Raw genomic sequence first — 435,014 nt, forward strand, 5'->3', positions numbered from 1 at the left:
TAGGTCGCAGTGATGTGTGCAGTGTCGAAGTAGGTGATGACGCCGCCGATGACAGGCTCACAGCGTCCGTCGGGGCAGAACCAGTCCTCGGGATAGATGACAGAGAGCCGTTTCGAATCGATCGATTTCGCCGAGGCTGCCAAAGGATCCATCCAGTGCCATTCCTCCGGAGTTCCGGAACAGGCAGCGAGATCGTCTTCATGTTTGGCTACACAGTCCGGCACATTGATGTCCTGCCCACCCGGGTACGGGGTGTCCCGGATGACGACGACATCGAGTTCCGCATCGATCCAGCGTTGCAGGATCTCCTTGTGCCCTTCGGGCGCCTTCGCTTCGGTTTTGTCCCAGTCCATCCCGTCCAGCGGCGTCGACTGGCGCTCCGAGGTGATCACTGCGTCGAAGCCGCCTTGGGTCGTCCGCTCTGTGACCCAGTCGGCGTAGTCCTGACATCCCTTGGTCTCGTCGGGAGTCGAGAGATCCTGCGGCAGTGTCGAAATGCTGCAGTTCGAAGCGAGGAACGTGGTGATGGTCAGGTCTTTCTCCTCGGCCAAACGTTCGAGCGCCGGCAGCCAGTGACCGGCATGCGAGTTGCCGACCAAGGCGACGTGCTTCGAGCCGTCTCCGTAGGTGCACTCGGGTTTGCTTGCGTAGGGGGCGCTGGCCCAGCAGCCGTCCGCGTAGGCTTTGGACTTGTCCTTCTTCGCCGCGGCCGGTTCCATCTGGAGAGATTTCATTCCCTCGCAATTCGGATTGTCCTTCGCACCGGGCAGGAGGATCCTGCCGCCGAGGCAGGAGTCTGGGTCATCCAGCTGGGCTTGGAGTTTGTCCTCATTCTGCTCGACGAGGTTGTTCGCGATGACCATCTGGCTGAGACCGAGGGCGACGACGAGCGCCATAGCCACAGCGGCGAAGCCGAAGGTCTTCTTTGAACTGCTGAAGAACGCTGATTTGCGGAATCGGTTCTCCACCCAGGTCGTCGACGCCCAGGCGGCGACTATCGAGACCAGAATGATGGCGATGTTGTCGATTACGCCGAGGCTCTCTGAACGGCCCAGCTTGACCGAGGCGTAGGGCACAATGACGATGAGCGGCCAGTGCCAGAGGTAGACGGAGTACGAGATATCGCCGAGGAAGCGAACCGGTCGCAGCGAAAGCAGCGGAAGTACAGACGTGCGTCCACGGGAGTCGGCGAGGATGACAAGCGCAGTCGACAGCACCGGTACGAGCGCAATGTATCCGGGGAAGGGCATGTCCGCGCGAATGAGGAATGTGGCGGCCAAGATGCCTGCGAGACCGATCCATCCGAGCAACGAACTGAACGGCAGTCGTTCCGGTCGAATATAGAGCACGAAGATGGCGACAAGGCCTCCGGCTGCCAGCTCCCACATCCTCGTCGGGGTGATGAAGTAGGCCATTGCGGGTTCCGCGGCCGTGTACCAGATGGAGAAGACGAACGAGGCGAGGAAGATTCCGAGGACAGTGAACCCGACGATTCGCTTCGATCGACCGAGCTTTGCTCCGATGAGGAACGCCAGGCCGATGATCATGGGCCAGACGAAGTAGAACTGCTCTTCGACCGACAACGACCAGAAATGCTGCACCGGTGAAGAAGCATTGTCTGCGGCGAGGTAGTCGACGCTGGAGACGGCGAAGTCCCAGTTGACGACGTAGAGGCCCGCGGAGAGGATCTGCCGACCCGTATCGGCCCACACCGACTGCGGAGCAACGAGGAAGGTGGCGATGCCGACGAGGAAGAGAACGAGCAGGGATGCCGGCAGCAGTCGTCGGACACGTCGTGCCCAGAACTTTGCTACGTCCGTCCAGCTGCGCGGAGGAGATTTGATGAGGTGGCTGGTGATGAGGAAGCCGGAGATGACGAAGAAAACATCGACGCCGACGAACCCGCCGACGAAGCGGTCGGGCCATAGGTGGTAGAGCAGAACGATTCCCACAGCCAGGGCTCGAAGCCCTTGGATGTCGGATCGAAAGCCAGAGGGTTTGGGTGTCGGAGTTCTTCGCGGTGAGTTTTCAGCGACAGTGGCTGTCGACTGCATCAAATGGCTCCACTCGGTTTCTCAGTCGGTCAGGACGTACCCGACTGCGGTCAGTGTCATGTTCAAAGTTTGACTTTCACACGTCTGGCGACAACCACGCACGGTGAAGATTCCAGCTGGAAGTTGTCAACTCCGGTACAGCTAGGCGACTAAACGACGGGCGGTCGGCCGTGCCGGGACATGCGGAGCACGCCTCTCTTCGACAGCTTCTGCCTCTCTTCGTCTTGGCCCCACGGGTCTAGGCGCCAACCTGCACGCCATCCTTCCATCCAGGCTTTGAGCTGATGAGGCTTATTCGCCCACTTGACGAACTGCATCAACGTCCAAGAGCCCACATAGGCCCAGCTGAAAGGCCACGGCAGGTTGCGCCTGGCCAGCCAGACTCTGTTTCTCGCATTCATGTAGAAGTATTCGTCGTGGCGTCTCGGGTCGATTACTGGGTGAGCGACGGCGAGGTCGCCCATGTACCAGACGATGTAGCCGGCGTCCCATACCCTCCACGCGAGTTCGATTCCCTCGTGCGCGTACCAGAAGGGGGCCGGCCATCCGCCGCACTCGTCGAAAGCCCGCCGCTGCATGCAGACTGCGCCCTCCCACACAGAGAACACGTTCGATGAATGGTCGGCGCTGCCCTTATTCAGTCTGGGAATCCACCGTTTCGGTGCGTCCGGCCCACCGGGCTCTTCGACGCGTGGTTGGATCAGCCCGATCTGCGGTTTCGTCCGCATCAGCTGTGCCATCCGCATCAAGGAAGTGTCATCGGGAAGCCAGGCGTCGTCGTCGAGGAAGAACAGGAATTCGCCGTCGACGTGGGGAACACCTGCATTCCGGCCAGCGGGGATACCGAGGTTCTCCGGCAGCCCGAGCTTCTTGACCTGGTCCGGGATGCCTTCCGGCTCCCAGCCATTGCCGACACAGACGATGTCGAGGTCGACGCCTTTCTGTGCCAGCAAGGACTCGAATCCGCGATTGAGGTCTTCAAGTCGTTTGCCCTGGCTGAGGACGACGACGCCGAAGGTATAGCGCTTATTGTCTTCGAAGCGCTGAAAGAGACTCCGCGATGACTCACTCATGACAGCCTCCTCGATGCCATGATGGACAGGAAATGTCCGATCACTGACAACAGGCACAGCGGCGCCATGATGAGCACGAGCCAGCGCTCACCGAACAGCGGCTCCGCGCCGGCTGTCACTGCGATCGCGGTGACGATGCTCGACAGCAGGGCCATGAGCGACATTTCCACGGAGTGGTAGATCCGGTGGAACGGAACAAAACGCGCGACGCGTTTGAGAGTGGCGACTGCTCCAGGGTTGAGCGCTGTCGCTTCCTTCGAATCCGGGAGCTTGTCGAGACCGTTGAAGGCGCGGGAGACATGGACCATGTCATTGAGCGCCTTGTTGAGAATCACTAATCCGGCGAGGACGGTTCCGGCGAGCAGGAAGGGATAGGTTCCAACAGGATCGTCAATGAGGTTGTTCCACTCCCCCACGGCTCGAACACCGAGAGCGACTGCGACGAGGCCTTCTGTGGTGTAGTGACCGACCTTGTCGAGGAAGACACCTTTGGGGCCGCTGGTGCCGCGCCACCGTGCGACTTCGCCGTCGCAGCAGTCGATGTACATCTGCACTTGGGAGAAGAACACGGCGAGCACCGCTCCCCAGATCCCAGGAATGAGCAGGCTGCCGGCAATACACCAGCCGGCCACGATCATCAGGCCCGTGACGCCGTTCGCGCTGATCTTCGTGCGTACGAGCAGCATCGTGAAATAGATCGAGATATGGCGGAGGTAGAGCTGAGCAGTCCAGTGCTCAGCATTCTTCCGGCTGCGGACCTCCGGAGGCTGCGCTTTGGCCCGAAGCTCCGACAGAGTCGGATGATTCGCCGAAGACTTTTCGGGCACGTCCTCTCCTCTCAGATCCATCGATGGTGTCCCGTCACGATAGCGCGAAGTCCGTGCCGATTCGCTCAGGACTTGCCCAACTCGCTCTTGATCCGGGTCGTCGAGATCTCGGGAGTGCGTTCCAGATAGACGACTTCGCACTTGTCTTTGAGGAAGTCGAACTTTCCTGTCCAGTCGTCGCCCATGACGAAAGTGTCGATATGGTACTTATCGATATCGGTCGACTTCTGTTCCCAGTTTTCTTCAGGGACGACGAGATCCACGTAGCGGATCGCTTCAAGCATATGTTTGCGCTCTTCGTAGGAGAAGTACGACTTCTTACCCTTGCCAGCGTTGAATTCGTCACTTGACAGCGCAACTACCAGGTAGTCGCCCTGGTCCTTGCATCGTTGGAGCAGTCGAATATGCCCGTAATGGAGCAGGTCGAAAGTTCCGTAAGTGATGACTCGTTTCATTGCTGATTCCGTCCAGAGATCAAAGCTCACATCGTGAGCGGCAGAATTAGTTCCGCGTTAGTTTATCATTCTGTTACTTCAGGTTAAGAAAATGCAATGTGCCTCACCGGGCGGCTTTCTGCCTACGCTCTCCGCTTCTCAGCTCGATGACGCGTTCGGCTGCCCGGATGAAGCGCGCGGTCTGTGCCCCTGGCACAGTCTCACCGAGGTAGAGCTGCGCCAGAGCATCGACTGATCCGTCTCGCGAAACCGCCTGATCGATGAGGTCGACGATCTGGTCTTGCTGCCCAGGCTCCACCGTCGGACATTTGTCCAGCAGCCCGCCCTCGAGCACTTCTGCGTCGGGGTCATGCGGCTGGACCATGACCAACGGCTTTCCAGACGACAACCAGTCGAAGGCCACCGAGGTCATCTCGACAACGGCGATGTCAGCTTCATCCAGTTGCCACGAGACATCTGGACTGCGGTCCCGGAAACCTCTGGGGTCAGCCTCGACGATCTCTTCGACTGCTTCCAATGCGTCTTCGAATTCCGGGTTCATGACTCCGGTTCGAGGATGCGGGCGGAAGATCACTCGGTACCCGGCTTCGAGCAGAGATTTGACGATAGCTTCTCCGTTGAAGGCAATAGTTCCATAAGCCATCGACGGCGAGTCGCCTTCCCACGTGGACGCGTAGAACACTGCTTTCCCATCAGGGTGCTCGGCTTTGAAGTCCTCCCATTCCGGAGGTACCGTCCGGGGCCTGTCCAGTTGTGGTCGACCGACGTCGAACATCCGGTCGTCACCCAGCCCGTAGAGCGTCTGTTTGATGCGGTCTCTGGCGGCCTGTCCCGCGGTGAATACGAAGTCATACCCTTTGAGCTGGTTGGAGATCATCGAGATCTTCTCGCTCTCACCGTGGCTGAGGTGGACATGTGCAGGCTCCGGATAGCGGAGCGACTGAAAATTGCTGGTCGCTTGATTGACGTAGAAGACGGCCCGCAGATTCGACGCCTGCATGAACTCGTCCAAGCCTTTCGTCAGGCGTGAGAACCGAATCGGAAAAGCCGTGACGCCTTCGAGGTACTTAGCGACCGTTGCATTGCGCACCATGATGCCGAATGGCTTGTCACCGAATCCGAGCTCTTTCAGGCGTGACTCCAGCTGTTCAAAGGGCCACAGCCATTGTTCCAGCTGGTAGACCGAGCTGAGGTCGCCGGCGAAGTATGCGGCTGCGACGAAGTCGTCGTCTTCGCGAGGATTGAATTCGTCCGGGAGCCGCGACTCACGAACACGCTCACGCAGTCTCAACGCTGCAAGTTTTGCTACCGATTGAGCAAATGCGGCACCACGGACTGCAGTATTCGGCAGTTCTGCCGGTAGGAAGCTCATGCAATCTATTGTGCACGCCCAACTGAGTCCCGCCTGAACTCGCCCTTTGCTCAAGATGAATGGCACAGTCGTCGGCAATCGACTCGCCTCACGGCATCGGCTAGTTTTGGGTGAGATTCTGCGAAGGGAACACCATGCCATCCGACAGCCGTCACCGTTTCGAACGCCCCAGCCTGCGCAAGCGCGCATCCGCAATCAATACCGGGCAGGACAAACTGACTGCGGCGCTCTTCAGCCGCCGTATCGTCAACAGCGAACCGCAGGAACTCGTCACTTCCAGCTCATTCAATGAGGCGCTGGCCGCGCAAATTTCCGAAGGCCTAGGCGTCTCCCAGGGCTCGACAACTCAGGTCATTGTGCCCAGGTCGACGCCCGAGCTCTTGGCCGAGATCGCTTCGGCCTGGGACCTCCACCCCGTGCTCGTTGATGATATCTATCACGCGAATCAGCGGGCCAAGGTCGAACGCTACGACGATGTGCTCTTCGTCGTCCTCAAATCAGCGGTCTACATCGACGCGAAAGAGGAAGTCGAATTCAACGAGTTCCACTTGCTGATGAAGGACGACGTGCTCGTCATCATCTGCCAAGGTGACCGCTTCATCGACGGCACTCCTATTCCGACCGATGCCAGTGGAATCGAGGACTACCTCACGAATGAGAAGCGCAGCTTCACGAAGGACCGCGAACTTCTCACGCTCGGACCCGAGGCTCTCATCTACCGACTGCTCGACACCGCGGTCGATGGGTACTTCCCCGTCCTCGACGGACTCCAAGACGACAAGGACGGGATCGAGCGGCAGGTCTTCAGCGGGGACACTGCCGCTGCCGAGCGCATCTATCTCCTCAGCCAGGAAGTGATCGATGTCCTCCACAACTCCACCCACCTCAACCGACTGACGCAGGCGCTCGGTAACGGGGCAGCCAAGTACGCGATTCCCGACGACCTTCGCGCCTACCTCGATGATGTCACCGACCACCTCACGCGCGTCCTCGCCGAGGCGGGAGAACTGCGAGAGGCCCTGTCGCAGATCCTCAACGTCAACTCCACTCTCGTTGCCCAGAGACAGAATGAGGACATGAAGAAGATCTCCGGCTGGGCGGCGATCCTCTTCGCCCCCACCCTCGTCGGAGCCATCTACGGTATGAACTTCGACGATATGCCCGAACTCCATTGGGCCTTCGGCTACCCGATGGCACTGGGGCTCATGCTCGGTCTGGGCGTCGTGCTCTACGTCGTCTTCCGGGTCAAGAAGTGGATGTGAGATCAGCGCGTGTGAAAGTGCCGCTGAGGTTGCCGTACTTCGTCGAGTACAGCTTCAGCCGATCGGATCGATTGACAATCGAATCGCTGTCGCCCGCGATGCGCACGCGACAGAAGCCTCGGCCGACGACGAGATCGACGGAGAAGTCCACATACTCTGCCGTGATGCGCACGATCCTGCTCAGCGGGATGTCTGCCGTGATCATGTCTCCGGTCAATACTGCCCGGACGCGCCCATAGAAGTGGCTTTTCCGCGACTTCCACGAGACGAAGACATCGTCGGGAATCACACCTCCGAGACCCGACAGTCCGACTCTGATCGAGATGCCGTCGGAGTCGATGCTCGCTGAAATGAGTTCAGCGCGCGCATCCTTCAACTGTGCGATCGAGGTGAATGCCTGTTCTGCCAAATCTGAGCCCCAGCGACGAATGACAGCTTCTTCGAAAAAATCGGCAGCACGCTCGATGGCCTTGGCCCTCATCTGCCTGACTTCGTTCTCCGGCATGCTGAGGAAGTGCGCGATCGTTCCTGACAGCGTATCGACGTCGCCGTTCGGGACGATGAATCCGTTGATTCCGTGGTCGATGACCTCTGCAGGTCGATAGTCGATGTCGTAGCAGATGGGGATGCATCCGGCTGACATGCTTTCAGCGACGACCAGTGCTTGGCCCTCCGAATGACTTGTCAGCAGGCTGAACGAGCTGGTGAGAAACGCATTCTTCGCCCCCGGTGTGTGTCCGTGCAGGACAACGTTCGACTGTAGCCGGTTCTCAGCAATCAGCTCTTCCAAAACCGGCCGCTCGTCGCCTTCTCCAAAGATGTCGAGTGAGACTCTTCCCGAGCGGACAACCTCTACCTTGGACACGGCGAGGACGGCATCCTCAATTCTCTTGATCGGATCGAGTCGGGCGATCATCGCGCCCTGGCCACGGGGCCGAGGTGCTGTCGGGTCGCCGTGCAGATTCTCCGTCAGGTTCGAGATCGTTTTCATGCTGCGGGCTGCCAGATCGAGCTTGCTCATATCTTCGCGCTGTCCATTGGTGAGAATCGCAACGACGTCGAAGGCGTCAAGGTGCCGGAGCATTCCGAATTTGTCTCCGGAGAGTTCGTCGAGGTGATCACCGGCGACGTCGTCGACGAAGTGACTGTGGATCACCTGGCTGAGGATCACGTTGTCCCGACGGTACTCGTGGATGAAGTTGCCGACGAAGGCCGAATCGCAGATGAGGTACGACGGCTTCGTCCCGATGACCACATCGAGCCAGGCGTGGTAGAAGTCCCGTGCGGTCGGCCACTGAGCGATGACTTTCTGATCACGACCGAACAGGGTGATCCGGCGTCCGCCTCGGCGGCCTCGCTTCTTCATGTCCTGGCGATCGATGACAAGCAGATGTCCACGGTCGTGATAGCGATCGACCTGCAGCAGGTGGCCCTCGGAATCTTCCCTCAGCTCAGTCCAATCCCGTCCGCTCCGATTCAAGACGTCATCGACTGCTGACGGATCGGGATCGACCGTGCCGATCATTCGCCGCAGTTTCCGGTCGGACCACGTTGTGAGGTCCTGCCACAGATTGCGGATCTTCACCTTGCGATCGAGGGTTCCCGCCTCTTGGAGTTCGCGCTCTCGGTCCCGACCCTTCATTTCCGGACTCAGCGTCAGAATCTCAACCCGGCGGTTGTCGAGCCGGGCGAAGGCCGAGCTGCGTTCCAGGGCGACTGTGGTCATCCCGCCGAAGTCGTAGCCGATCGTCCAGGTCAGTGTGAAGTATCTGCCTTCGGGCAGGAGACCACGATGAGGAAATCGGTGAAGATGGGACTGTGTTGGGGATGCTTCGGGGCTGCTGTTCACTACAGAAAGACTAATGATCGATCCCCCGAAATCCAGAGGACACTCCACCTCAATGCTGTGATCTTGGCGAGAACTGCACCCCCCTCCTCCCCTGCTCACCCGGCAGGCATAGACTGCAAGTAGCCAAACGTCTTGTCCGCAGGAGGAATCATGGCCACACCACAGAACCCGACAAACCCGACAGGCGCGGTCCGCTCCCTGATGACAGAACTCGGCAGGGGAGCCTTTTGGGCGGTGCTGATCCGCGGCATCCTCGCCGTCCTCTTCGGCATCCTCCTCCTCGCCGCACCCGCCGCAATGGCAGTAGCACTCGGAATCTGGGTCGGCGCTTGGCTCATCGTCGACGGCATCTTCGAGATCACCCACGCCCTGCAGGCACGCAAACAGAACCTGTCATGGGGTTGGGAACTGGCCGGAGGCATCGCCTACGTCATCGGCGGCATCGTCATCATGATCGTGCCTCTGACCTTCGCTGTCATGGGCGGCACCGTCATCCTGCTGATGATGGCATCGGGAATGCTCATCCGCGGCGTCCTCAGCGTCGCGTCGAAATCGTTCAAGGGCTGGTCGAAGGCCCTGGGCGTCCTCGACATCATCTTCGCCGTCATCATGTTCATCGTCGTCTTCTCGAATCCGGGAGCAGCACTGCTCGCCCTGGCCTGGATCGTCGCGATCTACACGATCGTGTTCGGCATCTTCCTCATCATCATGGCCTTCGTCGCCCGCTCGCAGACGAAGAAGGCCTTCGGAAACTGACTAACCCACGGTTCGTGCCGGCCGTTCGGCGAACGGCCGGACGTACGGGCCCGGTCGGCCGCCTCGGCGAGGTCAATCATTTCCCACACGTTCGTCCACTCTGCGAAGAACGTTCACGGCGGCTTCGCCACAAGCTCACCTGCCCTCCATAGCGTCGGGGAGGTGAATACACAGAGAGAAGCATCCAAGCGCACCCGTCCGTTCACCATCCTTACCACCGCGGTCCTCGCGGCCTCGGCCACCTTCGGCGCAGGCCTCGCGCCCGCTGCGGCCACGGGCCTCGGCTCCGCCGGAGACGCCCCGGGACTTGACTCGTCCAAAGATTACACCGCGCCCGACAAGGTCGCCGACATCGAATTCCCGACCACGATCTCCCACCGAGGCGGCGCCGACGTCTACCCCGAAGAATCCATGGAAGGATTCACCGCCTCGGCGAAGGACGGATTCCTCCCCGAGATGGACATCCAGTTCCTCGAAGACGGCACCCCCGTCCTCATCCACGACGACACCGCCGACCGCACCCTCAACGGAGCCACCGGCCCCATCCGGGACCTCAGCCGGGAGGAATGGGACGCAGCCACGATCAAGCACCCGGCCGGCGGAGAAGAAGCCGCCACCGTCACCCTCGACGAACTCCTCGACGAGATGGGCGGCGAGGTCGTCCTGGTTCCCGAGATCAAGCCCGGGGCCACCCCCGAGGAGGTCGACCGGGTTCTCGACGAATTCGACGAACGCGGACTCAAGGACTCCCTCGTCGTCCAGTCCTTCGACTTCGAAGCGGCGAAGACGATCGCCGACCGCGGATACACCTCGCTCTACCTCATGGGCTCGACCATGCCGAAGGAATCACCGGCCGAGATCAAGGACGCCGGAATCGAATGGGTGGGACCGAGCAAGAACCTGCCGACGAACAAGATGCGCGAACTCGACAAGGCCGGCTTCCACGTCGCCCCGTACACACTCGAGACCGCGAAGGACGGACAGCGCCTGCCCGGGTTCATCGACGGCTACTTCACCGACGACGCCTGGACGAACTGACTTACTCGCGTCGATGAACAGTCAGCGGGACCCGGGGGAGGGTCGGAAAATCACCGCCGCGAGTGCCCGCGACGTTGAGTAGACTGCACGAATGGAGCCTCTCGAACGCGGCACCCCGATCCCGGACCCGCTGACACCCTATCTCGAGGTCGACCGCACCCAGCCGCGGCACGAATGCTGGGTGACCGGTCACATGGTCGCCGGTCTCGACGGAACCGCTGCCATCCACGGGCGCGTCGGTGCTCTGTCGACAGAACCCGATCAGGACCTCTTCCGACGGATGCGACAGATCGCCGATGTCGTCATGGTCGGCGCGCAGACGATCCGCCGCGAAGGCTACGCTCCGATGCGGCTGAGCGAGTCCGCCCGAGCGCAGCGTCGAACGCGAGGACAGTCCGAGATGCCGCCGGTGGCGGTCGTCAGTCGCAGCCTCGACCTCGACTGGTCCTCACAGGTCTTCGCCGCAGCCCCCGAGCACGCGCGCACCATCGTCATCACGTGCGCTGAGGCCGATCCCAAGCGGCTGGCAGCCGCCGAACAGGCGGCCACGGTCATCATCGCCGGTGAGGAGCGGGTCGAACCAGCCGCCGCTTTGCAGGCCCTCGCCGGTCTCGGCTACCAGGTCGTCCTGTGCGAAGGCGGACCCCGGTGGCTCGGGGAGCTCGTCGCCGCAGACCGCCTCGACGAGCTGTGCCTGTCGATCTCACCGATGATGGGCGGCGATGCGCTGCCCGTGAGCGTCGCGCCGCCGGGAGCCGGCATCGCACAGTTCTCGCTGAAGTCGACGATGGTCGCCGATGACACTCTCTTCCTCCGATACGAAGCGAAGCCGGCGGCGGAGGGACGATTATGAGCACCTCCGGGCTCGACGACCTCATGGGTTCGGTCGATTCCCCGCTCATCGTCGTCACCACCTCCGCGGAGGGCGAACGTGCCGGATGCTTAGTCGGATTCCATTCCCAGGCGAGCATCGATCCGGAGCACTACTGCTTCTGGCTGTCGAAGGCCAACCACACCTACCGGGTGGCGCTGCGTTCCGAGCGCTTCGCGGTGCACTTCCTCACCGACGTCGACCGCGAGTCGGCACGGCACTTCGGATCACTTTCCGGAATGGAGACGGACAAGTTCGCCGGTCTTGACTTCACCGTCACCGAGGATGGGGTGCCGCTGCTCGCGGACCTGCCCAACCGTCTCATCGTCGAACGCATCGCGATGCTCGACGACGGGAGCGATCACGTCTGCCTCACTGCACGTGTGATCGCGACCGAGACGACGGGCGGCTTCGCATCGCTGCGCCCTTCGCAACTGGGAGACCTCACCCCCGGACACAGCGCCGAGGAACGGGCAATCCGCCCGTAAGCCGACCGCGTGCCGATCTGCTGTCAGCGATGACGGAGCAGATGGTCAGACACACCTCTACTGTTGAGCCTATGACGACAACGGCAGAGCTCATTCGGAGTCGATGGCATGCCCGAAGTGCGTAACCCGCATCGAAATGCCATCGACCGGGTGGTCGTGGCCTTCCTCGTGGCTCTGCTCCTCGGCACGGGCGTGACGAAAGGTCCATGAGGATCGGAGCAGAATCAGCGTCGACTGGTTCAGACTCGGACGTCCTCTGCGTCGATGTCGGAGCGCAGACCGCGCCAGACCGGGTGCCGCAGGCGCCCGGCCTCGGTCAGGCCAGAGAACCGGACCTCCCCGACGAGGTCGGGTCGCACCCAGTGGGCATATCGCGACTCGTCGGCCGGCACGGTGAGCGCCGGCGTCTTCCGCGACCGGCGATCGAGGCTGGAGCGCAGACTCCGCAGGGCCGACTCGTCGAACCCGGTGCCCACGCGACCGAGGTAGTGGAGCCCTTCGTCGTCATGGGCGGCGACCAATAGCGAGGCGAAGCTGGATGAGCGTTCTCCTTCTCCGGTCCGCCAGCCGACGATGATGACATCGCGGGTCGAGGCGTGCTTGAGCTTGGCCCAGGTACGGGTGCGCTTTCCGGGCAGATAGATGCTGTCGGTCCGCTTCGCCAGCACTCCTTCGAGTCGAAGCTTCCGGCTGGACTCGAAGGCGGCGTCGACGCTTCCCTCGAAGGCCTCGGGCACATGGATGTGCTCGCTCTCGGTCACGAGTTCGAACAGACGTGCGCGCCGTTCCGTATAGGGGGTGCGCAGCAACGACGATCCGTCCGCGTGGAGGACGTCGAAGAGCATGAGGTAGACAGGGGTGCGTCGCTGTTCCCGTTCGATATCGCTGTCCCGGCTCAGCCCCATTCTGCGCTGGAGGCGTCCGAAGTCCGGTCTGCTGCCCTGCCCGAGGGCGACGATCTCACCGTCGAGGATGCAGTCGACATCGATACACTCGACCAGTTCCTGAAGCTCCGGGTACGTGTTCGTCATGTCATGGCCGTTGCGACTGGTCAGCTCGATGCTGCTGGTGCGCTCCTCGTCACCGGGCTGCACCCTCGCCAGCGCACGGATGCCGTCCCATTTCATCTCGAAGGCCCAATCCTCGGCCTCCCGCCGGAGGGAGCCGATGTCGCCGATGCTCGCGAGCATCGGAGCCAAATCCGCCGGCAGAGCCTCCTTCTTCGCGGCTCGCTTCTTGGAGGTACGCCCGGACGGCGTGCCCTTCTTCGATGAGTCGTCCGCAGCCGCCGACTGCTTCTTCGGCTCGTCCTCCATGAGGTGGATCATCCAGTTCTTCTCGGGCTCCTTGTTCGGTCCGTGGTCCCCGGTGTTGAACAGGGCGAACCGCCGCACTCCCCCGAGACCGCCATCCTCGCGCCCGTGGAGGACCGCGATGATCTCCTTGCCTTCTTGCCACTTCTCGACCTCGATGGTGCCTGCGTCCCAGATCTCGACGTCGCCGGCCCCGTACTCCCCTTTCGGGATCGTGCCTTCGAAACTGCCGTATTCGAGGGGGTGATCCTCGGTCTGGACCGCCAGGTGGTTCTTCCCGGGGTCGGTCGGCGGTCCCTTCGGCAACGCCCAGGACACCAATACCCCATCGTGTTCGAGTCGGAAATCCCAGTGGAGGCTCCTCGCATGGTGTTCCTGGATGACGAAGGTCAGCTCGTCCCCGCTCGTTCCCTGTTTCGCTGGCACGGGTTCGCTCGTGCGCTTCGGATCCCGTTTGGACCGGTAGGCCTCCAGTCGGTCGCGCTCGGCTTTCGGGGCATCGTCCGACTTCGAGTCGGCTTGGGACTCCGAATCGGCCCCGGACTCCGGGGCCGAAGCTGTTCCTCCGACCGCCTCGGCGAGGGGTTCGAGAAGATCCCCGAAGTCGTCCACGCGGTCGAGGACCTCTTCGAAGCGCACCTGCTCGACGGCGGCCGGATCGTCGAATTCGTCCCACCCGCGCGGTGCGGCGACCATGGGGGTGAAGCGTCCGCGCAGAGAATACGGAGCCACCGTAGTCTTCGCCGCCGAGTTCTGCGACCAGTCGATGAGGACCTTGTCCTCCCGCAGCGTCTTCTTCATCGCAGAGACGATGAGGTTCGTGTGGTCGGCCTCCAGACTGCGGGCGAGCTCATGGGCGACATCGGAGACCTGCTGCGAGCTCACCGACCCGTCCAGCGGCGCATAGAGGTGGACGCCTTTCGATCCGCTGGTCACCGGGTAGACCTCCAGGTCCATGCCCTCGAGAAGTTCGCGCACGAGCTGGGCCACCTCGATGCAGTCGGCCAGGCCTCGTCCGGGGCCCGGGTCCAGGTCGAAGACCATCCGGTCGGGGAATCGGGTCTCCGAGTCGATCGTGCCGGGGTCCTTCGCTCCCGCGCTCACCCTCCACTGGGGCACATGGACCTCGAGCGCGGCCATCTGCGTGAGATAGGTCAGGGTCGCAAGATCGTTGACCAGGGGATAGCGTTTGGTGCCCGTGGAGTGCCGGATCGCCCGTGTTCGGATCCACGACGGTGCGGAGTCCGGGAGGTTCTTCTCGAAGAACACATCCCCGGGGTCATCGGGAGTGCCGACGCCGTCGACCCAACGTTTGCGCGTGGCGATCCTGTCCCGGGCATGGCGGATGAGGTGCGGGGCGATCCTGGCGCAGTAGTCGAGGATCTCACCCTTCGTCGTGCCGGTCTCCGGGTAGAGAACCTTGTCCAGATTGCTCAATGTCAGTCGATGGCCGTCGACCGTGACCTTCTGCTCGTGACCTGCCACTGAGCACCTCCTCGCGTGCGCCGTTGGTGCTGGATAGTCCTTTCACCGTACTTCGCGCCGATCATGTGCAACAGGGGGTGCGGGGCCGCCCGAGCACCCCCGGCACCGGTGAACCCCCTTGTCGCGGCTTCCGAACGGGGTTAGGTTTGACGGACGTCGACAATGCTGTCTGGAGGCTCTCACATGGGACATTCGCTGCACCTCACCGTCGACGGCCAGGAGCACACTCTGGTCGTGGATTCCAGAACCACTCTTCTCGATGCGCTGCGGGACCGGTTGAGGGTGATGTCCGCGAAGAAGGGCTGCGACCACGGCCAATGCGGGGCCTGCACCGTCCTCGTCGACGGTCGTCGGCTCAACTCGTGCCTGGCGCTCGCGCTCACCCACGACGGCGCCGAGGTCATGACCGCCGACGGTCTGGCCCCCGAGGGTGAACTCTCCACTCTGCATCGGGCGTTCCTCGCCCACGACGCGTTCCAGTGCGGGTACTGCACCCCGGGCCAAGTCTGTTCGGCCGCAGGCATGCTGGCCGAGGCCGCCGACAACGCACCGAGCGTGGTCACCGAAGACCTCGAGGGGCCCGTGGAGCTGTCCGAGGAGGAGATCCGCGAGCGGATGAGCGGGAACCTCTGCCGCTGCGGAGCCTATGTCAACATCGTCGCGGCCGTGAGCCGAGCCGCAGAGGAGTCACGATGAATCCCTTCGACTACGAACGCGCAGCCGATGCCGCCGGAGCCGTCACAACTGTCACCGATCGTCCCGATGCGGTGTTCCTGGCCGGCGGCACGAACCTCGTCGATCATCTCAAACTGGGCGTCGCAGAACCGGATCTCGTCGTCGACATCAATCCTCTCGAGCTCACGGAGGTCGAGGCACTCGATGACGGGGGCCTGCGGATCGGTGCGATGGTGCGCAACAGCGACGCCGCCGCCGACCCGCGCATCCGATGCGACTACCCGATGCTCTCACGTGCCCTGCTCTCCGGTGCGTCCGGTCAGCTGCGCAACGCGGCCACGATGGGCGGGAATCTGCTGCAGCGCACGCGGTGCGTGTACTTCCAGGACACCTCGACCCCCTGCAACAAACGCGAGCCCGGTGCCGGCTGCTCGGCCATCGGCGGCTACACCCGCTACCACGCGATCCTCGGTGCCTCAGCGGACTGCGTGGCCACGCATCCCTCCGATATGGCCGTCGCTCTGACCGCACTCGATGCCACAGTCGTCGTCCTCGGCGCGACCGGTGAGCGCCGGATCCCGGTCACCGAGCTTCACCGGCTGCCCGGGGATCGCCCGGAGCAGGACACCGTCCTCGAGCATGGTGAACTCATCACGGCACTCGAGCTCCCTCCCCCGCGGCCCGGCGCCTCGACGTACCGGAAGATCCGCGACCGCGCCTCCTACGCCTTCGCTCTCGTCTCCGTCGCTGCCCGAGTCGACGTCGACACCGCAGGGCACGCGCCGGTCATCCGTGAAGCCGCGATCGCCCTCGGCGGCGTCGCCCACAAACCCTGGCGTGCCCGCGCCGCCGAGGCGGTGCTGCGGGGGGGGGGGCGGAACCGACTGCCGAGACGTTCCTGGCAGCAGCCGACGCCGAGCTCGAGGCGGCGGAACCCCTCGACGGCAACCGCTTCAAGGTCCAAATGACACGCGGATCGATCAGCACCGTGCTCGCCGAGCTCACCGGAGCCCCGGAAGTTCTGCCGGAATCGACCACGGGGGACACTCATGAGTGACCTGCTCACGACCACAGCCGTCGGTACCCATCAGGTCCGCCTCGACGGCCCCGCCAAGGTCCGCGGCCTCGCCCCCTACGCCTACGAGCACCCCCTCGACTATCCGCTCTTCCTCTACCCGCTGCAGGCGAAGATCGCCCGTGGGCGGGCAGCGCACATCGACCCTTCCGCAGCCGAAGCTGCGGAGGGAGTGGTGCATGTGCTCACCCACGACAACGCCCCCGAGCTGGCGGACACGGATGACGGTGAGCTCGCGATCCTGCGCTCTGCTGAGATCGGATTCCGAGGCCAGTACCTCGGTGCCGTCATCGCCACCACTCCCGAGCAGGCCCGCCACGCAGCGAGCCTCATCGAGATCACCTATGTGCAGGACGATCACGACGTCGAGCTGCGCGAGGATCACCCTGCTTCCCAGGAACCGGAGTCGGGCAGCGGGGATGTGCGCACAGGCGATGTCGACACAGCCCTCGCTGAGGCGGCCGTATCCATCGATGAGCGCTACAGCACCCCCATGGAGCACAACAATCCCATGGAACCGCATACCACCGTCGCCCTCTGGGACGGAGACGAACTGACCCTGTGGACCTCGACGCAGGGCGTGCACCCCGCACGCGCGACATTGGCGCCGATCCTCGGGGTGGAGCAGGAGAAGATCCGCATCATCTCCCCGCACGTCGGCGGCGGCTTCGGCTCCAAGGGCGTCCCCCACGCGGACATGATGCTCGCTGTCCTCGCGGCGCAGGTGGTGCCGGGTCGACCCGTGAAATATGCCGTGACCCGGCAGCAGATGTTCTCGATCACCGGCTATCGAGCTCCGACCCTGCAGCACATCCGTCTGGGCGCGAGAGCCGACGGCACGCTCACGGCCTTCGCTTATGATGCGATCTCCATGTCCTCGCAGACCAAGGAGTTCCCCGAGGAGTCGACGAAGCCGGGCCGCATGATGTACGCAGGCGACAACCGCCGCATCACCCAGCGAGTGGTTCCGCTCGACGTGCCGGTGCCCTCCTGGATGCGTGCTCCCGGCGAGGCTTCAGGCATGGTCGGACTCGAAATCGCCATGGACGAACTCGCAGTGGCCGCCGGCCTCGACCCCATCGAGCTGCGGGTGCGCAATGACCCGACCACGGACCCGGACACCGGACTGCCGTTCAACCAGCGCCGCCTCGTCGACTGTCTGCGAGAAGGAGCAGACCGTTTCGGCTGGGAGAAGCGGAATCCGCAGCCGCGCGCCCGGCGGGAGAACGGCTGGTTCATCGGCATGGGCGTGGCCTCTGCGACCTACCCGGCAGGCAGGCAGCCGGGCTCTGTCGCGCGGATCCGCCGCACTCCCGAAGGCTTTGAGGTCTCGATCGGTGCCGCCGATCTGGGCACCGGGACGTGGACCGTCCTGTCTCAGACTGCCGCGGACGCTCTCGGCGTTCCCATCGGGCAAGTCGAGCTGCGAATCGGCGACACCGCGCTGCCGAACGCGACTGTGGCCGGCTCATCCACGGGACTGGCGAGTTGGAGCACGGCGATCGTCACCGCAGCCCAGGAGCTCCGTTCCGAGCACGGAGCCGATCCTGCCATCGGCGCCGAGGCCCATGGTGAGGCCGAGGCCAATCCAGCGGCGGAGAAGTTCGCCCTACACTCTTTCGGAGCCCATTTCGCCGAGGTCCGCATCCAGCCGACCACCGGTGAGATCCGACTGAGGCGCATGTTCGGCATGTTCTCCGCCGGTCGGATCGTCAACCCGACCACCGCACGCTCACAGTTCATCGGCGGCATGACCATGGGCGTCGGGATGGCTCTGCATGAGAAGGGCGAGCTCGACCCGCGCTTCGGTCACGTAGTCAACCACGACCTCGCGGAGTATCACGTGCCCGTCAACGCCGACATCACCGACATCGAGGCAGATTGGCTCGATGAGAAGGACCCGCTGGCCGGTCCCCTCGGCGCGCGCGGCGTCGGTGAGATCGGCATCGTCGGTGCCGCAGCCGCGATCGCGAACGCAGCCTTCAACGCCACCGGAGTCCGAGTCCGCGATCTGCCGATCTTCGGCGACGCGTTCCTGCCGACGTGAGCGGCGAGACCGGGTCGACTCCTCCCAAACGACCCGTCCCCGGTCCCCCAAGAGGACTCGTCCTCGCCGCCGGAGCGGGGCGACGCCTCGGCCGAGGGCCGAAGGCACTGCTGGTGCGGGAGGATGGGCTCACCCTGGTGGAGTCGATGGTCCTCGCCCTGCTCGACGGTGGCTGCCGGGACGTCACAGTCGTCACCGGAGCCTGCAGCGAGCAGGTCGCGCGCCTGCTGGCCGGGTGTGACCGCGTGTCCGTCGCGTTCAACCCTGACTGGTCTTCGGGTATGGGTTCCTCGCTGCGCCGCGGCCTGCAGGCGATCGGCCCCGGACCCGACGTCATGGTCACACCTGTGGACCGTCCCGGAATCTGTGCGGCGGAAGTCGCTCGTCTCATCGCCGCCCATCGTCCCCGTGCGATCACTGCTGCGGGCCACTGTGATGCGAATGGGTCGCTGCGCCGCGGTCACCCTGTGCTCTTCGACGAGAGCTGGACGAGCCAGGCGGCGGCCGCCGCGCACGGCGACGTCGGTGCCCGCGACCTGCTCGAGACGCGCAGAGCTGTCGTCGACCTCGTCGACTGCTCCGACCTCGACGACGGGGCCGATGTCGATGTGCCCGAGGATCTGCACAGGCTGACAGTCGTCAGTTCTCGCGATTAGCTCTGGGTTGTCGTGAACAACTCGGCCGGAGTCGACCTGAAGTGCTGTGAGCAGAGTCGGGTCTCATCGAAGGCTCTGCATAAAGCTGCTGAAGCCTCCCTCCGCGCGTCCCTCCAGACGGGCCGAGGTGAGAACCCGGCAGGTATCGGTGCGTCTCACGTTTCCCCCCGCGCCGAGCACTGCAGCAACGGTTGCGGCATCTTCGCCAAGTGGCAGCTGAGGCATGCCGCCGATGATGTTGAGATACGAGCCTCGAATGCCCAGGTTCGCGCCGAACACGTAGGGGTGGTCCTCAAGTAACGTGTGGTGAGAGTGCCATTTCGCGATCAGCGCTGCCGACCCAGTATCAGGTCGCGGCGACACTGTGCCGACTAGGCAGTCGCTTCCGGCTTCCGCCAAGGCAAGATGCGTCGTCAGCCAGTGAGTGGGAACTCTGCTGTCCGCATCGGTGAACGCAATCCATGTCAGGTCGAAGTTGACATCACGATCAGCTTCAACCATCTGCTTGAAGTGATTCCAGGCGAAATTCCGGGCACTGCCCACGTTCTTGAACGACGTCTCAAGTATCGTGACTTGTGGATGCTGTTCGGCGAAGTCTGCGACGCGGCTCACCGTTTCGTCGGTACAGGCGTCGGCCACGACGAGGATTCGAGTGGACAATGGCGCGAGCCCATCAGGGACCTGAGCACACGCTTGGGCCACCGAGTCGAGACAGCCGAGGATCTCGTCTTGTTCATTGTGAGCCGGGATGACAATGCCCAAGTGCGTGATCACTCAACGGCTTCCGCAGGGAGGAAATCGTCAGTTTTGTCCACCGTCACGATATCGAGACGATACTCGGCCTCGGAGCGAAAATCGGTCCGCAGTCGGGGCCAGTAGTCCAGGCACGCGTCATGGACTTCATCGGCGGTCAGAGGCCAATCTTCGATGTCACCCTTCCAATGACAGAGAACGAGCACAAAGCGCGATGGGGTTGATTCATCAATGCGTTCCAACGTTCGTTGCAGCTGTGCACGTGTCAGATAGAAGCCGGTCTCTGAGAGGACGACGCAGTCGAAATGCCCTTCGGGCCATTCGTATGGGACAGTGGCGTGCAGGAAGGCTATTTCGGTTGCAGTGGTCGTCTGCAGACGTTTCGCTGTTTTCAGCGCCTCGCAGCTGGCATCGACAGCTGTCACTCTGACGCTGTAAGCGGCAAGCTCTCGAGTCAAAGCGCCGACTGAACAACCGATCTCGAGAATGTGGGAGAACGAGGTCGACGGGAGGTGGGACACAAGGGTCTCGCGTTTGGCGATTTCGTATTCGGAGTCCCACACCGTCCACGGATCGCTCCGTTCTCTGTGCACATCATCGAACACCGCCGACGCAGTGGACGCATCATTGATCCGCGAGCCTATTCCCTCCTGACCAGAGCTCGGCGATGCCTCACCGGATCTGAAATCCGTGATCACGAAAGTATCGTGGCTCCGGATGAAGTGTTCCAAATGGGCGCTGGTGAGGATCGCTTCGTCCCCGTGCTGATCCGACAGCGCTTCTGTCTGCGACGGGTAACACGCGAGCAGAGCGTTTCGATCGAGACCTTGTGGGTCGGCTAAGGTCTGCCAGGCCTGCCACCGAGGGTCTGTGGGAGCAGCCCAGTGCCAGAACCAGATGGGATATTCGAGCACTACGGCATGATGTGATCGCCCGATGTCCAGCGCCGCGGCGCCCACCGCCTCGTGGTCACAGTGCCCATCCCGGCTGTAAGGCGCAACGAGTGTCACCGGCCCATGTGATCGTGCGATCTCCTGTCGGATCACGTCTCTGATCTTGCTTGAATATTCGGGCAGTTGACCGTCGGGCAGATCGAGAAAACGACTGGAGTGCGCCTTGTCGAAGGTGCTCAGCGCACGATCGAACTCCTCCAGACGGATGCTTTTGAGCTGATCGCCGGTATACGTCGGTGACTCAGGGTGCGATTTTTCGCCTGCGCTGAAGAGTAGGACTTTCAGCTGGCAGCTCCACTCATCGGCACGTGCGAGCAGCGCAGCGGCTCCCAGCGCTTCATCGTCTGGGTGTGCGGCAAGGACGATGATGGTTCCGCCTGTGGCGATTGTGCTCTCTGGAAACGCCGGAAGATCAAGGGCACCCGCCTGCACCCAGGCATCTTCTCTGGTGCTGCGGTCTTGGTGGCTAAACCTCATCGACATCTGACTCTGCACAGATATTCTCGCCCAAAGCAGCTTCGTCCCGAGGCCCGTGATGCTGACTGAGGTAGACGGTGAGATCAGCGTCAGCTTTGGCAAATGCCGCATCACTCGTCAGAACCGCGGGACCGGCCAGCTCCCGGCTCAGAAGCTGGATCCGTTGGGCACTGCGGTATATGTTGTTGCGAACTCTCAGAGCCAGTCTCCACGCGTGTTCTCGCGAGAACTTCTCATCCCCATCCGCTGCAGCAGCAGTTTGCGCCAACATGGTGCGGACCGCGAAGATCTCAGCATCAAGCTGCCCGAGCTGCATCTCTCCCATCGGCGAGCGCCCAGCCCTGTTCAGGTGGGTTTGGGCTGCACGCCGGGCCAGTCCCAATGCTCCACCGAACCAGCAGGCTGCCACGCGAATCCCGCCCCAAGCGAAAGAGGGGCGGTCAAGGTACCAATTCGGGGGGCCGACACTCGTCGCGGGTGCTCGGTCGAAGACGACTGAGCCGCTCGGGATTTCTCTGAGACCCAGACTCGGCCAAGCACCTGTCTGCGGTCGTACACGAGGGTGCCGAAGATTCACCGCGTAGGCTCGGTTCCCGTCGCTGCCGCTGGCGATGACGATCGCGTCGGTGAGTTCCGCGGCCAAAGAGCACCACGCTTTCGTGCCGGTGAGGAGGTTCTCCGCACCGGCATCGACCACGTTCACGCGATGTGTGGGCAGGTCAGCCGCGTATACGCCCCAGGCCGAATCGGGGTCAGGTGTTTCGTGTCCGGCCTCGGCAAGGATGCCCAGAGCGTCGACGTGGGGTTCGAGCATACGAGCGACGCCGATGTCGATCGCAGCCAGTTGAAGCAGCCTTTCCCATTGATCGATCTGAGGTGAGCACCCTGTGAGCTGCAGAAGACGGGCAAGGGCGGTGATCTTGTCGACAGCAGACGCACTGCTCGTGACGACCTCGGTGAGATCATCCCTGAAGTCTGGAGTTTCCCACCACGGTTCGAACGGTGTGGCGATGATCCCAGACGAGGTTGAGTCGAACAGGGTTTCCATTTCACGTCCTTCGGGCAGAACATTTCGTCGGAACTCGGTGTGTAGTGAACACGCAGGAGACAGTCGGAGGTGATGGCTCTGAACACGCTTATATCTCAAGTGGGTGCAGATACCCAATTCCAGCCGGCTCTTCCACATCACCCCAATGTGCAGACTAGCGGCATGCTTGGCAGATCTCAGTCAACTGCTCTCCACCGTGTCGTCGGCATCTGTGCTGTTGTCTGTATAGACTCGTTGCCGCATCCGCTGGCCATGAGTCAGCTTCTGCACGTCGGCATCAGTGTCGAAGCTGGCACCGAGGCCGCCGGCGACCACACCCATAGCTGCGCTGAGCCATGCGATATCGAGGTAGTTGGTGAACGACGCGTCTTGTTGAATCTGTTGGGTCATAAATGCCGGATCGATAACGACGAGGCCGCCCAGGAGAATGAGGACGACCAGTGTCGCGTAGAGAGCGATCACAGTGATCAGCAGTGTGAGGACGGTGGAGAGGTTGTAGTACATGACCACCGTGGCCAGACTTTCGTTGACCGGTCGATCCCAGAGTCTGTGACTGACGATCAACCAGGCGACCATCATTAGGATGGCGAGCGCGCCGATTGAGAGCAGCCGGAGGGTGGACAGGTAGGTCGACATCTGCCAGATCGAACTGTAGAAGATGCCGAAAGCTCCGGTTGCCGAGGCTGCCGCGAGGGCTCCTGAGAGCTTCGGAGCCGTGCGCCAGGGTTCGTTGGCAATCGTCATCCCCATAATCAGCCGTGGGCCTCCGGTGATGGTGTGGGCATGCAGGGACTGATGGCTGGAGTCTTCATTGTTCGACCAGTTCGACCATCCGAGCAGAAATTTGCGCGCCGTGGCTTCGGGGTCCCACGGAACCAACTTGTTCACCGAGCTCATCATGACTTTGATGATGCGGCGCTTGGTGGCCAACGCGCCGAGTGTGGGGCATGAGATGACCGCAAGGTTGCGGTCAGAGTAGACTTCGGCGATCAGAGGGTCGCCCTGGGTGTGCCGGGGGATCTCTGTGAGGATGAGGATGATGTTGACGTCGGGGTAATCAGCGCGGAGATCTTCGACTGCGTCTAGAGCCAGCTCGCGCTCGGGTGTCAGATAGACCGTGTCGGTGCGAGTGTGCAGCGTCGTTGTGACCCCATACGCCTCACGCAGATAGCGCTCTAACGAGGAGTGGATGGAAGCCGCTCGCCTGCTGGGCAGACCTGGATCGGCCACGACCAGCACTTGAAGAGCCTGGGATGAGGTGGTGGGCATAAAGTCCTCCGCTACTCGACCAGCGAGTTGTGTAGAAGATTGTTCTGATTCCGAAGTCTAGTGAGCGTAATCACTATGGGGTAGTCCTACACGTCGGCTTCGCTGTCTGAAGCTTTATCGCCTGCGCAGCCGCGGACAACTGCTTCGGACTGGACGGCGAGCGGTCCCCCTGAATCGAGGTGATCAAGACAGAGTGAGCAGCGACATACGCGGTGTCGAATTCCGCTGTGTCACAATGGTCTCCATGGTCCCCGGCACTGTGCACGAACTGTCCGAGCATGATCGGTTGATCCTCGACTTCGAGAAGACTGCGTCTACTGCGGCGGGGCGACACGAGTTGTGCCAGCGAATCGAACTTCCAGCAGAGAGGTACGCCATCGTGCTCGAGGGGATCGTGGATACGGATGCCGCATACGGTTACGCCCCGGACGTTGTGGAGCGGGTGAGGCGGTTGCGCGCGGAACGGTTCGCATTCGAACGCCGGCAAGGCCGATGGAAGAAGCACAGCAACTTCCCCCTATAGCCCGATATGCCGCCATCAGATCAGCGCGGCCTCTCACCTGTCTTCATCATCAACCTCTACAACGATGGATTGATCGGCAACATCGCCCACATCCGCTTCGCGGATTGCTCCCCAGTGAGGCTCAGCCTCGTCGTAACCGTCGTCGATATGCGTTGCGGCGTCGACGAGCTGTTCGTTCCAATCCGGCCCGGGCACTTCGACGCCGGGGCGGACACTGTCTGCCATCATTGCATCCTCCTCAATTCGTACCGAAGCGAGGTGTTCTCATCCTGGAGATCGAGAATGATTCCGATGCTAGCAAGATTCGCGCCCACGTCAACCAGCTCCCGCACACGCCGCAGACGAGCAATATCCTCGCGGCTGAACCGCCGCGTCCCGCCTTCACTTCGCATAGGCGTCACGAGGCCGCGAGCCTCGTACTGCCGCAATGACTGCACCCCGACACCGGTCAACTCCGCAACACGCGAAATCGAGAACAAGCGCCCACCAGACTCTGAAGTCGCCGTCTCCCCATGTCCCAAAATTCCTCCTGAAACAGTGTTGACATTCGCATTCTGATCGACTAAATCATATGTCTATCAGATGATATAGATCATATCATCTGCACGAATCCGCCATCCAGCAAAGGAGGTTTCACCAATGATCATGATGCGCACTGACCCATTCCGCGAAGTCGAACGCCTGAGCAGAGAAATCTTCGGAGCCACCGGCACAACGGCTCGCCCCGTGATGATGCCGATGGACGCCTGGCGCGACGGCGATACTTTCCGCGTCGAACTCGACCTGCCAGGAATTGATCCTGACAACATCGACCTCGACGTCGAGAACAACGTCGTCACCGTCAAAGCTGAACGGCCCGGCCCCGACCACGGGGAGTCTTCGGTCGCGGCAGAGCGGCCCCGCGGGACCTTCAGCCGACAACTCGTCCTCGGCGACAACCTCGACACCAGCAACATCACGGCGAACTACGACGCCGGTGTGCTCACACTCAGCATCCCGGTCGCGGAATCAGCGAAACCCCGCAAGATCGCTATCAACTCAGGCTCTGCTGAACCGGCAGCCATCAGCGCCTGACCACAACTGGTGGGGTGTTCCCATGCAGACGTGTGCACCAGACGTCCAGCTGGGTATCGATGCTGCGTTCTGGGCGATCATCCTCAGCGACCGCGAACTGCGCGACCTCGTCACGAGTCACCACGCAGATGATGAACCGCGGGTTATGAGCCACTGCGAGTGCCGGACCTTCAGGCACTCCTCACCGTGGCTGCTGTTCCGGTCTCCCGGTCTCTCAGCAGCCCAGGTTATCGCCCACCGAATCCTCGCTTGTCAGCGCTCTCCTCCCCGGTTCAAACGGCGCTGACATCTTCGATGAAAGGAGGTGAGACGTTTCCGCACCCAGGATGAGCTGCACAGCCGTGTGGTCGCGTCCGCAATTCTTTCTACCAGTGTGCTCGACGCAAGATGCGCGGCAGTGACGTCACAATGACGACGAAGTGATGCGGGCCCGTCCACGGCTTCCCCTTCTGGCCCCGGGCTATCCCCCGGGGCCAGACCATGTTCGGTTGAGATGAAAAACGAGGAGAACATGTTCGTCAGCTTCTTGGAGAAACTGCTGATTGTCTGGCCCTGGCACGCTCGAGCACTCACTCGCGCACTTATCGGCAAGACTGCCACAGTCCGCCATCGCCCATGACTGAGCGATCATCGCATATGAATGCTTCCCACGCTCGTCATGAGTTGTAGTCCTGAAGGTGAGGTCGTATCGCACGCCAGGGGCAGGTACTACGAGGAACAACAGAATGCTATGACTGACATATCGAAGTCGAATGCGAAGATGCAGCCAGCGACTGGCGACTCGTTTCGCCTCAGTGAAGAGACGAATCTTCCCGTTCGTCGCTGAGGGGAACGACCTGCCGGTGGCCACCGCGTACAGCGAGGATCTCTGCGAGGATCGACACAGCCACCTCGGCGGGGGTGAACGTCTCCAAATGGAGACCGATCGGCGAATGCAACCGTGCCAGTGCTGGGCTAGCCACTCCCGCTTCGCGCAGCGCGGCGCGGCGGTCGCGGTCGCTGCGCCGCGAGCCCATCGCCCCGACGTAGGCCACGTCGAGGTCGAGTGCGACGGCCAGGGTGGGGATGTCGACCTTCGGGTCGTGGCTGAGGACGCAGATCATGCTCCGGGTGTCGAACTCACCGGTGGCGGCCGCTTCGGTGAGGAATCGGTGCGGCCAGGCCCGAACCACCTCGGCGCCGGGAAACGATGTCTGGTCGGCGAAGGACGGACGGGGGTCGCACACTGTGATGCGCAGTCCCAAGGGTCTAGCCGCTTCGACGAGGGCGAGACTGAAGGCGTTGGCCCCGACGACCAGCAGATGGGCCGGCTCGATGCGGGTCTCGACGAAGAGCTCGATCGGCTCGCTCCCGCCTTCCGGGGGCGCAAGGCGGATGCTGCCGGTGCGGCCGCCGCGGATAAAGGCCCCGACGCGCTGTGCGGCGGTCTCGACCACAGCTTCGGGCACCAGAGGATCGAGGCTGACAGCCAGAGCGTCGGTGCTCGGTCCGGAGACGTCGCCCACAGCGGCTGCGCAGACGGCTGCCGCTGGGGCATGGGCGCGGTCGTCGGACGGCAGCCGCAGCACCACGGCGACCGGCTCGCTCTCCGCTCGCAGTCCGGAGCAGCCAGCGCGGAACGGCTGGATGAGCACGTCGATGCGACCACCGCACATGAGCCCGACGGCAAAGGCATCCTCGTCGCTGTAGCCGAAGCCCTGCACCGAGGCGTCGCCGGTGGCGAGGGCGTCCTGACACGCCTCGAGCACGGCTCCTTCGACGCATCCGCCGGTGAGGGAGCCGACGATTCCGCCGACGGTATCCACGAGCATCGAGGTGCCTGCCGGGCGCGGCACTGAGCCTTCGGTTTCGATGATCGTCGCAACGGCGACGTCCTGCGGCTCCTCCGAGTCGAAGAGCCGTGACACGGCGATGGGAAGGATATCGAGCATGAGCCGAGACTATACCGTCAGGAACGTCACCGACAGAGCCTTGACGCAAACGGATTCTTCGGGCAGTTCGTAGGTCAGACAGCCACGATGGGTGCCATCGGCTTCGAGCCCTCTCTGCGGGCAGGCCATCTCTTCCAGGCTGCCCTGACAGTGATCGCGATGGGAACGCCCATGAGATCAGCTGCGAAGAGTGAGGTAGGCCCGATTCACAGCCAGGGGCGCATCGGCACGAGAGCGCGTTCGGCGAGTTTGGTCAGCCGGTGGCGGTTGAGCCACTCCGAACCGAGTTCGACACAGTGCATGGAGTCACTGTCGAAAACCTTCTCCATCTCGGCGGCGAATGCACGGTCGATGACTTCGACATTCGTCTCGTAGTTGAAGGTCAACGACAGCCGATCGATGTTCGCCGTGCCCACCGTCGACCATTCGCCGTCGACCGTCGCGACCTTCGAATGGATCATGCTCGCGGTGTAAAGCAGAACCGTGACCTTCGAATTGATCATCTGCTCGAAGAATCCTCGGGAGAGCCAATCGCCGAGGATGTGGTTCGACTCCTGCGGGACCATAACGCGTACATCCACGCCGCGCTCGGCCGCCTCGATAAGAGAGCGCAGCAGCTGTTGATCGGGGATGAAATAGGGAGTGGTCAGCCAGATCCGCTTCCGCGCACGGGCGAAGGCGTTAAGATACATGCTGCGAATGGGATAGACGAGGTGGATCGGAAGATTCGCCGAGACCCGCAGCTTCGACTCCCAGGCCGCGGGCGGCACCCATGCGATCTGTTCGCCGGAGTCGTGGAACTCGTTCCACACTTCCGCGATGGTCTGCCGCAGCGCCCACGCTCCGGGCCCGATCGAGCGCAGATGGGTGTCGCGCCAATGGCGGGCGTAGAGAGAGCCGATGTTGAACCCGCCGACGAAGGCTACATCGTCGTCGATGACGAGGATCTTCGAATGGTTGAAACCCGAATGCCGCATCGGCCCCCGCCAAAACCTCCGCGCCACCGTCGGCAGACGCAGCACACGGACCTGCTCGGAGAGCTGATGGTAGAACGAGCTGGGCACCGACAGGTTGGCGAAGCCGTCGTAGATCAGGTGGATCTCTACGCCGCGGGCGGACGCTGCATTGAAAGCGTCGATGAATCTCTGCCCCACCTCGTCGTTCTTCCAGATGAACGTCTCCATGAGGATCGACTCACGTGCGGTGTCGATCGCATCGATCATAGCGTCGTAGAGGGTGGCGCCGTCGGTGTAGATGTCGAGCTCTGACTGCTCGACCGTCGAGCTGAACGTGCCCGGCCGCGGCGCAGGGCGCGACTTCCGTCCTCGCTGTTGGATGAGGTCGATGGCCATCGAGGCAGCGACGGTCGTCGGCACTGCAGCGGCCAGGCCGGCGACCGTCCAGGGCACGGTTCGCCGCAAGCGGCTCAGGGGCCGGAGGGATGGATTTCTCAGCGCAGACATCCGCTCACTCTACCCCTCCCGGGCCCGTCCGCCTGTCTCAGGTGAAGATGCTCACTCCCCCGGGCCCGACGAGGCAGCCGACCACGATGAGTACAACACCCCAGAGAATCTGCTTCCTGAAGATGGCGAAGATTCCTGAGATGACGAGGATCGCTGCGAGGATCCAGAGAATGACTGCCATGGGTGCTCCTTTACTCGATGATTGCGAAGGTCGCTTTCCGGCAACCAGTTCGCGTTCGAACCGCCAATCTAACACCCCTGCGCTGCACGGACGGAATCGGCAGCCGGACGGTGGTGCCTCACCAGCAGGTCCGGAGGTGGTCACTATGGGTGAAGTCCAACGCGAAGCAACTGAGTGCCTCCGGCGGCCGAAAGTCGCCCCCGACCCGCTGCAGATCGCCAAGGGGTCTAGCCAGTGTTCGAAACCTGCGTTTCAATGGGGTCATGAGAGCTATCTGGACCGGATCCATCGCCTTCGGCCTCGTGAATGTGCCCGTGAAACTGTATTCGGCCACGGAGAACCACGACGTGAGAATGCACCAGGTCCACGCGAAGGACGGCGGGCGGATCCGCAATCAGCATCGGTGCGAGAAGTGCGGGAAGACCGTCGAGTACGACGACATCGACAAGGCCTATGACGACGGCGAGCATCGCGTCGTCCTCACCGACGAAGACCTCGAGGCCCTTCCCGCAGAGGACAACGACGACATCGACGTCCTCCAGTTCGTGCCCAGTGACGAAATCGACCCCATCATGCTGGAGAAGTCCTATTTCCTCGAGCCGACGTCGAAGACGCCGAAAGCCTACCTTTTGCTGCGCCAGACGCTTGAGGACACGGAGCGGACCGCGATCGTCAAACTCACCCTGCGCACCAGGACGCGCCTGGCCGTGTTGCGAGTGTGCGGAAAAGTCCTCATGATTCAGACCCTGCGCTGGGCCGATGAGATCCGTGACGTCGACTTCAAGGGCGTGAACTCGAAAGCAAAGATCTCGGGCAAAGAACTCGAGATGTCGAAGAAGCTCGTGGAATCGTATTCCGAGGACTTCACCCCCGAGGAGTTCAGCGACGACTACCAGGTCGAACTGCGCAAACTCATCGACGCGAAGATCGAATCGGGCGAGAGTTTCGATGTCGAGAAGACCTTCGCCGAGGACGACGCCGAGGAGGGCTCCGAAGGCGACGTCATCGACCTTATGGAGGCCCTGCGGAAGTCCGTGGACAGTTCTCGATCATCGAAGCAGGGAACCTCAGGCAAGAAGTCGAGCGCAAAGAAGACCTCGTCGAAGAAATCGGAACCGAAGAAGTCGTCAGCCGCGAAGAAACGCACCGGATGAGGAGACTCGCACGAGGATACCCCATGCATCCGTCCAGAGACCCGCCGACGGAGACACAACACCCGTCTGACCGAAACTGCGAACCGACCACGAAGGAGCTGCTCCACTATGCCGAAGACGACGCAGACAGGAAAGCCGAAGGTGAGCGAGCTGCCCTCGACGCTGGAGAAGTCGAGCAAGAAGGCGCAGCGGACCTTCGCCGAAGCTTACGACTCGGCCATCGACCAATACGGAGACGAGAAGCGCGCTCACCAGGTCGCCTACGACGCGCTCAAGCATAGCTATGAGAAGATCGGGGACAAATGGGAGGCGAAGGCCTCCTCCGGCCCGTCGGATGCGCAGAGCTCCGGCGGCAAGAACACCGACCGCAATACCGCCGGTGGAGTCGACGCGAACGCCTCGAAGGACCACCTTTACGAACAGGCGAAGAAGCTCGGCATCTCGGGACGCTCGTCGATGACGAAGAACGAACTCGTCGATGCGCTCGAGCAGGAGAGCAAGCGCAAGACGAAGCAGAATTCCTGAAACCGCCCCGAAGCGTCGAAACCGAAGCGGCATGAAGAGATCTTCCGGCAGCGGTGCCGATGACTCACCCACCGGTAAGGAGATTCCCATGGCTGCCTGCGACACCCGCGAAAACGACCATCAACGATAGAGGAGGAAGACGATGAGCGACCAGCTGACCTTCCAAGACCCCACCACTCGCTTTCCCGACATCTCACCGCCGAAGCAGGATCAACCCGAACCGGGCCTCGACGCGGAACTGATCCCCGGCACAGATCGCGGTGAGGACAGCTACACCGGCACAGGCAGGCTTCGCGGCCGCAGGGCGCTGATCACCGGCTCGGACTCCGGCATCGGAGCCGCGGTTGCGATCGCCTTCGCCCGAGAGGGAGCCGACGTCGCCCTGTCCTATCTGCCCGCCGAGGAGGAAGACGCCCAGCACGTCTGCGAGATCATCCGAGGAGCCGGCCGCAGAGCTGTGCCGCTGCCGGGCGACCTGTCCGATCCCGAGTACTGCCGCGAAGTGGTCCGCCGGGCGGCAGAAGAACTGGGCGGACTCGACGCTCTGGTCAACAACGCCGGGCGACAGATCGCGGTCGAAGACATCGCCGACCTCACGGATGAGCAGTGGGAAGACACTTTCCGGACGAACATCCACGCGATGTTCAGGGTCTCCCAGGCCGCGCTCGAGCACCTCGAGCCCGGATCGACGATCGTCAACAGCACCTCCGTGCAGGCGTATTCCCCCTCCGCCCACCTCATCGACTATGCGGCGACGAAAGCGGCAATCAACAATTTCACCAAGGGACTGGCCACCCAACTCGCACCGAGGGGAATCCGAGTGAACTCTGTGGCGCCAGGACCGATCTGGACTCCCTTGCAGGTTTCCGACGGCCAGCCGAAGGACGCCCTTCCGCACTTCGGGAAGAACACTCCGCTCGGGCGGGCGGGGCAGCCGACGGAGCTGGCTCCCGCCTACGTCTTCCTCACCTCGTCGGAGTCGAGCTACGTCATCGGTGAGACCCTCAACGTCAATGGCGGCCAGCCGAGTCCCTGATCGTCGGTTCCAGGGATGATCGTCGAAGCGGTGGGACCCGAAGCGAGAGGAGCGCCGCATTTGCCCTTAGGCCCGGTGCTCTCCCGGTCGGCCGTTCGCGTCGTCGGCCAGTAGGCCCTGCGGACGATCGGCTTCGGTCATGGCGGAGAGGAACCGCAGCACGGTCTCGCGTTCCCGGCTGTTGAGATGTTCCAGCAGAAGACGGACGGCTGCATCAAGGTCATTCTCGATCCGAACGCGGGATGATGATCCGTCCGCCGCTTCAGCACACGGAGCTCCACGAGTGCGCGGATCGTCGCTACCGTCGGCACACGCCAACGCAGGAATGAAAGTCCTGTCATCAGTGAGGAGACATCATGAGTTCAGAAGAACGTCCAACCATTCCCGGCAGACCCGGCTCCCGCACTCCGGACTTCGAAGAACCGACGACACCTGCCGCGAAAGTCACGAGGCGAATCAGCAGACGTATGGACGATCAGAACCCGAAGCGCATCGACACCCACTCCGGTTACTCGTTCTCAGACGAGCGCGCGATCATCAGGCGGAGGCAGCTCACGGAGGCCGTTGATTTCTGGAACATATCGGTTGCCGGAGCGTGGTTGCACTATGTCAGCCTTGGCGGTGAACTCACCGAATACGAGCTCGATGCCTACCTCCACAAGGCTTACTTCCTGGCGCCCTATCAGCACGACATTCTGGCCGAGGCCGTCAATGAACTCATCGATATGCTTCCTCCGCCTCCGCGAGCCCCGCTGACCGACGAACCCGGTCTATGATCGGTCGCCTCGGTATTCCAGCCTGCCGCGGCGGTTGCGATGGACGGCTCCCTGCCGCACTGCTTCACGCACCGCCGCACGGAAGCGTCCTGGGCCCCATCGTCGAGCCCCGATCGCACGGTAGAGTTCGACCTCACCGACAGGTTCCATGTCGCGGACGAAATCGATGATGCCGTTGACCTCGTTGGCCGAGACCTCGGGCGGAACGTCGCGAGAGGACACCGAAGGCCACGGCGCATAGACGCCGGCCGATCCCGGGCCCGGACGCAGACGCTCCCTTCGGCTTCCCGCCTCGGGGCCCGCCGACGATTCGGCTGCGGCGGCGGAGCCCGCCCGGTCACTGCGCTCGGTCCGCTCGGAACCGCTTTCCGCAGCGCTTTCGGCACCCTCAGCGTCCTCGGCCGTCAAGGGGCGGGCGATGTCTTCGAGGTCGGCACCTTCCGCCTTGACGCCGAAGAGCAGCTCGGCCACCCCGCCGAGCGCCATGACCGCCGCCCCGATGCAGAACGCCCAGGCCACTTGGGAGCGGTCACCGGACTCGATCATGCCGCCGAAGAGCAGCGGACCGGCGATGCCTCCGGCGGCCGTACCGACGGCGTAGAAGAACGCGATGGCCAGTGCTCGAGTCTCCATCGGGAAGATCTCGCTGACCGTGAGATAGGCTGCGCTGGCACCGGACGACGCGAGGAAGAAGCACACGACGAGGATCAGGAGAAAGAGCCATTCGCCGCCGACTTCACCATTGAAGACGAAGGCGAGGACGACTGCGACGACCGCCGATCCGAGGTAGCTGAACGAGATCATCGGCTTCCGACCGATCGTGTCGAAGAGCCTGCCGAGGACGACGGGGCCGGCGAAGTTGCTCAGCGACCACAGGATGATGAAGATCGGCACCGAGGCTGCGGCGACTCCGTAGAAACCGCTGAAGATCGTGCCGAGGTTGAAGGTGATGCCGTTGTAGAGGAACGCCTGACCGACGAAGAGGACGAGGCAGAGGATCGCGCGTTTGGGGTAGATCGTGAAAGCGACCTTCATGATCTCGACGAAGGAGATCGTCTTCCGCTGCCGGACGGTGATGGTCTTCTGCGGCGGCGGCAGGGGCTGTGAGGTCTCCGACTCGATGCCGTCTTCGATCTCACCGACGATGCGTTCGGCTTCATCGTTCTGGCCGTGGATGAACAGCCACCTCGGACTCTCTGGAACGTTCTTGCGCACGACGAAGACGAAGATCGCCAGCAGCATGCCGACGGCGAAGGCCAGGCGCCAGCCGATCATTTTCGGCAGGATATCGGTGTTGAGGAAAAGCAGCGTCGTCGCCGCACCGCCGGCGGCGCCGAGCCAGTAGGAGCCGTTGATGATGAGATCGATGCGGCCTCGCACGCGGGCGGGGATGAGTTCGTCGATGGCCGAATTGACGGCCGCGTATTCCCCGCCGATGCCGGCACCGGTGAGAAAGCGGACGAGGAAGAAGTACCAGGCGGAGAACGAGAACGCCGTGGCGACGGTGGCGACGAGATAGAGCACGAGAGTGATGAGGAAGAGCTTGCGGCGACCGAATCGGTCGGTGAGCTGACCGAAGACGATCGCACCGACACAAGCACCGAGCACGTAGATTGCTCCGGCCGTGCCGATCTGCCCCGCAGTCATGTCGATGCCGCTGCCCTCTTCGGTCATCCGAGCCGCGACGTTGCCGACCATCGTGACCTCGAGACCATCGAGGATCCACACACTGCCGAGCCCGGCGACGACCATCCAGTGAAACCGGGCCCAGGGCAGCCGATCCAACCGTGCCGGCACGTCGGTCTTGACCGTCCCGAGTTCAACCTTCTCACTCATCACACGCCTCCTGGACAATTCCTGGACAGAGTCTTCTGATTGCCAGGAAGTCTAAGCACACTCTGCGGGGCCGACAAGGCATGGTGGGAATGCCCGAAGGAGAGTACTCTGCGCCCACAGCGCACGGTGGCGCTGAGTCGAAGGATCGAGGGCAGGCGCGAATACAGTTCAGTGTCGCGCGGCCTTGTGAGGTTCTCCCCGGAGGCCCGGTTCACGATCACGGCCGAAGGACGAGTCATTGGCGAGTGCAACGGCTTCATCCTCGTTCGCGACCGAGTAGACGACCACGACAGGCCCGAACAGCTCCTCCGAGCAGGCACGCATCTGTTCGGTCACCCCGGTCAGCACCGTGGGGTCGACGACGGCACCCGGCCGGTCGGCTCGGTGCTCTCCGGTGTGGACCTTCGCGCCGTGGGCGACAGCGTCCTCGACCTGCTCCATGAGGTCACGGGCGGCCTGTTCGGAGGACAGAGGTGCCATCGTGGTGACGGAGTCTACAGGGTCTCCTGCGACGAACTGCGACATCTTCGCCGTCATCAGATCCACGAACTCGTCGTAGAGATCTTCGACCACGATGAGGCGCTTGGAGGCGATGCAGCTCTGGCCGGAGTTCGTCATCCGCCCTTTCACGGCGGCGGTGACGGTCGCGTCCGGATCCGCGGAGTCGAGGACGATGAACGGGTCGCTTCCGCCGAGTTCGAGGACGGACTCCTTCAGACTGTGTCCGGCGGCCACTGCCGCTCCAACGCCTTCGGAACCGGTCAGCGAGGCGCGGCGAACTCTCTCGTCCGCGGTGATCATCTGGATCTGATCATTGTCGGAGAGGACGTTGCGATAGCAGTCGGACGGCAGCAGCGCATCGTTCATGACCTGTCCGACGTGCAGAGCCGTCTTCGGCACGGCGGGTGATGGCAGGCCGAAATGCGACTCAGGCAGGCACGCCGCCCAGCATGGTGGCGATCAGCCCCAGTACCGCCAAGGCCGCGATGACGATAACGATCACACGTTTGCGCATGTTCCGGATTCTACTGCGACCCACCCGCCGAATGTCCAAGGCGCCCGACTGCGGGCCACCGTCATCACAGAGTCGCCCATCACCACGGGTTGGCCTCCTGCCAGCGGGTGAACCAATAGCGGTCGCCCTGGTAGTGCGACTTCTCCGGCTTGCACCCTTTGAGATCCGAATGCTCGCCCAGCCACGTCCGCACCAGCGGCATGACCTCGTCCAGACGATCGACCCACTCATCGAGTGGCAGCAGCAGAACCGAACCGTCATCGGAGTCCAGTCGGCATGAATAGTTCGGCAGTCCCTCGGTGATCTGCGAATGCGTATACCTGATCTGATCGCAGCCGGTGGTGAGATAGAAGCGGATGAACTCACCGCAGACGTAGGAGCACAGCGTTTTGAAATTCCGGTAGCGGATCATCCACGCCGGAGGATCATATTCAGACATGTGTTCTATTGTAGGCACACGTCGCCCCGATCTTCGGTCCCGATCTCATACGGGCCGCCTCGGCGCCGGGAAGGCACTCGGGACGAGACCCCTCGCTCCGGCTGAACGGCAGGTCGACTGTGGTCGACTGCTTCTCAGCTGCGGCGGGAGCTTGAGCGGATGAGGATGAGCGCGAGGATCACGCACAGCAGATAGGTGGCACCTACGGCGACCCAGCCGAGTTCGAACCCGCCGGGCGAGCCGACGATGACACCCATGAGCAGCGGCCCGAGCGCGAAGCCGAAGAACATTCCGGCCGTCACCACCCCGCTGGCCGAGGCCATCGAAGCAGCGGGAATAGCCCGCATGAGTGCGGCCATGAGCACCACCGAGACGCCGAGAGCCGAGATCCCGTGGAAGGCCACGGCGACCCAAACGAGCAGAGCCCACCCAGCCGCGTCGGCAAGGAGGAACAGCACCGCTCCAGCCAGGGCGACGAGGGCGAGGAGCCGCAGCAGGCGCGGCCCCGAGGCGCCTTTGGCCATGCGTCTGGCCCAGGTGACGCGGGCGATGACGCCGATGACGCCGGCCAGTGCGGCAGTGGCACCGCCGAGGACGAGGCTGAAGCTCATCTCGCGCACGGCGAAGAGGGGCATGTACACGTTCGTCGCCTGCACGCCGATGCCGTTGATCAGCCCGAACAGCGCCAGGACCCACACCATGCCGGGGTGCCTGGCCGGACGGGTGGGTGACGGTCCTGGGTCGGGTCGGGCCGCCTCGGCGGGAGTGTCGGTCTCGGCGATGTCAGGGTTGAGGTCGGCCGCCTCGGCGGGGGTATCGGCTGAGGTTTTCGCAGCGATCAGCAGCGGGGTGGTACGCAGGGAATACCAGGTCATCGCAAGCAGGATGAGCGGGATGATCGCGACGGTCAGGGCTGCGCCGCGCCAGCCGATGCCGAGCGCGAGGACGGGGAAGGCGAGGCTGGCGACGAGCTGGCTGACCTGGACCCCGGACTGCTTGATGCCGACCCAGCCGATGCGTTTGATGTCGGGGACGCGTTCGAGCAGGATCCGGTTGGTCACCCCGTTGGGGAAGGACTGGGCGATGCCGGACAGGCCGGCGGCGAGCAGCAGCATCCCGAACCCGTCCGGCACGGCCACCAGAAGCAGTGCGAGCGCGGAGAGAACGAAGATGAACGCCATGAGCGAGAGGTCGGAGTGCCTGTCGGCGAGCCTGCCCAGGGTGGCGCTGCCGACGGCTGCGGCACCGAAGCAGGTGGTGGCCAGCAGTCCGAAGTGGGCTTCGGAGATGCCGAGCTCGGCGATGATCGAATCGCTCGTGGCACTGAGCCCGTAGAGCAGGATGGGCCCGGCGGCGACGGCACCGAGGAGAACGGTGAGCAGACCGATCCCAGGGGGCTTCTGGTCCAGTTTCCGGCCATGGTCGGCCATCACTCACCTCCTGTCGAGGGCATGCTTCAACTAAGCATGCTGGCCGGAGGCCGACGGCAAGTGTGGAGATGTCTCAGGCGCGGCTGCAGCGTCGAAGTCACGCCACGCGTTCGGGGTACGAGTACGCGTTGAACTTGCCTTTGCGGTTGAAGCCGATGACGCTCACGCCGACGTCCTTGCCGTAGTCGACGGCCATCGCCGATGGGGCGCTGACGGCGGACATCATCGGGATGCCCGCCATCGCGCACTTCTGGACGAGTTCGAACGATGCCCGCGCGGACACCTGCAGGACGGTCGATCGCAGCGGCAGGCCACGGTTGGCCATGGCCCAGCCGATGACCTTGTCGACGGCATTGTGCCGGCCGACGTCCTCGCGACCGACGAGCAGTTCGGGTTCTGCGTTAGGGTCGTCTCCGACGGCGAAGAGTGCCGCGGCGTGGACCCCGCCGGTCTTGGCGAAGATCTCCTGCGTCTGCCGCAGTCGATCGGGCAGCTCACCGATCCGGGCGGCAGAGAGGAGCTGCGGAAACTCGTATTCCCCCTGGTCCTCGACATGAAAGGCGGCGGGGATGAGCGGGAACGCGGAGGTCTTCGTCACCGCATCGGCGGCCGCGGTTCCGCAGATTCCACACGACGACGAGGTGTAGACGTTGCGAGCAGGCGCTGTCTCGGGCTTCCAGATCCCAGGAGCCAGACGCACTTGGGCTACGTTGTAGTTCCGGCTGCCATCGGGGGCGAGCCCGGCGGAGAAGTTGACCTCGTCGATATCGTCCATCGAGGTCACGACAGCCTCGGAGAGCAGGTATCCGGCGATGAGTTCGACGTCGTGTCCGGCGGTGCGCATGGTCACGGTGTACTGCTCACCGTTGAGCTGGATCTCCAGCGGCTCCTCGCCTGCCAGGGAATCCGGGCCGGCCGAGATCTCACCAGTGGCGTCGAACTTATAGACCCAGGCTCGCACGGCCTTGCGCATCTGCATGGTCTCGTTCCTCTCTCAGGCCCGGGGGCCGTGGTCGGTGGTGTCCTCGACGGAGGTCTGAATGTGCTCGAGTAGGTCATCGATGACGGTGATTCCGTCCTTGACCCCTCCCTTCGAACCGGGGAAGTTGATGACGAAGCTGCGTCCGCGCACTCCCGCGACCCCGCGGCTCATCACCGCCGAGGATGTTGTCTCGAGACCCTTGCGCCACATCGCATAGATGAGGCCCGGGGACTGGCGTTCGAGGAGTTCGGCAGTGAACTCCGGCGTGCGATCATCGGGAGCGAGCCCGGTGCCGCCGCTGGTGACGATGATGCGAGGACGGCCGGCTTCCGGAGTGTCGACGAGAAGAGTCCTCAAGGCCTCACCGACAGGTTCGCCGTCTCGGACGACGATGGCATCGGGAGTCTCATAACCGCGGCCGCGCAGCCAGTCGACGAGGATCGGACCCGTCGTGTCCGCGGCCCCTCCCCGAGCCGCCGAGGTGGAGGCGATGATGACCGCAGCCTTGCGTCCCGCTCCGAGGAGTTCGCTGTTCTCTTCGCTCACCTGTCTGCCCTCTTCCCCATTCAGTTTCAATCGCGCTCGTGGACAGCACAGCTGGTACGTGCGCTTGCTCACCATCCCTGCGCTCGCCCACGAGGACGGTTACTGCCTCCATTGTCCCACTCCGGTCGGGGATGGCCAGAGACGGCACGACCCCGGGCGGCTTGCCGAGACGACGTCCGTTTCACCCATCTGGTGCCACTTGTTCAACCACCACAGACATTCACCTTCAAGACTGCCCGCATCTCACCCCACGCAGCCCAGGTAATGTGAGGGCGAAACACGTCGACCGCCAGGTCAGCGGCCACTACGCAGTCAGGAGAAGGAGAAGCGGTGGAAGATCTGAGCCTGAGCACGCTCATCTGGCTGCGCATGGCCCGCTTCGTCCAGAACAGCAACCAGCTCTCCAATGAGCACCTGCGCCGATTCGGGCTCACCGTCGCCCAGTTCGAAGCCCTTGCCCATATCCGCAATTTCGAGCCGATCACGCAATCCGAACTCGCAGAAGGACTGACCGTCAGCGGCGGCGGCATCTCCCGCATGCTCGCCCGGCTCGAGTCCGAGGGCCTGATCTCCCGCGAACAGGACTGGAAGACCAAACACATCTCGCTGACGGCCAAAGGCCGCGAACTCCTCGAGCGCGCGTTCCCCTCGCAGCAGAGACAGCAGGCGTCCCTGTTCGACGATTCCTTGAGCGAGGACGAGAAAGTGCAGCTGCACGCACTGATGAAGAAGCTCTACGACACCAGCCGGAAGCGCGGCGAGAACCCGCAGGAATAATCCCGCGGCCGTATCAGTTGACATGGCAAATGACATTTTCGTCGCCGTCACGAGGAGAGACCTTGAGCGAGTCCGCGCAGCCGCACATCACCCCACCGCAGCACTCCGAAACGACTGATTCCCAGCCGACACAGCAGCCGAACTATATGCACGAATTCGGTCTCGACCGAGGTCAGGGACTGCAGTTCGGCATCTACAGCCTCGGCGATCATCTGCCTGACCCGAACGACGGATCGCGCGTCGATGCGGGACAGCGCATCCACGAGTTCATCGGCTACGCCCAAGCCGCCGAAGCAGCCGGACTCGACTTCTTCAGCCTCGGCGAGAGCCACCAGGAGTTCTTCGCCTCGCAGGCCCATGCCGTCATCCTCGGCGCCATCGCCCAAGCCACGGACACGATCCGCATCGGCAGCTCGTCGACGATCCTGTCGACCTCGGACCCGGTCAGGGTGTTCGAGAACTTCGCGACGATCGATCTCATCTCCGGCGGTCGTGCCGAACTCGTCGCCGGTCGCGCCTCCCGGGTCGGTCTTTTCGAGCTCCTCGGCTACGATCTGCGCGACTACGAAGAGCTCTACGAGGAGAAGCTCGATCTGCTGCTGAAGATCAACCGCGAGAAGCAGGTCACCTGGTCCGGGCAGTTCCGGGCACCGCTCAACGACGCCGAGGTCCTCCCCCGCCCCACCGGGCAGGCGCTGCGCATCTGGCGCGCCGTCGGCGGGGCACCGGCGAGCGCGGTGAAAGCGGGACTGGCCGGGGTTCCCATGGTCATGGCCCACCTCGGCGGGACCACCTCGGTGTTCAAGGGCACCGTCGACGCTTACCGTCGCGCGGCCGCGCAAGCCGGATTCAATCCGGCGACCCTGCCGATCGCCACGGCGGGATTCTTCCATGCCGCAGAGACCTCGCAGGAGGCGCTGCGGGCGATGTATCCGCACATCAACGAGGGGATGAAGCGCACGAACGGACAGGGCATGCCCAAGCAGCATTTCGCGCAGAGCGTCCATCCGGCTTCCATCGCGAACATCGGCAGCCCGCAGCAGATCATCGAGAAGATCCTCCACCAGCATGAGGTCTTCGGTCACCAGCGCTACCTCGCGCAGGTCGACTTCGGCGGGATGGCCTATGCCGACGTGATGAACCAGATCGACATCATCGGCACCGAGATCCTGCCCGCCGTCAAGAAGTACACCGCCACCGAGCCTGGGGTTTCGGGAGTCGGATCCGCCGGTTCCGCGTCCGGCCCTGCTGGTTCCGCATTCGATTCCGCCGAGGAGGCGCTGGCATGAAGATGATTCTGCTGTCCGGGTCGAACGTCGGAACGAAGACCCGGACCGTGATCGATCACCTCGCCGAGGCGGTCGCCGCCTACGACTCCACCATCGAGCTGAGCGTCATCGACCTCGCCGAGGCGGACATGGTCTTTGCCGACGGTCGGAACTTCACCGAGTACACCGGTGATACCGGTCGGGTGGCCCGGGAGCTCATGGACGCCGATGCGATCATCATCGGCACCCCGATCTTCCAGGCCTCGATCCCGGCGGCACTGAAGAACGTCTTCGACTTGCTGCCGATCAGCGCATTCCTCGACAAGGTCGTCGGCGTCGTCGCCACGGCCGGTTCGTCGAAGCACTACCTCATTCCGGCCCAGCACCTGCTGCCGATACTGAGCTACATGAAGGCACAGGTAGTCCAGCCGTATGTGTTCGTCGAGGAAAGCGACCTGCACCGCGGCGAGATCGTCAGCCACGACGTTCTCCAGCGCCTCGACCGCCTCCTCGAGGACACGATCGTGCTCACCCGCACTTTCGCATCGATCCGGGAGGAGCGGGACGCCGCTTACGGGTTCTGAGGAACGCTCCTGCGCCAACTGGCATTGCCGCCCGGGCCGTGAGTCGCACCCCATGTAGGGCGCTCTGCAGTCGACGCGGCAGCACGATCCGGCGAATTGGTACACCTCTCTCTGAAGTGCTCAGCGAGGAAAGTGGGCATTCTAGAAGAACATGTACCAAAACAGACTGAGCGACCGGCTTCGCCCGCGCTCCGTCAAACGCCTCCAGCCAACGTCGGGTCACACGAACCCATCCGGTGCCCCAGACCACCGGATTTGCCGGGCAAGACGCCCCTGGATACCCTGACAGCGGCAGGTACCAACCGGGACGACCCGGCTGAGTGAGAATCACGATGAGGACGGCCTCAGAGACAGGAAGACCTTTCATGACCGCCGCCCTCCGCACCATCACGCCGACCGCGATTCTTCGACTCATCCTCGGCTGGGGCGTGTTCATCGCCCTGCAGTTCATGGGCTCTCTGCTCGCACCGCCGGTACCCACTCCCCTGCTCGTGACTGCGCTTCTCGTCATCATCGCGGTCATCCTCATCTGCGCCTTCGGGGTCGTCACCGAGGCCGAACACCTCGCGAACCGCCTCGGCGATCCCTACGGTTCGCTCGTCCTCACGATCTCGATCTGCCTCATCGAGGTCATTCTCATCGCCGCGGTGCTGCTGGGTCCCGGCGACCACGCGACGATCGCCCGCGATTCGGTGATGGCGGTGTCGATGATCATCCTCAACGCTGTCATCGGCCTCTGCCTGCTCGTCGGCGGACTGCGCCACGGCGCACTCACCCACAATCGCACCGGCGTCTCGAACTATCTGGTCATGATCGTCGTCTTCGCTGCCCTCGCCTTCGCCCTGCCCGCCCTCATCGGCACCCCCGACGGTGCCTACGAGATCTGGCAGGAGATCCCGATCATCGTGGTCACCGTCGGCACCTACGTCTTCTTCCTCTACCGACAGATGGGACCGCAGGCCCACGAATTCACCGAGGCGGCCCCCGTCGGGCCTGCTTCGGCGGGCGCCTCATCGACTGCCGGAACGACGCAGCCCTCCCTCACCGAGGCGGCCGACCAGTCCGAATCACGCCCGCCGGAGGCGGCCGGCCGGGCTGGCGACGCACCTCACGGAATCGTCGAGATCCTCTCGACCCACCGCGTGGAGATCGCCCTTCGGCTGGTCCTCCTCGTTGCCACTGTGCTGCCGATTGTGCTGCTCTCCCATGACATGGCCAAGCTCCTCGATGACGGCCTGGGCCGCCTCGGCGCTCCGGTGGCCCTGTCCGGAGTGGTCATTGCGATGATCGTGTTCCTGCCCGAGACACTCACCTCTCTGCGAGCGGCGTGGAACGGCGAGATCCAGCGAGTGAGCAACCTCTGCCACGGCGCACAGGTCTCGACGGTGGGACTGACGATTCCCACGGTGCTGGTCATCGGCATGCTCACCGATCAGCAGATCGTGCTCGCCGAGTCACCGATCAACCTCGCGCTGCTGGCGATCACGCTCCTGGTCTCCATCATCGGGTTCGCCGGCAAGAGGGTCACCGCCGTCCAAGGCGCCGCTCACCTCATCATCTTCGTCGTGTTCGGTCTCGCGCTCTTCGCGTGAGCTGCCGCCACAACGACGGAGTGGGCCGGCGCGGACGGCGAGCACTCACGGGTAGGCTGAACTCCGAACGTTCAATCAGCTCCCGACTCCGCCCTGCGCGAATGAGATCGCGGTAGGCCTCGCCGCCGACTTCGCGCACGAAGTCGGCAGAGCGCCTCAGCTCCCAGCCATCTCCCGCAGGGCATTCTTGCGGATCTTGCCGGTCGACGTCGTCGGCAGCTCATCGACGAACTCGATACCCGCCGGTGCCTTATAGGAGGCGATGCGGGTCTTGACGAAGGCGATGAGGTCGTCTTCGGCCACCTCGGTGCCGGACGCAAGGACGACGTAGGCCAGCGGTCGCTGTCCCCACTTCTCGTCGGGCATTCCGACCACGGCCGCCTCGGCGACGGATTCGTGGGCGACGAGCGCCTGCTCGACCTCGATCGTGGAGATGTTCTCTCCCCCGGAGATGACGATGTCCTTGGCGCGGTCGAGGATCTGGACGTACCCGTCCTCGTGCATCACGGCGAGGTCGCCGGTGTGGAACCAGCCGCCGCGGAATGCCTCGGCGGTGGCTTCGGGAGCGCCCAAATAGCCCTTCATGACGTTGTTGCCGCGCATGACGATCTCGCCCATCGTCACCCCATCGCGGGGCACGTCGGTGAGCACATCATCGGCGCGCAGCTCGACCACGCGCATGCGTTCGGCGCTGATCATGCCGATCCCCTGCCGGGATTTCAGCTTCGCGCGCTCCTCCACCGGCAGGCCGGTCCATTCGGGCTGCGGTTCGCATGAGGAGTACGGGCCATAGGATTCGGTGAGTCCGTAGACGTGGATGACCTCGATGCCGAGCCCCTCGAGCAGGGCGATCGTCGTCGGCGACGGCGGGGCACCGGCCGTGGTGATCGACAGCGAACTGCCCAGATCGTGGGCCTCCTTGGCCCCGGCGATGGTGTTGAGCACGACGGGAGCACCGGCCATACGGGTGACCTTCTCGTCGTCGATGAGCCGCCAGGCTTCGGGCCCGCGTACGGCTCGGATGCACACGTGCGTGCCCGACACCGCGGTCAGCGCCCAGGTCGTGCACCAGCCGTTGCAGTGGAACATCGGCAGCGTCCACAGGTACCGAGTCAGCGCCGCAAAATCCTGCGTGACGACCTCGCCGAGCGAGTTCAGATACGCCCCACGGTGGGTGTACATGACGCCCTTGGGCCGGCCCGTCGTGCCCGAGGTGTAGTTGACGGTGATCGTCGTGGTCTCGTCCTCGACCTCATAGGCTCGGGGTGTTTCCGGCGCCGAGGCGGTCCAGTCGGCATACGCTTCCACGTTGAGATCCGTCGCGGTGACCTTGCCAGGGGTTCCGTCTTCGTCGGGGTGGACGACGATGGTTTCGACCGCGTTCGCGGCTCCTGCGTCGATGACCGGCTGGAGGAGTCCGGCATCGCCGAAGAGGAACTTCACCTCGCTGTGGCCGAGGATGTATTCGACCTCGGGCGGGGCCAGCCGGGTGTTGAGCATGACGAGCACGCCGCCTGCCAGCGGGACCGCGTAGTGGGCGATGAGCGCCTCGGCGCTGTTCGGAGCGAGCACCGCAACCGTGTCCCCGGGTTCCAGTCCACGACGGACCAGCCCTTCGGCGAGGTTCTGCACGGTCTCGGCCATCTGACGGTAGGTGAACCGGCGCGGGCCGTCGACGATCGCCTCCCGGTCGGGGTGAGCCTCGAGCGAACGCTCGAGGAAGCGCAGCGGAGTCAGGGCGGTATCGAGTCCGGACATGGCAGGTCTCCTCATCGTCGATGATCGTGGCGGCCGTCGACAGGAGCAGCTGCGACGGTGTTCGACATCAGACTACCGAGCGAGTGTGATCGCGTGCACACCGCCCCTCGCCGAGGCGGCCGGCCGGCAGCGTGACCGCTTCCTGTCCGCGCTTCGGTTCCATGCGAATGTGAGCGTGACGCCTCAGCTATTCGCAGCCGACTCCGTCGCCGTCGCGGTCGAGGTGCGACCCGTATCCGGGGTCGCCGCTGCGCACGGGTGCGGCACCGGCTTCGCGGGCGGCTGTGCAGTTCTCGAAGAAGGTCGACGAGCCTGAGCTTGAGGAGCTGCTGGATGATCCGCTCGACGAGGAGCCCGACCCTGACGCGCCGGACCCGGACCTGGACGTTCCTGAGCTCGAGGACTTCTGACCAGCAGGGCGGGTCTCTTCCTTCGTGGTGACATTGTCACCGTCGCCGGGACCGGGCCAGTCCGCATCCTCGGTGAATGCGGGCTGGTCGTCGCATTTGCCGAGGACGCGTTCCATGGCATCCTTCTCGGCCGGGACCACCCACAGTTCGTATTTGTGCTTCACGGCGATCTGTCGGGCGACGTATTCGCAGCGAAAGCTCTTGTTCGGCGGCAGCCAGGTCGCGGCGTCGCCGTCGCCCTTCTGTCGGTTGAGGCTTGAGCTGACGGCGAGCAGATTGAGCGGGTCGTTGCCGAACTCTTTGAGTGTCTCCTCGTCGAAGTTGAATGCGCCTGTCTGCCACGCGTTCGATCGGGCGACGACGTGGTCGATGTCGACGGCGTTCGCGCTGCGGTCGAAGTCGTAGGTCTCGCCGGCGTAGGGGTCGGCGAGAATCCCGGCCAGGACGATGCATCCGCGGGTTCCGGCCTTGAGCGTGATGGTCGTGAGATCGCGGCGGAGCACGTCGTTGCGGGTGTCGCAGCCGTTGTGGTCGGTGTCCGAGCGCCACTTGAATAGTTCACCGTTGTAGCCGGACTTCGGTGCGCGGCCCTTGACCGTGAGTTCGTCCAACATCGCCGAGGCGGTCCCCGTCGCCGAGCTGCCCGCGCGGCCTTCGTCCCCTTCCTCGCTTTCGCGATCTTCGTCTGTGTCGCCGGACTTCGACGGCGAAGGAGTTTCCTCGCTCGTTGCCGTGGCTTCTCGAGTGGGTTTGGGATCGGCCGAGCTGGATGAGGCGGTGTCGATGGCCGGTTGGGCATCCTCGGCGCATCCGGAGAGGAGGCCGAGAGACAGGACTGCTGCAAGTGCCGCAAGTGCGCGGCGTGAGGAAGAGAGCAAGGGCATGGACTTTCGGGCGTGCAGGCTCGCCGGTTCGGCGAGATGGCACAGACGTGGTCGTGGACCGAGCCGACACGAATGTCGCTGCTCGATCCACTTCGATCAGTCTAGAGCCGGCGGCGCGGCGGTGGCATACGGTCGGCAGGAACGTATCCCTTTCGTTAGATCCCCGGATGATCGTCGAGATGAGATTCTCGGCGGTTGCCTCAGTTCTACCGAGGGGAGGGTGAGGTCACCGGCGGGTGGGTGCATGATTGAGGGGAACGGTGAGCAGCCTCGGCGAGGAGGATTTTCGATGCGACACGATGAGGAGCGCCCGCGCACCAGCGGGTTCCTGGCCGACGGGACGGTACCGGGGCACTGGACTCAGGTGCTCGGGGCGATGCGGGCGAATCCGTTCACGCATCTTGCGCTGGATGAGGTACGCACCGAGGCGGCCCACCACCTCATCGTCGCGCCTTCCCCGGAGGTGGCCCGGGCGTGCTTCGGGAAGTTGCTCGACGCGTGCGGGGACTCGGTTGAGATCGTCACCGTCGAGGAGCTCGTACCGGATCGCGTCCCCGCGGGGACGTGGGTGTTTCTGCCGCACAGACAGGACGGGTGGACGGATCTCGAATCCGCCTCGGCGAAATTGCGGGCGGGACTGCTCCAGGAGAACTCGTCACGCGAGACCGGCGACAACCTGGTCCTCATGGAGTACGGGATCAACCTGTGGATGTGGGCCGAGCCGCCGTCGAGCGGAGGCGACCCTGTCTGCCACGCCGGTGAGCTCATCAGCTGGGAAAGCGCGTGGGCGCTGGGCACGAGTGATGCCGGCAGTGAGAGTGACACCGGGGCCAGCGCGGATGGCGCGAACGGCGCCAGCAACACGGCCGCCGCGAAGTCTTCACCACCGGTGCCGTCCGCTCGCCCGCCGATCTACTTCGGCCTGCCGCCTATCCTGCGTCAGCGCCGCTGGGAAAGCTGAGCACATTCTCTGGCTCCCCCGCTCACACCCTCACGCCACGGCAACAACCACTCCGGCCGCAAGCAGCAGCACGAAGTAGCCCCAGGCGTGGAGGATCTCGGGGATCTTCGGCACTCGGCGGCGCAGGAACACGATGATCGGCAATCCGCCGATGAGCAGCGCCGCGGCCGCCACCAGGTCGAGCGATCCGACGATGCCCGGGGCGTCGATCGCTGCCGGGGTCAGGATCGTCACGAGCACGGCCGGGCTCATGATCACCAAGGTCAGCGGGTTGGCCAGGGTCGTGGCCACGGTCATCGTCGCCCCGGATCGGCGCATCATCGGCACCGTCATCACCGACCCGCCGACGCCGAGGAACGACGCCAGACCACCGATCGGCACACCCCAGACCGCTGCGATTCCGCGTCCGCCTTCACTGACCTCGCCGACCTCATCGACAACTGCAGCCTTGCGCCGGAAGAATCCGGGCCGGGCGAGCAGATCGATGGCAGTAGCCGCGATATACGCAACGAATCCCCACTGCAGCATAACTTCCGGAGCGAACCGTCCCGCGAAGGCACCGAGGCCTCCCCCGAGTGCGAGCAAGCCGAGCAGCCACCACCGCCCCTTGAGATGAGCGAGCGTGGATCGTTTCGTCGACACCGTCGCGACGATTGCGTTGACGAGCATCACCAGCGCCGAGGTGGCCGCCGCCACCCGCGCCGTGTCCTGTCCGAGGTCCGCATCGACCAGGGTGATGATCGGGACCGTGACGAAGCCTCCGCCGAACCCGAAGAGCACGGTGGTCAGGCCGACGAGGCAGCCGATGAGGACGAGCCCGAGGAGTTCCACGCGGTCAGGCGAGCCTCAGAGCCGGGCGATGAGCAACGGTTGGGTCACGGCTCCAACGTAGCCGATCTCGTCAGCCAGGTCGCCGTTGGCAACACCGCGACCATCGGGTCCGACATGAGTGCGAACGTTCATGTTCAGCCATTCGGACTTCGGTTCGCGTGCAAAGGTCAGCGACAGCGACGGTGGGATGAACGTCCACTCGCCGTACGGCACAGCCGCCGAGACGCCGTTCGCCGAGTCCGCCACGATGACGAAGCGCTGGATCGGGCTGGTGTCCTCCCCTGCGACGAGCGGGATGCGCGGACGCACCCAGACGTCGGCGGCTCCGAGTTCCTGAAGGCCGCCGGAGACGAATCGCCATTCGATGGCACGCCCGTAGCCCCAGTCAGGGCTGATGCCGGGGAAGTACTTCTGCTCCTGCGGTTCCGGCACCGAGGATGTGTCGAAGTTCGCAGCCACCTCGGCGCTGGATTCGGGTGTCGAGCGCATCCGCCACGCGGTCGCGGTGACGGCAAGACGGTCTTCGGCCCAGAGTTTGGCTTCGACGAGTTCGATGCGCTTTCCGGGTCGGACGATGGTCGCCTCGGTGCGGATCCGACCCTGCGGGATCGGCCCGAGCATGTCGATGGTCAGCCGGCCGATGCTCATCGCCTCGTCTTCGCGGATTTGTTCGACGGCACGGGCGAGCAGTGCCGCGGGCGGCCCGCCGTGCTGCATCCGCTCGTCCCACGGGCTCGTCGTGGCCCGGGTCGAGTCGAATTCGTTCTCGCCGCGAGGAAGGTAGAAAGCCTCGGGCAGTGGTGTGACCTCGTTGTCTGTCACGCGTTCTCCTCAATCGTTCGTTAAGTACTCAGGCTATTGTCTCTCTGCTTTCGCGGCGAACGCGAGTGCGAATTCCTTCTTGCTGTCGGCAATCGCCTCGACCTCGAAGGTGTTCTTCCACGTTCTCAGCAGTCGTTTCTGCTGGGCGATGACTGCACGGTCGGCTTCGTCCAGCCCATGAGGCGGTGGAGGTTGACCGATTCGAGCACCGAGGGGATGCCGATGCGCACCTCTGGCATCGAATACCAGGAGTCGCTGCTGCCTATGCGGAAGTCCGCGGCCGCTGCGATCTCGGACGCTCCGTCGATGCAGAAGCCGTCGATTGCGACGGCGACCGGAAGGTCGCAGTTCTTAATCGCTTCGCACACCTCGCCGAGGCGGCTGATCGACTCGTACGCTCGTTCCGCACTCGTATGTGCGAACTGCGCGGTGTCCATTCCCGCCGAGAATCCGCGCCCACCGGCAGAGGTGAGGAGAACTGCGCGCAGATCTCGTTCGCGCTCGCCTCGGTGAAGGCGTCGGTGAGTTGGCCCAGCATCTCCTCGGTCAGTGCGTTTGCCTGCGCAGTGTTGTCGATGGTGAGGGTGAGGACGTTGACGGTGCGGTCTTCTCTGATCATGCGGGGCTCCTGCCAGTGAGATTGTCGCTGCCACAACCTTATTCCGCATCGAGGCTCGCCAGGGCAGCCTCGATAAATGCCGTCGCGGCGGGACTCGGATTGAATTCGCTCCATGCGAGGTATTCGACGCGCTTCGGCCCGTCGGTCACGGGCACGGTGACAAGTCCCCGTCCCTTCGGTACTACCGCCGGGGCAAGCAGCGCAATACCGAGGCCCTGGACAACCAGGTCGAGCATCATGTCGACGAGCATCGATTCGAACGCGACAGTGCGGGTCAGTCCCGCCTCGGCGAAGGCCCGATCGGACTGCGAACGGCCGGGACTGTCCGAGGGGAAGTCAACGAATGTCTCATCAGTCAGATCAGCCAGCCGCAGCCGCTTGCGTCCGGAGAACCGATGACCGGGTCCGAGCACGGCCACGAGCCGTTCCCGTGCCAGAACGGCTTTCGCCACCCCCGTCGGCTCCACGTATTCAGGTAGACCGAGGACTGCCGCATCGAGACTGCCTGCTCGGATCCGTTCGATGAAATCGAGACTTCCGCCCACGCTCATGCCTATGCTCACCTGCGGGTATGTGCGATGGAAGCGGCCGAGCACCGCGGTGAGGTCGAGCCGTGTCACAGTCGGGATCGCCCCGACGCTCAGACTTCCTCGCATCTGACCGGTCGTGGCTACCGCCTCGGTGACGGTCCGTTCGGCGGCATCGAGAGTGGCCCGAGCACCGGCTACGAAAGCATGTCCGGCTTCGGTGAGTTCGACGCGTCGGCTTGTCCGGGCGAAGAGCTGGACACCGAGTTCGCGTTCGAGAGCTTTGATCTGATGGCTGAGCGCCGATTGGACGACATGCGTATTCTGAGCCGCTCGGGTGAAATTCCGCTCCTCGGCGACAGCGAGAACATAGCGCAGCTGCTGCAGTTCCATTTGTCCATGATCGCAGTTCATTAAATCAATGAAAACTATGTGTTGGACTCATATACCGTCGCAGGTCGACTCTGGAGGCATGACAACAGCGACTACTTCCGCACCACCGACCGCCTCCCCGTCCGGTCCACAGATCGGCACAACCCTGCTCACAGCACTGGCCCCCGCGGTATGGGGCACGACCTACATCGTGACCACCGAGTTCCTGCCCGCCGGCCACCCGCTTCTCGCCGCACTCGTGCGCGCCCTGCCGGCCGGACTCATCGGCCTCCTCATCGCCCGCCGCCTGCCCACCGGATCCTGGTGGTGGAAAGCCGCGGCTCTCGGAACGCTCAACATCGGGGTCTTCTTCCCACTCCTGTTCGTCGCGGCCGCCCGCCTGCCCGGCGGAGTCGCCGCGACGCTGGGTGCTGCCCAGCCGATCCTCATCACCATCCTCGCCGTCTTCGTCCTCGGCGAACGCCTGTCCGCTTGGCGACTGGGCTGGGGAATCGTCGGCGTCATCGGAGTCGGTCTCGTCGTCCTCGGGCCAGGCGCCGGCTTCGACATCGTCGGAATTGCGGCTGGCATCCTCGGTGCCGCCTCGATGGGAACCGGCGTCATCCTCGTCAAGAAATGGGGACTGCCGTCCGGCATCGGTCCGGTCGGCTTCGCAAGCTGGCAGCTCAGTGCCGGCGGGCTCGTCCTTCTCCTGCCCACTCTGCTCATCGAAGGCGTCCCTGCTCATGTCGACGTTCCGGGCATCGCCGGTTACCTGTGGCTGGGCGGCATCGGCGGGCTACTCGCATACACCCTGTGGTTCCGCGGCCTCGGTCGCCTGCCAGTCACCGCCACCGCCCTACTCGGGCTGCTCTCCCCACTGGTGGCCGCTGGACTCGGAATCGCCTTCGCTGGCGAGAGCCTCAACCCCGCACAGATCGCCGGCTTCGCCCTGGCTCTGGCGGCACTGGCATGCGGGCAACTCTCCCCGACAGCATTCACCCGCGCACGCACAGAAAAGGAGACCGCAGCATGAGAATCACCGTCATCGGAGCCACCGGCATGGTCGGGTCCTGCATCGTCGACGAGGCAGCTAATCGCGGCCATAACGTCGTCGCCGCCTCACGCCACCCGAACAGCACTTCCACCAGTTCGACCACCGCGACTCGACCCAGGGTTCAGCCGATGACTGTCGACGCTCGCGTCGCCTCCGACCTCGACATAGCGCTGACCGATGCCGATGCGGCCGTGCTCACCGTCCGGGCAGCGCCCGGCCAGACAACACAGTTCCTCTCCCTCACCGAGGCGGTGCTGTCCGCGACCGCACACGCGCAGGTCCCGCTACTCATCATCGGCGGTGCCGGACCGCTCCAATCACCGAACGATCCTGAATCCTTTGTCCTCGACGACCCGGAATTCGTCGCCGAGGAGTGGAGAGAGCTCGCCGCCGCCAGCGTCGCTCAGCTCGAGGCCTGCCGGAACCATTCGACAGACCACTGGGCCTACCTCAGCCCTCCGGCCGTGCTCGAACCCGGCGCCTGCCTCGGCGAGTATCGGCGCGGAACAACGGCTCTCCTGGTCGGGCAGGACGGACGCTCACGAATCAGCGTCGAAGATCTGGCCGTGGCCGTCGTCGACGAAATCGAGGTGCCGAGCGCCGAACGCCACTTCACCGTTGCCTCTCGCTGACCCGATGCGTTCTGTGCGGCCAGACTCACTCTTGTATCCAAGATGGATGCAAGTTAATGTGAGTGAGTCTTGACCACCACGACGACGTGAGACCACCATGACGAGCCACATCCGCGAACAGGCCAAACTCATCACCGCCCAGCTCCTCTCCGGGGCCGGCATCGCCTCCGGATATGCCGTCGGCGGACTGCTCGCCGAAGAGATCACCGGGCAGACGTCGATGGCCGGATTCGCGCAGATGAGCGTCATCCTCGGAGCTGGTCTCATCGCCTACCCTCTCGCCGTCCTCGCCGGTCGCTCCGGCCGTCGCAAGGCGCTGACCTTGGGGTTCGGAATCGGCGCACTCGGGGCGGTGGTCGTCCTCATCGGCGTCGCCCTCCAATTCCTCCCCCTGTTCATGCTCGGGATGATGATGTGCGGTTCAGCGACGGCTTCAGGCCTGCAGGCCCGTTACGCCGCCGTCGACCTCGCCGACCCGGCCGCCGCCGGTCGTGCCATGTCGCTAGTGGTGTGGGCAACGACCGTCGGCTCCGTCCTCGGCCCGAGCTTCACCGCCCCCGGTGCCCACCTCGGCGAGACGTTGGGCATGAACGGTCTGGCCGGGCCCTACCTCATCTCCATGGTCGCGTTCGCCCTGGCCACGCTGTCAGCCTCGACCCTGACGAAGTCCGTGGCCGCCGGCACCGATCACCCGGGCGAACCCGACCTCGATGATCCCAGCCACGACGGAGAGGCCACAACCGAGGCCAACGCCAGCGCCGCCTCGGCGAGGGAACCCGCCGCGCCCAACGGATCCACCGCCCAGGCGGCCGCCCCTCCCCCGATGAAACTCGGCGAAGCGCTGCGCTTCGCTCTGGCCCGCCCGGTGCCGCTGTTCGCGATGATCACGATCATCGCCGGGCAGATGATGATGACCAACGTCATGGTCATGACCCCGGTGCACATGGATCATCAGGAGTTCAGCCTCGGCGCCATCGGCATCGTCGTGAGCATCCACATCGCCGGGATGTACGCCCTGTCCCCCGTGTTCGGCTGGATGGCCGACCGGTGGGGCTCGGGCGTCGTCATCGCAGGTGGGGCCGGTATCTTCGTCCTCACGATCGTCCTCGGCGTCATCGACGCTGTGGCCCCGGAGTCGTCGATGGTGCTGCTGTCGATCGCGCTGGTCCTGCTCGGAATCGGATGGTCGATGTTCCTCATCGGCGGATCGTCCCTGCTGACCGCCTCGGTGCCGGCACATGCGAAGGTGCCCCTGCAGGGCGCATCGGATTCGGCCATGAACCTCGGCGGGGCCCTCATGGCAGCGATGGCCGGGTCCGTGCTCGGCGCCGGCGGGTTCCTCTGGATCAATCTCATGGCCACGTTCGTCCTGCTCATCGCCGTCGGATTCTCGATTCGGGCGATCCCGCTCATGAGCTGGCCGGGACGTCGCGCCTCCACCCTCACCGAGGATGCCGACCAGTCCGCTTCCGCCGCGGGACAGGACGGGGCGGGGAAATGAGCACGAAGACTGAGTCGATGAGCGCGGCCGAACGCGCCTATGCCTACGTTCGCGGGCAGATCCTCGATGGCGAGCATCCGCCGGGAACGATGCTCGGCGAGGCCGCGCTGGCCACCGAGATCGGGGTCAGCCGCACCCCGGTGCGTGTGGCCCTGGCCCGTCTGCAGGACGAGGGGTGGATCCACATCTACCCCAAGCGCGGGGCGATCGTCCAAGGCATCGATGAACGCACCGTTGCCGAGCTCGCCGATGCCCGCTTCGTACTTGAGACGACCGCGGTCGAACGCGCCTCCGAACCCATGCGGCAGCGCTTAGCGGAGAAACTCGACGGTCTCATCACACAGCATCGCGCCGCCTTCGCCGAGGGGGATGTCGCCCGGTTCATCGAACTCACCCTGGAGTTCCACCGTGGTTTCGTCGAGGCCGGGGACAACAGGGTCATGCTCGAGATGTATGCGCTGCTCTCCGACTGGCACCGGTTCACTCTGTTCATGAACAGCCGGCATCTCCTCGAGCGTTCGGACGAACTCATCGCCGAGCACGAGGCGCTCGTCGCACATCTGCGCGCCGGCGATTCAGCAGCGTTCGCGACGACACTGCAGGGGCATATCGCGGAGAATGCTGCGCCGACGCGCTGATGCGCTGATTCTCCGGGGCCCTCCTGCGCCGGCCCGACTCGACGTCTCCTCGTAACGGCACAGTTGAGGGTGAGCAGCCCATGTTCAAACATGGGCTACTCAACTCAAACTGGGCCGTGGCCAAATTCGCCCACCGCCGCCTCGCCGAGGGGTTCCCCACTCTGCCACCCGGTCGTAGGCTGAGGTCATGGAGCACAGATATCTGGGAAACAGCGGACTCAAGATCTCCGAGATCACCTACGGCAACTGGCTCACGCACGGTTCGCAGGTGGAGAACGACACCGCCACGAAGTGCGTGCACGCCGCCCTCGACGCGGGCATCTCCACCTTCGACACCGCCGACGTCTACGCGAACACCGTCGCCGAACAGGTCCTCGGCGATGCACTCAAGGGCCAACGACGCGAATCGCTCGAAATCTTCACGAAGGTCTACTTCCCCACCGGGCCCAAGGGACACAACGACACCGGCCTGTCGCGCAAGCACATGATGGAGTCGATCGACGGCTCGCTGCGCCGACTCGGCACCGACTACGTCGACCTCTACCAAGCCCACCGCTACGACTACGAAACCCCGCTGGAAGAGACGATGCAGGCCTTCGCCGACATCGTCCGCTCCGGCAAAGCTCTTTACATCGGCGTGAGCGAATGGAACGCCGACCAGCTGCGCGCCGCCCACCACCTGGCCAAGGAACTCGGCATCCAGCTCGTGTCGAACCAACCGCAGTACAACATGCTCTGGCGCGTCATCGAGGAACGGGTCGTCCCGACGTCGAAGGAACTCGGCATCTCGCAGATCGTCTGGTCCCCGATCGCCCAGGGCGCGCTGACCGGCAAGTACAAACCCGGCCATCCGGTCCCCGCCGGATCCCGGGCAACCGACGAGGACGGCGGCGGTGCGGAGTCGATCAGGAGCCGCTATCTTCACGACGACAAACTGACAGCAGTGGCAAAGCTCGAACCGATCGCAGCCGAGCTCGGGATCACGATGGCACAGCTGGCGATCGCCTGGGTGCTGGCCAACGACAACGTCGCCACCGCCCTCGTCGGCGCCTCCCGCCCAGAGCAGATCGCCTCGAACGCCGAGGCCGCCGGGGTCGCCCTCGACGCGGACGTCCTCACTCGCATCGACGACATCCTCGGCGACCTGCCGGAGACCGACCCCAACAAGACCCAGTCGCCGGCCACACGGCTGACCTAATCCCCTCACCGAGGCGGCCGACCGTCTTGATTCCGACCGCGGTCCTCCGGTGGGGCCACGGTCGGAATCATCCGCGGCGGCGGGTGTCCGTCACCCAACCGGGAGATGAACTCGACGAATCTCACACCGACCCGGGGCCGCCTCGGCGAGGGTGGTGGGTTAAACTGCATGAAGCGGTTATATAACCAAGGAATTTATTTCCGGGCGCGAAGAGGAGCCGAATCAGGACACCGCCTCGGGCGCGCTGACGCTGGTAGACGAGTAGAAACACAGACGACGAACAGGTGAGGGGATGCCATTGGCGAACGGAGACGACATTCAGAAGGACCCGTCAGAAGGCACTCCGGTCAACCGGAACCTGGTGCTTGCGGTTCTCGTCTCCGGCGCGTTCGTCATCATTCTCAATCAGACGCTGCTCAACACCGCCCTGCCGGCGTTCATGCACTACTTCGAAATCACCTCCGGTGCCGCACAGTGGGTGACGACGAGCTTCATGCTCGTCAACGGCATCATGATTCCGGTGACCGCATTCCTCATCGAGAAGTTCACGACGAGGGGCTTGTTCTTCACCGCGATGGGCCTATTCATCATCGGCACCCTCGTCTGCGCGATCGCCCCGGTCTATCCGGTGATGCTCATCGGACGCGTCATCCAAGCCTCGGCCGGCGGCATTATCATGCCGCTCATGCAGACGATTCTCTTCGCGATCTTCCCTGTCGAGAAACGCGGATCGGCCATGGGCACCTTCGGCCTCGTCATCGCCTTCGCCCCGGCCATCGGCCCCAGCCTCTCCGGCTGGATCGTCGACCACCTTCCGTGGCAGACGCTGTTCTACATGATGCTGCCGATCGCGATCATCGATCTCATCGTCGCCTATTTCCTGCTGAAGAACGTCACCGAACGCACCTTCCCCCGACTCGACGTCCTCTCGATCATCCTCTCCACCCTCGGCTTCGGCGGACTGCTGTTCGGCTTCGGCACCGCCGGTGACGCCGGCTGGCTCAGCGCCGAGGTGCTCATCCCGCTGGTCATCGGCGCGATCACGCTGACGTTCTTCATCACCCGTCAGTTCAAGCTCGAACAGCCGATCCTCGAGTTCCGCATCCTCCGCTACCGCATGTTCACGCTCAATACCCTGTTGGGCATGTGCGTGTTCATCGTCATGGTCGGCGGCATGATGGTCCTGCCGCTGTACATGCAGAACATGAATGACTTCTCGGCCATGGAGTCGGGTCTGGTCCTGCTTCCCGGTGCCGCGGTGATGGGACTGATGTCGCCGGTGACCGGTCGCGTGTTCGACGCCGTGGGCGCGAAATGGCTCGCGATCGCCGGCTTCGTCCTGCTCACCGGAACCACGTTCCTCTTCACCCGGCTGGAACCGGACACGTCGTTCGTCTACCTCGCCGTCGTCAACACGGTCCGCATGTTCGGTGTCGCCATGGTGATGATGCCGGTGACCACGGCCGCGCTCAACCAGCTGCCCTCGCACCTCATCCCGCACGGCACCGCCCTGAACAACACGCTGCGCCAGATCGCCGCGTCCGTCGGCACCGCGGCGCTCGTAACGATCATGGTCTCGGCCGCGCGGAACCCGGAGACCTACGGCATGGCGGGCCTGGTCCACGGCGCGAACGTCGCGTTCTTCGTCGCCGCCTGCGTCGGCATCCTCGGCGTCATCGGTGCGTTCTTCATCAAGAACTCCCACGGACTCGAACCAGGGCAGAAGAAGACCGCCGGCAAGTGATTCCGGGGTACCGCAGGTGCCTCACCGCCACATCAGCGGATCCGCCCCGACTCCTCAACCGCTCCTGTCCGCACCCTCAACGAGGTGGCCTGCCACGATGCGCGCCTGTTTGAGTGCGTCTTCGGACTCCACTGCGCCGCTGAGCACCAGAGTGGCGTATCCGTGGACGATCGACCATGCCGCCACCCCGAAGTCGGAGTCCGGCCCCGATCTGGTCGTCGCCACTCCGACCGAGAGCGCCGCCCACGCCCGCTGACGGGCCGCAGTCAGTTCGGCGTCGCCATCGCGGAGCAGCCGGGGTTGGAACATCACCGTGAAGTGGGATGGGCAGGCGAGCGCGAATTCGACATAGGCGACTCCGCGGTCAATGAGCCCGCCGTCTTCGTCGACTCCGGCCATCGCTTCCGCCAGACAGTCGAACCCTTCTGCCGCGAGGGCCGTGAGCAGACCGGATTTGTCACCGAAATGGTAAGTCGGAGCGGCGTTGGAGACTCCGGCTCGTTTCGCCAGCGCACGCATGCTCAGCTTGGCCACGCCGTCCTCGGCAATCGCCGAAGCGGTCTCCGCCAACAGAGTCCGACGCAGATCCCCATGATGATAAGTCACAGTCCGATCGTACCGGAGCTAACTTTTCATTGACAAGATACGCGTCGGCGGCCTATCTTTTCATTATAAAGATTCGCCGAGGCCGCGAGGCTCCGCTCATCGAAGGAGCCTCTCATGGCATCCTTGCTGTTTCTCCTCACCACAACTCTCGCCGTCTACGCCGTCGGGCGCTTCAACTCGGCGGCGGCCGAACATGGCCTCGGCACGTGGCCTGTGGCGATCAGGTTCGGGCTGGCCGTGATGTTCGTCGTCACCGGTGTCTCCCATTTCGTCGGCATGCGCGAGACTCTCATCGACATGGTGCCGCCATGGCCTCCCGGCGCGGCCGCGCTCGTCACCGTGACCGGGGCGCTCGAACTGCTCAGAGCCATCGGCCTGCTGCTGCACCCGACTCGCCCGTGGGCGACCGGCGGGTTGGGGCTGATGCTCATCCTCATGTTCCCGGCGAATGCGCATCTGGCGCTGACCGGCGAGAATCTGCCGTGGGACGATCAGTTGGTGCCACGCACACTGATGCAGGCCGTCTTCCTTGCCGCGGCCCTCGCAGTGCTCATTCCGGAGATCCGGGGGCAGCGCGGAGCGCACAGGCAGTACGCCCCGGGCACGGCGTCGAAGCCGTCCGCCCACTGACGCTCCGGGCTTATCTGTAATAGCCCTCGCGGAGGTTGATTCCGTGCTCGATCCAGACCTTGAGCGCCGAGAGCATTCCGGTCCAGCCCATGCAGTTGCCGAAGGCCCCCTGAGCTCCACCCTCGGTGAGCTTCCAGGACTTCTCCGTGATCGTCACGAGAGTCCTGGCCCCGTCGTCGACGGGGTGAAGTAGCGCGAGAGCTGTTCGAGGTCGGCGGGCAAGGGCCGCACTCACGCTTCCCGAAGTGGGCCGGTCGAGCCGCGAACGATGAGCTCAACGGGTTCCCGATGGTTCCCGAGTCCGGGTTCGGTGAGTCGCCGATATGCCTGGCGTCCCATTTCGCGAAGGTCCAGTCGGACCGTAGTCAGTCCAGGTGACAGCAGCGACGAGGTGGCGAGATCGTCATGACCGATTACGGAGATATCTCGACCGACAATGAGACCCAGGTGACGAATCGCATGATAGACATAGGCAGCTGTGTGATCCGAGTTCGTAATAATTGCCGTCGGACGTTCTGCAGTCGGCATTCCGAACACTTCGGACAAATGCTCTGTAAGGCCGTCGCCTCTCAGCGAAGCGTAGATGGGACTAGGCAGAACATGATGCTCCGAACACAGCTGCAGATACCGTGCCGTCCGGTCTCCATCTGGCATGAGCTGGGGCGGAGCAGACAAGAGTGCAATTTTTCTGTGCCCCATTTCGTAAAGATGGTGGAAGGCGAGATCCACTGCTGTCTCATCGTCCGGCGTCACATGAGGGATCTCAGGTGCCGCTGTGAGTCGCGCATTGACGATGGCAAGCGGCGCCGTCGGCTGCAGCTGTTGCCATAACCGGACGGTGGACGCATCACCGACGGGCACGATGGCCAGTCCAGCCGTACGGCGGGAAGCCAGCGAACGAACGTGCGCCTCTTCGCGCGCGGCATCAAACTGACTGTCCATCGCGAGAACCGATACGCCATCGCCTTCCGCTCTCTCCTGCATCCCCATGAGGATTTCGTTGAAGAACGGATTGGCGACGTTTCTGACAACGAGGCCCATAATCGTTGCTTTTCCAGTCCGCAGCTCGCGAGCACGCGGGTCTGGCTGGTAGCCGAGCTCAGCAGCAACATTGCGGACGTGTTGTCGAGTCGGCTCGGAGACTCCAGGACGTTCGTTGAAGACGAAGCTGACAAGGGAGGGAGATACGTCTGCCGCTTCAGCTACTGTCCGAACCGTGGGTCGACGGTTTGACGTTCCTCGCTCATTGTTCGGAACCATCCGTCGTCTGCCTCGCTCTATCTGTCGGTCCGTCGCGGTTCGCCGGCGGCTCAAATTCGGATCGGTGACTTTCACCGAGCTCCATTATCCCGGAAATCTGCCTGCCGACTTCTCGGTCGGCAGATAGATACGAACTCAGTCTGATCATTTAGACTCGGCACCGCTTTCTACACGTGCACTCCAGTGGCCGGCTTCGGCAGCCAGCTTCAAGAGACCCCCAATGCTGTAAGAAGCTCATTCGAGACTGAAACCAGAAGGTCCTGATTACGATCGGCAACGGCCCCTTCAGCGTATAGTCCACCGACAGAACCTTCGTCGTTGGCCGCGATCTCCCGGTGAAGAGACGCGAGATCCTCAAGGCTCAGGGTTCCGTCCGGTGTCGCCGGTGCCTGGGAATCAACCATCGTCGTCCGCATCCTGACCATCGACGGGCCTGCAGAGATCTCTATGCCACGGAATTGCACGGGCCATTCGGCGATGGAGCCAGTCGAAGCCTCCCAGAAACCGCCGCCTTCGCCAGGCCGAGGGGTGATTTTGTTGACATGGGTATGCCCCGACAGCCACAGTGCCACATTCGCAAAGCGGTGCAGAAGCTTTTCGACCTCGTCAGCAAGATACAGCTTCCCACGTCGGTCCTCTCCTGCCCCAGAGCCTGCCCCGAAGCCGTTGGTCATCGTAGAGAGACCATGGTGCGACGCGATGACGACCAACCGGTCGTCCCCGCCTCCGCTAACGGCCTCCCCGCTCTCGGAGAGATACGAGGTATGGACCTCGACGAGTTTCTCCTCCAGCCATTCGAACTGTCGCTGGTCCACGCACCCATCGACGTGCCCGGCGATGTTGGTGGTGTCCAGAACGATCATTCTCACTCCGGGAAGTTCGTCGTAGACGTAGTACGCGCGACCGGATGCTCTGTTGTCCTCGGTGAATCCGTGCCCCTGCGGAGAGCCGAGGGCGCAGAGATGTCTATTGACATACTCAGCCTTCGTCACCATCCGCCGCCCCGAGTCGCTTTCGATAGGATGGCTCGCCCCTTGAGAGACCCACGTCGGGTCCTCGACGTATGCGGACAGCTTATCTCCGCGGGGACCGGCATCCTCCGCTACTCCAATGGGCTTGGCTCGGCCAGTGAGAAAGTCGTCGTATCCGCGCGGCTCGGCGGAACGCCCCTGTACCAGGCAGTCATGATTGCCGAAGCAGCTCAGCCAGGGAAGCTTCAGGCCCTCGCCGTCAAACGGTTTGGCAGATGCCGTCAAGGCTCCCGCATGTGTCGGCAGCCCTTTCGTCTTCTTCCACTGGTCGTGCGACGAAGGCTCGGGGTTGTAGTAATTCTCGTCATCCAGGCCCACTGGCGCATCGCTGAAACCGCGTGTGCCAGCTGCTGGCTCGATTGTGCCGCCCGCGAGGTATGTGAGGAACGCATCGAGCTCATTCGACTGCGCCGAGTCTGTGTTATCCCCGGTTGTCAGAGCGATGTCCCATCGTCCCGGTTCCCTGGCGACTAGTCCGTTGATGGTGCGCACCGTCATTTCAATCGCGTGCGCCAGAAGAAACTCTTGTGGCCGGTAGGCGGGAAGCATGCGCGCCCAGTCTGGTTGCCCTTCGCGTCGTTGGAGGAACTCCACTCGACTCGGCGAGGCAAGGTCTGCGATCTGAAAGTCAGTGAAGTGAACCAGCCCGGCAAGCCGGACTTCATCGCGGGCAGGCTCTCCGTCTGGCGTCGCAGGCACCAGGTCATTGCGCACAGTATGCTGTTCACCGGAGTGGAGGTGGAGCCGACGATACGGCTCGGCCTGGTCGGGAACCAGAGTCGTTTCGACGGTGGTGATCACCTTAATGTCATCGCGCTCAGGCATGAGCAGGCTCCTCGAAGTTGATCTCTTCCAGGCTGCGGTTCTTCGTCTCCGGTGCCATAAACAGGCAGATCAGCAAGCCCGCGGCACCGACGGCGGCAAACACCCAGAGTGCCGCATTGTTCCCCCATGCCGCCACGAGGTTGGGGAAAGCCAGCACACCCAGGATCGATCCGATGCGGCTTACCGAGGTCGCCAGTCCCGAGCCCGTTGCACGCAGTGATGTCGGGAACAGTTCTGTGGGGTAGACGAAGTTGAGGATGCCGCCACCGGAGTTGGCGAAGAGTACGGCGATGCTGAAGAGGACAACGAGGAATCCGAAGCTCGGTCCGATGACAGAGGCCAAGACGATGAGTGCCACGGTGAGGCCGGCAAAAGAGGTGATGATGAGTGGACGTCGTCCCCAGTTGTCGACGAGATTCATGCCGATGATGGAACCGGCCAGTCCGAGGAGGGCAACAACTCCGGACCCGATAATCACACTGACGTGAGAGCCGTTGGTGAACGGTTCCAGGATGGTCGGCGTGTACATCGAGATGCCGTAATAGGCAGTGGCGTAGCAAAACCAGAATCCGCAGACGAACAAGGTCCGTCGACGCTGGACACCGACGAAGAGCTTTGCCGACTCGCCCGGCTTCGGCTGGTCACTTTCAGTGAGCTCGGCATCGGTCGGTCGTACACCGGTGACCTTTTCGACGACATTCTTCGCGTCCTCTGTTCGGCCGTGGGCGAGGAGCCAGCGAGGCGATTCGGGGAGCTGCACGCGGAAGATGAAGACGATGAGCGCGAAGACTGCTCCCACCAGCAAGAGCGCGCGCCAGGCGTAATCTCCCAGCGGCAGCACAACCAACCCGACCAGATATGCGGCGACCGCTCCGACGAACCACATCGCACCGAGCGACGTGGAGAGCTTCCCTCGCCCCTTCTTAGAGGCGAATTCAGAGACAATGGTCGCCGAGATGGGGTAGTCGGCACCGATTCCGATGCCGAGCAGGAATCGGAAGATGATGAGCTGCCAGACATCTTGTGAGAATGCTGTCAGGGCCGCAAATACGACGAAGGCGAGCAGATCGATGACATACATCGCCTTGCGGCCGAAACGATCAGTGAGATTGCCGAGTACGGCGGCGCCGATGAAAGAGCCTATGATCGCCGAACTGGTGATGAGGGACTTCTCGCCCGCACTGACATCCCATTCATTTGCAATCATCGGCAGAGCCACAGCGATGACCGTCAAATCGAAGCCGTCAAGGAATGTGCCGCCTGCAGATAGGACAGTCACCTTCCGTTGAAACCGTTTCGTCTGTGGACTCTCGAAGCCGTCAAAGTTCATGATCCGCCCTCTCTCGGGGATGGAAAACCACCAAATAGGTGATCGTCTGAAGTCTCGTAATCTCGGGGTCTAAATCGATTTAAACGCTACACTGGCTGTTGCGCGATGCACAATAGAATTTTTGCCTGAAATCCAATCGACTCCTGCCCTTCATTCTGGGGTCAGATGAGGACACATAATGTTCACGTTCAAGTCATGAAAGGACCGGAGGCTGCTGTGGACGACATCCTCAACAACCGCTGCAATCGACTGTGGGGACTGCGGCACGGAGAGAGCCGAGCAAACGTCGAGCAGATTGTTGTCAGCCGCCCAGGCCGTCTTGCCTTCGAGTGGGCCTCGCTGACCGACCGGGGAAGGCAACAAGCAGAAGAGACCGCCCGAAACAATCGAATGCCCTCGGGCTCGCTTCTGATCACCAGTGATTTTGCGCGCGCCCACGAAACCGCTCAGATAGCAGCCACGGCCTGGGGAACCCGTCCCGTAAGGATCGATACGCGCTTACGAGAGAGGGATTTCGGTTCCCTCGAAGATGGCCCGGCAGCTCGATATGACGAGGTGTGGGCAGCAGATTCCGAAAATCGAGGCTGGCCCGACGGCGTTGAGACTCCGCAACATGTCGCCGCGCGGACTCGTGCACTTATCGAGTCACTCATTGACGATCCCGAAAATGAAGCTTCTGAAATCGTCCTCGTGGCTCATGGCGACGTACTGCAAATCATGGAAGCCTGGCTGAAGGGACTCGACCCGTCACAGCATCGCTCGCTTCCCCACCTTCGCAACGCCGAACTTCGCCTTCTCACTCCAACTAAGGTATAAGTTCGAAGAATCCAAGAATGCGCCTTGGAGGTTCAGCCTCGGCTTCGACCTGATTACGTTAAGGAACTTGGCAAGAGTTCGGATCAGCTCACTTGTAGTAGCCCTCGCGGAGGTTGATTCCGTGCTCAATCCAGACCTTGAGTGCCGAGAGCATTCCGGTCCAACCCATGCAGTTACCGAAGGCGCCTTGAGCTCCGCCCTCGGTGAGCTTCCAGGACTTTTCTGTGATCGTCACGAGGGTCCGTGCCCCGTCGTCGACGGGAGCGAACTCGAAGGTTGTTGTCGTGTCCTTGTCCACGGAGTCGTCGGACCCCTCCCAGCGGATGACGATCTTCTCGTCCTGGATGTTCTCGACGACTTCGACGGGGAATCGACCCGGAAAGTCAGCGAAATCCCATGTCACCTCTGCCCCGGCTTCCAGGCGGCCCTGGGCGCCGCCGGTCGTGAAGTAGTGCGAGAGCTGCTCGGGATCGGCAACTGCCTCATAGGTTTCATGCGGAGTCTTCGAGATATAGCCGGTGACGGTGAAGGACAACTCCTCCAGTGGGCGGGACTGATCGGCCTGCTCGGCGGGTGTGTTCTGAGTGCTCTGCTCATCTGTCATGTGATATTTTTACCACATGTCACAGGTGGAGGGAACAGGTTCGGACGAATCCGATGACGCGGTGTTCAAAGCACTAGCCAACCTCACACGGCGACGCATCCTCGACCTGCTCCGGACTCAACCGCGCACGACCGGTGAGGTCTGCGAAGCGTTTTCCGACCTCGACCGCACGACAGTGCTGCAGCATATTCGCGTGCTCGAAGGCGCCGAGCTGGTCACCGGCCGCAAGGAAGGACGCACCCGCCTGCTGGCCCTGGCGCCGCTGCCGATCAAACGAATCCACGATCGATGGATCGGCGAGTACACGCGTGCGGCCGTCGGCCTGTTGGCGCAGCTCGATGAGGATTCGCCGTGATGACCGGCTCAGCCGTCTCAGTTGTTCCGCGTCTGCAGAGTCCGTGCGATCCATGACAGTGCTCCCGCGAACAGCAGAACAAGGGCACACACCAAGAAGGTCGATGAAGACCCGAGATAGGTGAAACCGAGTCCGCCGACCACGCCGGCGATGGCCAGGCCGATGTCGAAGTTCATATTCCAGGCGACGCTGGCCCGGCTCGGCGAGCTGACCGAGGCGAAGGCCATGACGAGGCTCGCCGACTGCATGGCGCCCAGCCCGAGACCGATGATGAGCATTGCGACGAACAGCGTTGCGTCATAGGATACGACGGCGCAGACCAATCCGATCGCGGTCAGGACGAGACCCAAGATATTGAGCGCGAACGGCGGTAAATGGTCCGCAATCGCTCCGACGACGAAGCGGCCGATAACCGCCGATACCTGCATACCCGCGATGAACAGCGCCGCCACCGCGACGTCCTCGCCCGGCCCGAAGCCGATGATGATCCCGAAGACGATCATGCCGATGAGGAACGGCGAGAGCATGAGGATGAGCCCGAAGACCTCCCCCGCCCGGCGCCCCACCTTCCGCAGGCTCCTTTTCTCATTGTGTCCGGGCCGAACCCCGACAGTCTCATTGCCGCGCGCCGAATCTCCCGCATCGTCTTTTCCTCGCCGAGGCGACCGCCCGGGCACATATTTGAGCACCGTGGGGATGGCCAACAGCAGACAGGCGCAGACGATGATGCGGAAGATCCAGATCGGAATCGTCTCGACCAACCACAGTCCCAGCGGCGCCCCGACGGCTGATGCCAAGGAGGTGATTCCACCGAAGAAGCCCAGTGCCTTGCCGATCCGCCCCGGTGCGGTCGTACCCGGAACCGCCGCATTGGCGAGGACGACGAAGAGTCCGAACCCGACGCCTCCGCAGAGTCCGGCGAGGACGAGCGCCAACAGCGGCGGGGAGACGAAGAGACCCAGGAGTTGGCCGAGGAACTGCAGTACGAGAGCCATCAGCAGCGATGCCTTGAAGCCGAAGACCCGGCCGGCCCACGGAGCGAAGGGCTGGGCGACGATGACACCGATCATCATCGTCGTCAGCACGGACCCTCCGGTGACGGTCGACAGTCCGTCCGTCGCGGCGATCGTCACCATCGTCGAATAGCTGAAGAAGAAGGCGGAGAACCCGAACATCGCCGACCACACCAGACCCAGCAGGGCTGGGGTGTACGTCGCCTGAGGCTGGGGATCGGGGCTCATAGTCCGAGGTTACGACATCGGCACTGCATCTGCCGTGTCCGAACCGTTCGCCTTCCTTCCGAGCAATAACTGTTCACCTGCGCGTCAGAATGGTCGTCTACCATCGGCCCATGACCTCATCGGAACTGAACCGCGAAGCCCCCAGCGGCACCGTCGACACCGCATTCGTCCTCAAGTTCGAACCGCTCTATGTGCTCACGGACCTCGAATCGGAGATCTTCAGCGAAGTCGGTCCGAAGACGAAGGTCCGCGAATCGTTCAAACGCAAACACTTCCTCAAGGTCGCCGAGTGGAAGGCCATCGGAGTCCTGTCGGGTCTCGAGGAGCTCTCGTCCGATGACATCGACTTCGTCACCGGCGTCGCTCTCGACGAGGACACACCCAATCGCTTCCGTCTTCCTCTGCTCCAGATGCTGCCCGGAGTGGGAATCCCGATGGCGAGCACTCTGCTCACCGTGGTGAATCCGAAGAAGTTCTCCATCATGGATTCCCGGGCGCTGACGGTGCTGCACGACTTCAATCTCGTGCCCACGGACAACCCGTCGCACATGGATTACCAGACCTACCGCAAACTCATGAAGTCCCTGGCCAAGGGCGCCAATTGTGCGCCGATCGATCTGTATCGGGCACTCATCGCCTATTCGCGACAGGATCAGGACTGAGTCTTCGGTATCAGGACGCGGTTCGCTGCCGACGCCCGGTGCCGAAGTCCCTGCGCCGAAGTCTCAGGGGCGAACATTCAGGCGGCCAGCTCCTCCAGACGCTTCTGCCAGAACGCGATCTCGTCAGTCAGCCGAGCCGGGTCGAGACCGTCTGCGTACCGGACCAGCTCTTCCTCCTGAGACGGTGACATGACTCCGGCTGCGCGCAGCCGCTCGAACGGAGTGCGCGGCTCGTCGTAGATGCGACGCTGCTCGCCATCCTCGCCTTCTGCCCAGCCGGCTGGTTTGCGCGTAGGGGTGAAGTAGTTGAGCCGGTCGTCGACGGCACGCCAGAGTCCGTTGAGTGCAGACCGTGCCTCGTCGGTGTCATAGCGGCGGACATTGCCGTACTCGTGAACGAGATGCTGATGCCGCGATGCTTCCGGAAGCCGATCACGACGGAGGTCTTTGAGCACCGGACTGAAATGGATGTCCAGGCTGCGTGCCCACCGGTCGGTCGCCTCGTGGACGGTGTCATCGGCGTTGCTCAGCTCGATGGCGTTTACCCAGAAGGGAATCCCCTGGACCTCATCGAGCGACCATTGCAGCACGTCCACCATGGTGCCCGCGGCGTTGTCGGGAAGACTGCGTGTGAAGACCCAACCCGTGTGCAGGCAGGAGGCGCTGATCGTGAACACACAGTTCGAGGCGCGGGTCGGACCGGCGTGCGCAATCGTGTCGACGAGGAAGAACCCGGGCTCAAACTCGTTCGGTCCCGACGCGAAGTCGAGGAAGTCTTCGCTGGGACTGGTGAACCGCTTCGTCGACACCCGACGGTCCCGGAAGTCCTCGGCTCGTGCGGTGCGCAGATACCGGTCGATCGACGCCGGACTGACGGCGAGCAACTCGGCGCGGACCTCGAGACTGTACCCATCGCGGTCAGGCACCAGTGCGCCGTGGCGTTCGGCGGCGTCGAGCAGCAGCGGCATCACCGCGGCCAGGTACTTGCCGCTCTGATACCCCGACCACTCCCAGATCCGAACGAGGAGCGCGCGAGATTCGGGCGAATATTTGCAGCACCTCGACCGTGCCTGTTCGGTGGCCTCATCATCGAAGTCGTCCTCTCCGTCGTGCAGGGCGGCCAGGCGGCGCCGCGCATGGTCACGGGACCATCCGGTGAGGATCATGACCTCGTCGAGGATCCACCCTTTGTCCTTCTTCCGTGCCGAGGAATACAACTCGAGATAGTCATCGACATCGAATTCTGTTTCTGTTGTCACTGGGGAAGGAATACTCTGAATATTCTGCTGTTCGTGCATCAATTTTGATTGTTCCTCCGAATTCGGGGAAGCCACTTCATTGTTTTCGCTCTACCCCGGAACGATTTGCATAATGCTATTCTTAGTTCAGGCAGGAGGTCTTCCTAAACGACAGAAGACGCAGAGATGTCACAGACTGCAGCACGGCTGCTCGGGTTATTGTCACTGCTGATGGTTCCCCGAACCTGGTCGGGAAACGAATTGGCAGATCGTCTGGAAGTGAGTCCGCGGACCGTCCGGAACGATATCGGCACGCTACGCGATATCGGCTACTCGATCGACGGGACGCGCGGAACCGAAGGCGGTTATCGCCTGTCCTCCAACGGGGTGGGCATCCCACCGCTCATGTTCGACGCCGATGAGGCGGTGGCGGTCGCCGTCGGCCTCCACTCGGGCCTGAGCTGCATCATCGGCGGAATGGAAGAGACCTCGGCTCTGGCCCTGGCGAAGCTCGAGACCATTCTCCCCGCCGCAGTCCGAGCCCAAGTGCAGAGCCTCGCACACTTCACCGTTCCGGTCGCCGGAAATCAGCCGATGCCGATCGTCGACCCCAACCTCATCGTCACCCTCATCGACCACTGTCGCCGGCACGAACGCCTGCGCTTCACGTACCTCGACACCGGTGAGTCCCTGCTGCCAGAGTCCACCAGCAGTTCCCCGGCGCACGAGGTCCATCTGGAAGTCGAGGCCTACCGACTCGTCAACCGTCAGCACAGCTGGCAGCTGCTGGCCTTCGATCCCAGGGCCGAGGATTGGCGGGTCTTCAGCGCCGAACGCATTGTGCCGAAGACCCCGAGCGGTCCCAGCTTCACTCCGCGCCCGCTGCCTGCCGAGGACATCGGAGACTTCGTCGAACGTCATTCGACGGAACCCAGGTGGCGGCATTCGGCCCAAGTCATCGTCGACGCCCCAGCGTCCACGGTGATGAAGAGACTCGCTTCCGCCGAGGGCACCGTCGAAGCGCTCGAGGACGATCGCTGCCTCGTCACTGTCGGCGGGCAGAGCCTGGCCACCATGGCCCTGACACTGGCACGGCTGGACACCGACTTCACCGTCGTCGACAGCCCCGAACTCCGCGACACCCTCGATCGAATCTCGCGCCTGCTCGGTCGCGCGGCAGAGGATCATGCCGTGCCTGACCTCGCGACTGCCCGATCGAAGAATGCGCCTCGGCGAGCAGCCAAATAGGGATAAAGTCACAACCCGGTATAAAAGCCTTTGTGCGAATATGTGAAATTTCGCGGGCATGACACGTGAGTCATGACCATTCCTTGTCTCGTGAGAACACCGAGCGGTAACTTTCCTGGATACGTTTCAGGTTTCGACCCGCCTTGATGACGACTAATCCATTCGCGCCATTGTCGACCACAATCCCCTAACTCCCTGATTGGAGAAATGCGATGCTTCTGCCGTGCTTCGGCACAGCAACGAGTCCTCGTGCCACCCGCCTCGACACCGAGGGCGGGCCACGGTGACGGCGACAGACGACGACCGGTCGATGACGACCGGGCAGCTCCGCCGCGCCGACGACCTCGCCCAGCGCATCCGACGTACGAACATCGTCTATGCCCGCCTCTATGGACCGTTGGTGGTGATGGTCATCGCCGCTTCGTTCTTCCCCTACTACTCCCCCGAACCGGACAGTTCGGTCACGTACGGGAACCTGTGGCAGGAAGTCCTCATCATCGGACGGGGAGTCGATGTCTTCGCGCTCTTCGCTCTGCTGTTCACCACCGGTCTGCTGTGCCTGGCTGCGGTGGGACGAACGACGATCGCCGTCCTGATTGCGATCCTCACCGGCGCAATCGTCATCGGCTGCACCCTCCTGCAGGCACCCGGCTATGTCAGCCCACCGGCACTGACGATCTTCGGCATCATCGACATCTCACTGAGCTTCCTCATCGCAGCGATCACCCTGGTGCACTCCCTGCATCTGTTCACCCTCGACCTCGCGTTCCAACGCCGCGCCGTGTGAGAACAGCCGCCGCGCCGTGTGAATCGAATGGCGCACCACGTGAACCCAGTGCCACACCGCGTGCGCGGCGCCGCCGGTCAGCCTGACGATCTCCCCGCTGCTTGCAACGCCGGGATCACCTCATTGCGGATCAGCGGTGCGAACTGGCGGGTCTCGGTGTCCGCGGGCAGCGGATCGATGGGAAACCACCCGGCTTCGGCGATCTCGGCCAGATGCGCGATGTTCTCCACATCGAGCCCCTTCGGCTGGCCGTCGTAGCAGAACACGTCGCCGATGACTCGGTGATCGGCCTCGTTCGCCGCCGCCGCGGCGAACGTACCCAGGGCGTGCAGCCGGTGTCGGTCCAGATCGAGTCCGAGCTCCTCGGCGATCTCGCGCACGATGGTGTCCTCAGCGGTCTCCCCCTCTTCGGGTTTGCCGCCGGGCAACATGAATGACGTCGTCCCGGCCTTGCGCACCATGAGCAGCCCCGGACGCTGCGGGTGGAGGAGGACGAGCGCGGAAACGCGGATGTCATTCATTTCGACCACACTCCGGAGGCACCTCGCCGGTGGGAGTCGAGCAGGTGCGTATCGACCATGCCGATGGCCTCCATCAGGGCATACATCGTGGTCGGTCCGACGAAGCGGAATCCCTTCTTCTTCAGAGCCTTCGACAGGGCCACGGACTCCGGTCCGGTCGTCGGGATCTCGGCGACGGTGCGCGGGCGCGGCGTCTGCGCAGGCTGGAACGACCACAGAAACGCATCGAGCCCGCCATCTTCACGCAGCTCGATCACGCGAGCAGCGTTGTTGATGCAAGCTTCGATCTTGCCCCGATGGCGAATGATCCCGGGGTCGGTCAGCAGCTGCTCGATCTCGACGTCGCCGAAGCGGGCAACGGCCTCGGGATCGAATCCGGCGAAGACCTCACGGAATCGCTCCCGCTTCTTCAGAATCGTCAGCCAGGAGAGTCCGGCCTGGAATCCTTCGAGGCTCATCCGCTCGAACAGCCCCGCCTCGTCATGGATGGGCAGGCCCCATTCGCTGTCGTAGTAGTCCAGCAGCATCGGGTCGCCGTACGCCCAAGGAGTGCGGGCCAGTCCGTCGTCGCCGATGACGGCTCCGCCGGAATGGCTTGGCTGTGTTTCGTCGTCCATTCTGCAACCGTATCGCGTCGCACTGACATTGCCCGCACGCCCCATACTCCGGTCCCCCAGGTCATGGTCACGCCGGTCTGAGCCCCATGTCAGTGATCTCCGATAGGGTGCGGCCATGACCTCAGTGCTCCTCCTCGGATTCGGTGCCATCGGCCGTCACGTCGCCCAGCTGCTCTCTCCCGAGCTCGCCGCCGGGACGCTCAGCCTGACCGCTCTGGTCTCTGATCGAGCCAAGCATGACGGCCGCCCGAATCACGGCGCCGAGGTAGTCGACCTCCCTGGTCTTGCCCGGCTCGCCGGTCGTGCCGACATCGACACTTCACCCTCACCGAGGATGTTCGACGGTTTCGACGTCATCGTCGAATGCGCCGGTGTCCCTGCCGCCGCCCAGCTCGGTCCGTCGGCTATTGCGTCCGGTCGCCCTCTCGTCCTCACCAGTGTCGGTGCCCTGGCAGCGCCCGAGGCCCGTGCGGGTCTGCTCGCTGGCCCCGGCCGGTTGTATGTGACCAACGGGGCGATCGGTGGACTCGATGTGCTCGAGGCGGCGGCGCAGGCCGATGGCCTCGACACCGTCGAAATCACCACTTCGAAGGAGGCGAGCGGACTCATCCGACCGTGGATGTCCGAGACCGAGGCCGCGCGTCTGCGTGACCTCCGCCCCGGGGACGGACCCTTGACGGTGTTCACGGGCAACCCCGCCGAGGCGATCGAGAAGTTCCCGGCCAACGTCAATATCGCCGTCGCTCTCGCTTGGTCCACCCGCGGACTGTCCGCCGGCACGTCCGATGCCGACATGCTCGGCGCATCGTTGGAGCGGGTGCAGGTCGTACTCCAAGCGGTGGCCGGTCAGACCCAGTCCGCCCATCGGATCCGAGCAGCCGGGTCGGCAGGAGAGTTCACCTTCGACATCCGCTCGACGCCGAGCCCGGAGAACCCCGCCACCAGCGGGCTCACGGCCCTGTCCGTCACCCGCACCCTGCGCAATGTGATTGCGGGGTGATCGCCTGACCTTTCCCGGGCTCGCCACGCACCGTCCGGCCGCCTCGATGCGGGAGAAACGTGCCGCCTCGGTGCGAGAAACGACAACGCCCGGGACCGCCGACCATCAGGCCAGGATCCCGGGCGTCGCTCTCACCCAGCGGATTCAGTCATCGCCGTGGATGACGTTCTCCTGCAGCTGGAGGAATTCGACGTGGCGTTCGTACTGGTCGAGCACGTCATCGATGATCTGCTCCTTCGAGAACCCCATGATGTCGTAGCCCTGACCGGTGCCGCCGTCGAGGTAGACCTCCATCCGGTAGTAGTCCTCGCCGGTTCCGCGCGGAACCATTCCGCCGAACGACGGCACACTGACCTTGTGCGGCCAGACCTGATAGCGGAACGGGTATTCCCCGTCTCCGTCGACCTCGAACTGGAAGAGTTCGCCGTCGTCGACGAACACGCCTTCGGAATCGACGCGACCGCAGCGCGAAGAGATCCCACGGCCTTCCATCTCTGCGGCCACCTCGTTGAGGGTGGGGATGAGCACCTTCTGCTCGAACTCCTGGGCACGCGCCTGATTCGGGAAGGACAGCACTCGGCCGAGCTGACGCTGCCAGGTCTCGTGACCGGGGCCGCGGGAACGACGCGCCAACGAACCGGGCAGGGTCGTATCGACGCTGTCGACGCGGTTCGCCTCCACCCGCAGTGCCTTGTAGAGGCCGATCATGACGAGGATAACGACGAAGGCGAAGGGCAGACCCATGATCACCGTCGCGCTCTGCAGCGCGCCGATGCCTCCGACGAGCAGCATCGCCACCGTCAGGGCACCGGTGAGCACGGCCCAGAAGATGCGCAGACCGGCGCGTCCATCCTCGGCGGGGTTGCGCAGATTCGACGACAGGTTCGCCATCACCAGGGCCGCAGAGTCCGCGGTGGTGACGTAGAACAGCAGAGCCGTGAGCGTGGCCAGACCCGCGATGAGGAAGAAGGCCGGGTAGCGGGAGAGCAGGTCGTAGAAGCCGCCCTCGGGGCTGACCATGACCGCTTCGCCGAACTTCACATCACCGTTGCGGATGATGTCCAGGGCCGAGTTTCCGTAGATCGAGATCCACATGAAGATGTAGATGAACGGAATCGTCAGGGTGCCCAGCACGAACTGACGGATCGTGCGTCCGCGGGAGATGCGGGCGAGGAAGAGCCCGACGAACGAAGCGAAGGCGATCCACCAGGCCCAGAAGAACAGGGTCCAGTCGGTCATCCATGTGCCGGTGTCTTCGAAGGCGAAGGTCTGTCCGGCCATGTCCGGGAACAGGCGGACGAAATCCGTGATGTTGAGGACGAAGGCGTTGAGCAGGAACTTCGTATTTCCCGCCACGAGCACCCAGAGGCTCAGCGCGATGGCGAACACGACGTTGAGGACGGAGAGGAACTTGATGCCTTTGTCCACACCCGAGACCGCCGAGAGCGTGGCGACGCCGACTCCGACGACGACGATGCCGACCTGGGTAGCGGTGCCGATCGGGATCCCGAAGACCGTGTTGAGGCCGACGTTGACCATGACGACGCCGATGCCCAGCGAGGTGGCCACGCCGAAGATCGTTCCCAGCAGAGCAGCGAAGTCGACCGTCTCGCCCAGAGCACCGTGGACACGTTTGCCGAAGATCGGGGCCAGCGCCGAACGGATCGCCAGCGGCATGTTCATCCGGTAGGCGAAGTAGGCCAGAGCCATACCCATGAGGGCGTAGAGTCCCCAACCGCTCAGGCCGTAGTGGAAGAGCGCCCAGACCGTCGATTCGCGGGCGGCATCGACCGTTTCGGGTTCGGTGCTCGGTGGGGTGAGGTACATCGTGACCGGTTCGGCCACGGCGAAGAACATGAGGTCGGTGCTGATGCCGGCGGCGAAGAGCATCGACGCCCAGGCGACGAGGCCGAATTCGGGCTTCGAGTGTTCGGGGCCGAGCTTCGTGTTTCCGTAGCGGGAGGCCGCCAGGTAGATGACGAAGACGAGGACGGCGAGGACGAGGAGGACGTAGAACCAGCCGAACCAATCGGAGGTCCAGCCGACGACGGCACCGAGGACCGTCTCGGCATTGGTCGGTGAAATGAGAGCCCACACGGTGATGGCGAGCGCCACCAGGGCCGCCGCCAGGAACACCTTCTTATTCACGGGAGGAAGCGAGGGCTTCACCTTGGCCTTCGCCTCTCCCTTCGGGTCACCCGGCGGGGTGTCGACTGATGCTGACATGGTTGTACTCCTTATCCGGACGCGTTGGCGTCGTGGCATCGGACTCGGTCGAGCAGAGTGCTCAACCGAGCATAATCAACGGCTGTTGCTTCAAGATTTTCCGTCATCGCCGCATCCCCGGTTCCACGGGGACGGCCAACAACGGAGGTTACCACATAGACACTTAAGGTCACTTTATGCCAAGCGAATCTTCAGATCAGCGACTCACCCTCGCCGAGGTGGGGCTCAGAGGGAGACGAAGAGCAGCGCGGCCGCCATCACCACCCCTGCGCCGAGGAATGTGATGACGGTGTAGCCGAGGACGTCGCGCATCTTCAGACCGGCGATCGCCAGCACCGGCAGCGCCCAGAACGGCTGGAGCATGTTCGTCCACTGGTCGCCGTAAGACACGGCCATGATCGCAATCGACGGGTCGACGCCGAGCTGGTTGGCCGCATCGAGCATGATCGGTCCCTGGACCGCGAACTGGCCGCCGCCGGAGGGGACAAAGAAGTTGACGAGTCCGGCCGAGAGCAGCGCGAGAACCCCGAACGAGGCCGGGTTCGCGATCGAGACGATGGCGTCGGAGAACACGGCGATGAGTCCGGTCGAGGACATGATGCCCAGGATTCCGGCGTAGAGCGGGAACTGCAGAAGGATCTCGCCGACGTTCGAGGCCGCCTCCTTCGTCAGGTGGATGAGCTCGAAGGGGTTGCGCACGAGCAGGAGGATGAGCGCGAGGAACGACCAGTTGACGATATCGAGCGTGAGTCCCCCGCCTTGGGCGAAGTGGATGATGAGGTAGGCGACGAGCGCGAGACCGACGACCAGGGTGAGCACCCGTGAGGCATCGATCCGGTCGGCCGGGGTGACGACCTCTTCGTCGACCTGCGACTGTTTCTCCGAGCTCACCGAGGCGGGGAGTTCGTAGACGGGGGCGCCGGCCCTCGGAGCGACGAGGAAGAAGAGGAGCCCACAGACGATGATGACGCCGGCGATGGCCAGCAGGTTCCAACCGGCGAAGATGGTCTCCGACACGGGAACCGTCTTCCCGCCGAGGGATTCGGAGAGGAAGGAGTCCGGAGTGGCCGCGGTCAGCGGGCCCGATCCCGAATAGCCCATATGCCAGACGACGAACCCGGAGTAGCCGGCGGCGACGAGCAGCGGGAAGTGGACCTTGATTCCGCGGTCACGTGACTGGACGGCGACCTCACGGGCGAGCAGCGCACCGACGACGAGGCCGAGCCCCCAGGTGACGAGGCTGGCGAGGGCGGCGACGAGGAAGACGAAGACATAGGCGAAGGTGGCGTTGCCCGGAACGCGGGCGAGCCAGGCGAGCAGCTTCCGCACGGGGCCGGTGTTGGCGAGGATGTGGCCGAGCAGGAGGATCAGACACATCTGCGTCATGAACTCGAGCAGTCCTGCCAGTCCCTCACCCCAGCCGGTGACGACGTCGACCGGGCCGGCGCCGGTGAAGACGAACGCGAGGACCGCGACGATGAGGGTGAGGACGATGGCGAAGGTCAGGGCCGAGGGAATCCACTGTTCGAGGAATCGGTTGACCGGCCGCATGATCCCTTTTGAGGCTGCGGCGTTGACCTGGGTCGACGGCTTCGGTGCCGACATGGGAAGACCTCCCGCTGAGATTTATGAGAATTGGCTGTGCGTGGTCTCAGCATACAATCAGGGCGCTGTCTCCCGGTAGGAGACAGCGCCCTGACGGCGATCACAACCCGGTCACGATCGGAGCCCGGATTCTCGGGCTCCGGTCGTACCGATCAGCTCTGTTTGTACACGAGCTGCTTGTTGACGAATTCGTCCATCGCCAGCGGCCCGAGTTCCCGGCCGACGCCGGAGCGCTTGACTCCGCCGAAGGGCAGGTATTCGCGGCTTCCTTCGGGAGCGTTGAGGAAGACCATGCCGGAATCGATCTGGTCTCCGACGCGTTCGGCCCGGGCGATATCGGTGGAGAACACGGCGGCGCCCAGACCGAAGGGGGTGTCGTTGGCGAGTTCGACGGCTTCCTCTTCGCTGCTGACCTTATAGACGATGACGGCGGGGCCGAAGAGCTCTTCGTAGTATCCGCGCATACCCTTCTTCACATCGGTGAGGACGACGGGTTCGACATAGGCGCCGCCGCCGTCGTACTTCTTGCCGCCGGCGAGCAGGGTCGCGCCCTCGCTGACGGTGTCCTGGACCTGTTCGACGAAGCGGTCGGCGGCGGCCACCGACGACAGCGGGGACAGTCGGGAGCCCTCCTCACTGGGAACGGCGGGGGTGTTCTTCTGGGCCGCCTCGGTGATGGAGGAGACGAAGTCGTCGTAGATGTCGTCCATGACGATCATCCGCTTGGGCGAGTTGCAGGCTTGGCCGGTGTTGCCCATGCGGGTGTCGAAGAACGTCTTCGCGGACTTCTGGACGTCGTCCGTGTCGAGCAGGATGTACGGATCGGATCCGCCGAGTTCGAGCACGACCTTCTTGAGGTTCTTTCCGGCCTCGGCAGCGACGGCGGCACCGGCGCGTTCGGATCCGGTCAGGGACACTCCGTGGTTGCGCGGGTCGGTCAGGATGATGTCGGCGACCTGCTCGTTGCTGGCGTAGATGTTGATGTACGCGCCTTCGGGCAGGCCTGCCTCGATGAAGATCTCTTCCATGATCTGTGCCGAGCGGGGGCACTGCGGGGCGTGCTTGAGCAGGATGGTGTTGCCCAGGGCCAGGTTCGGGGCGGCGAAGCGGGCGACCTGGTAGTAGGGGAAGTTCCACGGCATGATGCCCAGCAGCGAGCCGACGGGCTTGCGGCGGATCATGGCGGTGGCGTCCTTGGGTCCGCGCAGTGGTTCGTCGGCCATGAAGGCTTCGGCGTTGTCGGCGAAGTACTTGTAGATCATCGAGCTCAGCTGGACTTCGCCCTTGCCTTCGGGCACGGATTTGCCCATTTCGAGCTTGATGACTTCGGCGAGCTCCTCGGCGCGCTCGGCGTAGATCTCGGACACGCGGGTCAGCAGCGCAGCGCGCTCGGCCACCGTGGTCCGGCTCCACTCGTCGAATGTCGTCGCCGAACGATCGAGGGCCGCGAGGATCTCGGCATCGGTGGCGGTGGGGAATTCTTCGGCGACTTGGCCGGTCGCCGGGTCGGTCACGCGATACATGGTGGTCTTGGCTGTCCTCTTTCACTTCGACGGGGTTGAAGCGATCACCGATGGTGTGATCGCAGGTCCATCCCCCACGCTAGGGCCGAACTCCGGCGTGGGCAACGGTGGTCTTGTTTCCTGGGCAGATTCCCAGCCATCACCGAGGTGGGCGACCCGACCGGCGGCGTGTCCAGGGACACCGCCGGTCGGGGCAATCGAGGCCGTTCCGCCGGTCGGATCTGACCCGCCGGTCGGGCCGGTCGTGGCACCTCAGCCGGTGACGCCGGTGAGTTCGTTCGGTGCGTGCGGCAGCGTTTCCTCGGCCATCACCTCACCGGATTCGAGATCGACGATGTGGATCTTCTTCTCTCCCGGATCGCTGACATAGGCTACTTCGTCCTGGACGAAGAGCGTCGGGCGGGCCTTCTGCCATTCGACGGGCTCTTCCCATTCGTCGATGACCGGGTATTCCTCCGTCACCGAGGCGGTGGCGGGGTCGATGATTTTGAGGTTCCCGTCCGTGGTCAGGACGACGCCTTCCCCGTCGGGTCCGCGGCCCAGGGATCGGAAGCTGTAGGAGGCGCCGAGGTCGACGAGCGAGAGCTTGCCCGACTTCGTGTCGGTGACGCTCACCCGTTCGGGACGTTCGAGTTCGGCATCTTCGTCGACTTTGTAATCGCCGAGGATGTACTGCGATTCGTCGCTTCCGGACTGGTTGCCGATGCGACCGAAGGAGTCGGGAGCGTCGATCTTCTCGAACTTCCCATCCTTGTACAGCAGGATTCCGTCCTCGCAGCCGAGCGCGATGACCTCGTCCTTCGCAGCGGCTTCGCCGTGGACTCCGGGGCACTCGTCGCTGCTTGCGATCTCTTTGCCGGAGCTGTCGACGACCTTCGCACCCGAGCGTTCGTCCTCGGTTCCGACGGTGTGCAGCATCGAACCATCGGCGAGTTTCACGGCGACACCGTGGTGGGGTTCGTCGACCTCGGTTACCTGGGGCTTCGGGGCGCCGTCGGAGAAGTTCTCGGTGTCGAAGGTCTGGATCTTGCCGTCGCCGTCGCCGAAGAGCACGGTGGCCTCGCCGTGGTTGACGACGTGTCCGGGCAGTTCGGTGTCGAAGACGGTGTCGGTGAGCTGCGGGTCGGCGGCGTAGCTGTGGGTGTGGTCGCCGTGCGGCTGGGTCCAGACTCCGGCGTCGAAGAGGCGGAAGCCTTCGGCGACGGAGACCATGAGGTGGCGGCCGTCGCCGACGGGATTGAGGCGGTTGAAGCCTTCGAGCTTCGTGTCGTCGATGACATCGAGAGTCGTTGCGTCGAGGGTGAGGATCCCGCCCTCGTAAGTGGTCACGATCCGCGGCTGGGCGGCGGCGAGCTCCTGGGCGTGCCCTGTGTCGTCCTTGTCGTCTGCGGCGCCTGCGGTCTTCTTGTCCGCACTGCCCGCGTCGTAGTCGGTGGCGTCGTCGCCTGCCTGGCATCCGGTGAGCAGCAGCGCCGAGGCGACCACCGCCGATCCGAGCATCGTGTGGTGTCGTTTCATCATTCGCACTCTCTAGTTAGTGAGACTCGTTATCATTAGCAGGTCGATACTAACCCGATGCAGGATGGATATGCGAAATCAGATGACGATTGGGGTCGACGAGAAGCTCGGCGGCCCGAGGGGTCCGGATCGATCCGCCGAGGGCCGGCCCCGACTATGAAATGAGTCACTGTTACGGTAGTGCCATGGCCAGTGTGACTGAACTCGTGAAGCGCTACTACTCCACCGTCGATGCCGGAGATGCGGACGCCACCTCGGCGCTGTTCGCCGCCGCCGCAAGTTATGATCGGCCGGGCTATCCGACGATGGTCGGCCGGCAGATCACCGACTTCTACCATGGCGAACGCGTCATCGAATCCGGTTCTCATTCGCTGCAGGAGATCCTCGTCGACGGTGATCGCGCATCCAGTCGCGGCGTCTTCAGCGGTCGCCTCAAGGACGGCTCTGAGACGTCGGTGGGCTTCGCGGATTTCTTCCTCTTCGACACCGAGGGTCTCATCGCCGAACGCACCACGTACTTCTATCAAGCAGCGGTCTGAGCCGCTGCCTCCTCGAAAATAGGTCACTGTCGGATACTTCTGAGCCCGGAAGATATCCGATAGTGACCTTTGTTTGGGACGAATGCGTTTCAGCGCCCCTGACCACGGGCCTCGAGCACCGCCTTCTGGATCCGGTCCCGGACGGCCGCTGCCTGTGGGGTCGGGGTCGGGCCATAAGCTTCTTCGACCTGTTCGAAAACGTCTTCCATGCCTGCTGGATCGACATCGACCGGCAGGTCCTCGATGGCGGCGAACGCCGGGCCGATATGGTCCATGAAACCCCGGATCCCAGCCTCTCCCCCGCCGAAGTGCATGCCTTCGAACTGGCCGATAGCCGACCATCGCAGACCCAGCGAATTCTTCATCACCGTGTCGAGCCCCTCGGCAGAGACGACCCCGTTCTGCACGAGCGAGATCGCCTCCTTCATCAGCGCGTTCTGGAGCCGGTTGCCAACGAATCCGCGGATCTCACGCCCGAGCACCACTGGTTCGCGCCCGCAGCTGCGGTAGAACTCGACCGCAGCGTCGACGGTCTCCTGGGAGGTCTGCGGTGACGGCACGACCTCGACGAGAGGCATGAGGTGCGGTGGATTGAACGGGTGGCCGACGATGACGCGGGATGCCGCGGACTCCGGCAGAGCGGCCGCGATCAATGAGGCCGGGATCGTCGACGACGACGTGGCGAACACGGCACCGGCCGGAGCCGCCTCGGCGATCTGAGAGAACAGCACGGGCTTCGATTCCGGATCCTCGGGACCGGATTCCTGGACGAAGACGACACCTGCCACCGCGGCCTCGACGGATTCGGCGAGTTCCACGGTGCCGACTTCAGAGGCCAGCTCATCTCCGGCGGAGGCATCAGCGGTGACGTCGGCCTGTAAGCCGGCGACCACCTCGGCGAGATCGGGACGCGGGTCGAAGACCCGCACCGTGTACCCGCTACGGGCGAAGAGGAAGGCGAACGATCGGCCGATGGTTCCGGCGCCGATGACGGCGACTGTTGAGCTCATGCGACCAGGCTATACCCGCCCCACCTGCTCAAGCGGCGGAGTTCACTGAGGCGTGCCAGGACATTCATCCAAGCATGCGCCAGCTGCCGTCGGCGCGTTCGCCGTAGTCGAATCGTTGCCGTGCGCTTCCCGCCCGCGGCGCTTCCCGCCCGCGCCCCGACCTGGTGGCACAATGTCACCATGAGCGCGAACCCAGAACTGAGAACAGTGGACTCGGAGATCATCGCCCTGGCGGAGGACGAATACGCCGCCGCGGCGGAAACCGCGCGCATCGAGGTGCGCGAGATCCACACCGCCGACGAGGCAGCCAGGGCCTCACTGCTGCTCGACGAAGTCTGGAACGTCGACGAGACCGGCACGAACGTGTTCGAACCCAGTCTCATCATCGCCTTCGCCCACGCCGGCAACTATGTGTCCGCTGCGTACAGCGTCGACGAGCCCGACGAGATGATCGGTGTGACCATCGGCTTCTTCGGTCAGCCTTTGGGTTCGGTCATGCATTCGCACATCGCCGGAGTCCGCCATCAGATCATCGGCCGCGGTGCCGGCTCCGCGATGAAGCTCCACCAGCGTCTCTGGTGCCTCAACCTCGGCATCACCGAGATGACCTGGACTTTCGACCCGCTCATCGCCCGCAATGCGTACTTCAACTTCCAGCGTCTGGGTGTCGGCATGGTCGAATACCTCGAGGATTTCTACGGGCAGATGCGCGACGGAGTGAACTCCGGCCAGGCCAGCGACCGGATGATGGTGTCCTGGCCGCTCGACCGTCCGGCACGGGCCTCGGTCGTCGATCCCGGTTCGGCCTTCCCCTGCCTGCGCGCCGATGACGACGGGGAGCCGCTGCTGAGCGAGGTGCCGAAGGAGACCGAGTTCGTCTCGCTGGATTTCCCTTCCGATATCGAGGATCTGCGCGGCCAGGATGCCGATCTCGCCAGCCGCTGGCGACTGGCGCTGCGCACGGCGCTGACCGGTCTCGTCGGCGACGGCTGGGTCGTCGACACCTGCCTCAAGGGCGGCACCTACCTCCTCCACCATCCCTGAGGACCCATTCACCTCGGCGTCACTTGGCCCGTGTTCACTGATGTGATGACCTCTGCACCTGCCCCCACCGCCGAGGTGGCCGGATCGTTCCTGCGCCTCGGCCTGACGTCGTTCGGCGGTCCTGTCGCCCACCTCGGATACTTCCGCAACGAGTTCGTCGGCCGCCGCTCGTGGTTGGATGACCGCGAATACGCCGACCTCGTCGCCCTGTGCCAGATGCTGCCGGGCCCCGCGTCCAGCCAGGTCGGCATGGGACTCGGGCTGCGCCGTGCGGGCCTGCCCGGGCTTGCGGCCGCGTGGGTGAGCTTCACTCTGCCGTCGGCGATTCTGCTCACCCTCTTCGCGTTGGGGCTCTCGGCCTTCGGTGACCTCGGCGATGCCGGGTGGCTGCTCGGGCTCAAGGCCGCCGCGGTGGCCGTCGTCGCCGGTGCCGTGCAGTCGATGGCGAAAACGCTGACCCCGGATGCCCGTCGTGCGAGCATCGCCGCCGCCGTCCTCATGCTCATGCTCGTCATCCCGGATTCGACTCTGCCGACGGCGCTGGTCCAGATCGTCGCGATAGTCCTCGGCGGAGTTCTCGGCCTCGTCTGGCTGAAACGGCCCGACAAAGGTAGGAACGAGAAGGAATCTCCCACCGAGGCGGCTTCCGCCTCCGAATCTGCGACTGCTTCCGAATCTGCCTCCACCTCCGAATCAGCAGCTGCCACGGTCGGCCCCCACTCCCCCGAGAGCCGCATCGCCTCACGCGGCGCCAGACGGCTGGGCATCGCCTCCCTCATCGCCTTCGCCGCTCTGCTCCTCGGACTCCCGGCCCTCACCGCGGCGACCGGGGACGCGACCATTCGCCTCATCGATATCTTCTATCGGGCAGGGGCCCTGGTCTTCGGCGGCGGTCATGTCGTCCTGCCCCTGCTCGAGGCCGAACTCGTGCCCACCGGGCTGGTCGACCACGACACGTTCCTCGCCGGCTACGGTGCTGCACAGGCAGTCCCCGGTCCGCTATTCACCTTCGCGGCGTTCCTCGGAGCGTCGATGACAACGGGACCCAGCGGCATCCTCGGTGCCGGCATCGCCCTGCTGGCGATCTTCCTTCCGGCGGGTCAGCTGGTCATCGGGATCCTGCCGTTCTGGGAGCGGCTGCGTGCCTGGGAACCAGCGACGGCGGCACTGACCGGAGTCAATGCCGCCGTCGTGGGGCTGCTGGGGGCTGCGCTCTACGATCCCGTGTTCGTCGAGGGGATCACCTCGCCTGCGACCCTGGCGCTGGCCGTCGCCGCCTTCGTTGCCGGGACCATGTGGAAGGTCCCGGCGTGGGGGACGGTGATCGGCGCCGGGGTGCTCGGCTGGCTGCTGCTGTGATCGGTCAGGCCCGGGGCTCGACCGTCCTGCCCCGGATCGGTCCCTGCCTAGCTCAGCCTTGCGATCAGGACTGTTCCCAGTCCTTGCGCAGCAGCTTCTTGTCGAGTTTGCCCACCGACGTGCGCGGCATCTCCTCGACGACCCTGACCTCGTCGGGCATCTGCCACTTGGCGAAACGAGCACTCAGCGTTTCGACGATCGAGTCCCGGGTCACCTCGGCGCCGGGGTTGGCCACAACGTAGACGACGGGACGCTCATCCCACTTCTCGTCGGGGACGCCGATGACGGCGGCCTCGCTGACGTCGGGGTTGTCGAGGATCGCGTTCTCCATGTCGATCGACGAGATCCACTCGCCTCCGGACTTGATGACGTCCTTGAGGCGGTCGGTGATCTTCAGGTAGCCGTACTGGTCGATGGTGCCGACGTCGCCCGAGCGCCACCAACCGTCGAGGAACCGATCGGCATTGTCGGGCAGCTGGTAGTAGGACTCGGTGATCCAGGGTCCGCGCATGAGGAGCTCGCCCATGGACTTTCCGTCGCGTGGCAGCTCATTGCCCTCGGGGTCGATGGTCTTCATCTCAACACCGATGATCGGCAGGCCCTGCGAGCGCTTGAGGTCCCACTTCTCTTCCTCGTCGAGGTCGAGACCCGGACGGATCTTCCAGTTCGTCGACGCCAGCGGGGTGGTTTCGGTGGCACCGTAGCCGTGGATGACGTCGGCCCCGGTGACCTCCTTGAACCCGCGCATCATCGACAGCGGCGGCTCTGACGATCCGGAGACGAGACGGACTCCGCTGAGGTCCGGGGCCTGCGGCATCTTCTTCATCATCTGCAGCATCGGCCCGAAGATGGCGGGGGCGCCGTTGGCCAGGGTGACCTTCTCCTCGACGAAGGCCTGGGCGATGGCACCGAACTCCTCGGCGGCGAACTTCCCCGGCAGGACGAGCTTGGCGCCGGCGGCCACAGCGTTCTGCGGGAAGCCCCACGACAGCACATGGAACATCGGGGTGATGGGCATGACGCAGTCGTCGAAGTTCACGTGGAGTGCGGCCAGACCGCCCATCGTGTGCAGGTAGATCGACCGGTGCGAGTAGTACACGCCCTTGGGGCGGCCGGTGGTGCCGGTGGTGTATCCGGCGTAGGCGGCGGTCTTCTCGTCGACGACGGGCCAGTCGTAGGTCTCGGACTTCTCCGCGATGAGGTCTTCGTAGGAGACGACGTTGGTCAGGCTCGTCTCGATCTCGGCGATCGGCTTGTCGGTCATGACGACCCAGCCCTTGACGTCGAGCTTCGGAGCCAGCGATTCGGCGACGGTCAGCAGCGATTCGTCGACGAAGATCCAGTCCGACTTCGAGTGGCTGACGACGTAGGCGAGGTCCTCGGGAGCCAGGCGCAGGTTGAGCTGGAGCATGGTCGCGGCCACACCGGGCACGGCGAAGTAGAGCTCGAGGTGGCGGCGGGAGTTCCAATCGAGGACTCCGACTATGGAGCCGGCGCCGACGCCGAGGTCGGCGAGGCCGTGGGCGAGCTGCGCCATGCGCTTGAACTCGTCGGCGTAGTTCGACCTGCCCCAGGATCCGTCCGAACGGCGGTAGACGACCTCGGCATCACCGAAGACGGTGGTTGCATGGCGGATGAGGCTGGTGGTGTTGAGCTGGTAGCTGTCGCCCAGGGTGGACGGAATTCCTGTCAGCATGAGACTCCTTCGTTCGTGCTCCGGTCCCGCCTCGGCGCTGTGGCCGCGACGGGAGAAGTATTGTGATCGCCGGTTTCGTGGTGGGCGGTCGTCACCATCACATCAGGTGCGGAGGCGGTGCGGATGCAGGTGTATTGATTCATGGTCAAACAGTTATCAAACGGTCCGTCCGCGCATCCCAGAATCATTCGCCGGTGAAGCCGGGTGCCCTCTTGTCGAGAAAGGCGGCGACCCCCTCGGCGAAGTCGTTGCTTGCGCGCAGCGCATCCTGTCCTTCGACCTCGCGGGCGAAGGACGCGTCGAGTTCGGCCAGGCTGGCTCGGTTGATCGCTCGCTTCGAAGCGGCCAGGGCACGGGTCGGGCCCTGCGCGAAGACCGCGGCGACTTCTCCGGCACGTTCCAGGTGGCTTCCAGCCGGAACGACCTCGCTCGCCAATCCCCAGTCGAGGGCGTCGGCGGCCTGCAGCTTCTCACCGGTCAGCGCCAGGCGCAGGGCCCGGTGGCGTCCGGCCGAGGCGGCGACCAGGGCGGTCGAGCCCCCGTCGGGCATGAGCCCGATCTTCGTGAACGGCAGCATGAGATAGGACTTCTCGCTCATCACCAGATAATCGCAGGCGAGGGCGAGGGAACAGCCGATGCCCGCGGCCGGTCCGGACACCGCCGCGATCGTGGGGATGGGCAGGTCGAGGATCGCGGCGATGATCCTATTCGCCCCGGCGAGGTCGATGCCTTCGCGCTTCGCCACTCCACCCTGGAGATCCGCACCAGAGCTGAAGGACCGTTCATTTCCGGTGAGGATGATGGCACGGGAATTGGCAGCCGCCTCGGTGACAGCCGCGCCGATGGCCTGGAATGCCTCCTCGTTGAGCGCGTTGAGGCTCTCCGGACGGTTGATGGTCACGGTCGTGACATCGCCGCTGACTTCGGTGAGAACGCTGGTGGACAATGCGACTCCTTCGTACGAATCCGATGATCCGGGTAGCTTTCGGGGCTAATGCCTCCATCCGCCGTCGAGGAGAACGGAAGCATCTACCGTCACTTTAACGTACGTTAAGTTGATCTGCGTCACACATCCGAGCGGAGTCGTCGCTGCCCGTATCCTGTGGGTGGATCCGCCCCGAAATCTACTGAGTTATCGAGGCGGATTCACCCACAGGAGACACGTTCCGAAGTGAGGCCTGGGCCGGAGAGAGCCTCCCCGTCTCAGGCCAATGTCGCGCCGAGCTGGGCGGCGGTGAGTTCCCGGTCGGCGAAGACCAGGCGGACGAGGATCGCTTCGGCCTCTTCCTCATCGGTCAGACGTCCGCTGAGCAGGTGCGTCCAGACCCGAGGGTCGGGGTCGATGGAGAAGAACTGGTCGAGGTCGTCCGCGCAAGGCCGGTCGAGCACGTAGTCGGGCGTCTGCCTCATCAGGCAAGGGCCGCCTCGAGGTCGGCCCAGAGGTCGTCGAGGTTCTCGATGCCGACGCTCAACCGGATGAGCCCTTCGGGCACGGTCGCCGGTTCCGAGGGGTGCCGGCGGCGACGTTCGATGAGGGATTCCACCCCGCCCAGGGAGGTCGCCGGCGTCCACAGTCGGACCGCCTCGGCGATGGCGGTGGCCTTGTCCGCGGTCGCGACGGTGAAGGAGATGATCGCGCCGAATCCGTTCATCTGCGCGGCCGCGCGGGCGTGGCCGGGGTCGTTCGGCAGGCCTGGGTAGCGGGTTTCGACGACGGCCGGGTGGGCGGCGAGGCGCTCGGCGATGACCTGGGCGTTGGCCTGCGCGCGGTCGAGGCGCACCGCCAGGGTGCGCAGTCCGCGCAAGGCCAGCCAGACCTCGAAGGGACCGGCGATTCCGCCCCGCATGGATCGTTCCGTGTGCAGCTTCTCACGCAGGGAATTGCTGCTGGTCACGACCGCACCGAGGACGACGTCGGAGTGCCCGGCGAGGTATTTCGTCACTGAGTGCACGACGATATCGGCGCCCAGGTCGAGCGGGGTCTGCAGCAGCGGGGTGGCGAAGGTGTTGTCGACGGACACGAGGAATCCGCGGTCCTTGGCCGCCGCGGCCAGCGCGGGAACGTCGGCGACCTCGAGCATCGGGTTCGTCGGCGATTCGATCCACAGCATCCCCGGGGGTGCGGCTTCGCCCGCCGTCGCCGAGGCGGTCCATCCGTCAGCGTCCCCCGCAGAGGCGACCGTCTCCTCCGCTGGGACCTGGCCCGCCGTCGCGTGCCCCGCTTCGTCGAGGGCGGCGATGACCGCCTCGGTGTCGGCGATATCGACGGTGACGAGGTCGAAGTTCTGCCGCCCAGCGATCTGCTCGGCGGAGGCGAGCGCTCCCTGGTAGCTGTGGGTGGGGATGATCAGGGTGCCTCCGGCGGGCACGAGGCTGATCACGGCCGAGATCGCCGCCAGGCCGGAGCCGAAGACCAGTCCGGGCAGGCTCGCATGTTCGAGCTGACCGAGCGCCTCTTCGAAGGGCGTCCATGCGGGAGTGTCGAAGCGGGCATAGGCAAAAGGCGAGTTCGAGATGTCGCCCGCGCTCACGAAGGTCGAGGACAGATCGATCGGCGGGTTCACCGACGCACCGTCGACGCGCTGAGGCCGTCCGGTCTCGACGACGACGGTGTCCGGGGCGAACCCGGGATTGCGAGCGGGTGAGGAGGCTGGCTCGGGCTGTGTCATGTCCCCAATATATGCCTCACCGCATCTCACGGAATCGACAGCGATATTTCGGACACGTATTCCGTAACTCTGAAGGGTTCGCCCGGTGTCCGCAGCTTTGGACGGCGCGGAGACTTCGACCTGCTCGGGTCCCGTCGCTCGGGTCCCGTCACTCGGACCCTGACACTCGAGCCCATTCACTCGGGTCCCGTCACTCGAGGCTGTCGATCATGTGCTCGAGCAGCAGACGTGCCCCGGGTGGCTGTCGCCGGGTCCTGGCCCATACGGCGTGGAGTTCGCGGGTGAGGTCGACGTCGTCGGCTACCGGCAGCGGAATCAGACGTCCGGCTCGGAAGTCATCACGCAGAGCGAGTTCGGACAGAACGACCGGGGCCACGGATGTGGCGGCGGCGATGCGCAGGGCGGAGTTCGATCCGTACTCCCCCGCCACGCGCACTCCCCCAGCTCCGATCAGTGCCGCGTCGATGACCTCCCTGGTGCCCGAACCGATCTCACGCACCAGCAGCGGCACCTGCGCCAGCTCCTCGGCGGTGATCGGCTGCGTCCAGGCGTGGGCGAAGCCCGTGGCACAGGCGATCATGAGTCGGTCACGGCCGACCACCTCGGCGTTGAGGTCCTGCGGCAGGGATACGGATTCGATGAGCCCGAGGTCGCTGGTCTGCCGACGCACCCGGTCGATGACTGTCGCGGAGTTCTCCACCGACAGACCGATGTCGATTGTCGGGTGTGCGGCGCGGAAGGTCGTGAGGTGGTGGGGCATGAGGTACTCGGCGACCGTCAGCGAGGCGCTGACCTTGACGGTTCCGGCGCGGGCGTCCTGGATGGCGCGCGCCCCGGCGTAGAGCGTGTCGTAGGCTTCAATGACCTTCGACGCCCATTCGGCGACGGCGCGGCCCTCGACGGTGAGTTCGGTGCCTCGTGGAGAGCGCCGCAGCAGCGGCACCTTGAGATCGCGTTCGAGGTTGCGCAGGCTGCGGGAGGCATTCGGCTGGGCGAGATCGAGTTTCGCCGCGGCCTGGCCGATCGACCTGGCGTTGCCGCTGAGGGCCACCAGCAGCCCCAGAGCCTGGAGCTCGGGCCAGTTCTTGATATTCCCGAGATCGTGCATATGATCATCATGACATATCAGATCCATATGGGTTGCGAAGAAATCACCGTCTACTGCGACCGTGCAGGCGTTGACAGACTGAAGCTTCGTCTCCCTCTTACCCGGACTTGCCGTCGCCGCCGTGGCCACGGCGGTCGCGTGGCCGATCTCCATGCTCGCCCCCGTGCTCTCACCGCTGCTCGTGGCGATCGTGCTCGGCATCCTCCTGGGCAATCTCGTGCCCAACCTGCCCGAAGCGTTCATGCCCGGACTCAATTTCGCCGCGAAGCCGCTGCTGCGCCTGGGCATCGCCGCCCTCGGCGCGCAGGTGGTGCTCGGCGACATCCTCGACCTCGGGTGGCTCGTTCTCGTGCTTGCCGCCGTCATCGTCGCCGCCGGCGTCCTCTCGGCCCTGGCCCTGGCGGGACCACTCAAGGTCGACCGTCCCCTGGCCGTGCTCATCGGCAGCGGATTCGGCATCTGCGGTGCCGCCGCCGTCGCCGGAGTCGAGTCGACCCTGAAGTCGAAGAAGGAGGATGTGGCCGCCGCGATCGGCCTCGTCGTGCTCTTCGGCACCCTGATGATCGCGATCGTGCCCGGACTCTCGACCGCCCTGGGTCTGTCCCCGGAGGCCGCCGGAATGTGGGGCGGTGCCGCCACCCATGAGGTCGCCCAGGTCGTGGCGATCGGCGGGATCATCGGCCCCGCGGCCCTCGAGATCGCCGTTCTCGTCAAACTCGCCCGCGTCATCATGCTCGCCCCCACCGTCGCCGTGTTCAGCTACGCAGTGCGCCGCAGCGAGGACAAGGCACTGACGAACACCGGCACCGAGGCGGCCGCCGGTTCCACCGAGACCTCCGCAGCCGCGGGGTCGGGTGGAAAGAGCAACGGGTCGGGTGCATCGGCCGCGGCGTCGGCGTCGACCGGTGGGCCGGTGTCGACCGGAGGGGCGGTGTCGACCGCGACGAAGCAGACTCCGGCGCAGGGCAAACGTCCGCCGATCGTTCCGCTCTTCGTCGTCGGCTTCCTCGTCATGGCGGCCCTGCGCACCTTCGGCCTGCTCCCGGAGTTCGCCGTCACCGGACTCAGCTGGATCCAGACAGTGTGCCTGGCGATGGCGATGTTCGCCCTCGGCCGCGGAGTGCAGTGGCGATCGCTGAAGAACCTCGGCGCCCGACCGATCGCCCTGGCAACACTCGTCACGATCGTCGTCGCCCTCATCGCCCTCGGCGGATCTCTCCTCCTCACCTAATCCTCCCCAATTACTACCTGACGGCGGCCCAGCAACCTGGCGCGAGGTTGCTGGGCCGCCGTCAGGTAGTTCTGAGGCCGACTCGGGGAGGATTTTCCGTCTATCGGGACTTTCCGACGGTTCGGACACGCCTCATCGGTACCCGCCGGTAACACTGGTAGTCTCTCAGCGAATCAGCCAGCGATGCTCAGTGTCGCTTCAGCCTTCGCAAGGACAACATGCTCACTCAGATCATAGCTCTGCTCATATTCGTCGCTCTCTTCGCCATCGGCGCGGTCCGCGGTGTGCAGATCGGCGTGCTCATGCTCGTCGGCGCGGCCGGAACCGGGCTCCTCTTTACCGATATGGCCGTCGACGACATCGTCGCCGAGTTCCCCCTGGACATCATGATCCTGCTGGCCGGGGTCACCTATTTCTTCGCGATCGCACAGGAGAACGGGACCGTCGACAAGATCATCGACTGGGCCCTCGAACGGGTCGGATCCTCGGCGGTGCTGCTGCCCGCGGTGTTCTTCGTCATCACCGGCTGCATTGCGGCCATGGGAGCACCGTTGGCGGGTCTCGTCATGATGCCCGTGGGCATGCAGGTCGCCCGCAAGTACGGCGTCGACTACGCGCTCATGGGACTGGCGATCTGCTTCGCCATCGGCGCCGGCGGCTTCGCCCCGACCAGCCTCTACGGAATCGTCACGTACTCGACAGCCCACGATGCCGGCATCGACCTCTCTCCGTTCCTGCTCTTCGGCATCGCCGTGGCCGTCTACCTCGTCATGCTTGTGGTCGCCTATTTCATGTACGGGCGGTCGCTGTTCTCGAAGACGACTGTGGCGGCCGCCGAGCATGCTTCGACCGGAAGTGCCCAGTCGAAGATCTCCCGCGGCTCCGCCTCGGCGTCAAGCGTCGCCTTCGGTGAGGACGATGAGGACGAAGCGCTCTTCGATTCCTCCACCACCGACGAGGCGGGGGAATCCAAGCCGTTCACCTTCGTACAGATCCTCACCGTGATCTTCATGGTCGGCCTCATCGGCACCGTGGTCGTGCTCGCGGCGCTCGGCCAGGAACCGGACATCGGCCTGCTGTGCTTCATGTTCGGAGCGATCCTCGCACTCGTCGATCCGAAGACGGGCAAGGCCGCGATCCCGAAGATCGACTGGCCGACCGTGCTGCTCGTCGGCGGCATCATCACCTTCGTCGGCGTGCTGCAGAACATGGGAGCCGTCGACCTGCTCGGCGAGGGCGCCGAGTCGATCGGTTCGCCGCTCATCGCCGCTTTCGTCCTCTGCATCGTCGGCGGCCTGGTGTCGGCCTTCGCGTCGACGACGGGCATCCTCGCTGCGCTCGTGCCGCTGGCCCTGCCGCTCATCGCCGCGGGCGGGGTGCCCGGCTGGGCACTCATCGCGGCTCTGGGCGTGTGCTCGGCGGTCGTCGACGTCTCACCGTTCTCGACGCTGGGTGCCACGGTCGTCGCGACCGCCCCGGTCGAGGACAAGCCGCGCCTGACTCGCATCCTCGTGAAGTTCGGCATGTCGATGGTCGTCATCGGGCCTGTCGCGCTCGTCGGCGGCCTGGTTGTGCCCGCCATGATGTTCTGAGGCTGAGCGCCAGGGCCAGGCTCACGGGCCGGACTCCGCGCCCGGGCCTCCGGGCCTCCGGGCCTCCGGGCCTCCGAGAATAGGTCAGCATCGGACACTTTTCTCCAACAGAAGTGTCCGATGCTGACCTATTTTCCGACTGCAGCCCGCTCTTCGCCTGCAGCCGCGCTTCGGCCGCCCTCAGCTCAGGGGTTTGGCCAGGAGCACGAATTCGAGGTCGTCGACCTTCGGCAGCCCGAAGCGTTCGTCGCCGTAGGGGAAGGGCTCGATTTCGCCGGTGCGCACGTAGCCGCGGCGCTCGTAGTAGGCGATAAGTTCGTCACGCTTGTTGATCACGCTCATCCGCATCGCCGTTGCACCCCAGTGTTCGGCCACCCACGCCTCGGCGAGGCCGATGAGCAAGGACCCCACCCCTTTGCCCTGTCCCATCGGAGAGACGGCGAGCACCCCGAGGTATGCGGCTCCGTCTTCGGGTTCGCGCACATAGACGCTGGCTACTGCGCGCCCCTGCCCATCGCGGGCGAGCAGAATCTGGGAGTCCGCCTCGGCGAGCATGTCCTCGGCCATGGGGCCGTCGAGCCGCTGTCCTCCGAGCAGGTCCGCCTCGGTGGTCCACCCCTGTTTCGACTCTTCGCCGCGGTAGGCCGAGGACACGAGCTCGACGTAGTCGGGGATGTCGGCGGACGTCAGCTCGGTGACCTCGAATCCGGCTGCACGCAGCTTCCGGCGGTGCGCGTCGACCAGGGTCGCCGAGGGGTGTGCGGTCATAGGTGGGACTCCTTCGAGATCGTCCGGTCGGCTGAGTCTGACCAGGCTAGTCGCTTCTTCAGGAACAGAACTATAGTGTCAATTGTCAGGACAGCGACGAGCGTCGATCGATCGCCGACGACCATCGCGCAGTGCCGCCGGCACGGACATTCGGGAGGAATGACCATGGACATCGACATCTCGGGAGAGACCTTCACCATCGCCGAGGATGCTGCGGCCAAACGCTTCACCGTCACCCACGAGGGCAAGGTCATCGGTCTCGCCGATTACATCGACCGTGAAACGAGCGCCGATGACACCGCCGACGGTCCGGTGCGCATGTTCACCCACACCGAGGTGTCGCCCGAGTGGGGCGGGCGCGGCTTGGCGGCCAAACTGGTGCGCTATGCACTGGAGACTAGCGCCGAGGCGGGGCTGAAGTTCCGAACCACGTGCTCCTATGTGCAGAATTTCCTGGCCAAGAACGACGAGTTCGACAAGTTCGTCGCCTGAGCGGCCGGCCCATGAGCAGTGTGCGCTCCCGGCGATGAGGTCGCGCGGCCGCGATGACCGAGTGGCCGCCGCACCCCACACCGTTGGTGTCATAACCGCCTCGGCCTTACCAATTGCGCTCGGCCTGACGTAACACACCGGGGCAACAGTGCCGTCAGTCAGCACCGAGGCGATCAGGCACCGGCGGTGCGGCGTCCCTTCTTCGCGAGGTAGGCGGCGACGGAGATCGACACCAGACAGCCCGCAGCGAGGTAAGCACCGACGAGGTACCAGCTGCCGTCGCCGACTCCGACGAGGTAGGTGGCGATGAACGGAGTGAAGCCGCCTGCCAGCGCGCTGGCCAGCTGGTAGCCGACGCCCGCTCCGCTGTAACGGAATTCGGGGCTGAACATCTCGGCGAACAGCGGCTGCTGGACGCTGACGACCGCGTCGTGAGCGATATTGACCAGCAGCACGGCGAAGATCACGATGGCAATCGTGCTTCCCGATTCCAGAGCGAAGAAGAACGGGATCGCGCTGAGCAGTCCGACGACTCCGCCGGTGAGGTAGACGCGCAGACGTCCGTACCGATCAGAAAGGTAGGCGAACGCAGGAATCGTGACGATTCCCAGTCCGCCGACGAGCAGCGTGATGTTGAGCATGAACTGCCTGTCGAAACCGAGTTCGTCCGTCGCATACGACAGCGCGAAGGTGGTGACGATGTACATAGTCAGAAGCTCGATGAACCGCAGTCCGACGATCTGGGCGATCTGTGCGGGGAATCGTTTGAAGGCCCCGAGGATCGGCAGCTTGGCAACCTTGTCCTCGTCCGCGTTCTGCACTCGCTTCACATATTCTTCGGATTCCGCGACACCGGCACGGATCCACAGCCCGACCAGGACGAGGCCCGCGCTGGCAAGGAACGGGATCCGCCATCCCCAAACCAGGAAGCCTTCGGAGGTCAGTCCGCCGCTGAGGATGGCGACGAGTCCGGTGGCCAGCAGCAGGCCGACCGAGTAGCCGACCTGAACCCCACTGGAGTAGAAGGCGCGCAGCTTCGGCGGTGCGCTTTCGACGGCCATGAGCGCGGCGCCTCCCCATTCTCCGCCGACCGCCACGCCCTGAATGCAGCGCAGCAGGACGAGCAGTGCCGGTGCCAGCCAGCCGCTCGTCTGGTAGGTCGGCAGACAGCCGATGAGGGCGGTGGCCACGCCCATGATCGTCATCGTCCAGATGAGCATGGACTTGCGCCCGAGGCGGTCGCCGAAGTGGCCGAAGATGATTCCGCCGAGCGGGCGGAAGATGAATCCGACGCCGAAGGTCGCGAACGCCGCGAGCGTGCCCGCCCGGTCACTGTAGCCGGGGAAGAAGAGCTCGCCGAAGACCAGAGCTGCGACGATCCCGTACAGCAGGAAGTCATACCATTCGACGACGGCGCCGATGAACGACCCGGCCGCCGCACGACGTGCACGCCGTCCCACGTAAGGTTCAGCTCTCACCTGGTCTTCGATATCGGCCATCGGATTCTCCCCTGAACTCGTCTTCGGCTCTCTGCCGGCCGCCCTCGCGTGATCGACGCTGAGCAATCTAGCACGGCCGATGACTGCTGAGTCGACCGTGTCCACCAGGGAAAACGCACGCCGCCAATCAGGCTGTGTCCACGGTTGCCGATGCGCTCAAGCCAGGCACCGACTGGAGGGGACACCAGAATCGCAACTGTGAACGCCTGCTCGCTTCGTCGCTCGCGACCGCTGTCGATTCTCGGTCGGCTCCCATGATCCTGCCCGGGGTTCGTGATCCTGAATGATCACGATTCGCCGAGGCGGCTCCCTCACCGATGCCGACCACCGCCTTCTCGCGCCGTGGGCCGCCGACTGCGCCGAACACGACCTCGGGGCGGCGGCCTACGCGATCAAAGCGACCCGAGGGACATCGGGGAAGGACCTTGTGGCCGGTCATGCCGAACGCGACTGGCAGCGTGACCGGCTGCCGAATGAAGTCCGCGAACTCGTGCTGGAAGATCAGGCACGCCGCGATGCGATCTGCTGGTCGGTATTCAGCGCCTGATCGCTGGCGGCATCCTCCACGGCAGACAGCACGCTTTCGAACGGGTGCTATCTGTCGTGAAGCAAGCTGCCCAGCGACTCATGGACACCGTAACCCTGGCACGCAGAAGCCCCGCACGGGTTGTGCAGGGCTTCTGCGTCAGCGTCGCGACATCCTTGCGGACCTCGCTTCAGCGACTTCGGGGCGTCACGCGCGCCGGCGAGCGAGAACGTCGTTGACGGCGCCGAGGTCGGCGGCCTTCGTCGTCCGGATCGCCTTTCGCCCGTGGCCGAGCGGTCCGTCCTCGCGGGCGGAGTCGCTGAGTTCCGGACGGTAGCCGAGCTCTTCGGCGAACTCAGCCGCGATGTCTTCACGGCTGCGGGCCTCGGTTTCGTACGAGCTGGCATCGGCCGCCGATGCCGCGGGCACCGGATGCTCGGCTTCGGGAGCCTCGACGTAGCTGGGTACCGGCAGCGGGGTCGGCGACCAGCCGTCGCGCGATTTCAGACGCTGCATGAACGGGTCATCGACCGTGCGAGCCGCCGCATCAGGTGCAGCGTGCACTTCCGCATCGACTTCCTTTCGACCGGCCGCATCTGAGATGGTTTCGGTCTCAGCGAGGAGGTCGGCTCCGAGAGAGACCGGGGCCTTGGCGGATTCGGTCCGAGCCTTCTCTGCAGATGTCGCCGAGGCGGCGTCGGCATCGTTCTCGCGGTCGATCGTGGTACCCGTCGCTTCCGCCTTCGGCTCTGCCGTCGACGTTGATGCCGCGGGGGCGACGGCGCGCGACGTCGAGGCGGTCTCGGAGTCGGCGGCCGCCTCGGCGGAAGTCGCGTCACCGTCTGCGGTCGAGTTCTCCTTCACGACCGGGATCGGTCCGGTGAGGAGGACCTGGCGCGTGGTGTGGCCCTCGGCGGCTTCCTTGCGGATGCGCACGAGCGGGATCTCTCCGGTGTCGGCCTCTTCGCGGGACTTCTTCGCCTCGACGGAGCGGTTCATCGCAGCGCGAGCCTGCGCGGCCTTCGCCGCCGCGCTCGTACCCTGGGCGGCCGCGGCGATCCGGGCAGCAGTTCCGCTCGATGTCGATGCAGGGGCTGTGCGAGGCTGCTGCTTGACCGGAACGGTCTGCGACTTCGCGGACTTCGCGTCCGCGCGAGCTGCAGACTGCGAACCAGCTGCAGGCTGAGCATCAGTCGTCGTCCTGGCCGTAGCAGTCTGTCGCGCAGCAGCAGTCTGTCGCGCCGTGGCCGTCTGTCGCGCCGTGGCCGTCGACGGTTCGGCCGACTTCGGCTCGGAGGCACGCTCGACCTTGGCGACGCGCTCCGGAGCAGTGTCACGCTTCGGCTGGGCCGCTGGCCGTGACCGTGCGGTCTCCTGCAGACGTCGCAGTTTCTTCTTCGTCTCGCGCTTGCGCAGATTGAGCGTGCGCACGAGGAAGAGAGTGACGACCGCGAGCCCGAGGAAGACACCGGCCAGGGCGATGTGCACCACCGAGAAGGCCGCGAGCACACTCGACACTAGGATGCCGAGAACCGAGGCGAGGAAGACCAGGGAGAAGCCCCTGACCATGGTGTTCAGCGACTTCAGTGACTCCCGCAGGGTCGTGGCTTGCTCGGTCATCGCATGTTCCTCATCGGCTCCGATGGTCGGATTGGAAATCTGTCGGTTCTGTCCGTCTGTGCCGGCCATCCCCTCGCCGAGGTGGCCGCCGCGTCCCGTCCGGGACCGGCCTTCACGTGGTCCGCCCCCTTGAGGTGCCGGACCGGCGCCGCCCGGAGCCGTCCGGCTCGTCGACGCCTTGCGGCCGACGCCGGTCGGGTGCGGCGGATGGGCCTGTGGCCAACGACGCTGTCTGTCCGGCTGCCCGACGGAGCGGCCGCTGTCGTTGAAGACGGCATGGACCGCGGGGTGGAGCAGTCGCACATTGTCAGTGGCAGCGCCTGCACGAACACCTGTGTCAGTGCCGACGCCTAAGTTGGATCCGACAACACCGCGACCGACGGCCGCATGGTTGGCGGACAGGGAGGAGTGGGTTTCACCGACCGCAACGGGAAGGACGTTGAGCTGGGCGTGCTCGGCAGCCTCGGTGATTGTGTGTGCTTCGGCGTGACCGTCGATGACGGCGAACTCGGGAGGGGAGGCCGAGAGACTCAGCTTCGGGGCCTCGACTTCCTGAGAGACGTCCGGGGTCGGCACCGACGGCACCTTCCGAGGTTTGTCGTGGAAGACCTGGACGCGCTCCGAATGGTCGTGCCCGGGGATGGCCGTCTCGGCGGAGACGACGGCCGCATTGTCCGGAACCGTGTCGATTTCGACGCGCAAGAGATCCGTCGCGGACTTCCGAATCATTGCGGGCACAGCAACGGCGAAGACCACGACGATGGCGATGACGACGATGATGCTGGTGTCCACAGTGCCACCCTAAGTTGCAGGCATCAGGGAAGTCGTGAAGACGCGAGGTGTGTCGGTCAAACTGGGGCGAAGTTCACCGAATTCCCAGGTGGCGGCTGGACGTCCCCGGTCCGCGCCTACCACCCGCCGGTGCCGTGCCTGTAGGCGGCCAGCAGACCCTGCGGGACCTCCTCGGCGAGGAGGGCGAACGTGCGGTGGTCGCACCACTGCCCATCGATGTGCATGTACTTCTCGCGCAGCCCCTCATCGCGCAGACCCAGCTTCTCGACCACGCGCAGGCTCGCGGTGTTCTCCGGGCGGATGTTGATCTCGATGCGGTGGAGTTCGAGGGCGAAGAAGCAGTGGTCGGCGGCCATCGCCACGGCGACCGGGGTGATTCCGCGCCCGGCCACGCGCGAGTCGATCCAGTAACCGATCTGCCCGGACAGGATCGAACCCCAGCTCAGGCCCGATACGGTGATCTGTCCGCGGAAGTTCCCGTCGACCTCGATGGCGAACGGCACGGTCTGCCCGCGTTTGGCCTGTTTGTCCTGCATCCGCACCATCGTGCGGAACCCCGGCAGCTCTTGGCCCGGCGCGGGCAGGGTCGCGTCCCACGGGCGCAGCCAGTCGCGGTTGAATCGGCGGACCTCTCGCCAGGCCTCTTCGTCGCGACGGCGCAGCGGTCGCAGCACGATATCGGACTGTCGATCAGTCAGGATGACAGGCCACACGCGGCTGCCCTCGCTCTCGGGATCAAGGTCGGTCTGCCCGGATGGGCTGAACCAGGACGGTCGGCTCGGAGCCGAGTCGGCGCTCAGTCCAGCGTCGGCACGAACTCGCGCAGCCACGCTTTGAGATCGCCGCCGAGGTCCTCCCGGTCGCACGCGATCTGCACAACGGCTTTGAGGTAGTCGAGCTTGTCTCCCGTGTCGTAGCGGGCGCCCTTGAACACGACTCCGTAAACTCCGTGGCCCTCGTCGTCTCCGGCGAGCTCCTGCAGGGCATCGGTGAGCTGGATCTCGTTGCCGCGTCCCGGCTTCGTCGTCTCGAGGACGTCGAAGATCTCCGGCGCCAGCACGTAGCGGCCGATGATGGCGAGATTCGACGGAGCATCCTCGGTGGTGGGCTTCTCGACGAGGTCGGTGACCTTGACGACCTCGTCGTCAGCAGTGGACTCGACGGCGGCACAGCCGTAGAGGTGGATCGCCTCGGGCGGAACCTCCATGAGGGCGACGACGCTGCCGCCGGTCTTCTCCGCGACCTCGATCATCTTCGGCAGGATCGGGCTGCGCTCATCGATGAGGTCATCACCGAGCAGGACCGCGAACGGCTCATTGCCCACATGCTGACGTCCCTTGAGCACGGCATGGCCGAGTCCCTTGGGGTCGCCCTGGCGCACATAGTGGATGTCGGCGAGTTCGGAGGGATGGCGCACCGCGGCGAGCTTCTTGTCATCGCCCTTCTGCGCGAGCGCTGCCTCGAGCCCGTCGACCCGGTCGAAATGATCCTCCAGCGGCCGCTTATTCCGACCGGTGATCATGAGAACGTCCTGCAGACCGGCATCGACGGCTTCCTCGATGACGTACTGGATCGCCGGCTTGTCGACGACCGGGAGCATCTCTTTGGGGGTGGCCTTCGTGGCGGGGAGGAACCGAGTTCCGAGACCGGCGACGGGGATCACGGCCTTGCGAACGGTGCGCTGCGCTTCATCACTCATGACGTCATCTTAACGAATCCGCCCACCCCGGTTAGTCTGAAATGCGTGGACTCACAAACTTCGAAGGCGCGGCTGCGGTCCCGCATCCGCGCCGCTCGCGCAGACCGCTCCCTCACCGAGGCAGCTCCGGGGATCGTGGCGGCTGCGGGGACCGTGGCGGCCGCGGGGACTGTGGCGGCCGCCGCGCGGGACCTCATCCGAGAAACACCGGTTCGTTCCATTCTTGCCTATGCGGCGCTGCCCGGAGAGCCGGACCTCGACCCGGCGCTCGATCAGTTTCTCGCATCCGGCGGCACCGTCTACCTGCCCGTCGTCACCAAGGTGGGCGAACCTTTGATGTTCGGCCAGGTCACTGGTTCGATGGCCAGCCTGAGACCGCAGGGCCGATGGGGAATCCGCGAACCGGTCCGGGATGGTGAGATGCTCACCGCCGCCCAGCTGCTCTCCCCCACGATCGGCCTCGACCTCGTCTTCGTCCCGGCCCTGGGCTTCGGAGCCGCTGGTGCTCGGCTGGGCAACGGGGGCGGCTTCTACGACAGGACCTTCGGCCCACACGGGGAGGAGCCTCTCGGTTCGGGCGTTCTCGAATGGGGACTTTTTGGTTCCGAGTCCCCTGGTTCAGAGTCCTCTGGTCCCGAGTCTCGTGGTTCGGAACGCAATGGTTCGGCAGCTCCTGGTTCGGGTCCCCGCGTTGTCGGGGTGTGCTTCGCCGACGAGCTCAACCTCAAGGGCCTCGCCGCAGAAGCCTGGGACCTGCGCATCCCGGAGGCCGTCACCGACGACGGAACTCACGTCTTCACGGCCTGATCGTCGGGAATCAGTACCCACTCGCGCGTGTTGATATGTGGATAACCTTGTGCATATCGCGGACCGGTGCTCCGGGGAGGAACTGAGATGCACTATAATCTTGTCGTCGAAGAAAGGTCTCGAATGCCCGTCTACTCCTACGCCTGCAAGAGCTGTGGTCACGCGTTTGATATTCATCAGGACTTCAGCGATGACTCGCTCACCGTCTGCCCGGAATGCCAGGGCCGCCTGAAGAAGGTCTTCGGTGCCGTGGGCATCAGCTTCAAGGGATCCGGCTTCTACGCCACCGACTCCCGCTCGAGCAAGTCGAGCACCGTCAGCTCCTCGAGTTCAGACTCCTCCTCGAAGGAGTCCTCGGGCTCGTCGTCGAAGGAAGCCTCCAGCACGTCGACTTCGCCATCGAGCAGCTCCTCGACCGCGAGCACCCCAGCCGCAAGCTGAGCGACGCCGGTCGCCGGCGCACCCTCCCAGCCGCCAGCTGACAGCCTGCACCTTCAGGGCGATTCACCTCAGCCGCCAACCGACCGGATGCCACGAGGGACCGGCTCTCGTCACTCAGACACCAATCGCCTGTGGACGGCACGAACTGTCCACAGGCGAGTTCCATACCCTTGCCGCGGGCCGCGCAGCACCGCAGACTCGGCGCATGGGCATCTTCCACCGCGTCCGGTCTACGTCTTCCGGCCAGTCACGGCTGTCTCGCATTCGGCCTCAGCGCATCCTCGCCGCCGTCTGCCTCGCATGTGCCTGCGCTCTCGCCGTCTGGATGCTTACACCGACCAGCGCAGGAACGGCGATCGTTGTCGCGAAGTCGGACCTGGCACCCGGAACCGAGCTCAAGGCCCAGGACCTCACTCTCACTCAGTTCCCTTCCGACCTCGTCCCCGACAAGACATTCAGGTCCGTTGAAGAGGTGCAGGGACGGGCCACCTCGGCGGGGTTATCGAAGGGGTCACCCCTGACCTCGTCGATCGTGCTCGATCAGCAGGCGCTGCCGAAGGGCAGTCGCGATCTGCTCATGCCGATCCGTCTGGCCGATGATGCCTCGGCGGCACTGCTCCAACCGGGGCAGAAGATCCGTCTCTTCTCGTCCCTGCCCGACGGCGGGTCGGAAGTCGTCGTCGAGAAAGTGACGATCGCCCGCCTCGTCGACAAACCCGAAGGAATTGCCGCGGAGTCAGGACAACTTGTTTCCGTGATCCTCTCCGCCGATGATGCCGGGCGTGTCGCCGAGTTCGCCGGACTCCCCATCAGCTTTGCCATCCTCCCTCGCTGAACCATGTCATCGCCGGGCTGTCCGCCCTTCTGATCTGCGGTGGTCGGAGACGTCTGTGTTCACCCGACCGACGCTCATCACTGCAAACCGATTACCCGGAGTATCACAACGATTACCCGGAGCGTCAATACGATGATCGGACTCGCAGATCATTTCTGCTGACCATGAGTTACCCATGTGTACTATTGAAACGTAATTGAACAATTCACAACCGCATTGCGGTGAACACACACCGAAAGGGTTTCTCTAATGCTTAGAGGCTTCAGAGACTTCATTCTCCAGGGGAATGTCGTCGAACTCGCAACCGCGGTCATCATCGGCGGTGCCTTCACCGCGATCGTCACTGCGTTCTCCGACAAGATCATCAACCCCCTCATCTCTGCCGTCGGCGGCGCCGAGGGTCCTGCTCTGTCGTTCCAGATCAAGCCGAACGTCCCGGAGACGACCATCGATTTGGGCGCGGTCATCACCGCGGCCATCAACTTCCTCATCGTCGCCGCTATCGTCTACTTCATCATCATCGTGCCGATGAACAAGCTCAACGAGCTGCGTAAGCGCGGAGCGCCCGAGGAAGAGGTTCCTCCAACCACCGAGGATCTGCTCGGCGACATCCGCGAGATCCTGCGCAACCAGACCGCTGCTGCCGCCGGACCCGCCGAGGGTCCCGCCACCGACGGTCCGATCGATCCGAACCAGCTTCCGCGGCACTGATCACCAGCCGATCGCACAGAAGGCCCGCTCTCATGCGAGAGCGGGCCTTCTTCATGTCTGTAACCTATCGGGCTATCTGAGACCGATCGGGCGCTATTGACCGACCGTAAAGGGCGGGGAGATGCCCGGACAGATCGAAGCCACTAGACGGAACAGTAGCTATGACCAGTGTGGGGGCTTCTGCGAACGGTAGTAGTCCTCGGTGAAGCCGCCGCCACCGGAGTCGGCTTCATTGCGCAGAGTCGCTCGATATCGGCGCTTCGCTGCTTCGATCCGGGCCCTCCGAGACTCATCAGTTTCGGCATCGCCGTCGCAATGTGAAGGCTGTACCGGCTCAGCGCCGGACTCGCCGTCGCCGTGCGGTGGCTCGTCCAGTTCAGTGTTCAACCCGCTGACGCTGGGATCAACCGTTTCTCGGTCGCTGCCGCTCGTTCCTCGGTCGCAATCAGCATCCTCGGCGCCGGTGGGCCGGTCAGGCATCGTCGTTCTTCGACCCCGACTTCGCCGAGGCGGTCCCGTCCATCCCGGATTCAGCCGACTCCGACTCGGACTCCCCCGACTCCGCCTCGGCCGAATCCGACCCGCCAAAATCAGCGGCGGTCGAATCCTCGTCGGCCGAATCCGAGTCTGCGGACTCGGCCCCAACTGCACCGGCTGCTGCAGCATCACGCGGTCGAGCTGCCTTCGCGGACGAACCTGCACCGTCGTCCCCGGCACTGTCGGACCCCGCACCGACCGAATCGGTGTGGACGGACTCGTCGGCCGCCTCGGGAACCTGGTCATTGCTTGCGGTCTGGACGAGGCCGGCAGAGCGGAGCTCATCGGCACGGATCTTACCGGTATCGAAGGTCGGCAGGATGTCGTCTTCGACGGGGCCAGTCGAGTTGGACCGTGGGATGAACACCTCGGCGCCGGTGACCTTCTTCGCCTGCGCATGGCGTTCCCGGTAGCGGTCCACTGCGGCCTGCAGCTGGGAATCGCCGCGGCTCGAGTTGCCCTTCTGCGCCAGGGCGGTGCGCAGCAGATCCTTGATCTCACCGTCGCCGCGCACGACCGCATCCGACTGGATCCAGTCGATCATCTGATCGAGGCCCTCGGCGGAGTACTTGTGCATCGGCAGACCGGGCACGAGCTTCGGTCGGCTGCCGGTGCGGCCGACGACCACCGAGGCGGCACGCGCCGCGTTGAGCACGGCCTGCGGGCTCATCGTCTCCACGGTGGCACGCCAGGTCTCGAAGATCTTCTCGGTCTCGGTCTGCGGGTCGACGAACGCATCGGTCGACCACACGCGCATGAACTTCCAGCCTCGGCGGCTCAGCTGTTCGGGCAGCACCCGGTCCCGCTGGCGCAGGCTGCGCATCGACGCGTATTCGGGTCCGTCACCGGCGACGGCGATGATCATTCCGTGCTCGTCCTCGGTGGAGTTCGCCACGGCCAGGTCGATGCCGTTGTAGTGCTCGTGAGCAACGACGCCGAGCTGCAGCAGCCGGTCGGCGATGTCGTTGAACAGCGGATCGTAGATCTCGCCGTGCGGTCCTGGCTGGTGGACGCCGCCGGTCGCGACCTCCTCGAGCAGCTGCGGGAGCATGACCGCTCCCCCGTTGAGTTTGCTGCGATCGAAGTCCTCGGCCTCGATGCTCGAGACCAGGGTCAACCGCTTCCTGGCTCGCGTCATCGTGGCCGCGAGGATGCGGCGACCATCCGGCCCGGACAGCGGACCGAAGTCGTGGATGACGCGACCGTGGACGGTGCGGCCATAGCCGAGGGTGAAGATCACGGCATCGCGCGACATGCCCTGGACGCGTTCGGCGTCGGTGACGACGAACGGCTCCTTCGAAGAATCGTTGAAGAACGCCGCCACATACGGCAGATCCTTCATCGCCCGCGAGATCGCCGTAGCCACTCGCTGCGCATGATGCGGGGTGAGCGCGACGACGGCCAGCGACTCCCGCGACCGGTTCCGCGCATGCTTGAGGACCAAATCGACGACGCGTTTGACCTCGGCATCGGGGCTCTCGACCCGACCGGTCCCGATGTCCGTGGGACCCCTGCCGTCGGCGACATAGGAGAATTCGAGGCCGCTGCCCTCACCGGTATGCGCGGTCGGCAGCGTCGAAATCGTCGAATCGTAGAAGTGCCGGTTGGCCAGGTCGATGAGCCCGACCGGGGACAGTCGATAGGAGTTCGACAGCCGCATCCGCGGCAGGAACTCGCCGAGGCGGTCCTGCACCGAGCGGGGATGTTTCCCGTCGTCCATGCCGAATCGATCGACCGCGATCGAGAACGGGCGCGGTCCGAGCAGGCGGGAGTCGCCGAGGGAGATGACCTGACGGGCTCGGGTGATTCCGGGGACGACATCGGCGACCGAGAGCCGTCCGGCATCGGCGATGACGACCGCATCGAAGAGAGGCAGAGCGGAGAAGAGTTCGGGCACCGTGTACGGGCTGCCCATCCACACCGGGGCCAGAGTCGTCAGCAGTTCGGGTGCCTGCGTGGAGATCCGCTTCGTCGAGGTGTGCTTCGACAGCAGCTCCTGTTTGATGGCTCCGGCGGCGATCGGATCGGATTCGATTCCGCGCTTCCATGCCTGCGCATGGTTGAAGCGCAGTCGGGAGGCACCGGCGGCGACGAAGGCACGGTCGTTCTCGCGGAAGCCTTCGGCGACCTGGTGGAGAGCGGCACCGTCGTGGCGGCCGATCGCAGGATCTTCACCGGCCATGGTCTGGAGCACGGAGGCCCAATAGGCGAGATCGAATTCGGGGCCGACGAGTGACTCGTCGACCTTGCGCCTGCGCAGATCGGCCATGAGATCGCCGAGGCCCTCGCCGTCGAGTTCACGCTGCAGGCGGGAGCGTTCGGGCAGGTCGGCGAGGTTCTCCGAATCGCTGCCCATCGCTTCGGCACGTGCCTGAAGTTCCTCGATGAGCATCGATCCGAGGTCCCCGCCGTCCGGCGTCGTCTCGAGGATCGGGGCGAGCTTGGCCATATCGGCTTCGACGCTCTGGAGGATCTCGTCGGCTTCGAGGACGCCGCGCGGGATCTGCGGGCGGCCGTCATGTCCGGCGAGGTCCGAAAGGATGACCCGCTGGGCGCGGACGTCGATGAGTGCCTCGTGGAGGTCAGCCACCTCGGCGCCGGGCCGGAGGAACTCCGCGGCCGACTTCTTCAGTCGACGGCGCTGCATCATGCCCATTTCGACGCCGACATCGGCCCGGTATTCGGGTGTGCCGGTGGCGGCGATGAGGTCATCGAGCCGGTGGTCGTAGATATCGGGTGCGAAGTTGTCGAGCGTCTTGCGCACGCGCAGGAGCACACGGATGGCGCGGGACCAATCGTCGACATTGCGGCGCGGATTGAGTTTCGCCTTCTGCAGCACCGGTTCGGTGGCAGCGACAAGGTCGGGGATCATCCGACCGATGCGTTCGGCCACGGTGCGTGCGGCTTCGGCTTCTTCGACGGATTTGAGATCGGCTCCGAACCAGACGGTGTCTTCGACATCGAGGGTGAAAGCCCCCAGTCCGGCGAGTTCACCGAGTTTGCCGCGCAGGATGTTCCGGCGGTCGTCACTGGCGCCGAGGATATCGTCGTCGAAGCGCACCGGTGTCTGCGGGGAGTCATCACCGGAGGTCAGTTCGGCGAGGTGCTGCATGGTTTCGTAGACGGAGACGTCCCACGGCTTGCGCCTGCGGTGCAGGGAGGAGACGTGGTCGGCCAGGGTCGCGCGCTGTTCGTTGAGTTCGGTCAACAGGTGGGACAGGTCCGGGCGTTCGGACTTCTCTGCCGAGGCGATGAGACCGACGAGCTGTTTGCGGATGTCTTCCGAACCAGCGCGAGTGTCGACCGCGAAGTCGGAGAGTCCGACCTCGCCCAGGCGGGCGGAGAAATCGTCGAGCGCATCGGAGGTCTGCGCGAGGAAGAGGACGCTCTTGCCGGTGTGTGCCAGTGTGGTGGCCACGGCGACGGCAACCTGGGTGGCACCGGTTCCGGGCGGGGTGTCGACGACGACGGAGTGACCGGACACGGCAGCGTCGACGACGGCCTGCTGGTCGCCGTCGACGTCGATGACGAGGAATTCCTCCTGCGGCTTCCGGTCGGGAAGCGGGGTGATCGGCTCCTGAAGCGCAGCGGGTACGACGTCCTCACCGTCGGCTTCAGCCGCGGGTGCTGTCTTCTCGGACTTGGTCGCCGCTCCGGCTTCGGCATCGGTCGACGTCTTCTCGTCGTCGGTGGTCGTGGCGACGGCGGATTCGGCGGCAGTGACCGGCTCTGCGGCAACGAGTGGTTCGTCGGTGATCGGCGCGGTCGGCTGACCGTAGTCCTCATCGGCATCGGCATCCGCTGCATCAGCGGCACCGGCAGCTGCCTTCGACGAAGCATTCTCGGCCGCAGGCTTCTCGGGCGCAGCCTTCTCACCGGTCGTCTCGCCCCTGGTTACCGACTCTTCAGCGGACTCATCAGCATCCTCAGCGGGGTCGCCCTCTGCCGTTTCCGCAGTCTTCGTCTCGGCTCCGGACTTCACTGCGTCCGCGGAGGTCGCTTCAGGTGCTGGCTTCTCATCGCCTGCGGGTTCGGTGTCTTTGTCGTCGGACTCGGCGGCGGTCTCCGCCTCAACAACACCGGCGACCCTCTTGGCTTCAGCTCGCTTCTGCTCGGCTTCGGCCTTCTCTGCCGCAGCGATCTTCTCGTCCGGGAGGACACCCGGCTGCGGCACATACGAAGGCCCACCGAGGGAGGCACGCACGTCCTCGTCGCCGGCCAGCGCACGCAAAACGGGGTGTTGGGTAGGCAGGTAGTCAGTGGAGAACGGGTTCGCGATGTTCGCGAACGTCGAGATGATCAGGCGGTGGTTGATCCGCAGACCGGGCACGTTCTGCCCCAGATCTCGCAGACGGTCGAGAGCCGGGCCCGGATCGAATCCGTGCGGTCCGCCGGTCGCGTCGACCCATTCGTCGACGGGCACGTCGAGGTCGTATTCCTCGCGCAGATGCTGGACGAGAGCGGGATTGATCGTGATCTCGTTGTCGAGCACGATCTCGTAGTCCTCGACTCGGGAACCACGAGGCACCAGCGTGATGTGGCGCATGACGACGGGGGCATTGAACTTGAACTTCGCGTCCTTTTCCGTCCACGAAGCGAATCCGAGCGCCAGGTGGGCGGTGCGGATGCCGCGTTCGTTGTCAAGCTGCTCTGCCTTCGACCGGATGGATTTCGCACGCCGACGCGCGTCCGTGAGGATGTCGTGGTCGCGGATGAGACTGGAGAGTCGGGTGGCGCGACCGGCCAGCAGCTGTGCCAGGCCGGAGGGGTGGGCGCCGGAGAGGTCGATGCTGCCGTCACGGGAGTCCCGGAAATGAAGCATGGTGTCGCGACCGCCCAGATGGGCAGCCTGCTTCTTCCACTCGGCGAAGACATCTCCGAGTTCTGGGAACTGTTCGTCTCTAACGGAATCCGACACAATTCGACCCTAACGAGAATCTGTCCATAATAGGTGCTGGCACACCGTGGAACAGTGAGGTTTCTTCTACGCTACACTGGGTGATCGTGGTTGAGGACGACCACCTGGCCCCCGTAGCTCAGGGGATAGAGCACGGCTCTCCTAAAGCCGGTGTCGGCAGTTCGAATCTGCCCGGGGGCGCCAGAACCACCTGTCCGAGCAAGACCCCCTTGCCGATGTCGCCCAGACCCACAATCACCGAGGCGGCCGATCGTATCGATCGGCCGCCTCGGTGATTGTCTTCCGGCCTGAAGCATCCGATCATCGTGATCGGGATTCACGAACTCAGGCGGGGTCTAGAGGCCAGGCTCTGCCGGGGCCTCGTTGCTCTTGCGGCGACCGTGATCGCGGGCGACGCGGACGACCATCGTCGGGCACTGCGAGTACGGCAGCACCGACTGCGAGGTCGAACCGAGCAGGAGGCCGGCGAATCCACCGCGGCCACGCGATCCGATGACGAGCACTTCGGCCGTGTCAGAGGCTCGGACGAGCACCTCAGCGGGCTGGCCGTCGAAGAGCGTCCACGTGACGTCGAGATCAGGGAACTCTTCGGCCAGCCGCTGTTTGGCGACGACGAGTTTGTCCGCGCCCTCGTTGACGAGGCGTTCGAGGTCGGCGGTGCTCGGCAGCCACTCGGGACCGATGACCGTTGTGGTGATCACGGCGACGATATGCAGCGGTGAGCCACGGCGCACAGCCAGCCGGGCCGCCTTCCACAGCGCCGGGGAATCGGCACCGAGAGAGTCGACGCCGACGACGACCTTCCCGTCGAAGCGCAGACCTTCGATCGACTCGGCATTCGGGTCGTGGGTTTCGACCTCGACCCCGTCCTGGCGGATCGGCCGCGACGAGGTCGGGTGCGCGGGGCGCTCGGCCTGGTTGTCCCAGCAGGAGGGGACGACGACCGTCGGGCACGCGGAGTGCGCCGGCAGAGCGCTCGAGACCGTGCCGAGGAGACGACCGGCGAAGCCGCCGCGCCCGCGGGAGCCGACGACGGTGAGGCAGCCGGTCTTCGATTCGTCGATGAGCACACCGGCGGCGTCTCCGATCTCGATGACCGCCTCGACGGGAACACCGGCGGCCTTGGCCTCGGCGGCGGCCTCCTTGAGCGTGTTCGTCACGGCCGCACGGATCGAGCTGTCGTCGATGGGCACATAGGACACGTCGATGGCGGCCGCGGCCACGCTCGGGATCGTGTAGGCGCCGACGAGGCGGATCGGACGGTCCAGGGAGCGAGCCTCTTGGATCGCCCAGGCCAGGGCGTTGCGGCTCGGCGGCGAACCGTCGATTCCGACGATGACGGCTTCGGGCTCACCGGCCGGGGCCGGGTCGGGGTTCTGTGGGCGATCCTGCTCACTCATCGCAAGCTCCTTGGGTCGAAGCGAACTTCTGTTTCGTCCACCCTAGAGCACATTGACGGTGAGAGCTTCACCTATGTCACATCGTTACCCGAATTGCGCCAACATATGGACAACACGGGCCCCTATCTGGGGCGATGCCCGACTTTGAGGCGGCGCTGGAGTTGTTGTCAGGCAGCGCTGGTGTACTCGAGGAATGGTCGCCACTTCTCGACGGGCTTGTCGATCCCACGCATCCACAGCTGCCCCAGGCGGGGCTCCTGCGGCAGGAAGCTGAGCTTCCAGCCGATCTCACTGAGAGTGCGATTGCCCTTGCGATTGTTGCATTCGCGGCAGCACGCGACGAGATTCTCCCAGGTGTTCGCTCCTCCGCGGGACCGTGGGACGACGTGGTCGACGGTGTACGCCGGTTTCGAGCAGTAGGCGCAGCGGTGGCCGTCCCGGCGCAGGACTCCGCGACGGGAGAGCGAGACGCGGCGGTTGCTCGGCGGGCGCACATAGCGGGTGAGCAGGATGACGGAGGGCTGATCGAGACTCATGTGCTCGGATCTCACCGGAATGTCCTCTGCTGCCAGGACTGTCGCCTTTCCGGTCAGCACGAGCACCACGGCTCGTGTGAACGGAACGATCGACAGCGGTTCATAACCGGCGTTCAGCACGAGAGTCTTCATATCTCGCCCCTCATCTTCTTCTCTACTGGGCCGAAACCGGCTGCCCCGGCCACAGGGAACACAAAAGGCGCCGTGCTCATGGGCACGACGCCTGGGAAAGAGGGCACGGAGACAGATATGTACTCCGCACCAGAGACTGGAGCGGCTATTCGAATTATTCGAGTATGCCCCATCTGCTTTCCTTCGCATCAGCGGTTGACACCACTTGGTGTCCACCATTTATTGAACTCAATCTTCTCCAGAGTAACGCGGCGCGCGCCCGTGACCCAATTCATACGACTCGCGTCACGGAAACTTCGGTTTCCGTTCACCGAATCTGGTAGGCGCGAGCGGGCGCCCGAAGTTTCCGGGCATACGAAAGCTCCCCGTACAACTCGAGGACCGTCGAGTTGTACGGGGAGCGATCGGAAAGAAGATCAGAGAACGCGGATGAAGGTGACGTTGCCCATCCAGCTGTAGCTGCGCTTCGAGGTTCCCGAGCTCGGCGAACCGGCATCGTACATCTGTCCGCCACCGGCGTAGATGCCGACGTGGCCGGGGTGCCAGATGAGGTCACCGGGCTTGGCTTCGGACTGCGAGACGATCTGGCCTGCGCCCTTCTGAGCACCGGACGTGCGGGGCAGGTTCACGCCGACGTGGCTGTAGACCCACGAGGTGTAGCCGGAGCAGTCCCAGCCGCTCTGGCTGGTTCCGCCCATAACGTAGGGGGTTCCGACGCCCTTCTGGGCCCAGGCGAGGACCTGCTCGGCCTTGGATCCATCGATGGATCCCGAGTCCTTGGAGTCGGACTCGCCCGAGTCGGACGATCCGCTGTTGGCGGTGTCGTCGGAGTTTCCGGCGGAGTGGTCGGAGTTTCCGGCGGAGTGGTCGGAGTTTCCGGCGGAGTGGTCGGAGTTTCCGGCGGAGTGGTCGGAGGAGGGGGTGGAGGTTTCGACCGGCTTGGGCTTCGGCTTGGGCTTCGGAGCAGCCTCAGCGGTGATGGCCTTGCTCTCGACACCGAAGGAATCGGACTTCTCGTCGTCCTTCTTGTCCTTCGAGTCGTCGCCGATGGTGACGGCCTGGTTCTCGAAGTCGACCTTCTGGGTGGTCTCGGCTTCTGCGGAGACTTTGCTCTGGTCGTCGGCTCCCTGGCCGGCGGCCGGCATCACTGCGGCGGTCAGCAGACCACCGCTGGCAGCGACAACTGCTGCACGACGGCCGAAGACGCCTGAGTTGGCGTTCAGAAGTTCAGTGAGTTCGGTCAGTGGAGTCTTGACCTTGGCATCGGCGGCGCGGCGGCCATGCTGCTTAGTTGCCACGTTTTCCCTCTCGTCCCTATTGGCTGCTCTCAGCCAACCGCCACTATCGGTCCTTGGTATCTCACGGCGAGCGTGGCGCTCGGATCTCGCTGTGAAGTCGTCATTGCGTGAACGACCTCCACAACTGTAACCAATCGATGACTGATTGTCACGTTTTTGTCACAACCACCGGAGGGACACCGTGATGTTTTCCATAAACCCGCAGGTCAGAGGCTCAAAATGGCTTGAAATATTCGTAACATTTTCTCGTTATACGACGTGACCCAGGGGTGGAGGAACCACTCCCTGGGTCAGAGATCACAGTGATTTGTAACGAATCGGGTTTCGGGCACCCGCTCTTTCGTTACCGTTGCTCGGTCTCGTCGTTATCGAGACACAGCCCTGCCGTTACCGAGACTGCGTCTCGTCCCGTTGCTGAGACGCAGTCCCGTCGCCATCGGGCGGAGGCTTCTGAGCGTCTCAGCTTCGGTAGGCGAAGACGTGCGAGGCAGTCTCGACCGGCAGGTCGAGTACGTCCTGCGCGCCGGGCACCTGCACGGTGATGTATTCGCCGTTGCGCGAGATCTCGACGTCGCTGCCCGGCAGGACGCCGGCGACCTGGAACTGCTGAAGCAGATGGATATCGACCTGCAGCGGTTCGGCCAGCCAGGCGATCGTCAGCTTCTTCGCGCCGTCCCGGCCGACTGCCGTGGCGAGGTCGATGACGTCGGTGGTCTTCGAGACTTCGCCGCCGATGACGTCGAGTCCGGGGATCGGGTTGCCGTAGGGCCCGGTGGAGGTTTCGGAGAGCAGCGTGACGAGCTTGCGTTCGACCTGCTCGCTCATCACGTGCTCCCAGCGGCAGGCCTCGTCGTGGACGAGTTCCCATTCGAGTCCGACGACATCGGAGAGGAGACGCTCGGCCAGACGATGCTTGCGCATCACGTCGGTGGCGATCCGTCGGCCCTCCGGAGTGAGCTCGAGATGGCGGTCGTTGCCGACGTGGAGCAGTCCGTCGCGCTCCATCCGCGCCACCGTCTGTGACACGGTGGGGCCGGAGTGATCCAGGCGCTCGGCGATGCGGGCACGCAATGGCACGATCGACTGTTCCTCGAGCTCGATGATCGATTTGAGGTACATCTCGGTTGTATCAATGAGGTCGTTCACTTCTGACCAGCCACTCCACTCTTCGTCTTCAGGTCGTTTCGACCGTTACAGGCATTGTCACCATTTCGGGTCGTTCCGACCCTGCCCCGCCCCGCACAGGCGATCCCGTTCGCGGCCGTTGCGATCTGCCCCAATCCTATCGTGCGTTCAGCAAATCCCGTGAGTCGAGGAATCGCCCCGTGCCGGACGCGGCTTCGGTCGCCGCCTGACGGCTCGACCGGGGTGCGCATCTGCCCGCGCGGGAGGAATTCGCACCGGCTGGCTCAGCCCGCATTCGTGTAGGTCGTCTTGTGCACTGTGAAGAACTCGCGTGCCGCCCGAGCCTGTTCGCGGGGGCCATAGCTCGACCCTTTCCGTCCGCCGAAGGACACGTGATAATCCACTCCTGCCGTCGGGGCGTTGACCATGACCATTCCAGCATCGGCGTAACGCTTGAAGTGGGTCGAATATTTCAGGGAGGTCGTGAAGATGCCCGCGGACAGTCCGAACTCGGTGTCGTTGGCCACGGCCAGCGCTTCGTTGTAGTCGGCAACCTCGATCACCGAGGCGACCGGACCGAAGACCTCTTCGACGTTGATCGTGTCGCCCGGCTTCGTGCCCGTGACGAGCGCGGGGGCGAGGAAATACCCCTCCGTGTCCGAATCGATGAGCTCACCACCGGTGACCTCCCCGCCTTCGACTCGCGCCTTGGCGATGTAGTCGAGGTCCTGGTCAAGCTGGGTCCGGGAGACCACGGGTCCGATTGCGACGCCCTCGGCGCGGGCGTCTCCGACGGTCAGCGCCGCCATCTTCTCCTTGAGCAGCGCGACGAATTCGTCGTGCACATCGGAGGTGACGATGAGGCGGGAGGACGCGGTGCAGCGCTGACCGGTGGAGAAGAAGGCTCCGTTGATCGCGGCCTCGGCGGCCGGTTCGAGGTCGGCGTCGCCGAGCACGACGAGCGGATTCTTCCCGCCCATCTCGCACTGCACCCTGATCTGGTGGGCCGCAGCCGATGCGATGACGGACCGTCCGACGGCGACGGATCCGGTGAAAGTCACGGCGTCGACCTTCGCCGAGGTGGTCAGTGCGTCCCCGACCACGGAGCCCGGCCCCATGACGAGGTTGAGGACCCCATCGGGCAGTCCCGCCTCGGCGAGGATATCGACCAGCGCGTACGCACTGGCGGGGACGAGTTCGGCAGGTTTGAACACGATCGTGTTGCCGAAGGCCAGAGCCGGGGCGATCTTCCAGGCCGGGATGGCGATGGGGAAGTTCCACGGGGTGATGATGCCGATGACGCCGATGGGCTCGTGCGTCATCTCGGCCATGAGCCCGGGGCGGACCGAGTCGACGACCTCACCGGTGTTGCGGATGGTCTCGCCGGCGAAGAACTTGAAGATCTGGGAGGCGCGCAGCACCTCGCCCTCGGCTTCGGCGAGCTGTTTGCCCTCTTCCCGGGCTAGCAGATCGCCGAGTTCGTCGGCGCGTTCGGCGATGAGGCTGCCGGCCTTGTCGAGGATAGCGAATCGCTGCTGTGAGCCGAGGTCCACCCAGGCCGGGGCGGCAGCGCGGGCGGCATCGATCGCCGAGGCGACCGTGGCGGCATCCGCGCGGGCGTAGCGGCCGATCACATCGGAAGGATCGGACGGGTTCGTATTCGTCGACCGATCATCGCTGGGCACCCGTGCGCCGCCGATGAGGTTGTCGAACACGGCGTCAGGTCCGTACTGGGTACTGGAAGTGGTCATGGGTGCTCCTTTGCATCGTCTGCGCCCGGATGCGGCGCGCATGTTGTGACCATTCTGCTGGGTGGCCGGCACCCTGTGCTGATTCGTTCTGCAACACGGAAGGTCAGTGCCCTGGGGCAGAACCTCAGGAGGGGGCAGTGCCTCAGGGGTAGAGGCGGACGACCTCCCAGGCCGAGGAGTCGTCGAGGTCGGCTGCTTCGTGGCTGCCGTCGGCGCGGCGGAAGACCCACCGGTCGTGGAACCGGTTCTGCTGCCCCTGCCAGAATTCGATCTCGAAGACGCGCACGCGGAATCCGCCCCAATGGTCGGGCCGCGGAACGTCCTGGCCCTCGAGCTCGGCCGCCGCGGCATCGTATTCCGCCTGCATCTGTTCGCGGCTGGTCACCGGTTGGGACTGCTTGGACACGGTCGCCCCGATCTGCGATCCACGGGGGCGCACGGCGAAGTACGCGTCCGAGTCCTCGGGGGCGGCCACCTCGGCGAGGCCGCGGATGCGGACCTGTCGTTCCATGTCCTGCCAGGGAAAGTTCACGGCGATGCGGGGGTCGGCCCGCAGCTGCCGGCCCTTCGCAGAGTCGTAGTCGGTGAAGAACAGGAGTCCGCGTTCGTCGAGGCCTTTGAGCAGGACGATGCGCGAGCTCGGGCCCCATTCGTCCAGGGTCGAGACGGTCATCGCATTCGGTTCGCGGACATGGTCGGCCGCCTCGTCGTACCACTGGCGCAGCAGGTCCAGGGGTGCGGCGTCCGGGTGTTCGAAGACGGCTGAGTCATAGGACTTCCGGGTCTGCGGGAGACGATCGACGGGCTCACTCATGTCTTCACTCTACGACGCGGAACGGACACGAGTCAGCCGGGTCCTGCCTCGGCGAGGCCAGGGCGGTCGATCCGGGTCCCGCCTCGGCGGGCGTGGTCGAGACTGGGAATGTCGAGACGGCACGTTCGTCACATGACGGACCGGTCCCGGGCGCCGGGCGGGCCCGCCGTAGAATGTCGAGCGTGACTGCGACGAATATTGAGATCCCGAAGAACCTCCTGCCCGCCGACGGACGCTTCGGGTCCGGCCCGGCCCGCATCCGCCCCGCCCAGATCGAGGCGCTCAACGCTGCTGCGACGAAGGTGCTCGGCACCAGCCACCGCCAGGCGCCGGTGAAGAACCTCGTCGGCCGCATCCGCTCCGGCCTGGCCGAGCTGTTCAGCCTGCCCGAGGGCTACGAAGTGGTGCTCGGCAACGGCGGGTCCACCGTGTTCTGGGACGTCGCGGCCTTCGGCCTCGTCCGCGAACGGGCCGCCCACGCAACCTTCGGCGAGTTCGGACAGAAGTTCGCAAAGGCCACTGACACTGCCCCGCACCTGAAATCCTCCCTCATCCTGGGCGCCGAACCCGGCACCGCCGCGACCCCATCGCCGGAGGCCCTGGCTGCCGCTGGTCTCGTGGGCTCCCCCGCCGAGGCGGCCACCGGCGAGAATGCCGCCGACGTCTTCGCCTGGCCCCACAACGAGACCTCAACCGGTGTCGCCACCCGAATCGCCCGTCCGACCGGGATCGCCGAGGATGCTCTCGTCGTCATCGACGCCACTTCCGGCGCAGGCGGGTTGGCCGTCGACATCGCCGAGACCGATGTCTACTACTTCGCCCCGCAGAAGAACATGGGCTCTGACGGCGGACTGTGGGTGGCGGTCATGTCGCCGCGCGCGATCGCCCGCGCGCAGGAGATCAAGGACTCCGGACGCTGGATCCCGACCTCGCTCGACCTGGTCACCGCGATCGAGAACTCGGCCAAGGACCAGACCTACAACACACCGGCCGTGGCGACCCTGCTCCTGCTCGCCGAGCAGATCGAATGGATCAACGGCAACGGCGGTCTGTCCTGGGCGGCCGAACGGACCGCTGAGTCCTCCGGGCTCGTCTACGACTGGGCGGAATCCGCCGAGGCGGCCCACCCCTATGTTGCAGATGCGGCGAACCGTTCGTCGGTCGTGGCCACCATCGATTTCGATGATTCCGTGGATGCTGCTGCCGTGGCCAAGGTGCTGCGGGCCAATGGCGTCGTCGACGTCGAGCCCTACCGCAAGCTCGGACGCAATCAGCTGCGCATCGCGACCTTCGTCTCCGTCGACCCCGACGATGTGCGGGCACTGCTTAACTGCATCGACTTCGTCATCGACGCCCTCAAGTAGCGCAGAGCCGCGGCAGCACAGTCGCGATTAGTCGCGTCTGCGCGGCCATGAGCACGGCGCACAAGCGACTTCCCAACGACGTCCGCGCAATTTCTCCACTTAGTGCCATAACCTCCCGTTGCTACCGGAGGTTATGGCACTCAGTGTGTCGGATGCGCTGGCCGCGGTAGGAGAAGCCGCTGCGGGTGCAAGCTGACACTAATCGTGAGGGATGCTCAGGTAATGGTGAGGGATGCTGACGTACCTGGCGTGGCTTCGAGCAACCCTCACCCTTCGCGACAGAACACTCCACTGCAACGATGCAGTTAAGCCCTAAGGGTGACGGATGCTTGCGAGTCTCAGGCGAAGAAGTGGATGAGGACGCCGACGCCGAAGGTGATGCCGGCGAGCATCGCGAGGATGAACTCGATGCCCGCGCCGATGCCGATCGCCTTGATCGACTCCCAGCTGGAGTTCCACGCCGTCTTTCCGTCCTTGAGGCGGGAATACTCGGCGAGGTAGAGGCCGGCGACGAAGCCGATCGGCAGGCCCAGCACCGGAATGACGAAGAAGCCGATGACGGCGAGCACCCCGCCCAGCAGCACCGAGGAGTTCGGCACCTGCATGGACTTGAGTCTGCGGCCCGTGAGCACGAGCGAGGCGCTCATCCCGGCCGCGACGAACACGGCGACGATGGCGAAGATGATCCACGCGGTCGGTCCGCCGATGATGATCGCCCAGATGAGCACCGCGATGGCGATGAGGATCGACCCGGGCAGCACCGGCACGATGATGCCCAGACAGCCGACAAGGATCGCCAGGCCGACGAGCACCGAGGTGATGATGTCAGTTGTCACAGTCCGTCCGTTTCCATCGCTCGACCCTCGAATCCCTCGCCGAGGCGGTCGATCGAAATTCTATGACACGAACCTCCGGGCCCGCCGAGTGCCTGCCCTGCCGATGCCGCCCCACGAGCAAACCCGCTCACTCGAACCCGTCAGTCTCCGCTGCCGCCCGGCGGCCTGCCCTGATAGCTCATGTGCAGCCGGATCCGCGACTTCGGATCCCGGTGGAGCCGCAGGTCCTTGGCCATGATCATCCACAGCAGCCCCACGGCGAAGGCGATGATCCCGGAGGCGGCTCCGACGACGAGCGCCATCCGCGGTCCGAAGGCATCGGCGACCCAGCCGGCCAGGGGTGCCCCGATCGGGGTGCCGCCCATGACGACGGCCGCGTAGATGGCCATGACTCGGCCGCGGTAGTTCGGCGCGGTGGTCGTCTGCACATAGGCGTTCGCCGAAGTCATCATCGTCAGCGATGCGAAGCCGACGAACATGAGCGAGGCGGCGAAGAGGTAGTAGTTGGGCATCAGCGATGCCACTCCGACGGCCACACCGAATCCGCCGGCGGCGCCGAAGATGAAGCGCAGGCGGGGTCTCTCACGCCTGGCCGAGGCGAGCGCCCCGGTCACGGACCCGATGGCCATGACGGAGTTGAGCAGACCGAAGCCGCTGGCATCCTTGCCGAATTCGATCTTCGCCATCGTCGCCGTGTAGATGTTGAAGTTGAATCCGAAGGTCGCGACGATGAACAGCACGACGAGCACGACCGTGATGTCCGGGCGTCTGCGCAGATATTTCAGTCCGCCGAGGACACCGCCCTTGCCGCGTCGACCGGAAGGATGCAGCTTCGACTTGTCGAGCCGGAGGAGCACGGTGAGCGTCGCCGCGAAGCCGAGGCCGCTGATGAGGAAGACGGGACCGGGTCCGATGACGGCGGTGAGCACACCGGCCACGGCGGGCCCGATCATGCGGGCGCCGTTGAAGGACGCCGAGTTGAGGCTGACGGCGTTCGGCAGCAGCTTCTCACCGACGAGTTCGGAGACGAAGGCCTGCCTGGCCGGGTTGTCCAGGGTCGTGAGCATCCCGAGCGTGAAAGCGAGCACGTAGACGTGCCAGAGGACGATGACGTCGGTGATGGTGAGGACGAAGAGGACGAGTCCGATGAATCCCAGCAGCGCCTGGGTGACCATGAGCAGACGCCGTTTGTCGAACTTGTCGACGAGGTTTCCCGCGAACGGGAACATGATCAGCTGCGGTCCCAGCTGCAGCGCCATGGTGAGGCCCAACGCCGAAGCGTTGTTGTCCGTGAGCATGGTCAGGACGATCCAGTCCTGCGCCGTGCGCTGCATCCATGTCCCGGTGTTGGAGATCAGGGCACCGGCGAACCAGTGCCGGTAGTTCGGCTCCGACAGCGACCGGAACATCTGGGACATCGAGTGGTTCAGCCCTCCTGGAACTCGAGCTCGCCGGAGTAGTCGTCGACGACTGCTTCAGCAGGCTCGTTGTTCGGCCGGCTCACGTCGGTCTCCGAATGCGCACCGCACCCGGATTCGAGTCCGACCACGCGACCGTCGAACGGCGACCACGCATTGGCGCAGACCCCGAACTTCTGACGCAGCGATCCGGCGATCGGCATGAGGTAGCCGCAGCTGCCGCAGTGTCCGGCCGCGCGTGAGGCGAACTCGCTGTCGGGTCCGGCATCGGATTCCGACCACCGGCTTGCGGCCGCGCTCAGCCCGTCGGAGGAGAGCACGCGTTCACGACCGAGACCGAATTCGAAGTTCTGGATCTGGTCGATGTTGTCTGCCGAATTGTCCTCGGTCTGCTGGAAGCCCGGCTGCAGGTTCGGATCCTGATCGAGCTTCGGCAGAGTGTCCCGCGGGCCCAAATCGCCGGGTTCGAGTCGTTCCTCCCACGGCACCCATTCGGGGGCGACGAGAGCATCGGGTCCGGGCAGAAGCGCGGTTTCGCAGACCGTGACCTTCTTCGCGCGCGGAGCGCGGGCGAGCACGGCCACCCACCGCCAACCGCGGTAGGTCGGGTCGGTGCACACGAAGTAGTGGGTGACCAGGCGAGTCGCCTCGGCCACGGTGCCCAGGTGTTCGCCGACGACGGCAGTGCCGGCCACCTCGGTGATGGCGGTGCGGGCGATGTCGATCGCCGCGGCCAGCTGGGTGTCGAGGACGACCTTCTCCGTGCCCGATCGCGGACGACCGGTCTTCGATGCCTTCGCCGAGGCGACCGTGCCGGAATCCGCGGCGACCGCACTTCCAGCGGCGGTCGATTCGCCCGCAGCGGCGGGCACATCGCTGCCCGGGGCCTCGGTGGTCTGTTCGGCGTCGTTCTCGGCGGGCGCGGCTGTCTGCCGGGCCAGCCAATCACTGAACAGTGATGACATCAGGACTCCAAATCGTCGGCAATCGCCCGCAGCAGGCTGGCGACCTTGTTCCCATGGGTGGGGTCCGGGTAACGGCCGTGCTGCAGTCCGTTGTTGAGGTCATCCAAAACTTTGATGACATCTTCAACCATAACTGCCATGTCCACGGCCGGACGTCGGCGGGCCTTGGCGACTTTGCCGGGAGTGGTGATCGGGCGGGCCTTGAGCACCTGCGCTCCCCGGCGGGAATCGACGACATCGTATTCGAGCCGGGTGCCCTTGGTGACTTCGACTCCCTCGGGCAGCACGGAGGAATGGAGGAAGGCCTGCGAGCCGTCCTCGGCGATGACGAAGCCGAAGCCCTTGTCGGCATCGAACCATTTCACGCGTCCGGTGGGCATGATGTCCTTTCTGTCTGTTCGTACCCGCTGAAGCGGGCTGATCGTACGGTGCCCGCAGGTGCGGGCCGTGTGTCGGTCGGCTGCGGAGTCGGATTCCGCGGCCGGGAAGCAGGTCGGGTGGTGTGGTCGCTGTGCTCGTGTGCCCTCATTGCCGTCGGTCGGACTCTGCCGACTGCGGGACCGAGGGCATCGCGTCGCCGCTGTGATCCCTGGCTCTCACCTGTCCGTGGAGGTCACGTGCAGGGTGGCGGTGAGCACCTTGTCCGCGGCGGGAGATCACGGGGGACGTGCGCGCTTGGATGGTCGGCCGCCTCGGCGAGGTGGGGATCCGCACCGCCTGGATCACACTGTGCGGGTGGGGCTCATGCCCGTACCCGAACCTGCGGGGTGAGGCATGAGTGATGGTTTCAGCGGTGGCCCACCCCGGTCTGTCTGCGTCGGATGGCGGCTCGGATCATGGCCACGCAGGCGAGGATGACGGCGATGGGCACGAGGATCATGGGCAGGTAGGTCAGCAGCGGACTGGGCGTCAGTCCCATCCAGGCCTGGCCGAGGACGCCGATGAGGCCAAGCGCCCCGATGGCTGCGGCGGCAACCGCGGCGACGACGATGGTCGTGTCGACTCGAGTGGCTGACAATGCGCGTCCTTCCGTCCGATCTCTGATCCTTCTCTGCGCCACCATTGTACCCCTCGCGATAGACTGATCTGCGATGTCAATGACCTTCAGCCAGTGGCTGTCCCACAGTGCAGATGCCGACTTCGAGTCCTTCGTCCGGACCCGTCGCGACCTCCTCCAACCCGAGTCCCCGACGATGGCGGCGCTGGCCGCGGCCGCGTCCTCGCGCATCGGGGTCTCCCGCGGCATCGAAGCCCTCGATGCGCAGTCGCTCGAGGTCTTCATCGCCTTGGCCAAGGCGGCCCGGACGACGCCGGAGATCAAGATCACGGGCAATCCGCATATCGATCCCGCACTCGCCGAGGCGGCCCTGCCCCGACTGCGCGACCTCGGCCTGGCATGGCCGGCCGGTGGGGAGGCCGATTCGGGTGGGTCTGGTGGATCTGCGGGGTCTGCTGGGTCTGCTGGGTCTGCGGTTGGGGGCGTATGGAAGATCCAGTCCGAGGCCATCACCCTGCTGCCCACCTCGGCGGCCGAAACTGCCAGGGCATATCCGTGGCAGATCGACCCCGCATCGATCGATTCGAGCGCGGCCACGATCGGTCAACCTCTCATCCACAACAGCGAAGAGGCCGCCGTGGCCGAGGTCATCTCATCCCTGCGCGGCCTCGTCGATGAGCTCGCCGCCTCCCCGATCTCCCGGCTGATCAGCGGCGGCATCTCGAAACGGGACGTCTCCCGACTCGCCCGCACCCTCGAACTGGGTCTCGAGCAGACGATCACCCTGCTGCAGGCGGCGAAATCGCTGCACCTCATCGGGGTCCTCGACGATGCGCTCGATCCGCAGTGGACGGCCGCCGATGATGCCGATTCCGCTCTCGCCCGCGATCGTGCCGAGCTGTGGGCAGCGCTGGTCGGGGCGTGGCTGCGCGATCTGCTCGACGTCACGCAGCTGGCGGCGGGGGCGAGCGAGAACGAACGCCTCACGGTGCTCGCTGCTCCGAAGAAGTCCCTGTTCAAGGGCTATGGGCTGTCGGCGCCGGCGATGCCGCTGCTGCGCTTCGCCGTGCTCTCCGTCCTGCACGACATCGGTCTGGGGTCAGCACGGTCGGCAGGGTGGATCCATGCCGAGGTGCTGCGTCGGCATCCGCTGCTGCCGGCACACGAATTCGCGATGACCGAGGCCGTTCTCCATACCTGTGTGAGTTTCGGGTTGGCGACGACTCCGCTGCAGGAGCCGGATCATTTCGGTCCGAGCCGGTTCGGACTCCGTCTGGCCGCCGGACTGGATCGGGCGATGGCCGAGCATGCCGAGCAGGACCCCTCGATCCTGCCGTTGGGTGTGTCCGTCGAGGCCCTGACAGTGCCCGGCGATGTCATCGCCGCGGTCACCGAGGGGCTCGGGGCCGAGGTCGACACAGTGCTCATCCAGTCCGATCTCACCGCTGTGGCGACCGGCCCGATCGAGCCGCGGGTCCACCATATTCTGCGCAGGTACGCCGTCGTCGAGGCACGCGGCCAGGGCACCGTCTATCGCATCGACGCCGAGACCATCGAGGACACCATGCAGTCCGGTCTCACCCCGGAGGAGGCCTTGGCCGAACTCGCGGGCATCAGTGCCGAAGAGCTGCCGTCGACCTTGGAATTCCTCGTGCAGAACACGGCCTCGAAGCTGCGGCGGGTGCGTGTGGCAGTGGCCAGGGCGGTGCTCATCGTCGACGACCCGGTCGACCTCGATGTCATCCTCTCCGATCAGGCGATGATGCCAGCCGGTCTCGAACGTCTGGTTCCGACCGTGGCGATCGCTCAGCTGGGCCCGGAGCGCACGATGCACCTGCTCGAGGCCGGGGATCATCATGCCCTGCTGCATTCGGCGGCGGGGCCGGTGCGGAAGCGCCGAGTGATCACCGAATCGGAACCCGAGGTCAGCGTGAGGCGACGTCCGCGGGTCAGCGACGGCCACCTCGGCGAATATATTCGGATCCTGCGGTCCGCACCGACGGCGGCCGCCCAGGTGAGCACGGATGAGCCTTTGGGGCATATGGATCGGCTGCGGGAAGCGGCGGAGGAGAAGCGTCGCGTGCTCATTCGGATCGCGGATTCCCACGGCAAGGAACGGACGATCGAGATGCTGCCGACCACCCTCAACGCCGGCCGCGTCCGCGGAGTGGTGACGACCACCGGCGCCGAGGCCTCCCTGTCCGTCGCCCGCATCGTCTCCGTAGACCCCTCCCCTTAATTGCTACCTGACGGGGGCCCAGCAACCTGGCGCCAGGTTGCTGGGCCCCCGTCAGGTAGCTCGGAGCGGGAACAATCGGGGTGATGGACGTGTTGTGTCCTCTGGTGTCATCACACTTCGGGAAGGGAAGTATTGAATGAATGGTCCGTTGATCGTGCAGTCCGATCGGACTGTGCTGCTCGAATCGGGACATCCGATGGCCGTCGAGGCGGCCGTGGCGATTGCCCCGTTTGCGCAGCTGTCGCGGACCCCGGAGTACATCCACACCTATGAGATCACCCCGCTGGGTCTGTGGAACGCTCGCGCCAGCGGCCATGATGCCGAATCCGTCGTCGACGTGCTCCTCGAATTCGCGAAGTACCCGGTCCCACATGAGCTCCTCGTCGACATCGTCGACATCATGGACCGGTTCGGTGTGCTCACCCTCATCGACCACCCGATCCACGGACTCACCCTGACTTCGACGGAGACGGGACTGCTCGATGAGCTCGTCGGTCAGCCCGACCTCGTCGGCAAGTTCGGCAAACGCATCGACGCCGAATCCGTCCTCGTCCACCCCTCCGAGCGCGGCGAGCTCAAACACGCCCTGCTGCAGTTGGGCCACCCGGTCTCCGACCACGCCGGCTATGTCGACGGCGAAGCCCACGAGATCTCCCTGTCCGATGATGCCCACGGTGGTCAATGGCATCTGCGCGACTACCAGAAACAGGCGATCGACCAGTCGCTGTCCGGTGAGTCCGGGGTCGTCGTTCTGCCCTGCGGTGCGGGGAAGACTGTCGTCGGTGTGGCCACCATGTCCCGGGTGCAGACGACGACGCTCATCCTCGTGACCAACTCGGTCTCGGCCAAGCAGTGGAAGGACGAGATCCTGCGCCGCACCACCCTGACCGAAGACGAGGTCGGCGAATATTCGGGATCGACGAAGGAGATCCGACCGATCACCATCGCCACCTACCAGGTGCTCACCACCCGGAGGAAGGGCTCGTACCTCCACCTCGAACTCCTCGATGCCAAGGACTGGGGCCTGGTCATCTATGACGAGGTGCACCTGCTGCCGGCACCGATCTTCCGACTGACCGCAAGCCTGCAGGCTCGCCGTCGCCTCGGCCTGACTGCGACGCTGGTGCGTGAGGACGGACGCGAGGACGAGGTGTTCTCCCTCATCGGGCCCAAACAGTACGAGGTGCCGTGGAAGGAACTCGAACGACTCGGTTATATCGCTTCGGCCGCCTGCCATGAAGTCCGCGTCCGCCTCGACGGCGGAACCCGAACCGCGTATGCCCGCGCCGACGGTGAAGACCGGTACCGGCTGGCTGCGACATCGGATGCGAAGCTGCCGATCGTCTCCGAGCTCGTCGCCGATCATCCGGATGCGCAGATCCTCGTCATCGGTCAGTATCTCGACCAGCTCGAGGAGATCGGAGCCGAACTCGGTGCACCGGTGCTCACCGGGCAGACTCCAGAATCGGTGCGCCAGGAGCTCTTCCGCGAATTCCGGTCCGGGGAGATCCCCGTGCTCGTCGTCTCGAAGGTCGCGAACTTCTCCGTGGATCTGCCGGCCGCCTCGGTGGCGATCCAGGTCTCCGGAGCCTTCGGATCCCGGCAGGAGGAGGCTCAGCGCCTCGGACGGATTCTGCGTCCGAAGGAAGACAAGGGTTCGGCCACGTTCTATACGGTCGTCGCCGCCGATACCGTCGATGAGCATTTCGCGGCTCAGCGCCGCCGCTTCCTCACCGAACAGGGTTACAGCTACAGCATCGAAGTCCGCTGACACTCCCCTCTTTACTACCTGACGGCGGCCCAGCAACCTGGCGCCAGGTTGCTGGGCCGCCGTCAGGTAGTAATTACGTAGTGATGAGGGAGGGTTCGGACTTGGCGACTACCTCGCGGCGGGCGACGCGGCGGGCCAGGCGGGACTCGCCCCACTTGATGAAGCCGACGCCGCCGAGGATGAAGACTCCGCCGAAGAGCTGGATCGGGGCGGGCATCTCGAAGAGGACCAGCCAGGCGACGATGACGGAGAACGGGACCTCGACGAGGTTGACGAACGATCCGACCGTCGCCCCGACATAGCGCAGACCGAGGATCCCGGTGATGTAGGCGCCGACCGTGAAGGCGACGATCATCGCCATCGGCACGACCCACGACATCGACACCCCGCCGAAGTCGACGTCAGCCGTCACCGCGTTCCACGGCATGACGCCGGCGAGCACGATGGCCGACATCGCCAGGGCCCCGATGCCCATGCCCAGACCGGTCAGCGCGACCGGCGGGATCGTGATCGTGTCCTTCGCAGAGACGAGGAAGTAGCTGGCCAGGCAGACCGCGGCGGCCATGGCCATGACCACGCCGAAGATGCTGATCGACGATCCGCGCAGGTTGAGCACGAGCAGGAGCCCGATCATGGAGACGACGACCCCGATGAACGTCACGGTCGCCGGCCGGGTCCGCGTCCGCGCCCAGATCCAGAAGACGATGAGCATCGGCGCGGTCATCTCCAGCAGCAGCGCCACGGCCACGGTGAGGTGTTCGACGGCGACGAAGTAGAACCCCTGGACGCCGGCCATCGAGACCAGGCCGTAGGTGACGACTGTGCGCCAGTGTGTGAGCACTTCGCCCCAGCGTCCGCGCAGGGCGATGAGGGTGGGGATGAGCAGCAGGACCGCGGAGCCGGCCAAGCGGATGAGCACCACCGCGCCCGGCGTCCACCCGATCGCATACATCGTCTTCGCGATCGGCCCCGACACCGCGAAGAAGAACGCGGAGGCAAGAGTGAGCAGGAACCCTGCGATGACGGTGCGATTCATTCCTGACCTCCTGATGTGGTGAAACGTTGAGTGGCGTACGAGGGCAGACGTCCCCGAGGTGGTGGTGCGGTGTTGAGTTGACAGGGCGAGGCTGAGCGGATGGTGCGGTGCCGGATCATCCCCTCGCCGAGGCGGTCCGACGATTGCCGGTTTCAGTATCGGCCCTGAAATTGAAATGGGTCAAGTGCATTTTGGTCCTTACATCCTGTGGCAGAATGTTATTCACCATGGCTTTCATCTACGACATTCGCGCGAACCTCACGATGCTCGTCGACCTCCTCAACACCTCCGGCGACATCACGGACGGCGGCGATGAGCTGACGACAACCGCGAAACTCCACGAATTCGCGGCCCGGCACGACTTCTCCGGCCCCTTGACCGCCACAAAACACGACGTCGACGAGACCCTGGAACTGCGCCGCAGATTCGCCGCAGCCCTGGACTCGAGCATTGATGCCGAGACCGACGAAGAGGTCGAAGCCGGCACGATCGCAGTCGTCGATGAGATCAATCTCACACTGAGCGACTCGGGTTCCGTGCCGCAGTTGGTCAAACATGACAACTGGGACTGGCACCTGCACGCCACCGGCGCTCAAGCCAGCCTCGCGGATCGAGTTGCCGCCGATGTCGCCCTCGTGCTCATCGACCTCATCCGCTCCGGCGACCTCGACCGACTCGGTCGCTGCGCCGCCGAAGACTGCCGCGCCTACCTCGCCGACTTCAGCCGCAATCGCTCGAAGCGCTTCTGCGATACCGGCAGCTGCGCCACCCGCACTCATGTTGCGGCGTTCCGCGCCCGCCATTCCGACGCCGACTCCCACAACTGACCCGAGGAGCCGCCCATGTCACTTCAGCCCTTGCACATCACCGCCGGACGCAAGCTCGCCGCCGGCCTAGCAGGCATCATCACCATGTCCGTCACGCTGACATCTGGGTTCGCCATTGCGGCGCTGGCTTTGCTTCCTGCGGGTCCCGGAGGATTGCTGAGCGAAAAGACGCTCTTCAGCGCCATCGCGGTCATTGTGGCCATCGCCTCTGTCACCGCCAGTTTTCTGCTCGTGCTCGCAGCCCTCGGCCGCTTCCGCACCGGCGGCAGCCTCTCTCGCTTTTTCCGATACCAACTGGCAGCGCTCGGATCCGGCGGCGGGCTCGGCCTCGGCTTCGCTCCAGCCATGACGGACGCGGCTCCCGTCTGGTGGGTGGTTGCGATCGCCGCCGGTCTCGGACTCGTCGCCGTCTCCCTGCTCGCATTCCGCAAGGCCCGTTATCCGATCCTCGACCGCCCACCCCACCCCAATGTCGCCCTCGCAGAGGGAAGAGTCATCGACTACTCGGCACAGGCCCAGTCGAGGGGCCCGACCCTGACCGTTGTTCATTTCGTCGACGACCGGGGCCGGGAACGCTGGGCCCGTCACCTCGTCCAGCAGGACCCGTCGCTACGAGGTACTGTCGGCCAGGTGGTCTATGACCGCCACCGCCCCGAGCGGGTTCGGCGCTTCGCTGTCACCCAGCAGCTCTTCGACCTCCGCCCGCCGCGTGAGATCCGAGAGAATCCGACATCCCGGTCGGGCACCGTCTTCCCGATGCCACCCGACCCTCGCCCGCCGCGCCCACACTGAGTCGAACACCCATACTCAGCTGAACGCGCCCTCGCACACCCACCTCGGCGGGCAAATCTGACCGCGAGCTGGTCGCGACCACATTTTTCACTGAAATCAGGCTTTCGTTCCTGAGAACGAATACCCGATCCAGGACCCAAAAAACTTTCCTGAGAATTTTAAAGTGACGCACATCACATTCGCATTCAGGTAATCTCCAGCCCATTCCCAGAAATGGGTCTCAGACTGGATTCATGACTACAGCACAGAACGACACCGACATCGAAGCCACCCTGCTCGTTGTCGATGATGAGCCCAATATCCGCGAACTCCTGTCCACCAGTCTCCGCTTCGCCGGATTCGACGTCGTCTCCGCCGCCAACGGCGCCGAGGCGCTTCGTCTGGCCGAGCAGACGGAGGTCGACCTCCTCGTCCTCGACGTCATGCTCCCGGACATGGACGGCTTCACCGTCACCCGCCGCCTGCGCCAGATCGGCATGAACGCCCCCGTCGTGTTCCTCACCGCCCGTGACGACACCTCGGACAAGATTACCGGTCTGACCGTCGGCGGTGACGACTATGTGACGAAGCCCTTCAGCCTCGAAGAGGTCGTCGCCCGCATCCGCGCCGTCCTCCGCCGCACTCGCAATCTCGAGGACGAGGAGAACGCCGTCATCGTGGCAGGCGACCTCGAACTCGACGACGATACCCATGAGGTCCGCCGCTCCGGCATCCTCATCGACCTCTCCCCCACCGAGTTCAAGCTCCTGCGCTACCTCATGCTCAATACGAACCGCGTCCTGTCGAAGTCGCAGATCCTCGACCACGTGTGGGAATACGACTTCGGCGGTGACACCGGAATCGTCGAGTCCTATATCTCCTACCTGCGCCGCAAGATCGACGTCACTCCGGAAACGGACGCCGCCGGTCACCCCGTCGAGATGGAATGGACGCCGATGATTCAGACCAAGCGCGGGGTCGGCTACATGCTGCGCACACCGGAATCCAAGTAGTCGTCCAACCAAGGGCGATAGATTACATACGTGGCAATAGAATCCCGTCCCTCTCGTCCCGGCTTCTGGGAAGAATGGTCCCTGACCACCAAGCTGCTGGCCATCATGATGCTGCTCATGCTGCTCGTCCTCACGGGGACGAGCGCTTGGGTGTTGGAGAACCTGCGCGACAGCCTCGTCCAGCGCACCGATGAGCGACTCATCAGTGCTTCGGAGACGTTGGCGAAGCAGGCCTACCAAGATGTGTTCCAGAAGGCCGAACTCCAGTCCGGGGACGACGCCGACGAGGATGCTCCGTCGTCAACGACGATCGATTCGAATTCCTGGGATCAGCTCAAGAGCCTTCTGCCGGGAGGCTTCTACGTGCAGTTCTACAACACGGACGGGGATCCGATCCGCGATCCTGTCGCCCCTGAGCCGCAGAACCATCCGATCCTGCCGAAGATCAACGAGCAGGAGGTCTACTCCCGCGCCGGCGAACCTTTCACCGTCGCTGGAACGAGTTCGCAGTGGCGAGCGCGGGCGATGAAGGTGAAGAACACCGACGTGCTCGTGTCCATCGCGGTGCCTTTCGACCGCGAGGTCGACAACATCAACGAGCGGGCCCGGAACACGATGATCGGCATCGGGCTGCTCGCCTTGGCGATGGTCGCCGGAGTCGGTTATTGGGCGATCAACAACACGTTCCGGCCGCTGCGCGATATCGAGAAGACTGCCTCCCGCATCGCCGCCGGCGACCTCTCACAACGTGTGCCCAGCTATCCGCGCAACACCGAGCTCGGCCGGCTGTCTGCGGCACTGAACACGATGCTCGGACGCATCGAGGACTCCTTCGACGGGCAGACCCGCTCGGAGAAGCGCATCCGCCAGTTCGTCTCCGACGCTTCGCACGAGTTGCGTACCCCCCTGGTCACGATCCGCGGTTATGCGGAGCTGTACCGCCAGGGTGCGATCACGAAGCCCGAGGACGTCGCCAATGCGATGGAGCGGATGGAGTCCGAAGCCAAGCGCATGGGCGTCCTCGTTGACGACCTCGTCGTCCTGGCCCGCCTCGACGAGCAGCGCGCCGCCGAGATCGGCCCGATCGATCTGCACAAGGTCGTCCGTGACGCCGCCGCCGATGCCGCAGCGCAGGCTCCTGACCGTGACATCAGCTTCATCGGACTCGACGGCGAGGATGCGCAGCCGGTGCCCTTGATCCGCGGGTCCGAATCGAAGATCCGCCAGGTCATCGTCAACCTTGCCGCCAACGCCGTACGCCACACACCTGAGCACACGGCCATCGAATTCGCCGTCGGCGTCGTCGGTCTGCCCGAGTCGGTCGACCCCGATTCCGCGGACACCGGCGAGATCCGTGAGGGCGGAGCCCGCGGTCAGAACGGTCGCAATGGTGCGAAGAACGGGGCGAAGGACAAACCACGTGAACGCGGGTTCGTCACCGGCGGGGTCCGAATCTTCCGCCGAGGCGACTCTGCCGGAAACGACCAATCCGACACCCAGCCGAACCCCCGGACCGCCGCAGAGTCCCCGGCCAAGCCCAACCGTCAGGTCGAGTCCGATAGTCCCGTTCCGACTGCGGAGCACGGAGAGGGGCAACACAACGGGCAGCTCAGGACACCGTCCGGATCGCAGTCGGCGCAGCCCTCCGGTCCTCAGAATTCCGGACCGCAGAATGGGGCAGCGGCCGATTCCCAGACTGCGTCGCGGTCCGCATCAGCAGCCGAGTCCCAATCCGGACCTCAGCCTAAGTCTCCCGAGCCGGCGAACATCGTCCCCGATGTCACGGCGGCCGGATCGATCACGGTCGATGAGTCACTGCGAGGGTTCCCCAACGGCAGGGTCCGCTTCGAGGTCAGGGACCACGGCGACGGAATCGACCCAGAGGTGGTTCCGCGCATCTTCGAGCGCTTCTACCGCCTCGACGTGTCCCGGACCAGGGATACCGGCGGATCCGGGCTCGGGCTGTCGATCGTCAAGGCGATCGTGGAGAACCACCATGGTGCGATCTCCGTCCACGAAACTCCGGGCGGTGGTGCGACCTTCCGCATCGACCTGCCCATCTCCGACAACGGCGAAACCACTGCGTACACGCGAAAGGATGAGCGATGAACGAGAACACCGACCCTCAGAATCCGGATGAGGTGTCCCGCAGCTCCCGACCGGATGATCAGACACCGCGTCCGTTGGGGAATCAGGACAGGGGTTCCGCCGCCGGGGGACGTCGCAGCTCATCGGCCGGAGGCTACCGAGGGTCCGGAGCCGAGGTTCCGCGCACCTTCCCGTCCCAGCCCAACGGCCCAGCACGCGTCAGTCCACCGGTCGCACCGCCGGAGAGACGCCCCGACGTTCCGTCGACTCAGGCGCAGAACCCTGTGGACGGATCCCGTCACCGAGGCGGCTCTACCTCCCAGCGGTCGTCGCCGTATCAGCCGAACGGTCAGCAGCATTCTTCGCACCAGCCGGGCAGCCTCCGGCAGGGCGGCCAGCCGGGCTATCCAGGACACCAGAGTGCCCAGGGCGATTTCGGCAATCAGCCACGACCGGATCGGCAGAACGACCAGCCGAATCTGCCGCAGCACCAATCTCAGTACGGTCAGCCCCAGCAGAATGGGCCGCGCTCCTATCAGGGCCAGGACAACGCCGGACAGAACAGCTCCGGATCGACTGCTGTCGGAACCGGAGCCACGGCAGGAACTGGAGCAGCAGCTGCTGGCGCCGGCACCTATCAGACCGGGCCGAACTCTCAGCAGTCAGGTTCCGCCGGCTACCCGGGCGCTCCCGGCAACCCGAACGGCCCCGGCAACCCCACCGGCTCCAACGCCTATTCGGCCGCACATGGCTCGGGCCCCTGTTCCTCGGAATTCTCGGCCGTCGGTTCCCAGCCCGGACCCGGTGGGCCGGTGAATCCCAACGGACCCGGTGGTCCGGTCGGGCCGGACGGGTTCGGTCCGTACGGAGCTCAGCAGCCGCCTCGGCGAGAGAAGAAAGGACCCGGCTGGGGTGCGACGATCGCGATCGGCCTGGTGGCCGCGCTCCTCGGTGGGGCTCTCGCGTTCGGCGGAAACTATGCGCTTTCGGCGCTGCAGAACGACGAACCGCGCAAGGTCGCCGAGGAGACGATCGAGACCCCCGATTGGACGCAGGTCGCAGAGAAGACCTCGGACAGTGTGATGTCTATCCAGGTCGGCACTCGAGGCCAGGTCCAGGGACTCGGTTCGGGTGCACTGTACGACGATCAGGGCCACGTCATCACGAACAACCACGTCGTCGCGCCGGCGGACACCCCCGACGGCGAGATCGCCGTGACCATGAAGAACGGTGAGACGACGGAGGCGAAGATCGTCGGCCGCGATCCCTCGACCGATATCGCCGTCATCAAGCTCGAACAGGTGCCCGACGGGGTGAAACCGTTGGTCATGGGCGATTCGAAGAAGCTGACCGTCGGCGACCCCGTGATGGCCCTGGGCAACCCGCTCGGCCTGGCCAACACCGTGACCACCGGCATCGTCTCCGCGCTCGACCGCCCGGTATCGACGGAGAACATCGGCGACGATGCCTCCTCGCAGGAGAAGGAGATGACGATCACGAACGCCATCCAGACCGATGCGGCGATCAACCCCGGCAACTCGGGTGGACCGCTGGTCAATGGTGATGGCCAGTTCATCGGCGTGAACTCGGCGGCCGCATCGCTGAGCCAGGGCGAGGGAGGTCAGTCCGGGTCGATCGGCATCGGTTTCGCGATCCCCGCGAACCAGGCTGTGATGATCGCCGATCAGCTCATCTCCTCCGGCAAGGCCCAGCATCCGTTCCTCGGCATCACTCTCACCGACGGGCACATCAACAGCGGCGGGATCAGCCGAGGCAGCGCCAAGGTGCAGTCCGTGGCCGGCGGATCCCCCGCAGCCAAGGCCGGAATCAAGGACGGAGACGACATCGTCGAGGTGGCCGGAACCAAGGTGAACAACGCCATCGCCCTGCGCGCCCTCGTCCGCGCCCAGCCGGTGAACACCCCGGTCGAGGTCACCGTGGTCAGCGGCGGGAAGGAACAGAAGCTCGACGTCACGCTCGTGCTGCAGTAGGCACGTCGCCGAGGCGGTCCGCTGGCTCAGCGGTCAGCCGCCCGAACTTCCACCACTCGAGCGCCCGCGCGTGGGGATCCGATCGCGACTCAGCCACCTGGAGGGTGTGGACAGCCGAACGCTGTCCACACCCTCTTTCCGTGCTCTTCCCCTCCTCTGTCGCGTCAGCCGACACTGATGTCGTCTCGCCCGACCGCGGCGGAACGTCTCTGACCAAGAGGAGTGATGATGAGTTTCGAAGTCGACGCCGAACGCGTCCAATCCGCTGCCACAGCCGCCGCGAACACCTCCCGCAATCTCGTGTCCGAATCCGACACGATGATGCGCAATCTGCTTGCCCTCCAGGAATGCTGGCGCGGCAGTGCCGCCCAGAATTTCCAAGCCGTGGTCAACCAGTGGGAGCGTGCGCAGAAGCAACTCATGGAATCGCTCGACTCCGTCCACGGAGCGCTCCACACCGCAGCCCGGCAGTACTCCGAAGTCGAGGTGGCGAACTCGCGCCTCTTCGCCCCCTGAGCCGATCGGATTCCACCGTCACGATCGAGCTTCCGCTCGTGGCGAGCGGTTCCCTTTCCGCCTCGTCGAGTCCCTGCTCGGTCGGGCGTCCCGACCGGATCCGCTCGCGCTGCACGCCCTGTCGAGTCCCGTTCGCCGAGCGACACAGGTCCCCGCCGCGGACCCCCGAGTTTCTGCGGCCGGGATCTGTTCGTTCTCGTAGTCGGCGTCTGGCAAACTATCAGCCTTTCTCAGTAGACTTGAGAGCGATAGTTCGCGGCGGTGTTGGCCAAGAATCTCCGGACCGGAGTGGATCGGGTTGGCAGCGTCGGGTCAAACCAATGCAGGAGTCGACTACGGATGAGTATCTTCCAACGGATCGCGACGATCTTCGGTGCCAAGGCCAACAAAGCTCTGGACAAGGCCGAAAACCCCAACGAAACCCTTGACTATTCGTACCAGAAGCAGTTGGAGCTGCTGCAGAAGGTTCGTCGTGGTGTTGCCGATGTCGCCACCAGCCGCAAGCGCCTCGAGCTGCAGATCAACCAGCTCGAACAGCAGCAGAACAAGCTCTCCGGTCAGGCCGAGAAAGCCATGCAGATCGGTCGCGAAGACCTCGCTCGCGAGGCACTGACCCGCAAGTCCGGGCTGACCCAGCAGATCACCGACCTGCAGACCCAGCATGAAGGACTGCAGGGCGAGGAACAGAAGCTCACTCTCGCCTCGCAGCGTCTCCAGGCCAAGGTCGACGCCTTCCGCACGAAGAAGGAGACGCTGAAGGCCACCTACAACGCTGCCGACGCACAGACCAAGATCGGCGAGGCGTTCTCAGGCATCTCGGAAGAGCTCGGTGACGTCGGACTCGCCGTCCAGCGCGCCGAAGACAAGACCGCGTCGCTGCAGGCGCGGGCCGGTGCCGTCGATGAGCTCCTCGCTTCGGGTGCCCTCGACGACGTCACGGGAACCCAGAAGGACGACATCACCGCCCAGCTCGACTCCCTCTCCAGCGAGAACGACGTCGAGATGGAACTCCAGCGGATGCGTGACTCCCTGCCTGCCGGGTCCGAGAAGCAGGACCAGAAGTCGCTCGAAGGTGAGGATCAGCAATGATCATCCGCATCATGGGCGAAGGACAGTTCGACGTCAAGAATGTCGACCAGGACCTGCTCCAGAAGTACGACAACCAGGTCGAAGATGCTGTCAACGCCGGCAACGAGGAAGCCGCCCGCACCGCGCTGAGCGCCCTCCACGACTACGTCACGGCCAACGGGCAGCCCGTCGCCGATGACTATCTCGGATCCTCCGATGTCGTCGTCCCCTTCGTCGACGCCACCTTGGCCGAGATCGCCGAACTGCTCACCGGCGAGGGTTTCATCCCGGACCCGGCCTGAAACCACAGAGCACCGAAATGCCTCCGGCCCATTGTCTTCGACAGTGGGCCGGTTCTGCCACTGCCAGAGAGGAACCCCGATGAAGAATCGCTTCGTCAAAGACAACGGACTGACCATGCGGATGGGATGGACGATCTTCCTCAACGGCCTCATCTATGTCGTCCTCATCCTCGCGATCTGGTGGATCTTCGGACAGAACATTCCCGGAGTCATCATCGCCGTCCTCATCAGCGCCGGGGCGTTCTTCTTCCAGTGGTACTTCTCTGACAAGATCGCCATGCGTGCCATGGGCGGACGAGAGGTCTCCCCCGAGGAGGCTCCGGAGCTGCATACGATCGTCGACCGGCTCTGCCAGCTGGCCGATTCGACGAAACCCCGCGTGGCCGTCTCGAACTCCCCGATCCCCAATGCCTTCGCCACCGGCCGCTCCCCTGAGCGCTCGGTGGTGTGCGTGACCCGTGGCCTGCTCGAGAAGCTCGACCGTGATGAGGTCGAGGTCGTGCTCGCCCATGAGCTCTCCCACGTCGCCCACCGCGATGTCACGGTGATGACAGTTGCCGGCGTCACTGGTGTCGTCGCCGCGCTGATGATGCGCGCCGGTTACTACATGAGCTTCGGACGGTCGAACAACAATAACAACGGCATCCCGATCCAGCTGCTCTTCATCCTCGTCGGAGCCGTCGTCTACGGGCTCTCGTTCGTCCTCATCCGCGCCCTCTCCCGGTATCGCGAGTTGGCCGCCGACCGCGCAGCAGCCATCCTCACCGGTGCACCGTCCACACTGGCGTCGGCACTGACGAAGCTCAGCGGAGACATGGCCAAGATCCCGGAGAAGGATCTGCGGTCGTCCGCCTCGGCGAACCACCTCGCTCTCATCCCCGCCATCAGCGGAAAGGCCGCCTTCGGCCAGCTCTTCTCCACTCACCCCTCACTCGAGAAGCGACTGGAGCAGCTGGCCCAGATCTCCGCCCAGCTCTCCCGCCCTGAGTGAGCACCAACTGCACCTCTTGACTGCGCACCACCGAAATAGGAGCTCCATGGGATTCTTCGACGCACTGCTCGGCCGGTCCAAACCGAAGCGGGCCAACCTCGACGACCTCTTCGCGCTGCCGCCGGCGGCACTGACTCTGCAGGCCGCGACCGGCTTCACCCCCACCGGTGTCGGGGCCGTCGCCTTCCGTCAGGTCGAGGGAGCCGCGTTCCAATCCGCCGAGTCCGAAAGCGTCGCCCTCATCGGCTCCGACCCGGCCGCCTCGGTGAGGCAGGAGAACGACGGCTTCGGGTTCACGTGGCAGGTCGTGGCTGATGAGAACGCCGAGGTGGTCAACCTCGTCACGAACATCCACGCTGTGAACTCGGCGCTGGTCAATCAGGGCTTCGACACGATGCTGCTGTGCACAACCGTGTACTTCGTCCATCCCGATGGACGCCGGATGGCGTTGGTCTACCAGTACAAGCGCGGAACCTTCTATCCGTTCGTGCAGCTGGGCCCGAAACAGCGGGACAACCCCCTGGAGATCCAGGTCAAGGGCGTCCTCTCCAACGAGCTGCCGTTCGAAGAGGACACGTCGAACTGGTCGGCTCTGTGGGACGCCCCGGGCATGAACGACACCCCGGGAGCTCCTGAACTGCCGTAGGCAGTTCAGACCGGACAGACAGCAGTTCAGTCGGAACAGAGAGCAATTCAGTCTGGACAGACAAGTGGAGGGCGTCCCCGCGGGGACGCCCTCCACTCATATCTGAAGCTGTCAGCCTTCCTCGGCAGCCACCTCGATGACTTCGCCGAGAGCTTCGATGCGGTCGCCGGGACGGATCGTGGCACCGCGGCGGGTCTCGACCTCGCCGTTGACGCTGACCTCACCGTCGGCGATCATGTCCTTGGCCATGGCACCGTGTTCGGCGATTCCGTGGAGTTTGAGCAGCTGACCGAGTCTGATCGACTCGCCGCGGATCTCGATCGTGTCCATCAGAATATGTCCCCGAATCCGTCGAACAGTCCGCCGCCGTCACCGCCGTCGCCTCCGAAGAAGCCGCCGCCGTCACCGCCGCCCATGTCTCCGCCCATATCGCCACCGGCGTCGCCCATGTCGCCGCCGTATGCGCCGTCCCAGCCGCCGCCCATTCCGCCGAACATCATGGCACCCATGAGGACGCCGGGCAGCAGGCCGGAGCCGGCGTAGGAGTTGAAGTATCCGCGGTTGTATTCGGCGTAGGCCGGTCCGGCCTCCCAGTAAGCGCGACGGGTGTGTCCGTCACCGGTGACGACCTTGCGCACCAGCGGGTCGGCGCCGACGGCGACGCGTTCGGCGTCGGCGGCGCACACGGGCACGGGGCGCAGCTGCCCGCCGGCCGGTGCCCAATCGATGTCTTCGACCGAGGGACCGTGCTGCGGGTTGAAGAAGCAGGGCGGACGACGCACCGGCAGGGGTTTGCCTTCGACCCGGGCGCGAACGCATTTGGCGGCATAGCGGCCGTCTTCGAGCGCCTCGGTGACGTGGCGGATATCAGTGGGTTCGGAGACCTTCTCGAGTGTCTCCTTGGCGACGTCGTACGAGTCGAGCGCCTGCTTGTAGTCCTGCGCTCCGCCCGTGTCGAGGTCGACGCCAGCGGTGATGACGTCGAGTTCGGCGACTTCCTCACCGAATGCGGTGACGTCCTCTTCAGCGGTCTTCTTCACCTGCTGAAGCTCAGCGGCGTGCAATTCCCGCTGCCGCTTCTTCTCCTTGCGGTGACCGATGAAGAAAACGGCCCCGAGAACTACGAGCAGCAACAGAAATACTTCAGTCACGATCCATGCCTCCCAGGCTAGCTTTGTCCTCGAACAGTATGCCCGATGAAACTGGAAGACGTCTGAGCCTGTGCCCCACATCCGCTCAGTCCGCGGCTGTCGAGGACGGCTCAGACCCGGCGGTGGAAGACCGCTGCACGCAGATCACGCGACGCCGTTGCGCGCGGGTCTTGCGACACCATTGCGCAGTTCATCGAACAGCGCAGCGCCCCGTGCGCCACCGCCTCAGACGAGGGCGAGGAGACCTTTGACCAAGGCCGCAATCCCGCCTCCGAAAGCGAGGACGAGCATCCCGATCCGGGCTGCGCCCCCGTCGATATGCCGGGAGAGCCAATCGCCGCCGGCGAGGCCCGCCACAAGGACGAGCCCGAGCCCGATCCAGAGTCCGATCTCCAGATGCGGCCAGGTCCCTCCGTCGATGATCACCTTCATCACCACCGCCGAGGCGGTCCCGACGACGAGGAAGGGCTGCAGGGTGGCCGCGAACGACCGTTGTTCCCAGTTCGTCAGCACAGCGTAGGCGCTCACCGCCGGTCCCCCGGCTCCTGCCGCAGCAGACATCGCCCCGGAGAAGAATCCGGCCGTCAGGCGTGTGCCGATGTTCGCGGGGATCGTCCGCCCCAGCTTCCCCAAGGTCAGCGAGCTGATGAGGGAGACGATGATCAGCGCGCCGATGAGGATCTGCAGCGGTGGGGTGGGCATCGATGACGACAGGAGTGCGCCGGGAATGGTGCCGATCACCGCGCCCAAGGCGAGGTGTCGGAAAGGCGGCCATTCCACCTCGGCGTAGGTGCGGACGAAGACGGAGAATGAGGCGACGATTCCGCAGATGTTGACGAGGATGACGCCGCTGAACGGATCGAGGAGGAGGACGAGGAAGGGACCGCTGACCAGGCCGAATCCCATCCCGGTGACGCGTTGGGACAATGCGCCGAGGAACACTGCGAAGAGGATGAGCACAACGACGGGTTCCACTCGGTCGAGTTTAGTCCAGCCCGATTCCCGGCTGATCCTCAGTCTCACCGCTGACCGCGGGATTAGAGCATTCACCATGAACGCCAGTCCCCTCTGATCGCGGTTCAGCGCAGATCCCCGATCGTATGGGCAGGTCCGGGCCTCTGATGCCGATCGCGCGGTCGTCAGTGATGTCCTCTCGGAGGGTTATAATCTCGGTCAGCTCGACGTGGAGGAGTTCGATGAACGCACCGAGGCGGCTGCGAAGATCAAGACGCTCGGTGAAGTCCCAGCTCTGTTCGAGGATCTCGTCCTCGCCGATCCTGTGGAGGTCGAACCTGGCACGCTCGATGATGCGGGCCGCGCGCAGGCACTGGCTCGCCTCGAGGCGGACCGGGTGCCGATCACACCGGAGAAGATCGATGCCGCGGCGCAGAAGTACTACCGAGAGCGGGTGCGTCGTGCGCTGCTCGGTGCTGTTGCGGGGCCGGTCGGGATCGTACTGGCGATCTGGGCGATCTCGTCGATCGCCTCTGGAGGGTTCATCTTCTTCTGGCCGATCTTCGTCATCATTCCCACGCTGCTCGGCGGACTGGGACACATCGCGCGTAAGGGCGAGATCATCCGCAACCGGAAGAAGGAGCTCACCCGCAGAGCCCGGGCCCAGCTCGGTGATGCTGAGGCCAAAAACGACAGCTCGAAGAGGGTGAGCCTCCCGAGCGGGATTATGAAGCGGACTTCGGCACGGGCCTGCAGCCGCCGCATCCGCCGTACTCTCCTGGACAGATCTCACAGCGGGAAGAGCGAGACCGGCGCCGGTCGCATCGCCGCCATAACCGCGACAATCCCTGGGACTGAGATTACATTCGCAATCCGGCATGGTGTCGGCCTCTTCAGGCCCGGAAACTCCGTTTCCTACTCAGACCGGGCAGGTCCGGAACCGTCTCAGGCAGGGAACGTCCGGAACTGTCTCAGACTTGGAAGATCCGGATCTGTCCGAACTCCTGAGCCTTGTGCGTGGTGAACCACATCGTGTGCGAGAAGTGCCTCAGGTCGTCGCCGTCGGCCTCCGCCTGCCAGTATCCCCATGCGGCCGCGGCCTTGCCGTGGGTGATCGCCGCTTCGAGGTGGCCGACCTCGTGAGACTGGCCGGACAACTTCACCAGCGCTTCGACAACGTCTACCCCGCCAGTGTGGGTTTCGACGTCGGAGGAGTGGACGATCTGCAGCACGCAATCGTCGGCAACCGCTTCGTTCAGTGCTTCTCTGTCGCCGTTGAAGAGATTTTCCTCGAACGTCGCCACGAAGACGTTCTTCGGACTGTTTCCGCAGGAATCGGTTCCGGTGAAAGTCATGGACCCAGCCTATGCGGGGCGAGGCTGCGGAACAACGGGTCGGCGGGCCGCCTCGGCGATGATGGTCGCCGACGCACAACGAGCGGACACTTCCGCGCGGACGATCTGACCGTCGGGCCGGGACCCGAGAGTCCGGGCACGAAAACGGCCGTGCCGGCACCCTTGCGGGCACCGGCACGGCCGATCGAACAAGCGGTGGCTATCAGAAGCCCATGCCGCCCATTCCACCCATTCCGTCCATGCCGGCAGCTGCATCTGCACCTGCGGCGGGCTTCTCGGGCTTGTCGGCGACGACCGACTCGGTGGTGAGGAACAGACCGGCGATCGAGGCGGCGTTCTGCAGGGCAGAGCGGGTCACCTTGACCGGGTCGTTGATGCCGGCGGCCAGCAGGTCCTCGTACTCACCGGTTGCGGCGTTGAGACCGAATCCGGCTTCGAGGTTGGCGACCTTGTCGGCAACCACACCGGCTTCGAGGCCGGCGTTCGTGGCGATCTGCTTCAGCGGGGCTTCGATGGCAACCTTGACGATGTTGGCACCGGTGGCCTCGTCTCCCTCGAGTGCGAGGTCGGCGAATGCGGCCTTGCCAGCCTGGATGAGCGAGACGCCGCCACCGGCGACGATTCCCTCTTCCACAGCAGCCTTGGCGTTGCGCACGGCATCTTCGATGCGGTGCTTGGTTTCCTTGAGCTCAACCTCGGTGGCGGCTCCGGCCTTGATGACTGCAACACCGCCGGCCAGCTTGGCCAGACGTTCCTGCAGCTTCTCACGGTCGTAGTCGGAGTCCGAGTTCTCGATCTCGGCGCGGATCTGAGCGACCCGTCCGGCGATCTCCTCGGCGTCTCCGGCGCCCTCGACGATGGTGGTCTCGTCCTTGGTGATGACGACCTTGCGGGCGGTGCCCAGCAGATCGGTGGTCACGCTGTCGAGCTTGAGCCCGACTTCCTCGGACACGACCTGGCCACCGGTGAGGATGGCGATGTCGGCGAGCTGAGCCTTGCGACGGTCACCGAAGCCCGGAGCCTTGACGGCCACGGACTTGAAGGTGCCCTTGAGCTTGTTCAACACCAGGACGGCCAGGGCTTCGCCCTCGACGTCTTCGGCGATGATGAACAGCGGCTTGTTGGACTGCTGAACCTTCTCGAGGACGGGCAGCAGGTCCTTCACGTTCGAGATCTTGGAGTTGACGATGAGGATGTAAGGATCCTCAAGGACAGCTTCCTGGCGATCGGTGTCGGTGACGAAGTAACCGGAGATGTAGCCCTTGTCGAAGCGCATACCCTCGGTCAGTTCGAGCTCGAGTCCGAAGGTGTTGGACTCCTCGACGGTGACGACGCCTTCCTTGCCGACCTTGTCGATGGCCTCGGCGATCAGTTCACCGATTGCAGGATCTCCGGCGGAGATGCCGGCGGTGGCGGCGATCTGTTCCTTGGTCTCGATGTCGATGGCGTTGTTCAGCAGCACGTTCGTGACGGCCTCAACGGCCTTCTCGATGCCGCGCTTGAGGCTGAGCGGATCAGCACCGGCTGCCACGTTGCGCAGGCCTTCGCGGACGAGAGCCTGTGCGAGCACGGTAGCGGTGGTGGTTCCGTCGCCTGCGACGTCGTCAGTCTTCTTGGCGACTTCCTTGACGAGCTCGGCGCCGATCTTCTCGTAGGGGTCCTCGAGTTCGATCTCCTTGGCAATGGAGACGCCATCGTTGGTGATGGTCGGTGCGCCCCACTGCTTTTCGAGCACGACATTGCGACCGCGGGGTCCAAGGGTCACCTTGACCGCGTCCGCAAGCTGGTTGAGGCCAGCTTCGAGTCCTCGACGAGCTTCTTCGTCGAATGCAATCATCTTTGCCATAGTGGCTTAGATCCTCCCTGATGGAGTGGAGTGGGAATCCAGAGCAGTCGTCAACGCCCGCGACGGCAGAGAGTGTGTCCGCATGTTCCATTCCACATATGGACCACGCCCTCGAGACGACTGGTGGGAACCCATCGGTTTTCACCAGTACTAGATTTAGCACTCTCCCCATGCGAGTGCAAATGTTTGTCGCCCGCCAAGATGGGCGAGGGCAGTGCAGATCCGCGAATTGTCGGCGCGCGATGGAGGCACAGCGGGCAGTTCGGCCCAGCGCGAAACATTTGGCGCGGGTGGCGAACCCGGGGTGGTGCGGGCTTCAGAGCCCGCCCTCGGTGCGCGCCCCGATCCTGCGAACAGACTCCGCCCGCGAACAGCAGGTCGACTCCAGAGTCCTCCGTGTCCGCACTTTCGGCATTCGGTACTGTCTTCTCTGAAGAACACACCGAGGAAAGTGAGTACTACGAAACAAGGTGGTCAAGTGCGCCGAAGGTGGTCAATTACGCCGATTGATCCACGACCAGCAAGTCGCAGGCATCAAACGGCCACGATCCGGAGGGCACTCCCGCGCGGGCACTCCCCCGAGGGCCCCCCTTCAGGCAATCCGCCCGCGGGAAGCCCACCGCCTGCGGGCACTGAAAAGCGCCGAGCAGTTGCCTGCTCGGCGCTTCCCCCGTGCGATTGGTGCCGGTCGGCCCGAAAGCCGTTCCGACTCCCCGCCGCAGCGGATCAGAAAACTGTGCTGACAGCAGCCAGTCTCAGAGGAGGGTGACGGACTCCGCCTGAGGACCCTTTTGTCCTTCTCCAACTTCGAACTGAACCTGCTGGCCCTCTTCGAGAGAGCGGTAGCCGTCCATCTGGATTGCGCTCCAGTGAACGAACACGTCCTGGTTGTCGCCTTCAAGGGTGATGAATCCATAGCCCTTTTCAGCGTTGAACCACTTGACGGTACCTTGTGCCATTACTTCTCCATACAGTGCAGTGCCATTGAAATCCCGCATCGCAGCCGCGATCAGATGACCCCACCCGAGATACGGAAGCTAGTAAAACTCAACTGACCCCGCGACGTCTCTCATTGACCTCTAGAGAATAATCTCGGTGAAGCACGAATAGAACACAAGGTGCTGTGCTTGCCTAGCTGTTGCAACTCTACCGCAGGCGCGCATACCACCTAGAGCGGTTCAACACTGTTATAGATTCGTTACCTAAAGATTTCTGTCCTGTTCACAACGGGGATCGCGGCGGGTGGAATCTGACCGTTCGGTCAGGAATTCGCCGAGGCGGCCCACCGTCACATGACCCGACCGCAACCGAGGAGACCAGCCGTCATGCCCTCATCGCCGAGGCGGCCGAGGCCGAACCGGTCCCGCCGACTCAGTCGCGCTGCCACGCCGCCGAATCGCTTCGGATCACTCCGAGTCCCCGCCTTCGCTGGGCTCGGGTCCGCGATCGGCGATGTCCGAACAGATGACGACGGTGATGTCGGCTTCGAAGTCGGACGAGGCCTCGGTGGCGGAGACTCCCAGCGACTTGGCGACGAGCTTGGCCTGGGACGCGTTCTCCTCGCCGTTGTAGTACACGGTCGAATCAGAGAGGTTCGTCGAATAGTTGCCGACCTGGCCGAGATTCCAGCCCTTCTCTTCGACAGCCTCGGAGAACTTCTTCGCAACACCGGAGACGCCGGAGCCGTTGAGCACGTCGACGGTGACCGAGTCGTCTGCGACGCTGACTTCGCTCTCACTCGGTGAGGGTTCGGCCGACGACGATTCGGAGGCCGGAGGGTCGGCGATCTTCGACTCGGGGTTGCCCATCGAGGAGAAGATGATGTTGATGGCGGCCACGACCAGCAGGACGGCGACCAGGGCGAGGATGATGACCAGCGAGATGGCACCGATGTTCGACGACGCCGCGGACTCCTGTCGATGGGCACCGCTGCGCCGGCCGGGCTCGATCTCGTCGAATTCGTCGGTCATGTCTACCTCGAGACGCGGGCTTGGGCGCGTTCGCTCTGCCGCGTGCTGCGGATTCGGCGAAGGCGCTTGACCAGCATGGGGTCGCTGGCCAGAGCTGCAGGGTTGTCGAGAAGCGAGTTGAGGATCTGGAAGTAGCTGGTGGCTGACATGTCGAAGCGCTCACGGATCGCGTGGTCCTTGGCGCCTCCGTATCTCCACCACCGCCGCTCGAACTCCAAAACGGCCACCTCGAGCTCGCTCAGTTCTGAGGTGTCGTCGTTCGGCGGCATAGAGGTTGTGCTCCTTCGAGAGGTGTCTGTGCTTCTATTCTATCGCCGGATCGGCGGTACCGAAATTTCCGGCGCGCCGCCGAGGCTGTGAGGTCGATCCCGACCGGGGCACGGCTCGTGGGACGGCAACTCGCACATGCCCGGCGGCTGCTGCGCCCGCAACCGCAGCACCCCGCCGCACGGCACCGGATCGGTGACCGTGTCGACGGGGTGAAGGGAACGACCTTCGCCGAGGCGGGGCCGCCTCGGCGAACCGGGTGACCCGATCACGAGGATCGGATCGACCCCACATTCGACCGCGCGGGCAGACCCGCCTCGGCGAGATCGGATCAGCGGATGCGGATGTTGACCTGCTTGATCTGGGTGAATCCTTCGAGCATGCCTTCCAGCGATGCCTCTCGTCCGAATCCGGAGGTCTTCATGCCGCCGTAGGACTGGCCGGGCAGCTGGCCGCCGCCCTGGTTGACCTGGACCCAGCCGGATTCGATCCGGTTGGCCATGGTCAGGGCCGCGTCGACGTCCTTGGTGAAGACGAAGGCCGCGAGTCCGAAGTCGGAGTCGTTGGCCATGTCGATCACCTCGTCGATGTCCTTCCACGGGATGACCGAGAGGACGGGGCCGAAGATCTCTTCACGGCTGGTCTGCCAGTCGTTCTTCGCCTTCGAGAAGATCACGGGCGCGTGGTAGAAGCCGGGTTCGCCGACTTCCAGCGAATCGGAGCCGTCATAGGCGATCTCGACGCCGTCCATCGCCTTGCCCATCTCGATGTAGCTGGCGACCTGGTCGTACTGCTTCTGGTTGATGATGCAGCCGATGTCGGTGGACTCATCGCGGGGGTCGCCGACCGTCATCTTCGACACCGCGTCGACGAGCTTGGACAGAAAGTCGTCGTAGATGTCTTCGTGGAGGAACAGACGCGAGCCCATGGTGCACGACTGGCCCTGGCGGGCGAAGCGGGTCGACAGCAGCACCTGCTCGAGGGTGTCGTCGTCGTTCGAGTCCGGGAAGATGATGTTCGGGGACTTGCCGCCGAGCTCCATCGACGAATGCGCGAGTCGACCACCGGCCAGCTCGGCGACGTGACGGCCGACGCTCGTCGATCCGGTGAATGAGACCTTGTCGACGTCGGGGTGGACGTTGAGGGCCTCACCGATGACCGAGCCCTTGCCGGTGACGACGTTGAGCACACCGGCAGGGAGGATGTCGGCGATGATCTCGGCCATCTTGAGGATGGTCAGCGGTGCATCCTCGGCGCATTTGAGGACGATCGTGTTGCCGGCGGCGATCGCGGCAGGGGTCTTGAAGGCGGCGATCATCAGCGGCGAGTTCCACGGCAGGATGCCGGCGACGACACCCAGGGGCACGCGCTTGGTGTACTGGAGCTGCTTGTCTCCGGCGGGCAGGGTGTTGCCCTTGACCTCACCGGCGACGCCGCCCATGTAGCGGAACAGGTCGGCCAGGATGATCGTCTCCGGGCGAGCCTGGGTGCGGATCGCGTTGCCGGTGTCGAGAGCGGTCAGCTGGGCGAGCTCCTCCGAAGCGGCTTCGAGCGCATCGGCACAGGCCAGAAGCTTCTTCTGGCGTTCCTTGAACGGAAGGGCCGCCCACTCGGGGAAGGCCTTCCGTGCGGCTTTGACGGCGCGGTCGGCGTCGGCCTCTTTGCCGTTGGGCACCTTGGCGATGACGACGTTGCGGTCGATCGGGGTGATGACATCGGTGGTGTCGCCGTCAGCGGCGTCGACCCATTCTCCGCCGATGAGCATCTTCCAGTTCTTGGCCTCTGGGAATTCCGACATTTCGGTCCTTTCGTTCAACGATGAACTCCTTAAGCCGAGCATAACGCGTGGCGCTGAACGGCAATACATCGGTTCGCTAGGCGATCGCGCACACCCGATCTGCGCGTGGTGCACATGCGCGCAGGTCGATTCCCACCCCCGCCGAGGCGGTGCCGAGGTTCGCAACGCTCGCCCTTCCCTCTTCTGCGCGGTGGATGCCGGATTGTTGGGTCGATCCACGGTGATTTCAGTGAGGAAACCACCGTGGATCGACCCAACAATCATGTCCGTGGTGGCTTCCCGCCCCCGCTTCCCCTCCGCTGGCGCCAGCACCGCCGTTCCTGCGCCGCCCATTCCTTGGAAGCTGACACCACTGTCCCAGCGCGACCTCGTCCGCCGAGCATCGCTAAACTCGTGCCCATGACGTCGACGCCTCCGCTGACCGAGATCATGTCCCCCGATTGGGCGAACGCCCTGGTCGGAGTGGAGGAGCGCATCCATTCGATGGGCGACTTCCTCCGCGATGAGATCGCCGCCGGTCGCGCCTACCTGCCCTCCGGGGACTTCGTCTTCCGCGCCTTCGCCGAACCGCTGTCCGAGGTCAAGGTCCTCATCGTCGGCCAGGACCCCTACCCGACGCCTGGCCACGCCATCGGCCTGTCATTCGCAGTCGACCCCGATGTCCGCCCCCTGCCGCGGTCGCTGGGCAACATCTATAAGGAGCTCGAGTCCGACCTCGGCATCCCGCCGGCCCCGCACGGGGACCTGCGCGCCTGGTCACGCCAGGGAGTCATGCTGCTCAACCGGGCCCTCACCGTCTCCCCCGGCGAACCCGCTTCCCACCGCGGCAAAGGCTGGGAGGAGATCACGGAACGGGCGATCACCGCGCTGATCGAACGAGATCAGCCGCTTGTCGCGATCCTCTGGGGCCGCGACGCCCGGAACCTCGCTCCCCTGCTGACATCAGGAACCGCCGAGGTGGCCATCATCGAATCCGCGCATCCCTCACCTCTGTCGGCCCGGCGGGGATTCTTCGGCTCCCGACCGTTCTCGCGCACGAATGAATTGCTCGCCCAGAAGGGCATCGATCCGATCGATTGGGCCCTGCCGGATCAGGCCTGAGCCCGGATCAGAGCTTGGCCCGGATCAGGCCTGAGCCCGGTCCGATCTGAGTCCGGATCAGATCTGAATCGGCCCGGTCGCGGTCTCCTCTGAGGATCCCGTTCCTCCAGCCCCATTCGGCTGAGGCTTCGCTCCTCCGGTCTCGCCCGATTGAGCCTTCTCTCCCCCGGCCTCGCCCGACTGAATCCTCGAACCTGCAGACCCGCTCGACTGGGTCTTCGCACCGCCGGGCTGCACCGAGTCGATGACAGCGGTCGATGTCTCGCCGCTGCGCACCTCTTCGACCTTCTCCTCAGCCGAGCTCTGACTCTTGAGGTTCTTCAACGGCAGCGCCAGATAGCTGCCGAGCACAGCGCCGACAGCGAGCGCCGCGTTCGCCAGGATCGCGGTGAACAGCGAGGACAGACCCACAGCGAAGGAGACGTTCTCCGATTCCGACGCGATCTGATAGACAGCGGTGAAGATCGACAGCCCCTGCAGCAGGGTGTAGATGCCGGGAATCATCAGCACGATCGCCGGAGCTCCCAGCCGCAGCGCCAGCGGCCGCGACAGGAAACCGGTGACGGTGGCCGCCAGCAGACTGGCAAGCACATTGTCGACGTCCAACAGCGTCAGCGACATCATCGTGATGTGCGAAGCAAGGCCGACCAGCGCCGCCGGCAGGATGAACCGGCGCCTGGCCGACATCGCCACCGCACCGGACATCGCCACCACGGCCGCCGCGACCATCGACAGGATCGCCGTGACCACATGCGGGCTCGACTTCGGCACGAGCACTTCGATATGACTGAGCCCGATGGCCTGACCGCACACGATTCCCAGGGCAATGCCGGAGACGATGCCGGCCAGAGTCATGAACACCCCGACCACTCGCCCGGCCGCGGTCAGCGGGAAGTTCGTCAGCGCATCCTGAACCGCCGAATACAGCGACTGCGTCGGCAGCAGCAGAACGATTCCGGCAGCCACGAGGTACTGCGGTGAGGCGATGATTCCCACGTCGCCGGCGATGGTGGCGATGAGCGTCGCCGAGGCTGCCTGAATCGCCGTGGTGAAGAACGACGGCAGGTGGGTGCGGCCGAGCAGCTTGCCGAACTGGAACACGACGATGGCCATCGTGATGCCCAGGGGAATCGCGATCGGACCTCCTCCGAGCAGCAGGACGAGGGCACCGACCATGAAGCCCCAGGCACCGGTGGTGAACCATTCGGGGAACGGTCGCCGCTGCGTGCGTATCGCGTCGAGACGACTGCGTGCCTCATGGAATTCGAGACGCCCGTCGACGAGGTCGGTGACGAGCTTGTGCACCGAGGCGAGCTTCGCGTAATGCGTGGACTCACCGCGGTTGACCCGCATCACCGTCAGCAGACGTCCGTCCGAGGTCGAATAGTGCACGACCAGGGTGTTCGATGTCAGATCGACCTCGACGGTGGCCAGACCGCACGCGGTGCACGCAGCGATGACGGAGACCTCGACATCGCTGGTGCCGGCACCGGCGCGCATCATCATCGCCGCGATATCGGCGGCGAGGTCGAGGATCATCCGGGCTTCGTCTTCGCTCGGCTCGTTCGCCTGCACCGGCGCCTGATACGGGGTGCCCTTGAGGGCGGTGACGATCGGCACCGGCTGCGTGTTCTCCGTCGTACCCGAGACGAGTCTGCCCACGGTGCGCCGAGCGACCTTCTGGGCGATGCGCTGAGACGCACCGAGGTGGTCGGTGCGAGACTTCGACCGCCCGCCGCCACGCTCGGCCTTCGCCGCCTTCGCCGCGGCGGCCCTAGCGAGATCTTCGGGCTGGGGTTCCGGTGAGGAGTCCCTCAGTTCGGCAAGTCGCTGCAGGCGGGTGCGTTCGAGCAGTTCGCGCAGGGCCTGGGATCCGGCCTCCGGATTGCCGCCGGAGGCCGGGGCCGGGGACGAACCGCGGACAGGGCCCGGCTCGTCCGGGTCCTCGACCCGAACCTCGGTGGTGGTGGCGTCTTCGAGTTCTCTGTCGCTCACGGCTCGCTGATGAGTGTCGGGCCGAGCGGGTCGGCGATGTGCGCGGTTCCTGAGGCGGCGTCGTAGTCGAAGACGCGACGGCCGGAGACGAAGACGGTCTCGGCGCGGGAGTTCAGATCGAGCGGATCGCCGGACCAGATGACGATATCGGCGTCACGGCCCACGGCCAAGGCACCGAGGCGGTCGTCGAGGCCGAAGATCGCGGCCGGGTTGATCGTCAGCGCTTCGATCGCGACGACCGGATCGAGTCCTTCTTTCACGGCCAACGAGGCTTCGTGGATGAGGAAGTTGATCGGGATGACCGGATGGTCGGTGGTCAACGCGATGCGCACTCCCGCCTCGGCGAGGGAGGCCGCGGTGGCCAGGGTGCGGTCGCGCAGTTCGACCTTCGACCGGGAGGTCATCAGGGGGCCGAGGATGACGTCGATGCCCTTGGCGGCGATGAAGTCGGCGATCTTGTGGCCTTCGGTCCCGTGGTTGATGACGAGGCGGTAGCCGAATTCCTCGGACAGGCGGATGGCGGTGGCGATATCGTCGGCGCGGTGGCAATGCTGGTCCCATGCGAGCTTGCCGTCGAGGACGTCGGCCAGGGTCTCCTTGACCAGGTCGCGGTCGAACGGGGTGCCGTCGGTTTCGGCTTGCGCACGTTTGGCCTGGTAGTTCCGCGCTTCGACGAAGGCGTCGCGGATGATCTTGACGGTGCCCATCCTCGTCGATGGGGTGACCTTCTTCTCCCCGTACACGCGTTTCGGGTTCTCGCCGAGTGCGGACTTCACGGACAGATCCTGTGTCACGAGCATCTCGTCGACGATTCGACCCCAGGTTTTGAGGAAGGCGGTGCGACCGCCGATGGGATTGCCGGAACCGGGTTTGATGAGCGCCGAGGTGACACCCCCACGCAGGGCATCCTTGAATCCGAGATCGGTGGGGTCGATGCTGTCGAGCGCGCGCAGGCCCGCACCGTTGGGATCGGTCATCTCGTTCGTATCGTCACCGGACCAGCCTTCACCGTCCTCATGCACGCCGAGGTGGCCGTGGGCTTCGATGAAACCGGGCAGGACCCAGCGTCCGCCGGCATCGATGACCTCGGTGTCCGCTGGCAGGGAAGAGGTATCGACCTGGCCGGGTGCTACCTCGGTGATGCGGCCGTTCCTGACGGTCAGCGTCCCTGATTCGATCGCTTCGGCGCGGTTGCCGGATTCGTCGGCCACGGGCACGATCCGCGCGTTCGTGATGACGAAATCTGTGGCTGCGGGGACCGGGACTGACCGATACATTCTGCTCCTAGCGAGGGGGTCGGCGACGACGTCTGGCTGCGGTGTCGAGTCTACGCCACTCGATGATTCCACTCGGTGACCTCTGGGCCGTTCGCCGCGTTGGCGCACGGCCTCCGCCGGGGCGAGTTCCCGCCCTCTTCCCCTCCCAATTGCTACCTGAGGGCGGCCCAGCAACCTCGCGAGGTTGCTGGGCCGCCGTCAGGTAGTTCTCGGGCGGACGGGCCCCGCGTCGGGTCCGGCGTATAGTCTGGATGAATCGCCCGAAGAGAGAAGGATCCCTGATGCTTGAGCCGATCACCTCATACGTCGCAATCGGAGACTCATTCAGTGAGGGTCTGATGGATCCCGACCCACGGGTCGAGGATCGGTACCGCGGCTGGACGGACCGGCTCGCGCTCATGCTCACCGAGTCGTCGGTGGGCAGCCCGGACCTGTCCTATGCCAATCTGGCCATCCGGGGGCGGCTGCTCGACCGTATCGTCGATGACCAGGTGCCGCAGGTCCTCGAGATGAAGCCGAACCTCGTGAGCCTGTGCGCCGGCGGCAATGACTGCCTGCGCCCGAAGGCCGATATCGATGCTCTGGCCGCGAAGTTCGAACGCGCCGTGATCGCGATGCGTGAGGCCGGCATCGAGGTGCTCATGTGCAACGGGTTCGATACCGAGTCCAGCACCCCGCTCATCCGTGCGGTGCGGCCTCGCGTGGGGGTCTACAACGCCCATCTGTGGTCGATCGCGCAGCGGCACGGCTGCCATATGGTCGACCTGTGGGGCCTGCGTTCGCTCTACGCCGCGGAGATGTGGGCCGATGACCGCATCCACCTCTCGACGGAGGGTCACCACCTCGTCGCCGAGCAGGCTCTGGCGACCCTGGAGAGCGGTCGTTCCCTGCCTGTCAAGGGCTTCGGTCTTCCGGCTCGTCCGACGCGGGCGATTCGCGAGGTGATGAGCGAGGAGTCGCGGTGGGCCCGTGAGTACCTGGCCCCGTGGGTCGGTCGCCGATTGCGCGGCCAGTCCTCCGGTGACACTCTCGACCCGAAGCTGGCGGAGCTCACCCGCGTCCGCGACCTCGTCGAACGCTCGCGCGAGGTCGACCGTGCACGGGAGAACGGCGAGGTCGACGCCGCCGGCGAAGCGGGCACTGCCGGCCGGACCGGCTCGGGCGAAACTCACACACGTGAAGCCGGTGGGGTGAACGCATCTCAGGGTTCCGAAAGATGAGCGTCGAGTCCGTGCGCATTCCCGAACTCTCCACCGCCGGGACCACCATGGCTCCGTCCTTCCGACACGCCTACGGGGACTCCCCCGAGCAGTTCGTCGAGGTCTACGGTGACCCGGCGACCGCCTCGGCGACGGTCATCTTCGTCCACGGAGGCTACTTCCGACCCCGCACCGATCTGTGCCACGCCCGGCCGTTGGCTCGGGAGCTGGCCGAGTCGGGAGTGCTCGTCGCCTCCGTCGAGTATCGACGCCTCGGCGGGCAGCCGCTCCTGCTCGACGATGTCACCGCGGCCATCGAATCGGTGTGCACCGAACTGCCGCGCTGGGGTATGAGCGAGCAGGCACGGGAGAATCTGGTCGTGTCGGGCCATTCGGCCGGTGGCTGCCTCGTCCTCGCCTGGGCTTCGCACCTGCCCGACGAGGGACCGCGGATCCGTCTGCGTCCTCTGGCACCGGTGACCGATCTGCTGCGGGAGGTCGAGGGCAACCTCGGCGATGGGGCAGTCCTCGACTATATGGGCGTGCGGCCAGACGACGATCTGGACGCCTACCTGCGCCACGATCCGCGATCTCGGGCCGCCCTCATCCCGGCACGCGTCGACGTGCATTCGATCCACGGGGATGCCGATGCCACCGTCGACGTCGAATTCTCCCGTGCCTTCCCCGCCGCCCTGACCGAGCTGCCGGGTGCGAACCATGCCGATGTCATCGACCCCGACTCTCCGTACTTCCCGCAGGTGAGGGACCTGCTGCTCGGCTGAAGGTACTTCTCAGATCCCTTCGGGGCTGATACCGGGACCGTTCTCGATTCCGGTGCGGATGTCGAAGAGCTCGGGGAAGAACGTGAGATCGAGCGCCTTCTGCAGGAATCCGACTCCGCTCGAACCGCCCGTACCGCGTTTCATGCCGATGATCCGCAGCACTGTGCGCATGTGTCGGTAGCGCCAGATCTGGAAGTTCTCCTCGAGGTCGACGAGCTCTTCGCAGCTCTCGTACTCCTGCCAGTACTTCTGCGGGTTCTCGTAGATGATGCGGAAGACATCGCACAGTTCCTCATCGAAAGTATGGGCGACCGATTTGTCGCGGTCGAGGAGCCGCTGCGGCACCGGAAGACCGCGCCGGGCCAGGCAGGCGAGGAACTCGTCGTAGATGCTCGGTTCCTCCAGGTACTGCTCCAGGGCCGCACGCGCCTCGGGTTCTCCGTCGAAGACTGGGAGCATGGCCCGATTCTTATTGCCGAGTAGAAACTCCACGGCCCGATACTGCCAGGACTGGAAGCCGGAAGCACGGCCGAGCTGGTCGCGGAAGCCGACGTACTCACTCGGCGTCAGCGTAGCGAGCACGGACCACTGCTCGGTCAGGGTCTTCTGGATGTGTTTGACGCGGGCGATGCGCTTGAGCGCGGTCTGCAGCTCATCAGCGGCGATGAGTCGCCGGGCGTCGAGGAGTTCGTGGATGACGAGACGGAACCACAGCTCCGTGGTCTGGTGCTGGATGATGAAGAGCAGCTCATCGTGGTGTTCGGGACTGCTGACTGGATGCTGGGCGCCGAGGAGACGGTCGAGGTCGAGATACGACCCGTATGTCATCGATTCCTTGAGGTCGGTGTGGACCCCGGCCTCGAGGTCGCGTTCGTTCTTCTCGGCCGTCGTCCGAGCGTCTCTGCCCGGGTCATGGTTGGTGTCCGTCATGATCTCCAGCATAGGGGTCAGCCGGGTTGGCGCCTCTGCGGTTCGGCGACTTCCCGCACGTCATCGACGAGCTGTTTCCACTCCGGCGGCATCTGAGACTCGCCGAAGCGGACTCGCCCGTACCGGCTCTCGATCAGGTAGGCGAACCGATCAGCACCCGTGGCCCGCGGGACATCATCACTCTGCGTCACACCATCGCTCTGCCCGCTGTCGGACCAGGGAAGTTCGGCGATGCGCGGGCCCAGTTCATCGCGTCGGGTGCTTGCGTCGATGTCGACCTCCCAGACGAGGAGCATCCCGCCGATACCGCCCGAGCGTTCGACGAGCAGATGCCCGAAACCACCGGCAGGCTTCTCGTTCACCAGCTGCTCCCCTGGTTTCCGCGGGCCGAACCTGCGTGGGAGATGCCCACGGTTTCCCACCCGGACACGATCGCATCGTGAACGTCGGATCCGGCTCCGAACTGGTCGGCCGCCTCGGCGATGGTGAGTTCTGCGAACTCCGCGAAATCGGTGCGCTGCGTGATCTCAGCCCCTGTGAGGACGGAGTACCAGACCTGTCCGACGCTTTCCCAGGCCGGGCCGCCCACGGCGATGGCGGCGAGCGCGAAGGCCCGGTTCGGGATCCCGGAGTTCAGGTGGACCCCGCCGTTGTCGGAATCGGTGGCGACGAAGTCGTCCATATGCGCAGGCTGCGGGTCCTTGCCGAGGACGTCGTCGTCATAAGCCGTGCCGGGTTCGATCATGGAGCGCAGGGCACGACCGGTCACCTCGGGGGTGAAGATTCCGGCACCGATGAGCCAGTCGGCGTCCTCGGCATTCTGTCCCGCGTCGTGCTGTTGGGTCAGGGCGCCGAAGACATCAGCGCAGTGTTCGTTGAGCGCTCCCGGCTGACCGAAGTATTCGAGGTCGGCGGCGTGGCTGATGACGCCGTGGGAGAGTTCGTGGCCGATGATCGACAGCGAACCGGTGAACCCGGTGAACACTTCGTCGTCGCCGTCGCCGAAGACCATGAGGCGGCCGTCGAAGAAGGCATTGTCGTAGTCCTTGCCGTAGTGGACGCTGGCCATGAGCGGCATTCCCGCGCCGTCGAGCGAATCGCGCCCGAACACCTCGGAGAACAGCGAATACGAAGCGCCGAGCCCGTCATAGGCTTCGTTGACCGGTTCATCGCTGACGGGCTCTTCGCCTTCGGAGCGAACGAGTTCCCCCGGCAGCACCTCGGTGTTCTGAGCATCGTGGACGAGGCGCTGCAGGCCCGCCGGAGCGGGCGCGGCGAGCGCGGATTCGTCTCTGCCGAGATCGGCCGGAGGGGTATAGCGCAGACCGGCCAGGCGCAGGTTCCGGCAGCTCTCGTCGGACATCCGGCAGCTTGCCGCGGCGGCTGCGGCCTTCGGGAATCGTTCGGTGCCGCGCTCGGCAATCGCATCGAGAAGATAGGGCGGGACGACACTGTGAAGTGGGAGAACGCTCGAAGAGACCATGACTCCAGCGTGCCATTTCCGGCGACGAACCGATAGGGGACCCGGCACATCCGCGGCGGACGGCCCGCCGCGACCTCAACTAAACTTGCTACGTGCTCAAACCCATCCTGTGGCCGGTGCTCGTGCCGTTCGCCCTCTTCGCCGTCGGCCTGGGTGCGATCATGCCGATCCTTGTGCTCGGCGCGCTCTCGCTGGGGTCGACGCAGGCGTTCGCCGCCGCCATCGTCGGCATCATGGGGGCCGTGTCCCTGATGGCCACGGTGCCGGCCGGGATCCTCATCGACCGCCTCGGCGATTTCCGGGCCATGTTCGTGGCCACGTGCGCGGCGATCATCGTGCTCGGCTCCATCGTCGCCGCCTTCATCTGGGATTCGCCGTACTCGCTGCTCGTCTACACGGTCGCGCTCATGGTCTTCGGCCCGGTCTCCGATGTGTGGAGCCTGGCCAGGCAGGCCGTCGTCGCCGAGGTGATGCCGCCGGCCGACCTCGCGAAGGCGATGACCGCGCTCGGCGGCACGCAGCGGGTCGGCAACCTCGTCGGGCCGATGATCGGCGCCGGCCTCATGCTCGTCTTCCCGATCTGGTCCGTGTTCGTCTTCTCCGGCCTCACCGCCGTCGCAGCGATCGCGATCATGACCCTGCCGATCGCACAGATTCCCGGCTTCGAGGGCCATCCCCACCGCGCCGAGGCGACGCCGACCTCCCCTGCGGACGATATCTCCCCCACCGAGGCGGCCCACCCCACCGAGGCGAACGATCCGGCACACGGTGACGTCGCCCCTCCTCGGCGGGGGAAGAAGGATCGCCGGCCGCCGCTGGACGTGCGGTGGAAATCGGTCATCCTCACCGGCGTCACGATCATCGCACTGGCAGCGGCCCGCGCCGCCCAGCCGGTCGTCGTCCAGCTGTGGGGCGTCGAGATCGGTCTGCACAAGTCCTCGATCTCGCTCATCATCGCCTTCGGCGCCGGACTCGAACTCATCGTCATGTTCCTCGGCGCGTACATCAAGGATCACCTCGGTCGGGTCGCGACCCTCGTCGCATGCCTGTCCATCTTCGGCACCGGGTTCGTCATCCTGGTCGCAAAACCGGATCTCGCCGGAATGGTCATCGCCGCCGCGGTCATGGCCTTCGGCAACGGCCTCGGCGCGGGCGTGAATATGACGATCGGAGCGGACCTCTCCCCCGCGGTCGGTCGCCCCCGCTTCCTCGGCATCTGGGCGATCTTCAACAACGGCGGCAAGCTTGGCGGGCCGACGCTGCTGTCCCTCATCATCACCGTGACCACCCTGCGCTTCGGGGTGCTCTTCCCGGGACTGCTCGCCTTCCTCGGTGCGGTGTGGATCCTCATCTGGGCCCGTCAGGTGGGCCTGCCCGGAAGGCGGAGGCGCCTCGATCCGCCGAAGGCGGACTGACCCGCCGCCTTCGGACTGCACCTCCGGCTAAAGGCTGCCCCTTCGCGCACGGACTGACTCGACGGACCAGGCTGGAGATGACCGAATCGACGAAGTTCGGCTGACAGCCCGAAGCTGAAGGCCCGCAGCGGCCGGCCCACAGCTGAGAGTCCGAGCAGGATCAGGAGAGTCATCAATGGAAGCACTGGACGTCGGCGGATATGTGCTGGTGAGCCTGGCTGCGCTCGTCTTCCTCTTCCTGCAGTCATGGTTCGCCGCCACCGTGGTCTGTCGCGTCGTCGGCGTCCCCACCGGCTGGCCGCGCACGCTGGCCGTCGGTCTCGTCATGAGCGCCGTCGTGGCCGTGACCGTCCAGTACCTCTACCGGGCCGGCACCGGGCACAACGTCGACGGACTCGACATCTCCCCCGGAGTGGCGGTGCTGTTCACGGTGCTCGCCCTCGGGTGGATCTTCGCCCTGGGCGTCGCTGCCCTCGTCATGCTCGAAGCGGCCTTTCCGACCGGATCCCTGCCGAGCCCGCAGTCACTCTTCTTCGGGTGGAAGTCCCGCCGTCGCCGCGGCGGCCGCTATGCCCAGGTCGTGTCCATCGCCGTGCGGCACGGGCTCGGCTCACAGCTGCGCGGCTTCGGAGGGGATTCGCCGGGTCGCGACGTCAAGACCGCACGAGCGCTCAAGGAATCCCTCGCCGAGGCGGGGGTGACCTTCGTCAAGCTCGGACAGATGCTCTCGACCCGCCGAGACATCCTCCCGCCCGTGTTCGTCCGTGAGCTCGAAACCCTCCAGACCCAGGTCACACCCGAGCCCTGGTCGGTCATCGAACCGGCCATCGCCGAGCGGCTCGGTCGACCGATCGGAGAGGTGTTCGCACGGATCGGCTCCACGCCGCTGGCGGCCGCCTCGGTGGCACAGGTCCACGAGGCGACCCTGCTCGACGGCACGGAAGTCATCGTCAAGGTGCAGCGGCCGAAGGCACTCAATCAGGTCACTCAGGATCTCGACATAATCCTGCGGTTGGCGGGTTGGCTGAACAAAACCACGACCTGGGGCAGGGATCTGGGTGTGCAGTCGCTGGCCACGGGCTTCGCGAACACGCTCGAGGAGGAGCTCGACTATCGGATCGAGCTGGACAATATGGCCAGCACCGAGGCTCTCTCAAACGGTCGGGGAAGTTCGACGTCACCGTTCCGCACGGTTATCCGGGCCTCAGCGGCGAACGCCTGCTGGTCATGGATCGGATGCCCGGACAGCCGGTCTCGCGGGCGGGGGCGCTGCTCACCGAGCTCAGCGGTGCCGAGCGGTCCCGGTTGGCGACCACACTGTTGGGTGCCACGCTCGAGCAGATCATCGGGGATGGGATCTTCCACGCCGATCTGCATGCCGGCAACATCTTCATCACTCCCGACGGGAAACTCGGCCTTCTCGACTTCGGTGCCGTCGGTCGGCTCGGCCCAGCCACGCAGACGTCTCTGGGCCTCATGCTCTATTCGATCGATCAGAACGACAGCGCCGGGGCCACCGACGCCCTCATCGAACTCCTCGGGCGTCCAGACGGGCTCAACGATCGGGGGGGGGGGGGGGTCGAACGGGCCGTCGGCGAACTCCTGCTGCGCTACGGCGGCGGCACCCGTGCGGCACAGGGTCAGAAGCTCTTCGACGATCTGTTCAATCTCGTGCTCGCGCACCGGTTCTCCGTGCCGGCACCGATCAGCGCCGCATTCCGGGCGATGGCCTCCGTCGAGGGTGCGCTGCTGACGATCGACCCGCACTTCGACGTCGTCGCCGTGTCCCGGCAGGAGGGCAACAGGCTCGTGAGGTCGAAGCTCAAGGGCACGAAGATCACCGATGAGCTCCAGCGTCGGGCGCTGCAGCTGATGCCGATGATCGACCGCATGCCCCGCCGGATCAACAAGATCACCGAGGACCTCGAACAGGGACGGTTCTCGATGAACATGCGTGTGCTCGAGAATCCATCCGACCGCAGCTTCCTCACCAGCCTGTTTCAGCAGCTCATCGTCGCCGTCCTCGCCGGGGCCGCCGTGGTGGGAGCAATCATGCTCATCACCAGCGACGAGGGTCCACTGCTGACGAAGGACATCCGCCTGTACTCATTCTTCGGCTTCGTGCTGCTCTTCGGCGGTTTCGTCTTAAGCATGCGCTCCCTCATGCTCGTTTTCCGACGCGACGGCCAGACCTAGCCGGTCGCCCGGCGGCTCGCTTCCGCCGCTCGTCTCCGCCTCCGCCACTCGTCCGCACCGCTCGCTTCCGCCGCTCGTCCGCAGCGTCCGGCCACTCGCCTCCGCTGCCTCGTTCAAGGCCGAGCGCACTTTTCGCGCCGTGTACGAATCGATAGCCGCGCTCCGCCTCGAACGAGAGATGTCTGCGCTTGGACGAGAAGCTTGTGCTTGAACGAGCGCGGCCAAGGCCCGTCGCCCGCAGCAGCGCAGATCCCAGCCACGGCACGGCCCGGGCATGAAGAGGCCCCGCGCCCACTGTTTCCAGCGATGCGCGGGGCCCTACCGAATGGAGCCCCCTGTCAGACTCGAACTGACGACCTTCGCTTTACAAGAGCGGTCCGCCTCCCAAGTTGCAATTGGTTGCGGTTGGTGAATATGGGTGCTGAACTGCGCAAATATCGATCATGGAGCCGAACTGTTTGGCGTCAATTGGTGGCCATCGGTCGTGATAGTTTACGCGCAGGTTACGCGCAACGTCCGCAATATGTTCGCAGTCAGATCGTCCGGTCGAGCCTGTCAGCGATGTCCTGGAGGCGTCGAGCCTCGTCGCGAATAGCCGCGACGACAGCTCGCCGCTCGTCCTCACGCTCGGTGATCGGCAGCGACGCTGCCATGAAATAGCCCTGGTGGTTGGAGTAGACGTAGCCTGCGTCCTGCAGGTCGCCCATGGCTGCCACGGCGGTTCCTGTCGCCACGTTGAACTCGTCGCAGACTGCGTAGACAGACGTGAAGTGCATGTTTGCCTGGTGGTTCGATACGATCCGCTCCCGCAATGTCTCCGCGATCTTTTCTCGCTTAGTCATTCCAATCCTCACTGAACTTTGCTACGGTGATCTCATCACTGCAATTATCATCGATTCTTGCAGTGAAGTTCAGCATAGCAGGCTTCAGTGACAAATGGAGTGACCATGGATTTGACCATCACGGTGCGGGCCGACGTGCTCGCCGCCATCACACACGATCTTTACGGAGGAGAAAGCCTCGGTGACGTAATCGAGGACCTGTCCTACTGGGAGGCGGCAGCTCGCAAGAGGTTCGCCGGTTCGAGCGAGGACACGTCCTCGCCCATCGATCCCACGACGACGAGCCCCACAACGACCATTTCAGTGCCGATCTCCGATGCTCCGGTACGGATGCTTCGCGAGTCCATGCGTCCAGGGGAGACGCTCGACGGCCTAGTCACGGCGCTCCTCATCGCCGAAGTCCGGCATCGGCGCACAGGCATGCACTGGCCGGTCTACGGTGCCAATGAGCCGGTCATGACCGATGACGCCACCACCGTTCAGCGACTGATCGTCCACCACGAAACCGCTATTACGACCACAGGAGGTCACCTTATGTACACGATCACTACAGAGGTGCGCGACGACGTGCTCACCGCGTTCGATGCGTCCCTGGATGACTGGGAGGACCGCAATGGCGAGATCGCGGCCTTGATCCACCTCGAAGACGAGTGCCGGGATGCACAGTGGTCGATGGTCTGCGATGACATTTCGAGCGCACAGGCGGGTGCGACGACGACCATCGATGTTACCCTCGACGCCCATGACTATGCCACGTTGGAGCGTCTGCTCGGGACTGGCGAGGATGCGGGGCAGCTGCTGACAGGCCTGATGCTCAGCGCCCTGTCTGGACACAGGCAGGGTGCGGTCCGAGCATCTGATCCTCTGCCGATGCCTGCGTGAGCCGCCGCACGCGAGTGCCCCCGACAACGAGTCGGGGGCACTTTTATGTGCTCATATCCGAGTACAGCTGCTGTATTGCGTCTTCCCGCGAAAGCAGGTTCGCGGCGAGGTCAGTGCGCAGGACTTCACGCTGTTCCCATACCGTGCGCGCCACATATACCCGCGCATGCTGGAAGCGGGCGCGCATTTCTCGAATGTCGAGGAGGCCGCCGATGAGGCCGCCGATCACGGCCCCGATCACGCCGCCGATGACCGCGCCCGTAACGCCGGTTACCGCGAGTGCAACGACCTTTTCGCCGGGGAGCATGTCTGTGGTGCTGGCGACCCCATTGACGATGAGCGCGGTTGCCACACCGCCGATGACGGCGACGACACCGCCGGTCCCGAGGATGCTCAGCAGATATATGAGCCATCGCTTACGCGGCTGGCGATAGGAGGGCTGAGGTGCTGGCATGGGAGGCAAATCCTGCTCGGATTCGAGATACGCGATGTCCTTTGCTCGCACTCGATCAGCCCACTCCACCACCGGGCGCATCGTTTTGTACCCGGCGACGCCGCCAGTGATGCCACCTGCCACACCGGCCAGCCCAGCGACCGCTGCCGATTTCATAACCACGATGATATCTGGTGGTTCTGACACGGCCTAGGTGCTCGGGTGCCGTCCCGGGCAGGAGTAGTGATGGTCCCCAACTTTTGAGGCAATACGGGGAGGGCGGAGGGAAGGCGAAAGGCCCGGGTCGATCGCGAAGATCGAATACCGGGCCTTTCTATGCTTTAACCGCTAAGCGCGTTGAGCGAGGCCTAACTCGCTAGCGGTCTTTCTGCTAACTAGTTTACGCTCGTATACGAGGATAAGCAAAGGAGCGCCATGGAGTCGTGGGTCATCGAGTGGTTGAGCGAAGAGCGGCTCCGACGGTACTTAATCGCCGCCGGTCACAACGACGATCGAGCATTGCGGTTGTATGAGTGGAACGCAAACGTCAACGCCTCACTGCTTCATGATTTCGCGCACTTTGAGGTAGGCGTGCGTAACCTCTACGACCGAGGCCTACAGCTGTCCCTCCGCCAAGGAGAGAATCACTGGTTTGAGGACATACCTCTGCGCCGCCTCTTTCCGCACCAACACGGCGGAGACAAACGGTCCCGTGACGACGTTGGTAACGCGAGATCGCGAGCCGGGGGTTACAGCGCCCCACCCGGAGCCATACTGGCAGAGATGATGTTCGGTTTCTGGGCGAATTTGACCGCTCACCGCGTCCAGTCGACCGTATGGCCGTACCTCAAGCAGGTACTTCCCAATCAGACCGACCGTGCGCAGCTGCATGACAGCATGGCGGAGTTGAACAGGACGCGTAATCGGGTAGCCCACCACGAGCCAGTCGACTCGGCAAACGTCCAAGTGACACTGCGACGCATGAAACGCATCGCCAAGTACGTATCACCTGAGTTCGCCGCCCACCTCGAAAGTATGAGCACGGTAAGGACTTTGCTAGCGCAGCGCCCTTGATGCCGCCCGTTACATTCATTGTCAAGTAGCAGCCGGGGGCTGCGTGTTGCTCGGAGCGGGTCGCGCTCATTTCATCCTGGTGAGAACTGTTGATAGCGACATCGACAGAGTCGTTCCAATCGATGTCACCGGCAAAATTAGCATCGGGAAGCACGCGTTCCAGGCTCCGCTCCCGGTGTCGCCGCGGCGGCAAAGCGGCTAGTGGCACTAGGCGCACTAACTGTACTGACCGGGGACATTGATCGAGACCGCTTCCTAGACGAAATCGAGCACTCGAACGTAGTGATCGAGTGCTGCGCTGGCCGCGAGAAGAGCGCGTGCGCGAGTGTTTAGTTGCTGCCGCCAACCGTTAACCGTATCTGCCAGTTCGACGGCACCGCCGTGATCTCTGACCGCAGAAATAGTCCTGGCGATACCGGCAAGGCCGTGACCTCCTCGTCTCAACAAGTGCGCAAGCTCGGCGTCTCTGACGTCGGCTGCGAGGTAGTGGCGGTGGCCGGTATCGGAATTGCGCTGTGGAATGAGGATGCCAATCTTTTCCCAAGCACGCAGGGTCATGGTCGTAAGTCCAATCCGTCGGGATAACTCGACGGGTGATAGCGGGCTCGAGAGCGGGGCGGGCCGACCTATGACGGATTCGTCCAAGTGCGAGGCCAGACTTTCGACGGCGTCCCGATCAGCAAGCAACTGAGCGTGAGCGACGTCAAGCTCGGCTAGCGGATTGTCCATTTCTCCAGTGTTGATGCCGCACATGATGACCGCGGCTCTGGGCCGTCCGGTTGCGGAAGTGAGTGCCATGAAGGTCTTCAGCGCCTCCAAATGGATGATCGTGTAACGCCGATGGCCGGAGACCAGACGGATCGAGGATGGAAGGATGCCCTCATCTTCGTAGTTTCGAACCGCCTGTGTAGACACGCCAGCTTCACGCGCTAGATCCACCGGCCGTAGTGATGGTTTGAGGTTTTCGCGCTTGGCCATGGGCTTAGGATGCCACAATCCTCAACGGAGGTTTTAGAAGTAGCCTTGATGTACATGACGAATGATCAGCTCACAGCTCCAGAACTGACAGAACTCACCCTGACTGAGCCGGACCGTCGAGAACTGATCGGCTGGGCCGCCACCTGCGTCCGCCGACTCCTGCCGGTATTTATATTGCATCGTCCAGACGATGACCGACTCGCGAACGCGCTCGATGCCGCCGACAGGTTCCGAGAGGGAAAGCTCACGGTGGGGCCTATGCGCAAGCAGGCGTTCGCGTGCCACGCTGCTGCTCGCGACTGTACAGACCCTGCGGCCGCTGCTGTGGCGCGTGCCTGCGGCCAGGCCACGGCTGTTGCCCACATGGGTGGGCACGCGCGAAATCTGCCGCGGTATACGAAGAAAGCTCTGTCAGGCCATGTGCTCGCTGAAGAACTCGAATATCAGCAGTCGCACGTGCCCGACCGTTTCCGTATCTACATTTACGGCGAGTGAAAGGATTATTGTGTCTCACCCCAATGCTGCACTGACCCCGCGTCACCGTATGAAAGTCGCTCAGCTTGTCGTTGACGAAAGATGGCCCATCACGGAAGTAGCGGCACGGTTCCAAGTATCCTGGCCAACTGTGAAGAGGTGGGCCGAACGGTACCTTAGATGTACTGACCGGAGACGATAGTTCAGTGTTCGCAGGTGGCTCCGAAGTCGCTTGTGAGCCAGTCCGCGATCGAGTGCCACGGGAATATTGGCGGGTCATGAGGTCCAGGGAAGGTTGCCACCTCCTCTACGCGGTCGAGGCGGAAGATGCGCCAGTCCTCGCGCATGAGGTCGTAAGCAATGAGGTACCAGCGTTGCTGGCGCAGGAAGTGTCGATACGGTTCGATGGTCCGGTGCGAACGACGACCATGCTGGTCGGTGTAGTCGAAGGTGACCCGCAAACTTGTCGCGACGGCGTCGGCGATCGTGCCCACGAGATTCCAATCCACGGACGCTGGAGGTTCCCGAGAGACTTGTGTCGACAGGGCCACCGCCGCAGCCCGCTGTTTCAGCTTTCTGGGCAGGACTTGCTCGAGCTTGGCGCATGCTGTCACAGCGGTGGCGTCGTCGGGTGACCACGCTTCGAGAACCAACAGGCTCGTGATGATCGTCGAGACCTCGTCCGCTGTCAGCAGCAACGGCGGAATCTTCATACCCGGCCGAAGAGCGTAGGTGCCGCCGGGGCCCGGGCGGGAGCGAACGTCGTAACCCAGGTCGCGCAGCCGCATGGCATCCCGACGCACGGTTCGTTCGCTGACCTGCAGCTGATCTGCCAGCTCGCGACCACCCCATTGTCCTCCTGACTGGAGCAGCGCCAGCAACTTGAGTGATCGCGTCGATGGAGTGTCCATGTCTCCATGGTTCCAGAAATTGCGGACAGGATCAGGCCGGATCTGCCTCTAGCGTGGAAGCACGAACGGAAGAGAGGAATCATCATGACGATCGCCATCACGACTCCGCAGGGGAACGTTGGTCAACACCTGACGCGCATGCTCATCCGAGCCGGAGTCAGACCGCGGTTACTCACCCGCCACCCGGAGAAAATCTCGACCTCCGTTGCGGAGTATGCGGACGTGGTGGAAGCAGACTCGTTCGACCCTGACCAGATCGTTTCAGCCACCGCTGGTATGGACGCGATCTATTGGGTCGATCCCCCAACCACCTCGTCGGATCATCTGGGAGACTACCGGCGTGCGACGGAGTCAATCGTCGCCGCGGTTGAGGCGAACCGGATCGGACGGGTTGTTTTCCAGAGCAGCGTTGGCGCGGAAAAGCGTCACGGTGCCGGTGAAATCGATGGCCTGGCCGAGACGGAAGTCGCTCTCGATGCCTGCGACGTGGACGTCACTCACCTTCGCTGCGGGTTCTTCTTCACTAATCTGCTGTTGGACCTGGCGTCGATCAGAACGGGGCACCTCCAGACCGTACTGCCACCCGACTTTCCGATGGGCTGGGTAGCCCCGCGAGATATTGCTGAGGTAGCAGCGCTCATCTTGCTGAATCGCAACTGGAGCAGACGCCACGTCCAGGCAGTTCACGGCCCTGAGGACCTGACATGGTCCCAGGTCGCGACAATCCTTTCAGAAGAGCTCGACCGGGAGGTCCGAGTCGAGCAGATCAGCGATGCCCAGATGCGTGAACAGTATCTCCAGGTAGGGATGCCACCGGACATGGCCGAGGCAATCCTTGGGATGCCCACCGGTCTACGTGAGGGCTTCATCCCCGAGCAGAATCGCACCCCGCTGACTACCACGTCGACGCATCTGCGTGTTTGGCTCCATGAGGAGCTCATCCCCGTTCTCTGAAGAGATTGAACAGGCAGGAGAAATTGCCAACGACAGGCAGTCCCATATGGGGCCGCCTGCTCAATTCCAGGAGATCGAATGTCACACGCTAACGCGGCCCTGACGCCGCGTCACCGATTCAAAGTCGCTCGTCTCGTGGTGCACGAAGTATGGCCGATCAGTGAGGTCGCCGCTCGTTTCCAGGTGACATGGCCGACCGTGAAGAGATGGGTCGACCGTTACCGTGCCGGTGAGCCCATGCACGATCGATCCTCTCGGCCGAAGTCGTCACCGAATAGGACGAGCAAGGACGTGGTGAAGCGGTGCGTGAGCCTGCGGATGCGGTTGAGGGAAGGACCCGTTCGGCTCGCCGGCCGGCTCCACGTTGCCCCATCGACGGTTCACCGTATCCTGCGCTCGGCGGGTCTCAATCGCCTCTCGTATACCGATCGAGCTACGGGTGAGCCGGTTAGGCGGTACGAGCACGACCACCCGGGGTCACTCGTACATGTCGACGTGAAGAAACTCGGAAACATCCCTGACGGTGGCGGCTGGCGCTACGTCGGTCGTCGCCAAGGCGAGAAGCATCGCGTCGCAACACCGGGAGTCACTCAGTGCCTACGGTAGCCCAAAGCTCGGATACGCGTTCGTTCACACCGTCCTTGACGACCATTCCCGCGTCGCCTTCACCGAGGTCCACGACGACGAAACAGCTGCGACCTCAGTCGGCGTGGTGTGCCGCGCGGTGGAGTGGTTCGCCAAGCACGGCGTCACCATAGAGAGAGTGCTTTCGGACAATGGAGGTGCTTATCGGTCCAACCTGTGGCGCAGCACGTGCGAAGCCCTCTCGATCATGCCGAAGCACACGCGCCCTTACCGGCCTCAGACCAACGGCAAGGTCGAGCGCTTCCATCGCACCATGGCCGACGGCTGGGCATACGCTCGCTGCTACACCAGCGAGCAGCAACGCCGAGACGCTCTACTGCCGTGGCTGCACCACTACAACCAGCACCGGCCACACACCGCTTGCAACAACCAGCCCCCGTTCTCAAGATTGATCAACGTCCCCGGCCAGTACAGCTAGCGCTGTCAGCGCGAGAATCGCACCAATTCCAAGCTGCGAAACTTGTGTCAGTGCCTAAGCGTACTCTCAACGAATCAAGGTTATTATGAGTAAAACCGGGAGGTGGAACACCATGCCAATAGCGACGACTGAGATTATCTCTCTCGAGGATGCTCGTAACCGTTATGCAGCTCTAATTGCGGGCATCAGCGATTTAGATGAGTTCAAAGCGCGCGGGAATGCTTATGCCTTGAGTGATGACGATCAGGCTCTGTATGACGATCTCATGGAGCTGGAATATCTCATTGGAGATTGAGCGTACCTCGCTGGAAACTCAGGCTACTGACTTCGCGCAACGGCTAACTAAGACAGTGCACGCGGTGGCGCCTCAATGTGACCCGTTCAAGGCTCTCAACATTGAAGGCACACCGCGTGTTTCTGTACGCCAGAACCCGTCGGTTGGCATTCCTCTGGCTGTGGGCGGGCAGCCGTTCCTCAACCTTAAGGTGGACTATAGGTGCTGCCTCGACAGGGACGGTGACTTCCTAGCAGTCGAAAAGTCTAAGATCGAAGTCGTCCCGATGGCCGGTACTGGTCCGATCTTCCGATACGAATACGACCGGAACTCCGGCAAGGTCCCTTCCGCGCATATGCATGTTCATGCCCATCGGGACGCGTTCACATTCTTGATGGCCAAGGCGGGACAGAGCACGCGCCGGGCGCGCCTACGTGCTGATGCCAATGCGGTCCCATCTTTGCAGAGCATCCATTTCCCTCTCGGCGGTCACCGTTTCCGCCCTTGTCTCGAAGACGTGCTCGAAACTTTGATCGAAGAGTTCGGGGTGGATAAGCAGGAGGGCACGATGGCGGCTCTGAAGGACGGGCGAGCTGAGTGGCGCCGAACACAAACGCGCGCCGTGGTGAGAGACGATCCGGCCTCGGCGATAGATGTCCTTCGGAATCTGGGTTACGACGTCGAGTGGGCGTCTGAAGGCGATCCTCCCTCTGTGCGGTGGGACAGGCTCCAACAGCACTAGGGATCCTTTTAGGTTTGTCAAACAAGACTGGCAGGGGTCGCCCACTGCGGCACCCTGGTTGGTGCCGTGGTTGAGAAGGGCCGGTCACCATAGTCATCATGTGGTGACCGGCCCTTCTGATGAATTCCTACCGCACTGGGCAGCGTGCTCGCGTTTTGCACTTCGTGGCCGGGGTTCGTGGCCTCCGAAGCCACTGTCCTGCGTGGAGGTACGATCGGTAGGGGAGAGATGCCGTGACTCTGTTACTGTCCCGGCGCGCTGGTGCCCATGCCGGCCTCATAAGCGTGGACAACTACGTTATTCGCACGATCTTCGCCTCATCGGCGATCAGAGCTGTCTAGTTATGACAGTGTGAAGTAGCCCACCATGACGGTTTCATTTGGCCCCACCCGCGACTCGCAGAAGTTGTCGCGACGGCCACAACTTGCCTCTCCTTAGAACCACACGCTGGTTCAACAGAACAGGGGCCACCACCATGGAGTCACGAGTGGAACTCTTCGCCACCATCCGCCGCGACGCACGCATCGAAGGAGTCTCGAGCCGGGCTCTCGGCCAACGCCACAACGTGCATCGCCACCGTCCGCCAAGCCCTAGACAATACTGAACCGCCACCATGGAAATTGGCGCAGAGAACCTCACCGAAACTGGACCCCCACAAGCCAGGCATCGACGCCATGCTGCGCGCTGATCCCGATGCATCCTGGAAGCAAAGCCACACAGCAACCAGGATCCTGAACCGCCTCATCGACGAACTCCCAGCTGTCGGACTCTCCTATTCCGCCGTCCGCGATTATGTGCGGATTCGCCGGACAGAAATCGATGCCGCTTCTGGTCGAGGCAGGCGAACACTGGATGCATGACGACTCACCTCTACGTGTGGACCGGCGTGGACGACCCTTCACACAACGACGTGGCCCAAGTAAATTTCGGCGACGACGGTATTCGGGTGGCAGGATCCTCAATCGCCTCGTCCCACGACACCAGCTGGATACTCGATGTCGGCCCAGGCTGGAAGACACGTCGCATCGTCGTGACGGCAACGGGACGAACGTGGGGATCGAAGTGCCCTCACTTCGAGTGATTCGCAGCGACCAGGTCTACGACTCGAGCCCGACTGCTGGCAAAATGCGCTACACCAGTTACGGCAGAGACTTCAATGCCGAGATCACGGTTGACTCCCGCGGAATCGTCATCGACTATTCGGACCTGGCACTACGCCCTGACTACAACTCAGTTTGATCTGCTCATCCGCATGCTCTGATCCGGATCAGTGGTGCGATGGCAGAGTTAGCACTCTCATTGCAAAAACAGATCCACGACCACGAGTGCTGCCAGTGCTAAATAGACTCCGGCCGCAATGTAGTGGAGGAGTCTCCCACCCTTCGCGCTGTCTGCAAACCATGATTGAAAAGAACCAGCGAACAGCCCGACGGCGCCGTAGAGAACGAATTCGATGAGAATATCGATCACGCTTAACAGTGCTAACTGCAGAGTCGGGCTCGACGCTTCTCCGATGAACTGTGGTAACAGGGCGATGAAGAAGAGAAGCAGTTTCGGGTTCGTGAGACTGACCAACAGACCCCGAAAGTACCAACGACCAGCATCCAAAGAGCGCTGATTACCTGCCGCGGTTCGCGCAGAGCGGATTGCTCCGATACCCAGCCAGAGAAGATAGCCCGCACCGAATATTTTGATCACCGTTAGAGCGAGGGGGCTCGAGGCGACTATGGTGCCCAATCCCGCTATGACGATGAGCGCGTAGATTCCCATTCCCGAACAGATGCCCGCGATGGCAGAGAGCGCTGCTCGTCGACCGCTTCCGAGACCAACTGCGACCATGTAGGCCAGGTCTGGTCCTGGAGCGATGAGGATGAGTATGACGGCAAGAACGAATCCTGGCACTACCGAGAGATCAATCGTCGTCATCACGCTCACCGCCGGGCCATTCCCGTGGCATCCATCCTGCGATGACGGTGACGGTCGACGCGAGCTCGATTGCCGCAGCCAGGACTGCACCACATTTGGTTCGGCCGGGCACGATGAAAAAACTGACCGCACGATGGCGCTGAGCACACGGCGATGTTGGCGAGATCCTCTCGCGCGAGGAGATCGACCACAGCGGCAGCAAGAAGCCCGGCAAGTGCGTCGAACCCGCCCTCCGACGCACTCTGTAAACGAGAGGTTCCAGCTGCCGACCCAAGCAACCGGAGTGTGCCGCCGATTTCGATTGCCTCGTTGATGGTGGCAACGTCAGCCTGCGGCAACGTCCTGTCGTCGCAAGCGGCGTGCAAGAGCCGAAGGGCGCAATCGCGGAGGTTACGCAGGTCCCGGAGGCTCTCAGATGTCAGGACAACGGTGGGCAAGTCAGCGGGTTCCGCTTCGTGCCAGTCGTGAAATTCTTCGACGGAGCCAATGAGTTCGATAGTGCTGTTATCGACTACCTTGATCGTGTTGGCGAAATCGACGGCGAGATGGTCGCCCAGCCATGCCCAGGTCGTCTTCATACCCACAGACTGAAGGGTAATGCTATAGGTTGTCAAAAACCATTACATGAAGCTGTCGCGCCCTCGCCCTCACAGTGGGTACTGCTTGTTTCCGATGCGGTCAGATGTACCGCTCAATGCCGAATGGATCTGGAAGGCTTGTTGTAACAGGCGTGGCCGGATGATCGGGAATTTGTATCTCTTCGCGCAAGCACTACTTTCACTTCTTTCGCATGTAGAACAGCGCTCGAGCAGGCTGGAGCGCTCATACTGGTGAGATGTTCGACAATTTCATCGACGAGATCGTTGTGATCAAGGAATGTGCGCTACGAGTTCGCCGTGCAGGCGAGGGCCCCGTAGTGTTGCTGCTCCATGGGCGTCCACGTACGGGATCGACCTGGCATCGAGTCGCGCCCGAACTAGTCGCGGCTGGCTTCACAGTCGTCGTCCCGGACCTACCGGGCTATGGGCGGTCGATTGGCCCTACACCAACAAGAGATCATTCCGCCCACTCGAAACGAGAGATCGCGGGAATATTGGCAGCGCTTATGCTTGAACTCGGGTACAAGCAATACTCAGTTGTCGGACACGACCGCGGTAGTTACGTAGCACTCCGCGTCGCGCTGGACTATCCAGACCGGGTCGATAAAGCGGTGCTGATGGATTGCATCCCCATCAGCGAGCATCTGCGACGCGCGGATGCTCGATTCGCAACTCGGTGGTGGCACTGGTTCTTCTTCGCTCAACCCGAGACGCCCGAACGGGTCATCAACGCGGACCCTGAGGCTTGGTACACCGGCGATCCGGAGACTATGGGATGCGAGAACCACGCTGAATGGCGCTTAGCGATGCGCGATCTTGATGGCCGCGACCAGTTCTTGATGCCGTGTATCGCGTTGTGTGGGACCCGCCTTCGTGCGGCTGAGCCAGCGGTAGAACGATGCGCGGGCGATGCCGAGGACTGTGCACATCATCGCGATCGAATAGGTGGCCTTCTCTCCCTGAATGAACTCGTAGACATCCTCTACTGTTGCTTCGCTGCAAAGAAGGTTGACTTTTCCCAGGAACTCGTTCTCCTGCTTCAACCGTGCGTTCTCAGCCACGACCGCCTGGTGTTCGGCCCAAGACACCGACTCCAGCTCGTCAGTGGCGAACTTTTCGGGATGCTCAGCCCGGTACCTCTTGATCCAGTTACCCAACGTTCCAGGCTTGACTCCAACTGACTCCGCGACCTGGACGATCGGTCGGTCGCGAGGACGTGCTGCTGCTCGGGGATGTGCAGACCTCCGGCGGGCTGCTCGTCGCCGGTGAACTGCCTGGTCACCCGGTCATCGGCGAGGTCGTCGCCGGCTCGGGCGTGCGGGTGCGGTGACGACCCTGTCAGCTCACGAATCCGCGTGTGGCGAGACGGTTGGTTCTGACAGGTGAGGGCGGTGTCTCCCGGATACGACTGCGACGAGCCACAATAACGCGCAGATCAGCCAGGACAGCCACATCGGAGGACCAGCCAAGACCGCCACCAACAGCACGCTCAACCCGCTGATCACGCTGACCGTCAACGCTGCCGCTCCGCTGGATAGCTTCCAGAAAGACACAACACCGATACCGTAGAGCACGAAGTACATTCCGCCGGAAAGCACGAACAGCATCTCGAAATCAATGAGGTCGAGGGCACCGAACAGAGTGATGATTGTCAGCAACACTCCGACGGCTCCCACTGACACAATCGGATTGCTGTCTTGAGCACGCACCCTGCTCAGCGCTCTAGGGAGATGGCCGCTCCGGGAAAGCCCGAATACCAGACGTGACAGAGCAAGGACCGAGGCACAGACGTTGGCTGTGATACAGGCGATGACCAGCACCACGACAATCGGTCTGCCGATATGGCCGAGCGAGTGTTCGGCGAGGATCAACAGCGGAGCCGAGTTCAGCGCCGGGTCCCTTCCGTCGACCACGGCGAAGAGACCAAACAGCAACAGAGCATAGAGAACCACCACCGCGGCATATGAGGTGGCGAAGATCTTTGGGATCAGGTCTGCGCGTTTGTGCTCCTCAAAAGTGAAAGCAACAGTCTCCCAACCGGTGAAAGCAACGTACACCGAGGTCAGAACCGCCCCGAGCGGGCCCCATCGAGGCAACTCGATGGAAGGCGGTGGCGTTCCATGCACAACGAGTGCGATCAGCGCGGTAGCCAGCACAAGCGCGAACAGTCCCAACACCAGAGCAACCTGAACCTTGCCCGAGACATTTGTTCCAGCCAGGACGATCACAGTTGCCAGACAAAGGACCATCACGGGGAACAACCATGCGAGTGTGCTCCAACCGGAGAATTCCGCGACATATCGGCCGCCGGTGATTGCAGTGGCAGGGATTCCCGCCGTCAATGCAAATGCGGCCAATAGGCCCGCAGTTTTTCCTGCTGCCCTTCCCAGTGCCGACTCGGAGTAGTGAGCCACTCCGGAAGCTGATGGGTAGCGTCTGCCCAGCCACGCATACGAATAGAGCAAAGGAGCGACCGACACAGCAGCAATGCACCAGGGAATCCATGCCGACCTCCCCAGCTGAAAATAGCTGGTACCCGGAAGGATCATCATCCCGCTGCCTAGGATGGTCGACAGTGCAATGAACGTGCCTACCGTGCCGCCGATCGACCGTCGCAGTTCGCTCATACTCGTCGATTTCCTCTCTGACGCCGAAGTCTGTGGCCGCAACTGTTGTCACACCAACGAAGTTTCGACACATACGCAAGCGTTGGCCACGCTACTGATTGCGTTACCACCTTCACTCTATTAGTGGTAACGTGTCAAGTGTCAACATCGGACAGGTAGCATGATCGAGATGAATACAGCGGATCGAAATGCCGCACCCGACGATCTGGAACTGGTGCGCAGACTTCTCAACACTTGGCGAATACCTCACGACACTCGCGCACCGAGCGACGATCTCCGACAACTGGTTGAGAGCAGTGAGAGTGAATGGAAACGACAGTTCGAGACTCTCCCGAGACCCACCGATGGAGAACAAGTCAGCAGACTGACTCAGATACGCGACGGTCTGCGCGATATGGTCCAACGCAATAAACCGAACGACAACGATCTCTGGTGGTTTCACAAACGACTGTCTGAATACCCTGTGGTTCCCATCGTCGCCATCGCGGATGCAGGGATGGTGGTCGACCTTCGCCCTCAGTCTGAAGAGACCAGTGCCGCGATCCTCACTATCGTGCTTCGGAGCATGCAACGCGGCACATGGAATCGGTTGAAAGCCTGCCCGGACTGCCGATTGTCCTTTTATGACCGAAGCCCCGGTGCCACAAAGGTCTGGTGCGGGATGACAACCAATGGGCCACAAGGTAGGGCGTGCGGGTCGATCGCGAAGATGCGAACCTACCGAAAACGGAAGTCGGAAAACTTGAACTGACGTTTGCCAGCTGAAGCTAAGACGCACGACTACGACTGCTTGTCAGCTTGAAATCTATGGGACCCGGAATTTGGCCTCGACTGCTGTGAGCAGAGAACGGCGTCCGGGACGAGTCACGACAACATCCTCCCTAGTTGTACTGACCGGAGACGTTGATCAATCGTGAGAAGGGCGGCTGGTTCTCGCAGGCGGTGTGGGGACGGTGCTGGTTGTAATAGTGCAGCCAGCCATCGAGCTCGCCGCGTCGTTCGGCCTCGGAGGTGTAGCAGCGGGCGTAGGCCCACCCATCGGCCAGGGTCCGATGGAATCTCTCGATCTTGCCGTTGGTCTGCGGTCGATACGGTCGCGTGCGCTTGTGCTTGATGCGGAGCCCGTGACAGGTATCCCGCCATAGGTGTGAGCGGTAGGCGCCGCCGTTGTCCGACAGCACCCGCTCGACGGTCACACCTCGCCGGTTGAACCACTCGACGGCCCGCACCAGGACGGCCGTCGCGGTGACGGCGGTTTCGTCGTCGTGGATCTCGGCGTAGGCGACGCGGGAGTAGTCGTCGATGACGGTGTGGACGTAGGCCTTGCCCATCAACGGGTCGGAGTACTTGCTCCTGAGCTTGCCTGGTGTAGCTTCCCGGTTCTTCTCGCCCTGACGACGACCGACGTAGCGCCAGCCTCCGCCGTCGGGGATGTTGCCGAGCTTCTTCACATCGACGTGGAGCATCGCGCCGGGATGGTCGTGCTCGTAACGGCGCACCGGTTCCCCCGTGGCTCGGTCCACATGCGACAGCCGGTTCAGGTGGGCGTCGGTCAGGATCCGGTGGACCGTCGACGGCGCGATCCCCAGCCGACACGCCAACTGCACGGGTCCTTCTCGGAGTCGTAGCCGCAGCTGGATACAGCGGCGAGTGACCTTCGGGCTGGTCTTGTTCGGTGAGTGGTGCGGTCGCGACGAGCGGTCCTGCATGGGCTCGCCGGCTCGGTAGCGGTCGGCCCAGCGCTTCACGGTAGGCCAGGAGGCCTGGAAGCGGGCGGCGACCTCGCTGATCGGCCAGCCCTCGTCGATGACCAGTCGGGCGACGATCAGACGATGGCGCGGGGTCAGGGCTGCATTGGGGTGTGACATGGGTTCCTCGACAAAGAGTCGTGGCGGCGAGCTGCTGCTCGCCGCCACGTAGGACATGGGGTGAGATGTCAGTCAACGGGACTGACGCGGATGAGGTTGCCGTCGGGGTCGGCGACCACGAAAGTTCGCCCGAACACGTCGTCATGGGGCTCCTCGACTACCTGAACGCCCTTTGCCAACCACTGCTGGTAAACCTCGTCGATGGCGTCGCCCCCGCCGGGCAGCATCAGTCCGATCTCGCTTGTGCGCGGCGTCTCGGGCTTGGACTGGTCACTGTGGCCAGTCCAGATCGCGAACAGGACACCGGGCGCGACCTCGAAAGCGACGTAGCGGGGGCTGGTGAAAGTGGGCTCAATGTCGAACAGGTCGCTGTAGAACGCGGTAGAACGCTGGGCGTCGGTCACGTAGGTCAGGAACAGGCTAGGTGCCGTTATGGCGGGCCTCCAAGGGTTGGGCTGGCGTGTGAACTTCCGCCATCAAATCACCAATACACGACAGTTCCTGTCATGTTTCTTGAGAGAATGAGTCCATGAAGGCTTCTCGTCTGCTGTCGATCGTCCTGCTGCTCCAAGTGCACGGACGCATGACTACCCAGCAGCTCGCTGACCGCTTTGATGTTTCAAGCCGGACGATCTTGCGCGATGTTGAAGCCCTGTCCGCTGCCGGTGTCCCAGTCCATGCCGAACGCGGCCGCCATGGCGCGATCGTGCTGGACGCCCGATCCCGTCTGGACCTGTCACGGCTCGAACCGTCGGAGCTGCAGCTCCTCACGGCCGTCGGTCTCAGCCCGGACCAGCTGGCACAGATTGGCCTCGGAGAGGTAGGTGAACACGCCCGCGCCAAGCTCACAGCAGCCGCCCGTCGCTCGGGCCCAGGCGAACCGGCACTGTCCGAAGTCCTGTTGATCGACCCTGCCGGATGGTTCACGCCTACCACGACCCGTGACCTGTCGAGCTTGCTGACTGCGGCCCGGCAAGGCCGCCGGCTTGTCGTCACTTACCGCCACAGCGGACACGCCACCGCCGACACCTACCAGGTCGACCCCTACGGGCTGGTCAGCAAGCAGGCCGCCTGGTATCTGGTCGGTGACGTGAACGGGACGCCGCGCATGTTCAACACCAATCGCGTGGTGACACACAAGGCTATGGACGAACCAGCCGAGTCGCGGCACGGCCAGTCCTTGCAGAAGGTCTGGGATCAGCTGGTCGGCGAGTTCACCACCGACGCAAGCGTGGAGATCCACGCGCACCTGCGCGCCAACCGGCTGGACCTCGCCGCCAGAATCCTCGGGAGCCGCCTGATTGACGTGTCCATCCCCGTCGACGGGTGGCTCACCATCACCGTGGCCTACCCCGACATCGAGTCCATTCGCCAACTCCTCCAATTCGGAGACCACATCGAAGTGCTCGACCCACCTGAAGCCGTGCAGCGTGTCCATGACCTCGCCCACCAACTGATGGAAGCTCACGACCCCGCAGGCTCAATCAACGTCTCCGGTCAGTACAACTAACCGGGGACATTGGTGGGCACCGGACCCGAATCGGACGACCGACAGGGACCAAGACTCGCCGACGTCCTCTCTCTTGTGGACGCTGATGCATATGGGGTGACCACGATTCGACCCATTGGCTGAGGAGCCTGCTACCATTTAATACGAATATCGTATTAACTCGCTAGGAGGAGCTATGGAACCGACCGAACCCATCAGCGGAACGTTCACCTATGTCACCTGGGAGGTCGACCCAGTCCGACGAGGCCCATTCGTGCGCAAGAGCGCAGCAAGGCGCCAGTTCATCGACACGCTCGGACCATTCCTCGCCGGATTGCGTGCCGATCCGACCGTCGCCCACATTCGCTTACTCGAAACGACTTTCATCGCTCCACTCGCTGGACACCCAAATCACGACGTAACCTTGATTCTCGACGGCGAAGACACACTGACCGGAGTAGTCGAAGCCGCGATCCGCGACCATGGGGTTCGGACGCCGACGCTGATCCAGTCAGCAGGGAACCCGATCCGGTTTGGCAACACGGACACCAGTGTCGGCCCCGTGCTTCTAAACCACTTCGTATCTGCCGCGCCTGTAGACGAGGTGGCAGCGACTTGGCAACAGATATCTGACTGGTACGGATCGGTCCTCGGGGTTTCGAATTCCACACTTCTCGCCTTTGAAGAGCCTGACCCGTACGTCGTTCTCAACTACGCCGTAGTTCCCGGCCCAGTAGTGCGCTTCATGCTCGACCAGATGCTGCGCCCTAGCTTCTACCGGAACGTCAATGGCCGGCTGAGACGAGTCGGCGCGCGGGCCCTGCCGATCTTCGCGCAGCGTGTGGATCAGCAAAAGCTGTCGTCCAACTCATCGGTGGCACCTCAATGAAAGTAACAGTATTCGGAGCCACTGGCCCCACAGGCCTATGGATATGCAACCTAGCGCTAGCTGCTGGCCACAATGTAACGGCAGTAAGCCGACGGCCCGATCCGCTCTTGCTCCCAAGTTCCGAGCGAATCAGCATCACCGTTGCTGACGCAATCACTGGAACAGGTGTCGATAAGGCCGTTACTGGAGCCGACGCAGTTCTATCCGCTCTTGGCGCACCTTATGGACCACGCGAAATCAACATCTATTCGCAAGGCACTGACACGATAATTGGTGCAATGCGCAAGCAGTCCGCTGGGAACCGCCTCGTGGTCGTAAGCTCGGGCCTTACTTACCCGCCACCTCATACAAACTTCGTAGCGGACTTCGCAATCTTCCCTCTCCTCAGGAATGTCATTGGTCGCACGTTGTACCAAGACATGCGCCGCATGGAAGAAGAACTGCAGAAGAACAAAGACATCGCCTGGACCATCATGAGGCCAGGACGACTCATCAACTCCCCAAGGGTCTCGGACTACCACCTTGACGTCGGGCACCCATCGTTTGCGTACACGGCCCGAGCAGACCTTGCAGCAGCGATGGTCGACGAGCTCGACAGAACTGACAATATCCACACTCCGGTCGCCCCGTCCACAAACCGGCACGGGGCCCAGAAATGAGCCGCATGACCACCCCTTTGCGAGACGAACTACGCCGCCTTCGGATCGAACTGCGTATTCTCAATGACGCTGTCGCCGCCGAGGTAGGTCTCAATCCTCGCGATCTCGACATCTTAGATGTGATCGACCGGGAGGGACCCTGTACACCCTCGACGCTCGCAGAGCGGACCGGGTATCGGCGAGCCACTCTGACCTCAGTCATCAACCGCCTGCACCGAGACGGATGGATCGTCCGCAGGACCGCCCCGGACGACGGGCGATCGTCCATTCTTGCCTCAACAGCACGTTTCGACGAGATACGAGCGCTCTATGCTCCAGCCGATGACATCGACTCCGCCATTTCACAGAAATATAACGAGCAGCAGCGCGCCACTATCGCCCAAGCGCTTTCACTCGTTACCTCTCATCTCCGCGGACTCAGCGAAGGCACCGTTCCACCGGAGAAACAGGGCCCTTAGCAAGGGCCGGGTCCTCGTCCGTGCCGGCTAACACCTTGAGATTGGCCAGCACATCCGATTCCCGATCGACAAACCTAAGCGTGTGCGGCATGGTTCTGGCGGTGTCGGCGATGATGAACGCATCCCGGGCATCCGTCTTCGCCTGGCCCGGATACAGGTCGGCAGCCTTGCGCATCGCTAACCCCGGAAGGTAGGCGATAACGGCTCCACAATCCCGGGCGACTGCGACGGGAAGCGCACCAATCGTGTTCGGCTGATCAACGATCACCAGCACTCGACCGTAATCGTCCTGCGAGAGCTCGTGGTCGAAGACCCGTTCTCCTGCCGGCACCAGCCCACACCCGTGATGGCTGGTCCTGCCGACGTCGAGTCCGAGCCGCACGTCGTATTCGGTGTTCATGACAGTCCTCCTCGACCGTCAGTTCCATGGTCATTGGTTGTCACGACACTCGATGCTGGCACCCACGTTACGACGAGACCTCAACAGTGTTGGGCCGAGCCCCTATCAGCAGTCAACGCGCGTCCTGGATTCCTGGCGGCACCCTCCGGATCATTGATGACAGGGCAATTCAGCCATACCAGGACCAGCGACCAGACCCCGACCGGGGCCCATCAATAAATATAGGGACACTCACCAGAGAGGGAGTGCAGGGGTTGGGAGCGGCCGCGGGCCGACTGCGGCGCGAACAATGTGCCCGAAACCGGCGGGGTTCCAAGGGGGTGCCGAACCCCCTCAGGTGACCCACATCAAGGGGCGCCGCCCCATATCAGAGGCACTAGAAGGAGTCTCACACGTGTCAAGGTGTGTACTTTGCTCACTGGGGACACCAGGGGTTCTCGGCTTTTCAAAGTGAGCTGGCCTGCTGGCCTGCTGGCCTGGTGGTCCTAGGGGTTCCAGGCGTTCCAGGAATGCAACCTGTCTAAGGGTGAAGTCGTCTTTTAGGGCTAGGGCGTGTCTGATAAATATCTCGGTGGGAGTCTGAAACCCTGGAATCGTGTCTCGATTCCAACTACTCACCGATGACCAATGGGCCCTCATCGCCGACTACCTACCAGCACCAACAGGCCGACGGGGCCGACCCTTCTCCGACCCCAGACAGATGATCGAGGGCATCATCTACCGCTACCGCACCGGCATCGCCTGGCGCGATCTGCCCGAGACCTTCGGCAAATGGCAGACCGTGTGGACCTGGCACCGCCGCCTCGCCGCCGATGGTACCTGGGACGCCATCCACCAGGCTCTGACTGCACACGCGGCAAAGAACAACAAGGTCGACTTCACTGTCTCGGTCGATTCCACGATCGCTCGCGCGCATCAACACGCGACGAACATCAGCCGCGTAAAAAAGGGACTCGTCGAATTACAAGGATCTGGCCACCGAGTCGCCTGACCACGCTTTCGGCCGCTCTCGCGGAGGCTTGTCGACAAAGACTCATCAGCTTGTCGATGGCCACGGGTTGCCGCTGGTGTCGATCTGCACGGCTGGCCAGGACGGCGACAGGTCCATGCTCACTCCTCTGCTGGAGAACTTTCAGGTCGGTCGACGTACCCGCCCGGACGCTGTTCTTGGCGACAAGGCCTATTCGTCGAGAGCAAATCGGTCACTGCTGCGGTCGCGGAGGATCGAGGCAGTCATTTCCGAACCGTCCGATCAGCAAGGCCATCGGCTCCGGCGCGGGTCAAAGGGTGGTCGTCCCCCGAAGTTCGACGCGATCAAGTAACAAGGGCCGCAATGTCATCGAGCGCGGTTACGCCCGTTTGAAGCAATGGCGAGGACTGGCCACTCGCTATGACAAGCTTGCCATCTCTATCGAGCCGCTGTCGTGCTCAACGGCGTCATTGCCTGGCTGCAGCATTTATCAGACACACCCTAGTGGAGCTCCGGACCTCCAAAACTGTGCAGCCTCTCCCGATGAGTACCAGGGACCCCAGGTATCCCTATGCCAGCGCATCGCCTCATAGAGTCATCGACCTTTGGAACTGCCTGCCTCCCAAGAGTCCCCGGAGTCCCGTGGATGATCTCGAAACTCATGACCCTTCCACCCTGGACAAAGAGCCCCGGGAATCCCCAAAAGGCATCCCACATCTAAGCTGCACGCACCCCTGAAAGACGACCACAAGGGACCCCAGGAGCGCGCTCGAACCTCAACCAGCACGCAAAGGGCACAGACCCAGACAACCCAAGAACACTGTCACGGAACACTGTTCCCTCAAGAGCACACCTGCACGCTACAGAAGCCACCACCTGACCGGAGACCGCACCCGAAGGGTGTACCGGAACACTGTTCCCCAGGGGTGCACCTCAAGAGTGTTCCAGAACGGTCTACGGGATGACTGTACGGGCACACCCTCCCAGAACACTGTTCCCACCGCTTTTCAGATACCCTCTCAGCTCGCATTGTGTGTTTCGGGCGGAGGTTCGGAGAGGTACTTCATTGATGCAGGTCAGAAGCTTATTCAGTTGGTCTTTCGGGAACGATAAACCCTCCGGGCGACAACGTTGTTTCGGAGAAGTATCCGGAGGCTTTATCGGATGCTTTAATGGAGGGATTATCGGAGGCTTTATTGGTAGAATGATGGTGTAGCCGCAGGTTGCTGACCAGAGGAGAACCCGTGACCCGCACGCCATCCGCGATCCGCACACGATCCAACCGGGGCGTCGCCATTTCCGAACGCGACCTCAACCGCCTGCGCCTGCTGGGGCGTTGGCACTCTCTGACGGCAGAGCACATCGTCAGAAGCGAGCAGCCCTCTACGCTCTGGTCTCCCACTCAACACAGTGCTCAGAGCCCCGAAGCTCGCGCGAAGTTCGGTCGAGCTGTAGAAGCGGCTAAGCGTCGGCTCCGAACACTCAAAGCGATTGAAGACGATCCGGGAATCGGCCTAGGACCCCTCCTTGGAACAGCGCTTGCGTCGAACGGCGCAACAGCGTACTTCGCCTCACGAATTGGAGCCCGCACCGCAGGACTCCCCTGGAACCTCAGAAACGCAATCAACCCCAATATCTGCCAGCACGCCTGGATGGCTGCCGATATCGGCATGGCACTAGAGTCAGCCGGATACCGAGTCCTTTCTGAGCGTGAAATTGCCACTGGTATCGACCGCCACGCCGACGAGATCACCGCGCAACTCGAGTCCGAGGACACCGCCAACGGCCGCAGCACCGGCAAACGCCCCGACGTTGCGATCCTCGCCCCGAATGAGGCCGAGTACATCGCCATCGAAGTTGAGCGCGACACCGACCGATCAATCAGCGTCTACGAACAGAAACTCTCCGCATATGCGAGCAATGCTTCGATCAGGGCCGTCTGGTACATCTGCGCCAGCAAGACAACCGCGAAACGCGTCGCGGACGGAGCGACGAGAGTCTTTAAGTCGCCCGGCAATTTCCCGCTGCGCATCATGACGATTCCCCAAATCAACTGCCTTCACTTTCTCGACGTGAGCAACCTGAGCGAGCGAGCTAAAAGGGATCTTGAAGCCATGCGCCCCGGTCCGGCAGTGAGCGCCCTCAGCGAGCGAGCCGAGACTTCTCTTGGGACCGCGACCCCAGCCGTAGACGAATTCGCCGACGACGGTCTCAGTACGAATGATGTTTCTCCCGTAAGTCAGCGCTGAGGTCATCGATGACCTCAGCGCAAACACCATCGCTGAAATCATCGATGACCCATACATACATACTTACTTCCAGGGGTGGTTGCCTGAAGAGGTAAGTGCACCTTCAAGAAGTAGTTCAGAGGCGATGAGCGATCGCTTCGCTCCTCCATCGCCTCTGTCGGCTGGGGAAGGCTCGCTACGCTCACCTTCCCCAGCCGACATACCGCGCGGGCGCGTGCAACGCGCGCGAAGCCCCCTTGGGTCCTAACCCGAAGAACCAGGCCGTGGACTGTCGCTCGATGGCACCAGCTCTTAGCGCCGAGGTAGCCCACGGAGCGTCCCTCGCAAGGGGAAACGACTACCTTTGTCGCCCGAGCGCATGAAAAGCGGCTCACGCGCCACACAGGGCCTTCGAGTACTGCGCCAGCTCCGAATGCACATAAAAGACCACTCAGCAACGGCGAGGCATCAAGCGATTTCGGCGCAGACGCAAATGCAAAATGGGCCGGCTGATCAGGCAAAAAGACGCCGATCAATATAGCACCCTGCCGCAAAATAGGGTATTTGACCTGCGAAAATACTCCCTTAGCCTCCGAGGGTGAGGTAAAATAGAGAGTGAGAGAAAGGCATCCAGAAAGGATGGCTTATGCTCTCTGAACGAACTCGTCGAGCCCGGTCTCGACTCGCTAACGCCGTCCGTCGCGGCGAAGATGACGGCGCTATTGAGATAGCGCGGACCGCTTATGACATAGAGCGGGCCCGTGACATGCTCCACGCGATCCGGGGCACGACCACCCCCGAGCAGCGGCGGAGCCTCCACGACGCAGTGGAAGCCACGGGCGGTGACCTATCGTGACTGCGGCCCTCTCTCACCGACGTCCAGGAACGATGCTTGGCCTGGCAGCTCGCGACAATCGGCGAACGCAGAAAAAGGCTTCCAGGCCGCGTTCGCCGATTCGTGCGCGCGTCCGCACAATTATGCGCGCACTTCTCGCGACTGTCGCCCTCACAATTGGACTGGTCGGACTCTCGACATCATCCGCGCAAGCGTTTCCGTGGGATGACATGAAAGACAACATCGCCGCGACGGTTCAGAACATCTGCAGTCCGAACGATGTGCCACAGCCGAGCACGTACACCAACATCGACACCGCGGCTGGCCTGAACAAGGCAGAACCCCGCGAAGGATACCGCTCTACGATCAAGCCCGATTTCACGCAGGATGAAGCAGGCGGCCAGGGAGGAAACGGCATGGAGCGCCTCCAGCGCGTGTACGGCGACCAGGGCGACAAGGACGACGTGATCGTCAAGCCAACATACGAGCGCTATGGATTCTCCACGCTCCAATGGCACAGCTACGGTAACGAGGAGTGCATGACTCCGGCACTCGTGATCAGCCCGCTGGCAAACATGTCACTCATGTCCATGGTGCACGTGCCGATGATGATTTCCATGGCGTTCCTGAACTTCGTCATGGATAACGTCCTCTACACCGGTTTCTCGGCCCTGATGCAGCCGTTCATCGGGGCAATGTATGAGATTTTTGAACCCTGGATTTACGTCCTCGTCCCCATTGGCATCTTCATCACCTGGCTTGCTTCGAGACACTCGCTTCAAGCAACCCTGAAAGCAGGTGGCTGGGGCGTGTTCATCATGTCTGTCTACCTGCTCATGGGCGAAAGCACCTCACAGGTCGTCAGTTGGGGGACGAACATCGTCACAGAAGTCTCAGGATCGGCGGCCTGCAAAATGAACGCTGCCGCGAACGGGGGGCAAGAAGACGGTGAAGACTGCGACGCCGACGACCCTGTAAAGGCCGTCCAGGAAGCTCTTTGGTACGGCGTCCCCTACCAAACCTGGCACCTGGGGCAGGTAGGTGAGCACCAGGCCCAACTCGATGACGAAGCCCTCGACAAGGGTGAAGTGGGCTGGGGTCCCGCCCTCCTCAACGGGCAATATGTCGGTGTCGATGAGGAAGGCGAAATCGACGAGACCGGCAAAAAGGTGCTCCAGGCCACCAGCACCTGGAACTCCGCCACGTATTCCCCTGACGGGGACGAGAGTAAGAACCTCAAGTGGGGCAAGGACAACCTCTGGGATAAGGTCCCGTACCTCGCCAACGTCAAGATCATGTGTGACGACCGAGATAACGGCGATGACACCCCCGGCGACGACGACAACGCTATGCGTCGGTGGATGTACAACGGTGCCAGCGGGACCAGCCATTGCGACTCAGCTGGTGCGGGAACAGCGGATATGATCCCCTATATCACTGGCGATCAGTACAACAAGCAAATCTTGATTGCCGTGTCCGGGCTCGTCGGTGTCACCGCCGTCTCCCTGACAATCGTCGGCTCGGCAATCTACCTTGGTTTCCAGAAGATGATGTTCTTCTTCCTCCTCTTCCTCGCCCCCGTGGTGCTGCTGGTGTCTTCTCTCGGGGACCGTAAGCGGAGGCCGTTCGCGGTCAGGTACGCAGAGATCGTCGGGGTGAACCTCCTCAAGCAGGTCGCCGCAGTGTGTATCGTCCTCTTCGTCTCCTACGCCATGGCGTCACTGTTCGGATCGTCCACGTTCGGGCACATTCCGTGGATCATGAAGCCTCACGCGGCGTTGCTGTTCTTCCTCGCTCTCGCGTTCCTGGCGTTCCCGTTGAAGAACATGGTCAAGGGGGCGATTCAGGGCGATACTTCCGTCATTGACAAGCAGGCGACCGCTCCACAGCGCGCTATGAAGAAGACTGCGTCGGGTGTCGGCAAGTTGGCTATTGCTGGGGGCGCAATCGCGGCCACTGGTGGTGCCGCAGCGGTCCTCGGTGCTGGTGCTGGCGGTCTCGGAGCGGTCGGTGCTGGGGGCAAGGCCGCGATGGTGGGCAAGGCCGGGTCGATGCTCGGTCAGGCTGGTCGCGTCATGGGTGTCGGTTCAAAGGCCGGTCGCGCGATGCGCGGGGCAGGCCGACTCATGCAAGCAGGCCGAGGCATCATGGATGCCAAGGACACCAAGCGCGGTTGGGACAAAGGTCGAGAACAGGCTGCGGCTGAAATGATTGAGAAGAACCCGTCGCGCTATCACAAGGTAAATGAAGACGGAACGCTCGGCGGCCTCCTGCCTGGGGCTCAGCAGAAGGCGTTGAAAGACGCGCAGTCGACGGCTGAGAGAGGCGTGAAAAACCAGCGTGCACAGCAAGCACAGGATGACTTCATGCGGAAGTTCTTCGCGGGATGGGGCGGGCCAGAAGCTCCACGCCACCAAGAGCCAGACGACACGACGGACCCCAAACCGGACCCCAATCCTGAGCCTCAGCCATTGCCGTCGCCGAAGCCTGGGGCCCGTGGAGCGCTTGGCTCGGGAGACTCGGGCAACGGCAGCCAAAGCAGCGGTTCTGAGCAGGCACAGGCTCCCAGTGGAGGACCACCTAGTCAGGGGCCATCTCCCCAGGACACAGGAGGCAGCGATGAGCGTCCGTCCGTCATCGACTACCCGCGTTTCGTCGAGAAAGCGCGTGAGAACCTGGCGGGGCCGGAGTTCTCTCGCGAGATGGACTACAACGTCAGCACCGTCCGGTCGGGCGACGACGTGCTCCACAACTCTGAGCTGACGAAGCAACAGGTACTGGATGACCCGACGGTGCTGCTCTCCGGATCGGCCTACGATGGTGGTCGCACAACAGCGATGGACCCGTTCCATGCCGCAACGGGGGCGCTCAATGAGCTCCGGTTTGCCGGAGGCTCGGGGAACGAGGCCGACATCGAGTCGGCTGTGGCTAAGGCGGTGTCGGCAATTGATCGGCATGGGGTCCCCGATCAAATCGGCGGCGTCCACTCCATCGGAGACCGAGCGACTCGTTTCGATCCAGCAGAAATTATCGGGGCGATGCCTCGACTGGGCACCGACGCGACATGGCAAGAGCGGGCCGAGGCCGCGCACATCATGCAGGCAGCGCAGGTGGCTCTCCCCGCCAACGTACCGATAGAAATCCGCGAAAACCTCGCGGAGTACACGTCTCAACTGTCCCGGCCAGGGGCAGACCTTGGAGGGCTTGCCGACCAGAAGTTTGACCTGATCGAGCAAATTTCGTGGTGGACGCAGCGATTCGATCTGCAGGCCGCCTACGATGCGCCGCTGACGGCGGGGGTCTCGCGTGACGACATCCGCGAGGCCGTGGCCGACGGTGTACGAGGAGCACAGGTCCCGACCGAGGCGACTAACCGCACGAGTACCTGGGACCAGGGCACGTCGGCGTCGGCGGATACCGCTGCCCCCGCAACAACGGAAATGGACGAGTCCGATTCGGGTGCGCTGATCTATCGCCCGAACACGGACCGGAGGAAGCGCCGCCGCTCCGGTGATGACGACACTACTGAGGAGATGTGATGGGAGAACGTGAGCTTCGCAACGAGGTTGAGGCGTCCGCGAGGAGGCCGGGGCAGAACTTGTTCATCGAGCCGGAGCTGCGACCCTACGAATATTACGTGGAGACCGTGCACACCGGAGAGGAAGTGCTTGCGGATGCAGAGCTGACGCTCACTGACGTTCATATCGAGCCGCGCCACCTCGTCCGAAGCAGCGCCTACGGCGGTGACCCGTTGCGTCTCGATCCCTTCCACCGCGCCACCTCCCGACTCCACTGGCTGCGGTTTGCAGACCACACCGAGGACCCTGACGCGATTCACAGCGCGATCATACGGGCCTCGAACGCGCTCAGAGAGCATGGAGTGCCCCCAGAAATTGGCGACGCATACGCCATCGAACATCGCGCCACGGAGTTCCGCCCCTGGCAGGTCATCGTCACGATGCCACTTCTCGCTGAGTGTGAATCTTGGATAGAACGGGTTGAGGGAGTCCGATACATGCTCGGAGCTCTCGTCGCGATGCCCGAGAAGCATCCCGCACGAAAGGCGGTTCACGAATACGTCCGGAACCTTGCGACGCCGAGCGTGACCAACGACGAACTGTGGTTCTTCGAAAATTGGGTGAGGGAGCAGCTCATGCCTGAGCTGTAATCGCGTGCACCTGTGGGGTGGAATCGAGCAGCTCGATTCCACCCCACAGCCCGTCTCAGGCCGAAGAGCGCGCGGCGCGTTCTTTGGCCCGGTAGACGGTGCCGCGCGAGACACCCATGAGCGCAGCGACCTCCGAGGTAGTGTGCTCGCCGGAATCGAGCAGGGACACGAGATGGCGCTCCTGCGCGGGCGACAACTTCGGCTGCTTACCCCGCAGCCGGCCCCGCGCCTTCGCTACGGCCATGCCCTCACGCGTGCGCTGCCGAATGAGGTCCGCCTCCAGCTCGGCAAACATCGCCAGGTTCGTGAAAAGCATTTTGCCCATGGGGTCGTGTGGGTCGTAGACGCTGCCGCCGATACTCAGCGAGACCCCCTTGGCCTCCAGCTCATCCGCAATGTCTTTGGCGTCGCGTACTGACCGCACGAGGCGGTCAAGTTTGGTGACGACATAGGTATCGCCTGCCCGTGCGGCAGCAAGCGACTCTCGTAGTCCCGGGCGGTCGCGGTTCGTACCGGTGAGACCAACATCCGTGAAAATATTCTCGGCATCGACGCCGAGGGACATGAGACGGTCTCGCTGGGCCGTGAGGTCTTGATCCTGGTGAGTGGTGGAGCAGCGGGCGTATCCGATCAGCATAGTTTCTCCTGTCTCGTATAAGGCCCCTTGACCGTGCAGATCACCGGGCGGGTGTTCCGGACACTCCTGGAGGGGGCTGGCGGTGTGTGTGCGCGGGGTGTCCGGTCAGCGTCCGGCTAACGGACGCCTGGCGCGGGTGGTTCCTCGCCGGATATGGCAATGTCCTTCAATACTTCGGCGACAAGGCTTCGGATGCCGTCGAAGGCCTCTCGCGGATCAGAGTCTATCCACGACAAGGATGGGAACTCTGCGACTGTGCCGACAAGCTGATGGGACTCTGGGGACCATTGGACTTGGTAGGTGTATTGCTGGTCCAAGGAGAGCCACAAGCTCCTTGGCCCTATAGCTGTCTGACGAATGCACACGTCCCCCGAGATGAGCGTATCTGCGAGGTCGCGCACGACGCGCGATTCGGTCGGGTCTTCGATCTCGTCAGCGTACGAGATTAGTGCAGCATTGAGGGTTCCATGCTCCTCGTCAGTTAAACGATGGATGTTCTGAAAGTTCATGAGACCTCCTGTGCCGCTTCTTTTCGCTTTCGCGCTCTTGCAGCTCGCTGGCTGCGGGCGTCGCGCTCGAGCTTTTTATGCTGGGCCATGATGCCGCTCTTTATGTCGCGTCTTCCGTGGATAATCTCGTATCGGTCACCTGTGTCGCGCCAAACACCACTGCGAACCAGCTCTTTTGCTGCATCATCTCGCAGCGGAGAGTCCGAGGCCTTCTCTAAAAACCGCTTTGGGAAATTGATCGCATCCCGCTGAACCTCGCGTGGACCGAGACGGCTGAACATGTAGTGCTGGGCTTCAGCGGCAGTTCGCACACATGCGTCCTCCAGCGCCTCTGAGACCCCAGCGTCTAGAAGCATTGCTACCAGCTGATCGAAATACTCAGTCCCGAACTTCGCATAAGTCATGACGAACCGTCTCGTCTCGAAGTCTCAGGACTGAGCAGGGGATGACATGTCACATGATCTGATGTCACATCGCTTCCGTCGCGCGCACAGCGTTTGGTATCGTAGTGCATAGCATTGTCCTTTGATTTGCGGGCATCCACGCGAGCTGGGTAGCAGCCCAGTGCTCGCAGGAGTATTAGATTCCAACGTGGCGGCGGTCGGCTCAGCTGACCGCCGCCCTACTTTGTTCCCAGCCGTCCGCTTCTGGTCAAGACACGTTGGACGCAGCACGCTCGTACTGTGCTTGAAACCAGTTGTCGATGTCGTCACGTCGGTAACGAACCGAGCGTCCAACGGTGAAGCCGGTGGGGAATTCGTCGGGGCCGCCTCCGTTCTTCCGCCACCAGCGCAATGTGTTCTCCGGGATGCCGTACTCCTCTACCACCTGCCGGATCGTGAGAGTGTCATGCCAGTCCCGTTTAGTTGCTTCACTGGCAAGCGTTTGAGTGGGGTTATCGTTCACAGTTACCTCCTTCTGTAGTAGCTTCCAATGCCAGAATACCATGCTACATGGTGATAATCGATGGTGCTCTACTACGATTTGGAGTAGCGCATGAGCGTGGGTGGCACGTATTGTGGTACTCATGACAGACCATGTAGACGGCCGAAGTGCTGCTGACCAGCAATTTCTTACAGCAATGAAACGTGGACGCCGAGCGCGTCGAATGTCGCAAACGGAGTTGGCTGATGAGGTAAAGAAGCGCGGCTGGGGCGAGGCTCGGCAGGCGATCATCTCGCGAATCGAGCTCGGTGAGCGTGAAGTGCGTTTAGGGGAGGCCTACCTTATCGCTCAGGTGCTTGGAATGAGCGTAGAAGCCATGGCCGCGCCAGACGATGTCCATCTGCTATTACGCGACCTTGATTCCAATGCGGCGCAAGTGAAGGACCAGGTTGGGACAGTCACAAAGAATCTCGAAATTCTTTCGAGATATGTCGATCATCTGCGGGCTGACCGGGAACGGGCTTTGGCGTACCTGGAAGATCAAGCGACAACTCCACACGCTGATTCGATTCAGCGCGCAGTCGATTCAGCGGACGAGGCGCTATCGGAAGCTGCCAAGGTAGGAGGCTGACGCGTGGCAAGTATTCAGAAGACTAAGAGTCGTACGTGGCAGGTCCGATACAAGGACCCGAGTGGCAGGCATCGAGCGAAGACCTACCGATTGAAGGCCGATGCCCAGAAGTTTCTCCATTCGGTGGAGACGGAAATTGCGCGGGGCTCGTACATCGCCGCTGAGCGCGGGGCTGTCGATGTTCCCACATGGGTGCAACGGCACCTCGATTCTCGGGCCGATCTGGGCGTGACGACGCGCAACAGGACACAGAACATCATCGACGTCCATATCAAGCCGAAATGGGCGTCTGTGGCCCTCTCAGACGTCGAGCACGCCGACGTCGCGGCGTGGGCCAAGCAGTTGCTTGGAACCTTGTCGGTGCGGTCGGTGAAGAAGATCGTCAACGTCCTCTCAGCCGCGTACGATTCGGCCGTCCGCGACCGACGCGTGCACAGCAACCCATGCCGCGGCCTGAAGTTCCCGAAGGCTACGCCGAAGTCGAAGATTTTCCTCTCTGCCGAGCAGGTCGAGGATCTGGCCGGAGCAACGCCCGACGACCGGCAGGCGCTCATTGTGTACGTCCTCGCGTACTGCGGTCTCAGGTGGGGAGAGCTGGCGGGTCTGAGAGTGCAGGACTTCGACCCGCTGCGCCGTCGTCTCAACATTGAGCAGACCATCGTCGATGACGGTGGGAAGTCATTTGTGAAGCCGCCGAAGGACCATGAGATCCGCTCGGTTCCGGTTCCGAAGTTCCTTGTGGAGAAGATCGCCGCTTATATCGCCACGGCTGGGATGACAGACCTGATCTTCACGTCGCCGCGGGGAGGACCGTTGCGGAACCGCAATGAGCGGGGCCGGTGGTTCAATCAGGCAGTGGATGCAATCGGCGTTCCCGAACTTACTCCGCATGGCCTCAGGCATACGGCGGCGAGCATGGCGATTAGTGCCCGGGCGTCGGTGCTTTCGGTGCAGCGGATGCTCGGACACAGTTCGGCGACGGTGACTCTCGACGTGTATTCGTCTCTTTTCGAGGATGATCTCGATGAAGTCGCCGATCGTCTCGACCGCGCACGCGCTGAAACTGGTTTACGCGATTCTTACGCGACTGGCAGTGTCCGGAAGATCCGCTGAAGCGTTTCCCCTGGTGAGAAGTGGAGCCCCCTGTCAGACTCGAACTGACGACCTTCGCTTTACAAGAGCGGTGCTCTACCAACTGAGCTAAGGAGGCGTGGTGTGCACCGAGCGTGCGCGCCTACACGATAGTAGTCCATGGCCGGGCCAGGCCACAAAACCGCGGGGCCCAAAGACGGACGGACCCCACCTCGGCGGGGTCCGTCCTACTCACACGGCACCGGCCGGAAGCTCGGGCGATCAGCCTTTGAACTCTCCGGTGGCCTTGAGGATCTCGGTGGCCAGGGCCTGCGAGTCGCTGGTCTTGTCGGTGTGCTTGCCGTTGATGAGCACCCACGGGGTGGCTTCGACACCGTCGTCCAGTGCGGTCTGGCTCGACTGTTCGACGAACTTGTCGAAGGTGCGGTCCGTGACGCAGGACTTCACGGTCTGCTCGGAATCGGCCTTGAGCTTCTTCGAGGTGTCGACGCCGGCGTCCTCAGCCACCTTGAGCAGTTCCTCGTCGGTGCGGCCCTCGCCGCCTTCCTCCGGCTGCTGAGCGTAGAGTGCGTCGAACAGGTCCATGGCGACCTCGGGCTGGCTGTCGACGACACAGGCGGCGAGGTTGGCCGAGCGGGTCGAGTACTCGTTGCCGCTGGACATACGGTCGAGGAACGACACCGGCTTGTAGTTGACGACGACCGAACCCTCGTTGGCGAGCTTGCGCAGCATGCTCGCATTGCCTTCCTCGAAAGCCTTGCACCCGGGGCACTGGAAGTCGAGGTAGACGGTGACCGTGGCGGCGCCTTTCTTCGCACCCTCCTCGGTCGGAGCCGGCAGATCCGATTCCTCGCCTTCGGGCATCTTCAGCGGCTGCACGAGCGTGTTGTCCTTGCCCACGGTGATTCCGTCGGAGACATAGTTCGCGGGGCTGACAGCGGGTTTGCTCTGCTGGAATACGAGCACACCGACCACGGCGAGCACGGCGACGACGACCACTGCGATCCCGGTGTACAGGATCGTCTTCGCGGTCTTCTCCTTCTTCGCCTGATTCGCCGCGATCTGGCGGGCGTTCTCGCGTGCGCGGTTCCGCTTGTCGTCCGCGGAGTTGTTCTTCGCCATTGTTCCTCACGTTGGATCGTCTGACATCGGTGCGGCCTGAGGCCCGAACGGTGCGGGACGACTTCCGCGACCCGACGGCACCACTGTACCGAAACAGGTGCTTCGGCAACTCCCAGAAACATTCAAGCTTCAACTACAACGTTCAACTACCTCGGGCTCTTCCGGCACTCAGTTCGGATCTAATCGCCCGATCGCACAGTTGAACAGGCGTCCAGATGCCCAGATGCCCAGGTGCCCAGGCGCCCAGGCGCACGATCGCCCAGGCGAACTCCCACATTCCCGCCCGCGTCGAACCGACCTGCCCGCGCCGGACCAACCCGCCCGCGTCGAACCGACCTGCCCGCGCCGAACCAACCCGCCCGCGTCGAACCGACCGGCCCGCGCCAGATCAAGCAGTCAGTCCGACCTGCTCACACCGGTCCGGGCAAGTAGTCGAAGGGGTTGATCGTCAGCGGCCACCAGGACATGGCCGCCCCCGACTGGATGACTATGACGGCGAGGATGACGAGCAGCGCGATCACGGCCAAGGCGATGAGGCGGCCGAGCTGATTGCGAGTGGCTCCCGAGACGAGCAGACGTGAGCCGAAGCGCAGGCTCGAGGCACCCGGTCCGACCCACAGCACCAGCGAACCTGCGGCGCCGGCCGCCCACACCGACCATTGTTCGGACGACCCGCTGGGCACGATCCCGGCGATGTCGAGCCGGGTGAGCACGAGCGCGGCGGCGGCCGCGATCGCCGGCAGGATGAGCGAGGCCACCGAGGTCAGGATCGAGGCCAGCACGGCCCCCGGCGCCGAGGCGAGCGCGCGGAAGAATCCGCCCGAATCCGTTCCGCGGTCGAACCGGTACCGCTGGACCTTCCGATCGAGACGTGTGCCGGTGCGGGCGAGCACCGACCAAATCAAGGCGACGACACTGATGACCAGCGGGCCAAGCGGCATGACGGCGACAGCTAGGGCGATGAGTCCGAAGACGACCCAGCCGCCCGACTGCACACGCCGGTATCCCGTCGGCGCCCACGGCTGACCGCCCTGCTGCAGCGGCTGACCGCCCTGCTGCAGCGGCTGGCCGCCGGGGCCCATGTGCTGGCCGCCGGGACCGGACTGGTCGCCCCACTGTCCCTGGGCGACTTGGCCATGCTGTCCGCCGGGACCGTTCGGTCCGACGAGGTTCTGTCCGTGGCCGGGTTGGACGAAGCCGGAACGGCCGAGGTCAGCCCCCGCCATCGGGGAGGCCGGGCCCGCTTGGATGCCGCCGTTGGGGTTGCTGATCGGCGGTGCGGTCGCCTGCTGCGGCGGCTGCCGGTGCATCTGCCCGGGACCGTAGCCCGCTCCCTGGTTGGGCCCGAAACCATGACCGGACCCGGCATGATTGGTCGGTCGGCTGGATCCGGGGTACTGCGGCTGCCCGCTGCCGGAAGGGCCGGCTCCCGGGTACCCCGTGCCCGCAAAGTCTCCCCGCTGACCACCCTGACCAGCAGAGCCGCCGTACCCGGCCGCTGCCCCAGCCGCTCCGGCACCACCAAGACCGAAACCGCCATGCCCGCTGCCACCGTCATCGACGGCAGGCATGACCGCGGTCCCGCTCGATGTCCGCTGCGGACCACCCGCTCCTGCCCCTCCGCTGGGACCGGAACCGAGCTGCGGCATCCGCCCGGACTCGATGTCGACGAGAGCATCGAGGATCATCTGCCCCGACGGACGACGTTCGGGTTTCGGGTCGAGGCAGGCGGAGATGAGCGGAGCGAAGTTCTTCGGCGCCCCGTCGAGGTCGAATTTGCCCATGGCCACGCGACCGAGCACGGCTTCCAAGGGTCCGGAGCCATAGGGGTTGCGGCCGGTGGCGGCGAACGCCATGGTCGCGGCCCATCCCCACCAGTCGGTCTTCTCACTCGACGTCTTGCCGTCGGCGATCTCCGGGGAGAGATAGCCGGGGGTGCCCATGACCAGCCCGGTGGCGGTCACGCGCACTTCGTCGGCGACCTGGGCGATGCCGAAGTCGATGACCATCGGCTCGCCGTCCATGATCATCACGTTGGCGGGTTTGAGGTCGCGGTGGATGACGCCGGCATCGTGGACGGCGTTGAGAGCGTCGAGGAGGGCGTGGCCGAAGTGGACGAGCTCATCCTCGGCGAAGGGGCCGTTGTCGCGGACGTCGTCGGACAGGGTCTGCCCGTCGACGAACTCGGTGATGATGAACGGCTGCGCGGAATCGAGCTCCGCGTCGAGCACCTCGGCGATGCGGGGGTGACGGATGCGTCGCAGAGTCCTGGTCTCCCGGGCCAGACGCTTGCGCGCGGTCTCGTCATTGGCGATATGCGGGTGGAGGACCTTGACCGCGACCGGGTTGTTTCCGCCGTCGACACCGAGGTAGACGACGCCCATGCCGCCCGAGCCGAGCTCCTCGATGAGGCGGTAGCCCCCCAATTCCTGATCCATCACCTGGCCAAGCCTAGTCGAGCGGGTACAGTTCATTCCAAGGACCGACACAGGAGGAGGCGCAGATGAGCACCGTCGACTCTGCCGAGCCCAGCACCGAAATCCCCTACGGCGACAGCGATTTCGTCGTCGTGGCCAACCGCCTGCCCGTCGACCGCGATCCCGACGACGAGAATCGCGGATGGCGCACCTCACCTGGGGGTTTGGTCACTGCTGTAGCTCCCGTGATGAAGGCCCAGGAGGGCGCCTGGATCGGGTGGACGGGCGTCGCCGACGAGGACTTCGAACCCTTCACTATCGACGGCATGCACCTGAGCCCGGTGACTCTGACAAGTGAGGATGTCCTCAGGTACTACGAAGGGTTTTCCAACGCCACGCTGTGGCCGCTCTATCACGATGTCATCGTCCCTCCCGAGTACCACCGCACCTGGTGGGATGCGTATGTGCGGGTCAATGAGCGCTTCGCGGCCAAGGTCGCCGAGGTGGCTGCGCAGTCCGCGACCGTGTGGGTTCACGATTATCAACTCCAGTTGGTTCCGCAGATGGTCCGACGTCTGCGCCCTGACCTCGCGATCGGGTTCTTCAACCACATTCCCTTCCCGCCTTACGAGCTCTTCGCTCAGCTGCCGTGGCGCGACGAGATCCTCCGCGGCCTCCTCGGCGCCGACCTCATCGGGTTCCAACGGCCGGCGGACGCAGCGAACTTCCGCCGTGCCGTCCGCGGGCGTCTGGGATATGCGACGAAGGGGTCGACCGTCTCGGTCCCGCCGGGTGACTTCCTCCCGGCCCACCTCGTCCGCGCCGAGCCGTTCCCGATCTCGATCGACACGCCTTATCTCGAGGAGCTCGCCCGCGATCCGAAGATCCTCGAGCGGGCGAAGCAGATCCGCGAGGAGGTCGGCAATCCTCGGGTGGTCATGCTCGGCGTCGATCGGATGGACTATACGAAGGGCATCCGCCACCGGCTCAAGGCGTTCGGGGAGCTGCTCGCCGAGGGCCGACTCGATGTCGAGGATGTCGTGCTCATTCAGATCGCGACACCGTCGCGGGAACGCCTCGAGCAGTACAAGATCATCCGACACGACGTCGAACTGGCCGTCGGGCGGATCAACGGTGAGCAGGTCGATGTCGGTTCGATTCCCGTGCGCTACCTCCACCATTCCTATCCGCGCGACGAGATGACAGCGTTCTTCCTCGCCGCCGATGTCATGCTTGTGACCGCTCTGCGGGACGGAATGAACCTCGTTGCCAAGGAATATGTGGCGTGCCGAAGGCGGGACGACGGAGCCCTCGTGCTCTCCGAATTCACCGGGGCTGCCGAACAGCTCAAGGGCGCGGTGATGGTCAATCCCCACGACATCGCCGACCTCAAGGCGGGCATCCTCGAAGCCGTGCAGATGGACGAGAGGACCCGCACACGTCGGATGAAGCAGATGCGCAAGAGGGTCGCCACGGACACCGTGAGCCGGTGGTCGAAGAACTTCCTCGCCGAACTCGAGCACATCAAGGACAACCCCGAGTCAATCGTCCCGGAACGGCCCGTGGTGCAGAAGAACCGCACCGCACCGCCGCCGGATGTGCCGGCGGCCCCGTCAGATCGCGCCGAGAGACCCGATGATGCCGAGTGGACAGACGATATCTCCACCGCTCGCTAGGAGAAGAACAGTGACATCGAAGCCGACCGTGCTCGGTCCTGCCCCCTCCGCCCCCGCCGAGGTGGCTCTGCGTGACCTCGCCACCGCCGATTCGCTGCTGCTGGCCTTGGATTTCGATGGGGTGCTCGCACCTCTTCAGGACGATCCGTCGACGTCCCGGATGGTCCCCGAATCGGCCTCGGCCATCGCGGCGCTTGCCGAGCTGCCGCGCACTCGGGTGGCACTGGTGTCCGGACGCGATATCGCGACCCTGCGACGTCTGTCCGAGGCGCCGGGCTCGGCGTGGCTGATCGGTTCGCACGGTGCGGAGGCCGAGCTCGGCAGCGACGCTGCTCGCGATCCCGACTCCGCAGTGATCCGGTCTCCCGAGCTCGCTCCGGCCGAGGCGGAGATGCTCGCCGCCATCGAGGCACACCTCGACGCGTTCGAACACACTCTTCCGGGCGCTGATGAACGCCCCGGTGCGGCCGCGGCGACGACAGGTGCGGGCGCGGCCACGACGGGTTCGGCCGCAACGAATGGCGCTAGCGACTCAGGCAGCGCCGACGGCCCCTCGGATTTCCTCATCGAGCGCAAACCCTATTCGCGGACGGTCCACACTCGCGGACTCGCCCCCGAGGCCGCCGCGGCCCTCCATGAACACGCCACCGAGGTAGCCGAGGAGTTCCCGGACATCCGTGTCATCGAGGGCCACGACATCACCGAACTCGCCGTCAAGCAGGCGACGAAAGGCGATGGCATCCGGCTGCTCGCCCGCGCCGGCGAACCGACGGCGATGGGCTACATCGGCGACGATGTCACCGATGAGGACGCCTTCGCGGCACTCGACGAACTCACGAACTCCCGCGCTCTGAGCACTGGTCTCACCGTCAAGGTCGGGTCCGCCCCGACTCGCGCTTCATGGCGGATCGCCGATCCTGCGGCCGTGGCCGAACTGCTCGGCCGCCTCGTTGCCGAACGCACGGAATTCCTCCGCACCGTCCGCGGCTGAGGTCGAGCCGCCTCGCCGAGACTGACTACGATCGAACACCGAGATCAGCGGCGCTGCGGGGGCACGGCGCTGGCACGGAGGACGAGATCCGGGTCGACCGTGTAGTCGACGTGCACCCGCGCATCACCGGCGGCGATCATCGCGCGGATCTCGTCGATCGCCGACTGCGCGACGGTCGCCCAGTCGTAGACGACCTGGGAAAGGGGCGGCTGGACGACATCGGCGTCGGGGACGTCGCCGACCGTGAGCAGGGACAGGTCCCTGGGAACGTCGAGTCGCAGCCGCTGGGCGGCCTCGAGCATGCCGAAGGACAGGGACGGGGCGCAGGCGATGACAGCGGTGCACCGCAGGTCGAGCAGCTCCTCGGCGGCAGCGACTCCGGCCATGGCTCCGCCGGCAGCCTCGACGACGGGGGCCTGATCACGGGTGGCGGGAATGTGGAGGATCCCTGCCATCGATCTGCGGAATCCGGCGATACGGGCCGGGGCAGCCGAATCGCGCAGCACGGCGAGCCCGATGCGTTTGTGGCCGAGGTGGACGAGGTGGGCCACGGCGGTTTCGATACCGCCGGTCGCGTCGAGGTAGATGCGCGAGATCCCGTCGTCGTGGCGGGCATTCGAAATGCGGATGAGCGGCAGCCCGCGTTCGGCGAGCATCCCTGCGAGCACGCCGGCGGCGCCGCCGCCGACGACGATGGCTCCGGAGATCGTGGGGCCACCGTGTTCGCTGCCGAGGATCGTCTCGAGCAGGGCCTCATTGCGTTCGGCGATGGCCTCGATGTGGACGACGGCGATGCCGAGCCCGAACATCCGGTTCGTCAGGATCCCCGCAAGCCGCGAATACGGGTCGACGTTGCCCGCTGACACCGCGGGTTTGATGAGCGCGATGAGCGACGAGGCGGATCCTGTACCGGACCCAGCACCTGATCCGTCCCGTGTGCCGGATTCGGCGTACGGGGTCTGCCCGGCAGCGCCGAGGATCGCCAGGGCCTGCCGCACCTTCGCCAACGAGGCGGCCGACACCGATTCGGGATCGCGCAGAGCTCGTGAGGCGGTGGCTTTCGAAACCCCGGAAGTGCCGGCGATCTCGGCGAGACGGACGTGCCGGTGCTCGGGCAGGTGTTCGCTCATTGGCGAGCCGCCGTCGTCGAGGTTCGGGCGACGAGTCGAGGACGGAACACCGGAGGCACCGAAGGCAGACCCGTCGTCGAGATCCGCAGGGTCTGCAGCGTCGCATCGATGAGGGCATTCGACAGCCCCTCGACGTCGAGGCCGAGCACCGTGGCCGGCGGGCCCGTGAACTTCATCGTCGGGGAATCGCCGAATCCGACGACCGACATGTCCCGCGGCACCTGCAGATGCCGATGCCGCAGCCCGTGGAGAGCACCGTGCAGCTGCAGCGCGGACTGGACGATCACCGCTGTGCAGGTCGCATCCTTGAGTTCGAGCACCGCACGCGATCCGCCGGAGAACGACTTCGGCACCCGTGAGATCCAGTCCTCGAGGTTGAGCCCGAGGTTTCTGGCCGGATGTTCGGCGAGGAAGCGGCGGATGAGCTGAACGGCCAGTTCACCGCTGTCGTTGCAGATCAGCCCGATCCTCCGATGGCCGATCGCCCGCAGATGTTCGAAGGCCGTGGTCATCCCGCCGCCGAGGTCGAGGCGCGCGGCGATGACCTCCGTACCGGCTTCGGAGACCTCCTCGGTGGCGGACTGTTCGGCGACGCGGATGCAGGGGATCTCCGTATTCAGACTCGTCATCGTCGTGGTCACCAGGGCCACTGCGCCCGCGGCGATTGCGGTCTGCAGCGGTTCCGGGTCAGTTTCGACGAGCGGGCGGGTGACGAGGAGATCATGATCTTGCAGGGCCATGGCCACGCGAGTGCAGACCTGGACCTGCCAATGTTCGGGATTGCCGGGAGCGCTGACGGCCACGAGCCGCCGCGGCGCATCATGGAGCAGGGTCGAGCGCGAATACCCGAGCTCGCTCATCGCCTCCAGCACCTTCGCCCGGGTCGACTCGGCGACGGCACCGCGTCGACCGAGCACCCGGGAGACCGTGGCCAGAGAGACTCCGGCCTTGGCGGCGACCTCGTCCAACGTGACCTTCATACGAGTCAGTCTACTTTCGCGCCGCGGTCTGCGTCGGCGCATCCGGCGGGGGGTGGACGCCGCGGTATGCATCGGCGCACAGCCATCGTGCTGAGAATCACTCTACGCTTTGTCGAATTCACAGAGTCCCCCAATCATCCACCCCTTAGGATGAGAGTGACTGAGCATCCCTGCCGGGTCACCGACGACCAGCTGCTCACGGAGTTATTCAGAAGTTTTAGGAGGACTTATGTCAACGGTGTCGTTGAATGGCCTCAGTCATATCTACGAGAACACGACGTCCGAATCCGTCCACCCGTTCAATCTCTTCGTCGATGACGGAGAGTTCCTCGTCCTCTACGGACCCAGCGGGTCGGGCAAGTCGACGATCCTGCGAATGCTGCACGGACTTGAGACCCCGAAGTCCGGCACGATCCTCATCGACGGCGCGGATATCACCCACTCCGCCGTCAACGACCGCGATGTCACCCTGGCCCTGGAGAGCTACGCGCTCTACCCGCATATGAGCGTGCGCGACAATCTCGGCTTTGCGCTGCGCGTCGACGGCCTGCCCGACGACGAGATCACCGAACGCGTCGAATCCGTGATGGACAAGATCGGGCTGAGCGACATCCTCGATTCGGTTCCCGGCGACCTCACCCAGCTGCAGCGCCAGACCGTGGCCCTGGCGCGTGCTGTGGTGCGCCGACCCAAGGTGCTCATCATGGACGAGCCCGTGGTCAATCTCGTCCCCGAGCAGCAGGCTGAGACCCTCGCTCTCATCAAACAGCTGCAGCGGGAATTCGGGCTGACGACGATCTACGCCACTTCCGATCTCGAGGATGCGAAGGTCCTCGGCGACCGGATCGCCTTCCTCGATCGCGGACGGCTCATCGGCGTGGAGACACCCGACCTCGCCGAGGCGCTCGTGGCCTCGGTCTCCGACACGGACTCCTGAGCCGTGTCGGGAACCCTGCCCCCGCCGGTCCCGTCAGCACAGGCTTCACCGTCGGCGACGACTCCGAGTATCGCAGCCGCATCTGTCGGCGGCACGGCATCGGGCGGCGCGGCCGCCCCCTCACCGGAGATCCACACTGTCCGGAACGCCGATCGTGCGGCCCTGGCCGAACTCCCCTGGCACCTGCCCCTGGCCGAATGGCCGGAGAAGCTGCTCGGCGGCCTGCCCCGCGGAATCTCCCGCCACGTCGTGCGCTATGTCGAGATCGGAGACGAAGTCCTCGCGATCAAGGAGACCGACGATGCGCAGGCCACGCGTGAGTTCGACATCCTCGGGGCGCTCGGCAACCTCGACGTCCCCCTCGTCGAAGCCCGCGCCGTCGTCGGAGGCCGCAGGACCGCATCGGGCCAGGCACTCAAGGGCGCGCTCATCACCGCCTATCTCGAATTCTCGCTGCCCTACCGTGCACTGTTCTCCCGGGACCTGGCCGAGGACACCGGCGGCCGCCTCGTCGACGCTCTGGCCGTGCTGCTCGTCCGCCTCCACCTCGTCGGCTTCTACTGGGGAGACGTGTCCCTGTCGAACACGCTCTTCCGCCGCGACGCCGATGCCTACGCCGCCTATGTCGTTGACGCCGAGACCGGCGAGCTGCACGACCAGCTCTCCGACGGACAGCGGAACATGGACCTGCGGATCGCGCGGATGAACATCGCCGGGGACTTCCTCGACCTGCAGGCCGCGGGACTCGTCGCCCCCGAAACCGATCCGCTGGCGGCCGGTGAACGGCTCTGCGAGTCGTACAACGCGCTGTGGGCGGAGCTGACCCGGGTCGAGGAATTCAGCGTCAGCGAACGCTGGCGCATCGACGAACGCATCCGCCGCCTCAACGACCTGGGCTTCGACCTCGGCGAGCTGACCGTGACGACCGATATCGACGGCATCAGCCTGCTTGTGTCCCCGAAGGTCGTCGAACCCAACCACCACTCACGGCGTCTGCTGCGACTGACCGGGATCGGCGCGAACGAGAACCAGGCGCGGGCGATGCTCAACGACCTCGACTCGTTCCGCTCGGCTCCCGAGATCGCCGAAGTCGACGAACTCGACGAATCCCAGGCCGCCCGCCGCTGGCTCGACGAAGTGTACAAGCCCCTCATCCAGGCGATCCCGGAGAACCTCACCCGCAAACTCGAACCCGGGCAGATCTTCTACGAGTTCGCCGAGCACCGCCGCACCATGGCGCGCGCCCGCCAGCGCGACATCCCCACGATGGAGGCCATCGCCTACTTCATCGTCGACTACCTGGCGAACCTCCCCGACGAGATCCGCTACGTCGACAGCAAGAAATTCTGACACCCTCCCCGAGGCGGTCCTGACCTCAGCCGATGTTCCACAAGGTGAAACGGGGACGGCGGGGCCGCCTCGGCGGGCATACCTTTGAAGTCCACGGAGCGACACCGGTGTCGCTCCGGAACCGAACCCCGCCCGGAAGGATTCCCGATGTCGACGAACGAGCCGATGCCCACGAACGAGAACAACCCGTCGATCCCATCCCTGTTCGACCTCAGCGGCCGCACGGCCGTCGTCGTCGGGGCCGGCTCCGGACTGGGACAGGCCAGCGCGATCGGGCTCGCCGATGCGGGGGCGCACGTCGTCGTCGCCGACCTCAACCTCACCGGCGCCGAGGAGACCGCCGCCCTCATCGCCGCTCGCGGCAGCGGGTCAGCCGCCCACTCCACGGCGCAGGGTACGGCGTCGGACGGATCGGCCGCGCCGGGAGCGGACGGGGCGGCCACGGCCGCTGCCGTCGACATCACGGACACGGCCTCCGTCGATGCCCTCGTGGACGCCTGGGCCGATGCCGAGATCCTCGTCATCACACCGGGGGCGAACGTGCGCAAACGCCTCGTCGACACCACCGACGACGAGTTCGACCGGGTCATCGACATCAACCTCAAGGGCACGTACCGACTGATGCGCGGTTTCGGCCGTGAGATGGGTGAGCGCTGTCGCGGGTCAATCGTCACCTATGCATCTTTCCGGGCGCTGGCCATCGAACCCGGCCAGGGAATCTATGCGGCAGCGAAAGCCGGTGTCGTCCAGCTGACGAAGACGATGGCCAGCGAGCTCGGAGGCAAGGGCGTGCGCGTCAATGCAATCCTGCCCGGCCCGTTCGACACTCCTCTGACGCAGCAGATCAAGGCCGACGGCAAGTGGTGGGACGCGTATGCGGACAAGACCGCCCTGGGCCGCTGGGGTCGCCTGCACGAGATCGCCGGGCCCGTCCTGTTCCTCGCTTCGGACGCCTCGAGCTATGTCACCGGTCACTCGCAGCTCGTCGACGGCGGCTGGATGGCCCAGGACGGACGGTTCACCCCCGACGTGTGAGATCCGCGACGCTGCGGGGCGGAGTGACCAGTGACCACGCGGGGACCCGGCGAGACAATATTCATGATTATGCAAGAATATTCAGATGACCGTTTCGCACACTCAGTCCACCCCTCCGGCGCACACTCCCACAGGAGTGCTGCGGCAGCTGGGGCGACGCAAGTCGATCAGTGCCATGACCGCCGAGGCCCACACGGATGCGCAGACCGCGCAGCAGGGTGGGCTGCGGCGGACCTTCGGCGTCTTCCAGCTGACGATGATCAGCGTCGGCGCCACCTTGGGCACGGGAATCCTCGTCATCCTCGGCGAGGCAGTGCCTGTGGCCGGCCCCGCCGTGTGGCTCGCGTTCGTCCTCGCCGGAATCACCGCGCTGCTGTCGGCGGTCAGCTATGCCGAGATGGCCGGAATGGTGCCGGTCTCCGGGTCGAGCTACTCGTATTCCTACGCCACCCTGGGTGAGGGCGTCGCGTGGGTCTGCGGCTGGTGTCTCGTCCTGGAATACGCGGTCTCGGTCGCGGCGGTCGCCGTCGGCGCCGCCGACTACGTCAACGAGACCCTGCGCGTCTTCGGCCTCGAGCTGCCCGCATCGCTGACCACAGGGCCGGGCCTGGCCGAGTATCCGGACGGAGTCATCAACGTCTCGGCCCTCATCGTCGTGGCCTTGGCGACCGTGCTGCTGATGCGCGGCGCCCGCGAATCCGGTGTCGTCAACACCATTCTCGTATTCGTCAAGATCGGCATCCTCGTCTTCTTCGCCATCGTCGCTTTCACTGCGTTCAAGGCCGGCAACTTCGCGCCGATGCTGCCGATGGGTGCCGCCGGAGTCACTGCGGCCGCCTCCAGCGTGTTCTTCTCCTATATCGGCTTCGATGCCGCGTCCACGGCCGGTGAGGAAGCGAAGAATCCGCGCCGGGATCTGCCGCGGGCGATCATCTTTTCGATGCTCATCGTCACCTCGATGTACGTCCTCGTCGCCGTCGCAGCGATCGGGGCACGGCAGTGGCAGTGGTTCGACGGCGCTCACGCCCCGCTCGTGCAGATCGTCGAGGAGATCACCGGATCGAACATCGCGGTGCTGCTATTCGCGGTGGCCGCGGTCCTCGCGATCTTCTCCGTCGTCATCACCGTGCTCTACGGTCAGTCGCGGATCCTGCTGACGATGGCCAGGGACGGAATGGTGCCGAAGATCTTCGGCCGCGTCTCTCAGCGCACCGGCACTCCCCTGGTCGGCACTCTCATCGTCGGTGGCCTTGTGGCCATCACGGCGGCTTTCATCCCGCTCGGGGAACTCGCAGACGCCACGAGCATCGGCACCCTGTTCGCGTTCTGCCTCGTCAACATCGCCGTTATCTACCTGCGGTTCAAGCGCCCGGACCTCGACCGTTCGTTCAAGGTTCCGTTCGGTCCGGTCGTGCCCGCGCTGGGAGCCGTGGCGTGTGCGTTCCTCATGGTCAACCTCGGCGGGCGGACATGGATCGTCTTCGGGGCGTGGATGGTCGTCGGCACCATCGTCTACTTCACCTACAGCCGCCGCCACTCAAGAGTCGGGGCCATGGACGAGGAAACGTACCGTACCTCCCTCTAATTGCTACCTCACGGCGGCCCAGCAACCTCGCGTGGAGTGGTCCCCAATAGTTGGACTGCTGTGGGGTCAGGGGCGGCGGGCTCTTGCCACCTCGTAGAGGGACACGGCAGCGGCGATGCCAGCATTGAGCGACTCGGTGGTCGCGGCGATCGGGATCGACACGATCTGATCGCACTTCTCCGCGATGAGCCGCGACAGTCCCTTGCCTTCGGAGCCGACGACGATGCACAGCGGGTCGCGGGTGAAGGTCAGTTCGGGCAGCTCGACGTCGCCGTCCATGTCGAGACCGACGACGAAGACGTTCTGCTTCTTCAGCTCGTCGATCGCCCTAGCCAGGTTGACCACCTGTGCCACGCGGATTCGCGATGCGGCGCCGGCCGAGGTCTTCCACGCAGCGGCCGTCATCGAAGCGGCGCGACGTTCGGGGATGATCACTCCGTGACCGCCGAAGGCCGCCGTCGACCGGACGATGGCACCGAGGTTGCGCGGATCCGTGATCCCGTCGAGGGCCACGAGCAGCGGCGTTTCGGCGCGTTCGGCCGCGAACTCGAGCAGATCGGAGGGATCGGCGTAGTCGTAGGGCGGGACCTGCAGGGCGATGCCCTGGTGGATCGCGTCATCGGTGAGCCGGTCGAGGTCGGGCTTGCTCGCTTCGAGCATCGAGATGCCGCGCTGAGTCGCGAGAGTGATCGATTCGCGGACCCGATCGTCGGAGTCGATGCGTCCGGAGACGTACATCGCGGTGGCCGGTACGCCCTCGCGCAGAGCTTCGAGGACCGAATTGCGCCCGGCGACCATATTCGGTCCGAGCTCCTTCTTCTTCCGCTTCGCCTGCGCTGAGGCGTTCGAGGTCTTGCGCTGCTGCGCGGCCTTGTGTGCCTTGTGGTAGACGCGGTCCTCGGCCTTCGGCGTCGGTCCCTTGCCGCGCAGGCCGCGCTTGTTCTTACCGCCCGACCCCTTGGTCGGACCCTTCTTCGAACCGCCGGAGCGGGGATTGGAAGCCATCTGATTCCTTCAAATACGTTGGGGCCGCGAGCTCGTGCCCGTGACCGAAAATCGTCGCCCTCAGCCCTCGCCGAGGTGGTAGCGGTATCCGTCGGCCGTGTCCTCGATGACGACGCCGGCCGCGGCCAGTTCGTCCCGCAGGGCATCCGCGGTGGCGAAGTCCTTCTCCGCCTTCGCCTCTGCCCGTCGCTCGGCCATGACGGCCACGAGGGAGTCGAGCGCCGACTCCGCCTTGGCATCGGCCGCCGAACCGGCCCAGACCGCAGCGCTGGGATTGACACCGAGGATGTCGAGCATGAGCTCCACCTCGGCGACGATCCGCGCCAGGCCCGCCCTGTCGCTGCCGGAGTCGAGGAGCTTGGCCCCCTCGCTCACGGAGGCGAAGACCACGGACAGGGCACGGGGCACACCGAGGTCGTCGTCGAGAGCGGCGGCGAATTCGGCGGGCACATCGACGCTGCGTGAAGCGTAGGCGTCGCTGACGTCGGGCAGCGCCGGCCCGTCCGCGCCGAGTGACTGGCGGGCGCGCTGGAGGAAGTTCTGCAGCCGTTCGAGCGAGGCCGCGGAGCGTTCCATCGCCTCGTTCGAGAAGTCGAGGATCGACCGGTAACTGGCACCGGTGAGGAAGTAGCGCACGGCCAGCGGGCTGAACGTGTCGAACAGGTCGGATGCGAAGACCGAGTTGCCCAGGGACTTCGACATCTTGTCCCCGCCCACGTTGAGCAGGCCGGAATGCATCCAGATGTTTGCGAACTTGTCCCCGGCGGCACGAGACTGCGCCAGCTCGTTCTCATGGTGCGGAAAGCGCAGGTCGAGTCCACCGCCGTGGATGTCGAAGTTCGACCCGAGGTACTTCGTCGACATGGCCGAGCACTCGATGTGCCAGCCCGGTCGGCCACGGCCCCACGGCGAAGGCCACGAGGCGGTGATCGGCTCGGAGTCCTTGTGCGCCTTCCACAGCGCGAAGTCCCGGGCGTCCTTCTTCCCGCGCAGCTCGGCGCCCTCCGACAGCTCCATGTCGTCGAGCTTCTGGTTGGTCAGTGCCCCGTAGTCACTCCACGAGGCGGCGTCGAAGTAGACATCGGCACTGCCGTCGAGCGCGGGGTAGGCATGACCGGCCTCGATGAGGCGGGAGATGAGTTCGATCATCTCCGTGATGTGCCCGGTCGCACGAGGTTCGCTGCTCGGCGGCAGAACGTCGAGAGCATCGTAGGCGGCGGTGAAGGCACGTTCGTACTTGTACGCGTGAGCGAACCACTCCCGCCCCTCTTCGACGGACTTCGACAGGATCTTGTCGTCGATGTCCGTGACGTTGCGGATCATGGTCACCCGGTAGCCGCTGTAGAGCAGCCAGCGGCGCAGGGTGTCGAACACCGAGGCCGACCGCAGGTGGCCGATATGCGGCTCGCCCTGCACCGTGGCGCCACAGACGTAGATACCGACCTGACCGTCATTGACGGGGCGCAGTTCTTCGGTCGTGCGGCTGGCGGTGTTATAGAGCGAGATAGTCACGCTCACAAGTCTACCGGGCCGCACGGGCATCCCAGTTTCTCAGGATTCGATACAGGACTGTTATGCGCATCACGTGACGCGTGGCACATTGCACAGAATTTTCATAGTAAAGTGGGGCCGTGCAATGAAGACGCAGATGAGAACCACGCTCTCACAGCCGACTTCAATTCCGCCGGACCGTCTCACAGATGAGATAGGCTCCGGCACTCGGCCTCACAGCAGGCAGGCCGGACAAGAAAGGACACCATGTCGACAAAAGCCACACCCCAGAGGGAGGTCTTCGCCACCCGCGGCGCGTTCATCTTCGCTGCCATCGGTTCGGCGGTCGGCCTCGGCAACATCTGGCGCTTCCCCTACATCACCTATGACAACGGCGGCGGCGCGTTCCTCATCCCCTACCTCGTCGCACTCCTGACAGCAGGCATCCCGCTGCTGTTCTTCGACTACGCGATGGGACACCGCTCGCGCGGTTCCGCCCCCTTGGCATTCCGCATGGCCTCGAAGGTGACCGAGCCGATCGGCTGGTTCCAGACCGGCATCGCCTTCGTCATCGGCATCTACTACGCCGCGATCATCGCGTGGGCCGGCTGCTACATGTTCTTCTCACTCAATCAGGCGTGGGGAGACGATGCCGCCGGGTTCTTCACCGGCTCCTTCCTCAAGGCCGGCGATCCGGGCGTCTCGTTCGAGTTCGTCCCCGGGGTGCTCATCCCGGTCATCATCGTCTGGATCGTCACCCTGGGGATCCTGCTGGCCGGTGTGCAGAACGGCATCGCCCGCTTCTCGAAGATCTTCATCCCGCTGCTCGTCATCCTCTTCCTCGCGCTCGTCGTCAGGGCCCTGTTCCTGCCCGGCGCAACTGAGGGCCTCAATGCTCTGTTCACCCCGGACTTCGCGGCACTGTCCGACCCGGCAGTCTGGATCGCGGCATACGGCCAGATCTTCTTCTCACTGTCGATCGCCTTCGGCATCATGATCACCTATGCCTCATACCTGAAGAAGAAGACGAACCTCACCGGTTCGGGCCTCGTCGTCGGCTTCTCGAACTCCGCGTTCGAGATCCTCGCGGGCATCGGCGTCTTCGCAGCACTCGGCTTCATGGCCGCAGCTCAGGGCTCGCAGGTCTCCGAGGTGGCCGACTCGGGCATCGGCCTGGCCTTCATGGCCTTCCCGACGCTCATCTCCGAGATGCCCGGCGGCGGAATCTTCGGCTTCGTGTTCTTCGCCTGCCTCGTCTTCGCCGGTCTCACCTCGCTCATCTCGATCGTGCAGGTGCCCATCCAGGCGGTGCGCGAGAAGTTCAGACTCAGCAACAGGACCTCGATTCTCGTCATCGGCGGAGCCATGGCGATCATCTCGATCCTCCTGATGACCACCATCACCGGCCTCTACGTGCTCGACACGATGGATGCCTGGGCCAACAACATCGGCATCGTCGGTGCCGCAGTCGTCGGTCTCATCGCCGTCGGTTGGTTCGCCCGCAAGCTGCCCGTGCTGCGGGATCACCTCAACGCGATCTCGAGCTTCAAGGTGGGCTGGTTCTGGATGATCATCCTCGGCGGTGTCACCACCGTGGTGCTCGCCTACATGCTCATCTCGCAGATCATCACCTACTCGACCAAGGGCTACGAAGACTATCCGATGGACATCATCGGCGTCTTCGGTTGGGGCATGATCGGCCTGCTCATCGTCCTGGCAATCGTCCTCACGCTCATCAAATGGCCGAAGAAGACGCTCGACGAGGCAGAAGCTTCAATCGCCGACTCCGTCGAACAAGAGAAGAAGGGAGCCTGACATGGGCACTTCAGCAATCATCATGATGGTCATCGCCATGGTCACGGTCTGGGGCGGTCTGATCGCATCGCTGCTCCACCTGCGCAAGCACCCCGACGAGGAAGCGGCCGAATGATCTGTTCGGGGTGAACCCCACCCCGTGATCACGTCCGGCTGAGTCGGATCCGCAGCGCCGCCTCGGCGACGCGGATCGGCTCACCCTCACCGAGGCGGCCCGATGCATCCCCCGCATCGGGCCGCCTTCGTCGTTCCACCTTCACCCGTCCTTGGGGAGTCCACCACCGGACCTGCCCCGCACGTTTCCAGCGCATCGTCTCACCACCGCATCCGCCACTGGTCGAGCCCAGCGTGCTTGGTTAGGGTGGGGATTGTGAGCACCCCGTCCGGGGGTGCACTCAGTCCACGTCGGGTGTTCCCACCAGTCGGACCCCGTCGCCGAAGACATTTAGGAGACGCAATGCCACAGACCGTCAAGGGCGTCATCTCCCGCAGCAAGGGAGCCCCAGTCGAACTCACCGACATCGTCATTCCGGATCCGGGTCCGGGCGAGGTCGTCGTCGATGTGAAGTCGTGCGGCGTCTGCCACACGGACTTCCATTACCGCGAGGGCGGGATCAGCGACGACTACCCGTTCCTGCTCGGCCACGAGTCCGCCGGAGTCGTCTCCGAAATCGGCGAAGGAGTCACCGAGGTCGCGGTCGGGGATTTCGTCATCCTCAACTGGCGCGCCATCTGCGGCGACTGCCGTGCCTGCAAGCGCGGCGAACCCTGGTACTGCTTCGACACCCACAATGCCTCACAGAAGATGACCCTGCCCGACGGCACCGAACTCGAAGCCGCTCTGGGCATCGGATCCTTCGCCGAGAAGACGCTCGTCGCCGCAGGCCAGTGCACGAAGGTGCCCGAGGCGGACCCGGCCGTCGTGGGACTGCTCGGCTGCGGAATGATGGCCGGAATCGGCGCCGCCATCAACACCGGTGAGGTCACCCGCGGCAAGTCCGTGGCCGTGATCGGTGCCGGCGGTGTCGGCTGCGCTGCGATCGCCGGTTCCGCTCTGGCCGGGGCGAACACGATCATCGCCCTCGACATCGATGAGAAGAAGCTGTCCTGGGCCAGCGACTTCGGTGCCACGCACACCGTCTCGACGAAGGGCATGAGCGAGGACGATGTCGTCGCCGCGATCCAGGAGCGCACCGGAGGCTTCGGCGCCGATGTCGTCATCGACGCCGTCGGACTCCCCGCCACCTGGCGGCAGGCCTTCTACGGCCGTGACCTCGCCGGCACCGTCGTCCTCGTCGGTGTGCCGACCCCGGAGATGGAGCTCACGGTTCCGCTGCTCGACGTATTCGGCCGCGGCGGCAAGCTCAAGTCCTCCTGGTACGGCGACTGCCTGCCCGACCGGGACTTCCCGATGCTCGTCGACCTCTATCAGCAGGGGCGCTTCCCGCTCGAGAAGTTCGTGTCCGAACGCATCGGCATCGGCGATGTCGAATCAGCTTTTGAGAAGATGGCCAAGGGCCAAGTCCTGCGATCGGTGGTGGAACTGTAATGACTGCTATTGAGCATCTCGTCACGTCAGGCACGTTCTCCCTGGATGGGGAGACGCACGACGTCGACAACAACGTCTGGATCATCGGCGATGATTCCGAGGTCATCGTCATCGACCCGGCCCATGATGTCGATGCGATCGCCGAGGCGGTCGGATCCAGAGACGTCAAGGCCATCCTGCTCACGCACGGTCACGACGATCATGTGCGCGTCGTCCGCGACTTCGCACAGCGGGTGGGCAATCCGACCGTGTACCTCAATCCCGATGACTATGTGCTGTGGGATATGACCTTTGAGAACTACCGTCCCGACGGACAGATCGCCCACGGCGACACCTGGACCGTCGGCGGAGTCAGGCTCAAGGCCCTGCACACTCCCGGCCACTCCCCCGGTTCGACGTGCTTCTTCGTCGAGACCGGTCTGCCGGCTCCGGCATCGGCCGGTGCGGGACGGGCCGTCGGTCCGGTGCTGTTCTCCGGAGACACTCTGTTCAAGGGCGGCCCCGGGGCCACGGGGCGTTCGCATTCGAGCTTCGATACGATCATCGAATCGATCCGGGACGTGCTCTTCCGGCTGCCCGAGGCGACCGTCGTGCTCACAGGGCACGGCGATTCCACGTCGATCGGCGCGGAGAGCCCGGCCCTCGAGGACTGGATCAAACGCGGCCGCTGAGCCGCCGCAGGACGGACTCTGACCACTCGCCGGCGACGACGCTGATCGCCTAGCCGCCCTGCCTACGGTCAGTCTCTGACCGAACAGTGCAACTCGCAGACGCGGGTCGCGACCCACACGGGTTCGCGCCCCGCGTCTGCGCTTTCCACCCCTGACGGATAGACTCGTCGGGTGCCTGAATCACAGTCTTCGCAGCCCGCCGAGTCAGCGTCCGCCTCGGCCCCCGGCGCTTCCGCCACGACGTCCACCGGTCTCAAGGTGGGGATGAAGCCCCGCCACCTGGTGATGATGAGCCTCGGCTCGGCGATCGGCGCCGGTCTCTTCGTCGGCTCCGGTGCCGGAGTGCAGGCGGCTGGTCCCGCCGTGCTCATCTCCTACGTCGCCGCGGGTCTCATCGTCATCTTCGTCATGCGGGCGTTGGGCGAACTCGTCGCCGCCGACCCGAATCCGGGTGCGTTCTCGCACTATGCGGGCAAGGCCATGGGCCCGGCCGCGGCCTTCGCCGTCGGCGCTCTGTGGTGGGTGCAGCTGTGCCTCGTCGTCGCCGCCGAGGCCACCGCCGCCGCGCAGATCGCCGCCTCCTATATCCCTGCCGTCCCACAGTGGGTCATCGCCTTGGCGATCATGCTCGTCTTCACTGCCATCAACCTCACCACTTCGGGCAGCTTCGGTGAGTTCGAGTTCTGGTTCTCGCTCATCAAGGTCGCCTTCGTCGTCCTCTTCGTCGTCCTCGGTGCCGCATACCTGTTCGGGTGGACCCCGGCCGAACCGCCCGCGCAGATCTTCGCCGACGGGTTCATGCCCACCGGCATCTCCGGCATCGCCGCCGGACTGCTCGTCGTCGCGTTCGCCTTCGGCGGCATCGAGATCGTTGCGGTCGCCGCGGCCGAGACCGCGAACCCCGAACGCAGCGTCTCCCAGGCGATCAAGACGATCGTGTGGCGCATCCTGTTCCTCTACATCGGGTCGGTGGCGATCATCGTCCTCGTGCTGCCGTGGACGGACGACCGCCTGGCAGAGTCCCCCTTCGTGGCCGTTCTCGAGACCGCGGGACTGCCGTTCATCGCCTCGCTGCTGGCCGCGGTCATCGTCATCGCGCTGCTGTCGTCGATGAACGCGAACATCTACGGAGCGTCCCGGATGTCGTTCTCGATGTCGCAGCGGTCCATGCTGCCCCGCGGGCTCGGCCGCACCAATCGCCGCGGTGTGCCCGTGGCAGCAGTGCTGGCCACCTCGGCGTTCGGCTTCGTCGCCGTCGCGCTCAACTATTTCTGGGCCGCCGAGGTCCTCGGGGTCCTTCTCAACATCGTCGGCTCCACGCTCATCGTCACCTGGGTCGCCACCCTCGTATCGCAGATCGTTCTGCGTCGTCGCGCCGAGGCGGCCGGTCAGTCCCTGCCGCTGCGCATGTGGGGCTACCCATTGCTGTCGTATGTCACTCTGGCCGGAATCGCTGTGATCATCGGGCTCGGCCTGACCGTCGAATCCGTGCGCTTCCAGATCGTCGGCACGCTCATCTTCGTCGTCGCGCTCTACCTCATCGGCCTCATCGTCACGAAGCGTCACCCGAACGCGAAGGTCTGAGCCCGCCGTTCACCGCCACCGAGGCGGCTGTCGGCTTCCGTGCCCGGACCGCGGCGTTCCCCCGCTGCAGTCCCCCGCCGCCGGACCGCGGGAGTCCCCGTCGGCCGGTGTTCAGTCTCAGCCTTCGTCCGGTGAAGGCGTCTGCGCTCGTCGAGACTCAATCGACAAGTGCGTCCAATGCAGCAACGAGTTCCCGCAGAGCGTGGGCTGAATCTGCCGATTCCGCCCAGCCGGCGAGCATGTTCCGGGTCTGGCCCATGTGCCGGGCAAAGTGCCTGCCCGCATAGTTCGTCACGTCGATCGGCACGATCCTCTCGACTGCTTCGAGGACGACGTGCGCGGCGGAACCGAACACGGGAACCGGCACCCCGAGGCGGGTCCGCACGGCCTCGCTCGCAGCCTTCGCAGGGCGGTCAAGGTGTGATTTCAGTGCGACCCAGCTGCCGTTGCGGACGCTGAGTTCCGCGACGAAGGGAATGAACACCGTCGGCGGCAGAAGCACGGCCTTCATCGGCACCGGCAGTACGAGTCGACCCAGCCTGCTGACAAGCGCACGCACCGCGGTCGACGGTCCTGCGACGAAGAACCGGGGCGCACCTGCAGGTGCCCAGAACGTCACTTCATGCCCGGGTTCGGCCTTTCTGCCGACCACTCCGTCGAGACCGCCGGTTGTGAGCACCCCTCCGTCGGCCTCCCCGGCACGGCTGCCCTCAGCGCGCACAACCTCAGCCGGAGCGCCTGGGTCCAGTCGCTCGGACAGGAACGCGGGTCCGAATATGACTGCTTGAGCGCCGGGGAAGACTGCTTGTGCTCGATCGAGGTCTCCCTCGACCTGGCTCGTCGTCGCAATGAACGCGGGCAAGATGTCCCGAATCGCCGAGACCACCTCTGCGTCGAGATCATCCGGCCGAGTCGTGAGCACGATGAGGTCCCATCTGCCATCGGCGGCAGCATGATCCCAGTCTGTGATCGTCACCCGCCGAGTCGCGGCCACTCTAGTCACCGACCAGCCACTGCCCGTGCTCGCTTGACTGCCTTCAGCTCCCCCGGTTTCTCCCCCGTTTTCTCGCCCGGTTGCTCCCCTGTTGTTGCCTCCGGCTCGCCCGCTTCTTTCCCTGCAGCTGCCGTGTCCGACTCCCACCTGGCCGGAATACGTCGGGTCGAAGGTGCTCACGCGCCGCGGAAAGGCCGTCCGCCCATTGGGACCAGCCGTGCGGGAGACGACGGCGACCTCATGGGCATCGGTGAAGAGCGCGGCCCCGGCGATGCCGATGGCACCAGCCCCTTGGAAGAGGACTCTCACTGTTTGATCCTTCCTCGGCGCACCTGATTCGGTTCGATCAGAGAAGTGCGTTTGCCTCGATTAGGGTGGTTCAGAGCTGTTGAATCAGTTCGGATGAATCAGCACGGTGGCGATGGCGGCGATTCCTTCGCCTCGACCGGTCAGTCCGAGTCCGTCAGAGGTTGTACCGGAGAGCGACACGGGTGCGCCGGCGGCTGCCGACAGAACTTGTTGGGCCTCAGCACGGCGGGTGCCGATCTTCGGTCGATTGCCGATCACCTGGAGGGAGATGTTTCCGATCTCGAAACCGGCCGCGCGCACGATGCGGGCCGCCTCGGCGAGCAGCACCGAACCCGAGGCACCGGCGAATTCCGGACGATCGACCCCGAAGTGCTCACCGAGGTCGCCGAGCCCCGCGGCGGAGAACAGCGCGTCGCAGCAGGCATGAGCGGCCACATCGGAGTCCGAGTGTCCTTCGAGCCCTCGTTCGCCCGGCCACAGCAGTCCCGCAATCCACAGCTCGCGCGCAGGATCGACGGCAAAAGCATGGACATCGACACCGGTGCCGATACGGGGAATGACCTGATTCATCACGCCTCCTTCGCCGAATCCAAACCATCTGCTCCGTGGACTTCAGCTCGGTCGCGCATTCGGGCGAGCTGTTCCGCAAGGACGAGGTCGAGCGGATAGGTGATCTTCAGCGCTTCCTCGTCACCGTCGACGGCGACAATGTCGACGCCGAGGCGTTCGACCAGCCCCGCGTCGTCCGTCGGCAGCGCTCTGCCCAGCCGGTCGGCCAAGGGCGTCGAGCCCGCACCATCGGTTGGGCAAGTGTCATCGGTCGCGACAGTGCCGTCGGCCAAGCCAGCCCCGTCGGCTGCGAACTCGCGATGGGCCCGCCGGAGCACCTCGGCACGGAATCCTTGAGGTGGCTGGACTCGTCGCAACTGGGCCCGCTCGAGGTCGCCCCGCACCACTGCACGCGCGCCAGGGCCCTCAGTCACTGCCGCAATTGGATTGTCTGGTCGATCCGCGGTGGTTTCAGCGCCAAAATCGCCGTGGATCGACCCGACAATTCCGTCAGAAGCGCCCCCCGCGCCCGTGCCTGCGCTCGGTTCCGCACCGCCGGCCCCGTGCGGAACGACCCTCCGAACGGTATCGATCATCGGCAGAACCGGAACGACCGCCTCGGCGCCGGATTGCAGCGCGGCGACCACTCGGGTGAACACCTCGGTCGGGGTCAGACACCTTGCCGCATCATGAACGAGAACGAACTCCGCACCTCGGTTAAGTTTCAAGGCTGTTTGCACCGAAGAACTGCGATCATTGCCACCTGCTACGGCTGTAATTGAAATTTCGCATTTCATCCGCGTGGCTGCTTCGGCGATTTCTTCTTGCGCCTGCAAAAGAAAATCCTCGGGAGCGGCCACCACGATTGCGGAGGCGACTCCCGAGGAGATGATCGTCGCGAGGCTGCGCGCCAGAAGGGTCCGTCCGTTCACACGGACGAAAGCCTTCGGCTCATGGCAGCCCAGACGGGATCCCGACCCTGCGGCCGGGATGATGACACAGGTGCTCAGGATGCAAGCACTTCGTCCAGCAGAGCTTCTGCTTCGGACTCTTCCTTCTTCTCGGCCAGTGCGAGTTCGGAAACGAGGATCTGGCGAGCCTTCGAGAGCATGCGCTTCTCACCGGTTGACAGGCCGCGGTCCTGCTCTCGGCGCCAGAGGTCACGGACGACCTCGGCCACCTTGATGACGTCACCGGACTGCAGCTTCTCGACATTGGCCTTGTACCGACGGGACCAGTTCGCGGGCTCTTCGACGAATTCGGCACGCAGGACGTTGAAGACCTTCTCAACGCCTTCTTCACCGACGACATCTCGCACACCGACCAGATCGCAGTTCTCTGCCGGAACTTCGATCACGAGATCGCCATGGGCGACCTGGAGCTTGAGATACAGCTTCTCCTCACCTTTGATGGCACGTTTCTTGATTTCTTGGATTGTCGCTGCACCGTGATGTGGATAGACAACAGTGTCGCCGACCTGGAAACTCATATTCTCTTCAAACCCCTTTCGCGGAATACCAGTTTACCATGAGGCTCGCCACAGAAATCGTTCAGGTCAGCGAATCTTCATGCTAGGCTCCGCCTCTGCCGCACGCCGTGATGAGCCCGGCTGCCGCCTCTGCCAGCGAGAACATCGGGAGAGGGCGCTTTGCCGAGAAGCTCGGCAGCGAACCTCGACCGACCGCGACGCAGGCCGAACTTCGCTGCCTCTTCACCGAAACTTCAACCGCGACGCGCCCGAGCGTCGCGGAACCTCGTCCACTCCGACCACCCGGTTCTACAGCGGGTCAAAAACCGGGTAGTATACAGACTGATCTTGTATTGCCACTTCAAGGAGCATAATGAAACGGCACAACCGCGCGGCTCTCGCCGTTGCCGCACTCGCTCTCGTTATCCCCGTCAGCGGATGTGCAAGCCTGCTGTCTCCCCATCAGACCGCCGAATACCACTACAACGGCGGCGATGGAGCCTCGGGAGCCGTCGGCGACGTCGAGGTCCGTGGGCTCATGCTCATCACGGATCAGGAGAGCTCCGGTCCGGCTCAGCTGTTCTTCACCCTCATCAACAAGGGTGATTCCACCGCCAAGGTATCCATCGAGGTCGCCGACACCACGGTGAGCGAATCGATCAAGGCCGGCGACACCTTCGTCCAGGACCCGAAGAGCCCCGAGACCTCGTCCAAGGAAGTTGTCACCGTCGACAGCCTCAAGGCGAAGCCCGGCGACCTCGTCGACATCACCGTCAAGAACGGCAGCGAAGAGAAGGTCCTCGAAACCCAGCTCCTCACCGACACCCTGCCGTACTACAACGAGTACGTGCCGTCGGAATCACCGTCCGAGTCCCCTTCGGACATGCCGACCGAGGATGCAGGTTCCGCGGAAGGAACCGCAACGGCCAACGGCTGATCCGTCTTCCTCGAGCACCGGGACCAATCCCGCGCGGGAGCACAGAAGGAGCCGCTCACATCATGTGAGCGGCTCCTTCTGCATTCACGTCCGGCCAGCCGTTTCCGGTCTCACGAACCCGACCTCACCAACCCGGCTTCGCCGGTCGACGCCCTCAGGCTTCGAACTTGTACCCGAGCCCGCGCACCGTGGTGAGCAGACGCGGTTCCGAAGGGTTCTCCTCGATCTTCGCGCGCAGCCGCTTGACGTGGACGTCGAGAGTCTTCGTATCGCCCACGTAGTCCTCGCCCCAGATCCGGTCGATGAGCTGACCACGGGTCATCACGCGGCCGGAGTTGCGCACGAGGATCTCGAGCAGTTCGAACTCCTTGAGCGGCATGGACTGCTCTTCGCCACGCACGGACACGACGTGGCGTTCGACGTCGATGCGCACTCCCCCGGCCTCGAGCACGGACTCGTCCTTGAATTCCTCGGTCTCGACATTGCGGCGCAGCACGGCTCGCACGCGAGCCAGCAGCTCCCGCGAGGAGTACGGCTTCGTCACATAGTCATCGGCGCCGAGCTCGAGCCCCACGACCTTGTCGATCTCCGAGTCCTTGGCCGTGAGCATGATGATCGGCACATTGGACTTCGCGCGCAGCTCGCGGCACACCTCGGTGCCGGAAGCACCGGGCAGCATGAGATCGAGCAGGACCAGATCGGCGCCGGTGCGGTCGAACTCCGCCAGAGCCTTGAGCCCGTCATCGGCGACCGTCACCTCGTACCCTTCCTTACCGAGCAGGTACGACAGCGGGTCCGAGAACGAATCTTCGTCCTCGACAAGCAGAATACGAGTCACGTTGTGAGCTTCCTTTGTTCGCTTTCTTCGGTCAGATCCTTGGGTGGGTCGGCGGTCGCCCCGCCGTCTCCATTATCACCGGAGGGCTCGTCGTTGTCGCCGGCCGGGCCGTCTGCGCCGGACCCAGCGGTTCCGTGCCCATCGTCATCCGCCGAGGCGGTCCCGACGGCGGCGTCTTCGTCCACCGAGGCGGACCCCGTGTGCTCGTCCTCTGTCGCCGAGGCGGCTCCGGTCAGTTCGTCATCATCCACCGAGGCGGTCCCGGTCGAATCCGCGGAATGTTCGATGAGGACACCGGCCGGGGCCGAATCGGCAGCGGAAGCTTCCGTCGCAGTTCCGGCCAGCGGGAGCACGATCGTGAATGTCGATCCCTTGTTCAGCTGGCTCCACACACGCACTTCACCGCCGTGGGTGGCGACGATGTGCTTGACGATGCTCAGCCCCAGCCCGGTGCCGCCGGTGATCCGGGAGCGCGCCGGGTCCACTCGGTAGAAGCGTTCGAAGACGCGCTCGGTGTCCTGGGCGGTCATGCCGATGCCCTGATCGGTCACGGCGATCTCGATGCGCTCGTCGACGAGGTCGACTCCGACGCCGACGCGGGTGCCCTCGGGCGAATAGTTCACGGCATTGTCGATGAGGTTGCGCACCGCGTTGACAAGGAGTTCGTAGTTGCCTTCGATGAGCAGATCGCTCGGCGGGGAGACCTCGATGTGGATGTTCTTGCCTTCCGCCCCTGTCCGGGCACGGTCAGCGGCATCGTCGACCACCTCGGCGACGGAGATCTTCTCGGTCGTCGCGGGAGTGGCGTGGTCCTGGACGCGGGAGAGGTCGATGATCTCCTGCACGAGCTGGGTCAGCCTCTTCGACTCCCGCTGCATCCGCCCGCCGAAGCGTTCGACAGCGGCCGGATCGTCGGCGAAGTCGGTGACCGCCTCGGCGAGCAGTGCCATCGCACCGATCGGCGTCTTGAGCTCGTGGGAGACGTTGGCGACGAAGTCACGGCGGACGGCGTCGACGCGCTTGGATTCGGTCTGGTCGTCGCAGAGGACGAGGACGAAGGAGGTGCCCAAGGGAGCGACGCGGGCGTGGAGGTAGCGGATCACGGAATCGGAGTTCTCCCGTGTCTGTTCGAGGTCCATCTCTTCGATGAGACCGCGCGCGCGGACGCGGCCGACGACCCGCAGCATCTCGGGCGATGCCAGCGAATGCCCCCTGACCAGGCCGAAAGTGTATGCGGCCGGCGACGCCTTGACGACGTCGTCACCGGCGTCGATGACGATCGCAGCCGAGGGCAGGACGGCCAGCACTTCGGCGATGCCTTCGGGCAGGTCGTCCTCGGAATGCAGATCGGCAGCATCACGGGAGCGTTCGCTGAATCGGAACGCAAGAATTCCCGCTATACCCAGGCCCAGGCCGACGACGCCGGTCAGGACCGCCACGACTAAGAGATCCACAGCCTCAAGCTTAGTCGGTGTCCATCGTCCCGGCGCACCGAATTCACTTCGGCTGGAAGTATTGCCGAGGAATTCACCTTCCCGTCTGGAGTAGTTCATTCGATCGTGCGATGCTGACGTCTGTGTGCCTGCGCTCCCTGCCGTTCCTGCCTTCTGCTTTCCCCCGCTGAGGGTGCGGATCGGAAGCGCCGGCACCCCTCATGACACCATGCACCGCCGACAGTCACTCCAGATTGTCACAATCGAGAGTTAAGGAACCGCAGTTCATGCGCGAAGTCTTCAGAAACGAATTGGACGACCTGGCCACCCAGTTGGTCGGCATGTCCACCAAGGTCCTCGACGCCATCCGTCTGGCCAATCAGGCGCTGCATTCGAATGATCTCGAGCTGGCGGAGCAGGTCATCGAGGCCGACTCCGTCATCGACAATATGCAGTTCACCCTCGATCAGCAGGCCGCCGATATGCTCGCCCTCCAGGCCCCGGTGGCCGCAGATCTGCGTGCCGTCATCGGTTCGCTGCGGATGTCGGCATCGCTCGAGCGCATGGGCGACCTCGCCCGTCACATCGCCCAGCAGGTGCGCATCCGCTATCCCGAGTCCGCAATCCCCGAGGGCTTCGAATCGACGTTCGCGCGGATGGGCGAGTCCGGTGAGAAGATCGCCGAGGCGACGCAGAGCCTGCTCTCGAATCCCGGCCTGTCCGATGTGCCCACGATCAACGCCATCGACGAGGAGCTCGACGAACTCCACCTGAGCGTGTTCGGGAAGCTCGGCGAGGCTCCGGCCGGTTCGCTGGCTCCTCGCCATATCGCCGATGTCGCCCTGCTCTCTCGCTACTACGAGCGTTTTGGTGATCACGCGGTGTCCGTGTCGCAGAAGGTCGAGTACCTGCTCACCGGCAACTGGGAGCCCTACCTGTCGAAGAAGTGAGGCCCGCGTCGCACGGACTCACGCACGTACGCGCAGACCGCGCAGACCGCGCAGACGACGATCGCCGAGGTGGTTCTTCCACCTGGGCGATCGTCGTCTGTGTCCGGCTCAGCGTCCCTGGTTGGCGACTTGGCCGATGGCGGCCGCGGCCGCCTCGGCGTCGAGGTAGGTTCCGCCGGGGGTGACCGGGGTGAAGTCCTCGGTGAGCTCGTAGTGCAGCGGAATGCCGGTGGGGATATTAAGCCCAGTGATATCGGCGTCGGAGATCCCGTCGAGGTGCTTTACCAGCGCGCGCAGCGAGTTGCCGTGGGCGGCCACGAGCACGGTCTTGCCGACGGTGAGTTCGGGCACGAGGGTGTCGTACCAGTAGGGCAGCAGGCGATCGATGACGTCGGCGAGGCATTCGGTGCGGGGCAGCGCCTCACCGAGGTTGGCGTAGCGGGCTTCACCGGCCTGCGAGAATTCCGAGCTGTCGGCCAGTGCCGGCGGCGGGGTATCGAAGGAGCGTCGCCAGGTCATGAACTGCTCTTCGCCGAACTCGTCGCGGATCTCCTTCTTGTTCTTGCCCTGCAGTGCGCCGTAGTGGCGTTCGTTGAGGCGCCAGCTGCGGTGGACGTCGAGCCAAGACAGATCGGCTGCCTCGAGTGCGATGTTCGCGGTCAGAATCGCACGCTTGAGCCGCGAGGTGTAGACGACATCGGGGATGAGGTCTTTCTCGCGCAGCAGTTCGCCGGCGCGCTTGCCTTCGGCACGGCCCTTGTCGGTGAGGGTCACGTCGACCCATCCGGTGAACAGATTCTTCTGGTTCCATTCGCTTTCGCCGTGGCGCAGCAGGATGAGGTTATACGTCATGGCTCCATTTTGACACGACCGCTCAGTCTCGGTCGCCGACGACCGTCATCACCGCCGGTCTCCTCCGGCGGTGGCCCGCCGATTCCCCGCAGCCCCTCCTCGCCGATCGGGTCTCAACTTCTGGGCGTGTGTCTCGAATGACAAAACGCGCGGAGTAGCCTGGGCCCATGTCACAAACCCCAGCACACCAGGCATCCGGAGGCACAGCCGCTCCCGCTGCCGATCGCAGTTCGATCATCGCCGTCACGGCTCTGCCGGTCCTCGTCGTCATTGCGGGAGTGCTCGGGTTCCTGCTGCCCGATGCCTTCACTCCCCTGGCGCCGTCGATCACATGGGCGCTCGGCGTGGTCATGTTCTTCATGGGCCTGACCCTGACGCTGCCCGACTTCGCCCGCATCGCGAAGCGGCCGTGGATTGCGGTGCTCGGAGTCGTCACTCAGTTCGTAGCGATGCCGCTGCTCGGCCTCCTCGTCGTGACCGTGTACTCGCTTCCGACCGAGATCGCCGTCGGCGTCATCCTCGTCGGCTGCGCGCCCGGCGGCACTGCGTCGAATGTCGTGACCTATCTGGCCAAGGGCGACACAGCGCTGTCGGTGTCGATCACGACCCTGTCGACGCTTCTCGCTCCCGTGCTCACCCCGCTGCTGACTCTGTGGTTGGCCGGTTCGTATATGGACGTGCCGTTCTGGTCGATGTTCGTCTCGATCTGCCAGACCGTGCTCGTGCCGGTCATCGTCGGCGTCCTCGTCCGCGTGTTCGCGTCGAAGTTCGTCGAAAAGATCTCGCCGGTGCTGCCGTGGCTGGCCTCGATCGCCATCGCCTATATCGTCTCGATCGTCGTGGCCGGATCCGCGGGTTCGATCGCCACTGCCGGTGTGCTCGTTCTGCTGGCCGTCGTCACGCACAATCTGCTCGGGCTCGGCGTCGGCTACGGTGTGGCCGCGGCCTGCCGTCTCGACACCCCAGCCCGTCGCGCGCTGTCGTTCGAGGTCGGACTCCAGAACTCCGGTCTGGCATCGACCCTGGCCACCACGTACTTCTCACCGCTGGCAGCACTGCCCGGAGCCGTCTTCAGCGTGTGGCACAACGTCTCCGGCGCCGTGTTGGCCTCGCTCTTCGCTCGTCGTCCCTACGGCAAGCCGCCGGCCGATGCGTCCACCCGCGAGCCGGCAGCTTCCGGAACCACCTCCGCTGGGACCGCAAGCCGATGACCGCCGAAGCAGCCTCGGGCGAGGGCAGACAGGGTCGGGGCGAATCGGGTCAGAGCGAATCGGGCCGAGGCTTCGACGGGTTCTCCCGTCAGACCCTGGACCTGGCGGGCCGGACGTTCGTCATCCGCCGCGCGACCGAGGCCGATGTGCCGGCCATTGTTGCGCTCCTGCGTGACGACGTGCTCGGGGCCGCCCGTGAGGCCGAGGCCGAAGTGGTCGACCGTGCGGGCGCTGTCGCAGCCGGCGTTGCACCTGCCATCCCCGACGCCGAGGATGCGGCCCCCTATGCTCGTGCGTTCGCGCTCATCGACGCCGACCCCAATCAGCTCCTCCTCGCCGTCACCGAATCAGCAGGACAGGCTGGCCTGCCGGGCCGGGCTGACATCGCCGACCGGATCGAGTCGGCCGAACAGGCCCAATCAGCCGAACAGCACCGATCAGATAGCCAGACTCACGACGGCTCGACCGTCGTAGGGACCCTGCAGCTGAGTCTGCTGCCCAGCCTGTCTCGCCGCGGCACGCTCCGCCTGCAGATCGAGGCGGTGCGAGTCGGCCCCTCGGCTCAGGGCATCGGGCTCGGCACGGCGGTCTTCGAATGGGCTCACGAGTGCGGACGTCGCTTCGGCGCCGGACTCGTTCAGCTCACCACCGATAAGTCGCGTACCGGTGCTCAGCGTTTCTATGACCGACTCGGCTATGTCGCCAGCCACGAGGGAATGAAGCTGCCCCTCGGCTGAGACCGGCGCACCCTCACATCCACTTCACTCCGTCGACCTCGAATTCGCGGATCCTGTGGGTGATCATCTCGGTCAGCAGCTCGGTCGGAATCTCTCCGTCATACGGCAGTCTGATCGAGCCCTTACCAGTGTCGAAGTCCTCCAGACGGTCGGCGAAGGCGTCTTTCGTACTCGGAGTGAATACGACGTTCGCGTGCTTCTTGTACCCGGCGAACACGAACAGGATCGAGCCGAGGGCGTAGGCGGGGCTGCCCCATTTGAGACTCTCCTCGGCCTGCGGTGCAGCGGCACGGCTGAGCTCGCGCAGCCGGGTGAGGAAGGCTCGGTGTCGCTCGTAGTCGAATGAGGCGATGTATTCGTCGACGCTCGCCGGCTTGGAGGCGGCCGCACTCATGAGCGCGGGCTCTGGCTCGGACCGTCGGCAGAGCCCTGCGAAGCGGCCGGATCGGACGCCTCCCCTGCTCCTCCGCCCGGCTGCGCGGACTCCTCACCGGCTCCATCGCTCTCCCGATCGGCCGACACCGCCGGGGGTTCGGAATCGGCGTCGCCGAAAGTGCCGAGGAATTCGTTGTCCTCCCCGCTGACCACCTTCTCGAACGCCGAGAGGTTGCGCGTCGACTCGCCCCGACCGACCCTCCAGGCCCACTCCTTCTTCATGCCGGTGAGGAATCCGATGAGGAGGAGTTCGTTGAATGCGGAATCCGCCGTGGCGAGCATCGCCCCGAGAAGTCCGTCGAGGTCATCGAGCAGGTGCTCTCGCGGCACGCTCGCCCGCAGATAGACATCGCCGAGGCTGTCGATCGCAAATGCCACCGGCCCGGGTTTGAGGTTCTTCTGCAGCAGCCACCGATTGAATGCGGCCGAGTTCTCGTCGGGATGACGGATGACGAACGCCTGCAGATGGGCGGTGCGAGCGAAGACGCTGATCGCCACGTTCGTCTTGAGCTTCTTCTCCCCGGGCAGGGTGACGACGATCTCCGCGTCCTCGATCGAGTCGACGGGAACGTCGTTGTTCTCGGCCCAGGTGCGCACTCCGGACAGGATCGCCTCGGTGTCGGTGCTCATGTTCTCACGCCTTTCGCTCGCCTCTCGTGTTCACCGCCGACTCTAGTCGTTCAGCACGCTCCCAGCGCTTCCGAGCGCCGCGCAGATATGCCGGAGATGTCCGGCACAGCATCGAGGACGGCTGCGACGGTGTGGCCCCAGTCGAAGCGTTCGGCACGGTCGACGGCATGGCCGGCGAGTTCGGCTCGCAGCTGCGTGTCAGTGAGCAGCGTTTCGATCGCCGTCGCCCAGTGGTGAGGGTTGTGGTCGGCGATGAGCAGTCCCGAATGTCCGTGTTCGACGATCTCCGGGAGTCCTCCCACCGCCGAGGCGATCGCCGGCAGACCGGAGGCGGCCGCTTCGGCGGCCACGAGTCCGAATGATTCGCTGCGGGAGGGAACGATGAGCACGTCCGCGGCCCGGTAGTAGTCGACGAGGATGTGGGAGGGAACGGGCGGGCGGACCTCGACGCTGGGTTCGCTCGCGATCGCCGCGGTCAGCTCCCGCAGATACGCCGAGGACGGTCGGACCGCTCCCCCGCCTGCTTCGACGCCTGCCCCCGAGGCGGCTCCGAGGAGGATACCGCGGGTTCGGGAGGCCAGGTGCGGGTTGCGTTCCCGCAGTTCGGCCAGAGCGTCGACGGCGACGTCCGTGCCTTTGATGAACTGCATACGCCCGACGTAGAGGACGATAGCCTCGTCCGAGTCGAATCCCAGACGCTTGCGCGCGTCCGACTGTGAGTCCGGTGCGTAGAGCGCGTGATCGACACCCGGTCTGGCGACGACGACCGAGTCGGGGTCGGCGTGGAGTTCCGACAGGAGGTCGCGACGTTCGGCGGGGGTGGCGGCGACGAGCAGGTCGGCCGCGGCGGCGATGCGCTCTTCGGCTTCGAGTCGTTGGGGTGGTTCGTGGCTGGTGTCGGAATCGCGGTTCTTCACGGCCCCGATCGTGTGCATGCTCACCGCGATCGGAGCCTGCGCCGCACGGTCCTGCACGGCCCCGGCAACGGCGTCGGCACCGCTGTCTCCGGATTCGGTGCTGCTGTCTCCGGTCTCGGCGTCGTTGTCGACGGCGTTGTCACGGGCACGCAGGGCCGCCTCGGCGGAGATCCAATAGTGGCTCCAGATGAGATCGGCGGAGCGGAAGTCGGGGTGGACCGTGAGCAGGGCGGCGAGTTCGTCGATCGCGTCGGCGAGTTCGTCCTTCGTCGCGGCGCCGACCGGCAGGTGGTGGAGGGTGATGGATTCGGTGATCTCCAGCCTCGCACTCTGCCCCTCGGAGGGGCCCGCGTCGCGTCCCCGACCAGCGCCGGCTCCGTCGACAGCGACTTCTGCGCTGCCTCCCGTGCCGTCGAGTCCGCCGGGGTCGGCGGTGAACACGTCGACTCGGTGTCCGGCGGCGGCGAGCGCGCGCACGGATTGGTCGACGTAGACGTTCATTCCTCCGGCGTCGCCCTGGCCGGGTTGGGCGACGGGCGAGGTGTGGAGGGAGAGGACGGAGATGCGCACGGAGACAGTCTAGCCAACGACCTCGGTCAGGTGACCAGCCGAAACCAGCGCTGAACCGAATCCAGAACCTAACCGAAGAACGTGACCGACCGAAGCCGGTGCCTAGTCGAAGCCGGTGCCTAACCGAAGAACTCGCCGAGGAGGCGCCGCACGTCGTGTCGTCCGCGCCACAGGATCGATCCGGCGGGGAGCACCTCGAGGCGGGAGTTCGGAATCGCACGGTGGATGTCTTCGGCGACGGGGACCGGATGTGCTGAGTCGTCTTCGTGGGTGAGCACGAGGACGTCGCCGGAGAAAGAGCGCAGGTTCCGAGCCGCCTCTTCGGTATCCGCGACAGCGATTTCGAGGGCGAGTCCGAGTCCGTCGGACATGTCCGTGTGGACGAGGTTCTCGGCCTTCGCCTTCGTCCAGGCTCGCGCGGGAAGCATTTGGGCCACCTCGGCGGGTTCGCGGGAGAGCATGAGTTCGACGATGCCGTCGATGTCCTCATCGGCGACGAGGCGACGCAGCTGCTCGAGGTAGGAGCGGTTGGCGGCGGCCACCTCGGCGGGGAATCCGGTGAAGGAGGCGGGGAGGACGAGGGCGACCTTGTCGAGGCCGCGGGTCACGGGGTGGGCGATGCTCAGCAGATGGAGGAGTCCTCCGGCGGACATCGAGACACCCAGCGCTCGGCTCGCCGAGGTGGTGTTCACGGCGCCGGCGAGCACCTCAGCGATCTGCGGGTAGGTCCAGCCGGGGCCGGGTGAGGGTCGGCCGCCGTGGCCGGGCAGGTGGAGGAAATGGCGGGTGCCGGTGATGCCGGTGCCGAAGGGGCGGGTATCGCGGATCGCGCCGGCGAATCCGTGGCCGAAGAGGGTGTGCGGCTCGCCGCTTCCGAACGTGGCGATGAAGCCGGATTCGGGGCCCGGCAGGTTGAGGTCGGTGCTCATAGGGTGAGTCTAGTCAGCGTGTGCTGGGCGCTTGCCGATAGGGTCCGCGAATGCAGTTACGGCGTCAAGTCGGTCAGCGGTTGCGGTAGCGCGGGTCGACGGCGCGGACCTTCGGGCGCACATCGGTGAGGTAGACGATGCCGGCCACGAGGGCGATGATGTTGAGGAAGATCATGCTCATGCCCATCGGCGGCAGGGCGATGAGGGCGAGTGCGAGTCCGACGCCGAGGAGGATGACCCAGAACTTCTTGCTCTGTTTGTCCACGGCGCGGTAGTTCTCGTCCTTGAAGCGGAGGCAGTCGATGAACGCCCAGAGCTGGACGACGAATGCGGCCACCGTCAGGGCAAGAAAGACGAGACGCTGAAAACCCGCGATGTATTCCATGGTCCCAGCCTAGCAATCTCGGGCTTTCGGGGCAGTTCCGGGCGGGAGATCGTCGGCAATTGCCCACCCGCATCCCACGGCTTTCACAGTGGGTGCGTGCCGTCCCGAGGCCGCAGCCGATAGGCGGCGGCCAATGTTTGCGGTGGCGGTTCGCTGCCTCGGGACTGCGGTCAGTGCGTGCCGCCCCTGCTCAGAGGATCCCGGTGGTGCGGATGAGCGCGCACACGCCCATGCCGATGACGACGGCGAGCAGCATCGGCACGCGCAGAATCGAGGCGAGAACGCCGGCACCGACGCCGATGAGGCGGGCCGGATCGGCGATGTCAGTGCCGTCGAAGACCGCGGTGGTGGCGAAGACGGCGCCGATGAGCACGACCGTGGCCCGGTCCATCCACATCGTCACACGCTCGGTCGAGTCGGCCGAATCACCTGCCCCCGCCGAGGCGGCTGCGCCCTGTCCGTCGACCCCTGCAGCGGCGGATGCGCCCCGTCCGCCCATACCTGCGGAGGCGTCAGCCCCCACCGAGGCGGTCGCCGGGGTCCGCCGGCGTCCCTTCGTGGCGATGGCCGCTCCCACCTTCACCCCGGCGAAGCGCATGAGATAGGTTCCTAGGCTCAGCCCGGCAAGGGCGATGAGGAAGCTGACGGCGCTCATCGGCGGCTCTCCTCTCGAGTTGAGTGCTGCGAGTGGGCGGCATCGTGCGGGTCTGCGCTGTTGTCGCCGGCGCGGCGGCGACGGATGAACCATCGCACACCCCAGCCGGCGGCGACGAAGACGAAGACGGACAGCGAGGTCACGGCACCCAGCCCGAGGGGCAGCAGCGGGGTCAGGCCCACGGCGATGAGGATGCCGATGACGGTCAGCGAGAGTGTGACCCGGTTCTTCAGGTCTCCGCGGATGAGGCAGAAGAGGATGATCGGGAAGGCCGCATCGAGTCCGAGCAGGTCCGCGTTGATGACATTGCCCAGCCACTGTCCGACCATGGCACCGCTGGGCCACATGATGGCGATTGCGGCGCCCATGAGCAGGAAAGCATGCCATTTCGCCCGGTCGTTGTGCCCAAGGCGCGAGATCGCAGTGGATTCGTCGTTGATCCAGTGGGAGGCGATGAGAGCTCGCCAGTCCTGTGGGAAGAAAGGGCCGACCGCGACTCCGAAGGCGAAGTTGCGGGAGTTGACGAGGAGACCCGCCAGTACCGCGAGGATCGGGGCACCGCCAGCGGCGATGACGCCGACGAAGGTGAATTCGGCGGCGCCGCCGAGAGCGAACATCGCCAGCAGCAGAGTCTGCCACCAAGCGAATCCGGAGACCGCGGAGATCGCCCCGTACGACAGCGCGACTGCGATGATCGTGACGGTGACAATGGCGACCGCACGATAGGTCGAGCCGGGGAGCACCCGGTCAGCCGTGCGAAATAATGAACCCATGTTCTTTACAGTGCACCCTCGAATATCGTTCGTCAAACCGAACGGACTAACCGATATAGTGAACCCATGACTTCTCGAAGCGACGATTCGCTGAATGACGCTCAGGGCAGCTCCGACCCCGAGTCCGCTCCCAGCGCCACCGATTCCGACGCCACAGCGCCCGGCCCGTCGCTGTCGCCGAGTCAGCAGATCGCGGCGGCACTGAAGCGCGAACGACTGCGTGCCGGGCTCTCCCTCTCCGAGGTCGCCAGGCGCGCCGGCATCGGCAAGTCGACGATGTCCGGGCTTGAGATGGGAAGCGGAAATCCGAGTCTGGAGACGATGTGGGCTCTGGCCGCTGCGCTCGACATCCCTCTTGCGCGCCTGCTCGACCCGCCCCCGCACGAGGTCGCCTTCCAACACGTCGGCGATATGCCCAGCCTGCCTTCGACCACCGCAGACTATGTGGCCACTCTGCTATCACCGTCGCCGACGAATGCCCGACGCGACGTCTACTTCATCCAGGCCGAACCGGGTGAACCCAGGGAGTCTCAGCCGCACCCGCAGGGCACGATCGAACATGTCATCCTCGGCCGCGGGGCCGCACGCATCGAAGTGCTCGGCAAGTCCTACGAGTTAGGCGTCGGCGACTACCTCACCCATCCGGGCGATCAGCCTCACCGGTTCACGGCTCTGGAATCGGGCACGAACGCCGTCTTCGTCGTCGAAAGCAGCTGACCGCCTCGGGCACGCCCCGTTCGACGCACACCCCATCCGGCGTTCTCTCCCCAGCACGCGCACAGCTTCGACGGCTATTCGACAGCCGGCCCGTCTTCCTCATCGGCGTTCACGGCCAACGGCGGAAGCCGTGACTGGGCTTCCTCACGAGTGAGTCCTGCGGCCTGCAGCAGGTCGACGGCGACAGTCCGCAGGAGCAGGACCATCGACTCGTCGTGGATGTCCCAATCGGGCTTCGCTCGCGGATCCAGAGCCCCCGCCGCCTCGGACAGGGCCGCCTCGGCGAGGGAACGGTCGGTGCCGCGGCGCAGAGCGATCTCGAGCTTCTTCGCACCGTCGGCCAAGGATCCGACGTAGTCGGCGATGACGGGTTTGGCGACGCCGAGCTCGGTGATGCCGACGACGCGGCGGGCGATGACTCGCATGGTCCGCATCGCGCGGTCGGAGAAGGTGTGGGCACGTGACAGGCGCGTGACTTCGGCCGCATGCCGGCGGGCACGTGCGTTGATCTTCGCGGCTTCGCGGGAGATCCGCAGGGATGAGCCCCAGGAGTCGATGATGTCCTGGGTTTCGCGAGCGCGCTCGAGGGCTCGGCCGGCCATCGTCACATCGGCTTCGCGCAGGGCTCGTTTCATCATCCTGAGGACGGCGTCGACCTCCTCGAGCATGTCTGCGGCCAGGCGCCGCGGGACCTTGCGAGCGTCGCGCGGGATGAGCAGGGCCAGCAGAATCGCGCAGACGGATCCGGTGAGAGCGTCGAGGGTGCGCGGGAACGGCATGGTGGTGGCGGTGGCAGGGACCACGACGACGTAGACGGATTGGACGGCGATCTGGGTGATGAAGATGCCGCCGGAGTTCAGTATCGTGCCGATCGTCAGGCCGATGATCAGGGTCAGGGCGAGCTGCCAGGTGCCGGAGCCGTATAAATTGACGAGTATCTCGCCCACGAGCACCCCGAACGTCGCTCCGATGCCGATCTCGAGAGCGCGGCGCAGGCGACGGTCGACGACGGGGCCGATGCCGACGGCGGAGGCGACCGCGGCGAGGAACGGATACGGGTGGCCGAGCACGTAGACGCAGAAGGCGTAGGCGGCGGTCGCGGCGATGGGGATCTGGATCAGCTGACCGGAGTTCACCCACACCCGCTTGAGTCCTAAGCGCAGGCGGTGGGCGACGACGTTGAACCCCCGCCGAGGCAGTTCGCTGACCCGTTTGTCCGCCATCAGTCCCCTCTGCCGTTCGCTGGTGTTGTACTCAGAATACCGGAAATGTGGCATGCTAAAGTCTGTCCGCCGAGGAGGCTAACGAATGACAACGAATCTCACCCGAAGCGAAGCGCAGAGTCGAACACAGCTGCTCGAGGTCGATTCCTACTCAGTCCATATCGACGTCAGCAACGCCGAAACCGATGCCGACACGTACCTGTCTCGCACTGTCGTCGACTTCTCCGCTCGCTTCGTCGATTCGACATTCATCGACCTCATCGCCGACTCCGTGACCTCCGTTCTGATCAATGGTGAGAGCCTCTCCCCTGCCGAGGTCTTCGACGGCGCTCGAGTCACTTTCCCCGTCCGCGCCGGACGCAATTCCCTGACGATCGAGGCACAGGCCCGCTACTCCACTTCGGGCGAGGGTCTGCACCGGTTCACGGATCCGGCCGACGGCAAGACCTACCTCTATACCCAGTACGAACCCACCGACGCCCGTCGCGTCTTCGCGAATTTCGACCAGCCCGACCTCAAGGCCGAGTTCATCTTCACGGTCACCGCTCCCGCTCATTTCCAGGTCCTGTCGAACCGGGCCGAGGCGCGGACGGAACCGGCCGATGGTTCGGCGGGGGCCGCCTCGGCGAACGGATCCGCCTCGACGGGATTCGAGCCTGCGAACGGATCCGCCTCGGCGGCCGCGGTCACCCATTACTTCGAACCGACACTCAAGCAGTCGAGCTACATCACCTGCATCACCGCGGGGCCCTACGAGGGGGCGACGGACGAATGGACGGATCCGCGCACCGGGCAGACCGTGCAGCTGGGCGCGTGGACGCGCGCGAGCCTCGTCGACCACCTCGATGCGGAGGATATCTTCGGCGTCACGAAGGCGGGCCTCGACTTCTTCACCTCCGAATTCGACTACCCCTACCCGTGGGGCAAGTACGATCAGATCTTCGTTCCCGAGTACAACCTCGGCGCGATGGAGAACCCCGGCCTGGTGACGTTCACGGACAATCTGATCTTCCGGGACAAGGTCACGGACGCGAACTACGAGTCACGCGCCAATGTCATCCTGCACGAGATGGCGCACATGTGGTTCGGCGATCTCGTCACGATGAAGTGGTGGGATGACCTGTGGCTCAAGGAGTCCTTCGCCGACTTCATGGGCGGGCTCGCGCTGGCCGAGGCGACGCGGTTCACCGATGGGTGGGTGACCTTCGCGCTGCGCCGCAAGGCGTGGGCGTACACGCAGGACCTGTATCCGACGACGCACCCTATCGTCGCCGACATCCCCGATGTCGAGGCCGCGAAGCTCAACTTCGATGGCATCACCTATGCCAAGGGCGCATCCGTGCTCAAGCAGCTCGTCGCGTTCGTCGGCCGGAAGGCTTTCTTCGCCGGTTCGCGGCTGTATTTCAGACGGTTCGAGTACGGCAACACCGAGTTGGCAGATTTCCTCGAATGCCTCGCCGAGGCGGCTCCCGACCGGGACATCGCGAAGTGGGCGGCCGCGTGGCTGGGGACGTCGGGAGTCTCGGAGCTGTCCCTGCAGCTCACGACGACAGACGGTTCGTCTGGGTCCGCACCCGGGTCGGCAGGGCCCACGGCCGGGTCGGCAGGGTCCACAGTCGAGTCGGCCGCGTTCTCGCAGGGTGGGGCCGGAATCGGAGCCGACGGAGATTCTGCCGGTTCCGACGTCGCAGCGCAGAGCTCGGGACGCGGGAGGCTCGTGGCTTCGAGCTCGGGCGCGAGGCTGCGCAGCCCGGATGCGGGCGGCGACGGTTTCGATGAAGCTGCCGGAGCCGCTCACGAGGCAGGATCCGGGTCGAGCGGCAGGGTGGACCCGCCTCGGCGACGGTCCGGTTCGGAACAGGTCACGGGTGCCACGATCACTCAGTCGGATTCTGCCGAGGGCACGGCACTGCTGCGGCCGCACACGATCGAGATCGCCACGCTCGGGCGGTCCGGGCGGGCGATCGTTCCCCTCGATTCCTTCCGCTTCGAGTTCTCGACCGAGTCGGCTGACGTCGAGCAGCTGATCGGTTGCAGCGCCGGCGTGATCACTCTGCTCAACTACAACGACCTGGACTATGCCCGGGTGCGCCTCGATCCGGAGTCGACGGAGGCGGCGGTCACCTCGGCGTCGCGGATCACGGACCCGCTGTCACGTGCCCTGGTGTGGTCGGCGTTGGACAATGCGGTGCGCGATGGGCTCATGCCGGTGCAGAAGTACCTCACCGCCTATGCCCGCAGCCTGGGCAAGGAGAGTCATGCCGGGATCATGGCGGGGCTCAGTCAGACCGCTCTGACCTGCATCGATCAGCGGGTGGCGGACCGGAATTTCGATGCCGCGATCATGGGGCTTCTGGGAGCGGCGTTGGATGCGTTGGCGGCGGCGAAGGCGGGGTCGGATGCTCAGCTGCATCTGGCCAATCTCGTGTTGGCGCTGACGTCGCGGACGGCTCGCTGCGCCGCCGGCAGCTCCGCGGTTGCTATGGGACGTGGGTTCGCCAGCCAGATCCTCACGGTGCCGGTCGGTGAGGAGATCGACCGGATGTATGCCGGAGCTCCCGGGCAGGCCGGTTCTGCTGGGCAAGCTGGTTCGGCTGGGCAGGCTGGTTCGGTGAGCCAGTCGGCCGAAGCTTCCGGTGGTGCCCGCACGGGTCGAGGCGCCGAGCATTCGACTGCGACGCTGCCGTTCCGGGGTCTCATCAATGATCATGCGCTGCGGTGGAACGCGCTGACGGCGCTCGTATGCCTCGGGTGGGCGGATCAGACGGATATCGCGCGGGAAAATCATTCGGATCCCAGCTCTTCGGGTCGACTTCACGCCGAGACGGCCAGTGCCGCACTGCCTCTGCCGATCGTCAAGATCCGTGCCTGGGAGGCGATCCGCGAGGCGGGAGCGCTGAGCAATGATGTTCTGTCGGCGATCATCGCCGGGTTCATCGCGCCGAGCGCGATGCCGCTCATCGAGGAGTATGTCGATGAGTACTTCGATGGTCTGCTCGGGTTCTGGACGGACAATTCGATTGAGATCGCTCGCCGCCTGGTGCTCGGCCTCTATCCCCGGTGGTCCGTCGACGAGGAGGCTGTGGTCGAGAAGACTGACGCATGGTTGGCAGCCAACGACGATGCACCCGCGGCTCTGCGCCGACTGGTCATCGAACGTCGCGATGATCTGGCCCGTGCCATCTTCCTGAAATCCACTCAGAGCTCTCGACACTGACCGGAGGTCGTGTCGACCGGGCCGACGGTCGTCTCGACGTGCGAGTATCGGTGCCTCCGGGTCGACGGTCGTCCCGGTCGACTCTGTTCGATACCCGCTTCGGCGAGCGCCGCTCCCCTGGCGGGGTTCCTTGGCAATCGCCGTGCTCAGCGAATGTGGCGATGACCCCAGCTGGGGCTCTTCTGAAATCACTGATGGCCGGTGCCCTCCTCAGGGCACCGGCCATCGGTGTGTCGGCTGGTCGTTGAGACCGACTTGGTCAGATCCTGGTTGGAACCGGGACCATCTGCCTCGACCCGGACCCTTCTGACTCGATCCAGATCAGAGGACGCGGCCCAGTTCAGAGGATGCGGCGGGCTCCGGAGAACTCGTTTCCGGTATCCCACTTCTTCCAGTCGGTGACGTAGACATCTTTCGACGCGTTCGGCGAATGGATCATCTTGCCGTCGCCGACGTACATTCCGACGTGGTGGACCGTTCCCGAGCTGGTCGAGAAGAACAGCAGGTCTCCGGGCTTGAGGTTCGACGAGGAGACTGCCTTGCCGGCCTTCGCCTGTTCTCCCGAGTCGCGAGGCAGTTCGATGCCGTGGGCTTTGTAGATGGAGTAGGTGAATCCGGAGCAGTCGAATCCGTAGGCGGAGACTCCGGCCCACAGGTAGCGCAGGCCCTCGAACTGTTTCGCGGTCTTCACGAGGTCTTTGCCGCTGGGCTTCTCGGGTTTGTCGCCGACGTCGTAGACATCCACGTCGTCGATGTCGATCCAGGCGGCTCCGCCTCCGGGGAGGGCGACGCGGACATCATCGACGTCCTGGGCGATGAGCGGCAGGTCGACGTTGAAGCTGACGTCGGCACCAGTGTCCTTGGTGAATTCGATGCCTTCGAGTTCGCTCTTGGGCTTCGTGACCACTGCGCGGGGCTGGTCTTCGGCGAGCTTTCCGAAGCGGTCGTTTTCGACCAGCTGCTTCTTGGGCAGCCAACCCGGGTAGCCCTTCTTGTTCTTCGGGGTCTTCTGGTCGGTCACGGCGACCTTGGCCCAGCTGCCCTTGGTTTCGATGACGGAGACTTCCGAACCGTAGGCTGCCTGGGTCTCGGTTTTTCCAGTCAGGCCCCGACGCACATCGGTGGATTCGAGGTTCTTGTTCCACTTCTTGAGGTCGACGGGGTGCTGGAGTGCAGGCTTGTCAACCTTGCGAGGGGCCTTCGGGCCGGTCCACAGTGTCGCGACCGTGACATCGACGTAGGCAGTCTCGCCCTTTTCGATCTTGCCGTCGGTGATTCGTTCGAGTTCTTGGCCGGGCACGACATCAGCGGAGATGCCGGACGTTTTTGCGGCGTCGGTCGACGACAGATTGCTCGACAGTGCGGGAGCACCGGCGCCGAAAACCAGTCCGACCCCAAGTGCTGCCGAAACAGCAATTTTGGTACGCATTATTTCTCTTTCGGTCTGCAGGCTCAGGGCCCGCGTGGGGGAAGTCTCCGAAGGTGCGCGAGCCCATTCGGCGTACAGCATTCGCCTCCGTTTTGACCTCTCCGCAAGGAGCGGCCTCGCCGAAGACGAGGTTCTGCACGGTGTCGATTCTACTGGCTGTCACACGACTGTCAGCTTTCATGACACTGTGACAGGATAACGCGGACTGGTCGTGGATTGAAGTCCACTTGCCCGAATCGATGCTGAGCTGAGACTTCGGCCCGGCGGCGATGGCCGATATCTGCCCTGACCGGAACCGGGGGCAGACCTCAGCCAGGTCTCACATATCGGTGCCTGCAACAGCGACGCCGGAAGCTCCGGTGGAGCCGAGGAATTCCGTGGCAAGCAGGTCGATCGTCTGAGTCCGTCCTGGGTCTTCGCGTACGTCTTCGCCTTCCATGGCGCCGGCGATCGGTTGGATCATGATCTCATCGACTTCGAAGCGCTCGGCGAGTTCCTCGAGCTGCGAGGACACGGATTTCGTGTCGCCGATGATCCAGTTGCCTGAGAGCTCTTCGCCGACCATGCGCTCTTGGTCGGTCATCACCGATCGCACGTCGTCGCCGGCCAGGTGCAGCTTCTCCATCGGTCCGCCGGTGCGCATTCTGGCCATCTGCAGCATGAAGGGCTCCGAGCGCAGCCGCGCTTCTTCCTCGGTAGGTGCTGCGACGACATTGGCCGTGACAAAGGTCTGCGGCTGGTCACCATAGGCGCCAGGCGTGAAGTTGTCTCGGTAGATCTTCATTCCAGTGGTGGCACCCGACGCGAAGTGGTTGGCGAAGACATAGGGCATGCCGAGTTCAGCTGCCAGCCTGGCCGAGTAACCGGATGAGCCGAGCAGCCACGGCAGCGGCCGCGTTCCCGGAGCTGCCGCGGGAGTCGCCTTGAGCACATGTTCGCGTCCACCGTGAAGCGGAACTCGCATCCCCTCGGGCCGCATGAGGCTGAGAGTGTCGATCACGTGCTGGGGGAACTGTTCGACGGGATCGATTGCCCGTCCTTCACGGTCGACCATCCGTCCTTCACCGAGGTGGCCGCGCATTGCCGCCGACGTGATCGGATCCGTCCCCGGTGCACGACCGATTCCCAGATCGATGCGGTCGCCGTAGACAGCGGAGAGCAGAGCGAACAGCTCTGCGACCGCCAGCGGGGCATGATTGGGAAGCATGACTCCACCGGACCCGAGGCGGATCTGCTGTGTTCCCTGGCCGAGGTGCATGAGTTCGGGCCCAGGCATCGTCGATGCGATCGAGGGCATGTTGTGGTGCTCTGCGACCCAATAGCGGGTGAATCCGAGCTTGTCGGCCGTGTCGATGATCTGCTTTGAGGCGGCGAAGGAGTCTGCTGTCGTCTGTCCCGTACGGACAGGAACGAGGTCAAGGATCGAAAGCTTCATAACGAGGCAACAGTGCATGTGAGAAGAACATTCCGTTCTTCGCGGTTCATGCCGCGAATGAACCGCACCATTGTTCTCGGCTACGTGTCCTTCGAATAGAAGTCACACTGCCGGGGTGTGTGTCGGCTGAACTTAGGTGCTTGTCAGCCGAAGAGAGTCTCTCCGATTTCCCGCGCAATGAACCGAGCGTGGAGCACCGGTTCCTGTGCTGGGTCGATGGTCGCCGCTGGCACCCACGCGGGCCGACCGCCGATGAGCATCCTGCAGTCCCAATCGGTGTAATCAAGCAGGTGGTGATGCGCTGAACAGGCCAAAGTGAGATTGTTGACGTCGGTCTTGCCGTTCTGCGCCCATGGGACGATATGGTGCGCTTCGCACCAGCCGGGAGGAGTGTCGCATCCGGGGAACGTGCATCCCTGGTCACGGCTCGCGAGAATTGCCAGCTGTTTCTCTGTGGCCAACCTTCGTTCTGTCGCCAGTGCCAACGATTTCGCTTTCTCGCCCATCAGGTGGAAGAAGACCGATCCGTTCAGTCCTTCCAGTGCAGCGGAATTGATCGGAAACGGCGCTTCGGCCCCCGTGACACCCTTGCCGGTCTGGTTCGCCAGATCTTCTGCCTTGGCTGTGACGACCAGTGCGTAGGCCGCTCCGGCCTTGATGCGGTTCATTTCGATGCTGCCGATGACGCTGGAGAAACGTTCGTAGATGCGACGCCGGACACTCGGCTGCTCAGCGGCCATCGTCACCAGTGAGCCGTCCTGCCTCACCCCGGCTCCCTGCGGGATCTCACCATTCGCGCCGACCTGTGGCGGGGTGAAGTCGAGCGAGGGGTCGAGACAGTCCGAGCGGTCGCCGCGCAGAACCTCCGCATAGGCGTCGATTACTTCCTGGTCGAGGTCGCTCACACTGGCACTGCCGCTTTCGACTGCGGAGCGGGCGTCGTCGGCAGAACGGGTATCATCGGTGGCGCTCGCTCCGTCGATTGGGCGTTCGCCATCCGCGGGAGCGGCATCGATGCCCGCCGCATTCGCGCACCTGTCCTCGTCAGACTGAGAATCGGTTTTGATGCGCGAAGTCAGCAAGCCATTGAGAATCCCACCGGTCTCCTCGTCGAGGTGACCTTTGAGGGTCCACGTTCCGTCCTTCGCCTGGCGCAGGTTGACAGCGAAGCTGTCCCGGTCTGCCGCTTCTTTCGGTTCCTGGCCGTCGGGATCGATCCAGCCCAGGATCTCTTCGAAGAGTGCATGGATATCGCAGACGCGAACCGCCTGAGCCTTTTCGACGAGCAGACTTTCAGCCTTGATCTTATCGTCCTCCGACACGATCACAGGCAGGTTCTTCAAGCATTTGGAGATCGTCGACGCCTGGTTTGCCGAGAGTACTCCTTCACGAAGGGCCGCTGCGAGAATCGGAAACTGCGCCTCGATCGATTCCCCGCTGATGCTGGTCCGCTTTCCCAGGCACTCAGCGAGCTGAGTGCGGCGGTAGGCCTCTTGTGCGGAAAGATTGAGGCGATGTTGGACCAGCGCCTTCGTCGTCTTCGCCCCGTAATCGCGGGGCGTGCCGACACGTTCGAACACGGAGAGCGTCACGACCGATAGGGACTCTGTCAGACGGTTCAAGGTCTCAAGACCGTCGAGAAGAGTCACCGCATCATCGGGCCCCATGGGCCGGGTGAAGTCGTGGAGCCCGTCGAGCAGGCCCTGCAGAGCGCAGATGCTTTCTGTGACTTCCGGGGCAGCGTGCTTCAAGTCTGACCAGCGAAACTCGTCGAGCAGAGGATGCGCGTCAGCTTCTGAGTCATGGCGTTCGGCAAGTGCCTTGTGTCGCTCCGCGCGTTCTGCCTCAGCGATACGTTCAGCTTCTTCCTGCGCCCGCTTCTTCGCCTCGTACCGCTGAACGTGGGCGTTCCACTCCGCTCTTTCACGCGCGAGTTCTTCGTCCTCTGCGCGAGCCGGCGGGTTCTTCTTCAGGAACTCCTCACGCTCCGCAGCTCTCTGTGCCTCACGTTCTTCGCGCTTTGCCTTCATCCACGCGCTTTGGCGTGCTTCGATCTCTTTGATGCATGCCTGGACCTCTGCCTCGGTCTCCGGCATCGTCGTCCTGCTCGACCAGGGCCCCTGCCCGGCGAGGATATCGCCGTTCGGAAGAGCAGGCACCGCTGCGTCAGCCTCGATAGCGGTTGCTTGACTGCCGTCTCCCGCGGTTACGACGCCGTCGACGACTGCAGGGCTGCCGTCTTCGACGGCGTCATCCTGTCCGTCACCAGCTTGGTCGGCGACCGCCTCGCCGTCGGCCAGGTTGTCGGCGATCCCGTCGAATCTGTCGGCGAGAGGATGACCGGTCAGATCGAATCCGGCCTCAGCGAGCAACTCCCGATACGTCGACCTGGAGGAGCCACCGTCGGCAGACCGGGCAGAAGAGCCGGCTGCAGTTGGAGAGAGGTCACTGGGCGGTGAACCCTGAGGGGGTGGTGCCTGCGAAGCCTTTCCTGCTTCGCGATCATCGTGCTCGTCGTACCTTCGGTCGGGGATGAGGGCCATCTTCGCTTTATCCGTTCATCATCGTTGATGTCTTCGGCTTGGCTCTATTCTAATCCATAAATAGAACAGAGTCGATAGTTCTGTGCTATTTATTTGATATTTTTCCCCTCAATACGATTTTCTACTATTTGTGCTGGTCAATGGATATTTCACTCCGAGTGCGGTGTTTGACAATGATCGCCGGCGACGGCCAGAAGAGGGGTCTCTCACCGACGGTGTCGACGAAGTGGACCAAGACTACTTCTCGCCACTGACGCGAGCACGCGGGGCCAGCACCCCGCAACAGCCACGCAGGCAGCACCCCGCCGCAGCCACCCAGGCAACACCCCGCCGCAGCCACCCAGGCAGAACTCACACCCAGCCGCAGCCACCCAGGCGGAACTCACATCCCGCCACAATCAAGCGCGCACAACCGACGCCCCGTCGCATCCACGAGCGCCTGCGCCGCCCCACAGCTCCACTCAGCTCTTCATATGAACGCGCTGTCCTTCGGGTCCGAACAGGCTGAGATACTCGACCCCGGCATCATCGGCTCCCCCGAACCAGTGCGGAGTGCGCGTATCAAACTCCGCCGCCTCTCCAGCGCTGAGGACCATCGTCCGGTCGCCGAGTATGAGGGTCAGGCGACCGCGGATCACATACACCCATTCGAATCCTGGGTGAGTCTTCAGCGCACCGAGCTTCGGTGTCTGCCGACCGTCGACGATGTGCTTGAAGGCCTGCACTCCGATCGCTCCGCGGCTGAGCGGCAGGATCGTCTGATCATGGAACTTCCGCGGTGAGATATGAATGCGCGGATCCCCGATCGGCGGAGTCCCCACAAGCTCATCGAGCGGGAGCCCATAGACCCCAGCCAGCGGCAACAGCAGCTCCAAACTCGGCTTGCGCTTCCCGGATTCCAAGCGCGACAGTGTGCTCGTCGACATGCCGGCAAGCTCAGCCACCTCGTCGAGTGTGCGCCCCTGCTCCTGCCGAAGCCCTCGCAGGCGAGCGCCGACACCGGCCAACGACTGTCTGATGGCCTCCTGCGCCTCGACCGGGGCGGACCCATCGGAGAGGATCTCCGACATCCGACCCGCCGCATGAGCGGCACGCTTCCCTGACTCTCCTGGCTCTTCCATGCCCTCAGCATGACAGAGTTTGCTATTTCGCAAACGCGTTTGCACTTTTACACGGGCCAGGAACACGCTCGAATAGACGCCGACCACCCATCAGCACACAGGAGAATCATGACCACCCAAACTGCACCCGCAAACTCCCAGCCAACTGCGCCCGATTCGTCGGCCGAATCCACGCAGGACTCCTTCGATGTCGCCGTCATCGGCGGTGGGGCAGGCGGCCTCGCCGCATCGATCGCCTTGGCCCGCTCGCTGCGATCCGTCGTCGTCATCGACGCAGGTCAGCTGCGCAATTCCTCTAGCGCGCACGCGCACAACGTCCTCGGCCACGAAGGCATCAGGCCTCAGGATCTCGTGGCGAAAGGCCGCGCCGAGGCCGAGGAATACGGCGTTGCCTTCATCGATGCGACTGTGCAGCAAGCACGCACGATCGATTCGGAACCCCACCCAGCTGAGGAGGCTCCGCGCCATCGGTTCGAACTGACCACCTCGGCGGGGGTCATTGTCAGGGTCCGACGCATCATCATCGCCACCGGTTTGAGCGGCGAACTTCCGGACATCCCGGGTCTCGCGGAAGGCTGGGGCGACACCGTCCTGCACTGCCCCTACTGCCACGGCTTCGAGGTGCGCGGACAGCGCATCGGAGTCGTCGGCACAACGGCCATGTCATACCACCAGGCGATGCTGTTCTCCCAGCTCAGCGACCGCGTCAGCTTCATCCGGCACAACGCTCCCGCCCCTGATCCCGAACAGACGGCAATGCTCGATACGCTCGGCATCGGGTTCATCGATTCCACCGTCACCGAGGTGGCCCGCACCGAGTCCGACACCGTCGTTTCACTGGCGGCCGCCGAATCCGCGGACGGAGCGGAATCTCCTACCTTCGATGCGCTCACCGTCGGTGCATATGGTCGAGCGAATGCCGACCTGTTCGCCCAGCTCGGAGGCGAGGTCGTCGCTCACCCGAGCGGGATGGGCACCTATATTCCGACGCAGATGGCCGGACAGACCGATGTGCCCGGCGTCTGGGCGGTCGGCAACAGCGCAGACGTCTCAGCGATGGTCGTGGTCAGCACAGCCAGCGGGGTGATGGCCGGCGCTCATGTCAACGCCGATCTCATCATGGAGCGGCTCGGCTGAGACGTGCGTGAGGCGGGTGCATGACAGCCCAGCAAGCCTCGTTGCGTGCGCGCTGCGGACGCGCCCGCAGCAATGCAAGCGCGGACGCCCCGCGGCGAAGTGAGCCGGGGGCGCGGGTGCGTCCTCTCGTACCCGCGACCAGGGAAGCGCAGGCGTCACGAATTTGCGGGGCGGCCCTTTTCGCGGGCCACCGCCGCAGTTGTCGCGCTGTTGCGGCGCGGCCTGCCTCCGCCGGCCACGCAGACATCACGCATGCACAACTTGCCCCGTCGCCGCGGGTCACGTCGCCGCGGTCAAGCCCTCAGTGCGCGGCTTTGACGCACAGCACCGGGGCTTCGGCGTCGAGGATGACCTTCTGAATCGTCGACCCGAGCAGGAATTTTCCGACCGGGGTGCGCTTCCGGGTTCCGAGCACGATCAGTTCGGCTCCCACCTCGTTGGCGGTGTCGAGGATCTGTTCGGCCGGGTCGTACTCGCTGCCCAAGGTCAGCACGCGGAATTCGACGTCCGCCCTGGTCAGGTAGTTGTTGACCGATTTGAGCTCCCCTTCGCCGAGGCGGTAGGAGTCGCTGCGCTGCGCCGACCGTGACGCATTGACGACGACGAGCTCCTTACCGTCCTTCTTCGCCTGCGCGATGCCGGCATCGAGAGCAGCGTGTCCGGCGGGATTGTTGACGTAACCGACGAGTACTGTCATTTTTCACCTTCGTTGGATTGAGCTGTACAGATCCGAGCGCGCAGGTCGGGAACCCACCGTCCCAGCATATCGAGAGATGCAGACATCGGTCGGCGAGCGGCCCCGGCCGCACCGCCTCGGCGAGAGATCGCACCGTCCCCGCGGGGGCGGGCACCGCCTCGACGAGGGACGGTTCCGTGCCGGGAAAGGACGGCGCCGCCTCGGCGAGGGGATGAGCTCACGACAGCTCTTCGGGATTGCGGAATCGGGTGCTCGTGCCCTTCGTCGAACGGTTCCAGAACCAGGTCACGGCCCACAGAACGACGCCGATGCCGACGAGCGCCGCTGCGATCTGATACTGGATGAGCTCATCGAGGCGAGCCCACGGACCGACGAGGAACACGCAGGTGATGACGCCGATCCACGGCAGAATCGTCGGTGCCTTGAAGTGTTCGGCATTGCCGGACTTGTCCTTGCGCAGGATGAGCACGGCGACGTTGACGACGGCGAACACTGCCAACAGCAGCAGCGAGGTGGTGCCGCCCAGGGATGCGGTCACCGTCTCGGGCAGGATCGTGGTCACGAAGAAGATGAGCGCGAAGGCGATCAGCGTCGTGAAGATGATCGACACCCACGGCGAGCGGCGGCCGGCCAAGACCTTCGCGAACACGGGCGGAAGCACGTTCTGCTTGGCCATACCGTAGAGCAGACGGCTGGCCATGAGCATGTTGATCAGGGCCGAGTTCGCAACGGCGAACATCGTCATGAATGGGAAGATCGTATCGATCGGCAGGCCCGGAGCACCCTCGCGGACGACCTCGAGCAGCGGCGTCTCGCTCTCGGTGAGCACGCCGATGGGCACTGCTGCGACGGTGACCAGCGAGACGAGGACGTAGATGATGCCGGTGATCGTCAGACCAGAGAGCATGATCTTCGGGAAGATCCGCGGATCCTTCGTCTCCTCGACCATGTTGACCGAATCCTCGAAACCGACCATGGAGAAGAAAGCGAGCGCAGTGGCACCGGTGACCGCGAGGAAGACGCTCTTGTCGCCCTCGGTCTCGAAGATCATCACGCGTGAGAAGTCGGCGTCACCCGAACCGAGTGCGAAGAAGCCGACGACGATGACCAACAGCAGACCGCTCAGCTCGATGAGGGTGAGGACGACGTTGAACCATACGCTCTCGCCGACTCCGCGGAGGTTGATGAGCGCGATGAGGGTGAGGAACGCCAGCGCAATCCACATCACCCCTGTGCCGGAGACGTCCCAACCGAAGCCGGCCACGAGGTTCGCCGCGAAGACATTCGACGCCGTCGATGCCGAGGTGATTCCGGAGCTGAGGACAGCGAAGGCGACGAGGAACGTCACGAAGTGGATTCCGAACGCCTTGTGCGTATAGAGCGCTGCACCCGCGGCCTGCGGATACTTCGTCACGAGTTCCATATAGGAGAAGGCGGTGATCAGCGCGATGAGGAAGGCGAGGATCACCGGTGCCCAACCGGCGCCGCCGACCTGCCCGGCCACCTTGCCCGTCAGAGCATAGACGCCGGTTCCGAGGATGTCACCGACGATGAACAGAAGCAGCAGCTTCGGCCCCATGACCCGCTTGAGGGTCTCGGGCTGGTGTCCGTCACCGGGGTCGATTGTCGTCGTGGGTTCTTTGTCGCTCACGATTCCTCCGTGTCCACTGCGGCGGCTGTGCCGCATACCTGGCAACCCTGACTGTGGTCAGAGCCTCGCCCAGTATGCCTCAGCCACGAGCCTGACACACAAGCTTCAGTTCCGAACCACTGTGAGAAACGCCGAGAACAAGGCCTTCGAATCACGTTCGCCCTCCGGCCCAAGCTCCATCGCTTCTTCCAACAGGGTATCTTTATCGAACCCCAAAGTCTGCAGTTTCTCCGCATCCCAGCGCTCGATGTTCGCCCGCGTCGACTCCGGATGGAACTGCGTCCCCCATGCCCGGCCGACTCGGAACGCCTGGAATTCACAGGCCTCGCTCGTGGCCAGCAGCGTCGCATCCTCCGGGAGGGCGACGATGCGGTCGACGTGGCTTTCGACGAACGACGTCCGCGGTCGGATCGCTGAGAACACCGGGTCCGCGGCCGCCTCGGCGGTGGTGTCGATCCTCGTGTATCCCTTCTCCGGCGCTCCGGTCCGAGCCCGCACATCGCCCCCGATGACGTGGGCGATGAGCTGCCCGCCGAGGCAGATCCCGAACTGCGGCAGATCCGTGGCCAGGGCACGGCGGACGAGTTCGGCCTCATCGGCCAACCACGGGGCACGATCCGTCTCGTCGGGCATGTAGCCGCCGCCGAGCATGATGAGCCCGTCATAGGCATCGAGTTCCGAGGGCACCGGCAGGGGTGAAACCCCGCCGATCCGCAGATCGAATTCGACGTTCTCGCTGATCATCCACCGTGTCAGCAGCCCCGGCTGGGATTCGATGTCATTGACGATGACGAGCAGCCGAGTCATGATTCCGCCCCCGTCGAGGCGGCCGTGCCATTGGCCGCGGACGGTGCGTCGACCGCCGAGCCGAGGAACGCCGTGTACGCATCCTCGTGTGCGTCGAGGACGCGCATCGCATTGTCGAAGCCGATCTTGCGCAGGTCGGTCTGCGACCATCCCCGCGAGGCGAGCTCGGCGAACAGGTTCGGATACTGGCCGGCATCACCGAGTCCGGACGGCAGCTCATCGACTCCGCAGATGTCGCCGCCCAGTCCGATGTGGTCGATGCCGATCCGCTCGCGGACGTAATCGCAATGGTCGGCGACTTGGCCCACGGTCACCTCGGGGGCGGTTCCCTGTTCTCCGGCGTCGACCCATTCGCGGCGGGCGTTCGAGACGAATGAGGGCACGAACGTCATCATCGCCACTCCCCCGTTGTCGGGCACGCGGTCCAAGACGTCGTCCGGGATGTTGCGTGGGTGCGGGTTGAGACCGTACGCGCAGGAGTGGGTGAAGAGGACCGGCAGGGTGCTCTGGTCCAGCGACTGGTGCATGACGGTGGGCGCGACGTGGGAGAGGTCGAGGATCATGCCGATCCGGTTCATCTCCGCCACGATCTCACGGCCGAAGTCGCTCAGGCCTCCGTGGACCGGTTCGTCGGTGGCCGAGTCTGCCCAGGAATGGGTCGTCGACCAGGTGAGAGTCATATAGCGGGCCCCGGCGCGGGCGAAGGACCGCAGCACGGCCAGGGACTCGTCGATCTGCTGACCGCCCTCGACTCCCATGAGGGAGGCGACCTTGCCGGCGGTGCGGGCGGCACGGACATCGGCGGCGGTGCGGGCGAAGGCGAGGCGTTCGGGGTAGGCGGTGACGACGCGCTGGACCGCGTCGATCTGCTCCCAGGTGGCCTTGATCGCGTCTGCGCCGGTGATCGAGGAATGGACGTAGACGGACCAGTACTGCGCGGCCACATGGCCGGCCGCCAGCTGATCCATTGTGGTGAACGGCGACACGGCCGGATCGTTGAGCCCCTCCACGCTGTAGTCGCGTTCCTCGCGCAGATACCAGGCGAGGTCGTTGTGCCCGTCGAAGACGTAGACCGCGGGTGCGGATGCTGTGGCTGCTGTCGATTTGGTGTTGGGGGCGGTCATGGTCGGGTCCTTCCGGTCGGGCGGATTGGTTCGGTGCAGGGGTGGACGGATGCAGGCCGCCGGGGCGGGCGGATGCGAGCTGCCGGGGCGGGCACATGCGAACTGCCAGGGCCGTCAAGACGGTCGGACCGGGCAGGGCATACACGGTGCGTGCATGGAGCGGCACGCCCACGATGGGGAGGTCGGCCGCCTCGGCGAGCTGGGGTCGGTTCGTTCATCATGCCAGCCCGGACAGGATCTGGGCCGACCACAGGCCGAGGAACGTGCCGAGGAACGTGCCCATCAGCGCGAACAGCACACCGACGGGGACGAGCTGCCGGTTGAAGGCTCCCGCGACGACCGGCGCCGAGGCGATTCCGCCGATGTTCGCGGTGCTGGCCACGGCGATGCTGAAGAGCTCGGTGCGGGTGAGCTTGGCGTAGATGAGCATGATGGCGATGTGGACGAGGAGGACGATGATGCCCGCCACCAGGTAGAGCGGCGCTTCGGCCAGGGAGGTGAAGTCCGAACCGGAGGCGATGATGCCGATGATGAGGTAGAGCAGGATCGTCGCGAGCTCATTGGATCCGGCGGTCCTGCCGAACCGAGTCGATCCGATGGCCAGGCCGAGGACGCTGACGATGAGGATCGTCCACGCGGTGCCGTCGATGACCGCTCCGACCTCGGGCAGCAGTTCGCCGAGGCGGATCGCCAGGGCCGAGGCCAGAAGCGCGAATCCGATGAGTCCGAAGATCGACGACAGCGTCATCGGCTTCTCCTCCTCGGCGGCGACTCTGTCGGTGAAGTCGAGCTTCGACATATCGGCCTTCGTCCACTTGTCGAACTTGTCGGAGACCGTGACGGAGGAGAAGACGAGCAGCAGCCAGAAGGAGTAGAGCACCGTGTCGACGATGAGGACGTAGCCGAACACGTTCTCGGGCGCCTGGAGGACCTCCTGCACCGCGACCATGTTCGCCGAACCACCCGTCCAGGAGGCGTTGAGAGCGCCGAAGGCCTTCCACGCCTCGGGGTCGAGGCTGGAGTGCAGGATGAGGAAGCTGATGATGAAGCCTGCGATGATGCTCGCCGCGGTCACCGCGAAGGTGAGCAGCAGCTTGGGCCCGAGCTTGATGATCTGCCGGATATCGCACTTGAACAGCATGAGCAGGATCATCGCGGGCAGCATCACCTCGCGCAGGGTGTCACCGACCGCGGTGATGTCTCCGCCGTCGTGGTCGAAGACGCCGAAGGTGTTGAGCAGCGCCGCCACGATATAGAGGATGACGAAGCCGGGCACATATTTGAAGAGCTTGAAGCGCCCGCTCCGGTCCGCGACGACGAGCCCTGCGGAGATAGCCAGAAGCAGGCTGATGAATAGAAAACCGTCCGTGATCACTAACGACACTTCCTCATTGAAAACGTCCATCCCGGTCCGGGGCATGCCTCCGGGGTGGAGCAATGTGCAGTTGTCGATCGGATCCGGTCCGGTGAGGGCCCGGGCAATCGGGGTGGTCGAACGTGCTGCCTAAGCGGCAACCTCGCGGTACTTCTTCGCGGCGTTGTTCACTGCTGTGATCAGCGCCTTCTGCGAGGATCCGTGGTAGCGGCGCTGGATGCGCTCTATCAGTCGACCGGGGTCCGTGATGTCGGCATCGACGAACAGGCTCCGAATGAAGTTCCGGGTCAGAGCCAACGTCGCCGTGCAGTCCACATCGAGGATTCGGTGGGTGTCCGGCTGGATCTCGAACGCCACGTAGAACAGACCGAACTGGTTGGTGATCGGGTTGTTCGACGGAGCCTTCGCTTCGCCTGTGAGGTAGATCGTATCGGACATCGCCCACCAGACTACCCCACGGCTCTCCACGCCGAGGGTGCTTGCGAATCGAACGACATTCAGAGGAACCGGTGGATCGCGTCGCCGGCTTCGCGCATCACCGGCATGACGTCGACGACGCGGTCGGTGCCCGGCTCCCAGTTCGCGAACACCGCATAGGCGACGCGACGCGTAGGCGTCATCACGATCCCGGCATCGGCCCGGATCGTCCCGTTCGTGCCGGTCTTGTTCCACACCCACACGTCCCGCTGGTAGTTGTAGTGGGCGAGCGGGTCCAGATCGAACGCCGAGGCGACCATCGAGGTGTCCGCGCCGGCTCCCAACCAGCGCCGGAAGACCTCGTTCGTCGACTCGTCCCAGAACTCGTCTTTGGCGTGCCTTGCCATGAAATCACTGAGCTCCGCGGCCGTGCCCGTCGACAGGGTCCGCGGTGCCTTGGCCGGACGCGGCCAACGCAGAAAGTCGTGCAGACCCGAGTTCCGGTACCCGAGCTTCTCCACCTGATTCCCAACATTCTCCAGCCCGACCCTGCGGATGAGCACGTTCGTGGCGAAGTTGTCGCTGAACGCGCCGATGAGCAGAGCGACGTCGAAGATGCTCAGGTCGTCCTGCTCCATGAGGTACCAGATCCCCGACTCGTCAACCCTCTCCGAAGGCCGCCGATGCAGGCGTTCCTCCAGGTCAAGCGTGCCGTCCTTGAACATCTGCAAGGCAGTGTGGAGCAGGAAGACCTTGCCCATGCTGGCCGTGTCGAGTTCGTCGTTCTCATTGTGGGCGAACACCCGTTCCCCGCTGTCGACGTCGAAGGCCAGAGCGCTGAAGCGCACTCCGGGCAGTCCATCGAATTTCAAATCGCTCATCATCATGCTCCTATCCGTCTGGTTTCGTTCATGCCTGCCCAGCCGCGCGATCCACCCACAGCCGCGGCCGCTCCCCGGGCTCCGCCTCGAGCGTGACGTCGACGCCGAGTGGGGCACTCGGCGCATCGGGATCGTGGCCGAAGCCCATCTCCGACACGATCGGTATTCCCAGACCGCCGAGGTAGTCGATCATCAGCGCCTCCACCTCGTGGACGGGCGCGCAGTCCTCCCACGAGCCGAGCACCACCGCATCCGCCGAGGTGAACCACCCGCCGCGGACCAGCTGCACCATGAGATTGTCGAGCCGGTACAGCTCTTCGTCGACGTCTTCGAGCATGAGGATGCTCGGACCCCGACGGTCGCGTCGTTCCCGCACGTCGCTGAGCTCGGGACTGCCCATCCCAGCGGCGATGAGACTGAGATTTCCCCCGCCGAGGCGGCCCTTCGCCGACCCCGGAACCAACGTCTGTGCCCGGCTGAGCGGGCGGGCCGCGTCTTCTGCGGGGAAGCCGAGCTCGCGGCCGCCCCAGGGATGAACCAGCCACGAGGCCACCTCGTCGGGGACGACCGTCGAATTCTTGAACGGGTCGTTGCCGACCATCGGGCAGAACAGGGTGGCCACCCCGAGGTGATGGTCCCAGGCCTGGTGGAATGCGGTGATGTCCGAGGAGCCGGTGAGCAGCTTGGGACGGCCGTCGCGGCGCAGCATGTGCCGGCGCACGAGGTCGAAGTCGATGCCGTCGAGCAGGCGCATGGCTCCGAACCCGCCGCGCAGCGCGATGACCGCATCCGTGTCCGGATCGCACCAGGCGTCGACGAGGTCGGCCCGGCGCTCGGCGTCCGTGCCGGCGAGGTACTTCACCCGCGGATGGCGGGCGCGGATGTGCTCACCGGGCACAACGCGCAGCCCCCAGGATTCGAGCTGAGCGATGGCTCGTTGCAGCGATTCCTCGTCGGTGGGTCCCGACGGCGCGATCAGCCGAACTGTGTCGCCGGCGGCCAAGGGTGCCGTTTCGAGGTACGGGCTCGATTTACTCATTCCTCACCAGACTCTGACTTCCCAGTCGGGGAACCGCGGCGAGCAGCTCCTGCGTGTACTCGTGCTGCGGATCGGACAGCACCCTGTCGACCTCACCGTATTCGACGATCTCGCCTCTCTTCATCACGGCCACCGTATCCGCGATGTTCCAGGCCAGGCCGAGGTCGTGGGTGATGATGAGCGCACTCATTCCGAGGTTCTTCTTCAGCGCGAGGAACAGCGACAGGATCTCCCCGCGCACCGAGGCATCCAGCGACGCCACCGGCTCGTCGGCGATGAGCACCTGCGGGTCGAGCGCCAGTGCGCCGGCGATGACGACGCGTTGCCGCTGTCCGCCGGAGAGTTCCTGCGGAATCGCTTCCAGATAGTCCTCGGCCGGGGTGAGTTCGGCGGCTTCGAGCGCGCCGATGACCCTCTCGTGCTCGCGGTCCTTGATTCCCTGCACCTTCAGACCTTCGACCACGGCTTCGTACACGCTGCGTTTGGGATTGAGCGATCCGGCCGGATCCTGCAGAACCATCTGCACCTTCCGCCGGAATGCTCGCAGCTCCTTCGCCTTCTTCGGCAGAGCCTTGCCCCCGAACGACAGCTGGGAACCCGCTTCCACCTCCTGCAGACCGAGCAGTGACCGCGCCAGAGTCGTCTTTCCCGAACCGGACTGGCCGACGACGGCAAGGATCTCCGCCTTCCGCAGCTGCAGATCCACACCGCGCACCGCACGTTCACGACCCCGGCGGGTGTCGAAGGCGACACTGAGGTTCTTCGCCTCGAGCACCACCTCATCCGTCATGGTGAACGGTTCGGCACGGATCACCTCGGCGGGCTTGAGTGTCCGGGGGTTCAGCCGGGATTCGGGGTCCCCGATCTGCGGAAAGGCACCGGCGAGCTGCTTCGTGTAATCCTCCTGCGGAGACAGGCACACTTCGTCGCTGGGACCGTATTCGACGAGGCGGCCGTGGCGCATGATCGCGAGATTCGCGCACACGGCGGAGAGCACGGCGAGGTCGTGGCTGATCATCAGCAGGGAGATTCCGCGCTCGGCGACGAGACGAGCCAGACCGGACAGGATCTGCTTCTGCACGATGACGTCGAGAGCAGTCGTCGGCTCGTCGGCGATGATGATATCGGGTTCGCAGGCGAGCGCCATGGCGATCATGATGCGCTGTTTCTGCCCGCCGGAGAGCTCGTGCGGATACGCGCTCGACTTCGATGCCTCGAGGTTGACCTCGGCGAGGAGTTCGAACATCCGGTCCCGGCGCTTCTGCGGGGTCGTCCACGTGCCCTTCGAGTGATGTTCGAGGGCTTCGATGATCTGGCTTCCCACCTCGCGGACGGGATTGAGAGAGTGCAGAGCGCCCTGGAAGACGATCGAGGCCTGAGCCCACCTGACAGCGCGGATCTGGCCGAAACTCAGCTCCCGAATGTCCTGCCCGCCGAGGAGGACCCGCCCCTCGAGGCGAGCCGACTTCGGCAGCAGGCGCAGAGCCGACATGATCAGGGTCGACTTCCCCGACCCCGACTCCCCCGCGATGCCTAGAGTGGCACCGGCGGGCAGGTCGAGACTGACGTCTTTCACGGCGACGACATCGCCGCGGTCGGATGAGGAGCGGTAGGTGATCGAAACGTTCTCGAAATGAAGATCGGTCATCAGCGGCTCCTCAGGGCAGGGTTGATGATGGCCTCGAATGCGCGCCCGACCATCGTGAACGCGAGCACGACGAGCAGGATCGCCACACCCGGGGTGAGCACGTACCACCAGTAGCCGGAGGTCGCCGCGGACACGTCCATCGAGTTCTTCAGGATCGTGCCCCACGATTCCTTCGACGTGTCCCCGAGGCCGAGGAACGACAGCGTCGATTCGGCGATGATCGCCCCACCGACGGTCAGCGTCGTGTTCGCGAGCACGAGTGGCATCACCGCCGGCAGCAGATGACGGAACAGGATATGGGAATGCCCGGCACCGAGGATGCGCGCCCTTTCGATGTAGAGCCGGGATTCGACGCTCAACGTCTGCGACCGCACGATCCGTGCGGTCGACGCCCATGAGGTCAGTCCGATGGCGACGACGATCGTGAAGACACCGCGTTCGAGAACGGAGGACAGCACGATCGCGAGAAGCAGGGACGGCAGGACGATGAAGAAGTCGACGATGCGCATGATGATGCCGCCGAACAGCCCCGTGAAGTGACCGGCGGCCAGGCCCATGATGGTGCCGATGATCATCGACATGACGGTCGCTGCGACGCCGACGAGGATCGACACGCGCGCTCCCCAGAGGATGCGCACCCACAGCTCCCGTCCCAGGTCATCGGTGCCCAGGGGGTGGTCAAGGCTCGGCGGGGCATAGCGCGGCACGTCGAGCTGCTTCGTGACATCGAGCATCGAGGCCGGGGCGATGAGCGGGGCGGCGATCGCGATGACGATGAAGAACAGGAGCACGACGGCGCCGATGAGCGCCGGGACGTCGGAGCGGAAGAGCGCCCAGTTCTTCTTCGCGTTGTTCAGGCGGCGTTCGCGCACGAGCTTCGCGCCGTCGACGGCAGGGGTGGATCCCCGTGTCTCCGAACCACGCGGGTTCGGTTCGTTCGATGAGGGGCCGGGGGCCGCCTCGGCAGGGGTGTTCGCGCTCATCAGGCCCTCCTGACGCGGGGATCGAGGAATCGGTAGACGATGTCGGCGGCGAGGTTCATCACGATGATGATCGCGGAGAACACGACGAAGGTGCCCTGCAGCAGCGGCAGGTCGGGGCCGCGAATGGCCTCGAAGGTGAGTTTGCCCAGCCCCGGCCACGAGAACACGGCTTCGACGGTGACGGCGCCGGCGATGAGCCCGCCGATGTGGAGGAAGACGACGGTGACGGTCGGCAGCAGCGCATTGGGCACGGCGTGACGGCGGCGGACCTCATCCTCGGTGAGGCCTTTCGCGCGGGCGGTCGTGAGGTAGTCCTCGTTCATCTCCTCGAGCAGGGAGGCGCGCATGATCATGAGGAACTGCGCGTAGACGACGGCGACGAGCGAGATGACGGGGAGGATGAGGTGTTTGATGACGTCGATGATTCCGGCCGGTGACCACGGGTCGAGGCCGGGGGTGATCATGCCGCCGGTGGGCAGCCATTGGAGGGTGCCGCCGAAGATCATGAGCAGGATGAGGCCGAGCCAGAACGTCGGCACGGACCAGAAGATCAGCGAGGTCGAGGACGCGAGCTTGTCGAACAGGGTGTTGCGGCGCCAGGCTGAGAGCTGTCCGAGCCACAGGCCCAGGACGATGGCGATGACGGCCGCGGTGGCGGTGAGCAGCAGGGTCGGGCCGAGGTATTCGCCGATGAGCGCGGACACCGATTTCCGGTATACGTAGGACTCGCCGAGGTCGCCGGTGACGATGCCGACGAGGTAGTCCCAGAACTGGACGATGACGGGTTTGTCGAGTCCGTACTGGCTGCGCAGTTCGGCGATCTGCGCCGGGGACATCGGTCGTTCCTTCGCGATCTTGAGCACGGGATCGCCGGGCAGCATCCGGAACGCGAAGAAGCCGAGCACGATGACGAGGACCATCGAGGTCGCGGCCCCGCCGAGCTTGCGCAGGAAGTAGCGGGTGAACGATCCGCCGGCCGGTGGTTCGTCCATATCGACGATGGCGGGGTTCGCCGGCTTGGCGAAATTCGCGTCGGCAGGGTTCGCGTTGGCGGGGTCCGCGTCGGCGGGGTTCGCGGATTCCTTCGCCGAGGCGGGACTGGGGTTCGTGGGGTCGGTGCCCGGGTTCGCCGTGCCCGTTCCTCGGTCAGGGCGATCCCCGGAATGGGGATCGTGGGTGGGTGTGCTCACTGTGGTGCTCCAGGTGGTGGGGACGGGACCGTGGGCCCGGGTGCCGCAAGTGGTGCGGACTGGCCCGTGAGTCCGGGTGCCGCAAGTGGTGGGGACGGGACCGTGGGCCCGGGTGCCGCAGGTGGTGCGGATGGTGCGGCACCCGGACAGTGGGTGTGGGGACTATTCGCGGTCGTCGGAATTCTTGCGACGGCTGAGCAGCCAGCCGCCTCCGCCGAGGACGACGATGACCGCTGCCGCGATGCCGATCCAGCCGCCGGCGCCCATTCCGCCTCCGGTGGCTTCCTCTTCGCTGACGGGTTCGACCGAGGAATATCCCCAGTAGCCGACCTGGTTGGCGATAGCACCGCCGTCGCTGGGCTGTTTGGTGAAGTTGTCGAACCGGTCGGAGCGGTAGGCCTCGAGCTGGTTCGGGTACCACAGCGTCACCGAGGGGGCTTCCTCGTAGTGGATGGCCTGGGCCTTCTGCACGAGGTCCTGACGCTTGGCCTGGTCGAGCTCGACGTGCTGAGCCTGATAGAGCTTGTCGAATTCCTTGTTGCACCAGCCGTCCTGGCTGGTGCCGCCGTTGCCGTCGGCGTCGGGGCGCTGACCGCAGGTGTTGATGCTCAGCTGGTAGTCGGGATCGGGATTGATCGACCAGCCGGAGAAGTACATATCGTAGTCGCCCTTGGTGGTGCGTTCGGACACCGTGTCGACGTCAGAGGACTCGTTCTTCAGGTCGATGCCGATGTCCTTCATCCACGGTTTGATGAACTTCGCGGTGCTCTGCTCGATCGGCGCGTCGGCGTCGGTGAGGAAGCGCAGCTGCAGCTTCTCACCGTCCTTCTCGCGGATGCCGCCGGATCCTTCCTTCCAGCCGGCGTCGTCGAGGAGCTTCTTCGCCTCGGCCACGTCGAATCCGCTGATGACGGAGCTGTCGGACTTGAGTGCCCAGTCCGGGTAGACGGCAGGAATGAAGCTCGTGGCCGGCTGCGCATAGTCCTGCATGACCTGTTTGCGCAGGGTCTCGGTGTCGATGCCGGCGCGGATTGCCTGGCGGACCTTCTTGTCCCCCAGCGCCTCGTGGCCGGTGCCGAACTCCTTGCCCTTGGCGTCGGCGACGCCCGGGTTGATGGAGATTCCGTTGAACCGGCGGCCGTTGCCGTCGTTGAGTTCGACGTTGTGCGCGTTCTCCAGCGCCGTGAACTGGTCGGGGCTGAGCCCGGTGATGAAGTCGACTTCGCCGGAGCGGATCGCCTGTACCTGCGCATCGGAGTTCGTGTAGTAGCGGTACTGGATCTCGTCGAGCTTCGGCTTGCCGCGCCAGAAGTTCGGGTTCGCTTTGAGCGTGATCGACTTGTTCGCCTCGTAGCTCTCGAGCTGGAAGGGTCCCGAGCCGACGGACTTCTCATCGTTCTTGAATTCGCCGGGCTTGTCGATCTTCGACCAGACGTGCTCGGGCACGACGGGGATCTCTTGGCCGGGGTTGTTCGCTTGCGGCTTCTTCAGGGTGATCTTGACGGTGCCGTCGTCGGGGGCCTCGACTTTGTCGAAGTTCTCGACGAGGCTGCCGTTGGCCACCGCCATCTCTTCCTTCTCCATCATCTGGTTGTAGGTCCAGGCGACGTCTTTCGAGGTCAGCGGTTCACCGTCGGACCATTTCATGTCCGGACGGATCGTGTAGGTCCAGACCTTGCCCTCGGAGTCCGTGTTCCATTCGGTGGCGAGCCCCTCGGTGATCGAACCGTCCTTGGCGTCGTTGGCCACCAGGTTCTCGTACATGTACCGGAAGGTGTTCGTCGGCACGAGGTAGAAGGACGTGAACGGGTTGAAGGAGTCGATGAAACCGTCGGTGGCGATCCGCAGCACGTTCTCCGACGCCGGAGCCTCCGAGGTGGCAGCCTGCGCCGGGGAGACGGCCATCGATCCGGCAAGGGCGAGTGCTGCGACTCCGGCCAGGCACCGTTGCCAGCCTCTGCGCAGTGAGTGTGAGGTGAGCATCTTCGTCTTTCTTCTCGTGCGGTGATTCACTTGTCCTCCCGGCCCGGGTGAATCTGGGTGTTCTCCCGGGTCAGAGCAGATGTGTTCTCCATCACTCTACGTTCGAAGTGACGTGAAAACGGCACAACAACACACAAATATGCCTGCCGGTCACTGTGCAGATGCCACAGGCGGCTAGAAATCAGCTGCCGTGGGCAAGGGGTTCGGCAGCGGTTTCGCGATCGTGCGGACTCAGCGCGTGGCCCTCAGGGCTCAGCCCGCGGTTCGCCGGGCTCAGCGGGCGCAGTTCGGTCTCGCCCGCCTCGGCGAGGATTTCAGCGACCGCCTGCCCGCGGCGGATGAGGCTGAACTCGATGCCGCCGTCAGTAGCGGTGCGGTAGCCGAAGATCGGCACCCGCGGGAGCAGGTTGTAGGAGAACGGATTCGAGAAGTAGTAGGCACCGGTCTCGGGTACGGCGACGAGGTCACCTGCGTCGAGACGCGGCAGCATCCGATCCCGGGCCAGGAGGTCGCCGGAGAAGCAGGCGGGTCCGGCGACGTCGGTCGGGACGATCTCGGTGTCGGCCTCCTCGGCGGTCTTGGGGTTCCCGTCCGAGGTGAACGGCAGGATCCGCAGGGGCCAGTCGTTCGGGGCATAGGAGGTGCGGGTGGCGACCTGGACACCAGCCTGGGTCATCACGATGCGGCGCCCGCCGGTGGTCTTCGCGTATTCGACGCGGGTGAGGATGGTGCCGGCCTTGGCGAGGAGGGCGCGGCCGAATTCGGTGACGATGTCGAATTCGAACAGGCCCGCCACCTCCCCTTCGAGCACCGAGCGGTAGTCGGCGAAGGTCGGGGTGATGTCCTCGCCGTCGAAGTTCACCGACAGTCCCCCGCCGATGTCGATGCGCGTGATCCGCCTGGTCGAGGCACGGGAGTTGATCTCCTCGGCGAGGTCGACGGCGGCGCGGATTCCGACGGCGGCCTTGTCGAGGCTGATGCCCTGCGAACCGGAGTGGACGTGGATCTGACTCAGCCAGGGGCGAGCGAGGTAGGCCTCGATGAGGGCCTCGCGGGCGCCCGGGTCGGCGAGGCCGATACCGAATTTCGAGGTTTCGGTGGCGGTGCTCAAGGCGCCGATCGCGCCCGTGCCCGACTGCGGATTGATGCGGATTCCGATCTTCGCCGAGGCGGCCGTGCTGTTCCGATCCGCCAGGATCGTGTCGAGGCGGGAGAGTTCGTCGAAGTTGTCGACATTGATCGAGACGCCGAGGTCGACGGCCCGCCACAGTTCGGCCCAGGTCTTGGCCGGGGAGTCGAAGACGATGCGGTCGGCGGCGAACCCGGCCGAGAGTGCGAGTTCGAGTTCGCCGGGGCTGGCGACCTCGCAGCCCGCTCCCGCCTCGGCGAATCGGCGCAGCAGCGACGGCAGCGGCACCGCCTTGCACGCCACTGCATGGAGCACCTCGCGGTTCGATGCGAATGCCGAGGTCAGCCGGTCGAAAGCGGTGTCGACCCAATCGAGGTCCATGAGTCCGATCACGGCCGCCTCATCGGTCAGCGCGGGAACGGAGTCCGACTGCGCGGAGGCGTGTGCCGGCGCCGAATCCGACTGTGCAGGAGCCGAATCCGACGGCGCGGAGGCGTGTGCCGAGTGTGCCGGATCGGCTGAGCGGTGAGGCGACACACTGTTCTCTGCGATCGTTCGGATTGCTCGGGCGCGACGGTTCGGAATCGCATGGTGATGACTGGGCATAACGTCCTTCGTTCGAGATCTGTTGTCACTTTAGGACGGCTGACCTCGAAGAACACACGATAATTCGCCAATCTTCGCAGAAGCTGATTGTAGGTTTCTCACGACCGGTCGTGAGCGAGCACGGAGAGTTCGAGCCAGAGCCGCTCGGCCGGTTCCGCCGTTGAGAGACCGGTGATCTCCTCGATCCGGCCGAGGCGATGTCGCAGCGAATTCGTGTGCACATGAAGTCGGCGGGAGGCCTCGGCCGAGTTGCCGACCGTGGCGAAGTAGACGCGCAGAGTCTCGAGCAGGCTGCCGTTGTGCTGAGAGTCGTGAGCGGCCAGTGCCTGTGCCGGACCGAGCACTCCGGCGCCCGACGGAGTGCGCTGGCCGGTGGGTGCTCGCCCGTCGGCAGGTCCGGGCCCTCCGCCGATCACACGCTCATCTGCGGCCAGCAGCGTATCGGCGACCTGCAGACCGACCACCCTCGCTGCCACGTCGCGGATGGTCGCCCCGACGATTCGGCCGTGAGCACTCGGGCTCGCACGTGTGCCCGAGTTCTTCTGTGGGGTCGGGTCCACATCATCATCGTCGTCCGCGCCAGGACCCGCCTCGGTGACGGTCTGCACGGCGTCGACGATATATGCGGCTTCGGCCCACGACCGGTGCACGGCATCGAGGCGGTCGACCGGGGTGCCGACCCCGAAGCACAGGGTCTCCGATTTCGGCAGGGACCTGCGCAGAGCGGCGATGACGTGATCGCGCACTTGATCGGCGTTCATCGGCTCGCTCATCTGCACCAATGCCGCGAGGTGGACCCGCTCCCCGGTTCCGGATCGATTCATGCTGACATCTGCCGGACCGTTATATGCCGGACCGACAGGGACAGAACCATGTCCGGCGTGTGCGGCACCGGTGGAGCTCACGTGCGCGAGCACGGCATCGGCGAAGGCGGCCCGCAGATGGAACCGCAGGACGGGCTCTCGGTCGGGGGCCACCTCGGTGAAGGCAAGGACGCAGAAGCTGCCCGAGAACGGCAGCGACAGCAGGGTCGCCGACGGCCCGAGATCGGCCGAGCCGGCGAGGATCCCGCCGAGAGCCTCCCGGCGGATGCGCTTCTCGAACGGTGACCGGCGCAGGGTCCGAAGCATCACTGGCAGGGCCGCGCGGGCGGCGTCGCACAGCACCTCGCGCAGCGGTTCGGGGTCGACCTCGGCCGGGTAGGCCGCCCAGATCGTCCCGATGAGTTCGCCCTCGCTGCGCAGGGCGATGACCGATCGAGCCGGTGATGTGCCTTCGGCGGGACGTTCGACGACATCGGTGGAACGGCGGATCGTGTCGAGGAACCCGGATTCCTCGAGTTCGGCGATCCGCCAGTCGGGAATGGCCCCGGACAGGATCGTCTCGCGTCGGATCTCATCGAGCTCGTCGCCGAGGTTCGCATGCGCGAGCACTCGGGAGGCTGGGTCCTCGATCGTGATCGACGCGCCAGTGGTTTCGGCGATGACGGCGGCCAGGGCGCTGAGGTCGTCGACATCAGGCCAGGCCAGGGCGCTCGTCGCCCCTTCGATGAGCTGTCGCAGCTGGACGAGGATCTCCGACCACGTCACATGCGGCGATCGTTCGAGAAGGACCGGAGCCCGGCCCGCACTCCCCCGCAGGTCGGCCCCGTCACCGAGGTGGCTGTGCGTTCCGGGCGGGACGACGAGGGCGGCGGCTCCCACATAGTCGGTCAGCACGGAATCGAGCCCGGCAGGGCTGCGCACAGGTTCGGTGACGAGGACGACTGTGGCGTTCAAGGAGCCGTGGTCAGTCGCCTCGGCGGTCGAAACCGTGCGTGTAGCGGTAAGCGGAGCCGCACGTGGAGCAGTGAGCGCTGGGGCCGACGGCTCTGTGGAAGCGGCTGGCAGGTCGAAGCCGAATTCGACTCGCGCGACCGCGACGTCATCGGCCACCTCCGTCAGCGGCAGGAGGAACCCCTCCGTGTCCCGGATCAGGCGGGACAGTCGCGGACTCGCAGTGTCGGTCATGCTCCCACTGTAGTCAACGACCGACCGTGGTCGGGAGGATCTGCGTCAGCGGAACCGGTCGCCTCGGTCGGGTGGGATGAACCGGACGGGTCGGCCGCCTCGGCGGGGTGGGGTTGAGTCGAATCAGCCGTCCGCCTCGGCGGGGGCAGATCATTCCGGGGAGAAGAATTTGAACTGGAGGGCTCGGACGACGAGCTGGGCGAGATTGCGCGCCCCCAGTTTGAGGCGCAGGTTGCGGGCGTGCGACTTCATGGTTGACATGGCCACCGATCGGTCAGCGGCGATCTCCTCGTAGCTGTGGCCCTGGCAGAGCAGGGTGAGCAGCTCCAGCTCGCGGGCGGTCAGCTGCGGTGCCGCGTCGGGGGCGTCGGGCAGGGGATCTCCGCTGATGACGATGTCCTCGGCCAACCCTCTGAGCAGTTCGGGGCTCTCCCCCGCCGAGGCGGCCCGCACGATCGAGACGAGTTCCCTCTCCCCGGCCGTCTTGTTGATCACGGCGAGTGCACCGGCTTCGAGCCCGCGGGCGATTCCCGGACCAGGCGATACGGTCGTCAGGAGCACGACGCGGGCTTCGGGGTCGAGGTCCATGATCGCCGCCGTCGCATCGACGCCGCTCATTCCCGGCGGCATGTTGACGTCCATGAGGACGAGGTCGGGACGTTCGGCATCGAAAGCGGCGATGGCCTCTTCGCCGGAGTGGACGGGGTCGAGGACACGGAAGGAACCGGCATCATCGAGCGTCTGGGCCACGGCTCGCGTCGTCCACGAATCGTCATCGACGACGAGCACGGAGGTGCGTGCGGCGGAGTAAGGGGTCATGTCGTGGTCGGCCTGCGGCATGGTCGTCTCCGGTCTCAGGTGAGGGGCCGCCTCCGAGGTCGCGTAAGTGGCCGAGGTGGTGTGCGGGGCCGCGTGGGAGTGCGACGCCATCAGGCGTCGACCTTGTCCCGGCCGCCCTTCGTACGGCTGGCATTGCTGCGGCTGCCGCTGCCGTTGCTGTGGCTGCCGTTGCTGAGGCGGTAGGTCGCCTCGCCCGAGGTGCCCGATCCAGCGGTGTCCGTGCCCGTGAGTCGATCGGGAGCCTCGGCACTGGTCGCCTCCAACGCACCCACCCTGCCTGCGCCTGAGGCCGAATCGGCACTGTGATCGGCGCCCGGTGCCTCAGCCGAGGTGGCACCAGGATTCTCTGCACTTGACGACACAGCGCTGGTGTCGAAGTCATCATCGACGACGTCGATCATGTCCGCGTCCGAGGAAGACCGCGCGGTATCCGATTTGGAGGAAGCCTGCGCTGAAGGGGTGATGAAACGGATCGGCAGGGCCACCTCGACGACGGTTCTCCTCCGTTCATCCTCGTCCACCCGGCAGACGCCGCCCACGGCCGCGGCCCGGCGGGACAGCGACCGCGGCGCTTTGCTCAGGGCGGTCGGTGATTCGTTCGTGCTGCGGCAGAGCAGCTCGGCCCGGTCACCGCGCTCACCTCGCATTTCGACGGCGAGGGTGGCGGGGGTGCCCGGAACGGAGTGGCGGATGACGTTCGTGGCGAGCTCGAGCATCACGGCCCGGAAATGGTGTGACATGGTGCCGGTCGCGTGGGTCGGCAGGCGGGAGAGCTCAGTGGTCAGCGGAACGGAACCGGCCGCACACCCGTCCTCGATCGCCGTCGTCAGCTGTTCCGCCTCGGCGCGGAACCGAACCCGAGAGGTGGCGGAGTCCCCGGTGCAGGCCTCGGCCTCCCACCTGCTCAGGCTCGTCACCAGCTGTCGGAGCCGTTTCGTGGCCTCGGCGTTGACCAGCGCCAACTCGGCGAGGAGGCGGGCCGCAGTCTCGGGATCGCTTTCCTTGGCGAGGGTGCGGATGATCGCGGATTCGGTGGTCAACGAATGCGAGATGGTGTCGTGCATGTCACTGGTGAACCGGGCGCGCATGGCATCGAGTGACTTCTGGTGGTCGACTGCGGCGCGTTCGCGGCGGTCGATCTCACTGCGGATTCGAGCTTCGACGAAGGACGCGCACAGGCCGAGGATCGAGTAGGTCAGCCAGCCGTAGCCGAGGTCGGTGAACCCTTCGAAGCCGGCGTCATAGGATCCGAGTCGGGTCGATGCGCCGAGGTAGACGGCCAGTCCGACGGTGCCCAGCGCGAAGCCGATCCAGCGGCGGCGGCTGATCAGGACCGCGGTGGCGAGGATGAGCGCCTCGGGGAACATGTTCTCCAGGTCCGGGTAGAGCATGGAGAACGCAATGCCCAGTCCGGTCGTCGCGATGACGATGCTCAGCGGCAGGAAGCCGGCTAAGACGATGAGTCCGTAGGCGAGGATGAGCAGGCCTGCGTAGCGGGGTTCGGTGATCTCGAACGACCCGGGCACCAGGATCGTCAGACCCATGATGAGGGCCAGCAGACGGATCGGCGGATCGATGAAGCGCGGCCCCCGAAGGAAGTGCCACACTCGGTCCGGGACGCTCGCTGACGTGCCGGTCGCGCTGTCGATCTCTCCAGTCATGGCCTCTATTGTGCTACAACTGCACCCCCCGAACTACCTGACGGCGGCCCAGCAACCTCGCGCGAGGTTGCTGGGCCGCCGTCAGGTAGCAATTAGGAGGAGGGTCAGCCGAGGAGTTCGGCGAGGGCTGCCTCGATGACGTCGAAGGCATCGCCCAGAAGCTCGTCGGAGATCGTCAGCGGCGGCAGGAAGCGCAGGATGTTGCTGAAGGTTCCCGTGGTGAGCACGAGGACGCCGTTCTTCGCGCAGTAGTCCGCGATCTTCTTCACGAGATCCGCGTTCGGCTCGATCGAATCGTGCTCGACGAACTCGGCGGCGATCATGGCACCGCGGCCGCGGATGTCGCCGACCTCGGGGTACTTCGACTGCAGCTTCGTCAGGCGGTCGACGATGATCTCACCGATAGCCAGGGCACGCTCCGGCAGTCCGTCCTCTTCGTATGAGGCGATGGCGCCGAGCGCTGCGGCACAAGCGGCGGGGTTGCCGCCGTAGGTTCCGCCGAGGCGGCCCGGTCCGACCGAGTCCATGATGTCCGCGCGACCGGTCACGGCCGACAGCGGCAGACCGCCCGCGATGCCCTTGGCCGTGGTGATGAGGTCGGGCACGATGCCCTCCCACTCGGAGGCGAACATCTTGCCGGTGCGGGCGAATCCGGCCTGCACCTCGTCGGCGACGAAGACGATGCCCTTCTCGCGGGCGTAGTCGACGAGCGTGGGCAGAAAGCCCTCGGCCGGGACGATGAAGCCGCCCTCACCCTGGATGGGTTCGATGACGATCGCAGCGACGTATTCGGAGCCGATCTGCTTTTCGATCATCGTGATGACGCGCTTGGCTGCGTCCTCACCGCTGATCTTCGTGCCGGCCGCATCGTTGTCGCGGTACGGGTAGGACATGGGTGCGCGGTAGACCTCACCGGCGAAGGGGCCGAAGCCGGCCTTGTAGGGCGCTGCCTTCGCAGTCATCGCCATGGTCAGGTTGGTCCGACCGTGGTAAGCGTGGTCGAAGACGACGACGGCGTCGCGGCCGGTGTGGGCGCGAGCGATCTTCACAGCGTTCTCGACGGCCTCGGCACCGGAGTTGAGCAACACGGTGCGCTTCTCGTGGTCACCCGGAGTGAGGCGATTGAGGGCTTCGGCGACCTCGACGTAGCTCTCGTAGGGGTTGACCATGAAGCAGGTGTGGGTGAAGGCCTCGAGCTGCGCCTTCGCGGCCTCGACCACGCGGGGGTTCGAGTTGCCGGCCGTGGTCACGGCGATGCCCGAGCCGAGGTCGACGAGCTGGTTTCCGTCGGCGTCCTTGAGAATGCCGCCACCGGCCGCAACCACGTAGGCGGGCAGGCTCGAACCGACACCGGTCGCCACGGCTGACTTGCGACGTTCCTCGATCTCACGGGACTTCGGTCCCGGAATCTCGGTGACGATCCTACGTTCCTGCGGCAGAGCTTCGCCGCCAATTTCCAAAGCTGTCATAAGGGGAAGAATAGAGGTTATCGACGCTTTTTGTCACTTGCCGTCCGAGGGCTGAGCAGAACCGCTCGCAACGGAGAGACGAACGCGCGGATTCGGGCCAGATAGGGTGCGAAATCCGCAGCCGTTCACCGGCCGTCGAATTCCCTAGTCAGGCCGCCCACAGCGAGGGCAGAAGCAACCCATGGCCGCACCCCAGACTCCCTGTGATCAGCGGTTCTGGCTGCGGGCGTCGACGTCCCTGTTCCGTTCCGGTAGCACGCGCTCGTGGTCGCGCATCGGCACGACGATCGTCTCCTGAGCACCGATGACGCGTTCGCCGTCGCCGATTTCGAAGCTCAGCTGCGACTCGGGGGCAAGGTTCCGTTTGACCACGGCCAGACCGATCGGTCCGAGCTCCCAGTGCACGGTCACCGAGGTCAGAGTGCCCACGGATCGTTCGGACCCGCGGACTTCAGCGAGCACCTCGGTGCCGGGATCCGGGGCGATATGGCCGGACCCGTCGAGATGGACGAAGGTCAGACGCCTGGGCGGCTGACCGAGATTGTGGACGCGCGCCACCGCTTCCTGACCGCGGTAGCAGCCCTTGGCCAGGTGCACGGCCGTGCGCAGCAGGTCGAGTTCGCCGACGAGGGCCTTGTGATCGATTTCATTCCGGCCCGGTCGCCAGGCAGCGATCCGCAGGGCTTCCCAGGCATCGAAGCCGGCCATGTCGAAGCTGTTCGCCGACAGCCCCTGCAGGTCAGAGCGCTTGACGATGCCGATGACGAACGGAGTCTCAAGACCCGGGTGGTCGGTTCCGGCGACACCGTGCCCGATGTCGATCTGCGCGTAGGAGGCCGAACCGCTTCCGATGTGCGGCCACGGATCGGACCAGGTCCGGGTGACGGGCAGGGTCTCCGACAGAGCGGTGATGGCGCCGAAGCACTGATAGTCGTCGCTGAGGTCCTCGATCTCGACGCGCATCATGAAGACCATCTTGCGCAGGAAGTCCAGTGTCGCATCGGTGTTGAGGTCGCTGATCGCCCACAGCGCCTCACCGTCGTCGATGAGCTTCAGCCAGCCTTCGATGCGACCGTTCGGATCGAGCACGAGGGTTTCGGTGGACACTCCGGGGGCCAGGCTGTCGATCTTCTGCGTGGTAATCGAGTTCAGCCAGGTCAGACGGTCGGGTCCGCTCAGACGCAGCACGCGGAGGTGAGCGAGGTCGACGAGACCGTCCTTCTCCACGAGCACGCGCTGCTCTCGCAGAGGAGCTCCGTAGTGGATGGGAGTCTCGGCGAGGTCGCCGGCCCCGAACACCGCGGTCGAACTCAGCCCGCGGGCCAGCGACGAGCGCCGAACCGCCTCGGTGGGGGTGTCGGTGTTCTCCGGCGACGGCGAATCGTTGAAGTCAGAATTCGGCGACACGGGATCAGTCATATTAAGACAGCTTCTTCAATCTGGCAGAGGAGTGGGAGGCGAGTTCGTGGCCCATGGCTGCCATGTCCCAGGCCCACATGAGTTCGCCGCCGACGAGGCCGTACATCCGCGTCGAGGCGGTGTACTCCTTCGCGGTCTTGGTCCTGGCCACCACGTCGGTGGCCAGATCGATGCGCGGTCCCTTGACGGTGCCGGCGTAGAGTTCCATGACTCCGTGCGGGTGGACGATCTCGGCTTCGATCTCGAAGGCGTCGTCGTTCGTGCGCAGGGCTTCGACCGCTGCGGCCGAGGTGAAGGACTGCGGTTCGGTCGGCACCATCATCCCCGGGCCGACGTCGCCGTCGTCGTGCTGACGCACGAGCTGCCAGATTCCGGTCTCGAGAGTCAGGGTCGACTCGAGATCACCGGACTCGCTGAGCAGCCACGCATGCGCGGTGTACTGGAGGAAGGGCGTACCCTCATGCGCGACGAAGTCGATGCGCTGGCCGAACTGCTTCTCAGGAGTGTCCGCATAGCCGACGACACCGACGCCTTCCCACGACCCGATCAGCCAGGACAGAGGGACGAGCTCGGGGTGGACCGAGGCATCGAGTTCGATCACCATCAGGGATCAGCGGTTGTCTTTGAACAGCGCCGTGACGACCTTGATCCCGACGCCCAGGGCGCCGAGTGCGGCAATGCCGACGAGGCTGGAGAAGACGATTTCGAGAGCAACAAGATTATCCATGCTCCCAGTCTACAGTTCCTGACAAAGTGATGTGCATTCAGCCCAGGTCAGGAGGCGACGCGTTCGAGTGCGTAGACGACGACTCCGCCGAGCGCGATCGGGGCGGCACCGAGGGCGAGCTGAACGGCGAAGCTCCGGGCCTTCTCGACGTTCTTCTTGACCTCGATGTTCTGTGAGGCCTCGAGGTTGGCGGCTTGGAACTTCGCATAGGCGACGAGCCCGAGCATCCGATCGACCGCTGCCACGAGCAGGCCCATGATGACACCGAGGATGAGCGCCATGGCCAAGGAGATCGCCGGTGCGAACACGAGCACAGACAGGATCCCCGCCACGGCCGTGGACATGACGATGGCCAACGGCGAGGTGTAGATCGCCGGCCACGGCAGCGCGGTCATGCACTGCGCCACGATGAGCGAGGCGAGGCCGATGACGATGGCCTCCTTGTCACCGGGGACCGTGATCGCCGCAACCCAGGTGCTCGCGGACAGGACGATGACGAGACCGGAGACCTGCGCGGACACGTTCGCCACCGCATAGGAGGCACCGATTCCGCGGGTGAGGTTCTGCACGAAGGTCCACAGCAGACCGAGTCCCGCGAGCACGGGCAGCCAGTCGAGGTAGGGAGCCGTCGAGTCCTGCCAGGCGGCGTAGAGTCCGCCGACTCCGAAGAGGGCGAGCATGATCGACGTCGCCCGCGGCTGCGGGGAGTCCGTCAGACGCGGCCAACCATAGGCGACGCCGAAGACGATGAGCCCGGTCGCCAGCAGGAACAGCGTATAGCCCCAGTACACGGAGGCACTGAGGGCCAACACCAGCACCAGGGCGACGGCTACTCGAATCCATCTGATCACAGCACTATCGTGCCCTATCCGGCGACACCCGCGGTAACCACCGGCGGCAGCGCGTCGGAGCAGCCCCGGCCCGGGCCTCGCTATACTCTTCCTCAGACGACGGGCGAGACGACGGGCGCCGAGGAGGTGGATGCAGCACATGCGGATTCTGCACATCTGCCCCACGGCCAGGCTCGACGCCCCGCTCGCTCCCGAATCCCTGCAGTACCTCGGTCACCAGATCGACCGCTGCGCGGCCGAGGACCTGCCCAGCCGCCGGGCCGAATCCGCCGCGGTCGACGTCGTCATCGCCGACGCCTGCCTCGATCTGTCCCTGGCCCCGCGCATCTCCGACCTCCTCGCCGAGGCGCGGATCACCGCTCCCGCCATCGTCGTCCTCGGGGAGGGCGGACTGGCGACCGCCTCGGCGAAATGGAACGTGTCCGACCTCATCCTCACCACTGCCGGCCCCGCCGAGGTGGAAGCGCGGCTGCGCGTGGCCCGTGACCGTCACACCGCATCCTCGTCAGCTCATTCCGGCAGCGGATTCCCCGGCGGATTGCATGCCGGGCCCGGCCGGCTCGGCGCGAAGGGCGACGCCGGGGGCTGGGGACCGGTTCGCACCGGACGCGGCCCCGTCGGCACCTCCCGGGGAGGCGGCCCCGGTTCGTCCGGGCGCCTCGGCGACACGGGCGAGGAAATGTGGAATGCCGATGGCGAACCGATGGTCGTCGTCACCGGGGACCTGCGCATCGACGAGACCGCGTTCACCGCCGAGCTCGGCGGTCGCAGCCTCGACCTCACCTACCGCGAGTTCGCCCTGCTGAAGTTCTTCGCCATGCACCCCGAACGCGTCTTCACCCGCGACGACATCCTGCTCGCCGTGTGGGGCGACGACTACTTCGGCGGCACCCGCACCGTTGACGTGCATGTTCGCCGCCTCCGTGCGAAACTCGGCAAAGACCTTGAGAACGCCATCCACACCGTGCGCAACGTCGGCTACCGGTTCAGCGCCGACAGCGTCACAGACACAGATTCAGAGGACGTGACGGCATGAGAATCCAGGCCAGCGGAGCAACCACCTCCACCCCGATCGACACGCTCACCGAGGATGAGCTGAAGTTCCTCGATGACGTGGCGGCCGCCGATGGCGCCCCCGAGATCTCCGGGGGACTCATGGCCGTCGCCACCGGCGAAGACACCGCCCACGATGCGCAGACCGCCTCGAGCGTCTGGCGCGTCTTTGCCGACGATGCAGACGCTTCCGACCCCGCCGATGCCGACTCCGCCGGCAAAGACGCGACCGGCGAGCTCATCGGATTCGGAATCCGCGCCCTGCAAGGGGACCGCCACGCCGCCGAGTTCCTCATCGCCCCCGACCATCGCGATCAGGGTCTGGGCGAACAGCTGCTGAGAAGGATCCTCGACGAAGAGCCCGAAGCCTGGTGCTGGTCGCACGGCGACCACCCGGCCGCGGCCCACCTCGCACAGAAGCACGGGCTCGGCCGCGATCGAGTCCTTTACCAGATGCGCACCGACACCGGGCTGCGCCTCGACGCCCTCCCCGAGACGCAGAGCCCCGACGGGGTCGAGATCCGCTCCTTCGCTCCCGGCGACGAGGACGGCTGGCTGACCGTGAACAACGCCGCTTTCGACTGGCATCCCGAACAGGGCGGCCAGTCCCGCGCCGATATCGATGCCGTCGTCACTGCTGCGGACTTCGACCCGACCACCTTCATCATCGCCGCCCGCGATGGCAAGGTCATCGGATTCCACCAGACGAAGATCACGGACACGGATGATGAGGGCCGCCTCGGCGAGGTCTATGTCGTCGGGGTCGATCCGCGCATCCACGCCAAGGGCGTGGGCAAGGCGCTGACGGTCGAGGGAATGCGGCGGATGGTGACCAACGGTGCCGCAACGATCGAACTCTACGTCGAATCGGACAACGCCGCGGCGCTAGGCTTGTACGAGCGACTGGGTTTCCATGTCGCGGTCGCGCACGTGGCCTATGCGCCGGCCTCCGCAAAGGTGGTCACCGGCACTGACTCTGCGAGCACGGCGTCGACGGACGAGAAGGAGTAGAGCGTTGTACGACATCGCAGCTTCGGGTAAGGAGCTGGGCCTGCCCGACCCGGCAGATCGCTTCCTCGACCGTGAACTCAGCTGGCTGGCCTTCAACGAACGCGTCCTCGACCTCGCCTCGGATCCGGAGATCCCGCTGCTCGAACGCGTCCGATTCCTCTCGATCTTCGCGACCAACCTCGACGAGTTCTTCATGGTCCGCGTCGCCGGTCTCAAACGCCGCATCAACACCGGTCTCGCCGTGCCCAGCGTCACCGGGCGCATGCCCGCGCAGGTCATGCACGATATCGGGGTGCGCGCATTCGAGCTGATGAGCCGGCATGCCGCCCTGCTCAAGGACGATATCGGTCCCCGCCTCGACGCGGAATCGATCACGAAGGTCCAGGTCGAGGACCTCACCGAGGATGAGCGGCACCGTGTCGACGAATTCTTCTTCGGCCACGTCTATCCCGTCCTCACCCCGCTGGCCGTCGATCCGGCTCATCCGTTCCCGTATATCTCGGGTCTCTCGCTCAACCTCGGCGTGCTCCTGCGGTCGCCGGAGACGGGCAAGGAGTTCTTCGCCCGCGTCAAGGTTCCCCCGCGCCTGCCGCGGTTCTTCAATGTCGCCGAGGCAACCGACCGACCCGCCGGACGCGACGTCCCGGCCCGCTTCGTCGCCCTCGAGGACATCATCGCCGAACACCTCGGCACCCTGTTCGACGGTATGGAGATCGTCCACCATTCGACCTTCCGCGTGACCCGCAATGAGGACCTCGAGGTCGAAGAGGACGATGCGGAGAACCTCCTCAAGGCTCTGGAGAAGGAGCTCCTGCGCAGGCGTTTCGGTCCGGCCGTGCGGATGGAGATCACAGAGAACATCCACCCCCGTGTCCTCGAGATGCTCAAGGACGAATTGGGCATCCACGACTCGGAGATCTACCACCTGCCCAGTCCGCTGGACCTGTCCGGCATGTCCGATATCGCCGATGTCCCGCGCGATGATCTGCACTATCCGAAGATGGTTCCGCAGATGAGCAAGGACCTGTCGCTGCGGGAGTCCAGCGACCAGGTCGACGTCTTCGACGCGGTGGCCAGCCGAGACATCCTCCTGCACCACCCCTACGATTCGTTCTCCACCAGCGTGCAGGCCTTCCTCGAACAGGCGGCGTCGGACAAGAACGTGCTGGCGATCAAGCAGACGCTCTACCGCACCTCAGGGGATTCGCCGATCATCGACGCCCTCGTCGATGCTGCACAGGCCGGCATCCAGGTGCTCGCCGTCGTCGAGATCAAGGCCCGGTTCGACGAGGAGGCCAACATCACCTGGGCTCGCAAGCTCGAGCGCGCCGGCGTCCACGTCGTCTACGGAATCGTCGGGCTCAAGACCCATGCGAAGCTCTCCCTCGTCGTCCGTCAGGAGGCTGACGGTCTGGCCCGGTACTGCCACGTCGGCACCGGCAACTACCACCCGAAAACTGCCCGCGGCTATGAGGACTTCGGGCTGCTGACACGTGATCGGGCCGTCGCCGATGATCTGACGAAGCTGTTCAACCAGCTCTCCGGCTACGCGCCGAAGTCCGAATACTCACGGTTCCTCGTCGCCCCCAGCACTGTGCGCACCGGACTCATCGACCTCATCGACTCCGAGATCGCGATCGCACAGTCCGGCGGAGCGGCGCAGGTGCGGATCAAGGTCAACTCGATCGTCGACGAAGCCATCATCGACGCCCTCTACCGGGCATCCCAGGCCGGGGTCGCCGTCGAAGTCTTCGTCCGCGGAATCTGCGCTCTGCGCCCAGGCATCGAAGGCCTGAGCGAGAACATCACCGTGCGTTCCGTGCTCGGACGCTTCCTCGAACACTCCCGCGCCTTCGTCTTCGGCAACAACGGCGACCCGATCGTCTACATCGGATCGGCAGACATGATGCACCGCAACCTCGACCGCCGGGTCGAAGCGCTCGTGCAGATCGTCGATGACGGGCACCGGGCGGAGATCATCGAACTCTTCGATCTCGCCTTCGCCCCGACCACCTCGGCGTTCGATCTGGCCAGTGACGGCAGATGGACGCGGCGGACCCACGACGACGAGGGCAGCATCCTCGCCGACTATCAGTCGGAGCTCATCCGTCGGCACCGGAAGCGTCGGCGAATCGGAGATGAGGCGTGAGCCGGTCCGAGGTCGCCTCGGCACAGGCATCATCGCGCGTCACCGCCGATGTCCTTGCCGCCGGGGCTGTCTGCTGGAGACACGGACCGAAAGGTCTCGAGGTGGTGCTCATCCACCGCCCGAAGTACAACGACTGGTCGTGGCCCAAGGGCAAGGTCGACCCGGGTGAGACGTTGCCGGAGGCCGCGATCCGCGAGGTCAAGGAGGAGACGGGGTTCGACATCCACCTCGGCATCCCCCTGCCGTCGGCCGAGTACACGGTCGGCAAGAACACGCTGAAGAAGGTCTTCTACTGGTCGGCCGAGGTCAAGGACGAAGCGGGATTCGCCCCGGTGAACAAGCGAGAGGTCGACACCGCCGGCTGGTTCCCTGTCGACAAGGCCCGATCGAAGCTGACGTCGTTCGGGGACCGGGAACAGCTCGACGCGCTGGAGAAGTTCGCCGAGACGGACGCGCTGCGGGCGTGGCCGCTCATCCTCGTCCGTCATGGGAAGGCGTTCCCACGTGCGAAGTGGTATGAAACCGAGCATGTGCGGCCCCTGCTCAAACTCGGCACCCGACAGGCCATGGCACTGACCGGGCTGCTGGGAGCCTGGGGCGTCCGCAAGCTCGTCTCGAGTCCATGGAAGCGGTGCATGGCGACGCTGACTCCGCTGTCGGCGGCGACGGGCAAGTCGATCAAGAAGGTGTCGACGCTCAGCGAGAAGGCAGCCGCAGCGAACCCGGACAAGACCGCCCGCTATATCGAGAAGCTGCTGGCGAAGGGAAAACCCGTCATCTACTGCACGCACCGGCCGGTGCTGCCGACGATCTTCTCCGTCTACGCCGCTCATGCCCCGAAACGTGTGGAAGCGAAGCTGCCGAAGGACGATCCATACCTCAAGCCCGGTGAGGTCCTCATCGCCTATGTGCGACCCGGACCGGTGCCGCGCATCGTCGAGATCGAACGCGTCCGCCCCATCGACAGCTAGCCGAGGTGCACGGCCCACGAGCGAGCCGATTCTCAAGGTCGAGCAAGCGTACTGGGTGGGCCGCCTCGGCGGTCGAGCACGCGCGTTGGGTGGGCCGCCTCAGCGAGGGAATGCCGGTCCCGACAACGATCCTTTCATGAAACCGACGAAGTCTGTGATCGAGCACTCACAGCGGTTCCAACCCTTCGCCCCTCATTCACCTTCCATTCACGTTCCAACTCCTTACACTTCACCCGTGATCCTTAGCGTGGATGACGAGCAATCGAGAACTCTCGAGCTGTGTCCACAAACATGAAAGGCATCTTCGTGAAGATGAAGCATCTCGCCCCCTCCGCTGCGATCCTCGCAGCCGGCGCCCTCACCCTCTCGGCCTGCGGCGGCGGACAGTCCGCCACCGGCGAAGAGGCATCCGGCGGCAGCAGTGACCTGCAGGGCACCCTGACCGGCATCGGCGCCTCCTCGCAGAAGGCCGCGATGGATGCCTGGACAGCGGACTTCACCTCGCAGAACTCCGGCGTGACCGTCAACTACTCCCCCGACGGATCAGGTGCCGGCCGTGAACAGTTCCTCGCCGGCAACGCGCAGTTCGCCGGATCCGACGCCCACCTCGACGATGACGAGGTCAAGGCCGGAGAGGAAGCCTGCGGCGCCGACGGAGCCTACGAGTTCCCCGTCTACATCTCCCCCATCGCCGTGACCTTCAACGTCAAGGGCGTCGACGAGCTCAACCTCTCCCCCGAAACGATCGCGAAGATCTTCAAGGGCGACATCACCAACTGGAACGACAAGGCCATCAAGGCCGACAACCCGGATGCCGAGCTGCCGGACCTCAAGATCACCGCCGTTCACCGCGCCGATGACTCGGGCACCACCGAGAACTTCGCCGAGTACCTCAAGGCCACCGCCGAGAAGGACTGGGACGCCGAGGTCGACGGCAACTTCCCGAAGGAGTACGGCGGCGAGGCTGCGCAGGGCACCGACGGTGTCATCCAGACCGTCTCGGACACCGACGGAGCGATCGGCTACGCGGATGCCTCGGCCGTCGGTGAGCTCTCCACCGCCAAGGTCAAGGTCGGCGAGGAATTCGTCGAACTCTCCCCGGAAGCCGCCTCGAAGGTCGTCGACGCCTCCGAGAAGGTCGAAGGCCGCAGCGAAGGCGACCTCGCCTTCGACCTGGCTCGCGACACCACCGAGTCCGGCGCCTACCCGATCGTCCTCGTGTCCTACCACCTCGTCTGCTCGTCCTACAAGGACCAGGAGACCGTGGACATGGTCAAGGCCTGGGAGAAGTTCGTGGTCTCGGAAGAGGGACAGAAGTCCGCTGCCGATTCCGCCGGGTCCGCACCTCTGTCGGACGAGCTGCGCAAGCAGGTCGAAGAAGTCATCGACTCGATCAAGGTCGAAGGCTGATTTCAGTCTCTGACCTGGAGATATAGCCAGTCGGGAGCGGCGCAGAATCCCTGCGCCGCTTTTCCGCGCCTGTGGAACCACCCCGGTTTCACCACAAGTCACATGAGGAGTACTTGTGCCGATCAGCACACAGACCACTGAGTCAGGCCCCACCGGGCCCGGCTCCAGGCCCGAGTCCGGGCAGAAGCCGCCGCAGAGCCCGGCAGCTCGGCAGCAGAAGGCCGTCGTCCGACCCGGCGACCGCATCTTCTCAGCCGCCACGCTCATCGCCGGCATCCTGATCCTGGTGATCCTCGCCGGAGTCGCCCTGTTCCTTCTCGCACAGTCGAAGGACACCATCACCGCGCAGATCAGCGATCCCTCCCAGATCACCGGCGGCAAGGGCTTCTTCTCCTATGTCTGGCCGCTGGTCATCGGCACGCTCATCTCTGCGGCCATCGCGCTGATCGTCGCGACTCCCTTCTCGCTGGGCATCGCGCTGTTCACCACCCACATGGCCCCGCGCAAGCTCGCTCCGGTGCTCGGGTACGTCATCGACCTGCTCGCCGCCATCCCCTCGGTCGTCTACGGCCTGTGGGGCATCGCGTTGGCCGGCAACCTCACCGGCTTCTACCTGTGGCTGTCGAAGTGGTTCGGCTGGATTCCGATCTTCGCTCCGGCCGCCGACGGATCCGTGTCGCAGACGGGCCGCACACTGCTCACCGCCTCGCTCGTGCTCTCGATCATGATCCTGCCGATCATCACCTCGCTGACCCGCGAGATATTCCTCCAGACCCCGCGCCTGCAGGAAGAGGCGGCGCTGGCGCTCGGCGCCACCCGCTGGGAGATGATCCGCATGGCGGTGCTGCCCTTCGGCAAGTCCGGAATCGTCTCGGCCACGATGCTCGGCCTCGGCCGCGCCCTCGGTGAGACCATGGCCGTGGCCATGATCCTCTCGCCCGGCGTCCTCACCGCCTCGCTCGTCGTCAGCGGCAACCAGACCATCGCCTCCGAGATCGCGCAGAACTTCCCCGAGGCCGCGGGACTGCGCCTGTCCGAGCTCATCACCGTCGGCCTCGTGCTCTTCGTCATCACCCTGCTGGTGAACATGGGAGCCCGCGCCATTGTCGCCCGCACCTCGGTGAAGGGAAGTTGAGACCAATGACCACCATGAACACCACCACCGAGGCGGCCGTGTCGAAACCGGCGAAGCTCACCTCCAAACAGCTCCCGAAGGCCACCCCGTGGATCGTCGCCGTCGCCTCGATCCTCGTGGCGATCGTCATCAGCTTCATCGCCTTCGGCGGCTTCAACATCCCCGTCGTGGCCGTCCTCGCCGGCCTCATCAACGCGATCGCCGTGTTCGCGGTCTCCGCGTCCTACGAAGGCCGCCGCAAGGCCGTCGACCGGATCGCGACCACCATCGTCACCTCGACGTTCGTCCTCGCATGCGTTCCCCTCATCTCGCTGCTGTGGCTGACCGTGTCCAAGGGCGGGGCCGCCATCAGCGGTGACCTGCTCACCCGCACCATGCTCGGCATGAAGGGCGTCCTCGATCAGCAGTACGTCGCCGGTGAGGCCACTCTGGCCGGCGGCTTCTACCACGCCATCGTCGGCACCGTGCTCATCACACTCGCCGCCTGCGTGATCTCGATTCCGATCGGCGTCCTCACCGCCATCTACCTCGTCGAGTACTCGAACAAGAACCGCCTGGGCAAGGCGATCACCTTCCTCGTCGACGTGATGACCGGCATCCCCTCGATCGTCGCCGGTCTCTTCGCCTTCGCACTGTTCTCCACGATCGCCAACGTGCTCCTGCCCGGCGCGGCCGGAATCGCGAAGACCGGCTTCACCGCGGCCGTGGCGCTGTCGGTGCTGATGATCCCGATCGTCGTGCGCAATACAGAGGAGATCCTCCGCCTGGTGCCGATGGACCTGCGCGAGGCCTCCTACGCACTCGGCGTGCCGAAGTGGAAGACGATCGTGAAGATCGTTCTGCCCACCGCGGTGTCGGGAATCCTCTCCGGTGTCACCATCGCCATCGCCCGCGTCATCGGTGAGACGGCACCCATCATGGTCACCGCCGGATTCGCCAAGACACTCAACTGGAACCTCTTCTCCGGTTGGATGTCGACGCTGCCGACGTTCATCTACGACTCGCAGCTGCGCCCGGTCTCGCCGGGAGCCGCCGCCCTGGCCAGCTCGGAACGCGCCTGGGCCGCAGCCCTTGTGCTCGTCGCCCTCGTCATGGTGCTCAACCTGCTTGCCCGCATCATCGCGAAGGTGCTCGCACCGAAGGCCGGACGCTGACCGGCGACTGCCCACAGTCCTCCAGACTCACCCATTTCCACGGATAGGAAACACAATGTCCAAGCAGATCGACATCAAGGATCTCGACATCTTCTACGGCGACTTCCGCGCCGTCGACGGAGTGCAGATGCAGATCAAGCCGCGCTCCGTCACCGCCTTCATCGGCCCCTCCGGTTGCGGCAAGTCCACGGTGCTGCGCACGCTGAACCGCATGCACGAAGTCATCCCCGGCGCCAGCGTCTCCGGTGAGGTCCTCATGGACGGCAATGACATCTACGGTGCCGGCGTCGACCCGGTCAACGTCCGCCGCGAGGTGGGCATGGTCTTCCAGCGGGCGAACCCGTTCCCGACCATGAGCATCAAGGAGAACGTGCTCGCCGGTGTGCGCCTGAACAACAAGCGCCTGTCGAAGACCGAGGCCGACGATCTCACCGAGCGTGCCTTGCGCGGAGCGAACCTGTGGAACGAGGTCAAGGACCGCCTCAACCTGCCCGGCTCGGGTCTCTCCGGCGGTCAGCAGCAGCGTCTGTGCATCGCCCGCGCGATCGCCGTCGAACCCGAGGTCCTGCTCATGGACGAGCCGTGCTCGGCTCTCGACCCGATCTCGACCCTGGCGATCGAGGACCTCATCAACGACCTCAAGGACAAGTACACGGTCGTCATCGTCACGCACAACATGCAGCAGGCCGCTCGTGTGTCCGACAAGACCGCGTTCTTCAACATCGCCGGCACCGGCAAGCCCGGAAAGCTCATCGAGTTCAACGAGACCTCGACGATCTTCTCGAACCCGGACAAGGAAGAGACCGAGAACTACATCTCCGGTCGCTTCGGCTGATCTGAGAGCTCGCCCAGCCGGCGGGTTCAGTCTCCGCCTCGACGTGAAGGTGCGGGTTGCCGCCGCCTCGGCGCAAGGAGAGCCGAAGCGCCTCGCCGCAATAATGCACGTCACTCGGTGGTCGTTTTGGTCACGCTCTGCTCAGCGGAACGTGACCAAAACGACCACTTTGCGTTGGAACGAGGGCAGACTCCGGCGGTATGCGTCCGCCGCAGGTCATTGTTTGGTCGATCCTCGACGTTTTGAGCTTCACAATCACCGCGGATCGACCAGAGAATGCGCCCTCCCGGCCGACCCGCCCCGCGGTTCTCTCACGGCCGGAACCATCGGCACCTAATTCTGGGACGGTGTGTTGCCGACGCTGTCATCGACGGGCGCACGGAAGGCGCGAACGAACTCGGTCAACAGTGACTCGTCTCCGTCGACGGACACCGTCCCGGCAGCCACGGCCGCCTCCGCATCACCGTCGGCAAGGAGGCCCCGCAGACCCGGTCCGTTGATGAACAGGTGCGCGGTCGGATCGGCGCCTTCGGCCACGTTCACGCCCGCCTCGCTCACTTCAGCATGAGCGACCGCCGGGCCGGCCGCCACTTCCACCTTGAAAGCCCGCACCTTCGCCACAGTGCGGGAGGTGAGGAGCGCGGCGGCCAAGGAACTGTCTGTCGGGATCTCACCCTCACGAGCCTCAATCATGCGCCGTGATCCCCAGCGGCCGAGTTCGATGAGGACCGGACCGAGATCCGAACCGTAGTCGCTGAGGCGGTAGACGACGCTGCGTCCGTCGATGCCACGCTCGAGGATCCCCGCGGCTTCGAGTTCGCGCAATCGCGTGGTCAGGAGGTTCGAGGGAATGCCGGGGTTGCCCTGTCGAAGCTCGTTGAAGCGCTTGGGTCCGACGAGGAGATCGCGGAGGATGATGAGCGACCATCGTTCCCCCAGCACCTCGGCTGCCCGAGCGAGACCGCAGAACTGTCCGTACGACTTCATGCTTGACAGCATAGCAATGTGAGTTCACTATTGAAACCGTAGTTCATTTTATGAACTTAACTGGAATACAGGAACCACGGCCGCACGAAGCACAAGAGCCCACGTAGAGCGCAACGGCCCGCATGAGGCTCAAGCCCCGCACGAAACTCAATGAGGAGAACACCATGGCACGCACAATCATCGCCGCCCTGTTCCAATCACTCGACGGGATCGCATCCGATCCGTTCAACTTCCAGTTCGACTCCTTCGACCAGGAGATGGGCGAATGGATGACCACGGCCATCGGAGGAGTCGACGACTGCGTCCTCGGCCGTGTCACCTATCAGGAGTGGGAGAACCACTGGCCGAACCACACAGAAGGCGAGGACGCGCCGTTCGCGAACTTCATCAACTCGACTCCCAAGCACATCGCCTCGACGACGCTGTCGCAGTTCGGCCTCCGGTGGGAGAACTCGACACTCATCCAGGGCGACCTCGCCGACTTCGTCCGCGACATCACAGCCGGTGAAGGCGGCAAGATCGCGATCGAGGGTTCGATGTCGATCGCCCGACAGCTCGTCGGAGCAAATCTCGTCGACGAACTGACGATGGCCATCCACCCGGTCGTCGCCGGCAGCGGTCGATCCCTTTTCGAGGGCGGAACGACGACGAGGCTGACGCTCAAAGACGTGCAGCAGACCAGCAAGGGAAACCTGTTGGCAACGTACGGTCCGTTCGCCGGCTGATCCTGCGGGTGGATCCCCCTTGACATCAACGCCGTTATCGAGGTGGATCCACCCACGGGAGATGTCGAGGCCGCCGAGGGGACAGACCAGGAAAGCGCTGCCGGAAAGTTTCGCCCGTCGGCCATCCGAATCGGCATCTGCTCCGAATCACCGATACCAGCCATCTTTGGGAAAGGATCGTCATGAATATCTTGATGTCGTCACAGTCGCCCGCCGCTGCACGCGGTGCGCGTTCGCAGGTGCAGATGGTCTCCGGGCTCTTCGGCGCAGTGTTCCTGCTCGTGGGGATCCTCGGCTTCGTCCCGGGCATCACCGCGAATCTCGGCTCGATCAGCTTCGCCGGACACCACACCGACGCGGCACTGCTCGGCCTCTTCCAGGTCACGGTGCTCCACAACATCGTCCACCTGCTCTTCGGAGTCGTCGGGATGCTCGGACTCCGCTCACGTGCACTGGCGAAGAACTACCTCATCGTCGGCGGAATCATCTATGCGGTGCTGTGGATCTACGGAATGGTGATTCCGATGGAGTCGATGGGCAACTTCGTCGGGCTCAACACCGCCGACAACTGGCTGCACTTCGTCCTCGCCGCGACCATGATCACCACCGGCTTCGTCTTCGGGCGGAAGCCTCGGCGCTGATTCGTCAGAGCCCGACAGAGGCCTTGACGATCCACCCGAGCACCACGGCCAACAGCGCGGCGGCAGGGATCGTCAGAAGCCAGACGGCGAACATCGGCACGAAGTACCGGGCTCTGGCGTGGCCCTTGCGCCCGGTGTATTGGGTGCCGAGGATCGATGATCCGAGGACGAAGGTCAGCGACACCGGAACCCGCATGATGAGGGCTGCGGTGTACATGAGGATCGTGGCCGCGCCATCGGCGATGGAGGATTTGAGGGGATCGAGACGGACCATGCGCACGGACAGCGTCTGGACCACTCGCCACCCGCTCAATCCGGTGCCCAGAGCCAGAGCCGCGGCGATGAGGAGGCGCACCGGCCAGGAGATGTCGACCACGGAGAGGACATCGTGCTGCTGCGTGTCGACGGCGAGAACGGCGACCATGACGAGTGCCGCGATCTTCTGCGCGTCCTGGACGCCGTGGACGAGCGACAGGGCCGCCGTGAGCACCGAGTCCACCATGCGCGCACCCCGGAACAGCGGCTTGGGCGGAGTGGACGCGAGCGACTTCGACAGGATGAGCGTGAGCACCCACGCGAGAATGAACCCGAGGATCGGTGAGAGCACCAGCGGCCACACCACGGAGTCCATTGCTTCACCGGTATTCACGGAGAACCCGAACACAACTCCCGCACCGAGCAGACCGCCGATCAGACAGTGGGTCGATGACACCGGCAGCGCGAGATAATAGGTGAACAGACTCCAAGTCGTCGCCGCAACGAAGGCGATGATGAGGCTGGTGAGGATGAGGTCAGCCGAACCGGAGAAGAGCACGATCTGGTTGGCCACGACGATGGCGATTCCCTCACCGAGGAGCGCACCGATGAAGTTGAAGATGACGGCCAGGCTGAGCGCCCAGCCCGGACGCATTGCCCGTCCGACGACCGCGTTGCCGACGGTCAGGGCGGCGTCATGGAATCCGTTCGAGCCGGCGAAGATCACCGCGGCGATGACGACTGCCGCCAAGAGCAGCTCCACGGACTATGATTCCTTGATCGCGATGGCTGCGACGACCTTGCCGAGTTCGGTGAACCCGTGGGCGGCCCGGACGAAGGCCTGCCCGAGTTGGGACACGGCCGCCATATAGGTCAGTCCCCGTTTGGAGTTCGGCACCGCGTCCGACATCCGCCACTGCAGGCTCTCGACCTGGTAGGTCAGCCGGTTGATCGCGTCGACGTAGTCCCATTGGTCGAGCTTGCCCGGCAGACGAGTGATCATCCGCGAGGTGTGGTCAGTCTGATTCGACAGCACGGCCAGGGTCTCGGGGACGCCGGAGGGCAGCGGGTCGAAAGCTCCGGAGGCGAGAACGTATCCGACTCCGTGCAGCCGGTGGCAGATGTCGCGCATGTGGTGGCTGAGCAGGTAGAGATCGTTGCGGTCGAACGGGGTGATGTAGTTCTCGCGCAGTGCGCGGAGCATCGCGCCCATGTCCTCATCGGCTCTGTCCCCGATCTCGCGGAGGCGGTCGGCAACATCGCGTCGTTCGCTGATTTCGATTCCGGAGAGTTCGGCGAGCACCAGGTTGCACTGCCGCATCTGTGAGACGAGATCGGACAACCGCTCATAGAACACCTTGTCCTGCGGTACCCGCTTGAGCCGCATGCGCTCCTCCTGCCCGGGGCCCGGACAAGCCGGACGAATATGCATGATGCCTCAATGTTATGTGCCGGACGCTGAACCGAGAGCGCCTCTCGGCGGAAGGCCGCTCGAAGCGGCTGAATTTGGAGCCCGGGGCTTCAGCGATCCAGCGTCCGGTGGCCCGAAGGCCACCTCCTACGATACTCGTTCATGCGCATGAATCCACCGCCGAGGCGGCTCTTCGTCCGTTGAGAATCTCACAGTCGATGTCGTGGTCGGGCGGGAATATCCGGTCCGGACGGGGACCGCGCTCACTCGGTCGGGCGGGCCGCCTCGGTGAGGGGATTGCCGGCGGGCTGAGGATCAGTCGAGGCCGCCTCGGCGATGGGCGACCGCGGCGTCGGACAGGTCTTGGGAGAGCTGGCGCAGGCGGACGGCGGTGTCGTGGTCGTCGGTGCCTGCCGCGCAGATGCCGACGAAGGCAGAGGCGCGCAGCAGCGCGATGACGATGTCACCGCGGAAGGCGCCGACGAGGATCTCGTCGATGGCGTGGGCCACTTCGTCAGGTCCGGCGGGCAGTTCGACGCCAGCGAGGATCTCGTCGTATCCGATGCCCTCGGTGATGCGGCGTTGGCCGTCGGAGAACATCTCGGCGAGTTCGCGAGGTGCGGACTTAATCCATTGGCGCAGGGCGTAGAGGCGCCACAGTGCGCCGGGTGCGGAGACGGCGGGAGCGGCGGACCACATCTCGGCAATGACCTCGATGCCGATGTCATCGGCGAGTTCGACGAAGCGCCTGGTGGCAGCCTCGTCGCGGTTGCCTTCTGAATCGCCGAGCAGCAGTGCCGCGGTGGCGTGCGAGGTCTCCGAACGGGCGACGGGATCGTCGACGGCACCGACGGAGTCGAGGTCGGCGAAGGGAACGGGACGGTGGAATGCGCGCTGTGACATGGTCAGGGCAGTTTAGTCCCTGTCAGGGTGCGCGGACCAGGACGTGGAGCACATTCGGGCAGTCGCCGCACGGTCAGGTTCTGCTCCCGGGACTCACAACGGACGCTATTAAACTTGGGTCTGATTCGTGACTGCGACCGGCAGTCGCGAGTGACCGAAACGAGGAGGAACTCTCGTGGCAAAATCATCAGTGGCGAAGAAGGGTCTCGACAAGGCTGCGAAGTTGGCAGTCAATGACGATGGGACCCTCAATCCCCGCGCCCAGTCGATGTTGTCGCGTCTGCTGTCCGTGCAGCGGCCCGTCGCCCTGGCTTATGTGCGCAGTCTGCGCCGCCGGCATCCGGACGCGACCCCCGAAGAGCTCATCACGATCATTCGCCGACACTATCTGACCCTGACGACCTCGGGCGGAGCCGCGGTCGGTGCGACCGCGGCCGTTCCGGGGTTGGGCACGACTGCGGCGCTGGGTGTCGCCAGCGTCGAGACCGCGGGCTTCCTGGAAGGCACTGCATTGTTTGCGCAGGCCATCGCAGAGATCCACGGACTGCCGGTGGCCGACGCCAAACGGGCGAACGCCCTGGTCCTCGGCCTCATGCTGGGCAAGGACGGGAAGAACCTCATCCAGAAGTTCGGCAAGCAGAACGGCGGCGTGGAGTCGATGTTCGGCAGCTGGGGCGCCACTGTGACCAAGCAGCTGCCGGCCCCGCTGGTCGATCTGCTCGTGCGCAAGCTGCGCAAGACTTTCATCCGCAAGTTCGCCGCCCGTGCCGGTGGTTCGCTGGTCGGTCGCCTGCTGCCCTTCGGCGTCGGTGTGGTCATCGGGGCCGTGGTGAATTCGCAGATGGCGCGGAAGGTCGCTGCGGAATCGAAGGAGGCCTTCGGTGCCGCACCGACGGTCTTCCCCATCGAGACCGACCCCGAGTACGTTGCGCCGAAGAAGGATCGGAAGCTGCTGTCGAGCCTCAAGCACGTGTCGGCTCTGCTCGGGAAGGTCAAGAAGAACAAGGCCATCGAGTCCGACGTCATCGAGCCCACGGATCCCGAGGAGCTCGAGGCCCCGGACGGTCTGCCTCGTACGTACACCGCTGAGGATCGGCACGGACTGGAGAAGTGAGCCGCGGAGCTTCGTCGGGAGGAAGTCGAGGGACTCCCTCCCGACGGCGGTTCCTGGTTTGAGTAATTCGGGCGCGAACCTCTACTATTGGTTCGTCTCCATCATGCGTCAGCAGGCCTGTGTCCTGCGTTTGTGATGAGGCGGGGCCTCTAGCTCAGTTGGTAGAGCAGCGGACTTTTAATCCGCGGGTCGTGGGTTCGATCCCCACGGGGCCCACCTAGCCTGACCAGGCATGATACATAGCACCCCCGAAGCTGCGAGCTTCGGGGGTGCATCATTTCCAGCAGATTTTTAGCAGACGATTCAGTTCTCCCACTGACGGCGGACGGTCGAGCAGGGTTGTACCGGAACTGGCACAGGATGCTGCCTGACGAACACCCTCCGCGGGCCGACAACCGCATAGAGTCGGAGTCATCGACCGGTCAGCAGCGAGAAGGATACGCACAATGAGTTCGAACTACCGTGCCCAAGCTGGGCTTGCCGTCCACGGCCACGGGCCCTGGCGCAACCGCGATCCGCTGACTCCGGCTCCGTCGGGCAGGCGCTGGTGGGCGAGGATCCTCGATGCGGTCTTCGTCCTCTTCTTCACCGGTACGGTCGTCGGTGTCGCCATTGCCCTCACAGGGGTAAACATCATCTCGCTCGATGCTGCTACTGGAGTTGCTCTCGCCATCTATCCGCTGATGGCGTTGGTGTTCGGCGCCCTCTGCGGCTGCACCGTCTCCCCCGGCCAGGCGCTGTGCGGAGTCGTCACGCACAAGCACAGCGGCAGACGCGTCGGTTAATTGAGGGGCATGACGCGCTATCTGGCGGTCGCGTTCTTCCCGATCACGGTCGTTCTCCTCGTCTGGACGTTCTTCGACGCACCGACGTTCGACCTGGATCCGATCGATGTCTATAACCGCAGGGCTCCCCAGGTCTGGTAGGTCCGGCTCTCGGGTTCGGGTCACCGTCGGCGCGCGACGATGGGTCCGAGGAACGCTCCTTGGTTGGCTGCGACCTCGACATTGGGCATTGACGTCGCAGCATCTGACCTGCGTGCTGCGATGAGCGCGTCGTCCTCACCGACGAAGGTGTCAGTGAAGTACTTGTCGACCGCCGACCCGCTGTCACTGAATTGAGCGACCGCCGAAGACCTGCTGCAGCGGGATCGATTCGTCCTGCCACGGCGTGAGGATCCACACGACGAGGTAAGCGCCGATTCCGAGTACGGGGAGGAGGAACGAGGCGAGGACGATGAGTCGCATGATCCAGACGTTGATGCCGCTCACCTCGGCAAGGCCCCCGGCAATACCGCCGAGGATGCGGTCGGGACCGCGACGGAAACCGATTTTGCGGATGGAGTCGAATAGCGAGTTCATGTCTTCGACTCTACGGATCCGCCGTCACCGCGGCACTAGTGCTGACCGTCGAGGCCGATTGAGGAAAACCGGAATCCGCGCCGATCCAGTATCGCCGCTTCGGCGGTCCGTCACTGTTTTCGCGCACGTCCTCGAGGACTCCCCGGCACCGTTCGATCACACTTGCCGAAGCGGTGTTCGTCTCATCGCACGTGACGAGCACGCTCTCGACTCCGCCCGAGCGCAGCCGTTCGACCGAAAGTGACAGGATCTGCTAGGCGTATCCTCGGCGCCGGAATTCGGGGACGACCACATATCCGACGTGACCGCCTAGATCGAACAGGAAGTCGTTGAGTTCGTATCGGATGGAGGTGCGACCCACGGGTCGTCCGTCCACCTCGGCGACGAGGAATTGCGCGCGTACTCGGCCCGGCGGGAGATCGATTCCGCGGGCCTCGCGCTCGTGGGTGGCGATGATGTCGTCCCACGTGCCCTCGGCTTGGAGGAATGCGAAGTCGTCGGCGCTCAGCTGCTCGTGGAAGTCCCTCATCACCGCTTCATCGGTGGGCGCCAAAGGACGCAATCTCAGGGTTTCGCTCATCGGGCTCCGTCGAAGGTCGGTTCCTCGCGTCGGGCGAAGTCCGGCGCGTGTTCGGCAGTGACGCCGACGCCGAGGATGCGCGCCGGGATGCGGGTGAGTGCTGGAAAGGTCGTCAGCAGCCACTCCACCGGTGCAGGTGGACGGATGGGCCGGTGCCCGTGAACGGCGGGGTCGACCGTCCGATGGATGCCCGCCTGCAGGAGTTCGACGGCACGAGTGGTCGGGAGTCGTCTCAGCTGCAGTCGCCGCAGCTCGACGGTCCCCACCGATCCCGAAAGCAGCGGCTCGGCGAGAATCCGGTCGATGGCGATTCCGTCCTGCACCGCGAGGTTGACTCCGACCCCGCCGAGCGGACTCATCGCGTGTGCGGAATCGCCGATGGCACAGCAGGCCGTCGACGAACCACTGCTCGGCCTCATTGCGGCGGAAGTCGAGAAGCTTCACGTCATCGAAGTCGATCTGGCCGACGTCCGGGGCGAGTTGCGGATAGGTCTCCGCGACGGCATCACGCAACTCACCGATACCCCCGGCGCGTAATCGCGCGTCCGCGCCTTTCGGGATGAGGCGGGCGATCTGCACGTGCCCGTCGCGCGGAATGGCGACGAAGACCTTTCCGTTCCCACCTCGTGGGGTCACGGAATCGGGCAGCACCGCCTCGGTGTCGATGCGGAACCACCACACATCGATCGTCGACGGCAGTTCCCTCACGGACAACCCTGCCTCGGCGCGCGACTTCGACCATCTGCCGTCGGCGGCGATGACAAGTGGTGCGCGGAGTTCGAGGGTGGCCGGTGCGGGAACGTCGGTGGCGGGGTCAGCACGTTTCCCGTGGGGGGGGGGGGCGGTGTGCGTGCTGTCGGTGTCGGCCATGACACTCTCCTCGGCTCGACGGCACCGCGCCTCCGGGAACCGGCGGCACCGTTGACTCTGTGAACGCTGGGGCTCAGTTCCCAGCGTAGACCTCGCACCGGGCGACGGAAATAGGGTATGCGCACCGGTCAGCCGACCGACCGCCTCGGCGATGAGTCAGCCGGAGCGTCCGCCGGCCATCTTCTCGGTGACGTCGAAGCGTTCGCGGTAGCGGCCGGTGAGCAGGCACCACTGCGAGTACAGCGCGGTCGAGGAATTGAATACGAGCAGCGTGAGCGGATAGAGCAGCCACTGCAGCCACATCGTCACGCGGCGTTCGCGCGGGACGTGGATCGGCCGAGGGGGCAGCAGCGCATTGAACACGATGATGGAGACGATGAGTCCGATCATGCCGATCTGCTGAATGATGCCCACGGTCATCGGCATGCGCTCGACCAACAAGGAAGCCTGCCCCGTCTGCGTGGCCACGACGAAGGGGATCCACCCGCCGATGGCGATGATGATCGAGATCGAGGCGAGACTGACGTGCCCTTCGAGCAGGGAGAAGAAGCGGATGGCTCCGGGCCAGAACGGTGCGCGGGCTCCGGGAGCGAACACGCGCACCCCGACATAGGGAACGTCGGAGGCGCCGTACGACCAGCGGCTGAGCTGTTTGAACTGAGCGATCATGGTCGTCCTGAACGTCCCGGCCTGCACCGCGTCCTGGAAGATCGGGACGTGGATGGGGACGACCCGGTAGTCCCCGTCGAAGTGGAACCAGCTGCGCCAGTACTGGTGACCGTCCTCGACAATGGTCCGCTTCGACCAGAAGCCCATGTCGACCAGAGCAGTCAGCGGCTGCGCGTGGGAGGCGAAATTGCGCAGTGCGAGCCGCCGGACCGTGGTCGTGAGATTCCAGAAGCAGTTCGCGCTGGCGACCACTCGCGACGGTGCGGGCACGTCCCAGATGTTCGTGATGTAGAGGCTGATCGGCTGGAACGACAGACGCTCCCGGTCCGGCGCGGTCGCATATTCGTAGGTGACACAGTCGAAGTAGGACTCGTGCGGAATGTTGTCGCAGTCGAGGCTCGTGACGATCACCCGACGCGGGTCGATGGCCTCGTCACGGACCCATTCGGCCAGGAGGTGACCGGCGTACGTGATGTTCGCTCCCTTGCCGGCGATCTCGTCGGGCAATCCGGCTGGATGTTCGACGAGGACGAAGGCCCCGAAGCGGTGGCCGTACTCGGCTTCGAGCCGCCGAGCCGTCTCGGCCATGGCAGGTCCGCCCCGTTCCTCATGGGCGAAGAAGACGAGGAGCTGTTCGGGCGTCGTCGAGGTGTGCAAAAGGGTGCGGATGGTGTCAGCGATGACCGGATAGGGCTGTTTGTACGCGGCCACGACGACCGCGTGGAGCAGGGTCGATGGACGCATGATCGAGGTCGGATCGGCGCTGACTTTCGCGACGAGGGCGGCGTGGTCGGCAGCACGGAACCCACCCCGAGGATGTGCCAGGGAAGGGCGACCGTCCAGGGCCCGCTCGAGGTCGGTCAGGCGTGCCGCCCAGTCGACGCGAGCGCTGCGTCGGTAGCGGAGGAACCCGCGGGCGACGTCGATCGCGCCGAGCATGGCGCGGACGAACATCAGCCCTACGATCGAAAGCACATAGACCGCTCCGAGCATTGCATCGACGAATGGGAGGACGAACACGAGCCCGACAGCGGTGAAGCTGATCGCCGCCGGCAGTGCTTCGAAGAATCGATACAGCCGGGTACGCGGGCCCATCGGCAGCTCGAGGTCGGTGGGCGGTGGTGCTGCCACCGGCTCGAATGCGACGGCTCCCCCGCCGGAGCTCCGAGGACCGGGTGGTGATGGCCGGAGCGGTTGATGAAGTGGGTGGCCGGAGGTTGGCGATTCGACGGAGGTGACTGGTTCGCGGTTCGCTCTCACTCTCTCGATCCTGGGTGCCCCGACTGGACAGCTGTTTGTCGGAAGATGCAGGTCAGGTGAATATTTCGTGCCGGCGACCGGGGCTCCAGCATGGGCTGTGAATGATCGTAGGCCAGGAGAACGATCGGCACTCGGGGGTAGAGTCGATTCATGACACTTGCAGTCCGCCCCGCAGTCATCGCCGACGTCGCCGGAATGGCGCGCGTCCACGTCGACACCTGGAGTGAGACCTACCGCGGGATCATGCCCGCCGAACTCCTCGATGCTCCCGATCTCATCGACCGCCGAACGCAGATGTGGACGCAGATCCTCGCCGAGGCGGCTCCATCGAAGTACACCGGCGCCGTCGCCGAATCCGACGGCCGGATCGTCGGCATTGCGATGTCCGGACCCCCGGGAACCGGCGGAAGCGTCGAAGACCGGCATCTCTACGTGCTCTACGCCTATCGATCCATCCACGGCACGGGCGTCGGCCAGGACCTCCTCGACGCCGTCATCGATCCGTCCGCGACGACTGCACTGTGGGTGGCTGACCCGAATCCGCGTGCCCAAGCGTTCTACTCGAAGAACGGGTTCGTCGCCGACCGCACAGTGAAGACCGACGACTACGACGTGGTGCGCGAAGTGCGGATGGTGCGGCAGGCCGGGTGCGACTGACGCCCAATCAGGTCCAGAGGACCTTGTCCTGTGCGTCCAGTGTCCCACTAGCACCGAGGTGACCGAGCGTGAGCGCCCCATCCAATGGTCCGCCTGCGGGCTCGACGATGGTGATGGTCGGATCCAGTCGTGCGGCTTCGGCGCGGAATCCCTCGACGAGGTGGTCGCCCGCGGCCGCGACTCCCCCGGTGAGAGCGATGCGGGTCGCGGAGTTGGAAGCGGGAAGGGCCTCGGTCGCTACCGTTGACGAGTCAGTGTCAGTTCGCACGGAACGAGCTGCGGCGAGCGCGCTGCGGGCCGCTTCCTGACCAGCTTCGCGGAGCAGGTCGATCGCGACAGTGTCGTCGGCCCGAGCCGCGTCGGCGATATCGGCGGCGAATTCGGCGAGCACCCCGGCCCGGTCGCTGCGGGTATAGAACTGACCCGGCCACGAGGCCGGTGGGCCGAATCGTCGGGTGGCCGCCTCGAGCAGCACACGACCTCGTCCGTCGATGCCGTCGTGAGTGCGCAGAGCGAGTTCGAGACCATGACGTCCCAGCCACGCTCCTCCCCCGCGATCGCCGAAGAGGTGTCCCCAGCCATCGGCTCGTGACCAGTCTGCTGACCATTTGCCGTCAGCGTCCGGACCTGGATGGGCGATGGCGATCGCCCCGGTGCCGAGCACACTGATCGCCCCACCGGCCCCACCGAGAGCACCGAGGTGAGCGGTCACGGCATCGATCGCGGCGACTGCGGGCACCCCGACCTCGCCGGAGATCTCGCCGAGAACGTCGGACGGATCCTCAGCGAGGGAGGCGATGCCGGTCGCACCGATTCCGATGCCGCTGACCTCGGGGAAACGTTCGGGCCAGGTCTCCGCGGCCGTTCTCACGAGTTCGCGGACGACGAGAAGAACGTTGCTGCCGCTCGGCCCGATCTCGATCCGCGGGCCGGTGAGTTGGTCGATGATGCGTGGGACGAAGCCCCCGCCGTCAGCGATGCCCGGTCTGCTAACGGCATTGCCACGATGGTCAGTTGCATCGCCAACGTCACCGAGCGCGGCTCGGCTGCCGGTGCCGCCGATGTCGATGCCGAGGATCAGGGTCATGCGCCCACGGTACCCGGACCGGTCCCTTCCGAGTCCGTACCGTCGTCCGAGCCGACCGGTTTCTGCGTCCCGACAAGCTCGGCGATCGCGGCCCTGACCGAACCGTCATGGGACTCCAGAGTCGACGCTGCCAGGGCGGGGGCCGCCTCGGTGAAGGAGACGACGATAGCGGTCTTGAGATCGCCATCGCAGCTCTCGAGCAGAGCTCGCGCGTCGGCGTCTCCCAGGTCGGCGGCCTCGCGGAGGATGCGCACAGTGCGTTCGCGCAGCTTCGCGTTCGTCGCGACGACGGAGACCATGAGGTTGTCCCAGGTCCGGCCGAGAGCGACCATGAGCGCGGTCGAGAACCCGTTGAGCGTGAGCTTCTGCGCGGTGCCGGCCTTGAGGCGCGTCGACCCCGTGATCACTTCGGGGCCGGTGTCGAGCACGATGTGGTCATCGGCTTTGTCGGCCAGAGAGGCGTGCGGGTTGTTCGAGATGAGCACAGCGTGGGCGCCGTTGGCCCGCGCCGCGTCGAGCGCCCCGCCGACGTACGGGGTCGACCCGCTCGCGGCGATGCCGATGGCCACATCGTCGGGTCCGAGCTCGGCACCGGCCGCGGATCCGTCGGCCCCGGAGTCCTCGGCGTTCTCCACCGCATTGACCAAAGCAGCCTGACCACCGGCGATATGCCCGATGACCCGGCCCGGTTCGAGGTTGAACGTCGGCAGGAGCTCGCTCGCATCGAGGACGCCCAACCGCCCCGAGGTACCCGCGCCGAAGTAGTGGACGCGGCCGCCTCGGCGCATCCGGTCAGCGGCGATGTCGACGAGTTCGGCCAGCTGCGGCAGGGCCGCGGCGACCGCATCGATGACGGCGTGGTCTTGCGAGTTGAGGACCCGCAGCACCCCGAGGGTGTCGAGGTCGTCGAGTCCGGAGCTGGCCGGATTGCGCTGCTCGGTCGGCGACAGCGGCCGACCGGCCGACGGCGGTGCCGTTTCAGACGTCGACGAGGACGACTCCGTCGGCGAGATCGGGTGGGCTGAGCCCGGCTGGGAGGAGGTCATGGACGGGGGCTTCCTTCCGCCTCGGCGATGGTGGGCTCTTCGACTTTGGTCGTGTGGCGCAGACCGAGCAGGCCGCCGACGATGAAAGTGACGATGACGCCGAGCAGCGGGTACCACTGCCACGCCACCCACACTTCGCCGGTGACGTACTTCTCCATGACGAAGAAGAACGCGTTGATGGCCACGGCCAGGGCGAAGGCGATGTTCGCGTCGACAGCCCGGGCCCGCTTGTTGACGATGCCGAAGACGAACGCGCCGAGCAGACCGCCGTAGGTGATGCCGGCGATGCCGAGCGCGAGGATGACGATGTTGCCGGAGTCGGATTCGAAGACCGTGGCCGGCAGGATGAACGCGATCCCCCAGCCGATCGTCGCCCAGCGACCGACCTTGAATCCTTGTTCGTCGGTCATCGGGGTGCGCTTGAGCTTCGCGTAGACGTCGTTGACCGTCGAGGACGACAGGGCCGACAGCGACGACGACAGCGTCGACATCGCGGCGGCGAGGATACCGGCCAGCAGCAGTCCGGAGATTCCCGTGGGCAGCCCTTCGATGATGAACAGCGGGAAGATCTCGTCGTCGCGGGTCAGACCGAGGTCGGCAGGCAGTGCGTGATCGTAGTACGCCCACAGCGCCAGGCCGACGGCGAGGAAGATCGCGAACTGGACGACCACGACGAATCCGGAGGTGATGAGGGCCTTCTGCGCCTCGAGCTTCGACCGGCACGAGAGCAGCCGCTGCACGATGAGCTGATCGGAACCGTGCGAGGCCATCGCGAACACGGCACCGCCGAGCAACGACGGGATGAACGACGCATCCGCAGATATCGGGTTGCCCTCGAAGACGAAGATGTTCGTCTTTCCGGCCTCGACCGCCTCGGCGAACCATCCGCCGCCGATCGATGCGGAGATGATGATGATCGCGAGGACGCCGCCGAGGACGTAGAGGATCATCTGCGCGACATCGACCCAGATGACGGCCTTGATGCCGCCGATGAACGTGTACACGATCGTCACAAGCGAGAGGACGACGATGATGACGAAGTAGTTCGTGTGGATGCCGAGCCCGTCGAGGATAACCTTGAGCGGGATGGCCGCGGCGAGCACGCGGATGCCGTCGGCGAGCAGTCGGGTGAAGAGGAAGGTCACGCCGGCCGTGGTCTGCGTCGACTGGCCGAAACGTTTGCCCAGGTAGGCGTACGCGGTGATCATCTCACCGTCGTAGTAGCGCGGCAGCATGAAGTAGGCGACGATGACGCGGCCGACGATGTAGCCGAGTCCGAGCTGCAGGTAGTTGAGGTCGCCGAGGTAGCTCATGACGGGAATGCCGATGACGGTGAGCGCGCTCGTCTCGGTGGCGACGACGGATAGGCAGACTGCCCACCACGGCAGGTCGCGCCCGCCGAGGAAGTAGCCCTTGAGGCTGCTCTGCTTGCCGCTCAGTGCCAGTCCCAGCCACGCTGTTGCGACGAGATAGGCGATGATCACCAGGAGGTCGATGATCTGCATTGGTCTCTCCTTGTTGGGGGTGTGGAGTGTGTCGGGTGGTCGGTGGTCAGGAGGTGCGTTCGTTTGTGTGGCCGGGCGGGCGTTACCGGTGGCGGCCGCGGTTCAGTCGGCCAGTCTCAGTCGCTCAGTCTCAGTCGGGTGGGTCGTCGGTGGAGGGGTTCGGGCAGACGGAGCGGTCCGTCGCCGGGAGTGAACCGGCCCGCGCTGCGCGGTCCGATCGCTCCGGTCAGGCTTGGCTGCGTGCCGTCGAGTCCGTGCCAGCTCAGCCACCCGAGGAGGGCCATGAGCAGCGCTTCCTTGCTGCCTTCCGGCAGCCCGAAGGCCTCATCCGTGCTCGTGAGAGCGATGCCCTCTCCCAGTTCCTCGCCGAGGCGGCGCATCAGCTCCGGGTTCCTCGTCCCACCGCCCGAGGCGATGACGGTGGTGACTTCGTGGTCTCGGACCGCCTCGGCGATGGTGCGCGCGGTCAGCACGGTGACCGTGGCGATCTGATCATTCTCGCCGAGGTGAGGGTGGGATTCGAGGTATGAGTCGAGGTAGGCGGCGTGGAAGAGTTCCTTGCCCGTCGATTTCGGGGCGGGCCGTGCGTAGAAGGGTTCGGTGAGGAGCTCGGCGAGCAGGTCCTCGTCGACGGTGCCTTCGGCGGCGAGCGCGCCGTCGCGGTCATAGCTCTGCCGGCCGTCGGTGATGCGGCGGGCGAGGATGTCGATGAGGGCGTTGGCCGGGCCGGTGTCGAAGGCGATGGGATCGTGGCCTGGTGCGATGACGGTGATGTTCGCGATTCCGCCGAGATTGAGCACCGCGGTCGGCGCCTCGGCGTCGGAGAGCAGGAGGGAGTCGAGCAGCCCGACGAGCGGGGCGCCCTGTCCCCCTGCGGCGACATCGCGGGAGCGGACATCGGAGAGCACGGCAACACCGAGTCGTTCTGCGATGAAGGCCGGCTGTCCCAGCTGGAGGGTCGAAGTGACCTGCCCGTCGGTGATGTCGTGGCGGACGGTCTGTCCGTGACTGACGACGAGGTCAGGGGTCAGGTCGTGGTCGGCGCAGAGTTCGGACAGGGCGTCGGCGCAGAACCGGCCGAGCCGGGCGTCGACGCTGCTGACCAGTGACAACGGCAGATCTGCCGGTTCGAGGAGACGAAGGATGTCGGCGGAGAGTCGGTCGTCGAACCGGGTTTCGCGTTCGGCGAGGATCCGCACGGTCAGGGTGGTGGGGTCCGCGCCGACGAGGTCGAAGCTGGGGGTGGGTTCCGTGTCGCTGATGGGGTCGGGTCGGAACTCGGCGATGACGAGGTCGAGACCGTCGGCGGAGGTTCCGGTCATGAGGCCGGCGATGATCATGGCTGCACTCCTCCAGTGTGGTCGGTGACGGTGGCGGGAGCTGTGCCGGTGGGGACGGTGCCGGTGGGAACGGCTTCGGCTGCGGCTCCGGCTGCCGCCGGGGCGGGGACGGTGAGTTCGGTGCGGACCTTGTAACGGTCGCCTCTGTAGACCGAGCGGACGAACTCGAACGGGCGGTCATCGGCACCGCGGGAGATGCGTTCGAACAGCAGGGCCGGTGAGAGTTCTTCGACGCCGAGGTGTTGAGCTTCGCCGGCATCGAGGAGGGTGGGTTCGATCGTCTGCACGCTGTGGTTGAGGCGGATGCCGAAGTTCCGGCGCAGCAGATCGTAGAAGGACTGGTCCTCGAGGTCGCCTGGACTCAGCCCCGGAACGAGAGCCGAGGGGACGTGGAGTTCTTCGAGAGCGATCGGTTCGTCATCGGCCAGGCGCAGACGCAGGATCGCGATGACGTCGTCGTCTTCGGCGATGTGGAGTCGACGAGCGATGTGCGCGCCCGCCTCGGCGACGTCGAAGCTGAGGATATGGGACCCGGGACGCATTCCGCGGGCGAGCATATCCTCGGTGAAGGAGCTCGCGGCCAGCGGTTGGTCGAGTTTCGGCCCGAGTGCGAAGACGCCCGTGCCGTGACGCCTGCGGACCATGCCCTTGGCGACGAGTTCGTCGATGGCGCGGCGCAGGGTCATCCGCGAGATGCCGAGCGTCTCGGCGAGCTGCCGTTCCGGAGGGAACTGCTCACCGGCGGCCATGTCCTCGAGGCGGTCGAGGAGCTGGTCGCGAATGGCATGGAATTTCGTCACACCACCATTGAGGCACAGGACACACCACTAAATCAAGACCACTGGTCTATTTTGTGGTGCCCATCCCCCTCGGTCAGCGTTGCACTCGTGCCGTCGATCAAGCGCTCGCTCACGTTCAAGCGCTCCCTCCTCTCGGTCAAGCGTGGCCGCGAATATGGCGTCGTCGACCATGACATATCCGCGCTCCGGCTTGATCGGCAGAAATCGGCGAGCAGAGGGCGGGCGGTCAGAGGCCGGGCCGGCGGAGGCCGGGCGGACGGGCGGAGACCGGGTGGGCGGAGGTCGGGCGAGCGCACGCCTCCGGTCAGACGAAGAGCAGTGAGAGCAGGAAGGCGAAGATCAGCCCGAAGACGCTGACCAGGGTCTGGACCATCATGTGAGTCTTCGTCGCCTGACCGATCGTCATGCCGAAGCTTTCCTTGACGAACCAGAATCCCGCATGGTTGACCCAGTTCAGACCGATCGATCCCGAGCCGATCGCAATGACGACCAGAGACACGTAGGCCCCAGAGTGATCACCGATGAGAGGGGCGACGATGCCGGTGGCCGAAGTGATTCCGACGGTCGCCGATCCGGTGGCGAACGACAGCAGGATGCCGATGAACCAGCCGAGCAGGATGAGGTTCATCTCCAGGTGAGAGGTCGCGCCGACGACGGCGTCGCCGATGCCCGAGTCCCCCAGCACCTCGTTGAAGGCACCACCGCCGCCGATGATGAGGATGACTCCGGCGATCGACTTGAGGCTGTCGCCGAAGGAGCTGCGGATCCGCTCGCCGCCCATTCCCGAGGTCCATCCGAGTGCGATGGCGGCGAAGACGACTCCGGCCAGCATGGCGATAATCGGGTTGCCGATCACCTCGGCGATGGGTTCGAACGAGGACTCCGGCGCCACGAGCTGAACGACGGTGTGCACGAGCATGAGCACGACGGGGACGAGGACGGTGACGAAGGCGAGCCAGACCGGAATCGTTCGCAGTTCCTTCTGGTCCACCTCGGCGCGGGCTCCGGTGTACTGGTCGATGAGCTCAGGAGTCGGTTCGAGCTTGACCCGCGGGGCGATCCACCGGGCGTAGACCGGGCCGGCGAGGATCACGGTGGGAATCGCACAGACCAGCCCGAGGCCGATCGTCATTCCGACGTTCGCACCCAGCCCGGACACGGCGATGAGCGGCCCCGGATGGGGCGGAACCATGCCGTGGAGGCAGGCGAGCGCGGCGATCGCGGGAACGAGGATGCGCAGGTACCACAGCTTCTTCTGCCCGGTCTTCTTCTCCAGCTGCGAGGCGACCGCGTAGATGACCGGGATGAGGACGACGAGGCCGACCTCGAAGAACATCGGGATGCCGATGATGAAGGCGACTCCCGTCATGATCCACGGTGCGGCCTTCGGCGAGGAGTGCTCGATGACGAGGTTCGCGATCCGTTGGATGGCGCCGCTGTCGGCCAGAAGCCGGCCGAGCATCGCTCCGAGGGCGACGACGACACCGGTCTCGCCGAGGGTGTCGCCGGCTCCAGCGGCGATCGTCTCCGGAATCTTGCCGATCTCCTCCCCGGCAGCCAGTGCCGTCACGGCGGAGGTGATGAGGAGAGCGAGGAACGGATGCAGCTTCGTCTTCCAGTTGATAAGGAGGATGAGCAGCGCGATCGACGCGAAGAGAAGCGTCACGAGGTATGCGGTTGAGCCAAACACTGGGGCAACGTTACGCCTCGGTCTGTGCTGGTCATAAGAGAGGGGTCCGTCCGAGAGGGTTCACGGATGACGTGTGAGTCCCTAGCATGAAGCCATGACTGCATACACCGGACAGAATCTGACGGACGCACTCAAGAGCAACGGCCTGACCGACTGGCAGGACCGCCAAGATTCGATCGGCACCCGACTGCTCACCGGTGACTTCGCGACCGGTCTGGAACTGGTCAACAAGATCGGTGCCGCCGCCGAGGAGGCTGGCCACCACCCCGACATCACCCTGACCTTCCCTCACGTCGACATCCAGCTGACCAGCCATGATGCCGGGTCCGTGACCGAACGCGACCTCGACATGGCGGGACAGATCAGCGAACTGGCAGCCTCGGCGGGGGTCAAGGCAGACCCCGACGCCGACTGATCCGCGGCTGATCACCGACCGCCTCCCTGGCCGACCGACCGACCGGCCATGGAGGCGGCGCGCCTAGGCGCCCGGGTGCCAGCGCGCCTGAGTGGCAGCGTGGCGGCGGACGGAAGCTCCAGCGGTCCCGGACCGTACTAGTCTGGGATCAGACCATCCGCGCGAAGCCAGGAGAACGTGTGTTTCAAGCCGCTGAGAACCGCTACGACTCGATGACCTATCGCCCCGTCGGCAGATCCGGGCTCGTCCTGCCCGCGTTGTCACTGGGACTGTGGCACAACTTCGGCGATGATGTCGCCTTCCAGAACCAGCGCGATATCGTTCGTCGCGCCTTCGATATGGGCATCACGCACTTCGACCTGGCGAACAACTATGGTCCTCCCCCTGGCTCGGCGGAGACGAACTTCGGCCGACTGCTGCGCGAAGACCTCCACCCCTACCGCGATGAGCTCATCATCTCGACGAAGGCCGGTTGGAACATGCACCCCGGCCCTTACGGTGGCCCCGGAGGAAGCCGCAAATACCTTCTGGCCAGCCTCGATGCGTCACTGCGCCGACTCGGCCTCGACTATGTCGACATCTTCTACTCACACCGCCCCGATGCCTCGACCCCGTTCGAAGAGACCATCGGCGCACTCGACACTTCCGTGCGCTCCGGTCGTGCGCTCTACGCCGGGATCTCCTCATACTCCGCCGCCGATACGGCCCGGGCCTCGCAGATCGCCCGCGACCTGGGCACTCCCCTGCTCATCCACCAGCCCTCCTACTCGATGGTCAACCGCTGGATCGAAGACGACGGACTGCTCCAGACCGCCGACGACGAGGGCCTCGGCGTCATCTGCTTCTCCCCGCTCGCGCAGGGACTGCTCACGAGCAAATACCTCGACGGTGTCCCCGAGGATTCACGTGCCGGCAAGGCGAAACCGTCATTCAAGGACGGCTTCCTCAGCGACGACAATCTCGCCCGCATCCGGTCGCTGGGCGACATCGCCGCCGCGCGCGGTCAGTCCCTGGCGCAGATGGCACTGGCCTGGGCGCTGCGCGACGATCGTGTGTCCTCGCTGGTCATCGGGGCCAGCCGCGTCGAACAGCTCGAACACAATGTCGCCGCTCTTGACGCGGCACCCTTGAGCGATGAAGAGCTCACGGCAGTCGACGAGTTCGCCGTCGATTCCGGCGTCGATATCTGGGGAGACGCCCGCCGCAGCACCGCGGAATGAGGTCAGCGGGCCCATCTGCCTGTGATACCGTAAGCGCCGACCGCCCCGACGACCCGCAGGAGCCCACCGATGAGCGACGATCGCGCGGACCGAGACGAGGCTGAGCCCGTATCCGCAGACTCCTCATCAACGACGCCCGAGTCCGCGGGGGCATACGATTCCGCAACCACCGAGCCGGATGCCGGCTCCGAGGCCGAGCCCAAGGAGAACCCGTGGGCGGCGATCAAACCCTGGCAGGGCAAGGCTGCCGGCCTTGACAAGCTGCTGCTGTTCATCATCATCGGCGTCCCACTCATCTACCTCGGCCTCATGCCGCTGCGACCGTGGATGCTCGTCAATGCCCCGGTCGTCCAGGAGTTCATCAACGGTGCGAAGACCTCGATCGTCGCTGCCGCCGCCTATGCCCAGGTCGGTGAGATCCCGCTGTGGCTGGTCATCGTCGCCGGCTTCATCGGCATGGCCAAACTCGATTGGGCGTTCTGGCTGGCCGGTCGCCGGTGGGGCGACGGTGTGCTGCGGCTCTTCGCGCAGAACGAACGTCAGCTCAAACGCATCAACCAGCTGAAGAAGATCCCGAACTGGGCCCTGTTCCTCATGACGCTGATCTCGCGCTGCCCGGGCATCCCGGGCACCCTCGTCTACCTCGTCGCCGGGTGGACGCGGATGCGGCTGTCGCTGTTCCTTGTCGCCGACCTCCTCGGCTGCCTCATCTTCACGCTCATCTGGACCTTCCTGGGCTACCAGCTCGGAGAGGCCGCCGTCGACATCCTCAAGATCATCGACAAGTACGCCCTGTGGCTGACGCTGGCCCTCATCGTCGGCATCTTCGCCATCAGCTTCTTCAAGGAATACCGCAAGCAGAAGAAAGCCGAAGCTGCGGGCGACACCTCCGAGAACTGACCATTCGCCCCTGACCGGGAGCCGCGTCGAATCCCGGTCAGGTGTCTCGAATCAGGAACCGAAGGACAGGAACGTCTCGCGCATGCGCTGCGCGTCGGCTTTCTCTCCGCTGAAGAGTTCGAATGCGTCGATTGCCTGATTGACCGCCATCCCCGATCCGTCGAGCGTGCGGCACCCCTTGGCCCTGGCTTCGGCGAGCAGCTGCGTCTCGAGCGGGAAGTACACGACGTCGGCCACCCAGGTCTCCGCCCCGAACACCGAGGTGTCGACAGGGGTACCCGGATACGCCTTCATCCCCACCGGGGTGGCGTTGACGATCCCCCGCGCCGAGGCGGCCGCCCCTTCCAGCTCATCGAGCCCGATCGCTCGCGCCCGAGTTCCGACCGCTGACGTTTCTACGATGTCCGCGGCGAGTCCTTCGGCACGCTGCACATCGGTGTCAGCGATGATGAGCTCGCGAATTCCGAGTTCCGCAAGGGCGAACCCGACCGCACGGCCGGCTCCGCCCGCACCGATCTGCACGACCACCTCGGTGGCGGCGCCGTGCAGTCCGGCACGGAATCCGGCAGCGAAACCGGTGACATCGGTGTTGTATCCCGTCGTCCGTCCGGTGCTGTCGATGACGACGGTGTTGACCGATTTGATGCGCGCGGCCACGGGATCGACCTCATCGAGGAGGCCGATGACCTGCTGCTTGAACGGGTGGGTGATGTTGAGCCCGTCGAAGCCGAGACGGATCGCCGCGGTGAGCAGCTCCGTCAGTGTCGCCTCGGCGAGGTGGGGGCTGCTGATGTCGATGGTGCGGTAGATCGTGGGGATGGAGTGCGCGGCACCTTCGTTCTCGTGCATCCGCGGGGTGCGGGAGGCGGAGATGCCATCGCCGATGAGGCCGAGGAGGAGGGATGAGGTCATAGTCTCGCTTTCGCGTTCGTGAGGTGGTCGATAAGGATCTCGACCGCGTGGACGTAGCCCTTCGCGCCGGCTCCGGCGATGACGGCGGCGGCCACGGGCGAGAGGTAGGAGTGGTGGCGCACAGCTTCCCGCGCATGCGGGTTGCTCAAGTGCACCTCGATGATCGGGTGGTCGTAGGCCTTCAGCGCATCGTGCAGGGCCAGGGAGGTGTGCGTGTACGCTCCGGCGTTGATGATCGCTCCGACCGTCGAGTGCCGGGCCTCGTGCACGGCATCGATGAGCCCACCCTCATGGTTGCTCTGGATGCAGCGAACGCCCAGCCCCGCCTCGGCGGCGGTGTCGGCGCACATGGCCTCGATATCGGCCAGCGTGGTGCGGCCGTAGATCTCCGGCTCGCGCTCCCCGAGGAGGTTGAGGTTGGGTCCGTTGAGGACAAGGATCTCGGGCCGGGGAGTCATTGGGCCAAGTGCAGCCTCGGCAGTGGTTGCGGGCATGGTCACCTCGGGAATCGGGCGGCGATCAATGCCGCGGTTTCGTTCAGTCGGGGGACGAATTCGATGAGCTCGTCGAGGCTGCGGCGGAAGACCGGAGCGGCGAGCGCGAGCGAGGCCAGCAAGGTGCCGTCGAGGTCGAAGACGGGCACGGCCAGGGCATTCATGCCGATGTCGTTCTCTTCGGACTGTCCCGCCCAGCCGTCGGCGCGTATCTGTTCGAGCCGTGTGCGCATCTTCGCCGTATCGGTGATCGAGTTCGGGGTGCGAGCGACGAGGTCGAGCGCGTCGACGGTGGTGTCGGCCTGTGGATCATGAGCGAGCAGAGCCTGTCCGATCGCCGAGGTATGCAGCGGAGATTCGTCGCCGGGGTCGGTGGTCGTGCGGAACTGCGGGCCGTCGACGGTGAGCACAGTCAGTGCGGCATTGCCGCGACGGACGGCGAGGATGCTCGATTCGCCGGTGGACTTCGTCAGTTCCTGCAGCAGATCCTTCGTCGCTCCGGACAGCCCCTGCCGGTGCGCGACCTTCTGCGCGAGGCGAAAGACCTCCATCCCGAGGGTGTAGATCTTCGTGCGCGCATCAAAGCTGGCATACCCGGATTCGACGAGCCCGCCGAGGAGGCGGTAGGCGGTCGAGAAGGGATAGCCGGTCGTCTCGGCGGCCTGGGCGGCGCTGATCCCCTCGGGTGATTCGCCGAGGAGTTCGAGCATCTCGAACGTCTTCGTCACCGAGTTCGAGCCCTTGGGCGGCATGCTTCGCCTCCTTGCGTTGCTGTGGCAGTTCAGTGGTGCTGGGGCAGTGTGTGCGGGTGGTTCGTGAGTCCGGAAAGCAGAATTCCCGCGTTCCACGTTGACAGGCTATGTCATCTCGATCACACTGTAAACCACAATGTAACAATAATTGCCACACTATGGCAATAGAGTGTCGGTCCGATGAACACTCGACAGCGCCGAGGCCGTCGATAAGTCCTGAGAGTGAGAAATGCGAGGAAGCATGAGCAACGCGATCGAGGAAGCTCGCCCCACGAAGAAGACACCGCTGCGCGCGGCCTTGTCGAGTTGGACGGGTTCGGCCCTGGAGTACTACGACTTCGCGGTCTACGGAACCGCGGCGGCACTGGTGCTCAACACCCTGTTCTTCCCCGAGACCACTGCACCGGGGATCGCCATTCTGCTGGCCATGGGCACAGTCGGAGTCGCCTATGTCGTGCGTCCGCTGGGTGCGCTCATCATGGGACCGCTCGGCGACCGCTTCGGTCGCAAGTTCGTCCTCATGCTCACTCTGTTCATGATGGGTGTGTCGACCTTCATCGTCGGCTGCCTGCCGACCTACGACCAGGTCGGGATGCTGGCTCCGATCCTGCTCGTGCTCTGTCGCATCATCCAGGGACTCTCGGCCTCGGGTGAGCAGGCGAGCGCGATCTCCGTCTCCCTCGAGCACTCGGAGGAGAAGAAGCGGTCGTGGACGACGAGCTGGACGCTGCACGGCACGCAAGCCGGAACCCTGCTGGCCACCGCAGTCTTCATCCCCTTCACCGCGTTCCTGCCCGATGAAGCCCTGTTCAGCTGAGGCTGGCGCGTACCGTTCTGGCTGTCGGCGCTCGTCGTGCTCACCGCCTGGCTCATCCGTCGCGGGCTCGAGGAGCCGCCGGCATTCAAGGAGTCGCGGGTTGAGAACCCACCGCTCATGCAGGTCGTCCGGTGGCACAAGGCCGCGGTCGTCCGCGTGGCCGTGTGCGCCATGGTCAACACCGTGAATATGGTCTTCACCGTCTGGTCGCTGTCGTTCGCCACGTCGATCGTCGGCCTCGAGCGTTCGACCATGCTGCTCGTCTCGATCATCGCCAACGGTGTCGCCCTCTTCGCGATCCCGGCGGCCGCACTGCTCTCCGACCGATTCGGCCGGAAGCCGGTCTTCATCACCGGTGCCGTCGGCTCGGGTCTGATGATGTTCCCGTACCTGGGTGCGGTCTCGGCCGGGAACTGGCCGCTCATCTTCGTCTTCGGCGCCATCATGTCCGGCTGCGCGTACTCGCTGGCCAATTCCATCTGGCCCTCGTTCTACGCCGAGATGTTCCCGACGACGGCGCGAGTGACAGGTCTGGCACTGGGCACACAGGTCGGATTCGCGGTCTCCGGTGGGCTGGCTCCGGTGCTCGCTTCCGCTGTCGCCGGTGCTGGAGGAGAGAACTGGGTCTCGGTCGCCGCCTTCACCGCGGGCGTCTGCATCGTCGTCGGTCTGGTCGCGATGACAGCGAAGGAGACGAAGGGACTGAGCCTGGAAGAGATCGATATCGTCCACGAGGAAAGGTCACAATGAGAACCTCGATTGCCACGGTGTGCCTGTCAGGCACGCTCGAGGAGAAGCTGCAGGCTGCCGCAACGGCAGGATTCGATGGGGTCGAGATCTTCGAACAGGATCTTATCGTCTCCCCCAGCTCCCCCGAGTCGATCGCCGCTCTGGCCGCAGAGCTCGGACTGAGTCTTGACCTCTATCAGCCCTTTCGCGATTTCGAAGGCGTCGATAAGGAGCAGTTCGCCGCCAACTTGGCCCGGGCCGAGGCGAAGTTCCAGCTGATGAAGCGAATGGGCATGACCACGATCCTGCTGTGCTCGAACGTGGCCACCGCAACCATCGACCGTGATGAGGTCGTCGTCGACCAGCTGCGCCGACTCGGCGATCTGGCCGAGAAGTACGACGTCGACGTCGCCTACGAGGCGTTGGCCTGGGGCCAGTTCGTCTCCGAATACGATCGCGCCTGGGACCTCGTCAAGGCCGCCGACCGTCCGCGCATCGGCACCTGCCTCGACAGCTTCCATATCCTCTCCCGCGGCACGGACCTGTCACGCATCGCCGAGATCCCGGGCGAGAAGATCTTCTTCCTCCAGCTCGCCGACGCCCCCGCCCTGTCGATGGACGTGCTCAGCTGGTCCCGTCACCACCGAGTCTTCCCCGGCGAAGGCTCATGGGACCTCACCGACTTCCTCGCTCGCGTCGCCGGGACCGGTTATTTCGGACCGGTGTCGCTCGAAGTCTTCAACGACTCCTTCCGGCAGGCCGACACTCAGCGCACCGCTGTCGACGGACTGCGTTCCCTGCGGTGGCTCGAAGCCAATGTGTCGGCAGCTCGTGAAGGCAATGCTTCCTCCGCTCGCACGGGACGAGATCGTGTGCGGCTGGATCTGCAGCCGCTGCCGCAGGTCGCGCAGCCGCGAGGCATCGACTACGTCGAACTGAACACCGATGACCTGGGCGCGCTCACCCGGCAGATCCATCAGCTCGGGTTCCGGTTCGTCGGCTTCCACCGCACGAAACCACACGTGCAGCTGTGGCGACGCGGTCAAGCTCGAATCGTCGTCACCGAGCCCACAGGACCGGAGAACGCTCCGATCGAGACAACTGATAAGTCCAGGGTTGCGTTTGCAGTGTCCACTCCGGATGCAGATTCCACTGCGTCCGAGACTTATCTGCGGGGCATCGGATTCGCCGTCGCAGATGCCGATTCCGCAATGGAACGCGCCCTCCTGCTCTCGACGACCGAGGTACCTCGCGAGCAGGCTCACGAGGAGAAGGTGCTGCGTGGGGTCTTCGCGCCCGACGGGTCAGAGGTCTTCTTCGGTGATGGAAATGGTGAGGATCCACAGTGGACCGACGAGTTCGGCACCGTCCCGGACGATCGGCAGTCGGCTATCGACCACATCAACCTCGCTCAGCCGGCCCATCACTACGACGAGGCAGTGCTCTTCTACACCTCCATGCTCGCTCTGACCGCGCTGCCGTCCCAGGATGTCCCAAGCCCCTCCGGCCTTGTGCGCTCCCAAGTGATGTCCAGTGCCGATGGGGCAGTGAGGATGCCGCTCAACGTCTCCCCCGATCACAGCCCCAACGCGTTGAGCCGAGGTGCTGGCTCACCTGCCGCGACTTACCCGGAGCATGTGGCCATCGCCTGCGATGACATCTTCACCGCGGCGACAACTGCGGTCGCGCGAGGTTTGAAGTTCCTGGCAGTGCCGCAGAACTACTATGAGGACCTTGCCGCACGCTTTGACCTCGCACCGAAGCTGCTGGATCGGCTGCGTGAGCACAACATCCTCTACGACCGTGACGACGAGGGCGAGTTCCTCCATTTCTACACGTCGACGATCGGCTCGGTCTTCTTTCTTCGAGATGGTCGAACGCCGTACCGGCTATCGCGGCTTCGGCGCTCCGAACGCGCCGGTACGGTTGGCAGCCCAGCATCGGCGCAATACGGAAAGCTGAAACAGTCAGAAAGGCGCGGCGCTCCCGCGAGAATCGACGTATTCCATACGAGACCAGTCGCTCGAGCTGATCGCCGAACCTTCGAAGCCGAAGGACGACCCCCACGACTCATAGTCGACGTCCTCGCCTGCCTCGAGCTCGAGACCGTACGGCCAAGGGCACATCTCTCGTCGAGGATTCGGCCGAAGCCGACGGCGCGAGATCTGCCAGACGATTCGTCGGATCTCGTGCTCCTCAACACCGAGGAAATCAGCGGCAGCGCCGATCAGTTCAAGCACATACTCGTCCGTGGCTAAGGGGTACCACCCGACAATCTGATTGAAATAGCCCTTCACGCGGTAGTCGATATCGAAATGAGGGGAGCCTGCGATCATGAGCAGATTGCGCCATGAGAATCCCGATCTCTGACTGGGAAGCGCTCTCCATGCCTTTGCCACCTTATTGGCATGCGGCCCGATACACGGTTCTTCTTTGACCGCGGCGAGCAGGTGCTCAACGGTGTCGATGCCGTGATCGGCCATCACTCGAGTGGCGCGGTCGACCACCTCGGCCCTGAGCATGGCACCCGGCTGCACGTTGGCGGGCTTGACGTTGCAGATCACCTCTCGCGCCCACGCCTCGGGCCCGCCGGCCTCTGCAATCGAGTACCGCAGTGATTTCGCCCCATCGGATTCACCATGCCGTTCGATATAGCGATCGGTGACGTTGTCGACCGCCGTCGGGTGCGAACCCGTCGAATAGAGCGCGTCGAGAATGCACAGAGCGAGACTGCCCGGATAGCTGATTGATCGCGGCTCCCCTCGGTCGTCGAGGAACTCCTCACAGCTCCAGGCCAATTCTCTGATGCTGCTGGTAGTGATCTCCATTGTTCTGACCTTCCGTCATGCACCGCACCCTGCGATGCGTCGCCCCTGACTCCGCTGTCAGAAACGTGAAGACAACACTAGACGCAGGCACTGACATAACATGATCGGACGGGATTCGAACGATTCACAGATATGACATCACTGACGGCGAACCTCACCGAGCAGAACCTTGCCACGCACCGTCCCACCAGGGAGTTCTCTGACCTCCTCCAGGGACCGACCGCCTTGGCAGGCATGGTGGGCTCTGGCAAGGTGGAGCCATGAGCACAGAAGAAATCATCATCGACGGCCCCCTGGCACGCGCAACGCGGATCCTCTGCCAGGTCTCGGCCAAGCACGTGGCAGACAAAGCTGAGATCGACAAGTCCGAACTCAAGGACTACGAAAAGGGGACAGCGGACCTGACCGCCGAGCAGGAGCGTCGACTCATCCTCGCCCTCGAGCAGTACGGCGCGCGGTTCATTCCCGACGGCAAGGAAGGCGGCTACGGCATCCGCCTGAAGTTCAGCCGCGCAAAGGTCCGCGCCATCGAACGCTGGGAAGACGAAGGCGGCACCTCCGGCGCCGACGACGTCTGAGTTCTCCCCGGAGCACAATTCTGCGCCGAGGTCATCTGGGCGCAGGCCTGCTCAGTGACGACCAGGCGCCCGGGCAGCAAAAGGCTGTGGCCTCGAATCTGCGTTGAGCAGATCCGAGGCCACAGTTGCATCCGTTGGCATCGAGGAACCACCTCGGCGCCGAAGATGTCGCCGGCGGCGAGCGCCGGGATACATCAGCGGAGAACGTCAGTTCTTGCCGATGAACTCGAGGTTGTCGACGACACGATTGGAGAAGCCCCACTCGTTGTCATACCAGGCAACGACCTTGACGTGGTTGCCGACGACGCGGGTGAGCGCGGAGTCGAAGATCGACGAAGCGGGCTGACCGACGATATCGGAGGAGACGACGGGCTCGGTCTCATAGTCGAGGATGCCCTTGAGCTCACCCTCGGCGGCCTTCTTGTAGGCATCGAGCACCTCGTCGCGGGTGACCTCGCGGGACACGGTCGTGTTGATCTCGACGATCGATCCGACCGGGACGGGCACGCGGATGGCATCGCCGGACAGCTTGCCGTCGAGCTGCGGGAGGACGAGGCCGATGGCCTTGGCCGCACCCGTCGAGGTGGGGATCATGTTCTCGGCGGCGGCGCGGGCACGTCGGGGGTCCTTGTGCGGGCCGTCCTGGACCATCTGGTCACCGGTGTAGGCGTGGACGGTGGTCATGAAGCCCTGCTCGATTCCGGCGAGGTCGTCGAGGACCTTGGCCAGCGGGGCCAGGGCGTTCGTCGTGCAGGAGGCGTTGGAGATGACGGTGTGCTCGGGCTTGTACGCCTCGTTGTTCACTCCGTAGGCGAGGGTGACGTCGGCACCCTTCGAGGGAGCGGAGACGAGGACCTTCTTCGCGCCGGCGGTGATGTGGGCGCTGGCCCTTTCGGCCTTGGTGAAGCGGCCGGTCGATTCGAGCGCGATGTCGATATCGAGCTCACCCCAGGGCAGTTTGGCCGGATCCTTCTCGGCGAAGACCTTGATGGCCCTGCCGTCGATGACGATCTCATCATCCGTGGCCTCGACGTCATGGTTGAAGCGCCCGAGGGTGGTGTCGAACTTCAGCAGCCGAGCGAGATCGTCCACGGGGCCCAGGTCGTTGATGGCCACGACCTCGAGCTCGCTGCCGCGCTCGATCAGCGCGCGCAGGCTGCTGCGTCCGATGCGACCGAAACCATTGATGGCGATGCGAGTCAATGTCACTCCTTGTAGATGTTGAACACGGGATTCGTCTTGATATCTCCATCATGGGCGATTTCCACAAACGTCAACAGTGGCCAGCCAGACAATCTACGCAAGGTTTTCGCCAGTCGTATTGCCAAAGGTCGAAAGTTTCTAGTCACAGTTGTCTTCGTGTGATCCGGGCCCCTGAAATGTGCCGAAAAATGCCCCAGCTCGGCCCGGAAGTGTCAGATTCTCGCCCTGACGAGCGCCCGCTTTCAGCCCTGGAAAGAGTGACGGTAGTCGTTCGGGGAGGTCGAGAGGATGCGCTGAAAATGCATCCGCAGATTCGCACCCGTTCCGAGTCCCACCTGGTCAGCGATCTGTTCGATGCCCAGGTCGGAATTCTCCAAGAGTTCCCGGGCGACATCGACTCGAGCTCTGAGCACCCACTGCATGGGCGTGTAGCCGGTGTCTTCGACGAAGCGGCGGGAGAAGGTGCGCACGGAGACTCCGGCATTGGCGGCGAGATCCCGCAGGGTGATCTTCTCGCCGATGTGCTGAAGCGCCCATTCGCGGGTGTCGGCGAAGTCGTCGCCGAGCGGGTCAGGCACGCTGCGCGGCACGTACTGCGCCTGGCCGGCGCTGCGATACGCGGCGGCGACGAGTCGCCGGGCAACTTGGTTGGACAGTCCGACGCCGTGATCGCTGCGAATGAGATGGAGGCACAGATCGATCGCCGAGGCGGCTCCAGCGGAGGTCAGCAGCTGTCCTTCGTCGATGAAGAGGACATTCTCGTCAACCTTGATCGAGGGGAACCGCCGGGCAAGCTCCTTCGCCGTCGACCAGTGCGTGGTGGCGCGTCGTCCGACGAGCAGTCCTGTGCGCGCGAGGACGAATGTGCCGGTGGAGATGGCAGCGATCCGCGCGCCGCGTTCGAATGCCGAGAGGAGCGCCCCGATGACCGAGGCCGGAGGTTCTTCTGCCACCGCCGAGGTGGCACCCGGCAGGATTATCGTGTCCGCGGTCACCAGGGCGTGAAGTCCCTGGTCGACGCAATAGTCGAGCCCGTCCGATCCGGTCACCTTTCCTGCGGTGACGCCACAGACCTCGACTTCATAGGGCCAGCTGCCTGCGGGCACGGTCGCCGACCGTCCGCCGGGCACAGCGGAAGCCGCCTCACCGCTCGGATTCGGCTGGGAGCGTGGGGCCGCCTCGGTGCGGGTGCGGTCTGTGCCTGCGTTCGACTCCCGCCCGAAGACCTGGACTGGGACGCCGAGATCCATGGCAGACACCCCGTCCAGTGCCAGCACGAGGATGCGGTGCGGGCGGGAACGGGGTGTTCTGCGCGGAAGTCTGCGTGGCTCGTCACTCATGATCGTCTCTCAGTCTAGGCAATCCACGCGCGTGCGCGGCGACGAACCAGGCCTTGCGGCCTGGTGCCGCCATTGTCCGCCCGCACCCGAGGCGAACTCAGTGCTCGTGGGTGCCGGTGAGTTTGAAGCCCAGTCGGCCGTGCGCGTAGGCACCACCGGCGCGCAGCGCCGAGGCGGTCCAGGCGGTCTCGGCGAGTTCGGTCTCTGTGGCGCCGGCCTTGACGGCGGCGTTCGAGTGCGCGTCGATGCAGTAGGCGCACTGCGTGGTCAGCCCCACGGCGTAGGCGATGAGTTCGCGGTACTTCAGCGGGATCTCACGACCTTCGGAAGCGAAGACGGCGTTGTTGAACTCGCCGAACGCCTTGAGGATGTCGGGTGTCGTCTCTTTGTAGGCCCTATCGTATTTGCGGTCGTTCTCACGGTCGAAGAAGTCGGTCATGGTCATATCTCCTGTGATCGGTGTCATTCCGATCCTCACGCTACCGAGTCCCCGCACCAATCGCTACGGAATTGTCACCTAAGAGGCGGATCGACACGTACACAGCTGCGCCGGACGGGACTGCGGCCGGCGTGTCTCCTGCGGGTGGATCCGGCCCGACTATCCGCACTGTTTCGAGGTGGATCCGCCCGCAGGTGACGCGCGAACCGCTCGACCTCAGTAGAGAATGTTCTGGCCGAGGAGAGGGGCAGTCTGCGCTCCCTGCTGAGGCGGTTCCTGAGGTGCGGCTGCGGCAGGTCACCATCGGATACTTTGTTCGCTCAGAAGTATCCGATGGTGACCTATATTCGGCTTCAACATCCGATAGCGACCTAAATTCGGCGGAGACTGCAAGTAGCGCTGTCTCTACACCAGCCCCTGGTCCTCCGCGACGCGGATGGCTCGAGCCCGGGAGTCCACCCCGAACTTCGTGAACACGTTGACGAGGTGGCTCTTCACCGTCGCCTCGGTGACGAAGAGCTCCTGGGCGATCTGCGCATTCGACGCCCCTGTGGCCAAGAGTCTGACGACGTCACGCTCACGCCGGGTGAGCTTCGGGCTGGGGTTGCGCATCGCAGCGAAGACCTTCGACGAGATCTCCGGAGGCATATACGTCTCGCCCTTCGCCGCTTTCTCAATCGCCGTCGAGATGTCCCCCGGGTCGATGTCCTTGAGCAGGTACCCCGAGGCCCCGGCGTTGATCGCGGCGATGATCTCCGAATCGAGGTCGAAGGTGGTGAGGATGAGCACCGCCGGCGGGTTCTGCCGTGCCCGCAGTCGCTTCGTCACCTCGATGCCGTCGATCCCTTCCCCCAGCCGCAGGTCGCAGAGGACGACGTCGGGGTCGAGCTCGTCGACGATCGTCAGCGCCTCCTCTCCGCTGCCGGCCTCACCGACGACGGCGATGTGGTCCGGAGCGTCGATGACGGACTTCAGACCCGCCCGCACAACCGGGTGATCGTCGACGAGGATGACTCGAATGCTCATGCGTTCTCTCCTGGATCGCGTGTCTCACCTGTGTTGCTTTCACCGTCACCGAGGCGGCGGCCCGAATCCGCGCCCGATTCCTCGACCGCGCCGCTGAGGCCCTCACCCCGGGTGTGCAGCTGGGATTGGCTGGGCAGGGTCGCGGAGATGGCGAAGCCGGATCCCTGACTCGACTCGATGACGAGTTCACCGCCGAGTTCGCGCATCCTCGAGCCGATGAAGTCGAGACCGAATCCCGAATCGGGGTTCCGCTGCCGATTGTGAGGATCGTCCATTCCGACGCCGTCATCGACGATGTCCATCCTGATCGCCCCGTCGAGGTCCATGAGGCTGACCATCACTCGTGTGGCCTGCGAATGCTGCCGAACGTTGGCCAGCGCAGACTGCGCGGTCCGCAGCAGCGCCACCTCCGCCTCGGCGGACAGGGTCGGCAGGGTCTCGTCGACGTCGAGGCGACCCGTGATCGAGATGTCCTCCTCCAGCCTGGCGAGCAGCCGACGGATCGCCGCGGTCAGCGCCCCGTCCTCAAGTTCGGCCGGGGCGAGCGCCGCGATGATGCGGCGCACGTCGCGGGAGCTCTGCGCTGCGAGGTCCTCGACCTGGGCGAGAACCTGCCCGGCGTGGTCATCGGTAGTGCGCTCCCCCTCGGCGTGGGCGATGAGACGGATCGAGGAGATCGACTGCGCGATCGTGTCGTGGATGTCGCGGGAGACCCGGGTGCGTTCCTGGATCTCGCCGGCATGACGCTGCGTCAGGGCGAGCTCGTCCTGGAGGTCGAGCAGATTCTGGTGGGCGAGTTCGAGGGAGCGCAGCAGCTCCTCACGGCGACGGCCCTCACGGAGGAGTTCGATATAGCCGCGGGAGAGTCCGAGGGCGAAGACGGCGCCGATGAGGGAGCCGATGATGCTCGGCGTGGGCACCTGCCCGTAGTGCGCGAGCGGGGCGACGACCGTCGCGATATACGTGAGCGCGGTGAAGACGATGGCGATCCGCAGGGAGAAGAGGTGGCCGGCGAGCAGCCAGAGGAGGAACGCGACCCAGATGAACTCGGCGGAGACGAGCAGGGTGCACAGCCAAGCGGCAGCGAGGACGACGAGCCACCATTTCGCCAGCACCAGTGCTCCCGAGCGAGCAGCTCGCACAGCTCCGAGGGCATACCAGGCGAGGAAGACGATGCTCACAGCCACGGCGGCGAGCATCGGTGCACCGGCAGAGACCGCGCGGATGCAGGAAATGAGCATGAGGACGATCGCGATGGCGTGCTGACCGAACTCCATCGTGCGCTCTGTCCATCTGCGTGCGCCCACGCTGCCGCCTTCCTGCAGATCGGCCCCGGCGACAAATGCGCCGAAACGGTGATCGTGTTCTGTCATGATCCTCCCCGCCAACTCAACCACATCCGAGCCCCAGGTGCGGTGAAATATGCGCGACGCTGGCGCGGAAGTGGGGCGCAATACGCGTGACGCCGATACGGACGCAGAGATGGCCCGGGCGATCGTGGCCCGGGCCTTCTCTGCTCACACCGGCTCGCCGACTCAGCTCACAGACTCAATCCTTGCCGACTCAGCTCACAGACTCAATGCTTGCCGGCTCAGTGCGCGCAGACTCAGTACTTGCCGTGGTGGGATCCGGAACCGCTGTGCGATCCCGAACCTGAGTGCGCGTATTCCTCTGCGGCGAGCAGATGGGTGGAGTCCCCGTCGTGGCCTGTGCCGGCCGAAGCCGTCGCACCAGCATCCGCAGCCTCGCCGTCACCCGCATTCGCGGTCTCATCGAAGTCGGTGATCGCCTTGTTCGGCCACCAGATCCGGTCGCCGACGAGTCCGAAGATCGAGGGCACGATGACGGTGCGGACGATGATCGTATCGACGAGCACGCCGACTCCGACGATGAGACCGAGCTGGCCGAGCACCATGAGCGGCAGCATGCCCAACGCAGCGAACACTCCGGCCAGGACGATGCCGGCACTCGTGATGACTCCACCGGTGTGCGCGACGGCTTCGACCATGCCCTGACGTCCGCCGTGGAAGACGGACTCCTTCTTCGCCCGGTGAGCGAGGAAGATCGAGTAGTCGATGCCGAGTGCCACGAGGAAGAGGAACGCGAGGATCGGCACCTGCGCATCGAGGGCTGACTGGCCGAAGATCGTCCGTGACAGGAATGCTCCGAGACCGATCGCCGCTGCCGAGGACACCACGTTGACAAGCAGCAGAGTGAACGCCGCAATGGGTGCGCGGAGGATGCCGAGCAGGATGATGAAGCTGATCGCCAGGACCATCGGGACGATCGTGAAGAAGTCCGCCTGGTTGCCGTCACGAGCGTCGAGCTCGGTCGCCGCGGCGCCTCCTACCTGGGCCTCGGCCCCGTCGATGGCGTGGGCGTCGGTGCGGATGTCCTTGACGAGGTCGAGTCCCTTCGCGCTGTCGGGTTCGTATTCGCCGGTGACCATGATCTTCGTGACCGAAGTGCCATCGATGTTCGTGTCCTCGATCGCCGAGGCGCGCACGACGCCGTCCATATCGCTGACCGTATCGATGACGTCATCCGCATGGTCGGTATCGGCGACGATCCAGATCGGCTGGGATTCGCCGGGTGGGAAATGGTCGGCGAGGACGTCGAGTCCCTGCGCCGATTCGGACTGGACCCGGAACTTCTCGGTCTGGTCGAGACCGATCGAGGACCCGATGAAGCCGGTGGCCATGACACCGAGAATGACGATTCCGGCACCGAGGTGGAGCCCCGGTTTGCGTACCACGCGGGTGGCGATGGTCCGCCAAATCGAGGGCTCGGCCGCACCTGCAGGTGCGGTGGAACGGTCGGCGGCGGCTGCCTCGGCGGGAGTCATCTCTTCGACCTTCGGGATGAAGGGCCAGAACATCTTCTTGCCGCAGATCGCGAGCACGGGCGGCAGGGCGAAGAGGACGGCGGCAGCGGAGATGAGCAGGCCGACGGCCGCGGTGATGCCCAAGCCGCGGGTGCCGGGGATGATCGCGAAGACGAGGCTGAGCAGGGACAACACGACGGTGAGGTTCGACGCGAGGATCGTCGACGCGGTATGCGTCCAGGCTTCGGCGAGCGCGACCCGGTGGTCGGTGAAGCGGCGCAGCTCCTCGCGGTAGCGGGAGATGAACAGCAGCGCATAGTTCGCGCCGGCACCGAATACGAGGACGCTGATGATGCCCGCATCGAACTGCAGGTTCAGCCAGTCGCCGACGGCCGCGGTCACGGTCGAGGCGAGTCCGTCGGCGGTGCCGATGACGATGAGCGGCAGCAGCCACAGGATCGGCGAGCGATAGGTGATGATGAGCAGCAGCGCCACGATGACGATGGTGACGATGAGCAGGGTGAAGTCTGCGCCGTTGAACGCCGAGGCGATGTCGGCGCCGATAGCGGGACCACCCGTGACCAGCAGAGACATGCCATCATCAATGAGTCCGGTGGCTGTCGAGTCATCGGCGATGGCGGTGCGCAGGTCGTCAACGGTCTCGGCGGTGTCGGAATTCGTCAGGCCCACCGTGATCGGCACCATGAGCAGCGCGGCCTGTTTGTCGTCGCTGAGGATCGGCCCGGTGACGGCCTCGGTGGATTCGTCGCCGAAGGATTCGCCGAGCGAGGTGCCGAGTTTCTTCAGGTCAGCCTGGGTGTCGGAGGAGAGTTCGGCTCCGTCCTCGTTCGACGCCACGACCATGACGGATTGCTTGTCCGCTTCGGGGAACTTGTCGAGAATCTTCTGTGCTTGAGTGGATTCGGAGTCGGCCGGAGCGGTTTCGCTGGGTCGGTCCTCCCCTGCCCCGGACAGAAGTCCGAAGATCAGGGCGACGAGGACGAAGATCCCGCCGAGGACGAGCCACGAACCGCGCTTCGATGTCAGCGTGTGTGCGGTTTTCGCCAGTGGTGAGTTCATGACTCCAGTCCATCAATCTCAGGAGTCACACACATCGCCGAAGAGTTCGGATTCGGTCTGCAACTTTCGATGGAGAAAACCCGCTGACCTGGGGTGATGCTTGCGGCTGAGGTTACGGCACGGGTGGAGAGTCAGCGGCTCAGGCGAGCTCGCCCCCTGCCTTTTCGACCTCCGCGAGTGCCGCCGCGCTCGAGTCTCCCCCGACGCCCGCGGTGAGGTCGGTGAGCACTCGGACGCTCAGTCCCGCGCTCAGCGCATCGAGGGCGGAAGCGCGTACGCAATGGTCGGTGGCGATGCCGACGACATCCACCTCGGTAATGGTGAGTTCGGTGAGAAGCTCGCCGAGGCGGCTCCCCGTTTCCGTGATCCCCTGAAAAGCCGAATAGTCGGGTTTGCCTTGCCCCTTGCGGACTTCGTGGGTGATGGCCGCGGTGTCGAGCAACGGATCGAAGGCCGCACCATCGGTGCCGGCGACGCAGTGGACGGGCCAAGAATCGACGAAGTCCGGGGAGTCGCTGAAGTGGCCGCCGTTGTCGTTGTCGGCATCGTGCCAGTCGCGGGAGGCGATGACGGCGTCATAGTCGCCGGCATGTGCGGCGAGGTGGGCGGTGATGCCTTCGGCGACAGCGTCGCCGCCGGTCACACCGAGCGCGCCGCCTTCGGAGAAGTCATTCTGGACGTCGACGATGAGAAGTGCCTTGGCCATGCCTCGAGCATAGGCGCTTCCCGGCCGATTTCCAGGGGTGCGGCGGATTCGGTTGAAGGCTGGTGCGACTGGTGGTGGGCGCGTCAGGCGATGGGCGAACACCGAGATGCGGACGATCTGTGCTGAAATTCACCGGGTTTGCCCGCACGGATAGTCCGCAACTTCGAGCACACAGACCATCACTGACCTCAGGCTTGCTTGAGGGCGCGCTTCTCGGCCTTCTTCGCTGCCTTCTTCGCGGCCTTCTCGATGGCCTTGGCGTTGTCACTGTCCCCGGCGATGAGGAGCAGTCCGCCGAGGGCCGCGAGGTTCTTCGAGAACTGGGTCTGGTGGGCCTTCGCGTCGCCGCCCTCCATCTCCCAGAAGGAGTGTCCGGCCAGCGTGGTCGGGATGAGGGAGCCTGCAAGCGCCAGTGCCGAGAGTCGCGGCTTGATGCCGAGCAGGAGGGTGGCACCGGCGAGGATCTGCACGCCGCCGTTGATGCGCACGAGCAGTTCGTTGTCGTCGGGAAGTCCGGGCACGTATTCGCGGATGGAGTCCAGGGTCGATTCAGCCATCGCCGCCTTCCCTGCGGGATCCTTCACAGCCGAGAGCCCGCCGGTGATGAAGATCGGTGCGGTGAGCATGCGTCCTGCCGTCTGCAGCAATGATGGGCCAAAAATCACAAAGGACTCCTTAGATCTATTGGGTTTCCGAGCCTAACGGACGCCGGGGCCGGGCCTCAATTTCGCGGCCGGCCCCGGCGTCATATTTCGATGGTGATCAGACGGTCTGCCGGTGACGACAGCGGAGACGATCCAACCCGAAACCCCGAGGAGAGTCATGAGCGCAGGGTCGGGAGTCGAGGCCCCCGCATCGATGACCAAGGCCAGCAACATGCCGGTGGACCCGTTGAGTGCGGCGTGCGCGAAGACCGCCGGCCAGACCGAACCCGTGCGGAGGCGCAGCCAGCCGAAGAGGATGCCGACTGCGATGCACCCGCCGACCATGAAGCCCACGCCGGTGATGTCGGGGCGGCCGAAGTTGTAGCCGAGCAGAATGAGCGGGGAGTGCCACAGGCCCCAGACGGCACCGACGATGAGCAGCGCCGGCCAGGTTCCTAAGGGGCGCAGGCTGGTGAGCAGCCAGCCCCTCCAAGCGAATTCCTCACCGATCGTGACGAAGCAATTGGATACCGAGCCTGCGAGCATGAGCAGCAGATAACCGAGGATAGCGACCGCAATCAGCACCGACTCCATACCCGGGAGTGTGGCCAATTGTTCCTTGAACGCGGACAGCCCGGTGAGGTCGAGCGTGAGCCAACCGAACGCAGCGCTGACCAGATAGCCGAGGACGACGAGAACCATGATGCCGAAGAAGGCCGCGACGGTCACCCCGATGACTCGACCGAAGGGACGCAACGGCCAGAAGCCGAAGTAGCGCGGAGCGCTGGCCACGACCTCTCCCCTGGCACGGGCGCGGCGGCGCTGGACGATGGAGGCGATGATGCTGGCGACCAGAGGTGTGAACATCATGAGCCCGCCGAAGACCGTCACGGCGAGCGGGTCGCTGATGCCCTCGCCCGAAGTCCACAGCGGCAGGCAGGCCAGCCACGCGAGACCGAAGGCAATGACAGCGAAGATGCCGATCTCGAGCCACGGGACCCGGGAGGGCACGACGGCGAGTGGTCGCCCTTTCGCGTCGACCTCCTCGGTGGGGGTGTGCGATCCGTCCATCGCCGAGGCGGCAGGACCGGGCATGGAATCCGTCGTTCCGGGCGGGTGGGGTGGGACAGCGGGCTGAGGTGATGGCTCGATCGGTCCGGTCGCCTGGCACCTCCGCCGCGAGGCGGAAATCGCGATTAGCCGCACGGACGAGAATGCTTCCGGAGGTGAGAATCGGAGGTACGATGCGAACAGCACAGAATCAACGACGATTCGAATGAAGGAACATCATCATGTCCTATCTCCCCTCGAATGCCCACCATCCCGCGGGCGCTCACACCTCCGCCGGCAATCGTGCCGATGGCCATCTCTCCGATTCCGATCACCTCGCCGTCCTCGGCTACGGTGACTCGTTCGAGCGGTCGATGAGTCCGTGGGCGAACTTCGCCCTCGGCTTCACCTACCTCTCCCCGCTCGTCGGCGTCTATTCCCTGCTGGCCGTCGCACTGTCGACCGGTGGTCCGCCCTCGATCTGGTGGATCGTCATCGTCGCCTGCGGGCAGCTGCTCGTCGCCCTCGTCTTTGGGGAGGTCGTCTCCCAGTTCCCCATCGCCGGCGGCATCTACCCCTGGGCCCGACGCCTGTGGAGCAAGCGCTACGCGTGGATGGCCGCCTGGGTCTACATCTGCGCACTCATCGTCACGATCACCTCGGTGGCGGAGTTCGGGGCTGGGTTCCTCGCGAGCCTGTTCGGGCTCGAGCTCAACCGCACCACCACTCTCGTTCTCGCTCTGGTTCTGCTCGTGCTTGCTCTGGCGATCAACTTCTCGGGCACGAAGTGGTTGGCCCGAATCGCCCGCATCGGGCTCTTCGCCGAGCTCATCGGAGTCATCGGCCTCGGCCTGTTCCTGCTCATCTTCGAACGCAAGCACAGCTTCTCAGTCTTCTTCGACACCATGGGCACCGCCGGCGACGGCAGCTATCTGCCCGTGTTCCTGGGTGCCGCCGTCGCCGGGCTCTTCCTCTTCTACGGCTTCGAAGCCTGCGGCGACGTCGCCGAGGAGGTTTCGAACCCGGCTCGCGGAATCCCGAAGGCCATGCTCATGACGATCTTCGTCGGCGCGATCTCGGCCCTGTTCTCCTTCGGCGGGTATGTGCTGGCGGCACCGAACCTCGATGAGATCGTCGCCGGTGAAGTCGCCGACCCGATCCCTGCGATCCTCGCCGGCAGCCTCGGCGATGTCGGTGCGAAGATCTTCCTGCTCGTTGCGATCCTCGCGTTCATCTCCTGCGTGCTCAGCTTGCAGGCCGCCGCGTCGAGACTGATCTTCAGCTTCGCCCGTGACGGCATGATGCCCGGCCACCGGTGGCTGTCGAAGGTCACCGACGGGACGAAGATCCCGCACAATGCGCTCATCGTCGCCTGCACGGCACCGGCCCTGATCTGCGTGCTCATCTGGTTCAACGACGGCATCCTCGTGGCCGTGACCTCGTTCGCGATCCTCGGCATCTATCTGGCCTTCCAGATGGTCGTGCTCGGCGCGCTGCGACAGCGGGTCAAGGGCTGGAAGCCGGCGGGACCGTGGTCGCTGGGCGGCTGGGGCATCGTCGTCAACATCGCGGCCCTTGCTTACGGAGTTTTCGCGATGATCCTGTTGTCGCTGCCCGGCGACTCCGGGTCGTTCTTTGCCGACTGGATCGTGCTCATCGGCCTCGTCGTCGTGTTGGCGGTCGGGTTCATCTATCTCTTCACAGCGCGCCCGGATCGGAAGTCCGACGCTCCCGAAGGTGACGCCATCGCCGTCGCCGACGCGATCCGCGCCCACCGCGCGAAGCTGTAGGTGGCGCGGGGTCGGGCGTGGATCTTTCCGGCGAACGGGGTGAGGCGCGGCGGCCCCGGATCAGACCCCGAACTCTGGCGCGAAGGCCAGGGCACCCGCAGGCACCTCGCCGGCCAACGACATCGCCATGAGCGCCTCGTCGGGAACCTAGACGTGCAGGGTGATGCCGAATCCCGAGGCCGGAGTGAACCCGAAGCGCGGGTAGTACTCGGGGTGACCGAGCACGACGGCGAATGCCTCACCGCTGCGGGCCGCCTAGGCGAGGAGCGCCTCGATGACGGGGGTGCCGGCGGCGGTGCGCTGATGCTCGGGCCACACCGAACAGGGCGCGAGGCAGACTCCGGGCGCCTCTCCGACGAAGCACCGGGAGAGCATTGCGTGGGCGATGGCCTCACCATCGAGGACGCCGACGAACGACAGGCCCTCGATTCCGTAGCCGGATGCGTGGATGGCATCGATGTCACCGGATGTCTCAGTGCGGACGGTGAACTGAGGTGTGAGAGGATTCGTCACCTGTTCACGATAACAATCGGCGGAGCCGCCTCACCCACCCCACACACATAAAAATACATTCCTATGCATAACAATTCGACATTCGGCGGGGAATGCCGTTACGCTGGTGCCATGTCGAAAGTACTGTCTTCGCTCCCAGTCGGTGAGCACGTTGGAATCGCCTTCTCCGGCGGACTGGACACCTCCTGCGCGGTCGCGTGGATGCGCCACAAGGGGGCCATCCCGTGCACGTACACGGCCGATATCGGCCAGTACGACGAACCCGACCTCGAATCGGTGACCGAGCGCGCCAAGGAATACGGCGCGGAGATCGCCCGCTTCGTCGACGCCAAGCGTCTGCTCGTCGAGGAGGGCTTCGTAGCCCTACAGTGCGGTGCATTCAACGTCCGCTCCGGTGGCAAGACCTACTTCAACACCACCCCGCTGGGCCGCGCCGTCACCGGCACGATGCTCGTGCGGGCTATGAAGGAAGACGGCGTCGACATCTGGGGCGACGGCTCGACCTACAAGGGCAACGACATCGAGCGCTTCTACCGCTACGGCCTCATGGCCAACCCGAAGCTGCGCATCTACAAGCCCTGGCTCGACTCGGAGTTCGTCGACGAGCTCGGCGGCCGACAGGAGATGAGCGAATGGCTCGTCGAACACGGCTACCCCTACCGCGACTCGGCCGAGAAGGCCTACTCCACGGATGCGAACATCTGGGGCGCCACCCACGAGGCGAAGACCCTGGAGTTCCTCGACGCCGGACTCGACATCGTCGAACCGATCATGGGCGTCGCCGCCTGGCGCGATGACGTCGAGGTCAAGTCGGAAGAGGTCTCGGTCCGCTTCGAAGCCGGCCGCCCAGTCGCCATCAACGGCGAAGTCTTCGACGATCCCGTTGCCCTGGTCTTCAAGGCCAACGAGATCGGCGGCCGCCACGGACTCGGCGTGTCCGACCAGATCGAGAATCGCATCATCGAGGCGAAGTCCCGCGGCATCTACGAGGCCCCGGGCATGGCACTGTTGCACGTGACCTACGAACGCCTGCTCAACGCAATCCACAACGAGGACACCATCGCCCTCTACCACGAAGAGGGCCGCCGCCTCGGCCGCCGGATGTATGAGGGACGCTGGCTCGACCCGCAGTCGCTCATGCTGCGCGAGTCCATGCAGCGGTGGGTCGCCTCGGCGATCACCGGCGAGGTCACCCTGCGTCTGCGTCGCGGTGACGACTACACGATCGTCAACACCGAGGGCCCGAACCTGTCCTACCACCCGGAGAAGCTGTCGATGGAGCGCGTGGGCGATGCCGCGTTCGGCCCCGAGGACCGCATCGGCCAGATGACCATGCGCAACCTCGACATCGCCGACTCGCGCGCCCGTCTCGAGCAGTACGCGGCCATGGGCATCGTATCCGGGCCGACCTCGGAACTCGTGGGCTCACTGGAGGCCGGCGGCGCCGAGGAGATCGCGAACTCCACCGTCGACGTCGACGAGGCCAGCGACCGCGCAGGCCTGTCCGCCGCCTTCGACGCAGGAACGGACTGAGGTCACGCGCCCGACGCCGGTGCCGGTCGGGCTGAGCCCCGTCCGCGCCGGATGGTGAAAGACTTCCGGAGACACTGCGCAGCATGAGACTCGCGGCCTCCGGTTGAGAGCAGAGAACGGCCGGCAGGCGCACTCCCCGATCAATGTGATCGACGGAGTCCGCCTGCCGGCCGTTTCGCATTCACCGCGATGCAGCGCCCGCGTCCGCACGATGCCGTGCGGTGCGGTGCGACCGTGGAATGATTCGTTCCATGACCTCCGATTCCCGGTACAACGTCCAGACCCTCGCCGAGGCGCTCGACCGAGATCTGCGCGCCCGTGGCAGCAGCGAACGCGCCCAGAAGGAGAAGGCCTACCGCAAGAGCGAACTCCTCCATTACGGGGTGAGCGTGCCCGATACTCGTGCCGTCGTTCGCACCGCTCTGCGCACAGCGAAGCTCAGCCACGATGAGGTCATCGATCTCGCCCGAACCCTCTGGGCCGCGCCGACGCCGTCGGACGACTCGGCCGGCAACGCTGAACCAACGGACACAGGCGCCGGGCCAGCAGGGCACCCCACACCCGTCCACGAGCGACGCGCCGCGGCCACAATGGTGCTCATCCAGTCGAAGGACCGCCTCGGCGGGGGGATGCGGATTTCATCGGGGGCCTACTCCGCGAGGCGATGACCTGGGCGCTCGTCGACCCTCTGGCCGGGGACCTCATCGGGCCGTTGAGCGAACGGGATACCGCCTTCGACCCCGTCCTGGGGCGCTGGGCGAGCGATGAGGATTTCTGGATTCGCCGCTCGGCCCTGTTGGCGCACCTGGTCCCGCTGCGACACGGCCGCGGCGACTTCGACAGGTTCTCCCGATTCGCCGATGCGATGCTCGAGAAGAAGGAATTCTTCGTCCGCAAGGCCATCGGCTAGGTTCTGCACGATACCTCGCGCAAACGCCCCGACCTCGTCTTCGACTGGATCCTCCCGCGTGCCCACCGTGCCTCGGGAGTAACGATCAGGGAGGCCGTCAAACGCCTGTCGACGGAACAGCGTGAGGCCGTTCTCGCCGCCAGATGACTCGACTCCCGGCCGCAGGTGGGCCAAGTCCCAGCTATCTGACTCCACCCCTGCCGACCGGAGGGTGGCCGGGCAGTTGTCGTGCTGCGTCCTCGGGGTTGCCGGTCAGCTCGACGACTCCGCGATCGAGCGCGACCTGAGCCAGCTGCGCATACCCCGCCGCCGAGGCGGCCCGAGCGATGGCCTCGACCGCCGCGCCTGCGGGGCGTCGGCCGGTCCCCGCGAACCAGATCCAGCGACCGTCGATCGACCGTGGAATCGGGTCGAGCGCCAGTGTGAAACGTCTGCGTCCGCGCCTGGCGTCCTCGGCCGAACAGGCGACGAAGTGGACACCGTTCTTCGTCCACCACGACGCTCGCAGAGTCGACTGCGCGATCTGCCCCTGCAGTCCGACCTCTTTGAGATATCTGTTCGCACCGGCGACCCCGGCAATGCTGCCGGGCGTGATCTGCTGATAGGGAATGGCGTAGGGACGAATCCCCGGGGCAACGGAGCCGACAAGGATCCCGCGCTCGCACACGATGAGCCGCTCACCCGAGAGATAGAGAAGGATCAGACCGAACATCACCGCGAAGATGACACCCGGAGCAATCGCCAGCAATGGCGTCTCCCCCGGGTTGATAAATGTCAGAACTGTGAAGAGCACCCACCCGAGGACGAACCCCGTCACTGTTTTCGGTCCTGGGCGGTCGGCGAACACCTCGATGACCTCACCGAGCTCTTCACGATGGCGACGGGCTTTCCTCGTCTCAGCACCCAACAGAATCCAACCTTCGGATCAACGCCCGGATAAGCCTGACTCCGGGCAAACGAAAAAGTCCCTCACCGGCAATCCTGCCAGGTGAGGGACTCTCTTTCTGTGCGCCACGAGGGATTCGAACCCCCAACCTTCTGATCCGTAGTCAGATGCTCTATCCGTTGAGCTAGTGGCGCATGTCGCTCGGACTCTCGCCCTGCAACTCGAACAACTATACACACCCATTTCACCGAAGCTCAAATCGTCTCCACGTGCGCTTCGCCACATTCGCACTCACGGTCAGTGCCGCCTCGGCGAGAGGGGATGGAATCGCAGATTTCAGCCGTCGCTCATTGGTGAAACAAACCGTCAATCACTTGAAACAACACGGCATTTACTTGTTGCGTTTGCGTCAATTGGTCCCCGGCTGTGATCCAATGCACATCTTCGAGTGACCGAAACGCGCGTTTTTCGCTTCCACTCCCATCCTACGGTGGATATGTACCAACCGCTCGACGGACGCCAGCCGCCGGAGACGAAACCCCACACACACGACCCACCAGGAGACCACTCATGACTGTCCTCGACCATGATGTCGTCGCTGACCAGCTGAAGAACGCACCGACCGAGAACAAGTCAGTGCTCTCGTTCGTCAGCCGGATCGCTGCCCTGACCTCCCCGGACGACATCGTCTGGATCGATGGTTCCGACGCACAGAAGAACGAGATCGCTGAGAAGCTCGTCGAGGCCGGCACCATCCAGCGCGTCAACGGCACCAAGGACTCCTACTACGCGGCCTCCGACCCCGAGGACGTCGCCCGCGTCGAGGGCCGGACTTACATCTGCTCCGAAGACGAGAAGGATGCCGGTCCACTCAACAACTGGGTCGCTCCCGCGGAGATGAAGGAGACGCTCAACGGTCTCTTCGAGGGTTCGATGCGCGGACGCACCATGTACGTCATCCCCTTCGTCATGGGCCACGCCGAGGCGGACCAGCCGATGTTCGGCATCGAGGTCACCGATTCGGCCTACGTCGTCCTCTCCATGCTCGTCATGGCTCGCTCGGGCAAGTACGCCCTCGATGCAATCGACGCCCAGGCCGCGAAATTCGTCGAGTGCGTCCACTCCGTCGGCGCTCCGCTGGAAGAGGGACAGGAAGACGTCGCCTGGCCCTGCAACACCACCAAGTACATCACCCACTTCCCCGAGGATCGCGCCATCTGGTCCTTCGGCTCCGGCTACGGCGGCAACGCGCTGCTGGGCAAGAAGTGCTACGCGCTGCGCATCGCCTCCGCGATCGCCCGGGACGAAGGCTGGCTGGCCGAGCACATGCTCATCCTCAAGCTGACGAACCCCGAAGGAGTCGTCAAGTACGTCGCCGCCGCATTCCCCTCGGCCTGCGGCAAGACGAACCTCGCCATGATCGAACCGACCATCCCCGGCTGGAAGGCCGAGACCCTCGGTGACGACATCGCATGGATGCGCTTCGGCGACGACGGCCAGCTCTACGCCGTCAACCCCGAATTCGGACTCTTCGGAGTCGCCCCGGGCACCGGTTACACCACGAACCCGACCGCGATGCGCGCGATCGAGGCCGGCGGCAACATCTTCACCAACGTCGCGCTGACCGACGACGGTGACGTGTGGTGGGAAGGCAAGACCGATGAGGCACCTGCCCACCTCACCGACTGGAGGGGCAACGACTGGACGCCTGAGTCCGACACCCCCGCCGCTCACCCGAACTCGCGTTTCTGCACCCCGATCGCAAACGTGCCGACCCTGGCTCCCGAGTGGACCAACCCGAACGGTGTGCCGATCTCGGCCATCCTCTTCGGCGGTCGCCGCAAGACCACGATGCCGCTCGTGACCGAGACCCAGGACTGGACCCATGGTGTGTTCATGGGTTCGGTGCTCTCGTCGGAGACCACCGCGGCTGCCACAGGTGCCGTCGGCGTCGTCCGCCGCGATCCCATGGCGATGCGTCCGTTCATCGGGTACAACGTCGGTGACTACCTGCAGCACTGGATCAACATCGGCAACACCGAGGGCGCCCAGCTGCCGAAGATCTTCTACGTCAACTGGTTCCGCCGCGACGACGACAACTCGTTCCTGTGGCCCGGATTCTCCGAGAACTCACGCGTTCTCAAGTGGGTCTTCGAACGCGTCACCGGCACCGCCGATGCTCAGGAATCACCGCTCGGTCTCACCCCGGTCGAAGGCGGCCTGGACACCGAAGGCCTCGACTTCACCGACGAGCAGCTGCGCAAGGCTCTCGCCATCAAGCCCGAAGAGTGGGAGACCGAGCTCGGCCTCATCGAGGAATGGTACGCGGAGCTCGGCGATTCGGTCCCGGCCGAACTCCGCGCCGAGGTGGACAACCTCCGCCAGCGCCTCGGCCTCGCCTGAGTCGTTTGGCTGAGCTGCAGGTTGCCTGAGCCCTCTGGCTGCTTCGCTAGGCTGATCTGCCGACGGACTGAGCCGCCCGTTCACCGACGATCCCCCAACCGCCGCCGAGGTGGTTGGGGGATCGTCGTATTCCGTGACAGCTGGGAGGCCTGCACCCCTCACCTTTGGTGCCGACTGTCGCCGCTACTCCCAAGGCACGAACATAGGTACCTGTTCACCACGGAGCATCCCTCACCGCCGCTGTCGCTGAGCACCGGTGGAAGCAAAACGTCGTCGCAGCGTCACAGTGCACCGTTGCAGTTGTATGCGCTGCAGCTAAGGGTGAGTGATGGCGTGCTAAATGGTGGACGTGACGCTACCGGTGCGTGATGGACCCCGCAAAAGTGCCGCGAATCCCACGAAATGCGAAGTGCACAAGCGGCATAGATCAGACGCAATGGTAGAAATTGCAGCTGACGGTGCGGAGTGCAGAACGTGTCATGCAGACGGTCTCGAGCATCCCTCAACGCTGCTGTCGCTGAGCACCGGTGGAAGCAAAACGTCGTCGCAGCGTCACGTTGTGCCGTTGCAGTTGTATGCGCTGCAGCTAAGGGTGAAGGATGGCGCGCTAAAGGGTGGACGTGACGCTGCCGGTGAGTGATGGTCGCTCAAAGCGGCTGCCGACGGCAGGCAGTGGCCGACGGCAAGCGATCGCCGCCCGAGCCGTCAGGCGCCGTGGAGGGCCGGGACGATGAGGTAGACGCCGAGCAGCACGACTGCTCCGCAGATTCCGAAGACCGTCCAGTAGGCGACCGGCAGCCCTGCGTTGCTGCGGCCCTCGTCGACCCGGTCGAGATGTGTCGCGCGCATGCGCACGGCAACGGAGAACAGCGTGATGACGATGATGGCCGAGACCCATGTCGCGGCAGCCACGATGGCGAAGGAACTCCACTCGATCATTTCGCGTCTCCCTGATCGCTCGCATCTGCCCGACTCGCATCGGCTCCGGTGTTCGAGGCACGCCCCGAATCGGCGCCGGACGCCGGTCCGGAGGTCGAGCCGGACGTCGATCCGGACGCCGACGATCCTGTCGTCGCCTCGGCGGGAACGGCCCCGTTCTTCTTGGCGTCACGGTGGGCGCGGCGCTTCTCTTTCGCCGCCTGCTTCTCTGCCCAGGCTTCGTAGCGAGCTTCCCGCTTCTGCTGAGCGCGCTTGCGGTTGCGGTCCTTGCGCAGCTTGCGCTTGCGGCCGCGGATGTTGACGGCTTCGCCGACGGTGTCGAAGTTCGAGATGTCCGTCTCCTGGACCCGGCGGGAGCTGAGGTAGATCCACAGCACCACGACGACGGCGATGACCGTGTCGATGACGACGCCGACCGTTCCCAAGTGAGCGATGCCGGCGGCGATCCCGCCGACGATCGCGGCGGCCGGAATCGTCAGCAGCCAACCGGAGGCGATCCGTCCGGCCGTCGACCACTGGACATCGGCACCTTTGCGGCCCAGTCCCGAACCGAGCACGGAACCGGAGGCGACCTGAGTCGTCGACAGAGCGAAGCCGAGGTGGGAGGAGGCGAGGATAGCCGCGGCCGTCGAGGTCTCGGCCGACAGTCCCTGAGCGGGCTTGACCGTCGTCAGCTTCGTGCCGAGGGTGTCGATGATGCGCCAACCGCCGACATAGGTGCCCAGCGCGATGGCCAGCGCACATGCGGTGATCACCCAGATATGCGGACCGGTGCCGTGCTCTTGCAGGTTCGCGGAGACGAGCACGAGGGTGATGACGCCCATCGTCTTCTGCGCATCGTTCGTTCCGTGGGCGAGTGCCACCAGCGAGGACGAGAAGATCTGCCCGTACTTGAACGGTGCCCGGCGAGCGGTCTTGCCCTCCTCGTGGCGGCGAGTGATCGCGTAGGCGATCTTCGTGCACAGATAGGCGCTGAACCCTGCGATGAGCGGGGCGGCCAGAGCCGGGATGACGACCTTGGACAGGAACACTCCGTAGTCGACGGAGTTGAGTCCGGCACCGACGATGGCCGCACCGATGAGGCCGCCGAAGAGTGCGTGGGACGAGGAGGAAGGGAGGCCGAAGCGCCATGTCGCCATGTTCCAGATGATGGCGCCGATGAGGCCGGCGAGGATGAAGTCGGGAGTGATCTGGACTCCCCCGCCGCCTTCCTTGATGATGCCGCCCGAGATGGTCTTGGCCACCTCGGTGGAGAGGAAGGCACCGACGAGGTTGAGGATCGCGGCAAGCGTGACCGCCGTCTTCGGTCTGATGGCCCCGGTCGCGATCGGTGTGGCCATGGCATTGGCCGTATCGTGAAAGCCATTGGTGAAGTCGAAGAACAGTGCCAGTGCGATGACGAGCACGACGACGAAGATGATTTCCACTAATCGACCTTGGGTGTAGACACTATTCGGACCGTGGATGATGCAGCTGACGGCCAGCAATCACTATCCCGCAGAAGTCTACCCACAGATTCAACCGCTCTTCACCCGCAATTTGACCCTACTCCACCTCGTTCACCTTTTGTTCACTTTTGACGTGCGCAAACGGGCCCTGCCCGGCTGGGAGTGCAATAGCACTCACATTCCGAACGGGGCCCGAAACCAGCAGTCCCTCGCCGAGGCGGCTCCCCGCCTCACGCAGTCATCCGCGGAAATCGTGGCCTACCGACCCGCGGAATCTGCGACGGGACATCACCGAGGCGACACCTCCTTCACGCGTGACGAATCTGCTCCGTGACGTATCGATCCGCGACGTCGAGTGCCCGGTCGAGAGCGGCGAGTCCGAACCTGACGTCCTCATCCGGGGTGTTCAGCGGCGGCACGACGTGGATTCGATTGAAGTTCGCAAACGGCAGCACGCCTTCGGCCTTGAGCGCTGCGATGACCTCGTTCATCTCCGGTGAGCTGCCGCCGTACGCCGCCAGCGGCTCCTTCGTCGTCCGGTCTTTCACGAGCTCGACGGCCCAGAAGGCTCCAAGCCCCCGCACGTCCCCGACCGAGGGGTGACGCTGCGCCATCTCCCGCAGAGCCGGGCCGATGATGTCCTCGCCGAGGCGGTCGGCGTTGGCGATCATCCCCTCGTCCTCCATGGCGGTGATCGTCGCGACCGCTGCGGCACAGGCGAGCGGATGTCCCGAGTAGGTCAGTCCGCCCGGGTAGGCCCGGTCGCGGAAGGTTTCGAAGATCGCCTCCGAGATGGCGACCCCGCCGAGTGGGACGTATCCGGAGTTCACGCCCTTGGCGAAGGTGATGAGATCCGGGGTGACGTCCCAGTGGTCGAGGGCGAACCAGCGACCGGTGCGACCGAAGCCGGCCATCACCTCATCGGCGATGAAGACGATCCCGTACTTCGCCGTCAGCTCGCGCACGCCGGCGAGGTAGCCGGCCGGCGGGGCGTAGATCCCTGCGGTGCCCGGCACGGTCTCGAGGATGAGTGCGGCGATATTGCCGGGCCCTTCGAGGGTGATCATGTCCTCGAGGTGGGCCAGCGCCCGCTGCGTCTCCTCGGCCTCGGACGTCGAGTTGAAGTACGACCGATAAGGGTAGGCGGGCATGAAGTGGACGATGCCCTCAGCGGAGCAGTCGTTGGCGAACCGGCGCGGGTCGCCGGTGACGTTGACGGCCAGCTGCGTGCCGCCGTGGTAGCTGCGGTAGGCCGAAAGCACCTTCGTCCGCCCCGTGTGCAGCCGAGCCATCCGGATCGCGTGCTCGTTGGCGTCGGCTCCCCCGTTCGTGAAGAACACGTGGTCGAGGTCGCCCGGGGTGCGTTCGGCGATGAGTCGGGCCGCCTCGGAGCGGGCGTCGTTGACGTGCTGCGGCGCGATCGTGCACAGCCGGCCCGCCTGCTCCTGGATGGCCGCGACGACGGCCGGGTGCTGGTGGCCGATATTGGTGTTGACCAACTGCGATGACATGTCGAGCAGCTTTCGGCCCTCACCGTCCCAGACATAGGAGCCTTCGGCGTCGATGACCGTCATCGGGTCGAACGGTCCCTGTGCCTGCCAGGAGTGGAAGACGTGCGCCCGGTCGACTTCGTGGGCACGTCGCCCGGCCTCGATCTGCTGCGCATCGATCCGATCAGCGCCCGAGCGATCAGCGTCAAGGTGCGATTCGGTGAGCTGGGAATCCGCGGTGGTGGTCATGTCAGGGCTCCTTCGCCGAGGTGGTTCGTCGTTGCATGGGCGTCCGCCCCCTGGTCGGGGTGGACGTCCGTGGTGGTCTGTTCAGTCGTTGGTCGGGAAGCCGAGGTTGAGTCCGCCGTGGCTGGGATCGAGCCAGCGGGAGGTGACGACCTTCCCACGGGTGAAGAAGTGGACGCCTTCGTCGCCGTAGGCGTGGGTGTCGCCGAACAGCGAGTTCTTCCACCCGCCGAAGGAGTAGTAGCCCACGGGCACGGGGATCGGGACGTTGATGCCGACCATGCCGACCTCAACTTCGTTCTCGTAGCGGCGGGCCGCTCCCCCGTCGTTGGTGAAGATCGCGGTGCCGTTGCCGTACGGGTTGGCGTTGATGAGGTCGAGGCCCTCGTCGTAGCCGGGGACGCGGACGACGCAGAGCACGGGGCCGAAGATCTCATCGGTGTAGATCGACATGTCCGTGGTCACGTCGTCGAACAGAGTCGGGTTGAGGAAGAACCCGTCGGCCGGGACGTTCTCCCGACCGTCGAGGACGACCGTCGCCCCCGCCTCGGCGCCGGCATCGATGTAGCCTGCGACCTTGTCGCGGTGGGCGGCGGTGACGAGCGGTCCCATGTCCGGCTCGGTCGCGCCGTCGCCCACGCGCAGGGTCGTGGTGCGTTCGGCGATATTCGCCACGAGCTCCTCGGCGATGGAGTCGACGGCGACGACCACGGAGATCGCCATGCAGCGCTCACCGGCTGCCCCGTAGCCGGCGTTGACGGCGGCGTCGGCGGCGAGGTCGAGGTCCGCGTCGGGCAGGACGAGCATGTGGTTCTTCGCTCCGCCGAAAGCCTGGACGCGTTTGCCGGCGGCCGTGCCGTTCTCGTAGACGTATTTTGCGATCGGGGTCGATCCGACGAAGGACACCGAGGCGACGTCGGGGCTCTCAAGGATCGTGTCGACGGCTTCCTTGTCGCCGTGGACGACGTTGAACACGCCGTCGGGCAGGCCCGCTTCCTTCCACAGCTCGGCGAGCCAGTTCGCGGCCGTCGGGTCCTTCTCGGAGGGCTTGAGCACGACGGTGTTGCCGGTCGCGATGGCGACGGGGAAGAACCACATCGGGACCATGGCCGGGAAGTTGAAGGGCGAGATGATCGCGGCGACGCCGATCGGCTGACGCAGGGAGTGTACGTCGAGTTTCGTCGACGCGTTCTCCGTATGACCGCCTCTCAGGTGGCCGGCGATGCCGCACGCGAATTCGACGACCTCCTGCCCGCGGGCGACCTCGCCGAGGGCGTCGGAGAGGACCTTGCCGTGTTCGGCGGTGATGATCTCCGCGAGCTCCTGCTTACGGGCGTTGAGCAGCTCGCGGAAGGAGAAGAGGATGGACGTCCGCCGTGACAGCGAGGTGTCGCGCCAGGCGGGGAAGGCGGCCGAGGCCGCGGCGATCGCCGATTCCACGGTCGCCTTCGATCCCAGGGCCACCTGGCCGCTGACGACTCCGGTGGCGGGGTTCGTGATGTCGCCGAGGCGGGTGTCGGTGTCCGCGGTGACGGTCTGTCCGTTGATCCAATGGGTCAGCGTTGCCATGAAGGGTCCTTCTGCGTCGTCGGTGCGTCGGTTGAGTCCATCCTCGGTCCGCCCTGCCGATCTCGGAAGTGTCAGGGTGTCAGAATCTTCGCCCTCGGCTTTACACTGTGTCAATGAACACTGCACGGGAGTCGAGCGGGGCATCGCTGAGCATCGCCGGTCTGCTCGAGTTCGAGGAGATCAAGGCTGCAGAGCCTGCGGTGCTTGCCGGCGAAGCAGTCCTCGACCGGGCGATCCGCTGGGTCCACATCGCCGATTCCGAGCATGTCGAGCGCTTCCTCGAAGGTGGGGAGCTCGTGCTCACCACGGCCACGACCTTTCGCCACCGCCCCGAGGCGATGTCAGAGTTCCTCGACCAGCTCGAGCGGGCGGCAGCGGCGGGCGCGATCATCGAACTCGTCGACGAGGACTCGGCCTTCGACGACGCGGCGGGCACGGTCGTGCAGGAGGCCGCTTCGGCGAGAGAGCTGCCCGTCGTGGTGCTCCCGCACCGAGTCAAGTTCGTGAAGATCACGGAGTTTGCCCATCGACGTCTCCTCGCGCAGCAGATCTCGCGGCTCGAACATGCCCGAGAGATCCACGAGACGTACACACAGCTGAGCCTCGATCGAGCCGAGGCACAGACGATCGTCGATCGTACGGCCGAGCTCTTGGGCACGGCGGTGGTCCTCGAGGATGTGTCCCATCGGGTTCTCGCCCATTCCGGCCGCGGTTCGCAGGCTCTCGCGCAGAAGCAGAAGTGGGTCGACCTCGTCAGCGGTGCGAGTACGACACCCGGCGGTCACGCGCCGTCGCAGTGGCGGCAGACGCCGGTGGGGCTGCGCTCTCGCCGGTGGGGCCGGCTCGTCGTGCCCGGCGCCGTCGAGTCCGTCGCCGATCTCGAGCAGGTCATCGAACGCGCGGGTGAAGCCCTGACGCTGATTCGGATGGCCGATCGCGATGAGCAGGATCTGCTGCTGCAGGCCCAAAGCGGCCTGATCCGAGAGATCACCGACTCGGAGGGCATCGACGAGCGTTCGGCACGGGAGCGCGCCCGCTCTCTGGGATTCACTCCTGCGGAAGGGGCCGAGCTCACCCCGGTGGTCGTCCGCATCGATCGTGAGGCCGACACCGATCCGACTCGGGTGCAGCTGCAGGAGCGCGGTCTGACGCAGGAGATCGCCTCTGCCGCCTCGCGCCTCAATCTGTGTCTGCTCATGACGAGCCTGCAGTCGGGTGTTTTCGGGTTCGTTCTGGGGCCCGGTCGCGGGAGAAGCCGACGATCGCAGCCGAGCCCGCGCGGTACGGAGGAAGCCGATGAACGGCTCACCCGTCTGCTCGCCGAGCTCGAGGGGCTTGCTTCGAGCTGGGTGGTCGGGGTCGGCCGCGGCAGCACTACTCTGCTTCGCGCTGTCGCCGGTCTCGAAGCAGCCTCTCACGTCGCCGAGGTTGCGTCGACGCTGGATGTGCGCGAGCGTGCGTTCTACCGCTCCTCGGACGTGCGCATCCGCGGGCTGCTGTCTCTGCTGGCCGAGGACTCGCGGCTGCGTGCCTTCGCCGAGGGAGAGCTGGGGCCGCTGCTCGGCGAATCGACGCGTAATGACCGGCGGGGAGACGGCGTTCTGCCATCCGCTGCGGACGCCGCAGACGACGGACTTCTCGACTTCCTCGAGCTCTACCTTTCCCATGGCGGCAACAAGTCGGCGATGGCGCGGGCCGGGCACCTGTCCCGACCCGCGCTCTACTCACGGATCAATCGTCTGCAGGACCGCCTCGGCGTCTCGCTCGACGATGCGGAGTCACGCACGGCATTGCACGTGGCGCTGCTGTGGTGGCGGATGTACGGCTGAGGACCGTACTCAACGGAGTCGACGACTCCTGCCAGCGGGGTCGTGTGCCGTTCGGGACAGAGCAGGCTTCGGTCGGTCGACGACAATTCAATCGAACAGGGAGCGAATCGAGTCGGTGATTGGGATTCCGCGTTCGGCCGCCGCTGCGCGATTGGCGTAGCGACGGTCACCGGGCTGACGATCCATACCTGCGTCGCGGAGCATGTCGACGAATTCGCGGACTCGCCCCAGGTAGGCGTCGTTGCCGCCGCGCTCTGGGTCGATGACGATGAAGAGCTGGCCGGTGCGGAAGGTGTGGGCACCGTCTGGAGCCTCCGCGTCGATCTCATAGGTGAAAGCGCCGCCGGTCAGTCCTGCAGCCAGTGTTTCGATCATGAATGACAGCAGCGCACCTTTGTGACCGCCGACGGGACGGATGCCGCCGCCATCGAGGATCGCATTCGGGTCCGTGGTGTCCGCGCCGGTCGAGTCGACTCCGGTTCCGACCGCAACCTCCCGCCCCTCGGCCCGCAGCAGCTGCAGATCTCCATGGGACATCGACGATGTGGAGAAGTCGAAGACGATCGGGTCCGCGTCAGCCACAGGAGTGGCGAAGCCGAACGGATTGGTACTGAAGACCGGACAGGTGGCTCCCTCGGGGACGACGGCGAGCTTACCGCTGGCAATCATCCCCATCGCCACCCGACCGTCGCGCGCAAAGGCCTCGAGGTCGGGCCACAGGGCACTGAAGTGATGGGTATTGCGCAGAGCGATGACGGCGACACCGGTGTCGTCGAGCGCCTGGTCGACCACCGGCCCCGCCTCGGCGAGTGCGGGTTGGGCGAAGCCGTTGTGACCGTCGATGCGGATATAGGAAGGGCCGACTACGTCGACGCTCGCTTCTGTGGTCCCATCTGCCCAACCGCGGGTCAGCGAATCGAGGTATCCGGCCACGCGAAAGACTCCGTGGCTGAGAGTGCCGTCGCGTTCACAAGTGGCGCAGTTGGTCGCCAGCACTTTCGCAACCGCCGAGGAGGCTCCTGCGGCAGTGATCTTGGTTTCGATCGCCGAGACAAGATCATCGAAAGAGATGCAGTCGGGTTCGTTCGTCATTGTGCGCTCCTCGTGTGCAGCGAATCGTGTCGGCTTCGACCATTGCCCGTGATCAGCAGACTACCGCTCGAACAGTCTTCGATCTTGCCCCGCCATATCCGGTGTCGACCCGCAGCTCGGTGACCGGTTCGCTGACATCGACGGACCCCGACTCGATCAGTTGATCCGCAGTCCCGCGGCGTTCCCGTGCGAGGCGCCCGCACCGCAGCGGGCAGTCTCGATGACTCCGACATCGTGTCCGCTCAGCGCCAGTTCGTAAGCGCTGGTCAGCCCGACCACGCCGCCTCCGATGATGACTGTCTTCATTGGGTTGCCCTCCGTTGGTCCCCGAATCGGCGGTTTCGCCACCGGATCAGGGCCGACGTCACCGAAGTTGCCTCATGTATGACCATCTATCCAAAGAGACGCTATGCAGTGCTGTCAGGTTCGTCAATGGTCTCAGCCACTCTTCCCGAACAGCCCAAGATCAGGCTCAGTCTTCGTAGCGGATTTCGACGCGGCGGTTCTTCGCCCGTCCCTCGGGGTCGTCCTTACCGTTCTTCTCGTTCGACACGACGGGCTCGGACTCGCCGAAACCCTTTGCCGTCACGTCAAGGTCCGAGTTCGCCGAGGTGAGCACCTCGGCGACGGCCTTCGCGCGATCTTCGGAGAGCTTCTTGTTGTAGTCGTCTTCGCCCTTGGAGTCCGTATGCCCGCCGACAGTGATCTCGGAATCGGTCGGCAGATCCTTGACGAGGTCCTTGATCTTCTTCTTCGCTGTGTCGCTCAGTTCGGACGAGTCGAAGTCGAAGAGGATATCGGTGTCGAGCGTGACCACGGTGTTGCCGCCGCTGGCCTTCGTCGTTTCGACATCCTCGATGCCTTTACCCAGATCATAGATCTCCGGTTCGAGTTCGACGATGCTCTCGTCGATCTGCGACTGGTCGGGATCGGTGAAGTCCTCCGGCGTCGGGGTAACGCGATTGGCGATGTCCTGCGAAGTCACGGAGTCTGCGAACGCGAATGCGGGTGGGCCGGCGACGACGAGGCCCGCCGCAAGGATCACCGCTGCAGGACCGGCGGCTGCCGGCTTCACGAGATCTTCACTCCGGTGGCGAGGTTCATTCCGTCGACGACGGAGACCTCGACTTCGTCGACGTCCGGTGGCGGAGCGGCGAAGACTGCGAACGCGTAGTGAGTCTGACCGGGTTTGAACTTCGTGCTCTGGTAGGAAGTCTGCGCTCGCTGTGGGAACTTATCCAAGACGTTGTGTTTGCGCAGGTTCCGTGAGTCGACGAGGAAAGGATTCCAACTTGCATCGCCGAGGTATCCGTAGAGATCGTCGCCGTCGTCGTCCTCGTCGGTCTTGTCCGAGTTCACGGTGAACGCGAACTGCGCCACGACAGTCTCGCCTTGACGCTTCAGAGGAAACAGCTCGACAGTCATCGTCGCTTTCTCGTCGCCCTCAACGGCGGCGGGAATCTCCTGGGAGGCGACCGGATCGGGAAGATCATCCGGGTCGAGGCCGGCCGCCTCGGCAGATCCGGATTCACCCTTCGAATCTGCGGCCTCACCGGGCTCCTGCGCGGCACCTTGGGTTTCGGCGCGCTCAGCGTTCGGTTCCTCTGTGTCATCTCCGGACGAGCAGGCGGTCAGGGTCACCGCCAGGGCGGCGGCAGCAGCGGACAGAGCTGTCCTGCGGATCAGGGGCATAGCGATGGGAGTTCTCCTCAGTACTCGCCGGAGCAGCATCTCTGCTGGTGAGCTCCGGTGGCGCGGGGCGGACGCGGACCAACTTACCCCGGACAGGTGAACTTTCACTACATCGAACGTAAGTCGAGACGAACAGAAACGCAGAACCCCTGCGACCTGATCCAGATCGCAGGGGTTCTGCCAAACGCGGAGCCGGTGGGATTTGAACCCACGGTCCCCCTATTGGAGGACTTCACCTTAGCAGGGTGACGCTTTCGGCCGCTCAGCCACGACTCCATCCGCAGTGCTGCGATCCGCTTCGGCGAAATGCACACCGACAGACCCTCCAGCACTACGGGATACAGCCTAAGGGAAAGGAGCCATCCAGGGCAAAGCGCAACCGCGGAGAGTGGGCTTCGTCATAGTCGAACCGACCCGTGACGGGCGCGAATCCGGGCCGAACGTCCCCTTTGTACCGCTCCCCCACACCGGAATTCCAGCATTCATCAATGTGCAGGCGTAAAATCGGCGTGATGTGCTTTGCGGTCTGGTCTCAGATCCTCGCAGAAACACCGGTCGGAAATCCGATGGCCGTGGTGTGCCCTGCGCCGGAGACGAGAACGGCGAGCGGGCCGTATTGCACGAGCAGACAGTTTTTGAGGAGTAGACAACTTGCCAGAGTTTCCCCCTGACAAGCGCGGACCGCATGGGAGCGACCCCGATTCCCAGACAACAGGTCGTCGGCTCCGGGCCTCCGCTCGCCCCCGGTTCCGCGGCGACACCGCCGCCAGCGAAAGCGACTCGACACCGCAGTCGAGCTTGCCGCAGCAGAACTCTCGGCAGTCCGAGCCTCGCCGCTCGGACTCCCAGCGCCGTGACTCCCGACAACTGCCGGCCTCGGCGGCGAATCCCCGCCGGTCCCGCACGAAATCGGACCAGAACTCGGACCAGAATTCCGGTCAGGACTCCAAACGGTCCGCCGATGCCCGATCCGACTATTCGTTCCGCACAAGCTCCCGTGGATCGGGAGATCAGTCGGACAACCGACTCGGCGACAGCACCCGTGATGCAGGAACTTCGTCCCGCTCGCCGCATGCACCGCCTCCGCGCCCGGTCGCCCCGCGCACTCGCCGCGAAGCCCGCATGCTGCGTGCAGCCGCGGCCAGCGGAGCCTCTGCGGCCGGAGTCGCCGCGGCAGCAAGCTCGAATACACCGGATGATCCGGGCGCCGGCTCACGGCGCGGCCCTGCTCACGATGCCCCGCGCACGTTCGCACGGGACGAATCGGCCGCCTCAGCGAGGGATTCCCACGATTTCGACCACACGGACAACGACGCCGATACGGACTCCGCTCCGACCACACGCCGCGACGCCCGTGAGCGGCACGCGGCCGAATCCCGAGGCCGGGGCCGCAAGAAGTCATCCGCCACACGGGGCGCGCGCAGCGCCGCGGCCGCAGCAGCGGTCGGTGCGGGCGGCACTGCGGCAGCAACCGGAGCATCGTCTGCCGCGAGAGGAGGCGACGACAACGGCTCCGCCCACGACGAGAAGTCGACCGGTCACGGACCGGGACGGGCCCGCCGCCATTCCTCCCGCCTCGGCGAATCGTTCCCCAGCCTCGTCGGCTGGACCTCTCTGAGCACCCTTCTGCCCGGTGTCGGACTGCTGCACACACGCTTCCGGCCCGCCGGACTCATCGTCTTCGGTCTCTTCGTCCTCACTCTGCTCGTCGGGCTCGTCTATCTGCTGGTCAAGGGACCGGTGCGTGCGGTCGCCACGATCGTCGCCAGTCCCTCGCTGCTGAACTTCCTCGCCATCGCCGCCGTGCTCGTGGCCGTGATCTGGATCCTCGTGATGGTCGTGTCTCACCTCGGGCTGCGCCGCGGGCACCGATACCGGCCCTGGCAGAACAAGATGGCCGGCGTCCTCGTCGTCTCCCTCGCCCTCATCATCGGCATTCCGCTCGGCGTCGGCTCGGTCTTCGCCCGCGTGCAGTCCGACACGGTCGCCAGCCTCTTCGGCGACAGTACGGGCAAATCCCACAGCGCCGAAGAACTCTGGGCCGACAAGCCCTATATCAACGTCTTCCTCATGGGCCGCGACAACGGCGACGATCGTGAGGGCACCCGCCCGGATACGATGCTCGTGGCCTCCATCGACACGAAGACCGGCAACGCCGCGCTCATCTCCGTGCCCCGTAACCTCGCGTTCCCGGTCTTCCCCGAAGGCAGCGAACTCGAAAAGGCGTGGCCCGACGGATTCCGCCCCTCCGGTGACTCGTCCGAGGACCTCATCAACGCCGTATGGCAGTGGGGCGAACAGAACCCCGACAAGATCGGAAACCCGCACGGACTCGAACCGGGCATGTGGGCGACGATGCAGGCCGTCGAAGGCTCCTTGGGACTCAAGCTCGACTATTGGTCTTCGGTCGACATGGCCGGATTCGAGGACGTCGTCGACGCCATCGGCGGAGTGAAGATCGACGTCGAACGCCCGATCCCGATGGGCGGCGGAAAATCGATGTCGGGAGTGAAGAACGAGGTCTACGGCTGGGTCGATCCGGGCCCGCAGACGCTCAAGGGCAAGGACGCACTCTGGTACGTCCGCTCCCGTGAAGGCAGCGACAACTACGACCGCATGTGCCGTCAGCAGCGGATGCTCAAGACCACTCTCGAGCAGATCGACCCGCAGGAGATCGCCACGGCCTATCCGAAGCTCGCGAACTCCGCGACACGGAACATCGCCACGTCGATCCCACAGAACGAGATCCCGGCCTTCATCGAACTCGCCATGATGATGCAGAAGGGCGACGTCACCACAGTCCAGATCAACAATGACGTCACCCCGACCTACGACCCCGATTACGATGTGCTCCACAAGTGGATCCTCGGCGAAGTCAAGGGAGCGTCCGACGGCGAGGAGACACCGAAGCCGACGAACGACGGCAGCAAGTCCCAGGAATCCGAGGACAGCACGGACTCGACCGAGGACAGCACCGAAGACACCGCCACCGATGAACCAGCCGATTCCGCGGATGGATCCACAGATGAGGCCGGCGCCGAGGCGGACGCCACCGAAGCGGCAACGCCGGGTGAGCCCAACGCCGAAGGCAAGTGCTACCCGAAGGGCTTCAAGCCCGGTGACGACTTCCCCGGCTACCCCGGGCCCAACGGCGGAACCGGCGAGCAGGGGTGAGTCAGGACCGACAGACTCCCGTCCCCGCGGTCGCGATCATCGGTGTCGGACCGCGGGGTCTCACGGTTCTTGAGAGGCTCGTGGCGCTGGCGGCGAAGCGCTTCGCCGGCACCGTCGGCGCGTCCCGCAGCGCGGCTGACGCCACCACCGAGACCGCGCTGACCATCCACCTCATCGACCCGTACCCGCCCGGCGCGGGAATCGTGTGGCGCACCGACCAACCCGAGTCTCTGCTGATGAACACCACCATCGCCGAGCAGACCGTCTTCCCCGACTCCAGCTGCAGCTTCCTCGGCCCCGACGAAGCACCAACCGGACCGTCCATGGCCGAGTGGTACCTTGCCAACGGCGGCACCGAACCGCTGCACTCGACCTTCCCCAGCCGCAGCCTCTACGGCCGCTACCTCCGCGACGCCTACCAGCGCATCCGCGAAGGCGCACCGGACTTCATCGAGATCGTCGAACACTCGACGAAGGCCGAATCCGTCATCGACCTGCCCGCGATGGACCTCCCCCGATCGGTGGCAGAGAGTTCACGAGCCACTGTCCTCGAGCAGCTCGTGCGCTGCCAGAACGGCACGACGATCGTCGCCAGCGCCGTCGTGCTCGCCGTCGGTCACATCCCCAGCGCCCAGCCGGAGGAGCGCGCCCGGCTCGCCGCTTTCGCCGAGCTGTGCGGCGGTCTCTACCTGCCGCAGGGGCTGCCTGCGGAAACCCCTGTCACCGAGGTGGCCCCCGGTGAGCGGGTCATCGTCCGCGGCATGGGGCTCAACTACTTCGACCTGCAGACCCTGTTCACTCATGAGCGCGGAGGCCGGTTCGAACCCGAATCCGGCGGCCGGCTGCGCTATGTGCCCAGCGGCGACGAACCGCGCCTGGCGCTGGGATCACGACGCGGAATCCCGTATCGCAGCAAACCGATCTGTCGCGAACATCCTCGGCGGGATTGGCCGCTGCGGTACTTCACGAAGGACAACATCGCGCTCCTCGCGGGCCTCGAGAACCTCGACGGGGAGCGCAAGGCCGGTGCCCGGTTCAATGATCAGCTGTGGCCGCTCATCCTCGCCGACCTGCGTCTGGCGTACTATCACACGCTCTCCCAGGTCCGTCCCGAAGCGTTCGCCGATGATCCCGGCCAGCTGCGCGAGGCCATCGGCGAGGCGGTCTCACGCCACCTGACCCGCCGCACCTGGCAGGAGACCCATCCGCAGTCGGGCGAAGTCGGTGCTGGCGAGGCTCGGACGGCTGCGTCCGCTCGCGCTGCGGCAAGCGCCACGGCCGCGACCAGCGCTGCACGAACGACCAGCGCCACGACCACGTCCAGCGCTGCACGAGCAGCCAGCGCCACTACCACCGAGGATGCCGCCCGTCCAGGCCGCGTCACCCGCGAGGCCTTCGCCTGGTCGGAGATCGAAGAGGCACTCGTGCCCGATCCCGCCGACCGCATGTCACTGCACACCCTGCTCAACCCGCTCGAAGGCGAGCTCTTCACCAGCCGTGAGCCGGGCGAGGCAGGTTCTCTGCACGAATGGATGCTCGACTTCCTGCGCACCGACCTGCGCAGCTCTCTGGCAGGTCCGACCGGCAGCCCGGAGAAGGCGCTCTTCACCGTGCTGTGGCAGTCCCGCCTGCTGCTCAAGGAGCTCATCGTCGCAGGCCATATCGACCGCGTGAGCATCGACATGGAGATCCTCGGCTGGTTCGAGGGCTTCGTCTCCGGCATCTGCGATGGACCTCCTCCGCAGCGGATCGCCGAACTCATCGCCCTCGCTGAGGCGGGAATCGTGTCCTTCATCGGTCCCGATATGCGCATCGAAGAGAGCCCTGACGCTCTCCGCGAGGTTGAGGAGGCGCCCGAAGCTGAAGCAGAGAACACAAGTTCCGGCATCGCCGCACGGCCGGACAGGGTCGAGGGCCCCACTGCCGAAGCGCAGGGCCTCACAAATGAGGCGCAGGGGCCACGGCCGGAGATCTTCACGGTGACCTCGGCGCAGGCCGCCGGAGCGATCACGGGCAGCGTCGTCATCGATGCCGCGTCCCCGACGAACTCCGTCTCGCGCGCAGCCGATGTCCTGCTGTACGGGATGCTTGAACGCGGTCAGCTCACCGCGGCCCGCCTGACCTTGGACGACGGTCGAGAGAAATTCCTCAACGGACTCGCGCTCACGTCTCGGCCGTACCGCACGATCGATGTCGAGGGCAACGTCCACCCGCGCCGGTTCGCTCTGTCGATCCAGCTGTCGTCGAAGCAGTGGGGCCTCGCAATCGCCGCCAATCCGGGCACGAACGCGGCCACGCTCAATGACTCGCACGCCGCCGCCGAGGCGATCCTCGACCTCCTCTGAGACCCCGCAGGCTCTCCCCGGAGGCCAATCGCCACGAACTCTCGGTCCACCCGCGACCCAGCGGACGCCGACGACTCAGTTCGGCCAGCGCCCCACACCACCCGCGGCAGTTGCCGAACTCCACGCCGCACAATGCACGAGGCCAGGTTCGATACACCCTGCTCTGTAATGCACAGGGAGGAAAGTGAGCATTTCAGAAATGGGTGTCCCGAAACGGACTCGAGGGCCGAGCACCGAACGCGAACAGCCCAGTCTAGAGTGAATGGCCCTGATTCAAACATGGGCTATTCAACTCGGACTGGGCTGTTCGCAGAGGCGACGTGATGCGGCGTGTTGCGACGTGAGGCGGCGCGCTGGACCGCGCAGAGGCGACGAGATGCGACGCGTTGCGCTGGGCCGTTTGCACGCGGGCGAGGCGCTCCCGGGCGAGGGAGCGCCAGGCGCCGCGGCCACGAAGCGCGCCTACGCCATTTCGAGGGCGGCTTCGGGCTTCGTGGTCCGTGCCCGGACGATGGCCAGCAGCGACATCACGATGCCGATGACCGCCCAGGCCAGCAGTCCGCCGTACGCGGCAGCCTGCCCGCTGGTGCCCGCGGCGATCGCTGCGAAGCCGTTCATCGACGGAGTCAGCGGCAGGATCGGTGCGACGAAGTCGAAGAACTGCGGCACCGCGCCGATCGTCCGACCCGCCACGGCCAGCACCACGGCGATGACAGACAGGAATCGGCCCACTCCCCCGAACCACGCCACGAGCGCGAAGTTCAAGGTCATGAACACGATCGCTGAGACGAACGTGAGCACGGCGATGTCGAAGCCCTGGATCGCGTCGATGTCCATCACGGTGACCGCGAGGATCGAGAGCACGAGCGCTTGCAGCACGCCGACGACGAGGCCGGGCAGCAGTCCGCGCGCCCACACGGCGAGCGAGGACTTCGTCGAGAGCAGAGCCCATGCCGGGATCGGCTTGAGCACTGTATAGGTCACGAGTCCGCCGATCCACAGGGCCAGCATGATGAGCAGGGCGATCGTCGATCCCGCCAGCACATCCGTGACGCTGTCCGTGTCCGGCGATGCGATATTCGCCGAGGCGACCTTGGCCAAGCGGTCACGTTCCGGAGCCGTGTAGGACGGCACTTCGTCCGCACCGTCCTTGACGCCGTCGGCGAACTTGCTCACGCCCTTCGCGTACTTGCCCGTACCCTCATCGAGCTTATCGAGGCCCGCTGAGAGTTCGGAGGTGCCGGTTGCTGCCTCGGAGACGCCGTCGGTGTACTTGCCGACGCCGGTGCTGTATTCGCTCAGCCCGTCGCTGAGCTGACCGGCACCGTCGGAGAGCTCCGAGGAACCGTCGGCGACCTTGCCGATGCCCTTGGACAGGGCCGGCATACCGTCGGCGAGCTGCTGGTTGCCGTCGGCGACCCCGGCCGCACCGTCGCGCAGCCCCTTCGAGGCTTCGAGGAGCTTCGGAGCGTTCTTCGAGATGTCCTCCATGCCCTTCGTCAGCTCACCGAGGCCGTCCTCGAGTCCCTTGACGAACTTGGTCACACCGTCGGAAAGTTCCGAAGCACCCTTGGCGAGTTCATCGGACCCGCCGAGGAGGGACGAGCCGTTCTGCTCCTGCTCGAGCCCGTCGACGGCCTGGTTCAGACCACCAGATGTGCCGTTGAGCAGCCCCTGAGCATAGGCCTGCTCGATGCCCTGGCAGACCTGATCGGGAGTGCCGGTCGGGCACATCTCGGCCCGTGCCTGATCGGCCTCGGCCCTGGTCATGATGCCGGCAGCCACGAGCGCGTCGAGATCAGGCTTCGTCCCGGCCAGCTGATCGGCCTTGTCGGCGCCCTCTTTCAGACCGTCGCGGTACTGGTGCAGCCCGTCGGAGAGGCCCGAGGCGCCATTGGACACACCGTCGGCGCCCTTCTCGAGCTCCTTACCGCCCTTTGTGATGTCACCGAGACCGCTTTCACCCGAGTCTCCGGACCCGGCGAAGCCCTTGATGATCTCGTCGATGGACTTCGTGTACTCGTCGACGCCGTCGGAGAGCTCACCGGAGCCGTCAGCCAGCTTCTGCGTGCTCTCGGGCAGCTTCGAGGTCTCCTTGTCGAGTTCGTTCAGCCCCCCGGACATCTCCGAGGCACCCTTGGACAGTTCGCCGGCGCCCTTCGACAGCTCCGTGGCTCCGGACTTGAGCTCGCCGCCGGACGTGCCGAGCTGGTCCATGCCCTTGGAGAGTTCACCGGCGCCTTCAGCCGACTGCCCGGTGCCTTCCTTGAGGCCTTTCGCACCCTTGTCGAGTTCCCCGGCGGCGTCGCCGAGGTCCTTCATCTGGTCGCCCATCTTGTTGAACCCGACGTAGATGTTGTCGAGGTAGGTCTCGGTCATCTGCGTGTTGAAGGTCGTCCGCGCCACCTCGGCGACGGATCGGGAGATCTGCGTATCGAGCGCCGGAGCGGTGCCTGAGACGTCGACGTCGAGCTGCGTCTGCGTCGCCGACTTCGCATCATCGACCGAGGTCACGGCGCGGGAGAAGCCTTCGGGGATCGTCAGCTTCGCGGCGTAGGTGCCGTCGGACAGCCCGTTCTTCGCATCCTCTTCGTCGGTGATGACCCAGTGGATGTTGTTCTCGTCCTCGCCCACCAGACCGCTGGTCAGCTGTCGCCCGATCGGCACGGTCTTGCCGTCGACCTTCGCCCCGTCGTCGTTGTTGACGATGGCCGCCTCGATGGTCTCGAGACGATCGCCGCTCTTCCACGTGGCGAGGATGAAACCGGCCGCCACGATGATCGGGATGAGGACCAGGCCGAGGAGGGAGAGCCAGTTCACCGGCTTCTTCGAGTTCGCACGTTCGAGTCTCACGACTGCACACCTTCCATGTTGGTGCTGTCGACGGCGTGGGTGTGTTCGCCGTCGGATTCGCTGTCGGTTCCGCCCCGCTCATCGGGTCGAGCCTCGTCGAGGTCGAGGTGGAAGTAGTTCGTTTCGGGATCGAAGATCCCGGTCACATCCCCGTCGGGCAGGCCGAGGATCACGGTGGTGCCTTCGGCGACGAGCTGCGGCAGCAGATCGCGCAGGTTCCGTGCCGGTCCGTCCGATTCCCGTGCTCCGGCCGCGAGCTTCTCCGCCCCGTCGATGACGAGCAGATCTGGCGCCGAGGCGGCCATCCGAGAGATGTCGCGCGGACTGATCATCCGGTCGGCTTCACCCCGGTTGAGGTCGAGGTAGGGAACCTGACGGCGGACCCGTCCGGCGTGTTCGGGCAGAACGTTCTGGCCGATCTTCATCTCCCCAGCCGTGAGTCCGGCGCGCCCGGACACGGCGAGCAGAAGAGCCCGGCGGGAATCGCCGCTGGCGACGAGGATCTGACCGGGCAGCAGGGAGATGTCGACGCGGGCGAAGCCGCGGTCCCCGGAGTACACGCCGATCCCACGTCCGTAGACCCGGTAGTCCGAGTTCGGTTCGGGCCAGTCGCGCAGGGCCACTTCGTGGGCGAGGCCCTCTCCTTCGACGTCGAGGCGCGGCAGGATTCGATCGAGCCACTTCGGCAGCCACCAGGCCTTGTCGCCGAGCAGCTGCATGATCGCCGGCACCAGCGACATGCGCACGAGGAAGGCGTCCACGAAGATGCCGGCGGCCAAGGCGAGCGCGATCGACTTGATGATCGGTTCGCCGGCGGGCACGAAGGCCGCGAAGACGGAGAACATGATGATCGCTGCGGCGGAGACGACGCGGGCTGAGGAGGCGAATCCGGCCCTGATGGCGTCCTTGGCCGAGGAGCCGTGGACATAGGCTTCGCGCATGCCCGAGACGAGGAACACCTCGTAGTCCATCGCGAGGCCGAAGAGGATGCCCATGACGATGATCGGCAGGAAGCTGATGACCGGGCCCGTCCCGTCGATGCCCAAGGGGCCGGCGAAGAGTCCGTCGTGGAAGACGAGGACGACCGTGCCGAAGGAGGCGAAGACGGAGAGGAGGAACCCGCCGGTGGCCTTGATCGGCACCGCCACGGATCGGAAGACCATCATGAGCAGGATGATGGAGAGTCCGACGACGAAGATGCCGAAGGGCACCAGAGCCTTGCCGAGCTGGTCGGAGACGTCGATCTGGATCGCGGTGGCCCCGGTGACGGCGGTGTCGAAGTCGAAGTCGTCCTCGATCTCCGTGCTGAGGTCCCGCAGCCGATCCACAGTATCGAGGGTCGCCGGGTCGTCGGAGGCGGTGGTCGGAATGATCTGGAAGAGCCCGACGGTCGCGTCCCGGTTCGGGGTGGCCATGATGACCTGCTCGACGCCGTCGACCTTCTCGATGCGCTTCTCGATCTCCTCGACGTCTCCGAGCGGATCATCGCTGGTCACGATCTGGCTGGTCATGACCAGGGGGCCGTTGTAGCCGGGCCCGAAGTGCTCGTCGATGAGGTCGTAGGTCCCCCGCGCCGGGGTGCCCTGCTCCTGGTCGCCTGCAGTGGGCAGGGACAGCTGGAGCTGGGTGGCGGGGATCGCGAAGAGCGCGAGGCCGCCGACGATGACGACGATCGTCAGCAGCGGGATCTTCGTGACGACCTTGAGCCACCCGGCGAAGAACTTGTTCATGATCGTCGGCGGGTACGGGTCGCCGCCCTCGGCGCGCGCCTCGTCGGCGATCCTCTCCCGCAGTGCCGGGTCGGCCGCCTCGGCGGGGGTCCCTGTGGAACCGTCGTCTGCCTCGGTGCCGGTCGATGATCCCTTCGCCGAGGCGGTCGTGCCCGTCGTCGCCCGCTGAGCGGCCGCGGCATAGGCCCTCCGGTAGCGCTTCGTCGGCTTCGGGGTGATCTTGGACTTCACGAGTCCCAGCAGGGCGGGGACCATCGTAAGAGAGATCATCACGGCCACGGCGACGGAGCCGGAGGCCCCGATTCCCATGATCGTGAGGAACGGGATTCCGGCCAGGGACAGGCCGAGGAGCGCGATCATCACGGTCATGCCCGCGAACACGACGGCGGACCCGGCCGTCGCGACGGCGCGCCCGGCCGCCTCGACGGGGTCGTGGCCTTCAGCGAGAAGGTCGCGGGCGCGGGAGACGATGAAGAGTGCGTAGTCGATGCCCACGGCCAGGCCGAGCATGAGCGCGAGCATGATCGAGGAGGAGTTGATCGTCGCGAACGCGGTGGCCCCGACGATGAGCAGCACGGAGATGCCGACGCCGATGAGCGCGGTGATCAGCGGCATTCCCGCGGCGCGGAAGGACCCGAGGGTGAGCAGGAGGACGATGAAGGCGATGACGACGCCGATGCCTTCGACCCAGGAGATCTCGACACCGGTGATCTGGAAGAGCTCACCGCCGCCCTCGACCTGCGCTCCGGGCAGGGCGTCGCGCAGCGGGTCGAGGGCGTCGATGAGTTGGTCGCCGGCGTCTTCCCCGACGTCCTGCTGAGTGCCGGCGTACTGGACGGAGATCATCGCCGCCGTCTCGTCCTTGCTGATGGCGCCCTCGACAAGGTCGGAGTACGGGGAGGTAACCGTGTCGACGTGCGGGAGGTCCTCGATGCGGTCGATCTCGTCTTCGATCGCGTCCTTGTACTTCTCGTCCTCGACCGAATCGCCGTCAGCGGCGACGACGATCACCGAGGCGGAGACGCCGGCGGCTTCGGGGAACGTCGACTTCATCGAGTCGAGAGCGATCTGCGCCTCCGAACCCGGGAGCGTGAAGTCGTTGTCGAAGTCCTTGGAGAAGGCGGCGACTCCGGCTCCGACGAGGACGAAGATCAGCAGCCACACGGCGATGAATCGCCAGGGGGTCCGATACGCACGACGCCCCAGGGCGTAGAGGAAAGTTGACACGAAAACCTCGATACAAAAGTGTATTGGATACAGTGTTGTATTGTTGTGCACTGCCCACATTCCACGCAAATGGATCCCAGGTTGAGCGGGGATTCCCATGAGATGCTCAGGCGCCTCGCTCTCCGCCCCTCCGTCGCTGCCGGCTCCGATGCCGGCGCAGACGACTGCACCACCTTGGCCATCGCCGACCCCACTGCAACGAAATGACGATGAACACAGACGAACTCAGCCCGCGCAGACGCCAGACCCGCTCCACCCTCGTTCAGGCCGGCATCTCGGTCTTCGCCTTGCGCGGCATCGACGGCGCCTCGATCGAGGAGATCTGCGAGGCCGGAGGCCTGACCCGTGGGGCGTTCTATTCGAACTTTTCCAGCCGTGACGATCTGGTGCTCGCGATCATCGAGATGCGCATCTCGGAGAATCTCGATCGCCTCGATGCCACGATCCAGCGGTGGTCCGAGCAGCTCATGGCCACAGCCGAGGCGCCGGAGATCAAAGCCCTGATGACGCAGTTCATCGACGATGTCTTCAATGAGAAGAAGCAGACCGTGGCCGAGACGATCACGGAACAGGAGATCGAGCTCTACTGTCTGCGGGTCCCACATCTCCATGCGCGCTATGTCGAGCTCAACGCCACTCAGCTCGACCGGTTGGCCGCCCTCGTGACCACGGCCCTCGACGTCGCCGGGGCGACGACGAAGCAGCCGCTCGGCGACTTCCTCACGATCATCATCTCGGTGTTCAACCGGATCGCCCTGTCTGCCGCGGCCGGCAAGGCGATGGACGAGCACGTCGCCATCGATCCGAGCCTCATCGTCGAGGTCCTCATGTACCTCATCGACTTCCGCCCCGACAGCGATGGCTGAACGAGTCTGCCCCTATCACGAGGCCTGAACGCGCTCGACGAATCGGCTCAAGGCACTAAGGTGGAGGCCGTGAATGAACTCCAGCGCGAATTTACTGCTTTCATCAACAATATGGACGTCCGCCTCGGCGCGTTCGTCCTCGCCGACCTCCCCGAGACCTTCGAGAAGGAGGACGGGGAGACCGTGAAGTTCCCGAAGGACTTCGGGCCGCAGTCACTGCCGATGCTCGAACTCTTCGTGCTCTCGAAGTTCCCCTCCACCGAGGAGATCCTCAAACCAGAGCACCGACGCTTCTTCGAAGGACTCATCCGCTACCTCGGCGAAACCTACCTGCGCGCGATCGGCGGGGTCTGGGACCACGATGAGATGACGGGCAACGGCATGCCCTTCATCCGCCCCGACAACGCCGAGGGTCCGGCCGCCGGTGAACCGATCCCGCTCGTGGGGATCGTCCTGGCTGCCGTCGATCAGCGCAGCGCTGAAGTCTTCACCGCTGTGCTCAACAAGGCACGGGAGCTCCTCGGCGGGGACGGAAAACCCCGCCGCCGGTGCACGGGACTGTCCCTCGGAGTGCTCAATGAGGAGAACTCGAGCGAGGAAGAGGTCGAATTCCTCTCCCGTTTCATCGGCACCGTCGAACCGGGCATCGCCGCCTGGACCCAGGAGCAGGCCGATCCCGCCTCGTGGGGATTCGACCGGGAGAGCCTGGCTCGCCTGGGCAAGCAGGTCGCGGTCCGCTACGACGGACCCGACGATATGATCGCCGAGGACGAGACCCCCTTCACCGCCGGCGCCATGCGCTTCATCGGCGAGACGGTGCGCCGCATCGCGATCGGCCAGTGGCGCTACGGGGCCGGGCTCGAAGCCGATGATCCGCGCAGCAAGCAGCCGTTCATCCGCTTCGTCATCGGCGACCAGAATCTCGATCTCGTGCCGTGGCGGCTCATCCAGGCAGCACTGGAGAACGATGATGCGATCGCGTCTGCCCTTGACGCGGTCATCGAGATGCGCGAGCAGGAAGCCGCCGAGGCGGACGAGAGTTCCGATGATTCCGCCAGTGCGGCGGACGGAGCAGACGAGGACTGAGCGACCGCCGCCGGTTCAGAGTTGGAAGCAGCGGTTTCCGTGCAGACCGTCGGCCGGTGACCCGGGTGCGAGGTCGATCTGTTTGCGGGCGGGATCGATGCGCACGCTGACCAGGGTCGCCGAACGATCCCCGTAGGCGGCGCCGGGCGCCGGAGTGCAGCACACAGGCGCGTCTCCCGGTCCCGTCGTCAGCAGTTTCGTCAGGTCTCCGACCGTGACGGCCCTGCCGCCGCGCGCCAGCGCACGTTCGGCTTCGAAGCGCACGACCGCCTCGGCGAGGTGACGGTAACGTTCCTGCGAGGTCGAATCGGGGCGCAGCTCGAGCGCACCGTCGAGCAGATCGGGGTGCAGGAAATGGTTCGTGTGGATGAGGAACCCGGACTCCCCCGTCTCCCCGTCGGCCCCACTGCCCGCGCGGGCCCGTCGCTCGCGCTTGTGTGCACCGGCGATCTCGACCTGGACGGCCGCCTCGGCGGTGATGACGGTGATGATCGACGACGATGAGGTCGGGGCTGAGTCGATGATCTCGAGCGCCTCGGCGAGGGTGCCCGCTTCGGCCAGGACCCGGGCGAGGATCATGTGGATGGGCACTCCCCCGGCCGTGTCGCCGGTGTGCTTGAGGATGTTGAGCAGGACCCCTACGCCGGCCTCGTTGAGACCGATCTTGCCGAGCATTCCGAACTCGGCGATGCCCACATGCCGGTGCTGCCCGGGCACGGCACCGACGTCGTTGAAGTGCCACAGAGTGGAGAAGTCCGCCACCCAATCCCAGTTCTGCGCGGCCACGGAGGCGCCCGGGCTGGTGTGGCTCACGGTCGAGCATTCGGTCGGCGCGGCCGGTGCCTGGGTCATGATCTCGGTCCGGGCGACGATCTCCATGAGCTCCGTGACGTCGATGCCGGCGCCTGCGGCCACGGCAACGACTTCCTCAGCCCCGGTCGGCCACCATTGCTGGAGTCGCTGCCAACTCGACGTTGCTGCCGAGTGCACAGCCGCCTCGGCGATGGACAGGTGCGAGAAGTAGCGCCGATACGCGACCAGGGTGGAGGCGATTCCCGTGCGCAGCTCCTCGCCACGGCGGTGACCGCGTTCGATGTGGTCGCTCGCATGGACGGCGAAGGTCACGGGCCGCACCTCGGCGGCGGGAACGAATTCTGTGCTCATGCTGGTTCCTCCTTGCTGTCTCTCTTCTTCAGGCCGGGCCCGGCTCAGCTTTCTTTGGCCGGACCCGGTTCAGTTTCTTGCGGCCGGGCCCGGCTCAGTCCTTGCCGACGAGAGAGCCGACGCCGATGTCGATACCGAGATAATGCATGTGCGCGGCGGTTTCGGCAAGGGCGGCGAAGAGGTTGAAGTTGTGCAGGCTCTCGAAGCCGCGGGACCAATGCAGGCCCGCCGCGATCGAGTAGACGCTGTGGTCGTCGGTGGCCTCCATGCGGGCGCGGATCTCGCCGAGGCGCTCGTGATGGTGTTCGACGAGTTCGACCTTGCGATCATGGAGTCCGGTGAAGCGGAAGCCGTGGGCCGGCAGCACCGCTACGTCCTCGTCGAGCTCGCCGATCTTCTCCAGCGAGCGCAGATAGTCGCCGAGGCTGTGCGTGATCGCCCCGGAATCGAGGCCGATGTTCGGGGTGATCGTCGGCAGCACATGGTCACCGGAGAAGAACAGTTTGTCCTCGTCGCGGACGAACGCCGAGTGCCCGTAGGTGTGTCCCGGCGTCCACATGGCCGTTACCCGACCCTCGTCGAGCGGGAGCTCTGTGCCGTCATCGAGGACGTGGATGTTCTCGGGCAGCCGGCTCATCGCCTGTCTGTACAGGCTCATCGAGTTGCTCTCCGACCCGCCCTTGCTCGATCCGACCTTGTTCGATCCGACTTGGAGGCTTTCGACTTCGGCCCAGCGATCCTCGGGGACTCCGTAGGCGCGGGCGATGTTGAGGTTAGGGTCGATGCCGGTGCCGAGGTCGACGGCGTTAGTGTAGAAGCGCTTGATCGCGCGCAGGTCCTCACCGTGCATGGCGACCCAGGCGTCGGGGTTCTTCGCGAGGAGTGCGGGCACGAGCCCGATGTGGTCCCGATGATAGTGGGTGATCGCGATTCCGTGGATATCGGCGACCGTGAAGCCGAGGTCGTTAAGCGCCGAGGTGAGCGCCAGGTACTGATCCTTGCCGTCCCAGCCCGGGTCGATGAGGACGACGCCGGAGCCGTCGGCGAGAGCATAGCAGTAGGTGTAGACGAGAGGGTTGTTGGGGATCGGGACCGGGAGGGCCCAGACGCCGTCGGCGACCTGTTCGACCGGAGGCAGGACTCGATCCTTCCATGCCGCCGACTGCCTGGAACTGAGTGTTTCGATCGCCATACTTCTCTCACACCTCTCGTGGGGCCACATTGTCCGTTGACTGCAATCTACTCTGTTTCGCGTCGGCACTGACGGTTCGTTCGATAACTGGTCATCGTGATGCCCGCCGGGACTACCGATATCGTTGCTGAATTTGACGATTTTCATCGGAAAGGTCACGATCTCACACTGATATCCGTCCCGATCCTCGGCAATGGTTTCGTTTTCAGTACCTTGGGCGTTAAGATCATGACGCACATCACTTCCGGGCCGGTCATCGATGGCGACGTCGACGGCGCGGTGGGCGGCAAATCTCATTGGGGAGGATTGATATGGCTGCCTCTGGCTCACTGAAGCGCAACCTCGGGCTGTGGTCCATCGTCGGACTCGGGCTCGGGTATATGACGCCGACGGTCGTCTTCGACACCTTCGGAATCGTCTCGGAGCAGACGAATGGAGCTGTTCCAGCGGCGTATCTCGTTGCTCTCATCGTCATGATCTTTACGGCTTTCAGCTACGGCAAGATGGTCAAGGTCTTCCCCACCGCGGGTTCGGCCTATACCTATACGCGGGAGACGATGTCACCGGGGCTCGGCTTCCTCGTCGGGTGGACCTCCCTCCTGGACTATCTGCTGCTGCCGATGGTCAACTGCCTCATCATCCGGCTCTACATGGAGTCGATGATCCCCGATGCACCCCCATGGGTGTGGGTCATCGTCTATACGATCGTCACGACCGGCATCGTCCTGTCCTCGATGCGGGGAACGGCGAACATCAACGGCGTCCTCCTCATCTTTGCGGTCGTGCTCGTCGCCACGTTCTGCGTGCTCGCCGTCATGCAGCTCAACGCCGGCGAAGGGGCCGGAGTCGTCTTCAGTCCGGAGCCGTTCATCCATGAGGGCGTCCACCTCGGCGCGGTTCTCACCGGTGCGACCGTCGTGTGCTTCTCGTTCATCGGTTTCGATGCGGTGACGATGTACACGAACGAGGCGAAGCACGTCAGCCTGATGCCGAAGGCGATCATGCTCACCGTTCTCGCCGGCGGTCTCATCTTCCTCGTCGCCGGCTATTTCGCGCAGCTGCTCTTCCCCGACAATTCGCAGTTCTCCATCGTCGACGATCCGCTGCCGGAGATCGGCATGATCACCGGCGGCCACGTGTTCCAGCTGTTCTTCGTGGCTGCGGCATTCGCTGCGACCGCCGCCTCGGGGCTGGCCTCGCATGCGTCGGTGTCGCGGATGATGCTCGTAATGGGCCGCAACGGGGTGCTGCCGCGCAGGGCCTTCGGATACATCAACCCGAAGACGCACACTCCGGTGTTCAATATCGTGCTCGTCGGTGCGGTGTGCCTGCTGGCGATGTCGTTCAGCCTCGAACTCATCTCGGCGCTCATCAACTTCGGTGCGCTCATCGCCTTCACCTTCGTCAACCTCACGGTCATTGCGCACTACGCCTTCCGGACCAAACAGGTCAAGGACTTCAAGTCGGCGTTCACCTACGTCGTGATGCCAGCTGTCGGCGCGATCCTCACAGGAGTCCTGTGGGTCAGCCTGCACGGGACCGCGCTCATCGGCGGCCTCGTGTGGCTGGCGATCGGGATCGTGTACCTGGCCGTGCTGACCCGCGGATTCAAGCGCTCGGTGCGGAGCTTCGACGACCCCGAGGCCGACGCCGAGATGTCCGAACCAGAGGCGCCCGAGGCTGGCGAGGGCGCTAGGACGCCCGAGACTCCCGGCCCAGGAGCACCGGTCCGCGACTGAGGCCGCGGCGCAGGCTTACTTGACCGGCGAGAGCCCGCGGAGGAACTCGACCGCGCACAACACGAGCGCGGCAAGATCGGCTGTGAGGAGCAGCAGCGGCAGCGCTAAGACCGTCGTTCAAGCGCTGCATCGCTGAAATCCCGTCGTTCAAGGCGAAGCGCGGTTATCGGTAGGTCTGCCTAGCGAAAAGCGCGCTCAGCCTTGAACGAGCGGAAGTGGAGGATTCGCCGCGCGTGGTGAAGCGCCGTAATGAGCATGTGAAAGCCCCTGAGCTCTTCGTTGTTGACGAAGAGCTCAGGGGCTTCTCCCTTGGCGGAAGCGGTGGGATTCGAACCCACGGTGCGGGGTTGCCGCACAACGGTTTTCAAGACCGTCTCCTTCGGCCGCTCGGACACGCTTCCCTCGGTTCTTCCATGCCTGACAGCGATGGAGCGAACCCGGCCTGCTCGACGCGAGGTCGAGCCACCATAGTTTCTCACAACCGCAACAGCATCTGCCAATTGGCAGTTCAGGAGAGGCGCTCAGTCCTTCTTGCGCTTCTTCATCCGGTTCCGCTTACGCTCGGTGCCCAGGAGGTCGTCGAACACGGACCCGCCGGCAGGCTTCGAATCATCCCGGGACTTGTCCGTTGATTCGTCGAGCCGTGCCGCGGAATCGTCGCGACTCTTGTCCGGCCGCTCGGATATCTGCTCGCCGAATGTTCCGCGGTCGCCGCCGGAGTCCTGCGAACGCTCGCTCCACGTATGGCCGAGCTTCGGTGCGCCCTTCGGCTTGGTCGGCTGCGATTCGCGTCCGGTGCTGTCGGCGTCCTCCGAGGTGGCGCCGCGCGCAGCGAACGAAGCCGGGACTCTTCGGACCGGAGCTTCCGATTCTTCCTCGTCGACGAATTCTTCGTCTTCAGCAGGAGCTGGAGCGCCTTCGGGCGCATCGATCTGGGGCGAGACCACGGTGGAGTCCTCGACATCGTCGATGTCGGGATCCGCGACCGCGTCAACGGTGTTCTCCGCGGTATCGGCGACTTCGACCTCGTCGACACCGGGGGCGCCGGCTTCGGACTCATTGGTCACGGAACCATCGGCTTCGGGTTCACCAGCTTCGGATTTGTTAGTTGCCAAGTCATCGGCGTGCGAGTCCTCGGCGTCCGAGTTCGCGATCGCGGCCGCGACGGCGCCAGAGGTGCCGCGGGGTGCGGCAGCGACCGATTCCGAATCGGCGGCGGTCGCCTCGTCGGCTGCAGGTGCCACGGCGAACGAGTCACTCGACTCAGACCCCGCGTCCGAGCCCTCGGCGGCCGCATCCGAGTCCTCGGCAACAGCAGCACCGACTGCGTCGCCGGATGCAGGGGAGCCCTCGGCTGCTTCGGACTCCGCCTCGGCGGATTCGGCCCAGCTGGGACGAGTCTCGGCGGCCTCCTCGGTGCGGGACGGCTTGCCCTTGAGCACGAGGGTGAGCGTGGCCAGCGGCACGGACAGCCAGTTCGGGCGGTTGCGCAGCTCGGTGACGACCTCGACGAGAAGCCGGTCGACCAGCGCTGCTCGCAGCACGGGATCACTCAGCCCGATGCTGTCGCCGCGTGCGCGCGAATATCCGGACAGCAGCGAGTTCTGCACCTGCGAGGCCCAGAGGTATTCGGGCGAATCGAAGATCGTGCGCAGCGCTCCCGGATCATTGCCGAAGCCGCTGACGACCAGTGAGCCGTCCTCGGAGTCGAGCGCATCGGTGCGCTGCAGGCGGGCGAATCCGGCAGCGTAGTCGATGCTGCGCAGCAGAGCCACGAGGTCGAAGGCGGCGGGCTTGGGGTCCGAGTCCGTCGAGTCCGTGAACTTCACGACCGAATAGCCGTCAGTGGAAGAGCTGACCACATGGTCGAGCGTCAGCTCGCCATGGATCTTCTGCAGGGTGCCGATGGTCTCGAGGCTCTGCAGCCGGGCACGGTGGCCGCGCAGCTCCGGCACCAGCGAATCCAGGGCCAGGGGTGCCCGACCCAGCGCCCAGTCGATGCGTTCGACCCACTTCTGCACCAGCTGCTTCGTCGGCTCTCCTGCGCCTTCGACGACTCCGAACTCGGCGGCCATGTCGGTGTGGAGTTCGCCGATGCGCCGACCCATCTCCGCCGCGTGGGCGTTGTAGGCACCGATCGAACCGGAGTCGACGGCGCAGACCGTGTTCACGGCTTCTCGCCATGCGGGTTCGGCATCGACATCGACGTGGGAGAGCAGCGCCATCGGCGCCTCCATCTCCTGGACCTCGAACATGTCGTACCAGCGACCCGAACCCCAGCCGATGACCTCGGGCACGCTGCGCGAACCCGCCTCGGTGAGCAGAACCGGAATCGTCAGCGACGACGGCATACCGTTCTCGAGAACGCGGAAGAACGAGAGCTCCAGCGGCTCGTATTCGTCGTGGATGATGACGGTGGACTTGTGCTGTCCGGAGTCCGAGACCTCGATCGGGCGGATCTCGACGGGCATGACGTCCTCCGCCCCCACCGTGAGGTCACCGATCGATGGCTTCGGTGGGACCGCCTCGGCGGCGGTGTTCGTCGATCCATTCGCCGAGGCGGTCGACCCGTTCGCGGTCACGGGGAACGGCATCGGCGCACGGCCCCGGGCCTCGGCCTTCTCCTGGCTGTGGCGCAGGGATTCGGTGGACAGCTGCCCGCCGTCGAAGACCTTGCGCTTCGTGATCGCGTCGGCCATGAGGTTGACGAAGACGGGATCGGCGGCGCCGTCGTAGACGTAGACAGTGCCGAGCGCGAGGTCGTCGACGCGGCCGATCAGGGCGTGGCGCAGGTGCATGTCCTCGGCGCCGCGCAGGGTCAGGGGGATGTTGAGGCGACGCAGGGTGGGGCCGTCGCCGACGGAAATGACAGTCACGAGACCGGCGAAGCCGCCGAGCTCCTCGGCGGTGTAAGTGAACGCGCGGGCCACCGACATGGGGGTGATATCGGGGTCGGTCCCGAAATCTGCTGCGAGCTTGGGGAACCACGGCTGTCGGGGTATCCAGCTGGCTAACAGTTGTTCGAGCTCACTGCTGATGGCCATGACGTCTCCTAGAAGGGATTACGGGCATCCTCCATCCAATCATGATATGGGGTATTCGCGGTCCAGGGCGCACCCGAAACCCAGAAGTCGGGAGCCGAATCACGGGGTGGGTACGGGTGTGAGCGGGGACGGGACGGGTACGCGGCGGTCATAGCGGGGCGGGCCGGGGCGGATTCTCATCGGCCCCGCGGCTGTCCTCATATCGATACGAGTTGCCAAATGGCAAGACAAAGGGCGCACAATAGTCTGGTGGTTGAAACAGACATGACTCCCCAGAAGCTCACACTCGCCGGCGAGGTCGAGGCCGCTGCGCTGCGAATTTCCGATTCCGTCATCCTGTCGCCACTTCAGATCTGCGAGCGGTTGACGACCGCGACCGGTTCCACGGTCTACCTCAAGCGCGAGGACCTGCAGATGGTGCGGTCCTACAAGATCCGCGGCGCCTTCAACTTCATGCTCCAGCTCGATGCCGACGAACGCACACGCGGTGTCGTCTGCGCCTCGGCGGGCAACCATGCCCAGGGCTTCGCCCGCGCCTGCAAGGAACTGGGCATCCAGGGCACGATCTTCGTACCGAAGACGACGCCGAAGCAGAAGATCGAACGCGTCCGTCACTTCGGCGGGGAGCAGGTGACGATCGAGATCGCCGGTTCCACCTACGACGACGCCTCGGCACTGGCGCACCGGTTCGCCGAACGCAATGAGGCACTCCTGGTTTCGGCCTTCGACGATATGCGCACCATCGCCGGTCAGGGCACCGTGGCCGCCGAGATCCACGCTCAGCTCGAGACCGACCCCGACTACATCATCGTGCCCGTCGGCGGAGGCGGAGTGCTCGCGGGAATCGCCGCCTATGCGGCCGAACGGATGCCGAACACGAAGGTCATCGGCGCCGAACCCGCCGGAGCCGCCTCGATGATCGCAGCGCTCAAGGCCGGCCACCCCGTGACCTTGGAGAACATCGACCGTTTCGCCGACGGCACCGCTGTGCGCCGGGCCGGCAACCTCACCTATGACGTCATCGCCGACCTCGGCCTCGACATCCGCCCCGTCGCCGAGGGCGCGGTGGCCACCGAGATGCTCGATATGTACCAGGTCGACGGCATCATCGCCGAGCCCTCCGGCGCCCTGGCCTCGGCCGGGATCGGCGGCCCGGACTCGGACAAGCCGATCGCGATCGAACCCGGGTCGACCGTGGTGTGCCTGGTCTCCGGCGGCAACAACGACATCTCCCGCTACCCGGAGATCCTCGAACGCTCACTCGTCCACGAAGGCCTCAAGCACTACTTCATCGTCGACTTCCCGCAGGAGCCCGGCGCCCTGCGCCGATTCCTCAACGAGGTGCTCGGGCCCGAGGACGACATCGCGATGTTCGAGTACGTCAAACGCTCCGACCGGGAGACCGGACCGGCGTTCGTCGGCATCCAGCTCGGCTATGCCGAAGACCTGCCGAACCTGCTCGAGCGGATGGAGGCCTCGAATATCGAGGTCGAGCGAGTCCACCAGAACTCGCCGATGTTCCGCCTCTTCGCCTGAGCGGTTTCGCTGCCGAATTTAGGTCGCTGTCGGATACTTCTGAGCTCCAGAAGTATCCGACAGCGACCTACATTCGAGGGCCAGTATCCGATAGCGACCCGAATTCGAGCCGTGCAGCATCCTGTGCCGCCCTGCCTCATCCCGAGCGGCCCTCCACCGAACCCCACCTCGCGGATGCCCCTGCCCACTCGCGCACCCAGCTACTAGAGTGGATGTATGCGCGCTATCACGATCACCTTCCCCGGTGAGCCCGAGGTCCTGCAGGTCACCGACGAACCCACGCCAGACATCGCCGCCGATGAAGTCCTCGTCCGCGTCCATGCCGCCGGCGTCAACAGGGCCGACTTGCTGCAGCGTCGCGGATTCTACGATCCCCCACCAGGGGCCACCGAGATTCCCGGCCTCGAGCTTTCCGGCACGATCGAAAAGCTCGGCGCCGACGTCACCGGCTGGTCCGTCGGCGACAGGGTGGCGGCTCTGCTCTCCGGCGGCGGATACGCCGAATACGTGCCCGTTCCCGCAGGTCAGCTGCTTCCCGTCCCCGCCGGCTTCGACCTCACCGAGGCGGCCGCCCTGCCCGAGGTGTTGTCGACCGTCTGGTCCAACATCGTCGGACGCGGACAGGTGCAGGCAGGCGAATGGCTGCTCGTCCACGGCGGCGGCTCCGGAATCGGCACGGCCGCGATCCAGATCGCGCGCCACCTCGGCGTGCAGATCGTCGTGACCGTCGGCTCCGAGAAGAAGGCCGAATTCTGCCGCGAACTCGGTGCCGATGCCGTCATCAACTACCGCGACGAGGACTTCGTCGAACGCGTCCACGAGATCTGCGTCCACGACGACGGGACGACCGGTGCCGATGTCATCCTGGACATCATCGGCGCGAAGTACCTCGAACGAAACCTCAAGGCGCTGAACACCGACGGGCGTCTCGTCATCATCGGCATGCAGGGCGGAACGAAGACCGAGATCAACCTCGGCTGGCTCATGCAGCCGCGCAAGTCGGTCTCCGCCACGACCCTGCGGGCACGACCGAAGGAACAGAAGATCGAGATCGTCGCCGAGGTGGCCGACCAGCTGTGGCCGGCCGTGATCGCCGGTGACATCCGCCCGATCATCCACGAGACCGTGCCGCTGTCCGAAGCCGCCCGAGCCCATCAGATCCTCGAGGACGGAGCGAACATCGGCAAGGTGCTGCTCATCGTCGATGAGGAAGGTGCATGACCAATGACTGAGACTCCCGAGCCCGCGGACGATGTCCAGAACTCCGCGGGTGAGACGAGCGCCGCGGACGCAGCGAACGCCGACAGTGTGGGGAATGCTGACGGTGTGGCGAACGACGACGAGTTGCGGACCGGCCTCGCCAAGGCGCAGCACGATCAGGCGGATGTCTCGTCACCGGCGAAGGTGATGCGCATCGGCACCATGGTCAAGCAGCTGCTCGAGGAGGTCCGCGGCACCGAGCTCGACGAGAAGGGCCGCGAGCGCCTCGCCGAGATCCACCGCCGCTCCATCGACGAACTCGAAGATGGGCTGTCGAAGGACCTCATCGAGGAGCTCGAGCGCCTCGATCTGCCCTTCGACTCGGCCGACGGTCCCCCGACGACCTCGGAGCTGCGGATCGCACAGGCTCAGCTCGTCGGTTGGTTAGAGGGTCTCTTCCACGGCATCCAGACCGCGATCATGGCTCAGCAGGCCATGGCCCAGCAGATGGCCGGTCGCGGCCAGCTGCCTCCGGGAGTGGTTCCGCCCGGCATGACGCCGGCTGACGGGCAGCCCGGCGAGAAGAAGAAGTCGGACCGCCATGATCCCGGCACCGGCAACTATCTGTGAAGCGCTTCTTCTCGGGCCTGCGCAAGAAGGCGCCGACCGCGGTCAAGGACGATGACCGGTTCGGCACCGGTCTGTGGCGGCACAACCGTGACCGCTTCATCCGCGCCGTCGACCGGTACTACACCACCGCGGTGGCCCTCCACGAAGCACGGGGCTCCGGTGACAGCACCACCTCGTCAGCCGCCTCGGCGGACCCATCCGACGGCGAGGCCACGGCCGCCTCGGCGAAAGATCCGATCGACGTCATCGTCGACGGCACCCACCGGCTCAACGCACTCGTCGATGTCGTCGACGACCTCACCGCGACCCTCCATGCCCGCTGTCCCGTCACCGGTCAGGTGGTGCCCGGGCCCGTTCGGCAGGCCGTCGGCGACGCACCGGAGCTGCTGACGAAGGCCTCGTCGAAGGTCGGCGAGGCGGTGCTCGCGGCGTCGATGGCACGGTCGGATGGCCCATCGGGACGGTCGATCGACTCGAGCGCGGAGGCGACGGTTCGGTTCATCACCGATGCCGAGGAGCTGCTGGAGCGAGCGCGGGAGATTCTCGCTAGGGTGGAGGCACCATGAGAACTCCGATCAGCCCCGATATCCTGCCGCCCTATGACTTCGACCTCGGCCTCGTCGCCAGCGATATCGACGGCACTCTGCTGCTGAACTGGAAGCCGATCTCGACGGCCACGATCGATGCGATCCACCGCTGTCAGGATGCGGGAATCCCCTTTGTGCTCGTCACCGGGAGGCCGATGCGGTGGTTGGCGCCGATCGCCGAGCAGATCCCCGACCTCGGACGGGTCGTCTGCCTCAATGGGGCAGTCGTCTACGACATCGCCTCTCAGTCCGTCATCGACGCCCACACCATCGACTCACAGACGCTGGCGGAGATCACGGCTGCGGTCCGGGTCGATCATCCCGATGCCCGGTTCGCCTACGAGACACTCAACGGCGGCTTCATCGATCGGGAGTTCGTCACCGGCCGACCCCGTGAGGCCCGGATCATCGACGATGTCTCCGAACTAGCCGGCGAAGACGTCGTCAAGGTGCTCGTGCGTCTGGCCACGAGCGATTCGCAGGCGATGCACGACCTCATCGATCCGCTCGTCGACGGCACCTGTCATGCCTCGTTCTCCGAGCCGGACAACGGTCTCGTCGAACTCGCGCCGTTCGGGATCACGAAGGCGAAGACGCTGTCGGATCTGTGCGACCACCTCGGGGTGGCACGCTCGCAGGTGATGGCGTTCGGGGATATGCCCAATGACATCGAGATGCTGTCCTGGGCCGGGCACGGGGTCGCGATGGGCAATGCGCTGGGATCGGTCAAGGCGATCGCCGCGGCCGTGACGGAGGCCGTCGACGACGACGGCGTCGCCCGCTACCTCGACGCAGTCTTGGACACCCGCCCCAACTGACCCTCTATTGCTACCTGACGGCGGCCCAGCTTCCTCGCGCGAGGTTGCTGGGCCGCCGTCGGGTAGTAATCAGGGGCGGGTGTTGGTGGTGCCCTCTGCTTCGAGGAGAGTCGTGTCGAGGCTGAAGTAGTCGACCAGTGCTACGGCCAGTCCGTCGTCGTCGACCGAATCGGTGACCACGCTCGCGAGCACCTTGAGTTCGTCCTTCGACTGCCCCATGACGATTCCGTGTTCGACCCATTCGATCATCTCGAGGTCGTTGAGTCCGTCTCCGGCACCCACAGTGTGGGCGTGCTTGACCCCGAGCTCCTCGGCCACGATCTCCAGACCGCTGGCCTTCGAGACCCCGTCCGGGGCGATGTCGAGCCAGTTGCTCCAGCCCACCGAATAGCTGACCTCATGCAGTCCGAGCGAGTCCACGGCGGCGGCGAACTCCTCGGCGGTGCCGTTGACCTCGCGCATGACGATGCGGGTAGCCTGCTTGGTCAGCAGCTCGTCGAAGTCGACGATGTCGAGGGTGTCGGATTCGGCGAGTTCGCCGACCGGGAACGCCCCGGACGCCCACCGGTGCAGGTCCGGATCCTCGACGAGGAACAGTGCCGTCGGCAGCGCCGCGTGCATCTGCTCGAGCGCATCCTTCGGGTCGAACGACACAACATGGTGCAGCTCCCACCCCAACGGCAGCTCCGGGTCGAGGCGGACGACGACCGATCCGTTCGAGCACACGATGAAGCCGTGTTTGAGGTCGAGCGCGTGGACGACCTCGAGCGCTCCCGGCAGGGCACGGCCGGTGGAGACCACGAGGTGGTGGCCATCCTCGGCGAGCCGATCGAGCACCTGCTTCACCGACTCCGACAGGGATCCGTCGTAGCCGACGATCGTGCCGTCGACATCGAGTGCGATGAGGTGCGGGGTCAATGTGTCTCCCAACGTATGCGTATATCTTCTTGTCGTCGTTCTTCCCGGCGCCGAGGCGACCGAACCCAACCGAATCCCGCTGAGTTCCGCCGCACGGTCAGTGCCCCGCGTCCCGGCACAGGCTCAGTAGCGCGGTCCTTCCGGTCCTTGTGCGGTCATCCCGCGGAGGTAGGGCCGCAGCGCCTCGGGCACCGAGACGGAACCGTCCGCCTGCTGATGGTTCTCGAGGATCGGCACCAGCCAGCGGGTGTTGGCCATCGTTCCGTTGAGGGTGGCGACGGGCCGGGTCGATCCGTCGCGGCGTTCGCGTATCTGCAGGCGGCGAGCCTGGAATGTCGTGCAGTTCGACGTCGAGGTCAGCTCGCGGTAGGTCCCCTGAGTCGGCACCCAGGCTTCGCAGTCGAACTTGCGGGCGGCCGAATCACCGAGGTCGCCGGCAGCAGTATCGATGACCCGGTACGGCAGCTCGCACAGTCCGAGCATCTTCTCCTGCAGCGACAGCATCCGCTCGTGTTCGGCTTCGGCATCCTCGACCGGGACGTAGGCGAACATCTCGACCTTCTGGAACTGGTGGACGCGGATGATCCCGCGGGTGTCCTTGCCGTAGGAGCCGGCCTCGCGGCGGTAGCAGGAGGAGATGCCGGCGTAGCGCAGCGGACCGTCCGAGAGGTCGATGATCTCGTCCATGTGGTATCCGGCCAGGGGCACCTCGGAGGTGCCGACGAGGAACAGGTCGTCGGCTTCGAGGCGGTACACCTCGTCGGCGTGCTCGCCGAGGAACCCGGTGCCGCGCATGACCTCGGGACGGACCAGGGTCGGGGTGATGGTCGGGCTGAACCCGGCCTCCTCGGCGACGTCGCGGGCGAGGTTGAGCAGGGCCATCTCCAGCTTCGCGCCGAAGCCGGTGAGGTAGTGGAAACGCGATCCGGAGACCTTCGTTCCCCGCTGTGTGTCGATGGCCTTCAGCTGCTCGCCGATCTCGAGATGGTCGAGCGGTTCGAAGCCTTCAGGGGCGAAGTCACGGGGTTCACCGACCGTTTTGAGCGTCACGAAGTTCTCTTCGCCGCCTGCCGGGATGCCGTCGATGATGAGATTCGGGACCTTCGACACGAGCTGGTCGAAAGCGAAAGTGGCTTCTTCAGACTCGGCCGACAGTGACTTCACGGCCTCGGACTTCGCCTTGCCCTCGGCGATGAGTGCCGGCTTGTCCTCCTTCGGCGCCTTCGCGATCTGGGAGGAGAACGACTTCTGATCCGCACGTGCGTCTTCGAAGGCGGTGATGGCCGCACGACGCGCGGAATCGGCGGCGATGACCTCGTCGATGAGCTCGACGGATGCCCCGCGAGCCTCCTGCGATGCCTTGAACAGGGCCGGGTTGTCTCTGAGAAGCGCTAGATCGATCACCCTCCCAGCTTAACGGGCTGGGCGTGTTTTCGACATTCGGCGCTCAGCCTGCACACGACTTCGACGCGGTAGATTTGGGACATGATCATCGAGTTGGACCCCCTGATGACCTGGGTCATCGTCATCGGTGCCCTCGCCGTGCTCGCGGCCGCATTCCTCATCGGCCGCCGCTACGGCGTGCGACGCACGCTCAATACGATGAGACGCTACGCCCACCCGCCGAACCTCTCCGACGAGGCCGTCCATGATGCGGCCCGATACCGTGCCGCGCTCATCGTCAATCCCACGAAGACCGATGTGCGGAAATTGGCCGCCACCGCCGAGGCGATCTGTCGTTTCGAGGGATGGAACCCTCCGCTCGTGCTCGAGACCACCCCCGAGGATTCCGGTGAGGGGGCCACGGTCCGTGCCCTCGATGAGGGAGTCGACGTCGTCATCGCCGCCGGCGGGGACGGCACCATCCGCGCGGTCGCCTCGGCGCTGGCGGGAACCTCCACTCCGCTGGGGATCGTGCCGTTGGGGACCGGGAACCTGCTCGCCCGCAATATCGACCTCGTCCTCGACAAAACGGAGTGGGCGCTGCGGATCGCCCTGTGGGGACGCAACCGGGAAATCGACGTGGGCACGGCGAAGATCGCCCCCGACGGCGATACCCATGTCTTCACCGTGATGACCGGACTCGGCTTCGACGCCGCGGTCATGGCCGATACCAACGACGATCTCAAGGCCCGCCTCGGATGGCTCGCCTACGTCGAAGCGGGATCGCGGAAGCTCACCGGCAAACCCAGTCACGTCAAGGTCACGTTCGACGACGAATATCGGATCTCGGCAAGGGTGCGTTCGGTGCTCGGCGGCAACTGCGGCCGATTGCAGGGAAGCATCCAGCTGCTTCCGCAGGCCGTGATCGACGACGGCATGCTCGACGTGCTCATCGTCAGCCCGAAGAACCTCGGCCAATGGGTCGGCGTGCTCGCTTCGATCGCCGGACGCCGAGCCTCACGCGGGCTGCACACGAACATCCGGAAGTGCCGAAAGGTCGTCATCGAAGCCGGCGAGGAGGTCGATATCCAGATCGACGGAGATCCGCTGGGTCAGTCGTCCTACCTCGAGATGGAGGTCGACCCCTCCGCCCTGACCGTCCGCGTGCCCACCGTCGAACAGCGCAAGCAGATCCGCGCCGAGGCGTGGCCGGTATAGCTCAGGAGTGCTGAATTCGCGCGGCCGACGCGTCCTTTCGCCGAGGCGGCACTGACGGTCATTCTTTTACCGACGAGTAGGTCACGAAACGATCAAAGGAATTCACCTAAGTGTTACCGCTTTTAAACCTGAACAAAACGTACAGAAATAGTTTGGAAAATCCTCAGAACCTAAAATGAGTGCCGTATCACACCCCTCGCCACAGAGATTGAAGGCACTCCAATGAAGAAGATCATCCTCGCGCCGGCAGTCGCGCTCGCGTTCACCGGTCTCGTCGCGAGCCCGGTTGTCGCCGCGGAATCGACGTCCGCCCAGTCAGCCTCCACGCAAAAGGCCGAGCAGAAGAAGGTTGAAGCCGCCAAGGCCGAAGCCAAGAAGAAGGAAGAGGCCAAGAAAGCCGCGGCTGAGAAGGCTGAAGCCGAGAAGAAGGCAGCTGCAGAGAAGGCAGCTGCCGACAAGAAGGCCAAGGAAAAGGCCGCGGCCGCCAAGAAGGCCGCTGCTGACAAGAAGAAAGCGGACGAGAAGAAGGCTGCCGAGGACAAGAAGGACGACGCCAAGAAGCCTCCGAAGAAGGTCGATCCGAAGCCCGCTCCTGCCCCCAAGGACGAGGACAAGGACGCCAAGGACGACGACAAGTCCGAGGACAAGGCCAACCCGATCAACGCTTCGGTGCAGGTGACCTCGGGCGAGGTCACGGCAGAAGAGCTCGCCGAGGAAGGCGTGACCGTCAAGGTCACCGGCCTCGAAAAGGGTGACAAGGTCTCGGCCAAGTCCGGCCTCACCGGCCCGGCCGTCACCGCTCAGGGCTCGACCGCGACGATCACGCTGCACTCGGCCAACGAGGTCAAGCAGAAGAGGGTCAACTTCGCTCTCCAGCTGGAGCGTCCAGGCACACAGTCAGTCACCGAAACCAGCGTGGTCCCCCTGGCTGACGAGTCCGAGGCACCCGAGGTCGACCCGACGGTCTCGCTCAGCACCGACGAAATCTCGCAGAGCGGCATCGAGGATGACGGCATCAAGGTCACCGGCGAGGGCTTCACCCCGAACGGCACTGTCACCGTCGTCGGCGGCAGTGCGCAGTCGCCCTTCGCAACCCAGGAAGTCGAAGCCAACGCCGACGGTGAGATCTCCGCAACCCTGAAGTTCGAGGGCGACGACGCACTTCCGGCCGGCGACTACTCCGTCTGGGGCGTCGACCAGGAGTCCGAAACCAACTCCCCGGCTCAGGACTTCACCATCACCGAAGACGACGCTGTCGATCCGATCGATGCCTCGCTCAAGGTCGATCCGAAGGAGATCACCGCCGAGGATCTCGCCAACAGAGAGAAGGGCGTGACTGTCACCGTCTCCGGTGTGAAGAAGGATGACAAGATCACTGACTCTCTCACCGGAGAGACCGAGACGGCAGAAGCCGACGGCGACTACGAGCTCCACCTCTGGTACGAGGGCAACCCCGACAGCCTCGAGGTCGGCGCTGTGCCGTTCACCCTCACCATCGACCGCGAAGGCACCGAGTCGGAGACCCTCGAAGGCGAGATCAACGTTGTCGGCGAAGACGACGGCAACGACGGCGAGACCGAAGCCCCAGCCGAGGCGAGCTTCACGGTTTCCCCGAAGAAGATCGAAGCTGCGGACTTCGCCAATGAGAAGAAGGGCGTCACCCTCGCCGTCGAGAACTGCGAGCCCGGCGCGGATGTCCACTTCGAGGTCAACCCGAAGGGCATCAACGTCACGGCATACGAGAACACCGTCAAGGCGGATGACGAAGGAAATGCCTCCGTCAACGTCTTCGGCACCTCGTCCGATGCTTCGGCCTACGTCGGCGCTTACACCGCGACGGCTACCTGCGGTGATGACACCATGAAGGACTCCTTCACAGTTACCGAAGGCGCCAACAGCGGCGGAGACAACGGCAACGGAGGCGACAACGGAAATGCCGGAAACGGCGGAGACGACGGCAGCCAGCTGCCTCGCACCGGCGCCGACCTCGGTGGACTGACGACGGGAGCCCTGCTCCTCCTCGTCGGCGGTGCCGCGATCGCACTGACCGGCCGCAAGAACAAGTTCGGACAGACTCCGACGAGCTTCTGATCCGAGACAGGCGTTCAGCTTAGAACGACCGAAGGAGGGGCGGCTCAGCACACGCTGAGCCGCCCCTCCTTCTGTTCTGCTGCTCGCTCCGGATCAACTGGTCTCAGTGAATGAAAAGTGAACTCTGCGCCAGGGCCGAAGTCAGTGCTGAACAAAACGAACACAACTATGCGTGTGGTGAATGTTGCATTACCGTTACATTCGTAATACTTCACACCCAGCTGTAATTTTCTAAGGAAATACATGAAGAAGCTCGCCCTCGCCCCCGCGGTGGCCATCGCCATCACCGGCCTGGCCGCATCCCCAGTTTTCGCTGCTCCCGGCTCGGACAGCTACTCGCATACTGTCGTCAAGAACTCCGGCGACGCCCAGGAGAGCACTCCCTCGGCATCACCTGATGCTGAAGCACAGGCCATCGAAGCGAAGGTGACGACCTCCCCCAAGGAGATCACCGCCGAAGACCTCGCCAACAAGGACAAGGGAATCCTGGTCACGATCACCGGCCTTGAAGCCGGAGATAAGATCTCGGATTCGCTCACCGGTGAAGCCGGCACTGCTGAGGGCGATAACTTCGAGTACAACATCTACTCCACTCAGCCAGCCGAAGACATCGAGAACGGTAATGTCGACTTCTCCGTCACGGTCACTCGCGGTGGCGAGGAGGAGACTTACGACGGACTGAGCTTCAACGTCGTCGACGACACCGACGAGCCCGAGGCACCCGAGGTCGACCCGAAGGTCTCGCTCAACACCGACGAGATCTCGGAAAGCGACTTCGACGAAAAGGGCATCAAGGTCACCGGTGAGGGCTTCACCCCCGGCGGCACAGTCAACGTCGTCGGCGGCAACGAAACGTCACCTTTCGCGACCCAGGAAGTCGAAGCTGACGAAAACGGAAAGATCTCCGCAACTCTCAAGTTCGAGGGCGACGAAGCTCTTCCGGCCGGCGACTACGCAGTCTGGGGCGTCGATCAGGAGTCCGAAACCAACTCCCCGGCTCAGGACTTCACCATCACCGAGGACGAGACCGAAGAGCCCACCGCTCCTGCTGAAGAAGCTACGCTGAAGGTCTCGCCTGAGACCATCACGCCTACTGACTTCGTCAACGAGAAGAAGGGCGTCACCCTCGCCGTCGAGAACTGCGAGCCCGGTGAAGACGTCCGCTTCCTCGTCAACCCCAAGGGCGAGTCGAGCGTCACCGCTTTCGACAAGACCGTCCAGGCTGACGACGAAGGCAAGGCCAACGTCAACGTCTACGGCACCAGCGCTTCCAACGCCTCGGCTTACGTAGGCGACTACGATGTGACCGTCACCTGCGGCGATGACGAGCTGACCGGCGACTTCTCGGTCGAGAAGGACGCGAACGCCGGTGGCGGCGACGGCGATGAAGACGGCAACGGCGGAAACGACGATGGCGACAACGGAGATGCCGGCAACGGCGGCGACCTGCCTCGCACCGGTACCGAGCTGACCGGCCTCGTCGGCGGCGCGGGCCTCCTCCTCATCGGTGGTGTCGCAGTCGCAATGACCATGCGCCGCAAGAAGGTCGCCAAGGATCCCGCTGAGATCTGATCGCAGCAAACTGGGCGTGATCGTCCGAGCTCGACTGAGCTGGACGTGAGATGAAGAAGGGCGCGAACCCAATCGGGTTCGCGCCCTTCTTCGTATATCTGCGGCCAGACTTCTAAGGCCAAAAATCTGCAGCCAGTCAGAATACAGCTCATTCCATGCGGTCGTATCTCGAACGCAGAGCGAGGAAGATTCCGTAGAGAACCAGACCGAGGCCCACAGCCAACAGCAGATACGGCCCGAACGGCTGATCCCGCATGCCCTTGAGCGCGCCGTCGATTCCAGTGAATTCCTCCGGATCACCGGTCGCCGCGGACACCACGATGAGGATGCCCACCGACAGCAGCGTCGCGCCCTTACCCAGATAGCCGACGACCCCGGTAAATCCGACGAGGAAGCGAGTGATCGCGCTGCGCGGGCGCCGCAGATCCTCTTTCCACTTCCGTCGCAGACCATTGATGCAGAACACGATGCCGATGATCGCAATCACGGCACCGACGGCCATGAGGATATACAGTCCGCCCGGCGCCTTCGCCAAGGTCGTCGAGGCCTGCGAGCTCGACTTGCCCGAGTCCGCTCCCCCACCGAAGACGAACTGGGAGAAGGTCGCGGCAACCACCACATAGGCGATGGCAGAACCGACCATCGTGAAGAAGTCGATCCACTGTTTCCGGCCCTGCCGATGCTGCGGATCCCGGGTCCCGGGACCACGCACCGAGGCCGAACCGAAGAACGCGTTGACCAGGCACCACAACGCCATCAGCGCACAGCCGAGGAAGCAGATGACGATGAGCACCATGCCGAACGGCTGCGCAGCGATCTGTCCGACCGCTCCCGCCTGATCGGCTTCGCCGCCGCCCTGCCCCAGACCGATCGTCACAGCAGTCGCGCCGAGGATGGCGTGGACCAATCCGTTGGCAATGAAACCCGCACGGGCCACACGCTCGAACCAGCGGCTGTCCGCGGCTTCCTGAACCGCCGAATCGGCATTGTCGGCGACCTGTCGAACTTTCTCTTTCTCGTTCACAGAGATCAGTGTCGCACGACATCTGCATTAATCTGCGAAGTTGATAGTCACAATCGAGTGCATACTCGAAAGGCGGAGCTCGCACCCACAATGGGGTGCGAGCTCCGCCTCGGCGCTGTTCTCAGTGTCTCTGTCTGGCTGCTGCCGTCTCAGCCGCGTCGGTACCTGTTGTACAGCACCAGTGCTCCTGGCTCGGGACGGCCCTGCGGGCGACGCCCGCGCGAGATCGAGACGACGTCTCCACCCACGGTGCCGGCGGCAAAGACGCGTGCATCGCGTTCCTGCGCCGACCTGCGTGCCCGAACCTCGTCCTCGAGCTCTTCGTTGCGGCTCCTGAGCGCATCGACCTGATTCTGCAGATCGATGATCTTCTTGATCCCGACGAGGTTGACTCCCTCGTCCTGTGACAGCTGCTGGATCAGACGCAGCTTGGCGATGTCCTTCCCGGAGTAACGTCGTCCCCGGCCCGCAGTGCGTTCCGGAGTGACGAGACCCAGTCGGTCATACTGCCGCAGCGTCTGCGGGTGCATGCCCGCCAGATCCGCGGCCACCGAGATGACATACACCGCCGCACTCGATGAAATGTGCATTGTGATTAACCACCTCAGCTGGCCTTGGCTTTGTCCAGCAAGCCGGCGCGTGGATCCTCACCTTCGGTGGCGGCCTTGAAGGACTCGACCGCTTGTTTGGCTTCCTTGGACAGATTCTTCGGCACCACGATCTCGACTGTCGCCAGCAGATCGCCGGTGCCTTTCTTCGTCTTCACACCTTTGCCCCGCACGCGCAGGGTCCGTCCCGACGGTGTCCCCGGTGCGACCTTGACCTTGACGGGCGTTCCGCCCAGGGTCGGCACCTTGACCTCGGCGCCGAGGGCCGCCTCGTCGAAGCTGATCGGCAGCTCAATCCGCAGGTTGTCACCATCGCGGGTGAAGACCGGGTGCGGGCTTACGTGCACGGTGAGGATGACGTCACCGGGCTCGCCGCCGTTGGGGCTGGTCTTGCCCTTGCCGGCCAGGCGGATCTTCTGCCCGTCCTTGACCCCGATCGGTGTCCGCACGGTCAGCGGCTTCCCACCCGGCATGTTCAGCTTCACCGAGGCACCGTTGATCGCTTCGGTGAACGACAGCGTCGTACTCGACTTGATGTCGCCGCCCTTGAGCGGAGGCTGGTAGCCGCCGTAACCGCCACCGCCGTAACCTCCGCCGAATCCGCCGAGCAGATCCGCCAGGTCCGGGGGAACGTCTCCCCCACCGCCGTAGGTCGTGCGGGTCCTGGTGCGTCCGCCGCCTCCGAAGAGGTCGGAGAACACATCGTCGAATCCGCCGCCGGCAGCCCCGCCGGGTCCACCGGAACCGGCGCTGAACCTGGCACCGCCGCCCATGGCGCGGACCTGATCGTACTGGGCCCGGGATTCCTTGTCGGAGAGCACCTGGTGGGCCTGGCCGATCTCCTTGAACTTCTCTTCGGCCTTCTCATCACCGGGGTTGGCGTCCGGGTGATACTTGCGCGCGAGCTTGCGATAAGCCTTCTTGATCTCGGCGTCGGAAGCATCCTTGGAGACGCCGAGGGTTTTGTAGAAGTCCTTATCGAACCAATCATTCTGAGGTCCGGTATTCACCTGGCACCTCCTTTCCTTCCAATCAATCCTGTCATCACGGTATTCACTTGTCCTCTCACAATCCGCAGCCCCGGGGCACTGCCCCGAAGATCCGGACCGCCGCCGAGGCGGTTCCCCGGCCCCGTACGTCGGTGAACCGGCGTGCGGGGCGGGCGGCCGCCTCGGCGATCATGGTCGTTGCTCAGTCCTCCGGCTGCTGGACACCGACGCGGGCGGCGCGGATGATGCGCTCCCCGATCCGGTAGCCCGGCTGCATGACCAGGAAGAGCGTCGGATTCTCGACCTCATCCGAAGGCTGCTGCATGAGCGCTTCGTGGATGTTCGGATCGAACTCGTCGCCGACCTCTCCGTACTGCTCGACGCCGAGCTTGTTCAGCGATTCGACCAGCTTGTTCACGTGGGTCTCGAAAGGCCCGGTGACATCGCCGTTGTCGCGAGCGAGCTTGACCTCGTCGAGCACGGGAATCAGGGCCTCGACGACCTTGATCGTGCCGCCGAGCGCCGCACGCTCACGTTCGCGGTCGGCGCGCATTCGGTAGGCCGCATACTCGGCGTTGATGCGTTTGAGGTCGGCCAGGTATCCCGCTGCCTCCGAACCCGGTTCGGGCTCGGCCTCCGGCTCGATGTCCTCGAGACCCGAGGCATCGGACGGGATGTCCACACCAAGGTCGCTGGCATCGGCCTGTTCGGCATTCGGGTCCGCGGTCGGCTCCTCACCGGCCCCGGCCGAGGCCGACTGGGCGTCGGCCTCGGGACGGACCTCACCGGTGTTCGGATCGACCCGGCGCTTGTCACTGAAGGTGAAGCCTGGCTCCTCGGACGACTTGTCGTTGCCCTCGGCAGTCATTACTTCTTCTCCTCATCCTCATCGTCGACAACTTCGGCGTCGACGACATCGTCGTCTGCGCTTGCATCGGCGGTACCTTCACCGGCAGCTTCGGCGCCTTCGGCACCGCCCTGCTGGCTGTAGATGGCTTCGCCGATCTTCTGCTGGTTCTCCACGAGTTTGTCGTAGGCGCTCTTCACGGCGTCGTCGTCTTCACCCTTGAGGGCTTCCTTGACGGCGTCGACATCGCCCTGCATCTCGGTCTTGAGCTCTTCCGGCAGCTTGTCGGCATTGTCGGTCAGCAGCTTCTCGGTCTGGTAGGCGAGGTTCTCCGCATTGTTGCGGACGTCGGCAGCCTCACGGCGCTTCTTGTCCTCTTCTGCGTGCTCCTCGGCCTCACGGACCATGCGGTCGATGTCTTCCTTCGGCAGCGCGGAACCGCCGGTGATCGTCATCGACTGCTCGGTGCCGGTGCCCTTGTCGGTGGCAGACACGTGGACGATGCCGTTGGCGTCGATGTCGAAGGCGACCTCGATCTGCGGCACACCGCGCGGAGCCGGAGCGATACCGGTCAACTCGAAGGTGCCGAGGTTCTTGTTGTCGCGAGTGAACTCCCGCTCACCCTGGAAGACCTGGATCGACACGGAGGGCTGGTTGTCCTCTGCGGTGGTGAAGGTCTCCGAACGCTTGGTCGGGATCGGGGTGTTGCGCTCGATGAGCTTGGTCATCACGCCGCCCTTGGTCTCGAGTCCGAGCGAGAGCGGGGTGACGTCGATGAGCAGAACGTCCTTGCGCTCACCCACGAGGACACCGGCTTGCACGGCGGCGCCGATCGCGACGACCTCATCGGGGTTGACACCCTTGTTGGGCTCCTTGCCTCCGGTGAGTTCGGTGACGACCTGGGTCACGCTGGGCATGCGGGTCGATCCGCCGACGAGGACGACGTGGTCGATGTCCTTAACGGATACGCCAGCATCCTTCATCACAGCATGGAACGGAGCCTTGGTGCGCTCGAGGAGGTCCTTGGTCAGGTCCTCGAACTTCGCCCGGGTGAGGGTCTCATCCAGGTGGATGGGTCCGTTCTCGCTCATCGACAGGTACTGCAGCGAGATGTTCGTGCTGGTGGCCGAGGACAGTTCCTTCTTGGCCTGCTCTGCGGCTTCCTTGAGGCGCTGCAGAGCGGTGGCGTCCTTGGTCAGGTCCACGCCGTAGTTGTTCTTGACCTGCTCAACCAGCCAGTCGACGATCCGCTGATCCCAGTCGTCACCGCCGAGGCGGTTGTCTCCTGAGGTCGCACGGACCTGAATGGTGGAGAAGTCGTCTTCGTCCTTGCCGACTTCGAGCAGCGAGACGTCGAACGTTCCGCCGCCGAGGTCGAAGACGAGGATGAGCTCATCTTCTTTGCCGCGTTCGAGGCCGTAGGCCAGAGCGGCAGCGGTGGGCTCGTTGATGATGCGCGAGACGTTGAGTCCGGCGATCTCACCAGCGTCCTTCGTAGCCTGACGCTCGGCGTCGTTGAAGTATGCAGGGACGGTGATCACCGCGTCGGTGACCTTCTCCTGCAGGTACTCCTCGGCGTCGTGCTTGAGCTTCTGGAGGATGCGGGCCGAGATCTCGGGAGCCGTCATCTTCTTGCCGCCAATTTCGGTGGACCAGTCGGTGCCCATGTGGCGCTTGACCGATGCGACGGTGTTCTTGATGTTCGTGACGGCCTGGCGCTTGGCGATCTCGCCGACGAGTGAGTCGCCGTTCTTGTTGACTGCGACGACGGACGGGGTCGTGCGACCGCCTTCGGCGTTCGCGATGACCTTCGGCTCGCCGCCTTCGAGGACGGCGACGACGGAGTTCGTGGTTCCGAGGTCGATTCCAACTGCACGTGCCATAGTTTTCTCTCCTTACAGATCGTGAGTTCCTGCGACTCCAATGTGTGCGATCGGGCGGCTCCGGTTCTTGAGTCAGAACCACTCGACCGCACACATTGAGCCAACCGGACTCAAGTATTCTCTTCGAGGTTCCAACCGTCAAGTCGGCCTCATCAAAGTTGCGTACACCAGACTCAACTTTGGTGAGGATGGTTTTATTCCGGCGGGTGAAAATTTCTCTGAAAAGGCCTGTCGGCCCCGGAAATCCGGGGCCGACAGGCCAGCTGACTATCCTCAGACCAGGTCAACTCAGCTCCGCTGGGGCGTCGATGCGACGGGCGATGTGCATGACGAAGCTGCCGCGCAACACGAGCGTCGGGCGGCGGACCACGGTGACCACCCCGTCGAGTTCGGCACGGTGTCCGACAGGGTCCCGCTGAGGTTCGTCGATCGAGTACACCAAAGCGACCGTCTCGCCCTTCCTGACCTCGTCGCCGAGATCGACGAGCGGTTCGACGAAGCCCGGGATCTCTGCCGGAATACCGGACTCCGCAACCAGCTCAAGCCATTGCTGGGCCGGGCGATCGGCGTCTGCGGCACCAGCCGACGTCACCTCACCCGCGCGAGGTGACGAAGCGGCGAGCGCCTGCAATTCGGCACCGCCGAGTATCGCCAGCTCGGCACCATCGCGCAGAATCCCCTGATCCGTAAGGAACCGATGGAGACCCCGACGAATATCTGCAAGTGTCCGCCGGTTGACCGTGCCTCCGCCGGCAAGTTCCGTTGAAACAATGGGAATACCCGCGTCATCCCCCGCCGAGTTGATCGAGCCGGGCTCGAACTTCTCAGCAACAACGATGACATACGGAAGACCCAGTCGCTGTGCGATCTGAGACTTCGTCTGCCACAGTTGCTCGGTCGGACCGCGGTAGACGAATGCGGCGTCGACATAGACGGAGTTGTTTCCGCCCGAGTGCAGATCCAGAGCCACATCGGCGCGCGGGAGGAGCTGCCGACTGATGAACTCGGCGACCTGCGCGGTCGGCGCCCCTCTGGCCGAACCCGGATAGGAGCGATTGAGATTGCCCCCGTCGAGCGGCGAGACCCTGGCCCCGGCTCGCACCGCCGGGGCGTTGGCCGCAGGGACGATGATGACCGTACCAGTGATGTGCTCGGGCTTCAGCTCACGCGCCAGAGCCTGCAGCGCCACCTCCCCTCATATTCATCACCATGTGTGCCCGAGATCAGGAGGGCAGTCGACCCAGGACCCGACGAGACCACGGAGACCGGCACAGGGATCAGTGCCGAATCGTTGACATTATCCGATTGCGTGAGCCCGATGTACCCGTGCTGGGCTCCAGAAGATTCGAAATCGATGCCTCGCATGGCCGCCATGACGCTCCTTCGCGCAGTAGTGATGAGGTTCGGCTCTCCGCCGACCCATGCTACCTCGTCAGGTACTCGTCGAGATCGTCGAGGATGAGCCCAGCACCTGTGGGCCCGAGGCCGAGGAACCACACATCGTCCTCAACACGAATCGTCTTGCCGTCCTTTACCGCGTCAAGACCCTTCCACTGACTCGATTTGAGGGCCTTGTCCTCGCCTGTAGCCTTGGGATCACCGTAGCTCGTGTAGAAGATATAGTCACCGCCGGCCTGGTCGAGGTTCTCCGGTGAGATCTCAACGGCGAGTTCGTCGACGTCCTGCTTCTCCGGGCGTTTGAAGCCGGCATCGCCGAGGATGACTCCGATGAGTGACTGATTCGCATAGAGGCGCAGCTTCTCGGGCATGAACCGTACGAGAGAGATCGTCGGGTCGCCGTCGACGGACTTCTTCAGCGTCTTCGCTTCCTCCGCATATTCCTCGAGGTCAGCGGTGGCCTTCTTCTCCATTCCCAAGGCGTCGCCGACGAGGCGGAAGTTCTCCTTCCACGGGAACCCAGGGCGGATCGAGAATACCGTCGGAGCGATCGAGTCGAGCTCATCGTAGAGCTTGTCTGCCCGCAGCTGGCTGCCGAGGATGAGGTCGGGTTCGAGCGAGGCGATCTTCTCGAGATCGAGCTCATTGATCGTACCGACGGTCTCGACACCGTCGACCTTGTCTTCGAGGTAGCTCGGCACCGGGTTTGACCCTTCGGTGGTCACCATTCCGACAGGCTTGATGCCCAGCGAGAGGACGTCGTCGAGTTCGCCGGTGTCGAGGACGACGACCCGTTCAGGCTTCTTTTCAATCTCCGTCGACCCGTTCGCGTGCTTGATCGTGCGTGGGAACTCCCCCGGCTCGGCGTCGGTGCCGAGCTTCGCAGTCTCCTCATCCGCGGTTCCGAAGGCCTCACCACCAGTGGCGACATCTTTGTTGCCCGATTCGCCGCTACCTCCCTGGTCACCATCGGCGGCGCAGCCGCTTGCGAGGAGGGCAATGGTCAAGGTTGCTGCAGCGAGCGCCGCGGCGCTCCGAGGAAAAGAAATCTTCATAAGGGCAGTCTAACCTGACCAGCCTCTCGGTTCTTAGGTTAGGCTCACATAGCATAAATGTGATGAAGACCCCACCTGCTACTGAGCACACGAAATAGAACCGATGACACCCCTTACCCATCTGACGTCACGCACGTTCGCCGGCGTCTCCATCGCGGCTGCCGCCATCATCGGCCCGCTTCGCTGGAGTATCGGACCAAGACCGCCAGCGCCACAGAGGCCGTAACCGCTCTATGCTGACCCCACAGCAGTCCAACTATTGGGGACCACTCCAGCGCGAAGTTGCCAGCCCGCCGTCAGGCAGCAATTAGGTATGGAGGCGGATGTGGTGGAGGAAGCGTTCGGAGCGGTCTGCCCGGCCCGCGTCGTCGACGTTGAGGGCGGCGGTCAGAGTGGCCTCGGCCGACTCGGTGTCGAAGTCCTCACCGATGGCGACGAGGACACTGTCGACATCCGGCCGATCACCGTTCTCCGCACTCGAGGAAGGAGTCTTCGGGACAGGTCGGGCCGCCTCGGCGACGTAGACGTTCGGGCCCACTGCCTGCACATCGAAGCTGCGTCGGCGGGATCCCACAGCCGCGAGCACGCTGCCTTTCACCCGGTAAACCCCGGGCGGGAGGTCCTCGACGAAATCCATCACCGCATCCGGATCGGCGGGCCCGCTGCCGGTGATGGTCACCGACTGGGCGTGGCGGTGTGGCATGGATTCCGCATCGACCTCGTCGTCACCGATCTCGTCGACTGCGGCCTCGGCGTAGGCCTGACGCAGCAGTTCCCGGATCGGCAGTTCGGGTTGGATCGGGTCCTCGCCGACGTCGGAGCCGTCTCGGCGGGGGTCTCGCTCTCCTTCGCCCGGGTCGAAGATGAGGGTGGGGTCGAGGCGGGCGTGGTGGGTGCCGATGACGAGGACGCGTGGGTTGCGTTCATGGACGCGGGCGCGGACGGCGTCGACCGTGGCGTCACGGTCCGCGACAGGCACCTGATCGAGCTTGTTGACCAGCACCAACGTCGTCGCAGCGAAGCGCAGAGGCGGCAGATTCGAGGTGTCGACGGTGTCGAAGTACATGGTGGCGTCGACGACGTCGATGACCCCGCCGAGGTGGAATCGGTGGTGGCCCATGCGGGTGATCATGCGGGCCAGGGTCAAGGGTTCGGCGAATCCGCTAGCTTCGACGATGATCGCGTCGAGGCGCAGCTTGGGATTCGTCATCGCTACGAGCGCGTCTTCGAGCTCGGAGTCATCGGTCAGGCAGCACACGCATCCGCCCGAGATCGACAGCGGTTCGTCGACCTGCCCGACAACGAGTCCGGCGTCGATGTTGAGGTCGCCGAAGTCGTTGACGATGACGCCGATGCGGGCGTCGGGGTGGCGCAGCAGGTGGTTGAGCAGGCTCGTCTTTCCGGCACCGAGGTAGCCGGTGAGCAGGATGACCGGGATCGCAGGTCTGCGTTTGGGGCCGCTCATTGCGCCTCCTCGGTGGTCGTGCTCGCTTTTCGTGCTCGGTGGCTCGACAGCGCGGGTTCCGCTGTGCGCGCGGGCCCTGCTATCAGCACGGGGTCCAGTGCAGCTGTGGGACGAACCGCCCGTTAATGGTAACGTGTTTCATTATTTCTCTCGCATATGCACGTTCATGCATATGCGCCTGCGACCGGGACGAGAAGTTCAACTGGGACGACAAGGGAGGACTCCCCATGGCAGCTCCGCAGAAGAAGACGCGCAGCACCGCGCAGAAGGCCCTCATCCGCTCTGCCCTGGAAACCGAGACCCGCTTCGTCTCTGCCAAGCAGCTCCACCGCCGCCTCGAAGACGAAGGCGCAAGCGTCGGCTTGGCCACCGTCTACCGACAGCTCAATGCGCTCGCACGCAGCGGCGACGCCGATACGATCACGATCGCTGAGACCCAGCTCTTCCGCGCCTGCGCACAGACCGAGCACCATCACCATCTTGTCTGCGAACGCTGCGGCACCGCCGTCGAGATCGACCCGCCGAGTGAGGACTGGATGCGTCAGATTGCGGCCTCGAACGGCTTCGAGATCACGCATCACGTCTTCGAGATCTTCGGCTTGTGCGCCGAATGCCGGGCGTCCGGCTGAGCGCAGCCGGAGCACCGCCCCCGGCGTCAGACTAAGACCGCTGGCATCATCCGCGGTGCGCGGAGTCCCAGGCGGGGAACTCGTCGTGATACTCCAGCCAGGCCATTGGACCCGCCAGAAGCTCAGCATCGGTGAGGACGGCCCGGTCGAGAGCCTCACACAGCCCCGTTTCGTCGAGGTCGAAGCCGATGAATGCGAGATCCTGACCGAGCGCCAGGAGTTCCGGTCCACCACCGGGAAGCGGCTCGACGCTCAACGGTGAGAGCGTGAGCAGAGTACCCGCCTGATCCCAGTGCGCGGTCACATAGGGGCGCGAGGCCAGCTTCGCGAAACCGGCAGAACGAACAATCCGACCCCAGAAGCCTTCCCCGATTGCCGCACTCAGCACTGCCTGGAGCCGTTGCGGGTGAAAGGGGCGGGCCTGCTCGAAACGGCAGGCACGGACGCCTCCTGCTCGAGCCGGGGGCCGGAACTCCGAGTTGAGGATCGCCGTCCACCCCGCATCAGGAGGTCGGTGCCCGAACTGCCAGCACACCGGCTCATGCACCGCGCCTTCGCACCGAAGGAACAGACTCGCCTCGGGCGCCAGGTGCGCGATCAGCCCGATGGCCTCCTCGATCCCACCCGAGTCGGCAGGGTCGGGCGTCACCAAGGCCGAGGTCGACGCGAATTCGATCTGAGAGACGAGGGCTCCGGCGCGCTCTTCCGAATCGAGATCGCTGTGCAGGCACGCAAGATCGAGCACGCACACGAGGTCGGTGAGCACGGCCCGTGAGTCGGGAGCACTCAGGGCTCCGATGTTCTCCGCACAATCCGCGCCCTCCCCGTGCTCGAGGACGAACCCGTGCACCCCGGATGTCATTCCGACCAGATCGACGAGGCGGTCGATCGCCTCGATGCCCTGTTCCGTCTGCTCCGCGGGCACGAAGACAAAACCGCGATCCCTGGCCAGACCCATCGCATAGCGCCTGCGCTCAGCCACGCAGAGTCCGACGACGGCGATCGCTTCGATTCCGTCGACGATGGGACTCCGGCCGCGTTCGTCTGATCCCTGCATTCGCTTCCCTTCGCTGGAGAACATAGTATTGCCTCTAATGATACTCATTCTCATTAAGGAGTCACGCTCATGAAGGTTCGTCGTTCTCCGCGATCGCTGAAGTCCCAGCCGGGTTCGCAGGTGGTTCGCCGCCGCGGTCGCGTCTATGTCATCAACAAGAAGAATCCTCGCTTCAAGGCCCGCCAGGGCTGAGGCACAACCGCGCTCGGCGCGGCTGAACCGCGCCCGAACACTTTCAATCTCGCTCGAACAGCTGCGGTGCGGACTCGACGAGCATGCGGGTGTGGCGGATATGGGCGGCCATGACCGCCTCGGCGGATTCGACATCGCCGATTTCGAGCGCCCGCAGAATCATCCGATGCTCGGCGAAGATGTCGCCTTTCCGATCGCTCACATGCGGGGTGACCAGTCGGCGTCGATAGTAGTGGCTGAGGTTCCACAGGTGGTCGACGGTCCGACTCAATCGCCCCTCACCAGCTCCGGCCATGATGGCCCGGTGGAAGTCCCGATCGCGTTCGAGGAACTCACCGAGCGCACTTGCGGCCTCGACCGCCTCGGCGAGGTGGACGAACTCCGTGAGCGATTCCGGGGTGTGCGTGGGCATCGCCAAAGACAGCAGGAGAGGTTCGAGGCGTTCGCGCATGAGGTAGACCTCCCGGCATTCCTCGAGGCTGAGTTCGGTCACCCAAGCGCCCGTCGACGGAACGAGGGTGACGAGTCCGGCATCGGCCAGAGCGCGCAGGGCCTCGCGGATCGGGATCCGACTGACTCCGAACTCGGCGGCGATCTCCTCCTGTCGGATGCGGGCACCCGGCTGCAACTGACCGGCGATGATGCGCGAACGCAGCTCGGTCGCAATGGCACCACTGCGCGCTGGATCATGCGTCATCGTCTGACTCCCTCATCTCGCCGAGGCGGCTCACCTCCCCGGTCGTGCATCGCGCGGTTCCGCACACCGTGGCCATGCTTCCCGTGGTCAAGCCCGCCATGGTTGTGACACCGCCGCGCACAACGCCCTTCGCCGTGAAGCATAGACGGAAGCAGCGACGCGCGGGGCAGAAGAAAAATCGCAATCCAATTGCAATCCAAGCGATTTCGGCGCTTTCCGGGCAGCATGGGTCTGAAAAGAATCCGTGAACAGATTCGACAATCGGATCCAATCGGCCATTCTTCCTTGTGCCGACTCACTGAATTTTTCTGCGTTCAATCCGAGTGACCGACCATAATTGGATCCAATCTCTTCCAGCTCATTTCTCAACTGTGAAACCTGAGTATCTGTGCTGGTCATCTGGTGTATATAGGACCGGACCGATTCGGCTTCAGATGCCCCGAATGGTCGTTGACATCGCAATTTGGGCGGCGCACACTTCAACATTCGAAAACTGAATTCACAATCGAAAGGCCGATGATGTCCGTTTTGAATCCCCCGACGTCGGCGAGATCGTCACCGTGATCTTCTCGATCATCGTCTTCTACGTCGGCATCTCCTGCCGCCTGACCCCCGAGGAGGCCGTCGAAGCCGTCGAACCGACCCAGATCGACGACTGATCAATCCCCTCGCCGAGGCGGCCGCCGCCTTCCCCCGACGACCGCCGTATCCGGCCCGCCCCGACACCCTCGCCGAGGCGGGCCGGACTTATTCACGGTCGAAACGGCGGGCCCGCCATCACACCTGCGCTAGGGTCGGTGACCAAGGAGGACGAGATGCCCAGAGACTATTCATCGGACCGCATCGCGGCGATGGCGGCCGAACTCTCGGCCGCCGCGCAGACGTTGGGAGTCCCGCTCCCGGATACGCAGCCCGCCGTCGAGCTCGTCGCTGAGCTGCTCGATGCCAGCGCACGCTGGTCCGACGAGACGGGGACCCGGGCCTCAGGACCCTTCGGAACTTTCCTCGCCGGCTGCGTCGACGGGGCAGACCTCGACGACCAGGTGGTCGGCGCGGACCATGACCGCCGGGGGCTGGACTTCGTCGACAGCTTGGTGAACGGGCTCGGGCTCAGCCCTGAGAGCGAGTGAGGGTCCCCTCCACATGAGCCAGCGCTTCCGCGAGTGAGGCTCCGCCCTCCCTCGTCGCAGCGTGGAGCCTGCCGGCGAGGAATGCGGCGACGACCGGACTGAGCGATGAGTCCGAATGCTTGACGTGCGAAGCGAACTCGAGCACGGCCGCAACCTCGGCATCTGTCATCCACGCCCCCTCCGGAAGCTCGGCGGCTGCGAGGTCCCGCATCCGCAGCACCTGCTCCGGCACGGCTCTGGCGCCACTCGGAGCGTCGGCGCCCGCCGAAATCCCGTCCCGAGGATCGCCCGCCGTATCCGCGTCCGTGGCCTCGATTCTGCGGGCGACGCGCTCGTACTCCTCACGGGTGTCGAAGTCGACGATCTCCGCGGGGTCGACGTCGACAGGTGCGACCTCGAGTCCGCTGAAGAGGAGTTTGACCGCCCTGTCCTGCGTCTGGCCGATATCGGCCAGACGTCGACGCAGCAGCGCAGTCGGCCACGCGGTGCAGAGGTACTGGAGCTTGCCGCGATCATCGACGCCGGCAGCAGGCAGCCCGGACTCCCGGCTCGCGACGATGAGCGCCCGCAGATGGTCCGGCCGCACCAGCGGCATGTCCCCGGCCAGGATCACGGTGACCTCGGAGTCACCCATCGCCCGGGAAGCGGCTTCGATTCCGGCCAGAGGGCCCGAGAACTCGGGCTCCTCCCGTACGCTGCCGACCGAGTCCGCCTCGGCGTCCGTGAGTCCGACAGTGGTTCCGGCCACCCACACCTCCGCTTCCGGCACGGCCTGCCGGACGGTGCCGAGGATGCGCGAGATCACCGTCTGCCCGCCGAGGCGGACACCTGGCTTGTGAACGCCCCCGAACCGCCGGGAGCGACCGCCGCTGAGTATCATCGCTGTGATCGACATGACTCGATCATACGCTTTTCTACAGACAGTAGAATCAGTCGCATAATTATGATGTATATCACTTTGTGACCCCGTGGGCGAGGTTCGACCTTCCTCACAGACGCGGCCCGAGCGGCCTCCTGATTAAACACGGTGGAAACTATTCCACTTTCCCCTCAACTCTGCTGTGATCGAAAGCAGTCGGCACATTCGTCGAGGAGGGGCAGAATATGTCACAGCCTGAGATGCATCAACCATCGACCGCCGGATCACCTGCTTCGGCTACGAAAGCGCAGCGGACCAGAGCACTGATCTTCGCTACCCTCGGCTTCACTGTGACGTTCTGGGCCTGGTCGCTCATCAGCCCCCTGGGACCACACTTCGTCGAGGAGAAACTCACCGACGACTCGGCGCTGCTCGTCGCCGTGCCCGTCCTCGTCGGCTCACTGGGACGAATCATCGTGGGAGCGCTGACCGACCGCCTCGGCGGACGTTTCATGATGTCATTCATCGCCCTCATCACGGTCATTCCGGTGCTCTTCGTCGGCTTCATCGGCCAATACAACTACGCCACACTCATCGTCGGCGGATTCTTCCTCGGCGTCGCCGGCACGAGCTTCGCCGTCGGCGTCCCCTACGTCAATCGCTGGTTCCCCAAGGAGTCCCGCGGTTCAGCCATCGGCGTCTACGGCATAGGCATGGGCGGTACCGCGATCGCGGCCTTCACTACCGTGCCCCTGTACAACATCTGGCCACAGCTGCCCTTCGTGGTCGCAGCCGTCGTCCTCGTCATCTACGCGCTCCTGGCTTTCACGTTGATGCGCAATCCGCCCGACTGGCAGCCCGTGCACCAGAGCCTCATCAGGTCCTTGGGACAGACCATGTCGGTGAAGCTGACCTGGCAGGCGGCTTACCTCTACGCTCTGGCCTTCGGCGGCTATGTCGCCTTCTCCGTCTACCTGCCGACGTTCCTCACCAACGACTACGAGCTCGAACCCGGCGACGCCGCCCTGCGCATGGCCGGCTTCGTCATCGTCGCCGTCGTCACCCGACCCCTCGGAGGCATCCTCTCCGACCGGATCGGAGCCGTGAAGACCCTCGGCGTCGCCTACTCGCTCGTCGCAATCTGCGCGATCGCCCTGTCCTTCCACCCCCTGGCGTTCATCGTCTATACCTCCGAGTTCATCGTCATGTCAGCCGGATTCGGCTTGGGCTCCGGCGCGACCTTCGCGCTCATCGCCCAACGCTCCGACCCGGCCCGGGTCGGTTCGATCACCGGTTTCGTCGGTGCCGCCGGCGGACTCGGCGGGTTCGTTCCCCCACTCCTGCTGGGAGCGATGTGGTCGGCCACCCAGGACTACTCCCTCGGACTGCTGCTGCTCGCCGGCTTCACGGTCCTCGCCCTGCTCATCACCCTCTGGATCGGTTCGAGCTCACCTGGGGCCGAGCCAGCCGGATCCGACGACGCCCCACAGCCTCGCATCAGCGACGACGACAAGGAGATACGGTCATGACCACCGAGCACATGACACAGCACGGAGACCATCCCACGCCGAGGGAGTCAACGGGGCAGAAACCTGAGAGCCCCGGCATCGACAATTCGCTCATGGATGCCCTCATCGGCACCCGCAAGTTCTTCTCTCCGCGGGCCACGATGAGCGAGGACGGCCGGGAGATCCACTTCAAGGGCGGCCGGCAGGGCGACTCCTTCTACCGCAACCGCTGGTCACACGACAAGGTCGTCCGCTCCACCCATGGGGTCAACTGCACGGGTTCATGTTCCTGGCACGTCTACGTCAAGGACGGGCTCATCACCTGGGAGTCCCAGGCCACGGACTATCCGAGCCCCGGACCGGACATGCCCGAATACGAACCGCGCGGCTGCCCCCGCGGTGCCTCATTCTCCTGGTACACCTACTCCCCCACCAGGGTCCGCTACCCCTATGTCCGCGGAGCCCTGCTGCGCCTGTTCCGTGAGGCCAAGGCCGCCAACGGCCACGATCCGGTGCTCGCATGGAAGTCCATCGTCGAAGACCCGGTCAAGGCCCGCCGGTACAAGTCCGTGCGCGGCAAGGGCGGACTCGTGCGCGCCACCTGGGCCGAAGCCGTCGAGATCGTCGCGGCCGCCTATGTCTACACGGTGAAGTACCTCGGCCCCGACCGCACCACCGGGTTCTCCCCCATCCCGGCCATGAGCCCGGTCTCCTTCTCTTCCGGGGCCCGCTTCCACCAGCTCATCGGCGGTTCGATGCTGTCCTTCTACGACTGGTACGCCGACCTGCCGCCTGCCTCCCCGCAGGTCTTCGGCGACCAGACCGATGTGCCCGAATCCGGTGACTGGTGGAACTCCTCCTACCTCATGATGTGGGGCTCGAATGTGCCCCTGACCCGCACCCCCGACGCCCACTGGATGGCTGAGGCCCGCTACCACGGGCAGAAGGTCATCTCCATCGCCCCGGACTATGCGGAGAACGTGAAGTTCGCCGACGAATGGCTGGCCCCGGCCACCGGCACCGACGGCGCTCTGGCCATGGCGATGGGCCACGTCATCCTCAAGGAGTTCTTCGTCGATGCGACGACGGACTACTTCGACGGCTACGTGCGCAAGTACACGGACCTGCCCTTCCTCGTCGAACTCGAGGCCGTTGACAAGGGGCGGTACCGCCCCGGCCGCTTCGTCACCGCCACCGACCTCGGCAGCACCGTCACCGCCGAGGCCGACACCGAGGATGCGCAGTTCAAACCCGCACTCTGGGACAAGACCACCAAGGCCCCGGCCGTGCCCAACGGCACCCTGGGCCACCGTTTCGCCGCCGACGGCGAAGGCAAGTGGAACCTCGATCTTGAGGACATCGACCCGGCCCTGTCCATCGCCGAGGCGGTCACCGGCGAGACCAGTACCATCGGATCCGCGGAGTCCGTTGAGATCACGCTGCCGCGCTTCGACACGGCCGCCCAGGGCGAGATCGACGAGATCACGCGCGGAGTTCCCATCGTCCGCCTCGGCGATCGGGTGGTGACCACGGTCTTCGATCTCATGCTCGCCGAATACGGGGTCGGACGTGTTGGTCTGCCCGGGACCTGGGCGGAGAACTATGAGGACGCGAGCAGTCCGAACACTCCCGCCTGGCAGGAGGCGATCACGGGGGTGCCGTGGCAGGCCGCGGCCCGCATCGGACGCGAGTTCGCGCAGAACGCGCGCGATTCGAAGGGCCGGTCGATGATCATCATGGGCGCGGGGACGAACCACTGGTTCCATTCGGATCAGACGTACCGGACCTTCCTCACCCTGACCACGCTGTGTGGGACGCAGGGCGTCAACGGCGGCGGCTGGGCCCACTATGTCGGGCAGGAGAAGATCCGCCCCTTCACCGGCTGGCTGCACCTGGCCAATGCGCTGGACTGGGTGCGTCCACCGCGGCAGATGACGCAGACGACGTACTGGTATATGCACACGGATCAGTGGCGCTACGACCAGTTCGGGGCCGATATGCTCTCGGCCCGGGCCGGGCAGGGCAAGTTCGCGGGCATGTCCACCGCTGATGCAATCGCCCAGTCGGCTCGGCTGGGCTGGCAACCGTACTATCCGACCTTCGATGCCAATCCCCTCGATATCGCCGAGGCGGCCCACGAAGCGGGCAAGTCCAGCGCCGATCACATCGTCGATGAGCTCAAGGCCGGCAATCTGCGCTTCGCCGCCGAGGACCCGGACGCGGAGAACAACTATCCGCGGATCTGGTCGATGTGGCGGGCGAATACCCTGGGTTCGTCGGCGAAGGGTGATCAGTACTTCCTCAAGCACCTCCTCGGCGTGGACAATTCTGTCTCTGCCGATAAAACTCCCGAACATCTGCGTCCCCGCGACGTCGACTGGCGCGACGAGGCGCCGGAGGGCAAGATCGACCTGCTGCTCACCCTGGACTTCCGGATGACCACGACGACGCTGCATTCGGATGTCGTGCTGCCGGCGGCGACGTGGTACGAAAAGCACGACCTGTCCACGACGGACATGCACCCCTTCGTCAACACGTTCAACCCGGCGATCTCCACCCCGTGGCAGTCGCGCAACGACTGGGATACGTGGGCGACGATCGCGAAGCGGTTCTCCGAGCTCGCCCGCACTCATCTGGGTACACGCACGGATGTCGTCGCCCAGCCGCTGCAGCACGACAGTCCCGATGCGCTCAATACCCCGCATGGGCGGGTCAAGGACTGGAAGTTCGGCGAATGCGAACCGGTCCCGGGCAAGACCATGCCCAAGCTCGTCGAGGTCGAACGCGATTACACCGCCATCTACGACCAGTACACGACGATCGGCCCGCTGCTGGAGTCCCAGGGCATGAACGCCCGCGGCATCCGCTATGACGTCGACCATCATGTCGAGCGGCTGCGCCGACTCAACGGGGTGGCCGCGAAGGGCGCGGGCAAGGGCCAGCCGCGCCTGGATTCGGACCGGCGGGCCGCGGACTTCATCCTCGGACTGTCCGGAACGACGAACGGCGTCATGGCCACCGAGGGCTTCAAGAAGCTCGAAGTCCGCACCGGCCAGAAGCTGGCCGACCTGTCCGCCGAACACGAAGGCAAGCAGGTCTCCTTCGAGGACGCGAAGGCCGCACCGGTACCCGTGATCACCTCCCCCGAATGGTCGGGATCCGAATCCGGCGGGCGCCGCTACTCCCCCTTCACGATCAATGTCGAACGGCTCAAACCCTGGCACACACTCACCGGTCGGTATCAGTTCTACATCGATCACGATTGGTTCATCGAGATGGGCGACGCGCTACCGACGTTCCGTCCGCCCCTGGACATGAATGCGCTGTTCGGAGAACCGCAGATCGGGGACTCGGACGGCACCTCGATCGCTGTGCGCTACCTGACCCCGCACAACAAATGGGCGATCCACTCGATGTATCAGGAGAACTTCTTCATGATGAGCCTCGGCCGCGGCGGACAGACGATCTGGATGAGCGTCGAGGACGCCGAGTCCGTCGGCATCGCCGACAACGACTGGATCGAAGCGATCAACCGCAACGGCGTCGTCGCCGCCCGCGCCGTCGTCTCCCACCGCATGCCCAAGGGCACGGCGTTCATGCATCATGCGCAGGAGCGCACGGTCAACGTCCCGCTCACGGAGACGACCGGTCAGCGCGGAGGCATCCACAATTCGCTCACGCGGATCATGATCAAACCGACCCATCTCGTCGGCGGATACGGGCAGCTGTCGTTTGCCTTCAACTACTACGGGCCGACGGGCAACCAGCGTGATGAAGTCACGGTGATCCGGCGTCGGACCAACCAGAACGTGGAGTACTGAGCAGCCATGGCCCACACAGACGACCAGCAGCGGACACCGACTCGGGAACAGGAGGCACACTGATGAGAATCATGGCGCAGATGGCGATGGTGATGAACCTCGACAAATGCATCGGCTGCCACACGTGCTCGGTCACGTGCAAACAGGCGTGGACGAACCGCAAGGGCACCGAATACGTGTGGTTCAACAATGTCGAAACCCGGCCCGGGCAGGGTTACCCGCGCGGCTACGAGGACCAGGAGAAATGGCAGGGCGGGTGGGCGCTGTCGAAGGGCGGTCGCCTCAAGCTCAAGGCCGGGGGCAAGCTGAAGAAGCTCGCGTCCATCTTCTCGAATCCGAAGCTGCCGGGCATCGAGGACTACTACGAGCCGTGGAGTTACGAATACGACAACCTGCTCTCGGCCCCGGAGCAGAAGCACATTCCCACGGCCCCGCCGAAGTCCCTGCTCACCGGCGAGCGGATGGACATCAAATGGTCGGGCAACTGGGACGACGACCTCGGCGGCACCTATGCCAAGGCCGATCTCGATCCGATGCTCAAGTCGATCGGCGACAAGGTCAAACTCGAGTTCGAAGAAACCTTCATGTTCTACCTGCCGCGCATCTGCGAACACTGCCTCAACCCCTCCTGCGTCGCCTCCTGCCCCTCGGGTGCGATCTACAAACGCGAGGAGGACGGCATCGTGCTCGTCGACCAGGACTCCTGCCGCGGCTGGCGGATGTGCATCTCCGGCTGCCCGTACAAGAAGATCTACTTCAACCACCGCACCGGCAAGGCGGAGAAATGCACGTTCTGCTATCCGCGCATCGAGAACGGCGAACCCACCGTCTGCGCGGAGACCTGTGTGGGGCGTCTGCGCTATATCGGGCTGGTCTTCTACGATGCCGACCGTGTCACCGAGGCGGCTTCGGTCCCCGATGAGCAGGATCTCTTCGCCGCGCAGAAGGATCTCATCCTCGACCCGTTCGACCCGGATGTGATGGACGCGGCCGAACGCGCCGGAATTCCGCACGACTGGATCATGGCCGCCCAGCGCTCACCGGTGTACAAGCTCATCAAGGACTACGATCTCGCCCTGCCGCTGCATCCGGAGTACCGGACGATGCCGATGGTCTGGTACATCCCGCCGCTGTCGCCGGTCGTCGACGTCGTCAAGGACACCGGCTACGACGCGGAGAACGCCGTCAACCTCTTCGCCGCGATCGACGAGCTGCGCATCCCCATCGAGTACCTGGCGAACCTCTTCACCGCCGGCGACACGGATGTCGTGGCCGATGTGCTTCGGCGCATGGCGGCCATGCGGGCGTTCATGCGCGATATCAACATGGGCGTCGAACCCGATGAGCGCATCCCGCACTCGGTGGGGATGAAGCCGGAGGAGATGGAGGACATGTACCGGCTGCTGGCGATCGCGAAGTACGACGAACGCTATGTCATTCCCGCCGGCCATTCGGAGCAGGCGCACAGCCTCGAGGGCATCGGCTCGGACTGCCCGCTCAACGCCGAGGGCGGGCCCGGGATGAACGAGATGCCCGATATCGCCTCCAGCGGATTCGCGGGTACTACGGGGATATCGGATCCGCTGGCCGAACGCAGCGCCGAGGACGGGGAAGAGCGTTCGCATCTGCGCGGTCGGCTCAACCTGCTCAACTGGGACGGGAAGGGCCGACCGACCGGACTGTTCCCGACCGCCGACGGACCGGCAGGGGCCTGAGATGTACCGACCGCTGAAGTTCCTGTCCAAGTGGACGAAACGCGCTTCCCAGCATGCGGAGTCCGGTGGGCAGACGGCCCCGGGAATCGACGATGAGGCGCTGCGTGCCGTCTTTGCGGCGGCATCCTGGCTCATCGACTACCCCGGTGACGATCTGCTCGAACGGCTGCCTCAGATCTCTGCGCTGCTCGACCAGGCGGGAGTCCCCGATCATCTCAAGGACGATTTGGACGAGACGATCGGCCACCTCGGTGCCGGTGATCCCATCGGACTGCGCGCCGACTATGTCGAAACCTTCGATACCAGGCGGCGCGGTTGTCTGTTCCTTACCTATTTCTCGAACGGCGACACGCGCAAGCGCGGGCAGGCGCTGTTGGAGATCAAGGAGATCTACCGGGCGGCAGGGCTCGACATGGACGAATCACAGCTGCCTGACCATCTCACCTATGTGCTCGAGTTCGCCGCCGGGCACGATCTTCGCGCCGGGGTGCGGATCCTGCTGTCCAACCGGGCCGGGATCGAATTGCTGCGTCTCCACCTCGACGAGATCGGCTCGCCCTGGGCCGGAACCATCCGCGCGGTCTGCGGCACCCTGCCCGCCCTCGACGGAGATGACATCCATGCCGTCGAACGGCTCGCTGCCGAAGGACCGGCCACGGAGACGGTGGGACTCGACGGACTCGGAGGATACGGCGATCTTCCGCCGAGCGCGGCCGAGACCACCGCGGCGATGACGGCGGCTGCCTCGGTGTCGTCTGGGGCGGCTGCGGGACCGTGTTCGGCCGGTGGCAAACAGACATTCATCCCGCTGACGGACGTGACAGGAGAGCGATCATGAACTCACCGACGGTGCTCGAGACGTTCCTGTGGGTGATCATCCCCTACATGGCGTTGGCCGTGTTCATCCTCGGTCATATCTGGCGGTTCCGACGTGACCGCTTCGGTTGGACGACGCGGTCGTCGCAGATCTACGAGTCGAAGCTCCTGCGCATCGGTTCCCCGCTGTTCCACTACGGAATCATCTTCGTCTTCCTCGGCCACGTCGTCGGCCTGGGGATTCCGAAGTCGTGGACTGCGGCGGTGGGCATCACCGATCACATGTATCACTTCATGGCGATCACGATCGGGCTCGGCGCAGCTGCGGCCACGGTCGGCGGGCTGGTCCTGCTCATCTACCGTCGCAGAACGAACAATCGGGTGTTCGGTGCGACCACCCGGCTCGACAAACTCATGTATCTCATGCTCTCGGTCGTCATCCTCGCCGGGGTCTATTCGACGATCTTCGACTCGGCACTCGGCGGGTACGACTACCGGGAGGGCGTGTCCGTATGGTTCCGACAGTTCTGGGCATTCCAACCCGATACCGCCCTCATGTCGACCGCCCCGATCGGATTCCAAGTGCACGTGCTCGCAGCGATCCTCATCTTCGCGCTGTGGCCCTTCACCCGACTCGTCCACGTCTTCGCCGCACCACTGGGATACCTGACCAGGCCGTACATCATCTATCGGTCGAAGGACAGGCAACGTCAGCCCCAGCGTCGCGGCTGGGAGACCATCGACTACTGAGACAGGCGAAAGCGGGGACGGACGGTCAATCGAGACTGACGGTCATCGGGGCAATGACGATCATCGCGGGCGGTCGCCTTCGCCTTTTTCGCCATCGGCCCTTTCGGTATCGGCCCCTTCCGCATCGGACGCTTCGGCTTCAGTGCCTTCTGTTTCAGCGCTTTCGGCATCGAGCGGATTCGGGCATCGGTGTTCGCGAAGCAGGATCTGGCAACGGGTCTCTTCGACATAGGGCTGCAGGCGGTCGAGTTCGAGCGGTCCCGGCACCTGGCTGAGGAGGTCTCTGACGATCTTCGCGTGAATGCCGCAGGCGATCGCGCGCTCCTCGCCGACCATCCGATAGTGCGGGCACGGTGCCAGCGAGATCCGCAGGTCCTCTGCATCGGGCTCGGGCTCCATTCCCGAATCGTCGAGATGTTCGTAGAGCAGATCGAATTGGGCACCTGCTTCGTCGCCCAGTTCGTCGAGCTCCGCCGGCCTCAGTTCGGCTCCGGGCGCGAGGCGGCAGAGCACTTCGTGGTGTTCGCGAGCGCGAGCGATGCGTTCGGCTGCGGCCGCGTTCGACTCCGGATCGTCGACCGGATGGTAGACCATCGGCGGCCGCCCCCGCTCCCCTGTCGATTCGGACTGCAGGTAGACGAATCCTTCGTCGATGAGCACTCGCAGGTGGTCACGGGCGGTGTTGATGTGCAGACCGGCCTCTTCGGCGAGCTCTTTGAGTCGGCTGCCCGGGCGATTCTGCACGGCGCCCAGCAGCAGGACTCGGCTGACCTCGGCCAGTCCTCGAAAATCGTTCACTCTTCGCGGCATGCCATCACATCCTTGCGACTGCCTCAGTGGGGAACTGCTCGGAGACTATCTCCACCCCGATTCTACAACTTATAGAATTTGGTTTCGCGGGGCCTCGGGCAACGAAATCCGCAGCCCATCCTCGTCGAATCGGCGCTACTCTGGGCAGGAACACACCCATATCGCGCACGCACCGCCGAGTGCCCGGAGGAAGATCATGTCGAAGTTCGATGTCGTCGAAGCGTCCATCGCCGATCTGCGAGCCTCCCTCGAGGACGGCCGTACCACCTCGGTCGAGCTCGTCGAGGCCTATCAGGACCGGATCGCGGCCTTCGACGGCCCCGACACCGTTACGAAGCTCAACTCCGTGATCGTGAAGAATCCGCAAGCGCTGACCGAGGCGGCCGCCTCCGACGAACGACGTGCAGCAGGTGAGACGTTCGGCCCCCTCGACGGGATTCCGTACACCGCGAAGGACAGCTACATGGTCGCTGGCCTCACGGTGGCCTCCGGGTCCCCGGCCTTCGCCGACCTCATCGCACAGAAAGATGCATTCACAATCGAACGGCTGCGCGCCGGCGGCGCCATCTGCTTGGGGCTGACGAACATGCCGCCGATGGCCAACGGCGGGATGCAGCGCGGACTCTACGGTCGCGCCGAGAGTCCCTACAACGCGGACTGGCTGACCAGCGCCTTCGCCTCGGGGTCATCGAACGGTTCGGGCACGGCCACGACGGCGAGCTTCGCAGCCTTCGGCCTCGGCGAGGAGACGTGGTCCTCGGGTCGGGCACCGGCGTCGCACAATGCGCTCGTCGCATACACCCCCTCACGCGGGGTGATCAGCGTGCGCGGAAACTGGCCGCTCGTGCCGACCATGGACGTCGTCGTCCCCCACACTCGCACGATGGCCGACCTGGCTGAGGTCCTCGACGTCATCGTCGCCGACGACGAGCAGACTCGCGGAGATTTCTGGCGCGTGCAGCCCTGGGTGGAGGTCCCGAAGGCGAGCGCGGTGCGCCCGGACTCCTATGCGGGGCTGCTGCCGGAATCGGTCGACGCGGCACAGTCGGTGTTGGCCGGCAAGCGCCTTGGCGTGCCGCGAATGTACATCAACGCCGATGACGAGGCCGGGACCAATCCGGACGGCGGCATCGGCGGGCCCACGGGTCAGCGGATCGACACCCGCGCCTCGGTGATGGAGGCCTGGCAGGCGGCGCGAGCCGATCTCGAATCCGCAGGCGCCGAGGTGGTCGAGACCGACTTCCCGGTCGTGAGCAACTATGAGGGTGACCGGCCCGGTGCGCCGACGATCGCGACGCGGGGGTTCGTCACCGCCGCCTACCTCGATCGGGAGATCAACGACCTCTCGTCGTGGGGGTGGGATGATTTCCTCGCCGCGAACGGCGACCCGGATCTCAATACCCTCGCCGAGGTGGACGGTTCGTTGATCTTCCCCCACCCACCGGGCGCCCTGCCGGATCGCTACGTCGGGTTCGACGATGACATTGCGACCTACCCGGAGCAGGTGCGCACAAATCGCTACGCCTCGGTCACGGAGATCCCGGAGCTCGAATCCGGTGTGCGGGGGCTCGAGGAGACCCGCCGGGTCGACCTCGAGGAGTGGATGGATGAGCTGGGCCTCGATGCGGTGATCTTCCCGGCGATGGCCGAAGTGGGGCCGGCCGATATGGACGTCAACGAGGCTTCGGCCGAACTCGGTTGGCGCAACGGCACGTGGGTGGCCAACGGCAACCTCGTCCCCAGGCATCTGGGCATCCCCTCGGTGACGGTGCCCATGGGCACCATGGCCGACACCGGGATTCCCGTGGGCCTGACGATCGCGGGACGGGGTTGGGACGATTCCGCACTCATCGAGATCGCCGCGGCGTTCGAGGCAACCGGTTCCCGTCGGCAGGTGCCGCCGCGGACGCCGCGGCTGTAGAGCTTCAACGCCCGGAAGCGAGTTCGCGTTTTCGCCTGGAGGCGTCACGCAGCTGCATCCATCCGGCGAGGATGAACCAGATGAGGAACGGGTAGGACGCGGCTCTCTCAACGATGCCGACGGGCAGGTTCCAGGAATCGGGAGCGGCCAAGAACAGGGCTCCGGCGAGACCGAAAGCGCCCAGTCCGAGCGTGAGCCCGCCGAATTCGACGGGGCCGATCCAGCGCTTCTCGGGCCAACGACTCAAGGCGATGCCTGCGGCGAGCAGACCGAGATTCTGGATTGCGGATCCGCCGAAACCGAAGACAGTATGCAGAGTCGGATCGATATCGGCGGGGACCATCCCGGTTCCGGCCAACAGCATTCCGCCGGCAGCGAGCAGGAAGGACCCGCACCTGCCCCAACGACTCGGGGCGATCCAGTCGTGCCAGATGAAGGCGATGATCGCGAGCATCGATCCGGCGATGATGGAAACGCCGTTGACGAAGGGATGAGCTGGTGAGCAGACCTCGATCGGAGTTCCGACGTCTCCCCAGTCCCCGCATCCGGTCATCCCAAGATGGCTGATGGGTTGCCGAGTGAACGAATAGCCGGACTCGGACATCAGCGCAGCGGGGATCTCGATGAGGATCGTGGCCATGCCGGCAAGCACGGCGAGGAGTGCCCATACCCGCTCGGGTTTGGGCGAAACGCGGATGGTGCCCGAACCGGCCACCTCTGCTCCTCCGTACGGCGACATCGGATGTTGTTCACGCTATCACTGCGCCTGCCTGAAACCTTCTGGTGAACCAGTCCGACCCCTGGCGTGTCGAGGCACAACAGTGGAAAAGTATTGACCATGGTCGATTACACGGTTCTCGCCGAACGCGCTTTCACCCTCCTGCAGGGACATCACCAGGACGAACCTCTCGTGCTGCCGACCGTCTGGGATGCCTGGTCGGCTCGTGCGATGGTCGACGTCGGCTTCAACGCTCTGAGCGTCGGGTCGCACCCGCTCGCCGATTCGCTCGGGCACGGCGACGGTGAGCAGATGACGCTGGAGCAAGCGCTCGAAGGGATCTCACGGATCACCTCGGCGGTGAATGTTCCCGTCACCGCGGATCTCGAATCCGGCTACGACACCCCCGCCTCCGAACTCATCGCCGGCCTCCTCGATGCCGGAGCGGTCGGTGTGAATATCGAGGACACGGTCCACAGTCGGGGCAGCATGCGCAGCCCCGAGGAGCATGCTGAATACATCTGGAGCCTGCGCCAAGCCGCGGAAGCGCAGCGGGTGCACGTCGTCATCAATGCCCGCACCGATGTGTTCAAATATCCCGGCGACTTCGAGGATCCCACCGCCGAGGTGGTACGACGTCTGCGTCTGTGCACCGACGCCGGCGCGGACTCCGTCTACCCCGTTCGCCTCCCCGATGTGGGCACTCTCAAATCGATCCTCGCGCAGATCACGCTGCCGCTCAATGTCACCGCGCACCCGATCAAGGGCGCGGTGCCCGAAGAACTCGACCTCTCTCAGCTCGCTGAGCTCGGGGTCGGGCGCGTGACCTTCGGTCCGCTTCTGCAGGCGGCGCTGACCGACTGCTTCGCGGATTTCACGCGCGCTTGGCAGTAGGGTCATCCCGCTGCCGTCGGCACTATTCACTGCAACTCATCTCCCCCCCCCATCACAAGAGGAGACGCAATGCTTGCCAACCCCCGCGAAGGCCAGCCGATCTGGATCGACTATGTCTGTCAGGACTTCGAGGCCGCCCAGAACTTCTACACTCAGCTCTTCGACTGGGAATTCACCGACATGGGTGAGGACTTCGGCCACTACAACATGATCACGAAGGACGGAGGCAACGTCGGCGGCGCCATGCGAGCAATGAACATGGACGGCACTCCGAGTCCGGAGATGCCCACGGTCTGGTCGACCTACCTGCACACTGGGGACATCGCCGGAACCCACCAGGCAGCTCTGGCTGCTGGGGCAGCCGATGTCGTCGGCCCGATGCCGGTCGGCCCGCTCGGCCAGATGGCCGTCGTCGTCGATCCGACGGGTTCGCCTATCGGCATGTGGCAGCCCGGAGAGTTCTCCGGCTTTGACACTCCGCTCACTCCGGGAACCCCCGTATGGTTCGAACTCATGACGACGAACTACCAGGCTGCGAACGAGTTCTACGGCAACGTCTTCTCATTCGACATCGTCCCTATGGAGGGCTTCCCGTACTCGACGCACGGCGACGGTGACGCGGCTGTGGCCGGAATCTGTGACGCCAGCGAGTGGGCACAGAATTCCTATTGGCGCACCTACTTCAACGTCGAGGACGCCGATGCCTCGTCAGCGAAGGTGACCGAGCTCGGCGGCAAGGTGCTCGCCGGTCCCGAAGACTCCCCGCACGGACGCATCGTCACGGTCACCGATCCGGAGGGCGCGACGTTCCAGCTTCAGCAGAATCTGTGACCGTCACCAATCGATGTGATCCGCTGCGGCGCCGATCTCCTCAAGCCGCAGGCTGAGGAATCGTCGCCGCAGCGGTCTTCCCTGTCGTGCTCCGCGACCTCAGGCCCGGAGTGCAAGGGCAAATGGCAGCACCGAGGTGGCTCCCGCCTTGCGCAGCAATCGTGCACAGACCGTCATCGTCCACCGTGAGACGACCTCGTCGTCGACGAGCAGCACCGATTTCCCGGCCACTGCCTCCTCGACCTCCGGTGGAACAACGAAGGCTTCGTAGAGGTCCTTGACGCGGAAGGCACTGTTGACATCAGGTGTGCCATGGTCGCCGACCTGCAGAAGCTCACCACCGTCCACAAGTCGGCCGGCCGCGGCGAGATTCGCGGCCAGAGACCGCACCGTCACAGGACGGCGATTGCTCGGGATCGATACGACCACCTCGGGCCGTGTTTTCCAATCCCACTGAGCCAGGACTTCAAGACACCACTTGCCGATCTGACCGGGCACCTCGGCGTCGGGAGCATCAGGGGCGAGAAACGAGCGCAGACTCTGCCCCTGACCAAGGTCGGACAGGCGGGCGATCGCACGTCCTTCATCGGCGAGCTCTTCTGCCGGGATCCGGCCCTTGAGCGGGACGCCGATGTTGGCCAGGCCGCTGGGCCAGGTGCTGCGCGGCTCGATCGGCAAACCGATCTTGTGCAGGTTTCCGGCCGCCGCTTGGCGCTGTTCGTCGGAGATCTCGGCGGAGAACCACACTCCCGCACAGTTGTCGCAGCGGCCGCACGGCTGCGGGTCGGGATCGTCGAGCTGCCGGATGAGGAACTCCATCCTGCACTGCCCGGTCGCCTCATAATCGAGCATGGCCTGGGCCTCTTCGGCCCGGACGGCTGCGACCTTCTCATAGCGTTCCCGGTCATAGGTCCACCCCAGCCCGGTTGAGACGTATCCGCCCTTGATCTTCGATACTGCGTCTTCGACTTCGAGGGTCTTGAGCAGCAGGTTGAGTCGGGAGCGTTTGGTTCCGACCAGGGTCTCCAAGCGGGCCACGGACAGGGGGCCGTCCGCCTCGGCGAGGGCTGCGAGCACGGCATTCGCATCATCCTGGTTGGGCATCGACGCGGTCGCGAAGTACTCCCAGATCTGTTCGTCTTCCGCACCGGGCAGCAGGAGGACGTCGGCGGAGTCCGTGGCGCGCCCGGCGCGACCGACCTGCTGGTAGTACGCCACGGCTGAGGAGGGCGCGCCGAGGTGGATGACGAATCCGAGGTCGGGTTTGTCGAATCCCATGCCCAGCGCCGAGGTGGCCACCAGCGCCTTGAGTTGGTTGTCCTTGAGCTGCTGCTCGAGTTCCGCGCGTTCTTCGGCATCAGTCCGGCCCGTATAAGCGCGGACCTCGTGGCCTTGTTCGCGCAGCATTCGGGTGATGTCCTCGGCGGCGGAGACTGTAAGCGTGTAGACGATTCCGGACCCGGTGAAGTCGTTCAGGTGCGAGGCCAGCCAGGCGATGCGGGCGCTGGCGTCGAGGCCTGGGAGGACGCCGAGGCGCAGGGAATCCCGGGCGAGTTCTCCGCGGACGACTGTGGTGTCGTCGCCGAGCTGTTCGGCGACGTCGGCGACGACGCGGGAGTTCGCGGTCGCGGTCGTCGCGAGTACCGGGGTGTCACGTGGCAGTTCGGACAGAATCCGGCCGATGCGGCGGTAGTCGGGACGGAAATCGTGGCCCCAATCGGAGATGCAGTGGGCTTCGTCGACGACAATGAGGCCGAGGAAGGCCAGCAGCTGCGGCAGCACTTCATCGCGGAACTGCGGATTGTTCAGCCTCTCCGGGGAGACGAGGAGAACGTCGAGGCTGCCGGCCTTGAGGTCCTCGAGCACGGAGTCCCATTCGGTGACGTTCGAGGAGTTGAGGCTGGCGGCACGGACTCCGGCACGTTCGGCCGCGGCGATCTGGTCGCGCATGAGCGCCAGCAGCGGGGAGATGATGAGACTCGGCCCGGTGCCTGAGGCCCGGAGCATCCGAGTGGCCACGAAGTACACCGCGGACTTGCCCCACCCGGTGCGCTGGACGACGAGGACGCGTTTCTTCGCCTGCACGAGGTCGCGGATGGACTCGAGCTGGCCGTCGCGGAACCGCGCGTTCGGATTCGCGGTGAGCTCGGCGAGGATGCGCTGCGCCTCGATCGCGAAGCCATCAGGGGTTTCGGGCGACTCGGCAACGGGTGGGGATGTCGGGGTGGATTCCGTCATGGTGCCAGTCTAGGTGGAGGGTGTGACACGACCAGACCGAGCGGCCGTTCCTCAGCGCAGCGCCAGCTCGATGCCCAGGGTGGCGAGCACTCCGAAGAGGACGCCCCAGAGGATGATCGAGATGACCTGCCAGAAGGCCACAACATTGCGGTTGGCACCGAAACCGACCATTGCGGACGAGGTGATCTGCGAAGGCAGGAGTGTCTGGCCCAGCAGCGAGACTCCCGGCACGCCGAATTTGTCGAACATGCGCTTGAGCCGCTGTCGTTTCGGCTTCCCCTCGACCTCTTTGTTCTTCGTCGCCTTGTCGCGGATGGCACCGGCCCCGTAGACGAAGGCGAGCATTGAGATGACGTTACCGATGATGGCCATGAGGATGGCGACCACGGGGTGGAGTCCGATCGCGACGCCGATGACAGCGCCGAAGTACGACTCGACGAAGGGGATGGCCGAGACGAGCAGAATGCCTGCCCACTGCAGCCAGTCGGGGATGTTTCCGGCGAATTCCTGCAGACTGTCGATCATGAGGGCTCTCTCTTCTTCTGTTGGGGTCCTCTGGTCGGGTCAGCACACTGTTCCTGCCGCGCCGTTTCGACGCCTTGGCACACCGTACTAGTACAACGTACTATACACTGAGCGAAAGCGTCGTTGTCAATGAAGCGAGGAGTCACGGTTGTCGAAGCGAGACGAGATCGTCGCCGCGGCCATCCGCTTGGCCGAGGGGTCGCAGCCTGGGTATGCGAACCTCAGTGTGCGCGCCGTGGCCAAGGAAGCAGGGGTCGGACCATCGACGCTGCGCTATTACTTCCCCACCCAGGCAGACCTCCACGAAGCAGTCGCGAGGCGCTCCATCGACACCGTAGTCAAGGACTTCTCCATCGCTGATGCGAACCGCGACCCGACCGACCGGCTCTATGAGTGCTGCGCCCAGTTCCTGCCGACCCATGAGCATCGAGATGTGCAGCTCGAAACCTGGTTCTCCATGCACCTGCATGCCCTCGGGGCAGAGAAGAGGGCAGTCTCTCGGCGCCTCCTCGAACACGGTCACCGCGTCACTTACGACAGCCTGCATCGCTGGCTGAATCTGCTCGCCGAGGAGGGGCATCTCGACCCCACCGAGGTGGCTCCGACCGCTACAGCGCTCTTCACCACCGTCGACGGCATCGCCCTGCACTCGATCATCTCGCCCGAGACCATGACCGTCGACGCCGCACATGAGCAGGTCAAGTGGACGATCAGCAAGCTCCTCAGCTCCTGAGCGGATCAACAGAGGGCAGTTCAGCTCCACCCCCGAATCACCGCATGTCGGCGGCAGCGCGGCGCAGCGCGCCGGTCAGGCGAGAGAGCTTGTCCGAGGCCAGAGTCCAGTGGTGCCAGTACAGCGGGACGTCGATATGCGGCTCGGAACCGATCTCGACGAGGTCGGATTCGAGACCGTCGAGCTGCATGACCGGAACCATCCCCCAACCGAGGCCCGCTTCTACCGCGGCTGCGAACTCCGCCGATCCCGGCACGACCGACATCGGCGGCCGCCGGTCGACACCGCAGCGGCGGAGGAACTCGAACTGCAGGTCGTCGTCCTGTCCGAAATTCACCATCGGCAACCTGGTCAGATCCGCCTCGGTGCCGGTGGAATGTCGATCAAAGAGGGAGCGTTCGGCCACGGCGGTGTAGCGCATCGTCCCGAGCTCGGCGACCGTCGTCCCGTACCCGCCGGTCGCCGTCGAGGTGATCGTGCCGAGCACCTCCCCCGAGGCCAAGAGCGGCAGCGCTTTGTCCTGGTCGACCATCTCGATGCGGAGGACGACGTCATCCCAGCCGGCCGCCTCGGCGAAGATCGGGCGGAACCACGTCGCCATCGAATCGGCGTTCACACCCATCCGAAGTACGGTGGGCTCGCTCCGCCCCGCACCGGATCCGCCCGCACCGAGGGAGTCGGCGTCGATGCCGTGCAGCCGGTCGAGCGCCTCGGACTCGAGCAGCTCGACCTGCCGGGCATAGCGGAGTATCGCCTGCCCTGCCTCGGTGACGATGATCGGATTCGTTCGTCGGATGAGCACCTGCCCGAGGCGGGACTCGAGTGTGCGGATGCGCTGACTCGCCGCCGAGGCAGTGATGCCGAGGACGAAGGCCGCACCCTCGACGGTGCCTTCGTCGACAGCGGCGGCGAGCGCTTTGACGTGATCGATGTTCATGAAGCAATTGTGCATCAGATGCATATTCTGTTGTTTTTCTTCTGATCGGTCGGTCTCTAATGTTGAGTCCGTGCTCACTCATCTCGTCACCGGACTCCTCACCGGCTGGTCCCTCATCATCGCCGTCGGCCCGCAGAACGCACTCCTGCTGCGGCAGGGGATCCGGCGCGAGCACCTCGGCGTCGTCGTCGCCATCTGCATCGTCGCCGACGTACTGCTCATCGCAGCGGGCACGGTGGGGATCGGGGCGATCGTTCTGCTCGCGCCGTGGGCGCTCGAAGTCCTGCGCTGGCTGGGTGTGGCCTACCTGCTGTGGTTCGCGTGGACGAGCCTGAAATCGGCTCGCGATGCCACCGGACTGAAGGCGGACACTCATCAGCGGTCCCTCAAATCCATCATCGTCACCACTCTGGCGCTGACGTTCCTCAACCCCGGCGTCTACATCGACACCGTCGTCATGCTCGGCAATCTCGCGAATCAGCAGGGTCCGGACGGGGTGTGGCCGTTCACATTCGGGGCAATGCTCGGCTCGATCAGCTGGTTCCTCGTCATCGGCTACGGCGCCCGTGGGCTCTCCCGTTACTTGGGGCGGCCGCGAGTCTGGCAGGTCCTCGACGTCATCATCGCCGTCGTGCTCGTACTGCTGGCCGCGCGGCTGGCGCTGGGGTAGCGGGGAGTCTCCGCGGTGGGAGCTGGAGGTGCGCGATCACGTCGAGGCTCCTCCCGAGCTGAGCGAACACCTGCAGATCGTCCGTGGAGCGACGACGAATCGCAGCGGATTCTTCCTTCGCGCTGAAACGATGCACGACAACATGGCCTATCTCATGAGCGTCGGTTCGGTGCGCGGCCATCACTATGCGCAGCGCTCGCACGGCGAGATATTCGTCGACATGCTCACAAGCCGTTTCATGGAGCTGGGACTGTGGATCCTCGACGAGCCGGAGAGCGCCCTGTCGTTCACGGCCTCGCTGACTCTTCTTCAGCTCATCCGCCAACGCCAGCGGAAGGGCCTGCAGACCGTCATGGCCACCCACTCCCCCGTCCTCGCCCGAGCCGACAACGCGAAGATCGTCGAGGTCGGCGACTGGGGACTGCACGAATCTGCATGGGAGGGCCTCGACATGGTCGATCACTGGCGCCGCTTCCTCCACGACCCGCAGCGATACCTGCGCTACCTCGACGACTGAACTGCCGCCTACGCCCGCGATGCCGGCGACGACCCCGCTCCTTGCTCTGCTGACACGCGCAGCTTGCACCTGGGAGGGCCCCAACACCGCGGCGGCGCCTGCTCGAGCACTTCCCCACTGGATTTCGCTGAATTGCTGGGTCGATCCGCGGCGTTTCACGCCGTAGAAACACCGCGGATCGACCTAACAATGCGCCGACAGCTCTGGCACCCGCAACTGGCCACGCCCGCGCTGCGATCAGGCCTGTAGTTCGCAGCAGCCCTGTGTCCCGCAACAACTCTGCAGCCCGAACCCCAAGGCACGATCCCGCAATCGGCCCGGCCTACAGCTGCAGGCTGGGGTGCAGCTGAGTGAGGGTGACCATACGCTTGCGGCTGCAGACCACGGTTGTGGCGACCAGGGAGATTGCAGTCATCAGCAACAACACCACGGCCGCTTGCGCTGCGATGAACATGTCGCCACCGGCAACCAGGGTGCGCAGACCGTTGACCGCGTGCGTCATCGGCAGGAACGGCGAGATGATCTGGAAGATCTTCGGTGCCGTCTCCACCGGATAGGTTCCGCCCGCCGAAGCGATCTGCAGCATCAGCAGGACCAGGGCGATCAGTCTGCCGACACCGCCCAAGGCCGCGACACATAACTGGTGCACGGAGTGGAAACATGCCGCTGCGAGCATCGAGAACAGCAGAGTCCACAGCCACGCTCCCGCCGAAAAGTCCAAGGCGAAGGTGAGGATCGCATAGAGAACTGCGACCTGGGCGATGCCGAAGAGCAGCCCGGGAACGTAGCCGGCCCAGGCGATCCGCGACGAGGTCGCCGATGAGAACAACGCCCGATATGGAATGGCGTTGATGACCATATAGGTGATCATTCCGCCGATCCACAGGGCCAAGGAGACGAAGAATGCGGACAGTCCCTCGCCATAGGCGTCGACGGCGTTGTCCTTGACCTTGTCCGCGTCAACGGGAACAGCTACGACATCCGAACGATTCTCCCGATCCTTCTTGTCGTAGGTCGGGATCTGCTCGAGTCCCTTCTGCAGACCATCGGCGAGTTCGCCGGAGCCGTCATCGAGTTTGCCAGCGCCCTTGTCGAGTTCGGTCGACCCGTCAACGAGCTGTTCCGAACCGTCCTTGAGATCACCGGCTCCGTCCTTAGCCTTCGCCGTGCCGTCCTTGAGCTGGACGGCACCGTCATGGAGGTCACCAGCTCCCTTGGCGAGCTTTCCCGCACCTGCGTCGAGCTTGATCAGCCCGGAGTGGAGGTCGTCGGCACCGGTCGCGACCTTCTGCGCTCCGTCGTCGAGCTGACCGATCTTCTTATCCGCCGTGCGGATCTTGTCCATCACCCCGTCGACCGCGTCGGTCAGCTTGTCCTCGAGGCTCTTAGCCTTATCCTTGGCATCCGAGGCGCGCTTGTGCGCGGAATCGAGGTCCTCGCCGAGGCCGTTGGCATCCTCGGCGAGCTTCTTGACGTTCGGGTCGTCCGGATAGTCCTCCTGCAGCTGCTTGATCCGGTCGTCCATGTCCCCTCGCACGGTGGTTCGGGCATCGTCGAAGTCCCCTTCGGCGCGCTCGAGCTTGGGGCGGGCCCCATCGACGACGTCATCGGCCTTTCGTTTGACATCCTCGGCCTTCCTCGTGGCCTCGTCGGCGGTATCACGCAGCTCCGAGGTGCCGTCGGCGACCTGCCCTGCGCCGTCGGCGAGTTTCTTCGAACCGTTCTTCGCCTCTGTGGTGGATTTGGCCAGGGTGTCGGCACCGTCGGCAAGGTCGCCGCTGCCTTTCTTCAATTCACCTGCGCCCTTATCGAGGTCGATGAGCCCGGTCTGCAGGGTTCCGATGCCCTTGTCGAGCTTCGTCGTCCCACCGACGAGTTCGCCGGTACCGTCGTGGAGTTGGCCTGCTCCGTCGTGCAGTTCGGCCGCACCGTCTGCAGCCTTCTCCGTCTCGGAGTGGATATCGTTGAATCCGAGATACACCTGGTTGACGTACTCGGCGGTCGTCGTCTTACTCAGTCCATCCTTGATCTCGGAGAGGATGGTCCCGGCCATCTGCCCGACGATGAAGTTGTGGGCGTCGTCGGTGCGCAGCCGCAGCCCTGCCTGCTCCGGATCGTCACCGCCGGTCGACACGAGCATCTCGGAGAAGTCCGAGGGGATCTCGAGGACCGCGAAGTACTTCCCTTCAGCCAGCCCCTCGTCGGCTTCTTTCTGGCTGGTCTCCTGCCAGTCGAATCCGCCTTCGCCCTTCGGCGTGATCTCGTCAACGAGTTCCTGACCGGCGTCGAGCTTCTCTCCGTCCGAGTCGGGCTTCTCGGCGCCGGTATCCTCGTTGACGATCGCTGCCTGCAGCTTGTCGAGGTGCCCGGCCGGGTCCCAATTCGAGGCCAGGTAGAGCCCACCGTAGATCGACGGGATGACGATGATGACGATCATCGCCAAGCGCGTGATCGTGTGGCGTTTGAATCGTGAGAGTTCTAACCAGGGCAGGGAGAACATTCAGGAATCTCCTCGGATTCGTATACGTGGGCAGGAAGTTCAGTGTTCGGAACCGCGATGAGCGGGTGAGTGCGGCGGCAGCTCGAGGTCGACCAACGATGGCTCCGCGCGGAAGCCGAGCGATCTGGTGGCGATGTCGAGTTCACTCGAGTCCTCGCACGAGACGATGACCGTCAGCGGGTCCTCGCGATCCCGTGATCTGCGCAGCTGCTGGTAGATGAGGATCCCAGCCCAAGCACGGGCCCGGTCGGCGGATTCGCGCAGGTAGTCGATGTTATCGATGACGACGACGGGCGGGCGGCTGAGACTCGCCAGCCCGAACTCGAGGAAGAATTTCTGCAGCTCACTCAGCTCGGAGACGAATACCTCTCCGTCATCGTCGATGAGGAAGTCCGCGCGTTGGGCGTCCTGCTTCGAGAGCGTCCCCGGTGGGAGGTCGTCGACCATCTCACCGGCCGTGGTGAAGGTCTCCCGGATGAGAGCGATGACCTCACGCAGAGTCGATTTCGACGCCCACGGCTTGTACCAGGGCTGGAGCATGATCTGCCGTTCGGCGACGTGCTGGGCGACCGTGAAATCGTCCTCAAGGTCCGTCAGCCCGCCGATATGTCCGACCGCAACCTGCCCGCGCACGGTGCGGGCCTGCTTGCGGATATCGATAGCGCCGAGGCGGCCCTCCCCCGCGGAGACCCGCATCCTTCCAGCCAAGGACAGGAGGAGAGAGGTCTTCCCGCTGCCGGCGGGCCCGCGGACGACGGCGATGGCACCGGTCGGCACCTCGAGGTCGATATCGGTGAACACATCGCCCTGTTTGCCGGACAGCGACCAACCGCGCAGCACGACCGCTGGCGCGTCGATGTCGGTGTCCTCGGCGAACGTGTCCGTAGTGCTCTCCATAGCCATCGCTCCCAATCGTCTGTGCCTTCGTCGCTCCGGTCAGTGCCGAAGAATTCTGCACCGCGCAGGTGACTGCAGAATACGCCACTACCGGCACGTGGGGGGTGCGCAACGGGCGACTCCATGCGAAATTACCCATTGGTAACTCCAATGAATTCTCTCATGAAAATAGTGGGAGAGTGACCCGAGAAGACCCAGTTGTCACGAATTGCACATCGGTTTCCTGCACAGAGTCCGTGCGGTCTTTCGATGGGACCGCGGCGCCCTCTAGACGGCCGGGACTGCAAGGCGATTTCAGGGGCGGGGTCGCACTACCGAAGACGTCGATGTCCCTTGTCATACGGCGACGAGCTCAAAGGGCTGCCTACGCTGTCAGTCGGTCTGTTCTCTATCGGCGACTCTTCCCTGCTCAAGGCGACACGTGTGCTGGTCGGCGTTTCCTCCGCGCGGCGGTGGGCGATCGCCACGTGGCTCATCCCGGCGCTCGTCGCCGGGGGAATCTGGCGACATGCGTTCTGGATCGGACCAGCGGTCTGGGAGATGGTCTTCGTAACCATGGTCACCTCATTCGTCAGAGCCCTCCGCAGTCGCTGATCGGTCGCACCTCCTCGGCGGGGCGTGTCAGAAAATCAGCAATCGGCGCCGACGTCGGGTCGCCTCGGCGAGGGGATTGCAGTCGCGCATCGGGCACCACCGAGTTCCATTCCCACCACACGTCGCACCTCACCCCGGTCCTCGCAATGCGCCCTCCCGGCAGCACAACGCCCCGCCGGCGGCATCTTGCACCGCTGCAAAGGTGCGAGATGACACTGACGGGGCATGATGGCTGCGCAGCTGTGTTACGTGTCAGGAACTAGACGTGATGCTCCGTCCGAGCACAGGCGCCGCAGTCAGACCTCGGAATCAGACGTCGAAGCGCTGACCCTCGGCCTTAGGCGGCATGATTTCCATGACGAGCACAACGATTCCGCCGATAGAGGTCAGGGTGAGCAGGTAGAAGAGGCCGGAGAAGCCTGCATCATGGAGGCGGCGCCAGGAGACAGCGATCGACGGCACGATCGTGGCCAGGACAAACACGCCGAGAAGGACTCCGCCGATGCCCATCAGTGCAACGCCGCCGCCCGAGGGCGCCCCGCCCCCGTAGGGATCGGCGGAAGCAGAAGCCGCCATCATCACGGCTCCGATGACGACGAGAATGTAGGGCACCAGCGCAACGAGAACGCAGAACAGCGTCGCCCACCAGAACTCACTGCGCGAGGCCCGCCCGCTGAACTTCGCGTAGTTCTTGAAGAAGCGCTTGACGGCCTGGCCGAAGGATGCGCCGTAGAGCGGCAGTGACAGGTCATCGGGGCTGGCGGCACCGCGTGGCGCTCCACCGAAACCCTGCACTCCGTAGCCCTGGCCTCCGTAGCCCTGGCCGGCCGGCACTCCGGCTCCTGGCGCCCCTTGACCGGGTGTGTCGGAGTTGTATGCTGCATTCGCGTCGTAGGACATGATGACCTTCATCTGTAGGTGACGTTTCTGGTCGCATTCCGTCGTCGATAAGCAGAGTTCTCTCAGTCGATCTTCAGATTGCGCGAACTCTATTCTGTCCTAGGCTCTCCGTCGATCATTTGTCGAACCGGTTTCAGATCTGCAACACAGCTCTTGATTCACTCACTTGTCATGGTCCGGACACGGAAACGGCGCCCGCACAGATCAACTGTCTGCGCGGGCGCCGTACTCCACATCGGGTTCCGTCCCGGGTGCCCAGCTTCGAAACGGACGTGAGACTCAGGCGTCGCCTCCGGTGAGGGCATAAGCCTCGTCGACCGGCGACTCATCGATGTGCCCGTCGACGCGGCGCAGCGCCTTCCACCCTAGTGAGATGACGACGACCGACAGCAGCACGGCCCCCGCACCGAAGAGGTACGGAGATCCTGCACTGATCGATTCCGACACCGCACCGGCGACGATCGGCGCCACCGCACCGCCGATGAAGCGCACACCCGAATACGTGCCAGATGCGACCGGACGAGGCAGGTCGCTGACCTCCATCGCCGATTCCGTGAACACCGTGTTGAGCACGCCCAGAAGCATGCCCGCCACGATGATGCAGACGATGATCCCGGCCAGCGACTCGACGAGGAAGGACATCACGCCAAGCAGCACGGCCAGTGCGACCAGGGTGACGATGAGGCTGCGACGACGCCCGATCCGCTTGGTCAGCACGGGAGCGCCGAACACCGAGGTGATCGCCACGCAGATGCCCCAACCGAAGAAGACGTAGCCGAGGCCCATGGCGCCGAAGTCCTCCATGCCCAGCTTCGCGGCGGCAGCCTCGACGGGGAATGGGCTGTAGGCCAGCAGGATGAAGAAGCCGAAGTTGTACAGCAGAGCGGAGACGCCGAGGATGGCCACACCCGGGCGAGCCAGCGCACGGAAGGTGGCGCTGAGCCTGATCGGCTCCGCCGACGCTCCGTTCGAGCTCGTGCCGCTGGGCAGCAGCACGATGATCGCGATGAAGCCGATGGCCATGAGGACGGCGGTGCCGAAGAACGGCCCCCGCCAGGAGATTCCGCCGAGGAGCCCGCCGAGCAGCGGGCCGGTGGCGATGCCGACGCCGAGCGCCGCCTCGTAGAGGATGATCGCCTTGTCCGCACCCCCGGAAGCAGCACCGACGATCGTCGACAGAGCGGTGGAGATGAACAGCGCGTTGCCGAGACCCCAACCTGCACGGAAGCCGATGATCTGGTCGACGGAACCGGAGAATCCGGCCAGAGCCGCGAACGCGACGATGAGCACGAGACCGATGAGCAGCGTGGTCTTCGCACCGATGCGGGATGACAGGAAGCTCGTGAAGAACATCATTCCGCCGGTGATGAACAGATAGCTGGTGAACAGCAGCATCGATTGGGCGGGGGTGGCGTGGAGCTCGGCCGAGATGGCCGGCAGGATCGGATCGACCAAACCGATGCCCATGAAGGCGATGACCGCAGCGAACGCGACCGCCCAGACGGCACGCGGCTGGCGAAGGATCGACGCTCCCGCCCCGGAATCGCCGGGTGTTTCGTCCCCTGGAGTTTCGTTGTCTGCTGACGCTCTCATCTGCTGGTCGCGTCCCCTTTCCTATGGTGCGTTCCGCTCCGAAATCCGCTTCGGAAACGTGGTTGAAAAACTGAGATGTGCTCGGCGGCTAGCCCGCAGTAGGTTCCGGATCCGATTCGTCGTCGGGTTCGTCGACGCCGTCGACCGGGTGACGGTCCTTGAGGAAGTCCGAGACCAGTCCGAGCGCACGATCGACGCTCTGCCGCTCCTCGACGCTCAGCGACTCGAAGTAGGGCTGCATCTGCTCGATCATGATCGAGCGGTTCTCCGCCAGCCTCTCCCGCCCGGCTTCGGTGAGCGAGAACTGCGACGCGCGCCCGTCCGTCGGACTGGGCTCACGCACGACGAGCCCGGCTTCCTCGAGCTTGGCGAGAAGCTTTGTCGCCGCGGGCTGAGAACTCAAATATCCTTGCGCGAAATGACCGACACGAACGGGTTGATACTGCTCGACTACGGCGAGCGCACGCAGCGCCGCCAAAGAGTTCTCGTTGCCGATCACTCGTCGAAACGCCCTGGTCAGGCGCGACGAGACGACAACGAGCCGCGCGACCAGTTCGGCCGAATCCGCATCATCCATAACTTCTTTATATACCTAGGTTATGCATTTTGGCAAATCACGGTCATCGCGAGCGCAGCCCCGCCCTGATGTCACTATGTGACAGACCTCACGGACGCCTCGGTGATGGTCATGCTACTCTGGCCTCACATGTTCCGGGGACGGTGAAATTCCGTACCGGCGGTCACAGTCCGCGACCCGCTCGCATTCGTGCAGGCGGTTGATTCGGTGAAATTCCGAAACCGACAGTCAGAGTCTGGATGGGAGGAGCATGGTGGCCTCGGCCGCTGTCTTTCGGTGCATTCGACCGCACCGTCGCACGCGACTGAGACGCCCTGATGGTTGCACCCGCAATATCCTCCCTCCCGGCGAAGGCTCGGGAGGTTTTTCATGGGCGCGCAACCAGGCGAAGCAGCGGAATTCACGGACCTCGAATCAGCGGCGATGATCGCCGCTCTCAATGCTGCCCGCGAAGGTGTTCGCGGAGCGAATCCGCTGGTAGGAGCCGCAATCCTGACAGCCGATGGGCAGATCGTCACCGGTCACCATGGAGGAACGGGAACACCCCACGCCGAGGTGGAGGCGATCACCACCGCTCACGACCTCGACATCGATCTGACCACCGCGACGCTGCTCGTCACGCTCGAGCCCTGCGACCACCACGGCCGGACCGGGCCCTGCACCGAGGCGATCCTCGCCGCCGAGATCCCCTCCGTCGTCTTCGCCTCCCCCGACCCGAATCCCTTGGCCGCCGGCGGTGGGAACACACTCGCCGAGGCAGGGCTGACGGTCCGCTCGGGCCTGTGCGAAGAGGACTCCCGCGCACTCAATGCGCGGTGGGTGCGCTCCCTGACCGAGGCCCGCCCGTTCGTCACTGCCAAGATCGCGCAGAGCCTCGACGGTGCCGTCGCCGCCGCGGACGCAACCAGTCAGTGGATCACCTCGGCGGAGTCTCGCGCACACGCTCACGAGGTCCGCTCACGCGTCGACGCCATCCTCGTCGGCACCGGCACCGCCGTGGCCGACGATCCGCGTCTCAACGCCCGCGGCCCGGACGGAATCGCACTCGACGACCAGCCGCGGCCTGTCGTGCTCGGCACCTCGGAGCTGCCGGTCACATCGTTCCTCGCCCTCAATCCCAACACTCTGCATCTGCGCACCCACGATGTCCGTGAGGCCCTGGACGAGCTGTACGCCGCCGGAGCGCGCCACCTCCTCGTCGAAGGCGGGCCGACAGTGCTGGGCGCGTTCTTCTCCGCAGGGGTCGTCGACGAGGTCTTCTGCTATCAGGCTCCGCTGCTCATCGGACCCGGCCGCGGCAGCGTCGACGGCTTGGAGATCGGCACCCTGTCCGAGGCGCTGCAGCTGATCCCCGACGACACGGAGACACCGGCGGTGTCGCGGGTCGGACCGGATTTCCTGCTGCATTTCGCGACTGCGGATCCGGGGCCTGACTCAACCGGCTTACCCGAATCAGTCACCTAGCCGCCGCACTCCTACAGCCACCACCGACCACCGCTTGAGAATCTGGAGTCACATGTTCACCGGAATCATCGAAGGGCTCGGCACCGTCGAGTCCATCGAGCACACGAACGATTCGGCCGCGATCACCATCGACGCCGGCGCCCTCGTCGCCGACCTCGAACTCGGCGGCTCGCTGGCCGTCAACGGCGTCTGCCTGACCTCGACGAGGCGGCCCACCGAGCAGCGTCCCGGCCTCTTCACCGCCGAGGTCATGGGCGAGACCCTCCGCCTGACCGGACTCGGCACTCTGGGCACGGGCGACCGAGTCAATCTGGAGCGCTGCACACCCGCCTCGGGGCGCTTCGACGGCCATGTCGTCCAAGGACACGTCGACGGCCGGGGCGAACTCCTCGACCGCACCGACCGTCCCGACTGGTCGACCCTGCGCATCGGGATCCCGAGCGAGCTCGCTCCACTGACCGCGGTCAAAGGCTCGATCGCTCTCAACGGGGTGTCACTGACCGTGACGGCCGTGTCCGAGCCGAGCGCATCCTCCGCGTGGGTGGAGGTCGGACTCATCCCGGCGACGCTCACGCACACGACGTTCGGACAGATGCCGGTCGGCGCGGCCGTGAACATCGAGGTCGATGTGCTCGCGAAGTACACCGCGCGTCTCCTGTCCTTCCGCACCGCCGCCGGTGACGACACCGCCGCCGGCACGGTTCCCTCCGACCCGAGCCCCGCCTCGGTGGGCTCGCCACTGCCGAACAGCACCCAGCAAGGAGTCGATTATGACTGATCCCATCGCTCACGCCAGCCGCCTCGATCCCATCGATGCGGCCATCGCAGCCGTCGCCGCCGGCCAGCCCATCCTCGTCGTCGATGATGAGGACCGGGAGAACGAGGGCGACCTCATCATGGCCGCCGAGTTCGCCGATCCTACGACGATAGGCTTCTTCGTCCGGCACACCTCGGGCGTCATCTGCGCACCCATGACCGCCGACCGAGCCGCGTCCCTGCGTCTGCCGCCGATGGTCACCGACAACGAGGATCCGAAGGGCACGGCCTACACGGTCAGCTGCGATGCGGTGGGGGTGACCACGGGAATCAGCGCCGCCGAACGCGCCGAGACCGGTCGGGTCCTCGCTGCCGCCCGCCCTGATCCGGCGGCGATCTCGCGGCCCGGCCATGTCTTCCCACTCATCGCGAAGGACGGCGGTGTCCGGGAGCGCCCCGGCCACACCGAGGCCGGGGTGGAGTTCGCGCTTTTGGCCGGTGCACAGCCGGTGGCAATGATCGCCGAGGTGGTCCACGACGACGGGTCGATGATGCGCTTCGACGCCGTCCGCGAGTTCGCCGACGCCCACGACCTCGTCATGGTCTCGATCGAACAGCTCATCGCCTACCTCGAGCTGCGTGACGCGGATGCGTCGAGCGACTCCCCGGCGGCCCTATCGTCGGCGGCGGATGATTCCCGCCCTGAGGCGACCGCCTCGGTGACGGCTGCCGGTGCCCTTGGCGGTAACGAGTCGGTTGAGGCGACCGCGGAGGTGGCTCTGCCGTCGGAGCACGGCAGCCTGCGGGCCCGCGCGTTCACGATCAACGGGCATGACCACCTCGGCGTGTTTGCGGGGCCCCCGGATTCCGGCACGGAGGGTCCGGCGCCTCTCGTGCGGCTGCATTCGGAGTGCCTGACCGGGGACGTCTTCGGTTCGCACCGGTGCGACTGCGGTGAGCAGCTCGACCTGGCGCTCGGCCTCATCGCCGAACACGGCGGGGCGGTGCTCTACCTGACCGGACACGAAGGTCGCGGAATCGGGTTGCGCAACAAACTGCGCGCCTACGCTCTGCAGGATCAGGGGCGGGACACCGTAGATGCGAACCGGGACCTCGGGTTCACCGACGACGCCCGCGACTACCGTGCCGCAGCGACCATCCTGCGCTCGGTCGGGCTGACTCGCATCCGCCTGCTCACGAACAACCCGGCGAAGACCTCGGCTCTCGAAGAGCTGGGCATCGCGGTCGAAGCTGTGGTTCCACTCGAGGTCGCGGCGCGGCCGGAGAACACGCACTACCTGGCCACGAAGCGCGAACGCATGCACCATGTGCTCTCACTGCCGGAGGGCACGGGCACATCCGGTACTGGCGCGGGCACAGCCGGGGCCGTCGCCAACTGAACCGCGCACCGCGCACTCACACAGACACGAACCAGGCTCTGCGGAGCTTTCGAACAAAGGACACACTCATGGCTCATTCCGGAGCACCAGACCTCACCGTCGACGCCGCTGACCTGCGCGTCGCCATCGTCGCCGCCTCCTGGCACACCCAGATCATGGACGGGCTCGTCGACGGGGCCCAGCGCGCCGCCGCCGAGGCCGGAGCCGAAGCCACGCTCATCCGTGTGCCCGGCAGCTTCGAACTGCCCGTCGCCGCGGCCCGCCTGGCACCGCACTTCGACGCGGTCGTCGCCCTCGGAGTCGTCATCCGCGGCGGCACCCCGCACTTCGACTACGTCTGCCAAGCCGCCACCGACGGCCTCAACCGGGTCGCCATCGACTCCGGCAAGCCCGTAGGATTCGGCGTACTGACCTGCGACACCGAACAGCAGGGGCTCGACCGTGCCGGACTCGAAGGGTCTGTCGAGGACAAGGGGCATGAGGCGATGACCGCCGCCCTCGTCACCGCTCAGGCACTGGTGCCTTACTCGCTGGGTTGAGTGGCGGGGCCTCCACGGGTGAGTGGGTCGGCCGCCCCTGGCTTCGTCACACCGATCGGACCGCAGAGCCTGCTTCCCCAAGGATAAGTGTGCGCAGATTGCCCGTTTGGGTGTCCCAAGCGGCAATCTGCGCACACTTATCGTGCTCTGCGCCAGTTTGCGCCGGCGGCGGAGGACCTGCGACCTTACTCAGCTCAGAAGAGCTGGCGGATGTTCGTCCGGGCGAGATCGATGAGTTCGTCGCCCTTGCCCGAGAGCACCGTGCGGATCGCGTAGAGCGCGAAGCCCTTGGCTTGCTCGACGGTGATCGACGGCGGCATCGACAGCTCCTGGCGTTCGGTGACGACATCGAGGACAGCCGGCCCCGGGTAGGCGAGGAATTCCTTGACGACCTTCGGCAGGTCCTTGGACTTCTCGACACGGAAGCCCTTGATCCCGACCGCCTCGGCGATGGTGGAGAAGTCGGGATCGTCGAGGTCGGTGCCGAACGTGACAAAACCGGCCGCCTTCATCTCGAGCTCGACGAAGTTGAGCGAGGAGTTGTTGTACACGACCGTCTTCACCGGCAGCTTGTTCTGGGTGAGCGTGATGAGCTCACCGAGTAGCATGGACAGGCCGCCGTCGCCGGCGAGCGCAATGGTCTGCCGGCTATCGAACGCCGACTGGACGCCGACGCTCTGCGACAGTGCGTTGGCCATCGAGCCGTGGCTGAAGGAGCCGATGAGGCGGCGCTTGCCGTTCATCGTCAGGTAGCGGGCCGCCCACACCACCGGCGATCCGACGTCGGGAACGAACACCGCATCGTCATCGGCCATCTCGTCGATGAGCCGGGTGAGGTACTGCGGGTGGATGCTCCGCTTCGACGGGGTCGCGAGCTCGTCGAGATCCTTGCGGGTCTTCGCATAGTGCTTGGTCATCGCCTTGAGATGTGTGCTGCTGCGGTTGGGCTTGATCTGCGGCAGCAGGGCCTCGACGGTGTCGGCAACCGTTCCGACGAGCGGGATGTCGACTTTCGTGCGCCGCCCGATCTGCGAACCGCGCACATCGACCTGGATAACAGTCGCGTCCTCGGGGTAGAACTGCTGGTAGGGCAGGTCGGTGCCGAGCATGAGCAGGGTGTCGCAGTCCTTGAGCGCAGCGTAACCGGAGGAGAATCCGAGCAGTCCGGTCATGCCCACGTCGTAGGGGTTGTCGTATTCGACGAATTCCTTACCACGCAGCGAATGGACGATCGGAGCCTGGAGCTTCTCGGCGATCGCGAGCAGCTCATCGTGGGCACCCTCGGTGCCGGCACCGGCGAGGATCGTCGTCTTCTTGCCCTTGTTGAGCGCCTTGACAGCGGCCTCGATTTGGGATTCGGCCGGGATCATGTGCGATTGGTAGCCTTTGACCACCTCAGCGGCGGCGTCGATTTCGGACAGACCGATGTCACCGGGGATTACGAGGACAGCGACACCGCGCTTCTCGATCGCTTCGCGCATGGCGATGCGCAGCAGTCGGGGCATCTGCTCGGCCGAGGAGACGTTCTCGACGTAGACGCTGCAGTCACGGAACAGCTCGGTCGGGTGGGTCTCCTGGAAGTAGTTCGAGCCGATCTCGTCACTCGGGATCTGGGCGGCGATGGCCAGCACGGGAACCCGCGAACGCTGGGCATCGAAGAGCCCGTTGATGAGATGGAGATTGCCGGGTCCGCAGCTGCCGGCGCAGACAGCGAGTTCACCGGTCAGGGCGGCCTCGCCGCTGGCGGCGAAGGAAGCGGCCTCCTCGTGGCGGACGTGAACCCATTCGAGCTGCGGGTTCACGCGGAGGGCGTCCGTGAATCCGTTGAGCGAATCTCCCGGGATGCCGTAGACGCGCTTGACTCCGCTGGCGACGAGGGTATCGACGATGTTTCTGGCGACGGTGGGCATTGACTTCCTTCCGTTGAACCATGGCACCGGGGGTGCATTCACAGCCCCGGCAGGGGCGGCCCCGTGATCGAGGCCTTGACAGCACTTTCAGTCTAGCCCCGAACTCCAGCAGGGCGGCTGTCCGATTCCTCACCCACGAATGCGGGAATATCTCCCGTATCGGTCTGGGAACGGGGGTGATGAACCGCGGGTGACGGGTGACGTGAAGCAGTTCGGCCCGGCTCGGGCGTTCGGTGCGGTCGGCCGCCTCGTCGGTCCAGGTGCGGTTGAGGACCGTCACCGTCGTGTGGCTCCAACCCATATCGTCAGAGATGGGGTTACCGCCACCCGTAGGGAGTAGTAGAGCAGGCCCCAGCACACCAGTTCGGCGACGCAGAGGGCGGTCAGTCCCCCGCGCGGCTTATCGGTCGTTGTCAAGGCCCTCGCCGAGGCGGTGCTCCGTTCCCACGCCACGTCCCGTTCCTTCGATGAGGTGACCCGAGGTCTCCACCTCAGCCGCGGACCTCAACCGGTTCAGAGCCGTATCCCACGGGATGCGTTCCTGTTCGAGCCGGACGCCTCCTTCAGCATGTAGTCGTTCGAGGGCTCGTGCCTCGGTGCCGGTGAGATGCGCGAAAGTGCCGGTGCTCGGCTTCGGTTCGGGTACCCAGAGATCCCGGTGCGCGAGCAGAGTTGCTTCGTCCATGAGCACGGATTCGACCTCCGGCAAGTGGCTGCGCAAACGGTTGAGGATCGCGAAACCATGGGAGTCGAGGTCGCCCCAATAGATCACACGCGCACCGACGATCCAGTCCAATCGAGCGACCCCGTCGACGGCATAGCCGGAGCCGTGTACGGCCACGGCACCCGGCCAATCCGGCATGGCCAGCACGGATTCGAGGTTTTCGAAGACGAAGACCACCCTCGGCGTTATGGGCAGTCGACCGAGCTGGGAGATCGGAGCGGTCACATCGTCAAGGGACGCGGCGGCTGCTCTGACCCAGGTGCGATCGACGGTGGCCTCATGATCCACGGCGCCGATCAGGGTCGCGTCGAGGATACGCAGCCGCAGTCGCGGTTCGGCGTCGAGGACGGTCACCGCATGGGCGTGGCCGATCCCTCCGAGCAGGGCGGTGACGAGGCTGCGGTGGGTCTCGAACCACTTCGAGTCCACCCCGCGGATGGGCAGCTGTCTGGGTCGCAGCGATCCGAGCGGATGGGTGCACAGCCAGTCGACGACGTCGATGACCGTATCGAATGCGGCGTCGGACAAGGAAAGGATCCGCTTCGATTGGGAACGTATCGCCGCGGCAAGGGAGTCCCAGTCCGAGCTGGCCTCCGCGTCCGCGTCGCGAGTCGGCGCGATGCCGTTCGATACGGACCCGAGTCGTTGCCGGATGCTGACGGCACGGTCTCGCAGCCTCCGCCATTCTCGAGCGGTGTCGCCGCCGACGAAAGCGGCCACTGCATCAGGGGTCAACAGTCGCAGTCGGACCGGAACGCGTTGACTGCCGACGCGAGCCCAGCTGCGTTCTTCCCAATCGATCTCGAGCTCTGCAGGTGCGCCCGCGGCTGTCGCCCCCGCCCGCTCCCGGACCGCCCGCCAACTGCCGGCCCAGTTCGCGGCGGCAGTCTGATCGGAGAGCACCTGCTTCTCCGTCGGTGGTTTGAGGGCGATCTCAACACGCACCTGACCTGTTGCCTCCGCCGCCCACGAGGCCATGGACGAACTCAGGCGAGTACGTGCCTTCGTCCGAGCCTCGGCGACGGAGAGCATCGTCATCGGGCGTCCGACTCCTCGAACTCAAGCTCGACTTCACCAGCCACACGGACACTCTCGGAACTGTCCGAACCCTTGGGATCACCTAACCCACCAGGCCCAGCGGACTCCTCGTCCGCGCCATCAGCCGACTCTGAACCCGAGACCGCTCCAGAAGCCTCCCCGCGCACGGACTCGTCCCACACCATCGTCGAGGTCAGGGTCTTCTGGCGGCTCGGATTCTCGATCGACGTGGCCGCACCCACATAGGGTTCGATCGTCTGCAGCAGCTTCTGCGGAGTCGCCAGCACCATGTGGAACCCGAACTCGATGAAGATGTCCAAGGCCATACGCGTATACCGCGTATCCGCTTTGTCGAAGGCCTCGTCGAGGATGATCGTGCCGTACTTCGAGATTGCCTCATCCGGGTCCGCCAGCTGATAGCGCAGCGCTGCCGCCAGGCAGAAGATCACGAGCTTCTGCTGCTGACCGCCGGACATCGCCGCACCCGAATCGTAGGTCGCGTGCGCGCGCCCGTGGTCGTCGATCTCCTCGGCGAGGAAGCTCACGTGCAGGCGTGTGTCCAGACATTGGTTCTTCCAGACCTTGTCGACGTGTTCGCTGGACGCGAATCGGCGCATCACCTCGGCGAGGGTGTCGTACTTCCTCTCCGCAGTCTCCATATCGTCCTCACCCCAGCTGCCGCTCGCCACGAGGCGGAGATCGGCGATGAAGGCGTTGACGGTCTCGGACCGACGGGTCTTGACCTTCAGCCGCAGGTACCGGTCCTCGTCGAACTGCGAGCGCAGCAAGGAGGAGTTGATCGGCGCGACCCGGTCCTCGATCTCGCGCGGAGCCGCATGGATCTCGTTGAGGAGTTCGCCGATGAGGTCCCGGGACCGCTGCTGCAGCAGATCTCGGAACCGGTTCTCGTGATCGGGCAAGCCGTGCGCGAGGATCTCATCGAGCATAGACAGGTAGGCGCGACGATCATCGACTTCCGCGGTGAGCTGGGACGATACCGACGGCCATGCGGCCTTGAACTCGGCAGCCAACCGAGTCACGGACTGCCCCGACCGACTTGCATCGGTTTGCGCCCGGTCCTTCTCCTCCTGCAGCACCTGCGAGACCTGCTGGCCCACCTCGGCGAGGTTCTCCCGCTTGATGCTGCGTTGGATCTTCCGGAACCGTTCGTCCAGTTGTTCGCCGAGGTGACCCTCGACTTCCGCCACCCGACCGGAATTGACGTCGTCTTCGATCCGCGTCATGTTCGAGCGCAGACCCGTCGATTCCTCGTTCGCCCGGCGAAGGGCATAGTCGGCGTCGTTCTTCGCTGTCTCGGTCGCGTCCTTGACCGCCTTGGCTTTGCGTTCGGCGCCGATCGCCTGCTGGAGGTCGCCGTCGGCATCTTCGAGTTCGGCCAGCTGCCGCTCGAGAGTCGCGACCTTCTCGGCCGCTCCGTCTCGGTCGACGTCGCGCCAGGACTGTTCGCGAATACCGGCGAGGATGCCGCGGCGACGGTGGGCCTGTGCGGTTTCGGCATCAGCAGCCGCGACCACCTGTTCGGCCGCGGCCAGTTCCGACTGAGCCTCCTTGAGGGATTCGACGAGGGCTTCGAGTTTCGCTTCGCGGTCGCCGAGGACCCATTGGCTGCGATCGTCGATGGCCCGCCGGTCGTCCTTCTCGTAACGGGTGCGTGAGGTCTTGACCTGGCCCTTGACGGTGACGGCGCGCGGATGGTCGTCGAGTTCGTCCGGGTGGTCGACACAGGCGAAGTCGAAGCGTTCGGACAAAGTGGTCCGGACCCAGTCGCCGAAGCCGGTGTCGCTGACATTCACCTTGTTGAGCAGCGACTTCTCACTGCCCACGGGGCGGGGACTCGGCACTGAGCGCGGGATCTCCTCGAAGACGAGGCGACCGCGGATGCGGTGGGAATCCACCCACGTGCGCACGGCCGAGAGGTTCTCAGAACGGACGAGGACGGTCAGTGCCATGGGCCGCAGCACCCTCTCGATGGCACCTGTCCACCGCGCCTCGTCGGGGTCGACTTCGATGAGCTCGGCCGCGAACGGCAGCGCCTTCTCGCTCAGCCCGGTGCCGGCGGCGAGCTCGGACCTGATCGTCATGAGGTTGTTCGGCACGGTCGATCCGGACCGCCGCAGGGATTCGATCTCCCCTTCGAGTTCGCGGACCTTCGCCCTCGCCTGGGAGAACCGGTCGTGATCGGCGTGGGTGGGTCCGGCGACCTGCGTGTCGTCGTCGAGGCTGGAGGCGATCTGAGCCTGCAGTTCGGCGAATTCGGCGGCAGTGGTCGGGGCGTGCTCGATGCCGGCCTGCTCAAGCTGGCGAGCCAGCCCAGACCAGCGTTCGTTGATGGCGCGGCGTTCGGTTTCGGCGGTGTCGATGCGCTGCTGAAGGTGTTCGGCCTCGGAACCACCGAGTTCCAAAGTGGCCCGTCGGGCCAAGTCGTATTCGTCGACTGCGGTGTCGAAGTCACGTTTGGCGCGGTCGGCGGTGACTTCGAGTTCGACGATCTGCCTGGTCAGCGCCGAAAGGTCGGCGCGGAGGATATCGAGCTCGCGCCGCTTCTGGTACGGCAGCAGAGCTTCGCTGAGCGCGATCGACTTCGCGGCGATGTCATTGGCGGTCTCGAAACGGGAGGCGGCTTCGCGCAGCTGCAGCAGATGATCGCGCTGCTTGCGCAGTTCGACGACATGGTCATGAGCGTCCTTGAGGTCACCGAACTGGGCGACGGCGGTCTCAGCGAGGTCGAAGGTCACCGGACTTTCGAGCATATGGTCTCGGAAGAGCCGGTCGAGGCTGTCCAGGCTCTTCGCCGACTGTGTCTTGTGCAGCAGCTGGAGTGCGGACTCGTCGGCCATGCCGAAGGTCTTGCGCATCCGTGCATAGAACTTCCCGTGGTGGCCGTTCGAGGTGACCACCGCATCAGGATGGTCGGCCTTGAGTTTGCGGGTCTCGAGTCCGGAGCGCGCATAGTGCTGCAGGTCGGAGAGGTCGAGGTCCGCGCGCTCGAGGACACAGGCGTCGGAGAGGTCCGTCGTTTTCGTGCCCGAACCCTTGATGAAGAAGAGTCGGGCCAACGACAGGGGCTTGTCGCTGCCGTTGTCGTAGCGGAGGATGATTCCGCTCCAGGTGGCGCGCGGACGCAGATATTTGCTGACGACCCGGTCCTCTTCGGAATCCGCGGTGCGAGTCCAGGCCCCGCGGACGTAGCTGACGAGGCTGCGCTGGTCGAGGCGCGCGCCCGCGGTCTGAGCGGCGACGTTGAAGCGCAGCCACTTATCCGGGGTGAGTACTGCGGCGATTCCGTCGAGGAGGGAGGACTTGCCCGAGCCCGAGGGCCCGGTGATGAGGTGGCCCTTGTGGGAGACGGGGATGCGATGGATGTCGGCGTCGAAGGTGCCCCAGTTCGCGATCTGGATCTCGCTCAGGCGCCACTGGCTGCCGACGTCGGGTCGGTTCGCTCCGCGAGCACGCGCCTGGTCGGCGACGAACGCCGCGTCGAGCGGGAAGAGTGCCTCTGTCACGCTTCGTCCTCCTCGGTGTCAGCGTCGATTTCTCCAGCATCGGTCTCACCAGCGGCAATGCGTTCGTAGACGGCGATGAGCTCGCGCACGCGGTCCTCGTCGATGAGGAACTTCACCATGGGAGAGATCTCGAAGCGGTCTTCACCGGCTTTGTGGAGCACACGCAGTCGGTTGCTCATCCGCGACCACGCGCCGTTGAGATTGCGGTGGAAGGTCGATTCGTCCCCTGTGCGGTAGATCGCGAGGCGTTCATAGACCTCTTCGCGATCGACGATCACGCGCTTCTCCCCCGGCGCGGCCAACAGCAGCTGCCGGAGCACCAGCAGCATTGCCGTGTCGAGGAAGGTGAGTCGTTCGCTGCGCACCGCGGCGGGCGCGTCGATCTCGTCGGTGACGATCTTGCGGGTGAATGCGAATTCGTCGACCCTGTCGATGACGAGGTCGAGGAACAGATCGTGCAGGCGCGAACGGACGAGACCTTCGTCCGCGACGAGAGCGGCCCACAGCTGCGGGGCCTGCGTCCCGGACACATACGGCCCTTTGAGCAGTTCGAGCAGCACTCGGCGGGTGCGCTCTCCCAATGTTCCGGTGTCACCGGACCACAGACCGCTGGGATTGTGGCTGAGGTCGTCCGCGGAATCGGTGGATTCTCTCGCCGAGGCGGCCCCCACCTCGGCGGGGGCGGTGTCGTTGTCGTGGTGGGTGGGGCTCATAGGGTGATGCCTTCGGTGAAGTAGTGGCGGCGGATCGCGGCGGTGCGGACGATGCCGTCGACGCCGGCCCAGGTGAGGACTTCGCGGTTGCCGACATCGACGTGGCCATAGGTGCTGGCCAGGGACAACAGGCCGACGACGCTGGCCAGGCCCTGTGTGGCAGGGAAAGTTTCGAGCACCTCCGCGATGGAGGCCTCGTGGGTGGAGGTGACGACGGAGTTGATGTTCTCGGTGAGTTCGGCGAAGTCGATTTCGGATTCGCGGGCGACAGCGATGAGTTCGGCGAAGTCGATCTCGGAGTCCGTGGCCTCGCCGAGTTCCGCTCCGGCGTCGAACTCCTCGGGGTCGTGGAGGATGACCTCGCCGACGCTGCCGAGTGAGACGCTGGAGAGTTCGAGGTCGATGCCTATCTCGTCGTAGGGTTTGAGCTCCTGCGACACGGGCGCGGCCGCGGCGAGACCCTCCTGGAGGAGAGTGCGCATGACGCGGTCACGTTGGAATTCGTGGGAGTGGACGTAGCGGCGCAGGCCACGGGCGAACTCGGTGAGGATGTCCGAAACCTCGTGAGACCCGTCCTTCATCTGGCGCATCAGGGTGCGCAGGGAACGGCGGGTGGCCAAAGAGAGGGTGGCGGAGAAGTCCCGGTCGAGGATGGCGGCGATGTCGTCGTCGAAGGCCGCAGACTGTTCGGGGTCGCGGACGAGGGCGGAGAACGCCGAGAACGTCCGACCTTCGTCGGAGGACTCGATGAGGTCGACGCCGCGGAACACTTCGTCGAGTACTTGTGACTGGGAGTCCTCGGCGGCGAGGATCGAGACCCGCAGTTCCTGATTGAGTTCTTCGAAGCGGGCGCGCACGCGGGCGAAGTCGGCAGGCAGTCCCTGCGCCTGCTGGAGGATGTCGGAGACGCGTTCGTTCGCGCGGCGCCTGTCGAGGACGACGGAGCGCGGATCGCCGCGGCGCACACGGGCGATCTCGGCGTCGATGCGGTCGCGTTCGGCGCGCAAGGAGGCGAGGCGGCGAGAGCTGTCCGGGTCGGTGTCGATGGCCAGCTGTCGCACGGATTGGGCGAGGCTGACCAGCCGGGATTCGGTGGCGGTCTGTGGTGGGGTGCGCAGCTGCTCGAGCATGCGGATGGCATCGAAGCCGGCGGCGGAGAGTTCGTAGGTTTCGCCTCTGGCGGCGGTGGCGGGACGACGGACGAGGATTTCGGCGCGACGCCAGTCATCGCAGTACGCCTTCGCTGTCCGCAGCGAGAGGTCGAAGTGGTCGCGGAGCTCTTCGAGGTCAGCGTCGATGCTTTCGTGCAGATCCTCGGTGTTCATCCTGGTGCCGGGCTTGCCGAGATGAGCGTCGAGGGTTCCGGCCATGACAGCGAGGTTGTCGGCCCGGAGCATGCGCAGGGTGGCATTCGATTCGAGCAGTCGCCGGTAGGCGAGCGCGGATGACAGGGCGGACATAGGAACTATTCTCTGTGCCTTGGCGGGTGCGCGCCAATTCGCGAGTCGAGTGAGGTCAACGGCTGTCGCTCCTTCCTCCGAAGGTGTCAGGGTCAACAGGTCGGTCCTTCTTGGACATCTTGGCCACGACAAGACAGTAAGACTCGAGTACGAGGTCGTGGAGAAGAACGGGATCGAGACGATCGCCGGCAGTTGCGGCGCCGGGTTCGCCGCCGTCATCGCTTCCCTCCCCTGCGACGGTGATCCAGTGCTTCTTGTTCATGTGATAGCCGGGTGAGATCTCCGCATAGGCGTCGCGCAGCACCTCACCGTCGAGGGGATCGATCTTGAGGTTGAGACTCGGAACTCCCCGCAGCTCGTATGCCATCATGAACATCTTTCCGCGCACTTTGTACACGGCATTGTCCGGCCCGAATGGGTGGTCGAGCTCGACCGAGGGGTACTGCATGGCTTGGTCGTTGGCCAAGCGGAGCACGGTGGCGGGGTCCATGCGTGGAGGCTAGCAAAGGCCACTGACGTAGGAACTGACGTTAGACTCGAATCATGCCTGAGACCTCACTCCACACCGCCCCTCACCTGCTCTTGGCCGCTCTCGGCGGGACCATCGCGTCGACCGCCAATGCCGCGGGCGGGGTTGCTCCAGCGCTCAGCGGCGCGGAGATCGCTGCGGCCGCGGGTCTCGATCAGGTCTGGCCGGATCTGCGGGCTGATTTCACTCAGGTTGCTCAGGTTTCGAGCGCGAATGTCACCCTGGAGATGCTCTTCGACGTCGTCGAGCTCGCCCGTACGTCCGGGGCCGATGGAATCGTCCTCACCCAAGGCACCGACACTCTTGAAGAGTCCGCGTTCGGGCTCTGGCTGCTCAATGACTCGAGCACTCATATCGCTGTCACCGGGGCCATGCGCAATCCGACCCTGCCCGGAGCCGACGGGCCGGCGAATGTCCGGGCCGCCGCCCTCACTGCCCTGTCCGACAAGGTCAGCGATCTGCCGTCATCATTGGTCTTCAACGACGAAGTCCACGATCCGAGGTTCGTTTCGAAGTCGCACACCACCTCGACGGCCGCGTTCTCCTCCGGGCCCATCCTCGGCGCGATCGGATGGCTGAGCGAAGACGATCTCCATCTCCCGCACGCGCCCCAGCCTCCGAAATCACCGTTCGCCGGACTTCCCCGTCCGTCTCAGCTGAGCAAGGTCGCCCTCGCCGAGGTGGGGATGGGCGAACCGGAAGAGACCCTTGATCTCATCGCCGGTTCCGGCCTCGCCGGCACCGTGGTCTCCGGGGTCGGCGGGGGCCACGTCCCCGAGGAGTTGCTGCCCGCTGTCGCTCGACTGGCGGAGAGGATGCCCGTGGTGCTGGCCTCACGCACCGGTTCGGGTGCGAGCCTGCACCGCACCTACGGCTATCCGGGAGGAGAGATCGGCCTGCTCGAAGCGGGCCTCGTGCCCGCTGGCATCCTCGATGCCCGCAAGGCCCGCATCGTGCTCAACCTGGCGCTGAGCTTCGGCCTTGACCCCGCCGAGGTGTTCGCTCACTTCGCGTGAGTTCGCCGAGGCACATGCCCGTCTGAACAGCAATACCGACTTCACCAACAAAGAAAGGCGGCATCGGCCAGAACTGGCCGACGCCGCCTCCTCGTTTCCGATTCAGGGATGAACCGACAGCCTCAGCTCTCGGCGCCCACGGCGACGACCATCTTGCCGAAGTTTCCGCCGGTAAGCAGATCGTTGAAGTATTCGGGAGCCTTCTCGAGTCCGGGGCGGATGTCCTCGCGGAAGCGAACCTTGCCATCCTTGAGCCAGCCGCTCATGTCCGTAAGGAACTGCGGGGTCAGACGCTCGGCGAACTCGGTCTGGATGAATCCGCGCACGAGCAGCGACTTCGACAGGATGTTGCCCATGAGCGCTCCCGAACGGTCCGGCCCCTCGGGCAGCGAGGTGAGGTTGTAGTTGGCGACGAGACCGCACACGGGCACGCGAGCGAACGTATTGAGCCGCGGCAGCACAGCATCGAAGACCTCCCCGCCGACGTTCTCAAAGTAGACGTCGATGCCCTGCGGCACCGCCTCCTTCAGCTCCTGCCGCAGGTTCCCCGTGCGGTGGTCAAGTGCCACGTCGAAGCCGAGCTCACGCAGGTGAGCGACCTTGGCCGGTCCGCCGGCGATGCCGACGGCAGTCGCTCCCTTGATCTTCGCGATCTGCCCGACGACGGATCCGACGGGGCCGGTCGCAGCGGCCACGGCCACGGTCTCACCCTCCTTGGGCTGACCGATCTCGAGCAGACCCGCGTACGCAGTGAACCCGGGCATTCCGAGCACACCGAGGTGGGTGGAGATCGGCGCGAGCTCCGGGTCGATCTTGCGCAGGTGTCCGGTCGACTCGACCGAATACTCCTGCCAACCGCCGTAGCCGAGCACGATCTCACCGGCGGCGAAGCCCTCGGCATTGGATTCGACGACCTCGGACACGGTGGCGCCGACCATGACATCGCCGACCTCGACGGGCTTGGCGTAGGACTTCGCGTCCGACATCCGCCCGCGCATGTACGGATCGAGCGAGAGATAGAGGGTGCGCAGCAGCACCTGCCCCTCGCCCGGGGTCGGCACAGGCACCTCGTCGAGCAGGTAGTTCTCTGCAGTGGGAGCGCCCACAGGGCGCGAGTTCAGGCGAATCCGATGGTTGGTCGTCATGGAGACGGTTCCTTTCAGCAGCAGATCATTCTTCACTTGTGTGCTTCAGTGGGGCGACAGGTGCATCCGCGACGATCACCGATGCTGTCGGTCATAACAACCATTCGGGATCGCCCGATGTTCCTGATCGAACGATTTTTCTCTCACCGAGGCGGCTCCTAGTCGTGCCTTCCCCAGCAGAGCGCGGGCCACCGTCTCCCATTCGGGATCGAAGGCCCAACCGAAATCGCCGAGGTGGTCGAGCAGATGGCTGCCATTGTCCCGGATGATCTCCGACCACTCCGTCGGCCACGCTCCATAGTTCGCTGCCGCGGCGAGTTCGTCGACGTCCTTGAACACAGCTCCGGCCGGATCGAGCCGACCGTCGGCGGCGTGCAGGGGCATCGTTGCGATCGGAAAGGTGATGTCGAGGATGTGATCGCTGGTGAACAGCGCATCATCGCTGCGTTTGTGGGTGGTCTCGAGATTGATGTACCACTCTGCCCGCACACCGCCGTCCGCGTCGTCTTTGAGCAGCACCCACACGGAGAACGGCACCTGCGGCGGAACGATCTTGAGGACCCCGCGGCCCCGCCACGAGCCCTCGACATTGATCCTGGTGGGCGCTTCGGCCAGCGGTCGGAACCGGGCCTTCAACGGCACGTCGTGTGAGTCCGTGTCCTCCCACCCGACGATGCGGGTCTCCTGCGTCGGCGTACCCCCGGCCAACCACAGGACGGCACCATCGGGTCCATCGTCGATGACACGCATCGGGCGGGCCACCTCGGCGCGATCGCGGTCGAAGTCGAAACGCCGGAACGTCCAGGTCACGGTCTGCCCAGGAGTCCAGAACGGTGCCTGTCCCACGGGTCTGACCTGGGACGGGGTAGGGATCGTGAACGGATCGCGCAGGCTCATGCGGGCAGTCTATGCGCCGGGCATGGACGCGCGCTGAATACCGACCATCGACCGCGCCGGGGGTCGTCGCGTTCACCGGGCCGGACTCCGGACCACCCGTGAACCCGTCGACTGCGAGGTCATAGAGTGGGGCCATGAACGACTCCGATGATGCAGCGACTCAGACCCCGTCACCCGCCCGAGCGACCGCGAATCCCGCCCCGGAGACGACGATCGGTCGCACCTTCGAGGTCCCGGACACGATGACTGCTCCCCCGCGCACCGACGCCGAGGTTCCCGACTATGCCCGTGCCCTCGGCCTGCCGGGGCTCGCCGACATCCACGTCCATTTCCTTCCGCAGAACGTGCTCGACAAGGTGTGGGAGTACTTCGACAATGCCGCGGACAACTACGGCCGCGACTGGCCGATCAACTACCGGTACGACACGGACACCCGCCTGAATATCGTCCGCGAGCTCGGCCTGCGCGCGATCCCGGCCCTGACTTACCCTCACAAACCCGGAATGGCCGCGTGGCTCAACGAATGGAACGCCGAGTTCGCCGCCGCCCACGACGACGTCATCCACTGCGGCACCCTCTATGCCGAACCCGAATCAGCCGACTATGTCCCGGCCGCGCTTGCCGCCGGGGCGAAGCTGTTCAAGGTCCACGTCCAGGTCGGTGTGTTCTCGCCCGATGACGAGGTCCTCGACCCTGCGTGGAGGGCACTCGAAGAGGCCCGGGTGCCGATCGTCATCCACGCCGGATCCGCTCCCCTGCCGGGCACGTACACCGGGCCGCAGGCGGTGGCGAACGTTCTGGCCAAGTTCCCGCAGCTGAAGTTCGTCATCGCCCATATGGGCATGCCCGAGTACGACGAGTTCGCCGATCTCGCAGAGAGATTCGACAACGTCTATCTCGATACGACGATGTTCGCCGCCGGGTATTTCTCCTCCCCCGCCGAGGTGACCCCCGCCTACCGCGAACGCCTGGCCGGACTTGAGGACAAGGTCATCCTCGGCTCTGATTTCCCGAACATTCCCTACCCCTACGTCGACCAGATCGCAGGCCTGGCCGCCCTGGGCCTCGGCGATGATTGGATGCGCTCGGTGCTGTGGACCAACGGCGCGAAGGTGCTCGGGCTCGACTGAGTCTCAGCCGTCGCGGGGAACTCGGTCGGCGCCGACGACCCCGGTGAGCATCTCCTCGGCGATGGGTGCGCCGCGTCGGATGACGCTGATCTGACCGGTCGATTCGAGGATCACGCACGCCACCTCGTCGCGGTTGCGGATGCCGGCCGATCGCAGTTTGGCGATGAGTTCGTCGTGATCGACGTGGCTCTTCGACAGGTTGTCCGTGAGGATCTCAGGGCCGGCCATGAGCACCACCGCCGGGGAGTTGACGACGCTGCGCACGAATCCGAAGCGTCGGCCGAATCCGCTGAGCGCCTGCAGGATCAGCAGGCTCGCCAGACCCAGGATGCCCGCGGCCAGGGTCGGGGTATCGCCGAGGATGGACCGCCCGATGATTGCTCCCATCGCGATGATCGCGGCCACGTCGAAGCTCGACAGGCTCGCCAGAGTGCGCTGGCCGAAGATGCGCAAGAGCAGAATGATCCCGAAGTAGAAGGCCACGCATGAGATGACGATCCTGACTGCGTCGACCCAGTTGAGCCCGTATTCCATCCAATCCATGAGAACCTCCGGAACGGATGATACGCCTGCCCCGGAATCGGGGCGTTGCGCTGGGGTCGGGGTCAGCGATTCGCACCGGGATCAGCGCCTCGTCTGGGATTCAGACCGAGCGCAGCCATTCGTCGGCGGTCACGTCGGACATCCTCGGTGACGGTGGGATGAGTCCGCCTCGGTGACGGCCAGGGCCTGCACGCGCATCTTCGGCACGAAGCGCAGCGGCCCGGCCTTGACCGTCATCGTGTCGACGAGTTCGAACCACTGAGCCGACCGGAACATCAGCAGCTGCCCGTCCGGGACGAGCCGGCGAAATATCCGCTCCTGCATGGCTTTGCCCTGGTAGCAGCCCATCATCCGTGACTCGGCGGCCTCGGGGCGGAACGCGATCGAGAGGACGGCCACGGAGGTGCCGGGCTGCTCGGCCGCCGCCTCGGCGATCGAACGGGAGCTGCGGGAGAAGAAGTCGATGGCTTTCTGGGCGTTCATCGTCACCTGGTTGACGCAGTCGACGAGGACGTCGCTGCCCTCGGCCGCCTCGGCGACTCCCTGACCGGTCACCGTGTCGACCCCGCTCCCGCGATGAGCGGCGATGACGGTGTGTCCGCGTTCGCGCAGCTGGGGCACCAACTGCGCGCCGAAGGTTCCGGTGGCTCCGTAGACGGTGATCTGCATGTTCGTCGACCTCTCAGACGCCGCACGGGCGGGCCCGAAGTCGAGCCCGCCCGTGCGCCGGTCGTTTCTCAGTTCTGGTTGACTGTGACGGTACCTGTATCGGCTGTGGCCGAGATCGGAACGAGGATCTTGCCCTTGGCTTCCTTCGGGTCGTCCGCCACATCGTATTTCTTCAGTTCGGAGGCGAGGTCGACGCTGCCGTCATTGGACTTCGCGTTGATCCGGTAGAAGAAGTCCTCATCCAGCTCTTCTGAGGTGAGCTTGAGATTCGGCACCCGCACGTCGATCGAGCCTTCTTCGGTCTTGGCGATGATTCCGCCGGCGGGCATCGCCTGATTGGTGAAGTCGAGGTCGACGGTTCCCGTCGAACTGACCACGTCGATGCGGTCGCTGACGATGAGGTTCTCGCCTTCGATGGCACCGACCCCGGTCTTGGCCGACACGGAACCGAATTCACCGTCCAGGTAGGTGGCGCCCCAATCGCTCGTGGTCCGCACCTTCTCAGCCGAACCGGTCACGTTCGCAGTTCCACCACCGGTGTCGGCGTTGATCTCGGCGAAGTCGCCGGTGACATCGAACCGGCCGTAGTTGCCGTCGAAGTCCAGCGCAAGGTCTTTCGCCTCACTGGTCGGGATGGTGACGGTCAACCGGGTGTTCTCGAGTTTCTCATCGTTTTTCACGGCCACCTCGGCGGTATCGGCTCGACTGTCGACCTCAAGGTCCGCGGAGCTGTCGCGGGGACCTGTGCCGGTGAGCTTCACGGTCGCTTCGGCGACGTCGGCGGTCTTGATGTCGACGGCGCCACCGGAGTCGAGGCCGATCTTGAGTTCCTTCATCGCCTTCGGCAGCGGTTCGGACGATTCGATCCGCCCGTAGTCGAGGCGGGAAGCGGCTTGGGCGGTGCTGACGATGACGGGGACGAGGAGGACGACGGCGGCGAGGATGATGAGGACCGCGCGCAGACCGACGCGGGCGGATTCGCTGATGCGCACTGTGGCAGGCATTCTAGGCTCCGAGGAATGTGAGGACGGCGAGGACTCGGCGGTTCTCCGAGGTGTCGGCGGTGAGGCCGAACTTCGTGAACACCGAGGAGATGTGCTTTTCTACGGCACCGGCACTGAGGTAGAGGGTGCCGGCGATCGCGGCATTGGACTTGCCCTCTGCCATGAGCTGGAGGACTTCGAGTTCCCGAGGACTCAGAGTCGAGAGTCCGTCCTTCTTGCGCGTGCGCACCAGGATCTGGGACACGACCTCCGGGTCGAGGACGGTGCCGCCTCCAGCGACCTCGTCGACGGCGGTGAGGAAGTCTTCGACATCGGCGACTCGGTCTTTGAGCAGGTAGCCGAAGCCGCCGGTGTTCTCGGCGATGAGTTCGGACGCGTACTGCTCCTCCACGTACTGGCTGAACACGAGGACCTTGACGTCCGGGTTCTGCTTGCGGATGAGGACGGCGGCGCGGATGCCTTCGTCGGTGAACGTCGGGGGCATGCGCACGTCGATGACGGCGAGGTCCGGGGGATCGTTGTGGACGACTGCGAGGAGTTCATTGGCGTCGGGCACGGCGGCGATGACTTCGTGACCGGCGTCAGCGAGCAGCCTTTCGAGTCCGGCCCGCAGGACGGCGGAGTCTTCAGCGATTACGATGCGCATGGCACCTCCACAACTACAGTCGTTGGCCCACCTGCGGGGCTGGTCAGGTTCAGTGTGCCACGGGCGGCTTCGACCCGGTCGATGAGACCGGCGATCCCGGTGTGACGCCCGGTGCGGTCGACACGTGCACCGCCGTGGCCGTTGTCGGTGACGACGATCTGCACACCGCTCTCGGTCGGGGCGATGAACACGCTGGCGCGGGTGGCGCCGGAGTGCTTGGCGATGTTCGTCAGGCATTCGGCGACGACGAAGTAGGACACGGCCTCGGCTTCGCGTCCGATCCGCCCCTCGAGGCGGACATCGACGTCGATGGGGATCGTCGACCGTCCTGCCAGAGCGGAGACTGCGGCGTCGAGTCCGCGGTCGGTGAGGACAGCGGGGTGGATTCCGCGGGCCAGCTGGCGGAGTTCGTTGACGATGCCCTTGGCTTCGGTATGGGCTTCGGCCACGAGTTCCTTCGCCTTCTCCGGATCGGAGTCGATCTTCGTCTTCGCCATTCCCAGAGTCATGGTCAGGGCGACGAGGCGGGGCTGGGCTCCGTCGTGGAGGTCGCGTTCGATGCGCAGACGTTCCGCCGCGGCCGCCTCGAGTCCGGCCATTCGGGCCCGATCGAGTTCCGTGACTTCGGCCTGCAGCGCCACGGTGCGGGCAGGGGCGAGCAGCGCCCGGTCGAGGGCACGATCGAGCAGCGGGGCGAACCACAGGATGGCCAGGGAGCTGGCGAGGACGATGACGGAGCCGATGGCCACACCGATACGGGCCGGTCCGTCGATGGTTTCGCCGATGAAGAAGGTGTTGACTCCATGGGGGTTGATGGCGGCGAAGATGCAGAAGATCGATCCGCAGATCGCGGCGATGGTGCCGGCGACGACGATCAGGCCGAGGAGCATCTTGATGTAGTGGTGGGCGGTCGAGCGCCAGAAGGCACCGGATTTCACCTGCAGCCAACGGTTGTGGAGGAAGCGGCCCATGCCGGGATCGCGATTGCTGCTTTCGATCTTCGGGACGGGGATCTTATCGGCGTAGATGAGTTCGGCCCGGTAGCGTTCGGCGTTGTTCGCGCCCTGCTGAACGAGCACCCAGACGAGGAGGGCGAGGACGCCGAGCCCGAGGGCGAAGATTCCGCCGATTCCGGTGAACAGCAGACCCAGCGGGATCCACGCCCAGATCAGGGCGAGGACGGCGGAGAGCACGAGGTTCGCGACGCCGATGATTCCGGTGGGGCGTTTGGGCCAGGTGATGGGCCCGTCGGCGGGGATCTCGGTGACCTCGTCCCGGCTCAGCGGCAGTGAGCCGGTGACCGGGGCGTAGGCGACGGGTTCGGTGCGCTGCCTCGCTCGCCGAGGTGGTCGTGGGGGTGGCATCGGAGGCGGCCCCAGGCGGGGTGGTCGATGTTGGCGCGGTTGCTGGGGCTGCCCCGGTTGGTGGGGTTGCTCTCCGGCGGGGCGATAGGAGGCCGGGGCCGAGGGGTAGGTGCGAGGACAGGAGTGGCTGGGTGCTGAGGCGCGGTTCGTGGATGCGAGGTGGGCCGCCGGAGCCTGTCCGGGCGGCGGAGTCTGCCCGGTTTGCGGAGTCTGTGGGGCCTGCGGCCTCTGCTCATAGACGCGGGTCGGAGCTTGTGCGAACTGCCTGGTCGGCTGCTGGGGATCCTGCGACTGCCCATAAGCCTGCGACTGCTGCGGGTACTGGCGAGTCGAACCGCAAGCGAACGGCACGTCGAGATCGAGCGGCTTAGTCCGGAACTCTCCGGCCTGGCTGGCCTTCGGCTGATCTATCTCTGTGGTCGGCGGGGCGTTGACGATCGCCTCGGCGCTGATGGACTCTTCGCGCTCACCGGAGCTGGGGGCCGCCTCGGTGTCGGGGATCTGAGGCTCCACCGGATCGGTGCCGTGCGGCTCCTGATCCTGCGGGTTCTCGGGGGTCTTCTCACTCATAGCAATAACGCTACGGGAGTGACGTCGCGGCCAACAGCACGAAGACCTCCAACCCCGCATCGGGTTTTCCCCCGCGGCAGTGACCGGCCCCACCATCCGACACCGTCAGCGACAGAACACCCCGGTGACGGCTGATTGCGCCGTTACCGACGCATCACACCGCTGCAACGGTAGGACGAGTCTCTGACGATGCCTCGCGCTCCGAGTCGCCCGCGGCACCGTTGGCCGAAGCCGCACCTCCACCGACAGCTCCCGCCGTCGCGTCGAGGGCCTGCGCGAGGTCGGCGAGGATGTCGTCGATGTCCTCGATGCCGACCGAGAGGCGGATGAACGCCCCGTCGATGCTCAGCTCGCAGTCGGCCACGGCCAGGTGCGTCATCGTAGCGGGATGATCGATGAGGGACTCGACTCCGCCGAGCGACTCGGCCAGGGTGATCAGCTTCGTGCTCTTCACGAGCGCCAGCGCACGCTCCTCGGTGTCGGTGCGCAGGGAGACCACTCCCCCGAACCCGTTCATCTGCGCCTTCGCGACCTCATGACCCGGGTGGGAAGGCAGTCCGGGGTAGAGCACCTCGGCGATCTCATCGCGTGTCTCCAGCCATTCGGCCACGGCCTGCGCGTTCTCGCAGTGGGCCTTCATCCGCACCGGCAGGGTCTTGATCCCGCGCCGGGTCAGCCACGCGTCGAAGGGGGCGATCCCCATGCTCACGGAGGCCAGGTGGCTCTCGAGACGTCCGACCACCTCGGCGGCGCGGGCGCAGGTGGTGCCGTCACCGGCGAGCACGGCACCGCCGATGACATCGGAATGGCCGTTGATGAACTTCGTCGTCGAGTGGATGACGAGATCGGCGCCGAGGTCGAGCGGGCGCTGCAGGATCGGGGTCGCGAACGTCGAGTCGACGGCCAGCAGCGCGTTCGCCTCGTGCGTGAGCCGAGCGGTCTCGGCGATGTCGACGATGTCGAGGCCGGGGTTGCTCGGCGTCTCGACCCATACGATCGCGGTCTTCTCGCTGATTGCGGCCGCCAGCGCAGTCGTATCGGTGAGGTCGACGGTGCGGATGCCCACGCCCCACCGTTCGTATTCGTTCTTCAGCAGGCGGTACGTGCCGCCGTAGACGTCGCGGGGAATGATGATCTCATCACCGGGTCCCAGCAGCGCGGAGAACACCGCCACTTCGGCGGACGTGCCTGAGTTGACCGCGGCGGCGAACGACGCGCCCTCCAATTCGCACAGAGCCTGTTCGAGGTCGCTGCGGTTCGGCGTGCCCGTGCGCGCGTAGTCGAAGCCGGCGCGAGTCTCTCCCGGAGTGTCCATCATGAAGGTGGAGGTCTGGAAGATCGGGGCCACAACCGAACCGGTGTGCGCTTCGGGCATAGCTCCCGAGTGCACCGATCGGGTCGAGATTCCGGCGGGTGTTGTGGGCTCGGTGGCAAATGAACTCACGGCGGATCCTTCCTTCACTGATGGTTACCGCTGCTTCTGCGGTAACCATCAGTCTGATCTGCTGTGGACCCCACGCGCGCGCTCCATGACGCGCGCGGTCGTTCCACGTCATAATGTCCGTCATCTTTCGACGCAGAACGTCATCATCACCCGCCTAGTCGGCTCGCCGGCCCATGTGACCGTGTCCCTACCCACGCCCGTTCTTCGCCGAGGCGGCTCACTGTCCCGGGTGAGAACGTCGACGGCGATGCCGGCACCGGCGAGGACTGCCGGGGACAGTCTCTCCCCCGCCGATCGATACTTTCGAGGGAGACCGTCGACCGAACACCTCATACTTGCCACGGCCGATCGTGTGAGAATGGCGATGAGCACGCCCGACCACGCGGCCGCCTCGCTCGGCGCAAGCCACCGAGCCCGGGCCCGCCGGTAAAAGGAGAGAACCGTGACGATCGCCTTCGCGAAGACCTCACTGCCCATCATCGGCGCCCCCATGGCCGGTGGGACGACGACGCCCGAACTCACCGAGGCGGTCGCCCGGGCCGGCGGATTCCCATTCGTCGCGGGTGGCTATCTCACCGTCGAGGCCCTCGCTCCGCTTATCACACGGATGCGTGAGACGACCTCGAACTTCGGCGTCAACCTCTTCGCTCCGAATCCCGTCCCCGTCGATCGCGAGGCTTTCGATGACTTCGTCAGTGCGCTCGAACCGGCCGCGGCCGCCCGCGGGATCACGCTCGATCACGAGCCGGTCGAGGATGACGACCATTTCGACGACAAGCTCGACTGGCTCACCGAGCACCCTGTTCCTCTGGTCTCGCTGACCTTCAATCTGCCCACCGCCGAGGCGGTCGACCGCCTCCACGCCGTCGGCACTCAGGTCGTCGCCACCGTCACCTCGGTCCCCGAGGCCCGTGCGGCCGCCGAAGTCGGGGTCGACGGGCTCGTCGTCCAGGGCCCGCGTGCCGGCGGGCATTCGGGTACGGCCGATCCGACGCGGACCATCGAGGACCGCGCGACCGTCGATCTCGTCCGTGACATCCTCGCCGAGGTGGACCTGCCAGTGGCGGCGGGAGGCGGAGTCGACGGTGAGGCCATGGTAGGGGAGCTCCTCGGTGCTGGGGCGAGCTCAGTCGTGGTCGGCACCCTGCTGCTGCGCTCCGACGAGGCGGGGACGGCATCCACTCATCGGGCCGCGCTCGCCGCCGACGAGTTCACGGAGACGCGGCTGACCAGGGCGTTCACGGGACGCCCCGCGCGTGCGCTGGTCAATGACTTCGTCCGGACGTTCGACCCGATCGCCGTCGACGCCTACCCGGCGGTGCACCATCTGACGAAGGAGTTCCGCGCCGCGGCGAAGAAGGCCGATGACCCGCACGGCCTGCACCTGTGGGCCGGAACCGGCTACCGCAGCGCCCAGGAAGGATCGGCGGAGACCATCGTCAAGGACCTCGGCGCCGGCTTCGCCCGCGAGTAGTCAGCGAGCCGGCGTCCCTCGCATACGCCCCTCTCCGAACCGCGCCGCTCAGCTCCCGTCGACGACCAACTCGGACTCGTAGGCGGCGACGACGATCTGTGTGCGGTCGCGCAGTCCCAGCTTCGACAGGATCCTCGAGACGTGGGTCTTCGCAGGGACGGACGCGGGTGGGCACAGCCACCTCGGCGGAGGTTTCGGCATCAGAGGATGCGCGAACGCGTCGAAGCCCTGGGCGGGAACCTGCAGGTGGGGCCGACGGATGCCGGTGGGTTCGAAGTCAGGGCATCGCTGCCCATGGAGTGAGGGTCCGAGGAAAACGCAGAGGCGGCGCGAATCCGCGCCTAATCGGGCAAGCGTCGAGCCTCCGGTGCCATACTGGAAGTCCCCTCATGCTTCCCCTTCTGGAAGGATTGTTTCCCCATGTCACAGCCGCCTCCCTCCCCTTCTGCGCCGCCGCCTTCGTCGGCGACCGCCTCGGCGTCGGATCCGAATGCACCTAGACAATCGGTGCGTATCCTGCGGCGCACGATCGCCATCGTCATCGTCGTGGCCTTCAGCCTGGCTGCGGCCGGCGGGATCATCGTCCTCCTCGGCGACATCGAGTCCGAAGCGACGTACAAAGTCATCGGCACCACGGCTCTGACCGGCGCCGTCAGTGTCGCAGCGTTCTGCGGCGCCACGCTCATCGGTCGCCGGACCCAGTGGTTCGGAATCGTCACGATCGGCATGGCTGCAGTCACGATGGCGCTGAGTCTGTGGTTCCTCTGGGGTGATCCATTTGGTGGACCGGATAACTACGATGTCTGGTACTTCCTGTTCAAAACCCTGTCCTCGTTCGCACTCCTCACCGCTGTCGCTTCGATATCCGCGCTCATTCTGCTGCTGGTGCCCCGGTCCTGGATGGTGCGGATCGGGCTGCCGATCACGCTCGGCCTGCTAGGCCTCGGCACGAGCCTGGTTCTCGTCACGATCTGGGTGGAGTCAGCGTGGGAACTCGAGTGGCTGACCCGCCTCAACGGGATCGTGTGGATCCTCGCCGCACTTGGGGTCGTCGTCGTGCCGCTGACTTCGCTGCTGCTCAGGGCCGGGGCGAAGCCTGCGCGCGCCGACCGCGCCGGCGAGACGTCAGCCCGATCGACTCAACCGTCGTCGTCCGAGCCGTCGTCCCAACCGGCGCCGGCCCTGTCGCCTTCGACGCTCGATCACATCAACGCCGCCGCGCGGGCCGAGGGCATCACTGCAGATGAGCTCATCGATCGGCTTCTGACCGCGGAGCCTCGAACCCCTTCGGCAGACGAGAGTCGATGAAACCTGCGACGAAGGCGCCGATGACGATCAGGACGAGGAGCGCGATCATGCCGGCGAAATTCGACAGCACAGGGTTTGTGAAGTCGAACAGTCCCGGCCAGATGGCGTAGACGACCACACAGCACACGCCCACGAATCCGAACACGTTGAGCGTCGCCTGGCCCGTAGACCGCGCGCGCTTCCCGCTGTGCTTTGCGGCTTTCTCTTCGGGGGTGCCGAACTCGGCGTCGGGTGTCGTCCCTCCCGCCTCCGCTCTGTCTTTGACCTCGTGGAGAACGGTGAGGACCTGGTCTTCTTCACACCCGCGCTTACGCAGTTTCTGGGCGAGCTCGCTGTAGTAGCTCATGACAGGTTCGCTTCCGTTTCGGGGTCCGCATTCACGTCGCTGTCCACCGCAGTTTCCTCGTTCCCCGGGCTGTCCCCGAGGGGACGCATCGGTTCACGGTTCGAAGGGCCGCCTCGGCGAAAGGACGATCCGCCTCGGCGGCGATGATCGAGGACGACGATGATGCCGAAGACGATCGGAGCCGCGATCGACATGACGACCTCGACCGTGGGGGCGCTCGTCGCATTGAGGTCGGCACCGGCGAGCACACCCAGACCGAACGCGAAGACGTTGTTGACGATGTGGAAGGCAATTCCGGCCTCGAGGCCGCCGGTGATGATGGTCAGGGCGCCGACGATGACGGCGAAGATGCCGACGTCGATGAGTCCCGGCAGGTCGTAGACATGGCCGACGACGAAGAACGGCACAGGGATGAGCACGGCCCACGCGGGGTGACGCAGCCATGAGCCGATGATGTTCATGGCCAGGCCGCGGAAGACGACCTCCTCGGCCGTCGCCTGGAAGGGGACGAGGAGGATGATGGCGACGAGCATGGCGAACACTTGGCTGTTCCACACGATTCCCGAGGTCAGATGGCCCATAGACCCGTCCGAGAAGGCGACCATGACGATCGCACAGACCACCCATACGGCCGCGCCGACCAGCAGATACCGGCCGAGCCGCCCCCATCGCATGCCCCCGCGGAGCGAGAACATCGAGGAGAACAAGCGTCGGTAGATGCATAGGGTCGCGAGCTCGGCGGCCGGCCACATGAGGATCACGCTGATGAGTCCGAAGAGGACGCCCGTGGTGGTGTTCATGTCGATGAAGCGTTCCGACCACGCGTTGAAGTCGCTGTCGGCGCCGAGGGCGAACAGTGCCCAGAGGAAGAAGCCGACGAAGAGGACGATTGCGATGAGGTAGAACACCGCGGCCAAGACGGCCACGAGGAGCGGTTTGCACCACCGGTTGCCCGGCAATGCGGCGAACTGACGATGATAGTGCAGAGTGTGGGGTCGGTTTCTCATGTCTCCACCCTTTCGAAACCGGCGGCCGCCCCCCATCGGTCAAGGGCATGATTCATGTCATCCGATCGAATGAATGCGCACGTCAGATGGCCGTCGGCCGGATGCCTGCGACCCCATTGACGGACACATTTCATCCTTTCGGGCGACAGACCATCCGACGTCTCACCGGTAGGGTCGAAGAGTGACACCTCGCCCCGCCCGCCGCCCGCTCGTGCATGCCCTGCTCTGGACAGGCATCTCGGCCGTCATCGGTGTGCTCCTGCTCTTCATCGTCATTGGGATCGAATGGCCGGATCTGAACAGCGCAGAAGCCCAGGATGACGCGCTCTTCTTCGAGTTCCTCGTCCACCTCGTCTTCGGGCTCATCGCCTTCATCTGTCTGCCCGTCGTCCTCCTCTTCGATGGACGACGGGTTCCGCGCAAGCAGCTGCGTCCGAAGGTGCTGGCCGCAGAGAAGCTGCGCGAATTCCTCACCGTCACCGGCCACGGGGGTGAGGAGTTCCTTGCCGCCGACGGATCAGTCGAAGCACTCCAGCGCCGCCCCGGCGGCTGGGTTACCGTCACCGTCGGGATCATCGGACTCCTCCTGGGCACGGTCAGCGCCCTCGGTTTCTTCGCAGCGTCGCTCATCCTCGTGTCGCTGTCGGCCCGGCGCAGCTGGGCCCTCGACTTCGTCGCACTCGCCGCCACACTGGCAGCCTTCTCAGCGACCTATGTGCTCACTCCACAGGCGGCGGGAGCCTTCGATCTTCCCGTGTTCGTCTTCGGCGGCACGATGTACGCCATCATCGTCATCATCGGCGTCATCCGCGGCGCCCGCGAGCAGGGGTTCATCGACTCCGCCGCGCAGACACTGCTGCGCGAACGCTCCCGGCAGGACCGCGCCATCGCCGAGGTGCGCCGCGGCATCGCCCGCGACATGCACGATTCCCTGTCCCATCACCTGTCCGTCATCGCGATGTACTCCGGTGCCCTATCCGTGCGGGAGGACCTCGACCCCGACGAGGTCCGCGAAAGTGCCCGACTCATCGCCGATGCGGCCCGTCGCTCCGGTGTCGAACTGCGTGAGGTGCTCACCATGCTGCGCAGCGACGATCAGGGCACGGTCATCGACCCCGACATCGACCGCCTCGTCGCGGCCAGGGGCGACACCGCCGAACTGCGCTACCTCGAACCGGTGACCGCCGGGGCGCTCCACCGGTGCGGGGCACTCGAGCAGACGACGATCTACCGCTTCGTCCAGGAGGCGATCACGAACGCGGTGAAGCACGCGCCCGGCCAGACGGTGACGATCAAGGTCGGCTTCGATGAGGCCGACGGTCACCTCGTGCTCGTCGCCAGCAATCCGCACACAGGTCTGGCCCCGGCCTTCCGCGCCGGAGCGCAGCAGCTCGTCTCCGGATCCGGGTTGGGACTGCTCGGCCTGCGCGAGAGAATGGAGGCCATGGGCGGCGATCTCACCGTGACGACGACCCCGGAGTTCACCCTCCGTGCCCGCGTCCCCGTCGATGCCGACATCTTCACAGACGGCGGCGCCCCGGGTATGACCGAAACGACCGCTTCCCCCGACGAGCAGGAGACGCAGTCATGAGCATTCGGGTACTCATCGCCGACGACGAATCTCTCATGCGCTCGGGTCTCAAGCTCCTCCTCGGCGCGGCGACCGATATCGAGGTCATCGCCGAGGCGGTCGACGGTGTCGAAGCCATCGACCTTGCCCGTCGGCTGAGTCCCGATCTCGTGCTCATGGACATCCGGATGCCCCGTCTCGACGGCCTCGAGGCAGCGCAGACGCTGCTGTCCGATCCCGAACATCCGCAGGTGCTCATGCTCACGGCCTTCGGGACCGACGATTTCATCCACCGCGCCCTGCAGTCCGGGGCGGCCGGCTACATCCTCAAGGACACCCCGCCGGAAGAACTCATCAACGCCGTTCGCGCGGCAGCCGACGGCACCCGCACCCTGTCGGCGACCGCCCTGGCCACGTTGATGTCGTCCCGTCCGGCCGCCTCGGCGTCGGATCAGGATCCGCTGGCACCACTGTCGACCAGGGAGCGCGAGATCGCCGAGGCGGTCGCTCAGGGTTTGACGAACGCGCAGGTGGCGCGGTCGCTGTTCGTCTCGACGGCGACGGTGAAGACCCACCTGGCGCGCATCTTCGACAAGCTCGAGGTGACCTCGCGGGTGCAGCTGGCGCTGCTCGTCAACGCCCGCCGCTGAGCCTCCCTAGTCGATCATTTCGGAGCCATGCGGATGGCGCCGTCGAGGCGGATCGTCTCCCCGTTGAGCATCGGGTTGGCGACGATCGATTCGACGAGCTGCGCGTATTCGGCGGGCTTGCCCAGTCGGGCCGGGTGCGGCACGGACTTGCCGAGGGATTCCTGCGCCTCGGCGGGCAGACCCGCCATCATCGGGGTCTCGAAGATGCCGGGGGCGATGGTGACGACACGGATGAGAGAGGCGGCGAGTTCGCGGGCCATCGGCAGGGTCACCGCGGCCACGGCTCCCTTGGAGGCCGAGTAGGCGATCTGGCCGATCTGACCGTCGAAAGCCGCGACGGAGGCTGTGTTGACGATGACTCCGCGCTCTTCGCCGTGCGCCTCTTGGCCTTGCATTGCTGCGGCAACGAGTCGGCAGACGTTGACGGTTCCGACGATGTTGATGTTCAGCACCTTCTGGAATGCCTCGAGCGGCAGCGGTCCCTTGCGGGAGACGAGCTTGCCGGGGGTCGCGACGCCCGCGCAGTTGACGACTACGCGCAGGTCGCCGAGCCCGGTGGCGGTGTCGACGGCGGCCTGAACCTGCTCTTCGTTCGTCACGTCAGCGGTGACGAAGTGGGCGGATTCGCCGAGTTCGGCGGCGACCTGCTGCCCCACCTCGGCGTTGAGGTCGACCATGACGACCTGGGCGCCGGCGGCCAGGAGGCGTTCGGTAGTGGCGCGGCCGAGTCCGGAGGCTCCGCCGGTGACGAGGGCGACGGTATTCGTGAGATCCATGAGTGTCCTTTGCATCGCTGAGCGAACAGTTGATCACTGCGACTCTAACGCAGATGTGGGGACGGTCACCGTGCACGGTCGGGTGGGGCGGCCTCGGCGGGGGATCACCCTGTCGGCGGCGCCGGTCGCGACGGGGACGGTTTCGGTCGCGAGGGCGTCGGTCGACGCGGGGACGACGAAGCCCGCCGGTCAGGTGACCGGCGGGCCTGTCTCAGCTCAGCTGTGCGGGCAGACTCAGGCGGCCTGTTCCTCGGCACCGGCTTCGCGCACGGACTTCAGGGCCTCGCCCCAGGCGACGATGTCGTCGACCATGGAGGCGAACGGGGCGGCCGAGACCTCGGTCGGGGCGAACGTGCCGTCGGCGACGTCGGTGAAGATCGAGAACGACGCCTGGTCGCGGACGACGGCGAGCTTGTAGTTCGCGAGGATGTGGCGCAGGTGCTCAGCGGCGCGCACTCCCTTGTCGGCGCCGTAGTTCACGATGCCGGCGACCTTGTGGTTGAACTCGGTGGCGACGAAGTCGAGGGCGTTCTTCAGCGAGCCGGAGATCGAGTGGTTGTACTCAGGGGTGACGAAGATGAAGGCGTCGAACTCTTCGAGCTTCGCGCCCCAGGCCTTCGTGTGGTCGTTGGCGTACATCTTCGCACCGGCGGGGATCACCTCGTCGAGGAGGGGCAGGTCGAAGCTGCCGAAGTCAACGACCTCGGCTCGGACGTCATCATTGGAAGCCAGCTGCTGCTCGACCCAGCTCACGATCTGCGGGTTGAGCGCCTGCGGGCGGGAAGTTCCGGGAATGATGGCAATGTTGAGCATATGCGTCCTCAAATCGTTGAGCGGTGCCCACCGGCCGGGCGGCCATGGCGGTCGAGTTCACGGGCCGAGCCTGCGACCTCGGCGAACCGGGTCGGCTGCAACTCCACCGTGACCAACATTGTTGAACACTCAATCATTCCCGGATAGAGAGTGACGCTGGTCACCGGTTGAGGCTGGGTCAGGTCACTGACCAGGCACTGCTCGTTCACTGTTCCGGTGACGGGGCCATACGAAGTCCGCGACCGGTCGCAACGGACGCCGAACACGGCGATACCGTAATTCCGCGCGAAATCAGGCCCGCAGAGACCACCTGTCGTGTATGGTCGTTGGGCAAGTGAAAGACTGTTCGTTAAAAAGTCGGCTTCAACGGAAAACAAGGCAAGGAGTCCGGTCATCGTGCGCTCAACCAACGGCCGCAACAATATTCTCCGCTCGGCCCGGGACACCTTCGCGGACAAAGGATTCGACGGCGCGTCCATCCGCGACATCGCGCAGACAGCAGGCCTGAGCCTCTCTGCGCTCTACTACTACTTCCCGTCCAAACAGGAAGCGCTCTACGAACTCGTCCACACAGCGTATACCTGGTACGTCGAACACTGCCGGGCGGTCATCAACGACGTCGATGACGATCCAGTCGACCAGCTGGCCGTGGCGGTGCGCTACCTCGCCCGCTACCGCATGGAGAACGTCTCGGTCTCCACTGTGCTGCTGCGCGATACCGAACGGCTCACCGGCGACAACGCCGTCCGCGTCAAGGGTCTCCAGCGGGAGGCTCGCGAGATCATGGGCGATATCGTCCAGGCCGGCGTGGACTCGGGTAAGTTCCACGTCAGCAGTGCGGCTCTGGCCACTCGCGCCATCCACTCGATCTGCAACTCGCTCTCGCTGTGGTACCGGCCGACGGGCGATCTGACTCCCGACATGATCGAGCGCGACTTCACTCAGTACTCGATGCGCATCCTTGGGCTCGACCCCGACGAGGCCGAACTCGACCGCCTGCTGGCACTGCCGGTCAACCAGGCCGGAATGCTCGACTTCATCGCCGACACCAACTGACCCCTTGCTACCTGACGGCGGCCCAGCAACCTCGCGCAAGGTTGCTGGGCCGATCCTTCTATGTCTGTCAAGCCGACGTGGGAATTGTTTCTAGCCCGTTGAGAACCTTGAAAACTCGACGCGCGAGATACCATTTGAGCTTGCGCTTGAGCTCCCTCTTCGACTTCTTCGTCAG

At 64.7% G+C, this 435,014-nt stretch carries 388 protein-coding genes, 6 tRNA genes, 10 pseudogenes and 1 riboswitch (1 of these 405 cut by a window edge); of the genes and pseudogenes, 175 read left to right on the plus strand and 229 right to left on the minus strand.

The genetic code is table 11. The features are described from left to right. The 5 genes from BI49514_RS00760 to BI49514_RS00780 all read right to left on the minus strand — a co-directional run. Positions 1 to 2,054, minus strand: the 5' portion of a protein-coding gene (locus BI49514_RS00760; protein WP_101543472.1) for an acyltransferase family protein. 67 nt of this gene lie to the left of the window's left edge; 2,054 of the gene's 2,121 nt are visible here — the first part of the coding sequence; it begins with the start codon at positions 2,052 to 2,054; the stop codon falls past the left edge of the window. 149 nt (positions 2,055 to 2,203) lie between these two features. Continuing rightward, positions 2,204 to 3,127 (minus strand): glycosyltransferase family 2 protein, encoded by a 924-nt coding sequence (locus BI49514_RS00765; protein WP_101543474.1) that lies wholly within the window; start codon positions 3,125 to 3,127, stop codon positions 2,204 to 2,206. After that, on the minus strand, positions 3,124 to 3,954 hold the full coding sequence (locus BI49514_RS00770) for a CDP-alcohol phosphatidyltransferase family protein (protein WP_244195190.1): 831 nt from the start codon (positions 3,952 to 3,954) through the stop codon (positions 3,124 to 3,126). Before BI49514_RS00770 ends, BI49514_RS00765 begins: the two co-directional genes overlap by 4 nt. Before the next feature lie 65 nt (positions 3,955 to 4,019). Continuing rightward, complete coding sequence (gene tagD, locus BI49514_RS00775; RefSeq protein ID WP_101543477.1) at positions 4,020 to 4,409, minus strand: glycerol-3-phosphate cytidylyltransferase; 390 nt, start codon at positions 4,407 to 4,409, stop codon at positions 4,020 to 4,022. 103 nt (positions 4,410 to 4,512) lie between these two features. Continuing rightward, positions 4,513 to 5,781, minus strand: coding sequence for a CDP-glycerol glycerophosphotransferase family protein (locus tag BI49514_RS00780; protein ID WP_101543478.1), 1,269 nt, complete (start codon positions 5,779 to 5,781; stop codon positions 4,513 to 4,515). A 134-nt stretch (positions 5,782 to 5,915) separates the two neighbouring features. Between BI49514_RS00780 and BI49514_RS00785 the strand changes: the two genes are divergently transcribed. Further along, the gene (locus BI49514_RS00785) at positions 5,916 to 7,043 is read left to right on the plus strand and encodes a magnesium and cobalt transport protein CorA (RefSeq protein WP_101543480.1); all 1,128 of its coding nucleotides are present in this window, start codon (positions 5,916 to 5,918) and stop codon (positions 7,041 to 7,043) included. Here the strand turns inward: BI49514_RS00785 and BI49514_RS00790 are convergent. Next, a complete protein-coding gene (locus BI49514_RS00790; RefSeq protein ID WP_145996168.1) occupies positions 7,027 to 8,892 on the minus strand; it encodes a glycosyltransferase in 1,866 nt (621 codons plus the stop codon). The genes BI49514_RS00785 and BI49514_RS00790 overlap by 17 nt on opposite strands. Before the next feature lie 150 nt (positions 8,893 to 9,042). On the opposite strand from BI49514_RS00790, the gene BI49514_RS00795 reads away from it, so the two are divergent. The 4 genes from BI49514_RS00795 (at position 9,043) to BI49514_RS00810 (ending at position 12,045) form a co-directional block, all read left to right on the plus strand. Continuing rightward, positions 9,043 to 9,648 carry an HdeD family acid-resistance protein gene (locus tag BI49514_RS00795; protein WP_101543483.1) on the plus strand — a complete coding sequence of 202 codons (606 nt, stop codon included), beginning with the start codon at positions 9,043 to 9,045 and terminating at the stop codon, positions 9,646 to 9,648. 162 nt (positions 9,649 to 9,810) lie between these two features. Then, positions 9,811 to 10,686, plus strand: a complete 876-nt coding sequence (locus BI49514_RS00800; protein WP_101543485.1) for a glycerophosphodiester phosphodiesterase — start codon at positions 9,811 to 9,813, stop codon at positions 10,684 to 10,686. A 91-nt stretch (positions 10,687 to 10,777) separates the two neighbouring features. Continuing rightward, positions 10,778 to 11,539 (plus strand): pyrimidine reductase family protein, encoded by a 762-nt coding sequence (locus tag BI49514_RS00805; RefSeq protein WP_101543486.1) that lies wholly within the window; start codon positions 10,778 to 10,780, stop codon positions 11,537 to 11,539. Continuing rightward, positions 11,536 to 12,045, plus strand: a complete 510-nt coding sequence (locus BI49514_RS00810; protein ID WP_101543487.1) for a flavin reductase family protein — start codon at positions 11,536 to 11,538, stop codon at positions 12,043 to 12,045. Before BI49514_RS00805 ends, BI49514_RS00810 begins: the two co-directional genes overlap by 4 nt. Before the next feature lie 239 nt (positions 12,046 to 12,284). Here BI49514_RS00810 and BI49514_RS00815 read toward each other — a convergent pair whose 3' ends face one another. After that, positions 12,285 to 14,843: an ATP-dependent DNA ligase gene (locus BI49514_RS00815; protein WP_101543488.1), complete on the minus strand. Its 2,559-nt coding sequence runs from the start codon at positions 14,841 to 14,843 to the stop codon at positions 12,285 to 12,287. 183 nt (positions 14,844 to 15,026) lie between these two features. Here BI49514_RS00815 and BI49514_RS00820 point away from each other — a divergent pair, with 183 nt between their 5' ends. The 4 genes from BI49514_RS00820 (at position 15,027) to BI49514_RS00835 (ending at position 19,296) form a co-directional block, all read left to right on the plus strand. Next, complete coding sequence (locus tag BI49514_RS00820) at positions 15,027 to 15,539, plus strand: 2Fe-2S iron-sulfur cluster-binding protein (RefSeq protein ID WP_101543490.1); 513 nt, start codon at positions 15,027 to 15,029, stop codon at positions 15,537 to 15,539. Then, positions 15,536 to 16,486: an FAD binding domain-containing protein gene (locus BI49514_RS00825; RefSeq protein WP_257904100.1), complete on the plus strand. Its 951-nt coding sequence runs from the start codon at positions 15,536 to 15,538 to the stop codon at positions 16,484 to 16,486. Before BI49514_RS00820 ends, BI49514_RS00825 begins: the two co-directional genes overlap by 4 nt. Positions 16,487 to 16,567: 81 nt before the next feature. Next, a complete protein-coding gene (locus BI49514_RS00830) occupies positions 16,568 to 18,640 on the plus strand; it encodes a xanthine dehydrogenase family protein molybdopterin-binding subunit (RefSeq protein ID WP_101543492.1) in 2,073 nt (690 codons plus the stop codon). Further along, positions 18,637 to 19,296 carry a nucleotidyltransferase family protein gene (locus BI49514_RS00835; RefSeq protein WP_101543494.1) on the plus strand — a complete coding sequence of 220 codons (660 nt, stop codon included), beginning with the start codon at positions 18,637 to 18,639 and terminating at the stop codon, positions 19,294 to 19,296. Before BI49514_RS00830 ends, BI49514_RS00835 begins: the two co-directional genes overlap by 4 nt. A gap of 63 nt (positions 19,297 to 19,359) precedes the next feature. Here BI49514_RS00835 and BI49514_RS00840 read toward each other — a convergent pair whose 3' ends face one another. The 4 genes from BI49514_RS00840 to BI49514_RS00855 form a co-directional block, all read right to left on the minus strand. Continuing rightward, positions 19,360 to 20,070 (minus strand): glycosyltransferase family 2 protein, encoded by a 711-nt coding sequence (locus BI49514_RS00840; RefSeq protein WP_101543496.1) that lies wholly within the window; start codon positions 20,068 to 20,070, stop codon positions 19,360 to 19,362. Next, positions 20,067 to 21,497 carry a PIG-L family deacetylase gene (locus BI49514_RS00845; protein ID WP_244195192.1) on the minus strand — a complete coding sequence of 477 codons (1,431 nt, stop codon included), beginning with the start codon at positions 21,495 to 21,497 and terminating at the stop codon, positions 20,067 to 20,069. Before BI49514_RS00845 ends, BI49514_RS00840 begins: the two co-directional genes overlap by 4 nt. Beyond that, the gene (locus tag BI49514_RS00850; protein WP_101543499.1) at positions 21,469 to 22,527 is read right to left on the minus strand and encodes an acyl-CoA/acyl-ACP dehydrogenase; all 1,059 of its coding nucleotides are present in this window, start codon (positions 22,525 to 22,527) and stop codon (positions 21,469 to 21,471) included. The genes BI49514_RS00845 and BI49514_RS00850 overlap by 29 nt, the downstream gene beginning before the upstream one ends. 180 nt (positions 22,528 to 22,707) lie before the next feature. Beyond that, positions 22,708 to 23,796 (minus strand): hypothetical protein, encoded by a 1,089-nt coding sequence (locus tag BI49514_RS00855; RefSeq protein ID WP_244195193.1) that lies wholly within the window; start codon positions 23,794 to 23,796, stop codon positions 22,708 to 22,710. Between the two features lie 244 nt (positions 23,797 to 24,040). Here BI49514_RS00855 and BI49514_RS00860 point away from each other — a divergent pair, with 244 nt between their 5' ends. Beyond that, positions 24,041 to 24,319: a DUF3263 domain-containing protein gene (locus BI49514_RS00860; RefSeq protein WP_101544033.1), complete on the plus strand. Its 279-nt coding sequence runs from the start codon at positions 24,041 to 24,043 to the stop codon at positions 24,317 to 24,319. 33 nt (positions 24,320 to 24,352) lie between these two features. Here the strand turns inward: BI49514_RS00860 and BI49514_RS00865 are convergent, their stop codons facing one another. Next, on the minus strand, positions 24,353 to 24,547 hold the full coding sequence (locus tag BI49514_RS00865; protein WP_101543501.1) for a hypothetical protein: 195 nt from the start codon (positions 24,545 to 24,547) through the stop codon (positions 24,353 to 24,355). Further along, a complete protein-coding gene (locus BI49514_RS00870) occupies positions 24,544 to 24,840 on the minus strand; it encodes a MerR family transcriptional regulator (RefSeq protein WP_052239733.1) in 297 nt (98 codons plus the stop codon). Before BI49514_RS00870 ends, BI49514_RS00865 begins: the two co-directional genes overlap by 4 nt. Before the next feature lie 121 nt (positions 24,841 to 24,961). On the opposite strand from BI49514_RS00870, the gene BI49514_RS00875 reads away from it, so the two are divergent. Further along, on the plus strand, positions 24,962 to 25,393 hold the full coding sequence (locus BI49514_RS00875; RefSeq protein WP_101544035.1) for an Hsp20/alpha crystallin family protein: 432 nt from the start codon (positions 24,962 to 24,964) through the stop codon (positions 25,391 to 25,393). Positions 25,394 to 26,184: 791 nt separating this feature from the next. Here the strand turns inward: BI49514_RS00875 and BI49514_RS00880 are convergent. From BI49514_RS00880 to BI49514_RS16450, 3 genes are all read right to left on the minus strand, one after another. Continuing rightward, a complete protein-coding gene (locus BI49514_RS00880) occupies positions 26,185 to 27,324 on the minus strand; it encodes an XdhC family protein (RefSeq protein WP_101543503.1) in 1,140 nt (379 codons plus the stop codon). A gap of 206 nt (positions 27,325 to 27,530) precedes the next feature. Next, positions 27,531 to 28,787: a phospholipase D-like domain-containing protein gene (locus tag BI49514_RS00885; RefSeq protein WP_101543505.1), complete on the minus strand. Its 1,257-nt coding sequence runs from the start codon at positions 28,785 to 28,787 to the stop codon at positions 27,531 to 27,533. A gap of 37 nt (positions 28,788 to 28,824) precedes the next feature. Further along, complete coding sequence (locus BI49514_RS16450) at positions 28,825 to 28,968, minus strand: GPGG-motif small membrane protein (protein WP_164742832.1); 144 nt, start codon at positions 28,966 to 28,968, stop codon at positions 28,825 to 28,827. A 263-nt stretch (positions 28,969 to 29,231) separates the two neighbouring features. On the opposite strand from BI49514_RS16450, the gene ku reads away from it, so the two are divergent. The 4 genes from ku to BI49514_RS00910 all read left to right on the plus strand — a co-directional run bounded on the left by ku (position 29,232) and on the right by BI49514_RS00910 (position 32,459). Then, positions 29,232 to 30,122 (plus strand): non-homologous end joining protein Ku, encoded by an 891-nt coding sequence (gene ku, locus BI49514_RS00890; protein ID WP_101543507.1) that lies wholly within the window; start codon positions 29,232 to 29,234, stop codon positions 30,120 to 30,122. 108 nt (positions 30,123 to 30,230) lie between these two features. Then, a complete protein-coding gene (locus BI49514_RS00895; protein ID WP_101543509.1) occupies positions 30,231 to 30,647 on the plus strand; it encodes a ChaB family protein in 417 nt (138 codons plus the stop codon). A 142-nt stretch (positions 30,648 to 30,789) separates the two neighbouring features. Beyond that, complete coding sequence (locus BI49514_RS00900; RefSeq protein WP_101543510.1) at positions 30,790 to 31,683, plus strand: SDR family oxidoreductase; 894 nt, start codon at positions 30,790 to 30,792, stop codon at positions 31,681 to 31,683. A gap of 356 nt (positions 31,684 to 32,039) precedes the next feature. After that, the gene (locus BI49514_RS00910; RefSeq protein WP_115614087.1) at positions 32,040 to 32,459 is read left to right on the plus strand and encodes a hypothetical protein; all 420 of its coding nucleotides are present in this window, start codon (positions 32,040 to 32,042) and stop codon (positions 32,457 to 32,459) included. On the opposite strand, the gene BI49514_RS00915 is transcribed toward BI49514_RS00910, so the two are convergent. From BI49514_RS00915 to BI49514_RS00940, 6 genes are all read right to left on the minus strand, one after another. Further along, positions 32,454 to 34,295, minus strand: coding sequence for an MFS transporter (locus BI49514_RS00915; protein WP_101543516.1), 1,842 nt, complete (start codon positions 34,293 to 34,295; stop codon positions 32,454 to 32,456). The two genes, BI49514_RS00910 and BI49514_RS00915, sit on opposite strands and share 6 nt — an antisense overlap. A 168-nt stretch (positions 34,296 to 34,463) precedes the next feature. Beyond that, the gene (locus tag BI49514_RS00920; protein WP_208634989.1) at positions 34,464 to 35,195 is read right to left on the minus strand and encodes an aldehyde dehydrogenase family protein; all 732 of its coding nucleotides are present in this window, start codon (positions 35,193 to 35,195) and stop codon (positions 34,464 to 34,466) included. A 194-nt stretch (positions 35,196 to 35,389) separates the two neighbouring features. Further along, entirely contained in the window at positions 35,390 to 35,749 is a 360-nt protein-coding gene (locus BI49514_RS00925; protein ID WP_101543517.1) for a hypothetical protein, read from the minus strand. Between the two features lie 134 nt (positions 35,750 to 35,883). After that, complete coding sequence (locus BI49514_RS00930; RefSeq protein ID WP_101543519.1) at positions 35,884 to 37,179, minus strand: MFS transporter; 1,296 nt, start codon at positions 37,177 to 37,179, stop codon at positions 35,884 to 35,886. 97 nt (positions 37,180 to 37,276) lie between these two features. Next, the gene (fdhD, locus tag BI49514_RS00935) at positions 37,277 to 38,158 is read right to left on the minus strand and encodes a formate dehydrogenase accessory sulfurtransferase FdhD (protein WP_101543520.1); all 882 of its coding nucleotides are present in this window, start codon (positions 38,156 to 38,158) and stop codon (positions 37,277 to 37,279) included. A 15-nt stretch (positions 38,159 to 38,173) separates the two neighbouring features. Then, positions 38,174 to 38,707, minus strand: a complete 534-nt coding sequence (locus tag BI49514_RS00940; RefSeq protein WP_101543522.1) for a MogA/MoaB family molybdenum cofactor biosynthesis protein — start codon at positions 38,705 to 38,707, stop codon at positions 38,174 to 38,176. Positions 38,708 to 39,037: 330 nt separating this feature from the next. Here BI49514_RS00940 and BI49514_RS00945 point away from each other — a divergent pair, with 330 nt between their 5' ends. The 4 genes from BI49514_RS00945 to BI49514_RS00960 all read left to right on the plus strand — a co-directional run bounded on the left by BI49514_RS00945 (position 39,038) and on the right by BI49514_RS00960 (position 42,928). Continuing rightward, positions 39,038 to 39,484 (plus strand): MarR family winged helix-turn-helix transcriptional regulator, encoded by a 447-nt coding sequence (locus tag BI49514_RS00945; protein WP_101543523.1) that lies wholly within the window; start codon positions 39,038 to 39,040, stop codon positions 39,482 to 39,484. Positions 39,485 to 39,546: 62 nt separating this feature from the next. Further along, positions 39,547 to 40,773 (plus strand): LLM class flavin-dependent oxidoreductase, encoded by a 1,227-nt coding sequence (locus BI49514_RS00950; RefSeq protein WP_244195195.1) that lies wholly within the window; start codon positions 39,547 to 39,549, stop codon positions 40,771 to 40,773. Next, positions 40,770 to 41,336 carry an NADPH-dependent FMN reductase gene (locus tag BI49514_RS00955; protein WP_101543525.1) on the plus strand — a complete coding sequence of 189 codons (567 nt, stop codon included), beginning with the start codon at positions 40,770 to 40,772 and terminating at the stop codon, positions 41,334 to 41,336. Before BI49514_RS00950 ends, BI49514_RS00955 begins: the two co-directional genes overlap by 4 nt. A 365-nt stretch (positions 41,337 to 41,701) precedes the next feature. Then, positions 41,702 to 42,928: a calcium:cation antiporter gene (locus tag BI49514_RS00960; RefSeq protein WP_101543527.1), complete on the plus strand. Its 1,227-nt coding sequence runs from the start codon at positions 41,702 to 41,704 to the stop codon at positions 42,926 to 42,928. 156 nt (positions 42,929 to 43,084) lie between these two features. On the opposite strand, the gene BI49514_RS00965 is transcribed toward BI49514_RS00960, so the two are convergent. Both BI49514_RS00965 and BI49514_RS00970 read right to left on the minus strand, forming a co-directional pair. Continuing rightward, a complete protein-coding gene (locus BI49514_RS00965; RefSeq protein WP_208634990.1) occupies positions 43,085 to 44,686 on the minus strand; it encodes an AMP-binding protein in 1,602 nt (533 codons plus the stop codon). A gap of 187 nt (positions 44,687 to 44,873) precedes the next feature. After that, positions 44,874 to 45,974: a GmrSD restriction endonuclease domain-containing protein gene (locus BI49514_RS00970; RefSeq protein WP_167443972.1), complete on the minus strand. Its 1,101-nt coding sequence runs from the start codon at positions 45,972 to 45,974 to the stop codon at positions 44,874 to 44,876. Between the two features lie 295 nt (positions 45,975 to 46,269). On the opposite strand from BI49514_RS00970, the gene BI49514_RS00975 reads away from it, so the two are divergent. Beyond that, positions 46,270 to 46,941: a hypothetical protein gene (locus tag BI49514_RS00975; protein WP_101543531.1), complete on the plus strand. Its 672-nt coding sequence runs from the start codon at positions 46,270 to 46,272 to the stop codon at positions 46,939 to 46,941. A gap of 30 nt (positions 46,942 to 46,971) precedes the next feature. Here the strand turns inward: BI49514_RS00975 and BI49514_RS00980 are convergent, their stop codons facing one another. From BI49514_RS00980 to BI49514_RS00995, 4 genes are all read right to left on the minus strand, one after another. Further along, on the minus strand, positions 46,972 to 47,772 hold the full coding sequence (locus BI49514_RS00980; RefSeq protein ID WP_101543533.1) for a sulfite exporter TauE/SafE family protein: 801 nt from the start codon (positions 47,770 to 47,772) through the stop codon (positions 46,972 to 46,974). Between the two features lie 15 nt (positions 47,773 to 47,787). After that, positions 47,788 to 48,594 carry a thioesterase family protein gene (locus BI49514_RS00985; protein ID WP_244195196.1) on the minus strand — a complete coding sequence of 269 codons (807 nt, stop codon included), beginning with the start codon at positions 48,592 to 48,594 and terminating at the stop codon, positions 47,788 to 47,790. Positions 48,595 to 48,719: 125 nt separating this feature from the next. Next, entirely contained in the window at positions 48,720 to 49,262 is a 543-nt protein-coding gene (locus BI49514_RS00990) for an enoyl-CoA hydratase-related protein (protein ID WP_244195197.1), read from the minus strand. Beyond that, positions 49,252 to 50,133 (minus strand): LysR family transcriptional regulator, encoded by an 882-nt coding sequence (locus tag BI49514_RS00995; protein WP_101543534.1) that lies wholly within the window; start codon positions 50,131 to 50,133, stop codon positions 49,252 to 49,254. Before BI49514_RS00995 ends, BI49514_RS00990 begins: the two co-directional genes overlap by 11 nt. A gap of 79 nt (positions 50,134 to 50,212) precedes the next feature. Here BI49514_RS00995 and BI49514_RS01000 point away from each other — a divergent pair, with 79 nt between their 5' ends. The 6 genes from BI49514_RS01000 to BI49514_RS01025 all read left to right on the plus strand — a co-directional run bounded on the left by BI49514_RS01000 (position 50,213) and on the right by BI49514_RS01025 (position 56,882). Further along, the gene (locus BI49514_RS01000) at positions 50,213 to 51,148 is read left to right on the plus strand and encodes an EamA family transporter (protein ID WP_101543536.1); all 936 of its coding nucleotides are present in this window, start codon (positions 50,213 to 50,215) and stop codon (positions 51,146 to 51,148) included. Beyond that, positions 51,145 to 51,801: an NAD(P)-dependent oxidoreductase gene (locus BI49514_RS01005; RefSeq protein ID WP_101543537.1), complete on the plus strand. Its 657-nt coding sequence runs from the start codon at positions 51,145 to 51,147 to the stop codon at positions 51,799 to 51,801. Before BI49514_RS01000 ends, BI49514_RS01005 begins: the two co-directional genes overlap by 4 nt. A gap of 97 nt (positions 51,802 to 51,898) precedes the next feature. Further along, on the plus strand, positions 51,899 to 53,302 hold the full coding sequence (locus BI49514_RS01010; RefSeq protein WP_101543539.1) for an MFS transporter: 1,404 nt from the start codon (positions 51,899 to 51,901) through the stop codon (positions 53,300 to 53,302). After that, on the plus strand, positions 53,299 to 53,940 hold the full coding sequence (locus BI49514_RS01015) for a GntR family transcriptional regulator (protein WP_101543540.1): 642 nt from the start codon (positions 53,299 to 53,301) through the stop codon (positions 53,938 to 53,940). The genes BI49514_RS01010 and BI49514_RS01015 overlap by 4 nt, the downstream gene beginning before the upstream one ends. Before the next feature lie 187 nt (positions 53,941 to 54,127). Next, positions 54,128 to 55,138 carry an aldo/keto reductase family protein gene (locus tag BI49514_RS01020; protein ID WP_062241436.1) on the plus strand — a complete coding sequence of 337 codons (1,011 nt, stop codon included), beginning with the start codon at positions 54,128 to 54,130 and terminating at the stop codon, positions 55,136 to 55,138. A gap of 292 nt (positions 55,139 to 55,430) precedes the next feature. Beyond that, a complete protein-coding gene (locus tag BI49514_RS01025; RefSeq protein WP_101543542.1) occupies positions 55,431 to 56,882 on the plus strand; it encodes an MDR family MFS transporter in 1,452 nt (483 codons plus the stop codon). Positions 56,883 to 56,936: 54 nt separating this feature from the next. Here BI49514_RS01025 and BI49514_RS01030 read toward each other — a convergent pair whose 3' ends face one another. Continuing rightward, on the minus strand, positions 56,937 to 57,488 hold the full coding sequence (locus BI49514_RS01030) for a TetR/AcrR family transcriptional regulator (protein ID WP_101543544.1): 552 nt from the start codon (positions 57,486 to 57,488) through the stop codon (positions 56,937 to 56,939). Positions 57,489 to 57,602: 114 nt separating this feature from the next. On the opposite strand from BI49514_RS01030, the gene BI49514_RS01035 reads away from it, so the two are divergent. After that, complete coding sequence (locus BI49514_RS01035) at positions 57,603 to 58,118, plus strand: MauE/DoxX family redox-associated membrane protein (protein ID WP_101543546.1); 516 nt, start codon at positions 57,603 to 57,605, stop codon at positions 58,116 to 58,118. A gap of 10 nt (positions 58,119 to 58,128) precedes the next feature. Here the strand turns inward: BI49514_RS01035 and BI49514_RS01040 are convergent, their stop codons facing one another. From BI49514_RS01040 to BI49514_RS01055, 4 genes are all read right to left on the minus strand, one after another. Further along, positions 58,129 to 58,275 (minus strand): SRPBCC family protein, encoded by a 147-nt coding sequence (locus tag BI49514_RS01040; RefSeq protein WP_338063751.1) that lies wholly within the window; start codon positions 58,273 to 58,275, stop codon positions 58,129 to 58,131. A 74-nt stretch (positions 58,276 to 58,349) separates the two neighbouring features. Further along, complete coding sequence (locus tag BI49514_RS01045; RefSeq protein ID WP_145996169.1) at positions 58,350 to 59,453, minus strand: LacI family DNA-binding transcriptional regulator; 1,104 nt, start codon at positions 59,451 to 59,453, stop codon at positions 58,350 to 58,352. Positions 59,454 to 59,584: 131 nt separating this feature from the next. Beyond that, positions 59,585 to 61,234: a metallophosphoesterase family protein gene (locus BI49514_RS01050; RefSeq protein ID WP_101543549.1), complete on the minus strand. Its 1,650-nt coding sequence runs from the start codon at positions 61,232 to 61,234 to the stop codon at positions 59,585 to 59,587. Further along, complete coding sequence (locus tag BI49514_RS01055; protein WP_101543551.1) at positions 61,227 to 62,564, minus strand: MFS transporter; 1,338 nt, start codon at positions 62,562 to 62,564, stop codon at positions 61,227 to 61,229. The genes BI49514_RS01050 and BI49514_RS01055 overlap by 8 nt, the downstream gene beginning before the upstream one ends. A gap of 216 nt (positions 62,565 to 62,780) precedes the next feature. On the opposite strand from BI49514_RS01055, the gene BI49514_RS01060 reads away from it, so the two are divergent. After that, positions 62,781 to 63,380 (plus strand): histidine phosphatase family protein, encoded by a 600-nt coding sequence (locus tag BI49514_RS01060; protein WP_244195199.1) that lies wholly within the window; start codon positions 62,781 to 62,783, stop codon positions 63,378 to 63,380. 88 nt (positions 63,381 to 63,468) lie between these two features. Here the strand turns inward: BI49514_RS01060 and BI49514_RS01065 are convergent, their stop codons facing one another. After that, complete coding sequence (locus BI49514_RS01065) at positions 63,469 to 63,984, minus strand: SRPBCC domain-containing protein (protein WP_101543555.1); 516 nt, start codon at positions 63,982 to 63,984, stop codon at positions 63,469 to 63,471. Positions 63,985 to 64,000: 16 nt separating this feature from the next. On the opposite strand from BI49514_RS01065, the gene BI49514_RS01070 reads away from it, so the two are divergent. Then, positions 64,001 to 64,339 carry an ArsR/SmtB family transcription factor gene (locus tag BI49514_RS01070; protein ID WP_101543557.1) on the plus strand — a complete coding sequence of 113 codons (339 nt, stop codon included), beginning with the start codon at positions 64,001 to 64,003 and terminating at the stop codon, positions 64,337 to 64,339. 17 nt (positions 64,340 to 64,356) lie between these two features. Here the strand turns inward: BI49514_RS01070 and BI49514_RS01075 are convergent, their stop codons facing one another. Beyond that, complete coding sequence (locus BI49514_RS01075) at positions 64,357 to 65,580, minus strand: MFS transporter (protein WP_101543559.1); 1,224 nt, start codon at positions 65,578 to 65,580, stop codon at positions 64,357 to 64,359. Between the two features lie 110 nt (positions 65,581 to 65,690). Here BI49514_RS01075 and BI49514_RS01080 point away from each other — a divergent pair, with 110 nt between their 5' ends. Then, positions 65,691 to 66,242 (plus strand): hypothetical protein, encoded by a 552-nt coding sequence (locus BI49514_RS01080; RefSeq protein WP_101544040.1) that lies wholly within the window; start codon positions 65,691 to 65,693, stop codon positions 66,240 to 66,242. Between the two features lie 77 nt (positions 66,243 to 66,319). On the opposite strand, the gene BI49514_RS01085 is transcribed toward BI49514_RS01080, so the two are convergent. After that, entirely contained in the window at positions 66,320 to 67,501 is a 1,182-nt protein-coding gene (locus BI49514_RS01085) for an integrase (RefSeq protein WP_101543562.1), read from the minus strand. Between the two features lie 165 nt (positions 67,502 to 67,666). On the opposite strand from BI49514_RS01085, the gene BI49514_RS01090 reads away from it, so the two are divergent. Both BI49514_RS01090 and BI49514_RS01095 read left to right on the plus strand, forming a co-directional pair. After that, positions 67,667 to 68,728 (plus strand): helix-turn-helix transcriptional regulator, encoded by a 1,062-nt coding sequence (locus tag BI49514_RS01090; RefSeq protein WP_101543564.1) that lies wholly within the window; start codon positions 67,667 to 67,669, stop codon positions 68,726 to 68,728. Between the two features lie 283 nt (positions 68,729 to 69,011). Further along, the gene (locus BI49514_RS01095) at positions 69,012 to 69,515 is read left to right on the plus strand and encodes a hypothetical protein (protein WP_039208605.1); all 504 of its coding nucleotides are present in this window, start codon (positions 69,012 to 69,014) and stop codon (positions 69,513 to 69,515) included. A gap of 77 nt (positions 69,516 to 69,592) precedes the next feature. On the opposite strand, the gene BI49514_RS01100 is transcribed toward BI49514_RS01095, so the two are convergent. Continuing rightward, complete coding sequence (locus tag BI49514_RS01100) at positions 69,593 to 70,036, minus strand: NUDIX hydrolase (RefSeq protein ID WP_101543566.1); 444 nt, start codon at positions 70,034 to 70,036, stop codon at positions 69,593 to 69,595. Next, entirely contained in the window at positions 70,033 to 70,653 is a 621-nt protein-coding gene (locus BI49514_RS01105) for a DNA-3-methyladenine glycosylase I (protein WP_180954340.1), read from the minus strand. Before BI49514_RS01105 ends, BI49514_RS01100 begins: the two co-directional genes overlap by 4 nt. Before the next feature lie 115 nt (positions 70,654 to 70,768). On the opposite strand from BI49514_RS01105, the gene BI49514_RS01110 reads away from it, so the two are divergent. Beyond that, positions 70,769 to 71,653, plus strand: a complete 885-nt coding sequence (locus tag BI49514_RS01110; protein ID WP_101543570.1) for an aspartate dehydrogenase domain-containing protein — start codon at positions 70,769 to 70,771, stop codon at positions 71,651 to 71,653. 144 nt (positions 71,654 to 71,797) lie between these two features. On the opposite strand, the gene betT is transcribed toward BI49514_RS01110, so the two are convergent. The 4 genes from betT to aztD form a co-directional block, all read right to left on the minus strand. After that, a complete protein-coding gene (gene betT, locus BI49514_RS01115) occupies positions 71,798 to 73,879 on the minus strand; it encodes a choline BCCT transporter BetT (protein ID WP_101543572.1) in 2,082 nt (693 codons plus the stop codon). A 225-nt stretch (positions 73,880 to 74,104) separates the two neighbouring features. Further along, a complete protein-coding gene (locus BI49514_RS01120) occupies positions 74,105 to 75,484 on the minus strand; it encodes a short-chain fatty acid transporter (protein WP_101543574.1) in 1,380 nt (459 codons plus the stop codon). Positions 75,485 to 75,636: 152 nt separating this feature from the next. Then, positions 75,637 to 77,007 (minus strand): NAD-dependent succinate-semialdehyde dehydrogenase, encoded by a 1,371-nt coding sequence (locus tag BI49514_RS01125; protein ID WP_101543576.1) that lies wholly within the window; start codon positions 77,005 to 77,007, stop codon positions 75,637 to 75,639. A gap of 252 nt (positions 77,008 to 77,259) precedes the next feature. Beyond that, on the minus strand, positions 77,260 to 78,525 hold the full coding sequence (gene aztD, locus BI49514_RS01130; RefSeq protein ID WP_101544041.1) for a zinc metallochaperone AztD: 1,266 nt from the start codon (positions 78,523 to 78,525) through the stop codon (positions 77,260 to 77,262). A 185-nt stretch (positions 78,526 to 78,710) separates the two neighbouring features. On the opposite strand from aztD, the gene BI49514_RS01135 reads away from it, so the two are divergent. After that, on the plus strand, positions 78,711 to 79,064 hold the full coding sequence (locus BI49514_RS01135; RefSeq protein WP_101543578.1) for a nuclear transport factor 2 family protein: 354 nt from the start codon (positions 78,711 to 78,713) through the stop codon (positions 79,062 to 79,064). An 89-nt stretch (positions 79,065 to 79,153) separates the two neighbouring features. Here the strand turns inward: BI49514_RS01135 and BI49514_RS01140 are convergent, their stop codons facing one another. Next, positions 79,154 to 80,074, minus strand: coding sequence for a 3-hydroxyacyl-CoA dehydrogenase NAD-binding domain-containing protein (locus tag BI49514_RS01140; RefSeq protein WP_101543580.1), 921 nt, complete (start codon positions 80,072 to 80,074; stop codon positions 79,154 to 79,156). Between the two features lie 180 nt (positions 80,075 to 80,254). Here BI49514_RS01140 and BI49514_RS01145 point away from each other — a divergent pair, with 180 nt between their 5' ends. Both BI49514_RS01145 and chrA read left to right on the plus strand, forming a co-directional pair. After that, positions 80,255 to 81,118 carry a hypothetical protein gene (locus BI49514_RS01145; protein WP_101544043.1) on the plus strand — a complete coding sequence of 288 codons (864 nt, stop codon included), beginning with the start codon at positions 80,255 to 80,257 and terminating at the stop codon, positions 81,116 to 81,118. Positions 81,119 to 81,163: 45 nt separating this feature from the next. Further along, positions 81,164 to 82,477 carry a chromate efflux transporter gene (gene chrA, locus BI49514_RS01150; protein ID WP_101544044.1) on the plus strand — a complete coding sequence of 438 codons (1,314 nt, stop codon included), beginning with the start codon at positions 81,164 to 81,166 and terminating at the stop codon, positions 82,475 to 82,477. A gap of 64 nt (positions 82,478 to 82,541) precedes the next feature. Here chrA and BI49514_RS01155 read toward each other — a convergent pair whose 3' ends face one another. From BI49514_RS01155 to BI49514_RS01175, 5 genes are all read right to left on the minus strand, one after another. Further along, positions 82,542 to 84,173 carry a long-chain-fatty-acid--CoA ligase gene (locus BI49514_RS01155; protein WP_101543582.1) on the minus strand — a complete coding sequence of 544 codons (1,632 nt, stop codon included), beginning with the start codon at positions 84,171 to 84,173 and terminating at the stop codon, positions 82,542 to 82,544. A 184-nt stretch (positions 84,174 to 84,357) separates the two neighbouring features. Then, the gene (locus BI49514_RS01160) at positions 84,358 to 85,119 is read right to left on the minus strand and encodes an enoyl-CoA hydratase-related protein (RefSeq protein ID WP_101543584.1); all 762 of its coding nucleotides are present in this window, start codon (positions 85,117 to 85,119) and stop codon (positions 84,358 to 84,360) included. A gap of 257 nt (positions 85,120 to 85,376) precedes the next feature. Then, complete coding sequence (locus BI49514_RS01165; RefSeq protein WP_101543586.1) at positions 85,377 to 85,583, minus strand: hypothetical protein; 207 nt, start codon at positions 85,581 to 85,583, stop codon at positions 85,377 to 85,379. Further along, a complete protein-coding gene (locus BI49514_RS01170) occupies positions 85,583 to 86,842 on the minus strand; it encodes a trans-sulfuration enzyme family protein (RefSeq protein WP_101543588.1) in 1,260 nt (419 codons plus the stop codon). Before BI49514_RS01170 ends, BI49514_RS01165 begins: the two co-directional genes overlap by 1 nt. Positions 86,843 to 87,032: 190 nt before the next feature. Beyond that, positions 87,033 to 87,950, minus strand: coding sequence for a LysR family transcriptional regulator (locus BI49514_RS01175; protein ID WP_101543590.1), 918 nt, complete (start codon positions 87,948 to 87,950; stop codon positions 87,033 to 87,035). A gap of 112 nt (positions 87,951 to 88,062) precedes the next feature. On the opposite strand from BI49514_RS01175, the pseudogene BI49514_RS16735 reads away from it, so the two are divergent. The 3 genes and pseudogenes from BI49514_RS16735 to BI49514_RS01185 form a co-directional block, all read left to right on the plus strand. After that, positions 88,063 to 88,734, plus strand: a pseudogene (locus BI49514_RS16735) (YeiH family protein); the annotation flags it as partial. Between the two features lie 147 nt (positions 88,735 to 88,881). Then, positions 88,882 to 89,181, plus strand: a complete 300-nt coding sequence (locus BI49514_RS16740) for a putative sulfate exporter family transporter (protein ID WP_257904107.1) — start codon at positions 88,882 to 88,884, stop codon at positions 89,179 to 89,181. A 218-nt stretch (positions 89,182 to 89,399) separates the two neighbouring features. Further along, positions 89,400 to 90,773, plus strand: coding sequence for an SLC13 family permease (locus BI49514_RS01185; protein WP_101543592.1), 1,374 nt, complete (start codon positions 89,400 to 89,402; stop codon positions 90,771 to 90,773). Between the two features lie 180 nt (positions 90,774 to 90,953). Here BI49514_RS01185 and BI49514_RS01190 read toward each other — a convergent pair whose 3' ends face one another. Continuing rightward, positions 90,954 to 91,541 (minus strand): GNAT family N-acetyltransferase, encoded by a 588-nt coding sequence (locus tag BI49514_RS01190; protein ID WP_101543593.1) that lies wholly within the window; start codon positions 91,539 to 91,541, stop codon positions 90,954 to 90,956. Positions 91,542 to 91,706: 165 nt separating this feature from the next. On the opposite strand from BI49514_RS01190, the gene BI49514_RS01195 reads away from it, so the two are divergent. After that, complete coding sequence (locus tag BI49514_RS01195; protein WP_101543595.1) at positions 91,707 to 92,033, plus strand: GNAT family N-acetyltransferase; 327 nt, start codon at positions 91,707 to 91,709, stop codon at positions 92,031 to 92,033. A 173-nt stretch (positions 92,034 to 92,206) separates the two neighbouring features. Here the strand turns inward: BI49514_RS01195 and shiA are convergent, their stop codons facing one another. Further along, a complete protein-coding gene (shiA, locus tag BI49514_RS01200) occupies positions 92,207 to 93,532 on the minus strand; it encodes a shikimate transporter (protein WP_101543596.1) in 1,326 nt (441 codons plus the stop codon). Positions 93,533 to 93,815: 283 nt separating this feature from the next. Between shiA and BI49514_RS01205 the strand changes: the two genes are divergently transcribed. Continuing rightward, positions 93,816 to 94,079 (plus strand): hypothetical protein, encoded by a 264-nt coding sequence (locus tag BI49514_RS01205; RefSeq protein WP_338063752.1) that lies wholly within the window; start codon positions 93,816 to 93,818, stop codon positions 94,077 to 94,079. Positions 94,080 to 94,265: 186 nt separating this feature from the next. Here BI49514_RS01205 and BI49514_RS01210 read toward each other — a convergent pair whose 3' ends face one another. The 3 genes from BI49514_RS01210 to galU form a co-directional block, all read right to left on the minus strand. Next, the gene (locus tag BI49514_RS01210; RefSeq protein ID WP_101543598.1) at positions 94,266 to 96,470 is read right to left on the minus strand and encodes a hypothetical protein; all 2,205 of its coding nucleotides are present in this window, start codon (positions 96,468 to 96,470) and stop codon (positions 94,266 to 94,268) included. A gap of 116 nt (positions 96,471 to 96,586) precedes the next feature. Continuing rightward, positions 96,587 to 97,183, minus strand: coding sequence for a GNAT family N-acetyltransferase (locus BI49514_RS01215; protein WP_101544046.1), 597 nt, complete (start codon positions 97,181 to 97,183; stop codon positions 96,587 to 96,589). An 83-nt stretch (positions 97,184 to 97,266) separates the two neighbouring features. Then, positions 97,267 to 98,169 (minus strand): UTP--glucose-1-phosphate uridylyltransferase GalU, encoded by a 903-nt coding sequence (gene galU / locus BI49514_RS01220; RefSeq protein WP_101543599.1) that lies wholly within the window; start codon positions 98,167 to 98,169, stop codon positions 97,267 to 97,269. Positions 98,170 to 98,214: 45 nt separating this feature from the next. Between galU and BI49514_RS01225 the strand changes: the two genes are divergently transcribed. The 4 genes from BI49514_RS01225 (at position 98,215) to mscL (ending at position 100,963) form a co-directional block, all read left to right on the plus strand. Continuing rightward, positions 98,215 to 98,976, plus strand: coding sequence for a 5-formyltetrahydrofolate cyclo-ligase (locus tag BI49514_RS01225; RefSeq protein ID WP_244195201.1), 762 nt, complete (start codon positions 98,215 to 98,217; stop codon positions 98,974 to 98,976). Positions 98,977 to 99,099: 123 nt separating this feature from the next. Continuing rightward, positions 99,100 to 99,417, plus strand: a complete 318-nt coding sequence (locus BI49514_RS01230) for an FmdB family zinc ribbon protein (protein WP_101543601.1) — start codon at positions 99,100 to 99,102, stop codon at positions 99,415 to 99,417. Between the two features lie 205 nt (positions 99,418 to 99,622). Beyond that, positions 99,623 to 100,252, plus strand: coding sequence for an SAF domain-containing protein (locus BI49514_RS01235; protein WP_101543603.1), 630 nt, complete (start codon positions 99,623 to 99,625; stop codon positions 100,250 to 100,252). Between the two features lie 249 nt (positions 100,253 to 100,501). Further along, entirely contained in the window at positions 100,502 to 100,963 is a 462-nt protein-coding gene (mscL, locus tag BI49514_RS01240) for a large conductance mechanosensitive channel protein MscL (RefSeq protein ID WP_101543604.1), read from the plus strand. A 472-nt stretch (positions 100,964 to 101,435) separates the two neighbouring features. On the opposite strand, the gene BI49514_RS01250 is transcribed toward mscL, so the two are convergent. Next, positions 101,436 to 106,418, minus strand: a complete 4,983-nt coding sequence (locus BI49514_RS01250) for a DUF4011 domain-containing protein (protein ID WP_244195202.1) — start codon at positions 106,416 to 106,418, stop codon at positions 101,436 to 101,438. A gap of 107 nt (positions 106,419 to 106,525) precedes the next feature. Between BI49514_RS01250 and BI49514_RS01255 the strand changes: the two genes are divergently transcribed. Continuing rightward, positions 106,526 to 106,601 (plus strand) — tRNA-Arg (locus BI49514_RS01255). Positions 106,602 to 106,753: 152 nt separating this feature from the next. Here BI49514_RS01255 and BI49514_RS01260 read toward each other — a convergent pair. From BI49514_RS01260 to pdxH, 6 genes are all read right to left on the minus strand, one after another. Beyond that, positions 106,754 to 107,818 (minus strand): universal stress protein, encoded by a 1,065-nt coding sequence (locus BI49514_RS01260; protein ID WP_101543608.1) that lies wholly within the window; start codon positions 107,816 to 107,818, stop codon positions 106,754 to 106,756. A gap of 167 nt (positions 107,819 to 107,985) precedes the next feature. Further along, the gene (locus tag BI49514_RS01265; RefSeq protein ID WP_101543610.1) at positions 107,986 to 108,486 is read right to left on the minus strand and encodes an HNH endonuclease; all 501 of its coding nucleotides are present in this window, start codon (positions 108,484 to 108,486) and stop codon (positions 107,986 to 107,988) included. 416 nt (positions 108,487 to 108,902) lie between these two features. Next, complete coding sequence (locus BI49514_RS01270) at positions 108,903 to 109,784, minus strand: C40 family peptidase (RefSeq protein ID WP_101543612.1); 882 nt, start codon at positions 109,782 to 109,784, stop codon at positions 108,903 to 108,905. 459 nt (positions 109,785 to 110,243) lie between these two features. Then, complete coding sequence (locus tag BI49514_RS01275; RefSeq protein ID WP_101543614.1) at positions 110,244 to 110,930, minus strand: iron-dependent transcriptional repressor DtxR; 687 nt, start codon at positions 110,928 to 110,930, stop codon at positions 110,244 to 110,246. Between the two features lie 263 nt (positions 110,931 to 111,193). Further along, complete coding sequence (locus BI49514_RS01280) at positions 111,194 to 112,660, minus strand: aldehyde dehydrogenase family protein (protein WP_101543616.1); 1,467 nt, start codon at positions 112,658 to 112,660, stop codon at positions 111,194 to 111,196. Positions 112,661 to 112,802: 142 nt separating this feature from the next. After that, a complete protein-coding gene (pdxH, locus tag BI49514_RS01285) occupies positions 112,803 to 113,474 on the minus strand; it encodes a pyridoxamine 5'-phosphate oxidase (RefSeq protein WP_101543618.1) in 672 nt (223 codons plus the stop codon). 182 nt (positions 113,475 to 113,656) lie between these two features. Between pdxH and serC the strand changes: the two genes are divergently transcribed. Continuing rightward, entirely contained in the window at positions 113,657 to 114,838 is a 1,182-nt protein-coding gene (gene serC / locus BI49514_RS01290; protein WP_101544049.1) for a phosphoserine transaminase, read from the plus strand. A gap of 338 nt (positions 114,839 to 115,176) precedes the next feature. On the opposite strand, the gene BI49514_RS01295 is transcribed toward serC, so the two are convergent. The 5 genes from BI49514_RS01295 to BI49514_RS01315 form a co-directional block, all read right to left on the minus strand. Next, positions 115,177 to 115,674 (minus strand): DUF456 domain-containing protein, encoded by a 498-nt coding sequence (locus tag BI49514_RS01295; protein ID WP_101543620.1) that lies wholly within the window; start codon positions 115,672 to 115,674, stop codon positions 115,177 to 115,179. 140 nt (positions 115,675 to 115,814) lie between these two features. Continuing rightward, positions 115,815 to 117,092, minus strand: a complete 1,278-nt coding sequence (locus BI49514_RS01300; protein WP_101543622.1) for an MFS transporter — start codon at positions 117,090 to 117,092, stop codon at positions 115,815 to 115,817. An 8-nt stretch (positions 117,093 to 117,100) separates the two neighbouring features. After that, the gene (locus tag BI49514_RS01305) at positions 117,101 to 118,057 is read right to left on the minus strand and encodes a DUF3027 domain-containing protein (protein WP_101543624.1); all 957 of its coding nucleotides are present in this window, start codon (positions 118,055 to 118,057) and stop codon (positions 117,101 to 117,103) included. Next, entirely contained in the window at positions 118,057 to 118,437 is a 381-nt protein-coding gene (locus BI49514_RS01310) for a cold-shock protein (protein ID WP_101543626.1), read from the minus strand. Before BI49514_RS01310 ends, BI49514_RS01305 begins: the two co-directional genes overlap by 1 nt. A 407-nt stretch (positions 118,438 to 118,844) precedes the next feature. Then, positions 118,845 to 119,075, minus strand: coding sequence for a hypothetical protein (locus BI49514_RS01315; protein ID WP_101543627.1), 231 nt, complete (start codon positions 119,073 to 119,075; stop codon positions 118,845 to 118,847). Positions 119,076 to 119,148: 73 nt separating this feature from the next. Between BI49514_RS01315 and BI49514_RS01320 the strand changes: the two genes are divergently transcribed. Together BI49514_RS01320 and BI49514_RS01325 are read left to right on the plus strand one after the other, a co-directional pair. Next, positions 119,149 to 121,293 (plus strand): helicase-associated domain-containing protein, encoded by a 2,145-nt coding sequence (locus BI49514_RS01320; RefSeq protein WP_101543629.1) that lies wholly within the window; start codon positions 119,149 to 119,151, stop codon positions 121,291 to 121,293. A gap of 136 nt (positions 121,294 to 121,429) precedes the next feature. Then, positions 121,430 to 123,064: a DNA repair helicase XPB gene (locus BI49514_RS01325; RefSeq protein WP_101543630.1), complete on the plus strand. Its 1,635-nt coding sequence runs from the start codon at positions 121,430 to 121,432 to the stop codon at positions 123,062 to 123,064. Between the two features lie 73 nt (positions 123,065 to 123,137). Here the strand turns inward: BI49514_RS01325 and BI49514_RS01330 are convergent, their stop codons facing one another. Next, the gene (locus tag BI49514_RS01330) at positions 123,138 to 124,100 is read right to left on the minus strand and encodes an EamA family transporter (RefSeq protein WP_101543632.1); all 963 of its coding nucleotides are present in this window, start codon (positions 124,098 to 124,100) and stop codon (positions 123,138 to 123,140) included. 227 nt (positions 124,101 to 124,327) lie between these two features. Here BI49514_RS01330 and BI49514_RS01335 point away from each other — a divergent pair, with 227 nt between their 5' ends. The 10 genes from BI49514_RS01335 to pspAB all read left to right on the plus strand — a co-directional run bounded on the left by BI49514_RS01335 (position 124,328) and on the right by pspAB (position 134,313). After that, the gene (locus BI49514_RS01335) at positions 124,328 to 124,927 is read left to right on the plus strand and encodes a CGNR zinc finger domain-containing protein (RefSeq protein WP_101543633.1); all 600 of its coding nucleotides are present in this window, start codon (positions 124,328 to 124,330) and stop codon (positions 124,925 to 124,927) included. A 15-nt stretch (positions 124,928 to 124,942) separates the two neighbouring features. Next, positions 124,943 to 125,719: a PH domain-containing protein gene (locus tag BI49514_RS01340; protein WP_101543635.1), complete on the plus strand. Its 777-nt coding sequence runs from the start codon at positions 124,943 to 124,945 to the stop codon at positions 125,717 to 125,719. A 233-nt stretch (positions 125,720 to 125,952) separates the two neighbouring features. Next, positions 125,953 to 126,711: a response regulator transcription factor gene (locus BI49514_RS01345; protein ID WP_101543636.1), complete on the plus strand. Its 759-nt coding sequence runs from the start codon at positions 125,953 to 125,955 to the stop codon at positions 126,709 to 126,711. Positions 126,712 to 126,741: 30 nt separating this feature from the next. Beyond that, complete coding sequence (locus BI49514_RS01350) at positions 126,742 to 128,820, plus strand: HAMP domain-containing sensor histidine kinase (RefSeq protein ID WP_101543638.1); 2,079 nt, start codon at positions 126,742 to 126,744, stop codon at positions 128,818 to 128,820. Next, the gene (locus tag BI49514_RS01355; RefSeq protein ID WP_101543640.1) at positions 128,817 to 130,790 is read left to right on the plus strand and encodes a S1C family serine protease; all 1,974 of its coding nucleotides are present in this window, start codon (positions 128,817 to 128,819) and stop codon (positions 130,788 to 130,790) included. The genes BI49514_RS01350 and BI49514_RS01355 overlap by 4 nt, the downstream gene beginning before the upstream one ends. Positions 130,791 to 131,018: 228 nt before the next feature. Continuing rightward, positions 131,019 to 131,306 (plus strand): WXG100 family type VII secretion target, encoded by a 288-nt coding sequence (locus BI49514_RS01360; RefSeq protein ID WP_101544051.1) that lies wholly within the window; start codon positions 131,019 to 131,021, stop codon positions 131,304 to 131,306. Positions 131,307 to 131,645: 339 nt separating this feature from the next. Next, positions 131,646 to 132,395 (plus strand): PspA/IM30 family protein, encoded by a 750-nt coding sequence (locus BI49514_RS01365; RefSeq protein ID WP_101543641.1) that lies wholly within the window; start codon positions 131,646 to 131,648, stop codon positions 132,393 to 132,395. Next, complete coding sequence (gene pspAA / locus BI49514_RS01370) at positions 132,392 to 132,676, plus strand: PspA-associated protein PspAA (RefSeq protein ID WP_101543643.1); 285 nt, start codon at positions 132,392 to 132,394, stop codon at positions 132,674 to 132,676. Before BI49514_RS01365 ends, pspAA begins: the two co-directional genes overlap by 4 nt. 79 nt (positions 132,677 to 132,755) lie before the next feature. Then, positions 132,756 to 133,667, plus strand: coding sequence for a zinc metalloprotease HtpX (htpX, locus tag BI49514_RS01375; protein WP_101543644.1), 912 nt, complete (start codon positions 132,756 to 132,758; stop codon positions 133,665 to 133,667). A 46-nt stretch (positions 133,668 to 133,713) separates the two neighbouring features. Further along, entirely contained in the window at positions 133,714 to 134,313 is a 600-nt protein-coding gene (gene pspAB, locus BI49514_RS01380; protein ID WP_101543646.1) for a PspA-associated protein PspAB, read from the plus strand. 111 nt (positions 134,314 to 134,424) lie between these two features. On the opposite strand, the gene BI49514_RS01385 is transcribed toward pspAB, so the two are convergent. The 3 genes from BI49514_RS01385 to BI49514_RS01395 all read right to left on the minus strand — a co-directional run bounded on the left by BI49514_RS01385 (position 134,425) and on the right by BI49514_RS01395 (position 136,439). After that, positions 134,425 to 134,643, minus strand: a complete 219-nt coding sequence (locus tag BI49514_RS01385; protein WP_025780455.1) for an RNA-binding S4 domain-containing protein — start codon at positions 134,641 to 134,643, stop codon at positions 134,425 to 134,427. After that, the gene (locus BI49514_RS01390; protein WP_101543648.1) at positions 134,643 to 135,464 is read right to left on the minus strand and encodes a hypothetical protein; all 822 of its coding nucleotides are present in this window, start codon (positions 135,462 to 135,464) and stop codon (positions 134,643 to 134,645) included. Before BI49514_RS01390 ends, BI49514_RS01385 begins: the two co-directional genes overlap by 1 nt. Positions 135,465 to 135,689: 225 nt before the next feature. Then, on the minus strand, positions 135,690 to 136,439 hold the full coding sequence (locus tag BI49514_RS01395; protein WP_101543649.1) for a sulfite exporter TauE/SafE family protein: 750 nt from the start codon (positions 136,437 to 136,439) through the stop codon (positions 135,690 to 135,692). Positions 136,440 to 136,632: 193 nt separating this feature from the next. On the opposite strand from BI49514_RS01395, the pseudogene BI49514_RS01400 reads away from it, so the two are divergent. Continuing rightward, a pseudogene (locus BI49514_RS01400) lies at positions 136,633 to 137,442 on the plus strand (DUF1707 SHOCT-like domain-containing protein); the annotation flags it as partial. Here BI49514_RS01400 and BI49514_RS01405 read toward each other — a convergent pair. The 6 genes from BI49514_RS01405 to BI49514_RS01430 all read right to left on the minus strand — a co-directional run bounded on the left by BI49514_RS01405 (position 137,390) and on the right by BI49514_RS01430 (position 143,654). After that, complete coding sequence (locus tag BI49514_RS01405; protein WP_101543651.1) at positions 137,390 to 137,773, minus strand: hypothetical protein; 384 nt, start codon at positions 137,771 to 137,773, stop codon at positions 137,390 to 137,392. The pseudogene BI49514_RS01400 and the gene BI49514_RS01405 overlap by 53 nt on opposite strands. A gap of 202 nt (positions 137,774 to 137,975) precedes the next feature. Further along, a complete protein-coding gene (gene groL / locus BI49514_RS01410; RefSeq protein ID WP_101543652.1) occupies positions 137,976 to 139,619 on the minus strand; it encodes a chaperonin GroEL in 1,644 nt (547 codons plus the stop codon). Between the two features lie 755 nt (positions 139,620 to 140,374). Beyond that, positions 140,375 to 140,578, minus strand: a complete 204-nt coding sequence (locus BI49514_RS01415) for a cold-shock protein (RefSeq protein WP_025780447.1) — start codon at positions 140,576 to 140,578, stop codon at positions 140,375 to 140,377. A 447-nt stretch (positions 140,579 to 141,025) separates the two neighbouring features. Beyond that, positions 141,026 to 141,589 carry a LytR C-terminal domain-containing protein gene (locus tag BI49514_RS01420; protein ID WP_101543654.1) on the minus strand — a complete coding sequence of 188 codons (564 nt, stop codon included), beginning with the start codon at positions 141,587 to 141,589 and terminating at the stop codon, positions 141,026 to 141,028. 2 nt (positions 141,590 to 141,591) lie between these two features. Continuing rightward, positions 141,592 to 141,858: a DUF3263 domain-containing protein gene (locus BI49514_RS01425; RefSeq protein WP_101543656.1), complete on the minus strand. Its 267-nt coding sequence runs from the start codon at positions 141,856 to 141,858 to the stop codon at positions 141,592 to 141,594. Between the two features lie 329 nt (positions 141,859 to 142,187). Next, positions 142,188 to 143,654 (minus strand): aldehyde dehydrogenase family protein, encoded by a 1,467-nt coding sequence (locus BI49514_RS01430; RefSeq protein ID WP_101543657.1) that lies wholly within the window; start codon positions 143,652 to 143,654, stop codon positions 142,188 to 142,190. A gap of 399 nt (positions 143,655 to 144,053) precedes the next feature. Here BI49514_RS01430 and BI49514_RS01435 point away from each other — a divergent pair, with 399 nt between their 5' ends. Further along, positions 144,054 to 144,755 carry a uracil-DNA glycosylase gene (locus BI49514_RS01435; RefSeq protein WP_101543659.1) on the plus strand — a complete coding sequence of 234 codons (702 nt, stop codon included), beginning with the start codon at positions 144,054 to 144,056 and terminating at the stop codon, positions 144,753 to 144,755. Positions 144,756 to 144,812: 57 nt separating this feature from the next. On the opposite strand, the gene BI49514_RS01440 is transcribed toward BI49514_RS01435, so the two are convergent. Both BI49514_RS01440 and BI49514_RS01445 read right to left on the minus strand, forming a co-directional pair. Then, complete coding sequence (locus tag BI49514_RS01440; RefSeq protein ID WP_101543660.1) at positions 144,813 to 146,750, minus strand: threonine/serine exporter family protein; 1,938 nt, start codon at positions 146,748 to 146,750, stop codon at positions 144,813 to 144,815. Next, positions 146,747 to 148,027: an amidohydrolase gene (locus tag BI49514_RS01445; protein ID WP_101543661.1), complete on the minus strand. Its 1,281-nt coding sequence runs from the start codon at positions 148,025 to 148,027 to the stop codon at positions 146,747 to 146,749. The genes BI49514_RS01440 and BI49514_RS01445 overlap by 4 nt, the downstream gene beginning before the upstream one ends. A 281-nt stretch (positions 148,028 to 148,308) precedes the next feature. On the opposite strand from BI49514_RS01445, the gene BI49514_RS01450 reads away from it, so the two are divergent. Next, positions 148,309 to 149,247: an SGNH/GDSL hydrolase family protein gene (locus BI49514_RS01450; RefSeq protein ID WP_101543663.1), complete on the plus strand. Its 939-nt coding sequence runs from the start codon at positions 148,309 to 148,311 to the stop codon at positions 149,245 to 149,247. Then, complete coding sequence (locus BI49514_RS01455; RefSeq protein WP_101543665.1) at positions 149,244 to 150,008, plus strand: alpha/beta hydrolase; 765 nt, start codon at positions 149,244 to 149,246, stop codon at positions 150,006 to 150,008. The genes BI49514_RS01450 and BI49514_RS01455 overlap by 4 nt, the downstream gene beginning before the upstream one ends. Before the next feature lie 9 nt (positions 150,009 to 150,017). Here BI49514_RS01455 and BI49514_RS01460 read toward each other — a convergent pair whose 3' ends face one another. Genes BI49514_RS01460 through BI49514_RS01470 form a run of 3 tightly spaced genes read right to left on the minus strand, consistent with a single transcriptional unit; the run spans position 150,018 to position 152,421 of the window. Beyond that, a complete protein-coding gene (locus tag BI49514_RS01460) occupies positions 150,018 to 150,938 on the minus strand; it encodes a tryptophan 2,3-dioxygenase (protein WP_101544052.1) in 921 nt (306 codons plus the stop codon). A 17-nt stretch (positions 150,939 to 150,955) separates the two neighbouring features. Beyond that, the gene (locus BI49514_RS01465; RefSeq protein ID WP_101543666.1) at positions 150,956 to 151,300 is read right to left on the minus strand and encodes a protealysin inhibitor emfourin; all 345 of its coding nucleotides are present in this window, start codon (positions 151,298 to 151,300) and stop codon (positions 150,956 to 150,958) included. Beyond that, entirely contained in the window at positions 151,297 to 152,421 is a 1,125-nt protein-coding gene (locus BI49514_RS01470; protein ID WP_101543668.1) for a M4 family metallopeptidase, read from the minus strand. The genes BI49514_RS01465 and BI49514_RS01470 overlap by 4 nt, the downstream gene beginning before the upstream one ends. A gap of 92 nt (positions 152,422 to 152,513) precedes the next feature. Here BI49514_RS01470 and BI49514_RS01475 point away from each other — a divergent pair, with 92 nt between their 5' ends. The 4 genes and pseudogenes from BI49514_RS01475 (at position 152,514) to BI49514_RS16755 (ending at position 156,032) form a co-directional block, all read left to right on the plus strand. Beyond that, a complete protein-coding gene (locus tag BI49514_RS01475; protein WP_244195203.1) occupies positions 152,514 to 153,836 on the plus strand; it encodes an MFS transporter in 1,323 nt (440 codons plus the stop codon). Between the two features lie 721 nt (positions 153,837 to 154,557). Then, a pseudogene (locus BI49514_RS16745) lies at positions 154,558 to 154,923 on the plus strand (AarF/UbiB family protein); the annotation flags it as partial. Between the two features lie 140 nt (positions 154,924 to 155,063). Then, positions 155,064 to 155,291: pseudogene (locus tag BI49514_RS16750) on the plus strand (AarF/UbiB family protein); the annotation flags it as partial. A 270-nt stretch (positions 155,292 to 155,561) separates the two neighbouring features. Beyond that, positions 155,562 to 156,032 carry a hypothetical protein gene (locus BI49514_RS16755; RefSeq protein WP_257904108.1) on the plus strand — a complete coding sequence of 157 codons (471 nt, stop codon included), beginning with the start codon at positions 155,562 to 155,564 and terminating at the stop codon, positions 156,030 to 156,032. Between the two features lie 533 nt (positions 156,033 to 156,565). Here the strand turns inward: BI49514_RS16755 and BI49514_RS01490 are convergent. After that, a complete protein-coding gene (locus tag BI49514_RS01490; protein WP_101543669.1) occupies positions 156,566 to 156,874 on the minus strand; it encodes a helix-turn-helix domain-containing protein in 309 nt (102 codons plus the stop codon). Positions 156,875 to 156,979: 105 nt separating this feature from the next. On the opposite strand from BI49514_RS01490, the gene BI49514_RS01495 reads away from it, so the two are divergent. Next, entirely contained in the window at positions 156,980 to 157,756 is a 777-nt protein-coding gene (locus BI49514_RS01495) for a hypothetical protein (RefSeq protein ID WP_101543671.1), read from the plus strand. 43 nt (positions 157,757 to 157,799) lie between these two features. On the opposite strand, the gene BI49514_RS01500 is transcribed toward BI49514_RS01495, so the two are convergent. Both BI49514_RS01500 and BI49514_RS01510 read right to left on the minus strand, forming a co-directional pair. Then, on the minus strand, positions 157,800 to 158,366 hold the full coding sequence (locus BI49514_RS01500; protein ID WP_101543673.1) for a hypothetical protein: 567 nt from the start codon (positions 158,364 to 158,366) through the stop codon (positions 157,800 to 157,802). A 1,152-nt stretch (positions 158,367 to 159,518) separates the two neighbouring features. Further along, positions 159,519 to 160,241: a MerR family transcriptional regulator gene (locus BI49514_RS01510; protein ID WP_101543676.1), complete on the minus strand. Its 723-nt coding sequence runs from the start codon at positions 160,239 to 160,241 to the stop codon at positions 159,519 to 159,521. Between the two features lie 54 nt (positions 160,242 to 160,295). Between BI49514_RS01510 and BI49514_RS01515 the strand changes: the two genes are divergently transcribed. Then, complete coding sequence (locus tag BI49514_RS01515; protein ID WP_244195205.1) at positions 160,296 to 160,736, plus strand: putative immunity protein; 441 nt, start codon at positions 160,296 to 160,298, stop codon at positions 160,734 to 160,736. 10 nt (positions 160,737 to 160,746) lie between these two features. Next, positions 160,747 to 160,890: pseudogene (locus BI49514_RS16245) on the plus strand (helix-turn-helix domain-containing protein); the annotation flags it as partial. A 28-nt stretch (positions 160,891 to 160,918) separates the two neighbouring features. Here BI49514_RS16245 and BI49514_RS01525 read toward each other — a convergent pair. Further along, positions 160,919 to 161,596, minus strand: coding sequence for a helix-turn-helix transcriptional regulator (locus tag BI49514_RS01525; RefSeq protein WP_244195206.1), 678 nt, complete (start codon positions 161,594 to 161,596; stop codon positions 160,919 to 160,921). 114 nt (positions 161,597 to 161,710) lie between these two features. Between BI49514_RS01525 and BI49514_RS01530 the strand changes: the two genes are divergently transcribed. The 6 genes and pseudogenes from BI49514_RS01530 (at position 161,711) to BI49514_RS16460 (ending at position 165,898) form a co-directional block, all read left to right on the plus strand. Continuing rightward, positions 161,711 to 162,580 (plus strand): NAD(P)H-binding protein, encoded by an 870-nt coding sequence (locus BI49514_RS01530; RefSeq protein ID WP_101544056.1) that lies wholly within the window; start codon positions 161,711 to 161,713, stop codon positions 162,578 to 162,580. Positions 162,581 to 162,658: 78 nt separating this feature from the next. Further along, a pseudogene (locus tag BI49514_RS01535) lies at positions 162,659 to 163,643 on the plus strand (IS481 family transposase). 85 nt (positions 163,644 to 163,728) lie between these two features. Next, a complete protein-coding gene (locus tag BI49514_RS01540) occupies positions 163,729 to 163,938 on the plus strand; it encodes a hypothetical protein (RefSeq protein WP_101543682.1) in 210 nt (69 codons plus the stop codon). Next, entirely contained in the window at positions 163,928 to 164,659 is a 732-nt protein-coding gene (locus tag BI49514_RS01545) for a hypothetical protein (RefSeq protein WP_101543684.1), read from the plus strand. The genes BI49514_RS01540 and BI49514_RS01545 overlap by 11 nt, the downstream gene beginning before the upstream one ends. A gap of 856 nt (positions 164,660 to 165,515) precedes the next feature. Beyond that, on the plus strand, positions 165,516 to 165,740 hold the full coding sequence (locus BI49514_RS16455; protein WP_167443901.1) for a hypothetical protein: 225 nt from the start codon (positions 165,516 to 165,518) through the stop codon (positions 165,738 to 165,740). Beyond that, on the plus strand, positions 165,737 to 165,898 hold the full coding sequence (locus BI49514_RS16460) for a putative glycolipid-binding domain-containing protein (protein ID WP_180954341.1): 162 nt from the start codon (positions 165,737 to 165,739) through the stop codon (positions 165,896 to 165,898). Before BI49514_RS16455 ends, BI49514_RS16460 begins: the two co-directional genes overlap by 4 nt. Positions 165,899 to 165,955: 57 nt before the next feature. Here BI49514_RS16460 and BI49514_RS01555 read toward each other — a convergent pair whose 3' ends face one another. Then, positions 165,956 to 166,585, minus strand: a complete 630-nt coding sequence (locus BI49514_RS01555; RefSeq protein WP_101544058.1) for a LysE family translocator — start codon at positions 166,583 to 166,585, stop codon at positions 165,956 to 165,958. Between the two features lie 5 nt (positions 166,586 to 166,590). After that, positions 166,591 to 167,163, minus strand: a complete 573-nt coding sequence (locus BI49514_RS01560; RefSeq protein WP_101543686.1) for a CGNR zinc finger domain-containing protein — start codon at positions 167,161 to 167,163, stop codon at positions 166,591 to 166,593. A 257-nt stretch (positions 167,164 to 167,420) separates the two neighbouring features. Between BI49514_RS01560 and BI49514_RS16255 the strand changes: the two are divergent. Further along, positions 167,421 to 167,942 (plus strand): annotated as a pseudogene (locus tag BI49514_RS16255) (alpha/beta fold hydrolase); the annotation flags it as partial. A gap of 42 nt (positions 167,943 to 167,984) precedes the next feature. On the opposite strand, the gene BI49514_RS16260 reads toward BI49514_RS16255, so the two are convergent. Next, positions 167,985 to 168,341: an IS630 transposase-related protein gene (locus tag BI49514_RS16260; protein WP_115614090.1), complete on the minus strand. Its 357-nt coding sequence runs from the start codon at positions 168,339 to 168,341 to the stop codon at positions 167,985 to 167,987. Between the two features lie 186 nt (positions 168,342 to 168,527). After that, a complete protein-coding gene (locus BI49514_RS01575; protein WP_101543689.1) occupies positions 168,528 to 169,811 on the minus strand; it encodes an APC family permease in 1,284 nt (427 codons plus the stop codon). Positions 169,812 to 170,376: 565 nt separating this feature from the next. Here BI49514_RS01575 and BI49514_RS17235 point away from each other — a divergent pair. Further along, positions 170,377 to 170,562: a CGNR zinc finger domain-containing protein gene (locus tag BI49514_RS17235; RefSeq protein WP_420808578.1), complete on the plus strand. Its 186-nt coding sequence runs from the start codon at positions 170,377 to 170,379 to the stop codon at positions 170,560 to 170,562. A 130-nt stretch (positions 170,563 to 170,692) separates the two neighbouring features. On the opposite strand, the gene BI49514_RS01585 is transcribed toward BI49514_RS17235, so the two are convergent. Beyond that, complete coding sequence (locus BI49514_RS01585) at positions 170,693 to 171,679, minus strand: IS481 family transposase (RefSeq protein ID WP_101543692.1); 987 nt, start codon at positions 171,677 to 171,679, stop codon at positions 170,693 to 170,695. A gap of 68 nt (positions 171,680 to 171,747) precedes the next feature. Beyond that, on the minus strand, positions 171,748 to 172,113 hold the full coding sequence (locus BI49514_RS01590; RefSeq protein WP_101543694.1) for a VOC family protein: 366 nt from the start codon (positions 172,111 to 172,113) through the stop codon (positions 171,748 to 171,750). Between the two features lie 95 nt (positions 172,114 to 172,208). Between BI49514_RS01590 and BI49514_RS01595 the strand changes: the two genes are divergently transcribed. From BI49514_RS01595 to BI49514_RS17240, 4 genes are all read left to right on the plus strand, one after another. After that, positions 172,209 to 173,189, plus strand: a complete 981-nt coding sequence (locus BI49514_RS01595) for a helix-turn-helix transcriptional regulator (RefSeq protein ID WP_101543696.1) — start codon at positions 172,209 to 172,211, stop codon at positions 173,187 to 173,189. A 175-nt stretch (positions 173,190 to 173,364) separates the two neighbouring features. Next, positions 173,365 to 174,057: a hypothetical protein gene (locus BI49514_RS01600; protein WP_101543697.1), complete on the plus strand. Its 693-nt coding sequence runs from the start codon at positions 173,365 to 173,367 to the stop codon at positions 174,055 to 174,057. Continuing rightward, a complete protein-coding gene (locus BI49514_RS01605) occupies positions 174,054 to 174,716 on the plus strand; it encodes an NAD(P)-dependent oxidoreductase (RefSeq protein ID WP_101543699.1) in 663 nt (220 codons plus the stop codon). Before BI49514_RS01600 ends, BI49514_RS01605 begins: the two co-directional genes overlap by 4 nt. A 5-nt stretch (positions 174,717 to 174,721) precedes the next feature. Beyond that, positions 174,722 to 175,174: a MarR family winged helix-turn-helix transcriptional regulator gene (locus tag BI49514_RS17240; RefSeq protein ID WP_167443975.1), complete on the plus strand. Its 453-nt coding sequence runs from the start codon at positions 174,722 to 174,724 to the stop codon at positions 175,172 to 175,174. Positions 175,175 to 175,178: 4 nt separating this feature from the next. On the opposite strand, the pseudogene BI49514_RS01615 reads toward BI49514_RS17240, so the two are convergent. Then, positions 175,179 to 175,574: pseudogene (locus BI49514_RS01615) on the minus strand (IS110 family transposase); the annotation flags it as partial. Between the two features lie 595 nt (positions 175,575 to 176,169). Here BI49514_RS01615 and BI49514_RS01620 point away from each other — a divergent pair. From BI49514_RS01620 to BI49514_RS01640, 4 genes and pseudogenes are all read left to right on the plus strand, one after another. Next, positions 176,170 to 177,049: pseudogene (locus tag BI49514_RS01620) on the plus strand (IS5 family transposase). 739 nt (positions 177,050 to 177,788) lie between these two features. After that, on the plus strand, positions 177,789 to 178,793 hold the full coding sequence (locus BI49514_RS16265; RefSeq protein WP_145996170.1) for a hypothetical protein: 1,005 nt from the start codon (positions 177,789 to 177,791) through the stop codon (positions 178,791 to 178,793). A gap of 1,044 nt (positions 178,794 to 179,837) precedes the next feature. After that, a complete protein-coding gene (locus BI49514_RS01635) occupies positions 179,838 to 183,146 on the plus strand; it encodes a hypothetical protein (protein ID WP_101543706.1) in 3,309 nt (1,102 codons plus the stop codon). Further along, a complete protein-coding gene (locus BI49514_RS01640) occupies positions 183,146 to 183,775 on the plus strand; it encodes a hypothetical protein (RefSeq protein WP_101543708.1) in 630 nt (209 codons plus the stop codon). The genes BI49514_RS01635 and BI49514_RS01640 overlap by 1 nt, the downstream gene beginning before the upstream one ends. 55 nt (positions 183,776 to 183,830) lie before the next feature. Here the strand turns inward: BI49514_RS01640 and BI49514_RS01645 are convergent, their stop codons facing one another. The 4 genes from BI49514_RS01645 to BI49514_RS01660 form a co-directional block, all read right to left on the minus strand. Beyond that, positions 183,831 to 184,412, minus strand: a complete 582-nt coding sequence (locus BI49514_RS01645; RefSeq protein ID WP_101543709.1) for a recombinase family protein — start codon at positions 184,410 to 184,412, stop codon at positions 183,831 to 183,833. A 116-nt stretch (positions 184,413 to 184,528) separates the two neighbouring features. After that, entirely contained in the window at positions 184,529 to 184,921 is a 393-nt protein-coding gene (locus BI49514_RS16760; protein ID WP_244195207.1) for a hypothetical protein, read from the minus strand. Further along, positions 184,918 to 185,325 (minus strand): hypothetical protein, encoded by a 408-nt coding sequence (locus tag BI49514_RS01655; RefSeq protein ID WP_101543711.1) that lies wholly within the window; start codon positions 185,323 to 185,325, stop codon positions 184,918 to 184,920. The genes BI49514_RS16760 and BI49514_RS01655 overlap by 4 nt, the downstream gene beginning before the upstream one ends. A 247-nt stretch (positions 185,326 to 185,572) precedes the next feature. Then, on the minus strand, positions 185,573 to 185,827 hold the full coding sequence (locus BI49514_RS01660; RefSeq protein WP_244195208.1) for a helix-turn-helix transcriptional regulator: 255 nt from the start codon (positions 185,825 to 185,827) through the stop codon (positions 185,573 to 185,575). A gap of 121 nt (positions 185,828 to 185,948) precedes the next feature. On the opposite strand from BI49514_RS01660, the gene BI49514_RS01665 reads away from it, so the two are divergent. Next, complete coding sequence (locus BI49514_RS01665; protein ID WP_145996171.1) at positions 185,949 to 186,437, plus strand: helix-turn-helix transcriptional regulator; 489 nt, start codon at positions 185,949 to 185,951, stop codon at positions 186,435 to 186,437. 3 nt (positions 186,438 to 186,440) lie between these two features. Beyond that, complete coding sequence (locus BI49514_RS01670; RefSeq protein WP_101543716.1) at positions 186,441 to 187,550, plus strand: tyrosine-type recombinase/integrase; 1,110 nt, start codon at positions 186,441 to 186,443, stop codon at positions 187,548 to 187,550. A 21-nt stretch (positions 187,551 to 187,571) separates the two neighbouring features. On the opposite strand, the gene BI49514_RS01675 is transcribed toward BI49514_RS01670, so the two are convergent. The 3 genes from BI49514_RS01675 to BI49514_RS01685 all read right to left on the minus strand — a co-directional run bounded on the left by BI49514_RS01675 (position 187,572) and on the right by BI49514_RS01685 (position 191,089). Then, positions 187,572 to 187,647 (minus strand) — tRNA-Thr (locus BI49514_RS01675). Positions 187,648 to 187,790: 143 nt separating this feature from the next. Continuing rightward, positions 187,791 to 188,651, minus strand: coding sequence for a DsbA family protein (locus BI49514_RS01680; protein WP_101543717.1), 861 nt, complete (start codon positions 188,649 to 188,651; stop codon positions 187,791 to 187,793). Positions 188,652 to 189,061: 410 nt separating this feature from the next. After that, complete coding sequence (locus BI49514_RS01685; protein WP_101543719.1) at positions 189,062 to 191,089, minus strand: serine/threonine-protein kinase; 2,028 nt, start codon at positions 191,087 to 191,089, stop codon at positions 189,062 to 189,064. 65 nt (positions 191,090 to 191,154) lie between these two features. Here BI49514_RS01685 and BI49514_RS01690 point away from each other — a divergent pair, with 65 nt between their 5' ends. Beyond that, the gene (locus BI49514_RS01690; protein ID WP_101543721.1) at positions 191,155 to 192,744 is read left to right on the plus strand and encodes an alpha,alpha-trehalose-phosphate synthase (UDP-forming); all 1,590 of its coding nucleotides are present in this window, start codon (positions 191,155 to 191,157) and stop codon (positions 192,742 to 192,744) included. A 10-nt stretch (positions 192,745 to 192,754) separates the two neighbouring features. Beyond that, complete coding sequence (locus tag BI49514_RS16270; RefSeq protein WP_167443977.1) at positions 192,755 to 193,735, plus strand: trehalose-phosphatase; 981 nt, start codon at positions 192,755 to 192,757, stop codon at positions 193,733 to 193,735. Positions 193,736 to 193,779: 44 nt separating this feature from the next. On the opposite strand, the gene BI49514_RS01705 is transcribed toward BI49514_RS16270, so the two are convergent. Together BI49514_RS01705 and BI49514_RS01710 are read right to left on the minus strand one after the other, a co-directional pair. Next, positions 193,780 to 194,865: a substrate-binding domain-containing protein gene (locus BI49514_RS01705; RefSeq protein WP_101543725.1), complete on the minus strand. Its 1,086-nt coding sequence runs from the start codon at positions 194,863 to 194,865 to the stop codon at positions 193,780 to 193,782. Continuing rightward, entirely contained in the window at positions 194,862 to 195,845 is a 984-nt protein-coding gene (locus BI49514_RS01710; RefSeq protein WP_101543727.1) for a LacI family DNA-binding transcriptional regulator, read from the minus strand. The genes BI49514_RS01705 and BI49514_RS01710 overlap by 4 nt, the downstream gene beginning before the upstream one ends. A 229-nt stretch (positions 195,846 to 196,074) precedes the next feature. Between BI49514_RS01710 and BI49514_RS01715 the strand changes: the two genes are divergently transcribed. The 4 genes from BI49514_RS01715 (at position 196,075) to BI49514_RS01730 (ending at position 200,752) form a co-directional block, all read left to right on the plus strand. Continuing rightward, a complete protein-coding gene (locus BI49514_RS01715) occupies positions 196,075 to 196,782 on the plus strand; it encodes an ABC transporter ATP-binding protein (protein WP_244195209.1) in 708 nt (235 codons plus the stop codon). Positions 196,783 to 196,785: 3 nt separating this feature from the next. Further along, positions 196,786 to 198,132: a DUF4032 domain-containing protein gene (locus BI49514_RS01720; protein ID WP_244195210.1), complete on the plus strand. Its 1,347-nt coding sequence runs from the start codon at positions 196,786 to 196,788 to the stop codon at positions 198,130 to 198,132. A 147-nt stretch (positions 198,133 to 198,279) separates the two neighbouring features. Then, entirely contained in the window at positions 198,280 to 199,167 is an 888-nt protein-coding gene (locus BI49514_RS01725) for an SDR family NAD(P)-dependent oxidoreductase (protein ID WP_244195211.1), read from the plus strand. 85 nt (positions 199,168 to 199,252) lie between these two features. Next, positions 199,253 to 200,752: an amino acid permease gene (locus BI49514_RS01730; RefSeq protein ID WP_101543728.1), complete on the plus strand. Its 1,500-nt coding sequence runs from the start codon at positions 199,253 to 199,255 to the stop codon at positions 200,750 to 200,752. Positions 200,753 to 200,818: 66 nt separating this feature from the next. On the opposite strand, the gene rlmB is transcribed toward BI49514_RS01730, so the two are convergent. Then, complete coding sequence (gene rlmB / locus BI49514_RS01735; RefSeq protein WP_101543730.1) at positions 200,819 to 201,757, minus strand: 23S rRNA (guanosine(2251)-2'-O)-methyltransferase RlmB; 939 nt, start codon at positions 201,755 to 201,757, stop codon at positions 200,819 to 200,821. Between the two features lie 60 nt (positions 201,758 to 201,817). Further along, a complete protein-coding gene (gene cysS, locus BI49514_RS01740) occupies positions 201,818 to 203,269 on the minus strand; it encodes a cysteine--tRNA ligase (protein WP_101543732.1) in 1,452 nt (483 codons plus the stop codon). 246 nt (positions 203,270 to 203,515) lie between these two features. Between cysS and BI49514_RS01745 the strand changes: the two genes are divergently transcribed. The 5 genes from BI49514_RS01745 to BI49514_RS01765 all read left to right on the plus strand — a co-directional run bounded on the left by BI49514_RS01745 (position 203,516) and on the right by BI49514_RS01765 (position 208,867). After that, a complete protein-coding gene (locus BI49514_RS01745) occupies positions 203,516 to 205,063 on the plus strand; it encodes a sodium-dependent transporter (protein ID WP_101543734.1) in 1,548 nt (515 codons plus the stop codon). A gap of 1 nt (position 205,064) precedes the next feature. Next, positions 205,065 to 205,178, plus strand: coding sequence for a methionine/alanine import family NSS transporter small subunit (locus BI49514_RS01750; protein WP_101543736.1), 114 nt, complete (start codon positions 205,065 to 205,067; stop codon positions 205,176 to 205,178). A 342-nt stretch (positions 205,179 to 205,520) separates the two neighbouring features. Further along, on the plus strand, positions 205,521 to 206,612 hold the full coding sequence (locus tag BI49514_RS01755) for an S-(hydroxymethyl)mycothiol dehydrogenase (protein ID WP_101543738.1): 1,092 nt from the start codon (positions 205,521 to 205,523) through the stop codon (positions 206,610 to 206,612). After that, positions 206,612 to 207,283, plus strand: a complete 672-nt coding sequence (locus tag BI49514_RS01760; RefSeq protein WP_101543739.1) for an MBL fold metallo-hydrolase — start codon at positions 206,612 to 206,614, stop codon at positions 207,281 to 207,283. Before BI49514_RS01755 ends, BI49514_RS01760 begins: the two co-directional genes overlap by 1 nt. 171 nt (positions 207,284 to 207,454) lie before the next feature. Beyond that, a complete protein-coding gene (locus tag BI49514_RS01765; RefSeq protein WP_244195212.1) occupies positions 207,455 to 208,867 on the plus strand; it encodes an amino acid permease in 1,413 nt (470 codons plus the stop codon). A 157-nt stretch (positions 208,868 to 209,024) separates the two neighbouring features. Here BI49514_RS01765 and BI49514_RS01770 read toward each other — a convergent pair whose 3' ends face one another. The 4 genes from BI49514_RS01770 to BI49514_RS01785 form a co-directional block, all read right to left on the minus strand. Beyond that, on the minus strand, positions 209,025 to 210,170 hold the full coding sequence (locus BI49514_RS01770) for a hypothetical protein (RefSeq protein WP_145996173.1): 1,146 nt from the start codon (positions 210,168 to 210,170) through the stop codon (positions 209,025 to 209,027). A gap of 84 nt (positions 210,171 to 210,254) precedes the next feature. Next, complete coding sequence (ispF, locus tag BI49514_RS01775; protein ID WP_101543742.1) at positions 210,255 to 210,740, minus strand: 2-C-methyl-D-erythritol 2,4-cyclodiphosphate synthase; 486 nt, start codon at positions 210,738 to 210,740, stop codon at positions 210,255 to 210,257. Beyond that, positions 210,740 to 211,732 carry an IspD/TarI family cytidylyltransferase gene (locus BI49514_RS16650; protein ID WP_338063757.1) on the minus strand — a complete coding sequence of 331 codons (993 nt, stop codon included), beginning with the start codon at positions 211,730 to 211,732 and terminating at the stop codon, positions 210,740 to 210,742. The genes ispF and BI49514_RS16650 overlap by 1 nt, the downstream gene beginning before the upstream one ends. Continuing rightward, a complete protein-coding gene (locus BI49514_RS01785) occupies positions 211,726 to 212,208 on the minus strand; it encodes a CarD family transcriptional regulator (RefSeq protein WP_025779034.1) in 483 nt (160 codons plus the stop codon). Before BI49514_RS01785 ends, BI49514_RS16650 begins: the two co-directional genes overlap by 7 nt. Before the next feature lie 352 nt (positions 212,209 to 212,560). On the opposite strand from BI49514_RS01785, the gene BI49514_RS01790 reads away from it, so the two are divergent. Next, entirely contained in the window at positions 212,561 to 213,124 is a 564-nt protein-coding gene (locus tag BI49514_RS01790; RefSeq protein ID WP_101543744.1) for a hypothetical protein, read from the plus strand. A 154-nt stretch (positions 213,125 to 213,278) separates the two neighbouring features. Here BI49514_RS01790 and BI49514_RS01795 read toward each other — a convergent pair whose 3' ends face one another. Continuing rightward, positions 213,279 to 213,962, minus strand: a complete 684-nt coding sequence (locus tag BI49514_RS01795) for a response regulator transcription factor (protein WP_101543745.1) — start codon at positions 213,960 to 213,962, stop codon at positions 213,279 to 213,281. After that, the gene (locus BI49514_RS01800) at positions 213,959 to 215,416 is read right to left on the minus strand and encodes a sensor histidine kinase (RefSeq protein WP_244195213.1); all 1,458 of its coding nucleotides are present in this window, start codon (positions 215,414 to 215,416) and stop codon (positions 213,959 to 213,961) included. The genes BI49514_RS01795 and BI49514_RS01800 overlap by 4 nt, the downstream gene beginning before the upstream one ends. A gap of 266 nt (positions 215,417 to 215,682) precedes the next feature. Here BI49514_RS01800 and phoU point away from each other — a divergent pair, with 266 nt between their 5' ends. Then, entirely contained in the window at positions 215,683 to 216,345 is a 663-nt protein-coding gene (gene phoU, locus BI49514_RS01805) for a phosphate signaling complex protein PhoU (RefSeq protein ID WP_101543749.1), read from the plus strand. A 108-nt stretch (positions 216,346 to 216,453) separates the two neighbouring features. Here the strand turns inward: phoU and BI49514_RS01810 are convergent, their stop codons facing one another. Then, the gene (locus BI49514_RS01810; protein WP_101543750.1) at positions 216,454 to 217,197 is read right to left on the minus strand and encodes a phosphoglyceromutase; all 744 of its coding nucleotides are present in this window, start codon (positions 217,195 to 217,197) and stop codon (positions 216,454 to 216,456) included. Between the two features lie 167 nt (positions 217,198 to 217,364). On the opposite strand from BI49514_RS01810, the gene BI49514_RS01815 reads away from it, so the two are divergent. Together BI49514_RS01815 and BI49514_RS01820 are read left to right on the plus strand one after the other, a co-directional pair. Then, positions 217,365 to 218,408, plus strand: coding sequence for a bile acid:sodium symporter family protein (locus BI49514_RS01815; protein WP_244195214.1), 1,044 nt, complete (start codon positions 217,365 to 217,367; stop codon positions 218,406 to 218,408). Further along, positions 218,405 to 219,145, plus strand: a complete 741-nt coding sequence (locus BI49514_RS01820; RefSeq protein WP_101543752.1) for a GNAT family N-acetyltransferase — start codon at positions 218,405 to 218,407, stop codon at positions 219,143 to 219,145. The genes BI49514_RS01815 and BI49514_RS01820 overlap by 4 nt, the downstream gene beginning before the upstream one ends. A gap of 13 nt (positions 219,146 to 219,158) precedes the next feature. Here BI49514_RS01820 and BI49514_RS01825 read toward each other — a convergent pair whose 3' ends face one another. The 7 genes from BI49514_RS01825 to BI49514_RS01855 form a co-directional block, all read right to left on the minus strand. Beyond that, positions 219,159 to 219,539 (minus strand): iron chaperone, encoded by a 381-nt coding sequence (locus BI49514_RS01825; protein WP_101543754.1) that lies wholly within the window; start codon positions 219,537 to 219,539, stop codon positions 219,159 to 219,161. Beyond that, on the minus strand, positions 219,536 to 220,210 hold the full coding sequence (locus BI49514_RS01830) for a YbjN domain-containing protein (RefSeq protein WP_101543755.1): 675 nt from the start codon (positions 220,208 to 220,210) through the stop codon (positions 219,536 to 219,538). The genes BI49514_RS01825 and BI49514_RS01830 overlap by 4 nt, the downstream gene beginning before the upstream one ends. A gap of 50 nt (positions 220,211 to 220,260) precedes the next feature. Next, the gene (locus BI49514_RS01835) at positions 220,261 to 221,697 is read right to left on the minus strand and encodes a glycosyltransferase (RefSeq protein ID WP_101543757.1); all 1,437 of its coding nucleotides are present in this window, start codon (positions 221,695 to 221,697) and stop codon (positions 220,261 to 220,263) included. Between the two features lie 119 nt (positions 221,698 to 221,816). Continuing rightward, a complete protein-coding gene (locus BI49514_RS01840) occupies positions 221,817 to 222,626 on the minus strand; it encodes an alpha/beta fold hydrolase (protein WP_101543759.1) in 810 nt (269 codons plus the stop codon). Positions 222,627 to 222,699: 73 nt separating this feature from the next. Continuing rightward, entirely contained in the window at positions 222,700 to 223,011 is a 312-nt protein-coding gene (locus BI49514_RS01845) for a DUF2516 family protein (RefSeq protein WP_092010787.1), read from the minus strand. A 190-nt stretch (positions 223,012 to 223,201) separates the two neighbouring features. Then, positions 223,202 to 223,666 carry an AzlD domain-containing protein gene (locus BI49514_RS01850; RefSeq protein ID WP_101543760.1) on the minus strand — a complete coding sequence of 155 codons (465 nt, stop codon included), beginning with the start codon at positions 223,664 to 223,666 and terminating at the stop codon, positions 223,202 to 223,204. Further along, positions 223,663 to 224,439, minus strand: a complete 777-nt coding sequence (locus tag BI49514_RS01855) for an AzlC family ABC transporter permease (protein WP_101543761.1) — start codon at positions 224,437 to 224,439, stop codon at positions 223,663 to 223,665. Before BI49514_RS01855 ends, BI49514_RS01850 begins: the two co-directional genes overlap by 4 nt. 66 nt (positions 224,440 to 224,505) lie before the next feature. Between BI49514_RS01855 and BI49514_RS01860 the strand changes: the two genes are divergently transcribed. Continuing rightward, a complete protein-coding gene (locus BI49514_RS01860; RefSeq protein WP_101543763.1) occupies positions 224,506 to 225,156 on the plus strand; it encodes a helix-turn-helix domain-containing protein in 651 nt (216 codons plus the stop codon). 74 nt (positions 225,157 to 225,230) lie between these two features. On the opposite strand, the gene BI49514_RS01865 is transcribed toward BI49514_RS01860, so the two are convergent. Further along, the gene (locus tag BI49514_RS01865; protein ID WP_101543764.1) at positions 225,231 to 226,379 is read right to left on the minus strand and encodes an FUSC family protein; all 1,149 of its coding nucleotides are present in this window, start codon (positions 226,377 to 226,379) and stop codon (positions 225,231 to 225,233) included. Between the two features lie 85 nt (positions 226,380 to 226,464). Between BI49514_RS01865 and pepN the strand changes: the two genes are divergently transcribed. Further along, positions 226,465 to 229,596 (plus strand): aminopeptidase N, encoded by a 3,132-nt coding sequence (gene pepN / locus BI49514_RS01870; protein WP_101543766.1) that lies wholly within the window; start codon positions 226,465 to 226,467, stop codon positions 229,594 to 229,596. Between the two features lie 340 nt (positions 229,597 to 229,936). On the opposite strand, the gene BI49514_RS01875 is transcribed toward pepN, so the two are convergent. The 4 genes from BI49514_RS01875 to BI49514_RS01890 all read right to left on the minus strand — a co-directional run bounded on the left by BI49514_RS01875 (position 229,937) and on the right by BI49514_RS01890 (position 236,124). Continuing rightward, positions 229,937 to 231,025, minus strand: a complete 1,089-nt coding sequence (locus tag BI49514_RS01875; RefSeq protein WP_101543767.1) for a C40 family peptidase — start codon at positions 231,023 to 231,025, stop codon at positions 229,937 to 229,939. A 319-nt stretch (positions 231,026 to 231,344) separates the two neighbouring features. Next, positions 231,345 to 232,460 carry an LLM class flavin-dependent oxidoreductase gene (locus BI49514_RS01880; RefSeq protein ID WP_101543769.1) on the minus strand — a complete coding sequence of 372 codons (1,116 nt, stop codon included), beginning with the start codon at positions 232,458 to 232,460 and terminating at the stop codon, positions 231,345 to 231,347. 143 nt (positions 232,461 to 232,603) lie between these two features. Further along, entirely contained in the window at positions 232,604 to 234,832 is a 2,229-nt protein-coding gene (locus tag BI49514_RS01885) for an HNH endonuclease signature motif containing protein (RefSeq protein ID WP_167443978.1), read from the minus strand. Between the two features lie 632 nt (positions 234,833 to 235,464). Next, entirely contained in the window at positions 235,465 to 236,124 is a 660-nt protein-coding gene (locus tag BI49514_RS01890; RefSeq protein ID WP_244195215.1) for a helix-turn-helix domain-containing protein, read from the minus strand. A gap of 108 nt (positions 236,125 to 236,232) precedes the next feature. On the opposite strand from BI49514_RS01890, the gene BI49514_RS01895 reads away from it, so the two are divergent. Further along, positions 236,233 to 237,261 carry an NAD(P)/FAD-dependent oxidoreductase gene (locus BI49514_RS01895; RefSeq protein ID WP_101543774.1) on the plus strand — a complete coding sequence of 343 codons (1,029 nt, stop codon included), beginning with the start codon at positions 236,233 to 236,235 and terminating at the stop codon, positions 237,259 to 237,261. Positions 237,262 to 237,562: 301 nt separating this feature from the next. Here BI49514_RS01895 and BI49514_RS01900 read toward each other — a convergent pair whose 3' ends face one another. The 20 genes from BI49514_RS01900 to BI49514_RS01995 form a co-directional block, all read right to left on the minus strand. Further along, the gene (locus tag BI49514_RS01900) at positions 237,563 to 237,958 is read right to left on the minus strand and encodes a universal stress protein (protein ID WP_101543775.1); all 396 of its coding nucleotides are present in this window, start codon (positions 237,956 to 237,958) and stop codon (positions 237,563 to 237,565) included. A 217-nt stretch (positions 237,959 to 238,175) separates the two neighbouring features. Further along, complete coding sequence (locus BI49514_RS01905) at positions 238,176 to 239,609, minus strand: APC family permease (RefSeq protein WP_244195216.1); 1,434 nt, start codon at positions 239,607 to 239,609, stop codon at positions 238,176 to 238,178. A gap of 105 nt (positions 239,610 to 239,714) precedes the next feature. Then, positions 239,715 to 240,416 carry a type 1 glutamine amidotransferase gene (locus BI49514_RS01910; RefSeq protein ID WP_101543777.1) on the minus strand — a complete coding sequence of 234 codons (702 nt, stop codon included), beginning with the start codon at positions 240,414 to 240,416 and terminating at the stop codon, positions 239,715 to 239,717. Then, positions 240,413 to 241,540, minus strand: a complete 1,128-nt coding sequence (locus tag BI49514_RS01915; protein ID WP_101543778.1) for a dipeptidase — start codon at positions 241,538 to 241,540, stop codon at positions 240,413 to 240,415. The genes BI49514_RS01910 and BI49514_RS01915 overlap by 4 nt, the downstream gene beginning before the upstream one ends. A 217-nt stretch (positions 241,541 to 241,757) precedes the next feature. Then, the gene (locus BI49514_RS01920; protein WP_101543780.1) at positions 241,758 to 242,915 is read right to left on the minus strand and encodes a DUF819 family protein; all 1,158 of its coding nucleotides are present in this window, start codon (positions 242,913 to 242,915) and stop codon (positions 241,758 to 241,760) included. Positions 242,916 to 243,044: 129 nt separating this feature from the next. After that, complete coding sequence (locus BI49514_RS01925; RefSeq protein ID WP_101543781.1) at positions 243,045 to 243,353, minus strand: DUF3870 domain-containing protein; 309 nt, start codon at positions 243,351 to 243,353, stop codon at positions 243,045 to 243,047. Between the two features lie 59 nt (positions 243,354 to 243,412). Next, positions 243,413 to 244,213: a serine hydrolase gene (locus BI49514_RS01930; protein WP_244195217.1), complete on the minus strand. Its 801-nt coding sequence runs from the start codon at positions 244,211 to 244,213 to the stop codon at positions 243,413 to 243,415. A 28-nt stretch (positions 244,214 to 244,241) separates the two neighbouring features. After that, positions 244,242 to 245,252: a S66 peptidase family protein gene (locus tag BI49514_RS01935; protein ID WP_101543783.1), complete on the minus strand. Its 1,011-nt coding sequence runs from the start codon at positions 245,250 to 245,252 to the stop codon at positions 244,242 to 244,244. Next, on the minus strand, positions 245,245 to 246,900 hold the full coding sequence (locus BI49514_RS01940; RefSeq protein WP_101543784.1) for an ATP-binding cassette domain-containing protein: 1,656 nt from the start codon (positions 246,898 to 246,900) through the stop codon (positions 245,245 to 245,247). Before BI49514_RS01940 ends, BI49514_RS01935 begins: the two co-directional genes overlap by 8 nt. Then, the gene (locus tag BI49514_RS01945; RefSeq protein ID WP_101543785.1) at positions 246,900 to 247,883 is read right to left on the minus strand and encodes an ABC transporter permease; all 984 of its coding nucleotides are present in this window, start codon (positions 247,881 to 247,883) and stop codon (positions 246,900 to 246,902) included. The genes BI49514_RS01940 and BI49514_RS01945 overlap by 1 nt, the downstream gene beginning before the upstream one ends. Next, complete coding sequence (locus tag BI49514_RS01950) at positions 247,883 to 249,073, minus strand: ABC transporter permease (RefSeq protein ID WP_244195218.1); 1,191 nt, start codon at positions 249,071 to 249,073, stop codon at positions 247,883 to 247,885. The genes BI49514_RS01945 and BI49514_RS01950 overlap by 1 nt, the downstream gene beginning before the upstream one ends. A gap of 162 nt (positions 249,074 to 249,235) precedes the next feature. After that, the gene (locus tag BI49514_RS01955; protein ID WP_101543787.1) at positions 249,236 to 251,056 is read right to left on the minus strand and encodes an ABC transporter substrate-binding protein; all 1,821 of its coding nucleotides are present in this window, start codon (positions 251,054 to 251,056) and stop codon (positions 249,236 to 249,238) included. A 181-nt stretch (positions 251,057 to 251,237) separates the two neighbouring features. Next, on the minus strand, positions 251,238 to 252,722 hold the full coding sequence (locus BI49514_RS01960) for a type III PLP-dependent enzyme domain-containing protein (protein WP_244195219.1): 1,485 nt from the start codon (positions 252,720 to 252,722) through the stop codon (positions 251,238 to 251,240). Between the two features lie 167 nt (positions 252,723 to 252,889). Then, positions 252,890 to 254,800: a PucR family transcriptional regulator gene (locus BI49514_RS01965; RefSeq protein WP_101543790.1), complete on the minus strand. Its 1,911-nt coding sequence runs from the start codon at positions 254,798 to 254,800 to the stop codon at positions 252,890 to 252,892. Positions 254,801 to 254,950: 150 nt separating this feature from the next. Continuing rightward, a complete protein-coding gene (locus BI49514_RS01970) occupies positions 254,951 to 255,730 on the minus strand; it encodes a response regulator transcription factor (protein ID WP_244195220.1) in 780 nt (259 codons plus the stop codon). Beyond that, on the minus strand, positions 255,730 to 257,301 hold the full coding sequence (locus tag BI49514_RS01975) for a histidine kinase (protein ID WP_101543792.1): 1,572 nt from the start codon (positions 257,299 to 257,301) through the stop codon (positions 255,730 to 255,732). Before BI49514_RS01975 ends, BI49514_RS01970 begins: the two co-directional genes overlap by 1 nt. Before the next feature lie 104 nt (positions 257,302 to 257,405). After that, positions 257,406 to 258,770, minus strand: coding sequence for a 4-aminobutyrate--2-oxoglutarate transaminase (gabT, locus tag BI49514_RS01980; protein ID WP_167443979.1), 1,365 nt, complete (start codon positions 258,768 to 258,770; stop codon positions 257,406 to 257,408). A 207-nt stretch (positions 258,771 to 258,977) separates the two neighbouring features. After that, entirely contained in the window at positions 258,978 to 260,189 is a 1,212-nt protein-coding gene (gene ygfZ / locus BI49514_RS01985) for a CAF17-like 4Fe-4S cluster assembly/insertion protein YgfZ (RefSeq protein WP_101543796.1), read from the minus strand. Position 260,190: 1 nt separating this feature from the next. Then, complete coding sequence (locus BI49514_RS01990; RefSeq protein WP_167443980.1) at positions 260,191 to 260,793, minus strand: heme-binding beta-barrel domain-containing protein; 603 nt, start codon at positions 260,791 to 260,793, stop codon at positions 260,191 to 260,193. 170 nt (positions 260,794 to 260,963) lie between these two features. After that, entirely contained in the window at positions 260,964 to 261,767 is an 804-nt protein-coding gene (locus BI49514_RS01995) for an ammonia permease (RefSeq protein WP_244195221.1), read from the minus strand. 130 nt (positions 261,768 to 261,897) lie between these two features. Here BI49514_RS01995 and BI49514_RS17150 point away from each other — a divergent pair, with 130 nt between their 5' ends. The 8 genes from BI49514_RS17150 to pstB all read left to right on the plus strand — a co-directional run bounded on the left by BI49514_RS17150 (position 261,898) and on the right by pstB (position 271,485). Continuing rightward, entirely contained in the window at positions 261,898 to 262,803 is a 906-nt protein-coding gene (locus BI49514_RS17150) for a winged helix-turn-helix domain-containing protein (protein ID WP_276330052.1), read from the plus strand. Beyond that, on the plus strand, positions 262,800 to 263,831 hold the full coding sequence (gene mshD / locus BI49514_RS02005; RefSeq protein ID WP_101543799.1) for a mycothiol synthase: 1,032 nt from the start codon (positions 262,800 to 262,802) through the stop codon (positions 263,829 to 263,831). The genes BI49514_RS17150 and mshD overlap by 4 nt, the downstream gene beginning before the upstream one ends. Positions 263,832 to 263,835: 4 nt before the next feature. Beyond that, on the plus strand, positions 263,836 to 265,980 hold the full coding sequence (locus tag BI49514_RS02010) for an RNA degradosome polyphosphate kinase (RefSeq protein WP_101543801.1): 2,145 nt from the start codon (positions 263,836 to 263,838) through the stop codon (positions 265,978 to 265,980). Then, the gene (locus tag BI49514_RS02015; protein ID WP_101543802.1) at positions 265,977 to 266,951 is read left to right on the plus strand and encodes an NUDIX hydrolase; all 975 of its coding nucleotides are present in this window, start codon (positions 265,977 to 265,979) and stop codon (positions 266,949 to 266,951) included. The genes BI49514_RS02010 and BI49514_RS02015 overlap by 4 nt, the downstream gene beginning before the upstream one ends. A 306-nt stretch (positions 266,952 to 267,257) precedes the next feature. Then, positions 267,258 to 268,361 carry a phosphate ABC transporter substrate-binding protein PstS gene (gene pstS / locus BI49514_RS02020; protein WP_101544084.1) on the plus strand — a complete coding sequence of 368 codons (1,104 nt, stop codon included), beginning with the start codon at positions 267,258 to 267,260 and terminating at the stop codon, positions 268,359 to 268,361. Between the two features lie 244 nt (positions 268,362 to 268,605). Beyond that, the gene (pstC, locus tag BI49514_RS02025) at positions 268,606 to 269,496 is read left to right on the plus strand and encodes a phosphate ABC transporter permease subunit PstC (RefSeq protein ID WP_101544086.1); all 891 of its coding nucleotides are present in this window, start codon (positions 268,606 to 268,608) and stop codon (positions 269,494 to 269,496) included. Positions 269,497 to 269,510: 14 nt separating this feature from the next. Beyond that, on the plus strand, positions 269,511 to 270,650 hold the full coding sequence (pstA, locus tag BI49514_RS02030; RefSeq protein ID WP_101544088.1) for a phosphate ABC transporter permease PstA: 1,140 nt from the start codon (positions 269,511 to 269,513) through the stop codon (positions 270,648 to 270,650). 55 nt (positions 270,651 to 270,705) lie between these two features. After that, positions 270,706 to 271,485: a phosphate ABC transporter ATP-binding protein PstB gene (pstB, locus tag BI49514_RS02035; RefSeq protein WP_101543804.1), complete on the plus strand. Its 780-nt coding sequence runs from the start codon at positions 270,706 to 270,708 to the stop codon at positions 271,483 to 271,485. A 333-nt stretch (positions 271,486 to 271,818) separates the two neighbouring features. On the opposite strand, the gene BI49514_RS02040 is transcribed toward pstB, so the two are convergent. Beyond that, positions 271,819 to 272,472 (minus strand): winged helix-turn-helix transcriptional regulator, encoded by a 654-nt coding sequence (locus BI49514_RS02040; RefSeq protein WP_101544089.1) that lies wholly within the window; start codon positions 272,470 to 272,472, stop codon positions 271,819 to 271,821. Between the two features lie 164 nt (positions 272,473 to 272,636). Here BI49514_RS02040 and BI49514_RS02045 point away from each other — a divergent pair, with 164 nt between their 5' ends. Together BI49514_RS02045 and BI49514_RS02050 are read left to right on the plus strand one after the other, a co-directional pair. After that, positions 272,637 to 273,197 carry a dihydrofolate reductase family protein gene (locus tag BI49514_RS02045; RefSeq protein WP_101544091.1) on the plus strand — a complete coding sequence of 187 codons (561 nt, stop codon included), beginning with the start codon at positions 272,637 to 272,639 and terminating at the stop codon, positions 273,195 to 273,197. Between the two features lie 182 nt (positions 273,198 to 273,379). Beyond that, complete coding sequence (locus BI49514_RS02050; protein WP_244195223.1) at positions 273,380 to 273,838, plus strand: DUF4383 domain-containing protein; 459 nt, start codon at positions 273,380 to 273,382, stop codon at positions 273,836 to 273,838. A gap of 4 nt (positions 273,839 to 273,842) precedes the next feature. On the opposite strand, the gene BI49514_RS02055 is transcribed toward BI49514_RS02050, so the two are convergent. The 3 genes from BI49514_RS02055 to BI49514_RS02065 all read right to left on the minus strand — a co-directional run bounded on the left by BI49514_RS02055 (position 273,843) and on the right by BI49514_RS02065 (position 276,407). Continuing rightward, positions 273,843 to 274,856: an inorganic phosphate transporter gene (locus BI49514_RS02055; protein ID WP_101543805.1), complete on the minus strand. Its 1,014-nt coding sequence runs from the start codon at positions 274,854 to 274,856 to the stop codon at positions 273,843 to 273,845. Positions 274,857 to 274,859: 3 nt separating this feature from the next. Then, complete coding sequence (locus tag BI49514_RS02060) at positions 274,860 to 275,525, minus strand: DUF47 domain-containing protein (protein ID WP_244195224.1); 666 nt, start codon at positions 275,523 to 275,525, stop codon at positions 274,860 to 274,862. 294 nt (positions 275,526 to 275,819) lie between these two features. Beyond that, the gene (locus BI49514_RS02065; RefSeq protein ID WP_101543808.1) at positions 275,820 to 276,407 is read right to left on the minus strand and encodes a hypothetical protein; all 588 of its coding nucleotides are present in this window, start codon (positions 276,405 to 276,407) and stop codon (positions 275,820 to 275,822) included. Positions 276,408 to 276,582: 175 nt separating this feature from the next. Here BI49514_RS02065 and BI49514_RS02070 point away from each other — a divergent pair, with 175 nt between their 5' ends. From BI49514_RS02070 to BI49514_RS16770, 4 genes are all read left to right on the plus strand, one after another. Continuing rightward, a complete protein-coding gene (locus BI49514_RS02070; RefSeq protein ID WP_101543810.1) occupies positions 276,583 to 277,521 on the plus strand; it encodes a hypothetical protein in 939 nt (312 codons plus the stop codon). A gap of 143 nt (positions 277,522 to 277,664) precedes the next feature. Further along, positions 277,665 to 277,737: transfer RNA gene (locus tag BI49514_RS02075), tRNA-Lys, on the plus strand. A gap of 230 nt (positions 277,738 to 277,967) precedes the next feature. Next, positions 277,968 to 278,306: an RDD family protein gene (locus BI49514_RS02080; RefSeq protein WP_101543811.1), complete on the plus strand. Its 339-nt coding sequence runs from the start codon at positions 277,968 to 277,970 to the stop codon at positions 278,304 to 278,306. Positions 278,307 to 278,315: 9 nt separating this feature from the next. Continuing rightward, positions 278,316 to 278,447, plus strand: coding sequence for a hypothetical protein (locus BI49514_RS16770; RefSeq protein ID WP_257904102.1), 132 nt, complete (start codon positions 278,316 to 278,318; stop codon positions 278,445 to 278,447). Positions 278,448 to 278,630: 183 nt separating this feature from the next. On the opposite strand, the gene BI49514_RS02085 is transcribed toward BI49514_RS16770, so the two are convergent. From BI49514_RS02085 to BI49514_RS02100, 5 genes and pseudogenes are all read right to left on the minus strand, one after another. Further along, on the minus strand, positions 278,631 to 278,882 hold the full coding sequence (locus BI49514_RS02085; protein ID WP_101543813.1) for a PspC domain-containing protein: 252 nt from the start codon (positions 278,880 to 278,882) through the stop codon (positions 278,631 to 278,633). A gap of 253 nt (positions 278,883 to 279,135) precedes the next feature. Further along, a complete protein-coding gene (locus BI49514_RS16775) occupies positions 279,136 to 279,462 on the minus strand; it encodes a GNAT family N-acetyltransferase (RefSeq protein ID WP_244195225.1) in 327 nt (108 codons plus the stop codon). Beyond that, complete coding sequence (locus BI49514_RS16780) at positions 279,459 to 279,821, minus strand: hypothetical protein (protein WP_101543815.1); 363 nt, start codon at positions 279,819 to 279,821, stop codon at positions 279,459 to 279,461. Before BI49514_RS16780 ends, BI49514_RS16775 begins: the two co-directional genes overlap by 4 nt. A gap of 82 nt (positions 279,822 to 279,903) precedes the next feature. Beyond that, a pseudogene (locus tag BI49514_RS17245) lies at positions 279,904 to 280,332 on the minus strand (FAD-dependent monooxygenase); the annotation flags it as partial. 156 nt (positions 280,333 to 280,488) lie between these two features. Continuing rightward, on the minus strand, positions 280,489 to 282,132 hold the full coding sequence (locus BI49514_RS02100; RefSeq protein ID WP_180954342.1) for a glycosyltransferase family protein: 1,644 nt from the start codon (positions 282,130 to 282,132) through the stop codon (positions 280,489 to 280,491). 279 nt (positions 282,133 to 282,411) lie between these two features. Between BI49514_RS02100 and BI49514_RS02105 the strand changes: the two genes are divergently transcribed. Continuing rightward, a complete protein-coding gene (locus BI49514_RS02105; protein ID WP_208634992.1) occupies positions 282,412 to 282,918 on the plus strand; it encodes a GNAT family N-acetyltransferase in 507 nt (168 codons plus the stop codon). Positions 282,919 to 282,925: 7 nt separating this feature from the next. Here the strand turns inward: BI49514_RS02105 and BI49514_RS02110 are convergent, their stop codons facing one another. From BI49514_RS02110 to BI49514_RS02135, 6 genes are all read right to left on the minus strand, one after another. Beyond that, positions 282,926 to 284,005: a BadF/BadG/BcrA/BcrD ATPase family protein gene (locus BI49514_RS02110; RefSeq protein WP_101543817.1), complete on the minus strand. Its 1,080-nt coding sequence runs from the start codon at positions 284,003 to 284,005 to the stop codon at positions 282,926 to 282,928. Further along, positions 284,002 to 285,051, minus strand: a complete 1,050-nt coding sequence (murQ, locus tag BI49514_RS02115) for an N-acetylmuramic acid 6-phosphate etherase (RefSeq protein ID WP_101543819.1) — start codon at positions 285,049 to 285,051, stop codon at positions 284,002 to 284,004. Before murQ ends, BI49514_RS02110 begins: the two co-directional genes overlap by 4 nt. Further along, positions 285,048 to 286,556 (minus strand): sodium:solute symporter, encoded by a 1,509-nt coding sequence (locus BI49514_RS02120; RefSeq protein ID WP_101543821.1) that lies wholly within the window; start codon positions 286,554 to 286,556, stop codon positions 285,048 to 285,050. Before BI49514_RS02120 ends, murQ begins: the two co-directional genes overlap by 4 nt. A gap of 116 nt (positions 286,557 to 286,672) precedes the next feature. Further along, on the minus strand, positions 286,673 to 287,896 hold the full coding sequence (locus tag BI49514_RS02125) for an anhydro-N-acetylmuramic acid kinase (protein WP_101543823.1): 1,224 nt from the start codon (positions 287,894 to 287,896) through the stop codon (positions 286,673 to 286,675). After that, on the minus strand, positions 287,893 to 288,696 hold the full coding sequence (locus BI49514_RS02130; protein WP_101543825.1) for a GntR family transcriptional regulator: 804 nt from the start codon (positions 288,694 to 288,696) through the stop codon (positions 287,893 to 287,895). The genes BI49514_RS02125 and BI49514_RS02130 overlap by 4 nt, the downstream gene beginning before the upstream one ends. Positions 288,697 to 289,000: 304 nt before the next feature. Further along, positions 289,001 to 290,362: a GntP family permease gene (locus tag BI49514_RS02135; protein WP_244195227.1), complete on the minus strand. Its 1,362-nt coding sequence runs from the start codon at positions 290,360 to 290,362 to the stop codon at positions 289,001 to 289,003. Between the two features lie 118 nt (positions 290,363 to 290,480). Between BI49514_RS02135 and BI49514_RS02140 the strand changes: the two genes are divergently transcribed. From BI49514_RS02140 to BI49514_RS02150, 3 genes are all read left to right on the plus strand, one after another. Continuing rightward, positions 290,481 to 290,801 carry a 4a-hydroxytetrahydrobiopterin dehydratase gene (locus BI49514_RS02140; RefSeq protein WP_101543828.1) on the plus strand — a complete coding sequence of 107 codons (321 nt, stop codon included), beginning with the start codon at positions 290,481 to 290,483 and terminating at the stop codon, positions 290,799 to 290,801. Between the two features lie 179 nt (positions 290,802 to 290,980). After that, positions 290,981 to 292,021 (plus strand): L-glyceraldehyde 3-phosphate reductase, encoded by a 1,041-nt coding sequence (gene mgrA / locus BI49514_RS02145; protein WP_101543830.1) that lies wholly within the window; start codon positions 290,981 to 290,983, stop codon positions 292,019 to 292,021. Between the two features lie 69 nt (positions 292,022 to 292,090). Next, positions 292,091 to 292,921: a DedA family protein gene (locus BI49514_RS02150; protein WP_101543832.1), complete on the plus strand. Its 831-nt coding sequence runs from the start codon at positions 292,091 to 292,093 to the stop codon at positions 292,919 to 292,921. A gap of 51 nt (positions 292,922 to 292,972) precedes the next feature. Here BI49514_RS02150 and BI49514_RS02155 read toward each other — a convergent pair whose 3' ends face one another. Genes BI49514_RS02155 through BI49514_RS02165 form a run of 3 tightly spaced genes read right to left on the minus strand, consistent with a single transcriptional unit; the run spans position 292,973 to position 295,079 of the window. Continuing rightward, positions 292,973 to 293,833, minus strand: a complete 861-nt coding sequence (locus BI49514_RS02155) for a shikimate dehydrogenase (protein ID WP_101543834.1) — start codon at positions 293,831 to 293,833, stop codon at positions 292,973 to 292,975. Next, positions 293,830 to 294,291, minus strand: a complete 462-nt coding sequence (gene aroQ, locus BI49514_RS02160) for a type II 3-dehydroquinate dehydratase (protein ID WP_101543835.1) — start codon at positions 294,289 to 294,291, stop codon at positions 293,830 to 293,832. The genes BI49514_RS02155 and aroQ overlap by 4 nt, the downstream gene beginning before the upstream one ends. Positions 294,292 to 294,329: 38 nt before the next feature. Then, positions 294,330 to 295,079 carry an IclR family transcriptional regulator gene (locus tag BI49514_RS02165; protein ID WP_101543837.1) on the minus strand — a complete coding sequence of 250 codons (750 nt, stop codon included), beginning with the start codon at positions 295,077 to 295,079 and terminating at the stop codon, positions 294,330 to 294,332. A gap of 241 nt (positions 295,080 to 295,320) precedes the next feature. Here BI49514_RS02165 and BI49514_RS16790 point away from each other — a divergent pair, with 241 nt between their 5' ends. The 5 genes from BI49514_RS16790 to BI49514_RS02185 all read left to right on the plus strand — a co-directional run bounded on the left by BI49514_RS16790 (position 295,321) and on the right by BI49514_RS02185 (position 300,031). Further along, entirely contained in the window at positions 295,321 to 295,896 is a 576-nt protein-coding gene (locus BI49514_RS16790; protein ID WP_244195229.1) for an MFS transporter, read from the plus strand. Between the two features lie 21 nt (positions 295,897 to 295,917). Continuing rightward, entirely contained in the window at positions 295,918 to 296,646 is a 729-nt protein-coding gene (locus BI49514_RS16795; RefSeq protein WP_338063758.1) for an MFS transporter, read from the plus strand. Beyond that, positions 296,643 to 298,883: a bifunctional sugar phosphate isomerase/epimerase/4-hydroxyphenylpyruvate dioxygenase family protein gene (locus tag BI49514_RS02175; protein WP_338063755.1), complete on the plus strand. Its 2,241-nt coding sequence runs from the start codon at positions 296,643 to 296,645 to the stop codon at positions 298,881 to 298,883. Before BI49514_RS16795 ends, BI49514_RS02175 begins: the two co-directional genes overlap by 4 nt. 702 nt (positions 298,884 to 299,585) lie before the next feature. Further along, on the plus strand, positions 299,586 to 299,717 hold the full coding sequence (locus BI49514_RS16800) for a hypothetical protein (RefSeq protein WP_257904103.1): 132 nt from the start codon (positions 299,586 to 299,588) through the stop codon (positions 299,715 to 299,717). Beyond that, a complete protein-coding gene (locus BI49514_RS02185; protein WP_101543840.1) occupies positions 299,714 to 300,031 on the plus strand; it encodes a transcriptional regulator in 318 nt (105 codons plus the stop codon). Before BI49514_RS16800 ends, BI49514_RS02185 begins: the two co-directional genes overlap by 4 nt. Positions 300,032 to 300,238: 207 nt before the next feature. Here BI49514_RS02185 and gap read toward each other — a convergent pair whose 3' ends face one another. From gap to BI49514_RS02230, 9 genes are all read right to left on the minus strand, one after another. Beyond that, on the minus strand, positions 300,239 to 301,234 hold the full coding sequence (gene gap / locus BI49514_RS02190; protein WP_101543841.1) for a type I glyceraldehyde-3-phosphate dehydrogenase: 996 nt from the start codon (positions 301,232 to 301,234) through the stop codon (positions 300,239 to 300,241). Positions 301,235 to 301,476: 242 nt separating this feature from the next. Beyond that, complete coding sequence (locus BI49514_RS02195) at positions 301,477 to 302,574, minus strand: GlxA family transcriptional regulator (protein ID WP_208634993.1); 1,098 nt, start codon at positions 302,572 to 302,574, stop codon at positions 301,477 to 301,479. A gap of 97 nt (positions 302,575 to 302,671) precedes the next feature. Continuing rightward, positions 302,672 to 303,040, minus strand: coding sequence for a carboxymuconolactone decarboxylase family protein (locus BI49514_RS02200; protein ID WP_244195231.1), 369 nt, complete (start codon positions 303,038 to 303,040; stop codon positions 302,672 to 302,674). A 378-nt stretch (positions 303,041 to 303,418) separates the two neighbouring features. Continuing rightward, positions 303,419 to 304,039 carry a response regulator gene (locus tag BI49514_RS02205; RefSeq protein ID WP_101543844.1) on the minus strand — a complete coding sequence of 207 codons (621 nt, stop codon included), beginning with the start codon at positions 304,037 to 304,039 and terminating at the stop codon, positions 303,419 to 303,421. Further along, complete coding sequence (locus tag BI49514_RS02210) at positions 304,036 to 305,412, minus strand: ATP-binding protein (RefSeq protein ID WP_244195232.1); 1,377 nt, start codon at positions 305,410 to 305,412, stop codon at positions 304,036 to 304,038. The genes BI49514_RS02205 and BI49514_RS02210 overlap by 4 nt, the downstream gene beginning before the upstream one ends. Before the next feature lie 233 nt (positions 305,413 to 305,645). Then, positions 305,646 to 307,943 (minus strand): MMPL family transporter, encoded by a 2,298-nt coding sequence (locus BI49514_RS02215; RefSeq protein ID WP_101543846.1) that lies wholly within the window; start codon positions 307,941 to 307,943, stop codon positions 305,646 to 305,648. A gap of 139 nt (positions 307,944 to 308,082) precedes the next feature. Continuing rightward, positions 308,083 to 308,649 (minus strand): isochorismatase family protein, encoded by a 567-nt coding sequence (locus BI49514_RS02220; protein ID WP_101543848.1) that lies wholly within the window; start codon positions 308,647 to 308,649, stop codon positions 308,083 to 308,085. Positions 308,650 to 308,837: 188 nt separating this feature from the next. Then, the gene (locus BI49514_RS02225; RefSeq protein ID WP_101543849.1) at positions 308,838 to 309,314 is read right to left on the minus strand and encodes a DoxX family protein; all 477 of its coding nucleotides are present in this window, start codon (positions 309,312 to 309,314) and stop codon (positions 308,838 to 308,840) included. 33 nt (positions 309,315 to 309,347) lie between these two features. Continuing rightward, positions 309,348 to 310,388 carry a CPBP family intramembrane glutamic endopeptidase gene (locus BI49514_RS02230; RefSeq protein ID WP_101543851.1) on the minus strand — a complete coding sequence of 347 codons (1,041 nt, stop codon included), beginning with the start codon at positions 310,386 to 310,388 and terminating at the stop codon, positions 309,348 to 309,350. Positions 310,389 to 310,585: 197 nt separating this feature from the next. On the opposite strand from BI49514_RS02230, the gene BI49514_RS02235 reads away from it, so the two are divergent. Beyond that, positions 310,586 to 312,133, plus strand: coding sequence for an APC family permease (locus tag BI49514_RS02235; RefSeq protein WP_244195233.1), 1,548 nt, complete (start codon positions 310,586 to 310,588; stop codon positions 312,131 to 312,133). Between the two features lie 255 nt (positions 312,134 to 312,388). On the opposite strand, the gene BI49514_RS16655 is transcribed toward BI49514_RS02235, so the two are convergent. After that, positions 312,389 to 312,646, minus strand: coding sequence for a GNAT family N-acetyltransferase (locus BI49514_RS16655; protein ID WP_208634994.1), 258 nt, complete (start codon positions 312,644 to 312,646; stop codon positions 312,389 to 312,391). 111 nt (positions 312,647 to 312,757) lie between these two features. Here BI49514_RS16655 and argG point away from each other — a divergent pair, with 111 nt between their 5' ends. The 3 genes from argG to BI49514_RS16810 all read left to right on the plus strand — a co-directional run bounded on the left by argG (position 312,758) and on the right by BI49514_RS16810 (position 315,089). After that, positions 312,758 to 314,179, plus strand: coding sequence for an argininosuccinate synthase (argG, locus tag BI49514_RS02245; protein WP_101543852.1), 1,422 nt, complete (start codon positions 312,758 to 312,760; stop codon positions 314,177 to 314,179). Between the two features lie 251 nt (positions 314,180 to 314,430). Further along, positions 314,431 to 314,847 carry a DNA alkylation repair protein gene (locus BI49514_RS16805; protein WP_257904104.1) on the plus strand — a complete coding sequence of 139 codons (417 nt, stop codon included), beginning with the start codon at positions 314,431 to 314,433 and terminating at the stop codon, positions 314,845 to 314,847. Beyond that, the gene (locus BI49514_RS16810; protein WP_257904105.1) at positions 314,844 to 315,089 is read left to right on the plus strand and encodes a DNA alkylation repair protein; all 246 of its coding nucleotides are present in this window, start codon (positions 314,844 to 314,846) and stop codon (positions 315,087 to 315,089) included. Before BI49514_RS16805 ends, BI49514_RS16810 begins: the two co-directional genes overlap by 4 nt. A 181-nt stretch (positions 315,090 to 315,270) precedes the next feature. On the opposite strand, the gene BI49514_RS02255 is transcribed toward BI49514_RS16810, so the two are convergent. Together BI49514_RS02255 and BI49514_RS02260 are read right to left on the minus strand one after the other, a co-directional pair. Continuing rightward, positions 315,271 to 315,996: a hypothetical protein gene (locus BI49514_RS02255; protein ID WP_101543854.1), complete on the minus strand. Its 726-nt coding sequence runs from the start codon at positions 315,994 to 315,996 to the stop codon at positions 315,271 to 315,273. A gap of 100 nt (positions 315,997 to 316,096) precedes the next feature. Further along, positions 316,097 to 316,169, minus strand: a tRNA-Arg gene (locus BI49514_RS02260). 376 nt (positions 316,170 to 316,545) lie between these two features. On the opposite strand from BI49514_RS02260, the gene BI49514_RS02265 reads away from it, so the two are divergent. Then, positions 316,546 to 318,378: a phosphoenolpyruvate carboxykinase (GTP) gene (locus BI49514_RS02265; protein WP_101543856.1), complete on the plus strand. Its 1,833-nt coding sequence runs from the start codon at positions 316,546 to 316,548 to the stop codon at positions 318,376 to 318,378. Positions 318,379 to 319,083: 705 nt separating this feature from the next. Here the strand turns inward: BI49514_RS02265 and BI49514_RS02270 are convergent. The 4 genes from BI49514_RS02270 to BI49514_RS02285 all read right to left on the minus strand — a co-directional run bounded on the left by BI49514_RS02270 (position 319,084) and on the right by BI49514_RS02285 (position 324,070). Beyond that, a complete protein-coding gene (locus BI49514_RS02270; protein ID WP_101543857.1) occupies positions 319,084 to 319,317 on the minus strand; it encodes a hypothetical protein in 234 nt (77 codons plus the stop codon). Then, the gene (locus BI49514_RS02275; protein WP_101543859.1) at positions 319,314 to 320,744 is read right to left on the minus strand and encodes an inorganic phosphate transporter; all 1,431 of its coding nucleotides are present in this window, start codon (positions 320,742 to 320,744) and stop codon (positions 319,314 to 319,316) included. The genes BI49514_RS02270 and BI49514_RS02275 overlap by 4 nt, the downstream gene beginning before the upstream one ends. Before the next feature lie 329 nt (positions 320,745 to 321,073). After that, complete coding sequence (locus BI49514_RS02280; protein ID WP_101543860.1) at positions 321,074 to 322,504, minus strand: aspartate aminotransferase family protein; 1,431 nt, start codon at positions 322,502 to 322,504, stop codon at positions 321,074 to 321,076. A gap of 81 nt (positions 322,505 to 322,585) precedes the next feature. After that, positions 322,586 to 324,070 carry a CoA-acylating methylmalonate-semialdehyde dehydrogenase gene (locus BI49514_RS02285; RefSeq protein WP_101543862.1) on the minus strand — a complete coding sequence of 495 codons (1,485 nt, stop codon included), beginning with the start codon at positions 324,068 to 324,070 and terminating at the stop codon, positions 322,586 to 322,588. Positions 324,071 to 324,183: 113 nt separating this feature from the next. On the opposite strand from BI49514_RS02285, the gene BI49514_RS02290 reads away from it, so the two are divergent. Continuing rightward, positions 324,184 to 325,899 carry a PucR family transcriptional regulator gene (locus BI49514_RS02290; protein ID WP_101543864.1) on the plus strand — a complete coding sequence of 572 codons (1,716 nt, stop codon included), beginning with the start codon at positions 324,184 to 324,186 and terminating at the stop codon, positions 325,897 to 325,899. 87 nt (positions 325,900 to 325,986) lie between these two features. Here the strand turns inward: BI49514_RS02290 and BI49514_RS02295 are convergent, their stop codons facing one another. From BI49514_RS02295 to BI49514_RS02315, 5 genes are all read right to left on the minus strand, one after another. Continuing rightward, positions 325,987 to 326,991, minus strand: a complete 1,005-nt coding sequence (locus BI49514_RS02295; protein WP_101543866.1) for an Ldh family oxidoreductase — start codon at positions 326,989 to 326,991, stop codon at positions 325,987 to 325,989. A gap of 156 nt (positions 326,992 to 327,147) precedes the next feature. After that, positions 327,148 to 327,297: an FAD-dependent oxidoreductase gene (locus tag BI49514_RS02300; protein WP_101543867.1), complete on the minus strand. Its 150-nt coding sequence runs from the start codon at positions 327,295 to 327,297 to the stop codon at positions 327,148 to 327,150. 166 nt (positions 327,298 to 327,463) lie between these two features. Beyond that, a complete protein-coding gene (locus tag BI49514_RS02305) occupies positions 327,464 to 328,066 on the minus strand; it encodes an OmpA family protein (protein ID WP_101543869.1) in 603 nt (200 codons plus the stop codon). Further along, entirely contained in the window at positions 328,063 to 328,683 is a 621-nt protein-coding gene (locus tag BI49514_RS02310) for a hypothetical protein (RefSeq protein WP_101543871.1), read from the minus strand. Before BI49514_RS02310 ends, BI49514_RS02305 begins: the two co-directional genes overlap by 4 nt. A gap of 187 nt (positions 328,684 to 328,870) precedes the next feature. Further along, positions 328,871 to 328,959 (minus strand) — tRNA-Ser (locus BI49514_RS02315). A 375-nt stretch (positions 328,960 to 329,334) separates the two neighbouring features. On the opposite strand from BI49514_RS02315, the gene BI49514_RS02320 reads away from it, so the two are divergent. Together BI49514_RS02320 and BI49514_RS02325 are read left to right on the plus strand one after the other, a co-directional pair. Then, positions 329,335 to 331,857 (plus strand): LCP family glycopolymer transferase, encoded by a 2,523-nt coding sequence (locus BI49514_RS02320; RefSeq protein WP_244195234.1) that lies wholly within the window; start codon positions 329,335 to 329,337, stop codon positions 331,855 to 331,857. After that, entirely contained in the window at positions 331,854 to 334,202 is a 2,349-nt protein-coding gene (locus BI49514_RS02325; protein ID WP_101543872.1) for an FAD/NAD(P)-binding protein, read from the plus strand. The genes BI49514_RS02320 and BI49514_RS02325 overlap by 4 nt, the downstream gene beginning before the upstream one ends. Positions 334,203 to 334,664: 462 nt before the next feature. Here the strand turns inward: BI49514_RS02325 and BI49514_RS02330 are convergent, their stop codons facing one another. Next, positions 334,665 to 337,055, minus strand: coding sequence for a YhgE/Pip family protein (locus tag BI49514_RS02330; protein ID WP_101543874.1), 2,391 nt, complete (start codon positions 337,053 to 337,055; stop codon positions 334,665 to 334,667). Continuing rightward, positions 337,052 to 340,012, minus strand: a complete 2,961-nt coding sequence (locus BI49514_RS02335) for an MMPL family transporter (protein WP_101543875.1) — start codon at positions 340,010 to 340,012, stop codon at positions 337,052 to 337,054. Before BI49514_RS02335 ends, BI49514_RS02330 begins: the two co-directional genes overlap by 4 nt. Positions 340,013 to 340,215: 203 nt before the next feature. Between BI49514_RS02335 and BI49514_RS02340 the strand changes: the two genes are divergently transcribed. Further along, a complete protein-coding gene (locus BI49514_RS02340; RefSeq protein WP_257904106.1) occupies positions 340,216 to 340,878 on the plus strand; it encodes a TetR/AcrR family transcriptional regulator in 663 nt (220 codons plus the stop codon). Positions 340,879 to 340,947: 69 nt separating this feature from the next. Continuing rightward, positions 340,948 to 341,964 carry a hypothetical protein gene (locus tag BI49514_RS02345; RefSeq protein WP_101544100.1) on the plus strand — a complete coding sequence of 339 codons (1,017 nt, stop codon included), beginning with the start codon at positions 340,948 to 340,950 and terminating at the stop codon, positions 341,962 to 341,964. Positions 341,965 to 341,979: 15 nt separating this feature from the next. Here the strand turns inward: BI49514_RS02345 and BI49514_RS02350 are convergent, their stop codons facing one another. Further along, positions 341,980 to 343,128 carry a C45 family autoproteolytic acyltransferase/hydrolase gene (locus BI49514_RS02350; RefSeq protein WP_101543879.1) on the minus strand — a complete coding sequence of 383 codons (1,149 nt, stop codon included), beginning with the start codon at positions 343,126 to 343,128 and terminating at the stop codon, positions 341,980 to 341,982. Positions 343,129 to 343,222: 94 nt separating this feature from the next. After that, entirely contained in the window at positions 343,223 to 344,320 is a 1,098-nt protein-coding gene (locus BI49514_RS02355) for an MBL fold metallo-hydrolase (protein WP_101543881.1), read from the minus strand. A gap of 96 nt (positions 344,321 to 344,416) precedes the next feature. On the opposite strand from BI49514_RS02355, the gene BI49514_RS02360 reads away from it, so the two are divergent. Next, positions 344,417 to 344,653: a hypothetical protein gene (locus BI49514_RS02360; protein WP_145996174.1), complete on the plus strand. Its 237-nt coding sequence runs from the start codon at positions 344,417 to 344,419 to the stop codon at positions 344,651 to 344,653. Further along, positions 344,632 to 346,059, plus strand: coding sequence for an APC family permease (locus BI49514_RS02365; RefSeq protein ID WP_101543885.1), 1,428 nt, complete (start codon positions 344,632 to 344,634; stop codon positions 346,057 to 346,059). Before BI49514_RS02360 ends, BI49514_RS02365 begins: the two co-directional genes overlap by 22 nt. Positions 346,060 to 346,369: 310 nt before the next feature. Here BI49514_RS02365 and BI49514_RS02370 read toward each other — a convergent pair. Beyond that, positions 346,370 to 346,460: transfer RNA gene (locus BI49514_RS02370), tRNA-Ser, on the minus strand. 120 nt (positions 346,461 to 346,580) lie between these two features. Continuing rightward, positions 346,581 to 349,103 (minus strand): maltokinase N-terminal cap-like domain-containing protein, encoded by a 2,523-nt coding sequence (locus BI49514_RS02375; RefSeq protein ID WP_101543886.1) that lies wholly within the window; start codon positions 349,101 to 349,103, stop codon positions 346,581 to 346,583. A 264-nt stretch (positions 349,104 to 349,367) separates the two neighbouring features. Here BI49514_RS02375 and ilvA point away from each other — a divergent pair, with 264 nt between their 5' ends. From ilvA to BI49514_RS02400, 5 genes are all read left to right on the plus strand, one after another. After that, positions 349,368 to 350,639, plus strand: coding sequence for a threonine ammonia-lyase IlvA (ilvA, locus tag BI49514_RS02380; protein WP_167444039.1), 1,272 nt, complete (start codon positions 349,368 to 349,370; stop codon positions 350,637 to 350,639). A 216-nt stretch (positions 350,640 to 350,855) separates the two neighbouring features. Continuing rightward, entirely contained in the window at positions 350,856 to 351,860 is a 1,005-nt protein-coding gene (locus BI49514_RS02385) for an NAD(P)H-quinone oxidoreductase (protein ID WP_101543890.1), read from the plus strand. Positions 351,861 to 351,863: 3 nt separating this feature from the next. After that, positions 351,864 to 352,469 carry a proteasome activator gene (locus tag BI49514_RS02390; RefSeq protein WP_101543892.1) on the plus strand — a complete coding sequence of 202 codons (606 nt, stop codon included), beginning with the start codon at positions 351,864 to 351,866 and terminating at the stop codon, positions 352,467 to 352,469. Continuing rightward, the gene (locus tag BI49514_RS02395) at positions 352,466 to 353,035 is read left to right on the plus strand and encodes a hypothetical protein (RefSeq protein ID WP_101543894.1); all 570 of its coding nucleotides are present in this window, start codon (positions 352,466 to 352,468) and stop codon (positions 353,033 to 353,035) included. The genes BI49514_RS02390 and BI49514_RS02395 overlap by 4 nt, the downstream gene beginning before the upstream one ends. Beyond that, on the plus strand, positions 353,032 to 353,874 hold the full coding sequence (locus tag BI49514_RS02400; RefSeq protein WP_101543895.1) for an HAD family hydrolase: 843 nt from the start codon (positions 353,032 to 353,034) through the stop codon (positions 353,872 to 353,874). The genes BI49514_RS02395 and BI49514_RS02400 overlap by 4 nt, the downstream gene beginning before the upstream one ends. 69 nt (positions 353,875 to 353,943) lie before the next feature. On the opposite strand, the gene BI49514_RS02405 is transcribed toward BI49514_RS02400, so the two are convergent. Together BI49514_RS02405 and serS are read right to left on the minus strand one after the other, a co-directional pair. Beyond that, positions 353,944 to 354,804 (minus strand): HAD family hydrolase, encoded by an 861-nt coding sequence (locus BI49514_RS02405; RefSeq protein ID WP_244195235.1) that lies wholly within the window; start codon positions 354,802 to 354,804, stop codon positions 353,944 to 353,946. 111 nt (positions 354,805 to 354,915) lie between these two features. Beyond that, positions 354,916 to 356,196 (minus strand): serine--tRNA ligase, encoded by a 1,281-nt coding sequence (gene serS, locus BI49514_RS02410; RefSeq protein ID WP_101543900.1) that lies wholly within the window; start codon positions 356,194 to 356,196, stop codon positions 354,916 to 354,918. An 81-nt stretch (positions 356,197 to 356,277) separates the two neighbouring features. On the opposite strand from serS, the gene BI49514_RS02415 reads away from it, so the two are divergent. The 3 genes from BI49514_RS02415 to BI49514_RS02425 all read left to right on the plus strand — a co-directional run bounded on the left by BI49514_RS02415 (position 356,278) and on the right by BI49514_RS02425 (position 361,056). After that, positions 356,278 to 357,393, plus strand: coding sequence for a diacylglycerol/lipid kinase family protein (locus BI49514_RS02415; protein WP_244195236.1), 1,116 nt, complete (start codon positions 356,278 to 356,280; stop codon positions 357,391 to 357,393). 222 nt (positions 357,394 to 357,615) lie between these two features. Next, positions 357,616 to 359,484 (plus strand): hypothetical protein, encoded by a 1,869-nt coding sequence (locus tag BI49514_RS16470; protein ID WP_101543902.1) that lies wholly within the window; start codon positions 357,616 to 357,618, stop codon positions 359,482 to 359,484. Between the two features lie 243 nt (positions 359,485 to 359,727). Then, positions 359,728 to 361,056 carry a lipoprotein 17-related variable surface protein gene (locus tag BI49514_RS02425; protein ID WP_101543903.1) on the plus strand — a complete coding sequence of 443 codons (1,329 nt, stop codon included), beginning with the start codon at positions 359,728 to 359,730 and terminating at the stop codon, positions 361,054 to 361,056. 148 nt (positions 361,057 to 361,204) lie between these two features. Here BI49514_RS02425 and BI49514_RS02430 read toward each other — a convergent pair whose 3' ends face one another. The 8 genes from BI49514_RS02430 to BI49514_RS02465 all read right to left on the minus strand — a co-directional run bounded on the left by BI49514_RS02430 (position 361,205) and on the right by BI49514_RS02465 (position 370,325). Continuing rightward, the gene (locus BI49514_RS02430) at positions 361,205 to 362,080 is read right to left on the minus strand and encodes a DUF1206 domain-containing protein (RefSeq protein ID WP_101543905.1); all 876 of its coding nucleotides are present in this window, start codon (positions 362,078 to 362,080) and stop codon (positions 361,205 to 361,207) included. A 149-nt stretch (positions 362,081 to 362,229) separates the two neighbouring features. Continuing rightward, positions 362,230 to 362,670, minus strand: a complete 441-nt coding sequence (locus BI49514_RS02435) for a heat shock protein transcriptional repressor HspR (RefSeq protein WP_101543907.1) — start codon at positions 362,668 to 362,670, stop codon at positions 362,230 to 362,232. 14 nt (positions 362,671 to 362,684) lie between these two features. After that, entirely contained in the window at positions 362,685 to 363,698 is a 1,014-nt protein-coding gene (locus BI49514_RS02440; RefSeq protein ID WP_101543909.1) for a DnaJ C-terminal domain-containing protein, read from the minus strand. A gap of 181 nt (positions 363,699 to 363,879) precedes the next feature. Next, positions 363,880 to 364,545, minus strand: coding sequence for a nucleotide exchange factor GrpE (locus BI49514_RS02445; RefSeq protein WP_101543911.1), 666 nt, complete (start codon positions 364,543 to 364,545; stop codon positions 363,880 to 363,882). Then, positions 364,545 to 366,407, minus strand: coding sequence for a molecular chaperone DnaK (gene dnaK, locus BI49514_RS02450; RefSeq protein WP_101543913.1), 1,863 nt, complete (start codon positions 366,405 to 366,407; stop codon positions 364,545 to 364,547). The genes BI49514_RS02445 and dnaK overlap by 1 nt, the downstream gene beginning before the upstream one ends. A 283-nt stretch (positions 366,408 to 366,690) precedes the next feature. Beyond that, positions 366,691 to 367,596 carry a succinylglutamate desuccinylase/aspartoacylase family protein gene (locus tag BI49514_RS02455; RefSeq protein ID WP_244195237.1) on the minus strand — a complete coding sequence of 302 codons (906 nt, stop codon included), beginning with the start codon at positions 367,594 to 367,596 and terminating at the stop codon, positions 366,691 to 366,693. Positions 367,597 to 367,831: 235 nt separating this feature from the next. After that, complete coding sequence (locus BI49514_RS02460; RefSeq protein ID WP_101543915.1) at positions 367,832 to 368,860, minus strand: ABC transporter substrate-binding protein; 1,029 nt, start codon at positions 368,858 to 368,860, stop codon at positions 367,832 to 367,834. A 307-nt stretch (positions 368,861 to 369,167) separates the two neighbouring features. After that, positions 369,168 to 370,325, minus strand: a complete 1,158-nt coding sequence (locus BI49514_RS02465) for a CobW family GTP-binding protein (RefSeq protein WP_101543917.1) — start codon at positions 370,323 to 370,325, stop codon at positions 369,168 to 369,170. Positions 370,326 to 370,552: 227 nt separating this feature from the next. On the opposite strand from BI49514_RS02465, the gene BI49514_RS02470 reads away from it, so the two are divergent. Continuing rightward, on the plus strand, positions 370,553 to 370,954 hold the full coding sequence (locus BI49514_RS02470; protein ID WP_101543919.1) for a Fur family transcriptional regulator: 402 nt from the start codon (positions 370,553 to 370,555) through the stop codon (positions 370,952 to 370,954). A gap of 46 nt (positions 370,955 to 371,000) precedes the next feature. On the opposite strand, the gene BI49514_RS02475 is transcribed toward BI49514_RS02470, so the two are convergent. Continuing rightward, complete coding sequence (locus BI49514_RS02475; protein WP_167443982.1) at positions 371,001 to 372,011, minus strand: GTP-binding protein; 1,011 nt, start codon at positions 372,009 to 372,011, stop codon at positions 371,001 to 371,003. Positions 372,012 to 372,080: 69 nt separating this feature from the next. On the opposite strand from BI49514_RS02475, the gene ykgO reads away from it, so the two are divergent. Continuing rightward, a complete protein-coding gene (ykgO, locus tag BI49514_RS02480) occupies positions 372,081 to 372,203 on the plus strand; it encodes a type B 50S ribosomal protein L36 (protein ID WP_101543922.1) in 123 nt (40 codons plus the stop codon). Positions 372,204 to 372,246: 43 nt separating this feature from the next. Here ykgO and BI49514_RS02485 read toward each other — a convergent pair whose 3' ends face one another. Beyond that, positions 372,247 to 372,900, minus strand: a complete 654-nt coding sequence (locus BI49514_RS02485) for a GntR family transcriptional regulator (protein WP_101543924.1) — start codon at positions 372,898 to 372,900, stop codon at positions 372,247 to 372,249. Between the two features lie 815 nt (positions 372,901 to 373,715). Here BI49514_RS02485 and BI49514_RS02490 point away from each other — a divergent pair. Beyond that, a complete protein-coding gene (locus BI49514_RS02490; protein ID WP_101543925.1) occupies positions 373,716 to 374,030 on the plus strand; it encodes a hypothetical protein in 315 nt (104 codons plus the stop codon). Here BI49514_RS02490 and mobA read toward each other — a convergent pair. Then, the gene (gene mobA / locus BI49514_RS02495; protein WP_101543927.1) at positions 374,011 to 374,925 is read right to left on the minus strand and encodes a molybdenum cofactor guanylyltransferase; all 915 of its coding nucleotides are present in this window, start codon (positions 374,923 to 374,925) and stop codon (positions 374,011 to 374,013) included. The two genes, BI49514_RS02490 and mobA, sit on opposite strands and share 20 nt — an antisense overlap. Before the next feature lie 209 nt (positions 374,926 to 375,134). On the opposite strand from mobA, the gene BI49514_RS02500 reads away from it, so the two are divergent. The 5 genes from BI49514_RS02500 (at position 375,135) to narI (ending at position 383,499) form a co-directional block, all read left to right on the plus strand. Further along, positions 375,135 to 376,418 (plus strand): MFS transporter, encoded by a 1,284-nt coding sequence (locus BI49514_RS02500; RefSeq protein ID WP_244195238.1) that lies wholly within the window; start codon positions 375,135 to 375,137, stop codon positions 376,416 to 376,418. Continuing rightward, a complete protein-coding gene (locus BI49514_RS02505) occupies positions 376,415 to 380,218 on the plus strand; it encodes a nitrate reductase subunit alpha (protein ID WP_420808567.1) in 3,804 nt (1,267 codons plus the stop codon). The genes BI49514_RS02500 and BI49514_RS02505 overlap by 4 nt, the downstream gene beginning before the upstream one ends. A gap of 62 nt (positions 380,219 to 380,280) precedes the next feature. Further along, positions 380,281 to 381,933 (plus strand): nitrate reductase subunit beta, encoded by a 1,653-nt coding sequence (narH, locus tag BI49514_RS02510; protein WP_101543930.1) that lies wholly within the window; start codon positions 380,281 to 380,283, stop codon positions 381,931 to 381,933. 1 nt (position 381,934) lies between these two features. After that, the gene (gene narJ / locus BI49514_RS02515) at positions 381,935 to 382,771 is read left to right on the plus strand and encodes a nitrate reductase molybdenum cofactor assembly chaperone (RefSeq protein ID WP_101543931.1); all 837 of its coding nucleotides are present in this window, start codon (positions 381,935 to 381,937) and stop codon (positions 382,769 to 382,771) included. Beyond that, positions 382,768 to 383,499 (plus strand): respiratory nitrate reductase subunit gamma, encoded by a 732-nt coding sequence (gene narI / locus BI49514_RS02520; RefSeq protein WP_101543933.1) that lies wholly within the window; start codon positions 382,768 to 382,770, stop codon positions 383,497 to 383,499. Before narJ ends, narI begins: the two co-directional genes overlap by 4 nt. Positions 383,500 to 383,559: 60 nt before the next feature. On the opposite strand, the gene BI49514_RS02525 is transcribed toward narI, so the two are convergent. Beyond that, positions 383,560 to 384,297: a helix-turn-helix domain-containing protein gene (locus BI49514_RS02525; RefSeq protein WP_101543934.1), complete on the minus strand. Its 738-nt coding sequence runs from the start codon at positions 384,295 to 384,297 to the stop codon at positions 383,560 to 383,562. A 208-nt stretch (positions 384,298 to 384,505) separates the two neighbouring features. On the opposite strand from BI49514_RS02525, the gene BI49514_RS02530 reads away from it, so the two are divergent. After that, positions 384,506 to 386,230 carry an amidase gene (locus BI49514_RS02530; RefSeq protein ID WP_101543936.1) on the plus strand — a complete coding sequence of 575 codons (1,725 nt, stop codon included), beginning with the start codon at positions 384,506 to 384,508 and terminating at the stop codon, positions 386,228 to 386,230. A gap of 4 nt (positions 386,231 to 386,234) precedes the next feature. Here the strand turns inward: BI49514_RS02530 and BI49514_RS02535 are convergent, their stop codons facing one another. Then, a complete protein-coding gene (locus BI49514_RS02535; RefSeq protein ID WP_101543937.1) occupies positions 386,235 to 386,969 on the minus strand; it encodes a DUF998 domain-containing protein in 735 nt (244 codons plus the stop codon). Positions 386,970 to 387,068: 99 nt separating this feature from the next. On the opposite strand from BI49514_RS02535, the gene BI49514_RS02540 reads away from it, so the two are divergent. After that, positions 387,069 to 387,842, plus strand: coding sequence for an isocitrate lyase/PEP mutase family protein (locus BI49514_RS02540; RefSeq protein WP_101543939.1), 774 nt, complete (start codon positions 387,069 to 387,071; stop codon positions 387,840 to 387,842). Positions 387,843 to 387,911: 69 nt separating this feature from the next. Beyond that, a complete protein-coding gene (locus tag BI49514_RS02545) occupies positions 387,912 to 388,673 on the plus strand; it encodes a VOC family protein (protein ID WP_101543940.1) in 762 nt (253 codons plus the stop codon). 99 nt (positions 388,674 to 388,772) lie between these two features. Here BI49514_RS02545 and BI49514_RS02550 read toward each other — a convergent pair whose 3' ends face one another. Together BI49514_RS02550 and BI49514_RS02555 are read right to left on the minus strand one after the other, a co-directional pair. Further along, positions 388,773 to 390,911 carry a RecQ family ATP-dependent DNA helicase gene (locus BI49514_RS02550; RefSeq protein WP_101543942.1) on the minus strand — a complete coding sequence of 713 codons (2,139 nt, stop codon included), beginning with the start codon at positions 390,909 to 390,911 and terminating at the stop codon, positions 388,773 to 388,775. Between the two features lie 51 nt (positions 390,912 to 390,962). After that, the gene (locus BI49514_RS02555) at positions 390,963 to 391,436 is read right to left on the minus strand and encodes a hypothetical protein (RefSeq protein WP_101543943.1); all 474 of its coding nucleotides are present in this window, start codon (positions 391,434 to 391,436) and stop codon (positions 390,963 to 390,965) included. A gap of 148 nt (positions 391,437 to 391,584) precedes the next feature. Here BI49514_RS02555 and BI49514_RS02560 point away from each other — a divergent pair, with 148 nt between their 5' ends. Then, positions 391,585 to 392,169, plus strand: a complete 585-nt coding sequence (locus tag BI49514_RS02560; protein ID WP_101543945.1) for a TetR/AcrR family transcriptional regulator — start codon at positions 391,585 to 391,587, stop codon at positions 392,167 to 392,169. A gap of 37 nt (positions 392,170 to 392,206) precedes the next feature. Here the strand turns inward: BI49514_RS02560 and BI49514_RS02565 are convergent, their stop codons facing one another. Then, positions 392,207 to 393,106, minus strand: coding sequence for an ArgP/LysG family DNA-binding transcriptional regulator (locus BI49514_RS02565; RefSeq protein ID WP_244195239.1), 900 nt, complete (start codon positions 393,104 to 393,106; stop codon positions 392,207 to 392,209). A gap of 70 nt (positions 393,107 to 393,176) precedes the next feature. Here BI49514_RS02565 and BI49514_RS02570 point away from each other — a divergent pair, with 70 nt between their 5' ends. Both BI49514_RS02570 and BI49514_RS02575 read left to right on the plus strand, forming a co-directional pair. Next, the gene (locus tag BI49514_RS02570; protein ID WP_244195240.1) at positions 393,177 to 393,776 is read left to right on the plus strand and encodes a LysE/ArgO family amino acid transporter; all 600 of its coding nucleotides are present in this window, start codon (positions 393,177 to 393,179) and stop codon (positions 393,774 to 393,776) included. Positions 393,777 to 393,804: 28 nt separating this feature from the next. Beyond that, positions 393,805 to 394,293 (plus strand): AAA family ATPase, encoded by a 489-nt coding sequence (locus BI49514_RS02575; protein ID WP_244195241.1) that lies wholly within the window; start codon positions 393,805 to 393,807, stop codon positions 394,291 to 394,293. A gap of 322 nt (positions 394,294 to 394,615) precedes the next feature. On the opposite strand, the gene BI49514_RS02580 is transcribed toward BI49514_RS02575, so the two are convergent. Beyond that, positions 394,616 to 396,793 (minus strand): YhgE/Pip domain-containing protein, encoded by a 2,178-nt coding sequence (locus BI49514_RS02580; protein WP_101543948.1) that lies wholly within the window; start codon positions 396,791 to 396,793, stop codon positions 394,616 to 394,618. A 39-nt stretch (positions 396,794 to 396,832) separates the two neighbouring features. Next, positions 396,833 to 397,690: an ATP-binding cassette domain-containing protein gene (locus BI49514_RS02585; protein ID WP_101543949.1), complete on the minus strand. Its 858-nt coding sequence runs from the start codon at positions 397,688 to 397,690 to the stop codon at positions 396,833 to 396,835. Between the two features lie 333 nt (positions 397,691 to 398,023). Between BI49514_RS02585 and BI49514_RS02590 the strand changes: the two genes are divergently transcribed. After that, positions 398,024 to 398,284 (plus strand): hypothetical protein, encoded by a 261-nt coding sequence (locus tag BI49514_RS02590; RefSeq protein ID WP_101543951.1) that lies wholly within the window; start codon positions 398,024 to 398,026, stop codon positions 398,282 to 398,284. A gap of 309 nt (positions 398,285 to 398,593) precedes the next feature. Here the strand turns inward: BI49514_RS02590 and BI49514_RS02595 are convergent, their stop codons facing one another. From BI49514_RS02595 to BI49514_RS02605, 3 genes are all read right to left on the minus strand, one after another. Next, positions 398,594 to 399,196: a DUF805 domain-containing protein gene (locus BI49514_RS02595; protein WP_101543952.1), complete on the minus strand. Its 603-nt coding sequence runs from the start codon at positions 399,194 to 399,196 to the stop codon at positions 398,594 to 398,596. A gap of 267 nt (positions 399,197 to 399,463) precedes the next feature. Further along, a complete protein-coding gene (locus BI49514_RS02600; protein WP_101543954.1) occupies positions 399,464 to 400,777 on the minus strand; it encodes an MFS transporter in 1,314 nt (437 codons plus the stop codon). Between the two features lie 88 nt (positions 400,778 to 400,865). Next, the gene (locus BI49514_RS02605; protein WP_101543956.1) at positions 400,866 to 401,354 is read right to left on the minus strand and encodes a MarR family winged helix-turn-helix transcriptional regulator; all 489 of its coding nucleotides are present in this window, start codon (positions 401,352 to 401,354) and stop codon (positions 400,866 to 400,868) included. Positions 401,355 to 401,480: 126 nt separating this feature from the next. After that, positions 401,481 to 401,609, plus strand: a riboswitch (FMN riboswitch). Positions 401,610 to 401,723: 114 nt separating this feature from the next. Between BI49514_RS02605 and ribD the strand changes: the two genes are divergently transcribed. The 4 genes from ribD (at position 401,724) to ribH (ending at position 405,513) form a co-directional block, all read left to right on the plus strand. Continuing rightward, positions 401,724 to 402,818 (plus strand): bifunctional diaminohydroxyphosphoribosylaminopyrimidine deaminase/5-amino-6-(5-phosphoribosylamino)uracil reductase RibD, encoded by a 1,095-nt coding sequence (gene ribD / locus BI49514_RS02610; RefSeq protein ID WP_244195242.1) that lies wholly within the window; start codon positions 401,724 to 401,726, stop codon positions 402,816 to 402,818. 52 nt (positions 402,819 to 402,870) lie between these two features. After that, positions 402,871 to 403,596, plus strand: a complete 726-nt coding sequence (locus BI49514_RS02615; protein ID WP_101543957.1) for a riboflavin synthase — start codon at positions 402,871 to 402,873, stop codon at positions 403,594 to 403,596. Then, positions 403,589 to 404,974, plus strand: coding sequence for a 3,4-dihydroxy-2-butanone-4-phosphate synthase (gene ribB, locus BI49514_RS02620; RefSeq protein WP_180954343.1), 1,386 nt, complete (start codon positions 403,589 to 403,591; stop codon positions 404,972 to 404,974). Before BI49514_RS02615 ends, ribB begins: the two co-directional genes overlap by 8 nt. Before the next feature lie 68 nt (positions 404,975 to 405,042). After that, positions 405,043 to 405,513 (plus strand): 6,7-dimethyl-8-ribityllumazine synthase, encoded by a 471-nt coding sequence (gene ribH, locus BI49514_RS02625; protein WP_101543960.1) that lies wholly within the window; start codon positions 405,043 to 405,045, stop codon positions 405,511 to 405,513. A gap of 194 nt (positions 405,514 to 405,707) precedes the next feature. On the opposite strand, the gene poxB is transcribed toward ribH, so the two are convergent. The 6 genes from poxB to BI49514_RS02660 all read right to left on the minus strand — a co-directional run bounded on the left by poxB (position 405,708) and on the right by BI49514_RS02660 (position 415,372). Next, on the minus strand, positions 405,708 to 407,423 hold the full coding sequence (poxB, locus tag BI49514_RS02630; RefSeq protein WP_101543962.1) for a ubiquinone-dependent pyruvate dehydrogenase: 1,716 nt from the start codon (positions 407,421 to 407,423) through the stop codon (positions 405,708 to 405,710). Positions 407,424 to 407,823: 400 nt separating this feature from the next. Next, a complete protein-coding gene (locus BI49514_RS02640) occupies positions 407,824 to 409,185 on the minus strand; it encodes a Wadjet anti-phage system protein JetD domain-containing protein (protein WP_101543964.1) in 1,362 nt (453 codons plus the stop codon). Then, the gene (locus tag BI49514_RS02645) at positions 409,182 to 412,709 is read right to left on the minus strand and encodes an ATP-binding protein (RefSeq protein WP_101543966.1); all 3,528 of its coding nucleotides are present in this window, start codon (positions 412,707 to 412,709) and stop codon (positions 409,182 to 409,184) included. The genes BI49514_RS02640 and BI49514_RS02645 overlap by 4 nt, the downstream gene beginning before the upstream one ends. After that, positions 412,706 to 413,422 carry a DUF4194 domain-containing protein gene (locus BI49514_RS02650; RefSeq protein WP_101543968.1) on the minus strand — a complete coding sequence of 239 codons (717 nt, stop codon included), beginning with the start codon at positions 413,420 to 413,422 and terminating at the stop codon, positions 412,706 to 412,708. Before BI49514_RS02650 ends, BI49514_RS02645 begins: the two co-directional genes overlap by 4 nt. After that, entirely contained in the window at positions 413,419 to 414,882 is a 1,464-nt protein-coding gene (locus tag BI49514_RS02655; protein WP_101543970.1) for a DUF3375 domain-containing protein, read from the minus strand. Before BI49514_RS02655 ends, BI49514_RS02650 begins: the two co-directional genes overlap by 4 nt. A 55-nt stretch (positions 414,883 to 414,937) precedes the next feature. Further along, a complete protein-coding gene (locus BI49514_RS02660) occupies positions 414,938 to 415,372 on the minus strand; it encodes an MmcQ/YjbR family DNA-binding protein (RefSeq protein WP_101543972.1) in 435 nt (144 codons plus the stop codon). Between the two features lie 53 nt (positions 415,373 to 415,425). Between BI49514_RS02660 and BI49514_RS02665 the strand changes: the two genes are divergently transcribed. Then, positions 415,426 to 416,427, plus strand: a complete 1,002-nt coding sequence (locus BI49514_RS02665) for an asparaginase domain-containing protein (RefSeq protein WP_101543973.1) — start codon at positions 415,426 to 415,428, stop codon at positions 416,425 to 416,427. Between the two features lie 122 nt (positions 416,428 to 416,549). Here BI49514_RS02665 and BI49514_RS02670 read toward each other — a convergent pair whose 3' ends face one another. After that, positions 416,550 to 417,572, minus strand: a complete 1,023-nt coding sequence (locus tag BI49514_RS02670; protein WP_098731861.1) for an NADP-dependent oxidoreductase — start codon at positions 417,570 to 417,572, stop codon at positions 416,550 to 416,552. 75 nt (positions 417,573 to 417,647) lie between these two features. Beyond that, on the minus strand, positions 417,648 to 418,469 hold the full coding sequence (locus tag BI49514_RS02675) for a ribonuclease FAU-1 family protein (RefSeq protein ID WP_101543975.1): 822 nt from the start codon (positions 418,467 to 418,469) through the stop codon (positions 417,648 to 417,650). Between the two features lie 134 nt (positions 418,470 to 418,603). On the opposite strand from BI49514_RS02675, the gene BI49514_RS02680 reads away from it, so the two are divergent. Beyond that, on the plus strand, positions 418,604 to 419,599 hold the full coding sequence (locus BI49514_RS02680; RefSeq protein ID WP_338063756.1) for an amidohydrolase family protein: 996 nt from the start codon (positions 418,604 to 418,606) through the stop codon (positions 419,597 to 419,599). A gap of 3 nt (positions 419,600 to 419,602) precedes the next feature. Here BI49514_RS02680 and BI49514_RS02685 read toward each other — a convergent pair whose 3' ends face one another. The 6 genes from BI49514_RS02685 to BI49514_RS02710 form a co-directional block, all read right to left on the minus strand. Beyond that, the gene (locus BI49514_RS02685; protein WP_101543976.1) at positions 419,603 to 420,142 is read right to left on the minus strand and encodes a DUF421 domain-containing protein; all 540 of its coding nucleotides are present in this window, start codon (positions 420,140 to 420,142) and stop codon (positions 419,603 to 419,605) included. A 129-nt stretch (positions 420,143 to 420,271) separates the two neighbouring features. After that, entirely contained in the window at positions 420,272 to 420,811 is a 540-nt protein-coding gene (locus BI49514_RS02690) for an SDR family oxidoreductase (protein WP_180954344.1), read from the minus strand. 68 nt (positions 420,812 to 420,879) lie between these two features. Beyond that, positions 420,880 to 421,815 (minus strand): DUF4097 family beta strand repeat-containing protein, encoded by a 936-nt coding sequence (locus BI49514_RS02695; protein ID WP_101543977.1) that lies wholly within the window; start codon positions 421,813 to 421,815, stop codon positions 420,880 to 420,882. A 1-nt stretch (position 421,816) separates the two neighbouring features. Continuing rightward, positions 421,817 to 422,461, minus strand: a complete 645-nt coding sequence (locus tag BI49514_RS02700) for a response regulator transcription factor (protein ID WP_101543978.1) — start codon at positions 422,459 to 422,461, stop codon at positions 421,817 to 421,819. Beyond that, positions 422,449 to 424,395 carry a sensor histidine kinase gene (locus BI49514_RS02705; RefSeq protein WP_101543979.1) on the minus strand — a complete coding sequence of 649 codons (1,947 nt, stop codon included), beginning with the start codon at positions 424,393 to 424,395 and terminating at the stop codon, positions 422,449 to 422,451. Before BI49514_RS02705 ends, BI49514_RS02700 begins: the two co-directional genes overlap by 13 nt. 154 nt (positions 424,396 to 424,549) lie before the next feature. Continuing rightward, a complete protein-coding gene (locus tag BI49514_RS02710) occupies positions 424,550 to 425,839 on the minus strand; it encodes a trans-sulfuration enzyme family protein (RefSeq protein WP_101543980.1) in 1,290 nt (429 codons plus the stop codon). Positions 425,840 to 426,281: 442 nt separating this feature from the next. Between BI49514_RS02710 and BI49514_RS02715 the strand changes: the two genes are divergently transcribed. Continuing rightward, positions 426,282 to 427,313, plus strand: a complete 1,032-nt coding sequence (locus BI49514_RS02715) for an NAD(P)H-dependent flavin oxidoreductase (RefSeq protein ID WP_101543981.1) — start codon at positions 426,282 to 426,284, stop codon at positions 427,311 to 427,313. A 48-nt stretch (positions 427,314 to 427,361) separates the two neighbouring features. On the opposite strand, the gene BI49514_RS02720 is transcribed toward BI49514_RS02715, so the two are convergent. Next, positions 427,362 to 427,514, minus strand: coding sequence for a helix-turn-helix domain-containing protein (locus BI49514_RS02720; RefSeq protein WP_420808568.1), 153 nt, complete (start codon positions 427,512 to 427,514; stop codon positions 427,362 to 427,364). Between the two features lie 306 nt (positions 427,515 to 427,820). Between BI49514_RS02720 and BI49514_RS02725 the strand changes: the two genes are divergently transcribed. Then, the gene (locus tag BI49514_RS02725) at positions 427,821 to 428,621 is read left to right on the plus strand and encodes a hypothetical protein (protein ID WP_101543982.1); all 801 of its coding nucleotides are present in this window, start codon (positions 427,821 to 427,823) and stop codon (positions 428,619 to 428,621) included. On the opposite strand, the gene BI49514_RS02730 is transcribed toward BI49514_RS02725, so the two are convergent. Together BI49514_RS02730 and BI49514_RS02735 are read right to left on the minus strand one after the other, a co-directional pair. Then, positions 428,563 to 428,967, minus strand: coding sequence for a hypothetical protein (locus BI49514_RS02730; protein ID WP_101543983.1), 405 nt, complete (start codon positions 428,965 to 428,967; stop codon positions 428,563 to 428,565). The genes BI49514_RS02725 and BI49514_RS02730 overlap by 59 nt on opposite strands. Then, a complete protein-coding gene (locus BI49514_RS02735; protein ID WP_167443983.1) occupies positions 428,964 to 429,974 on the minus strand; it encodes a CPBP family intramembrane glutamic endopeptidase in 1,011 nt (336 codons plus the stop codon). Before BI49514_RS02735 ends, BI49514_RS02730 begins: the two co-directional genes overlap by 4 nt. A gap of 181 nt (positions 429,975 to 430,155) precedes the next feature. On the opposite strand from BI49514_RS02735, the gene BI49514_RS02740 reads away from it, so the two are divergent. Beyond that, complete coding sequence (locus tag BI49514_RS02740; protein ID WP_101543985.1) at positions 430,156 to 431,565, plus strand: sensor histidine kinase; 1,410 nt, start codon at positions 430,156 to 430,158, stop codon at positions 431,563 to 431,565. Then, complete coding sequence (locus BI49514_RS02745) at positions 431,562 to 432,194, plus strand: response regulator (protein ID WP_101543986.1); 633 nt, start codon at positions 431,562 to 431,564, stop codon at positions 432,192 to 432,194. The genes BI49514_RS02740 and BI49514_RS02745 overlap by 4 nt, the downstream gene beginning before the upstream one ends. A gap of 14 nt (positions 432,195 to 432,208) precedes the next feature. Here the strand turns inward: BI49514_RS02745 and BI49514_RS02750 are convergent, their stop codons facing one another. The 3 genes from BI49514_RS02750 to BI49514_RS02760 all read right to left on the minus strand — a co-directional run bounded on the left by BI49514_RS02750 (position 432,209) and on the right by BI49514_RS02760 (position 434,178). Next, complete coding sequence (locus BI49514_RS02750) at positions 432,209 to 432,970, minus strand: SDR family NAD(P)-dependent oxidoreductase (RefSeq protein ID WP_101543987.1); 762 nt, start codon at positions 432,968 to 432,970, stop codon at positions 432,209 to 432,211. A 234-nt stretch (positions 432,971 to 433,204) separates the two neighbouring features. Beyond that, positions 433,205 to 433,783 carry an NADPH-dependent FMN reductase gene (locus BI49514_RS02755; RefSeq protein WP_101543990.1) on the minus strand — a complete coding sequence of 193 codons (579 nt, stop codon included), beginning with the start codon at positions 433,781 to 433,783 and terminating at the stop codon, positions 433,205 to 433,207. 8 nt (positions 433,784 to 433,791) lie between these two features. Continuing rightward, positions 433,792 to 434,178, minus strand: coding sequence for a hypothetical protein (locus BI49514_RS02760; protein ID WP_101543992.1), 387 nt, complete (start codon positions 434,176 to 434,178; stop codon positions 433,792 to 433,794). Between the two features lies 1 nt (position 434,179). Here BI49514_RS02760 and BI49514_RS02765 point away from each other — a divergent pair, with 1 nt between their 5' ends. After that, positions 434,180 to 434,839, plus strand: coding sequence for a TetR/AcrR family transcriptional regulator (locus BI49514_RS02765; protein WP_101543994.1), 660 nt, complete (start codon positions 434,180 to 434,182; stop codon positions 434,837 to 434,839). The last annotated feature ends 175 nt before the right edge of the window (positions 434,840 to 435,014 follow it).

The sequence above is a fragment of the Brevibacterium iodinum ATCC 49514 genome, from assembly GCF_900169265.1.
In the GTDB taxonomy this organism is placed as follows: Bacteria; Actinomycetota; Actinomycetes; order Actinomycetales; family Brevibacteriaceae; genus Brevibacterium; species Brevibacterium iodinum.

Bases quoted from the DNA above. Each gene is read 5' to 3' on its own strand.
- BI49514_RS00765 (WP_101543474.1), bottom strand. From the start codon at position 3,127: ATGAGTGAGTCATCGCGGAGTCTCTTTCAGCGCTTCGAAGACAATAAG.
- tagD (WP_101543477.1), bottom strand. From the start codon at position 4,409: ATGAAACGAGTCATCACTTACGGAACTTTCGACCTGCTCCATTACGGG.
- BI49514_RS00780 (WP_101543478.1), bottom strand. From the start codon at position 5,781: ATGAGCTTCCTACCGGCAGAACTGCCGAATACTGCAGTCCGTGGTGCC.
- BI49514_RS00785 (WP_101543480.1), top strand. From the start codon at position 5,916: ATGCCATCCGACAGCCGTCACCGTTTCGAACGCCCCAGCCTGCGCAAG.
- BI49514_RS00795 (WP_101543483.1), top strand. From the start codon at position 9,043: ATGGCCACACCACAGAACCCGACAAACCCGACAGGCGCGGTCCGCTCC.
- BI49514_RS00805 (WP_101543486.1), top strand. From the start codon at position 10,778: ATGGAGCCTCTCGAACGCGGCACCCCGATCCCGGACCCGCTGACACCC.
- BI49514_RS00810 (WP_101543487.1), top strand. From the start codon at position 11,536: ATGAGCACCTCCGGGCTCGACGACCTCATGGGTTCGGTCGATTCCCCG.
- BI49514_RS00820 (WP_101543490.1), top strand. From the start codon at position 15,027: ATGGGACATTCGCTGCACCTCACCGTCGACGGCCAGGAGCACACTCTG.
- BI49514_RS00825 (WP_257904100.1), top strand. From the start codon at position 15,536: ATGAATCCCTTCGACTACGAACGCGCAGCCGATGCCGCCGGAGCCGTC.
- BI49514_RS00830 (WP_101543492.1), top strand. From the start codon at position 16,568: ATGAGTGACCTGCTCACGACCACAGCCGTCGGTACCCATCAGGTCCGC.
- BI49514_RS00850 (WP_101543499.1), bottom strand. From the start codon at position 22,527: ATGGAAACCCTGTTCGACTCAACCTCGTCTGGGATCATCGCCACACCG.
- BI49514_RS00855 (WP_244195193.1), bottom strand. From the start codon at position 23,796: ATGCCCACCACCTCATCCCAGGCTCTTCAAGTGCTGGTCGTGGCCGAT.
- BI49514_RS00860 (WP_101544033.1), top strand. From the start codon at position 24,041: ATGGTCCCCGGCACTGTGCACGAACTGTCCGAGCATGATCGGTTGATC.
- BI49514_RS00865 (WP_101543501.1), bottom strand. From the start codon at position 24,547: ATGATGGCAGACAGTGTCCGCCCCGGCGTCGAAGTGCCCGGGCCGGAT.
- BI49514_RS00880 (WP_101543503.1), bottom strand. From the start codon at position 27,324: ATGCTCGATATCCTTCCCATCGCCGTGTCACGGCTCTTCGACTCGGAG.
- BI49514_RS00885 (WP_101543505.1), bottom strand. From the start codon at position 28,787: ATGTCTGCGCTGAGAAATCCATCCCTCCGGCCCCTGAGCCGCTTGCGG.
- BI49514_RS16450 (WP_164742832.1), bottom strand. From the start codon at position 28,968: ATGGCAGTCATTCTCTGGATCCTCGCAGCGATCCTCGTCATCTCAGGA.
- ku (WP_101543507.1), top strand. From the start codon at position 29,232: ATGAGAGCTATCTGGACCGGATCCATCGCCTTCGGCCTCGTGAATGTG.
- BI49514_RS00895 (WP_101543509.1), top strand. From the start codon at position 30,231: ATGCCGAAGACGACGCAGACAGGAAAGCCGAAGGTGAGCGAGCTGCCC.
- BI49514_RS00900 (WP_101543510.1), top strand. From the start codon at position 30,790: ATGAGCGACCAGCTGACCTTCCAAGACCCCACCACTCGCTTTCCCGAC.
- BI49514_RS00910 (WP_115614087.1), top strand. From the start codon at position 32,040: ATGAGTTCAGAAGAACGTCCAACCATTCCCGGCAGACCCGGCTCCCGC.
- BI49514_RS00915 (WP_101543516.1), bottom strand. From the start codon at position 34,295: ATGAGTGAGAAGGTTGAACTCGGGACGGTCAAGACCGACGTGCCGGCA.
- BI49514_RS00925 (WP_101543517.1), bottom strand. From the start codon at position 35,749: ATGTCTGAATATGATCCTCCGGCGTGGATGATCCGCTACCGGAATTTC.
- BI49514_RS00930 (WP_101543519.1), bottom strand. From the start codon at position 37,179: ATGGCCGACCATGGCCGGAAACTGGACCAGAAGCCCCCTGGGATCGGT.
- fdhD (WP_101543520.1), bottom strand. From the start codon at position 38,158: ATGCAGATGCGCAAGGCCGTGCGAGCCTGGGTCTATAAGTTCGACGCC.
- BI49514_RS00955 (WP_101543525.1), top strand. From the start codon at position 40,770: ATGAAGATGATTCTGCTGTCCGGGTCGAACGTCGGAACGAAGACCCGG.
- BI49514_RS00960 (WP_101543527.1), top strand. From the start codon at position 41,702: ATGACCGCCGCCCTCCGCACCATCACGCCGACCGCGATTCTTCGACTC.
- BI49514_RS00965 (WP_208634990.1), bottom strand. From the start codon at position 44,686: ATGTCCGGACTCGATACCGCCCTGACTCCGCTGCGCTTCCTCGAGCGT.
- BI49514_RS00975 (WP_101543531.1), top strand. From the start codon at position 46,270: ATGCGACACGATGAGGAGCGCCCGCGCACCAGCGGGTTCCTGGCCGAC.
- BI49514_RS00990 (WP_244195197.1), bottom strand. From the start codon at position 49,262: ATGCGGAATAAGGTTGTGGCAGCGACAATCTCACTGGCAGGAGCCCCG.
- BI49514_RS00995 (WP_101543534.1), bottom strand. From the start codon at position 50,133: ATGGAACTGCAGCAGCTGCGCTATGTTCTCGCTGTCGCCGAGGAGCGG.
- BI49514_RS01000 (WP_101543536.1), top strand. From the start codon at position 50,213: ATGACAACAGCGACTACTTCCGCACCACCGACCGCCTCCCCGTCCGGT.
- BI49514_RS01005 (WP_101543537.1), top strand. From the start codon at position 51,145: ATGAGAATCACCGTCATCGGAGCCACCGGCATGGTCGGGTCCTGCATC.
- BI49514_RS01010 (WP_101543539.1), top strand. From the start codon at position 51,899: ATGACGAGCCACATCCGCGAACAGGCCAAACTCATCACCGCCCAGCTC.
- BI49514_RS01015 (WP_101543540.1), top strand. From the start codon at position 53,299: ATGAGCACGAAGACTGAGTCGATGAGCGCGGCCGAACGCGCCTATGCC.
- BI49514_RS01020 (WP_062241436.1), top strand. From the start codon at position 54,128: ATGGAGCACAGATATCTGGGAAACAGCGGACTCAAGATCTCCGAGATC.
- BI49514_RS01025 (WP_101543542.1), top strand. From the start codon at position 55,431: ATGCCATTGGCGAACGGAGACGACATTCAGAAGGACCCGTCAGAAGGC.
- BI49514_RS01035 (WP_101543546.1), top strand. From the start codon at position 57,603: ATGGCATCCTTGCTGTTTCTCCTCACCACAACTCTCGCCGTCTACGCC.
- BI49514_RS01050 (WP_101543549.1), bottom strand. From the start codon at position 61,234: ATGCCTGAGCGCGATGACATTAAGGTGATCACCACCGTCGAAACGACT.
- BI49514_RS01055 (WP_101543551.1), bottom strand. From the start codon at position 62,564: ATGAACTTTGACGGCTTCGAGAGTCCACAGACGAAACGGTTTCAACGG.
- BI49514_RS01065 (WP_101543555.1), bottom strand. From the start codon at position 63,984: ATGACAGATGAGCAGAGCACTCAGAACACACCCGCCGAGCAGGCCGAT.
- BI49514_RS01070 (WP_101543557.1), top strand. From the start codon at position 64,001: ATGTCACAGGTGGAGGGAACAGGTTCGGACGAATCCGATGACGCGGTG.
- BI49514_RS01075 (WP_101543559.1), bottom strand. From the start codon at position 65,580: ATGAGCCCCGATCCCCAGCCTCAGGCGACGTACACCCCAGCCCTGCTG.
- BI49514_RS01080 (WP_101544040.1), top strand. From the start codon at position 65,691: ATGACCTCATCGGAACTGAACCGCGAAGCCCCCAGCGGCACCGTCGAC.
- BI49514_RS01090 (WP_101543564.1), top strand. From the start codon at position 67,667: ATGTCACAGACTGCAGCACGGCTGCTCGGGTTATTGTCACTGCTGATG.
- BI49514_RS01100 (WP_101543566.1), bottom strand. From the start codon at position 70,036: ATGAATGACATCCGCGTTTCCGCGCTCGTCCTCCTCCACCCGCAGCGT.
- BI49514_RS01105 (WP_180954340.1), bottom strand. From the start codon at position 70,653: ATGGACGACGAAACACAGCCAAGCCATTCCGGCGGAGCCGTCATCGGC.
- BI49514_RS01110 (WP_101543570.1), top strand. From the start codon at position 70,769: ATGACCTCAGTGCTCCTCCTCGGATTCGGTGCCATCGGCCGTCACGTC.
- betT (WP_101543572.1), bottom strand. From the start codon at position 73,879: ATGTCAGCATCAGTCGACACCCCGCCGGGTGACCCGAAGGGAGAGGCG.
- BI49514_RS01120 (WP_101543574.1), bottom strand. From the start codon at position 75,484: ATGTCGGCACCGAAGCCGTCGACCCAGGTCAACGCCGCAGCCTCAAAA.
- BI49514_RS01125 (WP_101543576.1), bottom strand. From the start codon at position 77,007: ATGTATCGCGTGACCGACCCGGCGACCGGCCAAGTCGCCGAAGAATTC.
- aztD (WP_101544041.1), bottom strand. From the start codon at position 78,525: ATGAAACGACACCACACGATGCTCGGATCGGCGGTGGTCGCCTCGGCG.
- BI49514_RS01135 (WP_101543578.1), top strand. From the start codon at position 78,711: ATGGCCAGTGTGACTGAACTCGTGAAGCGCTACTACTCCACCGTCGAT.
- BI49514_RS01140 (WP_101543580.1), bottom strand. From the start codon at position 80,074: ATGAGCTCAACAGTCGCCGTCATCGGCGCCGGAACCATCGGCCGATCG.
- BI49514_RS01145 (WP_101544043.1), top strand. From the start codon at position 80,255: ATGAGCGCGAACCCAGAACTGAGAACAGTGGACTCGGAGATCATCGCC.
- chrA (WP_101544044.1), top strand. From the start codon at position 81,164: ATGACCTCTGCACCTGCCCCCACCGCCGAGGTGGCCGGATCGTTCCTG.
- BI49514_RS01155 (WP_101543582.1), bottom strand. From the start codon at position 84,173: ATGCTGACAGGAATTCCGTCCACCCTGGGCGACAGCTACCAGCTCAAC.
- BI49514_RS01165 (WP_101543586.1), bottom strand. From the start codon at position 85,583: ATGAGGCAGACGCCCGACTACGTGCTCGACCGGCCTTGCGCGGACGAC.
- BI49514_RS01170 (WP_101543588.1), bottom strand. From the start codon at position 86,842: ATGACACAGCCCGAGCCAGCCTCCTCACCCGCTCGCAATCCCGGGTTC.
- BI49514_RS01175 (WP_101543590.1), bottom strand. From the start codon at position 87,950: ATGCACGATCTCGGGAATATCAAGAACTGGCCCGAGCTCCAGGCTCTG.
- BI49514_RS01185 (WP_101543592.1), top strand. From the start codon at position 89,400: ATGCTCACTCAGATCATAGCTCTGCTCATATTCGTCGCTCTCTTCGCC.
- BI49514_RS01190 (WP_101543593.1), bottom strand. From the start codon at position 91,541: ATGACCGCACACCCCTCGGCGACCCTGGTCGACGCGCACCGCCGGAAG.
- BI49514_RS01195 (WP_101543595.1), top strand. From the start codon at position 91,707: ATGGACATCGACATCTCGGGAGAGACCTTCACCATCGCCGAGGATGCT.
- shiA (WP_101543596.1), bottom strand. From the start codon at position 93,532: ATGGCCGATATCGAAGACCAGGTGAGAGCTGAACCTTACGTGGGACGG.
- BI49514_RS01205 (WP_338063752.1), top strand. From the start codon at position 93,816: ATGATCACGATTCGCCGAGGCGGCTCCCTCACCGATGCCGACCACCGC.
- galU (WP_101543599.1), bottom strand. From the start codon at position 98,169: ATGAGTGATGAAGCGCAGCGCACCGTTCGCAAGGCCGTGATCCCCGTC.
- BI49514_RS01230 (WP_101543601.1), top strand. From the start codon at position 99,100: ATGCCCGTCTACTCCTACGCCTGCAAGAGCTGTGGTCACGCGTTTGAT.
- BI49514_RS01235 (WP_101543603.1), top strand. From the start codon at position 99,623: ATGGGCATCTTCCACCGCGTCCGGTCTACGTCTTCCGGCCAGTCACGG.
- mscL (WP_101543604.1), top strand. From the start codon at position 100,502: ATGCTTAGAGGCTTCAGAGACTTCATTCTCCAGGGGAATGTCGTCGAA.
- BI49514_RS01260 (WP_101543608.1), bottom strand. From the start codon at position 107,818: ATGAGTGAGCAGGATCGCCCACAGAACCCCGACCCGGCCCCGGCCGGT.
- BI49514_RS01265 (WP_101543610.1), bottom strand. From the start codon at position 108,486: ATGAAGACTCTCGTGCTGAACGCCGGTTATGAACCGCTGTCGATCGTT.
- BI49514_RS01280 (WP_101543616.1), bottom strand. From the start codon at position 112,660: ATGACCACTTCCAGTACCCAGTACGGACCTGACGCCGTGTTCGACAAC.
- pdxH (WP_101543618.1), bottom strand. From the start codon at position 113,474: ATGAGTGAGCCCGTCGATCGTCTCCCGCAGACCCGGAAGTCCTATGAC.
- BI49514_RS01300 (WP_101543622.1), bottom strand. From the start codon at position 117,092: ATGTCCCAGATGTTCCGGTCGCTGTCGGAGCCGAACTACCGGCACTGG.
- BI49514_RS01305 (WP_101543624.1), bottom strand. From the start codon at position 118,057: ATGTCATCACTGTTCAGTGATTGGCTGGCCCGGCAGACAGCCGCGCCC.
- BI49514_RS01310 (WP_101543626.1), bottom strand. From the start codon at position 118,437: ATGCCCACCGGACGCGTGAAATGGTTCGATGCCGACAAGGGCTTCGGC.
- BI49514_RS01320 (WP_101543629.1), top strand. From the start codon at position 119,149: ATGTCAATGACCTTCAGCCAGTGGCTGTCCCACAGTGCAGATGCCGAC.
- BI49514_RS01325 (WP_101543630.1), top strand. From the start codon at position 121,430: ATGAATGGTCCGTTGATCGTGCAGTCCGATCGGACTGTGCTGCTCGAA.
- BI49514_RS01330 (WP_101543632.1), bottom strand. From the start codon at position 124,100: ATGAATCGCACCGTCATCGCAGGGTTCCTGCTCACTCTTGCCTCCGCG.
- BI49514_RS01335 (WP_101543633.1), top strand. From the start codon at position 124,328: ATGGCTTTCATCTACGACATTCGCGCGAACCTCACGATGCTCGTCGAC.
- BI49514_RS01340 (WP_101543635.1), top strand. From the start codon at position 124,943: ATGTCACTTCAGCCCTTGCACATCACCGCCGGACGCAAGCTCGCCGCC.
- BI49514_RS01345 (WP_101543636.1), top strand. From the start codon at position 125,953: ATGACTACAGCACAGAACGACACCGACATCGAAGCCACCCTGCTCGTT.
- BI49514_RS01355 (WP_101543640.1), top strand. From the start codon at position 128,817: ATGAACGAGAACACCGACCCTCAGAATCCGGATGAGGTGTCCCGCAGC.
- BI49514_RS01360 (WP_101544051.1), top strand. From the start codon at position 131,019: ATGAGTTTCGAAGTCGACGCCGAACGCGTCCAATCCGCTGCCACAGCC.
- BI49514_RS01365 (WP_101543641.1), top strand. From the start codon at position 131,646: ATGAGTATCTTCCAACGGATCGCGACGATCTTCGGTGCCAAGGCCAAC.
- pspAA (WP_101543643.1), top strand. From the start codon at position 132,392: ATGATCATCCGCATCATGGGCGAAGGACAGTTCGACGTCAAGAATGTC.
- htpX (WP_101543644.1), top strand. From the start codon at position 132,756: ATGAAGAATCGCTTCGTCAAAGACAACGGACTGACCATGCGGATGGGA.
- pspAB (WP_101543646.1), top strand. From the start codon at position 133,714: ATGGGATTCTTCGACGCACTGCTCGGCCGGTCCAAACCGAAGCGGGCC.
- BI49514_RS01385 (WP_025780455.1), bottom strand. From the start codon at position 134,643: ATGGACACGATCGAGATCCGCGGCGAGTCGATCAGACTCGGTCAGCTG.
- BI49514_RS01405 (WP_101543651.1), bottom strand. From the start codon at position 137,773: ATGACTTTCACCGGAACCGATTCCTGCGGAAACAGTCCGAAGAACGTC.
- groL (WP_101543652.1), bottom strand. From the start codon at position 139,619: ATGGCAAAGATGATTGCATTCGACGAAGAAGCTCGTCGAGGACTCGAA.
- BI49514_RS01415 (WP_025780447.1), bottom strand. From the start codon at position 140,578: ATGGCACAAGGTACCGTCAAGTGGTTCAACGCTGAAAAGGGCTATGGA.
- BI49514_RS01420 (WP_101543654.1), bottom strand. From the start codon at position 141,589: ATGACCGACGAATTCGACGAGATCGAGCCCGGCCGGCGCAGCGGTGCC.
- BI49514_RS01425 (WP_101543656.1), bottom strand. From the start codon at position 141,858: ATGCCGCCGAACGACGACACCTCAGAACTGAGCGAGCTCGAGGTGGCC.
- BI49514_RS01430 (WP_101543657.1), bottom strand. From the start codon at position 143,654: ATGTCGGAATTCCCAGAGGCCAAGAACTGGAAGATGCTCATCGGCGGA.
- BI49514_RS01435 (WP_101543659.1), top strand. From the start codon at position 144,054: ATGACGTCGACGCCTCCGCTGACCGAGATCATGTCCCCCGATTGGGCG.
- BI49514_RS01445 (WP_101543661.1), bottom strand. From the start codon at position 148,027: ATGTATCGGTCAGTCCCGGTCCCCGCAGCCACAGATTTCGTCATCACG.
- BI49514_RS01450 (WP_101543663.1), top strand. From the start codon at position 148,309: ATGCTTGAGCCGATCACCTCATACGTCGCAATCGGAGACTCATTCAGT.
- BI49514_RS01455 (WP_101543665.1), top strand. From the start codon at position 149,244: ATGAGCGTCGAGTCCGTGCGCATTCCCGAACTCTCCACCGCCGGGACC.
- BI49514_RS01460 (WP_101544052.1), bottom strand. From the start codon at position 150,938: ATGACGGACACCAACCATGACCCGGGCAGAGACGCTCGGACGACGGCC.
- BI49514_RS01470 (WP_101543668.1), bottom strand. From the start codon at position 152,421: ATGGTCTCTTCGAGCGTTCTCCCACTTCACAGTGTCGTCCCGCCCTAT.
- BI49514_RS16755 (WP_257904108.1), top strand. From the start codon at position 155,562: ATGGCCTCCGTCGAGGGTGCGCTGCTGACGATCGACCCGCACTTCGAC.
- BI49514_RS01490 (WP_101543669.1), bottom strand. From the start codon at position 156,874: ATGACTAAGCGAGAAAAGATCGCGGAGACATTGCGGGAGCGGATCGTA.
- BI49514_RS01495 (WP_101543671.1), top strand. From the start codon at position 156,980: ATGGATTTGACCATCACGGTGCGGGCCGACGTGCTCGCCGCCATCACA.
- BI49514_RS01500 (WP_101543673.1), bottom strand. From the start codon at position 158,366: ATGAAATCGGCAGCGGTCGCTGGGCTGGCCGGTGTGGCAGGTGGCATC.
- BI49514_RS01510 (WP_101543676.1), bottom strand. From the start codon at position 160,241: ATGGCCAAGCGCGAAAACCTCAAACCATCACTACGGCCGGTGGATCTA.
- BI49514_RS01515 (WP_244195205.1), top strand. From the start codon at position 160,296: ATGACGAATGATCAGCTCACAGCTCCAGAACTGACAGAACTCACCCTG.
- BI49514_RS01530 (WP_101544056.1), top strand. From the start codon at position 161,711: ATGACGATCGCCATCACGACTCCGCAGGGGAACGTTGGTCAACACCTG.
- BI49514_RS01540 (WP_101543682.1), top strand. From the start codon at position 163,729: ATGAGTAAAACCGGGAGGTGGAACACCATGCCAATAGCGACGACTGAG.
- BI49514_RS16455 (WP_167443901.1), top strand. From the start codon at position 165,516: ATGACGACTCACCTCTACGTGTGGACCGGCGTGGACGACCCTTCACAC.
- BI49514_RS01555 (WP_101544058.1), bottom strand. From the start codon at position 166,585: ATGACGACGATTGATCTCTCGGTAGTGCCAGGATTCGTTCTTGCCGTC.
- BI49514_RS01560 (WP_101543686.1), bottom strand. From the start codon at position 167,163: ATGAAGACGACCTGGGCATGGCTGGGCGACCATCTCGCCGTCGATTTC.
- BI49514_RS01575 (WP_101543689.1), bottom strand. From the start codon at position 169,811: ATGAGCGAACTGCGACGGTCGATCGGCGGCACGGTAGGCACGTTCATT.
- BI49514_RS17235 (WP_420808578.1), top strand. From the start codon at position 170,377: ATGCAACGCGGCACATGGAATCGGTTGAAAGCCTGCCCGGACTGCCGA.
- BI49514_RS01585 (WP_101543692.1), bottom strand. From the start codon at position 171,679: ATGTCACACCCCAATGCAGCCCTGACCCCGCGCCATCGTCTGATCGTC.
- BI49514_RS01595 (WP_101543696.1), top strand. From the start codon at position 172,209: ATGAAGGCTTCTCGTCTGCTGTCGATCGTCCTGCTGCTCCAAGTGCAC.
- BI49514_RS01600 (WP_101543697.1), top strand. From the start codon at position 173,365: ATGGAACCGACCGAACCCATCAGCGGAACGTTCACCTATGTCACCTGG.
- BI49514_RS01605 (WP_101543699.1), top strand. From the start codon at position 174,054: ATGAAAGTAACAGTATTCGGAGCCACTGGCCCCACAGGCCTATGGATA.
- BI49514_RS17240 (WP_167443975.1), top strand. From the start codon at position 174,722: ATGACCACCCCTTTGCGAGACGAACTACGCCGCCTTCGGATCGAACTG.
- BI49514_RS01635 (WP_101543706.1), top strand. From the start codon at position 179,838: ATGAAAGACAACATCGCCGCGACGGTTCAGAACATCTGCAGTCCGAAC.
- BI49514_RS01640 (WP_101543708.1), top strand. From the start codon at position 183,146: ATGGGAGAACGTGAGCTTCGCAACGAGGTTGAGGCGTCCGCGAGGAGG.
- BI49514_RS01645 (WP_101543709.1), bottom strand. From the start codon at position 184,412: ATGCTGATCGGATACGCCCGCTGCTCCACCACTCACCAGGATCAAGAC.
- BI49514_RS16760 (WP_244195207.1), bottom strand. From the start codon at position 184,921: ATGAACTTTCAGAACATCCATCGTTTAACTGACGAGGAGCATGGAACC.
- BI49514_RS01655 (WP_101543711.1), bottom strand. From the start codon at position 185,325: ATGACTTATGCGAAGTTCGGGACTGAGTATTTCGATCAGCTGGTAGCA.
- BI49514_RS01665 (WP_145996171.1), top strand. From the start codon at position 185,949: ATGACAGACCATGTAGACGGCCGAAGTGCTGCTGACCAGCAATTTCTT.
- BI49514_RS01680 (WP_101543717.1), bottom strand. From the start codon at position 188,651: ATGGCGAAGAACAACTCCGCGGACGACAAGCGGAACCGCGCACGCGAG.
- BI49514_RS01685 (WP_101543719.1), bottom strand. From the start codon at position 191,089: ATGGATCAGGAATTGGGGGGCTACCGCCTCATCGAGGAGCTCGGCTCG.
- BI49514_RS01690 (WP_101543721.1), top strand. From the start codon at position 191,155: ATGAGCACCGTCGACTCTGCCGAGCCCAGCACCGAAATCCCCTACGGC.
- BI49514_RS01705 (WP_101543725.1), bottom strand. From the start codon at position 194,865: ATGAGCGAACACCTGCCCGAGCACCGGCACGTCCGTCTCGCCGAGATC.
- BI49514_RS01710 (WP_101543727.1), bottom strand. From the start codon at position 195,845: ATGAAGGTCACGTTGGACGAGGTCGCCGCCAAGGCCGGAGTCTCTCTG.
- BI49514_RS01715 (WP_244195209.1), top strand. From the start codon at position 196,075: ATGTCAACGGTGTCGTTGAATGGCCTCAGTCATATCTACGAGAACACG.
- BI49514_RS01725 (WP_244195211.1), top strand. From the start codon at position 198,280: ATGTCGACGAACGAGCCGATGCCCACGAACGAGAACAACCCGTCGATC.
- BI49514_RS01730 (WP_101543728.1), top strand. From the start codon at position 199,253: ATGACCGTTTCGCACACTCAGTCCACCCCTCCGGCGCACACTCCCACA.
- rlmB (WP_101543730.1), bottom strand. From the start codon at position 201,757: ATGGCTTCCAATCCCCGCTCCGGCGGTTCGAAGAAGGGTCCGACCAAG.
- BI49514_RS01745 (WP_101543734.1), top strand. From the start codon at position 203,516: ATGTCGACAAAAGCCACACCCCAGAGGGAGGTCTTCGCCACCCGCGGC.
- BI49514_RS01750 (WP_101543736.1), top strand. From the start codon at position 205,065: ATGGGCACTTCAGCAATCATCATGATGGTCATCGCCATGGTCACGGTC.
- BI49514_RS01755 (WP_101543738.1), top strand. From the start codon at position 205,521: ATGCCACAGACCGTCAAGGGCGTCATCTCCCGCAGCAAGGGAGCCCCA.
- BI49514_RS01760 (WP_101543739.1), top strand. From the start codon at position 206,612: ATGACTGCTATTGAGCATCTCGTCACGTCAGGCACGTTCTCCCTGGAT.
- ispF (WP_101543742.1), bottom strand. From the start codon at position 210,740: ATGAATCAGGTCATTCCCCGTATCGGCACCGGTGTCGATGTCCATGCT.
- BI49514_RS01785 (WP_025779034.1), bottom strand. From the start codon at position 212,208: ATGAGTTTCCAGGTCGGCGACACTGTTGTCTATCCACATCACGGTGCA.
- BI49514_RS01790 (WP_101543744.1), top strand. From the start codon at position 212,561: ATGAAACGGCACAACCGCGCGGCTCTCGCCGTTGCCGCACTCGCTCTC.
- phoU (WP_101543749.1), top strand. From the start codon at position 215,683: ATGCGCGAAGTCTTCAGAAACGAATTGGACGACCTGGCCACCCAGTTG.
- BI49514_RS01810 (WP_101543750.1), bottom strand. From the start codon at position 217,197: ATGACGTATAACCTCATCCTGCTGCGCCACGGCGAAAGCGAATGGAAC.
- BI49514_RS01815 (WP_244195214.1), top strand. From the start codon at position 217,365: ATGTCACAAACCCCAGCACACCAGGCATCCGGAGGCACAGCCGCTCCC.
- BI49514_RS01820 (WP_101543752.1), top strand. From the start codon at position 218,405: ATGACCGCCGAAGCAGCCTCGGGCGAGGGCAGACAGGGTCGGGGCGAA.
- BI49514_RS01825 (WP_101543754.1), bottom strand. From the start codon at position 219,539: ATGAGTGCGGCCGCCTCCAAGCCGGCGAGCGTCGACGAATACATCGCC.
- BI49514_RS01830 (WP_101543755.1), bottom strand. From the start codon at position 220,210: ATGAGCACCGACACCGAGGCGATCCTGTCCGGAGTGCGCACCTGGGCC.
- BI49514_RS01840 (WP_101543759.1), bottom strand. From the start codon at position 222,626: ATGAGCACCGACCTCAACCTGCCGGGCCCCGAATCCGGCTTCATCGCC.
- BI49514_RS01845 (WP_092010787.1), bottom strand. From the start codon at position 223,011: ATGGAATACATCGCGGGTTTTCAGCGTCTCGTCTTTCTTGCCCTGACG.
- BI49514_RS01850 (WP_101543760.1), bottom strand. From the start codon at position 223,666: ATGAGCGCCGTCAGCTTCCTCATCGCCCTTGCCGGGCTGAGCCTAGGA.
- BI49514_RS01855 (WP_101543761.1), bottom strand. From the start codon at position 224,439: ATGGGTTCATTATTTCGCACGGCTGACCGGGTGCTCCCCGGCTCGACC.
- BI49514_RS01860 (WP_101543763.1), top strand. From the start codon at position 224,506: ATGACTTCTCGAAGCGACGATTCGCTGAATGACGCTCAGGGCAGCTCC.
- BI49514_RS01865 (WP_101543764.1), bottom strand. From the start codon at position 226,379: ATGGCGGACAAACGGGTCAGCGAACTGCCTCGGCGGGGGTTCAACGTC.
- pepN (WP_101543766.1), top strand. From the start codon at position 226,465: ATGACAACGAATCTCACCCGAAGCGAAGCGCAGAGTCGAACACAGCTG.
- BI49514_RS01875 (WP_101543767.1), bottom strand. From the start codon at position 231,025: ATGCGTACCAAAATTGCTGTTTCGGCAGCACTTGGGGTCGGACTGGTT.
- BI49514_RS01880 (WP_101543769.1), bottom strand. From the start codon at position 232,460: ATGAAGCTTTCGATCCTTGACCTCGTTCCTGTCCGTACGGGACAGACG.
- BI49514_RS01890 (WP_244195215.1), bottom strand. From the start codon at position 236,124: ATGGAAGAGCCAGGAGAGTCAGGGAAGCGTGCCGCTCATGCGGCGGGT.
- BI49514_RS01895 (WP_101543774.1), top strand. From the start codon at position 236,233: ATGACCACCCAAACTGCACCCGCAAACTCCCAGCCAACTGCGCCCGAT.
- BI49514_RS01900 (WP_101543775.1), bottom strand. From the start codon at position 237,958: ATGACAGTACTCGTCGGTTACGTCAACAATCCCGCCGGACACGCTGCT.
- BI49514_RS01910 (WP_101543777.1), bottom strand. From the start codon at position 240,416: ATGACTCGGCTGCTCGTCATCGTCAATGACATCGAATCCCAGCCGGGG.
- BI49514_RS01915 (WP_101543778.1), bottom strand. From the start codon at position 241,540: ATGACCGCCCCCAACACCAAATCGACAGCAGCCACAGCATCCGCACCC.
- BI49514_RS01925 (WP_101543781.1), bottom strand. From the start codon at position 243,353: ATGTCCGATACGATCTACCTCACAGGCGAAGCGAAGGCTCCGTCGAAC.
- BI49514_RS01930 (WP_244195217.1), bottom strand. From the start codon at position 244,213: ATGAGCGATTTGAAATTCGATGGACTGCCCGGAGTGCGCTTCAGCGCT.
- BI49514_RS01935 (WP_101543783.1), bottom strand. From the start codon at position 245,252: ATGAGTAAATCGAGCCCGTACCTCGAAACGGCACCCTTGGCCGCCGGC.
- BI49514_RS01940 (WP_101543784.1), bottom strand. From the start codon at position 246,900: ATGACCGATCTTCATTTCGAGAACGTTTCGATCACCTACCGCTCCTCA.
- BI49514_RS01945 (WP_101543785.1), bottom strand. From the start codon at position 247,883: ATGAGCGCGAACACCCCTGCCGAGGCGGCCCCCGGCCCCTCATCGAAC.
- BI49514_RS01955 (WP_101543787.1), bottom strand. From the start codon at position 251,056: ATGCTCACCTCACACTCACTGCGCAGAGGCTGGCAACGGTGCCTGGCC.
- BI49514_RS01965 (WP_101543790.1), bottom strand. From the start codon at position 254,800: ATGACCGACACTGCGAGTCCGCGACTGTCCCGCCTGATCCGGGACACG.
- BI49514_RS01970 (WP_244195220.1), bottom strand. From the start codon at position 255,730: ATGGCGTCGCACTCCCACGCGGCCCCGCACACCACCTCGGCCACTTAC.
- BI49514_RS01975 (WP_101543792.1), bottom strand. From the start codon at position 257,301: ATGACTGGAGAGATCGACAGCGCGACCGGCACGTCAGCGAGCGTCCCG.
- gabT (WP_167443979.1), bottom strand. From the start codon at position 258,770: ATGACAGCTTTGGAAATTGGCGGCGAAGCTCTGCCGCAGGAACGTAGG.
- ygfZ (WP_101543796.1), bottom strand. From the start codon at position 260,189: ATGACTGATCCCGTGTCGCCGAATTCTGACTTCAACGATTCGCCGTCG.
- BI49514_RS01990 (WP_167443980.1), bottom strand. From the start codon at position 260,793: ATGGTGATCGAACTCGATGCCTCGGTCCACCCCGAGCTCGTCCCTCTG.
- BI49514_RS17150 (WP_276330052.1), top strand. From the start codon at position 261,898: ATGCAGCACATGCGGATTCTGCACATCTGCCCCACGGCCAGGCTCGAC.
- mshD (WP_101543799.1), top strand. From the start codon at position 262,800: ATGAGAATCCAGGCCAGCGGAGCAACCACCTCCACCCCGATCGACACG.
- pstA (WP_101544088.1), top strand. From the start codon at position 269,511: ATGAACACCACCACCGAGGCGGCCGTGTCGAAACCGGCGAAGCTCACC.
- pstB (WP_101543804.1), top strand. From the start codon at position 270,706: ATGTCCAAGCAGATCGACATCAAGGATCTCGACATCTTCTACGGCGAC.
- BI49514_RS02040 (WP_101544089.1), bottom strand. From the start codon at position 272,472: ATGAAGTCGTACGGACAGTTCTGCGGTCTCGCTCGGGCAGCCGAGGTG.
- BI49514_RS02045 (WP_101544091.1), top strand. From the start codon at position 272,637: ATGGCACGCACAATCATCGCCGCCCTGTTCCAATCACTCGACGGGATC.
- BI49514_RS02050 (WP_244195223.1), top strand. From the start codon at position 273,380: ATGAATATCTTGATGTCGTCACAGTCGCCCGCCGCTGCACGCGGTGCG.
- BI49514_RS02060 (WP_244195224.1), bottom strand. From the start codon at position 275,525: ATGCATATTCGTCCGGCTTGTCCGGGCCCCGGGCAGGAGGAGCGCATG.
- BI49514_RS02065 (WP_101543808.1), bottom strand. From the start codon at position 276,407: ATGTCACAGCGCGCATTCCACCGTCCCGTTCCCTTCGCCGACCTCGAC.
- BI49514_RS02080 (WP_101543811.1), top strand. From the start codon at position 277,968: ATGAGTTCGAACTACCGTGCCCAAGCTGGGCTTGCCGTCCACGGCCAC.
- BI49514_RS16770 (WP_257904102.1), top strand. From the start codon at position 278,316: ATGACGCGCTATCTGGCGGTCGCGTTCTTCCCGATCACGGTCGTTCTC.
- BI49514_RS02085 (WP_101543813.1), bottom strand. From the start codon at position 278,882: ATGAACTCGCTATTCGACTCCATCCGCAAAATCGGTTTCCGTCGCGGT.
- BI49514_RS16775 (WP_244195225.1), bottom strand. From the start codon at position 279,462: ATGAGCGAAACCCTGAGATTGCGTCCTTTGGCGCCCACCGATGAAGCG.
- BI49514_RS16780 (WP_101543815.1), bottom strand. From the start codon at position 279,821: ATGAGTCCGCTCGGCGGGGTCGGAGTCAACCTCGCGGTGCAGGACGGA.
- BI49514_RS02105 (WP_208634992.1), top strand. From the start codon at position 282,412: ATGACACTTGCAGTCCGCCCCGCAGTCATCGCCGACGTCGCCGGAATG.
- BI49514_RS02110 (WP_101543817.1), bottom strand. From the start codon at position 284,005: ATGACCCTGATCCTCGGCATCGACATCGGCGGCACCGGCAGCCGAGCC.
- murQ (WP_101543819.1), bottom strand. From the start codon at position 285,051: ATGACCTCCTCCCAGCCGGGCTCAGCCCACCCGATCTCGCCGACGGAG.
- BI49514_RS02120 (WP_101543821.1), bottom strand. From the start codon at position 286,556: ATGCAGATCATCGACCTCCTGGTGATCATCGCCTATCTCGTCGCAACA.
- BI49514_RS02125 (WP_101543823.1), bottom strand. From the start codon at position 287,896: ATGATCATCGCCGGCCTCATGACCGGAACCTCCGCCGACGGTCTCGAC.
- BI49514_RS02140 (WP_101543828.1), top strand. From the start codon at position 290,481: ATGACTGCATACACCGGACAGAATCTGACGGACGCACTCAAGAGCAAC.
- BI49514_RS02150 (WP_101543832.1), top strand. From the start codon at position 292,091: ATGAGCGACGATCGCGCGGACCGAGACGAGGCTGAGCCCGTATCCGCA.
- BI49514_RS02155 (WP_101543834.1), bottom strand. From the start codon at position 293,833: ATGACCTCATCCCTCCTCCTCGGCCTCATCGGCGATGGCATCTCCGCC.
- aroQ (WP_101543835.1), bottom strand. From the start codon at position 294,291: ATGACTCCCCGGCCCGAGATCCTTGTCCTCAACGGACCCAACCTCAAC.
- BI49514_RS02165 (WP_101543837.1), bottom strand. From the start codon at position 295,079: ATGCCGCCCAAGGGCTCGAACTCGGTGACGAAGACGTTCGAGATGCTC.
- BI49514_RS16790 (WP_244195229.1), top strand. From the start codon at position 295,321: ATGAGCAACGCGATCGAGGAAGCTCGCCCCACGAAGAAGACACCGCTG.
- BI49514_RS02175 (WP_338063755.1), top strand. From the start codon at position 296,643: ATGAGAACCTCGATTGCCACGGTGTGCCTGTCAGGCACGCTCGAGGAG.
- BI49514_RS16800 (WP_257904103.1), top strand. From the start codon at position 299,586: ATGACATCACTGACGGCGAACCTCACCGAGCAGAACCTTGCCACGCAC.
- BI49514_RS02185 (WP_101543840.1), top strand. From the start codon at position 299,714: ATGAGCACAGAAGAAATCATCATCGACGGCCCCCTGGCACGCGCAACG.
- BI49514_RS02195 (WP_208634993.1), bottom strand. From the start codon at position 302,574: ATGAGTGACGAGCCACGCAGACTTCCGCGCAGAACACCCCGTTCCCGC.
- BI49514_RS02200 (WP_244195231.1), bottom strand. From the start codon at position 303,040: ATGACACCGATCACAGGAGATATGACCATGACCGACTTCTTCGACCGT.
- BI49514_RS02205 (WP_101543844.1), bottom strand. From the start codon at position 304,039: ATGAGCATTCGAGTCATCCTCGTCGACGATCACCCGGTTGTGCGGGCG.
- BI49514_RS02210 (WP_244195232.1), bottom strand. From the start codon at position 305,412: ATGACAGAACACGATCACCGTTTCGGCGCATTTGTCGCCGGGGCCGAT.
- BI49514_RS02215 (WP_101543846.1), bottom strand. From the start codon at position 307,943: ATGAACTCACCACTGGCGAAAACCGCACACACGCTGACATCGAAGCGC.
- BI49514_RS02220 (WP_101543848.1), bottom strand. From the start codon at position 308,649: ATGGCCAAGGCACTTCTCATCGTCGACGTCCAGAATGACTTCTCCGAA.
- BI49514_RS02230 (WP_101543851.1), bottom strand. From the start codon at position 310,388: ATGCCCGGTCCTGCCGCCTCGGCGATGGACGGATCGCACACCCCCACC.
- BI49514_RS02235 (WP_244195233.1), top strand. From the start codon at position 310,586: ATGTCCTATCTCCCCTCGAATGCCCACCATCCCGCGGGCGCTCACACC.
- argG (WP_101543852.1), top strand. From the start codon at position 312,758: ATGTCGAAAGTACTGTCTTCGCTCCCAGTCGGTGAGCACGTTGGAATC.
- BI49514_RS16805 (WP_257904104.1), top strand. From the start codon at position 314,431: ATGACCTCCGATTCCCGGTACAACGTCCAGACCCTCGCCGAGGCGCTC.
- BI49514_RS16810 (WP_257904105.1), top strand. From the start codon at position 314,844: ATGACCTGGGCGCTCGTCGACCCTCTGGCCGGGGACCTCATCGGGCCG.
- BI49514_RS02265 (WP_101543856.1), top strand. From the start codon at position 316,546: ATGACTGTCCTCGACCATGATGTCGTCGCTGACCAGCTGAAGAACGCA.
- BI49514_RS02270 (WP_101543857.1), bottom strand. From the start codon at position 319,317: ATGATCGAGTGGAGTTCCTTCGCCATCGTGGCTGCCGCGACATGGGTC.
- BI49514_RS02280 (WP_101543860.1), bottom strand. From the start codon at position 322,504: ATGACCACCACCGCGGATTCCCAGCTCACCGAATCGCACCTTGACGCT.
- BI49514_RS02285 (WP_101543862.1), bottom strand. From the start codon at position 324,070: ATGGCAACGCTGACCCATTGGATCAACGGACAGACCGTCACCGCGGAC.
- BI49514_RS02290 (WP_101543864.1), top strand. From the start codon at position 324,184: ATGAACACTGCACGGGAGTCGAGCGGGGCATCGCTGAGCATCGCCGGT.
- BI49514_RS02295 (WP_101543866.1), bottom strand. From the start codon at position 326,991: ATGACGAACGAACCCGACTGCATCTCTTTCGATGATCTTGTCTCGGCG.
- BI49514_RS02300 (WP_101543867.1), bottom strand. From the start codon at position 327,297: ATGAAGACAGTCATCATCGGAGGCGGCGTGGTCGGGCTGACCAGCGCT.
- BI49514_RS02310 (WP_101543871.1), bottom strand. From the start codon at position 328,683: ATGCCCCTGATCCGCAGGACAGCTCTGTCCGCTGCTGCCGCCGCCCTG.
- BI49514_RS02340 (WP_257904106.1), top strand. From the start codon at position 340,216: ATGACGATGAACACAGACGAACTCAGCCCGCGCAGACGCCAGACCCGC.
- BI49514_RS02350 (WP_101543879.1), bottom strand. From the start codon at position 343,128: ATGAGCACAGAATTCGTTCCCGCCGCCGAGGTGCGGCCCGTGACCTTC.
- BI49514_RS02355 (WP_101543881.1), bottom strand. From the start codon at position 344,320: ATGGCGATCGAAACACTCAGTTCCAGGCAGTCGGCGGCATGGAAGGAT.
- BI49514_RS02365 (WP_101543885.1), top strand. From the start codon at position 344,632: ATGGCTGCCTCTGGCTCACTGAAGCGCAACCTCGGGCTGTGGTCCATC.
- BI49514_RS02375 (WP_101543886.1), bottom strand. From the start codon at position 349,103: ATGGCCATCAGCAGTGAGCTCGAACAACTGTTAGCCAGCTGGATACCC.
- ilvA (WP_167444039.1), top strand. From the start codon at position 349,368: ATGACTCCCCAGAAGCTCACACTCGCCGGCGAGGTCGAGGCCGCTGCG.
- BI49514_RS02385 (WP_101543890.1), top strand. From the start codon at position 350,856: ATGCGCGCTATCACGATCACCTTCCCCGGTGAGCCCGAGGTCCTGCAG.
- BI49514_RS02390 (WP_101543892.1), top strand. From the start codon at position 351,864: ATGACTGAGACTCCCGAGCCCGCGGACGATGTCCAGAACTCCGCGGGT.
- BI49514_RS02400 (WP_101543895.1), top strand. From the start codon at position 353,032: ATGAGAACTCCGATCAGCCCCGATATCCTGCCGCCCTATGACTTCGAC.
- BI49514_RS02415 (WP_244195236.1), top strand. From the start codon at position 356,278: ATGATCATCGAGTTGGACCCCCTGATGACCTGGGTCATCGTCATCGGT.
- BI49514_RS16470 (WP_101543902.1), top strand. From the start codon at position 357,616: ATGAAGAAGATCATCCTCGCGCCGGCAGTCGCGCTCGCGTTCACCGGT.
- BI49514_RS02425 (WP_101543903.1), top strand. From the start codon at position 359,728: ATGAAGAAGCTCGCCCTCGCCCCCGCGGTGGCCATCGCCATCACCGGC.
- BI49514_RS02435 (WP_101543907.1), bottom strand. From the start codon at position 362,670: ATGCACATTTCATCGAGTGCGGCGGTGTATGTCATCTCGGTGGCCGCG.
- BI49514_RS02445 (WP_101543911.1), bottom strand. From the start codon at position 364,545: ATGACTGCCGAGGGCAACGACAAGTCGTCCGAGGAGCCAGGCTTCACC.
- dnaK (WP_101543913.1), bottom strand. From the start codon at position 366,407: ATGGCACGTGCAGTTGGAATCGACCTCGGAACCACGAACTCCGTCGTC.
- BI49514_RS02460 (WP_101543915.1), bottom strand. From the start codon at position 368,860: ATGAAGATTTCTTTTCCTCGGAGCGCCGCGGCGCTCGCTGCAGCAACC.
- BI49514_RS02465 (WP_101543917.1), bottom strand. From the start codon at position 370,325: ATGAGCGGCCCCAAACGCAGACCTGCGATCCCGGTCATCCTGCTCACC.
- BI49514_RS02470 (WP_101543919.1), top strand. From the start codon at position 370,553: ATGGCAGCTCCGCAGAAGAAGACGCGCAGCACCGCGCAGAAGGCCCTC.
- BI49514_RS02475 (WP_167443982.1), bottom strand. From the start codon at position 372,011: ATGCAGGGATCAGACGAACGCGGCCGGAGTCCCATCGTCGACGGAATC.
- ykgO (WP_101543922.1), top strand. From the start codon at position 372,081: ATGAAGGTTCGTCGTTCTCCGCGATCGCTGAAGTCCCAGCCGGGTTCG.
- BI49514_RS02485 (WP_101543924.1), bottom strand. From the start codon at position 372,900: ATGACGCATGATCCAGCGCGCAGTGGTGCCATTGCGACCGAGCTGCGT.
- BI49514_RS02490 (WP_101543925.1), top strand. From the start codon at position 373,716: ATGCCCAGAGACTATTCATCGGACCGCATCGCGGCGATGGCGGCCGAA.
- mobA (WP_101543927.1), bottom strand. From the start codon at position 374,925: ATGTCGATCACAGCGATGATACTCAGCGGCGGTCGCTCCCGGCGGTTC.
- BI49514_RS02500 (WP_244195238.1), top strand. From the start codon at position 375,135: ATGTCACAGCCTGAGATGCATCAACCATCGACCGCCGGATCACCTGCT.
- BI49514_RS02505 (WP_420808567.1), top strand. From the start codon at position 376,415: ATGACCACCGAGCACATGACACAGCACGGAGACCATCCCACGCCGAGG.
- narH (WP_101543930.1), top strand. From the start codon at position 380,281: ATGAGAATCATGGCGCAGATGGCGATGGTGATGAACCTCGACAAATGC.
- narJ (WP_101543931.1), top strand. From the start codon at position 381,935: ATGTACCGACCGCTGAAGTTCCTGTCCAAGTGGACGAAACGCGCTTCC.
- narI (WP_101543933.1), top strand. From the start codon at position 382,768: ATGAACTCACCGACGGTGCTCGAGACGTTCCTGTGGGTGATCATCCCC.
- BI49514_RS02530 (WP_101543936.1), top strand. From the start codon at position 384,506: ATGTCGAAGTTCGATGTCGTCGAAGCGTCCATCGCCGATCTGCGAGCC.
- BI49514_RS02535 (WP_101543937.1), bottom strand. From the start codon at position 386,969: ATGTCGCCGTACGGAGGAGCAGAGGTGGCCGGTTCGGGCACCATCCGC.
- BI49514_RS02540 (WP_101543939.1), top strand. From the start codon at position 387,069: ATGGTCGATTACACGGTTCTCGCCGAACGCGCTTTCACCCTCCTGCAG.
- BI49514_RS02545 (WP_101543940.1), top strand. From the start codon at position 387,912: ATGCTTGCCAACCCCCGCGAAGGCCAGCCGATCTGGATCGACTATGTC.
- BI49514_RS02550 (WP_101543942.1), bottom strand. From the start codon at position 390,911: ATGACGGAATCCACCCCGACATCCCCACCCGTTGCCGAGTCGCCCGAA.
- BI49514_RS02555 (WP_101543943.1), bottom strand. From the start codon at position 391,436: ATGATCGACAGTCTGCAGGAATTCGCCGGAAACATCCCCGACTGGCTG.
- BI49514_RS02565 (WP_244195239.1), bottom strand. From the start codon at position 393,106: ATGAACATCGATCACGTCAAAGCGCTCGCCGCCGCTGTCGACGAAGGC.
- BI49514_RS02580 (WP_101543948.1), bottom strand. From the start codon at position 396,793: ATGTTCTCCCTGCCCTGGTTAGAACTCTCACGATTCAAACGCCACACG.
- BI49514_RS02585 (WP_101543949.1), bottom strand. From the start codon at position 397,690: ATGGAGAGCACTACGGACACGTTCGCCGAGGACACCGACATCGACGCG.
- BI49514_RS02595 (WP_101543952.1), bottom strand. From the start codon at position 399,196: ATGAAGGTCATCATGTCCTACGACGCGAATGCAGCATACAACTCCGAC.
- BI49514_RS02600 (WP_101543954.1), bottom strand. From the start codon at position 400,777: ATGAGAGCGTCAGCAGACAACGAAACTCCAGGGGACGAAACACCCGGC.
- BI49514_RS02605 (WP_101543956.1), bottom strand. From the start codon at position 401,354: ATGGATGATGCGGATTCGGCCGAACTGGTCGCGCGGCTCGTTGTCGTC.
- ribD (WP_244195242.1), top strand. From the start codon at position 401,724: ATGGGCGCGCAACCAGGCGAAGCAGCGGAATTCACGGACCTCGAATCA.
- BI49514_RS02615 (WP_101543957.1), top strand. From the start codon at position 402,871: ATGTTCACCGGAATCATCGAAGGGCTCGGCACCGTCGAGTCCATCGAG.
- ribB (WP_180954343.1), top strand. From the start codon at position 403,589: ATGACTGATCCCATCGCTCACGCCAGCCGCCTCGATCCCATCGATGCG.
- ribH (WP_101543960.1), top strand. From the start codon at position 405,043: ATGGCTCATTCCGGAGCACCAGACCTCACCGTCGACGCCGCTGACCTG.
- poxB (WP_101543962.1), bottom strand. From the start codon at position 407,423: ATGCCCACCGTCGCCAGAAACATCGTCGATACCCTCGTCGCCAGCGGA.
- BI49514_RS02640 (WP_101543964.1), bottom strand. From the start codon at position 409,185: ATGACGATGCTCTCCGTCGCCGAGGCTCGGACGAAGGCACGTACTCGC.
- BI49514_RS02650 (WP_101543968.1), bottom strand. From the start codon at position 413,422: ATGAGCCCCACCCACCACGACAACGACACCGCCCCCGCCGAGGTGGGG.
- BI49514_RS02655 (WP_101543970.1), bottom strand. From the start codon at position 414,882: ATGTCCGCCCTGTCATCCGCGCTCGCCTACCGGCGACTGCTCGAATCG.
- BI49514_RS02660 (WP_101543972.1), bottom strand. From the start codon at position 415,372: ATGGACCCCGCCACCGTGCTCCGCTTGGCCAACGACCAAGCCATGCAG.
- BI49514_RS02665 (WP_101543973.1), top strand. From the start codon at position 415,426: ATGCCTGAGACCTCACTCCACACCGCCCCTCACCTGCTCTTGGCCGCT.
- BI49514_RS02670 (WP_098731861.1), bottom strand. From the start codon at position 417,572: ATGACGACCAACCATCGGATTCGCCTGAACTCGCGCCCTGTGGGCGCT.
- BI49514_RS02675 (WP_101543975.1), bottom strand. From the start codon at position 418,469: ATGAGCCTGCGCGATCCGTTCACGATCCCTACCCCGTCCCAGGTCAGA.
- BI49514_RS02680 (WP_338063756.1), top strand. From the start codon at position 418,604: ATGAACGACTCCGATGATGCAGCGACTCAGACCCCGTCACCCGCCCGA.
- BI49514_RS02685 (WP_101543976.1), bottom strand. From the start codon at position 420,142: ATGGATTGGATGGAATACGGGCTCAACTGGGTCGACGCAGTCAGGATC.
- BI49514_RS02690 (WP_180954344.1), bottom strand. From the start codon at position 420,811: ATGCAGATCACCGTCTACGGAGCCACCGGAACCTTCGGCGCGCAGTTG.
- BI49514_RS02695 (WP_101543977.1), bottom strand. From the start codon at position 421,815: ATGCCTGCCACAGTGCGCATCAGCGAATCCGCCCGCGTCGGTCTGCGC.
- BI49514_RS02700 (WP_101543978.1), bottom strand. From the start codon at position 422,461: ATGCGCATCGTAATCGCTGAAGACTCCGCCGTCCTGCGGGCCGGACTC.
- BI49514_RS02705 (WP_101543979.1), bottom strand. From the start codon at position 424,395: ATGAGTGAGAAGACCCCCGAGAACCCGCAGGATCAGGAGCCGCACGGC.
- BI49514_RS02720 (WP_420808568.1), bottom strand. From the start codon at position 427,514: ATGCCGAAACCTCCGCCGAGGTGGCTGTGCCCACCCGCGTCCGTCCCT.
- BI49514_RS02730 (WP_101543983.1), bottom strand. From the start codon at position 428,967: ATGAGCTACTACAGCGAGCTCGCCCAGAAACTGCGTAAGCGCGGGTGT.
- BI49514_RS02735 (WP_167443983.1), bottom strand. From the start codon at position 429,974: ATGAGAAACCGACCCCACACTCTGCACTATCATCGTCAGTTCGCCGCA.
- BI49514_RS02745 (WP_101543986.1), top strand. From the start codon at position 431,562: ATGAGCATTCGGGTACTCATCGCCGACGACGAATCTCTCATGCGCTCG.
- BI49514_RS02750 (WP_101543987.1), bottom strand. From the start codon at position 432,970: ATGGATCTCACGAATACCGTCGCCCTCGTCACCGGCGGAGCCTCCGGA.
- BI49514_RS02755 (WP_101543990.1), bottom strand. From the start codon at position 433,783: ATGCTCAACATTGCCATCATTCCCGGAACTTCCCGCCCGCAGGCGCTC.
- BI49514_RS02760 (WP_101543992.1), bottom strand. From the start codon at position 434,178: ATGACCGGACTCCTTGCCTTGTTTTCCGTTGAAGCCGACTTTTTAACG.